Source organism: Flavobacterium aquiphilum, from assembly GCF_027111335.1.
Taxonomy (GTDB): Bacteria; Bacteroidota; Bacteroidia; order Flavobacteriales; family Flavobacteriaceae; genus Flavobacterium; species Flavobacterium aquiphilum.
In genome coordinates this window covers 403699-865071 of sequence record NZ_CP114288.1, presented here as the reverse complement: position 1 = coordinate 865071, position 461373 = coordinate 403699, and the positions used below count along the sequence as shown (strand labels likewise).

Annotated in this window: 408 protein-coding genes, 8 tRNA genes and 2 pseudogenes (2 of these 418 cut by a window edge); 192 read left to right on the top strand and 226 right to left on the bottom strand. The window is 34.8% G+C overall.

Going from position 1 to position 461373, the window contains the following annotated elements; genetic code table 11:
* The 5 genes from OZP12_RS03600 to OZP12_RS03580 all read left to right on the top strand — a co-directional run.
* On the top strand, window positions 1–87 hold the 3' end of the coding sequence (locus OZP12_RS03600) for a hypothetical protein (RefSeq protein ID WP_281227684.1). It extends 237 nt beyond the left edge of the window; 87 of the gene's 324 nt are visible here — the last part of the coding sequence; its start codon lies beyond the left edge, outside the window; it ends in the stop codon at window positions 85–87.
* Complete coding sequence (locus OZP12_RS03595; RefSeq protein WP_281227683.1) at window positions 75–2435, top strand: hypothetical protein; 2361 nt, start codon at window positions 75–77, stop codon at window positions 2433–2435. Before OZP12_RS03600 ends, OZP12_RS03595 begins: the two co-directional genes overlap by 13 nt.
* 530 nt (window positions 2436–2965) lie before the next feature.
* Entirely contained in the window at window positions 2966–3526 is a 561-nt protein-coding gene (locus OZP12_RS03590; protein ID WP_281227682.1) for a hypothetical protein, read from the top strand.
* A 123-nt stretch (window positions 3527–3649) separates the two neighbouring features.
* Entirely contained in the window at window positions 3650–4519 is an 870-nt protein-coding gene (locus OZP12_RS03585) for a hypothetical protein (RefSeq protein ID WP_281227681.1), read from the top strand.
* A 23-nt stretch (window positions 4520–4542) separates the two neighbouring features.
* On the top strand, window positions 4543–4815 hold the full coding sequence (locus tag OZP12_RS03580; protein WP_281227680.1) for an STAS-like domain-containing protein: 273 nt from the start codon (window positions 4543–4545) through the stop codon (window positions 4813–4815).
* Between the two features lie 504 nt (window positions 4816–5319).
* Here the strand turns inward: OZP12_RS03580 and OZP12_RS03575 are convergent.
* A tRNA-Leu gene (locus OZP12_RS03575) sits at window positions 5320–5401 on the bottom strand.
* Window positions 5402–5510: 109 nt separating this feature from the next.
* Between OZP12_RS03575 and OZP12_RS03570 the strand changes: the two genes are divergently transcribed.
* The 4 genes from OZP12_RS03570 (at window position 5511) to OZP12_RS03555 (ending at window position 9265) form a co-directional block, all read left to right on the top strand.
* Window positions 5511–6899: a dipeptidase gene (locus tag OZP12_RS03570; RefSeq protein WP_281227679.1), complete on the top strand. Its 1389-nt coding sequence runs from the start codon at window positions 5511–5513 to the stop codon at window positions 6897–6899.
* A 309-nt stretch (window positions 6900–7208) separates the two neighbouring features.
* Window positions 7209–7643, top strand: coding sequence for a toxin-antitoxin system YwqK family antitoxin (locus tag OZP12_RS03565; protein ID WP_281227678.1), 435 nt, complete (start codon window positions 7209–7211; stop codon window positions 7641–7643).
* 30 nt (window positions 7644–7673) lie between these two features.
* Window positions 7674–8045: a BlaI/MecI/CopY family transcriptional regulator gene (locus OZP12_RS03560; RefSeq protein ID WP_281227677.1), complete on the top strand. Its 372-nt coding sequence runs from the start codon at window positions 7674–7676 to the stop codon at window positions 8043–8045.
* A 56-nt stretch (window positions 8046–8101) separates the two neighbouring features.
* Entirely contained in the window at window positions 8102–9265 is a 1164-nt protein-coding gene (locus tag OZP12_RS03555; RefSeq protein WP_281227676.1) for a M56 family metallopeptidase, read from the top strand.
* Window positions 9266–9336: 71 nt separating this feature from the next.
* Here OZP12_RS03555 and OZP12_RS03550 read toward each other — a convergent pair whose 3' ends face one another.
* Entirely contained in the window at window positions 9337–10707 is a 1371-nt protein-coding gene (locus OZP12_RS03550) for a saccharopine dehydrogenase family protein (RefSeq protein ID WP_281227675.1), read from the bottom strand.
* Between the two features lie 307 nt (window positions 10708–11014).
* On the opposite strand from OZP12_RS03550, the gene OZP12_RS03545 reads away from it, so the two are divergent.
* From OZP12_RS03545 to OZP12_RS03535, 3 genes are all read left to right on the top strand, one after another.
* Window positions 11015–11410, top strand: coding sequence for a DUF423 domain-containing protein (locus OZP12_RS03545; RefSeq protein ID WP_281227674.1), 396 nt, complete (start codon window positions 11015–11017; stop codon window positions 11408–11410).
* A 73-nt stretch (window positions 11411–11483) separates the two neighbouring features.
* Entirely contained in the window at window positions 11484–13085 is a 1602-nt protein-coding gene (gene pckA, locus OZP12_RS03540; protein WP_281227673.1) for a phosphoenolpyruvate carboxykinase (ATP), read from the top strand.
* 263 nt (window positions 13086–13348) lie between these two features.
* A complete protein-coding gene (locus tag OZP12_RS03535; protein ID WP_281227672.1) occupies window positions 13349–14449 on the top strand; it encodes a DUF4407 domain-containing protein in 1101 nt (366 codons plus the stop codon).
* Window positions 14450–14530: 81 nt separating this feature from the next.
* On the opposite strand, the gene OZP12_RS03530 is transcribed toward OZP12_RS03535, so the two are convergent.
* The 10 genes from OZP12_RS03530 to OZP12_RS03485 form a co-directional block, all read right to left on the bottom strand.
* Window positions 14531–15226 (bottom strand): PH domain-containing protein, encoded by a 696-nt coding sequence (locus OZP12_RS03530; protein WP_281227671.1) that lies wholly within the window; start codon window positions 15224–15226, stop codon window positions 14531–14533.
* Window positions 15227–15335: 109 nt separating this feature from the next.
* The gene (locus OZP12_RS03525) at window positions 15336–15704 is read right to left on the bottom strand and encodes an MmcQ/YjbR family DNA-binding protein (RefSeq protein WP_281227670.1); all 369 of its coding nucleotides are present in this window, start codon (window positions 15702–15704) and stop codon (window positions 15336–15338) included.
* On the bottom strand, window positions 15705–16055 hold the full coding sequence (locus OZP12_RS03520) for a DUF4260 domain-containing protein (RefSeq protein ID WP_281229121.1): 351 nt from the start codon (window positions 16053–16055) through the stop codon (window positions 15705–15707). It abuts the gene before it with no gap.
* Window positions 16055–16462 carry a GNAT family N-acetyltransferase gene (locus OZP12_RS03515; RefSeq protein WP_281227669.1) on the bottom strand — a complete coding sequence of 136 codons (408 nt, stop codon included), beginning with the start codon at window positions 16460–16462 and terminating at the stop codon, window positions 16055–16057. Before OZP12_RS03515 ends, OZP12_RS03520 begins: the two co-directional genes overlap by 1 nt.
* Window positions 16463–16476: 14 nt before the next feature.
* Window positions 16477–17529: a DUF4421 family protein gene (locus tag OZP12_RS03510; protein WP_281227668.1), complete on the bottom strand. Its 1053-nt coding sequence runs from the start codon at window positions 17527–17529 to the stop codon at window positions 16477–16479.
* A gap of 10 nt (window positions 17530–17539) precedes the next feature.
* Window positions 17540–18322 (bottom strand): cyclase family protein, encoded by a 783-nt coding sequence (locus tag OZP12_RS03505; RefSeq protein WP_281227667.1) that lies wholly within the window; start codon window positions 18320–18322, stop codon window positions 17540–17542.
* Between the two features lie 127 nt (window positions 18323–18449).
* On the bottom strand, window positions 18450–19577 hold the full coding sequence (hemW, locus tag OZP12_RS03500) for a radical SAM family heme chaperone HemW (protein WP_281227666.1): 1128 nt from the start codon (window positions 19575–19577) through the stop codon (window positions 18450–18452).
* A 13-nt stretch (window positions 19578–19590) separates the two neighbouring features.
* A complete protein-coding gene (locus OZP12_RS03495) occupies window positions 19591–21756 on the bottom strand; it encodes a KAP family P-loop NTPase fold protein (RefSeq protein WP_281227665.1) in 2166 nt (721 codons plus the stop codon).
* Window positions 21757–21788: 32 nt separating this feature from the next.
* A complete protein-coding gene (gene ruvC, locus OZP12_RS03490; protein WP_281227664.1) occupies window positions 21789–22346 on the bottom strand; it encodes a crossover junction endodeoxyribonuclease RuvC in 558 nt (185 codons plus the stop codon).
* 27 nt (window positions 22347–22373) lie between these two features.
* Window positions 22374–22796, bottom strand: coding sequence for a DUF1003 domain-containing protein (locus OZP12_RS03485; RefSeq protein WP_281227663.1), 423 nt, complete (start codon window positions 22794–22796; stop codon window positions 22374–22376).
* A gap of 183 nt (window positions 22797–22979) precedes the next feature.
* Here OZP12_RS03485 and OZP12_RS03480 point away from each other — a divergent pair, with 183 nt between their 5' ends.
* The gene (locus tag OZP12_RS03480; protein WP_281227662.1) at window positions 22980–23924 is read left to right on the top strand and encodes a lysylphosphatidylglycerol synthase transmembrane domain-containing protein; all 945 of its coding nucleotides are present in this window, start codon (window positions 22980–22982) and stop codon (window positions 23922–23924) included.
* Complete coding sequence (locus OZP12_RS03475; protein WP_281227661.1) at window positions 23921–25018, top strand: glycosyltransferase family 2 protein; 1098 nt, start codon at window positions 23921–23923, stop codon at window positions 25016–25018. Before OZP12_RS03480 ends, OZP12_RS03475 begins: the two co-directional genes overlap by 4 nt.
* Before the next feature lie 88 nt (window positions 25019–25106).
* Here OZP12_RS03475 and OZP12_RS03470 read toward each other — a convergent pair whose 3' ends face one another.
* Entirely contained in the window at window positions 25107–25583 is a 477-nt protein-coding gene (locus tag OZP12_RS03470; protein ID WP_281227660.1) for a hypothetical protein, read from the bottom strand.
* Between the two features lie 110 nt (window positions 25584–25693).
* On the opposite strand from OZP12_RS03470, the gene OZP12_RS03465 reads away from it, so the two are divergent.
* Window positions 25694–26194 (top strand): DUF456 domain-containing protein, encoded by a 501-nt coding sequence (locus OZP12_RS03465; protein ID WP_281227659.1) that lies wholly within the window; start codon window positions 25694–25696, stop codon window positions 26192–26194.
* A gap of 154 nt (window positions 26195–26348) precedes the next feature.
* Here the strand turns inward: OZP12_RS03465 and OZP12_RS03460 are convergent.
* The 7 genes from OZP12_RS03460 to dnaE form a co-directional block, all read right to left on the bottom strand.
* Window positions 26349–26422 (bottom strand) — tRNA-Asp (locus OZP12_RS03460).
* Window positions 26423–26846: 424 nt separating this feature from the next.
* A tRNA-Asp gene (locus OZP12_RS03455) sits at window positions 26847–26920 on the bottom strand.
* 86 nt (window positions 26921–27006) lie between these two features.
* Window positions 27007–27933 (bottom strand): DUF58 domain-containing protein, encoded by a 927-nt coding sequence (locus OZP12_RS03450; protein WP_281227658.1) that lies wholly within the window; start codon window positions 27931–27933, stop codon window positions 27007–27009.
* Window positions 27930–30503 carry a M1 family metallopeptidase gene (locus tag OZP12_RS03445; RefSeq protein WP_281227657.1) on the bottom strand — a complete coding sequence of 858 codons (2574 nt, stop codon included), beginning with the start codon at window positions 30501–30503 and terminating at the stop codon, window positions 27930–27932. Before OZP12_RS03445 ends, OZP12_RS03450 begins: the two co-directional genes overlap by 4 nt.
* An 84-nt stretch (window positions 30504–30587) precedes the next feature.
* On the bottom strand, window positions 30588–30905 hold the full coding sequence (gene trxA / locus OZP12_RS03440) for a thioredoxin (RefSeq protein ID WP_281227656.1): 318 nt from the start codon (window positions 30903–30905) through the stop codon (window positions 30588–30590).
* A 292-nt stretch (window positions 30906–31197) separates the two neighbouring features.
* Window positions 31198–32136 carry an outer membrane beta-barrel protein gene (locus OZP12_RS03435; RefSeq protein WP_281227655.1) on the bottom strand — a complete coding sequence of 313 codons (939 nt, stop codon included), beginning with the start codon at window positions 32134–32136 and terminating at the stop codon, window positions 31198–31200.
* A 179-nt stretch (window positions 32137–32315) separates the two neighbouring features.
* The gene (gene dnaE / locus OZP12_RS03430) at window positions 32316–36842 is read right to left on the bottom strand and encodes a DNA polymerase III subunit alpha (RefSeq protein WP_281227654.1); all 4527 of its coding nucleotides are present in this window, start codon (window positions 36840–36842) and stop codon (window positions 32316–32318) included.
* A gap of 329 nt (window positions 36843–37171) precedes the next feature.
* Between dnaE and OZP12_RS03425 the strand changes: the two genes are divergently transcribed.
* The 10 genes from OZP12_RS03425 (at window position 37172) to leuB (ending at window position 47173) form a co-directional block, all read left to right on the top strand.
* Window positions 37172–37975, top strand: coding sequence for an SDR family oxidoreductase (locus OZP12_RS03425; protein ID WP_281227653.1), 804 nt, complete (start codon window positions 37172–37174; stop codon window positions 37973–37975).
* Between the two features lie 75 nt (window positions 37976–38050).
* Window positions 38051–38971 carry a helix-turn-helix domain-containing protein gene (locus OZP12_RS03420; protein WP_281227652.1) on the top strand — a complete coding sequence of 307 codons (921 nt, stop codon included), beginning with the start codon at window positions 38051–38053 and terminating at the stop codon, window positions 38969–38971.
* A gap of 22 nt (window positions 38972–38993) precedes the next feature.
* Window positions 38994–40097 (top strand): MBL fold metallo-hydrolase, encoded by a 1104-nt coding sequence (locus tag OZP12_RS03415; protein ID WP_281227651.1) that lies wholly within the window; start codon window positions 38994–38996, stop codon window positions 40095–40097.
* 592 nt (window positions 40098–40689) lie between these two features.
* Complete coding sequence (leuC, locus tag OZP12_RS03410) at window positions 40690–42084, top strand: 3-isopropylmalate dehydratase large subunit (RefSeq protein ID WP_281227650.1); 1395 nt, start codon at window positions 40690–40692, stop codon at window positions 42082–42084.
* A gap of 174 nt (window positions 42085–42258) precedes the next feature.
* Window positions 42259–42855 (top strand): 3-isopropylmalate dehydratase small subunit, encoded by a 597-nt coding sequence (leuD, locus tag OZP12_RS03405; RefSeq protein ID WP_281227649.1) that lies wholly within the window; start codon window positions 42259–42261, stop codon window positions 42853–42855.
* 119 nt (window positions 42856–42974) lie between these two features.
* Window positions 42975–43679: a class I SAM-dependent methyltransferase gene (locus tag OZP12_RS03400; protein WP_281227648.1), complete on the top strand. Its 705-nt coding sequence runs from the start codon at window positions 42975–42977 to the stop codon at window positions 43677–43679.
* 6 nt (window positions 43680–43685) lie between these two features.
* Window positions 43686–44063: a class I SAM-dependent methyltransferase gene (locus OZP12_RS03395; protein WP_281227647.1), complete on the top strand. Its 378-nt coding sequence runs from the start codon at window positions 43686–43688 to the stop codon at window positions 44061–44063.
* Between the two features lie 6 nt (window positions 44064–44069).
* Window positions 44070–44477 (top strand): hypothetical protein, encoded by a 408-nt coding sequence (locus OZP12_RS03390; RefSeq protein WP_281227646.1) that lies wholly within the window; start codon window positions 44070–44072, stop codon window positions 44475–44477.
* Window positions 44478–44542: 65 nt separating this feature from the next.
* Window positions 44543–46066 carry an alpha-isopropylmalate synthase regulatory domain-containing protein gene (locus OZP12_RS03385; RefSeq protein ID WP_281227645.1) on the top strand — a complete coding sequence of 508 codons (1524 nt, stop codon included), beginning with the start codon at window positions 44543–44545 and terminating at the stop codon, window positions 46064–46066.
* Between the two features lie 51 nt (window positions 46067–46117).
* Window positions 46118–47173 carry a 3-isopropylmalate dehydrogenase gene (leuB, locus tag OZP12_RS03380; protein ID WP_281227644.1) on the top strand — a complete coding sequence of 352 codons (1056 nt, stop codon included), beginning with the start codon at window positions 46118–46120 and terminating at the stop codon, window positions 47171–47173.
* A 112-nt stretch (window positions 47174–47285) separates the two neighbouring features.
* Here the strand turns inward: leuB and rbp are convergent, their stop codons facing one another.
* On the bottom strand, window positions 47286–47624 hold the full coding sequence (rbp, locus tag OZP12_RS03375; RefSeq protein WP_281227643.1) for an RNA-binding regulator: 339 nt from the start codon (window positions 47622–47624) through the stop codon (window positions 47286–47288).
* A gap of 330 nt (window positions 47625–47954) precedes the next feature.
* Between rbp and OZP12_RS03370 the strand changes: the two genes are divergently transcribed.
* From OZP12_RS03370 to OZP12_RS03355, 4 genes are all read left to right on the top strand, one after another.
* Complete coding sequence (locus OZP12_RS03370) at window positions 47955–48506, top strand: 30S ribosomal protein S16 (protein WP_281227642.1); 552 nt, start codon at window positions 47955–47957, stop codon at window positions 48504–48506.
* A gap of 14 nt (window positions 48507–48520) precedes the next feature.
* A complete protein-coding gene (gene rimM, locus OZP12_RS03365) occupies window positions 48521–49045 on the top strand; it encodes a ribosome maturation factor RimM (RefSeq protein ID WP_281227640.1) in 525 nt (174 codons plus the stop codon).
* A 95-nt stretch (window positions 49046–49140) separates the two neighbouring features.
* Entirely contained in the window at window positions 49141–49854 is a 714-nt protein-coding gene (locus OZP12_RS03360; protein WP_281227639.1) for a tRNA1(Val) (adenine(37)-N6)-methyltransferase, read from the top strand.
* 288 nt (window positions 49855–50142) lie between these two features.
* Window positions 50143–51549 carry a carbohydrate porin gene (locus tag OZP12_RS03355; RefSeq protein ID WP_281227638.1) on the top strand — a complete coding sequence of 469 codons (1407 nt, stop codon included), beginning with the start codon at window positions 50143–50145 and terminating at the stop codon, window positions 51547–51549.
* Between the two features lie 152 nt (window positions 51550–51701).
* On the opposite strand, the gene OZP12_RS03350 is transcribed toward OZP12_RS03355, so the two are convergent.
* A complete protein-coding gene (locus OZP12_RS03350) occupies window positions 51702–52085 on the bottom strand; it encodes a hypothetical protein (protein WP_281227637.1) in 384 nt (127 codons plus the stop codon).
* Window positions 52086–52504: 419 nt separating this feature from the next.
* Here OZP12_RS03350 and OZP12_RS03345 point away from each other — a divergent pair, with 419 nt between their 5' ends.
* Entirely contained in the window at window positions 52505–53683 is a 1179-nt protein-coding gene (locus OZP12_RS03345; protein WP_281227636.1) for an acyl-CoA dehydrogenase family protein, read from the top strand.
* A 445-nt stretch (window positions 53684–54128) separates the two neighbouring features.
* On the opposite strand, the gene OZP12_RS03340 is transcribed toward OZP12_RS03345, so the two are convergent.
* From OZP12_RS03340 to OZP12_RS03300, 9 genes are all read right to left on the bottom strand, one after another.
* A complete protein-coding gene (locus OZP12_RS03340) occupies window positions 54129–54446 on the bottom strand; it encodes a 2Fe-2S iron-sulfur cluster-binding family protein (RefSeq protein ID WP_073205174.1) in 318 nt (105 codons plus the stop codon).
* Window positions 54447–54501: 55 nt separating this feature from the next.
* Window positions 54502–54975, bottom strand: coding sequence for a hypothetical protein (locus tag OZP12_RS03335; protein WP_281227635.1), 474 nt, complete (start codon window positions 54973–54975; stop codon window positions 54502–54504).
* A 264-nt stretch (window positions 54976–55239) separates the two neighbouring features.
* Entirely contained in the window at window positions 55240–55479 is a 240-nt protein-coding gene (locus OZP12_RS03330) for a NifU family protein (RefSeq protein ID WP_281227634.1), read from the bottom strand.
* A gap of 91 nt (window positions 55480–55570) precedes the next feature.
* Window positions 55571–56698 (bottom strand): Mrp/NBP35 family ATP-binding protein, encoded by a 1128-nt coding sequence (locus OZP12_RS03325; RefSeq protein ID WP_281227633.1) that lies wholly within the window; start codon window positions 56696–56698, stop codon window positions 55571–55573.
* Between the two features lie 246 nt (window positions 56699–56944).
* Window positions 56945–57277 carry an MGMT family protein gene (locus tag OZP12_RS03320; protein WP_281227632.1) on the bottom strand — a complete coding sequence of 111 codons (333 nt, stop codon included), beginning with the start codon at window positions 57275–57277 and terminating at the stop codon, window positions 56945–56947.
* A 6-nt stretch (window positions 57278–57283) separates the two neighbouring features.
* The gene (locus OZP12_RS03315) at window positions 57284–57919 is read right to left on the bottom strand and encodes a LysE family transporter (RefSeq protein WP_281227631.1); all 636 of its coding nucleotides are present in this window, start codon (window positions 57917–57919) and stop codon (window positions 57284–57286) included.
* A gap of 58 nt (window positions 57920–57977) precedes the next feature.
* Window positions 57978–58652, bottom strand: a complete 675-nt coding sequence (trmB, locus tag OZP12_RS03310) for a tRNA (guanosine(46)-N7)-methyltransferase TrmB (RefSeq protein ID WP_281227630.1) — start codon at window positions 58650–58652, stop codon at window positions 57978–57980.
* A 73-nt stretch (window positions 58653–58725) separates the two neighbouring features.
* A complete protein-coding gene (locus OZP12_RS03305) occupies window positions 58726–59235 on the bottom strand; it encodes a nuclear transport factor 2 family protein (protein WP_281227629.1) in 510 nt (169 codons plus the stop codon).
* Window positions 59232–61718 (bottom strand): AsmA family protein, encoded by a 2487-nt coding sequence (locus OZP12_RS03300; RefSeq protein WP_281227628.1) that lies wholly within the window; start codon window positions 61716–61718, stop codon window positions 59232–59234. The genes OZP12_RS03305 and OZP12_RS03300 overlap by 4 nt, the downstream gene beginning before the upstream one ends.
* Before the next feature lie 306 nt (window positions 61719–62024).
* On the opposite strand from OZP12_RS03300, the gene OZP12_RS03295 reads away from it, so the two are divergent.
* A complete protein-coding gene (locus OZP12_RS03295; protein ID WP_281227627.1) occupies window positions 62025–62561 on the top strand; it encodes a porin family protein in 537 nt (178 codons plus the stop codon).
* A 103-nt stretch (window positions 62562–62664) separates the two neighbouring features.
* Entirely contained in the window at window positions 62665–64257 is a 1593-nt protein-coding gene (locus tag OZP12_RS03290) for a L,D-transpeptidase family protein (RefSeq protein WP_281227626.1), read from the top strand.
* 75 nt (window positions 64258–64332) lie between these two features.
* On the opposite strand, the gene OZP12_RS03285 is transcribed toward OZP12_RS03290, so the two are convergent.
* From OZP12_RS03285 to OZP12_RS03255, 7 genes are all read right to left on the bottom strand, one after another.
* On the bottom strand, window positions 64333–64647 hold the full coding sequence (locus OZP12_RS03285; protein ID WP_281227625.1) for an HPF/RaiA family ribosome-associated protein: 315 nt from the start codon (window positions 64645–64647) through the stop codon (window positions 64333–64335).
* Window positions 64648–64812: 165 nt separating this feature from the next.
* Window positions 64813–65235, bottom strand: a complete 423-nt coding sequence (locus OZP12_RS03280) for a very short patch repair endonuclease (protein WP_281227624.1) — start codon at window positions 65233–65235, stop codon at window positions 64813–64815.
* A gap of 11 nt (window positions 65236–65246) precedes the next feature.
* Window positions 65247–66020, bottom strand: coding sequence for an HNH endonuclease (locus OZP12_RS03275; protein WP_281227623.1), 774 nt, complete (start codon window positions 66018–66020; stop codon window positions 65247–65249).
* A gap of 158 nt (window positions 66021–66178) precedes the next feature.
* The gene (locus tag OZP12_RS03270; protein ID WP_281227622.1) at window positions 66179–66700 is read right to left on the bottom strand and encodes a threonine/serine exporter family protein; all 522 of its coding nucleotides are present in this window, start codon (window positions 66698–66700) and stop codon (window positions 66179–66181) included.
* Window position 66701: 1 nt separating this feature from the next.
* The gene (locus OZP12_RS03265) at window positions 66702–67475 is read right to left on the bottom strand and encodes a threonine/serine exporter family protein (RefSeq protein WP_281227621.1); all 774 of its coding nucleotides are present in this window, start codon (window positions 67473–67475) and stop codon (window positions 66702–66704) included.
* Between the two features lie 328 nt (window positions 67476–67803).
* Complete coding sequence (locus OZP12_RS03260) at window positions 67804–69906, bottom strand: prolyl oligopeptidase family serine peptidase (protein ID WP_281229120.1); 2103 nt, start codon at window positions 69904–69906, stop codon at window positions 67804–67806.
* Window positions 69907–70098: 192 nt separating this feature from the next.
* Window positions 70099–70172: transfer RNA gene (locus OZP12_RS03255), tRNA-Ala, on the bottom strand.
* 127 nt (window positions 70173–70299) lie between these two features.
* Between OZP12_RS03255 and OZP12_RS03250 the strand changes: the two genes are divergently transcribed.
* From OZP12_RS03250 to OZP12_RS03240, 3 genes are all read left to right on the top strand, one after another.
* Entirely contained in the window at window positions 70300–71058 is a 759-nt protein-coding gene (locus tag OZP12_RS03250) for an enoyl-CoA hydratase/isomerase family protein (protein ID WP_281227620.1), read from the top strand.
* Between the two features lie 242 nt (window positions 71059–71300).
* On the top strand, window positions 71301–72305 hold the full coding sequence (locus OZP12_RS03245; RefSeq protein WP_281227619.1) for a hypothetical protein: 1005 nt from the start codon (window positions 71301–71303) through the stop codon (window positions 72303–72305).
* The gene (locus OZP12_RS03240; protein ID WP_281227618.1) at window positions 72265–74526 is read left to right on the top strand and encodes a tetratricopeptide repeat protein; all 2262 of its coding nucleotides are present in this window, start codon (window positions 72265–72267) and stop codon (window positions 74524–74526) included. Before OZP12_RS03245 ends, OZP12_RS03240 begins: the two co-directional genes overlap by 41 nt.
* A gap of 143 nt (window positions 74527–74669) precedes the next feature.
* On the opposite strand, the gene OZP12_RS03235 is transcribed toward OZP12_RS03240, so the two are convergent.
* Window positions 74670–75353: a ComF family protein gene (locus OZP12_RS03235; protein WP_281227617.1), complete on the bottom strand. Its 684-nt coding sequence runs from the start codon at window positions 75351–75353 to the stop codon at window positions 74670–74672.
* A gap of 96 nt (window positions 75354–75449) precedes the next feature.
* Here OZP12_RS03235 and OZP12_RS03230 point away from each other — a divergent pair, with 96 nt between their 5' ends.
* The 5 genes from OZP12_RS03230 to OZP12_RS03210 all read left to right on the top strand — a co-directional run bounded on the left by OZP12_RS03230 (window position 75450) and on the right by OZP12_RS03210 (window position 81473).
* Window positions 75450–76991 carry a glycine--tRNA ligase gene (locus OZP12_RS03230; protein ID WP_281227616.1) on the top strand — a complete coding sequence of 514 codons (1542 nt, stop codon included), beginning with the start codon at window positions 75450–75452 and terminating at the stop codon, window positions 76989–76991.
* A 406-nt stretch (window positions 76992–77397) separates the two neighbouring features.
* Complete coding sequence (locus tag OZP12_RS03225; RefSeq protein ID WP_281227615.1) at window positions 77398–78210, top strand: LytR/AlgR family response regulator transcription factor; 813 nt, start codon at window positions 77398–77400, stop codon at window positions 78208–78210.
* Between the two features lie 174 nt (window positions 78211–78384).
* On the top strand, window positions 78385–78633 hold the full coding sequence (locus OZP12_RS03220; protein ID WP_281227614.1) for a 3-oxoacyl-ACP reductase: 249 nt from the start codon (window positions 78385–78387) through the stop codon (window positions 78631–78633).
* 96 nt (window positions 78634–78729) lie between these two features.
* Window positions 78730–80778, top strand: coding sequence for a tetratricopeptide repeat-containing sensor histidine kinase (locus OZP12_RS03215; RefSeq protein ID WP_281227613.1), 2049 nt, complete (start codon window positions 78730–78732; stop codon window positions 80776–80778).
* A complete protein-coding gene (locus OZP12_RS03210) occupies window positions 80778–81473 on the top strand; it encodes a response regulator (RefSeq protein ID WP_281227612.1) in 696 nt (231 codons plus the stop codon). The genes OZP12_RS03215 and OZP12_RS03210 overlap by 1 nt, the downstream gene beginning before the upstream one ends.
* 60 nt (window positions 81474–81533) lie before the next feature.
* Here the strand turns inward: OZP12_RS03210 and thiL are convergent, their stop codons facing one another.
* Window positions 81534–82580, bottom strand: a complete 1047-nt coding sequence (thiL, locus tag OZP12_RS03205) for a thiamine-phosphate kinase (protein ID WP_281227611.1) — start codon at window positions 82578–82580, stop codon at window positions 81534–81536.
* Window positions 82581–82885: 305 nt separating this feature from the next.
* On the opposite strand from thiL, the gene OZP12_RS03200 reads away from it, so the two are divergent.
* Both OZP12_RS03200 and OZP12_RS03195 read left to right on the top strand, forming a co-directional pair.
* Window positions 82886–83818, top strand: a complete 933-nt coding sequence (locus tag OZP12_RS03200; RefSeq protein WP_281227610.1) for a 1-phosphofructokinase family hexose kinase — start codon at window positions 82886–82888, stop codon at window positions 83816–83818.
* Window positions 83819–84046: 228 nt separating this feature from the next.
* On the top strand, window positions 84047–84526 hold the full coding sequence (locus OZP12_RS03195) for a DinB family protein (protein ID WP_281227609.1): 480 nt from the start codon (window positions 84047–84049) through the stop codon (window positions 84524–84526).
* 42 nt (window positions 84527–84568) lie between these two features.
* Here OZP12_RS03195 and OZP12_RS03190 read toward each other — a convergent pair whose 3' ends face one another.
* Window positions 84569–85528, bottom strand: a complete 960-nt coding sequence (locus OZP12_RS03190; RefSeq protein WP_281227608.1) for a helix-turn-helix transcriptional regulator — start codon at window positions 85526–85528, stop codon at window positions 84569–84571.
* Window positions 85529–85675: 147 nt separating this feature from the next.
* On the bottom strand, window positions 85676–87472 hold the full coding sequence (gene lepA / locus OZP12_RS03185) for a translation elongation factor 4 (protein WP_281227607.1): 1797 nt from the start codon (window positions 87470–87472) through the stop codon (window positions 85676–85678).
* 294 nt (window positions 87473–87766) lie between these two features.
* On the opposite strand from lepA, the gene dusB reads away from it, so the two are divergent.
* Entirely contained in the window at window positions 87767–88759 is a 993-nt protein-coding gene (gene dusB, locus OZP12_RS03180) for a tRNA dihydrouridine synthase DusB (RefSeq protein WP_281227606.1), read from the top strand.
* A gap of 181 nt (window positions 88760–88940) precedes the next feature.
* Here the strand turns inward: dusB and OZP12_RS03175 are convergent, their stop codons facing one another.
* Together OZP12_RS03175 and rbfA are read right to left on the bottom strand one after the other, a co-directional pair.
* Window positions 88941–90140, bottom strand: a complete 1200-nt coding sequence (locus OZP12_RS03175; RefSeq protein ID WP_281227605.1) for an ABC transporter permease — start codon at window positions 90138–90140, stop codon at window positions 88941–88943.
* Between the two features lie 3 nt (window positions 90141–90143).
* Window positions 90144–90536 (bottom strand): 30S ribosome-binding factor RbfA, encoded by a 393-nt coding sequence (gene rbfA / locus OZP12_RS03170; protein WP_281227604.1) that lies wholly within the window; start codon window positions 90534–90536, stop codon window positions 90144–90146.
* A 241-nt stretch (window positions 90537–90777) separates the two neighbouring features.
* Between rbfA and mce the strand changes: the two genes are divergently transcribed.
* The 3 genes from mce to OZP12_RS03155 all read left to right on the top strand — a co-directional run bounded on the left by mce (window position 90778) and on the right by OZP12_RS03155 (window position 92811).
* Window positions 90778–91179: a methylmalonyl-CoA epimerase gene (gene mce, locus OZP12_RS03165; protein WP_281227603.1), complete on the top strand. Its 402-nt coding sequence runs from the start codon at window positions 90778–90780 to the stop codon at window positions 91177–91179.
* A gap of 137 nt (window positions 91180–91316) precedes the next feature.
* A tRNA-Ile gene (locus tag OZP12_RS03160) sits at window positions 91317–91390 on the top strand.
* A gap of 215 nt (window positions 91391–91605) precedes the next feature.
* Entirely contained in the window at window positions 91606–92811 is a 1206-nt protein-coding gene (locus OZP12_RS03155) for a site-specific integrase (RefSeq protein WP_281227602.1), read from the top strand.
* A 37-nt stretch (window positions 92812–92848) separates the two neighbouring features.
* On the opposite strand, the gene OZP12_RS03150 is transcribed toward OZP12_RS03155, so the two are convergent.
* A complete protein-coding gene (locus OZP12_RS03150; protein ID WP_281227601.1) occupies window positions 92849–93094 on the bottom strand; it encodes a helix-turn-helix domain-containing protein in 246 nt (81 codons plus the stop codon).
* Between the two features lie 173 nt (window positions 93095–93267).
* On the opposite strand from OZP12_RS03150, the gene OZP12_RS03145 reads away from it, so the two are divergent.
* The 11 genes from OZP12_RS03145 (at window position 93268) to OZP12_RS03095 (ending at window position 103334) form a co-directional block, all read left to right on the top strand.
* On the top strand, window positions 93268–94032 hold the full coding sequence (locus tag OZP12_RS03145; RefSeq protein WP_281227600.1) for a hypothetical protein: 765 nt from the start codon (window positions 93268–93270) through the stop codon (window positions 94030–94032).
* A gap of 220 nt (window positions 94033–94252) precedes the next feature.
* On the top strand, window positions 94253–94432 hold the full coding sequence (locus OZP12_RS03140) for a hypothetical protein (protein WP_281227599.1): 180 nt from the start codon (window positions 94253–94255) through the stop codon (window positions 94430–94432).
* Window positions 94432–96951, top strand: coding sequence for a hypothetical protein (locus OZP12_RS03135; protein ID WP_281227598.1), 2520 nt, complete (start codon window positions 94432–94434; stop codon window positions 96949–96951). The genes OZP12_RS03140 and OZP12_RS03135 overlap by 1 nt, the downstream gene beginning before the upstream one ends.
* A 50-nt stretch (window positions 96952–97001) precedes the next feature.
* Window positions 97002–97319, top strand: coding sequence for a hypothetical protein (locus OZP12_RS03130; RefSeq protein WP_281227597.1), 318 nt, complete (start codon window positions 97002–97004; stop codon window positions 97317–97319).
* Window positions 97320–97570: 251 nt separating this feature from the next.
* Window positions 97571–97915: a hypothetical protein gene (locus OZP12_RS03125; protein WP_281227596.1), complete on the top strand. Its 345-nt coding sequence runs from the start codon at window positions 97571–97573 to the stop codon at window positions 97913–97915.
* A 113-nt stretch (window positions 97916–98028) separates the two neighbouring features.
* On the top strand, window positions 98029–98925 hold the full coding sequence (locus tag OZP12_RS03120; protein WP_281227595.1) for an AAA family ATPase: 897 nt from the start codon (window positions 98029–98031) through the stop codon (window positions 98923–98925).
* Window positions 98906–99883 carry a DUF3871 family protein gene (locus OZP12_RS03115; RefSeq protein WP_281227594.1) on the top strand — a complete coding sequence of 326 codons (978 nt, stop codon included), beginning with the start codon at window positions 98906–98908 and terminating at the stop codon, window positions 99881–99883. Before OZP12_RS03120 ends, OZP12_RS03115 begins: the two co-directional genes overlap by 20 nt.
* A gap of 72 nt (window positions 99884–99955) precedes the next feature.
* The gene (locus OZP12_RS03110; RefSeq protein ID WP_281227593.1) at window positions 99956–100204 is read left to right on the top strand and encodes a hypothetical protein; all 249 of its coding nucleotides are present in this window, start codon (window positions 99956–99958) and stop codon (window positions 100202–100204) included.
* Window positions 100205–100381: 177 nt separating this feature from the next.
* Window positions 100382–101134 carry a hypothetical protein gene (locus OZP12_RS03105; RefSeq protein WP_281227592.1) on the top strand — a complete coding sequence of 251 codons (753 nt, stop codon included), beginning with the start codon at window positions 100382–100384 and terminating at the stop codon, window positions 101132–101134.
* A gap of 156 nt (window positions 101135–101290) precedes the next feature.
* Complete coding sequence (locus OZP12_RS03100) at window positions 101291–102694, top strand: primase-helicase family protein (protein ID WP_281227591.1); 1404 nt, start codon at window positions 101291–101293, stop codon at window positions 102692–102694.
* Window positions 102684–103334 (top strand): NUMOD1 domain-containing DNA-binding protein, encoded by a 651-nt coding sequence (locus OZP12_RS03095; RefSeq protein ID WP_281227590.1) that lies wholly within the window; start codon window positions 102684–102686, stop codon window positions 103332–103334. The genes OZP12_RS03100 and OZP12_RS03095 overlap by 11 nt, the downstream gene beginning before the upstream one ends.
* A gap of 57 nt (window positions 103335–103391) precedes the next feature.
* Here OZP12_RS03095 and OZP12_RS03090 read toward each other — a convergent pair whose 3' ends face one another.
* The 5 genes from OZP12_RS03090 to OZP12_RS03070 all read right to left on the bottom strand — a co-directional run bounded on the left by OZP12_RS03090 (window position 103392) and on the right by OZP12_RS03070 (window position 109878).
* The gene (locus tag OZP12_RS03090) at window positions 103392–104372 is read right to left on the bottom strand and encodes a hypothetical protein (RefSeq protein WP_281227589.1); all 981 of its coding nucleotides are present in this window, start codon (window positions 104370–104372) and stop codon (window positions 103392–103394) included.
* Window positions 104373–104374: 2 nt separating this feature from the next.
* Window positions 104375–106351, bottom strand: a complete 1977-nt coding sequence (locus OZP12_RS03085; protein WP_281227588.1) for an ORC-CDC6 family AAA ATPase — start codon at window positions 106349–106351, stop codon at window positions 104375–104377.
* A 2-nt stretch (window positions 106352–106353) separates the two neighbouring features.
* Complete coding sequence (locus OZP12_RS03080; protein WP_281227587.1) at window positions 106354–107307, bottom strand: phosphoribosyltransferase-like protein; 954 nt, start codon at window positions 107305–107307, stop codon at window positions 106354–106356.
* Complete coding sequence (locus OZP12_RS03075) at window positions 107308–108654, bottom strand: DNA methyltransferase (RefSeq protein ID WP_281227586.1); 1347 nt, start codon at window positions 108652–108654, stop codon at window positions 107308–107310. It lies immediately after the preceding gene.
* Window positions 108655–109290: 636 nt separating this feature from the next.
* Window positions 109291–109878 carry a riboflavin synthase gene (locus tag OZP12_RS03070; RefSeq protein WP_281227585.1) on the bottom strand — a complete coding sequence of 196 codons (588 nt, stop codon included), beginning with the start codon at window positions 109876–109878 and terminating at the stop codon, window positions 109291–109293.
* A gap of 58 nt (window positions 109879–109936) precedes the next feature.
* Between OZP12_RS03070 and pdxA the strand changes: the two genes are divergently transcribed.
* From pdxA to OZP12_RS03025, 9 genes are all read left to right on the top strand, one after another.
* Window positions 109937–110986: a 4-hydroxythreonine-4-phosphate dehydrogenase PdxA gene (gene pdxA, locus OZP12_RS03065; protein ID WP_281229119.1), complete on the top strand. Its 1050-nt coding sequence runs from the start codon at window positions 109937–109939 to the stop codon at window positions 110984–110986.
* 83 nt (window positions 110987–111069) lie between these two features.
* Complete coding sequence (locus OZP12_RS03060; protein WP_281227584.1) at window positions 111070–111609, top strand: YceD family protein; 540 nt, start codon at window positions 111070–111072, stop codon at window positions 111607–111609.
* Between the two features lie 9 nt (window positions 111610–111618).
* A complete protein-coding gene (rpmF, locus tag OZP12_RS03055) occupies window positions 111619–111816 on the top strand; it encodes a 50S ribosomal protein L32 (protein WP_281227583.1) in 198 nt (65 codons plus the stop codon).
* 172 nt (window positions 111817–111988) lie between these two features.
* Window positions 111989–112987, top strand: a complete 999-nt coding sequence (locus OZP12_RS03050; RefSeq protein ID WP_281227582.1) for a beta-ketoacyl-ACP synthase III — start codon at window positions 111989–111991, stop codon at window positions 112985–112987.
* 21 nt (window positions 112988–113008) lie between these two features.
* Entirely contained in the window at window positions 113009–113491 is a 483-nt protein-coding gene (accB, locus tag OZP12_RS03045; protein ID WP_281227581.1) for an acetyl-CoA carboxylase biotin carboxyl carrier protein, read from the top strand.
* Window positions 113492–113598: 107 nt separating this feature from the next.
* Complete coding sequence (gene accC, locus OZP12_RS03040; protein ID WP_281227580.1) at window positions 113599–114945, top strand: acetyl-CoA carboxylase biotin carboxylase subunit; 1347 nt, start codon at window positions 113599–113601, stop codon at window positions 114943–114945.
* A gap of 404 nt (window positions 114946–115349) precedes the next feature.
* Window positions 115350–115646, top strand: coding sequence for a hypothetical protein (locus OZP12_RS03035; RefSeq protein WP_281227579.1), 297 nt, complete (start codon window positions 115350–115352; stop codon window positions 115644–115646).
* 48 nt (window positions 115647–115694) lie between these two features.
* Window positions 115695–115991, top strand: a complete 297-nt coding sequence (locus OZP12_RS03030; RefSeq protein WP_281227578.1) for a hypothetical protein — start codon at window positions 115695–115697, stop codon at window positions 115989–115991.
* A 120-nt stretch (window positions 115992–116111) separates the two neighbouring features.
* Window positions 116112–117443 carry a sigma-54-dependent transcriptional regulator gene (locus OZP12_RS03025; RefSeq protein ID WP_281227577.1) on the top strand — a complete coding sequence of 444 codons (1332 nt, stop codon included), beginning with the start codon at window positions 116112–116114 and terminating at the stop codon, window positions 117441–117443.
* Here the strand turns inward: OZP12_RS03025 and OZP12_RS03020 are convergent.
* From OZP12_RS03020 to OZP12_RS03005, 4 genes are all read right to left on the bottom strand, one after another.
* Entirely contained in the window at window positions 117440–119872 is a 2433-nt protein-coding gene (locus tag OZP12_RS03020; RefSeq protein WP_281227576.1) for a hybrid sensor histidine kinase/response regulator, read from the bottom strand. The genes OZP12_RS03025 and OZP12_RS03020 overlap by 4 nt on opposite strands.
* 147 nt (window positions 119873–120019) lie before the next feature.
* Window positions 120020–121216 (bottom strand): C1 family peptidase, encoded by a 1197-nt coding sequence (locus tag OZP12_RS03015; RefSeq protein ID WP_281227575.1) that lies wholly within the window; start codon window positions 121214–121216, stop codon window positions 120020–120022.
* An 88-nt stretch (window positions 121217–121304) separates the two neighbouring features.
* A complete protein-coding gene (locus tag OZP12_RS03010; RefSeq protein WP_281227574.1) occupies window positions 121305–123206 on the bottom strand; it encodes a S9 family peptidase in 1902 nt (633 codons plus the stop codon).
* A 126-nt stretch (window positions 123207–123332) separates the two neighbouring features.
* Window positions 123333–123746 (bottom strand): hypothetical protein, encoded by a 414-nt coding sequence (locus OZP12_RS03005; RefSeq protein ID WP_281227573.1) that lies wholly within the window; start codon window positions 123744–123746, stop codon window positions 123333–123335.
* A gap of 229 nt (window positions 123747–123975) precedes the next feature.
* Here OZP12_RS03005 and OZP12_RS03000 point away from each other — a divergent pair, with 229 nt between their 5' ends.
* The gene (locus tag OZP12_RS03000; protein ID WP_281227572.1) at window positions 123976–125088 is read left to right on the top strand and encodes an NAD(P)/FAD-dependent oxidoreductase; all 1113 of its coding nucleotides are present in this window, start codon (window positions 123976–123978) and stop codon (window positions 125086–125088) included.
* A gap of 3 nt (window positions 125089–125091) precedes the next feature.
* The gene (mtgA, locus tag OZP12_RS02995) at window positions 125092–125835 is read left to right on the top strand and encodes a monofunctional biosynthetic peptidoglycan transglycosylase (protein ID WP_281227571.1); all 744 of its coding nucleotides are present in this window, start codon (window positions 125092–125094) and stop codon (window positions 125833–125835) included.
* Window positions 125836–125891: 56 nt separating this feature from the next.
* Here the strand turns inward: mtgA and OZP12_RS02990 are convergent, their stop codons facing one another.
* The 6 genes from OZP12_RS02990 to OZP12_RS02965 form a co-directional block, all read right to left on the bottom strand.
* Window positions 125892–128099 (bottom strand): TonB-dependent receptor, encoded by a 2208-nt coding sequence (locus OZP12_RS02990; protein WP_281227570.1) that lies wholly within the window; start codon window positions 128097–128099, stop codon window positions 125892–125894.
* A 147-nt stretch (window positions 128100–128246) separates the two neighbouring features.
* Window positions 128247–128603 carry a hypothetical protein gene (locus OZP12_RS02985; protein ID WP_281227569.1) on the bottom strand — a complete coding sequence of 119 codons (357 nt, stop codon included), beginning with the start codon at window positions 128601–128603 and terminating at the stop codon, window positions 128247–128249.
* Window positions 128604–128692: 89 nt separating this feature from the next.
* Window positions 128693–129682: an aspartate-semialdehyde dehydrogenase gene (locus OZP12_RS02980; protein ID WP_281227568.1), complete on the bottom strand. Its 990-nt coding sequence runs from the start codon at window positions 129680–129682 to the stop codon at window positions 128693–128695.
* 304 nt (window positions 129683–129986) lie between these two features.
* Window positions 129987–130415, bottom strand: a complete 429-nt coding sequence (gene mscL / locus OZP12_RS02975) for a large-conductance mechanosensitive channel protein MscL (protein WP_281227567.1) — start codon at window positions 130413–130415, stop codon at window positions 129987–129989.
* 64 nt (window positions 130416–130479) lie between these two features.
* The gene (locus tag OZP12_RS02970) at window positions 130480–132954 is read right to left on the bottom strand and encodes a bifunctional UDP-N-acetylmuramoyl-tripeptide:D-alanyl-D-alanine ligase/alanine racemase (RefSeq protein WP_281227566.1); all 2475 of its coding nucleotides are present in this window, start codon (window positions 132952–132954) and stop codon (window positions 130480–130482) included.
* Window positions 132955–132963: 9 nt separating this feature from the next.
* Window positions 132964–133575 (bottom strand): thymidine kinase, encoded by a 612-nt coding sequence (locus OZP12_RS02965; protein ID WP_281227565.1) that lies wholly within the window; start codon window positions 133573–133575, stop codon window positions 132964–132966.
* A 234-nt stretch (window positions 133576–133809) separates the two neighbouring features.
* Between OZP12_RS02965 and OZP12_RS02960 the strand changes: the two genes are divergently transcribed.
* The 7 genes from OZP12_RS02960 to OZP12_RS02930 are packed head-to-tail and all read left to right on the top strand — an operon-like array spanning window position 133810 to window position 141342.
* The gene (locus tag OZP12_RS02960) at window positions 133810–134754 is read left to right on the top strand and encodes a DUF8457 domain-containing protein (protein WP_281227564.1); all 945 of its coding nucleotides are present in this window, start codon (window positions 133810–133812) and stop codon (window positions 134752–134754) included.
* A gap of 54 nt (window positions 134755–134808) precedes the next feature.
* Complete coding sequence (locus tag OZP12_RS02955) at window positions 134809–135975, top strand: leucine-rich repeat domain-containing protein (protein WP_281227563.1); 1167 nt, start codon at window positions 134809–134811, stop codon at window positions 135973–135975.
* An 8-nt stretch (window positions 135976–135983) separates the two neighbouring features.
* A complete protein-coding gene (rsmI, locus tag OZP12_RS02950) occupies window positions 135984–136697 on the top strand; it encodes a 16S rRNA (cytidine(1402)-2'-O)-methyltransferase (RefSeq protein WP_281227562.1) in 714 nt (237 codons plus the stop codon).
* Window positions 136698–136707: 10 nt separating this feature from the next.
* Window positions 136708–137052: a HopJ type III effector protein gene (locus OZP12_RS02945; protein ID WP_281227561.1), complete on the top strand. Its 345-nt coding sequence runs from the start codon at window positions 136708–136710 to the stop codon at window positions 137050–137052.
* Between the two features lie 59 nt (window positions 137053–137111).
* On the top strand, window positions 137112–138800 hold the full coding sequence (gene recJ / locus OZP12_RS02940; protein WP_281227560.1) for a single-stranded-DNA-specific exonuclease RecJ: 1689 nt from the start codon (window positions 137112–137114) through the stop codon (window positions 138798–138800).
* Window positions 138801–138805: 5 nt separating this feature from the next.
* Complete coding sequence (locus OZP12_RS02935; RefSeq protein ID WP_281227559.1) at window positions 138806–140080, top strand: MFS transporter; 1275 nt, start codon at window positions 138806–138808, stop codon at window positions 140078–140080.
* A 44-nt stretch (window positions 140081–140124) separates the two neighbouring features.
* Window positions 140125–141342, top strand: coding sequence for a cytochrome c3 family protein (locus tag OZP12_RS02930; RefSeq protein WP_281227558.1), 1218 nt, complete (start codon window positions 140125–140127; stop codon window positions 141340–141342).
* Between the two features lie 8 nt (window positions 141343–141350).
* Here OZP12_RS02930 and OZP12_RS02925 read toward each other — a convergent pair whose 3' ends face one another.
* Genes OZP12_RS02925 through OZP12_RS02915 form a run of 3 tightly spaced genes read right to left on the bottom strand, consistent with a single transcriptional unit; the run spans window position 141351 to window position 143308 of the window.
* Window positions 141351–142031, bottom strand: a complete 681-nt coding sequence (locus OZP12_RS02925) for a GNAT family N-acetyltransferase (RefSeq protein WP_281227557.1) — start codon at window positions 142029–142031, stop codon at window positions 141351–141353.
* Between the two features lie 54 nt (window positions 142032–142085).
* The gene (locus OZP12_RS02920) at window positions 142086–142841 is read right to left on the bottom strand and encodes a UDP-2,3-diacylglucosamine diphosphatase (protein ID WP_281227556.1); all 756 of its coding nucleotides are present in this window, start codon (window positions 142839–142841) and stop codon (window positions 142086–142088) included.
* 14 nt (window positions 142842–142855) lie between these two features.
* The gene (locus OZP12_RS02915) at window positions 142856–143308 is read right to left on the bottom strand and encodes a 6-pyruvoyl trahydropterin synthase family protein (protein ID WP_281227555.1); all 453 of its coding nucleotides are present in this window, start codon (window positions 143306–143308) and stop codon (window positions 142856–142858) included.
* Between the two features lie 252 nt (window positions 143309–143560).
* On the opposite strand from OZP12_RS02915, the gene OZP12_RS02910 reads away from it, so the two are divergent.
* Window positions 143561–145249, top strand: coding sequence for an Ig-like domain-containing domain (locus OZP12_RS02910; RefSeq protein ID WP_281227554.1), 1689 nt, complete (start codon window positions 143561–143563; stop codon window positions 145247–145249).
* Here the strand turns inward: OZP12_RS02910 and OZP12_RS02905 are convergent.
* The 4 genes from OZP12_RS02905 to OZP12_RS02890 form a co-directional block, all read right to left on the bottom strand.
* Window positions 145238–146005 (bottom strand): amidohydrolase, encoded by a 768-nt coding sequence (locus tag OZP12_RS02905; RefSeq protein ID WP_281227553.1) that lies wholly within the window; start codon window positions 146003–146005, stop codon window positions 145238–145240. The genes OZP12_RS02910 and OZP12_RS02905 overlap by 12 nt on opposite strands.
* A 130-nt stretch (window positions 146006–146135) precedes the next feature.
* The gene (locus OZP12_RS02900; RefSeq protein WP_281227552.1) at window positions 146136–146897 is read right to left on the bottom strand and encodes a succinate dehydrogenase/fumarate reductase iron-sulfur subunit; all 762 of its coding nucleotides are present in this window, start codon (window positions 146895–146897) and stop codon (window positions 146136–146138) included.
* Between the two features lie 6 nt (window positions 146898–146903).
* Window positions 146904–148913, bottom strand: a complete 2010-nt coding sequence (locus tag OZP12_RS02895; protein WP_281227551.1) for a fumarate reductase/succinate dehydrogenase flavoprotein subunit — start codon at window positions 148911–148913, stop codon at window positions 146904–146906.
* Window positions 148914–149012: 99 nt separating this feature from the next.
* On the bottom strand, window positions 149013–149678 hold the full coding sequence (locus tag OZP12_RS02890) for a succinate dehydrogenase cytochrome b subunit (protein ID WP_281227550.1): 666 nt from the start codon (window positions 149676–149678) through the stop codon (window positions 149013–149015).
* Between the two features lie 386 nt (window positions 149679–150064).
* Between OZP12_RS02890 and OZP12_RS02885 the strand changes: the two genes are divergently transcribed.
* The 4 genes from OZP12_RS02885 (at window position 150065) to OZP12_RS02870 (ending at window position 154948) form a co-directional block, all read left to right on the top strand.
* Window positions 150065–151426, top strand: coding sequence for a hydroxymethylglutaryl-CoA synthase family protein (locus tag OZP12_RS02885; RefSeq protein ID WP_281227549.1), 1362 nt, complete (start codon window positions 150065–150067; stop codon window positions 151424–151426).
* Window positions 151427–151788: 362 nt separating this feature from the next.
* Complete coding sequence (locus OZP12_RS02880) at window positions 151789–153081, top strand: aminopeptidase P family protein (protein ID WP_281227548.1); 1293 nt, start codon at window positions 151789–151791, stop codon at window positions 153079–153081.
* Window positions 153082–153224: 143 nt separating this feature from the next.
* The gene (locus OZP12_RS02875) at window positions 153225–154031 is read left to right on the top strand and encodes a TIGR00266 family protein (RefSeq protein ID WP_281227547.1); all 807 of its coding nucleotides are present in this window, start codon (window positions 153225–153227) and stop codon (window positions 154029–154031) included.
* 134 nt (window positions 154032–154165) lie between these two features.
* Window positions 154166–154948, top strand: a complete 783-nt coding sequence (locus OZP12_RS02870) for an alpha/beta fold hydrolase (protein WP_281227546.1) — start codon at window positions 154166–154168, stop codon at window positions 154946–154948.
* On the opposite strand, the gene OZP12_RS02865 is transcribed toward OZP12_RS02870, so the two are convergent.
* From OZP12_RS02865 to OZP12_RS02845, 5 genes are all read right to left on the bottom strand, one after another.
* A complete protein-coding gene (locus OZP12_RS02865; protein WP_281227545.1) occupies window positions 154945–155616 on the bottom strand; it encodes an ATP-binding cassette domain-containing protein in 672 nt (223 codons plus the stop codon). The genes OZP12_RS02870 and OZP12_RS02865 overlap by 4 nt on opposite strands.
* 296 nt (window positions 155617–155912) lie before the next feature.
* Entirely contained in the window at window positions 155913–158678 is a 2766-nt protein-coding gene (locus tag OZP12_RS02860) for a PD-(D/E)XK nuclease family protein (protein WP_281227544.1), read from the bottom strand.
* Window positions 158679–158742: 64 nt separating this feature from the next.
* Window positions 158743–160197: an OmpA family protein gene (locus tag OZP12_RS02855; protein WP_281227543.1), complete on the bottom strand. Its 1455-nt coding sequence runs from the start codon at window positions 160195–160197 to the stop codon at window positions 158743–158745.
* A gap of 111 nt (window positions 160198–160308) precedes the next feature.
* Window positions 160309–161502, bottom strand: coding sequence for a glycine C-acetyltransferase (kbl, locus tag OZP12_RS02850; RefSeq protein WP_281227542.1), 1194 nt, complete (start codon window positions 161500–161502; stop codon window positions 160309–160311).
* A gap of 69 nt (window positions 161503–161571) precedes the next feature.
* Window positions 161572–165291: a UvrD-helicase domain-containing protein gene (locus OZP12_RS02845; RefSeq protein ID WP_281227541.1), complete on the bottom strand. Its 3720-nt coding sequence runs from the start codon at window positions 165289–165291 to the stop codon at window positions 161572–161574.
* A 355-nt stretch (window positions 165292–165646) separates the two neighbouring features.
* On the opposite strand from OZP12_RS02845, the gene OZP12_RS02840 reads away from it, so the two are divergent.
* Window positions 165647–166255: a superoxide dismutase gene (locus tag OZP12_RS02840; protein ID WP_281227540.1), complete on the top strand. Its 609-nt coding sequence runs from the start codon at window positions 165647–165649 to the stop codon at window positions 166253–166255.
* 865 nt (window positions 166256–167120) lie between these two features.
* Here OZP12_RS02840 and OZP12_RS02835 read toward each other — a convergent pair.
* The 4 genes from OZP12_RS02835 to purN form a co-directional block, all read right to left on the bottom strand.
* Complete coding sequence (locus tag OZP12_RS02835; RefSeq protein ID WP_281227539.1) at window positions 167121–169019, bottom strand: amidophosphoribosyltransferase; 1899 nt, start codon at window positions 169017–169019, stop codon at window positions 167121–167123.
* A gap of 134 nt (window positions 169020–169153) precedes the next feature.
* Window positions 169154–170077, bottom strand: coding sequence for a PfkB family carbohydrate kinase (locus OZP12_RS02830; RefSeq protein ID WP_281227538.1), 924 nt, complete (start codon window positions 170075–170077; stop codon window positions 169154–169156).
* A 75-nt stretch (window positions 170078–170152) separates the two neighbouring features.
* A complete protein-coding gene (rnhA, locus tag OZP12_RS02825; RefSeq protein ID WP_281227537.1) occupies window positions 170153–170632 on the bottom strand; it encodes a ribonuclease HI in 480 nt (159 codons plus the stop codon).
* A 9-nt stretch (window positions 170633–170641) separates the two neighbouring features.
* The gene (purN, locus tag OZP12_RS02820; RefSeq protein WP_281227536.1) at window positions 170642–171211 is read right to left on the bottom strand and encodes a phosphoribosylglycinamide formyltransferase; all 570 of its coding nucleotides are present in this window, start codon (window positions 171209–171211) and stop codon (window positions 170642–170644) included.
* 178 nt (window positions 171212–171389) lie between these two features.
* On the opposite strand from purN, the gene OZP12_RS02815 reads away from it, so the two are divergent.
* From OZP12_RS02815 to OZP12_RS02785, 7 genes are all read left to right on the top strand, one after another.
* A complete protein-coding gene (locus tag OZP12_RS02815) occupies window positions 171390–171626 on the top strand; it encodes an acyl carrier protein (RefSeq protein WP_007137004.1) in 237 nt (78 codons plus the stop codon).
* 173 nt (window positions 171627–171799) lie between these two features.
* Window positions 171800–173059 carry a beta-ketoacyl-ACP synthase II gene (gene fabF / locus OZP12_RS02810; protein WP_281227535.1) on the top strand — a complete coding sequence of 420 codons (1260 nt, stop codon included), beginning with the start codon at window positions 171800–171802 and terminating at the stop codon, window positions 173057–173059.
* Between the two features lie 7 nt (window positions 173060–173066).
* A complete protein-coding gene (gene rnc, locus OZP12_RS02805) occupies window positions 173067–173807 on the top strand; it encodes a ribonuclease III (RefSeq protein WP_281227534.1) in 741 nt (246 codons plus the stop codon).
* A 114-nt stretch (window positions 173808–173921) separates the two neighbouring features.
* Window positions 173922–174413: an IPExxxVDY family protein gene (locus OZP12_RS02800; RefSeq protein ID WP_281227533.1), complete on the top strand. Its 492-nt coding sequence runs from the start codon at window positions 173922–173924 to the stop codon at window positions 174411–174413.
* 5 nt (window positions 174414–174418) lie between these two features.
* The gene (pyk, locus tag OZP12_RS02795; RefSeq protein WP_281227532.1) at window positions 174419–175849 is read left to right on the top strand and encodes a pyruvate kinase; all 1431 of its coding nucleotides are present in this window, start codon (window positions 174419–174421) and stop codon (window positions 175847–175849) included.
* A 104-nt stretch (window positions 175850–175953) separates the two neighbouring features.
* Window positions 175954–177600, top strand: a complete 1647-nt coding sequence (gene susR, locus OZP12_RS02790; RefSeq protein ID WP_281227531.1) for a SusR family glycan utilization regulator — start codon at window positions 175954–175956, stop codon at window positions 177598–177600.
* Between the two features lie 260 nt (window positions 177601–177860).
* Window positions 177861–179978 (top strand): glycoside hydrolase family 97 protein, encoded by a 2118-nt coding sequence (locus OZP12_RS02785; RefSeq protein ID WP_281227530.1) that lies wholly within the window; start codon window positions 177861–177863, stop codon window positions 179976–179978.
* Between the two features lie 98 nt (window positions 179979–180076).
* Here the strand turns inward: OZP12_RS02785 and OZP12_RS02780 are convergent, their stop codons facing one another.
* From OZP12_RS02780 to OZP12_RS02760, 5 genes are all read right to left on the bottom strand, one after another.
* The gene (locus OZP12_RS02780) at window positions 180077–181426 is read right to left on the bottom strand and encodes a DUF5689 domain-containing protein (RefSeq protein ID WP_281227529.1); all 1350 of its coding nucleotides are present in this window, start codon (window positions 181424–181426) and stop codon (window positions 180077–180079) included.
* A 19-nt stretch (window positions 181427–181445) separates the two neighbouring features.
* A complete protein-coding gene (locus tag OZP12_RS02775; RefSeq protein ID WP_281227528.1) occupies window positions 181446–184283 on the bottom strand; it encodes a TonB-dependent receptor in 2838 nt (945 codons plus the stop codon).
* Between the two features lie 182 nt (window positions 184284–184465).
* Complete coding sequence (locus OZP12_RS02770; protein WP_349293565.1) at window positions 184466–185713, bottom strand: MFS transporter; 1248 nt, start codon at window positions 185711–185713, stop codon at window positions 184466–184468.
* A gap of 415 nt (window positions 185714–186128) precedes the next feature.
* Window positions 186129–187169 carry a Gfo/Idh/MocA family oxidoreductase gene (locus tag OZP12_RS02765; protein WP_281227527.1) on the bottom strand — a complete coding sequence of 347 codons (1041 nt, stop codon included), beginning with the start codon at window positions 187167–187169 and terminating at the stop codon, window positions 186129–186131.
* Window positions 187170–187286: 117 nt separating this feature from the next.
* Window positions 187287–188360, bottom strand: a complete 1074-nt coding sequence (locus OZP12_RS02760; protein WP_281227526.1) for an NADH:flavin oxidoreductase/NADH oxidase — start codon at window positions 188358–188360, stop codon at window positions 187287–187289.
* Between the two features lie 199 nt (window positions 188361–188559).
* Here OZP12_RS02760 and rseP point away from each other — a divergent pair, with 199 nt between their 5' ends.
* From rseP to OZP12_RS02735, 5 genes are all read left to right on the top strand, one after another.
* Window positions 188560–189903, top strand: a complete 1344-nt coding sequence (gene rseP / locus OZP12_RS02755; RefSeq protein ID WP_281227525.1) for an RIP metalloprotease RseP — start codon at window positions 188560–188562, stop codon at window positions 189901–189903.
* 83 nt (window positions 189904–189986) lie between these two features.
* Window positions 189987–190060: transfer RNA gene (locus OZP12_RS02750), tRNA-Asn, on the top strand.
* 37 nt (window positions 190061–190097) lie between these two features.
* A tRNA-Asn gene (locus tag OZP12_RS02745) sits at window positions 190098–190171 on the top strand.
* An 89-nt stretch (window positions 190172–190260) separates the two neighbouring features.
* Window positions 190261–190857 (top strand): hypothetical protein, encoded by a 597-nt coding sequence (locus tag OZP12_RS02740; RefSeq protein ID WP_281227524.1) that lies wholly within the window; start codon window positions 190261–190263, stop codon window positions 190855–190857.
* Window positions 190858–191633: 776 nt separating this feature from the next.
* Complete coding sequence (locus tag OZP12_RS02735) at window positions 191634–191861, top strand: hypothetical protein (protein WP_281227523.1); 228 nt, start codon at window positions 191634–191636, stop codon at window positions 191859–191861.
* Between the two features lie 399 nt (window positions 191862–192260).
* Here the strand turns inward: OZP12_RS02735 and dinB are convergent, their stop codons facing one another.
* Complete coding sequence (dinB, locus tag OZP12_RS02730) at window positions 192261–193343, bottom strand: DNA polymerase IV (RefSeq protein ID WP_281227522.1); 1083 nt, start codon at window positions 193341–193343, stop codon at window positions 192261–192263.
* Window positions 193344–193519: 176 nt separating this feature from the next.
* On the opposite strand from dinB, the gene OZP12_RS02725 reads away from it, so the two are divergent.
* Window positions 193520–193987, top strand: a complete 468-nt coding sequence (locus OZP12_RS02725; protein ID WP_281229117.1) for a CYTH domain-containing protein — start codon at window positions 193520–193522, stop codon at window positions 193985–193987.
* A 2-nt stretch (window positions 193988–193989) separates the two neighbouring features.
* Here OZP12_RS02725 and OZP12_RS02720 read toward each other — a convergent pair whose 3' ends face one another.
* The 11 genes from OZP12_RS02720 to uvrC form a co-directional block, all read right to left on the bottom strand.
* A complete protein-coding gene (locus OZP12_RS02720; protein WP_281227521.1) occupies window positions 193990–194484 on the bottom strand; it encodes a septal ring lytic transglycosylase RlpA family protein in 495 nt (164 codons plus the stop codon).
* Between the two features lie 77 nt (window positions 194485–194561).
* Window positions 194562–194984, bottom strand: coding sequence for a hypothetical protein (locus tag OZP12_RS02715; RefSeq protein ID WP_281227520.1), 423 nt, complete (start codon window positions 194982–194984; stop codon window positions 194562–194564).
* Window positions 194985–195087: 103 nt separating this feature from the next.
* Entirely contained in the window at window positions 195088–197898 is a 2811-nt protein-coding gene (locus OZP12_RS02710; RefSeq protein WP_281227519.1) for a TonB-dependent receptor, read from the bottom strand.
* Window positions 197899–198197: 299 nt separating this feature from the next.
* Window positions 198198–199841 carry a glucose-6-phosphate isomerase gene (gene pgi / locus OZP12_RS02705; protein ID WP_281227518.1) on the bottom strand — a complete coding sequence of 548 codons (1644 nt, stop codon included), beginning with the start codon at window positions 199839–199841 and terminating at the stop codon, window positions 198198–198200.
* A 139-nt stretch (window positions 199842–199980) separates the two neighbouring features.
* Entirely contained in the window at window positions 199981–201198 is a 1218-nt protein-coding gene (locus OZP12_RS02700; RefSeq protein WP_281227517.1) for a M23 family metallopeptidase, read from the bottom strand.
* An 18-nt stretch (window positions 201199–201216) separates the two neighbouring features.
* A complete protein-coding gene (locus OZP12_RS02695; RefSeq protein WP_281227516.1) occupies window positions 201217–202149 on the bottom strand; it encodes a tryptophan 2,3-dioxygenase family protein in 933 nt (310 codons plus the stop codon).
* Entirely contained in the window at window positions 202146–202919 is a 774-nt protein-coding gene (locus OZP12_RS02690; RefSeq protein WP_281227515.1) for a DUF3108 domain-containing protein, read from the bottom strand. Before OZP12_RS02690 ends, OZP12_RS02695 begins: the two co-directional genes overlap by 4 nt.
* A 282-nt stretch (window positions 202920–203201) precedes the next feature.
* Window positions 203202–204362 (bottom strand): 4-hydroxyphenylpyruvate dioxygenase, encoded by a 1161-nt coding sequence (gene hppD / locus OZP12_RS02685; RefSeq protein ID WP_281227514.1) that lies wholly within the window; start codon window positions 204360–204362, stop codon window positions 203202–203204.
* A 241-nt stretch (window positions 204363–204603) separates the two neighbouring features.
* Window positions 204604–205761 (bottom strand): homogentisate 1,2-dioxygenase, encoded by a 1158-nt coding sequence (locus tag OZP12_RS02680; RefSeq protein ID WP_281227513.1) that lies wholly within the window; start codon window positions 205759–205761, stop codon window positions 204604–204606.
* 247 nt (window positions 205762–206008) lie between these two features.
* A complete protein-coding gene (locus OZP12_RS02675; RefSeq protein WP_281227512.1) occupies window positions 206009–208300 on the bottom strand; it encodes a patatin-like phospholipase family protein in 2292 nt (763 codons plus the stop codon).
* Between the two features lies 1 nt (window position 208301).
* Window positions 208302–210098 (bottom strand): excinuclease ABC subunit UvrC, encoded by a 1797-nt coding sequence (gene uvrC, locus OZP12_RS02670; protein ID WP_281227511.1) that lies wholly within the window; start codon window positions 210096–210098, stop codon window positions 208302–208304.
* 278 nt (window positions 210099–210376) lie between these two features.
* On the opposite strand from uvrC, the gene OZP12_RS02665 reads away from it, so the two are divergent.
* The 5 genes from OZP12_RS02665 to OZP12_RS02645 all read left to right on the top strand — a co-directional run bounded on the left by OZP12_RS02665 (window position 210377) and on the right by OZP12_RS02645 (window position 214736).
* Window positions 210377–211543 carry a peptidase associated/transthyretin-like domain-containing protein gene (locus OZP12_RS02665; RefSeq protein WP_281227510.1) on the top strand — a complete coding sequence of 389 codons (1167 nt, stop codon included), beginning with the start codon at window positions 210377–210379 and terminating at the stop codon, window positions 211541–211543.
* Between the two features lie 110 nt (window positions 211544–211653).
* Window positions 211654–212631 (top strand): succinylglutamate desuccinylase/aspartoacylase family protein, encoded by a 978-nt coding sequence (locus OZP12_RS02660; protein WP_281227509.1) that lies wholly within the window; start codon window positions 211654–211656, stop codon window positions 212629–212631.
* 70 nt (window positions 212632–212701) lie between these two features.
* The gene (locus OZP12_RS02655; RefSeq protein WP_281227508.1) at window positions 212702–213964 is read left to right on the top strand and encodes a pyridoxal phosphate-dependent decarboxylase family protein; all 1263 of its coding nucleotides are present in this window, start codon (window positions 212702–212704) and stop codon (window positions 213962–213964) included.
* A complete protein-coding gene (locus tag OZP12_RS02650) occupies window positions 213933–214496 on the top strand; it encodes a 5-formyltetrahydrofolate cyclo-ligase (RefSeq protein WP_281227507.1) in 564 nt (187 codons plus the stop codon). The genes OZP12_RS02655 and OZP12_RS02650 overlap by 32 nt, the downstream gene beginning before the upstream one ends.
* A 45-nt stretch (window positions 214497–214541) precedes the next feature.
* Complete coding sequence (locus tag OZP12_RS02645; protein ID WP_281227506.1) at window positions 214542–214736, top strand: hypothetical protein; 195 nt, start codon at window positions 214542–214544, stop codon at window positions 214734–214736.
* 54 nt (window positions 214737–214790) lie between these two features.
* Here the strand turns inward: OZP12_RS02645 and OZP12_RS02640 are convergent, their stop codons facing one another.
* The 3 genes from OZP12_RS02640 to ileS all read right to left on the bottom strand — a co-directional run bounded on the left by OZP12_RS02640 (window position 214791) and on the right by ileS (window position 219271).
* Entirely contained in the window at window positions 214791–215396 is a 606-nt protein-coding gene (locus OZP12_RS02640; protein WP_281227505.1) for a lipoprotein signal peptidase, read from the bottom strand.
* Between the two features lie 85 nt (window positions 215397–215481).
* Window positions 215482–215862 carry a TraR/DksA family transcriptional regulator gene (locus OZP12_RS02635; protein WP_281227504.1) on the bottom strand — a complete coding sequence of 127 codons (381 nt, stop codon included), beginning with the start codon at window positions 215860–215862 and terminating at the stop codon, window positions 215482–215484.
* A 4-nt stretch (window positions 215863–215866) separates the two neighbouring features.
* A complete protein-coding gene (gene ileS, locus OZP12_RS02630) occupies window positions 215867–219271 on the bottom strand; it encodes an isoleucine--tRNA ligase (RefSeq protein WP_281227503.1) in 3405 nt (1134 codons plus the stop codon).
* A 256-nt stretch (window positions 219272–219527) separates the two neighbouring features.
* On the opposite strand from ileS, the gene OZP12_RS02625 reads away from it, so the two are divergent.
* The 16 genes from OZP12_RS02625 to OZP12_RS02550 all read left to right on the top strand — a co-directional run bounded on the left by OZP12_RS02625 (window position 219528) and on the right by OZP12_RS02550 (window position 242073).
* Window positions 219528–220202: a Pvc16 family protein gene (locus OZP12_RS02625; RefSeq protein WP_281227502.1), complete on the top strand. Its 675-nt coding sequence runs from the start codon at window positions 219528–219530 to the stop codon at window positions 220200–220202.
* A gap of 47 nt (window positions 220203–220249) precedes the next feature.
* Window positions 220250–222193 carry a phage tail sheath C-terminal domain-containing protein gene (locus OZP12_RS02620; RefSeq protein ID WP_281227501.1) on the top strand — a complete coding sequence of 648 codons (1944 nt, stop codon included), beginning with the start codon at window positions 220250–220252 and terminating at the stop codon, window positions 222191–222193.
* 61 nt (window positions 222194–222254) lie between these two features.
* On the top strand, window positions 222255–222695 hold the full coding sequence (locus OZP12_RS02615) for a phage tail protein (protein WP_111408249.1): 441 nt from the start codon (window positions 222255–222257) through the stop codon (window positions 222693–222695).
* 7 nt (window positions 222696–222702) lie between these two features.
* Window positions 222703–223161 carry a phage tail protein gene (locus tag OZP12_RS02610; protein ID WP_281227500.1) on the top strand — a complete coding sequence of 153 codons (459 nt, stop codon included), beginning with the start codon at window positions 222703–222705 and terminating at the stop codon, window positions 223159–223161.
* Between the two features lie 32 nt (window positions 223162–223193).
* A complete protein-coding gene (locus OZP12_RS02605) occupies window positions 223194–223367 on the top strand; it encodes a DUF5908 family protein (protein WP_281227499.1) in 174 nt (57 codons plus the stop codon).
* A complete protein-coding gene (locus OZP12_RS02600) occupies window positions 223364–224137 on the top strand; it encodes a CIS tube protein (protein ID WP_281227498.1) in 774 nt (257 codons plus the stop codon). The genes OZP12_RS02605 and OZP12_RS02600 overlap by 4 nt, the downstream gene beginning before the upstream one ends.
* 6 nt (window positions 224138–224143) lie before the next feature.
* Window positions 224144–225811, top strand: coding sequence for a phage baseplate assembly protein V (locus OZP12_RS02595; protein ID WP_281227497.1), 1668 nt, complete (start codon window positions 224144–224146; stop codon window positions 225809–225811).
* A gap of 1 nt (window position 225812) precedes the next feature.
* Window positions 225813–226103: a PAAR domain-containing protein gene (locus tag OZP12_RS02590; protein ID WP_281227496.1), complete on the top strand. Its 291-nt coding sequence runs from the start codon at window positions 225813–225815 to the stop codon at window positions 226101–226103.
* A gap of 5 nt (window positions 226104–226108) precedes the next feature.
* Window positions 226109–226519, top strand: a complete 411-nt coding sequence (locus OZP12_RS02585; RefSeq protein ID WP_281227495.1) for a GPW/gp25 family protein — start codon at window positions 226109–226111, stop codon at window positions 226517–226519.
* A 43-nt stretch (window positions 226520–226562) separates the two neighbouring features.
* Window positions 226563–229673, top strand: a complete 3111-nt coding sequence (locus tag OZP12_RS02580) for a baseplate J/gp47 family protein (protein WP_281227494.1) — start codon at window positions 226563–226565, stop codon at window positions 229671–229673.
* Window positions 229674–229678: 5 nt separating this feature from the next.
* Window positions 229679–232681: a hypothetical protein gene (locus OZP12_RS02575; RefSeq protein WP_281227493.1), complete on the top strand. Its 3003-nt coding sequence runs from the start codon at window positions 229679–229681 to the stop codon at window positions 232679–232681.
* A 10-nt stretch (window positions 232682–232691) separates the two neighbouring features.
* Window positions 232692–235190, top strand: a complete 2499-nt coding sequence (locus tag OZP12_RS02570; protein WP_281227492.1) for a hypothetical protein — start codon at window positions 232692–232694, stop codon at window positions 235188–235190.
* A gap of 11 nt (window positions 235191–235201) precedes the next feature.
* Entirely contained in the window at window positions 235202–235903 is a 702-nt protein-coding gene (locus OZP12_RS02565; RefSeq protein WP_281227491.1) for a hypothetical protein, read from the top strand.
* 5 nt (window positions 235904–235908) lie between these two features.
* Window positions 235909–237372, top strand: a complete 1464-nt coding sequence (locus tag OZP12_RS02560; RefSeq protein ID WP_281227490.1) for a contractile injection system tape measure protein — start codon at window positions 235909–235911, stop codon at window positions 237370–237372.
* Between the two features lie 43 nt (window positions 237373–237415).
* Window positions 237416–240751 (top strand): DNA/RNA non-specific endonuclease, encoded by a 3336-nt coding sequence (locus OZP12_RS02555; protein ID WP_281227489.1) that lies wholly within the window; start codon window positions 237416–237418, stop codon window positions 240749–240751.
* 14 nt (window positions 240752–240765) lie between these two features.
* On the top strand, window positions 240766–242073 hold the full coding sequence (locus OZP12_RS02550; protein ID WP_281227488.1) for an ATP-binding protein: 1308 nt from the start codon (window positions 240766–240768) through the stop codon (window positions 242071–242073).
* A 162-nt stretch (window positions 242074–242235) separates the two neighbouring features.
* On the opposite strand, the gene OZP12_RS02545 is transcribed toward OZP12_RS02550, so the two are convergent.
* The 5 genes from OZP12_RS02545 to gdhA form a co-directional block, all read right to left on the bottom strand.
* A complete protein-coding gene (locus tag OZP12_RS02545) occupies window positions 242236–244152 on the bottom strand; it encodes a hypothetical protein (RefSeq protein WP_281227487.1) in 1917 nt (638 codons plus the stop codon).
* Window positions 244153–244199: 47 nt separating this feature from the next.
* Window positions 244200–246086: an outer membrane protein assembly factor BamB family protein gene (locus tag OZP12_RS02540; protein WP_281227486.1), complete on the bottom strand. Its 1887-nt coding sequence runs from the start codon at window positions 246084–246086 to the stop codon at window positions 244200–244202.
* A 108-nt stretch (window positions 246087–246194) separates the two neighbouring features.
* Window positions 246195–246908: a DNA repair protein RecO gene (recO, locus tag OZP12_RS02535; protein WP_281227485.1), complete on the bottom strand. Its 714-nt coding sequence runs from the start codon at window positions 246906–246908 to the stop codon at window positions 246195–246197.
* 69 nt (window positions 246909–246977) lie between these two features.
* Window positions 246978–249272, bottom strand: coding sequence for a type IX secretion system anionic LPS delivery protein PorZ (gene porZ, locus OZP12_RS02530; RefSeq protein ID WP_281227484.1), 2295 nt, complete (start codon window positions 249270–249272; stop codon window positions 246978–246980).
* Window positions 249273–249471: 199 nt separating this feature from the next.
* Entirely contained in the window at window positions 249472–250815 is a 1344-nt protein-coding gene (gene gdhA, locus OZP12_RS02525) for an NADP-specific glutamate dehydrogenase (RefSeq protein ID WP_281227483.1), read from the bottom strand.
* Window positions 250816–251089: 274 nt separating this feature from the next.
* On the opposite strand from gdhA, the gene OZP12_RS02520 reads away from it, so the two are divergent.
* A complete protein-coding gene (locus OZP12_RS02520; RefSeq protein WP_281227482.1) occupies window positions 251090–251869 on the top strand; it encodes a THC0290_0291 family protein in 780 nt (259 codons plus the stop codon).
* A 39-nt stretch (window positions 251870–251908) separates the two neighbouring features.
* Here OZP12_RS02520 and OZP12_RS02515 read toward each other — a convergent pair.
* Window positions 251909–253057: pseudogene (locus OZP12_RS02515) on the bottom strand (cystathionine gamma-synthase); the annotation flags it as partial.
* Between the two features lie 52 nt (window positions 253058–253109).
* The gene (locus tag OZP12_RS02510; RefSeq protein WP_281227480.1) at window positions 253110–253565 is read right to left on the bottom strand and encodes a DinB family protein; all 456 of its coding nucleotides are present in this window, start codon (window positions 253563–253565) and stop codon (window positions 253110–253112) included.
* A 74-nt stretch (window positions 253566–253639) separates the two neighbouring features.
* Between OZP12_RS02510 and OZP12_RS02505 the strand changes: the two genes are divergently transcribed.
* The 5 genes from OZP12_RS02505 to nadD all read left to right on the top strand — a co-directional run bounded on the left by OZP12_RS02505 (window position 253640) and on the right by nadD (window position 256869).
* Window positions 253640–253990 (top strand): arsenate reductase family protein, encoded by a 351-nt coding sequence (locus tag OZP12_RS02505; RefSeq protein ID WP_281227479.1) that lies wholly within the window; start codon window positions 253640–253642, stop codon window positions 253988–253990.
* A gap of 379 nt (window positions 253991–254369) precedes the next feature.
* A complete protein-coding gene (locus OZP12_RS02500; protein WP_281227478.1) occupies window positions 254370–255230 on the top strand; it encodes a YicC/YloC family endoribonuclease in 861 nt (286 codons plus the stop codon).
* A gap of 52 nt (window positions 255231–255282) precedes the next feature.
* The gene (gmk, locus tag OZP12_RS02495) at window positions 255283–255858 is read left to right on the top strand and encodes a guanylate kinase (RefSeq protein ID WP_281227477.1); all 576 of its coding nucleotides are present in this window, start codon (window positions 255283–255285) and stop codon (window positions 255856–255858) included.
* 79 nt (window positions 255859–255937) lie between these two features.
* A complete protein-coding gene (locus OZP12_RS02490; protein WP_281229116.1) occupies window positions 255938–256255 on the top strand; it encodes a four helix bundle protein in 318 nt (105 codons plus the stop codon).
* A gap of 32 nt (window positions 256256–256287) precedes the next feature.
* Window positions 256288–256869 (top strand): nicotinate (nicotinamide) nucleotide adenylyltransferase, encoded by a 582-nt coding sequence (nadD, locus tag OZP12_RS02485; RefSeq protein ID WP_281227476.1) that lies wholly within the window; start codon window positions 256288–256290, stop codon window positions 256867–256869.
* Window positions 256870–256874: 5 nt separating this feature from the next.
* On the opposite strand, the gene OZP12_RS02480 is transcribed toward nadD, so the two are convergent.
* From OZP12_RS02480 to OZP12_RS02450, 7 genes are all read right to left on the bottom strand, one after another.
* The gene (locus tag OZP12_RS02480) at window positions 256875–257615 is read right to left on the bottom strand and encodes a hypothetical protein (protein ID WP_281227475.1); all 741 of its coding nucleotides are present in this window, start codon (window positions 257613–257615) and stop codon (window positions 256875–256877) included.
* A gap of 230 nt (window positions 257616–257845) precedes the next feature.
* A complete protein-coding gene (locus OZP12_RS02475) occupies window positions 257846–259318 on the bottom strand; it encodes a nicotinate phosphoribosyltransferase (protein ID WP_281227474.1) in 1473 nt (490 codons plus the stop codon).
* Window positions 259319–259322: 4 nt separating this feature from the next.
* On the bottom strand, window positions 259323–259832 hold the full coding sequence (locus OZP12_RS02470; RefSeq protein WP_281227473.1) for an O-acetyl-ADP-ribose deacetylase: 510 nt from the start codon (window positions 259830–259832) through the stop codon (window positions 259323–259325).
* Window positions 259833–259840: 8 nt separating this feature from the next.
* Window positions 259841–260377 (bottom strand): riboflavin biosynthesis intermediates N-glycosidase, encoded by a 537-nt coding sequence (gene ybiA, locus OZP12_RS02465; RefSeq protein ID WP_281227472.1) that lies wholly within the window; start codon window positions 260375–260377, stop codon window positions 259841–259843.
* Window positions 260374–261207, bottom strand: coding sequence for a ribose-phosphate diphosphokinase (gene prs, locus OZP12_RS02460; protein WP_281227471.1), 834 nt, complete (start codon window positions 261205–261207; stop codon window positions 260374–260376). Before prs ends, ybiA begins: the two co-directional genes overlap by 4 nt.
* Window positions 261208–261282: 75 nt before the next feature.
* The gene (locus tag OZP12_RS02455; RefSeq protein WP_281227470.1) at window positions 261283–261975 is read right to left on the bottom strand and encodes an NUDIX hydrolase; all 693 of its coding nucleotides are present in this window, start codon (window positions 261973–261975) and stop codon (window positions 261283–261285) included.
* A gap of 134 nt (window positions 261976–262109) precedes the next feature.
* Window positions 262110–263009 (bottom strand): LysR family transcriptional regulator, encoded by a 900-nt coding sequence (locus tag OZP12_RS02450; RefSeq protein WP_281227469.1) that lies wholly within the window; start codon window positions 263007–263009, stop codon window positions 262110–262112.
* Window positions 263010–263099: 90 nt separating this feature from the next.
* On the opposite strand from OZP12_RS02450, the gene OZP12_RS02445 reads away from it, so the two are divergent.
* The 3 genes from OZP12_RS02445 (at window position 263100) to OZP12_RS02435 (ending at window position 266422) form a co-directional block, all read left to right on the top strand.
* Complete coding sequence (locus OZP12_RS02445; protein WP_281227468.1) at window positions 263100–263870, top strand: type 1 glutamine amidotransferase domain-containing protein; 771 nt, start codon at window positions 263100–263102, stop codon at window positions 263868–263870.
* A gap of 100 nt (window positions 263871–263970) precedes the next feature.
* Window positions 263971–265134 (top strand): iron-containing alcohol dehydrogenase, encoded by a 1164-nt coding sequence (locus tag OZP12_RS02440; RefSeq protein WP_281227467.1) that lies wholly within the window; start codon window positions 263971–263973, stop codon window positions 265132–265134.
* Window positions 265135–265426: 292 nt separating this feature from the next.
* Window positions 265427–266422, top strand: coding sequence for an NAD(P)H-dependent glycerol-3-phosphate dehydrogenase (locus tag OZP12_RS02435; protein ID WP_281227466.1), 996 nt, complete (start codon window positions 265427–265429; stop codon window positions 266420–266422).
* Window positions 266423–266556: 134 nt separating this feature from the next.
* Here OZP12_RS02435 and OZP12_RS02430 read toward each other — a convergent pair whose 3' ends face one another.
* From OZP12_RS02430 to OZP12_RS02420, 3 genes are all read right to left on the bottom strand, one after another.
* On the bottom strand, window positions 266557–266964 hold the full coding sequence (locus OZP12_RS02430; protein WP_281227465.1) for a hypothetical protein: 408 nt from the start codon (window positions 266962–266964) through the stop codon (window positions 266557–266559).
* Between the two features lie 286 nt (window positions 266965–267250).
* On the bottom strand, window positions 267251–268270 hold the full coding sequence (pheS, locus tag OZP12_RS02425) for a phenylalanine--tRNA ligase subunit alpha (RefSeq protein WP_281227464.1): 1020 nt from the start codon (window positions 268268–268270) through the stop codon (window positions 267251–267253).
* A 101-nt stretch (window positions 268271–268371) separates the two neighbouring features.
* The gene (locus OZP12_RS02420; RefSeq protein WP_281227463.1) at window positions 268372–268728 is read right to left on the bottom strand and encodes a hypothetical protein; all 357 of its coding nucleotides are present in this window, start codon (window positions 268726–268728) and stop codon (window positions 268372–268374) included.
* Between the two features lie 197 nt (window positions 268729–268925).
* Between OZP12_RS02420 and OZP12_RS02415 the strand changes: the two genes are divergently transcribed.
* The gene (locus OZP12_RS02415) at window positions 268926–269426 is read left to right on the top strand and encodes a CvpA family protein (RefSeq protein ID WP_281227462.1); all 501 of its coding nucleotides are present in this window, start codon (window positions 268926–268928) and stop codon (window positions 269424–269426) included.
* Window positions 269427–269534: 108 nt separating this feature from the next.
* Here OZP12_RS02415 and OZP12_RS02410 read toward each other — a convergent pair whose 3' ends face one another.
* From OZP12_RS02410 to OZP12_RS02370, 9 genes are all read right to left on the bottom strand, one after another.
* Window positions 269535–270281, bottom strand: coding sequence for a tetratricopeptide repeat protein (locus tag OZP12_RS02410; protein WP_281227461.1), 747 nt, complete (start codon window positions 270279–270281; stop codon window positions 269535–269537).
* Between the two features lie 60 nt (window positions 270282–270341).
* Window positions 270342–272090, bottom strand: coding sequence for a BatD family protein (locus tag OZP12_RS02405; protein WP_281227460.1), 1749 nt, complete (start codon window positions 272088–272090; stop codon window positions 270342–270344).
* A 110-nt stretch (window positions 272091–272200) separates the two neighbouring features.
* A complete protein-coding gene (locus OZP12_RS02400) occupies window positions 272201–272944 on the bottom strand; it encodes a tetratricopeptide repeat protein (protein ID WP_281227459.1) in 744 nt (247 codons plus the stop codon).
* Between the two features lie 57 nt (window positions 272945–273001).
* A complete protein-coding gene (locus tag OZP12_RS02395) occupies window positions 273002–274036 on the bottom strand; it encodes a VWA domain-containing protein (RefSeq protein WP_281227458.1) in 1035 nt (344 codons plus the stop codon).
* Between the two features lie 74 nt (window positions 274037–274110).
* On the bottom strand, window positions 274111–275112 hold the full coding sequence (locus OZP12_RS02390; RefSeq protein WP_281227457.1) for a vWA domain-containing protein: 1002 nt from the start codon (window positions 275110–275112) through the stop codon (window positions 274111–274113).
* Window positions 275112–276737 (bottom strand): hypothetical protein, encoded by a 1626-nt coding sequence (locus OZP12_RS02385; protein ID WP_281227456.1) that lies wholly within the window; start codon window positions 276735–276737, stop codon window positions 275112–275114. The genes OZP12_RS02390 and OZP12_RS02385 overlap by 1 nt, the downstream gene beginning before the upstream one ends.
* Before the next feature lie 96 nt (window positions 276738–276833).
* Entirely contained in the window at window positions 276834–277193 is a 360-nt protein-coding gene (locus OZP12_RS02380) for a four helix bundle protein (protein WP_281227455.1), read from the bottom strand.
* A 104-nt stretch (window positions 277194–277297) separates the two neighbouring features.
* Window positions 277298–278161, bottom strand: coding sequence for a DUF58 domain-containing protein (locus OZP12_RS02375; RefSeq protein WP_281227454.1), 864 nt, complete (start codon window positions 278159–278161; stop codon window positions 277298–277300).
* A gap of 79 nt (window positions 278162–278240) precedes the next feature.
* Window positions 278241–279245, bottom strand: a complete 1005-nt coding sequence (locus OZP12_RS02370; RefSeq protein WP_281227453.1) for an AAA family ATPase — start codon at window positions 279243–279245, stop codon at window positions 278241–278243.
* 214 nt (window positions 279246–279459) lie between these two features.
* On the opposite strand from OZP12_RS02370, the gene OZP12_RS02365 reads away from it, so the two are divergent.
* Window positions 279460–280332 carry an aldo/keto reductase gene (locus tag OZP12_RS02365; protein ID WP_281227452.1) on the top strand — a complete coding sequence of 291 codons (873 nt, stop codon included), beginning with the start codon at window positions 279460–279462 and terminating at the stop codon, window positions 280330–280332.
* 55 nt (window positions 280333–280387) lie between these two features.
* Here OZP12_RS02365 and OZP12_RS02360 read toward each other — a convergent pair whose 3' ends face one another.
* Complete coding sequence (locus tag OZP12_RS02360) at window positions 280388–281224, bottom strand: DUF4382 domain-containing protein (RefSeq protein ID WP_281227451.1); 837 nt, start codon at window positions 281222–281224, stop codon at window positions 280388–280390.
* A 185-nt stretch (window positions 281225–281409) separates the two neighbouring features.
* On the opposite strand from OZP12_RS02360, the gene OZP12_RS02355 reads away from it, so the two are divergent.
* From OZP12_RS02355 to OZP12_RS02345, 3 genes are all read left to right on the top strand, one after another.
* On the top strand, window positions 281410–282549 hold the full coding sequence (locus tag OZP12_RS02355) for an ATP-binding protein (RefSeq protein WP_281227450.1): 1140 nt from the start codon (window positions 281410–281412) through the stop codon (window positions 282547–282549).
* A gap of 459 nt (window positions 282550–283008) precedes the next feature.
* Entirely contained in the window at window positions 283009–283740 is a 732-nt protein-coding gene (locus tag OZP12_RS02350; RefSeq protein ID WP_281227449.1) for a metallophosphoesterase family protein, read from the top strand.
* Between the two features lie 42 nt (window positions 283741–283782).
* Window positions 283783–284307 (top strand): DUF6646 family protein, encoded by a 525-nt coding sequence (locus OZP12_RS02345; RefSeq protein ID WP_281227448.1) that lies wholly within the window; start codon window positions 283783–283785, stop codon window positions 284305–284307.
* 230 nt (window positions 284308–284537) lie between these two features.
* On the opposite strand, the gene amaB is transcribed toward OZP12_RS02345, so the two are convergent.
* The gene (amaB, locus tag OZP12_RS02340; RefSeq protein WP_281227447.1) at window positions 284538–286091 is read right to left on the bottom strand and encodes an L-piperidine-6-carboxylate dehydrogenase; all 1554 of its coding nucleotides are present in this window, start codon (window positions 286089–286091) and stop codon (window positions 284538–284540) included.
* Between the two features lie 181 nt (window positions 286092–286272).
* Here amaB and OZP12_RS02335 point away from each other — a divergent pair, with 181 nt between their 5' ends.
* Window positions 286273–287223 carry an MBL fold metallo-hydrolase gene (locus OZP12_RS02335; protein WP_281227446.1) on the top strand — a complete coding sequence of 317 codons (951 nt, stop codon included), beginning with the start codon at window positions 286273–286275 and terminating at the stop codon, window positions 287221–287223.
* 118 nt (window positions 287224–287341) lie between these two features.
* On the opposite strand, the gene OZP12_RS02330 is transcribed toward OZP12_RS02335, so the two are convergent.
* Window positions 287342–288457, bottom strand: coding sequence for an endonuclease/exonuclease/phosphatase family protein (locus tag OZP12_RS02330; RefSeq protein WP_281227445.1), 1116 nt, complete (start codon window positions 288455–288457; stop codon window positions 287342–287344).
* 225 nt (window positions 288458–288682) lie between these two features.
* Here OZP12_RS02330 and OZP12_RS02325 point away from each other — a divergent pair, with 225 nt between their 5' ends.
* The 5 genes from OZP12_RS02325 (at window position 288683) to OZP12_RS02305 (ending at window position 294083) form a co-directional block, all read left to right on the top strand.
* Window positions 288683–289579, top strand: a complete 897-nt coding sequence (locus OZP12_RS02325) for a S66 peptidase family protein (protein ID WP_281229115.1) — start codon at window positions 288683–288685, stop codon at window positions 289577–289579.
* Between the two features lie 126 nt (window positions 289580–289705).
* Window positions 289706–290065: a YraN family protein gene (locus tag OZP12_RS02320; protein WP_281227444.1), complete on the top strand. Its 360-nt coding sequence runs from the start codon at window positions 289706–289708 to the stop codon at window positions 290063–290065.
* A 107-nt stretch (window positions 290066–290172) separates the two neighbouring features.
* Window positions 290173–290829: an aspartate kinase gene (locus OZP12_RS02315; protein ID WP_035636427.1), complete on the top strand. Its 657-nt coding sequence runs from the start codon at window positions 290173–290175 to the stop codon at window positions 290827–290829.
* Between the two features lie 337 nt (window positions 290830–291166).
* Window positions 291167–293272, top strand: a complete 2106-nt coding sequence (locus tag OZP12_RS02310; RefSeq protein WP_281227443.1) for an FAD-binding and (Fe-S)-binding domain-containing protein — start codon at window positions 291167–291169, stop codon at window positions 293270–293272.
* A gap of 94 nt (window positions 293273–293366) precedes the next feature.
* Entirely contained in the window at window positions 293367–294083 is a 717-nt protein-coding gene (locus tag OZP12_RS02305; RefSeq protein WP_281227442.1) for a heterodisulfide reductase-related iron-sulfur binding cluster, read from the top strand.
* Between the two features lie 61 nt (window positions 294084–294144).
* Here the strand turns inward: OZP12_RS02305 and OZP12_RS02300 are convergent, their stop codons facing one another.
* From OZP12_RS02300 to OZP12_RS02280, 5 genes are all read right to left on the bottom strand, one after another.
* Window positions 294145–294903 (bottom strand): SDR family NAD(P)-dependent oxidoreductase, encoded by a 759-nt coding sequence (locus OZP12_RS02300; RefSeq protein ID WP_281227441.1) that lies wholly within the window; start codon window positions 294901–294903, stop codon window positions 294145–294147.
* A 104-nt stretch (window positions 294904–295007) separates the two neighbouring features.
* A complete protein-coding gene (locus OZP12_RS02295; RefSeq protein ID WP_281227440.1) occupies window positions 295008–295937 on the bottom strand; it encodes a helix-turn-helix domain-containing protein in 930 nt (309 codons plus the stop codon).
* Window positions 295938–296094: 157 nt separating this feature from the next.
* On the bottom strand, window positions 296095–296508 hold the full coding sequence (locus OZP12_RS02290; RefSeq protein WP_281227439.1) for a hypothetical protein: 414 nt from the start codon (window positions 296506–296508) through the stop codon (window positions 296095–296097).
* A gap of 12 nt (window positions 296509–296520) precedes the next feature.
* Window positions 296521–299901: a transcription-repair coupling factor gene (gene mfd / locus OZP12_RS02285; protein ID WP_432419515.1), complete on the bottom strand. Its 3381-nt coding sequence runs from the start codon at window positions 299899–299901 to the stop codon at window positions 296521–296523.
* Window positions 299882–300559: a hypothetical protein gene (locus OZP12_RS02280; RefSeq protein ID WP_281227438.1), complete on the bottom strand. Its 678-nt coding sequence runs from the start codon at window positions 300557–300559 to the stop codon at window positions 299882–299884. Before OZP12_RS02280 ends, mfd begins: the two co-directional genes overlap by 20 nt.
* Window positions 300560–300832: 273 nt before the next feature.
* On the opposite strand from OZP12_RS02280, the gene OZP12_RS02275 reads away from it, so the two are divergent.
* Together OZP12_RS02275 and OZP12_RS02270 are read left to right on the top strand one after the other, a co-directional pair.
* On the top strand, window positions 300833–301795 hold the full coding sequence (locus OZP12_RS02275; protein ID WP_281227437.1) for an L-threonine 3-dehydrogenase: 963 nt from the start codon (window positions 300833–300835) through the stop codon (window positions 301793–301795).
* A gap of 299 nt (window positions 301796–302094) precedes the next feature.
* Window positions 302095–304755, top strand: coding sequence for an MGH1-like glycoside hydrolase domain-containing protein (locus OZP12_RS02270; RefSeq protein ID WP_281227436.1), 2661 nt, complete (start codon window positions 302095–302097; stop codon window positions 304753–304755).
* Between the two features lie 85 nt (window positions 304756–304840).
* Here the strand turns inward: OZP12_RS02270 and OZP12_RS02265 are convergent, their stop codons facing one another.
* From OZP12_RS02265 to OZP12_RS02235, 7 genes are all read right to left on the bottom strand, one after another.
* Window positions 304841–305119: a Txe/YoeB family addiction module toxin gene (locus tag OZP12_RS02265; RefSeq protein WP_281227435.1), complete on the bottom strand. Its 279-nt coding sequence runs from the start codon at window positions 305117–305119 to the stop codon at window positions 304841–304843.
* Window positions 305116–305340, bottom strand: a complete 225-nt coding sequence (locus tag OZP12_RS02260) for a DUF2683 family protein (RefSeq protein ID WP_281227434.1) — start codon at window positions 305338–305340, stop codon at window positions 305116–305118. The genes OZP12_RS02265 and OZP12_RS02260 overlap by 4 nt, the downstream gene beginning before the upstream one ends.
* A 268-nt stretch (window positions 305341–305608) precedes the next feature.
* A complete protein-coding gene (locus OZP12_RS02255; RefSeq protein ID WP_281227433.1) occupies window positions 305609–306412 on the bottom strand; it encodes a TIGR02391 family protein in 804 nt (267 codons plus the stop codon).
* Window positions 306413–306570: 158 nt separating this feature from the next.
* Window positions 306571–307467 carry an IS982 family transposase gene (locus OZP12_RS02250; protein WP_281226918.1) on the bottom strand — a complete coding sequence of 299 codons (897 nt, stop codon included), beginning with the start codon at window positions 307465–307467 and terminating at the stop codon, window positions 306571–306573.
* A 414-nt stretch (window positions 307468–307881) separates the two neighbouring features.
* The gene (locus OZP12_RS02245; protein ID WP_281227432.1) at window positions 307882–309756 is read right to left on the bottom strand and encodes a M1 family metallopeptidase; all 1875 of its coding nucleotides are present in this window, start codon (window positions 309754–309756) and stop codon (window positions 307882–307884) included.
* 63 nt (window positions 309757–309819) lie between these two features.
* Window positions 309820–311397 carry a S8 family peptidase gene (locus OZP12_RS02240; RefSeq protein WP_281227431.1) on the bottom strand — a complete coding sequence of 526 codons (1578 nt, stop codon included), beginning with the start codon at window positions 311395–311397 and terminating at the stop codon, window positions 309820–309822.
* 221 nt (window positions 311398–311618) lie between these two features.
* Window positions 311619–312476, bottom strand: coding sequence for an MBL fold metallo-hydrolase (locus OZP12_RS02235; protein ID WP_281227430.1), 858 nt, complete (start codon window positions 312474–312476; stop codon window positions 311619–311621).
* A 265-nt stretch (window positions 312477–312741) separates the two neighbouring features.
* On the opposite strand from OZP12_RS02235, the gene OZP12_RS02230 reads away from it, so the two are divergent.
* The 7 genes from OZP12_RS02230 (at window position 312742) to sufD (ending at window position 317817) form a co-directional block, all read left to right on the top strand.
* Window positions 312742–313071, top strand: coding sequence for a HesB/IscA family protein (locus OZP12_RS02230; protein WP_281227429.1), 330 nt, complete (start codon window positions 312742–312744; stop codon window positions 313069–313071).
* A 90-nt stretch (window positions 313072–313161) separates the two neighbouring features.
* Window positions 313162–314610 carry a Fe-S cluster assembly protein SufB gene (sufB, locus tag OZP12_RS02225; protein ID WP_281227428.1) on the top strand — a complete coding sequence of 483 codons (1449 nt, stop codon included), beginning with the start codon at window positions 313162–313164 and terminating at the stop codon, window positions 314608–314610.
* Window positions 314611–314721: 111 nt separating this feature from the next.
* Window positions 314722–314928 carry a DUF2683 family protein gene (locus tag OZP12_RS02220; RefSeq protein WP_281227427.1) on the top strand — a complete coding sequence of 69 codons (207 nt, stop codon included), beginning with the start codon at window positions 314722–314724 and terminating at the stop codon, window positions 314926–314928.
* Complete coding sequence (locus OZP12_RS02215) at window positions 314919–315191, top strand: Txe/YoeB family addiction module toxin (protein ID WP_281227426.1); 273 nt, start codon at window positions 314919–314921, stop codon at window positions 315189–315191. Before OZP12_RS02220 ends, OZP12_RS02215 begins: the two co-directional genes overlap by 10 nt.
* Window positions 315192–315205: 14 nt before the next feature.
* A complete protein-coding gene (sufC, locus tag OZP12_RS02210) occupies window positions 315206–315952 on the top strand; it encodes a Fe-S cluster assembly ATPase SufC (protein ID WP_281227425.1) in 747 nt (248 codons plus the stop codon).
* A gap of 85 nt (window positions 315953–316037) precedes the next feature.
* On the top strand, window positions 316038–316427 hold the full coding sequence (locus tag OZP12_RS02205) for a four helix bundle protein (RefSeq protein ID WP_281227424.1): 390 nt from the start codon (window positions 316038–316040) through the stop codon (window positions 316425–316427).
* Window positions 316428–316470: 43 nt separating this feature from the next.
* Entirely contained in the window at window positions 316471–317817 is a 1347-nt protein-coding gene (gene sufD / locus OZP12_RS02200; RefSeq protein WP_281227423.1) for a Fe-S cluster assembly protein SufD, read from the top strand.
* A 31-nt stretch (window positions 317818–317848) separates the two neighbouring features.
* Here the strand turns inward: sufD and OZP12_RS02195 are convergent, their stop codons facing one another.
* The 4 genes from OZP12_RS02195 to OZP12_RS02180 all read right to left on the bottom strand — a co-directional run bounded on the left by OZP12_RS02195 (window position 317849) and on the right by OZP12_RS02180 (window position 321666).
* Window positions 317849–318229, bottom strand: coding sequence for an ASCH domain-containing protein (locus tag OZP12_RS02195; protein ID WP_281227422.1), 381 nt, complete (start codon window positions 318227–318229; stop codon window positions 317849–317851).
* Window positions 318230–318232: 3 nt separating this feature from the next.
* Entirely contained in the window at window positions 318233–319750 is a 1518-nt protein-coding gene (locus OZP12_RS02190; protein ID WP_281227421.1) for a PIN domain-containing protein, read from the bottom strand.
* 2 nt (window positions 319751–319752) lie between these two features.
* The gene (locus tag OZP12_RS02185; RefSeq protein ID WP_281227420.1) at window positions 319753–320262 is read right to left on the bottom strand and encodes an AAA family ATPase; all 510 of its coding nucleotides are present in this window, start codon (window positions 320260–320262) and stop codon (window positions 319753–319755) included.
* A gap of 63 nt (window positions 320263–320325) precedes the next feature.
* The gene (locus tag OZP12_RS02180; protein WP_281227419.1) at window positions 320326–321666 is read right to left on the bottom strand and encodes a serine hydrolase domain-containing protein; all 1341 of its coding nucleotides are present in this window, start codon (window positions 321664–321666) and stop codon (window positions 320326–320328) included.
* 349 nt (window positions 321667–322015) lie between these two features.
* Between OZP12_RS02180 and OZP12_RS02175 the strand changes: the two genes are divergently transcribed.
* From OZP12_RS02175 to OZP12_RS02155, 5 genes are all read left to right on the top strand, one after another.
* Window positions 322016–323230, top strand: coding sequence for an aminotransferase class V-fold PLP-dependent enzyme (locus OZP12_RS02175; protein WP_281227418.1), 1215 nt, complete (start codon window positions 322016–322018; stop codon window positions 323228–323230).
* Window positions 323231–323243: 13 nt separating this feature from the next.
* Window positions 323244–323675 carry a hypothetical protein gene (locus OZP12_RS02170; RefSeq protein WP_281227417.1) on the top strand — a complete coding sequence of 144 codons (432 nt, stop codon included), beginning with the start codon at window positions 323244–323246 and terminating at the stop codon, window positions 323673–323675.
* On the top strand, window positions 323672–324094 hold the full coding sequence (locus OZP12_RS02165) for a SufE family protein (RefSeq protein WP_281227416.1): 423 nt from the start codon (window positions 323672–323674) through the stop codon (window positions 324092–324094). Before OZP12_RS02170 ends, OZP12_RS02165 begins: the two co-directional genes overlap by 4 nt.
* Before the next feature lie 128 nt (window positions 324095–324222).
* Window positions 324223–324546 (top strand): SUF system Fe-S cluster assembly protein, encoded by a 324-nt coding sequence (locus tag OZP12_RS02160; protein WP_035640545.1) that lies wholly within the window; start codon window positions 324223–324225, stop codon window positions 324544–324546.
* A gap of 71 nt (window positions 324547–324617) precedes the next feature.
* A complete protein-coding gene (locus tag OZP12_RS02155) occupies window positions 324618–325127 on the top strand; it encodes a DUF2480 family protein (RefSeq protein WP_281227415.1) in 510 nt (169 codons plus the stop codon).
* 58 nt (window positions 325128–325185) lie between these two features.
* On the opposite strand, the gene hflX is transcribed toward OZP12_RS02155, so the two are convergent.
* The 22 genes from hflX to OZP12_RS02045 form a co-directional block, all read right to left on the bottom strand.
* Window positions 325186–326421: a GTPase HflX gene (gene hflX / locus OZP12_RS02150; protein WP_281227414.1), complete on the bottom strand. Its 1236-nt coding sequence runs from the start codon at window positions 326419–326421 to the stop codon at window positions 325186–325188.
* 300 nt (window positions 326422–326721) lie between these two features.
* Window positions 326722–327483 (bottom strand): Bax inhibitor-1/YccA family protein, encoded by a 762-nt coding sequence (locus OZP12_RS02145; protein ID WP_281227413.1) that lies wholly within the window; start codon window positions 327481–327483, stop codon window positions 326722–326724.
* A 197-nt stretch (window positions 327484–327680) separates the two neighbouring features.
* Window positions 327681–329162: a murein hydrolase activator EnvC family protein gene (locus OZP12_RS02140; protein WP_281227412.1), complete on the bottom strand. Its 1482-nt coding sequence runs from the start codon at window positions 329160–329162 to the stop codon at window positions 327681–327683.
* Between the two features lie 88 nt (window positions 329163–329250).
* Window positions 329251–330483 (bottom strand): murein hydrolase activator EnvC family protein, encoded by a 1233-nt coding sequence (locus tag OZP12_RS02135; protein ID WP_281227411.1) that lies wholly within the window; start codon window positions 330481–330483, stop codon window positions 329251–329253.
* Between the two features lie 24 nt (window positions 330484–330507).
* A complete protein-coding gene (gene lolB1, locus OZP12_RS02130) occupies window positions 330508–331314 on the bottom strand; it encodes a lipoprotein insertase outer membrane protein LolB1 (RefSeq protein ID WP_281227410.1) in 807 nt (268 codons plus the stop codon).
* Window positions 331314–332666, bottom strand: coding sequence for a tetratricopeptide repeat protein (locus OZP12_RS02125; RefSeq protein ID WP_281227409.1), 1353 nt, complete (start codon window positions 332664–332666; stop codon window positions 331314–331316). Before OZP12_RS02125 ends, lolB1 begins: the two co-directional genes overlap by 1 nt.
* A 133-nt stretch (window positions 332667–332799) precedes the next feature.
* Entirely contained in the window at window positions 332800–333810 is a 1011-nt protein-coding gene (locus OZP12_RS02120; protein ID WP_281227408.1) for a sugar nucleotidyltransferase, read from the bottom strand.
* A gap of 87 nt (window positions 333811–333897) precedes the next feature.
* Window positions 333898–334332, bottom strand: coding sequence for a dUTP diphosphatase (dut, locus tag OZP12_RS02115; protein ID WP_281227407.1), 435 nt, complete (start codon window positions 334330–334332; stop codon window positions 333898–333900).
* Between the two features lie 38 nt (window positions 334333–334370).
* The gene (locus OZP12_RS02110; RefSeq protein WP_281229113.1) at window positions 334371–335846 is read right to left on the bottom strand and encodes a lipopolysaccharide biosynthesis protein; all 1476 of its coding nucleotides are present in this window, start codon (window positions 335844–335846) and stop codon (window positions 334371–334373) included.
* 93 nt (window positions 335847–335939) lie between these two features.
* The gene (locus tag OZP12_RS02105) at window positions 335940–336377 is read right to left on the bottom strand and encodes a GNAT family N-acetyltransferase (protein ID WP_432419514.1); all 438 of its coding nucleotides are present in this window, start codon (window positions 336375–336377) and stop codon (window positions 335940–335942) included.
* Between the two features lie 461 nt (window positions 336378–336838).
* Window positions 336839–337699 (bottom strand): ATP synthase F1 subunit gamma, encoded by an 861-nt coding sequence (gene atpG / locus OZP12_RS02100; protein WP_281227406.1) that lies wholly within the window; start codon window positions 337697–337699, stop codon window positions 336839–336841.
* A gap of 71 nt (window positions 337700–337770) precedes the next feature.
* Window positions 337771–339348 (bottom strand): F0F1 ATP synthase subunit alpha, encoded by a 1578-nt coding sequence (gene atpA, locus OZP12_RS02095; protein WP_281227405.1) that lies wholly within the window; start codon window positions 339346–339348, stop codon window positions 337771–337773.
* Window positions 339349–339385: 37 nt separating this feature from the next.
* On the bottom strand, window positions 339386–339919 hold the full coding sequence (gene atpH / locus OZP12_RS02090) for an ATP synthase F1 subunit delta (RefSeq protein ID WP_281227404.1): 534 nt from the start codon (window positions 339917–339919) through the stop codon (window positions 339386–339388).
* Between the two features lie 2 nt (window positions 339920–339921).
* Window positions 339922–340422 (bottom strand): F0F1 ATP synthase subunit B, encoded by a 501-nt coding sequence (locus OZP12_RS02085; RefSeq protein WP_281227403.1) that lies wholly within the window; start codon window positions 340420–340422, stop codon window positions 339922–339924.
* A gap of 114 nt (window positions 340423–340536) precedes the next feature.
* The gene (atpE, locus tag OZP12_RS02080) at window positions 340537–340728 is read right to left on the bottom strand and encodes an ATP synthase F0 subunit C (protein WP_077374818.1); all 192 of its coding nucleotides are present in this window, start codon (window positions 340726–340728) and stop codon (window positions 340537–340539) included.
* 98 nt (window positions 340729–340826) lie between these two features.
* Complete coding sequence (gene atpB / locus OZP12_RS02075) at window positions 340827–341981, bottom strand: F0F1 ATP synthase subunit A (RefSeq protein ID WP_281227402.1); 1155 nt, start codon at window positions 341979–341981, stop codon at window positions 340827–340829.
* Between the two features lie 120 nt (window positions 341982–342101).
* The gene (locus OZP12_RS02070; RefSeq protein ID WP_281227401.1) at window positions 342102–342494 is read right to left on the bottom strand and encodes a DUF6168 family protein; all 393 of its coding nucleotides are present in this window, start codon (window positions 342492–342494) and stop codon (window positions 342102–342104) included.
* An 8-nt stretch (window positions 342495–342502) separates the two neighbouring features.
* Complete coding sequence (locus tag OZP12_RS02065) at window positions 342503–342736, bottom strand: AtpZ/AtpI family protein (RefSeq protein WP_281227400.1); 234 nt, start codon at window positions 342734–342736, stop codon at window positions 342503–342505.
* Window positions 342723–343109: a bactofilin family protein gene (locus tag OZP12_RS02060; protein WP_281227399.1), complete on the bottom strand. Its 387-nt coding sequence runs from the start codon at window positions 343107–343109 to the stop codon at window positions 342723–342725. The genes OZP12_RS02065 and OZP12_RS02060 overlap by 14 nt, the downstream gene beginning before the upstream one ends.
* A 2-nt stretch (window positions 343110–343111) precedes the next feature.
* Window positions 343112–345736: a type IX secretion system periplasmic lipoprotein PorW/SprE gene (gene porW / locus OZP12_RS02055; protein WP_281227398.1), complete on the bottom strand. Its 2625-nt coding sequence runs from the start codon at window positions 345734–345736 to the stop codon at window positions 343112–343114.
* 88 nt (window positions 345737–345824) lie between these two features.
* A complete protein-coding gene (locus tag OZP12_RS02050; RefSeq protein ID WP_281227397.1) occupies window positions 345825–346520 on the bottom strand; it encodes an ABC transporter ATP-binding protein in 696 nt (231 codons plus the stop codon).
* A 58-nt stretch (window positions 346521–346578) separates the two neighbouring features.
* Entirely contained in the window at window positions 346579–348042 is a 1464-nt protein-coding gene (locus OZP12_RS02045; RefSeq protein ID WP_281227396.1) for a DUF5687 family protein, read from the bottom strand.
* 133 nt (window positions 348043–348175) lie between these two features.
* On the opposite strand from OZP12_RS02045, the gene OZP12_RS02040 reads away from it, so the two are divergent.
* Complete coding sequence (locus tag OZP12_RS02040; protein ID WP_281227395.1) at window positions 348176–349228, top strand: ferredoxin--NADP reductase; 1053 nt, start codon at window positions 348176–348178, stop codon at window positions 349226–349228.
* Window positions 349229–349364: 136 nt separating this feature from the next.
* The gene (locus OZP12_RS02035) at window positions 349365–349784 is read left to right on the top strand and encodes a hypothetical protein (RefSeq protein WP_281227394.1); all 420 of its coding nucleotides are present in this window, start codon (window positions 349365–349367) and stop codon (window positions 349782–349784) included.
* Between the two features lie 61 nt (window positions 349785–349845).
* Here the strand turns inward: OZP12_RS02035 and OZP12_RS02030 are convergent, their stop codons facing one another.
* Both OZP12_RS02030 and OZP12_RS02025 read right to left on the bottom strand, forming a co-directional pair.
* Complete coding sequence (locus OZP12_RS02030) at window positions 349846–350856, bottom strand: glycosyltransferase family 9 protein (protein WP_281227393.1); 1011 nt, start codon at window positions 350854–350856, stop codon at window positions 349846–349848.
* A 46-nt stretch (window positions 350857–350902) separates the two neighbouring features.
* On the bottom strand, window positions 350903–351508 hold the full coding sequence (locus tag OZP12_RS02025) for a DUF4254 domain-containing protein (RefSeq protein ID WP_281227392.1): 606 nt from the start codon (window positions 351506–351508) through the stop codon (window positions 350903–350905).
* A gap of 90 nt (window positions 351509–351598) precedes the next feature.
* Between OZP12_RS02025 and upp the strand changes: the two genes are divergently transcribed.
* Window positions 351599–352252, top strand: a complete 654-nt coding sequence (upp, locus tag OZP12_RS02020; protein ID WP_281227391.1) for a uracil phosphoribosyltransferase — start codon at window positions 351599–351601, stop codon at window positions 352250–352252.
* Here the strand turns inward: upp and OZP12_RS02015 are convergent.
* A complete protein-coding gene (locus tag OZP12_RS02015) occupies window positions 352247–353176 on the bottom strand; it encodes a DUF6427 family protein (RefSeq protein ID WP_281227390.1) in 930 nt (309 codons plus the stop codon). The genes upp and OZP12_RS02015 overlap by 6 nt on opposite strands.
* Before the next feature lie 144 nt (window positions 353177–353320).
* Here OZP12_RS02015 and OZP12_RS02010 point away from each other — a divergent pair, with 144 nt between their 5' ends.
* On the top strand, window positions 353321–353551 hold the full coding sequence (locus OZP12_RS02010; RefSeq protein ID WP_268848392.1) for a DUF6341 family protein: 231 nt from the start codon (window positions 353321–353323) through the stop codon (window positions 353549–353551).
* Between the two features lie 68 nt (window positions 353552–353619).
* Here OZP12_RS02010 and purD read toward each other — a convergent pair whose 3' ends face one another.
* The gene (gene purD / locus OZP12_RS02005) at window positions 353620–354894 is read right to left on the bottom strand and encodes a phosphoribosylamine--glycine ligase (protein WP_281227389.1); all 1275 of its coding nucleotides are present in this window, start codon (window positions 354892–354894) and stop codon (window positions 353620–353622) included.
* 152 nt (window positions 354895–355046) lie between these two features.
* Here purD and OZP12_RS02000 point away from each other — a divergent pair, with 152 nt between their 5' ends.
* Window positions 355047–356357 (top strand): phenylacetate--CoA ligase family protein, encoded by a 1311-nt coding sequence (locus OZP12_RS02000; RefSeq protein ID WP_281227388.1) that lies wholly within the window; start codon window positions 355047–355049, stop codon window positions 356355–356357.
* Between the two features lie 146 nt (window positions 356358–356503).
* A complete protein-coding gene (locus OZP12_RS01995; protein ID WP_281227387.1) occupies window positions 356504–357031 on the top strand; it encodes an ORF6N domain-containing protein in 528 nt (175 codons plus the stop codon).
* A gap of 3 nt (window positions 357032–357034) precedes the next feature.
* Here the strand turns inward: OZP12_RS01995 and OZP12_RS01990 are convergent, their stop codons facing one another.
* The 3 genes and pseudogenes from OZP12_RS01990 to OZP12_RS01980 all read right to left on the bottom strand — a co-directional run bounded on the left by OZP12_RS01990 (window position 357035) and on the right by OZP12_RS01980 (window position 359551).
* Entirely contained in the window at window positions 357035–357805 is a 771-nt protein-coding gene (locus OZP12_RS01990; RefSeq protein ID WP_281227386.1) for a glycosyltransferase family 2 protein, read from the bottom strand.
* A 1-nt stretch (window position 357806) separates the two neighbouring features.
* Window positions 357807–358454: pseudogene (locus OZP12_RS01985) on the bottom strand (sugar transferase); the annotation flags it as partial.
* Between the two features lie 113 nt (window positions 358455–358567).
* On the bottom strand, window positions 358568–359551 hold the full coding sequence (locus tag OZP12_RS01980; RefSeq protein WP_281227385.1) for a UDP-glucuronic acid decarboxylase family protein: 984 nt from the start codon (window positions 359549–359551) through the stop codon (window positions 358568–358570).
* Between the two features lie 208 nt (window positions 359552–359759).
* Between OZP12_RS01980 and OZP12_RS01975 the strand changes: the two genes are divergently transcribed.
* Window positions 359760–360836 (top strand): glycosyltransferase, encoded by a 1077-nt coding sequence (locus OZP12_RS01975; RefSeq protein ID WP_281227384.1) that lies wholly within the window; start codon window positions 359760–359762, stop codon window positions 360834–360836.
* On the opposite strand, the gene OZP12_RS01970 is transcribed toward OZP12_RS01975, so the two are convergent.
* From OZP12_RS01970 to OZP12_RS01930, 9 genes are all read right to left on the bottom strand, one after another.
* The gene (locus OZP12_RS01970) at window positions 360804–362108 is read right to left on the bottom strand and encodes an O-antigen ligase family protein (protein ID WP_281227383.1); all 1305 of its coding nucleotides are present in this window, start codon (window positions 362106–362108) and stop codon (window positions 360804–360806) included. The genes OZP12_RS01975 and OZP12_RS01970 overlap by 33 nt on opposite strands.
* Window positions 362080–363144 carry a hypothetical protein gene (locus OZP12_RS01965; RefSeq protein WP_281227382.1) on the bottom strand — a complete coding sequence of 355 codons (1065 nt, stop codon included), beginning with the start codon at window positions 363142–363144 and terminating at the stop codon, window positions 362080–362082. The genes OZP12_RS01970 and OZP12_RS01965 overlap by 29 nt, the downstream gene beginning before the upstream one ends.
* 151 nt (window positions 363145–363295) lie before the next feature.
* Complete coding sequence (locus OZP12_RS01960) at window positions 363296–364606, bottom strand: MATE family efflux transporter (protein WP_281227381.1); 1311 nt, start codon at window positions 364604–364606, stop codon at window positions 363296–363298.
* Between the two features lie 17 nt (window positions 364607–364623).
* Window positions 364624–365607 carry a hypothetical protein gene (locus OZP12_RS01955; RefSeq protein WP_281227380.1) on the bottom strand — a complete coding sequence of 328 codons (984 nt, stop codon included), beginning with the start codon at window positions 365605–365607 and terminating at the stop codon, window positions 364624–364626.
* 15 nt (window positions 365608–365622) lie between these two features.
* Window positions 365623–367305, bottom strand: a complete 1683-nt coding sequence (locus tag OZP12_RS01950; RefSeq protein WP_281227379.1) for a DUF6909 family protein — start codon at window positions 367303–367305, stop codon at window positions 365623–365625.
* Between the two features lie 22 nt (window positions 367306–367327).
* Window positions 367328–367909: a DUF4276 family protein gene (locus tag OZP12_RS01945; RefSeq protein WP_281227378.1), complete on the bottom strand. Its 582-nt coding sequence runs from the start codon at window positions 367907–367909 to the stop codon at window positions 367328–367330.
* A gap of 3 nt (window positions 367910–367912) precedes the next feature.
* Complete coding sequence (locus OZP12_RS01940) at window positions 367913–369115, bottom strand: AAA family ATPase (protein WP_281227377.1); 1203 nt, start codon at window positions 369113–369115, stop codon at window positions 367913–367915.
* Between the two features lie 49 nt (window positions 369116–369164).
* On the bottom strand, window positions 369165–370652 hold the full coding sequence (locus OZP12_RS01935) for a GH3 auxin-responsive promoter family protein (RefSeq protein WP_281227376.1): 1488 nt from the start codon (window positions 370650–370652) through the stop codon (window positions 369165–369167).
* 33 nt (window positions 370653–370685) lie between these two features.
* Window positions 370686–371081 (bottom strand): peptidase, encoded by a 396-nt coding sequence (locus OZP12_RS01930; RefSeq protein ID WP_349293564.1) that lies wholly within the window; start codon window positions 371079–371081, stop codon window positions 370686–370688.
* A gap of 327 nt (window positions 371082–371408) precedes the next feature.
* Here OZP12_RS01930 and OZP12_RS01925 point away from each other — a divergent pair, with 327 nt between their 5' ends.
* Window positions 371409–371582 carry a Sec-independent protein translocase subunit TatA/TatB gene (locus OZP12_RS01925; RefSeq protein WP_281227374.1) on the top strand — a complete coding sequence of 58 codons (174 nt, stop codon included), beginning with the start codon at window positions 371409–371411 and terminating at the stop codon, window positions 371580–371582.
* 142 nt (window positions 371583–371724) lie between these two features.
* On the opposite strand, the gene OZP12_RS01920 is transcribed toward OZP12_RS01925, so the two are convergent.
* The 7 genes from OZP12_RS01920 to OZP12_RS01890 all read right to left on the bottom strand — a co-directional run bounded on the left by OZP12_RS01920 (window position 371725) and on the right by OZP12_RS01890 (window position 381255).
* Window positions 371725–372531: an ABC transporter ATP-binding protein gene (locus OZP12_RS01920; RefSeq protein WP_281227373.1), complete on the bottom strand. Its 807-nt coding sequence runs from the start codon at window positions 372529–372531 to the stop codon at window positions 371725–371727.
* Between the two features lie 234 nt (window positions 372532–372765).
* Window positions 372766–373653 (bottom strand): nitrate ABC transporter permease, encoded by an 888-nt coding sequence (gene ntrB, locus OZP12_RS01915; RefSeq protein WP_281227372.1) that lies wholly within the window; start codon window positions 373651–373653, stop codon window positions 372766–372768.
* 81 nt (window positions 373654–373734) lie between these two features.
* Complete coding sequence (locus OZP12_RS01910) at window positions 373735–374970, bottom strand: CmpA/NrtA family ABC transporter substrate-binding protein (RefSeq protein ID WP_281227371.1); 1236 nt, start codon at window positions 374968–374970, stop codon at window positions 373735–373737.
* 27 nt (window positions 374971–374997) lie between these two features.
* Window positions 374998–376443 (bottom strand): alginate export family protein, encoded by a 1446-nt coding sequence (locus OZP12_RS01905; RefSeq protein WP_281227370.1) that lies wholly within the window; start codon window positions 376441–376443, stop codon window positions 374998–375000.
* Between the two features lie 306 nt (window positions 376444–376749).
* Window positions 376750–377454: a Crp/Fnr family transcriptional regulator gene (locus tag OZP12_RS01900; RefSeq protein ID WP_281227369.1), complete on the bottom strand. Its 705-nt coding sequence runs from the start codon at window positions 377452–377454 to the stop codon at window positions 376750–376752.
* Window positions 377455–377872: 418 nt separating this feature from the next.
* Complete coding sequence (locus tag OZP12_RS01895) at window positions 377873–379003, bottom strand: ATP-binding protein (RefSeq protein ID WP_281227368.1); 1131 nt, start codon at window positions 379001–379003, stop codon at window positions 377873–377875.
* 128 nt (window positions 379004–379131) lie between these two features.
* Window positions 379132–381255, bottom strand: a complete 2124-nt coding sequence (locus OZP12_RS01890) for a Tex family protein (RefSeq protein ID WP_281227367.1) — start codon at window positions 381253–381255, stop codon at window positions 379132–379134.
* Between the two features lie 54 nt (window positions 381256–381309).
* On the opposite strand from OZP12_RS01890, the gene OZP12_RS01885 reads away from it, so the two are divergent.
* A complete protein-coding gene (locus OZP12_RS01885; protein ID WP_281227366.1) occupies window positions 381310–381576 on the top strand; it encodes a DUF1294 domain-containing protein in 267 nt (88 codons plus the stop codon).
* Between the two features lie 230 nt (window positions 381577–381806).
* On the opposite strand, the gene OZP12_RS01880 is transcribed toward OZP12_RS01885, so the two are convergent.
* From OZP12_RS01880 to OZP12_RS01870, 3 genes are all read right to left on the bottom strand, one after another.
* Window positions 381807–382724, bottom strand: coding sequence for a cation diffusion facilitator family transporter (locus OZP12_RS01880; protein ID WP_281227365.1), 918 nt, complete (start codon window positions 382722–382724; stop codon window positions 381807–381809).
* A gap of 6 nt (window positions 382725–382730) precedes the next feature.
* Complete coding sequence (rpiB, locus tag OZP12_RS01875) at window positions 382731–383159, bottom strand: ribose 5-phosphate isomerase B (protein ID WP_281227364.1); 429 nt, start codon at window positions 383157–383159, stop codon at window positions 382731–382733.
* A 927-nt stretch (window positions 383160–384086) separates the two neighbouring features.
* Window positions 384087–384320: a DUF2007 domain-containing protein gene (locus OZP12_RS01870; RefSeq protein ID WP_281227363.1), complete on the bottom strand. Its 234-nt coding sequence runs from the start codon at window positions 384318–384320 to the stop codon at window positions 384087–384089.
* Between the two features lie 106 nt (window positions 384321–384426).
* Here OZP12_RS01870 and rnr point away from each other — a divergent pair, with 106 nt between their 5' ends.
* From rnr to OZP12_RS01855, 3 genes are all read left to right on the top strand, one after another.
* Window positions 384427–386607 (top strand): ribonuclease R, encoded by a 2181-nt coding sequence (rnr, locus tag OZP12_RS01865; protein ID WP_281227362.1) that lies wholly within the window; start codon window positions 384427–384429, stop codon window positions 386605–386607.
* A gap of 93 nt (window positions 386608–386700) precedes the next feature.
* Window positions 386701–387366 (top strand): head GIN domain-containing protein, encoded by a 666-nt coding sequence (locus OZP12_RS01860; RefSeq protein WP_281227361.1) that lies wholly within the window; start codon window positions 386701–386703, stop codon window positions 387364–387366.
* Window positions 387367–387392: 26 nt separating this feature from the next.
* On the top strand, window positions 387393–388070 hold the full coding sequence (locus OZP12_RS01855) for a LysE family translocator (protein WP_281227360.1): 678 nt from the start codon (window positions 387393–387395) through the stop codon (window positions 388068–388070).
* A gap of 235 nt (window positions 388071–388305) precedes the next feature.
* Here the strand turns inward: OZP12_RS01855 and OZP12_RS01850 are convergent.
* The 4 genes from OZP12_RS01850 to OZP12_RS01835 all read right to left on the bottom strand — a co-directional run bounded on the left by OZP12_RS01850 (window position 388306) and on the right by OZP12_RS01835 (window position 389339).
* Window positions 388306–388376, bottom strand: a tRNA-Cys gene (locus tag OZP12_RS01850).
* Window positions 388377–388460: 84 nt separating this feature from the next.
* A complete protein-coding gene (folB, locus tag OZP12_RS01845; protein ID WP_281227359.1) occupies window positions 388461–388829 on the bottom strand; it encodes a dihydroneopterin aldolase in 369 nt (122 codons plus the stop codon).
* 2 nt (window positions 388830–388831) lie between these two features.
* Window positions 388832–389131 (bottom strand): type II toxin-antitoxin system RelE/ParE family toxin, encoded by a 300-nt coding sequence (locus OZP12_RS01840; protein WP_281227358.1) that lies wholly within the window; start codon window positions 389129–389131, stop codon window positions 388832–388834.
* On the bottom strand, window positions 389121–389339 hold the full coding sequence (locus OZP12_RS01835) for a hypothetical protein (protein WP_281227357.1): 219 nt from the start codon (window positions 389337–389339) through the stop codon (window positions 389121–389123). The genes OZP12_RS01840 and OZP12_RS01835 overlap by 11 nt, the downstream gene beginning before the upstream one ends.
* A gap of 106 nt (window positions 389340–389445) precedes the next feature.
* Here OZP12_RS01835 and OZP12_RS01830 point away from each other — a divergent pair, with 106 nt between their 5' ends.
* From OZP12_RS01830 to OZP12_RS01815, 4 genes are all read left to right on the top strand, one after another.
* Entirely contained in the window at window positions 389446–391542 is a 2097-nt protein-coding gene (locus OZP12_RS01830) for a glutamine--tRNA ligase/YqeY domain fusion protein (protein ID WP_281227356.1), read from the top strand.
* 576 nt (window positions 391543–392118) lie between these two features.
* Window positions 392119–392454 carry a YtxH domain-containing protein gene (locus OZP12_RS01825; RefSeq protein ID WP_281227355.1) on the top strand — a complete coding sequence of 112 codons (336 nt, stop codon included), beginning with the start codon at window positions 392119–392121 and terminating at the stop codon, window positions 392452–392454.
* Between the two features lie 12 nt (window positions 392455–392466).
* On the top strand, window positions 392467–392817 hold the full coding sequence (locus OZP12_RS01820) for a competence protein (protein ID WP_281227354.1): 351 nt from the start codon (window positions 392467–392469) through the stop codon (window positions 392815–392817).
* A gap of 2 nt (window positions 392818–392819) precedes the next feature.
* Window positions 392820–393074 (top strand): DUF6327 family protein, encoded by a 255-nt coding sequence (locus OZP12_RS01815; RefSeq protein ID WP_281227353.1) that lies wholly within the window; start codon window positions 392820–392822, stop codon window positions 393072–393074.
* Window positions 393075–393102: 28 nt separating this feature from the next.
* Here OZP12_RS01815 and OZP12_RS01810 read toward each other — a convergent pair whose 3' ends face one another.
* Window positions 393103–394086 carry an SPFH domain-containing protein gene (locus OZP12_RS01810; RefSeq protein WP_281227352.1) on the bottom strand — a complete coding sequence of 328 codons (984 nt, stop codon included), beginning with the start codon at window positions 394084–394086 and terminating at the stop codon, window positions 393103–393105.
* 91 nt (window positions 394087–394177) lie between these two features.
* Window positions 394178–395689 (bottom strand): glutamate--tRNA ligase, encoded by a 1512-nt coding sequence (gene gltX, locus OZP12_RS01805; RefSeq protein ID WP_281227351.1) that lies wholly within the window; start codon window positions 395687–395689, stop codon window positions 394178–394180.
* 147 nt (window positions 395690–395836) lie between these two features.
* Between gltX and OZP12_RS01800 the strand changes: the two genes are divergently transcribed.
* The 7 genes from OZP12_RS01800 to OZP12_RS01770 all read left to right on the top strand — a co-directional run bounded on the left by OZP12_RS01800 (window position 395837) and on the right by OZP12_RS01770 (window position 406374).
* Entirely contained in the window at window positions 395837–399169 is a 3333-nt protein-coding gene (locus tag OZP12_RS01800) for a DUF4175 family protein (protein ID WP_281227350.1), read from the top strand.
* Window positions 399166–399585: an rRNA maturation RNase YbeY gene (gene ybeY / locus OZP12_RS01795; RefSeq protein WP_281227349.1), complete on the top strand. Its 420-nt coding sequence runs from the start codon at window positions 399166–399168 to the stop codon at window positions 399583–399585. The genes OZP12_RS01800 and ybeY overlap by 4 nt, the downstream gene beginning before the upstream one ends.
* A gap of 196 nt (window positions 399586–399781) precedes the next feature.
* The gene (gene mnmG / locus OZP12_RS01790) at window positions 399782–401653 is read left to right on the top strand and encodes a tRNA uridine-5-carboxymethylaminomethyl(34) synthesis enzyme MnmG (RefSeq protein ID WP_281227348.1); all 1872 of its coding nucleotides are present in this window, start codon (window positions 399782–399784) and stop codon (window positions 401651–401653) included.
* A 150-nt stretch (window positions 401654–401803) separates the two neighbouring features.
* Window positions 401804–402271: a GNAT family N-acetyltransferase gene (locus OZP12_RS01785; protein ID WP_281227347.1), complete on the top strand. Its 468-nt coding sequence runs from the start codon at window positions 401804–401806 to the stop codon at window positions 402269–402271.
* Window positions 402272–402352: 81 nt separating this feature from the next.
* Window positions 402353–403201: a class I SAM-dependent methyltransferase gene (locus tag OZP12_RS01780; protein ID WP_281227346.1), complete on the top strand. Its 849-nt coding sequence runs from the start codon at window positions 402353–402355 to the stop codon at window positions 403199–403201.
* A 248-nt stretch (window positions 403202–403449) separates the two neighbouring features.
* Window positions 403450–404010 carry an OmpH/Skp family outer membrane protein gene (locus OZP12_RS01775; RefSeq protein ID WP_281227345.1) on the top strand — a complete coding sequence of 187 codons (561 nt, stop codon included), beginning with the start codon at window positions 403450–403452 and terminating at the stop codon, window positions 404008–404010.
* Between the two features lie 90 nt (window positions 404011–404100).
* Window positions 404101–406374, top strand: a complete 2274-nt coding sequence (locus OZP12_RS01770) for a helix-turn-helix domain-containing protein (RefSeq protein ID WP_281227344.1) — start codon at window positions 404101–404103, stop codon at window positions 406372–406374.
* 85 nt (window positions 406375–406459) lie between these two features.
* Here the strand turns inward: OZP12_RS01770 and OZP12_RS01765 are convergent, their stop codons facing one another.
* The gene (locus tag OZP12_RS01765) at window positions 406460–406678 is read right to left on the bottom strand and encodes a hypothetical protein (protein ID WP_281227343.1); all 219 of its coding nucleotides are present in this window, start codon (window positions 406676–406678) and stop codon (window positions 406460–406462) included.
* A 517-nt stretch (window positions 406679–407195) separates the two neighbouring features.
* On the opposite strand from OZP12_RS01765, the gene OZP12_RS01760 reads away from it, so the two are divergent.
* Complete coding sequence (locus OZP12_RS01760) at window positions 407196–407990, top strand: LOG family protein (protein WP_281227342.1); 795 nt, start codon at window positions 407196–407198, stop codon at window positions 407988–407990.
* 72 nt (window positions 407991–408062) lie between these two features.
* Window positions 408063–408626 (top strand): TetR/AcrR family transcriptional regulator, encoded by a 564-nt coding sequence (locus OZP12_RS01755; protein WP_281227341.1) that lies wholly within the window; start codon window positions 408063–408065, stop codon window positions 408624–408626.
* A 595-nt stretch (window positions 408627–409221) separates the two neighbouring features.
* Here OZP12_RS01755 and OZP12_RS01750 read toward each other — a convergent pair.
* Complete coding sequence (locus OZP12_RS01750) at window positions 409222–410214, bottom strand: HU domain-containing protein (RefSeq protein ID WP_281227340.1); 993 nt, start codon at window positions 410212–410214, stop codon at window positions 409222–409224.
* A gap of 204 nt (window positions 410215–410418) precedes the next feature.
* Here OZP12_RS01750 and dprA point away from each other — a divergent pair, with 204 nt between their 5' ends.
* The gene (gene dprA / locus OZP12_RS01745; RefSeq protein WP_281227339.1) at window positions 410419–411519 is read left to right on the top strand and encodes a DNA-processing protein DprA; all 1101 of its coding nucleotides are present in this window, start codon (window positions 410419–410421) and stop codon (window positions 411517–411519) included.
* Between the two features lie 83 nt (window positions 411520–411602).
* Here dprA and OZP12_RS01740 read toward each other — a convergent pair whose 3' ends face one another.
* The 5 genes from OZP12_RS01740 to trpS form a co-directional block, all read right to left on the bottom strand.
* Window positions 411603–412163 carry a dihydrofolate reductase family protein gene (locus OZP12_RS01740; protein ID WP_281227338.1) on the bottom strand — a complete coding sequence of 187 codons (561 nt, stop codon included), beginning with the start codon at window positions 412161–412163 and terminating at the stop codon, window positions 411603–411605.
* 27 nt (window positions 412164–412190) lie between these two features.
* Window positions 412191–413003, bottom strand: a complete 813-nt coding sequence (locus tag OZP12_RS01735; protein WP_281227337.1) for a hypothetical protein — start codon at window positions 413001–413003, stop codon at window positions 412191–412193.
* A gap of 37 nt (window positions 413004–413040) precedes the next feature.
* Window positions 413041–415959 carry an FAD-binding and (Fe-S)-binding domain-containing protein gene (locus OZP12_RS01730; protein WP_281227336.1) on the bottom strand — a complete coding sequence of 973 codons (2919 nt, stop codon included), beginning with the start codon at window positions 415957–415959 and terminating at the stop codon, window positions 413041–413043.
* A 207-nt stretch (window positions 415960–416166) separates the two neighbouring features.
* Window positions 416167–418062, bottom strand: coding sequence for a phosphoglycerate dehydrogenase (gene serA, locus OZP12_RS01725; RefSeq protein WP_281227335.1), 1896 nt, complete (start codon window positions 418060–418062; stop codon window positions 416167–416169).
* A gap of 487 nt (window positions 418063–418549) precedes the next feature.
* Complete coding sequence (trpS, locus tag OZP12_RS01720; protein ID WP_281227334.1) at window positions 418550–419524, bottom strand: tryptophan--tRNA ligase; 975 nt, start codon at window positions 419522–419524, stop codon at window positions 418550–418552.
* A gap of 191 nt (window positions 419525–419715) precedes the next feature.
* Between trpS and OZP12_RS01715 the strand changes: the two genes are divergently transcribed.
* Window positions 419716–420486, top strand: coding sequence for a lysophospholipid acyltransferase family protein (locus OZP12_RS01715; RefSeq protein ID WP_281227333.1), 771 nt, complete (start codon window positions 419716–419718; stop codon window positions 420484–420486).
* Window positions 420487–420661: 175 nt separating this feature from the next.
* Here the strand turns inward: OZP12_RS01715 and recA are convergent, their stop codons facing one another.
* From recA to OZP12_RS01680, 7 genes are all read right to left on the bottom strand, one after another.
* Window positions 420662–421687, bottom strand: coding sequence for a recombinase RecA (recA, locus tag OZP12_RS01710; protein WP_281227332.1), 1026 nt, complete (start codon window positions 421685–421687; stop codon window positions 420662–420664).
* A 292-nt stretch (window positions 421688–421979) separates the two neighbouring features.
* Window positions 421980–423098: an ATP-binding protein gene (locus OZP12_RS01705; protein WP_281227331.1), complete on the bottom strand. Its 1119-nt coding sequence runs from the start codon at window positions 423096–423098 to the stop codon at window positions 421980–421982.
* Between the two features lie 151 nt (window positions 423099–423249).
* Window positions 423250–424032: an enoyl-CoA hydratase/isomerase family protein gene (locus tag OZP12_RS01700; protein ID WP_281227330.1), complete on the bottom strand. Its 783-nt coding sequence runs from the start codon at window positions 424030–424032 to the stop codon at window positions 423250–423252.
* 18 nt (window positions 424033–424050) lie between these two features.
* Entirely contained in the window at window positions 424051–425466 is a 1416-nt protein-coding gene (locus OZP12_RS01695; RefSeq protein WP_281227329.1) for a sensor histidine kinase, read from the bottom strand.
* A gap of 152 nt (window positions 425467–425618) precedes the next feature.
* Window positions 425619–426176, bottom strand: coding sequence for a CopD family protein (locus tag OZP12_RS01690; protein ID WP_281227328.1), 558 nt, complete (start codon window positions 426174–426176; stop codon window positions 425619–425621).
* Between the two features lie 31 nt (window positions 426177–426207).
* Window positions 426208–427227 (bottom strand): ferrochelatase, encoded by a 1020-nt coding sequence (gene hemH / locus OZP12_RS01685; protein ID WP_281227327.1) that lies wholly within the window; start codon window positions 427225–427227, stop codon window positions 426208–426210.
* A 112-nt stretch (window positions 427228–427339) separates the two neighbouring features.
* The gene (locus OZP12_RS01680; RefSeq protein ID WP_281227326.1) at window positions 427340–428212 is read right to left on the bottom strand and encodes an AraC family transcriptional regulator; all 873 of its coding nucleotides are present in this window, start codon (window positions 428210–428212) and stop codon (window positions 427340–427342) included.
* 228 nt (window positions 428213–428440) lie between these two features.
* On the opposite strand from OZP12_RS01680, the gene hemA reads away from it, so the two are divergent.
* The 15 genes from hemA to OZP12_RS01605 all read left to right on the top strand — a co-directional run bounded on the left by hemA (window position 428441) and on the right by OZP12_RS01605 (window position 441937).
* On the top strand, window positions 428441–429697 hold the full coding sequence (gene hemA, locus OZP12_RS01675) for a glutamyl-tRNA reductase (protein WP_281227325.1): 1257 nt from the start codon (window positions 428441–428443) through the stop codon (window positions 429695–429697).
* A 143-nt stretch (window positions 429698–429840) separates the two neighbouring features.
* Window positions 429841–430245 carry a GxxExxY protein gene (locus tag OZP12_RS01670; RefSeq protein WP_281227324.1) on the top strand — a complete coding sequence of 135 codons (405 nt, stop codon included), beginning with the start codon at window positions 429841–429843 and terminating at the stop codon, window positions 430243–430245.
* A 127-nt stretch (window positions 430246–430372) separates the two neighbouring features.
* Entirely contained in the window at window positions 430373–431299 is a 927-nt protein-coding gene (gene hemC, locus OZP12_RS01665; RefSeq protein WP_281227323.1) for a hydroxymethylbilane synthase, read from the top strand.
* Entirely contained in the window at window positions 431299–431967 is a 669-nt protein-coding gene (locus tag OZP12_RS01660; protein WP_281227322.1) for a uroporphyrinogen-III synthase, read from the top strand. Before hemC ends, OZP12_RS01660 begins: the two co-directional genes overlap by 1 nt.
* Before the next feature lie 54 nt (window positions 431968–432021).
* On the top strand, window positions 432022–433050 hold the full coding sequence (hemE, locus tag OZP12_RS01655) for a uroporphyrinogen decarboxylase (protein ID WP_281227321.1): 1029 nt from the start codon (window positions 432022–432024) through the stop codon (window positions 433048–433050).
* Window positions 433051–433131: 81 nt separating this feature from the next.
* Window positions 433132–433509: a hypothetical protein gene (locus OZP12_RS01650; RefSeq protein ID WP_281227320.1), complete on the top strand. Its 378-nt coding sequence runs from the start codon at window positions 433132–433134 to the stop codon at window positions 433507–433509.
* A gap of 2 nt (window positions 433510–433511) precedes the next feature.
* Window positions 433512–434420, top strand: a complete 909-nt coding sequence (hemF, locus tag OZP12_RS01645; RefSeq protein ID WP_281227319.1) for an oxygen-dependent coproporphyrinogen oxidase — start codon at window positions 433512–433514, stop codon at window positions 434418–434420.
* 83 nt (window positions 434421–434503) lie between these two features.
* Window positions 434504–435499: a porphobilinogen synthase gene (gene hemB / locus OZP12_RS01640; RefSeq protein WP_281227318.1), complete on the top strand. Its 996-nt coding sequence runs from the start codon at window positions 434504–434506 to the stop codon at window positions 435497–435499.
* A 3-nt stretch (window positions 435500–435502) separates the two neighbouring features.
* Window positions 435503–435886 carry a c-type cytochrome gene (locus tag OZP12_RS01635; RefSeq protein WP_281227317.1) on the top strand — a complete coding sequence of 128 codons (384 nt, stop codon included), beginning with the start codon at window positions 435503–435505 and terminating at the stop codon, window positions 435884–435886.
* Window positions 435887–435981: 95 nt separating this feature from the next.
* Complete coding sequence (locus OZP12_RS01630; RefSeq protein WP_281227316.1) at window positions 435982–436452, top strand: methylated-DNA--[protein]-cysteine S-methyltransferase; 471 nt, start codon at window positions 435982–435984, stop codon at window positions 436450–436452.
* 101 nt (window positions 436453–436553) lie between these two features.
* Entirely contained in the window at window positions 436554–437267 is a 714-nt protein-coding gene (locus tag OZP12_RS01625) for a 3'-5' exonuclease (protein ID WP_281227315.1), read from the top strand.
* A gap of 121 nt (window positions 437268–437388) precedes the next feature.
* A complete protein-coding gene (locus tag OZP12_RS01620; protein ID WP_281227314.1) occupies window positions 437389–438828 on the top strand; it encodes a nucleoside recognition domain-containing protein in 1440 nt (479 codons plus the stop codon).
* A gap of 344 nt (window positions 438829–439172) precedes the next feature.
* Complete coding sequence (locus tag OZP12_RS01615) at window positions 439173–440774, top strand: fumarate hydratase (protein ID WP_281227313.1); 1602 nt, start codon at window positions 439173–439175, stop codon at window positions 440772–440774.
* Window positions 440775–441061: 287 nt separating this feature from the next.
* Window positions 441062–441367, top strand: coding sequence for a hypothetical protein (locus tag OZP12_RS01610; RefSeq protein WP_281227312.1), 306 nt, complete (start codon window positions 441062–441064; stop codon window positions 441365–441367).
* A 90-nt stretch (window positions 441368–441457) separates the two neighbouring features.
* Window positions 441458–441937: a hypothetical protein gene (locus tag OZP12_RS01605; RefSeq protein WP_281227311.1), complete on the top strand. Its 480-nt coding sequence runs from the start codon at window positions 441458–441460 to the stop codon at window positions 441935–441937.
* A gap of 81 nt (window positions 441938–442018) precedes the next feature.
* Here OZP12_RS01605 and OZP12_RS01600 read toward each other — a convergent pair whose 3' ends face one another.
* From OZP12_RS01600 to OZP12_RS01545, 12 genes are all read right to left on the bottom strand, one after another.
* Window positions 442019–442525: a hypothetical protein gene (locus OZP12_RS01600; RefSeq protein WP_281227310.1), complete on the bottom strand. Its 507-nt coding sequence runs from the start codon at window positions 442523–442525 to the stop codon at window positions 442019–442021.
* 4 nt (window positions 442526–442529) lie between these two features.
* Window positions 442530–443228: a pirin family protein gene (locus OZP12_RS01595; protein ID WP_281227309.1), complete on the bottom strand. Its 699-nt coding sequence runs from the start codon at window positions 443226–443228 to the stop codon at window positions 442530–442532.
* A 29-nt stretch (window positions 443229–443257) separates the two neighbouring features.
* Window positions 443258–444019, bottom strand: a complete 762-nt coding sequence (locus tag OZP12_RS01590) for a dioxygenase family protein (protein ID WP_281227308.1) — start codon at window positions 444017–444019, stop codon at window positions 443258–443260.
* A 132-nt stretch (window positions 444020–444151) separates the two neighbouring features.
* Window positions 444152–444841, bottom strand: a complete 690-nt coding sequence (locus OZP12_RS01585) for a LytR/AlgR family response regulator transcription factor (RefSeq protein ID WP_281227307.1) — start codon at window positions 444839–444841, stop codon at window positions 444152–444154.
* Window positions 444838–445953 (bottom strand): sensor histidine kinase, encoded by a 1116-nt coding sequence (locus OZP12_RS01580; RefSeq protein ID WP_281227306.1) that lies wholly within the window; start codon window positions 445951–445953, stop codon window positions 444838–444840. The genes OZP12_RS01585 and OZP12_RS01580 overlap by 4 nt, the downstream gene beginning before the upstream one ends.
* A gap of 149 nt (window positions 445954–446102) precedes the next feature.
* The gene (locus OZP12_RS01575; RefSeq protein WP_281227305.1) at window positions 446103–446711 is read right to left on the bottom strand and encodes an outer membrane beta-barrel protein; all 609 of its coding nucleotides are present in this window, start codon (window positions 446709–446711) and stop codon (window positions 446103–446105) included.
* 174 nt (window positions 446712–446885) lie between these two features.
* Window positions 446886–447542 (bottom strand): CoA transferase subunit B, encoded by a 657-nt coding sequence (locus OZP12_RS01570; protein WP_281227304.1) that lies wholly within the window; start codon window positions 447540–447542, stop codon window positions 446886–446888.
* Between the two features lie 77 nt (window positions 447543–447619).
* On the bottom strand, window positions 447620–448321 hold the full coding sequence (locus OZP12_RS01565; protein ID WP_281227303.1) for a CoA transferase subunit A: 702 nt from the start codon (window positions 448319–448321) through the stop codon (window positions 447620–447622).
* A 389-nt stretch (window positions 448322–448710) separates the two neighbouring features.
* Window positions 448711–451029 (bottom strand): penicillin-binding protein 1A, encoded by a 2319-nt coding sequence (locus OZP12_RS01560; protein WP_281227302.1) that lies wholly within the window; start codon window positions 451027–451029, stop codon window positions 448711–448713.
* A 9-nt stretch (window positions 451030–451038) separates the two neighbouring features.
* Window positions 451039–451518 (bottom strand): gliding motility lipoprotein GldH, encoded by a 480-nt coding sequence (locus OZP12_RS01555; protein WP_281227301.1) that lies wholly within the window; start codon window positions 451516–451518, stop codon window positions 451039–451041.
* Window positions 451502–452890 carry a PSP1 domain-containing protein gene (locus OZP12_RS01550; protein ID WP_281227300.1) on the bottom strand — a complete coding sequence of 463 codons (1389 nt, stop codon included), beginning with the start codon at window positions 452888–452890 and terminating at the stop codon, window positions 451502–451504. Before OZP12_RS01550 ends, OZP12_RS01555 begins: the two co-directional genes overlap by 17 nt.
* Before the next feature lie 169 nt (window positions 452891–453059).
* Entirely contained in the window at window positions 453060–454172 is a 1113-nt protein-coding gene (locus tag OZP12_RS01545) for an AraC family transcriptional regulator (RefSeq protein ID WP_281227299.1), read from the bottom strand.
* A gap of 329 nt (window positions 454173–454501) precedes the next feature.
* Between OZP12_RS01545 and OZP12_RS01540 the strand changes: the two genes are divergently transcribed.
* Window positions 454502–456901 (top strand): arylsulfatase, encoded by a 2400-nt coding sequence (locus OZP12_RS01540; protein WP_281227298.1) that lies wholly within the window; start codon window positions 454502–454504, stop codon window positions 456899–456901.
* Window positions 456902–456995: 94 nt separating this feature from the next.
* Here the strand turns inward: OZP12_RS01540 and OZP12_RS01535 are convergent, their stop codons facing one another.
* From OZP12_RS01535 to OZP12_RS01515, 5 genes are all read right to left on the bottom strand, one after another.
* Entirely contained in the window at window positions 456996–457226 is a 231-nt protein-coding gene (locus OZP12_RS01535) for a ferredoxin (RefSeq protein ID WP_281227297.1), read from the bottom strand.
* A complete protein-coding gene (locus tag OZP12_RS01530) occupies window positions 457226–458467 on the bottom strand; it encodes a peptidase U32 family protein (protein WP_281227296.1) in 1242 nt (413 codons plus the stop codon). Before OZP12_RS01530 ends, OZP12_RS01535 begins: the two co-directional genes overlap by 1 nt.
* Before the next feature lie 6 nt (window positions 458468–458473).
* Window positions 458474–459832, bottom strand: coding sequence for an oxygen-dependent tRNA uridine(34) hydroxylase TrhO (gene trhO / locus OZP12_RS01525; protein WP_281227295.1), 1359 nt, complete (start codon window positions 459830–459832; stop codon window positions 458474–458476).
* Window positions 459833–460250: 418 nt separating this feature from the next.
* Complete coding sequence (locus OZP12_RS01520) at window positions 460251–460616, bottom strand: 4-fold beta flower protein (RefSeq protein WP_281227294.1); 366 nt, start codon at window positions 460614–460616, stop codon at window positions 460251–460253.
* Window positions 460617–460899: 283 nt separating this feature from the next.
* Window positions 460900–461373: the 3' end of a SulP family inorganic anion transporter gene (locus OZP12_RS01515; protein WP_281227293.1), read on the bottom strand. It continues 1197 nt past the right edge of the window; the window shows 474 of its 1671 coding nt (coding positions 1198–1671); its start codon lies beyond the right edge, outside the window — the gene reads right to left on this strand; its stop codon occupies window positions 460900–460902.

The window sequence follows — 461373 nt, the reverse complement described above, 5'->3', positions numbered from 1 at the left end:
ACTGGTTTTCGTGCGTGGTACTTAACCACAAACCCCGATTTATTCCCAAAGTCTAACCTTAAAAAATTAGACAAATGGACAAAGTAAATAGAGCCGACGTAATGAGCGACTGGAAAACCGAATTTACAAAGAGGGTGCAAACCGAAAGCAAAAGCCGTAAAGAAACATTTACTTTTTATGATGCGAGGCAAAAAGAAAAATATCACACACAACGGGATAAAGTATTTTTGTCGGTTGTTTCATTTTTAAATAGCGACCCTTTACAAAATAATGATTATGTAAAGTTTGTTTCTTGTTACATTAAAACGGGTTCAAAACTCGACACAAAATACTTTAAAAACAACCTCAACAAGCTAAACGAATATTATAAAAAGGTTGATGAGGCAAAAGCAAAAGGCGAAACATTCAACCCGTTTAGTATAAAAGCATACGAGCGATATGTTTTGTTTATGGTTTTGAAGTTTAGCGGGGAATATACAAGCGATTTAGATGAGGCGTTCGGAGTTCAAACCGTAGGACATAGGGAATACAACCCCTTAACAAATATACCGTCCGTATTGCGTGGGGAATTACCCTTTGAAGTAAAAGAATACGACATAAAAAGAGCGTTCCCGACGTTTATTGATATTGAATTAGTCAAAGAATATCGACATACCGTTTATGATATTCTCGACAAAAAAACGTTTTCTTATTTACTTAATTCAAATGTAACCAACGAGAGAGCAGACCGAAACAAAATTTTAAAAGAACTTTCAAAGGTTTACGGCGACGATGCAGACAAAGTTTGTACCGTCGAGAGGTTTGAAACCAAAGGAGGTGCGTTTTTAGACTTTTCTAAGTACGAAAAGGAGTATATCGAAAGATTTGTAACCGAAAATAATTTAATCAATTACGTACGATTACACGACGGCGTTTTTGTTCTTGCCGATACCGATTGCAATTTTTTTGTTTTTGATTGGGTTGAATTTTCAATTAAGGAGTGTATCAAACCACCTATCGAAAATGAAATAGTAAACTTTTACACCATAGACCAAAGCGACAAAGTTTTTACTTCGCCGACTATGTACGCCGAGTTTTTTATTCAAGAAAAATTTTTGAGAATTTCGACACCCGACGACAAAATATTTTTATTGAGAGATACTAATAATGTGGTTAATTATTTCAATCATAACACTGATATGGTCGCATTTTTAAAAGACAATATTAACGAGTTTGGTAATTCGTTTAATGCAGTAGCGGACACCATAGCACGGGAAAATTTTAGTGTAATTAAGCAAGGTTTTTTATTAATTCCGTCCATAGAATTAAAATACTATTCCGATACTAAAAACACTTTCGGGCTACCTTTTAAAAATGGGTTCTATTATTTCGACATGAATGACGACGGACAAATAAAATCTAAAGAATACACCGATGTAAAAGGTTTTTTTACACCGCATGAGATACAAAGCCGAGAGTTTAAATATACCGATGAGATTGGAATGTTTGAAAAGTTTTTAATTAGGGTATCCATAGGGTTAAAAGAAGTCAATACACAAGATGCTAAAAACATTGTTGAGAGTTTTAAAACTATGTTTGGTTATTTATGTCACAATTATAAAGATGCAACAAAAAACCCGTGCATTGTTCTTACTGATATGGATGCAGACGACGAAACCCGAAACGGACGACGTGGGAAAACTTTAATATCTAAAGCCGTACAGGAAGTACAGGAATCAATTGTTAAGGGAGGCAAGGAATTTGACAGCGGTTATACTCACGTGTTTGCAGACCTCGAAAAAAAACATAATGTTTATATCATTGACGACGTACCCGCAGGGTTTAAGTATGATGATTTGTACACCAATATTTTGGGCGACATATCTTGTCAAAGAAAAGGATTGAAAGCCGAAGCGATTAAATTTAAAGATGCTCCAAAGTTTGTTATTACTTCAAATTGGGTCGTTCCTTATGATGAGAAAAACGCTTCGACAAATGGGCGGTTTATTGAATACAAATTTACTAACTACTATAATACAACACACACGCCAAAAGATGAATTTCAGTATGCTTTTTTTCAAGATTGGAACGCCGATGAATGGAATCGATTTTACTCTTTTGTGTTTCGATGTGTGAAACTGTTTTTACAAAAGGGAATCATAAAAACCGAATACAATAAAACAGACGATAATTATAAAGCATATTTCAGTAATGATGTGGTTTATACTGAATTTGAAAGAATCATATCTATTTTAAAAATGAATGATAGTTTTAATGTAACGGACTTTTTGAAAGAGTATAACGATATTTCAAACCCATTGCGATTTGAAAAAATGTTTACACCAAAAAATATTAAAAAACTTGTTGATGCGTGGGCGGGAAAATTCAATATCGAAAATAAAGGTTTTTATTTTAAATACACTAATAGACGAAAATGGTTTAAAATTCAAAAATAACACACATAACACAGATGCAACACACATAAAAACACACTTGTAACCCCCGTAAATACTACGATAACACACATAACACACATAAAACTAAAGTACACGGGTGAATAAAAAAGAGAGTATTAAAAATAGTGTTCATTTTCTTGTATAGTGTTACTTGCTTTTTATCTGTGCTATCTGTGTTTGTGTTGTAAATCAAATAGTTATCAATGTTTCTATCTGTGTTCTATCTGTGTTTAACACACATAAAACTATAAAAATGAAAGTAAGAAATAAAAGCCTGATGGGAACGTATAAAAGAAAAGGAAACATAATTAAAGATTATCACATAATTACAAGCGATAACAAAGAGCATAAAAATGCAAGTCGAAACCATTGACGGTAAAAAGAAAGTATCATACTTGATATTCATTTTGTTTCAAATGCTGGACGAAAAAATTTTGTCTAAAGTAGATAAAAGTAGAAGCACAGGATACTAAAATAGTATAAAGTAGTATAAATGTTTCCTAATAATTTAGGTTATAAATCAAATCAAAATGAGTGTAGAAAGTTGTAAAACAGTAAGCATAACTAAGCTTAAAGAGTGGGGTTATTTGGATAATGGTATAAAATCGGGAGTAATAACGTGGAGTATATCGGGCGAAGTTACTTCGAGAATAAGTATAAAATCGAATATTAGTGAGTACAGAAAATTTATAATGCTTGCTTATACACAAGATGGAGAAAGTATAAATTATAATGTACACCTTGTTTCTGTTCCCTCGAATTTAGGCAAAGGAGAGATTTTTTATTTTGTTTGTCCGAATACTGGAAAGCAATGCAGAAAATTATATCATTGTTCTAAATACTTTCTACACCGTGAGGCTTTTAGTTATCTGTATTACGAAAAACAAATAGAATCTAAAAAAACACGTGAATTACATTCGATATTTGACAGAGCATTTTTAAGTGATGAAGTTTATGAAGAACAGTATAAAAAGCATTTCAAAACTCACTACAACGGAAAGCCTACAAAACGGTATCAAAAATTAATGAATAAAATAAAGCTCGCAGATAAATTTCCAGCAGATACAATGCAAAGATTATTGATGATGTAAAGAAAGATTAGTTTAGAATAGTAACTGTTGTAATTTCTTTGCCTTATTTATTCAGTTGTTTTAAGGCGTATAATTGCAATTTGTTTTTTACAATCACTATTTTTGCTCTTATAAAAAATAAAAATGAATCAAAAAACATCACTATTTATATCAGATAAACTTAATTTATTGACTTTAATTAAGCAGTTTTCAAAGGTTGACATATCGAAAGATTTGGATATAATAATTAAATTTGAATGCAAAGGGTTCATAAAAGCTGAAGTGTATTTATTGATAGTTTCTTTTGTTAATGAAATGCGCTGTAATGGAAAAACCGTTAATATCACTCTTTTAAATGAAAAAGATTGTTCAGCAATTAGTTATGCAAGTAGAATCGATTTCTTTAAACAATTAAAAATTGATTACAACGATAGAAATCAAAGACATGATGTAAGTGGTAATTTAATACCAATAACAAACATAGGTTTAGGCGTTATGGATCTTTCAAGAGAAATTTTAAATGTTTTTAGAAAGGATTTTAAAATGTCGGAAGAAGATGTTATGCAACTGTCACTTATTATTAATGAAATGTTTTGCAACACAACACTTCATTCTAAGTCAAAATCAGGTGCGTATTTATATTGTCAAAAATACAAGATAATGAATGCGTTAGAATTTATATTAGTTGATTCAGGTATAGGAATTAAATCTTCATTGCAAAAGAATGAAGATTATAAAAATATTTCAAATAGAGATGCTGTTTCTAGGTCACTTGAATTTGGTGTAACTTGTGGTGAGGGGCGAGGACACGGGCTTTATTTTGCCTCCGAATTTGTACGTTTAAATAACGGAGAAATGTGCTTGGTTTCAGGAGATAGTCGTATTATAGTTAAAAATCAAGTGGTTAATAATATCACAAATGATAATTGGAATGGTGTTTATTTGAAATTTTTGTTTAAATTTGATTCAGTTATTTCTCTAGATGAGTTAATGGCTGGAAAAGGGTATGATTAAAATAACATAAAAAAAAGTATCTTATGATTGTGAAATTTTCAAATTTTGGACATTCATTAAGTTCAAGACTAAAAGGTAGGGAGGTTTTTAATGAAATCAAACCTGAAGTTTTAATTGCCGAAAAAATAATTTTAGATTTTGCAGAAATCGAAATTATGACAATGTCTTTTGGTACAGAATTGTTTGATAGTATTAATCAATATTCTAATTGCGAAATTGAAATTATAAATTCTAATAAGTTTTTAGATGGAGTTATTTCGTTTTGTAAAAAAAATTTAAAGCAATTAGCATATTAAAATAAAAAAAATATAAAATAGAAAGAGAGCACTAAAGATGCTCTCTTTTTTTTATCCAAAATTTAGGATAATAAAATGACATTGTGAAAATTATATTTTAATTAAAAAACCTTACTTTTTTAAAAGTTTTAATTTTTAATTTTTATGCAAATAAAAAATTCAGAAAGCCCATTTTTTATATTATGCAACTATCTGTTACGCGCCCAATCGCAGGAAATAAATGTTTTGCTCTATCTTTCGCGTGCGTAATTATTTTGATTAATCAAGTTTTTTCAAAAGTAAAACAATACGCGCACGCGAGGCGAAAACGTAGCGACATAAAAAAACGGTAGTTGTTCAGGCTACCGTTTTACGTCGTTCAAACGTTGCTTTATAATTGGCATCGTAAAGCATTACAAATGTATAATTTTTTTAGTGTTTTTGAAATTGTCGGGCAAATAGCGGGCAACTCTTAAAAACAAAAAACTCAACTATCTAAAAATAAGATAATTGAGTTGTTAAAAGTGCGGATAATAGGACTCGAACCTACACGCCTTGCGGCACCAGATCCTAAGTCTGGCATGTCTACCAATTTCACCATATCCGCTCAATTGTGGGTGCAAAGATAATCATAACTTCCAATTTTCAAAGGATTTTTTTAAAAAAAATATTCATTCTGTTTTTTGTATTTTTGGTTCGCTAAAAAAAAATATTCAATGGAAGATTTAAAATCCTATGTTACCAAACACAAAGATCGGTTTATCAATGAGTTAATTGAACTGTTAAAAATTCCATCAGTAAGTGCCGACACCGCTTTTTCACAAGATGTCCTTGACACCGCCGATGCTGTAAAAACAAGTTTAGAAAATGCAGGATGTGATTTTGTCGAAATTTGCGACACCCCCGGATACCCAATTGTATATGGAGAGAAAATCATCGACCCAAAACTCCCCACTGTTTTAGTTTACGGACATTACGATGTCCAACCTGCTGATCCATTAGAATTATGGACTTCCCCTCCTTTTGAACCCGTTATTAAGAAAACTGAAATTCATCCTGAAGGTGCCATTTTTGCCAGAGGCTCCTGCGATGACAAAGGACAAATGTACATGCACGTAAAGGCTTTCGAATACATGATTCAGAGCAATACTTTACCTTGCAATGTAAAATTCATGATTGAAGGCGAGGAAGAAGTAGGAAGCGTTAACCTAAAGACTTTTGTAGAAAACAACACTAAAAAGCTAAAAAACGACGTGATTTTGATTTCGGACACCGGAATGATTTCCAATCAGCAACCTTCTATAACAACCGGACTTCGCGGTTTGAGCTATGTCGAAGTTGAAGTTACAGGACCTAATCGTGATTTACACTCTGGACTTTATGGTGGTGCGGTTGCCAATCCTATTAATATATTGTCCAAAATGATTGCTTCTCTCCATGACGAAAACAATCATATTACAATTCTAGGGTTTTATGATAATGTAGAAGAATTATCCCTAGAAGAAAGAGCCGAAATGGCCAAGGCTCCTTTTGACCTTGAAAAATACAAAAAAGCGCTGGACTTAAATGATGTTTATGGCGAAAAAGGATATGTAACCAATGAACGTAACTCTATTCGTCCAACACTTGATGTAAACGGAATTTGGGGTGGCTATACCGGCGAAGGTGCCAAAACTGTTATTGCCAGCAAAGCTTCTGCCAAAATCTCTATGCGCCTTGTCCCAAACCAAGATTGGGAAGTTATTACTGATTTGTTCACCAAGCATTTCGTCAACATTGCTCCTGCAGGTGTTACCGTAAAAGTTACTCCGCATCACGGCGGTCAAGGCTACGTGACACCTATAGACAGCATTAGTTACAAAGCAGCTAACATGGCCTACACCGAAACCTTTGGAGTTCCTGCAATTCCGGTTCGCTCAGGTGGAAGCATTCCTATTGTTGCGTTGTTCGAAAAGGAGTTAAAAAGCAAAACTATTCTCATGGGCTTCGGACTTGATACCGATGCTATCCACTCTCCAAACGAGCATTTCGGAATCTTTAATTACTTGAAAGGAATCGAAACCATTCCTTTGTTCTATAAATATTTTGTGGAGCTTTCGAAATAATTCCTATTTCAATACAATTCAAAATCCGTTCAGAAGTGAGCGGATTTTTTTTGGTCTCTCCCAAATAATCTTTGTTTTTACTAGGAGCTATTTCCTGCTATCCGTTGCAATCTTGTCTGCCGAACCCCGGCACACAAGGATTTCCACTACTATCAGGGCTAGGAAATTCGTTTTCATAAGACATTAATTTTTAATTCAAATTATCTCTACAAGAAACATTTGCATAAAAAACGATCAAAAATTTGGTCGTATTATTTTTTATTCTACATTTGTAGAGTCAATTCTATTTCTGTAGAGTAAAACCAATTTATGAAACACGTACTCATCACTTTAATACTTACTTTAACTTTGATTGGATGCAAAACGCCCCCCATAAATCAAAAAGTAAACAAGGAACGAGAAGGTCTATGGAAAGAGGAATACACTCAAGACGGTTCTCAATACAAATCAATCGGAAAATATCATAAAGGCGATCCTATAAAAAGATGGAGGTATTACCTAGATAACAAAATAATTATGAGAGAAAAATACAAAGACGATTATTGCATCAGAACCCGTTACCATCAAAACGGGAAAGTACAATCCAAAGGAAAAACAAAACTAGTTATTACAGGTACTAATGCGCACTGGTTTTATTCTGGCGATTGGAAATACTATGACGAAAAAGGAAAACTTATTTCCATTAATAAATATAAAAATGGGGAATTAGTCTCAGAAATAAAAGTACCTGAACTCAAAAATTAAAAAACGAAACACAATTAAAAAAATAAAAACATGCAACTATCAAACTCCGAAGAACAATTAATGGAACATTTATGGAAGCTTGAAAAAGCCTTCATGAAAGATTTACTGGAAGCCTATCCCGAACCAAAGCCTGCAACAACGACCGTTGCAACCCTTTTGAAAAGAATGATAGACAAGAAATTTGTTACTTATAACGAATTTGGAAACTCAAGAGAATATTATCCTTTGGTCAAAAAAACAGATTATTTCTCAAAACACGTAAACGGATTGATAAGCAATTTTTTTAATAATTCGGCGTCACAGTTTGCATCGTTTTTCACAACCGAAACCAATTTATCCGCTTCGGAATTGGAAGATCTCAAAAAAATAATAGACAGTGAAATCCAAAAAAAGAAAAAATGATAACATATCTTATAAAATCCGGATTACTCCTTTTTGTTTTTTACTCCATTTACAAATTGATTTTAGAAAATGAAAAAATGTTTCGTTTTAATCGAGCTTATTTGTTAGGCAGCTTAATTTTTAGCTTAACAATTCCCTTGCAATTATTTACCGTAGAATCTTCTTATCCGAACAAAATAAATATGGTTCCACTAGAAGGAATAGTAATCAAAACAAATAATACGCTTTTAAGCAAAATAGATTATAATGAAATTGTAGTTTCGATTTTAAGTACAATCTATATTGTTGTAGCATTAACTTTAGCTTTTCGTTTTGTAATGAATCTGTATTCATTTTATAAAAAGATGACAAAAAACGATATTCAGTTTATAAATGGACTGAAAGTAGTCTTGGTTAAGGAAGAAATTTTGCCACATTCGTTTTGGAATGCCATTTTTATCAATGAAAATGAATTAAAAAATGGAGCTATTCGACCAGAATTAATAACACATGAAAAAGCACATTTGCACCAAAAACATACTTTAGACATTCTTTTCATCGAAATTTTACAAATTTTATTTTGGTTCAATCCCATTATTATTTTGTTCAAAAAAGCAATAAAACTAAATCACGAATTTTTGGCAGATGAAGCTGTAAATATTCAATTTAAATCTGTTTCAAAATATCAAAGCCTCCTACTAAATATTGCTTCAAATAAGAGCAGCATTGCTTTAGCAAGTAACATCAATTATTTAATAACTAAAAAACGTTTACTTATGATGACAAAAAAAGAATCACCGATCAAAATAATCCTGAAAATTTGTTCAGTAGGCACGATTTCCGTTTTATTATTCTTCACTTTCAACACAAAAGTTATAGCCCAAGAAATCTCTAAAAAGACTAATCCTATAGACAAAGATGTTTATCCTCTTTCAGCAATTGATACAAAACCTGAGTTTCCAGGAGGACTTATGGCATTTTATAAATTTGTTGGCACCACATTCAAAATGCCTACCAAAGCTGCAAAAAATAAAATAAAAGGAAAGGCATATATGCAGTTCATCATCGAAAAAGACGGCACCTTATCTGAATATAAAACAATAAAAGACATTGGATACGGAGTAGGTGATGAAGCAATAAGAGTCTTAAAAATGTCACCAAAATGGACGCCAGGAACCATACAAGGAAAACCAGTCCGAGTTATGTACAGCTTGCCAATAACTATTCAAGCAGCTGAATAAAAAAACAAAATCCGCATTTCCCAATGCGGATTCTGTCTAAAAAAAAATTAAAAATCTAAAATTAAAAAAACTTAGGTGAAAACTTTATCAGGATTATAGCCAATATAAGGCATTTCCTGCTCATTAAAAATAACTCCGTATTCTTCCAATTCCCTTAAAATTGGCAAATACACTTCTTTACGAATCGGAAGCTGTACTCCGGGAGTGGTGATTTTACCGTTCAAAATCAACAAAGTCGCCATTGCAACCGGCAATCCTACCGTTTTGGCCATAGCAGTATAGGTTTGATCTTCGCCTATACAAACCATTTTGGAATCGATTTGTTTTTCTTCTCCGTTTAGGACAAACCCAAATTTGTGATACATCACAATCATATCTTTGTCATGAGGCTGTAAAGTCCAACTGTCGGTAAGGATTTTTTCAAGAATCTGGGCAGGTGTCGCATCTTTCAAGCCCACTTTTTTATTGCGATTGAACAAGTCCAATTCCAATAATTTATCCCACATGATATCGTCCTGGTCAATTTTTAGGATCAATCGCATTTTAATTTCAACAGAATCCGTTGGGTGATAAGGTAAAAATGAATTCACAAATTCCCGGTAACTCATGTTCTCGGAATTCTCCATTATATAACTGTCGTCTGTCATTCCCAATTGGACAAACATATTCCAAGCTTTGGAAAAACCCACTCTCCGAATCGTTCCTCTATATAAGGTAAGTGCATCGTCAAGTCCGTAAACACTTCTGTATTTAAGAGAATCTCTATTGGAATACGCTTCAAACTTACCATAACCCTCTACCTCCAAAAACTCAGTTCTTCGAAACAAGTTTACATACGGAATATATTTATAGTTTCCTTCCTGAATAAACTTGGCAGTTCCGCCTTGTCCCGCCAGCACCACATTCCGTGGCGCCCAGGTAAATTTATAATTCCAAAGATTATTATCCGATTCTGGTGCTACAAGTCCACCACAAAAAGACTCAAACAAAAGCATTTTTCCTCCCTTTTCCCGAATCTCATCGATCACTTTCATGGCACTCATGTGGTCGATTCCAGGATCAAGTCCAATTTCATTCATGAAAATCAGATTATTCGCTTTGGCTGCGGCATCCAATTCCTGCATCGCATCGCTTATGTAGGAAGCGGTAACCAAATGCTTTTTATACTTAATGCAATCCCTCGCCACTTCAATATGAAGATGCGCTGGCAACATCGATATAACAATATCCGCTTTTTGGATTACATTTTTTCTTTGATCTTCATCAAATATATCAAGAGCTATCGGAGTTGCATTTGGGTGTTTATTTGTCTTTTTCTCGGCTAAAGCCAAAGACAAATCACCAATAATAAGATGCAATTCTTCAGATCCCGATTTTTCCAAAAGGTATTGTATTAAGGAAGAAGCCGATCTTCCTGCACCCATAATAAGAATTGTTCTCATTCGTTTATATTTAAAATCATCTCTTCAATAAAACAATACCATTTCGCTTTAATCAAACAGGATGTTTTTGTCCTTATTTCAAATACCCGCAAAACAATATAACACAAATATATTAAATTGTTATATTTATAACAAACGATTTTGAAAAAACATTTTATTACAAAAACTGATTTGTGATTTTTAAGGGTGCAAAAATAAACCAAAACCCTCACATTTTATTTCACAAAAATTACTTTTAAAGTTCCAATTAAAATGCTTTTAGATTGAAAAAATAAAGATATTTTTGTGATAAATAACTTCGGAAAAAATGAATAAAAAAATACTTTCAACAGCGGCCATTTTTGGCATGATAGCCATAATATTAGGTGCTTTTGGAGCACATGCCCTAAAAAAAATACTATCCCCGGAACAAATTGCTACTTTTGAAACAGGGGTACGTTATCAAATGTACCATGCCTTATTTTTATTGTTCATTGGAACGAATACCATCATCAATCAAAAAAGAAAAAAAATCATCCATAATTTGACTCTTATAGGTGTTATATTTTTTTCAGGTTCTATTTACTTATTAGCAACCAATTCTTTAATGCCAATCGACTTTAAAATATTCGGATTCATAACACCTATCGGTGGCTTATTTCTTATTTCTGCATGGTTCATTTTACTTTTTGACTTATTAAGACCAATAAAAAAAGAAAAATAAAATATAATGTGGTTCTAAAAATAAATTATACTTTTGCGTAAAATAAACAAAATTACTCAAAAAAGTTATTTTTATGGACAACTACGCTTTATTTACGAAATCGATTTCGTTAAAAAACTTGGGAATTGAAAATGCCAAAATTCAGTATCAGCTAAGCCCTAACGAGTTACATGAAATTGCCATCCAATCAGGACAAGGAAAAGAAAATTCAACAGGAGCATTAGCAATTAATACAGGTGAGTTTACAGGACGTTCTCCACAAGATCGTTTTATCGTAAAAGACAGCATTACCGAAGACAAAGTATGGTGGGGAAATGTAAATATCCCATTTGAACCAACTGCATTTGAAGCGCTATACAAAAAAGTTACCGCTTATTTATCCAACAAAGAAATCTTTGTCCGAGATGCTTATGTTTGTGCCGATGCTAATTACAGACTAAACGTACGTGTAGTTACCGAAACCGCCTGGGCCAATTTATTTTGCCACAACATGTTTTTGAGACTTACTCAAGAAGAATTAGAAAATTTCACTCCAGAGTGGACCGTGATTTGTGCTCCAGGATTTGTTGCAGATCCAACAACTGATGGGACGCGCCAAGGCAATTTTGCTATTTTAGATTTTACAAAAAAAATTGCATTAATTGGAGGAACAGGATACACCGGGGAAATGAAAAAAGGTGTATTCTCAGCCTTGAATTTTATTCTGCCTGTTTTCAAAAATACGTTACCAATGCACTGCAGTGCCAATGTTGGAGCAGATGATGATACTGCCATATTCTTTGGCTTATCAGGAACAGGAAAAACAACTTTATCAGCTGATCCTGCCCGAAAACTAATCGGTGATGACGAACACGGATGGACAGAAGAGAATACTGTTTTTAACTTCGAGGGTGGATGTTATGCCAAAGTAATCAATCTTACCGAAGAAAACGAGCCGGATATTTTTAGAGCCATCAAAAAAGGAGCAATTCTTGAAAATGTGGTTTTCAAAACAGGAACCAATGTAGTTGATTTTGAAAATATTTCCATCACTCAAAACACACGAGTAAGTTACCCAATTGACCACATAGAGAACATTCAACCTGGTTCAATTGGTAAAAATCCAAAAAACATCTTTTTCTTAACTGCCGATGCTTACGGGATTTTGCCTCCTATATCCAAATTAACTGCCGGACAAGCCGCTTATCACTTCATATCTGGATACACCGCAAAAGTAGCTGGTACAGAAGCTGGTGTTACAGAGCCTCAACCTAACTTTTCGGCTTGCTTTGGTGCGCCTTTTATGCCTTTGCATCCAACAAAATATGCCGAAATGCTAAGTAAAAAAATGAAAGATGCCAATGTAAAAGTTTGGCTAATCAACACCGGATGGACCGGTGGAGCTTATGGAACAGGAAGCCGAATGAAATTAAAATTTACCCGCGCCATGATTACTGCAGCCCTGAAAGGTGAATTAGATTCAGTAGAATTTACTAATCATGATGTATTTGGAATTGCTATTCCTCAATCGTGTCCTAATGTTCCAAACGAAATTTTGAATCCAAGAAACACTTGGGAAGACAAAGATTTATATGATAAAAAAGCAGTTGAATTGGCTAAAAAATTCAATGCTAATTTTGATAAATTTAAAGATTTTGCCAATGCCGAAATCTTGGCTGGCGCACCGATTGTCTAGTTAATTATTAATTCAATACTTCAAGAGCTGTTCCTCCCGAACAGCTCTTTTTTTATTACTTAGCCACAAAGCTCACAAAGAATTCAGCAAAGGACACAAAGCTTTATAACTTCATTTTCAAAAAAAATCAGTGAAGATCCGTTTTGCCCGTGTCATCCATGACCCATTTCACCCCTAACCAAAAACAAATCAACATTTTAACTCAATATTTAATTTATTGCAGTTAAATTTGCAGAATCAATCAATCAAAAATCAAATCAATCATGTTAAAACAATTCTTTATTCTCTGTTCGGGGGCCGACAAAAAACTTCTTGACGGTTGTTCCGATGGGGAGCAAACCAAATTTGTAGGTATTGGTGCCACCGTTTTTTTTACGGCCGTTATGGCTTTTATTGCTAGTGCCTATGCTCTTTTCACAGTCTTTGACAATGTCATTCCCGCATTACTTTTTGGCTTCGTTTGGAGTTTGCTAATCTTTAATTTGGATCGGTTTATTGTTTCCACTATACGAAAAAGGGACAGCTTTGCAAGTGAATTTCTTCAAGCCACTCCCCGAATCATTTTGGCTTTCATCATCGCCATCGTGATTTCAAAACCATTGGAAATCAAAATTTTCGAAAAGGAAATCAATACGGTTTTACTGAAAGAAAAAAATGCTATGGCCTTGAATAATAAAAAAGAAGTCGCCAATTATTTCAAAACGGACTTGGACAAAAACAAAAATGATATCAAGAATCTTAAAACTGAAATCGCCAATAAAGAAAAAGAAGTAAGCACACTTTATCAATCCTATATTCAAGAAGCCGAAGGAACTGCCGGAACAAAACTAATGGGTAAAGGTCCCATTTTCAAAGAAAAATTAGCCCAACATGACTTGGCTAAAAAAGAACTAGATACCATCCGAAAAAACAATTTGGCCAAAATTACCGTTTTGGAAAAAGGGAGCAAAACATTGCAAACCGATTTGGACAAAAAAGTAACTGAAACACAACCGATAATAGACGGTTTTGACGGCTTGATGGCACGAATAAATGCTTTGAACAAATTGCCTTGGCTTCCGTCATTTTTTATAATGCTTCTGTTTTTGGCCATTGAAACTTCTCCAATTATTGCCAAATTACTTTCACCGAGAGGAGAATACGATTTCAAATTGGAAGACTTGGAAACCGCACTCAAAGCCACTATCGAACAAGACAAATACCAACGCGAATTACTGATCAAAACAAGTGCGGCCATGCACGACAAAGTGTATGCCGATATCGCCGAGGACAAAAAATTATACGATTTGCAAAGAAAAAACGCAACCGAATTACTGGAACAACAGTCCAATAGTTTTGTGGAAAAACAAAGAGCCACGCTTTAAATCAAAAGGAAAAAACAAAAAAATCCAAAGTCATTAGATAAATTCTCTTGACTTTGGATTTTTTTAAACTTAAAACCTTTTTTACATCAAACTCAAAATCTCTTTTTTGAAAGCATCGTATTCACCTTGCAAAATAAGACCGTTGTCCAATAGTTTTTTATAATTTTGTAGCTTCGCAAAAAGCTCGTCCTGTGTCAATTCACTATTCTTTTTCTCTCCCGAAGCAACAGAATTTTCTGTAACAGGTTCTGCGTAATTCGAAATTGTCGGCATAATTTCGGCAAAATCATTTACTTCTTCCGTTTCCATTTCCTCAATCAATTCCGATTCCTGAATTAATGACGGAGCAATTTCTTCATTAATTACCGATTGCGCTGGGCCATTTTTCAAAATATCCAATTGTTCTTTGGCAAAAGTAAAAATTTTACGCGCCTGAATTTTTGGAATATAATCGATGGTAACCTGCATTTCTGTTTTGGTAGAAAAAGAAAACTCAGATCCAAGAATATTTTCTTTCACAAAAGTTCCTTCGATTTCGTCCCAAGTATAATCGATGAAATTCATAGACAGCCCTAAATTTTTAGGCTGACAGATGATAATTCTTTTATTTGTCACCACAATACTATCCGGAAGTACGGTCAATGCAGGTTTCTTTTGCACTGCAATATATCCTACTTCTTCGTTTTTCATTAAAATATCCTGCAATTTTGAAGTCACTTTCTCAATCGCTTTTGGATCTTGCTCTTCGTTTAAAAACTTTTTAATTTGATCTTTCATGTTTATAAAGTTGCTGAGTCACTACGTAACTGAGTTTCTAGGTTTGTTATTAGTTTCACAAAAGTAATGCCAATTTACCGAAGTTGCTTCGCCGATTCGGTAATTTTTTTTAGATCCCTTCGCTTATTTCCGTTTGTATTTTCTTGGTTAAACTTTTAAAAACCAAGTCATACGAATGGTCAATCAATTCTTTTAACAAAGCATCGGGAGCGTCCTGATTCACGGCAATCGTGTTCCAATGTACCTTACTCATATGATAACCGGGCTCAATCGCATCATATTCCGCACGCAATTCCTGTGCCCGTTCGGGATCACATTTCAAATTTACAGATGGAGTCCCTTTTTCCCATTGCAATAAGGAAGATAAAGCAAACATTTTTTCTCCAACCTTAAAAACCAAAGTATCTTCATCAAAAGGAAAATGTTCCGTTACCCCTTTTTTCGAAAAACAATATTCGTAATACGTTTCTAGATTCATTTATTTTCCAATTTCACCCAAGTGGGTATATTTAAAACCCGATTCATATTTTAACCCATAACCAAACATCCTGTCCATAGACGAATGTGCAAATAAAATAACACCTGTAAGCTGTATCGTTTCATTGGAACAAAAAATTCCAACAAGATACAAAGCAACCGCAATACCTCTGTGATGTACCACATTATAACAAAATGCGCCAATTCTATCTCCAAACAGATAACCTATCATAGAAAAATCAGGCACTAAAATTAAAACCAAGAACCACCACCACGCATACTCTAATTGATTAAAAAAATAAATTCCGAGTATGAATAAGCCTAATTCTTCGAGTTTGATAACTGTTTTCATCATACTATTTTCTCCATCATTCGCTCCGGAAAAGCCAATTCCTTAAACCCAAATTTCTCATACAGAAAATGGGCATCCCTAGTTGCCAATCGCCAAATTTTTACATCTTTCAACAAAGGTTCTTCTATCATGGCCGAAATCAAAACAGAAGAATATCCTTTTCCTCTGTGTTCTTCGGCTATAAAAACATCCATTACATAAGCAAAAACGACATAATCAGTGATAACCCTAGCAAAACCAAATTGGACATCGTCCTTATAAATCCCAAAACAAATCGAACTGTCAATTGTTTTTTGAACTTCATCAATGGTTCTTCCCGCAGCCCAATATATATCTTTCAAAAAATGTTGGATAAAAGGGACGTTTAATTGTTGTTTATCAGTAGAAACGTAAATCTTACTGTCCATATTTTAAATAAAAATTAAAGTCTTAATTTATAACCGATTTTATTCACTGGCTTGCTGATAAATTTTGGCGCATCAAATCGGTAACCAAAATACAACAATCCAAACGAACCACCATTTGAAACAACCTGATTTTTAGTTTCATTATAAAAACTGGAATTGAAATTAAAGTTGACTCCAAATAGAATTCGATCCGAATTATATCCAAGTTTTAGCCCACCAGTAAGAGTCGTCAAAAAATAATCATGCTTTTCTTTTTTTTGAATTCCTAATTCATCTGTTGTAGAATTCAGGAATTTTACTCCAAGAGCCGTTGTTAAATTAGGTGCCACATAAAACTTTTTATGAATAATAAAATTATAAAAATAACCAATCCCTACACTTACATCATATTCATTTTGATGCGTCTTTAAAATATCAGTTTCCAAAGAAATCTTTTTATAATCATATATTAGTGTTGGGATAAAACTTCCTGCACTTTCTTTTTGCCACTCAGTAAACGATGTGATGCTTTTTAATGAAAAATTGGGATTGAAAATATACGATGTTGACATTCCGTATTTGGTTATTTTTAAATCTGGAAATTGAATATAAGGGGCAATATCAGGTTTCCAATCTGGTAAAAAATCCTGGGTGTTTGCGATATAATATCCTTTGATTCTACTGTAATCAACTGTTTGAAGCCATTTCCCAAGAAAAAAACGAAAATTATATTCTGACAATTTTGATTTTCCTTTCACGTCTTCATCTTTATTTCCTCCAATAAACTGAGGATAAAATCCGTAACTAAAACCTATAAATTTATAATCTGCAGATAAAAACACTTTGTAATTATTATTGGTTTCCAAATCCAGATTGCCACCATTTTTGTCTTCCAGAATTTGTGAGTCAGTTTGCGTACTAAGATTAGTTCTAATCAAAATCTCATCGGGATAAAACACAAATTTAGAACTGTCTCGTTCTTTTTTTTGACCAAAAACAGTCCCGTTTCCTAAAAGCAAAATAGCAAAAAACAATACTATTTTAAGCAAATATTGATTATGACAACTTCTATGTTTTCTTGTTTTCAATCCTTAGATTTTACAAAATAGAATATAAAACAGGCTTGCTTGGACTCGCATCATTTTCAAAAGAAGCAATTTGAAGATTCAACAGATAACTACCGTCTTCGATTTCATCGGGAACAAAAATCATTTCAGTTATCGTGCAAGCTAATCGTGCATCAGGATTTAAATCATTAACATCTTTTACTTTCCAAAAGGCTTTGTGGGCCAATAATTTCCCCTCGTCATGTTCTTTGTCCACGCTTGGCAAATCGATCAGCAAATGTTTGATACCGCTTTCGCGAATGAAATGCGCAGCGTCTTCAGCCAAATAAGGCGGATTCGTATTCGAATATTTTAATGATTTCTTTATTTTAAAATTAGGCAATGTCCTGATAATTATTGCTTCGGGAGTCACACTGAGCGAAGTCGAAGCGCCCAATATATTTTTAATCTGATTTCGTGTTATTACTAAATCCTCTCCCATCATTTCTGGTACAACCGAAACCAATTCCGCCAAAAAGAAAAACTGTTTCAGCGACTGATTGATACTGTAAAACTCCTTTGTGATATGTCCCAAACATTCGGTGTGCGTTCCATGTCCATGCGGATTGAAGAAAATATTATTGAAATTAGTCGAAGATTTTCCTTCCGAAACTTTACCAATCCAATCACCTGAAACAACGGGTTCTATAACCGGCTTTTCCAAATACCAAGCAATCGGATTTTCATCGGTATTCGTCAACGGAATAGAAATGTCAATTGGTTTTGATAAATCGACTTCGAATGTGTTGCTGTTATGTTGGATTGTTGTTTTCACCTCTAAAAATATTTTAGCCACAAATTACACAAATTTCCGCAAATTAATTTATGCTAATTGGTGTAATTTGTGGCTAATAAATGAATATTGTAACCTTGCGTTAATCTTTGCCAACCTTGCGATTAAACTAATTTAAATAAAACAAATCACTCGCAATTCCATCAGTCAAAAATTTCCCTTTCGAAGTTGGTTTTAGAATATCATTATCAATAGCTAGTAAACCATCGTTTAGGAATTTTTGGGCTTGTTTGTGCAAATAGTTCAAGTATTCAGTTCCAAATTCGGTTTCAATTCGTTGCCTCGAAACGCCCCAAATTGTCCGCAAACCGGTCATTATATATTCATTATAACGGTCGGCAATTGACAAAATTTCAATTTCATTGGGCAGTTTATCTTCCTGGATGGATTTTATGTAGAGTGAATTATTCGAGACATTCCAACTTCGAGAAATGCCGTCATAGCTATGTGCGGAAGGACCAACTCCAATGTATTTTTTTCCCAACCAATACGCCGAATTATTTTTGGAGAAATAGTTTTCTTTCCCAAAATTGGACAGTTCATAATGGATAAAGTCGTTGGCCTCCAATGTCTCGACCAAAATAGCAAAGTGCTCCTGAGTCGATTCGTCATTGGGTTTGGCAATCTTTCCGGTTTGGATCAGTTTGTTCAAAGCCGTTTTTGGTTCAACCGTCAATGCATAACTCGAAATATGTGGAATTCCAAAAGACAAAGCCGTTTCAATATTTTGTTTCCATCTTTCGTTACTCATTCTTGGTATTCCGTAAATTAAGTCGAGCGAAATATTATCAAAATATTTTGTTGTTTCTTCCAAACATTTTTTGGCTTCCGCCGAATTGTGCGCTCGATTCATCATCACCAAATCATCTTCAAAGAAAGATTGAATCCCTATGCTCAGTCGGTTGATTGGGCTTTTAGACAATTCAAGAATTCGTTCCTTTGATAAATCATCGGGATTGGCTTCAAGAGTAATCTCAGGATTTTCAGCAATTTTATAATTCTTGTAAACCTCATCGATCAAAGATTCGATTTCTTCTGTAGTCAATACCGAAGGCGTTCCTCCCCCAAAATAGATCGTTTCAACAAGCTCGTCCCTAAACTCACTTTTACGCAGCTGTAGTTCTTTGGCAATAGCCAAAACCATTTCGTCTTTCTTCTTCATTGAAGTCGAAAAATGAAAATCGCAGTAATGACAAGCCTGCTTGCAAAATGGTATGTGTATGTAGATTCCTGACAATTTAGTTTAATATTTAGTCAATTTTATCGTTTCGATTTTTCTGTTTTTTATACCAATAAATAAATTGTTCAAGATTTTCCTCAATAGTACATTCCTCAATAGACGAAAATTCATAAGTCCCAAAATCGACACTATTTACCAATTCAGGATTAAATTCAAATATTTTTTTATAAATAAAACCTACATCAATTAGTGTTTTCATATATTCATAGTTTTCTTGCTCTAATGCTCCGAAATATGAATTGTTCCAAAAAGAAGGGAAATTCCTAATTAATAGCTTAATATTTTCTTCGCACGTAATTGTCTTTTCTATGTATTTATTAAATTCAACTTCATTACCCAATTTCCAATAATGCATAATCATTTTATTAGGACTGTCAACTGGGTCTTTGTAAAAGGGGGGGGCAATTTCAAATTCTTGAGCTTTTATCGCAATAGATTTCTCAAATTGCTTTTTAAACAATTTATCGTCTTTAAATTTTCTAGTAAAATGGCATAATTGATATATATCAAGATTTTCAGCTAATTGTAAAGAGATCTTTTCATTATCATTTTCAAGATCTTTATTTAGAATTGATGCTGTTAATTCAATCAATCGTATTCGATAATCAAGGCCATACATGTCTTTTTTTGAATCAGGAATTAATTCAAAATTTTTAAATAAAAATTCATAAAAGAAATTACGCTCATGGATTTCTTCAATACTTTTTATTAAAGTTTCCATTCTGTAAAGAACCTTATAATGTTGGTTTTCATCTGAAAACAAACTCAAAATTAGTAAACCTAATTCTTTTGAATCTTTCTCTTTAACAAGTTTCTCAATTTTATTAATCTTTGTTGCCGAAATCTTTCTAACAGTGTGATATGAAAAATATTTATCAAAATGCTCTATCGAATTAATTCGTAATTCTTTTTCTAATAAATCAGAGTCAAGTTTATTATTAAAAAAAGTACTTTCTTTATGGTTAATTGGAAATAATGAATTTATAATATCACTCACACTACTAGACTTTTCGATAATATCTTTTCTAGTACCATTAACTGCATCTTTAGAATGATATTCATCATTAAAATCGATTATACTTTCAAACGTTGAAAAAGTCGATTTATTCGAATAATTTTTAATTAAACCATAACACTCTCCATTTTTAATTTTAATATACTCAATCCAAAACAAATCTCTTAAATTGATTTCTTCTGCAATTGCGAAAGCTCCAATAAAAAAACTATTTAGAACTCTTATTATTTCCCTAGGAGAACTGAAATAACTTGAGGAAAATTCCATATCAATTTGTTTAAACTCGTCCTCAAACCGTTCACTACTATTTATCCCTAAATTAGTTTTTACTTGAAAAAGCATTTTTCTAAAAAATTCTTTTAAATCTTCTTCTTCAATTCTAGGCAGATGAATAGGTATATTAATAATTTTTTCTATAAAAAACTTTCCATCTTCAATATTATCACCATATCTGTGTTTTATTGCTTTTGCAACTTGCGTGCTATCAAGGTTGACAATAAAAATAAAATTGCTGAAATTTGCGTTTAATTTAATTAGTTTAAGAACAGTATAAATTTCTTCTTTATCTAATCGATCTAAATCATCAATAAAAACAACAACTTTAAAGTTAACTGCTTTTATAGCATCATTAACTTTGTCCTTTAACGAATCAAGTGTCAATTTATCTCCTTTCAAATCTTCTCCTAAAGCTTGAAAAATCTCGTCAACATCAAAAGAAACCTTACTATTGAAAATTTTTGGAATACCAACAGTCGCGGATATTTTTACAGCTTTCAAATATTTGCTATATTTTGAAATCCATTTACCTACTTCTTGAAGATTTGTATTTTCTTTTACATAAAACATCTTTGAAAGTGCATCAAAAAAATCAAATAGCATCTCATCTTCACTTGAATATCTCCAAGGGTTAAAATGGAATTTTAAATATTCTTTATCTCCTTCCTTTTTTTCAAAATGTTCAATTTTGTTTTCTATTAAATTTAAAAATGAAGTTTTCCCTTCACCCCATTTTCCGTGAATCCCTATAGTAATAGGATCTGAATTACTCGAGTTTAATTGTATCAGTTTTTGAACTCTTTCTGCATAATATTTGAAATTAAATAAATCTTGTTCAGGCTTATTTATAGGACTATCGTCTAAAAAATGAATATTATTTGGCATAATTATTTTTAACTGATTAATAAAACTAGGCACTACTTTTTAGAAACACGCTCTTCATTTTGTTTCACAAAAGCATCCCAACCCGAATAACTTTTTTCACCAATCGTTTTACCCGAATTATAAAAATGACACACCGCTGCCGCCAATCCATCGGTACTATCGAGATTTTTTGGCAACTCTTTCAAGCCTAATAATTGTTGAAGCATTTTGGCAACTTGTTCTTTACTGGCGTTTCCGTTTCCGGTGATGGCCATTTTAATTTTTTTTGGTTCGTATTCGGTAATAGGAATATCTCTGGAAAGTCCCGCAGCCATTGCCACGCCTTGCGCCCTTCCAAGCTTCAGCATCGATTGTACGTTCTTGCCAAAAAAAGGTGCTTCAATCGCTATTTCGTCCGGATTGTGCGTTTCGATTAACTCGATTGTGCGCTCAAAAATGATTCGAAGTTTTTGGTAATGATTGTCGTATTTGGACAACTGCAGTTCGTTGAGCTGCAAGAATTCCATTTTCTTGTTAACAATTTTTATCAATCCGAAACCCATAATCGTGGTTCCGGGGTCTATCCCTAATATAATGCGTTCTTTTGTCAAGTTGTCTTTTTAAATTGTGCCAAAGATTTATTTAGCCGAATTGCTTTCCATTTCTTCGAGCATCTTAATAATTTTATCTAGCTTTTCCGCTTCAATTTTATCCAATCGAATGGCCAAAGCTTCGATTTCCTTTTTGGCATCAACATTCGTTTGATAATCGGATTGCGCCTGAACCCTGTCTCTTTCATTTTGCCTGTTTTGGGACATCATTATGATAGGCGCGGCATAGGCCGCCTGAGTCGAGAAAAGTAGATTCAGCAATATGAACGGATAGGCATCCCAATGGTACATATAACCAACAAGGTTCAATCCCATCCAAATCATCACAAAAAAGGTTTGAATAATAATAAACCGCCAAGATCCCATTCCCTTTGCTACCCAATCGGCCAAACGGCTTCCAAAACCTAATGCTTCATGATGTTTTTCGTGCCACGTTTTGTTATTGCTCATTTCTTTATAGGTTAGTGTTATTTAAATCATTCGGGGTATTACACAAAGATACACGAAGTTGGTACAGCCATTGATAAAGTTTGACTTCGTTAACAAAATAAAAAGTATTCGCACCCCTTTATGATTTCTTTGAGAATCTTTGCGAAATAAAATTTTCACGACGATTTTCCTTTACTTTGCGGTATGATTTCAATACCACACAAAGCTAAACAATTCCTCGTACTTCTAGTCAAACTTTTGATTGTAGGCGGTGCCTTTTATTTTATTTACAATCAACTGGCGAACAACGACAAACTGGACTGGCAGAAATTCTTGGTACTGTTTCATAAGAATCAGTCGGTTTCGGGAATCAGTTTTATTTTGCTTCTGAGTGTTTTAAACCGTTTATTTGAAATTTTAAAATGGAAATATTTAGTTTCTTATCTCCGTCCTATTTCTTTGAGCGAAGCGACCAAACAAGTTCTCGCAGGACTCACAGCGGGTCTGTTTACGCCAAACGGTGTGGGCGAATATGCGGGAAAAGCATTGTATTTTGACAAAAAGGAAACCAAAAAAATAGTGTTTTTAAACCTAATCTGTAACGGAATACAGATGATACTAACTGTTATTTTTGGAGTTTTTGGACTGCTTTATTTCAATGCGCAATACAATGTGATCACTCAAAAATCTATTGCTATCCTTTTTGGAATTTGCTTTTTACTTTCTGTCGCTTTATTTTTTTCGAAAAAAGTAAATATCAAAGGCTATTCCATTGAAAAACTGATCCATAAAATTAATGAAATCCCAAAATCGATTCATCAAAAGAATATGCTTTTGGCTATTTTACGTTATTTGGTTTTCTCCCATCAATACTATTTTTTGTTTCTCGCTTTTGATGTGGATTTGCCATACCTCATTTTGATGTCAGTCATAACGAGCGTTTACTTACTGGCTTCGGCTTTACCTACTTTCCAATTTTTGGATTTTGCCGTAAAAGGAAGCGTAGCCGTATATTTCTTTGGAATATTGGGCGTTAACGAGTGGGTGGTTGTCTTTGTCTCTACATTGATGTGGTTCCTGAACGTGGTTTTACCTGTTATTTGGGGAAGCTATTATGTGTTGAACTTCAAACCTAAAACAGCGTTATGACCTTGTTTTTATTGGTCATATCGATCATTTATGTGCTGTCTATAAGTTGGCTTATTTATGGTTTTACCAAAATAAATCAATTTGAATATATTGGCTTGACGCCAAAAACTAGCTTTAGCATTATTGTCCCTTTCAGAAATGAAGAAGAGAATTTGCCTATTTTATTGGAAAGTATTTCTAAATTAAATTATCCGACGGATTTGTTTGAAGTGATTTTGGTGGATGATGCTTCCGATTTTAGATTTAAGATTTTAGATTTTAGATTTAAGATTTCCTTGATTGATAACATTCGTGTGTCAAATTCTCCCAAGAAAGATGCCATTGCAACGGCTATGGAAATCGTAAAAACCGATTGGGTTATCACCACCGATTCGGATTGTGTGGTTCATAAAAATTGGTTGTTGGCCTTGGATAATTTTATTCAGCTTCACCACGTTTCAATGATTGCGGGGGCGGTTACTTATAATTGTAAAAAATCTTTTTTGCACCATTTTCAGCAATTGGATTTGGCTAGTTTACAAGGCGCAACTATTGGCAGTTTTGGAATCAGCAAAGGATTTATGTGCAATGGAGCCAATTTTGCCTATACCAAATCATTTTTTAAAAAACTAAAAGGATTCGAAGGGAATGATACAATTGCGAGTGGTGATGATGTTTTTTTGTTACAGAAGGCCGTAACCGAATACCCTGAAAAAGTCGCTTATTTAAAATCCAAAAATACCATCGTTACTACAAAACCCGTCGATAATTGGAAATCGTTATTCTACCAACGCGTGCGCTGGGCTTCCAAAACCACTTCTTATCAAAGTCTTTTTGGGAAAAGGTTAGGACTAATTGTCTTTTTGATGAATTTCGGTTTTGTTTATTGTTTTGTGATGACTTTCTTGGGAATGTTTCCTTATTTCTTTATCGGAATGTATTTCCTTATTAAGTTTGGAATTGATACTGTTCTAATAAAACAGACAAATAAATTTTTAACGAAAAATAAAATTCGCTATTTACTTTTAAGCAGTTTGTGGTATCCGTTTTTCAGCACTGCCGTGGCTTTGTATTCCTTGTTTGGAAAATACGAATGGAAAGGGAGAAGGTTTTAAAGTTAGAAGTGAGAAGTTAGAGGTGAGAGACTTGAATTTTAATTTCACACAAAGAATGATTTTCTAATTTCTAATCTCAAACCTCAACTTACTCCACTTTTAAAATTACTGGAAGAATAAATTGAGTTTTTACGGGTAATCCGCGCTTGATTGCGGGATTGATTTTTGGAAAATCGACCAAACGGGCTTTGAGGATGCTGTCTATTTTCACAGTATCATACTTAACCGAATCTTTGGGGAATTGAGGTTCGAATTTCATGGTCGCATTAGGAAAAACGGTTACTTTTACCTCGATAGTATCCAACTCAGGATACAACATAGTCAAGGTATCGCTACACAATTTTTCCTGAATTAGCTGAGTCAAAACCTCAAAAAAGCATTGTTCACGTTGTTTTTTGTCCTCGATTTTATCGCAATCCACCACCGATGGGTATTCGTCAACCTCTTTCCAATTGATGGACTTCAATTCCTTTTGCAACAATTCCTTTTCTGAAGGAACCTGCTTGTCAAAATACTGACAGGAATTGAAAAGTATAAAGGCTAAAAAAAGAGAATATTGCTTCAATGTTTGCTTTTTGAATGGGACTTATATGTTATAAAAATACAATTATTTTTCCCATATTCGTAAAGGAAATGAGATTGCATTTCGGTTTCAAAATTACTAAAAATATTTTTATGGATTTCCTGCTTCTAATTTTAGGTTTTGTTTGTGTTATTGTGGGCATTTTTGGGAGTTTTCTGCCTGTTTTGCCGGGGCCGAGCATCAGTTGGGCTGGAATCGTATTGTTATATCTTACCAAAGCAGTTCCCGCCAATTATTGGATTTTGGGCATTTCTTTATTGATTACGATTGCACTTACTATTTTGGATTATGTTATCCCATCCAAAGGGGCGAAAAAATTTGGCGGAAGTTCTTATGGGATTTGGGGAACTAATATCGGATTAGTTGTTGGGATTATTGCCCCTATTCCGCTGGGGTTTATCATTGGGCCGTTTCTCGGGGCTTTTATTGGAGAACTCATTTATGATTACAAAGACCACCAACGTGCTTTGAAAGCGGCTACCGGTTCTTTTCTTGGCTTCTTGGCCTCGTCATTTATGAAGTTTGTGGTTTGTGTGATGTATTTGGGGCTATTTTTCTGGATTGTGTGGGAAAATAGGATTGGGTTATTTTAGGGATTGTTTGCATTTACTGTAGAGATGCACTGCAGTTCTTCTCTACTACGCGATGTATCTTTTACGCAATATTATATATTTTCACCATCTGTGGCGGTTAAATTTAACCAATAAAAAAGCCTCTCCGATTAAGGAAAGGCTTTAAACAATATTGCGGTCTGGACGGGACTCGAACCCGCGACCCCATGCGTGACAGGCATGTATTCTAACCAACTGAACTACCAAACCCTGTTTTATTGCGAGTGCAAAGATACAATAGATTTTCGTTTACGCAACTATTTTATAACACAAGAATCAAAAAAATCATAACTCTTTTAAAACTAAGAACATCCAACAGTAATCAAACCTGTCTCGTCCCAAAAAACGAGACAACAGGCATGTATTCTAACCAACTGAACTTCTAAAACCTGTTCATCGCAGTACTTAAAACACTAGGGATTTTCGTTTATACAATTATTTAATAACACAACAATCAAAAAAATCCAATTGCCTAAAAATCAAAAAAGCTATTCGCCGAGGCGAAAAGCTTTTCATTGGTCTAACTACAAACCGATCTCGTCATTACTATTGGACGAGAAACAACACAACTAGCTTTAGATACCGTATTTGGGAAAAAAAAGCCTTTCAGTTACGAAAGGCTTTCCCAATATTGCGGTCTGGACGGGACTCGAACCCGCGACCCCATGCGTGACAGGCATGTATTCTAACCAACTGAACTACCAAACCTCTGCTTTATTGCGGTTGCAAATATACAACAGATTTTTATTTACGCAAGGCTTTTATTAGAGAATTTTCAAAAAATTTCAATTATACTATCCAAACTTTTGTTTTTCAATTAAATAGGCAATCAAAATCTTTTCAAAACTTTCGCCTACACCAACCGGGATATACTTTATTTTGTTCTGAGCGCAGGTCATTGCGAGCTTTTTGAAATAATCACCAACCTGTTTTTCGTATTCTTCCTTTACATTATCGGCAAAAATCACTACCTCATCCCCTGTTTCTACATCGATAAATTTCCGCGGCGCATTGTCAAAACCAAATTTCAGTTCGGTTTCGTTATCAATAACATGAAACAAAACCACTTTATGCTTATCGTGTTTCAGATGCTGCAGAGCGTTAAAAAGCGCTTCTTCGTTTTCTCCCTGAAACATATCGGTAAACAAAATAATCATCGAACGTCGATGAATTTTCTCCGCTATCTGATGCAAATAAGTGATTGTGTCTGTTTGTTTTTTCTCTTTGGAATTATCCAAAAGCTCCTCAAGCTTGTTCAAAATCATTCTGTGGTGACGATCACTTCCCTTTTCCGACGCATAATACTCGTAACTGTCCGAAAACACGCTTAAGCCCACCGCATCGCGCTGTTTTTTCAGCAAATTCATCAGTACGGCCGAAGCCAATACCGAAAAACCTATTTTACTTTCATAGAATTGTTGGTCGCTTTTCAACTTTGGATAATGCATTGACGAGGAATTGTCGATAATAATATGACATCTCAAATTGGTTTCTTCCTCAAAACATTTTGTGTATAACCGATCGGTTTTGGCAAACAATTTCCAATCAATATGCTTGGTGCTTTCACCGGTATTATACACTTTATGCTCGGCAAATTCGGCCGAAAACCCATGAAACGGACTCTTGTGCATTCCCGAAATAAAACCTTCCACCACTTGGTTGGCCAACAATTCCAAGTGCTGAAAACTGGATATTTTCTCTATCTGCGATTCGATCTTCATTCGGTTTCTTTTTTAATTTTTTGGGCACGATACAACGCATCAGTTGCCTGCAATAGCTTTCTCTTTAGAATGGGACTAAAATTAGGGTTTTCTTTTAAGAATCGCTGCACTTCTTCAAAAGCATATTTTGAAGAATATTTTCCAACAGTATTATTCAGCCAATCTTTCGGAAAAAAAATATCTCCTGTGCGCTGAATTTCAGCAACTAAATCCAATGAAAAACGAATATATTTTTTGGCACTTTCCTGACGCAACGGATGGTGAATATTTGCCAAAGCCGTCGAAACCCAAGATTCTTTTTCCCTGTTTTTTTCTTCTTTTAACGATTTCATAAAACCGTTTCGAACTGTTTCGTCTTTGGATAAAGACGGAAGTAAAAAATCAAATCGTTTTAATTTGTCAGGATTTGTAATCGCCATTCTTGCTTCGTTCAGAATTTTATCTGCCTTTCCATGTTTAAAGATAGCCAAATTCATCGCCATATTCGTGTAATCTTCTTCATTCAACTTCAATCCTTTAATAACGTTTTCCTTATCCCATATTTGATATAATTTTTCTTTACCCAAATCAGAATAGGCAATTGCGCTGAAAAAATTAAAAACAGTCTTTTTAATATTGCTTGGCAAATCAGCACACAATCGTTCATAAAGAATATCTTCCAGTTCTTTCTGAGCTTTACTTTGCTGTTTTGCTGTGAGGAATTTCCAAAAAATCGCACTCGTTTGGTTCGTAATTATTTTCAAAACCAATTCGTTTTGCTCCTGTTGAATTCCTTTCACAAAACAACCAAAAGCTTTTACCGGAGTGATATTTCCGATTAAAGTGTTTTCATAAATATTGATATAGGCCGAAGCTCTCGCAACCTCATCTTTCAAATTTAAAACCGATTCTATATTATTCGAATCAAACGGAAAAACACCATAACCATAGCCATTATAGTTATAAATAACACTAATCGGTTTTGGTTGTCCGACCAACTCATTCAAGCGAATGCTTTTCCCTGACATATTAACATCAACCACCTTAATACCATCAGCATAAACCAAACCAATTTGAAAAATCTGAGGCCAAACATTAGCAGATTTATCTTCTGCTTTCTGTTGAATTTCGAAATTCTTGATTTGGTTTTGAGCATCGTATTCTATTTTGTCTGTAAAAATCGCCCTTCCGGATTTGTTGACCCAAACGGCACTCCATTTTTGCATATCCAAAGGCGTTTCTACATCCAAAATTTCAATCAGATTATTCCAATCAGCATTATCGTTGGCGTATTTTTTTATATATTTCTGAATTCCTTTCCGAAAGGCTTCTTTACCCATCGAAGCTTCCAGTTGACGCATCATAATCGGGGCTTTGTTATAGATAATGTTTCCGTAAAGCGAACCGGCATCTTTTAGGTTGGCCAATTTTTGTTTTATCGGATGTGTTCCCAGCGAACGGTCTTCGGCATACGCGCTTGGGTAATGTGTTGTTAAAAACTGTAAATTATGATTGATCTTCGGAAACAGCGGATTCATAATTTTATCGGCCATAAAATTGGCAAATACCTCTTTCATCCAAACATCGTCAAACCATTTCATTGTAACCAAATCGCCAAACCACATGTGTGAAGTTTCGTGTCCAATCAGTTTTGCCCGATCCATTTTATCACTGTCTGTTGCGGTATTATCCAAAAACAAGGTTGATTCCTTATACTGAATTGCCCCAACATGCTCCATTCCGCCATACTGAAATCCAGGAATTGCAGCGAAGTCCAGCTTTTGAAAAGGAAATGGATAATTGGTATATTTTTTCAAAAAATCCAATGATTGATCATGCAACTTAAAAATAGTGTCAATACTGAATTTTATCTTATCCACATCATTTTCCCGAAACAACATCGTCATCTCCATATTACCAGGTTTATTGGCAACACTTTTAAATTCTCCTGCCACAAATGAAAACAAATAGGTACTCATTTTGTCAGTTTCTCCAAAAGTATAAACCACAAAGTCACCTCTGTCAACTTTATCTTTTACTTTGGCTCCAGCCAAAACCGACCAATCTTTTGGAACATTAAGACTCAACTTATAAACGGCCTTAATATCCGGTTGATCCAAACACGGAAACATTGTGCTCGCCCGATCCGGAACCAATAATGTATATAGATAATCGTCATTACGGTTTAAGGACAAATCACCTGCAATAAAAGAAATGGCAACTGTGTTTTTCCCCATGACCAAATCTTTTGCGGCAATAACGATATGACCTTTTTCCTGAACAATTGCCGTAATTTTTCCGTTTACTTGAACCGATTTTATCTTTTGAAATTGCTCCTTAAAATCCAAATACAAAGGCCGGCTCAAATCGGACAAAACAAGTGTCAAAACCAAATTTGAATTAATTTCACTTTGCTTTTGCTGTGGAATTTCAAACGAAAGATCATAGGATACATTAGAAATTTGCTGTTTTCGAAAATGGGCCAACTGCTCAGAAACGCCGTTATCCAGCACAAAACCTTCTTTAAATTTTGATTGGCCATAACCAACCATCATCATAAAAAAAACAATACAGCAATAGATTTTTTTCATTTTAAAAAATTATAAGATCCATTAAAAATAAAAAAAAGGCTTGACTTTCGCCAAACCTTTAATCTAAATTATAATTGCTACCAATTACAACAATGCGTCCAAGCTGTCTGCATAAGTTTGTTTTGGAGCCACTCCCACTTGTTTTCCAACAACTTCTCCGTTATGGAAAACCAACACCGTTGGAATGTTTCTAACACCGTATTTTGCAGCAAATTCTTGGTTTGCATCTACATCAACTTTACCAACAACCACTTTCCCTTCGTACTCGTTGCTTAGTTCTTCAATGATTGGTCCAACCATTCTACAAGGCCCACACCATGCTGCCCAAAAATCTACCATTACCGGTTTATCTGATTTCAAAACTACTTCATCAAAAGTAGCATCTGTTATTGCTAATGCCATATTGTTAATTTTTTATGTTTAAAAAGCTAATTTGTTTCAATTAGAGTACAAATTTAGAAATTAAAACTCAACCAAACATCATTCCAAAATTAGTTTTCATTATAAATGTATTACTAATTTTTATTTCCGAATGATTAGGAGCTATTTCCCGCTGTCCGCTGTATCTGTGGTCCTGAACGCCAGGACCACAGGATGCCGCTTCCATCGGGGCTAGGGCATTTGTGGTTTCAAAAATTTTCCAAAAAAAAAGACCCTCTTTTCAGAAGGCCTTCATTATATTTAAATTGTCTGATTACAAACTATATTTCAACCCAAGAGTCAAACCTAATCCACTGATACCAACATAAGAGCTAATGTCGTCAGTAGCTTTTGTGTTATCAAAACCAGCAGCATTAGTCACTTTACTATTTGAAGTACTATTGATTTGCTCAACATAGTTCACGTGACTTGCCGAATAAGATGCATCAGCACGGAAAGCGGTTGGAGTATTTAATTTATCCACGTCGTTTTCTGTATATTCTTTTGTTTCTTTCGATTTTCCGTGAACTGTAAAATTGCGGTATTCCAATTCAGCAAACAAAGAAATGTTTTTACCCAACTTATAAGAAGTCCCCAAAGCAGCCATGAAACCAACTGTCGGGTTTGGCAAAATCACATCCTTTGAATACGTATTTGTAGTCCCAGCAGGATTTGTATAAGTTCTATTGGTTTCAATAGTCAAATCCCCAACAACCGGAACAATAACTCCTACTTTAGTATAAGGTTCAAATCCGTTGTGATCACCCAAAAACAAAACAACCGCCGGAGCCAAATCGAATGCTTTGATTTTTCCTTCAGCCGTTCCAGTTACAAAAGTTGGACCTGCTGCCGCTAATCGATTTACGGTTTTAACCATCGTTTTATCATTTCCTGAGAAATAATTAAATCCCATCTCAACACCCAAATGTGGTGTAAAACGGTATCCTACATTCAAACCTGTACGGAAACCTTCTCCAAATGAACCGTGGTTTGTTTCCCTAGAAATCAATGTGGTTCCGTTTGCCGCATACACATCTGTATTTGGCAATGCTCCTGATACTATTGGGAATTCTGTAGCAGCAGTTTGTATAAAATAGGAACCTCCTAATTTAAAATACCAAGTTTCCGGTTTACTGCTTGCTGTATTTGTGGTTTGCCCTACCATAGTCACAGTAGAAACCATTAATGCTAATAAAATTATACTCTTTTTCATGTTTTTTTGTTAATTAATTAGAGCAAACTTAACTCAATTTTGATAATTGTTTAAAATCAACTTAAGTCTCCAAATGTCTTAATTAACATTATTTTCAATGATTAGTTTATTTTTTTACTATGCATGCATAATTTTAACTTAAAACCTTAAAAAACTTTTAAAAGTTTAACAATAAAAAATCAATTCAATTTAAAGTTTATCTGCATTTTCTCCAATTCAAACAACAATTCATTTGAAATTTGGACTTTTAGTTTTCTACTTGGCATCGATAATTTTGTAACTACTTTTATTTCTTCTACTTCAGTGACCGCCTTCGATTCAATGATTTCACCTCCATCTTCGTTTTCATCCACAAAAGACTCGCCATCCGTTTCTGTAAACTCAGGAGTTGTTTCTACAATTCGTTTTATTTTTTCCAACTCCATGATTTCAAAAGAAACCGTATTATCACCCTTGTGTTCTTGAAACAAACGATTCAATTTATGAATAAACTCTACTTCAAGATCTTTAATATTCAACAAAAGAATCAGTTTCTTGGCAAAAGCACTCAACACGTCCTGTAAATACTGTACCAACACGAACTGTATTCTCGGCTCGGCTCTTTTTCCTGTTTCCTGATTTACCCAACCTTCTTTTACCAGTACTTTCAAGAAAGTAAAATTATTTTGGATGAAGAAATGCCTAAACTTTAAGTATTCTTCACCAAATATTTTAAATTCATAACTTTCGTCATAACCTTCCAACATGAATGTTCCCCAACCTTTTCCGTTCTTCGCCACACGATGCTGCACATTAGTTATGATTCCGCCAAAAGTCAGGTTTTTGCCTACGTGTGCTTCCAAATTTTTCAAAGCCTCCAGCTTGGCATTGCAAAAATATTTCATCTCAAATTTGTAATCGTCCAGCGGATGTCCTGAAATATAAATTCCAACCACCTCTTTTTCCTTGGCCAATTTTTCCATCGTACTCCAGTCTTCACACGGAGGCACAACCGGCTCGGCAATCTGTACTTCGCTAGTTTCACCAAACAAACTTACCTGAGACGAATTCTCATTCTCCTGAAATTTCGATCCGTAACGCATCGCCTTTTCATAAAAAGTGATTCCGTCACCATCTTCGTGAAAATATTGCGCTCTTGTTGTTCCTTCAAACGAATCAAAACCTCCTGCAAGCGCCAGATTTTCGATTGCTTTTTTATTCGCAGCGCGCAAATCGATACGTTTGGTCAAATCAAAAATGGACTTGTATTTACCTGATTTTCTATTTTCAACAATCGTTTCCACAGCACCGGCACCCACACCTTTAATAGCTCCCATTCCAAAACGGACAGCGTAATCATCATTTACCGTAAATTTATAATACGATTCATTGACATCAGGCCCAAGAACCTGCAATCCCATACGTTTACATTCTTCCATAAAGAACGAAACCTGCTTGATATCGTTCATGTTATTAGATAATACCGCTGCCATATATTCGGCAGGATAATGCGCTTTCAGATAAGCCGTTTGATAGGCCACCCAAGCATAACAGGTCGAGTGCGATTTATTAAAAGCATAACTCGCGAAAGCTTCCCAGTCTGTCCAAATTTTATCCAGTTTCTTTTCATCGTGCCCTTTTGCAACAGCCTGATCGATGAATTTTCCTTTCATTTTATCCAGTACATCCTTTTGCTTCTTACCCATCGCCTTACGCAAAACATCAGCATCACCTTTGGAGAATCCGGCTAACTTTTGCGACAAAAGCATTACCTGCTCTTGGTAAACCGTAATCCCGTAGGTTTCAGACAAATATTCTTCGCAGGCATCCAAGTCATAGGTAATTTCTTCTTCACCGTTTTTACGACGAACGAAAGACGGTATGTACTCCAAAGGTCCCGGACGGTACAAGGCATTCATCGCAATCAAATCGGCAAAAACCGTCGGCTTCAAATCCTTCATGTATTTTTGCATACCGGGTGACTCGTATTGGAACACCCCAACAGTTTCTCCTCTTTGGAACAGCTCATACGTCTTGACATCATCAATCGGAAAATTGTCAGGATTCAATTCAATTCCCGTACGGTATTTTACCAATTTCACCGTGTCCTTTATCAAAGTCAGGGTCTTCAGACCCAAGAAGTCCATCTTTAGCAATCCGGCACTTTCGGCTACGGAGTTGTCAAATTGGGTAACATATAAATCGGAATCTTTGGCGGTGGTTACCGGAACATAATTGGTAATGTCCGACGGCGTAATGATTACCCCACAGGCGTGAATTCCCGTGTTTCGCATCGAACCTTCAAGTATTTTCGCCTGCTGAATGGTTTCTCCTGCCAAATCGTCTTCATTAGCAATGGCGATTAATTCTTTTACAAGTTCAAATTCATCCGCACCTTTTAATGCTTTTTTAACCTCATCTTCTGATTCAGAAATAAAACGGGCCAAATTCCATTTGGATGGCATCATTGCCGGAATCAGCTTGGCAATTCTATCAGCCTCAAACAAAGGCAAATCAAGTACACGAGCCGTATCACGAATAGCCGATTTGGTCGCCATTTTACCATAAGTGATAATCTGAGCCACTTGATTGGCACCATATTTTTTAATTACATAATCCATTACACGACCACGGCCTTCATCATCAAAATCGATATCAATATCGGGCATGGATACACGATCCGGATTTAGGAAACGCTCAAAAAGCAAATCGTACTTAATTGGGTCAATATTTGTAATCCCCAAACAATACGCCACGGCAGAACCCGCAGCCGAACCACGTCCGGGACCAACGGATACATCCATTTTTCTAGCCTCAGCGATGAAATCCTGTACAATCAAAAAGTAACCCGGATAACCCGAATTAGAAATCGTAAGCAATTCAAAATCCAATCGCTCTTGAATGTCGGGCGTAATTTCTTCGTAGCGTCTTCTCGCCCCATCCATCGTAAGATGTCTTAAATAGGCATTTTCGCCTCGAACACCATTATCTTTTTCATCTTCGGGGTCAACAAATTCCTGCGGAATATCATATTTAGGAAGCAATACGTCACGATACAGCGAGTAAATTTCGACCTTATCTATGATTTCCTGAATATTTGTAATGGCTTCGGGTAAATCGGCGAAGAGTTTCTTCATTTCCTCTTCCGACTTATAATAATATTCCTGATTCGGAAGTCCATAACGATAGCCACGACCACGACCAATAGGCGTTGCCTGCTTCTCACCATCTTTCACGCACAACAAAATATCGTGTGCATTAGCATCATCCTTATTTACATAATAAGTATTGTTCGTAGCAACCAACTTTACATTATGCTTTTGTGAAAAGGCAATCAAAGTTTTATTTACACGATTTTCATCCTCTTGATTATGACGCATGATTTCAAGATACAAATCGTCTCCAAATTGTTCTTTCCACCAAAGCAAAGCTTCTTCGGCTTGGTTCTCTCCAATATTTAGGATTTTACTCGGAATCTCTCCATATAAATTCCCGGACAAAACCATAATGTCTTCCTTATATTTTTCGACTATTGTTCTGTCTATCCTTGGCACATAATAAAAACCATCTACATAAGCGATCGAAGCCATTTTAGCCAAATTGTGGTAGCCTTTTTTATTTTTCGCCAATAAAACAACTTGATAACCATTGTCTTTTTTGGATTTATCCAAATGGTTGTCACAGATATTAAATTCGCAACCAACAATGGGTTTTATTTCAGTTTCTGTCGGTTCTGCTCCACTTTCAACTAACTCTTTGTTTTTGGCGGAAACCGATTTGTTATGATTCATGACCGCGCTCACAAAGTGGAATGCCCCCATCATATTTCCCGTATCGGTCATGGCAACCGCCGGAAATTTATTTTTGGCTGTCGCCGAAACCAAACCTCCAATACTTATCGTTGACTGTAAAACCGAAAACTGTGTATGATTATGAAGATGCGCAAAAGCCGCATCAACCAATACTTTTTTATTATCGGCAAGCTCTTCTTTCGAAACAGAAAAAGCTTGTTTTTCACCAAATTGAAGTCGGATTTTCTCCGAAGCTTCTTTTAAGTTAATGTGTTTTAACCCGATTAACTCAAATTCGTATGGGTTTTTGTTTTTGAAATCCCTAAAATAACTGTCATCAACATCAAGTTCTTCTTTGGTGAAAATATCCCTACGAATTAATTCAAGAAAACAACGCGTTGTTGCCTCAACGTCGGCGGTGGCGTTGTGCGCTTCCGCAAAAGGGACTTCGAATAAATATTCGTGTAATTCGGTTAATGTTGGTAATTTGAATTTCCCTCCACGACCTCCGGGTAATTTCAATAAAGAAGCGGTAACTTCGGTACAGGTATCCAAAATAGGCATTTCGCTCATTTGAGATGTAACGCCCATTCTGTAGAATTCACAGCCCATAATATTGACGTCAAAACCAAGATTTTGACCCACGATAAATTTGGCTTTGCCCAAAGCAATATTGAACTTTTCCAAAACTTCGGCCAAAGAAACCCCTTCGGCTTCGGCCAATTCGGTCGAGATTCCGTGAATACGCTCAGCATCATACGGAATATTGAATCCTTCCGGCTTTACCAAATAATCCTGATGTTCGATGAGTTTCCCCATATCGTCATGCAGCTGCCAAGCGATTTGAATACATCTTGGCCAATTGTCGGTGTCAGAAATGGGTGCGCCCCATTTCTTGGGTAATCCTGTGGTTTCGGTATCGAATATTAAGTACATACGCTTAAATAACAAAAATTAAAAAGTCCAAATTCCAATTTTACATTATAAAATATTGATTATCTGAACAATAAAAAATATTCAAATGCAAAATGGCGGAAATTCAAATTTAGGTTTTTTATAAGGAATGCAATAGTGAAGTTATTAACAAAAAACACCCATTAACACGATAACTTAAAGACTACAAAAAAACAAATACGCCATAATTGAATACCTTTTTTGATTCTAATAAATCTAAAATTCATTTTGGACACTAATTGCACCAAAATGGATACTTTTAAGTTGCATCCTATCCTGAATTTTGTCTCATCAAATTAAAACAATTAATCATGAAGACAATTTTTATTACAGGTGCTTCGGCCGGTTTAGGAAAAGCTACAGCAAAATTATTTCACGAAAAAGGATGGAATGTAATCGCAACAATGAGAAATCCTGAAAAGGAAACAGAACTCAATAATTTAAAAAATGTAACCCTCTTAGCTTTGGATGTTACTAATTATGGACAAATACAAAACACTGTTAAAAAAGCTATTGAATTAAGCGACATTGATATCGTCTTTAATAATGCTGGTTATGGTTTGATTGGTCCTTTAGAAGGTCTTTCTGATGATCAAATCACAAAACAACTCGATACAAATTTATTGGGAGTTATACGTGTTACCAATGCTTTTATTCCGTATTTCAGGGAAAGAAAAAACGGTTTATTTATCTCAACTACTTCCATTGGAGGCCTAATCTCTTTCCCTTTAGGTTCTGTTTATCACGCAACTAAATGGGGACTGGAAGGCTGGAGCGAAAGCATGGCCTATGAACTGAATACATTTGGAGTAAATATTAAAACAGTTTCTCCAGGTGCCATCAAAACTGAATTCATGGGCGGTTCGCTAGATACTGGAAGCAAACCGGAATATGAAGAAATGACCAACAATATGTTTGCAAGTGCCGAAGCAATGTTTTCAATGGCATCAACTCCTGAACAAATTGCCGAAGTAGTTTACGAAGCTGCCACAGACGGAAAAAACAAACTCAGATATGTGGCCGGAGAAGATGCTAAAGCTCTTTACAAACAAAGACTGGAGCAAGGAGATGAAATTTTTCGTGCTGAATTTGGGAAACAATTTTTAGGAGCATAATTTCTTCAAACTAATACCGGTCAAATTTAAAAATCTGTTCGGTATTAGTTCTTAATTTTTTCATACATTTAAATCATGGAAAAGAAAAACAACAATCCAACAAGAATTTCCTCTATATCAGAATTGCACAATTTATTGCAGTTAACCAAGCCTCTGCACCCAATGATAAGTCTGGTAGACAATACTAAAATGACTTTGAACACTGATTTAATATATAGTTCCTTTTTACTCGATTTTTATAAAATATCCTATAAATATTCTACTCATGGAAAAATGGGCTATGGCCAGGGTTATTATGATTTTAATGAAGGCGGATTAATGTTTACCTCCCCTAATCAATTGATTTCTATTGACAATAACGAAGATGATGAATATTACGGTTATACTTTGTTTTTCCATCCCGATTTCATCAGAAATTATTCTTTGGGCAAAAGCATCAAAAAATATGGTTTCTTTTCATATGATACCAATGAAGCTTTACATCTTTCTGAAAGCGAAAAGAAAACCATTATTGGAATACTCGACAGTATCAACAATGAACTTCACACGGCTATAGACGAAATGAGTCAGGATGTAATTGTTTCTTATATTGAGGTTTTGCTTAATTACAGTAATCGATTTTACAAACGTCAATTCATAACTCGAAAAACAATCAGTAATGATATATTGATCAAAGTAGAAGAAACACTTGACAACTATTTAAATAATGCTGAAACCTTAAAAAGAGGATTACCTACCGTAGATTTCCTGGCTTCTGAGATTAATGTTTCCAGTCATTACCTTAGCGATTTACTCCGAAATTTAACTGGACAAAATGCCCAACAGCATATTCATTCCAAACTCATTGAAAAAGCAAAAGATTTCCTAATGACTACCAATCTTTCAGTTGCAGAAATTGCCTATCAATTAGGTTTCGAATTTCCTCAATCATTTAGTAAGTTATTCAAAAAGAAGACTAATTTCACGCCATTAGAGTTTAAAAACTCACTTAATTAATACTCCAAAAATCATTTTAATTATGGTAGCAACTATAATCATCTGCCTCTTGGGAGCTCTCCTTCTTTCCGGAATTTATTTCATAAATCTACCCCTATTTGGTAAAGCTCCCTGTGGGGAAAGGTTGGAAAAGATAAAAAAATCGCCTAATTATAAAAAAGGTAAATTCCATAATATCCATTTTACACCGACATTGACTAAAGGCTATTCAATAGCAGGGATTTTATATCAACAGCTTTTTAAAAAATTCCCTGATAGAATTCCCGAAAATGAAATTCCCTCAGTCAAAACCGATTTAAAAAATCTTAATCCAGCAGAAAATATATTAGTTTGGTTTGGACATTCATCATATTTCATTCAATTGAATGAAAAAAAATTCCTTATAGATCCCGTCTTTAGCGGCAACGCTTCCCCCATTCCTGGAAGTGTTAAAGCATTTGATGGTAGTAATGAATATCAAACTGAGGATTTTCCGGAAATTGATTATCTGCTAATTTCCCATGACCATTATGATCATTTGGATTATCCAACAATCATAAGATTAAAAAACAAAATAGATACTATCATTTGCGGACTGGGAGTTGGTTCTCATTTTGAACATTGGGGTTTTAATTCTAATAAAATTATCGAAAAAGATTGGGATGAAACCGAAATCCTGACCGAGTATATTAAAATCTATACTACTCCGGCGAGACATTTTTCAGGAAGAGGATTAATTAGAAATAACACACTCTGGCTATCATTTATATTAGAAACTCCAAAGCATAAATTATTTTTAGGTGGCGATAGCGGTTACGACAGTCACTTTACAGAAATTGGCAAAAATCACGGCCCGTTCGATTTAGTCATTTTAGAAAATGGACAATACAATCTGGCTTGGGAAGCTATCCATTTACTTCCTAAACAATTTATAAAAGCCGCAGGTGAATTAAATACTAAAAGAGTGATGCCTGTTCATTCTTCAAAATTTGTTTTGGCACAACACCCATGGAATGAACCTTTAAATAAAATTTCCGAATATTATAAAAACGGGGATTTCAATTATGCCCTTGCAACTCCAAGAATAGGAGAAACTGTAAACTTAGATGATAACAAACAAACATTTTCGGAGTGGTGGAAACAATAAAATAAAAGATCGAAAACTACACAAAAAGAGACTTCAAATTTTACATTAATAAATTCCCGAAGTCTCTTTTTTAATTCAACAGTTTACTATAAACGATTAGAAAAACATCCTCCCAATTCAACTTTCTTATTTTTTGGATGTCGTAGTATTTTAGCAAAAAATAGCAGGCTAAAAAACCCAAATACGCCCCTTTTTATAATGCTAAAAATTAGATTTTTAATTCATTTTCAGCAATTCCTTACAATCTAAATTATAACAATAATCACTATTTTTTGAGTTTTTGTTGTTATTTTTTAAACTAATTTCAACTTCGTTAGATTTATTTGCAATAAATTTGCAAATTATTAAAAATCGAACAAAAGGCTTCAAAACCACTTTGATAAGAATTTCAAAGTCAAATAAAGAAAGTTTATTTTTTTAACAAAAACAACGAACCAAAGTTCAATAGTGTTGTAAAACCATTTTGGGCATCGTATAAAATAAATTTTCAAAATTGACGAATCTCTTTTCTTTTTTAATTTTGTTGCCAATGATGTTGTTAGGGATAATTTACCCTGATTATAAAAGAGAAATACACTAAAAAATAGTTAAAATGAGTACTACATTATTCGACAAAGTATGGGATTCGCACGTGGTGCGTAAAATAGAAGACGGACCAGATGTTTTTTTTATTGACCGTCATTTTATTCACGAAGTGACTAGTCCAGTAGCTTTTTTAGGTTTAAAACAAAGAGGAGTTAAGGTATTGTATCCTGAGCGTACTTTTGCAACTGCCGACCATAACACACCAACCATAAACCAACACTTGCCGGTTGCCGATGCCTTATCTGCAAACCAATTGAAAGCGTTGGAAACCAATGCTAACGAATATGGAATTTCACACTGGGGATTGGGACACCAAAAAAATGGTATTGTTCACGTTGTAGGACCTGAAAACGGTATTACTTTGCCTGGTGCAACTATTGTTTGTGGAGACTCACATACTTCAACTCACGGTGCTTTTGGTGCTATTGCTTTTGGTATCGGAACTTCTGAGGTGGAAATGGTACTTTCTACCCAATGTATCATGCAGCCTAAGCCAAAGAAAATGCGTATAAACGTAAACGGTAAATTGAGCAAAGGTGTTGGGCCAAAAGACGTTGCTCTTTATATCATTTCAAAATTGACTACTTCTGGAGGTACAGGATATTTTGTAGAATACGCTGGTAATGTTTTCGAAGAAATGACAATGGAAGGTCGTATGACGGTTTGTAACTTGAGTATCGAAATGGGTGCCCGTGGAGGTATGATTGCCCCTGACCAAACTACTTTCGATTTCTTGGAAGGTCGTTTATATGCTCCAAAAGGTGAAGCTTGGGATAAAGCGGTTGCTTACTGGAAAACTTTGAAAACGGATGCTGATGCTAAATTTGATGCTGAATTGAATTTTGACGCTGCAGACATCGAACCAATGATCACTTACGGAACCAATCCTGGAATGGGAATTGGTATCACTAAACATATTCCAAGCGCTGACCAAGTAGAAGGTGGTGAGGAAACTTATAAAAAATCATTGAATTACATGGGCTTCCACGAAGATGATGTAATGATTGGTAAACAAATTGATTATGTTTTCTTGGGAAGTTGTACCAATGGACGTATCGAAGATTTTAGAGCTTTCGCTGAAGTTGTAAAAGGAAGAAAAAAAGCGGATAATGTTACTGCTTGGTTAGTACCAGGTTCACACGTTGTTGAAGCTCAAATCAAAGAAGAAGGTATTTTGGATATTTTAACTGAAGCAGGATTTGTATTGCGTCAGCCTGGTTGTTCAGCTTGTTTGGCAATGAACGATGATAAAGTTCCTGCCGGAAAATATGCGGTAAGCACTTCAAACAGAAACTTCGAAGGTCGTCAAGGTCCTGGTTCCAGAACACTTTTAGCTAGTCCAATTATGGCTGCTGCTGCTGCTGTTACAGGAAAATTGACAGATCCTAGAGATTTACTATAAATTTCAGATTGTAGATTAACGATTTTTGATTTCAGATTTCGTTAGTCTATAAATCATTTTTTTAGAAAATTCAGTTTACAATTATAATTTACAAAATAGAATTAACGCTTTCGATTGTATTTCCGCAAGGTAAATCTAAAATCAAAAATCGTTAATCAAAAATCAAAAATCACAATGGCATACGATAAATTTAATATCCTTACTAGTAGTGCAGTGCCACTACCAATAGAAAACGTGGATACGGATCAAATCATCCCGGCTCGTTTCCTAAAAGCTACAAAACGTGAAGGTTTTGGAGATAACCTTTTTAGAGACTGGAGATACAATGGAGATGATACTCCAAAAGCGGATTTCGTTTTAAACAACAGTACATACAGCGGAAAAATATTAGTGGGAGGAAAAAACTTTGGTTCTGGTTCTTCTCGTGAGCACGCTGCTTGGGCAGTTTACGATTACGGATTCCGTGCTGTGGTTTCTTCTTTCTTTGCAGATATCTTCAAAGGAAACTGTTTGAACATCGGTGTTTTGCCGGTTCAGGTAAGCCCTGAATTTGCCGAAACTATTTTCAAAGCTATCGAAGCAGATCCAAAAACAGAATTGGAAATAAATTTGCCTGAGCAAACCATTACTTTATTGGCTACCGGCCAAAAAGAATCTTTTGACATTAATGGATACAAAAAGAACAATATGATCAACGGATTTGATGATATTGATTACTTGCAAAACATTAAAGAAGAGATCACAGGGTTTGCAGACAAACTGCCTTACTAAAAAATAAATACAATTAGTTTAGATAAGAGACCCGACACATTTTTTTAAATATGTCGGGTTTATAAATAAAATATAGTTAAGCTTTTCGAGTATAAAAAAATAATTTTAAATCTTAGAGAATGAAATCAACATTATCTGAAATACAGCAGCGTTTTGACAACGAAGTCGAGCGTTTTTCCAATTTGGAAACCGGGCAAATCAGTACTGTTGATGCTACTTTGAGTTTAGAATTATTAACTCAGGCTGCGAGTGTCTGTCGTCCCGATGCCAAACAAGTTTTGGATTTGGGTTGTGGCGCAGGAAATTATTCTCTAAAATTATTAAATCTTATCCCTGATTTTGACGTCACTTTGATTGATTTGAGCCAACCGATGTTGGACAAAGCAAAAGAAAGAATTTTAAAAGCTTCGGAAGGGAAAATCACAACTATTCAAACTGATTTTTTGAATATGGAATTGCCCGAAAAAACTTTTGACATTGTGGTAACAGGAGCGGCGATGCACCATTTGAGAGAAGATAAAGAATGGGAAACGGTTTTTTCGAAAATATATAAAAGCCTAAAAAAGGGCGGTTGTTTTTGGATTTCCGATTTAATCAAACACGATCACCCGGCTATCGATAAACTGATGTGGAATCGCTACTCGGAGTATTTAGAAGGTGTTGGGGGCAAAGCTTATCAGGAAAACGTATTTGCTTATATTGCCAAAGAAGACACTCCGCGCTCCGTGATGTACCAATTGGATATATTGAAAAAAGTTGGTTTTTCATACGTGGACGTTTTACACAAAAACAGTAATTTCTCTGTGTTTGGAGGTATCAAATAGTTAAGTATGAAAGAGAACAAACACATACAAAGAGAAAGTCAACAATCCACCAAAATATTTGATGACAGAAGCCTGACAAATGACTACAGGAATTTATCATCTATTTTGAAACCGGGAATGAAGGTTCTTGATGTGGGTTGCGGGACTGGCGCCATTTCGAAAGATATTGCAAACATTGTTGGTGAAAACGGAAAAGTTACCGGAATTGACAATACCGAAGGTTTTATTTTAAGCGGGAAAGAATCGTATCAGAACATAACAAATTTAGAATTAATTCACGTTGATTTATTCGATTTCAATCCGGAAGAAAAATTCGATTTAATTGTTTCGGCAAGGGTATTGCAATGGCTAAGCAATCCGAAAGAAGCTTTGTTAAAGATGTAATCGCTTTTGAAACCAAACGGTCAAATATCGATTCTGGATTATGATCACACTAATCTGGACTGGAATCCTTCGCCGCCGGAAAGCATGCAAGCGTTTTATGGCACTTTTTTAAAGTGGAGACAAGATGCCGGAATGAACAATAAAATTGCTGAAGATTTACCCGATTTATTAAAAGTAGCGGGGTTTCATTCGATCGAAAAAATCAATTCGGATGAATTTTATAATAAACAAAGATCAGACTATAAATCAAAAATAGGAATTTGGTCAAAAGTTGCCGGTTCACTTCAAATGGTCGAAGAAGGTTATCTGGAAAATGAACTGCGATTGAAAGCCATAGAAGAATACAACCATTGGATAGAAACAGAAGCGATTTCCATGACAATGAAATTAAATGAAGTGCGGGGAAAAGCATAATCTGTCAGAATAAAAAACAATAAAACACACAATACCCCTTTTCAAAAAGAATTTATACTAGCAATATGGAAAAAAGAAAAATTGAAATAATGGATACCACACTCCGTGACGGTGAACAAACCTCGGGTGTATCCTTTTCTGCTGCGGAAAAATTAACCATTGCGCAATTATTGCTTGAAGAATTAAATGTTGACCGTATTGAAATAGCTTCTGCCCGAGTAAGCGAAGGTGAATTTCAAGGCGTAAGCGGAATTATGGCTTGGGCTAATGAAAAAGGCTATACCGACAAAGTCGAAGTACTGACATTTGTCGATGGCGGAATTTCAATCGAATGGATGAAAAAAGCAGGAGCCAAAGTTCAAAATTTATTGACTAAAGGTTCTCTAAATCATTTGACCCATCAATTAAAAAAAACACCGGAACAACATTTTGCCGAAATCGCACAAACAATTGCATTGGCCACCGAAAATGGAATTTCGACCAATGTTTATTTGGAAGACTGGAGCAATGGTATGCGTAATTCTCCTGAATATGTTTTCCAATATTTAGATTTCATAACGACACAACCTATCAAAAGAGTATTGTTACCGGACACTTTGGGAGTTCTTATCCCGTCTGATACATTTGAATTTATTTCGAAAATCACAAAAAAATATCCTAATACCCATTTTGATTTCCATGCTCACAACGACTACGATTTGAGCGTAGCCAATGTGATGGAAGCTATTAAAGCAGGTATTAGCGGTTTGCACGTTACCGTAAACGGAATGGGCGAACGCGCCGGAAATGCTCCGCTTGAAAGTACAGTTGCCGTCGTTAACGATTTTTTGCCTGAGGTAAAAATCAACATCAAAGAATCGTCTTTGTACTCGGTAAGCAAATTGGTGGAAACCTTTACCGGATATAGAATCCCTGCCAACAAACCTATTGTTGGTGATAATGTTTTTACCCAAACTGCTGGTATTCACGCAGACGGTGACAACAAAAACAATTTATATTTCAATGACCTTCTTCCGGAACGTTTTGGAAGAAAACGAAAATATGCTTTAGGAAAAACATCCGGAAAAGCCAATATCGAAAAGAACCTTCAGGAATTGGGATTGAAACTAAATTCCGAAGATTTGAAACTAGTAACCCAACGCATCATCGAATTGGGGGACAAAAAAGAAACCGTTACCAAAGAAGACCTTCCTTATATTATATCTGACGTATTGGACCGTCAAACTTATGAAGAGAAAATTAAAGTGGAATCGTACGTCTTGGTTCATGCCAAAGGAATGCGTCCTTCAACAACTCTTTGCTTAAAAATCGATGGCGAAATCATTGAAGAAAACGCACAGGGAGACGGGCAGTTTGATGCATTTATGAATGCGCTTTCGAAAATTTACAAAACCAAAAAAATGACTTTGCCAAAATTAGTCGATTATGCGGTTCGTATCCCGCCCGGAAGTAGTTCGGATGCATTATGCGAAACCGTAATCACTTGGACTAACAATGGAAAAGAATTTAAAACAAGAGGATTGGACTCGGATCAAACTGTAGCCGCTATCATTGCCACACAAAAAATGTTGAATGTAGTAGTGATTTAAATCCCATTTTAGAATAAATTAAAATCAAAAATATAATCAAAATTAACAACAATGAAATTAAATATCGCACTTTTAGCAGGGGACGGAATCGGACCAGAAGTAATTGATCAAGCAGTAAAAGTATCAGATGCCATTGCACAAAAATTTGGACACGAAATTACTTGGAAACCAGCTTTAACCGGTGCTGCTGCAATTGATGCAGTAGGTGAACCTTATCCAGATTCAACTCATGAAGTTTGTAAAAATGCCGATGCAGTTCTTTTTGGTGCAATTGGTCACCCTAAATACGATAACGATCCATCTGCACCAGTACGACCAGAACAAGGTTTGTTAAAAATGCGTAAAGCACTAGGTTTGTTTGCAAACGTAAGACCAACTTTTACATTCCCATCTTTATTGGACAAATCTCCTTTAAAAAGAGAAAGAATCGAAGGAACTGACTTAGTTTTCTTAAGAGAATTAACAGGAGGAATTTACTTTGGTGAAAAAGGAAGAAAAGACAACGGAGATACTGCTTTTGACAACTGTGTTTACACGAGAGCTGAAGTTCAACGTCTAGCTAAAAAAGGTTTCGAATTGGCAATGACACGTTCTAAAAAATTATGCTGCGTTGATAAAGCAAACGTTTTGGAAACATCCCGTTTATGGAGAGAAACTGTTCAGGCAATGGAAAAAGACTATCCAGAAGTTCAAGTAAGCTACGAATTTGTTGATGCGGTTGCTATGCGTTTGGTACAATGGCCAAACTCTTATGATGTATTGATTACTGAAAACTTATTTGGGGATATCTTGACAGATGAAGCTTCTGTAATTTCAGGTTCAATGGGATTAATGCCTTCTGCATCTATGGGAGCTGAAGTATCTTTATTTGAACCTATTCACGGTTCATACCCACAAGCTACAGGATTAAACATTGCTAACCCAATGGCTACTGTTTTATCTGCTGCAATGATGTTCGAAAATTTCGGATTGATGGAAGAAGGAAAAGCAATGAGAGATGCTGTAAACAAAGCTTTAGAAGCTGGAGTGGTTACTGAAGATTTAGCAAATGGAGGCAAAGCATACGGTACCAAAGAAGTAGGTGACTGGTTAGCCGCTAACATCTAAAAATAAAATTCACTTTTTCGGTCCCCTCTCCTTTGGAGAGGGCGGAGGGTGAGGAAACAAAAAAAGGTGTCAATTTTCATTGACACCTTTTTTATATGATTGAAAAAAACAATTAATATCTTCCTCCTCTGTCACCACGGTTATCTCCACCACGGTTGTTTCCATAACCTCCACTACGGTTGTTATTAAAACTTCTTCTTTCGCCTTCTGGTTTTGGTTCAGATTTGTTTACAACAATTGCACGTCCTTGAACAGTAGCTCCGTTCAATTCGTCAATTGCTTTTTGAGCTTCATCATCATTTGTCATTTCAACAAATCCAAATCCTTTACTTCTTCCTGTAAATTTATCTGTGATAATTTTAACTGAATCAACTGCTCCGTAAGCCTCGAAAGACTCTCTTAAATCTGCTTCCTCAATACTGAACGGAAGGCTTCCAACAAAAATATTCATAAGTTCTTATTTATAATAATTGAAACAAATGTACTCTATTTTTTTTCTAATCTACTATAAATTAGCTTATTTATGAAATATTTTACAAAACCTTCATTTTCATCTACCTTGATCTCAATAATTATTTAATTGAAATTATCTTTTGAATTGATTTTAAGTCCAAAAAATAAAACTTTTTTTATCTCATTTTTTTTAAAATAACGCTAAAAAAACAGCTAACAAACTATTAACCATTAAAATAAAAATCTTTTTAGATAGTTACAATAAAAGATGTATCTTTGCACCCTTAATTAATCGAGGTCGAGTACCTCAAAATTTAATCATACGATTATGTCAGTAAAAATTAGATTACAAAGACACGGAAAAAAAGGAAAACCTTTTTACTGGGTAGTAGCGGCTGATGCACGCTCAAAAAGAGATGGTAGATACCTTGAAAAAATTGGTACTTACAATCCAAACACAAATCCTGCAACTATCGAATTAGACTTGGATAGTGCAGTAAAATGGTTGCACAATGGTGCTCAACCTACTGATACAGCTAAAGCTATCCTTTCTTACAAAGGAGCTTTATTAAAACACCACCTAGATGGAGGTATCCGTAAAGGAGCTTTGACTCAAGAACAAGCTGACGCAAAATTAGCTGCTTGGTTAGAAGCTAAAGCTGGAAAAGTTGACGCTAAAAAAGAAGGTTTATCTAAAGCACAAGCTGCTGATAGAGCTAAAGCATTGAAAGCTGAACAAGAAGTAAACGCAAAACGTATCGCTGCTGCTGCACAAGCTGAAGCAGATGCTATTGCTGCTGCAGCTGCTGAAGAAGCTCCTGTTGCAGAAACTGAAGAAGCTCCTGCTGCTGAAGAAAATAACGAAACAACTGAAGCATAATTTAGCTGGCGAAAATGCGTAAAGAAGATTGTTTCTATTTGGGCAAAATCGCCAAAAAATTTAGTTTCAAAGGGGAAATCCTTGCTTATTTGGACACGGACGAACCTGAGTTATACCAAAACTTGGAATCAGTGTTTGTTGAATGCAACAAACACTTGGTTCCTTTTTTTATTCAAAATAGCTCCTTACACAAAAACGATTTCCTTAGAATTAGTTTCGAAGACATCGATACAGAAGAAGCTGCCGATGCCTTAATTGGCAATGATTTATATCTTCCTTTAAAAATGTTACCTAAACTTTCGGGTAATAAATTTTACTTTCACGAAGTTATTGGATTTGCAATAGAAGACAAACGCTTGGGATATGTTGGAGATATCCAATCGATAAACGACACCACAGCCCAGCCTCTTTTTGAAGTACTTAAAGACGGCAACGAAATCCTAATTCCTATGGTTGATCACTTCCTGGTTAAAGTTGATAGGGAAAACAAAAAAATCATTATGGATTTACCAGAAGGCTTGATTGAAATGTACCTTTAAAAAAGTATTCAGGCTCAGTTTTTAATCTTAAATCTGCATTCGCTACACGAGACCAAAAGACGAACTTACCAAGTAATCATCCATCTAAAATCCATATGCCTAAATTCCAATTCAAACAATTTTCAGTAGAACAAGACCGCTGTGCGATGAAAATTGGAACTGACGGTGTTTTGCTTGGCGCATGGACTCCCATCGAAAACAATCCTTTCAGCATTCTTGACATTGGCGCAGGAACTGGTATCATCGCTTTGATGTTAGCCCAAAGAAGCCATGCCGAGCAAATCGATGCTTTGGAAATTGATGACGATGCTTATGAGCAAGCTTCGGATAACTTCGAAAACTCCCCTTGGAACGATCGCTTATTTTGTTTTCACGCAGGTTTGGACGAATTTGTCGAAGAACCTGAAGACGAGTATGATTTAATTGTTTCCAATCCTCCTTTTTATAGCGAAGATTATAAAACTGAAAATGATCAACGAGATTTGGCACGTTTTCAAGACGCTATGCCTTTCGAGGATTTAATCGAAGCTACCGCATTATTACTTTCTGAAAATGGAATCTTCTCGGTTATTATTCCTTTCAAAGAAGAAGAAAATTTCCTGGCTCTTGCCGAAGAATACGAATTACACCCTATCAAAATAACTCGTGTAAAAGGAACACCTACTTCAGAAATCAAAAGAAGTTTATTGGCTTTCGGTCGAAACGAAAGCGACACTGTTTTGTCAAATGAGTTGATCATTGAAACTTCAAGACATATTTATACTCCAGAATACATCGAATTGACAAAAGACTTTTATTTGAAAATGTAGTTTTTCTTTCTCTTTAAAAGAATTTTGCTCTACTTCAAACATCCTTTATCAATAATCATTTTCTCCTGTAATATTCAAACTTTAAATTGTATTTTATTTTTAAAAAACAATTTAATCTTCTTGGCAATTATACTCGATAAATATTGATTTTTTTTACAAAAAAAAGTATATTTGATTGCGTATAAGAATATTACATTTATAATAATTTAAGAAAAACCAAACCGTCTTTCAAACAAAACAACAATAAGGATTTATAAAAATAATTCAAAGATGTATTAAAAAAGACCCATGAAAAAACATTTTCTTCTCTTATTTATGCTTTTAGCATCACTGGAATTCTTTGCTCAAGCTCCAGTAATTTCAAACAAAAAATTTTCGCTAGGAAGCTATGGCCGCGCCGGAATAGCTTATAGTCTTGGAGCTCCTAATAGTGAATTTCCACAATCCCTCAATTTGAACGGAATGGGTTCTATCGGAGGAAGATTTGAAGAAAACGACTACTTTGAACTGATTACTGCAATGCACCTTTCTCCAACCATTGCCAGTAAAGACACCACCAAAATAAATGTTCAGGCTCGATTTGCATTTTACACCACCCAAGGACAATTAATCGGTAATGTCTCCAATAAATCAATAGGCGGAATAACAACCGCTTTGCCTGAATTATTTGCCGAAGCCAATAATATAATGGGAAGTGATTGGAGCGTGTGGATTGGAGCACGTTTATACAGAAACGATGATATTCATAATATTGACCATTATTATTTTGATGACCATTCAGGACAAGGAGTGGGTATCAAACACAAAAACACTCAGTTTTCAGTAATTTTTGCCGGATCAATAGACACGACATCAACATTGCCTCCAAATTTCTACCTCAATATCGTAAATGGAACGCCAACATTGGGACTACGCAACAGATACATCTCCACATTAGAACATTCCATAATAACCAAAAAAGGATATGTAAAATTACTCGGTGAATTTCAGAGATTACCATCAGGAACAACACAGGATGCAACCACAAAATACAATTATCCTGCTGATTTCGGATATGTATTTGGGGCTAAATACCAAACAAGCCTTGCAACCAAACTAGCAGGTTCTTTTAATGCCATTAGCGCCCGTTACGGTGCCGGAATTGCCAATGGAGGCGACGGGGGAAGTAGTAAAACCTTTATCACTTATGGCGGACCAAACTTAAGAACTAACAGTTTCAGGAATGCTTATTCACTGGCACTTACAGAAACTTTTTTATTAAACTTAAACAAAAATTACTCGCTTAATGGATATGCTTTATATACCAAAAGCAGAGGAGCCAGCGACAGCCTAAACACTACAACTGATTATCTCGGCAAGCAAAAACTTTTTAACAGAAAACAAGATATTGCATTTGGAGCAAGAGGAACCTGGTACATTAAAAACTGGCTGCATTTACTTCACGAATTTGATATGACCTGGCGAAAAGACGGAACACAGGATTTTGCACAAATGACAAAATTCTCAATTGCACCCACACTTGTCCCAACATCCGAAAGAAGTGTTTGGGCGAGACCACATATTCGATTTGTTTACAGCATCGCACATTATAATGATTTTGCCGCCAATCATCTCTACTCCCCTTATCTCACACAAAGTGGTGTCAAGAGCTGGGGACAATATATTGGAGCAAAAGTAGAATGGTGGGTATTTTAAACAAAAAAAGTCCTGATAATATTATGATTTACATCTCAAATTATCAGGACTTATTAAACAGATTACTATTTTCAGAAAATCTAGTATTACTTTATTTTAGAAACAAACCTCAATTATTCTAAGAACATAGATAATTAATTAGTTCCAAGCATCTATTTTGCTATACAATACGTACTTGCAGGATCAACATCTCCCTCTGGAAAGTTTTTAGCAAAAAATGTTCTTTTAACTGTGAAGCAATCACCATCAATACTCACAATTGTTGTAACAATTCTATCACCAACTTCCATCTGTGATTGACCTAACTTTTTAACGCAAGTAACTTCATATTCACATCCGCTTAACCATTTAACACTCCAAACCAATTGGAGTACTCCATCATCATAACTTTCTTGGGATGCGCCCTTTATAACAAAAGTCCTTTTAGGATAGTCCGGATTATAAGCTTTCACATTTTTAAGTTTAGTACAATCAAGGGCTTGGGAATACCCCATAGTTCCTACAAAAAGTAGCAAAATAAGTACAATTTTTTTCATATTCGATTAGGGTTTTGACGTAAAAAGACGTCGTTTTTAAGTAGGTTAATTTTCACCCAATATTACAAAATTACCCTCCTCTATCCAACAATTATATTTAGTTTCAAACATCTAAATAACTATCTGTTTTACAAGGATATCCACTCAAATTATGGTTTTTTTAATATTTTTTTATGCGTCAAAAAAGATTCAACCTATGAAATTATCGCAAAAAATACTTCAAGAATTCTTAAGTTGAAATTTGCAAAAACTGTAATAATTCAAGAAACACTAATTATCAGGCATAAATAATCTTTTACAAATGCATTGCAATGTAACGTGTTTGTCCATTTTTTTATCAAAAATATTTTTTATAACATTTTAAATTGGTTTTGTTATATTTCTTTATGTAGATTTGTATCAATATTAAAAATCATAACATGAAACCCGATTTATTTCAAGCCCCTGATTATTATAATCTAGATGATTTATTAAACGAGGAACACAAACTTGTCCGTGATTCCGCCCGAGCTTGGGTAAAACGTGAAGTTTCCCCCATTATAGAAGAATATGCCCAAAAAGCTGAATTCCCAAAACAAATTATAAAAGGATTAGGTGAAATAGGTGGTTTTGGCCCTTACATTCCAGCAGAATACGGAGGAGCAGGATTAGACCAAATCTCTTATGGTCTAATTATGCAGGAAATTGAACGTGGTGATTCGGGTGTCCGTTCCACTTCATCAGTGCAATCATCATTGGTGATGTATCCAATTTGGAAATATGGAAATGAAGAACAAAGAACAAAATATTTACCAAAATTAGCAACCGGGGAATTAATGGGTTGCTTTGGTTTGACAGAGCCTAATCACGGTTCGGATCCGGGAAGCATGATTACCAATTTCAAAGACATGGGCGACCATTATCTTTTGAATGGTGCCAAAATGTGGATTTCGAATGCACCTTTCGCTGATATAGCTATCGTTTGGGCAAAAAATGAAGAAGGAAGAATTCACGGATTGATTGTAGAGCGAGGAATGGAAGGTTTTACAACACCAGAAACTCACAATAAATGGTCATTAAGAGCTTCATCTACTGGCGAATTGATTTTTGATAATGTAAAAATTCCTAAAGAAAATTTACTTCCGAATAAATCTGGATTGGGCGCACCGTTAGGATGTCTTGATTCTGCCCGTTACGGAATTGCCTGGGGAGCTATTGGTGCGGCAATGGACTGCTACGATACCGCTTTGCGATATGCCAAAGAAAGAATTCAGTTTGACAAACCTATTGCAGGAACCCAATTGCAGCAAAAAAAATTGGCTGAAATGATTACCGAAATCACTAAAGCACAATTACTTACCTGGAGACTTGGTGTTTTAAGAAATGAAGGAAGAGCAACATCTGCTCAGATATCTATGGCCAAAAGAAACAATGTCGATATGGCGCTGAATATTGCTCGCGAAGCCCGACAAATATTAGGTGGAATGGGAATTACCGGCGAATATTCGATTATGCGTCATATGATGAACCTCGAATCGGTAATAACATACGAAGGAACTCACGATATCCATTTATTGATTACAGGATTTGACATAACCGGAATTTCGGCTTTCAAATAAAAACCAAACAAACAAAACTGACGGAAAAGCTTCTTGGAAACGGGGAGCTTTTTCATTTTAAATAATATGACTGTTCGCTAAGCGGACCAAAAAAAGTAATATATTTTTAACCATTAAGATATTAAAAAAATTAAGTTTTTAGGCTTAATGAACCTTAATTACTTAATGTTTTAAGAGAGAAAAAACTTATGTTTTTTTAATAAACCGACAAAATTTTGGGTTGATATTATTAACGGATAGTCATATTAAATAATGCAAAAAAACAAAATGCTTCCTTTTAGCCCCGATGGAAGTAAAAATCCTTGTGTGCCGTCGTTTGGCATACAAGATTGTAACGGACAGCGGGAACCATGATCACAAAAATGCCTTTTGTTTCTGCTCCAAAAAATTAGTCCCAATTTTCAGCTTTTTACTGATAATTGGGACTGAAATCTAAATTTTAAATCTAATTTTCAGGAGCTAACTCCAATTCTAAACCTTCAAGGCTTTCGGTTATTGGAATTTGACAACCTAAACGACTGTTGGATTTTACGTAAAAAGCTTCCGAAAGCATTGCTTCTTCATCGTCTCCCATTTCAGGAAGTGGCACATCATTAAGAACATAACATTGGCAAGATGCACACATTGCCATTCCGCCGCAGGTTCCTTCAACCGGAAGCTCATAGGCTTTACACAATTCCATTATATTCATCGCCATATCTGTTGGCGCTTGCAATTCATGAACTACTCCTTCTCTATCTTTAATTTTTATTAAAACGTCCATTTATATTTTTATTCTTTAATATTAATAAAATCGGAGCCGTTTTAAAACTTCGATTTTAATCTTTTATAGTTAGATCTAATGCGTAATCTTTATCGTTCTCATTGTTATGAATCTTTAGGCCAATGATATCAGCCTGGTTCACAACAAAAGTTATTTTTACAGAAGGGGTATATGACCCTTCGATTGTTTTGAATATAAATTTGCCTTCATAGGTCATACTCACCAGACCATTCTTTTCAGTTTTGGTTTTAGTCAGTACTGGCAAACTCAACTCGGCTGTACTATAAGCACTTTTATCAACCATTTTGGCTTTTCCGGCGCTAAGTTCGGTCAAAAATTCAGCATTTGCAATTTTCAACTGCCCCTGCCTATTTGACGAAACATTAATCATTGAACCATAATTAACTTCGGCCCACTCTTCATCAACCATTACATGTGATCTTGAAACATAAGCCTCTTGAATTGGTTCTTGACCATAATTTTTACAAAAACATAAAAGTAAGATAACTAATAAGTAATGCTTTTTCATAATTCAAATTTGTAGGTTATGTTACAAATGTAAATTTTTATTTGAAAAATCAAATAAAAATAACTTGAATTATTCACAACATTTTTTGCAGATATTAAAAAAAACTGCGGTTTTATTGGTTATTCATTAATAATAATATTCCAAAAAAAGCTTTTCATTGCATTTTAACAAGAGTCCACCATCATTTTAACAAGAACTGTGATGATAAATATCATTTTTTAATAATGTATTTTTGACTAAACAAAAAGACATTATTAAATGTTTTTACAACACATTAATAACCGTCTCTATTTGAGGAGCGTACTTTTTAATAGTTGTCTCAACACCTGCTTTCAACGTCATTTGATTTACACTGCAACTCGTACAAGCCCCTTCAAGACGCACTTTCACGTGCTTTCCTTCGTCAATTGAAATAAGTTTTATATCGCCACCATCCGAATTCAAGAAAGGTCGAATTTCATCCAGCGCTTTTAAAACGTTATTTTTTAGTTCTTCTGTTTTCATAATTTAGATTATTAGATTATTAGATTTTCAGATTAGTTAGTCTTTTGAAAATATTTCAAAGTTGTCTAAACTTTCTAAAATTCTAAGTTGTCTATTTTTTAACAGCTGAGCAACCAGCCATTGTAGTAATTTTTATTGCCTCAGTAGGCTCCAAATTTTCATTTCTGTTAATAACCTCGCTAACTACATTTCGTGTTATCTCCTCAAAAACATTTTCAATAACAGTTCCTGTTTGCAATGCAGCTGGATGTCCGTAATCTCCTGCTTCGCGAATAGACTGAACAATTGGCACTTCCCCAAGGAAAGCAACCCCTAAATCTTGTGCAAGATCTTTGGCTCCCTCTTTTCCAAAAATGTAGTATTTATTGTTTGGCAATTCTTCCGGTGTGAAATAGGCCATGTTTTCTATGATTCCCAAAACAGGAACATTTATAGCTTCAGACATGAACATCGAAACTCCTTTTTTGGCATCGGCCAATGCAACTGCTTGCGGTGTACTTACCACAACTGCACCGGTAACCGGCAATGACTGCATAATTGACAAATGGATATCTCCTGTTCCCGGTGGCAAATCGATCAACATAAAATCCAATTCTCCCCAATCAGCGTCAAAAATCATTTGGTTTAACGCTTTGGAAGCCATTGGTCCTCTCCAAATAACGGCTTGGCTTGGCGAGGTAAAAAATCCGATGGAAAGCATTTTCACGCCGTAACTTTCAATCGGTTTCATTTTTGATTTTCCGTTAACTTCAACCGAAATTGGTTTTGCAGTTTCAACATCAAACATGATTGGCATAGAAGGTCCATAAATATCAGCATCTAAAACCCCTACATTAAATCCCATCTTTGACAATGTTACCGCCAAATTTGCTGTAACGGTCGATTTCCCTACCCCTCCTTTTCCAGAGGCAACAGCAATAATATTTTTTATTCCAGGAATGGCTTTCCCTTTGATTTCATTCTTTTCCGGAACTTCAACTTTAATGTTTACTTTAATTTGGGCATCAGGAGAAACCAATTCGTGAATCACTTTCTTGATATCGTCTTCGGCTCTTTTCTTGATATGCATTGCCGGCGTATGTAACACCAAATCCACAACAACCTCATCTCCAAAAGTAATTACGTTTGCAACCGCTCCGCTTTCTACCATATTTTTACCTTCTCCAGCAACAGTAATCGTTTCTAATGCCTTAAGGATATCTTTTTTATCTATTTTCATTACTAATTATAATTTATTTAAAACATTCCATCACCTATCTAACGTTGTTTCCAAATTAAATCAGGTGATTCCATTATTATTTTTTAGTCTAAATACCTCTAAAAAATTATCTTTATTTAAACTAATTTTAGACTGCAAAGATAACGGATTATGTTCTTATTATAAAGGATTTAAATTGTATTTATTGATAGTGATGCATAATAACATCTATATTCATTCTTGTCTTTTATTCGTCCCAAATTGATATTACAACTCTATTTCGGGTTCCCAAAAAACATCCTCAAAATTAACTATTTGGTTATTCTCTATAACAACACCTTCGCTTTCCAGTAATTGCTGCATCAGATTAGTACCATCAAAATGATGTTTACCAGTAAGCATCCCTTTTCTGTTCACCACCCGATGTGCAGGAACCTCCTCAAGATTATGTGCCGCATTCATCGCCCAACCTACCATTCTGGCCGAACGCGCAGCTCCCAATACTTTGGCAATAGCTCCATAGGAAGTAACTTTTCCGTAGGGAATTTGCTTAACCACAGTATAAACTCTTTCGAAAAAATTATCGTTTGATGCTTCCATTTTGTCCTATCCAAGATACCCGTTAATAAGCTTGAAAAGTGTAAGTATTGAAACCAAGCCTGTAATCGAACCAATAATGTAATTTCCATTATTCATTAAAAAAGAGGATTTTGCTTCTCCTTTTTTGAAGTATTCAATATATAAATAAAAGACTGTGAACGACCCTATGACCACCCCGCCTACAAAAGTAAAAATAAAGGATTGTAAAAAAGAAAAATACCCATAAGCAGAAAGCGTAATGGATATGAAAACATAATACGGAATGGGGAATAAATTCAAAGCAGACAGCAACATTCCTAAGAAAAAACGATTCGTTTTACTGCGTACCTTCATTTCGGATTTAGGCAATTTTGGTTTTTTGGCATTCCAAAAAAAATAAATAGTCAAACCAATGAATATGAACAATCCTATTTCCTGAAGAAGACTAATAATATCAGGATGGCTGTTGATGAAATCAGCAAAAAGCAAAGCCAAAAAAGTCTGAAAAAAAACAATTACCGTTGCTCCTATAGCAAAAGAAATTGCTTCATTCCTACCGTCTTTCAAACTCACTTTTGCGGCAGTCATATTAATCAAGCCGGGAGGTGTAATACCGATTGCCGCTACAATAAATCCTATAAAAAAAGGCGGAAGTAGATTCATACTTTGTTTGCAATGCTGTTTGTTGCTTCAGTCAATCAACTGAAAACCACAACCAAACCTATTTGATTTTAAAACGTATATACGTAATCGCTTTGTTAATTTCCAAATATTGTTTTTCGTAAAAAGTCTGAAAAGCAGTTACTTCTTCAGGGCTTCCTTCGTTTACATAGACATTATGATTGGCATACAGAACCTCATGTCCTTCGCCATGAAGCAGTCCTAATGTATAACCGTGCATAAACTCACTATCGGTTTTAAGATTAACTACTCCGTCCTTCTTTAAAATCTTCTTGTACAATTTTAAGAATTCGGAATTCGTCATTCTATGCTTCGTTCTTTTGTATTTTATTTGCGGATCCGGAAATGTAATCCAAATTTCATCCACTTCATTTTCGGCAAAAATATGATTGATCAACTCAATTTGAGTTCTTACAAATGCCACATTATGTAATCCGGTTTCAACTGCAGTTTTTGCACCACGCCAAAAACGGGCTCCTTTAATATCGATTCCTACAAAGTTTTTATTGGGATATTTCTCGGCCAATCCAACAGAATATTCTCCTTTTCCACAACCCAATTCCAGCACTAACGGATTTTCGTTTTTAAAGAAATCTGAATTCCACTTTCCTCTTAGCGGAAACAAATCTCCCACTACCTCTTCTCTTGTTGGTTGAAAAACATTATTGAATGTTTCGTTTTCCTTGAACCTTTTTAATTTATTTTTACTTCCCACGATATTTTTGCAATTTCGGCAAAATTAAGGAATTAAATAAGAATGAAAGCGGAAGTACTGTAAAAATCAAAAATTATCCCTTGTTCAATATTTTTTTAAGCAACGAATCTTCAATTGGAGCTATGATTTTGACAACTTCATTTATATTATCATTTGGGATAGTCATCGACAGAACATAATGCTTGATTTTCCATTCGCTTCCTATTTTTACCAAAACTCCCGAACCTCTGCAAATTTTCATGTGAGTGTCCAACAACTCATCGAACCAAGCCAATTTTCCTGATTTATCAAAGTAAATATGACGCTCAATTGCTTTAAAATCCCACGCTTTTCCTTTGTCAAAATAAGGCTTTGCAAATGCCTGAAACGCTTTTTTATCCCAGTTCTCGGTTGGATCGGTTCCGATAAAAATGGCATCTTCGGTCATCATTCCAAAATAGATTTCGGCCTTAGCCTCAGCAGCCGCTTTGTGCCAGGCATCAAGCGTTCGATTCACCTGTTCTTTTTCATCAAAAACTTTATAATTCAATGAATCAAAACTAACTAATGTCAATACCGCCAAACTCAAAAATAATGTTCTCATACTTTAGCTTTTTTTTCTTTTGGAATACTTCCTAGTTTAATTTTCATTTCTCCATTTTTACCATCCACAACCAACAAACGAACAACCACTCCTTTATAGCGTTTGACTTCCCTTTCTTTTAAGTCTTTTATTTTATAATCATCCTCCGGATTTCTCAAAGGAATTACCAAGCCCAATTGAGTTCCTTTCTTGAACGAATAAACACCTTCAACGTCAAAATTCAATACATTCGAACTTACTTTAAAATAATCAACATTCACCAAACTACCATTTATCGAAGCTTTACCTGATAAATCATTAAAAACAATATGGCTTACATTTCGGTTTGGAAATGCATACTTACCTACTTTCATTATTGGTTTAAAATTAATGAGTGACCCATTACTGATGTCATATTGAAAATTCCCTTTGGCAGAATCATCAACCAAATCGCCATCTTGGGTCATCTTTACTGACAAATCAGTTTTGACAGAAAGTTTTCCTTTTATGTTTTGAGGCTGAAAAGATTTAACCCCAAAATTTTTGAACGACGTTAAAAACTGAGGGATATCAACCGAAGCAACATTTACATTTGTTTGGACTTCAAAAAGATTACCTTGTGGAATCAGATGGGAATTGAAAGTAATTTTACCGCCACAAGTTTCAATTGCCCCTTGCTTAATGTAAAAACGTCGGTTATTAGCCAAAAGATTAATTTTTGCATTGGTCGCGGTCAAATTAGAATACACCATTTTGTCCAGATTCAAATTAATAACCACTTGGCATTTTTCAACAAGTGCAATCCTTTTCTTGGTATCAGCTTGGCTAACCGGTTTTTTTGCTTCTTTTGGTACTTCTTTCTTGGTTTGACCATGAGCTAAAACCCCCATGAATTTTTTCATATCCAAAAAAGGACTGTTGATATTCAAAACAGCTACCATTTTTGCAGGATCGTCATAATAGAGATTAAGGAAATTGTCGATTTTTCCATCTACAAAAACAATGTTTCTGTCTCTTTGATACTTTATATTTCGGATAAATAAAGCCTCATCAGTAAAATCAAGAAGAACATTGGTTTGAAAAGCAAGATTCTTAGATTTAAGAAGCATATTGGCCTTTTCGATATTCACTTTTCCTGTAAAACGAGGTTTTGAAATTCGCAATGCCACAATATCGACATTGAATTTAAAATCAACTTTGGCTGTTCCTCCGTTAAATTTTATAAAATCATCACCAAAAATATTCCCAAGCTTTTCTACATCAAATTTGGAATGAAAATCTCCTGTCGCAACCGGTTTTTCTAAATTACTAATAGCAGCAGACGGAATAGTTATTGGTATCTCTTTATAAGTTCCTGTAAAGTTTTTGACAATAATAGCCGAATTGATATCATTGTAACCCAAACCATTTTTGAAATTATTGGTATATCGCGCTTCAAAACTACAATCTTTGGTTTCCCCTTCGGACGAAACCAATACGTTATCCTTAATTTGGGCATCCACAATAATTTCGGGATCACCTTCAGCATTCATATCTCCTTTAATACTACATTGAGCATCCAAAGGTTTTGTGATGTTAAAGTGATTCAGGATTTTAAAAATATGAGGATCCAACAAATGTGCCGCATTCAACCACAGAATATGGGTTTTTATATTGATGTCCATCATTGGATGGTCCTTATCCAGACCAAAACTGGCTTTGATATCAAAATCATCATCGCCAATTCCGAGTCCTTCGGTAAGCACATCAATTTTATTTTTGGATTTAGAGAATTGAACTGCTAATTTTCCTTTTACCCTTTTGTCTTTTATAAAACTCCCTTTTTTGGTATTGAAAGCCATACTTTTTGCAAAAACATCAAGATGTAAGTCTGTTCCCCAACCATCATCATTATAATTCATTTTACATTTTAAAGAATTCACTTCAAAATGAAACAATTTATTTCTTTGTAAATTTTGGGATATGAAAACCACATTCTTAAAATCAACCTCACCAATCTCGGTTTCAGTTTTACTTTTGGGTTTATTTGTTTTTGGCTTAGGTTTGAAAATATTCGAATTGGAAACGCCGTTTTTATCTTTAAACAAATCAATTTTAGTGTCTATCAATACTACTTTCTCGATATCAACTTTTTTGTGCAACAAACTCAGAACATTCAATCGCACTTCGATTTCTTCAGCTTTCAGTACGCTTCTTTTGTGTATGGCATACAAACTATCTTGAAGCTCTACTTTGTTCAAAACAACAGTAAAATTTGGGAAACCAATCAAAAATTTATATCCAAGATCACCAATACTCGCGTGTCCTGAAATATTCTCATTGATTTTTTGATTAATGCTGGTCAGTATAGTCTCCTTATTTTGGTTGAAATAAATCCGCAATCCAATGAAGAGAACAAGTATTAGCGCTAAAAAACCGATAATAAAAAAACTTATTCTTTTTAAAATCTTTTTAGCTCTACTTGTTTTAAAAAAATCTTTTGCTTTTAACATAAACTCTTTCATACCAATTATTTAGACGTTATTCACTATAAAAATATTTCTTTTGGCTTTAACTATCAGAATTTAGAGAGCCAGCTAAACAAACCGACCTTTATCAAAGTTAGTATAATATATTACAAAAACGGTCGTTATATCTTAAAAACTTTAACACTACAACGCAATTATATTCAACTATTTGAATTCATTTTTCATCCAATTCAAAATACTTGTTTAAAAGCATCTTTGTAGTATATTATGCAAGAATTGAAAAATTGTAGTACTTTTGAACTAATTATGCCCTTTAAGGGTTTTAACCTTAAACAAAAAAATATGAAATCATTAAAATTTTTATTAGTAGGTACTTTCATAGTATTATTGTCTAATTCAGCTTCAGCACAAGCTTGGGGAATAAGAGCAGGGGTTAACATTTCTGATGTTAATGTAAAAGGTTTTAACACAGATGCAAAAACCGGACTTTATGTTGGTGCTTACAAAGAAATTGGATTGGTGAAAAGCATGCTTTTTATCCAACCTGAGGTACAATATTCACAAGAGGGATTTGACACTAATATTGATCATGTAAAAGTTGATTACCTTACTGTACCTATTTTGGCTAAACTATATGTTGTTAAATTATTAAGTTTTGAAACAGGACCACAATTTGGATTTAAAGTTGCAGACAACGCGTCGGATTATTTAAATTATGATGCAAACAGCTTTGTTCCTTCATGGGCTTTTGGAACATCTCTAAATTTACCTTTAGGATTGTCTATAAATGCACGATACATTACAGGCTTGAATGATACTTTTGATGGTGTTTCAGGAAAAAATCAAGTTTTTCAAGTTGGAGCCGCTTTCCAATTTTAAAGAAACCACACCAACCTTTTCTTATATTAAAAGTTGCCTTAAAGCTCATACCTTTAAGGCAACTTTTTTTGTACATTTATGTTGTCTCTAATCCATTTTAGCTATGAGAAAATATATTGTATTTCTTATCCTCTTTATTTTGGGTTCCTCTCTTTCTATGTTCTCCTGTAAAAAAAAAGATGATACCAGTCTAAAATTACCACCTACCATCAATACCCTTACCGAAGTAAAAAGCCTTCCTTCATTTGACAGTACTTTGGTCAACACTTTTTTTAAACATTATCCTGAACTACAAAAATACCAACAAGAAACCACCGAATTATATCAAAAACGGAAGTATCAATACATTTGGTTTGACAATAAAGGCATACTTGAAGTAAGCCAAATCCTTTATGGCAAATTAAATAATATGGAAGATGAAGGAATTAAGACCGACATTCCGTACAAAGAAAAGCTGGAAACCCTTTTCCAGAAGACAACCGAAGATCAAAATGCTACTGTCAATGATGAATTGTTACTTACCTCTCTTTATTTTTTTTACACCCATAAAGTTTTAAAAGGAATAGACAGCCAAAAATCATCTGAATTGGGTTGGTATTTGCCTCGAAAAAAGAAATCCTATGTCAATTATTTAGATTCTATTATCGCCAATCCTTCGTTAATCAATAAAAATGAAAAAGAAGTATTGGGTCAGTATTACAATCTGAAAGAAATGCTTAAAAAATACAGAAAAATACAAAAAAACAATTCCTGGGATTCCATAGTACTGGACTCCAGCCAAATCTCCCTGAAGCTTGGCGATTCCTCGCAGACCATTGCACAAATCAGACAGCGATTGTTTATTTTGGAGGACATTGCAACCGACTCCAAAAGCTCAATATACGACGATGTTCTTAAAGCCGGAATCACAAAATACCAAAACCGCAACGGACTACGCGAAAACCCGATTATTGACAAAAGAATAATAGCTTCTTTGAATGTGCCTATTGAAGATCGTATCAAAACCATTACCGTCAATATGGAACGTTGCCGTTGGATTGATGTTGATGTTGCCAAAGCCAAAGAATTAATCGTGATTAATATTCCCTCCTATCGATTAAAGTATTTTAAGGATGGGAAACCAGTTTTAGTTTCCAATGTAGTCGTTGGAAAAGACATGAACAAGACAGTTATTTTCAGTGCCGATATGCGTTATATTGTTTTTAGTCCGTATTGGAATGTGCCTAAAAGCATCATCACAAAAGAAATCAATCCAGGAATAGCCAAAAATCCAAACTACCTGTCCCAACACAACATGGAATGGAATAATGGTGTCCTTAGACAAAAACCAGGTCCAAAAAACTCATTGGGTTTAATAAAGTTTTTGTTTCCCAATAACAATTCCATTTACCTGCATGACACCCCCTCTAAAAATTTATTCAATGAAGAAAAAAGGGCTTTCAGTCACGGTTGCATACGAGTGGAGAAACCGGTTGAATTAGCCAACGAAATTTTAAAAGATGATAAAAACTGGACTCCCGAAAAGATTGATTCTGCCATGCATAGTGGCAAAGAATCCTGGTACACACTAAAAAATAAAATCCCGGTTTACATTGGTTATTTTACCGCTTGGGTCGATAACGAAGGGGTTATCCATTTTTATGACGATGTGTATCAAAGAGATGATCGATTAGCAACGATGTTGTTTGAGGAATAAACCCGAACTAATATAAAACAGGAAAGGCTATCTATAGAGACAGCCTTTCTTGTTTTATGCGATGATTTAAATTTATTAATGCACTTTCTGCTTATCGAATGTAGTAGTGAGTGTTTTTTTGATTTTATCCAAAGCTCCGCTAAATGCCTTTTCGAGCGAATCAGCATGTTCTGTAACAGCTATGGGTTGCATATTGGCAGGTCTTGCTTCGATAAGACAACGTTTGTCGTTTACACCTGATTTGGCACTATTTTCATCCCCAAAATGCACTTCGATACGCGTCACTTTGTCATCAAAACGAGCTAGCACTCTTTCTATTTCCCCAGAAAAATAAGCTTCCAATCTATCGCTTCCTTCTACATTTTTGTCTGTGTTGATTTGTACTTTCATATATCTGCTAATTAATTATTTTTTACTTTATTCTCAAATATAAAAATTATTTTCTGGAAACAATTCCGTTTTAGCAAAAGATTATGAAAGAAAAAAGCCGTTTTATTTTAAAAACTTAAGTCTTTAAAAGCAAAAAAAATAGTGAATAGTAAATAGCTTTAATGATTAGTTTTGTTTTTTCCGCAAAGCGATTTCCTGTTGAATAATATCAATACAATCTTCCAGCTTTTTTTCTATTTCGTGACTCCAAAAACGGATTACTTTCCAGTTTTGGGATTCAAGGTAATTAGTAACCTCAACATCCCTTTGAATGTTTCGCTCTATTTTCTTTTGCCAAAACTCGGTATTGGTCTGCGGTTTTTTTCTGTCTTCCCAGTCTTTTCCATGAAAGAATTCTGAATCCACAAAAATGGCAATTTTAAGTTGTTTGAAAGTAAGGTCTGGCTTGCCGAAAACAGTCTTATTGTTTTTTCGGTATCGGTATCCTAAACTCCATAAGGCTTTGGCCAATCGCACCTCATCTTTGGTATTTGTGCTGCGAATGGCTCGCATAATTTTACTTCTCTGTTCTTTGGAAAACTTTTCCATTACTTAGATAATTACTTATCAAAGATAGTGTCTAAATGATATTCCAGGAATTCTTTTCTAGGTAAATATTTTACGGCCTCAATAATCTTTTGATTTTCGATTGGAGCAAAATAGTTTTTATAGAATAATGTTTCTTTTTTGCTTTTTATTGAAGTTGAAAGCAAAACATGATGATTTTTATTAATGCCAATTAATCCTTTATCGAATGCTTTGTCATAAAGGGCAGAAAGACAAATGCCGTTCTCGGGATTTAATCTTTCATTTTCATTTTTTGACCAAGGAACAATATGACTTGCTAATAATAATTCAGGAATATCAATTCCTGTAATGGCGCATTTGGAACTGTAATTGGTTAAAACCATTTGTCTGAAAACAGATTGATTTACTCTGGTTTTTACTTCTCGAACAACAGTTTCTCCTTTTAATCCTTTTAAATCTAAAAGAATATCTCGGTATTTCTTTTCTATTGAAGTATTCTCTTTTTGGGCAAGGATTTCTTCACTTAGAAAAACTAATTCTTCTTGATTATGAAAGAACTCATCCCAAATTGGTTTTACTTGATTCATACCTCCTTTTAACCCCCCAACTCCTCTTTCTTGATGATATGGATCTATACTCGCAAAATTTCCTAATCGCATTCCAATCGAACTTGGTGTTCTTCCTAAAATATTTGCCAAAGCAATAACTTTTGGATTACCCTTATGTGTTTTCCCAAATTCAATTTTTAAATACAAATTAAAAGCAAGTATTAATTCTTCACGAGTCCAAAGATTTTTTTTAGCCATATTGTTATTTAATACATTACAGACAAATATAAATCTTTTAAATCTAAATATGAACGTTGTTTTAATGCTGAAAAACACGAGCCACTTATCATATTTTATAAGTTTAAAAAAAACGCCAATCTTTCGACTGACGTTTTTGGTTTATAAAAAGGTTTATTTTAATTTTCTTCCTCTAAGTTTTCCATTTGTTTTTCTAAAACTTTATCGGTTTTAATTCTCTTGACGGTTTCCTTTCGGGTAATCAACATTGGGATGGCCACTCCTGCGGCTAAGGCCAAAATGATCAACAAAGCCGAAAGACCGTTGTTTACCGTTTCGAAAAAGAGCTTGGTGTAAACATCAGGATCTTTTTCGGCGGTTAATTTCATCACCCCAACCATAGCTTTGTAGGCAAAAAATCCAGGAATCATAGGTATTAATGCTGGAAGTGCAAAAGTCATTGGAGGTGCCTTGCGATAATGTGCTGCCAATACACTGAAAAATCCAATAAGACTAGCACCGCATAGGGCAGCAAAAATCAATCCTACTTCAAGTGATATCAAATAAAATTTAAGCAATCCTCCTAGTGCCGAAATGATATAAATAATCCCCAACGTCCTGCGTGGTACATTAAACAATACGGCAAAACCAATTCCTGCGCAACCCAGCCAAATTCCTTTTTCTAATAATGCAAAATCCATTTTAGTGTAAATTAAAAATTAATAATGAAACCATTAATCCCAATGAAATGGCAAAAGCGATAACCAATACATTTACACCTCTGGTGGTTCCGTTTAATATATTTCCGTCAATTAAGTCCGAGAAGGAATTAATCATAGGCACTCCCGGGATTAAAAACAATACCGAAGTGGATAAAGCATGAATGAATTCTACTCCAGGATTCAAAAAAGAATAAAGCCCAACCAAAAACGAAGAGGTTAATGAAGCAAAAAAGATGCACACATAAAAATTAAATTTGAGTTTCATGGTTTCCTGTCTCACAAAAAGCCCGACCAAAGTCCCGGAAAAACAAAGGATCATTTCTACTAACCCGCCTCCAAACAATCTACAGAATGAGGCTCCTGCCAGCGCTACCAAAAACAAAACCAATCCCCTTGAATACAAGGGTTTGCGGTCTAACTTTTTTATTTCGTTGTTAATGCGTTCCACCGACCATTTTTCTTCTACAATTTTCCAACTCATCGTACTGATATCTGAAATGAGATTGAAATTAAGATGCATATTGGGCACCCATTTTACACTGGTAAATGTTTTGATATTGTCTTTGTATGTTAAAGTAATCATCAAGGCGTGATTGGTAATCATTAAATCCGAATCACAACAAAAAGCCCCTGCTATTCTACTGATGGTAACTTTTACACGTTCGGTATTGGCTCCTGAAACGATGAGTAAGGAACCGATTTCCAGGAGCATTTCTCCTAGTTCGTACTTGTTTGGTTTTGCAACAATTTCCATATAAATGCGGTTGTTTTTTTTTACTATCAAATTTAGAGAATTAGCCCATTAAAAAACCTGATATTTTGCACAAAATTTAATTTATTAAGAGAATAAATAACAAGTGATTTCTATCGATTTCGCCTGTTTTTAAGAGCAAAAAAGTAAGCAAAATATGCTATTGGCTTGCTAATTTCTGATTCAAACCTTAATTATTTGACATCATTTTTTGGTCATGAAACAAAAAAAAACGCCAATCGAGAGACTGGCGTTTAAAAAAATAGTTTTGATCGATCTTTTATAAAAAAGCTTGCCGCTTAGAACTGGATCAAGCTTTTTATTAAACCATCTATAGGTTTTTAGGTAATGAAGTAAATCCCATATTATATAAGGTAAAGGCCTGAATGTCGCAACTTTCCTGAATTGTAGCAGCCAGTGATTTTCCTGCACCGTGGCCTGCATTAATATCGATTCGGATTAAAACCGGATTTGCACTTGCCTGTTTTTCCTGTAGCTCGGCAGCAAATTTAAAACTGTGCGCAGGAACTACTCTATCGTCATGATCGCCAGTAGTTACCATTGTTGCAGGATATTTAACGCCTTCTTTTACATTAGCCACTGGAGAATAATTTTTGAGATATTCAAACATTTCCTTGCTGTCTGCCGAAGTCCCGTAATCAAAGGCCCAACCAGCTCCCGAAGTAAAAGTATGATAACGCAGCATGTCCATCACGCCCACGGCCGGCAAAGCAACCTTCATTAAATCTGGACGTTGTGTCATGGTAGCTCCAACCAATAATCCGCCGTTGGATCCACCACGGATGGCAAGAAAATCAGAAGACGTATATTTTTTGCCAATTAAATATTCGGCAGCGGCGATGAAGTCGTCAAAAACGTTTTGTTTCTGCATTTTGGTTCCTGCATCGTGCCATTTTTTACCATACTCCCCGCCTCCGCGAAGGTTGGCCACAGCGTAAATTCCGCCATTTTCCATCCAAACAGCATTCGAAACACTAAAGCTTGGTGTTAAACTGATGTTGAATCCACCATATCCATAAAGTATAGTTGGATTTTTACCATCTAGTTTTACTCCTTTCTTATGTGTTATTATCATTGGGATTTTTGTTCCGTCTTTGGATGTATAAAATACTTGTGTAGAAACATAATCCTCACTTTTGAAATCAACTTTTGACTTAGCATAAACATCCGATTTTCCTGTTTTTGGATCAAACGAATAAATGGTCCCCGGCGTTATATAATTGGTAAACGAATAATAAAGCGTTTTCTCTTCTTTTTTGGCACCAAATCCTGAAGCAGTTCCTAGTCCCGGCAAATGGATTTCACGTACCAATTTGCCTGAGTAATCATATTGCTTCACAATCGATACAGCATCTTTCATATAATTGGCAAAAATATATCCTGCTCCGGTGGTAGGAGTCAATACATTTTCGGTTTCAGGAATTACGTCTTTCCAGTTTTCAGGTTTTGGATTACTGAAATCAACACTCACAATGCGTTTGTTTGGCGCTTTCCAATCAGTTTCTATAAACAATTTGCTTCCCGAATTTTCTATAACATTACTGTCACTTTTAAAGTTATCCACAATCGTTATGATAGGACTATTAGGTTTGGTCAAATCCTGAATGTATAATTCATTTCCGTAAGTAGAATTGGCAGCTGTAATTACGAGATAACGATTATCTTCGGTTACACTTCCACCTACATAACGGCGTTTTTGGTCGGCACCAAAAATAACTTTATCGTCTTTTTGAGGTGTTCCCAATTTATGGTAATACAATTTATGTTGGTCGGTTTTTGCAGAAAGCTGACTCCCCTTTGGTTTATCGTAACTGGAATAATAAAATCCTTCGTTTCCTTTCCAGGCTATTCCGCTGAATTTAATATCCACTAACGTATCTTCAATAATCTTGAAATTATTGACATCCATCAAAATCACTTTTCGCCAGTCACTTCCTCCTTCAGAAATAGAATAGGCTGCTTTAGAACCGTCTTTGGAAAAATCCACTCCGCCTAATGAGGTTGTTCCTAATTTTGAAAAAGTGTTTGGATCAAGGAAAACTTCTTCTTTTCCCTTGTCATCTTTACGGTACAAAACCGCTTGATTCTGCAGTCCGTTGTTTTTGTAGTAATAAATGAATTTCCCTTCTTTGAATGGTGCGCTTATTTTTTCATAATTCCAAAGCTTTTCAAGTCGGGATTTTAATTGGTCTCTAAAAGGTATTTGTGACAAATAATCGTAAGTCACTTTGTTTTCTTCTTTTACCCAAGCAGCTGTTTCAGCCGATTTATCGTCTTCGAGCCAACGGTAAGGATCTTTTACTTTAGTATCAAAATAAACATCAACTGTTTCCCCCTTCTCGGTTTTGGGATACGTTAATGGAGTTGTATTTTGGGCTTGTCCCAAAGAAGCCATTGAGGTAGATGCTGCCATCAGAATTAGGATTTTTTTCATACTCTGTTAGTTATATATCTAACAAAAATAGAGGTTTTTTTTAGGAAATTACAATTTAAAAGTAAAGGTGAAATTATTAATTCTTCTTTTTTCCAAAGAATATTAAATTTAGAACAATTCATTTGAAAAAACAAAAGCACCTATATTTCTATAAGTGCTTTTGTTTTTATGTGGAGAATATCGGATTCGAACCGATCACCTCTACGCTGCCAGCGTAGCGCTCTAGCCAAATGAGCTAATCCCCCAAATCTTCGGCGCAAATATAACATATAATTATAAGAATATGCAAATTTCAAAAAGACTATTCTTCAAATACAAAAAAATAATCATTCACGTTAGTTACTTTTTTAACTTTACATCAAAATACACCTTATGCTGACACCCGATAAAACAGGTTCGCTTTTAACAACCATAGACAACAAAATTGCCACCGTACAGTTTGGACATCCTGCGAGTAACTCTTTCCCTAGAGTATTATTGGACAGGTTGACCAATGAACTTACTTTTTTGAGTGATAATCCGGATATTTCCATAATTGTTTTAAAAAGCGAAGGCAACGGAGCCTTTTGTGCAGGCGCTTCCTTTGATGAATTGCTTGCCGTAAGCACGCTTGATGAAGGCACCCGTTTTTTTACCGGATTTGCCAATTTGATCAACGCTATGCGCTCTTGCAAAAAAATAATTATCGGGCGCATTCAAGGCAAGGCTGTTGGTGGAGGTGTTGGCATCATTGCAGCTTGTGATTATGCATTTGCAACTCACGAAAGTGCAGTAAAATTATCTGAACTTGCCATAGGAATCGGTCCTTTTGTGATCGAGCCAGCCGTGAGCCGAAAAATTGGAAAAATGGCAATGTCAGAAATGACTTTGGGAGCTCACGAATGGAAGACAGCCTATTGGGCACATCAAAAAGGATTATACGCCAAAGTATTGGAAAACCAAGAAGAACTTGACCTAGAAGTAATTTCTTTCTCCAAAAAACTAGCAGGTTACAATCCGGAAGCACTTGCCGAAATAAAAAAAATATTTTGGGAAGGAACTGCACATTGGGACAAATTATTAAAGGAAAGAGCTGCAATTTCAGGTAAACTGGTTCTATCCGATTTTACAAGAAACGCTTTAATCAAATAACAAATGACCGCTTTCATTTTACTGCTTCAAAAAATAAACATAGACGAAAAAATTAAAAATGCTCCCGACCAGGGCTATCAAATAGGGGTTCTTATAGGCTCTTATTTGCCATTTGTTATATTGGTTTTACTGGCCTATTGGACTTATCATCGAGCCAAAAAAAGGAAAGAGTAAAACATTAGAAGTTAGAAATTAGAAGGCAGAAGTTAAAAGTCTGAATTCTGAAATTTAAAACTGAGCCCTTGAAAAAACTAATTCTTTGCAGCATTATTCTTTGTTTTTTTATTTCCTGCCAACAACAAGAGCAGCCCAAAATCTCATTTTATTATTGGAAAACAATTTTTAGGCTTTCGCCAAAAGAAAAAAAAATATTAACCGAAAATCAAGTCGAAAGATTATACATTCGGTATTTTGATATTGATTTAAATCCGCAAACGGAAAAACCCTTTCCAAGAACTCCGATCCAATTTGAAAATACAACTTCGGGACTTGAAATCATTCCTGTTGTGTATATCAAAAACAGAGTAATGCTCGACAAAAAATTAGACATTTTGGATTTGGCAAAAAAAACAAACAGTTTCATCCAACAAATCAATTCAAAAGACAATATTGCCATTCAGGAAATCCAAATTGATTGCGACTGGACTCTTGAAAGCAAAGACAATTATATGCGGTTTATTGAAGCCTTTAAAAAAGTTTCCGCTAAAAAACTATCAGCAACAATTAGGCTTCATCAGATAAAATATTTTAAAAAAACAAAGATTCCGAATGTTGATCGAGGCGTATTGATGTATTACAATATGGGGAAAATTGCTGTCGATTCCTTAAATTCGATATACGATCAAAATATTGCCAATCGCTATTTAGCAAGTCTAAAAAACTATCCATTACCATTAAATATTGCCCTGCCTATTTATTCCTGGGGAATTCACATCAGAGACGGAAAAATAATTGGTTTAAGAAACAAAATTGATACCAATAATTTAAAAAATAACAATAGTTTTGTTCTTACAAAAAACAATTGGTTTGAGGTTAGAAATTCCAATTTCAACAGCGGTATTTTTTATAAAAAAAATGACCAGATAAAAATAGAAACAATCTCAGCTACAGATTTGCTCGAAATGGCAAATAATCTTGATGAAAACATTAGTCAAAATCCAAAAGAAATCATCTTTTATGATTTGGACGAATTTAATTTGAAAAACTATGAAGAAGGCTTTTTTAAAGAAATTATTAATCGCTTTTAGTTCCCTCGCCCTTTTGGTTTACGGAACTATTTATGCCTGCGCAGATGGCGATTGGGGCTGGTCATTTGATTCCAACTTCACTCCCGAAACTTTTGTGGATAAATCTTATTCACCTCTTTTCTTATCCGCAGACTTCTTTTATGGAATTGGTTATGATACCGAACATACAACAAGATTTAACGAAGAAAATATCAAAGACTGGTCAACTTATCTCGAAGGTAAAATAAACGAAAAAGACTTAGCCTTTTTCCTGGCCGATTCAAGTAGCGCCGATGTCACAAATTTGGTTGTCCATTACAAAAACGGAAAAACGAATAAGTTAGTTGAAAAATGGAATAAAAAAATCAATTTAAACGAAAGTAAAATAAAAGACTTTTTGTCCTTTCTAAATGATGCACAGATTGTAGAAACCTACTCTACTCAAAAATTCGATTCCTGGAATTATGACGAAACGGTTAAGCACGAATCCCTGTCAGATGACAATTGGATCAAATCAATGGAAAAAAAATACAATGATAACAAAGATCCCTTTCTCAAAAACAGGTACTGGTTCTTAGTCATTAAAGCCGATTTCTATAGTGATAAACCGGAAAAAGCTATCACTTTCTTTAATCAAACCCAAAAATTAGCTCCCAAAAACACTTTGTATTACAGAGCATTGGCCTATATAGCCGGTATTGAATACAAACAAAAAAATTATGCTAAATCCAATTACCTCTACAGTCAGGTTTTTGACAAATGTCCGACAATGAGAGTTGTTTCGGCTTATTGTTTCCACCCACAAGAACAAAAAGACTGGAAACAATCTTTGTCAATGGCTAAAAATGATGATGAAAAAGCAGCGCTTTGGGCGATTCAGGGCTACTACAATGACGAAGAAAAAGCCATAGCAGAAATCTACAAACTACAACCAAAAAACCAACATCTTGATTATTTATTGACCCGATTAATCAATAATCAAGAAAACAAAATTGACCGATCTTTTAAAGACAAAACTGTAGTTGAAAATAAAAAAAGAATAAAAGACAGTATTCCTAACTCAACAATTAATTTGGTTTCCAAAATTGCAGAATCAGACAAAACATCCAAACCATATTTGTGGAATGCAGCAGCTGGTTACCTTGAAACACTAAACGGAAACTACAAACAAGCCGACAAAAATTTTGACAAAGCCGAAAGCAAAATGCCTAAATCTAACTTGGCAAATGACCAGATAAGGCTATTGCGATTTGTAAACAACTTGAGCAAAATTGACCAACTCACTCCTGAAAACGAAAAAACGGTTCTAGTAGATTTATCGTGGCTGTATTTTGAATTACCTCAAAAAGCGATTGAGAATTTCCGCTATCAAAATGCAACTGAATGGAGCAAAAACTATTTGGCCGCATTATACCGCAACCAAAAAAACACCATAATGACCGAGATTTTCAATCATGAATCTGGCTTTTATGACAATGAAAAACAGCTGCTCGACATGAAAGCTTTTTTGTCAAAAACAAACAAAACAAAAATGGAACAAATTGGCGCGGCTATTTATGAAATAAAACTGCGCGACATTAACTATTTCCAAGGCGTTAAAGCTACTTTCGAAAACAAAATTCCCGAAGCCATTGCTTTTATGAACCAATCGGATAATATGCAAAAAACCAATTTTTACGGAAATCCTTTTCTTGGAAATATCAAAGACTGCCACGATTGTGACCATCAAGCTGCTCAAAAAAAGAAATACACTATACTTGACTTCTTAACTATTATTCAAAAAATGCAGGACAACGTAAGTAAGGGAATTGATGTTTACAACAACAGTCTTTTGCTTGGAAATGCTTTTTACAACATCACCCATTTTGGTAACGGCCGATTGTTTTATGAGGGAAATATTGCTGGATACGGTTCAACCCCTGATTTTTTCAGAGACCCAATTCGAGAAATGATTACCAATTGCTCTTTGGCGCAAGCCTATTACCAAAAAGCCTTTTTGGCTGCCAAAAACAATGAACAAAGAGCCAAAACACAATACATGCTCGCAAAATGTCAGCGTAACGATTTCTACAATAAAAAATACTATTCGCAAAATTTATCCTCTTGGGATATTCAAGATGATAAAACCAACTTTATTCCTTGGTTAGGTTTCAAAACCCTAAAAGCCAATTATTCAAAAACCAAATACTACAGGGAAATTATTAATGAATGTGGGTATTTCAAGACTTATGTTCAACGATAGATTTCGTTTTTTAATAGTTTGGGCGTGCCACCGTTGAGAAAAGGGGCTTACATACAGCACCTTTACAGAGCCCCTTTCCTCAACGCTGTCGGGCTATCCATGCTACTTCGGTAGCTTATTTCTATCCCTCACGCAAATTCCAATCACGAATGAGCCATTGCCATACAAACAATGCTTATCCTCGCTCCCGGGATTTTTAACAGCGCTTTGGAACAGGCTTCCAGAGTTGCTCCGGTCGTCAGAACATCATCGATCAACAAGAAATGTTTATTAGTGTTTTCTTCGGAGAAAGAAACATCAAAAACAGTTTCAATTCCTTCTGTTCTTCCCAAAAGGTTTTTCTTCGATTGCGTTTTAGAATATACTTTCCGTTTCAAAATTGCATTATCTAAAGGAATTTTAAAATTCTCTGACAAAGCCACACCAAAATTCATAACTTGATTATAACCTCTTTCTTTCAGCCTTTTTTTATGCAATGGAACAGGAATAATTACATCCACATCTTTCGCGACTGCACAATCTTTTAAATCCGATGCATACCATTCGCCCAAAAAACTTCCTATCTCTTCATGCCCTTTGTATTTGAGACTATGAATCATTTCCTGAACCATTCCCTTTTTGTGGAAATACAATAATGCCGAAACATGCTCAACCGGAATTCGTCCATAAAATTTTTTGAATGCTTCATTTTCGGGATCTAAATGATGATTCGTCAAAGGCAATTCATGCCGGCAAACTGTACAAATTATGGATTCATGTGTCCCCATAAATGATTTACAGCCAGCACAAACCTTTGGAAAAAACAAATTTATCAGGGAATTAAACATAAAAAAATTGATTTATCCATAAAAATAAGAAAACCTCCTCTTCAAACTTCATTTTTTTTCTTTTTTTAATTTCCCTTTTTATATTTTTGCACCACTATGGCAAAACAAGAAGATTTATTTAAGAATGTCGTTTCGCATGCAAAAGAATACGGATTTATTTTTCCGTCAAGCGAAGTGTACGATGGTTTAAGTGCGGTATATGATTACGCACAAAACGGAGTAGAATTAAAAAAGAACATACGCGAATATTGGTGGAAATCAATGGTTCAAATGAACGAAAACATCGTAGGACTTGACGCGGCTATATTGATGCACCCAACTACTTGGAAGGCATCGGGTCACGTGGATGCCTTCAACGATCCATTGATAGACAATAAAGATTCTAAAAAACGTTACAGAGCTGACGTTTTGATTGAAGATTATGCTGAAAAGCTAAACCAAAAAGCACAAAAAGAAATCGAAAAAGCAAGAACCCGTTTTGGTGATGCGTTCAACGAGCAGGAATTTGTGACCACCAACGCTAGAGTGATGGAATACAAAGCCAAAGAAAGACAAATTCTGGAAAGAATGGGACGTTCTTTGGGAGCTGGTGATTTGGATGACGTAAAAGCATTGATCGAGGAGTTGGAAATTGCCGATCCTGAAACTGGTTCAAGAAACTGGACAGACGTAAAACAATTCAACTTGATGTTTGGTACCAAATTAGGAGCATCTGCCGAAAATGCAATGGACTTATATTTGCGTCCGGAAACGGCTCAAGGTATCTTTGTTAACTTCCTAAACGTTCAAAAATCAGGAAGAATGAAAGTTCCTTTTGGAATTGCCCAAACTGGTAAAGCGTTTAGAAACGAAATCGTTGCGAGACAATTCATTTTCCGTATGCGTGAATTCGAACAAATGGAAATGCAATTTTTTGTACGTCCAGGCGAAGAGATGCAATGGTATGAACACTGGAAAACAACTCGTTTGAACTGGCATTTATCTCTTGGTTTAGGAAAAGAAAACTATCGTTTCCACGATCACGAAAAATTGGCTCACTATGCTAATGCCGCTGCCGACATCGAATTTAATTTCCCTTTTGGTTTCAAAGAGTTGGAAGGAATCCATTCCAGAACTGACTTTGACCTAAAAGCTCACGAACAATATTCAGGTAGAAAATTACAATATTTTGATCCGGAACTGAATGAAAACTACGTTCCCTATGTGGTAGAAACATCAGTGGGATTAGACAGAATGTTCTTGGCCGTTTTCGCAACTTCTCTAAAGGAAGAAACTTTGGAAGACGGATCAACAAGAACGGTATTAAAATTGCCGGCTGTTTTGGCTCCTACAAAAGCCGCTGTTCTTCCATTAATCAAAAGGGACGGATTGCCTGAAATTTCGAAACAAATAATCGACGATTTGAAATGGGATTTCAACGTAGCTTATGATGAAAAAGATGCTGTAGGAAGACGTTATAGAAGACAAGATGCTTTAGGAACTCCTTTCTGTATTACTGTAGATCATCAAACAATTGAAGACCAAACGGTAACCATTCGTCATAGAGATACTATGAAACAAGATCGTGTAAAAATCGCTGATTTGAAATCAATCATCGAGAACGAAGTTTCTATGAAAAACTGGTTAATGAAAATGTAATTAGGACATTATATAAACTTGAAAGTGCTTCTCGATTGAGGAGCACTTTTTTTGTTAAAACCATTGTATTTCTAAAAAATACATCTATCATCGCTTTTCTTATTTTACGCATATCTCAATGATTACTAAGTATTTGTAACTTTTTTCCTTAACAAAAAAATGCAATTCATCGTGTTTATTTGCAATTCATCGAAATGTATTAACATTCATTTTGTAGATATCAACAAATAAGTTTAAAAAAAGCTGATTTACGTAATTTTATTTTGTTGATATAGCATCAATTTCGTTTAAAAAATACCATTAGTTATTTTTTTTCATTTGCCCCAATGAATTATAAGAATTAACTAAAGCAACAATCTACCAAAAACACAGTTCGTAAAGAACAAACCTAACAGTAAAGCTATTAATGAATTATTCGTACATAATAATTGACGATGATCCAGAAAGTGTTTTGAAAACAAAAGCTATTGCTGACAGTTTTTCAGAGCTTAACTTTATAGCTGCTGCAGACAATTATTCAGATGCATTAAATCTAATTTTGGAGCATAATCCCAAATTAGTTTTTCTTGAGATAGATCCAGCCAACACAAAGAGTAACCTCTCATTAAACCTAATTGACGCTTTATATAGGTACTTGAATCGGATTCCCAAAATTATTATAACCACATCAAAAAAAGATCTTGCTTTTGAAGCCATCCAATACGAAGTAACTGATTATTTGATAAAACCATTGAAGAGCATCGATTTTATAAAGTTGACTTTAAAACTAAAAAAATCACATCTCGATGACGAAATTGTTTTAATTCAATCTCCAAACACGGAAGAGAACATTTCGCCAATCAAAGCTGCTGAAACAACAAACAAGAAAAAAAATCTCATTTTATGTATTAAATCGTATGGAGATCATCGTTATATCGATTCGAAAGATATTTGTTTTTTCCAAGCCGACAACAATTCAACAGATATTCATTTGAATAATGGAGAAGTAATCACCGCTTTCAAAACTTTAAAACATTTTGAAGCTGTTCTTACAAATCCTTTTATTCGAATCCATAACAGTTACATCATAAATCGCAATTATATTGCTAGAATTCACACGGGTAACTCCTTATGTTATATTAAAAATACCACCATAAAACTCCCATTTTCAAAGTCCTATAAGAAAAACATAGATTTCATTATTAGTGATTTTTCCAACGAAAATTACATAGAGATCTAAAAACTAGTCATTTACCCTAATTTGATATCCATTCACTAACGAACGAAGGACAATTACCACAAAGGTTTATTTATGTAAGATTTTTTAAAGTTTGCGATGTAGTTTTACATAAGAAATTCCTGCAAAAGGAAATTAAAAATGTAGAAACGTATAACAACATAAATTTTAGAAATCATGAAAAAAGCTACCTTATCTATCGGATTATTAACATTAGTTATGGTATTAACTTCTTTTACCACACCTGAAACAAAATCATTAAGAATTGCTGAAAATACTCTATCTTCTCCTATTGATGGAACTCAAGACGCTGGAAGAACTAGAAAAGTTGATGATTATATGAGCACACAGACCATGAAGCCTTCAATTCAAGTAACACAGATTGATGGAACTCAAGACGCTGGAAGAACTAGAAAAGTTGATTAAAACTAACAATAAAAATAGATTAAGGTTGTCATATTTTTGGCAACCTTTTTTTATGTTAAAAGATTTAGTATTTTTGATAGAAATCAAAAATTACTATTGAAAAATAATTACTTCATATTATACTTTCTTTTAGTCATTGTTATTAGTTGCAACAACAATAATGCAACTAAGGAAAGCTCAACATCTCTTTCAAAAGACAGTCTCACTTCTTACCTCACTTCAGCTAATAATGATCAACTGTCCTATGAACTGAAAAAAAAATACAATCAAAAAGCTTTCAGTATTATTATAAGTCAAAAAAATGATTCTCTTAATAAAGTAAACCTCTTTAAAGTAGCCAATCGTTATTATAATATGAATGATTTAAAGAGCTATTTTGAAACATCAAAACTCATTTTAGAACGCTCAGAAAAAAGCCTTGATACAATTAATATGGCTAAGGCATACACTTATTTAGGAGACTATTACGGTGCCAGGATAATCTCAGACAGTGCCTATCTAAACTATTATAAAGCCGAAAAACTTTATCTTCGACTTAATGATAATTACAACTTAGCGAAGACACTTTTTAGCAAAGCGATTTTACAATATAATGAAAGTGATTATTTTAATTGTGAAATAAACATCTTTAAAGCATTAAGATCCATTAAAGGAGAAAAATCAAAAGATTTTTTATATGAATGTTATAATCTATTGGGGATTTTATACAATGAAAGAGAAGAATACACTAAAGCTTTAGAATATCACAATAAAGCTTTACAGAGTCTAGATGATAAATCAACTCCTATAGAATTTCAATCCAAAGCAACTTCTTATAACAATATTGGTTGTGTTTACTTGAATTTAAAAAATTACAAAGAAGCCCAAATTTATTTTGAAAAAGGATTAAGAGAGCAAAATTTATTTATCGAAAAACCAAAATTATATGCAATGTTATTGGATAACTTGGCCTATGCAAAATTCAAGTTAAAATTACCGGATAATCTTAATCAATTTTATCGAGCTCTAAAAATTAGAGATAGCCTAAAAATTACATCAGGAATTATTGTGAGCAAAACCCGACTATCAGAATATTTTGCTGTAAAAAAAGACACTGTAAAAGCAATTCAATATGCCAAACAAGCTTTGGATTTATCACGTAAGTCTAATCGTTTGAGAAATATCTTAGAAACACTCAAACAAATAGGAACCGTAGATCCAAAAAATGCTTCTATTTATTCAAATGAATACATCCTTATCAACGATCGTTTACAAAAAGCGGAACGAAAAATGGGGGAAAAATTCTCCAGAATAGAATATGAAACGGATGAAATTAAAGTAGAAAACACAAATTTGGAGGGGCAAAACAAGAAGCTTCTGTTAATTTTCGGATCCTTTATAATCTTAGCAACATTATTGTACACCATTAAATCACAAAAGGTTAAACAACGAGAATTGTTATTCAAGCAACAGCAACAACAAGCCAATGCTGAAATTTATAACCTATTAATTAATCAACAAAACACTATTGAAATCAACAATATAAAAGAGAAAAAAAGAGTCGCAAGAGAATTGCACGATGGAGTTCTTGGCAGAATGTTTGGAATTAGGATCAATCTTGACAGTTTAAACAAAATCAATGACGAATCTGGTATCGAACAAAGGTTAAATTACTTGGCCGAACTCAAAAATATTGAACAAGATATTCGTGAAATTTCTCATAACTTAAATAGAGAAAAATCAGAATTAATCAATAATTTTGTAGCAATAGTTGCTAACCTGTTTGAAGAACAGAAAAAAACCTATCCAACTAAATTTATTGCTTACATTGACCCCTCGATAAAATGGGACTTGATTGACAATACTGTAAAGATTAACTTATACCGAATTCTTCAGGAATCTCTTCAAAATTGCAATAAATATGCAAAGGCTGAAACAATAAAAGTCGAATTTAAGAAGTTAGATAATCTTAGTTTATTATTAAAAATTAGTGATGATGGTGAAGGCTTCAATGTTAACAAAGCTAAAAAAGGCATCGGTCTCCAAAATATCAAAACAAGAACAATAGAATGTGAAGGAACCCTTGAAATAAAATCAAAAAAAGAAGAAGGCACATCAATTATAGTTACAATTCCAATTAAAAAAATACCAAAACCTACAACATAATGACAGTTGATTCAAAAGTGGAAAAATTAATTAAAAAAAACATTCTAATTGTAGATGACCATCCCTTTATAATTGACGGATATAAAAACGCCATTACACGTTACAAACCCGAAATTTATGATTATTCATTTACTCAAGGTAAAGACTGTGAATCAGGTTATAATATTATTTCAAATCCAGACACCCCCGCTTTCGACGTAGCCTTTTTAGATATAAGTATGCCTCCCTTTGAAGAAAAAGGAATTATTTCGGGTGAGGATTTAGCAAAATTAGTCATGAAATACATGCCCAATTGCAAAATTATTTTGCTCACTATGTACACGGAATTACTCAAAATAAAAAACATAATTGAAACTATAAATCCTGCGGGACTCGTTATAAAAAATGATTTAACTTTTGATGAATTGCTTTTTGGTTTTGATATTATTTTAAAAAATGAAATTTATTACAGTCATTCTGTGATTAAAATGGCAGAGCAAATCAATAATGATTTTGAAGAAATCGATCAATTTGACAAATTAATTTTGTTTCATATTTCCAAGGGAACTAAAATCAAGGACATTCCTCAATACGTTCCAATATCATTGGATGCTATTGAAAGTAGAAAAGTGAATCTAAAAGAATTATTTAAAATCGAAGACGGAAGTGATATCGATTTAATCAGGGAAGCAAAACTTAGAGGAATTATTTTTTAATCTTCTACATAAAAAAACGACACCTACTAAGTGTCGTTTCCTATTTTATTCATAATCTCATTATTCACTTATTGCATCCCAACCCCTGGCTTTCAAAGGAATTTTGGTATTAGCTCGAGTTACAAGATGAACACCTTCACTCTCTTGTGTCATGTGACCAATGATCGTCAAATTTGGATTTCCTTTTATTTTATCAAAATCTTCAATAGGTATCGTAAACAACAATTCATAATCTTCTCCCCCGTTGATGGCAACTGTTGTACTATCAATATTAAATTCTTCGCAAACATTAATCAACTGAGGATCCAAAGGCAATTTGTCTTCATATAAATTACATCCTACACCCGATTGCTTACATAAATGCATAATTTCCGAAGACAATCCATCGGAAATATCAATCATTGCTGTTGGTTTTATTTCCAAAGCATACAACAACGTTCGCACATCTGTACGCGCTTCAGGCTTCAATTGTCTCTCCACCAAATAAGCATAAGCATCTAAATCAGGTTGAGAATTTGGATTCACCTGAAAAACTTGCTTTTCTCGTTCTAATACTTGCAACCCCATATAAGCTGCTCCTATATCACCACTAACCACTAGCAAATCAGTATTTTTAGCACCGTTTCTATAAACAATTTCACTTTCATCTGCCTCACCAATAGCTGTAACACTTATAATCAATCCTTTTTGAGAAGAAGTTGTATCTCCTCCAATTAAATCAACTTTGTATTCTTTGGCCGCATAAGCAATTCCTTCGTATAATTCTTCCAATGCTTCCAATGGAAAACGATTGGATACCGCTATCGAAACCGTGATTTGTGTTGGTTTCGCATTCATCGCGCAAATATCAGACACATTAACCACCACGGATTTATATCCTAAATGTTTTAGTGGTACGTAAGCTAAATCGAAATGCACACCTTCAATCAATAAATCAGTCGAAACAACTACTTTCTTATCTTTAAAATCCAACACAGCTGCATCATCTCCAATCCCTTTTAACGAGGACGACTGTGTGATTTCGAAGTTTTTCGTCAAATGGTCTATTAAACCAAATTCTCCCAACTGGGCAATACTAGTTCGTTGCGGGTTTTTATCTTCAATCATTTTATTTATCGCTTTTTTGGTTTTACCAAGGTTGCAAAGGTACAAACTTGAAAATTCAATAACTATAAACCTGACCGCGATTATTATTTTTTTGGAGCAGAAACATTTGTCATTTTAAGAAGTATCTTCCCGTTTTTCGCTGCAATCTTGTAAACTGAACCCCAGTTTACAAGGATTTCCACTTCAACCGGGGCTAAAGTTCAACATTCTGCTTTTTCACAGGAATAAAAAAAATCAATAATAGGACTCCGTTTTATAATTGTCAATATTTTTTTGCACCTTTAATATCTAAAAAACACATCAAAATGAACTCATACGATATCATCACCCTCACCGTAAATCCAGCTTTGGACAAAAGCACCCATTTTAAAGGTTTGGTCGCCGAACAAAAAATACGCTGTTCAGAACCTAGATTTGATGCCGGAGGTGGCGGAATAAACGTTTCCAAAGCCATATCACGATTAGGAGGTAATTCACTAGCCGTATTTACTTCGGGAGGACCTCTGGGAAAAATGTTGGAAGAATTGGTTGCCAATGAATTTATCGCCTTTCAAGCCGTTCCCGTTCAATCCTGGACAAGGGAAAGTTTTGTTGCCGTTGATGATAATACCAATTCACAATATCGTTTTGGTTTTACCGGAGGAAAAATAACCGATGATGAAGAAAAAGCGGTACTCCAAGCTATAACCAACTTAAAACCAAAATTCCTCGTTGCCAGCGGAAGTCTAAACGAAGGTTTACCAGCCGATTTTTATCAAAAAGTGGCCGAAATTGCCAAAAAATCAAATTCAAAATTAATAGTGGATACTTCAGGCGAAGCCTTGGAAAAAGTCTTGGAAACTGGAGCTTACCTCATCAAACCCAATGTTGGTGAATTGGCTAAATTAATCGGCGTTGAACGACTGGAAATGGAGGAAGTCAACGAAGCTGCCAAGCAAATAATTGCCAAAGGCGGCGCTGAAATTATAGTGGTTTCACTAGGCCCGCAAGGTGCAGTCCTTGTGACCAAAGACAATTATGAGTTTGTCCCTGCCCCAAATGTTGCTAAAAGAAGTACTGTTGGCGCCGGAGACAGCATGGTTGGCGGGATGGTTTGGGCGCTTTCGCAAAATAAAAGCATGAAAGAAGTAATCCGTTGGGGCGTAGCCTGCGGGTCTGCAGCTACGATGAACGAAGGAACCCAATTATTTAAGGGCTCTGATGCGCAACGATTATTTGATTGGTTGAAGGATAAATAAAAATATTATGTAAATACGTTTTGTAGAGGCGCACTGCAGTGCGCCTCTACAAAACGTATTGGTGCAAATATAAAAATTAAAAAAGCTGATACTTTTTTTTAAATCATCAGTTCTGTCTTTCTTCTTTACTCTTTCTTCAATTTTCTAAAAAAAATAAAAACCTGCTGACAAACTGTTGTCACCGGCCCCCTCTAATTTTGAAGTATTAAAATTTAAAACTTTAAAATTATGAAAACATTAGCAGCACAAGTTATTACTCCTGAAGATTTATTAAAACACTGGCAAGGACATCGCACCTTGACACGCCGTGTAATAGAATTGTTTCCTGAAAAAGATTTCTTCGAATTTTCAATTGGTGGCATGAGACCATTTTCAAAATTGGCTGACGAACTTTTGGCAATTGCAGCACCAGCTTTAAAAGGCATTGTAAATAGAGATGTTCAGCCTTATAATCCAGAAGAAGGAAAATTAATTTTCAAAGCACAGTATCTTGAGAAATGGGATGAGGCTACAGCAGAAATCAACTCATATTGGGAGAAACTATCAATAGAAGATTTCAACGAAACTTTCAATTTATTTGGGCAATACGAATTCCCAATTATCCATAACATTTTATATTTTATTGATAATGAAGTACATCATCGCGGTCAAGGCTACGTTTATTTAAGAGCATTAGGTATTGATCCACCTTTTTTCTGGGATAGATAAAATTTCAAGGCTCCTAAGATGAATTTCATTTTAGGAGCTTTTTTATAAAAGCCGTTGTCTATTCAATTCCAATAATTCCAGAATTCTGGTTTTTAATTTTTCAGGTTCCAATATGGTCGCGTAATCTCCAAACATCATATACCAGCGCGCAAATCCTTCCAAAGTATCACGAGACATAAAAGTCATTTCGATTTTACCATCAATTTCCTGTTCAGAAACAAAGCCGTGGTATTTTCGCTCGTACGCTAAGTAATTAACTATTCTTTTCTCTACTAGAATTCTAACTTTAGTGGTCGAAACGTTTTTGTTTTTATCCAAATAAGTTTCCAATGCATCGTGTTCCAATGAAAAAGGAATTTCCGTTTTTTGGATTCCATGAACACGGTCAGCTCGAAATTGCCTGTAATCTTTGCGTAAATGACAATAGCCCAAAACGTACCAATTGTTATTATCGTGAAAAACGCCCACAGGTTCGATATGACGCACAGTAATTCCTTCAGATTGAATAGCTTCATACGAAAGAATAACTTGTGTTTTCTCGGCAATACTTTCAAAAAGTGTGGCTAAAGTATTGGGGGATTTGTCATTAAAAAGCTTCTCAGAAGACTGCATCAAAACATTCGATTCAATGCTCGAAACCCAATCCTTATCATCGCTTCGAAGTACCGCTTTTAGTTTATACATCGCCGAAGCATAATGATTTCCAAGAGCTGTGTCAGTGAATTTCTGCATTAATTTTTCGGCAGCGATGAAACTGCTCGCTTCCTCACGGGTAAACATTACGGGAGGCAATCGGTAGCCATCCATTAAGGCATAACCAACTCCCGCTTCACTGTAAATAGGAACTCCGGATGCTTCCAAGGTTCGAATATCACGATAAATAGTCCGTAAACTTACTTCAAAACGATCGGCTAATTCCTGTGCTTTTACAATCTTTTTGGATTGCAATTGAATCAAAATAGCTACAATACGGTCAAATCGTTTCGGGGTTTCGTCGAGCATTTTTTAAGTTTTCTGAAATTGAAAGGGGCTAAGGTAATAAGTTTAAGGATATCTGAAATTGAATTAAAAACAAAAAAACCTGACAATATTTTACATCATCAGGTTCACTCTATATTCTTTACTCTTTCTTCTATTTTCTAAAAAAGATTAATCATTCAACTTCAATACCGCCATAAACGCTTCCTGCGGAATTTCAACGTTTCCTACTTGGCGCATACGTTTTTTACCTTTTTTCTGCTTTTCCAAAAGTTTACGCTTACGCGAAATATCACCACCGTAACATTTTGCTGTAACGTCTTTACGAAGCGCTTTAATGGTTTCACGAGCAATAATTTTTGCTCCAATCGCAGCCTGAATCGGAATATCAAACTGTTGTCTCGGAATCAGCTCACGCAATTTCTCGGTCATTTTTTTACCAATGTTGTAAGCGTTGCTTTCGTGAATCAGAGCAGAAAGAGCATCAACTTGATTAGCGTTCAATAATACATCCAGTTTTACCAGTTTAGAAGCGCGCATTCCAATTGGAGAGTAATCAAAAGACGCATAGCCTTTGGAAACCGTTTTCAATCGATCATAAAAATCGAATACAATTTCGGCCAATGGCATGTCAAAATTCAATTCTACACGTTCCGTAGTCAAATACGTTTGATTCGTGATAATACCACGTTTTTCAATACACAAACTCATAACGTTTCCAACGAAATCAGCTTTAGTAATGATAGTCGCTTTGATGAAAGGTTCTTCCACACGATCCAGTTTTGACGGTTCCGGCAAATCGGATGGATTGTTAACTATAATCGCTGTTTCAGGATCTTTTTTGGTGTAAGCCAAATACGAAACGTTCGGAACTGTAGTAATTACCGTCATATCGAACTCGCGCTCCAAACGTTCCTGAATGATTTCCATGTGCAGCATTCCCAAGAATCCGCAACGGAAACCAAACCCTAAAGCCGCCGAACTTTCAGGAGCAAACACCAGCGAAGCATCGTTCAGCTGCAGTTTTTCCATCGAAGCTCTCAGCTCTTCAAAATCTTCAGTATCTACAGGGTAAATTCCGGCAAAAACCATTGGTTTTACATCCTCAAAACCCGTAATCATATTAGTTGTAGGCGTTTTGGCATCAGTAATAGTATCCCCTACTTTTACTTCTTTGGCTTCCTTAATTCCAGAAATCAAATACCCAACATCTCCTGTCGAAATCACACTTTTTGGAACCTGATTCAATTTCAATGTTCCTACTTCATCGGCAAAATATTCATTGCCGGTAGCCATAAATTTAATTTTTTGGCCTTTCTTTATTTCACCGTTTACAACTCTAAAAATAACTTCAATTCCTCTAAAAGGATTATAATGTGAGTCAAAAATCAAAGCCTGCAAAGGCTCTTCTTTATTTCCTTTCGGCGCCGGAACTTTTTCAATAATCGCAGCCAAAATATTCTCCACACCAAAACCGGTTTTCCCCGAAGCATGAATAATATCTTCCAGTTTACAGCCAAGCAAATCAATAATATCGTCGCTTACCTCCTCAGGATTGGCACTCGGCAAATCTACTTTGTTCAAAACAGGAATAATTTCCAAGTCATTCTCCAAAGCCAAATACAAGTTAGAAATCGTCTGCGCCTGAATACTCTGTGCAGCATCCACAATCAATAATGCACCTTCACAAGCAGCAATCGAACGCGAAACTTCATAAGAGAAATCCACGTGACCGGGAGTATCAATCAGGTTCAGAATGTATTCTTCCCCTTTATATTTATATTCCATCTGTATCGCATGACTCTTAATCGTGATTCCTCGTTCACGCTCCAAGTCCATATTGTCCAGCAGCTGCGCCTTTTCTTCACGAGCCGTTACCGTTTGGGTAGCACCCAATAATCGGTCAGCCAATGTGCTTTTTCCGTGGTCAATGTGTGCAATAATGCAAAAATTCCTAATATGTTTCATCTATAATGATCTCTATGTTATTCCGAACAGCCACAGGCTGTTCTCCTCTTAATATCAAATCTCACGCAATGCCTTAAAAAGACAATTAATCTGCAAATATAGTCTAAATTCAACAGTTTCAAAGTATCACAATAGGAAACTCAAGCATTTACGCAAAGTCTTTCAGAATTGTAATACATATACCTCTAAATTCACCAAAACAGTGCTCAAAATCAGGTTTTTAACCCCCTATTATCAGTTGGACTATTTTCTATTCGTTTAAAAGTTGTAATTTTGCAAAAAATTTCAAGGACGATGATTAAGATTGGCAACATAGAATTACCGGATTTCCCATTATTACTTGCACCTATGGAGGACGTGAGCGATCCGCCATTCCGCAGATTGTGCAAAATGCATGGTGCCGATTTAATGTACTCCGAATTTATTTCTTCTGAAGGATTAATTCGTGACGCCATCAAAAGCCGAATGAAATTGGACATCTTCGATTATGAAAGACCTGTAGGAATCCAAATTTTTGGAGGAGACGAAGAAGCAATGGCATTATCGTCCAAAATTGTTTCTACCGTAAATCCGGATTTAATAGACATCAATTTTGGTTGTCCTGTAAAAAAAGTAGTCTGCAAAGGTGCCGGTGCCGGAGTTTTAAAAGACGTAAATTTAATGGTTCGTTTGACGAAAGCCGTTATCGACAGCACACATTTGCCGGTTACCGTAAAAACTCGTTTGGGTTGGGACGACAACTCCATAAATATAGACGAAGTTGCCGAACGTTTACAGGATATTGGTGTAGCCGCTTTGAGCATTCACGCCAGAACCCGTGCGCAAATGTACAAAGGCCATTCTGACTGGTCACACATCGCCCGCGTCAAAAATAACCCTAGAATTACCATGCCTATTTTCGGAAACGGCGATATCGATTCTCCCGAAAAAGCATTGCATTATAAAAACGAATACGGCATCGACGGAATAATGATTGGCCGTGCCGCCATTGGCTATCCTTGGATTTTCAATGAAATAAAACATTACTTCAAAACAGGGGAGCATTTGCCAAAACCAACAGTTGCCGACAGAGTTGAAGCAGTTCGCAATCACCTTACTTGGGCAATGCAATGGAAAGGCGAAAGACTTGGAATAGTAGAAACACGTCCTCATTACACCAATTATTTTAAAGGAATTCATTCTTTCAAAACCTATAGACAAAAACTAGTAACCCTAGACCATCCAGAAGAATTATTTGCTCATTTGAATGAGATTGAAGAAGCCTATGTAGGTTATGAGGTTGTTTAAAAAACAGTAATAGATTAATCGCATTTTAGTTTTTGAAACCAAAAAAACCAATTGCTCCCTTTTAGCCCCGGTTGAAGTGGAAATCCTTGTGGGCCGGGGTTCGGCACACAAGATTACAACGAAAAACGGGAACCATGCTTACAAAAAAGCCATTGTTTCTGCTGCAAAAAAAAGAATAAAGTTAATCGAGTAGTTTTTTGCTCACTCGGCTGCTCGCAATAAGTGAGGCAATAAAGCCAAGCGTGACAATTGTCGTCATGACAATCAGTACGTTTTCAATCGTAAAAACCACTGGATAAGCAAGCGTTGGAGTTATCATTACCAATTCATATTGTTGCTGCAACACAACGAATACAATTCCTAACAATAATCCTATAATTCCACCGAAAACACTCAACAAAGTTCCCTGTAGTAAAAATATATTGCGTAAATCTTTTATGCCGGTTCCTAGATTAAAAAGCGTTTTCAAGTTTCCTTTTTTATCCAAAATCATCATGATAAGCGCACCGATCAAATTAAAAAGCGCCACCACAATCACCAATGTAAATATCAAATAAACCGCTATGTTTTCGGTATTCAGCATTTTATACAAGGCTTCATTAAGTTGTTCCTTGTCTCTTATCGTAATTTTATTCTTAAAAATGGATTTAAGTTTTGAAATTACTGCACTTTCATCGGCGCCCTTTTTCAATTTAATTTCAAGCCCCGAAATCTGATTGTCCTTATATTCCAATAATTCCTGAGCCAAACCTAAATCGGCAAACACGTATTTGGAATCTAAATCCTCACTAATGGCATAAATCCCTACTGGAAAAAGATCGGTTTTATTAAAAGCCTCATCAGGATTTTCGATAGTTCCCTTACCAGGTCTTGGAACAAAAACCTCGAAAGCGTTTTTGTAATCGAGTAGTCCCATCGAAAATTTTTGAGCAATACCATACCCAACTACAACCTGAAAAGTATTCGGTTCCAGCCATTGCCCATTATATATTTTTTTGTCAAAATGACTAACCGTAGTGTAAAGGGAATCTACTCCTTTTAGATAGGTCACTTCCTGTTTACCGTTGAAAGTAAACAACACTCGTTCTTCAACTATTTTCGAAAATGAAGCCAAGCCTTCAATTGCAGCAATCTCTTTTTCCTGTTTTGGCACAATAAAAAAAGATTTCCCAAGCGTACTGCTTACTTTAAGATCCGGATCGATATCATTGGTAAACGAAAGGCTAAACTCTTTCAATCCGGTAAAAACTGAGAGCACGACAAATAATGCCATTGCTCCCACAATAATTCCCATACTGGCAATACGATTGATGATATTAATAGCATTGTTTTTACTTTTGCTAAAAATATATCGCTTGGCTATGTAAAGAGGAAAATTCAAATCTTATGAATGTCTGCGTTTTTCCAATAAGTCTCTATTCTCTATCGGATTTTCCTTATTTGCTAATGCATTATCAATCTTCTCGATATAATCCAAAGAATCATCAATAAAGAAAACCAAATTAGGCACTTTGCGCAATTGCAAACGTACTCTTTGGGACAAGTCATGCTTAATCAAAGACGTATTTGTTTTTATTGCCTCCAGGGTTTCCTTAGCTTTCTCCTGAGGAAAAATACTTAAATACACCGAAGCCACAGACAAATCCGTAGTCACCGAAACCTTGGATACCGAAATTATCAAATTCGTAATTCCGTTTTTTCTCACTTCACCTTGCAAGATATCAACCAAATCTTTTTGGAGAACTCCGCCTATTTTTTTCTGTCTATTTGTTTCCATAGTGCAAAAATACTATTTTTTGAGAGACCAACCCACAAAGTCTCAAACTCATAAAGTTTTTTATATTTGTTTTAAGATTTCAAAGCCAAATTAGGAGCGAAAGAATGGGCTTTTCGGCCAGCATGCGTTCCCGCTATCGCCTTTATCTCTTCTCTCGTCCCAAAGACGAGATACGAGGATATCGGGGCTAGAAGGCAAGCAAAAAGCTTTTTTAAGAATGATTTAAAAACTACCTTGATATATGAAAAAAATAGAACACATTGGCATTGCAGTCAAAAACCTTGAAGAATCCAATTTGTTATTTGAGAAACTCTTTGGTGCACCCGCATACAAACAGGAAGAAGTTGCCACCGAAGGCGTAAAAACATCCTTTTTCATGAATGGCCCCAACAAAATAGAACTCCTCGAAGCCACCAATCCCGAAAGCCCAATCGCCAAATTCCTCGAAAAAAAAGGCGAAGGCATTCACCACATCGCTTTTGATGTAGAAAACATTGTTTCTGAAATAGAGCGCCTCAAATCAGAAGGTTTTACTGTCCTAAACGAAACACCAAAAAGAGGAGCCGATAATAAACTTGTCGCTTTTTTGCATCCAAAAGGCACAAATGGAGTATTAATAGAACTTTGTCAGGAAATAAAATAAAAAAATATCAATTTTATTCAATTCATAATCAACTCATTTCAAAACAGATTCCCTATAACTCTTAAACTACCCGAAAATCTACTTTAAAAATACTTGTAGTAATAAAAAAATTGTAGTAATATTGCAAACTCTTAACCGGTCCTATAGCTCAGCTGGTTAGAGCACCTGACTCATAATCAGGTGGTCCCTGGTTCGAGCCCAGGTGGGACCACAGATTACAAGCCTTTCAAGTAATTGAAGGGCTTTTTTTGTACAACAAACCCAGTAAAATTAAGGATTTCTATAGTAATTATAGATTTTAAGAAATAGTCAACTTGCCAACTTTTAAACTAAAAAAAGGAGTACTATTCGGGTGCCTATTTCAATTTTCGAGGGTGCCTATTTTCAAGTCCAAACGTATGCTAATTAACTCTAAAACAATTAGCTATGAAAAAAGAGAATTTCACAATTTTGTTTGTTATCAAACTAATCAAGCAAAACAACAAAGGGCTATGCCCCATTAATGTAAGGATTACATACCAAGGTGTTAGAAAAGAAAACGCAACAGGTCATTTTGTAGATCCAAAGTTTTGGGATTCAAAACAGCAATTGATTATTTCAAAAACACCTGATGCTATAAACACTAACACTCAATTAGATTTAATAAAGCAGAAAATTAAAAACTCCTATCTGCTAATTCGATTAGAAACGGATAATTTTGAAGTGCATGACATTTACAATAAATACCTCGGCAAACCAATTAAAGAAAGTGAATTCGTAGTCAGTTATTTCCAAAAATACCTAAACAAGATTAATAAATTAATTGGGAAGGATTTACAATTAGCCACTTGGAAAAAATATAATTATGCTTGTATTCAAATAATAGGTTTCATTAAATGGAAATTTAAGAAAAAAGATATTCCCCTAGAAAAAATCAATTTACAGTTTTTAAACGAGTTTGAATACTATCTGAAAACAGAACAAAATCAATGTCAATCCACTATTAACAAAGCAATACAGAGATTTAGAAAGCTTATTAAAATTGCTATTGCAGAAGGGTTTTTAGAGAAAGACCCTTTCATGTTGTACAAACCTAAAAAAGTAAAAAAAGAAATTATTTTTCTAACTCAAGAAGAATTAAAAACGGTTGAAAAAGCATCACTATCACAGGCAAGACTATCATTAGTAAAAGACTTATTCATTTTCTGTTGCTACACAGGATTAGCATACAATGAAATGGCATATCTTGAAAAACAGAATATCCAAATAGGCTTCGACGGCATTAATTGGATTCAAATGAAAAGAGAAAAAACACAACGTCAAATTTCAATTCCAATTCTACCACAAGCACAAGAAATCATTAATAAATATTTAGGGACTACTAATCGCACATTTCCCACAATAAGTAACCAGAAATTCAATTCATACCTCAAGGAAATCGCTGACATTACTGGTATTAACAAACGGCTTACTCACCATACAGCTAGAAAAACGTTTGCATCAACTGTTCTCCTATTCAATGATGTGCCAATGGAAATAGTATCAGAACTACTTGGTCATTCAAATATGTTGATTACGCAGGAAAGCTATGGTAAGGTAGTCCAACGAAAAGTGAGTGATGAAATGAAAAAACTTAAAGAAAAATTGAAATAATATAAAATGGGTCTAATTCTGAAAATAAGTTTTAGACTCATTTTTCATTGAGAATATTTATTCCTTCAAAAATTTCATTTACTTCAATACCTAATGCAAAGCAGAATCTCAATAATAAATCAACAGTCATTCTTTGCTGATTTCGAAACACTCTTCTTACGGTAGTTTCCGAACATAGTGCTTTTCTAGCAAACTCAGACTTATTCCCATTGAATTTTACAAGGAACTCTTTGTATATCCTTTTAACTAATTCAAATTCTATCTGTTCAAAATGCTTTTGCATTGAACAAAGAAAACAAATGACTATATCAAAAATCTTTTTACAAATCGACTTATAAGTCGAAAATTACTATAAATTTGTTGAACAATTTGAGTCAACAACTAATACACTTGGCTTCAAAACAAAAAGCCAAATACTGATTATAAACCCCAGTAAAAATTAAAAAACAAAACTCTATGAAAAACCTTATATTATTTATTATCTTAGGAATGTTGACACTCATTTCATGCTCAAAAGATGATACGACAACAGATGCAACAATTAATAAAAAACCAATAACACGGACTAAAGATGGAACTGTTTATTCTTATACTTATGATGGCAATAAAATCATTCAATGTATAGATAATAATGCAGATCATTACATTAAGAAATGGGTTTATACATATACAGGTGATTTGATTACTAAAGAAGATATATACACTAACAATGTTCTTCAGAAGAGTTACGAACATACATATGAAAATAATAAGATCGCAACATCGATTGTAAAAGATTACAGTACATCATCAATATATCAATCAAAATCCGTCTATACATATAATACTGACACAACTGTAGACCGACAAATTTATTCATATGGAACTAATACCTGGGTGAAATCACGTTCTGTGAAATACACCATCCTTAATGGTCATATAACTATAGAGAAAATTTTAGGAACAACAGATGGATCCCCTAGCTATACCACAGTTTTTGAGTACGACACTAAAAATAATGTTTTTAAAAATGTCTTAGGATTTGACAAATTAATATATAAAACAGACAACGAGCGTGATGACACAAAATTCAACACTATAAATAACATAACGAAATACTATTCAACGCCCAGTTATGGAGAATTGAATTTCACTTTTAATTACGATACTGATGGCTATCCAATATCCAAGACTTGGTATAATGGGAATAGTATAAGTACAGAAACATATACTTATCAATAAAAAGAGCTGCTAGGTATTGAAACATTCAACATATAAGTATCAAAATCAATGAAAAACTAATTCTTGCTTTCATATTCCTGATCTCAATCTCAATAGCTTTTAGGTAATACAATATTAAAAACTAGCACAGATAATGGAAAAATTATTCAGACATACAAAAGAATACAATAACAGGAAAGCTTAAAACTGAATATAGTAATCAAAAACAAATAAAACTAAAATGAAAACAATAAAAATAGTTCTTGGAATAATATTACTAATCGGACTTTTGGGTACGCTCATTGGCTTTTTTAAGCAAGTTAACAATTATGAAGCATCCGATTTATTCGGTCATTTAATAGCAATTGCTTTAATTTCTTGGGCTGTATATGCGTTATTAAAACCATCTAAAACTAAATAATGAAAAAACTATCCATTATTTTATGCTTGATTATTTCAAGCTTTACTACGTTTGCGCAATATGAAGTCAAAACTTTAAAAAGACCTGACGGAATTACACTTAAATATTTTAATCCTATTGCAGTAGCTGTAACTAATAACTACGAAGCAGGACTGTCATTATATAAAAATCCAGACAATAACAAGTACTTTGTAGCGATTTCAGTATTGTTTAAGAATGCAGTTGCTGAAGAATTAAACGGAAATTTATTGATTCAAACAACTGGCAAAAACGGGATTTCTTTAAAACCAGCTTACAATAGATTAGTTACTATGAATGGTAGAGAAGTAGCACTATCTATGTACTATTTAACAGAAAGAGAGATAAACGAACTCAAATCAAATTCAATAAAACTGATTTCTTTTACTATAAGTAATGAAATTATTGCATTGAATCTAACCGAAAACAAAGATGTATTTATTAAAGAGTTTGAAATATTAAGCAATGCAAAAAGTAATATTTCTAAACAAAATTTTAACAAATCAAATTCGTTAACTAATGCACAAAAACAAAATATACTAAACGGAACAAAAACATACGATGATTATTTTAAAGATCGAGATGCTAATAATAATCAAACTAAACTAGACCCAACATCCACAATGTCTGGTAGAAATACATCAGGTGTATTAGGTGTTAATACTGATTATGGAGATTCTAAATATGATAAAGATATTAATTGGGATGCAGATATTGATGAAAATGATATTCAAGGTTCCTTAAATAAATATAGAGATACAAGATGGGAAGAGGAATGGGGCGTTTATAGAAATGTTGGTTTGATTTTATTCTTATTTATTGTGATAATTTTCATTTATAGGCTATTAAAGAGCGACGAAAATACTAAAAATAATAAAGAAATAGGAGAGACTAATATTAGAAATGAAATTAATCCATTAAATATAAATCCCGATACTGAAATACCTGCACCTACTGCAAAACCAAATTCTGATTTAACAATAGTAAGTCCAAAACCCGATTCAAACGACAAAGAATTAAAAAGAATAGGTTTTAAACCATCAATGCTTTTTACTCAAGCTGAACCTTACAATTATCCAATGGTCAAAATGCCAAAGGAAAATTCATATATTAAATTTCCAAGGTTAGGTCGTTCAAACAAATTAGGCTTTACTGAAAACACTTTTTCTGAGGTCTTAAACAAATATTTTAAATCAGATTTTAAAATATACAATGATCGTCACATTACCCACAAGAGCGGAAACAATGCCTATGAACCTGATTTTTTGTTAATTAATGAAATAGAGAATAAAAATATTTTTATAAATATCGAAATTGACGAGCCTTATGATGGGATTTCAAGAATACCAACTCACGAAATAAATCGAGATATTTACAGAGATTTGTTTTTTACAAACAGAGGTTACATTGTAATTCGATTTACAGAAAAACAGATATTTGAAGAAGCAAAACAATGTTGTGTTTTTATTGCAAGCGTTATAAAAGCTATAGATGAAAACTATTCAAATAAAGAATTGGATTTTGAAACAAGTATTTCATCACAAAATCAATGGGATACGCTCCAAGCAAAAAAATGGTCATTTGAAAAGTATAGAGAAAAGTATTTGGGAATAGAAAGTTTTAATCCAAAATCATCCTCCCAAATTGACTTTTTAATTGAAAATTCCGAATTAGATAAAATTATTGAGTTAAAAATTATTGAATTCGATTTGAGTACTTTTGATAAAAATGACAACAAACCTTTAAACGGAAATCAATCGCATATAAGAGACAAAAGAATTGTTTTTGACTCCTTAAATCACAGGTATTACATAGACAACAATCCCGACACAATCTCTGTAAGTCAACTAATAGATAAATTTTTTCCTGAATTTGATGCCTTAAAAGCTGCAACTAATTTAAACCCAAGACACGAACTTTACGGTTTACCCACAGACGAAATAATTTCTATTTGGGAAAAGAAAGGAATTGAAGCCGCCGAATTAGGAACACATTTACATCTTCAAATTGAGAATTATTATAAAAACCAACCTTTCAATTCAAACACAAAAGAGTTTGGTTATTTTTTGGAATTTAAAGAGCAATTTACAAATATGAATCCAGAACGAACGGAATGGAGAATATTTGATGAAGATTATATGATTGCAGGAACCATAGATATGCTTTACAAAAAAGAAGATGGGACATTCTATATTTTTGATTGGAAAAGAAGCGAAAAAGTGGTTCATCCTGATGGAAAACTTAAAATTTCCGACCCTGAACATTTCTATACCAAATTTGCATCTGGGGAATTAAGCCACCTCACAGACGATAGCTACTATCGATATGCATTACAGCAAAATATTTACAGACATATTTTAGAAACAAAATACAATTATAAAATAAGCTCAATGAATTTATTAATATTACACCCCAAATACGAAACCTATCATTGGGTTAAACTACCCAAAATGCAAAATGAAGTTGACTATATGTTTTCAACGTTAAAAATAATTTCCTAAAATCAAATTCAAATTTAATAGAACAAAAAAATCAGAAAAGAATCAACACTATGGCAGAAATCCTCAAAGCAAATTGTAGAATTTGCAATTACGAAACAAGTTTTAGATATGGAGGAGGAAGATTCGATTTTCAAACAAATAATCCCGTACCTGTATATGATAAAACAACGGAAGAATTAATAAGTGTAAATTACTATTTAGAAAAAGGAAATCCAAATTACATTTTTTACACCGATGAACAACTCAAAGGAGACAATGAAGGAAGATACATTTTTCAAAATTTTGATTTGAAATTGAATCAGGTAAATAACTATTGTCCTAAATGCAAGAATTACAGTTTAGATTTTAGAGGTTATATTCTTTGTTAAATCTTAAATCAACGTCACTAAAAGATAAACCGCTTTACTCCCTCATTAAAGCAAAACAGTTAAACAAATAATTTCCAAAAATTTTTTTTTCCAAAATTTTTTATCGGATATACGAACTAACGAACACATCAGCCCTTACCCTTCTCAAACATTGGGATATACCCGCCCAGTGGTATTTGGATATTTAAAAAACTGCATCCAAATTATTGCTGATTTAATTCATTTGTTTAATCTTATAAATTATTAAAACTATGGTTACAATTGTAGATTACAAGGCATTCCAAAAAGAAAATGGAGAAAAATTTTATTCACTTGTTGTTCAAGGTGGAGTTGAAGCTGTTAAAAGTAAAGAAAGTGGAAGAACTTATCTTACTGCAAGAACTACAAATATTGCATGTACATTTAACGAAATTATATGTAAGTCATTAATTGGCACTCAACTTCCTGGACAGATTAGAAAAGTAGAAGTAGAACCTTACGACTACACTGATCGAGAAACAGGAGAAATTGTAGAAATGACACATCGTTATGAGTATTTATCGGATGAAGACGCTATCATTAATGATAACGTTATTAAACCACAAGAGGTGTACTAAAACAACTCAAAACTAGACAACATAATTAAGGAACTTCAGTAATGAGGTTCCTTTTTTTATTTTAAAAATGTATGTCATATAACTTTTTAATTAATACTTAATAATAAAAAATTATGAAACTACAAATTGCTCAAAGACATCAAGTAAAATTAAGAATTGGATTATCTGGTCCAAGTGGGTTTGGTAAAACCTATTCAGCTTTATTAATGGCATATGGAATGACAAACGACTGGAAGAGGATTGCATTGATAGATACAGAGAATAACTCTGCAAGTCTTTACTCTCACTTGGGAAATTTCAATGTATTGCCTTTAAGTGAACCTTTTACACCTGAACGCTATATTAAAGCCATTCAAGTGTGCGAAGAAGCTAATATGTCTGTTATTATTATAGACAGTATCAGCCACGAATGGCAGAGTAAGGGTGGATGCCTTGAAATCCATGAAAATTTAGGGGGTCGATTTCAGGATTGGGCAAAGGTAACTCCACGACACAACGCTTTTATCGATGCCATTATCCTTTCAAAATGCCATGTCATCACCACAAGCAGAAGAAAAGTAGATTATAGCATTGATAAAGGTTCTGATGGTAAAACTAAGGTAAGTAAACTAGGGATGAAAGAAGTCACTCGCGAAGGCTATGAATATGAGCTTACAGTAAATTTTGAATTTTTAAATGACAATCATCTCGTTTCAGCTTCCAAAGACCGTACTGGATTATTTGCCGGTAAACAACCTGAATTCATCATCAATTCTGCTACAGGAAAACGTTTAATAGAATGGAGCAATGAAGGTATTTCATTTGAAGAAATTAAGAAAGAAATAAACTCCTGTACAACTGATGAGGGTTTAAAATTGATTTACAGCCAATACCCTTATTTCAGCAAAGAATTGTATCCATTAATTGTGGCAAGAAAAGAAACAATCGATAATCCAACCAATCAAATAATCCCAAACGAACAAATAATCCAACAACCTAATCCACAAAAAAATGAATTTAGTATTAAATAATCCAATGCATCAAGTAATTGATCAGGAAGAAATCATAGTATTTCCAAGAAGAAATTTTATTGAAGCAAATACTGTACAAGTAGATTTAGAGCATCTCAAATCGGAATGTATTATTCCGGTATTTGCAAAAGACAACGAATCAACAATTAGTCATTCTGAATTTATTGAAAGCACCAAAGAGGTTGTCGAAGAAATTTTAGATTATAAAGGTATTTTAAAGCCTGAAATAAGAGTAAGTCATCAAATTAAAGGAAGAATTCCTTCTGCTGTTGGAAAACCTGCAAAAGATTTATTAGAGCAGGAAAAGACTTTGTATTACGAACGTATGGCTTTTGTAATTGAAATACCTGAAATTAGTGAAGTGATTAATGGAAACCAATTGAATTTGTCCATAGGTGGAGTTAGATCCTACAATCAGGAAAATCTTTTTAGCAAAAAATCCATAGAGAAATTTAAAGTCTTTATTGGATTTCAAAACACCGTTTGCACTAATTTGTGTATTTCAACAGATGGACTTAAACACGATATTAGAGTAGCATCAGTATCAGAATTAAAAGCTAAGATTTATGAATTGATAAACAGCTATGATAAAAAGAGACATCTCGAACAGATGAATGAAATGAGTAGCTTTTCTATTAATGATACTGAGTTTGCCCACCTCATTGGAAAAATGAAACTATATTCCTTCTTAGATAAAGAAGCTAAAAGCAATCTGTTTCCTTTAAACATTAACGACAATCAAATCAATTCGATTATAAAGGACTATCATTTAGATCCCAATTTTGCAAGATTTGAAAATGGGAATATTGACTTTTGGAGATTGTACAACCTATTTACAGAAGCCAACAAAAGCACTTACATTGATACTAATTTTGAAAAAAATGTAAATGCATACGAGTTTATCAACTACCTCACAAATTTCATTAAAAACGACAAGAACAACTGGTTTCTTCGTTAATATCATCATAGCTTTTATACTGTGATTTATTGAGAATTTGTCCTTTTAAAAAAATAAAAATTTAGAAAAAAAATGACAAAAAAGGACTTGGCTGAGCTGTTAAAATACAGTTCTCCACTGGAAATCTATGTTGTAACGTGGCAAAATACCTTATTAAAACTGTATTGTCCGTTTGAAGTAAAGGTTGTACATGACATTGGTGCGCTCAAAACAGGACAATTTGTATTTGTTGAGGAAATCAAAGTTACCATAGAATTAAAAACAGTGTTTATCATTGACACTAAAGCGTATTACTATTATCATTTTGATATTGTAGTATAAATTAAAAAGGCAGTTATGTTGTATTTTGTAGAAATTACTTTTGAGTCGTTTTCTGCCCTATCAAAAAAACCCTGAAAAAGTATTTAGCTAAGTTAAAATGGGTGGCGTAAAATTATTAGATTGCGTTACCCTTTTTTTAATAAATAACTTGTCAAAGTTGACGTCAACTTTTTTACTATGATTTTTATTCCCTCCATATTAGATTTTAAGGATGAAGATACATTTTTAACCCTACAAAACAGATTTCTAACTTTTGATGATAGAACACCGGGGCTAACGTCAGAATTATTATTATTGTCAAATATAAAACAAACGGATTTTGAAATAATATATAAAAGAATGACAAGTTATGAGAATCAGACATATAATACTATCTATTTCTATAAAGATTTTTTACCTAAAAAAATTCCATTGATAGCTGACCAAGAAATTAGAAACATTAATGCAGAAATAGAAAAATCATTTAAATATAAATCATCCGAATGTAAATTATATTTGGATGAAAAACTACAAGTTTTTAAGGATTTAAATTTAATTCTTTCTAATACTGCACTTGTAAAAGAACATTTAAAATTTCTTCTTTTGAATGAAAATGAGAAAATAATTGAATTTATTTACAATCACGAAATATGGCATAACGCTATTAATCATTCTAATAAAATTAAATTAAAATTATCTAGATCAGAAATTATTTGTCTATTTTTTTTATTAAAACAAAAGGGATTAACCGAAAGTAAGTATGATAGTGAATTAGGAAAACTTATCGAAAATTCATTTGAATATTATAGTGGAGTTGATGATTCTTACAAAGAGATTACATTGGCAAATAAACTATTAGCCAGCTTTAAAAATGGAGACAAATCAATAACTACTGCTGCTGAAAGTCTTAAAAACTTATTATCTGACGAAGATTTCTACATTTTAAAATAATAACTAACTGATTTACAGTTGGTACAAATTAATTACCCCTATTAAAACTTTTTGTTGCTTCTACCTTCGCACCGTTGTTAGAGAGAATAGACTCGAAACAACAGTGGTTCAGTTCTTCTCCACTATTTTAGAAGAACAGAGATAAACAAAAAATATATGAGTAATGAAAAAGAAAAGAAGAAAGAAATCTTTTGGACAGAAAATGGCGAGCCAAAGATTAAGCATGTAGGGTTGCTGAAATTCCTAGAAGACATTGGATATGTTAAGGTTAAAATAGGAGATAATCATTATGTCTTCGCTAAGATGGTTAATAATAGGTTAAGTGAAGCGGATGAAGGACAAATGGCAAATGACATTAAAGACTTCCTGATACAAAATGAAAAACAAGAAGTGTTGGAGGTTTTTGTCAAGGGAGTAGGTAGCTATATCACTTCTAAGAAATTAGATATGTTACCAGCGATTGAAAATATAAATGATCGAGATGATATGAAAAGTTCGAGATTTTATTTTAAAAATTGTTTTTGCGAAATAGATAAAAATAAAATATCCTATTGTGATTATTCAATTCTAGAAAATCCAATTTGGGAAAAAAGAATCATCCAAAAACTATTTACGCATTGCGCTGAAAAAGGTCAGTTTGAAAAATTTTGTGAAAACATCACGGGACAAAATCAAGAAAGGTTATTAGCTTTAAAGACTATATTAGGTTACCTACTACATCGCAATAAAGAAGTTGGTGAACCAAGAGCTATTATTCTTTATGATGAAAACATGACGCAGAATAATCAAGCCCACGGAGGTACTGGAAAAACCCTATTATCTATGGCACTTAAAGAATGTAGAGATGTTGCGGTTTTCGATGCAAAAGAAATGAAAGAAGGCAGTTGGTTTAAGAATCAAAGAGTTGAATTAACTACAGATGTTCTAGCTTTTGATGATTTGAAAAGAAATTACAGCTTTGAAGGCTTTTTCCCTATGATTACTTCTGGTCTAGAAGTGGAACGCAAACGGGAAAAAGCATTCTACATAGACTTTAAAAACTCCCCAAAAATCTTAATCACCTCTAATTATTATGTTTCTGGGCCTGGCGGCTCTTCCGATGAAAGACGCAGACATGAATTTGAAATTTGTAACCACTACAATCAGGATTTCACTCCTGAAATGGAATTTGGAAATCGATTTTTTAGCGCTCAATGGGATGATGATGAATGGAGTAAATTTTATCTTTTTATGATGAGTTGCTGTCAAGATTATCTTCAATATGGCTTACATAAAATACCACACATTAATTTATCACAAAATAAGTTCTTAGATGGTATGAATGAACAGTTTATTGCTTATGCAGATGCTTATGTTCAAAATGATACTTCAATTGATAAGAGGGAATTCGAAAAAGGCTTTAAATATATTTATCCTGAAATGAAGGATACATCTCCTCATCAAATCACAAAATGGTTAAATATATATGCCAGTAAAAAAGGAGTTAATTTTTCAACAAATAATTCAGGCGGAAAATATACTTTTATTTTAAGCTCTAATAAAGGACAAAATGGAATATAGTATAATTTACAAAGCAGAAAACACCTTTACAGGAGAGGTTTATATTGGAGCTACTACCAAATCATTGGAAGAACGAAAACAAGACCACCTACAAAAATCCAATAAAAAAGTTGGCAGCTATTTTCAAGAAGCAATCGGGACTTATGGTCCCGAAGCTTTCAACTGGGAACAGCTTGATACAGCAGTAAATCCAAATGAATTAGCTCAAAAAGAATCAAAATATATTTATGATTTTAAGGCACAGGAAGAAGGTTATAATTCAGACAGAGGTGGCGGTATTCAAAAGAATATTTACCAGTTTGATAGGAACTCAGGAGTATTAGTTGCTACCTATGATAATTTAGAAAATGCAGCTATTTCAGTAAGTGCAAAGGCTAAAAGTATAAGCAATGCTTGTTTAGGGTATAATAAGTCTTGTAAGGGATTCTATTGGAGTTATTCAGATGTGTTAAATCCAATTGAAAAAGCAGATTCAAGAATAAAAAGTGTTAGTCAATATTCAATGGATGAAGATTTTATAGAAATTTTTGAATCAGCATCCGAAGCATCCAGAAAAACAGGAGTATCCAAAACTTGTATTACTCGTTGCTGTAGAGGTGAGCGAGAACAATCAGGTGGGTTTCTTTGGGAATACATATAATATTAAAGGCGGTTTTTTAGACCGCCTTTTCTTAATTTGTTTCTATTTCTTTTAATATCATTTGAATTGTACTTCATAAATTAAAATATTGGAAATACCTTCTGTAGTTTCTCTCGAATATTTTTTTGAAAATGGAAAAAGAATACTTGCCGCCTTTGGTAAACATTCACATACATAAAATAAAGCAATCCCCAGTGTCTGAGCTTTAGTTGATAGTGGACATAAATAAATATTTGTAATAGGTTTCTTTTTCTCCTCTTTTTTAATGTATTCACTTATCATTTCAGCTGTTACAAATGGATCATTAGCTGGAGCTAAAATAATATTTTCATCATCTAATGCAAAATCGCCAGAGGAAACATCTTCTTCAGATTCATATACTTTTAAAACATTTTCTTGGAACATATCTGCTTTTAAAGATGGAAATCCTAAAATTTGAGCTTTTTTAGCCTCAGGCTTAGCTTTTGCTATCCTTGATATCATTTTATAATCATAACCAGATCCTATTATTAATATATCATTAGATGTATCAGGGTCATGACTCCCGAGACAACCTATTATGCCCCTTATTTCAGTAAAATCCTCTGAAAAAAGAGTATTTTCCTTTTTTACATAATTTGATGGTTCAGAATAAATAAATTCTATATTTTCTATTCCTTCTTTTTCTAAAAGACGCATTAAAAACACTAAATGGGGGCGAATAAAACCAGTTATATCTATACAAACTTTCTTTTTCTCGTCTAAAAAATTTTTAGCTCCTCTATCATAATAGTCCATTATAATTTCTGATTCATTAAGATCTATTTCATCAGAATAATCGAAGATTGTTCCTCCTAAACCTACTATTTCTAAGCTATTAAAATCATATTCTGGAAATATTATCCAATGTTTATCGATACTGCTAACATTATCGAATACAAAATTTACTCGTTCTGACTCATTATATGCAGAAATAAATAAATCATGCTTAAAAGTTGTAGAAATCACCTTAGCATCAACATCTTGCAATTTATATTTAAATAAATAAGAATATTTCATTGTCAAATTTTATCAAAAAGTGTTGGAGATGTATTTTCAGTAAACGGTGCATTGTACTTATTTTTTTCGCTATATAACATTGCCCTAAATTCATTTTCACTATCTGGAAAAAATATTGATTTCATTTCTTTGGAATTTAAATCTACTATTCCTCGTCTACTTATTGAAAGCTCCCATTCTACTGCCAAAAGGCCATTTATTTGATATGTACTATATCTACTATGCGTATTTTTATCTCGACGTTCTCCAACTTCAATTATATAGCTATATTGTTCTAAGAAATCAATTATTTTAGAAATTTCAGCAGGAATGAATTTAGACTTGATTGAAAAAGTAGAAATTGAGCATTCTGGAGGAATATCTGAAAATCTTAATTCTCTCAGATAATCACATAACCGGTCAATTGAATCCTTAGCTTTGGAACCATGATCCCCAGGAATTCTTGCATCTTCAATAAACCATTTTGCAGTATCTCTAATTGCGTTTAATTGTGATTGAGATGAAATTTTGGATTTAGTAGATTTAAATGAAGCCAGTTCATAGTATTCATTCCATTTAAAAATATGTTTCATAATAATCAAAACATGTCTCGGAATTCCATTTGAAATCTTTATTATGTTATCAAAACCAACAGTTGTTCGTATTTTTTCTCCGTTTTCCCTAGCCAATGCATCCAAAATGTCGTATTTAAATTTCTGAACAACCCTATAATGTTCATTTTCTACCTTATGAAGCCAATATTTAGAACATGCTATTGCTATGTTTTCAGAAGCGACTAGTAAATCTACACCTTTTTTCCACTCTCTATAAAACAACATGATATTAATTCGTTCAAGCAATATATTTTCATTGAATTTTAAATTCTCAAGAACTCTTGCTCTAATCGCTTTATATTTAAACACATTTAGTTTTTTTCCCAAATATTGAAAATGTCCCTTTTGCCCAGTTTGCATTTTCTTTAAAAAATCATCAACACTAAAACTTTCAAAAAAATCTGAAATTTGATTTTCATCAATCTTAATTCCAGATAAGAGAAGCCTTTTTAAGCAAATATCATTAATGAATTTTTTATAACCTATTTTATTCTCTCTAAAAATATTATCTAAATCAAACACTTCAAACTCAGAACCTGCTTTAATTTCCTCACCAGCACTTAAAGTCTCATAAGTCCTCATACCATAACGTCGAGCACCAATTTTAAAACAGGCAGGATTTTTCCTTTCTCGTATTAATGTATTAAAATATTTCTGCTGATCATCTGTAAAATTCTCATATTCATCAAGCAAATAAAGAAACTTAACATTTTTAAAATCAACCACTTCATTGCTTAAAATTTCAGGAATTCCAAAAATTAAACTTCCTGGACTTGCTAAAATCTCAACAGATTCAGAAACACTTCTTTTGGTAAATGCTTTGTTATTTATCGCATAATCAATATTTTTCTGTAAATCATTAAAATATTTTACTAGATGAGCAAAACTTTTAACATTTTGTGATACTTCGGTTGTATCTAGTAAATTCAATATTTCTAATGCAATAATATGCTCATTAGCAATGACTAACTTTCTATCTTCTAATATTTTAATTATATTTTTTAAAAGTAATTGGCTTAACCATAATTCTAAGTAGTATGAAAAGATTTTTTGCCAATCTTCTGTAGTATTTGATCCTTTATCCTTAAATTTAAACCCATTCAAACCAGAACATCTCAAATAAATACCTAAATAACCATCTTTTTTTAATCCATTTATAATATCTTCTTTCCATCTTAAACTTTGCGCAGTAAATGAAAAATGTTTCATAATATGCGTTTTGCCACTTCCTTTACTACCTAAAATAATCATTGGCATATCAGATGTAGGTTTAATAATTCCACTAAATCCAGCATCCATGGGAAAATCAACCCAAAATTTATCTAACTCTTCGTCACTATAGTCTACAGCTTTTGTAATATTAAAAGGATTCATTTGTTTTTTCATGGCTAATAAATTTTCTGTGCACGTTTAAATATTGAATTCCATGTTATAATATTTTCATTGTACCACAATACTGGCAAAGTATTGTCTGGAGTATTATGTGAAAAAGCAATGAGATATTGCCCGTCCATGTAACCAAATTTATCTCTTTCACATAAAATATGAAGAACATAAGGATCTATATAAGGATCTTCTCTCTGAAAGATAGAACTCATTAATCTCTTCCCATTTTTTCCTGTAAAATCCCTTATTTTATTAATATCAATGTCTGACGGTATACTTTTACAAACTCGCGAATCTGGATGAAAAGCTTTAAATGAATTATCTAGTTCGAGTACAGAGTCAACAATATTAATATTTGTGTTTTTTCTAACAAAATCCTTTCCTTCTGTTGTTCCCAATAATAAAAAATAATACGTTTTTGCTTTTGGAAAATTCGAATTGATTAGAGAAATAGCATCTTTAGTATAGGCAACCATTTGATTACCACTACCACAAACATCATCAAGAAACACAAAATTATCAACCTCTTTAGGACATTTTTCAATTTCTAACTCACTTATAAACAATGATTTACGTATTTTGTTTTCTTTTCTAAAATCTCCCATTAATCGTGCACTACTTTCCGAGGGATTTCCAACACTTACGAAACGAGTATTTTGTAATATTTTGTCATATTCCCTTTTTATAATTATTTCATCAAGTGTATTCCCATTGCTTCTTCGAATTGTCGCGATATGAGGATACTTAAAAAAATCCCGATAAATAGAAATCAGTAATTGTTTAATTTGAAAATCATTAAAATAAATACATTGAGATAACAGGTAAAGTGCATGTGTTTTTTCATCATCATGGAAATTATCTAACCAAGCTTTAACTTTTCTGTATGACCCTTTCCCATCCCAAAGTGTTTCATTTAAACACTTTATTTTTGTATGTAGATTTTGTTCTAAATCCATTTATTCTTTCTTAAGTATTAAAACCCATTCGCATGTAATAACACTTGCTGTTTTGTTTCGTTTAGTCATTAATCCATATGATTTAATATCATCGACTAGTCTACACATAGTTTTAAGCCCTACATTTTCAGCTATTTGCCGCAAATATTCTTGTGTCTTAAATTCACGATTGCAAACTTGATTATTAGCTGCAATAAGTATAAAATATTTATCCTTTTTAAGAACCCTTGATGCTTCACTTATTGCTTGCTTCATTTCTAAAAGATAATTAGCTGCTATATGTGCCCTTAAAGGATTGATGATATAAATTTCCTTAAGAAGCATATCAGCCTCAACAAGTCCTGTTGCCTTTAAAGTCAAGTAATCAGACTTAGAATAATTTTCTCGTCCGATATTTTTTTTATCTAAAGTTCTCAGATTATCTTTTCCTGAAAGTTCTGTCCAACCAAGATTTAAACTACATGCTCTTATATATTTTTGTGCTCCCGCATAGGGTGGAGATGAAATAATTAAATCAACACTTTCATCAGGTAAATTTAAGTTTCTCGCATCCTCCGAAACAATTTTTGTAGTTTGCCTTTTTGAAGTTATTTTTTGTTTATTCTCAAATCTTCTTATATTATCATTAACGATATCAGTAAACTTTTCAAATACATTTATATTCTCAAGGTTTTTCAACTTTGATCTTGATTCATCAAAAAAAGGATGAAAATTGTTAGTCTCCTTTTTCACTTTGACTTTTACTGGAACTGAAATCCTTGAATCTGCCAAACTTACTTTCTTTACACAATTTGAAAAACACAAAATGAAAAAATCCCTATAATCATCATCTTTGATAGTTTTAATGGTTTTTAATATTGCATATAACTGAAATTTAATATTTGGCAAAAACCAATAATCGATGTTAACTACATCTGGAAATTTCTCATTACCATCCATAGTTATATTTTTTATTTCAATTTTTAGAGACTCTAGAATATTTTTTAAAACTGAGATGTCATAATTAGATGTTTTTACCTTAGTTATCAGCTGCGCCAATGGATTTGAATCGCAACCAAATGAATTTTTCCCAGCCAAATTAGCCTCAAGTAACACTGTCCCAGATCCACTAAATGGGTCTAAAACTAATTCGTTATCTTTTACAAAAAAATGATTATTTAAAAAAAAATATGGTATGTTTGGAAGTAATTTTGCAGGATAGATATGTATAGAATGTGTTGCTCTATCTTGAAATTTAATATCCTCGACCATTTTTTTAAAATTTACCCTAATAGGTTCTTGATTTTTAGCGTAGTCGTCTAAAAACTGTTGAGATATTAAATTAAAATTGTTGGCTTTTGTCTTCAATAATATTTTTTTGTAAATGTAACATCATATTGTATATAAACAAATATTTTCTATAAATCATTAATTCACTAAAAAGGCATACAATTCGGATACCTAAAAAATATAGCATACGTAAAGACTTGAAATACTGTCTCGTACTTTCCCTGGTTCGAGCCCAGGTGGGACCACGTTTAAAATCAAGCCTTTACAGAAATGTATAGGCTTTTTTTATCTATTCAAACGTTAAATTTGTTATCAATCTTAATAACTTATTTTTAATGAATAAAAAAATAATAGTAAGTTTGCATACTTTTGCCACAAGAAACATAAGTTTTAAGCCTACCAACACTTGTTTCTTTATTTTAAATAATGTCTTACACCCCCAATGAAGCATGAAACTTTTAACTAAAAAAATTATTTTACTTATATCCTTTATACTTATTGGCATGAATGGATACGCAAACACAAATATACCCCAACCTACTACAAATGATACTAATCCCGACCCTGGCCCAAGTTTACCTATTGATAAAAACCTAATACTATTGGCTATAGCTGGCACATTTCTTGGACTACACATCATACACAAACATAAAACAAAACAAAAAAAGACCTTAAATTAGGTCTTTTTCTGTTTTACAATATTACCCTAGAATATTATCTATTACCATATAATCTAGAAACATACTTTCCTATTACATCAAATTCCAAATTCACTTTAGTCCCAACTACAAACGAATTAAAATTAGTGTGTTCATAAGTATAAGGTATAATAGCAACACTGAAATTATTTACTCCTGAATCCACAACAGTCAGACTCACTCCATTTACTGTAATCGAACCCTTTTCAATTGTAATATTTTGCAATGCAGGATCATATTCAAACGTATAGAACCAACTTCCGTTAGTCTCCTTTACAGAAACACATATTCCTGTTTGATCGACATGCCCCTGTACAATATGCCCGTCCAATCGGTCTCCAAGTTTCATAGCCCTTTCCAAATTTACGCTATCACCAACGTTCCAATTTGAAATATTAGTCTTTTTAATTGTTTCACCAATAGCAGTAACAGTATAACGATGCCCCTCTATAGCTACAACCGTTAAGCATATTCCATTATGAGCAACACTTTGGTCAATTTTTAATTCTTCTGCCATTGCAGACTCGATCGTGATATGAATATTATCTTGTTCTTTCTTAACCTCTTGAACAATCCCAAGTGTTTCAATAATCCCTGTAAACATTTCTTATTTTATTTTACTAAATTTGCACTTCAAAATTAGCAATAAATAACCAGTGCCCATTATGAAAAAAGCAGAAAATATAATCGTAGGAATTTCAATAGGAGATTTAAACGGTATTGGAAGCGAAGTTGTCCTTAAAACATTCGAAGACTCTCGAATGCTTGAACTATGTACCCCGGTTATTTTTGCCAATGTTAAAATACTTTCGTTCATCCGAAAAAGCTTTGATTCGTCAGTTGCCTTACACGGTATAGACAAGTTGGATCAAATTGTCATTGGCAAAGTCAATGTTTTAAATCTTTGGAGAGAAGGAATCGATCTTAACTTTGGAACAAACGACGAAAAAGTGGGCGAATATGCTATAAAATCATTCGTTGCTGCCACCAAAGCACTAAAAGAAGGCGACATAGACGTTCTGGTAACTGCTCCCATAAACAAATACAATATCCAATCAGAATCTTTTAAATTCCCCGGACATACTGATTACCTAAACCAAGAATTAGAAGGTGACGCCTTAATGTTAATGGTACAAGACAACTTAAGAGTCGGATTATTAACTGATCACATCCCTATTAACGAAGTAGCTTCAAATTTGACTGAAGATTTGATTTTCAAAAAAATAGAAACTATCAATCAAACTTTGATACAGGATTTTAGCATCAACAAACCTAAAATTGCAGTTTTGGGACTTAATCCTCACTGTGGAGACGGAGGTGTAATAGGGACAGAAGATGACAAAGTACTGAAACCAGCCTTGAAAAAATTATTCGACAAAGGAACTTTAGTCTTTGGCCCATTTCCTGCAGACGGTTTCTTCGGAAGCAATCAGTACGAAAAATATGATGCTATTATTGCAACCTATCACGACCAAGGTTTAATTCCTTTCAAAACATTATCTTTTGGAAACGGTGTAAACTATACTGCCGGACTCAATAAAATAAGAACTTCTCCAGATCATGGAACAGCATATGATATTGCAGGAAAAAACAAAGCCGATTTTAACTCCTTCAAAGAAGCTGTTTACCTCGCTATTGATGTTTATAATTCGAGAAATCAGTACGCTGAAATCAGTCAAAAGCCTTTAAAACCTAAAGAAAAACAGTTATAAACAAAAAAAGGTGAATAACATTATTGGAATTATAATTATTTTATATCTTTGCACTCCCGAAGTTTAGGGCAAATTGTTGTGAAATGAGCAAGTCAAAAGAATATGTAATTCCTTTCGTAGGATTAAAGCTAGGGAAACACAAATTTGAATATCAAATAGATAATGCGTTCTTTGAAATCTTTGATTACAATGAATTTCAAAATTCAGACATCAGAGTAAATGTAGTTTTTGACAAAAAAAGCAACCTATTTGAGATTGATTTCAAACATAAAGGAACTGTGAATGTTCCTTGTGACCTTACAGGCGAAGATTTTGATTTACCTATAAAAGGCAAATTAAAACTAATTGTTCGGTTTGGAGACACGTTCAACAATGACAATGAAGAATTGCTGATATTGCCTCATGGTGAATTCGAAATAGACATCGCTCAATATATATATGAGATGATTGTACTTTCGATACCACAAAGAAGAGTTCATCCAGGAGTAAAAGATGGAAGTTTAAAAACCGAAGCTCTGACAAAACTGAAAGAATTAGCAATTGAAGAAAAAAAGAAAGAAGAAAAAGAAGAGAATACAGACCCGCGTTGGGACAAATTAAAGGATCTATTAACGGATAAATAATATAGTAAAATGGCACATCCAAAGAGAAAAACCTCTAAAACTAGAAGAGACAAAAGAAGAACACATTACAAAGCTACTGTAGCTCAAATCGCTACATGTCCTGTTACTGGAGAGGCACATTTATACCACAGAGCTTACTGGCATGAAGGTAAAATGTACTACAGAGGACAAGTTGTTATCGATAAATCTGAAGTAGCTCTTGCTTAATACATTTTTGTAAACAATACTGGAACTCTCACTTCGTGAGAGTTTTTTTTGTTGTTTATAATTTACCGCAAATAAGAAACCCTAAAATTATTAGTTTGGTTTTTTTTTGTAAATTTAAAGCCTTTTAAAAATTTTGCAAATGGCAACATTTGACAATAAATAATCGCATATAATGAGTACAATTACAGCCGCAATTACCGCAGTCGGTGGTTATGTTCCTGATTATGTTCTTTCAAACAAAGAACTGGAAACGATGGTCGAAACGAATGACGAATGGATAACCACACGCACCGGAATTAAAGAGAGAAGAATATTAAAGGACGCTGATAAAGGAACTTCTTTTCTTGCTATAAAAGCTGCCGAAGATTTAATAGCAAAAGCAAACATTGACCCTCTTGAAATAGATTTAATTTTAATGGCAACTGCAACCCCAGATATGCCGGTTGCTGCAACAGGTGTTTATGTAGCAACTGCAATTGGAGCCACAAACGCATTCGCTTACGACTTACAAGCCGCTTGTTCAAGCTTCCTTTATGGAATGTCTACTGCTGCTGCTTATGTACAATCTGGACGATACAAAAAAGTACTCTTAATTGGTGCCGATAAAATGTCTTCCATTGTGGATTATACAGACAGAGCTACTTGTATCATTTTTGGTGATGGTGCAGGAGCTGTATTATTTGAGCCAAATTACGAAGGTTTTGGTTTACAGGATGAATATTTAAGAAGCGATGGTATTGGACGCGATTTTCTTAAAATACCAGCCGGAGGATCTTTAATTCCTGCTTCTGAAGATACTGTAAAAAACAGACAACACAATATAATGCAAGACGGTAAAACTGTTTTCAAATATGCAGTTACCAATATGGCTGACGCAAGTGAATTGATTTTGAAAAAAAATAATTTGACTAATGAAGACGTAAATTGGCTGGTGTCCCATCAGGCAAACAAACGTATCATTGATGCGACTGCTCACAGAATGAATCTGGAAGATTCCAAAGTATTGATGAATATTGAAAAATACGGAAATACCACATCAGCAACATTACCTTTAGTACTTTACGATTTTGAACACCTTTTCAAAAAAGGGGATACTATTATTTTTGCTGCCTTTGGTGGCGGTTTCACTTGGGGATCGATTTACTTAACTTGGGCCTACGACAAAAAATAAATAAACTAAAAAGAAATAATTATGGATTTAAAAGAAATTCAAAATCTAATCAAATTTGTTGCAAATTCAGGTGTTGCTGAAGTAAAATTAGAAATGGATGATGTTAAAATCACCATCAGAACTACTTTAGAAGGAAACGTTACCGAAGCAACTTATGTACAACAACTACCTGTACAAAACGCTCTACCTCAAGCTGTCGTTCCTCAACAAATTGCTCCAGTCGCAGCCGCTCCAGCAGAAACTCCAGCTGCCGAAAACGCAAATTACATCACAATTAAATCACCAATGATTGGTACTTTCTACAGAAAACCTGCTCCAGACAAACCAATGTTTGTAGAAGTTGGTAAAGCTATTGGAAAAGGAGATGTTCTTTGTGTTATTGAAGCAATGAAATTATTCAATGAAATTGAATCTGAAATATCTGGTAAAATTGTAAAAATATTGGTAGACGATATGTCTCCGGTAGAATTTGACCAACCTTTATTCTTAGTAGATCCATCATAATTTTAGATTTTAGATTGCAGATTTTAGATTGCAGATTTGATTTTAAATCAAACTAAAAAACTAATTATCTAATTATCAAAATTGCCTAATTATCTAATTGAAAAAAAATGTTTAAAAAAATACTAATAGCAAATAGAGGAGAAATTGCACTTCGCGTTATCCGAACGTGTAGAGAAATGGGAATCAAAACTGTTGCCGTTTACTCTACTGCAGATGCTGAAAGTCTGCACGTGAAATTTGCAGACGAAGCTGTTTGTATCGGACCAGCACCAAGTAACTTATCTTATTTAAAGATGTCCAATATTATTGCTGCTGCCGAAATTACAAACGCAGACGCAATTCACCCTGGTTACGGATTCCTTTCTGAAAATGCAAAATTTTCTAAAATTTGCCAGGAACACAACATAAAATTCATCGGTGCGTCACCAGAAATGATTGACAGAATGGGTGATAAAGCATCCGCAAAAGCCACGATGATTGAAGCAGGTGTTCCTTGTGTACCAGGTTCTGAAGGAATTTTGGATTCTTACGAAGACGCTAAAGAAACTGCAGCAAAAATAGGATACCCTGTAATGATGAAAGCTACTGCCGGTGGTGGTGGAAAAGGGATGAGAGCTATCTGGAAAGAAGAAGATCTTTTGAAAGCTTGGGAAAGTGCCCGTCAAGAAGCTGCTGCGGCTTTCGGTAACGACGGAATGTACATGGAAAAATTAATCGAGGAGCCACGCCACATCGAAATTCAAGTTGTTGGTGATGCTTACGGTAAAGCATGTCACCTTTCTGAAAGAGACTGTTCTGTTCAACGTCGTCACCAAAAATTGACCGAAGAAACACCTTCTCCATTCATGACCGACGAATTACGCGCAAAAATGGGTGAAGCAGCTGTAAAAGCAGCCGAATATATTAAATACGAAGGTGCCGGAACTGTAGAATTTTTAGTGGACAAACACAGAAACTTCTACTTCATGGAAATGAATACTCGTATTCAAGTTGAGCACCCAATTACAGAACAAGTAGTTGATTACGACTTGATTCGTGAGCAAATCCTAGTTGCTGCTGGTGTGCCAATTTCAGGAAGAAACTACCTTCCTCAATTACACGCGATCGAGGTTCGTATCAATGCCGAAGATCCATATAACGACTTCAGACCGTCTCCGGGAAAAATCACTACTTTGCATATGCCAGGTGGTCACGGAGTACGCCTTGACACACACGTGTACTCAGGCTATACGATTCCGCCAAACTACGATTCGATGATTGCCAAATTGATTACTACAGCCCAAACTCGTGAAGAAGCTATCAGTAAAATGAGAAGAGCATTAGACGAATTCGTAATCGAAGGTATCAAAACAACAATTCCATTCCACAGACAATTGATGGATGACGCAAGATACATCGCAGGGGATTACACCACTGCCTTTATGGACGATTTCAAAATGAATGATCCAGAATAAATCAAAAAATTAAACCCATTCCAACCGAATGGGTTTTTTTGTCTCTATAAAAGTGTCTCTACATAAAAACAATCTATCTCTAAAACTATTTAGACGCGCCACTTCACTATCTAATTTCTATCTCACTACTAAACAAGAACTAGTTGTACAATAACCAGATCATTAAATTGAGATATATCAAAAAGGCCTTGCATAAAACCGCAAGGCCTTTTTTGTTGAAATCTAAATAAGTGTGTAAAATTTACCCACTAATTATTAAAAATTACACACTTCAATAGAGCTCACAAATTTCACAAAATTTACAACTATTTAAAAACCAAATAATTACACATATTTCAAGCAAACTAAATAAGTTGGCATAATAATTTCATTAAGTAAAATATAAAATTTAAAAAATATTTATCATGAAAAAATTAATCGTATCAGCTGCATTCATTTTAGGGAGTTTCTCAACATTCGCACAACAATCAACTCCACCAAAAACAGAACAGACAACTCAAACTGTTCAAGAGACGTATACAGAAATTAAAGTTGAAGAAGTACCAGAAACAGTAAAAAAAGCATTAGTAAAAGCTTATCCAACCGCTGTACTTAACAAAGCTTATATTAATGAGAAAAAAGAATACAAACTAGAGATCACAGTTGGTGAAAAAGCAGGAGCGCTATATGCAGATGCAACTGGAAACTGGATAAAAAAATAATCATACAAAGCAAACTAGAGAATTAAATCATTAAAAAAAACTATTATTATGAAAAAATTAATCTTATCAGCAGCAATCATTTTGGGAAGTTTCACAACATTTGCACAAACTACAGCAGCAGCAAAATCATCGGTTTCAACACAAACAGTTGAAGAAAAATTTACAGAAATCAAATTGGAAGAGGTACCAAGTTCAGTGATATTAGCCTTAAAAACTGCTAAACCTGACGCGGTTATTGAAAAAGCATATATTAATGAAAAGAAAGAATTTAAACTAGATATAAAAGTAGGTGACCAGAAATCTACTGTTTACACAGATGCAGCTGGAAACTTGACAAAAAAATAAGTTGCAGAACTAAATATTTAGATTCAAGAGGAGAGAGATTCAATGAATCTCTTTTTTTTATAAGTTTATTATGAATATATAATTTTAATAACTTTACATTAGCAAATAAAGTTAAAACCTATGTCAAAGATTTTATTGATAGAAGACGATGTTTCCTTTTGTATGATGTTGGAAAATTTTCTCGAAAAAAAATCTTATACTGTAACAACTGCATTTACAGCAGAAGAAGCAAAAACTAAAATTAAAAGTCAAAACTTTGACCTTATTATTACAGATTTAAGACTTCCAAACTACGATGGAATTGAACTTATGTCTGAATTTAAAAAGGCATACCCAACAATTCCAGTTATCTTAATGACTGGTTATTCTGATGTTAATACTGCCGTAAAAGCTATAAAAAATGGTGCTGCCGATTATATTTCGAAACCATTTAATCCAGAAGAAGTTTTACTCGTTATTTCAAATGCATTGGAAATCACTGATACCAATTTAACTAATAAAACAATTTCAAATAACAAAACAAAAACGACAGATGAAGATGTTATTTTAGGAATTTCAGCAGCATCAAAAAAATTGGCAGAATACATTCAACTTGTAAGTCCAACTGACATGTCTGTTTTAATTATTGGTGAAAGCGGAACAGGAAAAGAGGTTATCGCAAAAAGTATTCATCAAAATAGCCCAAGAAAAAACAATAATTTCATAGCTGTTGATTGTGGAGCAATTCCGAAAGAATTAGCTGCCAGTGAGTTTTTTGGTCATTTAAAAGGTTCATTCACAGGAGCTATAAATGACAAAATTGGTTGTTTTGAGGCTGCCAATAAAGGGACTCTTTTTCTTGATGAAATAGGCAATCTTTCCTACGAAAACCAAATTCAACTCTTAAGAGCTTTACAGGAAAGAAAAATAAAACCTGTAGGAAGCAATAAAGAAATTAATGTTGATATCCGAATAATCACCGCAACGAATGAAGATTTAAGGGAAGCCGTAAAGAACGGAACCTTCCGTGAAGATTTATACCATCGAATCAATGAATTCTCGATTCAATCCCCTTCGCTGAATGAAAGGAATGAAGATTTAATGATTTTTGCAGATTTCTTTCTTGGCAAAGCAAATCAACAATTAAATAAAAACATCATAGGGTTTTCCCCAGAAGTGGTGACTGTTTTTGAAAATTACAGATGGCCTGGAAATTTAAGAGAACTTCAAAATATTATTAAGAGAGCCACTCTATTATCCCAAGGTGATTTTATCGAAAAAAATACACTCCCACATGAAATTTTTCAAATGGCAAACAAAATTATTAATGATTTTTCTTTGTTTGAAAATGAAAAAGAAGCCATTTTGAATGCTTTGGAACAAGCGAAAAACAACAAGTCAGAAACAGCAAAATTGCTTAAAATAAACAGAAAAACATTATATAACAAATTAAAACAGTACAATATAGATTAGTTTACTTCTTTTTCTAAAAGCAAAAAAAACGATACGATTTCTGTCTTCAAAATTTTGAATTTAACATCCATTTCCTCAAATGAAAGTTCTTTGAGTTCTAAATCACTTAAAATTTGAACAATTTCATGAGCTTTAATTTGGTTAAACATCGGCTTCATTCTATGGGCAGTCCCTTTTACTTTTAAAATATCTTTTTCTGAAATCCCTTCTTCTAATATTGCTAAGTTTTCTTTTGTAGATGTCATAAAAGTGTACAAAAGCTCTTTCAAAGCGCCTTCGTCAGTAGATAAGAATAATTTCAAAGTGGTTAACGAATATTTTTTTATTGAATCCTCTATTCCCTCAATTTCATGGGTTGTAGAAAAGTGTGATTGGTTATTATTCAAAATGGAATTTACAATTTCAAGCAATACTTTTGGAGAACACGGCTTTCGTATCACATCCGAAAATCCTGCTTTTATATAGATTTCCTTTTCCAGATCGGTTCTTCCAGTCATTGCTATAACTGGCTTTTCGTCAAAATTTATAGTAGTAGATTCCTTTACTTTTTTCAAAAATAGAAATCCGTCTATTTCTGGCATTTGAATATCGGTAATTATAAAATCAAACGGATTGCTTTCTAGTGCTTCAAGTGCACCCGAAGCATTGTTAAAGAACAAAACTTTAAAATTATTCTGCTGTAAAACTTCCGTCGTTAACTTCAACAAATTAATGTCATCATCAACAACAACTGCTGTTAACTTATTATCAGAATAACCTATTATGTTCGATTTTTGTGAAGAAGAATCAAACAACAATGGCAATTGAATTTCAAAAGCACTGCCTTTACCATAAACGCTCTTTAGGTTTAATTTCCCACCAAGAATTTCAATAATTTTTTTTGAAATAGTAAGCCCTAATCCGGTTCCTCCATATTTTTTTTCGATACTTTCATCCGCTTGAGTGAATTCTTCAAAAATCAATTGTTGTTTGTCTTCTTCTATTCCAATTCCGGAATCTTCGACTTTAATTGTAATAAAATGGTTTTCAATATCGACTTTTACTTCAATCTTAATAAATCCTTCTGCAGTAAATTTAAAGGCATTACCAATTATATTAGTTACTATTTGCCTCAATCGGAATGGATCTCCTATAATTTTATTTTGGAAAATTTCCTCAATGTCAATAGAAAGATGGATCGTCTTTTGGTCATATATCGATTGGACACTTTTTGCAACTTCCTGAATAACGTCATACAACGAAAAAGGAAGCTTTTCGATTATTATTTTTCCCGCTTCAATTTGTGTAAAATCAAGTAAGTCCTGAATCAATTTTGTAATGTATTCTGAGGAACCTTTTATGTTATTGGCAAAATACAATTGCTTTTTTGTCAATTCAGAATTTCCTAAAAGCTCTGTATATCCTATAATTGTACTCAATGGTGTTTTTAAATCGTGACTGACTGTAGAGATAAGCTGTTCTCTGTTTCTGAGCAATTTTTTGGTTGTACTGTTAGCTTCTTCAAGTTGTTTTTTATAGGATTCCGTTTTGGAAAAATCATTTAGAATCAAAATTAAAAAAAACAAAGTTGAAAACAATCCGAGTACTGCCGCTATGGTAACGATTTGATTATTTTGTTTTAATGATTTTTCCTTTTCCTGATAGTTTCTTGTTGTATTTCTAATTATTTCGGTTTCGATAATACTCAAGACTTTTCTTAGTTGATCTGAAATTAGAAGTTCATTTTGAAGCAACTTATTTTCTTCCAAATTTAATGTGAATTTCTTCTTCAAAGTTGCATTTTTGACCTCATTCAACAAGGTTTTTGACACCATTATAATCGAATCCGATTCTTTTTTACTTAATGTATTCGTACTGTCATCTGGAATATTTTCGTTTAAATAAGCAACATATTTTTTAAGGACACTTTGCTGATAATTCCCCAATTTAGCTGGTTGTTTTATAAAATCTTCCAACTGAAGTTTTCTAAGCGATGATTCCATTTTTGTCAAATCATTAATGGCTTTTTTGAGAGCCGTTTCATCATTTGATTTATTTTTTATGCTTTTAAGATCCTTTATATTATTTGTTTTTTTAGATAACAAAAGCTTCACACTATCCAACAATGTAATTTGATACTGAGTTGTTACCAATAGTTTTAAAGAATCGATTTCTAGCTTTAAAGAATCCGTTTTGGAAATATAATTTTCAAAGTCCTTCTTTGAATCTGATTGAATGGTTATTCTAGCTAAACTTTCGGTTTTGTATATATTAGAAAGTAAATTACTAACTTTTAAAATCTTATTATTCTCTTTGGTAACTTTACTCTCTGTCTCAGAAAACCCTCTGTTTTCCGAATATAGAAACCAGCTTACACCTACAAAAAGTGCCGCCAAAACTAGATAACTGATAAATATCTTTATAGGGATATAGCTTTTTTTACTGTTCATATTTCAAAGATAAGAATTACAAAAATGAATAAACTTAGAATCTTCAGCAGACTTAATTGAAAAACTTTACCTGAACTCAGATAGTTTTAAAAATAAAAACCTCACAATATTGTGAGGTTTTCTTTGTAATTAAAGCTTTAAATTTTATTAAGCCCCTATTTTCTTAGCAATATCAGATGGAAGACCTCCTTTATTTACCATCAATGAAGTTGTTTTGTATTTTACAAAATTTTTGCTCACATACAAATATCCTTTATAATCATTAGTTGATCCCCAAGAATTTTTTACGATATAATACTCTTTTCCCATTTGGTCTTTGGCAATACCAACAATATGCATTGCGTGATCGTCAGTGGTTTGGTAATTGTCAAATGCTTTTTGGCGAATTTCCTCGGTAATTTCCAATTCTGGTTTTGGTCCGTTGAACATATTTTCTTTTTCTTCGGCCGTCATTTCATCAAACTTTTTAGTTGGAACATAAGCCAATCCATTTTTCCAACTAAAACTTTTCTCGCTCACATCTGATGCCCAAGCTACAGTATAACCGTTTTTCAATGCATTGTCAATGATAGCCGTCATATCGTTCATTTTGATATTATAAACCAAATCAAATGACCAGTTATCCGGAACCATCATCATCGTTTTTGTATAGTAAGGAACATTGGCATAAGATGCAAATTCCACATATTCCTCCGGATTGATTCCCACAACTTCTTTGGCAAAAGTTTGTGGCGTATAGCTTTTTCCTTTGTACATAAAATTCTCAGGAACTTGTCCTAAATAAGAATCGATTACAGCAGCATAGGCTTTCTCCCAGTTAGGAGTTAATTCGCCATTCGGATTTTTCACAATTGCAGCCAACATACCCTCAGTCAAAGCAGCCATTTCAGCGAACTTATTTTTCGAAGTACCATAATTCAATCCTGTATAAACGGATTGTGGAACAGCTCCATACTTTCTGTACATATTAATTACATCATGCAATTCCCCTCCGTCTCCCAAAGTTACGGCTCCATGCATGCGCACGTAATTTTTTCCTTTTTCAACATAAGCATTTCTAGCAGAAAAAACCTGTGATAATTCAACTGGCTGTTTTCCCATTCTGATCATCTCGGATTCTAAAAACGAATTCGTAGAATAACTCCAACAAGTTCCCGAAGATCCTTGGTTCTTAATGGAAGTATTAGCCAAATTAATAACATCAGTAAACTTGAAACTTTCTGCGCTTTTTTCACTGGCATTTACTTTCAATGAGTTAACTAACCCATCTTGAGCAGTCATCGAATTCATTCCAACCACTAGAGTTGTTGCAATAAAAAGTGATTTAATTGATAATTTATACATTTTTAAAATAAGTTATAGTTTTTACATTTGTAACAAAAACCAAAATATTGTTACATTATCGTTACTAAATTATTAATTAAATTACAATCTACAAGGTTTCTTTAAGCCATTTAAAAAACTCATTTTGCCAAATCTGAGCATTTTGTGGTTTTAACACCCAGTGATTCTCTTCAGGGAAATATAATAATCGGCTTTTTAAACCACGTATTTGCGCTGCCTGAAAAGCTTCTTGAGCTTGACCAATTGGCACCCTGAAATCAATTCCTCCCTGAATAATCAAAATAGGCTTATTCCAATTTTGAACATAATTTATAGGATTGAATTTTGTGTATGCTTTTTGAGCCACAGCATTGTCTTTCTCCCAATAAGCCCCACCAAAATCCCAGTAGTTGAAGAAAACTTCTTCAGTAGTCCCGAACATACTTTGGGTATTGAAAACTCCATCGTGGGCAATAAATGTTTTGAAACGGTTGTTATGAATTCCAGCCAAATAAAACACAGAATAACCACCATAACTTGCACCAACACAGCCCAAACGACTTTTATCTACATAACTTTCTTTGGCCACATCATCAATAGCCGAAAGATAATCGTCCATCACTTGTCCGCCCCAATCTTTACTAATTTGTTCATTCCATTCTACACCATGCCCTTGCATTCCACGACGGTTAGGCGCAACCACAACATATCCGTTAGCGGCCATTAACTGGAAATTCCAACGGAAAGAATACGATTGGGTCAATGGAGACTGTGGTCCTCCCTGGCAATATAAAAGTGTTGGATATTTTTTTGAAGCATCAAAATTTGGAGGCAAGATTACCCAAACCAACATTTTTTTACCATCCGTTGTTGTTACATAACGTCTTTCTGTTTTACTCAATGCCAATGTTGAGTATCTTGCTGTATTAACATTTGTCAATTGCTTCCAAGTCTTTTTCTTCAAATTGTATAGATAAATCTCAGCTGCATGGTTCATATCGTTTCTTGTAACAATCAAATCATCGCCAGAAAAACCAACCAAATCATGTACATCAAAATCACCATTTGTAACTTGTTTTACAGTAATCGCAATCTTTGTCAATCCAGGGAAATTAACCTCAAAAACCTGTAATGTACCGTCAATTGGTGCTACAAAATAAATCTTTTTCCCATCATTGCTCCATTTGAAACTACTTACCGTTCCGTCCCAATTAGCAGTAAGGTTTATTTTCAAACCTTTGTAACTAACAATCAAATCATTTTTATCGGACTCATATCCATCTCTCTTCATTTGCAACCAAGTCAAGTCTCCTGAAGGTGAAAATTGTGGAGCCGTATCGTACCCTAAATTCCCCTCGGTTCTGTTGATGGTTTTACCTGTTTCAAGATTGTACTCATATATATTGGTGTCTGTAGAAAGCGCATATTCAGTACCTGATTTTTTCTTGCACACATACACGATGCTTTTCCCATCAGGCGACCAATTATAATCTTCGTCTCCTCCGAAAGGTTTTTGAGGACTATCGAAGCGTTCCCCTTTTAGAATATCAGTTCCTTGTGCACCCTCTTTATTTTCTTTGTAAAAAACATGATTGAATTTCCCTTCGTTCCAAGTATCCCAATGACGGTAATCCAAGCCATTGTAAATTTTAACATTAGATTTGTCCAAATTAGGATAATAATCTGCTCCTAATACATTGTCAAGTTTCACCTCTTCATTGTAAACTATGTATTTCCCGTCAGGTGAAACATTTTTATCAGCTAAAACTTCTTTTGTATCCTTAATTTCAGCTACAGTTCCGGAGTTCATGTCAACCTTATAATATTTAGAACTGGATTTATTTTCTTCGACTGAAGGTGTCGAAACTTTATAAACAACATTTTTACCGTCCTTTGAAACTCCTAGCGGAGTAATTCTCCCTAATTTCCACAGTAATTCCGGTGTCATTACATTTTGGGCACTTGCTGTCAAACTCATCATTGTTAGCATTAAAAAGAGTGTTTTTCTCATAATTATTTAAAATACATATTCACATTTCAAATATAACACTATAATTCTCAATTAGGATAAATAGTCAATCATAAAAAAAGATTAAAAAGGGAGAATTCTTTTTTTATTAAAAAGTCTTAAACCTGACTAATAAACATTGAGTAATTTAATTGCAAACAGGGTAATGAGAAGACACAATGTAAACATAATGATACTTGCCACAATTATTTTTCTTACTAATGATTGTTCCATCATTTTAACTTGAGAATCCACCGTATCTAAATCTTTTAATTTGGTCAAAGATTCAATCGTTTGTTTATACTTAATCCAACCTCCACTTTGGCAAATCTGCCTTCCAACATCAGTTAAATCACAACGGAATCCTTGAGTTTTTTCTAATACAATAAGTCCTTTATGCTCTAAAATTTCGGCAAACACTTTCGAATTTTTTAAATTAAAACCGTATTCATCCTTGAAATTAATTCGCATCATAAATTGAGATTTTGATGCAAATAACAGTTTTAAATTTACTTCAATAAGTTCATCAATATTTTCAAACATAACTGTTCATTTAATTTTACTATTAGACTTTCCGCAGCGTTTTTTACCCATATTCAAAGCACATGACTGCTTTTTCAAATCTATTTTTAATGCACAATTATGATGCCAAAGCCTTATATTTTCAACATTAATACACACATTACCTAAAAAATATTTTTACACCCAACATTACCAAAACGTAAGAGTCAAAAACTGGAAATTTTATTTAATTTTATAAAAAAAAGGTCAAATGCAGCTAAGCTATTGGGAATTAAAAAATTGGTTTACAAATATTGATTTCACCATCGTAGGAAGCGGAATCGTAGGTTTGCATACAGGCTTACGCTTACGCGAAAAATACCCTGACAGCAAAATACTTATACTCGAAAAAGGAATGTTACCACAAGGAGCCAGCACCAAAAATGCCGGATTTGCCTGCTTTGGGAGTATTTCTGAAATCATCGAAGATTTAAAAACACATACCGAGGAAGACGTTATCCAACTCATCCATAAAAGATGGAATGGGCTTCAACTATTGAGAAAACACCTTGGCGACAGCACCATCGATTTCAAACCATACGGCGGCTATGAATTATTTTTGAATGACGACGACAGCAGTTTTTCTGAATGTTTAAATAAGTTGCCTTTCATCAATGAAATCTTAAAACCAATGTTCAAAAGCGATGTATTTGCCAAAGAAGTAGATCGTTTTGGTTTTGGAGACGTTAACGAATATTTGATTTTCAATCCTTTTGAAGCCCAAATAGATACTGGAAACATGATGCAGGCACTTCTGAAAAAAGCAGTTGAGAAAGATATTTTAATACTGAACCAGCAAACCGTTACCTCTTTTTTTGATAACGAAAATTGCGTTGAAGTAGCACTGGGCGATTTTAGTTTTACTACCAAAAAATTATTATTTGCAACCAATGGCTTTTCCAATTCACTAACCAAAGGCGGTGTAAAACCAGCAAGGGCACAGGTTTTAATTACAGAACCCATCCCAAATCTGGACATAAAAGGAACTTTCCATTTGGACAGAGGTTATTATTATTTCAGGAATATTGATAACCGAATTCTTCTTGGAGGCGGCAGGAATTTAGACTTTGAAACCGAAACAACAACCGAATTTGGTGAGACAGAAATTGTGCAAAAAAAATTGGAAGACTTATTAAAAAAAGTAATTTTGCCCAATCAGTATGTCCGAATTGAACACCGCTGGAGTGGGATTATGGGCATTGGAAACAGCAAAAAACCGATTGTTTCTCAACTCTCTGAAAACGTGTATTGTGGCGTTCGCCTTGGCGGAATGGGAGTAGCAATTGGCAGTTTAATAGGAACCGAATTAGCAGATTTAACATAAAAAATGGCAACCAAAATAACTCCCAAAAAAACAACTAAAAAACCCTCCAAAAAGCAATCCAAAAGTTTTGGAGCCAAAATAAAATGGTTTCTTCTAAAAGCACTGCTGTGGTTTTTTGGGATTTCAGTTGCACTTGTGGTGCTTTTCAAATTTGTACCTGTTCCGTTCACTCCTTTGATGGTAATCCGCTATTTTGAAAACAAAGCTGCTGGAAAAGAAATTTATTTCAGTCACAATTGGGAGCCTATCGATAAAATTTCCATGAACCTTCAAAAAGCAGTAATTGCCAGTGAAGACGGAACTTTCTTAACCCACAACGGCTTTGATTTTATCGCGATGCAAAAAGCCTACAAAAGCAATGAAAGAGGTCGAAAAATAAAAGGCGGAAGCACCATTTCACAACAAACCGCCAAAAATGTTTTTCTTTGGCAAGGCCGAAGTTACCTCCGAAAAGGCCTGGAAGCTTATTTCACCGTTTTAATAGAAATTATTTGGGGCAAAAAACGCATCATGGAAGTTTACCTCAACAGCATCGAAATGGGTGACGGCGTTTATGGGGCGTATGCCGCAACCGAACACTGGTACCGCCGGGACGCTTCGAGTTTGACTCTACAACAAGCTGCAGGAATCGCCGCCATTTTGCCCAACCCAAGAAAATACAAAGCCACAAGCTCATCCTCCTACATCAATAACCGAAAGACAAAAATTGTCCGGATTATGAAGCATATCGGAAAAATTGAATATTAAAACCAAACCCCAATAACTTTTGCTATTGGGGTTTGTAATTTTATAAAACTTCATCCTTAGAACTTAAAAGCAACTCCCAAAACAAAATTCCGTCCCAGATTGGGTATTCCTGAAGTAGCCAATCGAGATAAATGCGGTATATAGGTTTTATTGAGCAAGTTATTACCATTCAAATTGATATCAAAAGCTGTTTTGCCCAATTTCACCTTACCGCCAAACCCCATATTAAACAACGTATAACCATCTGAAGAAATATCATATCCGCTTACTTTATCCTGACTGAAAGTTGTCGAAACATTCAAAGTGGCAAATGCATCTTCAAGCCAATTGCCAATCTTAAAATCGGTTTTTATGGTATTGTCCCAATTGTTGGCAGGGATTTGTGGCAAGTAACCACCATCCTGCAATTTTCCCGTAACGGTTTCAAAACTAGATTCGATATGCAACCAATCCAATGGATGCGGGTGAATGTGCAAAGCTAATTCTCCTCCATACAAATTGGCATTATTCTGGATGTAATCATAAACCTTGAATCCATCAATTTCTGCTCCGGTTGGTGACGAATAAATATAATCGTTGATATGATTATAAAAACCGCTTACACTAAACTCAAAATGGGTGCTTTTGTATTCCAAATCCAAATCGGTTTGCAAATTTTGTTCGGTTTTTAAATCTGCGTTTCCTATTTCATAACGAAAAGTTCCTTCGTGAACTCCGTTGGACGAAAGCTCGGCCAAATTCGGAGCCCTAAAACCCGTTGCCGTATTCAATCGGAAAGATAAATCCTTGGCAAAATTGGTTTTGTAACCCAATGAAGCGTTGAAACTGTCATAATTTTTATCAAGTGCTTCAAAATAACCTTCATCCCCAACGATTCCATATTCTTCGGAAACTAAATGTCGGTAATCAAAACGAAGTCCTCCCTGAATCGAACTTTCTCCCCAATTATAAATCCCAGTTCCAAAAACGCCAAAGTCATTCGTTGTTGCGTTTGGAATTAAATATTCTTCTCCGAGATTTCTATTTTCTTGAGACATTCCCTGTATTCCAAATATGGTTTCAACTTTCCCTAGTTTAGGAAGATAATATTTGACATTATAGTCAAACGTGTTTAAAATCATGTGCAAAACCGCAACATCACTGTCTTCAAATTCGTTTCTGTCATTTCGGATATAACCCAAATTCACATCCAATTTGGAATCGGTAAAAAACAGGGTGTTGTTCAAGGAGAATAAATTATTGTAAACCCCTTGTTTAGGAAAAGCTGTTTTTTTGGAAGTGGTTTGATCAGCGATTCCATCCTCCGGAATTCCCACATCAAGATTGTTGTAATTGTATCGCAACACACTCGAAAATTTGGCGTTGCTGTACCCTAATCCGGCCTTGAAATCCATTTCCTGAAAACGGGTGTTGGTCACACGGTCACCATCGGGAATTTTATAATCGGATTGGGTGTTGTAAGAACCGCGTACCAAATATTTCCAATTATCGGTGGATGTTTTCAAACCTAAAGTTGTACTGGTTCCGAGCGTATTCGAAAACATTCGTTGTCCAAAATCGCCCTGAAAAGTATTCGCCAAGGCAAACTTTTCGGGATTAAAAAACAAAACCCCACCTAGCGCATCCGAACCGTAAAGCAAGGAAGCCGGACCTTTTATAACCTCAACATTTTCCACTCCGGCGTCGTTGAGTCCAAGCCCGTGTTCATCTCCAAATTGTTGATTCTCCAATCGGATTCCCTGTGTATATACCAAAACCCTGTTCCCGCTCAATCCGCGGATTACTGGTTTACCTATAGAAGTTCCTGTAGAAACTTGTGAAACTCCCGGAATGGTTGCCAATCCTTCAATCAAGGTGGCACTCCCCTTTTCCTGCATTGTTTTAACACTTTCGCGGTCAATTTTCATTACGTTTTGGGATTGCAATTTGGAAAATGGCGTGGAGACAATAACCTCATCCATCTGAAAGGCCAGTTCTTCCATAACAACATCGAGTGTCTGCGTGTTTTGGACTTTTTCGATCTTTTTATTTTGGGTCGCAAACCCCACGGATGAAAACACTAAAGTTAAATTACCGTTTGGAAGTGCGGTCAAAGTATAAACTCCGTTTTCGTCTGTTTTTGTTGATTTATGCAAATCGGAGGCATCGACGATAACGCCTGCCAATGAATTGTTTTTGGAATCGGTGACTTTTCCGGTTATGGAATTTTGTGCCTGCAAAAAGGCGGTAAGCCCCAAAAATAGGGCAACTATATATCTTTTCATTTAAAATGATTTTATTGTTCCTCACCCCAACCCTCTCCAAAGGAAAGGGAGAAATGAAAGAAATATTTTTACATAATTTATTTGTGAATCAAAAATTCATCTAGAAACTTACATGTTTATTTTTTAAATAAATGTAAATTTCAAACTCTATAAAAAAGCAATAAAAACAGGAGGTGCCCGAAGTGCAAAAAGGCTCCCTTTAAAGAATTCGGTAATTTCTCTGGATTTGAAAAAAGTATATTCAGAGTGTATTATAGCATCTTGAAATCCATAGGAAGCAATTTCAGAATAAGTAAAACTGCTTATTTTAAAATCACAAACATAACAATGGTCAAAATTGTGATGCTGATGGGTAATATCATGCTTAGATGTGTGAGAATGATGGCATTTTTTTTCTGAAAGCTGTTGCGCCAGATGCTGATAAGTATGCGCAGTTTGGAAAAGCATTGCGAACAATACCGCAAATGCCCAGAAAAAATTTAATATGACAATCCTTTTTCTCATCCGGTGCAAAGGTAATCATAGAATAGAAAAAATCCGATTAACTTTATATTATTTTAAAGTCAATCGGATTTATATAATAGTAAAATGGATTAAACCAAGTTTGCAGCAATTAAATATTCTGCGATTTGTATAGTGTTTGTCGCAGCTCCTTTTCTCAAGTTATCGGCAACAATCCACATGTTCAAAGTGTTTGCCTGGCTTTCGTCACGACGGATTCTACCAACAAAAACTTCATTTTTACCTTCGGCATATTTTGGCATTGGGTAAGTGAAAGTGTCTAAATTATCCTGAACCACCACTCCATCAGTTTGACTCAAAATAGTTCTAACTTCGTTAACGTCAAAATCATTGCTGAATTCCACATTCACAGCTTCACTATGTCCACCAACAACCGGTACACGCACAGCGGTAGCCGTTACTTTGATAGAATCGTCACTTAAGATTTTTTTGGTTTCTTTAACCAATTTCATCTCTTCTTTAGTGTATCCGTTATCTTCAAAAACATCACATTGCGGGATACAGTTACGGTTGATTTCGTATTTATAAACCATGTCGCCTTTTACTCCGGCCACTTCGTTTTCAAATTGTTGAACCGCTTTTACACCCGTTCCTGTAATAGATTGGTAAGTAGAAACGATTACACGTTTTATGTTATATTTTTCATGCAATGGAGCCAAAGCCAATACCATTTGGATAGTCGAACAGTTTGGGTTGGCAATAATTTTATCCTCTTTTGTCAATTGATTGGCATTGATTTCAGGAACAACCAATTTTTTGGTAGGATCCATTCTCCATGCAGATGAATTGTCAATAACGGTAGTTCCCGCTTCCGCAAATTTAGGAGCCCATTCTAGTGATGTTCCTCCACCGGCAGAGAACAAAGCGATGTCTGCTTTCAAGTCAACTGCAGTTTGAAGACCAACCACTTTATATTTTTTCCCTTTGAATTCGATTTCTTTCCCAACTGATTTCTCAGATGCAACTGGGATTAATTCTGTTACAGGAAAGTTTCTTTCCGCCAATACTTTCAACATTATTTCGCCAACCATTCCGGTAGCTCCTACAACTGCTATTCTCATTGTATATATTTTATAGTCTATTTATTTTTTTTACAAAAGTATGTAATCTTCAAAAAGAAACAAGGGGGTTCACAAAAATTAACAAATTGTTATAAATTAAACAAGTATTTTTAAGTTCCTGAAATTCTAAGTTTTTACCAAGTAACTTAAAAACTTAGTATCTTAAAAAAAGAACCACCCGTTTATAAGGTGGTTTAGTTAGAATATATAGTGTAAAGCGGTATAATTTCTTTTTCAAAGTTGCTGAGTTCCGGAGATACTAAGATTTTTAACTCAGAAACTTATTGACTTAGAATCTTAGGAGTTACTTTTTCAATAAATCCCTGATTTCGGCAAGTAATTCTTCCTGTGTTGGCCCTGCTGGAGGAGCTTCAACCACTGCTTCTTGTTTTTTGGTTTTTTCATAGGCTTTTAATACCATAAAAATACAAAAACCAATAATCACAAAATCAAAAACGGTTTGAATAAAAGAACCATAGTTAATCGCAACTTCTGCTACGGCTGGCGCTTTTTCGGCACCATTTTCCATAACTGCGGGAATGCCTTCCTGAAGCACAATTTTCAGGTTTTTAAAATCAACTTTTCCTAATAATAATCCAATAGGCGGCATTAAAACGTCATTTGTAAAAGAGGTCACAATTTTTCCGAATGCACCCCCAACAATTACCGCTGTAGCCAAATTCACTATTTCGCCTTTCATCAAAAAGGCTTTGAAATCACTGATAAATCCCATAATGTTTTGATTTTGGTTAGTTTATAATGTAACGAATATAGTTAATCTTTTACAAAAAACAGCATTATTCCCTATAAAAAACCCTCTTAACTCTTTGCGAAATACTAGTAAGAATTTCATACGGAATTGTTTTCAGTTGTTCGGCCATATAAGTCACGGTCGGGCTTTCGCCAAAAATCACCACCGAATCCCCTTCTTTACAGTCAATCCCGGTCACGTCCGCCATTAACATATCCATGCAAACGCTTCCAAGAACAGGTGCTTTTATATTTTTAATGGTTACAAATCCAACACCATTCCCCCAATGTCTCGAAATTCCGTCAGCATAACCAATCGGGATCGTAGCTATTTTAGATTCTCTCTCCGCCATAAACCGTCTGCCGTAGCCCACGCTTTCGCCTGGCTGAATTGTCCTGATTTGGGAAATAACCGATTTTAACGTTCCAACGTTTTCAAGGTATTTTTGCTCCTCCGAATCATTGGAAACACCATACAAACCAATTCCCAAACGAACCATATCGTATTGCGCTTCCGGAAAATTACTGATACCGGATGTATTCAAAATATGGCGGATAGGACTAATCCCCAATTCATTCATTAATTTCGAAGATAATTTTTCGAATAACCCAATTTGATATTGAACAAAATCTTTCTGTTGCGGGTCATCACTGGTAGCCAAATGCGAAAGAATGCTCTTCACTTTGACCGTTTGGTTTCCTTTCAAAGTAACGATTAAATCATCAATCGTGTTTAATTCAAAACCCAAACGATGCATTCCGGTATCCATTTTTATATGAATAGGAAAATCTTTTAATTTTTTCTGTTCAGCAATTTTCAGAAAAGCATTCAATCCTTTCAGACTGTAAATTTCCGGTTCCAATTGATGCTGAATAATTGCCGGGAAACTGGTATTCTCCGGATTCAAAACCATAATCGGCAATTTGATGCCCGCGGTTTTCAGCGAAATTCCCTCATCGGCGAAAGCCACACCCAAATAATCCAATTTGTGATGCTCAAGCAATTTTGCAATTTCAAAACCCCCGCTTCCATAACCAAAAGCTTTAACCATCGCCATCATTTTGGTCGTTGGTTTTAGTTTTGATTTGAAAAAATTAAAGTTATGACTTATTGCATTCAGGTTAATTTCAAGAACGGTTTCGTGTGTTTTCTCTGCAAATGCCGCCACGATTTCTTCAAACTGGAAAGATCGCGCTCCTTTTATAAGAATGGTTTCATTTTCGAAATTCAACTGCTCCAATTGCGCCAAAAATTCATTGCTATCTTTAAAAAATGAAGCATTCGGAAGTTTTGTTTTCAAAGTAGAAATCGTTTCGCCAATTCCGATAACACGGTTAATATTATTGGAAATAATCAGCTCGGCCACTTTAGAATACAAAGCTTCATTCGATAATCCGCTTTGAAAAATATCCGAAAGAATTACCGTCTTCTTCTGATGCTGTTTTTGGCTTTCAAGAAAATCCAATGCTATTTTCAAAGACTGAAAATCGGAACTGTAACTGTCATCGATAAGGCTACAATTATTGATTCCCTTTTTCACTTTCAAACGCATTTCAATCGGAAACAATAATTCGATTCGGCTTTGAATCGTTTTGGCATCGTATTCCAAATACAACAAAACCAAAAGACAGGAAATCACATTTTCGACAGAAGCATCGTCCACAAAAGGGATTTCCAAGGCCGAAACATTCCCTTTGCATGTATATTCAATAAGTGTATGGTCGTGCGTATGCTCTTTTTTGGACACAAAAACAGCGGCGGTTTCATCTGTAAAAGACCATGAAATAGCCTCACCCCGCCCCTCTCCAAAAGAGAGGGAGGAAGAACTTGACATGAAATTATCTGTTAACTCATTTTTTTGATAAATCACTACTTCCGAATGTTGGAAAAGCAACATTTTTTCCTTGATTTTTTCATCCAAATTTTCAAAGCCTTCATCGTGGGCAGAGCCGATATTGGTCAAAATTCCGACCGTTGGCCGAATGATTTTCTCTAGTTTGTCCATTTCCGAAACCGTCGAAATCCCGGCTTCAAAAATCCCTAAATTATGCTGTTCGTTTATAGCCAAAACTGACAACGGAACCCCCACTTGTGAGTTATAGCTTTTCGGGCTTCGGATGATATTATAGTCGGGACTCAACAGGAAATTGAGCCATTCTTTTACGATGGTTTTACCGTTACTTCCCGTTACTCCAATAATCGGAAACGAAAAAAGGCTTCGGTAATAAGCTGCAAACTGTTGTAACGCTTTCAACGTATTATTGACAACCAAAAAATTGGCTTTTCCCTCAAGACCATCGGGAATATGGGTCACCACAAAATAACGAACGCCTTTTGCAATTAAATCTTTTATGTAAATATGGGCATCGTGATTCGCTCCGGCTAATGCAAAAAAGAGCGTTTTCTCATTGTTTTGCAAAGAACGGCTGTCTATAGAAACAGTGTCTATAGTCTCTCCATCAGGATTTCTATCCCATTTTGATTGGAGAACACTTTCAATATTTGAAATATTTAAATTCAATCTTGAGTTTTATTTAAATTTTTTATTCTCGTCATTTTTTTCATCTTTTCGCATGGCGTGAAAATAGGCCGCACGGCTCAAAGGCTCGTATTCTTCAGTCTCACCCAGCATAACGAGTTTGTCGTTGTCTGTTTTTCGAAAACTGTAATTCGCCAGATTCCCGGTTCGTGTACACACCGCATGTACTTTGGTCACATACTCGGCTGTGGCCATAAGCGCAGGCATAGGCCCGAAAGGATTGCCTTTGAAATCCATATCCAAACCAGCAACAATGACACGAATTCCCTGATTGGCAAGGTCGTTACAAACCGTCACGATTTCGTCATCAAAAAACTGGGCTTCATCAATCCCGATCACATCACAACCTTGCGCCAAAATAGCGATATTGGCAGCTGCGGGAACCGGTGTTGAACGAATTTCGTTGCTGTCATGTGACACTACCATTTCCTCATGATAACGGGTATCGATAGCAGGTTTAAAGATTTCTACTCGTTGTTTGGCAAACTGTGCCCGTCTTAACCTTCGGATGAGTTCTTCGGTTTTTCCCGAAAACATGGAGCCGCAAATGACTTCAATCCATCCAAATTGCTCTTTATGATTTACTGTGTTTTCGAGAAACATTTTATTTTTTTCTAGCTTAAAAAATGAATAGTTTTTATTACTTTGTATCCGTAATAAATTGTCTGGGTAAACTTCTATTTTACCTCGTTTCAAAAGTAGATAATTTTTGCCAATTCAGAGATTGGACAGGTCTTATTTCGATAATAAATAGAAAAAAAGAAGCTTATCCCGCTAAATCATTACAAACAAGAACACTATCATAAAAAAGCCATATTCATCATAATTTCAGAAGCCATGAAGAAAAAATTGGAAGCCGACTTAATTAGCATTGCTCATAGAATTTTACAATTAAAAGATAAATCTGATATCAACCAGCTTTATCTGGAAACACAGAAATTATATGAAAAATTAGCCGTTTTACGATTTGTTGAAAATTATTTTGGAGAACCAAAACCTACTATTGGCCAAGCCGAAGTTGTAGAAAAAATGAAGGAGTTTTTCGAAACTATTTCTGTTCCCGAATTTCAAAAACCTGCTGCAATTACAGACCCAATGTCAGAAGAAGATTCTGTAGTTGAAGTTATTGAGGAAAAAGAAATCATTTCGGTTGTTGAAGAAACTAAAGAAGAAGAAATCACAGCAATCGCTGAAGAAGAAATTCCAACTTCAAACACTGTAGAAACTTTAGAAACTGCAGAAGAAGCACCTGTTGAAAAACCTTTATTCTCTTTGGACGAAACAGAAATTCAACCGATAGAACCTGCTAAACCTGAAACCCCAAAGAAAAAAGAAGCTGTCCAAATCTCTTTTGATGACTTACTTGGTGGTCATTATACTGATCCTGATTTTGTAAAAGTTCCATCTACAGGTAAAAAGCAAGAAGCTGATTCCAACCCACCCGTTCCTTCTTCTTTTGACATTCCAGAAGAAACCACTTCGAATGCCCCTCAAACGGAGCCCGAAAAAACAGAGCCCAAAACAGTTACCTTAAATGATAAACTAGCCAAAGAAATCAATATTGGACTCAACGACAGGATTGCTTTTGTAAAACATCTTTTTGGTGGTAATAATGAGGATTACAACCGTGTTATAAGCCAACTCATTACATTTGACACTTATCTGGAAACCAAAACATTTATTGACGAAATGGTAAAACCAGATTACAATAATTGGGAAGGAAAAGATGAGTATGAAGCACGCTTTATGGAAATCATTGAGAAAAAATTCCTTTCGTTTTAATCCTTTCTTAACCTATTTATTATATCGCATTTCAAACCCAAATTTACCTTAAGAATGAGCATCAAACCACTTATTTATTTCTTATGCTGTTTTAGTTTAATAATCTCCGGGTGTTCTAATTCAAACGAAGATGAATCTAAAAACATAAGCACCGATCCAGATTGCAAACAAATAGTTAACATACCTGACGCCAATTTTAAAGCAAAACTGTTATCATCAAAAAATGATATTAACTCTATAGCCACAAATTTACAAGGTTTTCAATTTAAAATTGATACAAATGATGACGGGATTATTCAAGTTTGTGAAGCCGAAAATGTTAGTGCTTTAGATCTTCAAAGTGCAAATATTACGAATTTAGAAGGTTTACAATCATTTCCAAATCTTAAAAGATTATACTGTGGTTATAACAGTATTGGCAGCATAGATGTTTCTAGTTTTACAAAATTAGAAATTTTATATTGCCATTCTAATAAAATCACAAATTTAAACGTACAAGGTTTAAACAATCTGCAAGAACTTTTATGCTATGGCAATCAATTAACATCTCTAAATTTGAAATCATTACCAAAATTAGAAATAGTACGATTTGAAAATAATAAAATTAGTGACCTAAACATTGAGAATTCAGATAAAATAAAATATATAACTGGTGACAATAATTTATTAACCACTCTATCAGTAAAACATTTAGCTAATTTGGAAAATTTAAGTGTGAATAATAATTCATTAACTTCATTAGACATTAGCGACTTAAAAATCATTCATAATTTACAATGCAGTTCAAATAAAATAACTAAATTAAATAGTTCCAATTGTACAAATCTAGGATGGTTAGATTGCGATCATAATGCATTAACAGAATTAATACTTGATAATTGCACAAAAATGAATTCCCTTAAATGCAATGGAAACCAATTATCATCATTGAATCTAAAAGGATTAAAAGAACTAAACAATATTGACTGTTCTTTTAACCAATTAAAAACTTTAGATACGCGTGATTGCCCCCTATTAACGAATTTAGATTGCTATTCAAATAAATTAGAATACTTGATTGTTAAAACTATTGGTACTGGTAATGGCTCAACGATCAGATATTCATTTTATTTAAATCCAAATTTAAATTCAATTTGTTGTAACCCAACTGAACTTGAATATGTTAAAAATTTAATTAATACTTATGGATATAATTGTCAAGTAACCACAAATTGTTTTTAATTTAAAAAATGTCAAAATTATATATCGTACCAACTCCTATCGGCAACCTCGAAGACATGACTTTTCGAGCCATTAGGATTCTTAAAGAAGTAGATTTAATTCTGGCCGAAGACACCAGAACGAGCGGTAAACTGCTCAAGCATTTTGAGATTGGCACACATATGCACAGTCATCATATGCATAACGAACACAAAACCACTGAGAATATAATTTCCAGATTAAAAGCCGGTGAAAACATTGCTTTGATTTCGGATGCGGGAACACCAGCGATTTCAGATCCTGGTTTTTTACTTACTCGTGCTTGTATCGAAAACGGAATTGCAGTAGAATGCCTGCCCGGCGCAACAGCTTTTGTACCTGCTTTAGTGAACAGTGGTTTACCCAATGACAAATTCGTTTTTGAAGGTTTCCTTCCAGAAAAAAAAGGAAGACAAACCCGATATCTCGAATTAGCAGAAGAAACCCGAACGATGATTCTGTATGTTTCCCCGCATAAATTGGTCAAAACTTTAGCCGAGTTTATCACTTATTTTGGCGAAGACCGACAAATTTGCGTTTGCCGAGAATTATCAAAACTACATGAAGAAAATAGACGCGGTACGGCAAAAGAAGTCTTAACCCACTTCGAAAAAACTGCCCCTCGTGGCGAAATTGTTGTTATCGTTGCCGGAAAAACAATTGTAAAAGAAGCCAAGAAAAACAAATTTCAAAAAGAAGAATAAATACATAAATATGACAATCAATAACTTTTTAGACAAACTAAGACAAAACCCAACAGCTAACACATTTGCTGAAACAATTGATACAATAGAAGAAAATTACAATTTTATCCCTACCGCTTTTCAAAACGGGGATACACATAATGCGGCAGGAACTAATTCAGGTTCTTGTAAATTATTTGCTTTCGCACAATTACAAAAATTATCCGTTGACGAAACATTAGCTTGTTTTGGAGCTTATTATTTTGAAGAAGTTTTAGGGGATCCAAATGGAACTAATCATCAAAACATTCGCAACTTCATGAAAACAGGCTGGGACGGAATTCAATTTGAAGGTGAAGCTTTGGAATTGAAATAATTTATTTAAAATTTTAGATTTCAGAAATCTAAAATCGTTAATCTAAAATCAAAAATTTAATGCGTTGGACACTAAAGCCAAAACCTGCTGAAGAAAAAATAAAGCACTTAGCTCAAGCTTTGAATGTAGAAGAATTTATTGCTACTTTGTTAATTCAAAGGGGCATTGAAACTTTTGAACAAGCCAGACTTTTTTTCAGGCCAAGTTTGGACGATTTGCATGATCCTTACCTAATGAAGGACATGGACAAAGCCGTCGCGCGCATTGAAAATGCTATTGCAAATCAGGAAAACATCCTCATATTTGGGGATTATGATGTTGACGGCACAACCGCAGTATCACTTGTTTCTTCCTATTTAAAAAGCTTTTATCCCAACATAGCGACCTATATTCCTGATCGTTACAATGAAGGTTATGGCATTTCGTACGCAGGAATTGATTTTGCCGACGATAACGGATTCTCACTCATTATTGCCCTGGATTGTGGTATAAAATCCATAGATCATATCGCTTACGCAAAAGAGCGAAACATTGATTTCATCGTTTGTGACCACCACAGACCAGGGGAAATTATACCCGAAGCCGTTGCGGTTCTAGATCCAAAACGAGAAGATTGCAGCTACCCTTATGACGAATTATGCGGTTGCGGTGTTGGTTTTAAACTTATTCAGGCTTTAGGAACCAACAGAAACCAAACTATCGAAGATTTGGTTTCGTATCTTGATTTAGTAGCCATAGCAATTGCTGCCGACATTGTACCCTTAACTGGCGAAAACCGTGTTTTGGCTTATTTCGGATTACAAGTAATCAATGCCCAGCCGAGACCTGGAATTAAAGCATTGGTACACCAGATAAAAAAGAAAACGCTCGACATTACTGATGTGGTGTTTATCATTGCTCCGCGAATCAATGCTGCGGGACGTATCAAACACGGTAATCATGCCGTCGAATTGTTGTCAGAATTTGATTTTGAGCAAGCACAACAATTTGCTTCAGAAATTGAACAATACAATTCTGACCGAAAAGATCTGGACAAACAAATTACCAAAGAAGCGCTCCAACAAATTACCCAAAATCAAGAAGAAAACAACTTTACATCGGTGGTTTTTCAGGAGGATTGGCACAAAGGTGTTATTGGAATTGTGGCTTCCAGATTGATTGAAACTTATTATCGCCCTACATTGGTTTTTACAAAAAGTGGCGACAAATATGCCGCTTCGGCGCGATCGGTGAAAGGATTCGACGTGTACAATGCGCTCGAAGCCTGTTCGGAACATCTGGAACAATTTGGAGGACACATGTATGCTGCAGGAATGACTTTGAAGGAAGAAAATTATCAAATCTTCAAAAATGCATTTGAAAAAACAGTTCAGGAAACCATTCATCCTGATCAGTTAATTCCGGAAATATCTGTAGATGCCGAAATTGATTTTGAAAACATCACTCCAAAATTAATTCGGATCCTGAAACAATTTGAACCTTTTGGCCCATTAAACATGACTCCCATTTTTTTAACCAAAAAAATAAAAGATACAGGTTATGCGAAAACGCTTGGCTCTGAGGATGAGCATTTAAAGTTATTCGTAAAACAAAATAACTCCGAAGGCCTTGCTGCCATTGGCTTTGGCCTAGGACATAAAAAAGAGTTAATCTCTGATCAAAAAGAATTTGAAGCCGTATATTGCATCGATGAAAATGAATGGAATGACAAAGTAAGCATTCAATTACGATTAAAAGACATTAAATAAAAATTATGAGTAAAAAAACAAAAGATCCATATGCTGCCTTGCGTTATACAGAATTTAACGTGTTTTTATTATTGCGGTTTGCTATGGTTTTTGCATGGTCAATGCAATTCATCATCATAGAATGGGAGGTATATAGTTTAACCAAAAGTGCGCTTTCTTTAGGAATAATTGGATTAATGGAAGTGATTCCTGCCATTGCAATGGCGTTATTTGCCGGTCATATTGTAGATCAAAAAGAAAAAAAAGGGATGCTTGTTAAATGCATTCTAGGATTTTCAATAATAAGTTTTGGACTGTTTTTACTGACTTGGCCAAAAGTTGTAAGCGGTTGGTCAACAAATACTGTTCTGTATTCCATTTATTTTCTGGTTTTTTTAGGTGGATTGGTTAGATCGTTTCTTGGCCCAACAATATTTTCTCTTTTATCGCTAATTGTCCCTAAAAAAGTTTATCCAAATGCAGCAACTTGGAGCAGTTCGGTTTGGCAGATTGGTTCTGTAGCAGGACCTGCTGTAGCGGGATTTTCGATAACTTGGATTGGGGTTCATTGGTCGATGTGTTCCATTTTTGCCTGTTCCGTTTTTGCATTATTGATTCTGACACAAATTTCCAAAAAGCCTATTTTAAACACAAAAATCGGAGAGCCCGTAATGGAAAGTTTAAAGGAAGGCGTAAAATTTGTTTTTACCAATAAATCCATTTTGGGAGCTTTAACGCTAGATATGGTCGCGGTTCTTTTTGGAGGTGCTGTCGCGTTGCTTCCCATTTTTGCACAAGACATTCTAAAAGTAGGCCCCGAAGGTTTTGGTATTTTAAGAGCTGCTCCGGCAGTAGGTGCTTTGTTAACCATGTTCGTTTCTACTCATTTACCTTTTTATAAAAATGCGGGAATTAAGCTTTTGGCCGCTATTTTTGGTTTTGGTATTTGCATTATTGTTTTTGGCCTTTCAACATGGTTTTGGTTATCCGTTTTTGCTTTATTTATGAGTGGCGTCACCGATGGTTTTTCAGTGGTAATCCGTCAAACAATTTTACAGCTCAAAACTCCGGATCATATGCGTGGTCGTGTATCGGCAGTAAATTCAATATTTGTTGGTTCATCTAATGAATTAGGCGCGTTCGAAAGTGGCTTGACCGCAAAACTTATGGGAACAGTTTCGGCAGTTGTTTTTGGAGGAAGTATGACACTGCTTGTTGTAATTTTTACAGGATTAAAACTACCTGGATTTAGAACATTAGATTTACAAAAAGACATGGAAGACCACGAAAAACACGAGTAGTAGTTTTCTTCTGATTTATTCGAAAAAAAAGTATATTTACTGCAATGGGAAAAACAAAATTACTTTTTGCGATTGCAGTTTTTATAATTTTTTTTACAAGTTGCACTAATAAAACTGAAGAATATATTGATCCCCGAGGAACTGATTATGCAGGATCCGAAAGTTGTGTACAATGTCATCAAACACAATCTGAATCAACTTTTCACAGCTCGCATTTCAAAGCGACCGCACCAGCCATTCCTGAAAATATTTTAGGTGCTTTAAGCAAAGGAAAAAATATTTTTGTTTATGACAAAAGCACCAAATTAGCAATCGAGGAACGCAACGACAGCCTTTATCAGGTTCTTTACAAAAATAGTAAAGAAGTTGCTGCACATCGATTTGAAATTGTTTTTGGCAGCAAACATGCACAAACTTCTGTCTATTGGCGAAACAATAATACCTACGAATTACCGCTTTCCTATTACACATCAGTAAAAAGCTGGGCAACGAGTCCAGGTTTTCCGGCAGACAAACCGTATTTCGATCGAAAAGTTGTTAAAGATTGTTATGCCTGTCACAGCTCAAACATAAGCAGCAGAACTGTAAATCAAAGTTCCAGCGAAAACAATTTTCTTACGATGGACGCTGAAGATATTGTCAATAAAAAAACGATCGTTTACGGAATTGACTGTGAGCGTTGTCATGGACCAGCCAAAAAACATGCCGAATTTCATCTGAAAAATCCAAATGTAAAAATAGCAAACTACATTGTCTCTTACCAATCGCTAAGTCGACAACAAAAGCTTGACGCTTGTGCTCTTTGTCACGCTGGAAATGATGGTATAAAAATAAAATCACGTTTCGAATTTAAACCCGGCGATAAACTTTCGGATTATATAAGAAGCCTGAGTGACCCTAATAGTACAGCCAATTTTGATGTACACGGAAATCAATATCGATTATTGGCACAAAGCAAATGCTTTATCAAAAGCGAAAAAATGGATTGCATTACCTGTCACAATCCACATGAAAATGCATCACAAAACCTAGCTTCCTATTCTAAAATTTGTCTCTCCTGTCATCAAGAGATCAAACACACCGAATCTACTCTTAAAACGATGCCAGCCTCATTACTGGTCAATAATTGTGTGGAATGCCATATGCAGAAACAACCATCGAATGCTATTCGTTTTCAGCTTTCAAATAATGCAGAAATGTCCAATTATATTTTAAGAACCCATAAAATAGCGATCTATCCAAAAGCGGAAAACAGCAAATAGTTTCACTGTTATTTTTGGACAATATTCCAAACACTAATTTTTGCTCTAGTTTGAAAACCTAGTTTTTCATACAATTTGATTGCTCCTATATTGGATTCGGCAACATGCAAGAACGGAGTTTTGCTTTGTTTCAAAATTGCATTAACAGTATGAGCCACTAATTGCTTCGCGTAACCTTTTCCAGTATGCTCTGGATGTGTAATTACAGCGCTTACTTCTGTAAATTCATCCATTTGCATTCGTTCCCCCGTTACGGCAACGAGCTGGTTATTTTTATAAATTCCGTAATAATTACCCAAAGAGGAAGTCTTCTTTTTGAAATACTCAGGATAAACTATTTTGACCAATCCTAATAAATCATCTAGATGATTCTCACCTAATTTCACAATCTGATCTTTGTTTTCACCCTCAATTCTTTCATGAATAATCATTTGAAGACAGATTAATTCATGGTCCAATTTCAAATTATCCGGAACAGTTGGTTTGTTTCCGATAATATGAAAATTATTGACGAGTTTCGCATATTCCGAAATGTGATTTTCTGTATTTTCTGCGACAATTAAGCCCCCAAAAGGGCAATAATCTGGATGGTAAAATTTTATGGTTCCAAAATCAATTCCAAAATTCTTATGCGTTTCGGAGACTGAATACCAAACAGGATTATCTAATTTATGATTATCGGTTGCCATCGTTATTTTATTTGTGAAATACCGAAAAATGAGTTACACTAAAAACAATGTGGTTTATTCAAACTTTTTAATCTCGAAAGTTTCTCCATCAAAAACTCCATAAGTAAAATAGGTGATCCAATCCCCCAGATTTACATAATCGGAATTTTCTCCAACTGGCTTTATCATTGGCAAATGACGGTGACCAAAAACAAAATAATTATAGTGTTTGGTTTCCAATTTTCGTTTGGCATAAAGGATAAGCCATTCTTTTTCTTCACCCAAGAATTTAACGTCTTCGGCACCTGAAATGAGTTTATTTTTAACAGAAAGGTATTGAGCCAATCTTACACCAAGATCAGGATGAAGCCATCTGAAAAGCCACTTGGAAAGAGGATTGGTAAACACTTTTTTCATGCGTTTGTATCCTAAATCTCCCGGACCTTTTCCGTCGCCATGACCAATCAAAAAGGTTTTACCATTAAAAGTAAATTCTTTGTTGTCGTGGTAAACAGGAATGTTCAATTCGGTTTCAAAATAGTCGGCCATCCATAAATCATGATTTCCCACAAAGAAATAAATAGGGATACCACTGTCGCGAATTTCGGCCAACTTCCCTAAAATACGGACAAAGCCTTTAGGAACAACGGTTTTGTATTCGAACCAAAAATCAAATAAATCACCCAAAAGAAATATCGCTTCGGCATCGTCTTTTACTTTGTCCAGCCAAGCGACAAACTTTTGCTCTCTTGGAAAACTCAACTCACGAGTTGGTGCACCAAAATGCTGATCGGAGGCAAAATAGATTTTTTTATTATTGGAAAATTGCATGAACTACGTATAAATTATTGATTGTCACTTGCAAACCATTCGGCAAACGAAGACTCGGTTTCTTGCAATTTCAACGAAAAAAGATGAATATTTTGAGGCAATCTGCGGATGATTCTTTGAGAAAAATCGACTACCATATTCTCGCTTGTTGGCTGATAATCGACTAAAATCACATGATGTCCACGGTCTTTTAATTCATTGGCCAACTCTATATGCGGAGTGGTTTGATTAAAAACAGTGGCATGATCGAATTGATCGACAATCTCTTCTTTTACAATCTTTTTCAAATCAGAAAAATCAATGACCATACCAAACTTCACATTGCTTCGATCAGTAATCGGCTTTCCAATAACGGTAACCGATAATTTATAACTATGGCCGTGTACATTTTTACATTTCCCGTCGTATCCGTATAAAGCGTGACCGGTTTCAAAATTAAATTGTTTGGTAATTCTGATATTGCTCATTGAAGATTTATTTTGACTGCAAATTTAATGAATTCGCACGAGAAATGGCCTGAAAATGTAGTCAACTGTTTTCTCAACAAAACTATGTTATTTGCTGTAAATCCCTAGCCCTGATAGTAGCGGCATCCTGTGGTCTTGGGGTTCAAGACCACAGATACAGCGGACAGCAGGAAATAGCTCCTAATAATTTGTGAAATATTTCGATTACAGTAAATATAATCGTTATTTTGTAGAATCAAATTTCAGCACTTTATGTTACAAAAACTGTTTAAATATATTCCTTTTTTGCTTTTGCTTTTTTTTATTAGTTGTGCCAAAAGAGGAGCCATTACTGGTGGTGCAAAAGACACCATTCCACCAGTATTAGTATCTAGTTTCCCTGAAAATTATTCTACAAAATTTACAGGCAATAAAATCAGACTTATTTTTGACGAGAATGTTAAAATCAAAGACCTAAACAAGCAATTGATTATTTCGCCACCAATGAAGAATGAGCTGTTAATCGTTCCGACAACGGCCACAAAAAAATTGACTATTACCATTAACGATACTTTGCAGCCCAATACTACTTACAGCCTGAATTTTGGACAGAGTATTACCGACAATAATGAAGGAAATCCGTACAATCAATTCAAATACGTATTTTCTACCGGAGATTATATAGACTCATTAGCCCTTGGCGGCAGGGTGAAAGATGCTTACGACAAAGAAGTTGCCTCTTTTGTCTCGATTATGCTTTATGAAGCAAATGAAAAGTTCAATGATTCTACTATTTATAAAGAGGGTCCACGCTACATTACGAACACTTTGGATAGTTTGAAAACATGGCGATTGGAGAATTTAAAAGCAGGTAAATATTATTTGATTGCTCTGAAAGACAATAATAAAAACAATAAATTCAACCCAAAATCAGACAAAATCGCCTTCAATAAAGGAATTGTAACGATTCCGAACGACACTGTTTTTGAAATGGAACTGTTCAAGGAAACAATGCCTTTTAAAGCCATAAAACCTGTGCAAGCCTCTGGGAACAAACTAATTTTGGGCTATGAAGGCAAAATAAACAAGCAGGAAGAAAGCCCAAAAATTGTCTTAAAAAACAAAGAAGAAATCATACCATCGATAGTTACAAAAATGAGCAAAAAAGACTCCTTATTTGTATGGTATAAACCGATAAAAACGGATTCTCTTTCTTTACATCTGGTAAAAGATAAATATGAAAAAACTTTTGGTTTTAAAATCAAAAATCAAAAAAAAGACACCTTAAATATAAAGGCTGTTCAAGCTGGGAACTTAGCTTTTAGAGAGCGTTTTACTTTGGAATCCAGTACTCCTTTGGTGAAATTTGATAAAACAAAAATGAAATTAACCGATAAGGATTCGGTTGCTGTGCCTTTTACTACAGAATATGACGAATTCAACCAACAATTATTCGTTGATTTTAAAACTGATGAGTCACAGAAATATCATTTAAAAATGCTGCCGGGCGCACTTACCGACTTTTTTGAAAAAACAAATGATACATTATCCTTTAAGGTAAGCACACAAAAATTTACAGATACCGGGAATATTTTTCTGACTTTGAAAAACGTAAATCGCTTCCCTGTCATTATTCAGTTGACAGATGAAAAAGGAGATGTCGTTAAAGCAAGTGCTTATACCGAAGATAAGACAAGAATTGAATTCAATCTCTTAGAGCCAAGTAAATATACACTTCGGGCCATTTATGATGACAATAAAAACAAGCAATGGGACACTGGAAATTATCTTGAAAAAAGACAAGCAGAAGAAATAATCTATTCCTCTAAGGAAATAAACCTTCATGCTAATTTTGATCAGGAAGAAAGTTTTGACTTAAGCATTCCTTATGACCCTGCAGTAGCCAAAAAGAAAAAACCTAAAGAAACAGAGAAGAAGAAAGCTAAATCATCACCCTTTTAGCACAAAAGAATCCCGGTCATTTAAGAAGTTGAACTTTTTTCTGGCAAGGAGCAATTCGGCTTTGTTTAATTCGACAATAAAAACGCCTTTTGTTTCTATTGGTTCCATCAAGTAATCCCCCAAGAAATTAACGACTTGGGAATGTCCGTTATACTCATGTTTGTTGTCGTCTTCTCCGATGCGATTAACTCCAATGGTATAACTCATATTTTCTATGGCACGTGCTTTAAGCAAAGAATCCCAGGCATTTATTCGTGCTTTTGGCCAATTGGCAACATAAACCAAAACATCATATTCCTCAACGTTTCTGGCAAAAACAGGAAAACGCAAATCATAACAAATCAACGGACAAATTTTCCAGCCTTTATATTCTACGATTAATTTTTGCTTACCAGCAGTATAAATTTCGTCTTCTCCCGCCAAAGTAAACAAATGTCTTTTGTCGTAAAACTGAACTTCACCCGAAGGAAATACGAAAACCAATCGGTTATAAAAATTGTCATTCTCTGTAATGACCAAACTTCCGGTGATGGCCGCATTTTTGGCCTTCGCCAAATGTTTTAACCAAACAATCGTTTCCCCCTGCATGGTTTCGGCTACGATATTGGGTTCCATAGTAAATCCAGAAGTAAACATTTCGGGAAGTACTATTAAATCAACATGCTCGAAAATAGCGTTAATTTTTTCTCCGAGTTTTTTTCTGTTTTTTTCTGGGTTTTCCCAGGCCAAAGACGATTGTATAAGTGCGATTTTCATTTTGAATAGCTTACTATTTCACAAAGATACGCAAAGAAAAAAATAGATACACGAAGGTTTTATACAAACAAAAAACGTCCCAATTTCTCGGGACGTTTTTATTTCTGTTTTTGGCTAATGCCTAAAAATATTATTTCAAACTTGCTGACAGATATTCTCTGTTCATACGAGCGATGTTTTCCAAAGAAATTCCTTTTGGACATTCGATTTCGCAAGCTCCCGTGTTGGTACAGTTACCAAAACCTTCTTCATCCATTTGACGAACCATGTTCAATACACGTGCTGTGGCTTCTACTCTACCTTGTGGTAACAATGCGTATTGAGATACTTTTGCTCCAACGAATAACATTGCAGAACCATTTTTACAAGTAGCTACACAAGCTCCACAACCGATACAAGCAGCTGCTTCGAAAGCTTTGTCTGCATCATCTTTAGGAACTGGAATTGTGTTTGCATCGATAGTATTACCAGAAGTATTTACAGATACGAAACCTCCTGCTTGTTGAATTCTATCGAAAGAAGTTCTATCAACAATCAAATCTTTGATTACTGGGAAAGCTGCCGAACGCCATGGCTCGATAACGATAGTATCACCGTCATTGAACATTCTCATGTGTAACTGACAAGTAGTGATTCCTGTATCCGGACCGTGTGCACGACCATTGATATACAAAGAACACATTCCGCAGATTCCTTCACGACAATCGTGGTCAAATGCTACTGGCTCTTTTCTCTCGTTTACTAATTGTTCGTTCAATTGGTCCAACATTTCCAAAAATGAACTTGCTGTAGAAACATCATTTAATTTGTATGTTTCCATTTTCCCTTTTTCTTTGGAGTTCTTCTGACGCCAAATTTGAAGGCTTATATTGATATTTTTTGCTGCGCTCATGATCTCTTATTTGTAATTTCTTGCGGCTATTTTAATAAACTCGTATTTCAATTCTTCTTTGTGAAGCTCTTCATTTTTGATGTCGTAGCCTTTGTATTCCCAAGCTCCAACAAATTTGAAGTTTTCGTCATCACGTAGAGTTTCTCCTTCAGCATCTTGATATTCTTCACGGAAGTGACCTCCACAAGATTCTTTACGTTGTAAAGCGTCGATTGCCATTAATTGTCCTAATTCGATGAAGTCAGCAACACGAAGCGCTTTTTCCAACTCAGGATTCAATTCATCTGCATTTCCTGGTACGTAAACATCTTTGAAGAATTCTTCTTTCAAAGCAGCAATTTCTTCAATCGCTTCTTTTAAACCTTGCTCATTACGTCCCATTCCAACTTTATTCCACATGATGTTTCCTAAACGTTTGTGGAAATGATCCACTGATTTAGTTCCATTATTAGCTAAGAATTTACTGATGCTTTCTTTAACATTTTTCTCAGCTTCAACGAATTCAGGTAAATCTGTAGAGATTTTTCCAGTACGAATATCACCTGCTAAATAATCAGAAACTGTGTAAGGCAATACAAAATAACCGTCAGCCAAACCTTGCATCAAAGCAGAAGCTCCCAAACGGTTCGCTCCGTGATCAGAGAAGTTAGCCTCTCCTGCAACGAAACAACCTGGAATTGTAGATTGTAAGTTGTAATCTACCCAAACACCACCCATTGTGTAGTGAACTGCAGGATAAATTTTCATTGGAGTTTCATATGGATTTTCATCCGTGATTTTTTGGTACATTGTAAACAAGTTACCGTATTTTTCTTCCAACCAAGCTTTTCCAAGTTTAGTAATTTCTTCTTGGGAAGGGTTGTGATTTCCTTTTGCGTAAGCTGTTTGTTTACCTTTATTTTGAATCTCTGTTGAGAAATCCAAGTAAACTCCTTCGTTAGTATCGTTAGCCTCAATTCCGTAACCAGCATCACAACGTTCTTTTGCAGCTCTGGAAGCTACGTCACGAGGAACTAAGTTACCAAACGCAGGGTATCTTCTTTCTAAGTAGTAATCTCTATCTTCTTCAGCGATTTGTGTTGGTTTCAATTTACCTGCACGAATTGCTTCAGCATCTTCTTTTTTCTTTGGAACCCAAATACGTCCAGAGTTTCTTAACGACTCTGACATCAACGTTAATTTAGATTGGTTTGTTCCGTGTACCGGAATACAAGTTGGGTGGATTTGAACATAGCAAGGATTTGCGAACAAAGCTCCTTGTTTGTGTATTTTCCAACCAGCAGTTACGTTTGATCCCATTGCATTTGTAGAAAGGAAATAAACGTTTCCGTATCCTCCCGAAGCAATGATTACAGCGTGAGCAGAATGTCTTTCGATTTCTCCGGTAATCAAATTACGGGCAATGATTCCACGAGCTTTACCGTCCACTTTTACCAGTTCCAACATTTCGTGACGATTGTACATGTCCACACGTCCCAAACCGATTTGTCTTGATAAAGCTGAATAAGCTCCTAACAATAATTGTTGTCCTGTTTGTCCAGCAGCATAAAAAGTACGTTGTACTTGTGTACCACCAAAAGAACGGTTGTCTAACAATCCACCGTAATCACGTGCAAAAGGAACTCCTTGAGCCACACATTGGTCAATGATGTTTCCAGAAACTTCAGCTAAACGGTGAACGTTTGCCTCACGAGCACGGTAATCACCTCCTTTAATTGTATCATAAAATAAACGGAAAGTACTGTCACCGTCATTTTGGTAATTTTTTGCTGCGTTGATACCTCCTTGTGCAGCGATTGAGTGCGCACGACGTGGAGAATCTTGGTAACAAAATGCTTTTACGTTATAACCCATTTCAGCAAAAGAAGCAGCAGCCGAAGCTCCAGCCAATCCTGTACCTACTACGATAATATCTATTTTTGGTCGGTTGTTTGGTGCAACTAACTTTAAGTGATCTTTATAATCAGTCCATTTCTGTGAAATGTGACCTTCTGGAATTTTAGAATCTAGTTTCATATATTGATATATATTTTTTTATCTGTCGTATGCAATTAGCATTATCAAATCGGTTTTCGCCACCAAATACAATAATACTTATTTCATTATAGATTGATATTAATTATTAAAATGGTGAAATAGTGCGATGAAAATAAATCCAACAGGAACTATAACTGCAAATGCATAACATAATTTATGTAATGACTTCCCTATTTTATTGTCAAATCCTACAGATTGCAAAGAAGAAGTGAATCCGTGCCAAAGGTGTAATCCCAATAAAACGAAAGCAATACTGTATAATCCTGTACGAACAGGGCTTTCAAATTTAGCCACCAATTCAGGATAGTATCTTGTTTCGTCAATTATATTTGACTCAACATATTTATAAACCATTTCATGAACCCAGAAATCGTAAAAGTGCAAACCTAAGAAAGCCAATACAACTAATCCAGAAATAATCATGTTTCTTGATGCCCAGGATGCATTTGCAGCACCATCATATTTTACATAGGCAACAGGTCTAGCCTTTTTGTTTTTCAACTCCAATACAAATCCCATTATGAAGTGAAAAACAACCCCAGCAACCAAGATTGGCTGCATTACAAATTGGATTAGCGGATTGTAACCCATAAAATGTGACATCGCATTAAATGAATCGGCACTGAAAACCGAAACTAAATTAATAAAGAAATGCAGCGATAGAAACATAATCAAAAAAAGTCCTGAAAGCGCCATGGCCACTTTTTTGGCTATAGACGACTTCAACATTGCAGATTTTGCCATAATAATATAAATTGTTTTTATTTTTTTTAAAAAGTGGAACAAATTTAGAGTAATTAGAAAAGAATAGCAACCAAACTTGCAATTTTACGCCACTATTTATAATCATTTTAAAGTACTTAAAGGATACGTAGTGAATACGTAATAAAATACGTAGTTTTTAATCACTATTGCAGCAATGTAATCGATTGTCTTTCAAATTAAAAAAGTATTAAAATTAAAGACCAATTTATATTTAATTGATAAAGGCTAAAAAAACTAACAATCCTATAATTCAAAGCAAAGTTTACAAGATATTCCCTAAAAATTAAAAGGCATCCATTATTATAGTCTTTAAAATATTGTATTTCCCCAAAGCAATTTTAACTTTACAGCTTTAAATTTTATACATGAAAACCGGAATTGACGCTATTGCATTTGATGTTGCCAAACTACACTTACCTATAAAAACATTGGCAAAAGCCAGAAACATAGAACCCGAAAAATTAGAAAAAGGACTCGGTTTATTAAAAATGACTTTACCGGATTTACACCAAGACACAGTGGTTTTTGGCGCCAATGCCTTGACAAAACTAATCCAGGATAACAATATCAACTTAAACGAAATTGCACGTATATATGTGGGAACCGAAAGCGGTGTCGACAGTTCAAAACCCATAAGTTCGTACTTAATTTCTTTGATGGAACAGAAATTTGGAGAGAACACTTTATCCGAATGTGATGTTGTTGATTTTACTTTCGCCTGTATCGGAGGGGTTGATGCACTGCAAAACTGCCTTGATTTTGTAAAACTTAACCCTACCAAAAAAGCAATCGTTGTCACTACCGATTTTGCTAAATACGACTTGAATTCCACCGGAGAATATACACAGGGAGCCGGAGCTGTCGCAATGCTAATTACTGCCAACCCAAGAATTATCTCTTTCGAAAACAATTGGGGTGTTAGCACAAAAGGTGTTTTCGATTTCTTCAAACCGTACAGAACCATTTCAAAACAGGAAATCACAGGAAACTCAAACAACGAATCTTGGTTCGAAAATTTAGAAAGCGAAATCGAAATTCACAAAGACCAGCCGGTTTTTGATGGGCAATATTCGAACCAATGTTATATGGACAGAACTAGAGATGCTTATTTCTCGTTCAAAAAATTAATAAACTCAAAGGATACTGTTTACCAATCTTGGAAAAGTATCGTAATGCATTTGCCTTATGCGTTCCAAGGACGAAGAATGTTGTCCGAAATTTATGCCCTTGATGCTGCAACTCCTATTCTTTCGGGTGACGAAAACGCTGCAGAATATCAAACTAAGCTAAAAGAAATCAGCAAATCTGATGATTACAAAGCCTTTGTTTCTGAAAAATTACAACCTGCAGAAATCGCTTCTTCTATAATTGGGAACTTATATACGGGTTCTATTTTTATGGGATTGCTTTCTACTTTGGCTCATTTTTATGACAGCAAAAAAGAAATTGCAGACGAAAAATTCGGATTTTTAGCTTACGGAAGTGGTTCCAAATCGAAAGTTTTTGAAGGTACTATTCAACCTGAATGGAAATCGGCTATTACGAATATCAATCTTTTTGAAACACTTGATGAAAGTTTTGAAATTGATTTTGAGACTTACGAAAAACTACATAAAAAAGAACAAAATCAATCGGTGCAGACTCCAAAAAAAGAATGGATTCTAGACCGAATAGAAAGCGAAATTCCAAATTTAATTGGTGCCCGTTATTATAAATGGGTTGATTAATTTTTCACTTTTAATAAAACAAAAATGCCACAATGGATTTATTCTTTTGTGGCGTTTTTTTAACCCGTAGAGACGCACTGCAGTGCGTCTCTACCGTGCGTCTCTACGGGAAATTTTTTTATGATTACAAAAAAGCAAAAATGTTTCCCTTTAGCCCCGATTGCAGTGGAAATCCTTTTTATTTTTTCTTTAAAAATAAAAAGATTGCAACGAAAAGCGGGAACAATGTCTCCAAAAAAAACCTTATGTTTCCGCTTCAAAAAATAATAATTGATTTAGGTTCTTAAAAAAAACTATACTAATGGCTATTTCATTTTGAAAGTTACTATTTTTGATAATTCAATACTTAATCATCATTTAAAATGAAATATCATCAAATTGACCGCGCTCTTTTCACAAAAAACAGAGCAAAATTCATGGCTCAAATGAAGCCAAATAGTGTAGCCGTATTTAATTCTAATGATATTTATCCCGTTTCGGCAGACAGTACTTTACCTTTTGCACAGCATCGCGATATTTTCTATTTATCTGGTGTTGATCAGGAAGAAAGTATCTTATTACTTTTTCCGGACGCTCCTTATGAAAATCAAAGGGAAATGTTGTTCCTGAGAGAAACCAACGATCACATCGCCGTTTGGGAAGGCGAAAAACTGACTAAAGAGCGCGCTTTTGAAGTTTCGGGAGTTAAAACCGTTTATTGGTTGCAGGATTTTGAAAAAGTCTTAAACGAAATGATGACTTATGCAGACACGATGTACATCAATACCAACGAACATTATCGTGCATCGGTGGAAACTGAAACCCGCGAAGCCCGTTTTGTAAAATGGTGGAAAGCCAAATATCCTGCACATCAGGTAGCCAAAAGCAACCCAATTTTACAACGCATCCGTTCGGTAAAAGAATCTGAAGAATTGGATTTAATCCAAAATGCCTGTAATATTACCGAGAAAGGTTTTCGCAGATTATTGTCATTCGTAAAACCAAACGTAACCGAATACGAAATCGAAGCCGAATTGATTCACGAGTTTATTCGCAACCGTTCTAAAGGGTTTGCTTATACTCCGATCATCGCTTCAGGAAATAATGCCAATGTGTTGCACTACATCGAAAACAACCAACAATGCAAGGCGGGTGATTTGGTTTTATTGGATGTAGCCGCCGAATATGCCAATTATTCGAGTGATTTAACGAGAACAATTCCTGTTTCGGGACGTTATTCAGACAGGCAAAAAGCCGTTTACAATGCGGTTTTAAGAGTTAAAAATGAAGCAACCAAAATGCTTACTCCGGGAACACTTTGGAAACAATACCACGTGGAAGTGGGTAAAATCATGACTTCGGAATTGCTTGGTTTGGGATTAATCGATAAAGCTGATGTGCAAAACGAAAACCCAGATTGGCCGGCTTATAAAAAATATTTCATGCACGGAACTTCGCACCACATGGGATTGGACACGCACGATTACGGATTGTTGCACGAACCGATGAAAGCCAACATGGTTTTCACCGTTGAACCGGGAATCTACATTCCGGCCGAAGGTTTCGGAATTCGTTTGGAAGACAATGTGGTTGTTCAGGAAAAAGGAGAGCCTTTCAACTTAATGCGTAACATTCCGATTGAAGTGGAAGAAATCGAGAGTTTGATGAATTCTTAATTCAGAAAAAAGAATATAGATAAAAGATGATAGGCGGCTTGCGGTAATGCGAGCCGTTTTTATTTACGATAAAATTCACATTTACACTTGTAACATTACAAATCCACTTCCGACTCATTTGAAAAAACTAAACACACGAAATCATGCAAGCACACGAAATAGATTATCAGATTTTTGGAGAAGAAATGCAGTATGTCGAGATTGAACTCGATCCGCAGGAAATAGTAATTGCCGAAGCAGGCAGTTTTATGATGATGGAAAATAACATACAAATGGAAACCATTTTTGGCGACGGTTCTCAGCAATCTGGATCGGGCGGTTTATTCGGTAAACTTTTGAATGCCGGAAAAAGAGTCCTAACCGGCGAAAGCATGTTCATGACCGCTTTTTTAAACCAAGGCAACACCAAAAGCAAAGTTTCGTTTGCTTCGCCCTATCCGGGAAAAATTCTCCCGATTGATTTAACGCAATTTCAAGGAAAATTCATTTGTCAAAAAAGTTCTTTTTTGTGCGCTGCCAAAGGAGTTTCTGTCGGAATTGAATTTTCTCAAAAATTGGGTCGTGGTTTATTTGGGGGTGAAGGTTTCATCATGCAAAAAATTGAAGGAGACGGAATGGCTTTTGTGCATTCGGGAGGAACAATGGCTAAAAAAGAATTGGCTCACGGCGAAGTTCTGAAAGTGGACACCGGTTGCATTATTGGTTTCACAAAAGATGTCGATTATGACATTGAATTTATAGGCGGAATCAAGAATTCGATTTTTGGAGGAGAAGGTTTGTTTTACGCAACCCTTCGCGGCCCGGGTACTGTTTACATTCAATCTCTACCTTTCTCTAGATTGGCGGACAGAATAATCGCATCAGCACCAAGATCAGGCGGTAACAGTCGTGACGAAGGAAGTTTACTTGGTGGACTTGGCAATCTTTTGGATGGGGATAATCGGTTTTAATTTTAATAAAAAACACAAACGGCTTTCAGAAAATGGAAGTCGTTTTTGATTTATAAAATGTCTCTCAAATACCTTATTTAGAAATTTAAAAATTTAATTTTGCATTCTAAACTATCAACATAATTCTCATCCTATTGGAAACACTTCTCTACAAAAATACCCAAATCTCCTATACTGATACCGGAAAAGGCACAGCGGTAGTCTTGCTTCACGGTTTTTTGGAAAACAAAACGATGTGGGATAATTATGTTTCCGAGTTAAGTAAAAAAAACCGAATCATAACGATCGATTTATTGGGACATGGCGAAACGGAGAGTTTGGGCTATGTCCAAACCATGGAAGAAAATGCCGATGTGGTTCACGAGGTTTTATCCAAATTAAAGATTCGAAAAGCTATTTTGGTTGGACATTCGATGGGTGGCTATGTTTCTTTGGCTTTCGCCGAATTATATCCCGAAAAAATAAAAGGATTGGTATTACTAAACTCTACCTCCAAAGAAGACAGCTCCGAAAGAAAGAAAAACAGAGACCGTGCCATCAAAGCGGTCAAAAAAGATTACGAAACTTTTATCAGGCTTTCCATCGCCAATTTATTCAGTGAAGAAAATAGAGAAATCCTTGTCAATGAAATCGAGGCCGTAAAAATTCAGGCTTTAAAAACACCTTTACAGGGAATCGTGGCCTCTCTTGAAGGAATGAAAATCCGTAAAGACAGGGAGTTTCTTTTGCATACAACTACTTTCCCAAAATTATTGATTTTAGGAAAAAAAGATCCTGTTCTCAATTATCAAGAAAATCTCGAGCAAATAAAAGGTACCGATGTCGAATTGGTGACTTTTGGTGATGGTCACATGAGTTCAATAGAAAACCAGGAAGAATTACTTGCAGTTTTAAGTTCTTTTATCAAAACAATCTAAAGCATTCCTTCTTTCAAATATCCTTTTTCTATTAATTCTTCTTTGCAAAGCAAATGGTGTGCTTTGGCTTCTTTGAGCAAAATCAATCTGTTTGACACTTTGATTACATTTTCATAATTATGATCGGAAATGATTATCCCTTTTATTTTTGAATTCTCCATTATCAATTCATTTATCTTTTCGACCATCAAAGGAGATAACCCATTATAAGGTTCATCGAGCAGAATAAATTTAGAAGAATTATTGAGAATAATTTTAATTTCTAAATATCGCAATTCACCACCAGACAAATGGGCGATTTTCTTCTCTAGCATCGTACTAATCAATTCATCAGTATAAAACTCGGAAATCCTATCTTTGGAAACTGACAGTTGTATAGCTTTTTTTACTGAAAATGCTTTAGGAATATAATTGTCCTGCGGCAAATAACTAATCTCGCTAAATAAATCCTTGGTCTTAGTTTTTACACTGCCATCAATTCTAACAAATTTAAAGTCGGCAGATTCTATTCCGAAAATAATTTTTAGCAAAGTTGATTTGCCCGAGCCATTTCTGCCCAAAAGACCAATGATATCACTTGTCCCGCATTTCAAATAAACGTCTGACAATATGTTTTTATTCTCAAAAGTTTTCTGAACACTGTCTATCTCCAATAAATGCTTTTTCAAAACAATAGCTTTATTAGATTAAAAACACACACAGAAAGCAATAAAAAGACAAACGTAATACACCATGATGAAACCCAAAGCTGTATTCTGGAAATTTGGTTGTTAAAATAAAACACGTAATCATTTTTAGAATTAACTTCCTTGAAAAGCAGACTTAAAACAAAACCAAAACTGAGAATTGAATAATTAAAAGGGATAGGTCCTTCAAAAAGAAAAACAAAAAAACTAGCCACAAGATTAATTGAAATTGTGCTTTTGAAAAACTCAAATAAGTTGAACCATTTCTTACTCATTTTTTATACAATTTTCTCCTCAAAAGGAATTGTCACATCCAATATTTCATTCAGCAGTAAAACAATTTGTTCCAAATAATTGGATTGAATTTCGTCACTAATAATAGCAATACTTTCTTTTTCTTCTTTAATATTGAAAGGCAAAAATCCCGATTTTAAATTTTTAAAAGAGACTATTCCGGCTTCTATTGGTTTCCCGTTTGTGTTTTTCTCATACATATAGGCATACGCCAAAACCTGAATAATTTTATCATTTTTAATATCGTCAGTCAGTCCTTTCCAGGATTTCAAGGTCACATTGGTTTTTTCAACTTTACCGGTTTTGTAATCAATGATTCTGATGTTTCCATTGCGTTCTTCAATTCTGTCCACATTCCCTTTTATCAAAATCGGAAATGGCAAACTAGGATGTTCTAACTTTCTTTCAAAAGTTTTTTCAAGCTCCAGAATTTTTATGGCATCTCCGCTTTTAATGCTTTCCAATTCCATTTTCAGGAAATTGAAAACATTGCGTTTTGCCACTTCAAAAGCCAATAAATTTCGCCCCTTTTTTATTTCGCCTTCCTTGTAAACCAACTTGAATTGAATCAAAACTTCGGAATCAATTTTCTCGATACAATTTTTAATATCGGTTTCAGAAATAAATTCACCAACGAAAGGTTCATACAAAACACGCAAAGTCTCATGAATAATTGTCCCCAAAGTATTCAACGCGATATTTTCTTCAACCTCTTCCACTTCACTAATCCTCAAAATCTTTTGAAAATAAAACTGAATCGGATTCCGAATATAACTTGTCAACGCTGAAGGCGAAAAACCTTTTTCGGCTATTTCTTTTAAGCGCAACATCACTTTCTCCGATTTCGGAATTTTCATTGGCTGATAAGCAGTCTCAGGCAAAACCGCATTATAAATTTCGTGGGTTAAAGTGTGTTTAGGCTGTTTCTCGACTTCCAATTGGGTAATAAAACGGCTTTTTTCACCGGCATCCAAACCTTCGCTTTCGGTATTGTAAAGCAAATAAATGTTTTTAGCCCGTTGCAATAAATGATAAAAATGATAGGTATAAATTGCATCTTTTTCCTTGAAAGTCGGTAGTCCCAATTCACGTTTCACATCATACGGAATAAAAGAATTTTGCGATTTTCCCGCCGGAAATTTTCCCTCATTCATCGAAGTGATAATAACGGTTTCAAAATCCAAAACCCTGCTTTCAAGAACTCCCATGATTTGCAATCCATTCAAAGGTTCTCCTTCAAATGAAACTTCGGCCAAATCAATTACCTGCTTATAAATTGCATATAATGTCTCAATTGAGTCAATTCCTTGATGCTTAGAATAATAATTTATTAGTTTATTAATCACTTTGAAAATCGCATAGACGAAGGTTTTTGCAATTTTTTCTTCTTCGTTATCATTGCTTAAATTATTCTTAACCTTTAATAATAAACTAGAGATTATTTCCAAAACAGCAATCGAACCTTTCTCCCATCTTTGAAATAGAAGCAAAAATAAATCATTGGCATTTTCATTTAATTCCAATAATTTATTATGGCTGATAAACGTATAATTGTTTTTATTTATAATCCCTACCAAGGCACTCGTCTTGGCATAAGGCTCAATCAACGGATGAGTCAGAATATCCAATACATCTTTATAATAAAAAACATAACTGCTATTATTTCTTGACAAAGCATTAGTATGCATTTTAAACAATTTGGCAATCAGAATTTGAACAGGGTTGTTTTTGCTAGAATACCCCATAGTAATATTCAAAGCTCCAACAGAATCAGGCAACGAATACAAGAGTGGAATCAACAAATTTTCTTCTCCTAAGACAATAGCGACCTTGTCAAGAGTTGTATTCGGATTTTCAATATTGATTTTTTCAATAATACTTCCGGCAATTTTGGCTTGACCAATAGTTTTTGGAGTGCCAATAACTTGTATGTTTTTGATTCCCGAAAAATCATCAACAATCCATTCAAAAGGATTCGATTTATAATGTTTCCAACTTTCTTTAAAGCGACGCAAAAACAAACCAGCGTCATGATACGGGTCGTTTAGAAATGTTTGGTCAGCATCCCAATAAATCTTTGCCTGATCGGAAGCAATAAGATGTTGAATTATTTTTTCCTCTGAAGCGTTCAAGGCATTAAAACCTGCAAAAACAAACTGTTTCCCTTGAATCAATTTTGAAAAATTATTGATGTTCTTCACCGCTTCACGATAAATCAAACCTTGATAACCAATTCCTTTTTTTAGTAAATGCTCATATAGTGATTGATAATATTTAGGTAATAGTTTCCAAAAATCAATATAGTTCTCGAGTAATTGTGTTTTGTTTTCTACTTCAACTCCCCACTTTTTAATATCCTCAATATCTTTCAGATAAGATAACACATGATTTGGATCTAGGAGATAACGGTCAATTTCATTAAAATCCTGTAGCAATGTCTTTGCCCAATTGGCAAAAATCTCAAATGATTGTTGGTTATTTTTATCTGTGATTGACAAATAGACTTCATAAAATTCAAATAATAATTCTATTGGGTCAATTGTTCGTATCTGTGCGATATTTTGAACAAAATCTTCAATACTTATTATTTCTGGCGAAAAAGTATTTTTATCTGCTTGTTTTTTTAGCGCTTCAATTAGGAATATTTTAGCACGTTTGTTAGGCAAGACTATTATAGTATCAGTAACTATGTTTTGATACCCCGTTATTATTACTTCAGCAATTTTATCTAAAAAGGAATTATTTGTCATTTTATAAAAATAAAAAAAGCCATTCAATTAAGAATGGCTTTTTAAAATTATTTAGAAGATTTGATTATAATTTACCTTCGTAAACTGAACCAATGTGTCTAATTTCAGTTCTTCTGTTAAGAGCTCTACCTTCTTTAGTTTTGTTAGTAGCAACTGGTTTAGTTGAACCAAAACCTGCAGAAGTTAAGTTAGCTGGGTTAACACCTTTTTCGATTAATTTATCCATAACAACCTTAGCTCTATCTTCAGATAGTTTTTGGTTTATTTTAGCACTACCAGTGTTGTCTGTATGACCTTCTATAGCAAATTTAGCGTTAGGGTAGTTTTTAAGGATTTCTTTGATTGCTTCCAATCTACCATCTGTAGCTCCTTTGTCAGCAGTCTCAAGAACAGCTTTACCTGTTACAAAGTAAACCGCTCTAGCTTGAACTTTAAGATCTTGTATAACTTGTTCAGTTACTTCAGGACATCCTTTGTTACTTGCAGGACCAGGTACTGTAGGACAAGCATCCTCTTTATCAGCTACACCGTCTTTATCAGCGTCTAATACTGGACATCCACCATTTGAAGCAGGACCTGCCTCTTTAGGACATTTATCAGAAGCATCAGTAATTCCGTCACCATCTGAATCAGGACAACCTTGGAACTGTTTCAAACCAGCAACTGAAGGACAAGCGTCATCTGGATCAGCTACACCGTCACCATCAGTATCAGTACATCCTTGGAATTCAGCTGTACCAGCAACTGTAGGACATTTATCTTTTGAATCTTCGATACCGTCTGAATCAGAATCAGGACATCCGTTGAATTGTTTCAAACCAGCTGTTTCTGGACAAGCATCATCTTTGTCATATACTCCGTCTCCATCAGTATCTTTAGCTCCAAATTTGAAAACTAAACCTGCAGAATATTGAGAATAAGAAGGAGCATCTGGAGTTTTATTATCAGCATATGTTCTGTCTCCGAATGATTTTTTGTAAGTTCCCAATAAAGAAAGACCTACGTTTTCAGTAAACCAAATGTTTAATCCAATTCCAGGGTTTACAGTTCCGTAACTCTCGTCTCCTAAGAAAGTATAACCTCCACCTACGCTTAATCTTGGATCAAGCACTTTAGATTTAATTAATTCTTGGAAACTATATGAAGCTGTAAGATCAATTCCGTAATACATTAAATCACCAGGATTTATTGCTGTATAATCTGGTTTACCTGGTGTACGCCCAGGAATAGCTACAACAAATTTATCAATTTGATTGATAGATCCTGTAAGTCCAACGATAAAACCACTTCCTACGTATCTTGATACGTTGATGTAAGAAACTGAAGGAAGAATGTTCCAGTTATCACTTACCATAAAAGGTTGGTCAAAATGACTCATAAAGTCACCACCAGCACTAGATCTGTAGTCAATCGCGTTTACTCCAAAACCGATAGCCCATTTATTGTTACTGTCTTGTGCTTGAGAGCTTAACCCCATCACCATTGCTACAGCAACTAGAAGTTTGTTAACATGTTTCATACTTGTTATTTTTAATTACAATTAGTTAATTTGAAACAAAAATAGGATGATTTTCTGTAACAACAAAATAAAATGTTAAATAAAACGCTCATGAAACCAAAATTTTAACAATTATATTACAGCAAGTCTTTTACCCACAATTACAAAAGCTTCGATTGCTTTATCCAAATGTTCCTTCGTATGAGCCGCTGATAATTGCACTCTTATCCTAGCTTTATCTTTAGGCACTACCGGAAAGAAGAAACCTATTACATACACCCCTTCTTTTAACAACTCACCGGCCATAATCTGTGCTAATTTAGCATCATACAACATTACTGGAACAATAGCCGAATCCCCTTCCACTATATCAAAACCCGCGTTTTTCATACCTGCTTTAAAGTAATTTGCGTTCCATTCCAATTTATCTCTTAACACAGTATCTTTTTCTAGTAATTCAAACACTTTAATTGATGCCCCAACAATAGCAGGCGCAAGCGAATTTGAAAATAAATAAGGCCTAGAACGCTGACGCAATAATTCAATTATTTCTTTTTTGGCAGTTGTATAACCTCCCATAGCACCTCCCAAAGCTTTTCCTAACGTCCCCGTAACAATATCCACACGTCCCATTACTCCTTTTGCTTCAAGTGTCCCCTTGCCGGTTGCCCCTATAAATCCTGCGGCATGACATTCATCTACCATAACCAAAGCATCATATTTATCGGCCAAGTCACAGATTTTATCCAAGGGCGCAACTACTCCGTCCATAGAAAAAACTCCATCAGTAACTATTATTTTAAAACGGGCTCCTTGCTCATTAGCCTTAATTAACTGCTGTTCGAGATCCTCCATATTACTATTCTCATAACGATAGCGAGCCGCCTTACACAAACGTACTCCATCGATAATAGAAGCATGATTTAAGCTATCAGAAATAATCGCATCATTTTCTCCAAACAGAGGCTCGAAAACACCTCCATTGGCATCAAAAGCAGCGGCATACAATATTGTATCTTCAGTACCATAAAAATCGGCTATCTTTTTTTCTAATGTTTTATGAATATCTTGCGTCCCGCAAATAAACCGCACTGATGACATTCCAAATCCATGGGTGTCCATTGCATCTTTTGCAGCTTGAATAACTTCTGGATGAGAAGACAACCCTAAATAATTATTGGCACAAAAATTTAAAACTTTTTCTCCTGTCGAAATCGTAATTTCTGCTCCTTGGGGAGAAGTTATAATTCTCTCCTTTTTAAAAATACCGTTATCTTCAATATCTTGAAGTTCTGACTGTAAATGTTCTTTAATTTTACCGTACATTTTTATTAATTTTTAAAAATTTAAAGACAAATATACCCTAAATTTGATTATTTGATAATTATTTTGTTTTTACAAATGTATCACATCAATTTCGGTTCCTATGTACACAAGTGCTTTTTTTTGCACTTTGAATCCCATTTTCTCGATGGCTGTTTGATAATTTTCCAACTGATAACTATATTTTTGATTTGGAACACCTGTTTTATAATCCAACAGAAAAACTTCATTGGCTTTATTGATTACCATTCTATCCGGCTTAACAATACCTCCTTCTTTCTGAATAATTGTTTTCTCATTCAAAACTTCACTTCCTTCTGAAAAATAATCCCCTAAATCCATATGATTTACTATCTGATTAATGGAATTATAAACAACGTCTTTTTGAAGTATCGTAATCAATCCGTTTTCAACAGCTTTCTCAATTGCTAATTCAACATCATTTCTTGTCGCAATAAAAGAAAGTATTTCATGTATAACATTACCAAATTCAATTGCTTCCTGTTGATGAGTTCCCCACATCAATGCCTCTCGTTGGGCAATTTTTATGTTTTTAGGATTCAATATTTCCGCTACAACAGGAATATTTTTGGTAGTGTCAATATGTATTTCTTTATCTGATAACTTTGTTGAATTCCCAAATTCATATCCTAATTTATTCTCCTCATAAAGCCCTTGTTGCATCAAATATTTTATAAAAAATGAAGCCATATTACTCGGATATTCCCCATCTTTTCTCGGTTTAACATTTTGAGAAATAACATACAATTGCTCCTCCGCCCTAGTTAAAGCAACATACAATACATTTATATTATCTAGTAATTCTTCCTGCTTTTTCAGATTATAAACTGCCGATGCCTCTTCTCCAAATTCTTCAATAGCACTACTATTATCCACTAACACCTTTGGCATATCCAAATCCTCTTCTTCGGCACTGAGCCACAATTTATCTTTCGGTTTTCGATTATAATCTTCTTCCGCAAAAGGCATTATCACCACGGGAAACTCCAACCCCTTTGATTTATGAATAGTCATTATTCGAACCGCATTCGTCCCTTCGGGAGAAGGAATGCTGAATTTCTCCGAGTTTTTGTCCCAATAATTAAGGAAATCTGAAATTCCTGCCTGATTGCGAACATCGCGCTCAAGAACAATATCCAAAAAATATTGAACATAGGCTGTCCCCTCCCCAACCCTCCCCGAAGGGGAGGGAGACTTTGGGGAGACTTTATCTATAAAAATATCTTTATCATCTATACCTTCTTTTAAAAGAATTTTTTGTAATTCCAATTCTTCTTTTATTTTATTCAAAACAATCGAAATACTGCTTATCACTTCATCATTTGTAAATCGAATTACCTTAAACCCTTTTTCATTTAAACTTAAAGTTCTTTGTTCATCATATTCTTTCTGTAAATCATGAATACCTCCATCCACTTCTATCACTAACTTTTTTGACAAACAAACAAAATCCACTATAAAATCACCTATAAGATGTTGTTGCCGAAACTTTTCATCTAAAGCTTTTGACCTAAGTTCTGACCAAAGAATCTTTTCTGCCTTAGTTGGATTATCTCTCATTTCTTTTGCTTTATCAATCAAAAGATGAGAAAAATTTCCTCCTGTCATATATCCTAATTTATTAGAATTTAATACATGACCGCTTTCGATATTCGAACCGATTCCATCTTCGACTCCCCCTCCTTTGGAGGGGGTTGGGGGGAGGAACTTTGAAATAATAATTTCAACCGCTTCATACAATGATTTCTTTCTGATATTTTGGAAAGAAAGTTCGACGTTACAATTTTCAAGCCATTTTTCGAAAGCCACTTCATCTTTCAAGTCCATTCCTTCGGCGATGAAATCATGAACCGGCAATTGATTTTGTTTGTTTTGTGCCAAATATTGTAAAAAGTTCGCCTTTGATTCCAAATCGGAACTGTTCTTCAAATATTTCAAAATATGAATGATCAATTGAACTTCGGTTGCATTTTTAATCATCAATGTTTCCGAAGACAAGAGCGGAATTTTTTGTTCCGTCAAATAATTAGCAACAGCGATTCCCTGACTTCTTTTTCGGGTCAGAATTACAATGTCTTTATATTCAAAACCTTCTTTTAGAACTTTTTGGATAGTATTTAATGTAGCCAAAACATACTGCTCCGTTTTATCAAGAGCTTCTTCATCATCTTCTGAGGATTCTATCTCTGGCAAAAAGGAGATATTCACATAGCCGCCTACTTTATTATTTATCTTCTGATGGCTATGATTTTCATATAAATCTTTGTAATCAGGATTAGTAAATTCATTAGACAACAATTTGAAAAAATCATTATTGAATTCGATTATCTGCGAATAACTTCTGTAATTTTTGTCTAAATGTTCTAGCTTTTTTTCAGGATTACTGAAAGGATTTTGATCTTTACTCAACTCAATAAATTGCTCCGCCTTACCTCCTCGCCAACGATAAATAGACTGTTTTGGATCGCCAACAATCATCAACGTCCCTTTTTGTCCCGAATCATCTTGGCCCGCAAGTGCATTGTCGATAAGCGGAATCAAATTTTGCCATTGCATTTCGGAAGTATCCTGAAATTCGTCAATAAAAAAATGGCGGTAACGCTCTCCCAATCGTTCATATATAAAAGGGGCGGGTTGGTTTTGAATTTCGCGATGAATAATCGCATTGAATTCCGAGATTGAAAGGATATTTTGTTCGTTTTGAATTTTCTCCAATTCGTTGCTCACCGTATTCAACAACGATAATGGTGTAATGTTTTTCAAAAAGGCTTTATAGAAATTTCGTTTCTCGAAGTTTTTATAAATTCCACTAAGACTTTGAAGCAACTCAGGTATACTGTTTTCTATTATCGCTCGGTCTTTTGCCGTTTTATTGATAGCAATATCCTCGAACTCCCGAAACATTTTGTTTTTTGGATTGAATTTCCCATCCGCTATAGCTTGAAGATGATTAGGAAAAGTACCTCTCGAAAAGGATTTCAAATCGACTCCGTTTTTATCAATTAACTGCAACAATTCATTAGCGCATTCGGCATTCTCCTTTTCTAAATCTTTGCAAGCCTGAACCAATTTTTCTTTTACGGCGATGAAATCACTTATTGATTTATCGTGAAAATGCACAATTTCATTTCGGTTATTTTCATTCAGCACTAATTTTCCTGTTTCCAAAATCTCTCGCGAAATATCCCAAGATTTATCATCATCGGTTTTTTCCATCGTGAAATCGATGAGCAATTTTGTCAGGGTTTCATCTTCTCCGGCTTGTGCGATGATGGCATCAACAGATTCTGTCAACAAATTTTCGGTATCCAAAGTCACCTCAAAAGTCATGGGCAATCCCAAATCATGGGCAAAAGCACGAATCACTTTATGCGTGAATTTATCAATAGTGGATATATCAAAAGCAGCATAATTATGAATAATATGCTTTATGATTTGTTGGGATTTGGTTTTGATTTGAATTACAGAAAGACCTATTGGCTCCTCAGCCCATTCTTCTGGATTAACTTCGCTTCGTCTGCCATTTACCAAATCTTGCATTAAATCTGAAGCTTTCGAGTTAGGTTCGTCTTTTGCAAATTCGGATAAACTACCAACGATTCGGCTTTTCATTTCGTGCACTGCCTTGTTGGTAAAAGTTATTGCCAATATATTTCGATAAGCATCGTTCTTATTTGCCGTCAAAATAATTTTGAGATATTCTTTGACAAGTGCATAAGTTTTTCCGGAACCGGCCGAAGCGTCATATATGGCAAAAGAAGGTCTTTCCATTGGGATTTTAGATTTTTGATTAACGATTTTTGATTTCTGATTTATACTAAAACTTCTTTAAAGCTCAAATTCCCTAGCCCTGATGGAAATGGAAAGCCTCGAGGGAATAAACCTATTTTTTCTTGGGGTGCAAGAGCGACCAACGGAAGCTCCTTGTAGCCCAATAGAAAAATGGTTTATGACTGAGAGCTTGTAATGGACAGCAGGAAACAGCTCCTAATCATTCGTATTATTACAATCAGAATTGTTCTATAACTTTATTTGATAAAATTATAACAAAATAGAATTTTCTATTCCAAAGTTAAATGTTTAATTTTGAATAAAATATTTTATAAATCATTAAACAACTACTATTATGGCTTTTGAATTACCGCAATTACCTTATGCGTATGACGCATTGGAACCTCATATTGATGCTCGTACAATGGAAATCCACCATACAAAACATCACAATGCTTATACAACAAATTTGAACGCAGCTATCACTGGAACTGATTTGGAAGGAAAAACTATCGAAAACATCTTAATCAACCTTGATAAATCAAATGCTGCAGTTCGTAACAACGGTGGTGGATTTTACAACCACAACTTATTTTGGACTGTTATGTCTCCAAACGGTGGCGGGCTTCCAACTGGTGAATTACTAGCTGCAATTGAGAGTTCTTTTGGTTCTTTTGAAGAATTTAAAGCCAAATTTGCTAAAGCTGGTGCTACACAATTTGGTTCAGGATGGGCTTGGTTATGTGTGCAAAAAGGCGGAAAACTTGACGTTTGCGGAACTCCAAACCAAGACAACCCTTTGATGCCAGAAGTTGGTTGTGGTGGAACTCCAATTTTAGGAATGGACGTTTGGGAACACGCTTATTATTTACACTATCAAAACAGAAGACCTGATTATATCGAAGCTTTCTTTAATGTAATTAACTGGACTGAAGTTGCTAGACGTTTTGCTCTAGAGAAATAGTCTTTTGACAAAATAAAATAAAGAACATAGAAGATAGACGGACGAACCTAGAGTTTGTTCGTCTATTTTTTTATAAACACATTTTACTCTTTTTTCTATTATCTATATTCTTTTCTCTTTTAAAGACTTTATTCCAATAAAAAAGGTGAAATGTTACTTTCACCCTTTTTGCCCCAAATCTACCATAAATTTAACCTACTAAAAATTATGGTAGTTCAAATGTACGTCAAAATAAACTGTTTTGACACTATTTTCGATGAACATCCTAAATATTCGTTTAAATGTCAATCTATTGACTGTCAATAAGTTTTAGCCGATTTATTTCAATAAAAAAGGTGAAATGTTACTTTCACCCTTTTTGCCCCAAATCTACCATAAATTTAACCTACTAAAAATTATGGTACTCAAATGTATATTGAAATTAACTATTGTACTATTATTTTCGACGAAAGCCCTAAATACTCGTTTAACAGATAATGTTTTGATTTAAAACACATTAACGACATTTTATTCCAATAAAAAAGGTGAAATGTTACTTTCACCCTTTTTGCCCCAAATCTACCATAAAATTTAACCTACTAAAAATTATGGTACTCAAATGTATATTGAAATTAACTATTGTGCTACTATTTTCGATGAACACCTTAAATACTCGTCGAATTGTTATCCCTTTTTATTAATTAAGACATTTACCTCACTTTACTCCAATAAAAAAGGTGAAATTTTACTTTCACCCTTTTTGCCCCAAATCTACCATAAACTTAACCTACTAAAATTATGGTAGACCAAATATAATTTGAGTCAACCTTTTTTTAAAATAAAGTCGATAAAATACAACTAAAAACCGTTAAACGGCAACATTTGATTAATATGCCCTTGCATCTTTACCTTCATAGAAATTCATAAAGGCTCTGTTAACAACTCTATTTCCTCCATGAGTAGGATAATTTCCTGTGAAATACCAGTCTCCTAAATTTTTAGGACAAGCAATATGCAAATCTTCAACTGATTGGAAAATAATTTTTACTTCGGCGTTTATTTCAGGAGAGCTTAACATTTCGGCAATTTTATCTGAAATCTCTTGGTCTGTAAAAGGCTCATAAATAGCAGTAACATAATTTACCACTTCACTATCAACAAAATTTTCCTGCGCTTTACATTTTGCATAAACGTCATCAACAATATGATACAAGCTTCTTTCTTTCAACAATTCTAATGCTGCTCTAAATGCAACAAGCCCTTCGAGTTTAGCCATATCAATTCCGTAACAGTCCGGATAACGTATTTGCGGAGCAGATGAAACGATTACAATTCTCTTTGGTTTCAAACGATCCATCATTTTAATGATACTCATTTTAAGAGTCGTACCACGAACAATACTATCGTCGATAATAACCAAATTATCTTCTGGTTTGATTACACCATAAGTCACATCATAAACGTGAGCTACTAAATCATCCCTGCTACTGTCTTCGGTAATAAAAGTTCTAAGTTTAGCGTCTTTTATTGCTACTTTTTCGGTTCTGATTTTTACAGAGAGTAATTCATCCAAAGAATCTACTGTTAAAGTATCTTTGTTTTCAAGAATATAATTTTTCTTTCTTTGATTTAAAAAGTCTTGTGCAGCTTCAACCAATCCGTAGAAAGAGGTTTCAGCCGTATTTGGAATGTATGAGAAAACCGTGTTATCTGTATCACTATCGATAGCTTTCAATACTGATGGCAAAATAAGTTTTCCTAAATTCTTTCTTTCCTGATAAATTTCAGCATCACTTCCTCTTGAAAAATAAATACGTTCAAATGAACACGCTTTCTTAACGGTTGGTTCCAAAATTTGATTCATGGTAACTTTCCCGCTTTTCTTAATAATCAAAGCGTTTCCTGGATCGATTTCCTTAACACTCTCAAAAGGCACGTTGAATACCGTTTGAATAACTGGTCGCTCAGATGCTACAACAACTACTTCATCGTCTTGATAAAAATAAGCAGGACGAATTCCGGCTGGATCTCTAAATACAAAAGCATCACCATGACCTAAAAGACCTGCCATTGCATATCCTCCATCTAGATTTTTGGCAGAACGGCCCAAAATTTTTGCAATATCCAAACGCTCTGCAATCACTGGCGAGGCTTCTCTTTTTGAATAACCTTCCGCTTTACAGTCTTGGTACAATTGCATTACTTCTTTATCAAGAAAGTGACCAATTTTTTCCATTACGGTAACCGTATCCGCCATTTCTTTTGGATGTTGCCCTAACTCAACCAAATTTTGAAAAAGTTCTTTAACATTCGTCATGTTAAAATTCCCAGCCAAAATAAGGTTTCTGTGCATCCAGTTACTTTGGCGTAAAAACGGGTGAACACTCTCGATACTGTTTTTTCCAAAAGTACCGTAACGAACATGTCCTAAAAACAATTCTCCTACATACGGGATATTGGCTTTCAATTCTGTAACATTATCCGCATATTCCGGATGGTCAACCATCACCTCATTTATTCTTTCATTGATCTGTTTAAAAACATCCTGAATAGGCTGTGAATGATTAGAACGTACTCGGCTGATGTATCTCTCACCAGGCTCCACATCCATCTTTATACTAGCAAAACCTGCACCATCTTGACCACGATTGTGCTGTTTCTCCATCATCAAGTACATTTTTTGAATACCGTAAAAAGCAGTTCCATACTTCTCTTTATAATATTCAAGAGGTTTTAAAAGTCTAACTAAAGCTATTCCACATTCGTGTTTTAAAGCGTCGCTCATTGTTTTTATTGTTTGTAGTTATTGGTCTTATCATAAGTCAATTTTTTTGATTAAATACGATGCAAATTCGTACTCTTTCTTATAAATATTGACTGCACTAATTAAAAAAAGCCTCATAAAGAGGCTTAAGAACATTATATTTCTATTTCGAACTGAGTCAGAGATTTAAACTGTTTTAATCTCTCGTGCACTTCTTTTTTATCTAACTGAATCATTCGCTCAGTTCCAAATTTCTCCACACTGAAAGAAGCCAAATTGGAACCATGTATTATCGCGTTTTTCATATTATCGAAAGAAACATTTTCACTTTGCGCAATAAATCCAGAAAATCCACCTGCAAAAGTATCTCCAGCTCCTGTTGGATCAAAAACTTCTTCTAAAGGCAATGCAGGAGCAAAGAAAATTTCTTCCCCATGGAACAACAACGCTCCGTGTTCTCCTTTTTTGATTACCACATATTTTGGTCCCATTTCGTGAATTTTTGCAGCTGCTTTCACCAAAGAATATTCTCCGGAAAGCTGACGCGCTTCTTCATCATTTATTGTAATAACATCTACTCTTTTGATGATTGCCAATAATTCAGGTAATGCGCAATCCATCCAAAAGTTCATGGTATCCAAAACTACTAATTTTGGTTTTGTTTCCATTTGATCCAAAACACTGCTTTGCACTAACGGATGTAAGTTTCCTAACATCACAACTTCAGCATTCTTATAATCTTGAGGAACTTTTGGCTGAAAATCAGCCAAAACATTAAGCTCGGTAACCAAAGTATCTCTTGAATTCAAATCGTTGTGGTACAGCCCGCTCCAAAAGAAAGTCTTACCTCCCTTTACAATTTCAATACCCGAAATATCAATATTTCTATCGGTAAGCAATTTCAAATATTCCTCAGGAAAATCATCACCAACCACAGAAACTATAGCCGATTGCACATTGAAAAAAGAAGCAGATATCCCAATATATGTTGCCGCTCCTCCTAAAATTTTATCAGTTTTTCCAAAAGGGGTTTCAATTGCGTCGAAAGCTACAGTTCCAACAATCAATAATTTATTCATTATGTGTGTTTCGAATTAGGGTGCAAAGATAGTCTATAAGTTGCAATATTGCAAAGGGTTGAATTTGCAAAGTTTTCATAAAAGTTTACCCTCTTCTTTTTCGTAAAATTCGTCTATCGAAAGTTGTTTTTGCATTGAAGCCATGACTGCTAATTCGTCACATCTTTCGTTTTGAGGATGATTATTATGTCCTTTAATCCATTTAAAATCCACACGGTGTTTTCGGTAAACAATAAGAAAACGCTTCCATAAATCAGGATTTTTCTTTCCTGCGAATCCCTTCTTCTCCCAACCAAAAACCCATCTTTTCTCTACGGCATCTACAACATACTTAGAATCTGATTGAATTAAAACTGAAGTATTCTCTTTTTTTAGCTTCTCCAAACCTACAATGACAGCCAACAGTTCCATTCGATTATTGGTTGTATGTCTGAAGCCCTCGTAAAACTCTTTTTTATAAGGCTTGCCAACCCATTCCATAACCACTCCATAACCTCCATTTCCGGGATTACCCTTGGCCGCACCATCCGTATAAATATGTACGTCGTGATTCAAAATACGAAATTAAAGGTTAGAAGTCAGAAGTCCTTCAATTACTTTTGGAAAATATTTTTGTTCCAATTCATGGATTTTGTCCGCTACAGATTCTGGAGTATCCGTTTCTGAAAGAGCAAAACTTTGTTGAAATATAACCGCTCCTTCGTCATAGTTTTCATTCACATAATGAATCGTTATTCCGCTTTCTTTCTCCTTATTTTCAACTACGGCTTTATGAACATGCATGCCATACATTCCTTTTCCGCCAAATTTTGGCAATAGTGCCGGATGTATATTTATTACCTTATTAGAGTAAGCCTCAATTAAATCATCAGGAAATTTTAATAAAAATCCTGCCAACACGATCAAATCCGGCTGAAACGCATTTACTTTTTGCAATACTTTTCCTGAATTTAGTTCTTCTTTTGAGAAAATTTCTGTCGGAACATTCAATTTTTGAGCTTTTTCAAGAACGGTTGCTTTCGAATTATTTGAAAAAACTGCCACTACAGTTCCAGATGTTTTCGTACCAAAATATTCAATAATATTTTTAGCGTTAGTCCCCGATCCAGAAGCAAATATCAGTATTCTTTTCATAATTCAATTTTTAAAATTTATGCAAAAAAAGGAATAAAAAACGAAATTAAATAGGTTTAAGAAATCTTTGTTGAAATAAATTTTATAAATTAGTACACACATTTATTCACTAAATTGTTGTTTTAAAATAAAGTTGTTTTATTTTTGCCAACAAATTAAATTCTAAAATTAAAAGATTATGTCAGACATTGCATCAAGAGTAAAAGCGATTATCGTAGACAAATTAGGTGTTGACGAAAACGAAGTTGTAACAGAAGCAAGCTTCACTAATGATTTGGGAGCTGACTCATTAGACACTGTTGAGCTTATTATGGAATTCGAAAAAGAATTTGATATCCAAATTCCAGACGATCAAGCAGAAAACATCGCTACTGTAGGTCAAGCTATCTCTTACATTGAGGAAGCAAAAAAATAATAATACTACACCCGATTTCTAAAATTTAAAAATTTAGATTCGGGTGTTATTATTTGATTAAATTAACTATTCGATTGAATTTCAATCAAATTATATAAACAATATACCCATGTCTCTTTATAGTAAGAAAGCATGGGCTTTATTTGTTGAAAGATAACAAAAATATATACGTTATGGCTTTAAGAAGAGTTGTTGTAACTGGCCTTGGTGCTCTCACTCCGATTGGTAACAATATTGAGGAATTTTGGAATGGTCTAATTAATGGTACTAGTGGAGCTGCTCCAATAACTTATTATGATGCTTCAAAATTTAGAACACAGTTTGCCTGTGAAGTAAAAAACTTCAATGTTGAAGAATTTATCGACAGAAAAGAGGCAAGAAAAATGGACCGTTACGCACAATACGCAATGGTTGCATCAGACGAAGCTATAAAAGATGCCGGTTTCGACTTTGAAAAATTAGACAAAGACAGAGTAGGTGTTATTTGGGGTTCTGGAATTGGCGGATTAGAAACTTTTCAAATTGAGGTTCTTAATTATGCAGCCGGTGACGGTACACCAAAATTCAACCCTTTCTTTATACCAAAAATGATTGCTGATATTGCAGGTGGTCATATTTCAATGAAGTACGGACTAAGAGGTCCAAATTTCACAACTGTTTCTGCTTGTGCTTCATCAACAAATGCTATTATTGACGCTTTCAATTATATTCGTCTTGGTCATGCTGATGCAATTGTAACAGGTGGTTCTGAAGCAGCTGTAACTATTGCAGGAATGGGTGGTTTTAATGCTATGCATGCTTTATCAACCAGAAATGACGATCCAAAAACAGCTTCAAGACCAATGGACAAAGACAGAGATGGATTTGTACTTGGCGAAGGTGCTGGTGCGTTAATTTTAGAAGAATACGAACACGCTAAAGCCCGTGGCGCAAAAATTTACTGTGAAATTGGCGGGGGTGGAATGTCAGCCGATGCTTATCACATCACCGCACCACATCCAGAAGGATTAGGAGCCAAAAATGTAATGATAAATTGCTTGAGAGATGCAGGCTTAAAACCAACTGATGTTGATGGTGTAAATATGCACGGAACTTCAACGCCTCTAGGAGATATTGGAGAATCAAAAGCAATTCTACAAGTTTTTGGTGAGCATGCTTATACAATGAACCTAAATTCAACAAAATCAATGACAGGTCATTTACTTGGTGCTACAGGAGCTATCGAAGCTATATCTTGTATTCTTTCGATAAAACATGGTATCGTTCCTCCAACAATCAATCATTTTACCGATGATGAAAACATTGATCCAAAATTAAACTTTACTTTCAACGTTGCTCAAAAAAGAGAAATGAACGTTGTTATGAGTAACACTTTTGGATTTGGTGGTCACAATGCATGTGTTTTGGTGAAAAAATTAGATTACAAAGCATAATACGTATATGCGTTTTATAAAAAAAATATTCTCAAAATCCCGTTCTCAAGAAGACGGGATTTTTTTTGATGCAATTCAACCAATTCTAGGTTTTGATCCTGCAACATTAGAATTCTACAGAAAAGCATTTACTCATCGATCGTCCAATCGTATCGACTTAAAAGGAAATCCAATTAACTACGAGAGATTGGAATTTTTGGGAGATGCCATGCTTAGCTCAGTGATTGCCGCTTATTTATTTAATGAAGCTCCGCTTGGAGACGAAGGTTATTTAACAAAAATGCGCTCTAAAATAGTAAGTAGAGAACATTTGAATGAATTGGGCAAAGATTTAAATTTAATTCAATTTGTCGAAAGCAAAGTTCCTGTTCATCATTTTGGCGAAAACATCCACGGTAATATATTCGAATCATTGATAGGAGCTATCTACCTAGACAAAGGATACAACTATTGCGAAAAATTTATTCAAAAAAGAGTAATCATTCCTTATGTTGACATTGCGAGACTAGAAGGAAAAGTTATCAGCTACAAGAGCCTCGTTATTGAATGGTGTCAAAAAGAAAAAAAACAATTTCATTACGACATTTATGAAGACAATGCTTTTGATGGTCAACGTTTATTTGGTGTAAAACTAAGTATTGACGGCAAAGTAGTTGCCAAAGCCAGAGCAACTTCCAAAAAGAAAGCAGAAGAAAAAGCCTCCCAACGTGCCTATTTTGCTTTTCAAGAAAAAATTGAAAGAAAATAGCTATTCTGTTATTAATGCTACATCGTTTTCGTTAATAAAATATCAAAATCATAGCTACAAAGCGTTCTATTGCTAAAATAGAAATGCTATCTTTACATCTTATTTTTTAATGAAATGGCAATTCATAAACTGGATTTTGACGATTTTGACGAAATAGATTACAGTCTAATTGCTATTCACACTTCATTAGAAGATTACCGATTGGCTTATTTTATCAATCAAAAACTTCATGTAAATCTGAATAAATCTATTAAAGAAATTCAAATTACAGTTAAAGAAGGAGAGGCTCATTTTTCCAGGTTTCATTATTATGAAAAGAAAAAAGAGATTTCTTGGGATTTGATACAAAACAAAAACGAAGTCATTCACCAACAAAAAGAAGAAAATCAAAGTTTATTTTCTAACATCATTGATTTAGAAGCAGCTAAAAAAGTATACATGCTTCCTGAATTTAAAAAAGTGGAATACTTTTTGAAAATAGAAAATTGCGAAATGAATTTGAACCTTTTGGAGATAATGAATAAATTGAATACAATAGACAATGTAGCAATGACCTATATTGTTGACACTAATAGAATAAAATCAAAAAACAATTTAATTTTTTAATAAAAATGCTTACAAATAAAAAGACCAAAATTGTAGCCACTCTAGGGCCTGCATGTAGTACGCGAGAAATCATAAAAGACATGATAGAAGCAGGTGTAAATGTATTTAGAGTGAATTTTTCGCACGCTGATTATGAAGATGTAAAAAACAAAATAAACATTATTCGTGGAATAAACGAAGAATTTGGATACACTACAGGAATTTTAGGAGACTTACAAGGACCAAAACTACGAGTAGGGGTAATGGAAGATGGAGTTGTAGTAAATGATGGTGATTTAATCACTTTTACAACTGCCGAAGATATTATAGGTACTTCGAAAAGAGTATTTATGAAATACCAAAATTTTCCTAATGATGTTAATCCAGGTGAAAGAATATTATTAGACGACGGTAAATTGATTTTTGAAATCGTTGAAACCGATAAAAAATCTGAAGTTGTTGCTCGTGTAATTCAAGGTGGTGAATTGAAATCCAAAAAAGGAGTAAATTTGCCAAATACTAAAATTTCATTACCTGCATTGACAGAAAAAGACATTGCTGATGCCATTTTTGCAATAGAAATGAAATTAGACTGGATTGCACTTTCATTTGTAAAAACACCAAGAGACTTACAAGACTTACAGGAATTAATCGCTAAACATTCTGAGCATAAAATTCCAATTATTGCCAAAATCGAAATGCCTGAGGCATTAGAAAACATGGACAGAATTGTTGCTTACTGTGATGCTTTAATGGTTGCCAGAGGAGATTTAGGAGTTGAACTTCCTGCTCACGAAGTACCATTAGTTCAAAAAGAATTAATTCGCAGAGCAAAAACAGCTAGAATCCCGGTTATTGTTGCTACTCAAATGATGGAAACCATGATTACCAGCTTGACTCCAACGCGTGCCGAAGTTAATGACGTAGCCAACTCCGTAATGGATGGTGCAGATGCTGTAATGCTTTCGGGAGAGACTGCCACAGGAAATTATCCTGTACAAGTAATCCAAAAAATGACTCAAATTCTTGAAGCTGTTGAAGATTCTCCACTAATTCAAGTACCACAAAACTCACCTCAGGTAAGAACAAACCGTTTTATTACCAAAACTATCTGTCAACACGCTGCCATTGTGGCCAATGCAATCAAGGCGAAAGCTATTTGCACTTTGACTAACAGTGGTTATACTGCTTTCCAAATTTCGGCTTGGAGACCTTCTGCTCACATCTTGGTTTTTACATCCAATAAAAGAATTTTAACACAACTTAATTTATTATGGGGTGTAAAATCATTTTATTATGAAAAATCAGTTAGTACAGATGAAACTGTTACTGATGTAAATAATATTGTAAAACAAAAAGGATTTGTTAAAAAAGGAGATTTCTTGATTAACTTGGCTGCCATGCCGATTATTGATAAAGGAATGGTAAACACTTTAAGAGTTTCTGAAATAGAGTAATTTTTTTAGTACATCATATAAAACCGTCTTAATCTTTCAAAGATTCAAGGCGGTTTTTTCATTTAAATTTTTGAGTATTTTTACAGGAAACAAATCCGACTTTAATGAATCGATTTTTATTGTTTGCTATTGTTTCGTTTCAATTCTTCCCTTTATTTTCTCAAAATAATTCCAATACTCTATTACTTGCAATTGACAAAACAATTCAAAACAATTCCTATTATACAAAAAAGAAAGAACACGGAATTAACCAACTTAAAGCATCATTAAAACACACTGTTGTTCCTGAACAAAAATATACGATTACACAAAAGCTGTATAATGAGTACCAATCGTATCAATCTGATTCGGCCTTGGTTTATGCCCGAAAGAATTTCCAAATAGCCGAAAATCTTAATAACCTAGAAAAATTAAATCAGGCTAAGTTCAATCTCGTTTCCATTATGGGAACATTAGGTATGTACAAAGAAGGAATTGATGTATTGAATACTATTACAATCACATCTACTCCAAACTTAAAAGGCTCTTTCTACGGCGTCAGCAGAGTAGTTTATGGGCAAATGGCTGACAATGCTTCCTCCCAGCAGGAAAAAGAAAAGTATCTTTTGCTCTCAAAAAAATACCGGGATTCCTGTATAAATTTTTATCCCAGCAATTCCACTCCATATATTATTGCAAAAGCAGATTGGTATTTAGACAATAAAAAACCTGAAGAAACTCTTGATTTATTGCTTCCTTTCTTTCCTAAAATTCACAAAAACGATCCTAACCGAGCAATAATTTCTTATATCATTTCACAGGCATTCAAGCGGAAAAAAGATAGAAATCAGGAAAAAAAATGGCTAAGCATTTCGGCTTTATCCGATTTGGAGTTGGCAAAAAAAGAATACATTTCACTTCGATCATTAGCCTTTCTACTTTATGAAGATGGTGATATCGAAAGGGCTTACACCTATATAAAACGTTCTCTCGATGACGCCGTCCTGTGCAATGCCCGATTGAGAACTTATGAAATATCAAAGATGCTGCCCATCATCAGTGAATCATACCAACAGCAAAACGAAACCAACAGATTTCAATTAGTACTGTTTTTGACCAGTGCCAGTATTTTAGCATTAATACTACTTACTCTTTTGTTCCTGCTTATCAGGCAAATGAAAAAATTATCGAAAGCAAAGAGTGATTTAAGCATGGCCAATGATAAACTTTCAGAATTAAATGCAGAACTAAATTCGTTTAATGAAAAGCTAAATATTTCCAATGATACTTTGACAGAAGCCAATTATCTGAAAGAAATATACATTGGCCGTTATATGGACCAATGTTCTGATTATTTAGGAAAACTAGATGAGTACCAACGAAAACTAAACGTGCTGGTAACTACCGGAAAAATAAACGATTTGATAAATGCTGTAAAGTCTAAAGAATATATCGAAAATGAATTAAAAGAGTTTTATGCAAACTTTGACAAAACCTTTTTGCAACTCTATCCTAATTTCATTCGCGATTTTAATGCTTTATTAATACCCGAAGAAGCTATTCAACCAAAAGAAGGCGAACAACTCAATACCGAATTACGGATTTTTGCGCTCATTCGTTTGGGAATAAAAGACAGTGCCAAAATTGCTGTATTCCTTCGATACTCAGTTTCTACTATTTACAATTATCGTTCACAACTCAAAAACAAATCGGCAGGACCTAGAGACGAATTTGAAGATAAAGTAATGCAGATTGGAACCAATACTAAATAAAATTTTCACTTTTTTAGGAATAAAATCTACTTCTTTTTTAGATTACGTTTCCCTTTTTACCACTTTTTTTTAAATTAAAATAATCACAACATATTGATTATAAATGTTTTAAATTGTATTTTTGAAATTAAAATCTACTTTTTTTAAAACAATTGAATTTTTCAAACTCTAAAGCATCTACTTTTACTTTCACGAAATCGATATATCGTTTTCACTGAAAAACTATTCGAAAAATCAATCTCTAATTTATAATTAAAAAAATGAAACATTTACTTTATACAGCTCTGTTCTGTTTTTTTGTTTTACAGTCTGCCAATTCTCAGCAACTGAAATCTCCAAACGGAAAATTCATAATGGAATTTGCTTTGCAAAATGACGGGACTCCAAGTTATAATTTAAACTACAAAGGCAAAACTGTTATAAAGCCAAGTAAATTAGGCCTTGAACTCAAAAACGATAAAAAATCTCTGCTGGACGACTTTACAATTTCAGATAGTAAAACCTCCTCTTTTGACGAAACCTGGAAACCGGTTTGGGGCGAAGTAGAAAGCATCCGAAATCAATACAACGAACTGGCCGTTACATTAAATCAGAAAGAAACGGACAGACAAATCATCATTCGTTTTCGATTATTCAATGACGGACTTGGTTTCAGATATGAATTCCCGACACAAAAGAACTTAGTTTATTTTGTGATAAAGGAAGAAAGAACCCAATTTGCTATGACTGGTGATCATACTGCATTTTGGATTCCGGGAGATTATGACACTCAGGAATATGATTACACCACTTCTAAATTATCCGAAATAAGAGGCTTGACCGAAAAGGCAAAAACCGCAAACTTATCACAAACCTCATTTTCTCCAACGGGAGTACAAACCTCTCTTATGCTAAAAACAAACGAAGGGATTTACATCAATTTGCACGAAGCTGCATTGATCAATTATTCCTGCATGCATTTGAACCTCGATGATAAAAATATGGTGTTTGAATCATGGCTAACACCGGATGAAAAGGGAGTCAAAGGATATATTCAGGCTCCTTCGCATTCGCCTTGGCGCACAATCATTGTGAGTGATGACGCAAGGGAAATTCTAGCTTCAAAAATGACTTTAAACCTGAATGATCCCTGTAAAATTGAGGATACTTCCTGGATTAAACCTGTAAAATATGTGGGAGTTTGGTGGGAAATGATTTCCGGAAAAAGTACATGGTCCTACACCGACGAATTTCCCTCGGTACAACTTGGTGTTACTGATTTTTCTAAGGCAAAACCCAACAGCACGCACGGTGCGAATAATGCGAACGTGAAAAAATATATTGATTTTGCTGCTGCAAATGGCTTCGACGCTGTGTTGGTTGAAGGCTGGAACGAAGGCTGGGAAGACTGGTTTGGGCATTATAAAGACTATGTTTTTGATTTTGTGACCCCTTACCCTGATTTTGATGTAAAAGGCTTACATGAATATGCAAAATCCAAAGGTGTAAAAATGATTATGCACCATGAAACCTCAGGTGGAGTCCGTAATTATGAGCGTCACATGGACAAAGCATACCAATTTATGAAAGACAACGGGTATGATGCCGTAAAAAGTGGTTATGTAGGTGATATAATATCCAATGGAAATAATCACTACAACCAATATATGATTAATCATTATCAATATGCCATAGAAAAAGCTGCCGAATATAAAATTATGGTCAATGCACACGAAGCAGTTCGACCAACGGGTATTTGCCGAACCTATCCAAACTTAATCGGTAATGAAGCAGCGAGAGGAACAGAATACCAAGCTTTTGGCGGATCCAAACCAAATCATGTAACATTATTGCCTTTCACCCGATTGATTGGTGGCCCAATGGATTACACTCCTGGTATTTTTGAAATGGATTTGAGCAAATTCAGCCCAAACAATAAATCTCATGTAAACAGCACTATCGCCAATCAATTGGCACTCTATGTGACCCTTTACAGTCCGTTGCAAATGGCCGCCGATTTTCCGGAACATTACAATAAATTTCCCGATGCTTTTCAATTCATTAAAGACGTGGCTGTTGACTGGAGCGAAAGCAACTATCTGGAAGCTGAACCTGGACAATACATAACGGTTGCCCGAAAAGCAAAAGGAACGAACAACTGGTTTGTCGGAAATGTAAATGGATATGAGCCACGTACTTCAAACATTAATTTTTCTTTCTTGGAAAAAGGAAAAAAATATACAGCCACTATTTATGCCGATGCAAAAGATGCTGATTACAAAACAAATCCGCAGGCATATACCATTCGAAAAATTCAAGTAACCAATACCACCAAACTTTCACAATTAAGTGCTCCCGGAGGAGGTTATGCGATTAGCATTATTGAAAACAAAAAGTAATTTTTTTATCTATTAAAATAAATAACCATTAAGATATTAAGGTTCATTAAGTTTCTAATCCTTAATGAACCTTAATATCTTAATGGTTTAAAATTTTATTATTTTTCACCAAAAATCTTGACGTCATCTACCATAAAGGCTCCGTTTAGAGTTTTGTCTTTTCCGGAACCAATGTATTTAAACGCTATCTGGATATTTCCTGAATACGAAGACAGATCAATTCCTCCCGAACTGATAAACGTACGGGCTGGTGTTGACAAGGACGGCACTTTTGCAACTAATTTTGTCCATTTTGCTTTGGATATATTTGCCCCGTCAAAATTGGTCGAAACATATACTTCCAACGTATTGAGAGGGGAATCAATTTTCAAGTCATGTTGTGCACTTCTAAAAGACAACACAGCATTTTTATAATTCGCTAAATTAATTTTAGGGGAAACCAACCAAGCTACATTCTCAGCCGCCGTGGTACTTGTGGTATTGAACTCGGCATAACCATTGCTATTATAAACAATGCTTCTCCATAATTTAGTGGCTTTTTCGACAATATTACTCCAACCTGGCAAGGCGAAATTCACGTTGTTTGTAACCGACTGAAAATCTTCTGCAAAAAAGGGAACATTTCTGTTTCCGCTCATCACAATATCTTTTTCGGATCTGACCATCATTTGATAATCGGAACCAAATTTTGTCAAAATCCCACGAATAGTACCACTTCCATCAGGCACCAAATGTCCCGAAAAGTCAGCATAACTGCTTGTCCTAAAAATTATTTGATTCCCGGCTTTGTCACGTAAATTCCAATTTGTTGCTCCTCCAACATCATTAGATTCTTCATAATAATGTCGTCCTAAAGCCGCTTCGGTAAACTCGACATCTTTCAATTCAATTAGAGTATTTATCTTGGCATCATCCAAAGCCTCTTCAACAGTAAGCTTCTTCACCAACTGATTTTCATCAATCATGGTGCAAGAGGCATTCAATACTTTTTTATAATCATTTTGAGAAATTCGGCCAACACCACCTTCGTTATAGCTATTAACATAAATATCGCCAATACGCATTCCGCCAAAGTAAATATCGGTGTATTGATTTTTCATTTTGATGTACACTTTATTGCCCAATCTAAAATCAATATAACTGTTAGAAACATCAACCGGAACACTAAAACCTGTCGCCGGTATTTTGGCTGTAGCCAAAGTTTGGAATGAAATCGTCTTAAAAAAATTCCCAGCCTCATCACTGGAAACCACATAAGCTTCAATGATATCATCGTATTTATATTGTGTCACGATAGAACTTGTAACGGCTCGCACTTCTTCAACCGTTCGATTTACTTTTAGATCGGGCTGATTGCAGCTTAGTTTTGGCACATCAAATTCATCTTTGGCACAACTGACAAAAAACATTGCAATTCCTAAAAAAACAGTGTAGAATTTTAAGTTCATCTTCTTCTATTTTAAAAATTTATAAATTGATGTACAGGTTTACAAAATAAGTCCTGCCGTAACGATAAAAATATTTGTTGCCAAAATTGGGAGTGCCACTGGAAACATCCTGATTGAGTTGTCTGAAATTGGCATTTCTGGCCTGCTCGTATCCACCTGTTTTGTAGCTGATATCCAAAACATTGTTTATCGATGCAAAAAGCCCGATGTTCTTTCCCTTTATTTTCCAAGATTTCCCTCCCGAAATGTTTAACAAAGTGATTGGGTCAAATTCTTCCTGTTTCAATAACTCTCTGGCTCTTTCCTCTGAAGCTTCGGGAAAATTGAAACCGCTTGCCGGATTTTTATAAAATGTATCCGTCCTGGAAATAGGAGAAATATCTATGAAACTTTCGGCCAAATAATTGATATTGGCACCAATCCACCAATATTTGGGATCTCTGTATTCAATTCCCAAAGCAACTGCCTGCTGTGGCATTCCCGCCTGATTGTAATTTTTTAAAGTTGATGTTCCAAAATCAAATGTGGGATTGGGATTTTCAGTAGTGGCTTGTGCATCGTTGGTTATAGTAACATTCGGGTTGCTGTCAAAAGTAAACTGACCATAAAAAGCTGAAAAATTAATCATTAGCGTTGGACTCAATTGATATTGAAAACTGAACTCAGCTCCTAAATTCTTCTTGTCCAAATGTGTCAAGGTCTGACTTACAAATGCATCGGTATTTGCATATCCATCTCCATCATCAAAAATCCCTTCGGCATAAAAGAATGAAGTTTGCGTGATGTTCTTTATTTTGGCATAAAAAAGTGTGAAACGGGTTTGCCACTTTGGAGTTCTAAAAAAATAACTTGCATCCAAACTGCATATGTTTTCACTTTCCAATCCATTAACAACCGAATTATTCAAGCGAGAATTCGGAAAAGTATTCCTCATTGTCGGCGCATTGGAAAGATAAGCACCGTTAAAATTCACCTGTTGCCTACCCGAAATTTTGAAAAGGATTCCGCCTTTGAAACCAAAATTCTCAAATTGCACTTTCTCACTTTTGCCAAAAGAATTGGTTGGATAAAGTCCGTTTTGATACAAACCTTCCCGCTGATAATTGGTACTAACGAAATTCTGTGCCAAATAAAAATCGATTTTATCGTAAGTAAATTTAAAGTTGGTAAACAGGTTTAAAGTATTAGCAAAATAATTAAAATTGTAACCATAAATATCGCCCTCCACAACCTGTCTGTCGGGATGATTCAAATCGGACTGCGCCTGATTCCCATTGTAAAAAACATCAATGTCATCAAAATACAAACCTCCTAATAAATCAGTCAATTGCTGGTAATTATGGGATTTTAGATGACTATAAAAACCGCCTGCCGTCAAGAAAAGATTATCGCTCATTTGAGTATTGAAAACAGAAGTGGCCGTTATTGTTTGATCATCGGTATGGTCTTCATACAAAACATAATTACTTTTGGCGGGAGCATAACCAATAATTTTTCCATTGGTATCCAAAACCGGATCCTGATTAGCATAATACAGCGCATTCCAATCGATTTGACTATTGGCTAGAAATTGTTCTTTGCTTTTCTCCGCTTCCTCATAATCAGGGATAAATGCTCCCGAAAACTCCCCATTGTCCGGCGCATACATTGAAGTGTAATAACTCGGCATTTTCCTGTAATAAGTGGGATCGGGGCTATTGCCGTTTTGATAGTCAATATTGCTGTTTGTGATTTTCCCAAATTGATAGGTTAAACTTGAATTGAGTGTAGAACTATCACCATTATTCCAAAAATGATTCAGCATCAAAATGGGTTCTTCAATGGTTTTTATCCGCGCATTTCGCTTTTTACCGTCCTGCCAACCCCAATAGGAATTGTACTTATCGTTTGTCAAATCAGTTACTTCGGCAGTATTTGGGGAATTCTTGGCTCTGGAATTTGGGGTGTAAAATCCGGAAAAATTTAGGGAATTATGGTCGTTTATCTTTTTTTCGACACTAATAAAACCAGCTAAAGCATTATAATTGGTCCCCTCAAAATAACCTTCTTCAGCCCAACGTGTCCCTGCTGAAACCCCAAAAGCCCAACCTTTATTGTTCATCCCCGAAGCGTAAGTTCCCACCATACGCCAATCATAATTGGTATTGGTTCCCGAGAAAGACAAAGTAGTTCCTGGCCTGTAAATCGAAGCACGGGTATTGATTTCCTGAGTACCCAAAATACCCCCAAACGCATAATCCGAAGGAAAAGAACCCATAGTAAATTCCTGATTTCTGACCACATTGTTCAATCCGCCCCAATCGCCCCATTGTGGTCTCCCATCAAAGAGTTTATTCATCGTAACGCCATTGATCATCGTTGTCGCATATTGACTATCCAATCCCCGAATCCTAAACCGAGCCTGTCCCCAATTGAAAGCGGCCGCCTGCTGAAACGCATCTCTCGAAGATTGTAAAAGTCCCGAGGTACTTTCGGAACCGCTGTTGTCATCACTCAAATCACTTTCGAGTAAAGTAATTATACCTGTTTGCTGTTCTGATGTTTGATTATCATCTAAGGGAATGGCACCCAAATCCAACATTTGGTCTTGGATAACCGCAACCGTAAGTATCAAATCTTTAAACCCCTGACTGCGCAAAAGCAATAATTGATTTCCGGGTGCAACAGCATAAAAACCAAAAACACCATCATTTGAAGTAAGTTGCATCAACTGCGTGTTTGCAATTGTTACCACTACATTTTCCAATGGCTTTTGGCTCTTAGAATCAATAATTTTTCCCTTAATCCCCGTTGGTTTTTGGGAAAAGACAAAAGATAGCTTCAATAAAAAAAGTATTCCTAACCAAAATTTACCCATATCTATTTTGTAAACTTATTGAATACATCTACTGTGTATTCAAAAAATTAGATTTGTTCAAAAAGGATAAAAATGTCTTTGAAAAAGATGTGAAAACCTAAATAAAATGTGGTATCCTGAATTTCAATTCAATAAAAAAGTATTAAATCGAAACTCAGGTCATAAACTTATGAAAAAAACTATTAAGTAATTATAAAAAAGAAATATTTTCTTGTTTTTTTATTCGATTGCTTTAATTCGGCTAACCATAAAAGCGATGAAAAAGCCAAAAATTCCAATAAAAGCAAAGGAAAATCGCAAACTAAAAAGTTCAGCAATATGGCCAATAACAGGCAATGCATCAAAAAGCCCAAGAAACTAACGCTCGAAACGGCAGTCAATGCTTCTCCGGTCGGAATAGTTGGATGCTTTCCTGCAATACTGTAAAGAGTTGGAATAATAGTCGAAACACCCAATCCCACAACCATAAAGGCAAGTGTACAAGGGATAATATACGGGAAAAATACTGCGCTAAACAATCCTGTCGAAATCATGATACCACTAATTTGCATAACTTTCTTTCGACCAAAATTATTAATTAAACGATCCCCAAAAAATCGTCCACTGGCCATCATGATCATATAAGAAGTATATCCCACAACGATTAAAGGCCCTGGTGCTCTAACAATATCTTTAAAATACACTCCACTCCAATCAAACATAATCCCTTCACTGGCCATACTGCAAAAACCGATAATCCCTAATAAAATTAAAGACTTATCGGGCTTTCTGAATCTTTTTTTCTTTTCGGGGCGAACTGTTTCTTTAGCTCTTATTAAGTATTTGACATTAATAGCAACCAATAATGCTACCACAAAAGCCACAATTAAAAAATGAGTATAAGTTCCTATTTTCAAAGCAAGCATCCCAAGTCCGACCAAAGCTCCTGTAAATCCAGCCAAGCTCCACATTCCGTGAAAGGAAGTCATAATGGTTCTCCTGAAAAGCCCCTCGGTATAAATTCCTTGAGTGTTTACCGATATATTTGTTAAATTTCCTGATATCCCAAAAGAAACCAATCCAAGAGCCAATTGCCAAGCATTTTGAGCCAAACCCATATTGGTCAAACTAAAGGCATACATCAAAATAGCAAAAGGCAAAGTACGATGGCTCCCAAAACGGGTAACTAATTTTCCGGAAAAAAACATCATCGTCAACTGTCCTACAGGCAAAGCAAACAATATTGTTCCAAGTTGACCATCGCTTAAATGTAATGCAGCTTTGATTGTTGGTATTCGGCTTGCCCAGCTGGAAAAACACAAACCCATACCAAAATAAAAAGACGAAACTGCCCAACGAATCCTGAATAAATAAGATTCCTTGACATCCCGATATGTTTTCTTGTATTTTCCTTTGGCTTTGTACCTGCCTATAAAATTAAAATACTGCAAACCTTCTCTATTTTAAAATTGTGTTTGCAAAATTACAAAATCAATGTGTGTAATTTTAACATTTTTAGGCAAACTGCTTAATACAACGTTATTGTTTATAAGTTGAACCTTAATTATTTATTTTCGAAGCGAAAAGATTTGGCTTTTTTAGAAAAATGGAGCCCGCTATCCACTACAATCTCCCTGACCGAACCCCTGTCAGGGAGGATTTTCGTTTCACACGAGCGAAGCGAATTGACGAAGTAATCGGGGCTCAGAGGGAAACATTTTTGCTTTTTTAAAAGCATACAAAAAAATCTGCGAAGTCTGCGTGCTTATTTTTTTCATGCAGATTAGGCAGATTTACACAGATTAATTTGATTTTAAAAATAGAACTTAGGAGGAGAAATTGAGCATTTTTCCCACTACCCAAAACTTACAAATCAACAACTTTCTTTTGCTCACTACTTTCGATTACCGCTTCAATAATTCGCATTACATTAACACCATCTTGTGCTGATACCGGTTCCGGTAAATCATTTGCAATTGATTGATAAACACCTTCAAAAAAGTCAAAATAATTTCCGTGCAAGGTTGGCACTTTTTCTTTTACAATTCTTCCTTCTATCTCCGTATGCAACAATCCTTCAAAACCCGGAGCTTCTGCACCCCAAGTAGTAAAATTTGGTTTCTTTCCAAGTTTTAACTCATCTTCCTGTACATCGCCACGATGTTTCAAAAAAGAACCTTTTTTACCGTGAACAACATACGCAGGATTGGCTTCCCTAACAAAAAAACCTGCTTTCAATCGCACTCTGAAATCCGAATAGAAAAGCAAAATATCAATCCAATCATCAACTAAAGAATTTTCACGAGTAATACGGATATCGCCAAAAACACTTTGTGGAACCCCAAACAAATACAAAGCCTGATCAATTATGTGCGGCCCTAAATCTTTCAAAACTCCAGCGCCCGGATTAGCGGTTTCTTTATGCACTTTTGGGCTCAAAACTGGATTGTATCGGTCAAAATGAAATTCGGCTTCCACCAATTCACCCAACACATTATCCGAAAGAACCTTTTGAACGGTTTTAAGATCGCTGTCCCATCTTCTATTTTGGAAAACCGAAAGTTTCACTCCTTTTTCTTTAGCCAAATCCCTCAGTTCCTGAGCTTCGGCAACAGTCGTAGTAAAAGCTTTTTCAACCACAGCGTGTTTCCCGGCAAGCAGAACTTGTTTTGCATATTCAAAATGAGTTCCTACAGGAGTATTCACAATAACCAAATCGACATCATCCTGAAGCAGTGCTTCCAGCGTAGGATAACTTTTTGCATAAGGGTAATCCACTTGAATTAATTTTTGGCTTCTTTCCCAAGAACCAAGCAATTCAAACCCGGAATGAATATCTAAAAAAGGAGCATGGAAAACTTTTCCTGACATCCCGTATGACAACAGCGCTGTTTTGATTTTTTGCATTTGCATTTATATTTACAATGATTTCTATATAATTTCTTTTAAAACATTAAGAAAAACAAGTTTGAAACTTACTCTTTTAATGGTTCCAAAATTAAATTTAAATTTTAAAAGTTATTCTTATCGTTTTTTTGCCCGTTCGTATTGTTTTGGCCATTGAACATCATCTCCTAATTCCTGAGCAAAATGTAAACCTAAATTTGGATTTCTAAGTGATTCCCTTGCAAACAAAACAAGATCTGCTTTATCTTCTGCTACAATGGCTTCGGCCTGTTGCGAAGTAGTTATTAAACCAACTGCCCCCGTTAATATTCCTATTTCTTTTTTTATTTTTTCTGCAAAATGAACCTGATAACTGGGCCCAACAAGAATTTGCTGATACGACACCAATCCGCCCGAAGAAACATCAATTAAATCAACTCCTTTCTCTTTCAAAATTTTACAAAGTTGAACCGATTCTTCAACATTCCATCCGCCATCTGCCCAGTCTGTAGCTGAAATTCGAACAAACAAAGGCAAATCTGATGGCCATTCTGACTGTACTGCATCAACGATTTCTAATGCAAATCGGATTCTGTTTTCGAAAGATCCCCCATATTCATCAGTTCTGGAATTGGTCAAAGGAGACAAAAACTGATGCAGCAAATAACCGTGCGCCGCATGAATTTCCAGCACTTGATAACCTGCTTTTACCGCTCTTTTTGTTGCTTGTTTAAAATCAGAAACTAGTTTATTAATTTCGTCTTTATCTAATTCCTTTGGCAAAAAAGGCTCACCATCATGATATGGAATCGCACTTGAAGAAACAGTTTGCCATCCACCTTGATCGAAATCTAATTTTTTATTACCAAGCCATAGAGCCGAAACACTAGCTTTTCTTCCAGCATGCGCCAATTGAATTCCCGGCACCGAGCCCTGGCTAATAATAAATTTGGTGATCGACTGTAATTTTTCGATATGCTCATCACTCCACAATCCCAAATCTTCAGGAGAAATTCTGCCTTCAGGAGAAACGGCTGTTGCTTCTTGAATAATTAAACCAGAACCACCAGTTGCACGGCTGCCAAGATGAACCAAATGCCAATCATTCGCAAAGCCATCCTCTGCTGAATATTGGCACATTGGTGAAATTACGATTCTGTTTTTGAGTGTGATGCTTTTTATTTGAAGAGAAGAAAATAATTTTGATGCCATAAACAAAAGGGTATTAATAATTTAAGCAATACAGTGTTAAAATTAAGGTTTTATCTAGTAAAGTTATTGTTCTAAGCGGACAATAGAAACGAAAATTCATTAATTAACAAACATTTAAAAGGGTTCCAATAAATATAGCACAAATAATAAAACAGAAAATACTATTTTTGTCCGTCATTAAAGAACCGAAAATTAAAAAATGGAAATAGTTATCAAGCTTTCTCAATTTTTATTGAGCTTATCGTTACTTATCATACTTCACGAATTAGGGCATTTTCTTCCTGCAAAAGCATTCAAAACCAGAGTCGAGAAATTTTACTTGTTTTTTGACGTAAAATATTCCCTTCTAAAAAAGAAAATTGGCGAAACAGAATACGGAATCGGTTGGTTGCCTCTGGGTGGTTACGTGAAAATATCCGGAATGATTGACGAAAGCATGGACAAAGAACAAATGGCTTTGCCTCCGCAACCTTGGGAATTCAGATCCAAACCAGCTTGGCAACGTTTGATTATCATGTTGGGAGGAGTAACGGTAAATTTCATTCTTGCTTTCATCATATATATTGGTATGGCTTATGCTTACGGGGATTCCTATATTTCAAATGCCGACATGAAAGACGGTCTTTTAATAGAAAATCAGGCAATGATCAATGCCGGATTCAAATCAGGGGACAAAATCGTTGCTGTTGACGGAGAAAAAATCATTCGTTTTGATAAAGAAATCAACTCAAAAGTTATTTTAGCAAAAGAAGTGGTTATCGAAAGAAACGGCGCTCAGCAAACTATAAAAATGCCTAATGATTTTGTTGACCAATTGTCAAAATTTGAAAAAGAACCATTGGCAAGTATCAGAATCCCATTTGTTATTGGTAATATAGCTGATGAATCGGCAAATCAAAACCTAAAACCAAAAGATATTCTTTTGTCACTAAATGGGCAGACTACAAAATACCTGGATCAAGCCAAAGTTATTTTGGAAAACAATAAAAACAAATCAATTTCTGCAGTAGTTTTAAGAGATCAAAAACAAATAACTTTAGACTTAAAAGTAAATAAAGAAGGAAAACTTGGTGTTCAACTTGGTGGCTTAGGTCTTGATTCTCTAGAAAAACTAGGATATTATAAAATTACTCATCAAAGCTACAGCTTCCTAGAATCTATTCCTTTTGGAATCGAAAAAGGAAAAGATCAATTGGTTGGATATGGTAAACAATTGAAAATGATTTTCAATCCTGAAACCAAAGCTTACAAACAAGTGGGAGGTTTCCATGCCATTTATAACATTTTTCCAAGTTCATGGAGTTGGGAAGTTTTCTGGAGCATCACTGCAATTTTATCAATTATGCTTGGAGTAATGAACTTATTACCTATTCCTGCACTTGACGGAGGACATGTAATGTTTTTATTATTTGAAATTGTAAGCGGTAAAAAACCAAGCGACAAATTCCTTGAAAACGCCCAAATGGTTGGTTTTGTACTCCTTATCTCATTGCTTTTGTTTGCCAACGGAAACGATATTTACAAGGCAATAATGGGCAAATAAAAATAGTTGTAAAAAAGAGTAAAAATATTTTTGTCAAAGCAAAAATTCGATTATATTTGCACTCGCTAAAAAGAACAGCAACTTCCTCCTTAGCTCAGTTGGTTAGAGCATCTGACTGTTAATCAGAGGGTCCTTGGTTCGAGCCCAAGAGGGGGAGCAACTTTTTAGCAAACATATTGACCTTTTAAGGTGATTCCTCCTTAGCTCAGTTGGTTAGAGCATCTGACTGTTAATCAGAGGGTCCTTGGTTCGAGCCCAAGAGGGGGAGCAAAAAAGACTATCAGAAATGATGGTCTTTTTCATTTAAACCCTACAAGACAAATACATCTGAGATTAAAAAAATCCAATCATATTATAATGAAAAAATTATTTGTATTTCTAATAATTGCATTGGGTGCAAATGCAAATGCTCAAGATGGCAAAGTTGAGAAATCAATTTTTGGAATATACACTGGTTTTGGTTCAAAAGTAGGTATCTGGGCAAACAATGAATTCAGATTGTCTACTAGTATCGCATTAAGAAGCGAGATTGGTTTAGAAAACGATTTTCTGGTTGGTGATCATTACAAAAATACTGGTTTTATTCTTCAACCAGTCCTAACACTTGAACCAAGATACTATTACAATTTAGCCAAAAGGAATTCTAGAGGACGAAATACAGCTAACAATAGTGGAAATTACATTTCAATTAAGACAAGTTATCACCCAGATTGGTTTGTGATTAATTTACCCGATAACGTAACCAAAATAGCCGATTTAGGCATTATCCCTACTTGGGGTATAAAACGACAAATAGACAACCATTTTACATACGAGACCGCTTTAGGATTAGGATACAGAATAGTTTATATAAAAGCTAATTCTACAAATGGCAATATACAAAATGTAGATGGTGACTATGAAAGAAATCAATACATCCCTTATCTGCATATAGGATTTGGTTATATTTTCTAAGAAAAACAATTATATCAAATCATCTTCTTGTCCTGCATAATTTCTTTTGCAGAACCAAAAAAATAGCTCTTTGAAAAAAGAGACTCCTTTAGTTTACAAGACTTTTTCCATAATTCCATTTTACATTCACTTAAAAAGACCACTCAATTTATTTATTGTCATCTGTTTAGTAAAATCCTTCTTGTTGATACAAATCATAACTAAAGCAACGTAAAATTTTTAAGATCAAAATGTTATAAAATAGTTTTAGCCGAATACGAATTCCGAAAAAAAATCCATCAAAAAAAATCAGAATTACAAAAAAAGATTGGTTATAAACTAAATTAACATAAATTCAAAAATAATCACCTAAAAGTCGATTTTGATTATAATAATTTAATAATTTAGCCCTAAACAATGTCAAAAACCTTCATACTGAACAAAAATATTATTTATTTAATACCTACAGATATGACACAATTGATACGACAGTAATTTCAAAAAACTGAACAAAACGTTCTCTTATAGAGGTGTTAGAAACTCTTGTTACTACATCCTTCAAACACTTTGAAACAAATTCAAAAAAGCAGTAAAAACAGATCAAGAACGCTCATTGAAATAAAACTGTGTTAATCTAAGACTAGACGCTTTCAAGGAGCAAATTCAACTGAACCTGAAAATCGACTGAATTTAAATTTATAAAAAGATTCATTGGACATAAATATTTCTTAACTGTAGAATAATCAAGTCCAAGATCATACGAAGTAATTTCGCTTTAATTTTTAAAATGAATCAAAATGGAAGCAAAAACACCAAATACAGAAAACAACAACAATAATATGTTTGCCTTTATGCCGGAAATGGTTTTAGAACACTTAAACCACGCAAAACCAAAAGAATTTAAAATAGAAGAACCGGCTACTGAGCCTGTTGTCCACAAAGTAACCATATCAGTAGATCCCGAAATCCCGGAATTGGATTCATTTTTTAAAGCCAATCCTCGCAAAAACAATAAAATTTATTAATCAAGTACAATTTATTTCAACTCTAAAACTAAATATTATGAAAACAAGTATTTTAATTACAGCCGAAGCCTCAATCATCGAATCAATTATTGAAACAATTGTAGAACCTATTATCAGTAAATGCTAATAACAATATTGGTTTTATAAAAATCAAGCTCTGTTTGACTCAGATTTTATGTATTCGAATGAAATAAGCATGTCCAAAAATTGGCAACAATTGCAACAAAATCTATAGAGCCTGTTTAAGTTTTATTTATTGGCTCTCTTATGACGATTTTTGGCTATAACTTCGTTAAATTTTTAAATAATAGCTCTGCTATTCTATAAAAATTTGCCTTGTTTCACTCAAAAATCCTTTAATAATAAATCTCAAAAATAAAATTTAAACAGGCTCTAAAATCAGAAGTCAAATTTGAGTTGAACTACTATCGTCTTTTTAATTTCGGTATTTAAATTACTTAAGGAAATTCCAAGAAGCCGGACAGAATCTTTCATTTTTTCCTGGTACAGAAGTTCCTTGACCGTTTCAAAAATAAGTGCTTTATCTGAAATAAAGTAAGGCATCGTTTTGCTTCTTGTTTGTTGGGTAAAATCGCTGTATTTTATTTTAAGAGTAATGGTTTTACCGGAAATCTGATGCTTTTTTAATCGGCGTTCCAATTCCTGTGCAATTTTTTCAAGCTTTTCCAACATAAATACCTCCGAGGAAAGATTTATATCAAATGTATGTTCAGCCGCTACTGATTTTGCAATTCTATGTGATTTTACTTCACTGTTATGGATTCCACGAACTACATTATAATAAAACCCGCCCGCCTTTCCGAAATGTTTTTCCAGAAATTCCGGTGTTTTGCTTTTTAGATCCAAACCGGTAAAAATTCCAAGCTGAAACATTTTCTCGGCAGTGACTTTTCCAACTCCGTAAAATTTCTGAATAGGCAATTGCTCCAAAAAAGAAACGACTTCATCCGGATTGACTGTTTTTTGACCATTAGGCTTATTGTAATCACTAGCAATTTTGGCCACAAATTTATTAACCGAAATCCCTGCCGAAGCCGTTAATCCAACCTCATTGAATATTCTTTCCCGAATTTCCTGCGCCAATAAAGTAGCACTTGGAATTCCTTTTTTGTTATTGGTAACATCCAAATAAGCTTCGTCAAGCGAAAGAGGTTCAACCAAATCCGTATATTCATGGAATATTTTATGGATTTTTTTGGAGATTTCTTTGTAGCGATCAAAACGAGGTCTCACAAAAATAAGGTCAGGACAATTTTTTTTGGCCAAAAAACCACTTATGGCACTACGCACACCAAATTTTCTAGCTTCATAACTTGCCGCTGAAACCACTCCACGATTCTCAGCTCCACCAACCGCAATAGGCTTTCCTTTTAACTCAGGATTATCCATTTGCTCCACTGATGCATAGAACGCATCCATATCGATGTGAATGATTTTTCTATGTGAAAGCGGTTCGGACATAACACAAATTTAGAAAAAATGAAATGCCGAAACTGTTAAAAAATAAATGAATATCTTTGATCAACGAATCCCCTAGCCCAGATGGAAACGACATCCTGTTGTCCTGTCTCGTCCCAAAAGACGAGAAGGACAACAGATATAGTGAACAGCTGGAACAAGCTACAAAAAACAAAAAAATGATAGAAATAGAAAGAAAATTTTTGGTGACTTCAGATGCCTTCAAAAAGGAATCTTTTGCCCAAAACAGAATTAAACAAGGCTATTTAAGTTCGGTTCCCGAAAGAACAGTAAGAGTGCGTATAAAAGGCAACAAAGGTTTTTTGACGATAAAAGGAATCTCTAACCAGTCAGGAATGTCTCGATTTGAATGGGAAAAAGAGATCTCAATTGATGAAGCTGAAAAATTATTGCTTTTATGTGAAGCTGGCGTAATCGACAAAACCCGATTTGAAGTCAAAGCGGGTGGTCATATTATTGAAATTGATGAATTTTATGGGAAAAATGAAGGCCTTGTGATGGCTGAAATTGAGCTGAAATCGGAAACCGAATCCTTTGAAAAACCTATATGGCTCGGTGAAGAAGTTACGAATGACAAAAGGTATTATAATGCTTACCTTAGCAATAATCCTTTTATGAATTGGTGATTTTATTTTTGTAATTCCTCTATTTTCACAACTACCGCACCACCCCCTTTATTCGAAGCAATTTCCATAAAAGCTCTTTTGCTTAAATCGATTTCTCTCCCTCTTGCAAAAGGGCCACGATCGATTACTTCAACAATTACGGATTTTCCATTGGCTTCATTTGTAATTCTTAACTTAGTTCCAAAGGGGAATTTTCTATGGGCAGCAGATAATTTTTTGTTGTCAAATCGTTTTCCGCTGGCTGTTCTCTTACCATTAAACTTATCATGATAATAAGAGGCATGACAATTTTTCTTAAAAAAAACAAACTTACCTGTTTCTACGACTGTAGTATCCGGGACTACCGCAACTGGTTCCACCACTTTTTCGACTACCTTATTTGTTTTTTTTACGGTGTCTTTATTAATAGAAAATTTTTTACTGTTTATGATAGAACTTTGACCTCTTACCATACCAATACTGGCCAGTAAAAATAAAAGCGTGATTACTTTTTTCATTTATAGTTTATTAAATGGAACTTTTGGGAAGCAAAAAAAGAGCAAAAAAAGTCCTTTTCAGGACTTTTTAAGATGGCTTAAAACCATAATGACCAAGGAATTCTACTCAAAATAAGCACTAATCCTAAACCGTAAAATATTGAGAATGTTTTAAATTTTGATTCGCTAGTCGTTAATTTTTTATGTTTTGACCAGCCAATTGTAATTAAAGTAACCGCGATTATATTAATTAATGGATGCTCAAGTGAAGTTAAACGCAAAGCTTTGTCAGACATTTGTCCAAATGCGGACAATCCAAGTGGAGAGACAAAATACAATATTGCACCAACCAATAATTGAACATGTATACCGATTAATCCAAACAAAGCAATTTTTCTGTCTTTTGGAGTAAATTCTTTTTTGGAAGACATTCCTATCAAAGCATTAACAACAGCAATAACAAGAACTAACAATGCAATATAAGCCCAACCGGAATGAATTTTTTGTAAAATAGCGTACATAAATATCTTTTTAATTTAAACAAATATAGACAAAAAAAGACATAAAAAAACCCCAATTCACTAAAAAGCGATGGGGTTTTTTAAAGATTATGTTGATTCTTTATTAGAAATCGAAACGCATACTAAAGCTGTAAGTTCTTCCGAAACCGAACCAAACTTGGTTTGCTGTTGCAATACCTTTGTAAACTTGTCCTGTTGATTCATAAGTTCCTCCTGTTGTTGCATCGCTTGCAAAAATATTAGTTTTCGATTCAGCTATATAAGTTCTATCAAAAACGTTATACAAATTAAATCTGAAATTTACTGAATTGTCTTTGTGTTTACCTACAAGCATTTTGTATGAGAATCCTGCATCAACCAATCCATAAGAAGGTAATTCTAAAGAACCTTTATTATCTGCAGCACTGAATTTGGTTGGATCAATAGAAGCATACAAATTATTGTTCCAGTTGAAGTTTCCATCTATTGTAACTCTTGTCAAAACCTCGTAAGCAGCACCTAGACTAGCTGTCATTTGAGCAGCATCTCCCACTTTTACATTATTTAAATATAGTGTACCTGTACTTAAAGCCACATTATTTTGATCAAATCTAGTACTTTTTGCTTCGCCTGAATACTCCCAATTACCAAATGAGAACATTCCGTTTAGTCTTAATCTATCAGTCAATTTAGAATTCGCTTCCAATTCTACACCTGTGTGCATTTCATTAATTCCTTCAAAATCAAAATATCCATTTGGATTTGCAGCAGCTCCATCATTAAATCTGTAATTTCTGTCTTTCCAAGTAGTGTAGTAGTAGTTAAGGTTTAAGTTAACTATTTTAGAACGATATCCGTATCCTCCTTCAATACCCAATATTTTCTCATTTTTCAAATTTGGATTTACAACTGATTTATTGTTTGGATAAACAGCATTGAAGAAAGGCTGTTTTGAATAATAACCAGCGTTAGCAAACACATTATGATGTTCGTCGAAGTTATAGTTAGCCCCCCCTTTTACGTTACCTCCAAGTATGCTTTCAAAAGATGTTTTTGAGAGAGGATCCGATTCTTTATAAATAAACGAATCAATTCTTTGGAAAGCTTGATTAGAAACAGCTCCTTGTATAAAAGCTGTCAAATTATCATTAGAGTATTCCATTTGAGTAAACACTCCAATCCAATTTACTTTACTATCATTGTGAAAACCAATTTTCTCAACATTGTCCGCATTTGACCAAGCATTCCAAGGAGCAGATGCAGAATAAGTTTCGTACAAATATCTTCCTTGTGGCTGGAAATTAACGTTTTTATTATCATAAAAAACATCTCCTCCCAAACGATCATTTACGTTTTGGAAATGACCTCCAAAATATGTTCTCGCATCAACCCCAATATCCCAAGTTAGGTATTGACCGAATTTTTTGTCTAAATTCACAACACCTCCATACCAGTTGTGGTTATTTGTTGACATAATCCTTGAAATACCCGCAGATGATGCTGGTGCACCTCCGGGAATACCTGTAGCATTATTTGCGATAGCTCCCGCATTTGCAGAGTTGACAAATTGTCCATTCAATTTAGTTCTTGTGAAAAAAGCACCTGTTGGAACCCCATTAGTATTATACTGAATAGGCTGTCCTGTATTATATGCATATATTTTATCAAAATCGATCGTCCCATCAGCTTTTCTGAAAGAAGCATCAGTAGAAAATTTACCATTAATACCTCCAGTAGCAGTTGTTCCAGCACCACGACCCCAAGATCCGTAAGCAATCGCAGAAAGCTTTGTAGTTTCGTTAATTGCAAAATCCCAGTTCAAACTCATAACTGGTTTTTGAAAGAAGTTTCTTTTCATATTATACTCCTCTCCATTTAACATTCCCCAATCAGAATTATATTTTGTGTTTGGGTTATCTACAGAGCCATATTTTTGGTAAGTTGCAATAGTAATAAAAGTACTTCTTTGGTTATGCCATTGTGGCGCCCCAGTCATTGTAAATTGGAAATCGTGTTTTTTATTTTTTGTCTGATATCCTAAACCAATAAAATAATTATCCCCAGCAAATTTTGTTCCATCAATGTAACCATCCCCTTGAGTATGGCTGTATAAGATGGAAGCAGAAAGACCATTCTCTAAAACTCCTGTACTGTAAGATGCTTGTGTTTTTAAATAATTAGCATTTCCGAAAGAGGAGCCAATAGAACCTCCTTCTTTTTGATCTGAAGTTTTTGTAACAATGTTTATCGTTCCACCTACTGATGAAATTGCTAATTTTGAAGAACCTAATCCTCTTTGTACCTGCATTGCCGAAGTCACATCTGACAATCCAGCCCAGTTACTCCAATAAACGGAACTATTCTCCATGTCATTTACTGGCATCCCATTAATCATTACAGCGATATTTTTTTGGTCAAATCCACGGATATTAATTCTTGAATCTCCAAAACCACCACCGCTTTTTGTAGCATATACTGAGGGTGTATTCTTTAAAATTTCAGGAAATTCCTGAGTCCCTAATTTTTCGCGAATCTCAGATGCTTTGATTGTAGAAACAGCAACAGGAGTCTTTCTGTCTTTTGCAACGTCAACTACTGTTGACTTTACAACAATCTCGCTCAATTCGTTTGAATTGGCTACCAAAACAATTCTTCCTAAATCAGCTGCGCCATTTGAAATAGTAAAGCTAATTGTTTGGTTTTCGTAACCGATGTAAGTAACAACCAATTCGCCTGATTTCACAGATGAATTTATTGTAAATTTTCCATCAAAACCAGTTGAAACATTTTCTGATGTACCTTTAACAGCAACATTTGCTCCTGGTAAAGGACCTTGTGAATCAGTAATCGTCCCAGTAATTTTGCCTTGTGCAAATACGGTCGAAACCATCAAAAACAGTAATCCGGAGAGTAACCAATTTTTCATTGTATTCATTCTTGTTAGTTTAAATATTTTTGGCAAAATTATAACATTTATATTAATATATGTTAACAATACTTTAAGGAATTGCGTATTTTATTATTCACGCATACTAAATTGTCATTTCGAAATTTAAAAATTAAAATTTTGCATTTTTTTCAATATTTAGACACAAATATCACGAATATCATAATGAAAATTTCTCAAGTAACTGTTTTGATTTGAATTTTTAAAAATCTATCCTCTTTTTTCCTATCAAAAAAAGCCCTGATTTTTGAAAATCAGAGCTTTTTTAATTTGCGTCCTAAAAGAATCTATTTGTTCTGTAAAAAATGTTTCAATAAAAATTGAGTAGAACTATCGTGATCTTTAACTTGTTTAGTATTAATCTCATCCAATATTGAATTGGCCAATTGTTTTCCAAGTTCAACACCCCATTGATCATAACTAAAAATATTCCAGATAATTCCTTGCACAAAAATTTTATGCTCATACATAGAAATTAAAGAACCTAATGATTTCGGAGTCAATTTTTGAATCAAAATTGTATTAGTCGGTTTATTTCCTGTAAAAACTTTGAACGGTAAAAGAACACTTGCTTTCTCGGCGCTTAATCCTTGTTTGTCAAACTCTGCCTGAACTTGTTCATCTGTTTTTCCGTTCATTAAAGCTTCTGTCTGCGCAAAAAAGTTTGACATCAATTTATCGTGATGATTATCATCTCCATATAATGGTTTTACAAATCCAATAAAATCTGAAGGAATTAATTTAGTTCCTTGGTGAATCAACTGAAAAAATGCATGCTGCGCATTAGTTCCTGGCTCTCCCCAAATAATGGTTCCCGTTTCATAATTAACCGCTTTTCCGTCACGCCCAACACTCTTACCGTTACTTTCCATTGTTCCTTGTTGCAAGTAAGGAGCTAATTTTTGCAAATATTGAGTATAAGGAATCAAAGCTTCGCTTTCGGCACCAAAGAAATTATTGTACCAAACGCTTAATAAAGCCAAAATTACAGGAATGTTTTTGTCAAAATCAGCAGTTTTGAAATGTTCATCCATTTCATTGGCACCACTCAACAAATCATTAAAATTATCGAAACCAACCGCCAAACTTATAGAAAGCCCTACAGCACTCCATAAAGAAAAACGTCCTCCAACCCAATCCCACATTGGGAATACATTATCAGGATTGATTCCGAATTCGGTTACTTTTTGAATATTGGTAGAAACAGCCACAAAATGTTTGGCCACATCTTCCTGACTTGCCGATTCTAAAAACCAAGCTTTAATAGTTTCGGAATTGGTTAAAGTTTCCTGAGTCGTAAATGTTTTAGAAACAATTACAAATAAGGTAGTCTCAGGATTTAATTTTTTGATAATTTCATTTACGTGATCTCCATCAACATTGGATGCAAAATGTACATTTAAATGATTCTTATAATATTGTAAAGCTTCAACAGCCATAACAGGTCCTAAATCAGAACCACCTATACCTATATTTACAACATCAGTAAATGGTTTTCCTGTGTATCCGGTTCTTTTTCCGGAAACCACTTCATTTGTAAATGATTTTACTTTGTTTTTTACTGCATAAACTTCTGGCATCACATTGATTCCGTCCACGTTTATTACAGCCGATTCTTTGGCACGCAAAGCAGTATGTAAAACAGCTCTACCTTCTGTTTGATTAATAATTGCTCCTCCAAAATAATCGGAAATTGCATTTTTCAAACCAGTTTCGTTTGCCAATTCAAGCAACAAATCAATTGTTTCCTTGCTAATTCTATTTTTTGAATAATCAACCAAAAAATCATTCCATTGCAAATGAAATTTTTCGGTTCTTTCAGCATCAGCTTTGAACATTTCTGTCATCGAAGCCGATTGTATTTGAGTATAATGTGCCTGCAATTTTTTCCAGGCTGGAGTTTCGGTTGGGTTAATAGTACTTAAAGCCATTTATTTTGAGTTTTTTTTTAGTTGCGCAAATTTACTGAAATAAGTTTGATTGAACTAAAATCAGTACATTATATAAACAATTAAATATCAAATTCAGCAGAATAAATTAACTTGAAATAAATTAGATTTAAAACACCCTTTATAAATTGGAAACGCTGTCCAATTCAAATTTCAAAGGCTCTATTTTCTTTAAAAAACGCTCTTTGTTTTTTCCACTCATTGGCTCTCCATTTGGTAAATTCAAGCGCAATGCATCGACTTGAACTCCATTTTTCCAAAAACGATAACACACATGCGGTCCGGTTGCCAATCCTGTACTACCAACCAATCCAATAGTTTGTCCTTGGGTAACATGCTGTCCACGTCTAACCAATATTCTTGACATGTGTAAATATTGAGTCGAATAAGTCTTGTTGTGTTTTACTTTTACAAAATTTCCGTTACCTGCAGTATAACCTGTTTGTTCAACAATTCCCGAAGCCGTTGTCGAAATTGGTGTTCCGTAAGGTGCCGCATAATCAGTTCCTTTATGAGCTTTCCAAATTTGCTGCACTGGATGAAAACGATTGGCACTAAAACGAGAAGTAATACGGCTGAATTTTATTGGCGTTTTAAGAAAGAAATTCTTCAAAGTTTTTCCTTCTTCATCATAATATTCATATCTACCAGAACCAGGAACTTGCTCAAATGGGAAAGCATAAATAATCTTTCCTTTGTATTCAAAAAAGGCAGCTTCAAGACTGTCAACTCCGTCATAAATAGAATCATTGATATATCTTTCTGTGAAAGTCAATCCAAATCGATCACCTTTTTTCACTTTGAAGAAATCGATAGACCATGCAAAAATCTTTGAAATTCTTGATGCCAAGGCTCCTTCAACTTTTGCTCCTTCCAAAGTTTCGGATAGTGACCCTTTCAAAATTCCTCCAATGGTGCGGCGTTTTAAAGTCAATGGTTTTGTCTTTTTATATGCTTTTGCAATCGAATCTCTTAAATCAACAACATAATAATGTAATGCATCAGGTTGGTATATAAAAACATCCAGTGAGTTGGTTTTATTCTTAGAACGAAGCAATGTGTATGGCTTGTTTATTCTAATGGAACGCACATCAAAAGTATCTTTCACTTGAGCAACAATATCGAAAACCTGTTTATCTCCAATATTTTGATTTTGTAAAATACTTCCAAACGTATCGCCTGATTTCACAGAATCCTGAACGACATTAAAATCTGAAAATTTGAATCCAAAATCACTCTTTTTAGATTTTAGAACTACTTGATCTACCACAACATCTTCCGACCTATTACAGGATATCAAGGAAAATAACACCACTAAAATTACAATTGCCTGCTTCAAGTTATCTCTTTTTAATCTTTAGTTTTCTACTCCCCAATTTGCCAATTCCTCTTCACTCCATAATTCTGGAAAGAAAATCCTTCTTTGATATTTTGGATGCATATATTTCTTCCAATCACTTCCTCCTGTCGCTTCACCATCACCTTTACCGTTATCAATATATTTTCTTGCCGCATTCAAATGTCCCATTACCCAAGTAACATTTACCGTATGGTCATAATGGCGCATAGCTTTAACCAATTCAGGATTTTCACGATCTGAATCTGGCAACTGTTTAAATTTCTGCCAAAGATTTATCGTGTTATATTCCTTCATTTGGGTTAAAAAAGCCGCTTTGTATTTTCGTTCAAATTCCAATAGCAAATAAGACTTCTCACCAATTTGATGGTCTTTCCCCGCTGCCTGCCAATACATATGATCCAGAGCATGCTCATAAGGCGTATTTCTGTCAATAGTCGCCCTAAAACGGTAATCGATAAGATTGATTAAATCCGTAGAAGCTATTTCGATCATTCTATATTGTGCGCTTTGAAAACCACTGGCCGGAGTTAATGTATTTCTAAATTTCAAATACTGTTCTACCTCCATACCGTCTCCCATAATGTCGAAAGAAGTAGTAAGCATGTCAAAATAACGACTGATTCTCATTAACCTTTCGGTAAAAAAATCGGTAGTTAGTTTTTCGGCGTAGGAAATCTGATGCATTTCCCAAAGTATCATTTTAAAAAGCAATTCATTAACCTGATGATACATGATAAAAACCATTTCGTCAGGAAGTGTTGTTCTCTGAATTTGCAAATTCAACAATGCATCCGTCTGAATATAATCCCAATAAGTAATGGGTTTTGACCAAAGCAATCCTTCGAGATGAGTCTCTGTTTTTTGGTTTATCTTTTGAAATTTTTGATCAATTTCATCCAAAATTGATGCTGTGGTATCGTTTATTGTCATTTTGCCTTTAATTTAAACGGATTATTCAATCCTTTGTATTCTTCCAAATCAGCTTTAAGAGAGCCCACTAATAGATTCGCTTTTATTCGAAGCGGTATCTTATTGTAGTCATCTGAAATCCAAACCGTTAAACTCTCTTCTTCTTTAAATATGCGCCCAGACTGTACTAAAGGCCTAAAAATCATGGAAGATACGATGCCAAATTTAGTTTTAATATCTTCTCTGCCTACTAATTTTAACTTAAATTTTGTAGACTCATTGTCAAAAAACATGTCAATAATAACCGAATCTCCCACTTTCATTTTATTGATATTCGGATAATTCCGTAAATAATAAAAGGACGATAAAATATCCTGAGTGTTTTTTGAGAAATCAAATGTTTTTTCGGTTTTATGTTTATAGTCTTTAACCAAAACTTTATTGGTTTTTTGATTAAAAAAACCTTCCTGATTTTTGGTATAACCTCCTTCGTCTATTTTCCTAACAAATCGGTCAGGATTTCTGGTATCCTTATCAACATAACTTTCATAAACATCTTCTACATTAAAAAAGAATTTGGTCATACCTGTAGAATAACCTTTTCCTATCAAATGGTAAACGGGATTGCCAGCCAGTAATTCATCCTTAACTTCGAGTGTCGCATAACCGGCGTTTATAATACCGTAGTGTACTCTGAACTTTAAGTATTCACCCCCTGAAAAAGCTTCGTATTTCTGTGTACCGAAACCAAAAGTAAAAACTGCCAGTAAGAAAATTATAATTTTTTTCATGGATTCGATTCATTATCGCTAAAATAACCTCCAAATTTATTAAAACAAAAAAACTCAGTCAAATTAATGACTGAGTTTTTATGCTATTAACTAACCAAAAAACTATAAATTATGAAAATTTATATGAAACTAGGAAGGAAACCACCCCTTCCTGATTTGCGAGTGCAAAAGTATTGCATAAATCGAGGTTTTTTTAGCAAAAAACCAAGTTTAACACAACATTTACACCTTTAAGGGTTCTTTAACTATTATTTTTTTTGATAATGCAAAAAAAATTAAATTTTACAACGTTCCTCGTAATTGCTGTTCACGCTCTATTGACTCAAAAAGAGCTTTGAAGTTCCCTGCACCGAATCCTTTGGCTCCCATTCTCTGAATAATTTCAAAAAACAAAGTCGGACGATCCTGTACCGGTTTTGTAAAAATCTGCAATAAATAACCATCCTCATCGGCATCTACCATAATTCCCAGTTTTTCAACTTCAGTCAAATCCTCTTTCATCGCCTCCATATGTTCACCCAATCTCTCAGGAACAGCATCATAATAAGCATGTGGTGGTCGCGACAAAAACTCCACTCCTCTTGCTTTCAATTGTGAAACTGTTTTTACAATATCATCCGTAGCGATAGCAATATGCTGCACTCCGGGCCCTCCGTAAAAATCTAAATATTCCTCTATTTGTGATTTTTTCTTCCCTTCAGCAGGCTCATTAATTGGGAATTTAATTCTTCCATTTCCGTTTGACATTACTTTACTCATCAATGCCGAATATTCAGTATTGATTTGTTTGTCATCAAAAGAAAGGAAGTTTACAAAACCCATCACGTCTTCGTAAAATTTCACCCAAGTATTCATTTCATTCCAACCCACATTTCCTACCATGTGGTCAATATATTTCAAACCCGTTGGTTCCGGATTGTAATCTGATTTCCATTCTTTATATCCAGGCAAGAAAACGCCATTGTAATTTTTTCTTTCCACAAAAACATGAACAGTTTCCCCATACGTATAGATACCTGAGCGCACCACTTCTCCAAACTCATCTTTCTCGACAGTAGGTTCCATAAACGAACGGGCACCACGTTTCATCGTTTCTTCATACGCGCTTCGGGCATCTTCTACCCAAAGTGCCGCAACTTTTACCCCGTCACCATGTTTTTTTAAATGATCGTGAAGAGGAGAATCTTGTGTTAACGGAGTGGTTAACACAATTCGGATTTTGTCTTGTTTTAACACATAAGAAGCTTTGTCTTTTACTCCTGTTTCCAATCCGGCATACGCCAATGATTGATAACCAAAAGCGGTTTTATAATAATGCGCCGATTGTTTTGCATTCCCTACGTAGAATTCGACATAATCGGTTCCAAGAAGCGGAAGGAAATCTTGCGCTCCTTCAAATATTTTTTCTAATCCGTATTCTACTGATTTTATTTCTTTTGACATGTTGTTTGTTTTTTGATTCGGTTATTTTCTGTGATACCGAATATGTTATTGATTACTCTGACACCCTAGCCCTGATAGTAGTGGAAATCCTTTTTAATTACTTTTCTGTAATAAAAAAGATTACTTCACTTAACTTTCATTTTAATCGGAGTTCAGTGAACTTCGTTTGCAACGGATAGCAGGAAAGAGCTCCTTATATTATTTGATATGCTTTATGAGATTGCTTCGTTCCCCGCAATGACTACTCTACCCAAGATTTATAGTACTGACCATCATCAAGCCCCATCGCTTCTTCAGTCACCATAAGCGGACGGAAAGTATCAACCATAACGGCCAATTCCTGAGTATCTTTGGCGCCAATACTGCGCTCCATAGCTCCCGGAGCAGAGCCATGAGGAATTCCTTTTGGATGCAAAGTAATGTGCCCTTGTTCTATATTATTGCGGCTCATAAAATCGCCATCTACATAATACAACACTTCATCGCTGTCTATATTACTATGATTGTAAGGTGCTGGAATAGATTTTGGATGATAATCGTAAAGTCTTGGAACGAAAGAACAAACCACAAAAGTGCCTGTTTCGAATGTTTGATGAACTGGTGGCGGTTGGTGCACGCGACCTGTTATAGGTTCGAAGTTGTGGATAGAAAATCCGTATGGAAAGTTGTATCCGTCCCAACCCACTACGTCAAAAGGATGCGTTGCATATACCACTTCGTGCATCATTCCTTCTTTTTTTATTTTGATGACAAAATCTCCTTTTTCGTCGTGAGATTCCAATTCATTTGGCAAAATAAAATCGCGCTCGCAAAATGGAGAATGCTCCAAAAGTTGTCCCGATTCATTTTTATAACGTTTTGGAGTATAAAATGGAGAATGAGATTCTACATAAAACAAACGATTTTCTTCTGAGTCAAACTCAATTTGGTAAATGATTCCGCGTGGGATTATCAGGTAATCGCCATATTCAAAAGGAATATTTCCCAACATGGTACGCAGTTTTCCTTTGCCTTTATGAATAAAAATCATCTCATCGGCATCGGCATTTTTATAGAAATAACTTGTCAATGATTTTCTGGGTGCTGCGAGTCCGATAATGCAATCGCTATTGACCAACATTGGCTTACGACTTTCCAAAAAATCGTCTTCAGGTTTCAATTCGAAACCTTTCAATAATAAAGATTTTATATTTTTCCCAATCGATATTTTGGGTTCAACCGAATATGAAATTACTATTTCTTTGACCTGAGTTGGTCGATGAATATGATACGACAAAGAGGAATGCCCATGAAAGCCTTCAGTACCAAATAGTTGTTCGTAATACAATCCTCCATTTGGCTTTTCGAACTGGATGTGTCTTTTCGGAGGAATAACTCCTAATTTATGATATATTGGCATGACAATTTAAATTAGATGGTAAACAATTCGTAAAAATCGCAACGTCAAATAGTTTTGTCATTTTTAAGGCAAAACTTTGATAAACACAATCAAGTATTCAATTCATTGACAATGCTGACAACATTAATTGTTTCCTACAATCACTCCGGATTTCTTTTGATCAAGAATTGAAGATACTCTAATAAACCTGTCCAATTTGTTTTCATAATTACAAATGTCGTAATTTTTATTTTAAAAAAATGCTAAATTAAAATATAAATCCAACACTGAACCAAAGATAGGAATTTGCAGTTTCCGGTGACCAGGAATATTTCACTTCGACTGGACCAATAATAGTTTCTAATCCATAACCCAAAGCATATCCCGAATATTTAGGCAATTTGATCCAATCCAAAGAATCATAAAGATCGTCTTCTAAATTGGCATAATTGGCCGAAAAATTAAGATGGCTCTTTTTAAAAATTTCGTAATCAAATGTTAGTGTAGTTTCCAAATAACTATTGCCCGCAATACTTAAAAAATCATAACCGTAGAAATACTTAAAATTATTTGTATTGTTATATCCATAACCGCCTAGAATAAAATCAAAATAAGGCAAGCTTTTATTTCCGATCGATGCTCCTGCTTCCGCCTGAAGCTTTAAGGTTGCATTCTTAAAAATTGTTTTCGCAATACCAGCCTCGGCACTAACAATAGAGAAAGGCTCAAAATTGGCTGAACTTTCGGAAGAAAACATATAAAACTGCGGAGTTCCCGAAAAATACCAGCCTTTTTTTGGAAAATACTTATTATCGTAAGAATCGTATTTTAAATATCCAAATAGACTAAAATAATTGCTTTTGGTAATTGTTGGCTGCAATTCAAGTGTTTGGGAGGTAATATCCAAATATTGAAATTCGGCACCAACACCAATAAGGAATTTTTGGGCAAATACCGATTGAATATACACTTGATTGGACAAATCAAGGTAATCAATATTTATGGAATTTGTTCCCTCTCTATTATAAGTTATAACGCTTACCGGAATGTTTTTGTTGAATTGGTGCAATTTCGATTTAAAACCGTAACTCAGCTGAAATCCATTATCAATATAATAGTCAAAATAATAGCGCAAATTGTCTCCCAAAACCAAATCGGCCGATAAAAAATCATTCTTAAAGAAAGTTTTCTTATTAGTTATATTGGTCAAAATACCGCTCTTATACAAACCATCATAATGCAAACCAAACTTCAAGTTTGTAGTAATAGGGCTTTCAGTCAAATTAAGAATCAAATTATCATAGGCTCCATTTTTTTCAAAATAATAACTTACAGCACTAAAATTCTGAGTAGCATTTAGATTATTTATACCCTTTTCTAATTCTCTAAAACTTATTTTAGTCCTAGGCTTAAAGTTCAATTTACCGATGATATAATCCCTGGAATAATTTTTCAAGTCATTTGTTTTGATGTCGACTATTGTCAAACTATCAGATTCCATTTTTAATTTGGGTTTGTGATACGGATGTGCTTTATCGACCAAGGCATCAATTTTTTCATAAATTGCAAAAGTGGCATCTTCTCCCTTTTTGATGATTTCAGTTGCTTTATCAAAGGAAACTACGCCGTAATTCTTTACATCTGGTTTGATATAAACTTCTGTTTGATTGGCATTGACTTTCATCCTTTCAATCATTTGCAAATTGGTAATCTGAAAGAAAATTTTTGAAGCACTTCTTAATTCGTCCTTACTGAGCAACCCTGTTTGCACATCTACCCCGATAACAATATCGGCTCCCATTTTACGTACTTCCTCAATAGGATAATTATTGAGTACCCCTCCATCAATAATAAGATTGTCATCAATCACTATTGGCGCAAATATGGAAGGCAAAGAGGAACTTCCAGTTATGGCTTGCGCCAAAATCCCTTTGTCAAAAACAACTTGCTCTCCAAGAGCGATGTTCGTCCCTACACAAACAAAAGGAATAGGCAACTCATTAAAATTACGAACGTGCCGAACAGGCAATGTCAATCGGCTTAAAAGGTTGAAATTATACATCCCTTTAGACAAAGCCTCTGGTGCACCAATGCGAAACTTATTGAACGGCAAGGTCAAAGCGTATAATTCGTCATTCCTTTTTTCATAAAAATTCTTAGAAGACCGGGGAATATAATCGTTTAGGACATTACTGAAATTCGTCACATCAATAATAGAATCGATTTGTTTGGCATTGTATCCCACTGCATAAAGTCCGCCAATAACTGCACCCATGCTGGTTCCCCCGATATAATCTATCTTAATTCCAGCATCTTCGAGTACATTTAAAACACCTATATGGGCAAATCCTTTGGCTCCGCCTCCGCTCAATACCAAACCTATTTTAGGTCTTTTAGCAGTGTCTTGAGCTTTTGAAATTAAAGGCAAAAAACAAAAAGCAAAAAGCAAAAAACAACTCAATATTGAGAACAAACTTCTATCAACCATTGTCAATCGGATACCGACAAAGTTCATTTTGGCTTTTAATTTTTGGCTTAGGGCTCTTGCCTCAATTCTCATATTAACTATTTTTATGGTAAAAGTCGGTAATTTTTTTGGCTTTTGACACACCTATAACGTCAGAAATTTCTTTTTCTGTCGCTAACTTCAATCTTTTAACACTTTTAAAATGTTGAATTAATGTCTGCATTGTTTTTTCTCCAATTCCCGGAATACTTTCTATAGAAGAATTCAGTGCGGCCTTGCTTCTTTTATCTCGGTGGAAAGTGATACCAAAACGGTGCGCTTCATTTCGTAATTGCTGAATCACTTTCAATGTTTCGGACTTTTTATCCAAATACAGCGGAATAGAATCTCCCGGATAGAACAGTTCTTCCAGTCTTTTGGCAATTCCAATAATGGCAATTTTACCTCGCAATCCCAATGCATCAATACTTTTTAATGCAGATGACAATTGGCCTTTTCCGCCATCAATAATAATTAAATTAGGTAAGGGCTCGTTCTCCTCCAACAACCTTCTATAACGGCGATAAACGATTTCTTCCATCGAGGCAAAATCGTCCGGCCCAACAACGGTTTTTACATTAAAATGCCTGTAATCTTTCTTGCTTGGTTTTCCATCTTTGAACACAACGCAAGCCGCAACCGGATTTGTTCCCTGAATGTTTGAGTTATCAAAACATTCAATATGTCTTGGCTCGACCGGCAATCGTAAATCGCTTTTCATCTGTGCCATAATCCTGTTGGTATGGCGATCAGGATCTACTATTTGTAATTGTTTGAGTTGCTCTATTCGGTAAAATTTGGCATTTCGAATCGACAAATCCAAAATTTGTTTTTTGTCTCCCAATTGTGGTACCGTAATTTTTATTGCGGATCCCAAATCTACTTCAAAAGGAACAATAACCTCCTTGGATAGTAACTGAAAACGCTCCCGCAATTCTATTATAGCCAACTCCAACAACTCTTCGTCCGTTTCTTCCAGTTTCTTCTTGATTTCCATGGTATGCGAACGAATGATTGAACCGTGCGATATTTGCAAGAAATTGATAAAAGCAGCACTTTCGTCTGAAACGATAGAAAAAACATCGATATTGGTAATCTTTGGATTTACAATGGTTGAACGCGATTGGTAATTTTCCAAAACCTCTATTTTTTCTTTAATTTTTTGCGCTTCCTCATACTTCATTTCTTCTGCCAAACTAATCATTAGGCGCTTGAAATCTCTCATACTTTCTTTGAAATTTCCTTTCAAAATTTCCCGAATAGCATCGACTTGTTTTTGATAATGTTCTAATGTTTCAAAACCTTCGCACGGCCCTTTACAATTGCCTATATGATATTCCAAGCACACTTTAAATTTTCCGCTGTCAATATTGCTTTCGCTCAAATCATAATTACAAGTTCGCAGCGGATACAACTCTTTTATTAAATCCAAAATCGTATGAACCGTTTTGAAATTAGTATAAGGCCCAAAATATTCCGATCCGTCTTTAACCATTCTTCGGGTGGGAAATATTCGTGAAAAAGGTTCTTTTTTGATACAAATCCAAGGGTAACTTTTGTCATCCTTTAATAAAACATTGTATCGCGGCATTAATGTTTTTATCAGATTATTTTCCAACAAAAGCGCATCGGTTTCTGTAGGAACAACAATATGCTTGATAGTTACGATTTTCTTAACCAAGACATTCGTTTTGGCTGTATCGTGAATTTTATTAAAATAGGAAGAGACTCTTTTTTTGAGATTCTTGGCTTTGCCTACATATAAAATCTTGCCTTCCTTATCGTAATATTGATATACGCCGGGACCATCAGGCAAAGTTTGAATTTGTAAGGCTAGATTTGGCTTGGTCATTTTAAAAAATCTTCTGAAAATTAAGTCGTTGAAATAATGAAATTTCAATTCATCATTTTACCAAATTTACAAATTACATTCACGCAAACCAATTTAAAAATTTTCTGCCACAAACAACATGAATGATCACAAATAGCAACCTTCTTTTGATTTCACAAATTCTTAAACCTGAATTAACAAATAATAGAGTAGCAATACGGTTCGTTGTTATTTTAACAAGTTTAAGTCTATAATTTGACCAAATAACATTATGTTTGTTTACATTTTTGATAAAAAATATGAAACAGATAATCGTTATACTGTCATTTTTTATTTGTGTGTTTTCTTATGCGCAAAACTTTAAAATCACCAAAACGGTCGTTGATAAAAACACCAAAATTCCTCTGGAAAATGTAATCATTTTTAATGAAAATGACTACTCTGTTACAAATGCTGAAGGGAAATTTGTTTTTGTTTCCCAAGAAAATGAAATCACCTTGAAACTATTGGGCTATGAAACGATAAAAACCACGTTTGACAAACTAAAGGTTGAAAAGGACACTATTTTCATGGAGATCAAAGCAACACAATTGCGAGAAGTTATAGTGAATAATGCCGACTCCTATATGAAAAAAGTGTATGATAAATTTAAAGACAATGCCCTTCAAAATTATACAATAAACTTTTTTCTAAGAAACGTCTTCAAAAAAGACCAAGCCAATATACTTCTGCAGGATATTTATGCCCGAAAAAATCATGACAACGAACATAAAAAGAAAGCAACCATTGAGATTTTGAATATGAGAAAAACGAGTCTTTTTGAAAAACAAGACAATATCAGCTTTAAATTCCCTGATTTTAATGGCTTTTTATACATTTTAGCTCCACAAATTAATCTATGCAATTTTACAGAAACACCTTTTCCCGATAGTGATTTTAAAAAAATACTATTTGAAACCGATGAAAAAAATCAATCAGGACAAACTTGGAAAGGCTATTTCATCATTTGCCGTAAAGACTATGCAGTAGTTGAATATACTTTATCAGTAATTGATGATCCTGAAAAAATTCCATATAAAAAACTGCCCTCATCAGAAGGCGAATATAAAACAACCAAATGGGAAAAATTTGTGCAATTCACTAAAGATGCGGCATCAAGAAAATATTATCCAAGCAATATAAAACTTGATAATCAGGTGGAGATTGTACTCAATAAAAAATCCGAAAAACCTTTTTATTATGATTTTACAATGGATTTTTTTGTAACAAGCAAACCAACAAACGAAAAAATAAAAGCCAATTTTGACACTGATAAAGATATTTTTAAAGCAAAATTCGAATATTCTAAGGAATTTTGGAGTAATCAAAATCAATTACCTCTAACCAAAGAATTGGAACTCTTTCTAAAATCGGTAGCAGAGAAAAAAGACAAAACCAAAGAGTTTGAAATAATAGCTAATTTTTAAAATTCTGCGGTGATTAAAGCCTATTCCCTTAAACTTAATTTAAGCTGAATAAGTTACCATCTTTCATTAGCAAATAAATAATTTCTATATTTAGGCTTTTATTTTACAAAATGAAAGACTCAAGACCATTAGAGATTTTTGGCGAAAGCGTTTTGCCTGGAGAAAGTAAAACCATTCAGCTGGAAATTGCCAGATTACATTCCACTACCAAACTGAACATTCCGATTGTTATAAAAAGGTCCAAAATTGAAGGTCCTGTTGTGCTCTTTTCAGGAGGGATTCACGGAGATGAATTTAACGGTATCGAAATCGTGAGACAAATCATCACCAAAAAAATAAATAAACCCAAAAAAGGCACTATTATCTGCATTCCCATCATAAATATCTACGGTTTTATCAACAAATCAAGGGATTTCCCCGATGGCAGAGATTTAAACAGAGTATTTCCAGGAACCAAAAAAGGATCTCTAGCCAGTCGATTTGCCTACCATATCCTAACCGACATCATGCCACTAGTTGATTATGCTGTCGATTTCCACGCTGGCGGTGCCGGCCGATTCAATGCTCCGCAAATTAGGCTTACGCCAAATAACCCCGAAGTAAAAATATTGGCTGATGCGTTCAACGCTCCTTTTACCTTGTTTTCCAAAAATATAACAGGTTCCTTTAGAAGTTCCAGCGAAAAAATGGGTGTAAAAATGTTGCTCTTCGAAGGAGGAAAGTCATTAGACATCAACAATGACGTTGCTCAAGAAGGTATCAATGGGGTCAAGCGCCTTTTAAAACATTTGGACATGCTAAATCCGAAACATTTTGCCCCACCTCAAAAAAAACAAACCATTTATATCGAAAAATCGGGTTGGTTGCGAGCCAAATGTTCCGGTTTGTTAATCGACAATAATATGGTTGGGACATTTGCAAAAAAAGGAACCGTATTAGGAATGATAACTGACCCTTTTGGCAAGTTTGAACGAAAAATAAAAGCACCAAATGACGGTTATGTACTCAATGCCAACCACTCACCTGTTGTGTATCAAGGAGATGCCATTTACCACCTCTCAAATACTGCTGAAGAAGATAGCGAGTAAAACCTAACAATTATCATATTTTCAATACTTTAACATGCTTAATTTTGAATAAATATTAAGATATTAAGACATGTTATATTGGAAAAAATTATCCCAAAAAGAAAGACAGGCTCACATTGAAAAAGCATTAGAAGATAACGTCAACTTCAGCCTTGACACTTCGCTGGGTTATCCTGCTTCAAAACTAGACAGTAAAGTATATTATGAGGAAGCCTCTTTTCTGGCAGATGCTCCTACCTTGAAAACGTATGTAGCAAATCCCAATCATATTGGCTGTCATACGTTGGGCACTTCTGAAAATGCGTTCAAAGGAACTCAGGAAATAGAACGCGAAGTTTTGGATGTATTGGCTGTCGATTTTTTCAAAGCGCAACCAAAATCTTTTGACGGATATATTTCTCCCGGCGGAACCGAAGCCAACATACAGGCTATTTGGATGTACCGCAATTATTTCATTAACAATCTCGGTGCAAACCCTTATGAAATTGCAATTTTAGCCTCCGAAGACACTCACTATTCAATTCCAAAAGCAGCTAATATTTTAATGCTCGATTGGTTGAAAGTACCCGTTGATTTTCATACTCGTGAGATCGATTCTTTTCAATTGGAAAACATTATCATTAAAGCCAAAGAAAAAGGAAAAAGATACTTTATTGTGATCTCCAATATGGGAACCACAATGTTTGGATCCATCGACGACCCGAATGATTATATCCAACTTTTGGAAAAACATCAGTTGATTTATAAAATACATATTGACGGTGCTTATGGTGGTTTTATTTATCCATTTAGCCATGAAGAATCGGAACTTAATTTTGAAAACCCAAAAATAAGCTCAATAACCATCGACGCTCATAAAATGCTGCAAGCTCCTTATGGAACAGGCATTTTCCTTTGTCGAAAAGGATTAATCGAAAATGTTCTAACCAAAGAAGCCGAATATATTGAAGGAATGGATTTAACCCTTTGTGGCAGCCGATCTGGCTCTAATGCTGTAGCAGTTTGGATGATTTTGTTTACCTATGGACCATTTGGCTGGAAAGAAAAAATAGATGTTTTGCAAATGAGAACACAGTGGCTTTGCGATCAATTAGACCAACTGAAAGTAGCCTATTTTAGGGATCCGTTTATGAATATTGTTACCATTCAAGCCCAATACATTGATGAAGCTTTGGTCAAAAAATTTGATTTGGTTCCCCAAAAACACAATGGTGATAACTCGTGGTATAAAATTGTGATTATGGATCATGTAGAAGTAGATCATTTGAGTACTTTTATAGACGATCTAAAAGAATCACTTTATGTTGAAAAAAGCATTACGGGCGAAGTATAAAGCATTACGAAACGAACTCTCTGAAATTGACATTGAGGAAAAAAGTCTGGCTATTGCCAATGAAATTCTGAAACTTCCTATTTGGGACAAAACCTATTTTCATGTTTTTTTACCCATCGAAGAACAAAAGGAAGTCAATACCGAATTTATTCTTCATCTCCTTTCGGGAAAAGATAAAGAAATTGTGATTTCAAAAAGCGATTTTGAGACCCGAAAAATGACTCATTATCTGCTGACAGACAATACCAGAATACAAAAAAACCAGTACAACATCCCAGAACCTGTCGAAGGGATTGAAGTTCCTGATACAAAAATAGATGTGGTTTTTGTCCCGCTTTTGGCTTTTGACAAAAAGGGAAACCGGGTGGGTTATGGCAAAGGATTTTACGACAAGTTCCTTTCGCAATGCAAACCCGAAACTATTAAAATTGGACTGTCTTTCTTCAAACCTGAGGAGCAAATTTCGGATGTTTTAGACAGTGACATATTATTGGATTATTGTGTTTCTTCTACCGGAGTTTATTCATTTTAATTTTTAAATGGTAGTTTTGCTCTCATAAAACCTACAATTTAAATTATGAAAATGTTTAAAACCCAAAGATTCATTGCCCCAATTATGATTGTTTTATTTTCTATTACACTGACAAACTGCAGTGTAAAAGTTGGACCGAGTCATAGCACTGCAAAAGCAAAACCACTTCCTCCTGGACAAGCAAAAAAAATAACAGGCGAAAAAAGTGCCAAGAATTATGCCCCAGGCCATAATAAATAAAACGAAAGAGGCTGCCCTTGATAGGACAGCCTCTCGTTTTTCTGTAAAAAACTATTACTGATGTTTATGGAAAGCTCTTTTGTTGAATACAATCAAAATACCAACTCCAGTTGAAATTGCCACATCGGCAACATTGAAGATCGCATTAAAAAAAGTAAAATTACGCCCGCCAAAATAAGGAATCCAATCCGGCATTGGATAATCTTTTACGATCGGAAAATAGAACATATCTACCACTTGTCCGTTTAACCAAGTCCCATAAGGAGTATCCGAAAATAGCGTTGCCAATTGTTGATGACTGCTGTCAAAAATAACTCCATAAAAAACAGAATCGATAATATTTCCAAAAGCTCCAGCCAATATTAAAGCAATGGCAACTATCAGATAATTGGAACTTTTTTTTCTTTCAACCGAATCCCACAACCAGTAACCAATTCCTGTTACGGCAAAAAGTCTAAAAACAGTAAGGATTAATTTTCCATAAGCTCCGGGTATTTTGGTTCCCCAAGCCATTCCTTCATTTTCTATAAAATGAATCTGAAACCAGCTAAATACAGGAACCTCGTCACCTAACATGAAATTTGTTTTTACATATATTTTGGACGCTTGATCCACCAACAATATAAGAACAATTAGAAAGTATGCTTTTAATAATGACATTTTTTGATTTTTAAAGGCGTAAAAGTAATAAATTAACCAAAAAAAACGCCCCCAAAGGAGCGTTAATTATTGAATTACAATATATTTATTTTTGTAAGTTTTTTGCCTCTATACTCATTGTGGCATGAGGTACGATTTTCAATCTCTCTTTTCCAATCAATTTTCCTGTAATTCTACAAACCCCGTAGGTTTTATTTTCTACACGGAAAAGCGCATTCTTCAGATCGCGTATAAACTTTTCTTGTCTGATTGCAAGTTGGGAATTTGCTTCTTTAGACATGATTTCACTGCCTTCCTCAAATGCTTTAAAAGTGGGAGATGTATCATCCGTACCATTGTTAAGGTCATTCATGTAGGCGCTTTTAATCAAATCTAAATCGGCTTGAGCCTTTATGATTTTAATCTGAATGATTTCCTTAAACTCTGCTAAATCAGCGTCAGAGTATCTTGCTACTTCATCTACCATAATACTAATTTTTTGTAATTATTATTTTTGTTGTTATTCCATCAAAGTCAATTTCCGTGCCATTTTTTATATCTTCCTCAAAAACAAGTACTTCTGTCAGTGTTTCCGATTTAATATAGCCTTCGTTGGCTTTTACTGCCATTTTTAAGGTATCTTCATTCTGTAAAAGAACTTTAACTTTATCCGTTACCTCAAATCCTGCATCCTTACGGATATTTTGAATTCTGTTTACCAATTCCCGGGCGATTCCTTCTTGTTTCAGTTCGGGAGAAATTGTTATATCCAACGCAACTGTTATTCCGTTTGAGTTGGCAACCAGCCATCCTTCTATATCCTGTGACGATATTTCTACGTCTTCCAATGATAAAATTACACTTTTCCCCGCAATTACAACAGTTAACGAGCCTTCTCTATCAAATTGTGAGATTTGTTCCGTAGATAAATTCTGTATCTCTTTGGAAATCAATCCCATATCTTTTCCGAAGCGTGGCCCTAAAGCTTTGAAATTCGGTTTAATCTGTTTAATCAAAATACCTGAAGCATCATCTAAAAGCACGATTTCCTTTACATTTACCTCAGCTTTTATCAGATCAGAGACAGCTTCTATTTCGAGTCTCTGATTCTCGTCAAGTACCGGAATCATTACCTTTTGTAGTGGTTGACGTACCTTAATCATCTCCTTTTTACGTAGTGATAAAACAAGAGAAGAAATGGTCTGCGCTTTCTGCATTTTACTCTCTAACATTTTATTAACATACTTTTCAACTGAAACCGGGAATTGGGCCAAGTGTACAGACTCAAAATTCTCAGATTTCGTAGCATTTGTCAAGTCTCTGTAAAGAGAGTCCATAAAGAACGGCGCAATAGGTGCACTTATTTTACTGATGCTAAGCAAACATGTATAAAGTGTTTGGTAAGCAGCAATTTTATCTTGTGCATATTCCCCTTTCCAGAAACGACGACGACATAAACGAACGTACCAGTTACTTAGGTTTTCCTGAACAAATTCAGATATTGCACGAGCCGCTTTTGTAGGCTCATAATCGTCATAATATCCATCTACTGCTGCAATCAATGTATTCAATTCAGAAATAATCCACTGATCTATTTCTGGTCTTTGATCCATCGGAATTTCGGCTTCTTCATATTTGAATCCGTCAATATTGGCATATAAACTGAAGAATGAATAGGTATTGTATAACGTTCCAAAGAACTTACGACGTACCTCAGCAATTCCTTCGATATCAAATTTCAAGTTGTCCCAAGGATTGGCATTGGAAATCATGTACCAACGTGTTGCATCAGGACCGTATTCTGCAATTGTTTCAAAAGGATCTGTTGCATTTCCTAAACGTTTAGACATTTTTTGTCCATTTTTGTCTAAAACCAAACCGTTTGAAACTACATTTTTATAAGCTATTTTATCGAAAACCAAAGTTCCAATCGCGTGTAAGGTATAAAACCAACCACGAGTTTGATCCACCCCTTCGGCAATAAAATTGGCAGGATAATCTTGGTTTCCGTCTATTTTTTCTTTGTTTTCAAATGGATAATGCCATTGTGCATAAGGCATTGCACCAGAATCGAACCAAACGTCAATCAAATCACTTTCACGCTTCATTGGTTTTCCAGAAGCAGAAACTAAAGTAATTGCATCAACAACATTTTTGTGCAAATCAATTAAATCATAATTGACTTCAGACATGTTTCCGATTTCGAAACCTTTAAACGGATTTTCTTTTTGAAAACCAGCTTCGATAGATTTCTCGATCGCATTGTATAATTCTTCAACAGAACCAATAAGAACTTCTTCTTTTTTGTCTTCAGTTCTCCAGATTGGCAACGGAATTCCCCAATAACGAGAACGAGATAAATTCCAGTCGTTGGCATTTTTTAGCCAATTCCCGAAACGTCCTTCCCCAGTAGATTTAGGTTTCCAGTTGATTGTTTCGTTCAAATCAAACATTCTGTCTTTTACGTCAGTTACTTTGATAAACCAAGAATCTAACGGATAATATAAAAGTGGCTCATCTGTTCTCCAGCTGTGTGGGTAACTGTGCACGTATTTCTCAACTTTGAACGCTTTATTTTCTTCCTTTAAACGAATAGCGATTTCAACATCTACAGAACGCTCAGGAGCTTGTCCTTCATCGTAATATTCATTTTTTACATATTTTCCAGCAAATTCACCCATGTGCGAAGTGAATTTTCCTTGTAAATCTACTAATGGAACTGGAATGCCATTTTCATCCAAGACCAACATTGGTGGGACTTCTGGAGTAGCTTCTTTGGCAACTTTAGCATCATCTGCACCAAAAGTTGGAGCGGTATGTACAATTCCGGTTCCGTCTTCTGTCGTTACGAAATCTCCCGAAATTACTCTGAATGCATTTTCAGCATTTTGATATGGTAAAGTATAAGGCAATAATTGCCCGTACTTAATCCCAACTAAATCAGCACCTTTAGCCTCTGTCAATACTATATATGGAATATTTTTATCTCCAGATTTGAAATTCTCAAAATCGGTAGCTTCAGTACTTGCAAAAAATCCTTTTCCGAATTGTTTTCCAACTAAATTCTTAGCTAAAACGACGTTTATAGGCTCGAAAGTATATTGATTAAAAGTTTTCACTAAAACATAATCGATTTTTGGGCCAACTGTCAAAGCGGTATTCGATGGCAAAGTCCAAGGAGTTGTTGTCCAAGCTAAAATGTGAATATCTCCAAAACCTTGTAAAAATGAAGGCAAAGTTTCTGGCAAAGTTTTAAACTGTGCCACAATCGTAGTATCAGTAACATCACGGTAAGCTCCAGGCTGATTTACTTCGTGAGAAGACAATCCGGTTCCAGCTTTTGGGGAATATGGTTGGATCGTGTATCCTTTGTACAACAAACCTTTATCGTAGATTTGTTTCAAAAGCCACCAAACTGATTCCATGTATTTGGATTTGTAAGTCACATACGGATCTTCCATATCGACCCAGTAACCCATTTTTTCGGTAAGGTCATTCCATACATCGGTATAACGCATTACGGTTTTTTTACACGCTTCGTTATACTCCTCTACTGTTATTTTTTTTCCAATATCTTCTTTGGTAATTCCTAATTCTTTTTCAGTTCCCAATTCTACTGGTAATCCGTGGGTATCCCATCCGGCTTTACGCTTTACCTGAAATCCTTTTTGGGTTTTATATCTACAAAAAATATCTTTAATTGCACGTGCCATTACGTGGTGAATTCCAGGCAATCCATTTGCTGAAGGTGGTCCTTCAAAGAATACGAAAGGCTCATTTCCTTCGCGAGTGGTTACACTTTTTTCAAAAATATTTTTTTCCTTCCAAAAATCAAGAACTTCTGAAGCCACTGTTGGCAAGTCAAGTCCTTTGTATTCAGTAAATTTTGTACTCATTTTATCCTTTTCTAAATCGTGGTGCGAAAGTAAGAAATTTTAAAATAAAAAGACAATGACCATAAGCAAAAGTTACTCTTTGTTATTTTTTGTTAATCAAACCTTTATGTAAACATGCTAATCATTAAAAAAAGATCGCCAGATAAATTACTGTAACACAATTTGAAAACTAAAAACAGGTAAATATACGCACATTTGCTTTTTAAAATATTTGTAGGTTTGAATCTATTAATCAGTTAGTTAAAAATTTTAAAAGATGAATTTAGCTAAGATACTAGATAAACTTTCCAAAAAAATAACTTCTGAAATTACTGCATCAAATAATGGAGTTATAGTAAGTATCGAACTGACAAATGTTGCCACTTTAAATGATGGCGATGAATTTTTACAAGAAAAATCTTCAATGATTCTTTCCATAGTAAATATCGAAGAAGACAAAACGCTAAAAAATCAAAGTTTATACAAAGAATATCCGGGAAATGGCAACTTTATTGAAAAATATAAAAAGCCAACCCAAAACCTGATTTTGTCCCTATTGTTTACTTCGTACAATAAAAATCAAAGCAAATATGCCGAAGGGATTGATAAGCTAGAATACATCATCAAATGTCTACAACAAAACAATGTGTTTTATTATGATGATACCAATTTTTTTGAACAAACTGAAGTTTCTGAAAATCAAGCTAAATCAATGAATAAAATTATTCTGGACTTGGTAAGTTTAAAGTCAGATCAGCTTAACCAAATGTGGTCATATCTGGGAAGCAAATACATGCCTTCTGTATTGTACTCCATGCGAATGATTCGTGTTCAAAAAGAAAACAACCTACCGACAGATCCAGTTATTAATAAGGCAAAAGTCCAATTGTGGGCTAATGACAAAAATGATATAACAGGTGAAATTGAAACCAATTCTTTTCTCTTAGACTAAAATTTTAACTTCTCAGCTATTTAAAAAACCAATAAAAACATAAAATTATGAATATCAGCTCTATCAAAACACCCGGCGTATACATTAATGAAATTGATGCATTCCCGCCTTCGGTTGCACAAGTTGCAACAGCCGTTCCTGCCTTTGTAGGCTTTACCGAAAATGCCCCCACTCCCAATATTACGACCAGAGTATCTTCGTTTTTAGAATTTCAACAGCTTTTTGGAGGCGCACCACAGCCAACTGGAATTACAGTCGATTTAGATTCTAATTCCCAACCCACCGATAATTGCACCGTTTCAGAAAGTAAATTCAAACTCTACAATAGTCTGCAGCTTTTTTATGCCAACGGCGGAGGTGAATGTTACATTCAATCAATTGGTTTGTATAAAGAAAATCCTGCTTTTGACGCTTCTACCAAAGCCAAATTTATTACCGGTATTGTTGATCTCGAAAAATATGATGAACCTACCCTGTTGCTTTTTCCAGATGCAGTAAATCTTTCCGTTACGGATCTTGGTCAAGTTCAAAAAGAAGCCTTGACTCAATGCAAGAAACTTATGGATCGCTTTGTTATTATGGATGTAAAATATGACAACGCAAATACCCCGATTAAAGATAATGGTGATTTTAGAGATGGCATTGGAACGGAAAATTTAAAATACGGAGCCGCTTATTATCCTTATTTGACAAGTAGTTTTCCGCAAACTTTCAGACTATCGGATATTAATGCTTCACTGGCATCATCGGGTGGATTCAAACAATTTTACCCAAATGACAACGATCTCAAAACCAATATCAGCTCTTTTGAAAGTCTTCATACAGATGTTTCAGGGTTAAAGACAACAAGCACAGCAACTATCGCAGCCAATAAATTACTGGATTGGTCTGCGCTAAACGCAACAAAGCTGAATGCCAATTTAACAAAGAGCTGGAACCTCATCAAAGTATTTGCTAAACCAAATGACTTTACGAATCCCAACCTAGTTATCTATGTCAATGCCGATTTGGTGTCCATTTCTTTGAAACCTGTGGTTCAAAAATTAATTGATTTTAGAAAAGCATACGAAAAACTTAAAAAACCAGACGGTGTTACTACTGTTGATGCTTTGTCATTAACTATAAACGATGGGGACTTTAATGGTAATTGGGGGCTAATATCGGCAATTACTGAATCCTCTGTAAACGAATATGATGGCAAATTGAGCAATTTGATTGCAACTCCTTCTCCTCATAGTGAACCAGATTTTGTGAAAATTCAAGCCGAACTTAACAAATTGCACACACTAGTTGTAAACGCAATAGACACTGCCGTAAATGCTGTTTACAAATACGAATTGGTACAGGAAAATAATCTTATCGCGCAAATGCCAATTTATGGAAGCATTGTTGCCAAATTATCCAAAAGCATGAATACGATTCCTCCAAGCGGCGCCATAGCAGGTATTTATGCCCAAACTGACGCGACCAGAGGTGTCTGGAAAGCACCAGCCAATGTAAGCCTTAACGGCGTGATTGGACTGACCAGAGACATCAACGACTTTGACCAGGAACCAATGAACATACACGAAACGGGGAAATCCATCAACGCCATCCGTAAGTTCACAGGTAAAGGATTCTTGGTTTGGGGAGCACGTACACTCGATGGCAACAGCAATGACTGGCGCTATATCAACGTAAGACGGCTTGCCAATATGATCGAGGAGTCTGTAAAAAAAGCCTGTATGCGCTATGTATTTGAACCTAATGTTTCCCAAACCTGGGTAAATGTAAAAGGAATGATTGAAAATTATCTGACCTTGATTTGGAATGACGGAGCATTGGCTGGAGCCAAACCGGAACATGCCTTTTTTGTTTCTGTGGGAATCAATCAAACAATGACTGCCCAGGATATTCTGGAAGGAAGAATGATTGTAAAAATAGGATATGCACCATCCAGACCTGCTGAGTTTATTATACTTGAATTCAAACAAATGCAGCAAAAATCATAAGTTACATAAAGAGTATCATTCTAAAAAAAAATTTAGTAGTTAACATTTAAAACCTAAAGTTATGCCTAATACAGATTTTCCTATCCCAAAGTTCCATTTCAGCGTTGAATGGGGCGGTACAAAAATAGCCTTCACCGAAGTTTCAGGTCTTAACAAAGAAATGGATGTCATAGAGCACCGTGTAGGATCCAGTCCGGAATTTTTCAAGAAAAAAATGCCCGGCCTGCAAAAATTAAGCAACATTTCACTCAAAAGAGGAGTTTTTGCTGGAGACAATGAATTTTACCAATGGTACAATACCGTGGCAATGAATACTGTCGAAAGACGTAATATCACCATCTCACTCCTGAACGAAAATCACACACCGGTCGTCGTTTGGAAAGTGAAAGACTGCTTTATCGTTTCTTTAAAATGCTCAGACATGAAAGCAGATGCAAACGAGGCAGCGATAGATACCGTAGAAATTGCCAACCACGGATTCACGATGGAACACGTAGCTTAATGGCAATATGGCAAGCTCAAACCCTATAGTAGGCTTTCATTTCTCGGTGATTTTTGAACTGATGCCACAGTTTAGTATCGATACCAAATTTCAAAGTGTGGGTGGTTTAAAAGGAACTCTGGAAATGGAGTCTGTGAAAGAAGGAGGCCAAAACAGGTTTACCCATCAACTGCCTATACGAACAGGATATCAGGATTTAGTACTCAAAAGAGGACTTACTTCAGATATGTCGGGCGTTTCGATGTGGTGTCTGAATGCAATCGAAAATTTCAATTTCAGCCCGGCCAATCTAGTGGTTTCATTATTGAATGAAAACGGAAATCCTGTAAAAGCCTGGTATGTATCTCATGCGATCCCATTGTCCATCGATTATGGTGATTTTAATGCCGAAGAAAACAAAATTGTCATCGAATCCATTGCTTTGAAATACAATTTCTTCAAAGAAATTCCGATACCGGGTTTTTAAGAAAATTACTGCGTTCATTTTACAAAAAAATTATGCCGATAGAAATCAAAGAATTACACATAGTTGTAAAAATTGAAGAAGAAAAACCTTCCTTTCAATCCCAGGCTATTTTGGATAAAACACAATTAGAATCTATAAAATCGGATCTTATTCGAGAATGTACGTCAAAAGTATTAGAAAAAATAAAACAAAAATCTGAACGATGATAAATGCTGCTTTAGGTATTATAGACAAAATGACCATTGAGGTTTTTGAAACAAATGATTTTGGCAAAGACCCTAAAAAAACCATTTTTGTACAACTCAATCCAGAGAAATACACCACAAAACACAATGTTGTTTTTTGTGAAGGTCAGCCTATGGGAGCTACAGGCAACGATTTAAAATTTAACAAAATTGAAGGTGAAGAAGTAACATTTGAATTTCTTTTTGATAGTTCCGGGGTTATTCCTCCCGGCAAAACAATTGATGGAAAGAAAAAGGAATTGTCTTTTCTTGACAAAGCAGGTGAGGTTTTTGATGCATTAAAACCCGTTGTAGTAAATCCTTTTGATGAAGTAAAATCGGTTGAAGAAGATCTGGAAAATTTCAAAAATCTATTGCTTGGATACAACGGAAAAACACATCATACAGCTTATTTACAGCTTTTATGGGGAAGTTACCGTTTACAATGCCGGTTGAAAAATATGGAGGTTGAGTATTATTTGTTTCGAAAAGATGGAAAACCTATAAGAGCAAAAGCCAAATGCACCTTCAAAGAAACTGTTTCCTATAAACTCATGCAGGCCGAACAAAAGAAAAGCTCTCCAGATCTTACACATGAGCGGGAATTTGAAATGAATGACAAACTTACTCTTACTTCTGAAAACATATATGAAAATCCTAATTATTATATTGATGTAGCCCAATCCAACGCCCTTTTGAGTTTTAGAAACATTCGCTTTGGTAAAAAAATAATTTTTCCACCCATTAAATAATCAAGCATGCCTATAAAACCTTATATAGCTGAAGATGAAGTCCTGAAACTGGAAATTCTGGTAAAGGAAAAAAACGATGGATTGGATACTTTACTCAAAGAAGCACATGTTCATTTTGAGCTTAATAAAATTCCAACGGCTAAATTCACTTTCATTGCTTCGAATAGGGATATCGATAAAAAGGAAACTTTTCCAAGTGATTCTTTAAAGGAAAATGATGAAATCACTTTTAATGTTACCATTAAAAAGGAGAAAAAAACACTTTTTAAAGGAGTTATAAAAGCTACCGAAAAAGTGCAGGACGGTAATTTTATCAATATGAAAATTGAGTGCAAAGACATTTCCTATGAAATGACTTTACCCAGTACAGAACCCGAAACCAACAACCAAACATTTGAAGACAAACTAAAATTATTTACCAAAAAACTAAAACTTAATGATGAATTATCCGGAAAAGATTGGGGAAAAGAAAAGATAACACATAACCCGGCCACATTGCCTTGGGATTTTGTTTTAGGATATCTGGATTCTGTCGGGGTTTTTGTTTCAATAAACAATGGGGCTTTTAATGGTGTCGATCTGTTAAAGACACCCCCAACAGAAAAATATTATGCAGAAAACGGTATCAATGTTTTTTCATTTACCGGAAAATCAGATGAAACCAAAAAATTAAAAAAAGCCATCATTGAACATTGGGATGCCGCTACTCAAAAAAATATCAAAACCGAAAAAGAGCAAGAGGCAATAAACCCTTATCAAAAATTAATAAAACTTAATGAGCTCAGAATTGGTCCCGCGACTGTAGATAGGATGCTTCTGGCTATTCTAAAAAAAAGCGAACTGCAGACTATCAATGGTAAGATTCTAACCTTTGGCAATTTGGAAGCTCATACGGGGGATTTTATAAAATGCGGCAATGTAAATGAAAAAATAGATAATAAACCCATCATCATTAGTGCTTTAGAACACACTATAGAAAACGGATGCTGGAAAACAGAATACACTTTGGGATTTGAAGGAGAGCCTTCATTTGCAGAAAACGCAAGCAAACAATCACCTAGCCCACAAGCACAAATCGGGCAAATTAATGCCGTAAGTGGATTGCAAATAGGAGTTGTAGTGCAAATTGACGAAGACCCTAATAACGAATTCAGGATAAAAGTTCGTATTCCTGCTCTTTCTGAAAAAGGAGAAGGGATTTGGGCCAGACTAGCCACTCTTAATGCCTCAAAAGAAATGGGAAGTTATTTTATTCCGAGTGTAGATGATGAAGTCATATTAGGCTGTCTTGGCAATAATCCGGATACACCAATTATTTTGGGAAGTCTTTACAGCAGCGCAAAAGCAATGCCCTTCCCTGTCAAAAAAGAAAATTATACAAAAGGTTTTGTGACCAAAGAAGGTACAAAAATAATCCTGGATGATGAAAAAAAATCAATAGAACTAAGTACCAAAAAAGGGAACAAGCTCCTCATAAGTGATGATGAAAAAGGATTTGTCCTCGAAGATGAAAACAAAAATAAAATTACAATGAACCAAGATGGAATCACGATAGAAAGCAGCAAAGATTTTATTGTAAAAGCATCAGGAGATGTAAAAATTGACGGGATAGGCTGCAATGTCAGTGCTTCCGGAAATATGGAATTAAAAGGAGGTATCATAAAAATAAACTAATATGCCCGCAGCAGCAAGAGTATCAGATATGCACATTTGTCCAGCATCAACCGGAACAGTTCCCCATGTAGGCGGACCTATTTTACCGGGAGGCAATACTACCGTTCTCATAGGCGGAATGCCCGCCGCAGTAGTAGGAGACAATTGTGTATGTGCAGGTCCAACAGATTCCATTACAAAAGGGTCTTCAACAGTTACCATTGGAGGAAAAGCGGCTGCAAGAATGGGTGATTCAACAGCCCACGGAGGAACAATAATAATAGGATGTCCAACAGTTTTAATAGGAGGTTAGAAAATATGGATAACGAAACATTTATAGGGACAGGCTGGAGTTTCCCACCTACATTCAATCCCATTTCCGGGTCAGTAGAAACGGTAGATGGCGCAACAGACATTAACCAAAGTCTGCAAATTCTTTTGGGGACAAAACTAGAGGAACGAATCCTGAGATCAGATTTCGGGTGCAATCTTTCCCCTATGTTGTTTGAAAACATAACTGTAACTCTCCTTACCAAAATACGAGGGATTGTTAAAATAGCAATACTAAAATATGAACCCAGAATAGACCTCAACAATGTCTCTTTTGCTTCTGAAGAAACCTCACAGGGACTTATAAAATTAGAAATAGATTACACAATAAGAACGACCAACTCAAGACATAATTATGTATATCCTTTCTATCTGGAAGAAGGTACCTATATAAAATAAATGCTGTCTTCTGTTATTTAACAGTCATACTAAAAATAAAAAAATGGACAATTGCTCATCAAACATATCAATTCATCAAGGAATGGGAACAACCCAGGAAGAGCGATTTTTGACAGCTCTCAAACCTGATTATTTCCTTGTTGATGAAAGAAAGGAAATAGATTTTATAGCCTTTGCCCAAAAAATTGCCACTCATATAAAATTCTATAATGACACCAATATTGAAGATGGAAATTGGTCCAACTTCTTTCAATGGGAATCAACAGCAATACTTGTTCAGTTGTATCTATGGGATGTGCAAAAACTGCAGGAACAATATAAAGTTATCAAAACAAAAGTCAAAGCTTCAACTGTTTCATCTGATCAAAAAAAAATCCTTCTGTCCTATTTTGAAATCATAAACACTCAATTCCTAGACTTTAACCGAAAAATAAGTTTTTTAGATCCTGCCATCTCATCCAAAGAAACCTTACTGGGAACAAGCCCTTATTTTGTTCAAAAAATAAAGGATTTGAATGATAAAATAACCGCAAGTACAAATCCATTAGCTTTAATTTCCAATTCACAGTTTGACAAAACCGTACAACAACTTTATGGTCTAATTCAAAATTGGAAACAGGTTTCGGGCGAAAGCATTGCTCTTCAACTGGAAAATTATTCCGGTCATAAACCGCATTTTACATTATACCTTTCGTTCTTGAAACTCTTGGGAGTAGCACAAAATCAACTCAATGAGTTTACCAAAAGACATCTTGATTTTTATTACACAGACATTTTACAGATACAACCTGCGAATGCACGCCCTGATTATGTCCATCTGGTACTTGAAACTACACCTAGTAAATCTGCCTTGGTTCCAAAAGGAAGTGTCTTCCCAGCAGGCAAAAATTCATTGGGCAAAAATAAATTCTATGCTTCAACAGCAGACCAAGGAATTAATGAAGGCAAATTACATTCCTTTTTAAGTCATTATAAAAATTCTGTTACCCTCTGGAAACAATCAGATTTTATAAAATCAAATGCACAAAATAAATCTTTCAATGTGTTTCCGGACACAGCATCAGTAGTAGAAACCGGCTTGCTTATTGCCAGTCAGTTATTCTTCTTGAGTGGAGGTTACAGAGTGATTTTTATCAAAATAAATGATGAAACTTTAGACTTATCCCACTATAAATTTTTTATAACCGGTGAAAAAAAAGTAATCGAAATTACTTCTGCTTATTACTATGGCAATTATATCTATCTAGAGATACTAGCTTCAGAAAAAAAAATAATTGCACACGATCCTAAAATCCACAGTGACATAAACATAAATACCAACTATCCTGTTCTGAAGATAGTTTCTTTAGATGGTGCAAAACAAATCGATATAACAAAACTGGATATTTACGTTTATGTTTCAGGTTTGAAAAATTTTGTTTTAAGCACTGATACAGGGCTAGTTGATACCAGTAAATCATTCAAACCTTTTGGTGATTTTCCAAAAAAAGGCAATAGTTTCATCATTGGCTGTAATGAGTTTTTTATCAAAAAAAATGCTACTCTGTATCTGGATATCAATCCCTATTTCATCAACAGTTTTGATTCTACCCAAAGTATTGATTTGCAGACGGAAAAACTAATTGATGGTTTGTGGACCAATGCCGAAAAATTTAATTACCAAATTGAAAATACCAACCCAATACTGGAATATCAGGAAAAAAACACATTACCAAATACATCAAGCGTTTCCGGCTACGCAAAAGTTATCCTAAACGACACCGATTTTGCAGGAGAAAAATTTCTTGAAACTTTTATTGCAAAAAGTAAAGTTACGGGTGAAACTTTACCAGTAGCTCCCACAATTAATGACATTAGTTTGCAATATTCTGTTTCGGATACCTACACTAATGGAACATCAAATAACCCAATAGAAGTATATCACATTCTCCCTTTTGGATACAAAAAAGATGAATTATATGATTCCAAATTTCCTCATGACGCTCCCTTGGGCGGAGAACTATATTTAGGATTTGAAAAAGCTGTCCCCGGAAACGGATTGTCTCTTTTGATCCAATTAGCAGAAGGGACCGCTAACCCCAGACAAGAATCGGCTACTGTAAAATGGTCTTACTTAAATCAAAATTCATGGATTTCGATTATGCCTCATGAAATGGGCGATGAAACAAACGGACTTACACAATCAGGCTTGGTACAATTAACGATTCCCGAATTTGATACAAGCCAAACTACTATTTTGGATAAATCGCTGTTTTGGATAAAAATTGCTGTAGATAAAACCGATGCCATTTGCCATTTTATTGGTATTCACACTCAGGCGTTAAAAGCTGTTCTAACTGATTTTGAACAAAACAATAGTTTCTTTATTGAAAACACACCTAAAGAAACTATCTCAAAATTTCATGAACCTATTGATTTTATAAAAAAAGTAACCCAGCCATACGCCTCTTTTTCCGGCAAAAAACGAGAAGATGATTTATTGCTTTACCAACGTTCCAGCGAAAGGCTAAGACACAAAAAACGCGCAATTACTTCCTGGGATTATGAACGATTAATATTAGATGAATTTCCCGAGGTGCATAGGGTAAAATGTTTGAATCATTACTTATATAATTCCTCTGCTATATCCAATGTTTCTGCGGGTTATATCACTTTAATTCCTATAGCAAAATCCAATAATGATCAAAATCCTGTTTCCTGGAAACCGCTTTTGAGTTTGGGGATTATGAAAAAAATTCAACAATATATCGCCAAAATAGCGTCACCTCACGCAAGGATTTCTGTAAAAACCCCCACTTTGGAGAAAATAGAGGTCAAATTCAAAGTGAAATACCATGATATTCCAGGTGCTGATACTCTATTGTATGCGTCGGAACTAAAGAAAATAATCAACACATATCTGAGTCCCTGGGCATTTGAAAACACTGAAGTCGTTTTTGCAAATACCATTGAAACTTCATCAATCATACAATTAATCGACAATCAAAATTTCGTGGACTATATCACCGATTTTGAAGTTAACCAAATCATTCTCAATGACACAAACGATACTGTAAAAACAATCTATTATAAAGTGAAGGAAATTACTCCGATGACTGATTTCACCTTATTTGTACCCAATGAAACTCATTTTATAGAAGAAATAAATAATTGATCTATATGAAAACCAATTATTTTATAGCAAAAGACCGAAAACTCCTTCCCGCTCAAGACTATGATTTCTTGAGAAAAGAAGGCATGAAATATATCGAAAAGCTAGGCAACAAACTCTGGACAGATTACAATGCCCATGATCCGGGAATAACTATTCTTGAAGTTTTGTCTTATGCTATTACCGAGTTGGGTTATCGTAACAGTTTTGACATTAAAAACATATTGTGCGACAGATACGGAGAAATCTCAAACAAAACCTTTTTCCCGGCAAGCGCTATTTTTTCTAATGCTCCTCTTACCGAAATTGATTATAGAAAACTACTCATTGACATCGACGGGATTTCCAATGCCTGGTTTTTGGCAACCAAAAAAACAGCCGACTCCTCAGGTTTTCCTGCTCCGAACGATAATGAGATCCCCATTTATATAAATCCGGTAGAAGACAAATTGAGCCTAAAATCGGTTGACAAAAACAATACAGCGCTACAGCAATTACCACTTAGAGGTCTAAATAAAGTGGTAATAGAACTGGAAGAAGATCCTATTCTTGGCGATTTGAATTCTACTCTTTTGGATTTCGAATTTTTAAACAAAGATCAATGGATTCAAGTAAATATTAATCCGGAGTTTGACTCTTGGAACAATCCAAAAACCAATTTACTGGAAACATTGAGCAAACCCGCTAAAATAAAAAATATAAAAATTGAGAAAACTGACAGCAAAGTCATACTTACTCTTTATAAAGTGCCGAATGGAGCAGAATTCCTAACTTTTACAATTAAATGTTATGATTCAAGCGAAATTGATATTGTATTGGCTCATTTTTCTGTTCCAAAAAATTATCATGAACTGCTTACCCTTTTTAAAAATAAAAAAAATAAAGTAGAGGCAACTTTCCAAAAAGTACACCAAAAACTACATCAAAACAGAAATTTTACCGAAGATTATTTATGCCTTTCGACTATAGAAAGTATCGAAATTGGTATTTGTGTTGATATCGAAATCGAGCCTCAAAGTAATGTTGTAGATGTTATGGCTCAAATTCAGATTGCCCTATTTGATGTCATAAATCCTCCTATTCGTTTTTACACATTAGCACAATTGCTCGATCAAGGCTATCATTCTGACGATTTATTCCTTGGTCCAAAACTGGATCATGGCTTCCTGAAAGAAGAAGAACTAATTAATTGCTCCTTACCAACAGCGATTCATTCTTCGGATATTATTGCCGTTTTGATGGCGGTAAAAGGAGTGGTTTCGGTTAATAATCTTTTGCTTACCGCTTATGATAAAAACGGCAAGCCTATTCCCGGAAGCTCAAGCCAGCCTTGGAGTTTGAATCTTTCCGGGGAAGTGAATCCTATTTTTACTCCGCAAAAATCCAAAATACTTCTGTTTCAGAAAAAAATTCCTTTTCTACTTTCAGAAAACAATCAGATGCTGGTCGATCAAAAAATAGAAATCTATAAGTCCCAACAAAAAAACTACAAACTGCTCAACATCAATAATGAATTACCTTATCCGTCCGGGACATTTTATCAACTGGATGAGTTTTACAGTATCCAGGATGAGTTTCCTCAAAATTATGGTTTGGGAAAAAATCAATTATCGGATAAAGAATCGGATTTAAGGAAAGCGCAAGTCAATCAACTCAAAGGTTATTTACACTTTTATGATCAAATCCTCGCCGATTTTTTCAATCAATTATACCATTCCAAAAATATTTTAGACACTGTTACAATAGATAGAACGTACTTCCCAAAGTTTCTTTCAAAAAACGATTGGACTGGCGGAGAATTCTATTCCAAAGCACTTTACACCAGTTCGTTTGAGAATAATTTATGGATTCCAAATGACGACCAGATTACTATTTATGAAAACAAAACTGATTTCTACGATCGTCGTAATCGGGCGTTAGACCATTTGATGGCACGCTTTTCAGAAAGTTTTAATGATTACGTTTTCATGATGTATCAGGTCAATCAAGATGCAAAAGGCTTGGGAGAGCTTAGTTTTCAATTTGAAGATTTAATACAAGACAAACAAAACTTCATCAATAATTATCCCGAGATAAGCAGTAAAAGAGGTATTGGGATGGATTACATAAATCCGAATACTTTAACTCCGCCTGATTTTTGGAATTCCAATTCCCGAGGTGGTTATGAGAAACGCACGGCAAAATTATTAGGCATCAATAACATTAATCTTAGGAATATTGCCAATGATGATAGCCCGCAATCCCAATTGTCAATCCCAACGAAACTAGGCGTAATCCATTTTAAAATTCAAAGTCCTGGAACTGATTTGGCACTAAAATGGAGTTGGCTTCGGGAACATATTTTTGACCCCAATGCCTATACAATTCACAAAGCGAGCACCAAATTTTATCTCTATCTTGAAAAAGATGGTGCTAAAATAGCCAAGGTTGACAAACCGTTTGTCTCCTTTGAAACCGCATACGATTATTACAATTCGTTATTGCAGGCCTTGAATGAAACTTTCGAGAATTTTTATTGTATTGAACATTTGTTACTCCGTCCCCTTTTAACGACCAATCAGGACACTGATTTACTCACCGTTTGTTTACAGGACGATTGTAAAGATACTGCCAATAATGATCCCTATTCTTTCAAGGCTACAATCGTTTTGCCCGGTTATTTAACCCGTTTTCGAAACTTGACTTTTAGAAAATATGCGGAGAAAATTTTTAGGCAGGAAGCTCCCGCACATGTGCTGTTGAAAATTTGCTGGGTAAATGCAAATGACATGGCTCAATTTCAAAAAGCCTACAAAAACTGGCTCGAAAACTACCGCTACTTTAGAATAAAACAATGTTCTAAAACACTGCTCCCAAAAGACGAATCCAGCTTCTTGCTTCATCATAAAGAAATGATAACAGCTCTGAACGAATTGAATACGATGTACCCCGAAGGCAACTTATTCGATTGTCACTTGAGTGAAATAACCAACCCCATATTATTAGGAAATACAGCATTAGGAACACTTTAAAAATAGCAACATGAAAGCATTTAACAACTCCAAATATCCCGTTTTTGAAGCAGATCAAGTTCTAAGCCAGAAACATCTGAATAGTGTTGTAAGTTACCTGGAGGAACAAGATCGCTTGTCTAGAACAGGACTTTTAGGCATGGGAATTATATGCGGATTAGAAATTTCACATCCACAACCCAATCAAATCAAAATAGGTTGTGGAACCGCTGTAACTTCATTGGGATATGAAATTAACTGGGAAGAAAAACTTTTTACTTTTTACCATGATTTGGAACTTTCAGCTAATTTTCTTGGAGCCAATTACAGTAAAGAACCGTTTTTGGAACCAATGCTAAAACATGGATCGAAATACCAGCCTTTCAAAAATGCCATTGAATTATTGGAGCCTACTACTACAGAACCCTTAAAAACAGCTATCCCAAATGGCTTTTTCAACGACAAAGTAGTTGTATTTATTTTGGAAACTGCATTAATTGACGAGAAAAACTGTGTCAATACCAATTGTGATGATAAAGGCAAAAGACTGGAATTCACTGTGAGACCTTTGGTTATAAAGAATTCGGATATTGCTCCTTTGCTGTTGCTTGGTTTTGACATAAAAAAAGCATCTCAGAAATTAGTTGCTCCCAGATACAATGTTCCTTTCAAAAATTTGATAACCGGTCAGCAAGTACTTGATGGTTTCAAAAACTGGTATGACGATGCTTTTCTAACCACTCTTTCCAATCAAATAAACGCAATTTACAACACCAACAAAAATATCCTAAAATCAACTTCCGACTTTTCTTCGTTGAATAATTGCAAAACGCAATTAGTTCAAATCATCAACGCCAATAAAGACAAATTACAAATTCAATATGTGTGTGACTGGATTTCCGACATAGTTTCTGCTTATAATGAAATTGTAGATTTCCAAAATCAAAATCCAACTTTTTGTTGTTTTGACGAAAGTCAATTTCCCTTTCATATTATTTTGGGGAATGTCAACTTAGAAAATAATTTCAGAACCCCTTTTATAAAAACAGGCAATACCGACAAAGAAATTCTCCTGAGAAACAAACTCAATATTTTATTTGAACGATTGGTTCTTTTGATAAAATCCTGGTCCATCACTGATACTGTAATCCGAATAACACCCACAATTTACGGCAATTCGCCATTGTCCAAAAAGTCGATTCCTTATTATTATTCCAACTTTTTCGAACTCAATAAAAAGTGGAATCCTGACAAAACAGTAAAAAACAAAACCAACGAAATCCTTTCTTATCAGTCAGAAAAACCCAATTATACCGATTTACTATGGGTCAAAAAACCGCTGTTATATGACTTGGAACCTTATAATTTTTTTAGAATAGAAGGGCACATCGGAAAAAACTATCTGGAAGTACTTACCGAATTATCCTCTTTAAAAGACACTTACAACCTGCCATTCAAAACAATTGCGCTCAATGCAGTCGATTTTGTGGGCAAAGACGTTGACATCACAAAACATCAGGGAGATTGGTCAGATCTGGAAGTTGATTACGATCTGGCTAGAAAAAAAGTGTACAATATCACCGAGTTTGTCATTAATTGGATTACTTCAAACAAGACGGAAATTATCAAACAAACCATAATGACAGACGCTACGATTACTTCTCTCAAGAATATTTTGACAGAAGTAAAAACACTATTGACAGACAATTTAAGTGAGTTTCTTCCCAATTATAAAAGCTTTTACGAAATTTTCAAAAACTTAAATGTCCTATTCCTGTTTCATCGATTTTGTTTATTGTGGGGCAAGAACAATCTGTCCGTTTTGGTCGAAGACTTAATTGATCACTTGGACCAAATCAACGAATTATTTCTTGAAGATTCCTTTACGGTTTTATATGACGAAGCTTTAAAAAGATGGAATACGAGTTATAAGGATTTGTTTTTGTCCTCCTTTTTACAAAAAAACAAAGGAATGGAACACCATGCAGGAGTTTCAGTAGGTGGCACATTTATTTTGGTTTACTCCGATACTTCTATTTTTAAACCGCAGCAGACGGCTCCAAAGTACCAAGTTCTTCTTAATTCCATAAAAAATTATACGGATAGTTTTTCTTTTGGAACCGTTGAAGAAACAAAGACAATCAAAGATGATCTTACCAAAAGTGTTTTGTTTGACAAAACCAAATTCTCCTATAGTGATTCCTATGATGCAAATGCGCTCAAAGATTGTAAAAATGAAACGGAGAACCTGAAGGCCAATCTGATAAAAGTGGCGCAACAAAATCTTTCTGCCAATTATCCCGCACATTTACAAGAGTTTTTCTTAGCCAATATCACAAACTTATTCCAATTTGAGCCATCGATTTTGGTCGAAAACAAAGCTCCGCAAAAAGTGGTACTTGCAGATTTTTTCTTGCCTTACATTCAAAATCCCGAAGGAAACAACATCAATATTGTTATAGGAAACACTGAAACTGTCCCGACAGATTTTGAAAAAACAGATTTTAACAATGACGATTTTAACACTTAAAAAATAAAACTATGGCAACCAAACAGGAAATAATCACAGCGATTGACAGCAAAATTATTTCAAAAGGAAATATAACCGCTGTTGACACCAACAAGATTCTAAAAGACATTTTGGAGTTTTCAGACAAACCCGCGCCTACTATCAATGGTTTTGATTTCGGAAATGTCAGCAAACCTTTTAGTACCAAACAACTTGCGACGATAAAAGTAAATTTTACAGGTATTGAGAAGTTTTCATGCTCCATGTACATCTGCACCGAAGCCAAATTGAAAGACCCGCAAATCGATGAAAAAAATGGTCCGGATTGGATTTTTTTTCCACTAAAAGACGAAGAATATAAAATGCTGCAATCTTTTTTACCCAACATCAATGAGAAACAAATGTATCTCACTTTTATGGTCCCTTTCTATAGAGCAGAATATAAAGACGGCACTACCACAAGTGTTCCAGGCAGCCTCACTAATGATACCAGGGCATCCGTAAGTCGTGCTGATTTTCCAATGACGGTAATTGGGGTTGGATTACTCGAAGACCAAAAGAACCAAAAAGGCGTTCATATTATAGTACCAGAAGCTGGTCACATTTCAACATCTGTAGCTCTTTCGTATAAACCAAATAAATTGAATTTTGATCTCTTCACAAAAGAAATGCAGACTAATTTAGATAAAATGTACAGCAGTATCCTTGAAGATAATGATTTAATTATTGACTAAAAGCAATGCATTTACTCCAACAACATACTTTGGACATTCGTTGTGCTTCACTCGATTTTGGGAAAGAAGTGCAAAGTGTTTTACAATCATTGTTGGAAAAAGAATTTTATCCAAAACTAGAACTATTGCTGAACCAGTATTCTTCCCAAAACTATACCTGGAAAATTGACAAACTGGAAATAATTCTTCCGCCTCTTTCCAGAAAAAAATGGAAAGAAGAAATTGTAACTCATTCATTAGAACAAATTGAATCCTATTTAAAATTACATTTTGAAGATTTTGAAGAAAATGTTGAGATAATCAAAAATTCTGAAACAGTATTTTCAAAAAACAGTATTGCCGAAAATTTGTTTTTCATCTTTTTACAAAAAGGAATTATTCCCGAAAATGGATTGGTTAAAAGTCTTGAAGAATTAATTGCAGAATTAGAAGTTAATCCTTCTTTTATTCAAAAATTAAAAGAGGTATTTCTGGAAAACCCGAAAGCGCTAATCCGCTTTATAAATGCATTTTCAAAAGAGTTTAAAACTAAAATCACTTCTCAAATTGAAAATTCTCTATCAGAATTCACCATACTATTTCAATTTGTATTGGCTTCAAAACCAAATTCTTTTTCCAATACAACAATAGAAAGCTGGATTGAATTTATGGCCTGGCAATTTTATTTTTTTAAAGAAAAAGCAATCCCAAATACAACTCTTTATCAAGTTACAAAAACTTTAATCACTCAATATTGGGATATAGAAACCTCTCAGTTAACAGCTTTAAACAAATTGTTAAACGAAAAGAAAAGCTTTTATAAAAAATACACTTTGTTGCAAAATACTGATTTCATCGTTTTTTTGAACATTATTTTTTACTCTCTAAATATTTTAAGTCCAATAAAAGAATTAGAAACCGAAGAAATAAAGACTTTAGAAATTCCAAAAAAAATGAAATCCGAAAGACCTTATTCAAAAATACAGAATCTGATTTATATTGAAAATGCAGGTTTGATACTATTTCACCCTTTTTTGAAATCTCTATTTGAGCAACTGTATTTAACAAAAGATGAAATCTGGACAACCAAAATCAGTCAGCATAAAGCGATTCTCTTAACCCAGTTTTTAATTAACGGAGAAACAAAAATTGGAGAAAATGAATTGGTTCTGAATAAGATTTTATGCGGTTTCCCAATAGAAAATGTAATCAATACCCAACTGGAAATTACTTCCACTGAAATAGAAAAATGTGAAAGCCTACTAAATGCTGTGATTGAACATTGGAAAATTTTGGGTGACACCTCTATTGCCGGTTTACGAGAAACTTTTTTAAAAAGAAAAGGAAAAATCCTTTTAACTGAAAATGAAAAATTAGAACTCTGGGTAAAACAAGAAGGTGTTGATGTTTTACTAACCCAATTACCCTGGGGAATCGGAATGATAAAAACCCCATGGATGGAAGATTTTTTACAGTGCTATTGGAATTAAAGCAAATAATTATAATGAATTAACAGCTCAATTATCGGACAAAATGGGTAAAACAGGACCTGTATTTAAAGCGCTTACTAAAAAGCCACAGCGAAAAACCATTCCTTTCTTTCCTTCTGCAATCAAGAAAAAAAAGAAAGAGAATGCTCTTGTGCCTGTAACTGTAAAAGCTAAAAAAATAGAAACCGCTGATCCTGTTCTTAATTTTAAAAAAGCATCCATTCTTGATATTCAAAAAGCTAAGATTGTAAAAACTGCCAAATCGCAAAAGAAACACGGTACTGCCGAGGAGAAAAAAGAGGAAATGCAAAAGGCAGTTTCCATAAACCCGGCATTGGAAAAATCTAGTGTGGCCAAGAAAAATCAGGTGGAAGAAATGGCTAATGCAAAAAAGACAGTCAAAAAATTTGATTCCAAAAAATTCTCGGATGCCATTTTGGAAAATATCAAGAAGGTGATTCCAAAAAATAAAGAAGAGATGGAAAAAGACCAAACCTCTTCTGAAAAAATGAGTAAGGCTCAACAAGATATTACTGATTCCCTTGAAAAAGAAAAACAAAATACAAACGGAGAATTAGCCAATACAGTAAGCGCAACTCCGGACCAAGCAAGTGTTGTCTCAAAAACAGTAACACCACTCTCAAAAGAAGATATTGGAACTTATCCCAATGTTTCCAATCCGGGTTTTGCACCGCCTCTCAAAACAGCTCAGGACAACGACCTCTCCGCTGATTCTAAAAAAATTGATAATGAGCTGGCCAACAATGATATTTCTGAAGAACAGCTTCAAAATGGAAACGAACCCTCTTTTGATCATTCATTAGTAGAAAAAAAAGAAAGTCAGAAACAAGCAGCCGATACTCACCAGCAATATTTAAAATTAGCCAACCCAATTGCGGGTGCCACAAAAACGAGCACTAACTCCCTTACTTTGGGTGGTTTGGCCAAAATGTTTGGAGTACGAAATAAACAATTAAGCCAAGTCGATAAAAACAAAGAACTTAAAAAACAAAAAGAAGAAGAGGTTCGAACCAAAGTCGCAACCGATTTAAATAAAATTTATGATGACACCAAACTTCTGGTGGAAACCAACCTTAAAAATCTAACCGAAAAAGTAAACAAAGATTTTGATGAAGCTCTGGATATTGCCAACAAAACCTTTGAAAAAAATGTAAAAGAAAGAACTGATACCAGCTGGTTTGATGATTTAGTCAATTGGGCAAAGGGCATTCCTAAAGACATTAAAAAAGTTTTCATTGAAGAACAGGATAATTTTATCAACTCGCTAGCTCCTGTGGTTCGAAAAATAGGAGATTTGGTTGAAAGAGAATTAAACCAGGCGACAAAAGATATTGATGATGGAAAACTCAAAACTCAAAATTACTGGAAAAATCAGGACAAAGACACTCAGAGAATCGCCGGCGATGTATTTACCCATGCAACCGAACGGTTTTCAGAACTAGAGGCCAAAGTTGAGGAAGCTAATGAAGGCTTAAAACAAAGTATTACTACCAAATTTAATGCTGCCGTAGCCAAATTGGAAGAAACATTTGACAGGATTCAGGAAGAAAACAAAAGCTGGCTCGAACGCGCCTATGATGCTGTTGTCGGAGTGATAAAAGCCATAATCCAAATGAAAAATCTGTTGCTGAATGTCTTGGCAAAGGTCGCAGATGTTGTTGGCAAAATAATTCTGGATCCTATTGGTTTTCTGTCCAATTTATTGGATGCAATTGTTTTAGGATTTCAAAATTTCGGCAAAAATGCATTGGAACACCTCAAAAAAGGATTCTTCGAATGGCTGATGGGCAATATGCCTCCTTCTATAAAATTTCCTAAGCAATGGGACTTGACTGGGATTTTTGAATTCATCATGTCGGTTTTTGGTTTAACTTGGGAAAACATTAAGGCAAGGGCCACAAAATTGTATGGGGCAACTGTTGTAGCTGCACTGGAAACAGGTTTTGAAATATTTCAAATAATCCGAAAAGAGGGTATTGGAGGATTATGGAATTACATCAAAGAAAAAATAGGAGACCTCAAAGTTATGGTTGTAGATGCCATACAAAATATGCTCATCGAAACCGTGATTAAGGCCGGAATAACTTGGGTCATCAGTTTGTTTAATCCTGTTGGTGCTTTTATAAAAGCGTGTAAACTTATCTATGATGTCATTAGTTGGTTTATCAATAATGCCAAAAGAATATTGGATTTAATAAATAGTATAATTGACAGTACTGCACTGATTGTCGCAGGCAAAATTACACAAGCCGCCAATTTTGTTGAAAATTCGTTGGCCAAATTAGTTCCGATAGCCATTGGCTTTTTAGCTGGTTTACTTGGTTTGGGAGATTTAAGCAAAAAGGTTCAGGCCTTACTTGATAAAATACAGGCTCCTGTCAATAAAGCTATAGACTGGGTGCTTGAAAAAGCTGGAACTGTTGTGAAAAAGCTGTTCAAAGCTGGAAAAGCCGGAGTTAAAAAATTACTCTCCTGGGTAGGTTTGAAAAAAGAATTTAAAGCTGAAGACGATAAAAAACACAGCATCAACATTGAAGGAAATGAGAAAAAACCAAAATTAATTATTAGAAGTACTCCAAAAACCCTTGAGGAATTAATTATTGATTTCAAAAAAGAACAGAAATACAAAAACAATAAAAGCAAGTATGACGCCCGAATTGAAAGCGCTTTGAGAATCAAAACCAAATTCGAAAATGCCATGGAAAAAAACCAAGGCAAAACTGGAGTAGATTACGATGGGCAATTTGAAGAAATGACTCAATCGCTGATTAACTATATCAAAGATTTGTTTATATCTTCCAAAGCAGCTGACAAAAGAAATGTAACCTTCAGTGGGGAAAGCAATGGTGTAGCAAATGGCATGATCGCAAATCCTCTAATTAATGATGGAACTGCTGGTGCAAGTACTACCGGAGCAACCGGAATTTACGATACCTTATTCAAAAGAAAACATCATGGAGGCAACGTCCCTTACTACATTCAGGGGCATTTACTGAATCATAACTTAGGTGGTCCGAACGAAAAACAAAATTTAACACCGCTGAAAAGATCAACCAATTCCGAGCATGAAGCCATAGTCGAAAAAAGCCTTAAAAAACATTATTTGGAAAAGAAAAAACTCAAATACAATGTTACACCAACTTACGGACTTTCGAGCCCATTAATAACCAGCCCGACAACTCCTGACCAGAAAAAAATAAATGAAATAAAAATTCAGGAAAGTAAATCGGTTCCTGTAAGCATTTCTATTCAGTCTTCCTATTTTATTGATGAAGGAGGTACCGAAAAAGAAAAAAGCCTTTTTAACGGAACTATTCGAAATAATATTGAAACTAACGAAAAAGATTATACACTCTAAAAACATAATTTACCGTGCCATTTCAAACATTAAAATCCTTTCTCATTCAGTCGCTTCGTTTTGTCGAAAACGAAGAAGAACCTGTGCTTTATAACTTCGAGAATTCCTTTTCGGAAGCTTTAGGAAGGCAGACAACCCATGAAGAATCGGTTATCCTACTTTTGGCATTAGTCCCAAACATTCTGCCCCATTTTTTTGATGAAATCATAAAAGAAGTCTATCCCGATGGAGGGGAATTACCAGAACTGGGCGGAATCCGGTTGGACAATCACAGGGGAATGCTTCCTACAGGTGAAACAGTACAATATATTTTGGCAAGGGAGGATATTAATTATCGATTGGAAATACAGCAACTGTTTGCACCGGCGCATTGGTTTTCGAAAGAAAATATTTTATTCCTGGAAGACGTAAAAGAAGGCGAGCCTATAATGAGCGGCCGCATTATTTTACCTTCTGAAATAGTTCATCTTTTATTTTTTGGCGAAAAATTAAAACCAAAATTCGGAACCAACTTTCCAGCTCAGGAAATCACCACCCAAATGGAATGGAATGATTTGGTTGTAAATGAAAATACGCAAGACCATATCAATCAAATCAAACTTTGGTTGAAACATCAAGAGCAATTACGCCACGACTGGGGAATGGCCAAACAAATTGCACCCGGTTATCGAAGCCTTTTTTACGGTCCGTCAGGTACTGGAAAAACGCTTACAGCTACTCTGCTGGGAAAAGAATTCAAAAAAGAAGTTTACCGCATCAGTCTATCACAAGTTGTCTCTAAATACATTGGTGAAACCGAAAAAAATCTAGAAAAAATATTCGTACAAGCCGAAAATAAAAACTGGATTCTCCTTTTTGATGAAGCCGATGCTCTTTTTGGGAAACGAACTCAAACCAAATCTTCAAATGATAAATACGCCAATCAAGAAGTGAGCTATTTATTGCAAAGGGTAGAAAATTTTAATGGGTTGGTTATCCTCACCTCCAATTTTAAAAACAATATCGATGATGCTTTTTTAAGAAGATTCAATTCTGTTATCCCGTTTAGCAAACCAACAGCTGAAGAACGTTTGAAATTATGGGAAAACTGTATGCCTAAAAAAACGAAACTCAAAGATCAAAACATTCTTGATATAGTCGCCAAAAATTATGAGCTCAATGGCGCACAAATAGTTTCCGCAACGGCTTTTGCCTGCTTACAGACACTTGATGCCAACACTACAGTAATCGATTCTCAATACATTTTGAAAGGAATAGAACTGGAATACAGCAAAGAAGAAAAACTTTTTATTGCTTCAACTTTAGTTTCCAAAACGGGGTGAAAAAGAAGGGTTATAAAATAATTTAGAAGAATCATAAAAATAAAAAAATCAATCCAAAATTGACTTTCCCCAATAGAGTCTATGTCCCAAATAGGGAAATTGATTTGCATAAAAAAAACCCAAGTGAACTTTTCAATTCAGTTGGGTTTTTAAAATTTAATATTACTTAAAGCCTCCAAAATAAACTTCTTTCATAAATATTCTGTTGCCAAAAACAGGATTTACCTCTACCTTTTCCCTAAGCTCCTGATAAGATGTTTCCCCGTAATAATCTTCAATTTCGTTTATGACTTTATGTGGTATTTTTGCATTATTCAGTGCCGCAATCTCTCGGTAATCTTTAAAAATCTTTCTTTCAAAAGAAGATTTATTTCCCTTGAAATATTCTGTTTTTTCAAAAGAGACTATCGTGAAATTTTCTTTGTCAACATATAGATTATATTCGGTTTTAGGAACTGTTCTATTGCTAGAATTGAGTGTTTTTTCAAAATAAGTAAGATGATAGCACAATCTCCCATCGGATATGTCATCAGACACTAAATCAAACTTATTCCATAAATCAATCCGGAATGAAGTCAACAAATTGAGGGGATCTAGATTGGTCACAATATCGGAATAATCGGAATTGTTAATTTTTTTCCATTTTTCAGTGCTGTTATCCATATCGTCATGAACCCATGATTCCGGACCATTCACTATTTCGTAATAATTATTGGGTGTTTTTTTCTTCAAAAGATAATTCGTCTCTGTCGCCCACTTCTCTTCTGTTTGTGGCATATTGCTGTCTTCGAGTTTAAGCTTCGACAGAATATGTGTTTTTTCTATTTTCTTAATGGCTTCACTCCCACCCAAATTGTTTATGACTTTGGCCAATAAATCCGAATTTTTTTGAAAATAAATAGAGTCTAATATATTCTTTCTTTCGGTAATCCTTTTTTCAAGTGAACTCGTTCTGCTTATTTTCTCTTGTTCCCAATCGGCATCTTCCTGAATGATTCTTTCAAAAAAAGCGAGTCTGGCTTCTTCCTTTTCTTCCTTAATTTTGAAACCTAATTTTTTTAATTCGACAAAACGATTCGTATGCGTCCTAGTCATTCTGTCTACAAAATTAGCCTTATTGACACGGTCTATAATATCTGTCCCTTTAGAACTTTGTTTGTCGTTTTTAATAAGTAAATCGGCAAAATACAGTGATTTTTCTTTGTTTTCCAATAGTAAATACGTCAATGCCAAATCATAGGTAACTAAAAACCGAATGTTCTCGTTTTCGGGAAGTTGTGGGTACTTTGTCAACAGACTTTCCAAATAAACTAAATGTGGCATTAATACCTTCACGTCCAAACCTTTTTCTAATGTAACTTTTCCCATTTGTTCCGTTATGGCATTTTCAAAAGCAAACATTTGTTGATATTCCGGATGTCCCTTGGAGGTCATAAACTCAAATTTATCTTTTACCTCATCATTATAATATCCAAATTTATAATTGAGTAATCCTTGGATTCGATTCATTGTAGAATAAATAACCGTGTCAATTCCTAATTCTTCAACAGTAAGGTTCTCTTTTATCTCAGAGTTCTTCATTTTTTGTTGATTGGAAGCAACTGCCGCTTTGGCGCTTTCTTTATTGTAACTTCCTAGAAAAACATTCTTTTCGGAACTGACAAACACATCGGAATAAATCAATTTATCACCACACTTCACCTCTATGTTAACTTTGACATCATACCCGGAATACGGATGATAGGCCCATACTTTCGTTTTGCTATTGTAAACACTGTCCATTTGGGTATTCGTGTATCTTGGAAAAGGTATCGTGATATAAATTTTTAATTTCCCGTTTGAAGGATCCTTTATGTACCCGTCAATATTAAAATAGCTTTTTTTCAAAACTTGTTCCTCGCTTTTCAACTCGGGATCCATTTGATAAAAAGTAGTTTGGGTAATCACATTGTCTAAACAAGAATATTGAGAGTACTTAATTGTAGGCACAAAAAATTTGCCTTTTTTATAAGTGACTTTTTCTTGCGAATGGATTGCTGTAAATCCGAAAATAAAAAAGAGAAGTATTATTTTTTTCATATCAAAAAAAAAAGCCATCAAAGTAAATTTTGATGGCTCTTGAGTTTTTATTTTTTATTAAAAATTTCTATTGAATCATCGAGCACATAAAAAATGTTTTGTGTCGCCGGATCAATTTCGTAAACGGGATGATTGTTTTTAAAGATTAATTTATCAACCTCAACACCATCTGATTTTCTAACTTTCACAAGCATTTTTTCGCCTGTCTCTGTTTTTGCAAAAATATATGAAAAATCTTTGTTTTGTTTCATTGCATTAAAACGAGAACCGAATTTTTCAGCCACCATTGCCATTGCACCAGCTCCCGCAGCGGCCGCAGCAGACTGATTTAGTTTTGCCTTGTCTTTTTCTTTTACAACAGATGTCGTTTCATTACCATTAGCGTCACGAGTTGTCATAGTCCATTCAGAACCTTCAATTCCTTTTGCAACTGAAGTGGCTCCTAAAGCAAAACTAGCTACCATTGCACCACCTTTTAAAAACTGTCTTCCCGTTTCTCCCGGTTGGTTATAAGTAAGATGGTATTTTACGGAACCGTCAAGGGCAACTCCCATTACCTCAACCGGCCCGGAAAGGGCAACTCCCCAAGGAAACATTTCGATACTGTTTAATTCTTTCTCTCTTTTGATATTCACTTCTGCAAATGGCTCTGGTTTATCATCAATTGTAGGATTGAATTTATATAATTTTTCGTCATTATATACTAAGTATGAATTTGTTGCCTCATCATAAGTTGGCAAAACGGGACGATCTTTATCAAACTTGATATTGCGTTTCCATAATTTTTTACCCGTTTTGTAATCTACCATATTACCATAAGTTCCTGTAAGATACATTACCTTTTCTCCAACTTTTCCTAAGTAAAAAATAGGATCTTCTTTGTCATCAGCAATTTCAATAAAGTTTTTCCAAAGTTTTTCTCCGTCTTTATTGATTAACATCATTTCATTTTCTGCTACATACAAAAAGTCTTTATCGATAGGAATTACTTTTTTCAATCCATCACCACGAGCATCTTTTTTCCAAATTTTTTCTCCTGTTTTTAGGTCGAAAAAATTAAAACCGCCGAAATGAGCAATCAACAATTTGGTTCCCCAATCTTCAAGATAAACCACATATTTTGTTTTTATTGACTCTTTCCAGATGCTTTTTCCTGTATCTGTACTCAAAACATTTATATATTCTTTTGTAGAAAAAGTACCCGCTGAATTAATCACAACAATGTTTTTATCGTTTTGGGTTGGGAAAAATTTTGTATACTCTTCCTCGGCTTTCCAATTTAATTTTCCGGATTCTCTATCGAAGGAATATAGCTTTCCATAAAGTAAATAATAAATCGTGGCACCGTTTACCTGAGCTTTATTTATACTTGCTTTTAGCGATAAACTAAACAAAGATTTTGATTTATCCACAGGAGTATTCCATTTGATGCTTCCGGTATTCATATCAATTAAAGCAATATTCATATTCCCTTTGTCTCTCAATGTAAGCAAATATTCATTGGTTTCGGGAAGAAAATCCGATTGTACAACCCAAAAAGACTCTTTAGAAGAATTGTAAACTATTTTCCCCGTATCGGTATTAATTATTATGAATTTAGAATTAACATAAGCCTCAACATAAGGACTGTTTGGGACACTTTTTAGCGCTTTTTTTTCTTTGAACATCTTGTCTAAATCAGCATCTCCCAAAAGCTCCATTGTAGTGGCATTGCCATAATCCTCTTTGGTTAATGTCCATACAATTTTTTTGGTTTCAGCATTAATTCCGCTGATTTTACCATTTCCTTTAAAGACAATAACTCCTGTAATCTCGTTTTGCACTAAATCTTGAATGGTACCATCCGTTTTAATTACCTCATCGTAATTTCTCTGGGCAAATACCGATATGCTGACAAATAGAAACAGCAGCATTAAAAATTTCAATTTTTCCATTTTTGGGAATTTTATATTTTTTTATTAGTTAAAAAAAGACTCACAATTAAAAAGCAGAATAGGCCTACATTTTAATTGTGAGCAAATATAAAAATTTATTTTCTTTTTTTAAGAAAAAACTTCCTTCAAAACATCCAGTGATTTTGGCCTCTTGAATCCGTCGAGGTGAAAACTATAATAATCAATTAAAATTTTCAGGAGTAATTGTCTTTCAATGACATGAAAGACTTTTTGGTCATTATCCAATTTTAACTGAATTAACTTTTTGAACAAATGAGTTTCGTGTTCTGTCAAAGAACTAACGCCGTGAAAAGGAGTAAAAACGCCTTCAATCATTTCAAAAAAAGGCATATCCATATCCGAAGTATCGGGGTAAAAACCAAGATATTTTGTGGTTTCTAACATCAGAATTAAATGAAAATTTGAAATTTCGTCATGTTGGTCAAGCCAATGCAAAGCGGTTTCGAGAAAAGTAAACAAGGGTTCGTTTTTCTCTTCCTCATGTATCGAATGGTGGAGAATTTCGGAAAGAAACAGAACAATAGTACTTTTGAAAATATCCGATTGTATCGAATGAAAAGGGGACGCTACTTTTACCTCTTTGAAATTTTCCAAAGTCCCTTTGTTTTTATGGACAGCTTCAATTTCGATGATAGTCAAAGGCTGAAAATAAGCCGCTTTTTGGCTTGCCTTTCGGGACGAAAAAGCATCACGGACAAAATACGATTTCAATCCGTTGGATAATGTAAAACATTTTACAATCAGGCTTTTTTCCTGAAATTTTAATGTCGAAATTACGATGGCTTTTGTTTTGACTAACAATTTTAGATTTTAGGTTTTAAATTTTAGATTTCTGAAACTGCTTTATGAAATCTAAAATCCGATTTCTTATTAACGAATAATCATCACTTTTTTGACTTTGGTCTCAGTCCCATCCTGAGCCGAAACAAAAATCATATACACTCCTGATGCTACTTTATATTTCCCGAAAGCGGAGGTGTCCCATTCTATAGTTCCTCCTTCGGATTTAGCTTCAAAGACCAAATTTCCAGCTACATCGGTTATTTTTACATTGGCTTTATCGAGCAAGCCGTTTATTTTTACCGTGCCTTGATATTCCGGACGAACAGGATTGGGATACACATATACATTATTCAGATTTTGATTGGCTGAAGTAGCAATTCCTTTGAAAGAAATCAAACCTTTGGCGGTTGCTATAAAAACTTCTCCGGTATTACTATTAATACTAATGTCATTTATCACATTGCTCGGTAGCGGCGAATTATCGGTCGTAAAATGATACTTGGTTTCCTGACCGTTTGGAGAAAGCAGAAATACACCGGCATCTGCAGTTCCAATCCATTTATTATTAGCACCATCCACTTCGATATCACTTATAAACTGCTCATAAAGTAATTCCTGCGCCAGATTATCTTCCATAATAATAATGCTTTCAGTAGTCAACTGGCTCTCGGTCTGGAAATCACTTACATTGGACAAAACCCGTAACCCTTTAGTTGTTCCTATCCAAAGCTGATTCTTATTATCTACCGCAACCGTCCTAACATCTTGAATGGGTAAATTCCCCTGATTTTCTCCAAAAGTAATTTTTTTAAAGGCATTACTGCTTTCGTTGAATCCTATTACACCATTTTTGCTGGTTGCCATCCATTTAGTACCATACTTATCGATAACCATTTTACCAAAATCATTTTCTGATGGTACCGAAAGAATTTTATCCATCGCGTAACTTTTCCATTGCCCATTAGAACTTAACATTTTCAAACCATTTACAACCCTGCAATTGGTAATCCATAAATTTCCTGATTTATCAAATGCAGTTCCGTTAATCCTGACATCTATATAATTGGGATCGGGCGGACTGATAGTTAATGACTCCAAACTACTGTTGGTTTGATTGTATAAAATCGTTGGAATATCCTGCTCTATTTTTAATAAACCTGAGAAAAAAGAACTCGCATAAACTTCTTTTTCATTGATTGGATTAATCATAATCCGGGATATTGATTTGGCTCCTCGAACTTGGCTATAAGGAATATTAAGCCACCCTGAAGTGGAAAATTTACTTATCCCAAAATCATCCAACGGATACGGATTATAAAAAATATCATAATCACCATAAACTGTCCAAAGTTGTGTAGGAGTAACTTGCAGCGCGAAAATAGTATTTCGTGAAGGCCCGTTTGGCGTTATATTTTCAAAAGTTGAAGCAGCAGAAAGTAAAGTGGTAAGCAAACCGTTTTCGGTTGTGCCAATATAAATCGAATCTTTTATTATCGTAGCACTGCTAAACGTTGAATTGATATCAGGTATTTGATTTCTGTTTATCTGACGCTGCAAGACCATCTGTTTATTGTAAATAGAAACTGAATTGGCTGTCGTTATAATCAAATAATCAGAGGTGGAACGAAAGTTTGTAGCTGCCTCGCCCAATTGCAAAAAGGAGTTAAATACATTGGAACCCGAATCGTATTTGTGAACGTAACCTGCTGTATTTAAGGAATATAATTCGGTACCAAATGACACAATTCCTGTCCATTCTCCTGAATTAATAATCTGCCATTGTTTGAAATCAATTAAATTAGGATTGGCTAAATCTCCTTTTCTAATTCCGCTTGAAGTGGCGGCATAAATGAACCCATTGTAAATGGCTGTTTGACTAACTTTGATTTCGGTTCCATTGTCGCCAATAAAATAGGTGTCTCCAAACTTGGAAGTAGCCAAATTAAACTGAACAATCCCAAAATCGGTTGAGAGATACAAAACACCTCCAAACTCCATAAAATTATTGATTCGTTTTATATTGGCAGGTAAATTTTTATTGATGATATCAACCACTTTAAGCATAGAACCATCGGCCTCGTTCACAACAATTAATAGTCCGTTTTGATAACCAATAATCGTTTTATTAAAAGTTGGACTGTAATAAAGCGCCGTTATGACTTCCCCTGAAAGCCCATCGATTGTAGTAGTGGTCTTTAAAATGTTTGTATTACTGTTTTTGGAAAACAAAGCATTTTCGGAAGCAGCATAGATAGTTGTTGGCGATTCGGAAAGAGCTTTTATTTGGGTATAAGAAAAATATCCCTGCCAAGACAAATTAGTTTGTGCAAAACTGAATTGCAGCACAAATAGTAATAACAGATATTTAAGCCTTTTTCGCATCGAATCGGTATTGATTCACAAATATAGCACAAAGGAAAGGATTTTAGATTGCGGACCCGAACGATAGCGAACTGGCGCAAAATTTTAGATTGCAGATTTTTGAATTCCCTTCAATAAGCACAAAAAAGCCTTTAATCTTTACAGAAAAAAGGCTTTTTTTATAATATTTCTGAATTCTAAAATCTGAATTCCATAATCTTTATACCACTCCTTGAGCAAGCATTGCATCGGCAACTTTTACAAATCCAGCGATATTAGCACCTCTTACATAGTCAACATAACCAGTTTCATCGGCACCATATTTCACACATGAAGCGTGAATGTCTTTCATGATCATTTTTAATCTTTCGTCCACTTCTTCCGAAGTCCAGCTCAAACGCAATGAGTTTTGTGACATCTCAAGCCCTGAAGTTGCTACTCCACCAGCATTTGAAGCTTTTCCAGGAGCAAATAAAATTTTGGCTTTTTGGAAAACATGAATAGCTTCTGGCGTAGAAGGCATATTTGCACCTTCGGCAACACAGATACAACCATTGGCAATAAGTGTTTTGGCCTCTTCTTCGTTCAATTCATTTTGAGTTGCACAAGGCAAAGCAACATCACATTTTACTTCCCAAGGACGTTTATCGGCCACATATTTTGCATTTGGATATTTTGCAACATAATCGCTGATTCTTCCTCTCAGTTCATTTTTAATTTGCATTATGTGAGCCAACTTATCGGCATCTATACCATCGGCATCATAGATATATCCAGCAGAATCCGACATAGTTACTACTTTTCCACCCAATTGGATTACTTTTTCGGCTGCATATTGAGCTACATTTCCAGAACCGGAGATCACTACTGTTTTTCCTTCAAAGCTTTCTCCTTTGGTAGCCAACATACTTTGTGCAAAATATACATCTCCGTATCCTGTAGCTTCCGGACGTATTAATGATCCACCAAAAGAAATTCCTTTTCCGGTTAAAACCCCGGTAAATTCATTTACCAATCTTTTGTATTGACCAAACATGTATCCAACTTCTCTGGCACCTACACCAATATCCCCAGCTGGAACGTCAGTATCTGCACCAATATGTTTTGATAATTCTGTCATAAAGGATTGGCAAAAACGCATTACTTCATTATCTGATTTTCCTTTTGGATCAAAATCAGCTCCTCCTTTTCCACCACCCATAGGCAATGTAGTCAAACTGTTTTTGAAAGTTTGTTCAAAAGCCAAGAACTTCAAAATGCTCAAATTTACTGAAGGATGGAAACGAATTCCCCCTTTGTATGGCCCGATAGCCGAATTCATCTGAATACGATATCCTCTGTTCACTTGCGTCTCCCCTTTATCATCTACCCAAACAACGCGGAACATAATGATACGATCTGACTCTACCATTCTTTCCAAAATCATTTTGTTTTGGTATTTTTTATTTTCTTCAATAAAAGGAATTACTGTTTCGGCAACTTCAGTAACCGCTTGAAGAAATTCCGGTTCGTTCGGATTTTTTTTGGCAACTGATTCTATAAAATTTGTAATACTTTGTGACATAATTATTAATTATAAATGTTTCAAAAATGTTTTAGTTAGTTGTACAAAGATACACCTTGATTAAAATATTTTAACTTTTTTGTGCTTAATTGTGACAGAATTATCTTTTTAGTAACCATTTATAAAAAAATCTGACACATGGAGTATTCTTTTTACGAAATCGATATAGTATTGTTAAAAATAAGAATAATATTCCTGTTTATTTATTTTAAGATAATAATTCTCTATACTACTAGTTTTTATATCTTTGTTTTTTGAAAATACCAACCAACCTATGGCCAAATTTAAAATTTTTACAATATTTTTATTAATAATAACGCCCCTTTTTTCCTTTTCACAAGTTGCACATGAAATTGGCGTCATAACCGGTAGAATTGAATTTCGATCTGATTATGGACAACGAAATGACATAGAAACGAATATTGACAATATGGGATTCGGAATTTCAGTTTTCGATTATATGGGGTTTTCTTATTATGACAATTTGAATGAATATTTCAAAGAGCATTTCAAAATAAGATCTGAAATATCCTATAACGAATCTAAATTACAACACTACGGTGATTGGGTTGAAAAAAACAGTTTTACATCCAAACAACTCCAAGCGATGAGAGGTTCTACACAATTGTTTAGTGCAGGCTTTCAACTCGAATATAGTTTCAAAAACATCCACGATTTTGAAAGAGAGATTGGTAGTTGGGCACCTTATGTTGCAATAGGGCCACAATTCAGCTATTATAACGCCAAAGCGTGGTCCACTATGGGAGACATAGGTACTCCTCTTACCACTCCTGTAAAATATTTAGTCCCTTCTGATGGACATCCTAACGGGTATTCGAATGAAAGTAAGACCGTGTTTTCGGCAGCTCTAAATATGGGTATTCGCTACAAATTAACATCATTATCTGATCTTGTTTTGGATACTAGAGTGCAATATTTTGCTTCTGATTGGGTTGATGGCCTTAATCCCAATAAAGATTTATACAAAGAAAATAAAAGCAATGACTGGCTCACTTTTGTCGGTGTAGGTTATATTCTTTATTTAAATAACTAATAAAAAAACTCCCAACTATATTCAAGTTGGGAGTTTTTTTTATGCTAATGCCTGATTCAAATCGGCAATTAAATCTTCGACGTCTTCTATTCCAACGCTCAGACGAACCAAGTCATCGGTAATTCCGACTTCTTTTCGCTTATCCTCAGGAATGGAAGCATGGGTCATTAAGGCGGGATGATTTGCTAATGATTCAACACCTCCCAAAGATTCTGCCAAAGTAAATACTTTCAGCCTTTCTAAAAACTTCACAGCCTCTTCCTTTTTCCCTGATACAAACGTAAAAGAAACCATTCCTCCAAAACCACTCATCTGTTTTTTTGCAATTTCGTGATAAGGATGATTTGGTAATCCCGGATAATAAACGGTTTTTATTTTAGGATGATTGCTCAGAAATTCAACAACTTTGGCTCCATTTTCACAATGTCTCTGAACTCGCAGATGCAACGTTTTTATTCCTCTTAATACCAAAAAGCTGTCCATTGGCCCCAAAGTCGCGCCTGTGGCAAATTGTTGAAAATGTAATTGTTTACCCAAAGCTTCATCTTTTACAATCAAAGCCCCGGCAATCACATCCGAATGTCCTCCCAAATATTTAGTAGCCGAGTGCATCACAATATCAGCACCCAAATCCAAAGGTTTTTGCAAATAAGGTGTCGCAAAAGTGTTATCGACTGCAAAAAGAATATTATTGGCTTTAGTTATTTTGGCAATCTCTTCAATATCGGCTAGTTTCATTAAAGGATTCGTGGGTGTTTCCACCCAAACCATTTTGGTATTTTCATTAATCAGCGACTTGAAATTATCCAAATCATTCATGTCCACAAAATGAAACACGATGCCGCTGTCTTTATAAATTCGGGTAAACATGCGGTAAGTGCCACCATATAAATCGTCCATCGCGATGATTTCGTCACCAGCTTTAAAGGATCGCAAAACACAATCGGTAGCTGCAAGTCCTGATGAAAACGCCAATCCGCGAGTTCCGTTTTCGATACTCGCCAAAGCATCTTCCAAAGCTGTTCGCGTCGGGTTTGCCGCACGGCTGTATTCATAATCCGGATTCAAAGGTTTTCCCGGACTTGTCTGTACAAAAGTCGATGTTTGATAAACGGGAGGCATCACTGCTCCCGTACTTGGGTCGTGATGCTGCCCTCCGTGAATTACTTTGGTATTGAATTTCATTGTCTTACTTTTTGATTTTTGTCAACCCTTCTAATTTTATTCTTTTACAATGAGCCTAAACATATTTTCTAATACTCATCAATACCCCAAGGTGTAATCCTTCGTGAAAATTGTTGAAATCAATGGCTCCTTTTGCACTTTTCAAAATAAATCCTGTAGAAGTTGGATATTCCTGATAGTTCTTGAAAACACCATTATTATAGTCAGCTTCTAATTGATCAACAGTATTGAACACTAATGATTTTATCAAATCTACTTCTTCTTGGGTAGCATCTTGTTCTGGTTTGGTTCCTTTACGGTATTTTTCAACCAATTCATCAGAGACTGCCATTGGCAAACCTGATAATTTATAAACCAATAATTGTTGTGTCACCACGACGTGCGCAATATTCCAAAATAAACTGTTGTTGAATCCTTCCGGAATTTTATTCAATTGTTCCAATGAGTAATTTTCAAAATAAGAATTCAGCATCCTTCTTGCTGTTCTGGCAACTTCAAATGTATCTTGCATAATTTTAATTTTTGCATAAAATTAAACATTTTAAACATCAAATGTTTTCCTTTGCATCTAGAAAATACTACAAAATGAACAAAATATACTATCTCGCTTCGTGCGATACTTGCCGAAAAATAATAAAATCACTACCTGAAGGTCATAATTTAGCGTTTCATGACATTAAGCAAAATCCTATCAGCGTTGAAGAACTCGAAGAAATGCATAAACTTTCGGGAAGTTACGAAGCTCTTTTCAGCAGAAAAGCGCAATTGTACAAATCGATGGATTTAAAGAACAAATCCCTTACCGAAGACGATTATAAAAAATATATTTTGGAGCATTATACGTTCTTGAGCCGTCCGGTTTTTATTATTGATGATAAAATATACATCGGCAATTCACAGAAAAATGTTCAGGAGGTATTGAAGGTATTAGGCTAATGTGATTATTTTGATCTTTTACCAAGACCTAACAGGTTTTTGAAACATGTTAGGTCTGTAGTGCCTGCAAAAAATCACAAATGTTTGTCTTTAGCCCCGATTACTTCACTATACTTTTATTTTTATAGGAATTCAGTGAACTTCGTTTGCAGTGGAAATCCTTGTGGGCTGGTCCCGATAGCTATCGGGAAGCCCACAAGATTGTAACGAAAAGCGGGACCAATGCCTCCTAAAAATACCCAATCTTTCTGCTCCAAAAAACAATCAATTCTATCTTCTTTAAAAATCGATGAAAAAAATCTATGTTGTGACACACTGATTACTAAAAACGGAGCACTGACCACTTTTTTCTTATCTTTGAACACTTTTATAAAAATATATGATACAATCGATGACTGGTTTTGGTAAAGCGACTTTGCAATTGCCAACCAAAAAAATTACGGTAGAAGTAAAATCCCTGAACAGTAAAGGTTTGGATTTGAATGTGCGAATGCCTTCGCTGTACCGCGAAATGGAACTGGGTTTGCGTAACCAAATCGCCCTGAAACTGGAGAGAGGGAAAGTGGATTTTTCGATTTTTATCGAAAGTACCGCCGAACAGACTTCGACCAAAGTCAATGTGCCTATCGTAAAAGCATACATCAGTCAGTTGCGAGAGGTTTATGCCGATGCAGATGAAACCGAATTGATGAAAATGGCCGTGCGCATGCCAGACACGATGAAAATTGAACGTGAGGAAATCGACGAAAATGATTGGGCTCAAATTCAAACTGCCATTGAAGAGGCATTGCAGAATATCTTAAATTTCCGTAGAGACGAAGGTTTGTCTTTGGAAAATGAATTCCAATTGCGCATCGCAAACATTCGTCAGTTTATGAACGAGGCTTTGGAACTGGATCCGGAACGTGTTCAGGCGATTAAAGACCGTCTGCAAACTGCCATTTCCGAACTGAAAGTAAATGTTGATGAAAATCGTTTTGAGCAGGAATTGATTTATTACTTAGAAAAACTTGATATTACCGAAGAAAAAGTCCGATTGACGAATCACTTGGATTATTTCCTTGAAACCATCAACGGAACGGAAGCCAACGGTAGAAAACTTGGATTCATTACGCAGGAAATGGGTCGAGAAATCAACACTATGGGTTCCAAATCTAACCATGCCCAAATGCAAAAATTAGTGGTTCAGATGAAAGACGAATTGGAAAAAATCAAGGAGCAGGTACTAAATGTATTGTAATTACTATGCATAAAGACGCGATTAATCGCGTCTCTACATTCAAATAATACAAATGAAAAAAGGAAAATTAATCGTATTCTCGGCACCATCAGGATCTGGGAAAACCACTATAGTTAGACATTTATTAAAACAGGAAGATTTGAATTTGGAATTTTCCATTTCGGCTGCGACGCGTGAAGCCCGCGGTGAAGAAGTAAACGGAAAGGATTATTACTTTATGTCTTTGGCAGAGTTTAAAAATCATATCCGAGCTGAAGATTTTGTAGAGTGGGAAGAAGTGTATCGCGATAATTTTTACGGTACGCTAAAAAGCGAAGTAGAGCGTATTTGGGCTTTAGGTAAAAATGTCATTTTTGATATTGATGTGGCCGGCGGTTTGCGTATCAAACACAAATTCCCTGAAGAAACCTTGGCAGTATTTGTAAAACCACCAAGTGTTGATGAACTTAAAAGAAGACTAAAAGAACGCTCCACCGAAAGCGAAGACAAAATCAATATGCGAATCGCAAAGGCTTCGGTAGAACTGGCCACTGCACCACAATTTGATGTAATTATCAAAAATTATGATTTAGCTGTAGCTCTTGAAGAAGCACATCAATTGGTAAAGGATTTTGTTTCTAAAGAGTGATTAGTAAAGAGTGACTAGTAATTAACTTAAAATGGGAGAAATAAAATCATATAAAGATTTATTAATTTAGCAAAAAGGAATTAAAATTGTCTATTTAGTCTATCAGTTGGTAAAATCATTTCCTCAAGAAGAATTATATGCCCTGACAAGTCAGCTAAAAAGAGCTTCAATCTCAATTCCTTCTAATATTGCTGAAGGCTATGGAAGAAATACGGACAAATCATTTAGTCATTTTTTAGATATTTCAAGAGGCTCATTGTTCGAAATTGAAACTCAATTATTAATTGCCAATGAACTTGGTTTTATAACAGATCAGACTTTGTATAAAGAGATTTTAAATCAAATAGAAGAAGAGTCTAAAATGATTAATGCTTTTTCTAAAACCCTCAAAAACTAATTACTTTTTACTAATCACTAGTTACTAAGTCAATGAAAATCGGACTTTATTTCGGAACGTTTAATCCCATACATGTTGGGCATCTTATCATAGCCAATCACATGGCAGAACATTCCGATTTGGATCAGGTTTGGATGGTTGTTACACCGCACAATCCGCTCAAAAAGAAAAGCAGTTTGCTCGATGATCACCATCGTCTGCAGATGGTTTTTCTCGCCACCGAAGATTTTCCTAAAATAAAACCTTCGGATATTGAATTCAAATTACCGCAGCCCAATTATACCGTAAATACATTGGTTCATTTAGAAGAGAAATATCCCAATCATGAATTTTCCTTAATTATGGGTGAAGACAATTTGAAGTCGTTTCACAAATGGAAAAATTATGAAGCGATTTTGGAACACCATAACATTTATGTTTATCCCCGCATTTCGTCTGAATCGGAGAATTTGGAACTGAAAAATCACCCAAAAATTCATCTGATTGATGCTCCGGTTGTTGAAATATCTTCTACTTCTATCAGAGAAAATGTCAAAAAAGGGAAGAATGTACAGCCTTTGTTACCTAATAAAGTCTGGGATTATATTGACCACAATAATTTTTACAGGAAGTAATAATATTATTTTAGATTTTCATTAAGCATTTTATAAATATTATTATATCCGTTAATTTCATCTGACACAAACCTAAGTGTTTTTTGATTTATTTTATCAAATGAAACAGGCAATTTAAAAACCTCAATAATCGCAATGTTTTTTGAGGAATCAAAAGCAAACTCTCTAAAACGATAAGCGACTAACAATGTATTGTTAGAATCATTACTTGTATAATAGAAAAAATGGATATACATAGTACTATCGTTGTCGCCTTGATATTTTTGCTTTTGAGATGATTCATTTGCTTTTAAATGTATTTCTTTCTTAAGCTTGTTTTTTATATCATTATATACTGCATCGCATTCCGATTTATTTCTTTCTTTTTTGTTTCCGTCAATATAAAGAAATGCATATCCCGTCAATTTATTTTTAGTGTCAAATAAGATTTCTGAGACTTCCGGTTTCCCCTCTTTTGGATTCATTGGAGAAATGGAAAAATTGTATCTGAGGTATTTATACCCATTTGCAAATTTTTCACTTTTTTGTTCTTTTAGATTCCATTTTTTATTAGCAGTAATGTGCTCTAAAGGCATATTTGTTTTAATGACAGTAGGAAACAAATCATAATTTGCAATTATTTTTCCGGTTTCAATATCCAATTTTTTTTCTTCCGAAAGTAATTTAGCTTTTTCATCTTCATTTGTATTTTGAGCAAAAATGCCATTACCTATTAACACAAAAAGTATAATAATTACGTTTTTCATTCTTTAATTTTTTAAACTGTTTTCGTCCTGATGAAAAGGAATTTAGTCAATTTTTATTTTACAAATAGCAGCAATATTTTAATATTTTTTCATTCGAATTGTAAATATACTTAGAAAAAAATTCAAAGTCCATAACTGAATCAGAGTTGTTTAGCGATTCGGAATGATTGGATTTATGTTGGCAACGAAACAACAATAGCCTAAATCGAGTTGATTTAGGCTATTAGTTTTTATAACGTTAGTTGTGGTACATTCTTTTTGACTTGATCTCGAATTTCAGATAAACTTAAATCAATTAAAAGTTTTCCATCTCTAAAAACTTCTTTCAATTCTCCTTTTTGCTCTTCTTCCCAAGACACTTCATCTTTTAAAATATATCTGCCATCAGCCAATTCAATTTTCATTAATCCTTTGGCTGATTTTTTGGTACCGTCATCCGTAATTGGATCTTTAAAAATAGCTCTTCCTTCTCCGTTTACTTCTCCGTACGTAGCTTTCATCGCAAATCCAAAAGTGTCTCTTGTATTGTATTGATAAGTAAATGAACCTATTCCAAGCACTACATTGGTAGATGCAAAACCTTTTGTTTTCAATCGTTCACAAATGGCTGTTGCTCTAGCCACGGTAATACTGTCTCCATAAATAGCTCCTATTTGAGGAACTAATTCTTTAAACCCTTTTTCATTTATTGTACCTCCAAAAACATCCCAAAGCAATTCAATTACCCCTTTCTTTTCCTGCTCAGTTTTACCATTTGGGTTACCGCAGATAATATCAACCGGATCACCGCTGTCTGGACGAACGACTACTTTTCCTTCTCTGGAAACTATTTGATTTTTTAATCGAGGCAAATAATCAGTAAGTACTTTCCATAAATCCCAAGTGTCTGAAACGATAGAAACAATTCCTTTTGGATACACCTCACAGATTAATCTTTTGAAAGTTTCATATTCTCCTTTAGTTGTACCCATACACATTACGGAATGCTCGGTTGCTGCAACAGAACCTGCTATTAATTCGGTATCTGAATTGGCATTGTAATATTCTTCCAAAAAATCAATTGCAGGAATCGTATCAGTACCTGTAAAACTCAATAAATGTCCAGCTGCCGATGTTACTGCCGCTTCGATACAGCCCATGCCGCGCATCGAGAAATCGTGACCCTGCCAATCAACAAATTCAGGCATTGAAGAAGTTTCTTCGGCATATTTGTCCAATACTTTTCTATATTGTTTTGCGATTGTAGCCGAATTACAAGGCAGCCAGATTATTGCAGAAAGCAGTGTTTCGAAATAATTGGTCAGCCAAAAAAACTCAGGAATTGTATTGTACATTGTGAACATAGGCACACGGACAGGCACGCTGGCACCTTCTGGCAAAGCCTTAAAAACCATAGGAATATATCCCAAATCATGCAAATCCTCTATATGTTTTGTGCCTACTTGGTTTTCACCCAAATAATTATTGATTCTGCGGGCATATTTTTTCACAACAACTTCTTTTGGCTGTTTGAAAAAATGCAGATCAAAATCTTGAATAATATATTTTTTAAGGAAATACTGCAATCCAAAAAATACAACTTCGTCAATGCCTTCAATCCTTGATTTTCTAGGAGTCCAATTAGAATATACTAATGTAGTTCCGTCTGGGTATTGTCTTTTGTGGTCAACTTTGTAACCATCTGTTAATAATAATGGGTTCATAATTTTATTTGTTAGTCAATTTTTTATATAAATCATAATTTTCATCGTCGAAACACACAAATACCACTTCTTCAATAAAATTAAATTGAAATGATTTTACTGTTTTGACGGCTATTTCTGCTGCCTTATCTTTAGGAAAATGATAAATTCCCGTACTGATATTTGGAAAAGCAATTGTCTTTAACTGTTTATCTTCAGCTATTTTCAAACAATTTTTATAGCAGTTTTCAAGCAACATTTTCTTTTCCTCTTTGTCTCCATTCCAAACTGGCCCAACTGTGTGTATTACAAATTTTGATGGTAAATTTCCAGCCGTTGTAATTACTGCTTCGCCTGCTTTACATCCTCCTTGTTTGCTTCGAATCTTGACACATTCTTCTAGGATTTCTTTGCCTCCGGCTCTATGAATCGCTCCATCAACTCCCCCACCTCCTAACAATGAAGTATTCGCCGCATTGACTATTGCCTCGGTTTCTACTTTCGTAATATCACCTTTAATTAATTGGATTTTCATTTCTAATTTTATTTCAATTCATCCCTAACTTCCATCAATGCAAAACCCAAAAGATTTAATCCTCTCCATTTTTCTGGATTATTATTGTCTTTATGATCTGTTGCCATACCAATTCCCCAAATGGAATCTACCGGACTGGCTTCGACCAAAATTCTTTCTTTGGTATTGATTAGAAATTCCTTTAAATCTGGATTTTGACTGAACTTATGAAAATTACCCTGTTTTACTATTTCAAATCTGTTCTTTAGCCAAAGGGAATCTACATAATTCCTTACTTCTCTTCCTAATTTTTTGGCTTCCGCCGGAGAATTTGCCTGAATTATTTTTTCTAAAACTTCTTGATCATTAAACAGTTCTGCTTTCTTAGCCATCATCCAATGCTCTGCAGTTTTATAAGTTATGCCTTCTACCACAAATGGACTAATCCACCATTGACTAAAACAGGTTTTCGTAATGGTTCCATCTTTTGACGGCTGATGTCCCCAAAAGAAAACATATTTATTTTCACTATTTTGAGCCATCAATTTTTCCAAACTGTATTTCATATCAATTGACTTAATCCTATGACTTCAACACTTTCTCCTTCAAAATCTTTGAATGAATTGGTGGTAAATATTTTTTCGAAACAATCCAAAACTTCAAATCCTTTATTGAAAATTCCGTGGCTTACCGCCAAATACAGCTTTCCAGCATTCTTGTTTTTCAGCTCTTCGGCTAGTCCAACAAATGTTCCGCCTCCATCACAAATATCATCTACAATCAAACAGTCTGCGCCCTGCAAATCGTCATTATACACTTTAAAGCCTGACAATCTTCCTGTTTTTACATCACGGCTTTTACTGCATTCTACCACTTCAACTCCGCCAAGAAATTCAGAAACTTTGTAAATCTTCTTTAAAGCACCTCCATCTGGAGAAATCAATTTGACATCGTTTCCAATTGCTTTTACAACCGCTTCAATAAAAGTATGATTTGGAATCACTTCACAATTATTTACCAATGCTGGAGTAACTTCTGAATGCGCATCAAAAACATAGACTTTATTGAATTGCATTCCATTAATAATATCGGCATATACTTTTACAGACAGCGGTTCTCCTTTAACCATAACCCTATCCTGTCTAGCGGCAGGAAAATAAGGAATAAAAAGTTCCGTGTCTTTCACACCCATCCTGCGCAACGCGTCAACGGCAATGCACAATAATCCCAAATCATTGAATGAATTTAGTCTGTGGGTAATGGTGACTTTTCGCGTCACATCAAAATTTGGTTCTATTTTGATATGAGGTTCACCTCCTGAAAAAGTAAAATTCTGAAAACTGATTACTGACTCCGTAGTAAATGGTTTGAAATTTGGATCTAAATTGAGTATCATAATTTTTTTATTTTGCGTTAATTATACGCAAATATAAATATTAAATTTAAACTTACAAATTATTTTGTGTAAAAATTACGCAAACTTAATTTCGAAATGAAAACCTTTCTCCAATAAAGCATTGTATTTTTCCTTTTTAAACCTAAATAATTTAGCGGGTCTACCACTTTTAACAGGAGAAAATCGATCTGTTTCCTCAATAATTTCGAAGCTTAATATTTTCTTTCTAAAGTTTCTTCGATCGATTTCTTTTTCCAAAATGGTGCAGTATAAATTTTCGAGTTCAGAGAACAAGAACTCTTTAGGCAGTAAATCAAATCCAATGGGTTCGTAAGTAAGTTTGGCTTTTAGGCGTTTAATTGCCTTGCCCAAAATAATTGTATGGTCAAAAGCCAAGGGAGGAATCTCATCAATTTTAAACCATTGCGCCTTTTCGGCATCCGTATCAGCTATAACCTTTAATTTTTCAGCATCCACCAAGGCAAAATAAGCCACCGAAATAACCCGATTTCGAGGATCACGAAATACATCGTCACCAAAAGTAAAAAGCTGTTCAAAATAATTAACCGTAATGTTGGTTTCTTCTTTCAATTCCCTTTTTACAGCGTCCTGCAAAGATTCATCGTTTTTCACCAAACCGCCAGGCAAAGCCCAATAAGATTTTTCGGTTCCAAATTTTTGCTGAATTAACAATACATAGAGTTGGTTGTTTTGATAGCCAAAAACTATAGCATCAACAGCAACCCTGATATTCTGATTTTCACTCATATATTAAATGCGTATGATTTACACAAATATAAAAATAGTTTTACAGATTGAACTTTATTTCGGAAATTCTTAAAGAAAATCTAATTGAATGAAACACAATTTTTATAGTTCGCTTTTTAGAATTTAAAACCAAATCAACTCCCCAAAACCGCTTTCAACTCATTTTCTATATCCTCAAAAACAGCACTCAAATTACTGTTTTTCCCCGACAACAAAAACACAGCTGTACTTGGCATTTCATCGCTATTCCATATCAACTGCAACTTCTTTTCTTCGACCAAATTTTTAGCATTGATATCCCAAGTAACGGCCACTCCGCTATTTTTACTAAGGATTTCAAGCATCTCATATTCGGATGGAATGATATAATTGGCAACCATTGATGGCCTTTTTTTGGCGAAAACATGTAGCCAAAACAATTTTATATGTGGAATTCCCGCATCATGGCTGTACCATTTTTGCTCGTTCAGCCAGTTTTCAATAGCTACATAATCTTGATTTTTCTTTTTTGATTCAAAATCAGAAAGATCAAGATTGGCCGAACCGACAATCACTTGCTTAATTTCCCCCACTTTCTTCTGAATCGTATCAAAGGTGTCAAATTGTTTGGTCATTATAGCAAAATCCAATTTTTTGGTATTTACCAAATCAAATAACGCATCGTTGGTATGAAAACTAAAATCGATAAAATCAAATTTTGAGACCAATGCACTCCCAATACTACTCATCAAATGTCTTGAAATTCCAACCGAAATTAACCTATTAGAATTAAACGCTTTAGCCCTAAAACCATTCTCTACATTTTCCAAACGATCCAATGCATCAATAATTAAATTATTGAGTAACTTAGCGTATTCCGTTGGTTCAACCCCTTTGGACTTTCGATTAAAAAGCTTGTAGCCTACATGTGCCTCCAACATAACTATCTGCTGACTTACAGCTGGTTGACTGATAAATAATTCTTTGGCAGCCAAAGAAAAATTACCATTCTTATAAACTGATTTAAACGTTCGGTACCACTCAAGATTGACCATGATATAAATATTTTTATCACAAACATAATTTAAATTATTTTTACTAATAACACATTCGCCATAAATTTGCTGAAACAAATAAAATAAAACATGAAAAAAATAACCGCATTAGCAATTTTGGCATTAACTGTAAGCAGTTTTATGGCAACAGCACAACAACTAAAAAACAAAAAGATGAAAAAAGTATTATTCGTAGTTACCAGTCACGATCAATTGGGTAACACAGGAGAAAAAACAGGATTTTGGACCGAAGAACTGGCTGCTCCTTATTATGCATTATTGGACAAAGGAGTAATTATCGACATTGCCACTCCAAAAGGTGGACAACCTCCAATTGATCCAAAAAGTGCCGATCCTTCATCGGCGACCGAGGACACCAAACGATTTGACGCCGATAAAGTTTTATTGGAAAAACTAAAAAACACCAAAAAATTATCCGATGTAAATCAAGCAGATTATGACGCTGTGTTTTATCCAGGAGGCCATGGCCCGCTTTGGGATTTAGTGGAAAATAAAAACTCTGTCGCTTTAATTGAGTCCTTTTATACCCATAAAAAACCAGTTGCATTTGTATGTCATGCTCCTGCCGTTTTAAAAAATGTAAAAATTAATGGTGAATTTTTGGTAAAAGGCAAAAAAATTACAGGATTCGCCAATACTGAAGAAGAAGCTGTCGGACTCAGCAAAATTGTTCCTTTTTTATTGGAGGATGTATTACAGGCAAATGGAGGAATTTATAGTAAAACCGAAAATTGGCATCCTTACGCAGTAGAAGACGGCTTATTAATCACAGGTCAAAATCCGGCTTCATCAAAACTTGTTGCCGAGAAACTATTGGTACAATTGAATTCTAAAAAATAATTAAAGTTGCTAAGATTCTGAGAAGCTAAGATTCTAAGATTTAAAAAAAAATAGATTCTTAGCTTCTTCGTAACTTAGTGTCTCTAAAAAAATACACATCATGCTAAACTTCGAATTATACAATCCTACCAAATTGGTTTTTGGTAAGGGACAAATAGAAAAATTAAACACACTGATTCCTGCCAATGCCAAAATTCTTATCGCTTATGGCGGAGGAAGCATTTTTAAAAATGGAATTCACGAGCAAGTTCGCAAAAGTCTGGAAGGATACAATATTGTAGAATTTGGCGGAATCGAAGCCAATCCGCATTTTGAAACATTGATGAAAGCAGTTGCAATTATCAGAGAGCAAAATATTGATTTTATTCTTGCGGTTGGCGGAGGGAGCGTTATTGACGGGGTGAAATTTATTTCGGCTGCCGTTCTTTTTGAAGGAGATCCTATCGACATTCTTAAAAAAAGAATACTTTTCAAAGAAGGAGCTAAAGTGATTCCGTTTGGTACCGTTTTGACTTTACCGGCAACGGGTAGCGAAATGAATTCGGGTTCAGTAGTGACCATTGCGGCTACTCAGGAAAAGCTTGATTTTGGCGGTTCGGCCTTATTTCCAAAATTTTCCATTTGCGATCCTACCGTTATTGCATCCCTACCGAAAAGACAATTACAAAATGGCGTTGTCGATGCCTATACCCACGTGCTAGAGCAATATCTTACCTATGTACATGAAGGCTATCTGCAGGACAGAATTGCCGAAAGTATTTTGCAGACCTTAATTCAAATTGGCCCAGATGTAGCAGAAAACCCAACCGATTATGCTTTGGCATCCAATTTCATGTGGAGCTGTACCATGGCATTAAATGGATTAATCCAAAAAGGTGTTCCAAGCGATTGGGCGACACACATGATTGGTCACGAATTAACAGCACTTTACGGAATTGACCATGCCAGAACACTAGCAATAATTGGACCAAACTTATACAAAGTAATGTTTGAAACCAAAAAAGAGAAATTGGCTCAATATGGTAAACGAGTGTTTAATTTAACGGGAACTGAGGACGAAATTGCCACAAAAGCTATTGAAAAAACAACTGCTTTTTTCCACGCAATGGGAATGAGAACTTTACTCTCTGAAAATGCAGAAAAGATTGAAAAAACTGCCGATTTTATAGTTGACCGTTTTGAAAAAAGAGGATGGAAAGCCTTAGGAGAGAAACAAAACATCACTTTGGAAAAAGTGAAAGAAATTGTTTTGATGAGTTACTGATTATAGAACTAGTATTATAAAAAAAGGCGTTCACTTAACCACTACGAACGCCTTTTAAAATACTAAAACAAAACTAACTAACTCAATATTCATACTAAATTCTAACCATTTTATTTATAATCATTTACAACGCAAGTATTGCGTTAATATTGTATAAAATCAAAAAAAAATATAAAAAATATATTCTTTTGGCATAAACTTTGCAAAGTCCAATAAATCCAAGGCTTATCAGAAAATTTAATTTGTGATATTGGTATATTTTTAAGTACTTTTGGTGAAATTTTATAAAATAATGACCGAAAATTTAAAATTTGCTGTAATTGGTGGTGGAAGTTGGGCTACTGCTATAGCTAAAATGTTGTGCGTAAATCTTTCAGAGATTTCGTGGTATATGCGCAATGAATCTGCTATAGAACATATCAAAGCTTACAAACACAACCCAAATTACTTAAGCTCGGTAGAGTTTGACAACAACAAATTAAAACTTACCAGCGATATTAATGAAGCAGTCGCTTATGCCGATTATATCATATTTGCAATTCCTTCTGCTTTCCTAAACGCCGAACTAGAAAAACTAACGGTTTCGCTAAAAGACAAAATAATTTTTTCTGCCATAAAAGGTATTGTTCCAGAAACCAGTTTGATTGTAGGGGAACATTTTCATTACAAATACGACATTCCTTATTACAATATTGGTGTAATCACTGGACCTTGTCACGCTGAAGAAGTTGCGCTGGAAAGACTTTCTTATTTAACAATTGCCTGCGGAGACCCGGACAAAGCCTGTATTGTTGCCAAAAATTTATCCGGAAATTATATCAAAGCCAAAATCTCTGACGACATTATTGGTACCGAATATGCCGCAATGCTGAAAAACATTTATTCTATTGCTGCAGGGATTGCGCACGGATTGGGTTATGGCGATAATTTCCAGTCGGTGATTATGAGTAATGCGATTCGTGAGATGAAGAGATTCATCAAAAAAGTGCACAAAATGAAACGTAACATCAATGATTCTGCTTATTTGGGCGATTTATTAGTTACGGGTTATTCGATCTTTTCCAGAAACAGGATGTTCGGAAATATGATTGGGAAAGGATACACGGTAAAATCGGCACAAATGGAGATGAGCATGGTTGCCGAGGGCTATTATGCAGTAAAAAGTGCCTACAAACTTAATCAGGGTTACGGCGCCAAAACTCCAATTATCGATGCTGTTTACAGTATTTTATATGAAGGGAAAGAAGCCAAAGCCGTGTTTAAAAAACTGACTGAGGAATTAGATTAAGATTTTTTTAGAATTAAGAAGTAAAAAAATAGACTTTAACATAAAAAAGAGTCAAGACGAAATTTAATTAGTCTTGACTCTTTCTGTTTTATGTTTACAACAAAGTCTATTCTCTTGCTTATTTCTTCTATTCTCTATTTCACCATGACTCCATCAACAAACAAAAGCGGAACTTCCTCCACATCTGTTTCGTTGATACTGTTGGCTTTGAAAATAAATTTTTTGTCGTATAATGTGTTTCCTATGAAATAGGTTACCATAAACTCATTGTTAAGTGCCAATACACTTTTCTCGATCATCTCAATTTTCACTACCGAAACGGCCGGAACTTCCATAAAAGCATGGCGCAACAACGATGTTTTTTTCATTTCGCCATCGATGGTTCCAAAGGCTTTGGAAACAACCATAACGCTGTCAAGCTGAAAATCGCTATCGTTTATTAAATAAGCATACCATACTTTTTCCATGAAATCGTCGCTCCATTCCTGAACCGCGGCTAAGAATACGTTTTCTACTTCTGGGATGGTGATATCTTTTTTCATTTGATTTTTAATTAAATCTCCAGCAAAGTCTTTTTTTAACCTTGTAGGTTTTACTATTATATTTATACCTACAAGGTTAAAAAAAACCTTGCAGGATAAAATAGCTAATTACTAAATTTCTTAAATGCAGAATGACCTAGCCCAGATGGGAACGACATCCTTTTATGCCGGGGTTCGGCATAAAAGATATAGTGGACAGCTGGAAATAGCTCCTTATCTTGATTATGATTAACGTTTTTTTAAGTCCTTCTAAAATCAAAAATCGTTAATCAAAAATCTTAAATTTTTAAATACTTGCTTTGAATTGCTCTAAGAAACGTACGTCGTTCTCATAAAACATACGGATGTCGCCAATTTGGTATAACAACATCGCGATACGCTCGATTCCCATTCCGAATGCAAATCCGTTGTACTCGTCCGGGTTGATGTCGCAGTTTTTAAGCACGTTTGGATCAACCATTCCGCAACCCATAATTTCCAACCAACCGGTTCCTTTGGTGATACGATAATCGGTTTCGGTTTTTAGACCCCAATAAATATCAACTTCGGCACTTGGCTCCGTGAAAGGGAAATAAGAAGGTCTCAAACGGATTTTTGATTTCCCGAACATTTCTTTGGTGAAATACAAAAGTGTCTGTTTCAAATCGGCAAAAGAAACGTCCTTGTCAATGTACAATCCTTCAACCTGATGGAAAATACAGTGTGAACGCGACGAAACAGCCTCATTACGGAAAACTCTCCCCGGAGAAATGGTACGGATAGGCGGTTTGTTGTTCTCCATGTAACGCACCTGCACCGATGACGTGTGCGTACGCAACAAAATATCGGGATTGGTTTGAATGAAAAAGGTATCCTGCATATCACGCGCCGGGTGGTATTCCGGAAGGTTCAATGCGGTAAAGTTATGCCAATCGTCCTCGATTTCAGGGCCTTCGGAAACGTTGAACCCGATATTTGAAAAGACATCTATAATTTGGTTTTTCACCAACGAAATAGGATGACGCGAACCAATAATTGAAGGTTCGGCAGTACGGGTCAAATCGCCGTAGATTCCTTTGGCTTCTTCTTTGTCTGCCAGGGCTTCCTGAATGGATTTCACTTTGTCTTCGGCTGACGTTTTAAGTAAATTGATTACTTGTCCGAATTCCTTTTTTTGGTCGTTTGGAACATTTTTAAACTCGGCAAAAAGGTCTTTTAACAAACCTTTGCTCCCTAGAAATTTTATTCTAAATGCTTCTAGTTCTGCTGTATTTTGAGTGGAGAATGCCTGAGCTTCACCAATATATTCTTTTATCTTGTCTATCATTTTCATTCCGTAATTGAGTCTGCAAATTTAGGAAAAAGTTAGAAGTTAGGAGTTAGAAGTTGGAAGTTTTTCCAATATATCTAAACCAAAACCTCAAATCATTAATTAATCAATTCCTTTTCAAGAAAATAATTGACAATCGCTTCTTTCATCAAAACAGATTGCTCTCCGGCCTTCAAGGGAGGCAATTGTTCTTTTACTTTATAATGTGGCCAGCCATCTTCGTCAAAAAAATCGAATTCATAAAACCCGTAAGGCTCCAATAATCGGCAGATGGCGATATGCATCAAATTGAGTTTCTCGTCTTTTTTGAACTCACGATGCACTTGTCCGAGTTCCTGCACTCCGATTAAATAAATAATGGCATCCAAATCCAAATCTTCGCCTTGCGAAAATTGATTCGAAAGTATATCGACAAGCCGTTCCCAGCGTTCTTTCAGTTGTGTGTCTCTTGACATGTGATTTTTGATTTTTGATTTCTGATTTCTGATTTCTGATTTATTTCTCAGACTTACAAAAATAAAATCGAATTATTTCGGCAAAGATAGCAACTGCGTCCTTGACTTCTTTATTTTCTATTCTCTATTTTCTATTCTCTTCTGACGATTCAAACCAATTCTTTTATCTTTGCGGCTTTAATTTTTAAAATATAAAAATGAGTTTTTTTGACATTATCATCGGCGGATTATTAGGTTATTCGTTTTATAAAGGAATCCGAAACGGACTTTTTGTAGAATTGGCAGGATTCGTATCCCTTATTGTGGGTATTTACATTGCCATAAAATTTTCAGATATTTTTAGAAGCATTTTATCAGGTTGGTTGCATTGGAATCCTTTCACAATACAGATATTTGCTTTTATCCTAACATTTATTCTTGTGGTTGTTGGTATTTATATGATGGGTAAATTCCTAACCAACATAGCCGATTTTGCTTATTTAGGTTGGATAAACACGATTGGTGGAGGTTTTTTCAGAGTGCTGAAAACCATTTTGATTATCAGTATCTTTTTTACGATTTTCGAAAAAATAAACTACCATAACTTTTTGGCTAAAAAAGAAACGCTGGACAAATCAATTTTCTTTAATCCAGTTCAAAAAACGGCAGGATTTGTTTTCCCTTCTATCGAAAAATGGTATGATAAAGCTAGGAAGTAAATATCCAGTTGGCATAATTTAGTAATCGGTTCTCCTATAAAAAACGCAGCCCGTAGTTTGAAACTATGGGCTGCGTTTTTATAATAAAGATTCAGCTTAGACTGAACACTAATCCTTCACTTCTTTAATTGCTTGTTTATCAATCCAGCCTTCAGTCCCATCGGTCAATTGAATTTTTTTCCAGTTTCCTAAAGTTTCTTCCACATATACTTTGGTTCCTGGATGCAGCACAAAGGTAGTTGCACTTGCATTTTGAGGTTCGCTCCTTACATCAGCAGATTCGGCAAAAACAATAGCAGGTCTTTCATTGTCAAAATGGCTTTTTTCAAAAAAAGCAGCTGAGATACTCATTAGAAGAAATAATAGCACCACAAACATTCCCACAAAGAAAACCCGTTTTATTGTTACAGTTTGATAAAAATAATAGCCCATAAAAAACAACAGGAATAAAAATGCAAAACTTATGGTAATCCAAGCCCAAGTTTCAAAAGGATAAATTCCCGTAAAATCTCTGAGCAATTTTGCAAAACCTACTTTTGGCACTACTTTGATTTCGTCAATAGTTTGCTTCTGAGCAAATTTTATATTGTTTAGAGCTTCTTTGTTATTAGGATCCAAAATCAAAGCTTTCTCGTAATTATAAATCGCATTAGCTGTTTGGTGCATTTTATAATAACAGTTCCCCAAATTAAAATACAATTCAGCCGACTCCTGATTGGCTTCCAAAACTGCTTCATACGCTTTGGCTGCATCGGCATACTTTGCGTTTTGGTACAAATCATTCCCTTTTTTGAAACCGTCTTGGGCAAAGGTAATTTGCGTTATTAATAATAGTATGTATAAAATATTTTTCATTTCTTCTTTTGTAAAGTTTCTAAGTTTCTGAAAAACTGAGATTCTAAGTTGTTAAGTAGCTTATATCTGTTTTTCCAATTCTGAAATAATACTTACTGCTTTATCAAAATCGTGTTGTATTGTTGCACTCGAAGACGGTGCATATCGAGCAATTTCACAATTTTCTGTAAGCGCAATAAAATGATCTACAGATTCCGGGCTGACTTTTCTGGACAACAATAATTCTCGAATATTGTCTTTACTCATTTCCGAAGTTTCAATATGCAACTTAGCTTTCAGGAAATTGTGCATCGCTTTCTCCAAAGCAACATAGAACGGCTCTTTGTTGTTGATTTGTTTTTTGGCTTCTGACAAATATTTCTTGGCCAACCTGTTGTTCATTTTGATTCGGTTTCCAAAAACATCACTGTCGATTGCTTCTTTTTTCTTTTTGAACAACACAATTATAGGTAGCAATAAAAACGGCAAGAACAATAAGCCATAAAATTTATTTGATCCAAAAAATGGTGGTTTATTCCTTGCTGCAAGATCTGTTTGCAGATCAATAAAATGGAATTGCTCTATGCCTCCAATTCTGTTTTTGCCTGTGCTTGCCACTGCTGGTGTATTAGCTGTTTGTGCAGGTCCATCAAGAACACTTATTTTGATTTCTTTGGAACTTATCGTTCTATAAGATCCTGTACCTAAATCAAAATACGAAAAATGCATTGGTTTTATGACATAATCTCCTTTGTATTGTGGTATGATAGTGTAAGAATCTGATATTTTACCAGTCATTCCCGATAGTGGTGTATTTACTTTTTCATCATGCACTGGATCGTACATTTCCAAAGCATTTGGTACTTCAGGTTTTGGTAACGTAAATAATTTTAAATTACCAGTTCCAACCACACTCAAAACCAAATCTAGGCTTTCCCCATTTTTCAAAGTCGTTTTAGATGGAACAGCACTAAAGTCAAATTTCCCTACAGCTCCTGTAAAATCAACTGGTTTTCCAGTTTCCGGCAATGGTTTTACATTAATCATTTTGCTACCAGCGGACACTTTTTTATTGTCATCAACTGTTTCAACTCTTCCAAAATAATCTCTACGACCTGTCGGTATTCTTACCCCAATATCCAGCGAAAGTGGCTCTATCATCAACTTTCCTGATTTTTGTGGATATAAAACCGTTTTACGCAAAACAACATAACGGTACTGTTCGCCTTTGAACATTCCAACTTCGGGAACCAATTCTTTAATATCAATATTTTGGTTCCAAAAATCATTATACTTCGGTTTGGCTAATTCCTTAAATCCTGTAATTCCAATATAATTGCTGAAATACAATTTATAAACCACTGTAATTGGCTGGTTTATATATGGATTGGTATTCGAAATATCAGCAACCAAATACAAATTGTCATCGGCAGAAATTTGAGTATCATTCGGATCTTTAGGCTGCTCTGTCGCTGCGGTTACATTGATTCTGATAGGTTGTGTTTTGTAAATTTTCCCATCGTATTCAATCATTGCCTGTTTGATAACCAAATTTCCTTTTTGATTAGGCAAAAGAAAATAGGAGTAACTTTTTTCAAAAGATGTTCTTCCGTTTATCCAAGACTGGCTTACCTGCTGACTTGGCCCAGCAATTATCCTAAAGCCATCAAATGAGGGTTGCACGAAATTATCTCCATCAATATTCATTACAAAATCGACACGAAGTCTCTCATTGAGTCCAAGCGTCGTTTTGCTTACCCTCGCCTCAAATTGCACTTGAGCCAAAAGTCCCTGAAAACATAATAGGAATATAATTAAATATCTTTTCATTCTTTTTTTAATCGTTAATTCGTTTAAGTGTTTAATGATTGTTTAAAGGTTTAAGAGTCATATCGGTTTAAACAACCTTAAACTTTTAAACCTTTAAACAGTTTTTAATTTTACCAATCTTTTTCCGCTTTTCTAGGAGCGCCTTTCATTTTATTGGCATTTACCTTGTCTTGTATTTTCTTTTCTTCATTATTTACAGCATCCAATAAATTTTCGGTTCGCTGTTTAGACATATCTCCTGGTTTTGGTTTTGGCTGTGCCTTATCATTTTTAGGTTTATCCTCTTTTTTATTTTGATCACCGTCTTTTTTGTCGTCCTTTTTATCTTTATCCTTATTCTTATCGTCCTTTTTATCTTTGTTTTTGTCCTTGTCTTTATCCTTATCCTTGTTTTTGTCTTTTTTCTTATCGTCTTTTGGAGGAGGATTGTCTTTTAGCATTTTTTTGGCCAAAGCATAGTTGTAACGTGTTTCTTCATCTGTTGGATCATTTCGCAAAGCATCTTTATAGGCTGCCACTGCTTGCGTATAATCTTTCTCTTTCATGAAAACATTACCTAAATTATGGAAGGCTTTGTGTTTTTGGGTTCTTGTTTTCAAACTTTTCAAAGCATTCGCGTACGCAAATTTGGATTCCGAAAATTGATTTTGTCTATAAATAGAATTCCCTAAATTGTACAAAGCCACCGTTCTGCCCGGAAATTTAGAATGTGAAATTCTATAATTCGCTTCGGCATCCACAAAATTCTTTGCTACATATTCCTCATTTGCTTCAGGCAAAACCTTGTCTTTCTCCTGGGCATTTGCCACAAAAGTTAAAAGCAATAGTAGTAAGTATATAATTCTATTTTTCATTTTCATTAATGTTCCTTTCAAAGTATTTGTTAACTATAGTTACCTTGATTTGCTATTTTATTTATTCTCGTTAAATAAATTTAATTTGTTAACCCAACTTGTTTTTCTTTCCAAAAAGAAAATATCCAAAAACAATAACACAAAACCAATCCCTAAAAACCATTGAAATTGTGATTGAAAATCGGCCATTTGAGTAGCTTCAAATTCCGTTTTTTGAATATTATCCAATGTTGCTTTTATATATTCCAACACTTCTTTGGTATTGTTTCCGCTTACATAACCGCCACCGGTAATTTTTGCAATAGTAGCCAAACTATTTGGATTCAATTTGGTCACCACTATTTCTCCATTGTTATCTCTTTGGTAGCTTTCTACAACTCCGTTTCTTTTCAAAGGAATAGTTCCTCCCTTTTCAGTACCAACGCCAATTGTAACAATTTTCATTCCTAACTTCTTGGCTTCTTCAGCTGCTGATTCTGCTCCTTCAGAATGGTCTTCTCCATCCGAAATCATAATCATCAATTTGCTGGTCTTACTTTTATCATCAAAATAAGTCCCCGATAATTTTATCGCGTCATCCAATGAAGTTCCTTGTGACGAAACCATTTCTGGCCCCATACTTTGTAAAAACATCTTGGCTACGCTATAATCACTCGTTATCGGCAAAACCGGAAAAGCGCTACCTGCATAAGCTACAATTCCAATTCGGTCATTCCCGAGTTGATTAATAATTTGCGATACGATTTGTTTGCTTTTTTCCAAACGGCTTGGGGCAACATCCTCACAAAGCATACTTTTGGATACGTCCATCGCAAACACAATATCGATTCCTTCTCTTTTTACGGTCTCAACTTTGGTACCAATTTTTGGATTTACCAACCCTAAAATCAAAGCAAGTAAAGCCAAAAGCAAAACTGCCAATTTCAAGAAAGGTTTGAAAACAGAACGTTCGGGACTAAGTCTTTTGATAACTTCCAAATCTCCAAACTCACGTTGCTTTTTTCTTTTCCAATATAAATTAAATAGAAAAAGTACCGCCACAACCGGCAGTATAAAAAGAAAGTATAAATATTTTTGTTCGTCTAGTTCCATAATAATTTTAGATTGTTGATTAACGATTTTCGATTGCAGAAAGCAAAAAATCAGAAATCAAAAATCGTTAATCTTTAAATAAAGCTTTTGTACACAGTGTTTCGCAAACCAATTTCCAGCAATAATAAAAATCCGGCAATTAAAGCAAAAGGTCTAAATTTTTCATCATAATCATAAAACTTTAATTCTTCGATTTCGGTTGTTTCCAGTTTATTGATTTCATGATAAATCTGAGCTAATTTATCATTGCTAGTAGCTCTAAAATATTTACCTCCTGTTTTTCTGGCTATATTTTTCATCAGTTCTTCATCAATCTCAACCTTCATCATTCTGAATATCAATTGCCCATTTGGTCCAAGTGCATACGGAGATTCTGCCATTCCATTGCTACCAATACCGATTGTATATACTTTAATTCCATATTGCTGGGCGATATCAGAAGCTGTTTCCGGCTCTATAAACCCGGCATTATTAACACCGTCAGTCATTAAGATAATCACCTTACTTTTGGCTTTACTGTCTTTAAGTCTGTTTATGGCAGTTGCCAATCCCATCCCGATTCCAGTCCCATCTTGTAAAACATTATCGTATTTTATACTAGCGATTGCTTGTTGAATAACCGCTTTATCACTTGTTACTGGTGATTTAGTATAAGCTTCAGAAGCATAAACAACTAATCCGATTCTGTCATTAGGTCTTTCATCCACAAATTCAGAAGCCACTCTTTTTAACGCTTCCATTCTGTTTGGTTTAAAATCCTTGGCAAGCATACTTCCGGATACATCGACAGCTACTACAATATCAATTCCTTTTGTGGTTTTGGTCTTATTACTGATATCGACCGTTCTTGGTCTCGCCATTGCGACAATCAAAAAGGATAATGCCAATAATCGTAAAACGTCCAAACCTGGTTTTAATTTTGTCAACAAAGATTCGGATCCTTTGAACCCTTGAAGCGAACTCATCTTTAGGGTAGCCGATTGTTGGTTTCTTTTCCAAACCAGCCAAACAATAGCCAATGGTATTAAAAGAAACAACCAAAAAAATTCGGGATTTAAAAAGGTTATTTTTTCCATTAGTTATTTGCAATTTTAAGTTCTACAGAATTAATAACACGGTCTGTCAATTCCGTTGCATAACGATCTCCTTCTTCGTGGAAAATCATAATTTGCTGTAACCCTCCTGCTTGTCCAAAAAGCAAGATTTCATAGTATATTTTGGAACTGGATTGGCTGTCACTATCAACTCTTGTAAAAGTCCCGTATCCTTTTTTCCCGGGTATTCCGTTATTCGTCTGGAAATCCTCTTCTTTAACAATCATGTTTTGCGCACCCTGAGTTTCCAATACTTTCAAAGAACTCTCAATTGCTTTGGATAAATCCAATGTTTGTTCTTTTTTATATTTCATAGTAGAAACCATAATGTAAAATTTATCCAAAAGACTTCCATATCCAAAAGACTGCATCTCTTTTATAAGTGCCATTCCATCTTTTGGCAATGTTTTAGTCAAATCTACACGTTTTAAAACTTTTGGAGTTTCAATAATAATTGCTGGGTTTCCATACTCACTTTTTACCCATTCCCCTTCCAGTAATTCTTTTGTTGGATGTCCTAGTACGTTGTCTTTTACATAATCAAATCCTTTGGTCGCAATAAAGAACGCTGCCGTTGCAAACAATAGAAAAACAACTGAACCAACTGCAAGTGCAATACGTTGATTTCTCTTTTTTCTAAGCATGATTTGAATTTGCTTTTGTCTTTGAACCTCATTCAAAAGAATATCTTCTTCAACAGGAACCTCAACAGGAATTGCTTCATCAAGAGTCAAAATCGCTTTTTGGATTTTATTTCTGTCTTCGGTGATTTCAAATTCAAGAGGTTTTGATTTGGCAAATTTCACTAAATCGGCTTGTTTCAAAACAGTAAATAAATTCTCGATCGTTTCTTGGGAAAGCTTCATTTTTTTCTTCTGAGAAGCAGCTTTAAGAGCTTCAATCAATTCAGAAGTTGTACTTTCCATCGCAGGAATCTCAATAGCTTCTTCGATATAATTTCGGGTGATATCGGTCAATTCACTATAATATTCTTTTACTTCGCCATGTTGCCAAAGTTCTTTTTTCTCTAAAATATTAAGCAAACTTGTCGCTTTTTCAATAGGTGTTTTATAAACTTCCTCTTCTATTTTTTTCTTTTGGCGAATTTTTGTGTACCAATAAACGAAACCTCCAATTCCTAAAATCAATATAAGCCCCAAAAGGTATTTCCACCAATCTCCCATTGTATCTTGTGCTTTCACAATATCCTTGATGTCGTACATTTTTTGTTTTAATGTATCCACCTGAACATTGGCAACCTCAACTTTTATGGAATCCGATAAAAACTCTTTGTTGTTTATTAGAATTTTTATGCTTGGAATTGTGTATTTACCCGAATCAAATTGAGTCAAACCGTACTTTTTGATCAATTCGTAACGGTCGTCTTTTTTGATTGTGTCAACAGGATATGATTGAATTACCTCTAGCGCTCCAATTGTTCTTAGTTTTGGAAAAACAACCTTAGACAAAGTATCAACCGAAGTTTTTAAAGTCAATTTAAACTCAGCTCCAATTTTATTTTTTGTGGTATCGATACTGGTAACAACTTTTTGTTGTGCAAAAATAGAAGTTGAAAACAGTAGGTATATGAATATTTTTTTTAACATTGATTTTGGGAAATTTTGATTTTTGAATGAAGATTAACGATTTTTGATTTCAGATTTTCATCAGAAGCAAGATTATCTTCAATCTAAAAAAATAATTTATTTCATATTAGCTTTAGCTGTTTTAATACTTGACACAAAAATGGAAATTAACTCATTAACTTCTGTTTTTGCGATTGATAAGTTATATAAATCTGTTGTTAAATTCGCTTTCTCTACAATTTTTAAACAAACAAAACTTTCTCTTAATTCTTTTAGACAAACTCCCATTTTATGAACGAAATCCTTACTGCTTTCGGCACTTTGAGCTTCCCCATAATTTAAAGCCGGAGATGTTCCTGAACGAATAATTTGACCTGATAAATGATTTCCAGCATAATTTTTTTTAAAATTACCCGCAACAATTATTACAGTTGCTGCAAAATCTATCAATCTATTTTCCAGTTCTTGTTTGTTCACTTTCTTACATTATTTATTTACAAAAAAAATCTGCAATCTTAAATCAAATTTCCTATCCGAAGCAAATCTGAAATCAAAAATCGTTAATCAAAAATCTGAAATCTTTATCTCGATTTAAAATAGCCTAGCAATTTGGTTACATAACTTTCATCGACTCTTGTGTTCACAACACCAGCTCCCGATTTACTGAAAGTTTCTTTAAAATATTGGACATTATCATGATAGAATTTCTCGTAATTCATTCGCACCGTTTTTGAACCTGTGTTAATCAATCTGGTTTCTCCGGTCTCGGCATCAAGCATTGGCACCATACCCAAATTTGGCATTTTTTGCTCTCTAATATCATAAACTCGAATACCGGTAATATCGTGTTTCTTTGAAGCTATTTTCAACGTATGCTCATACTCTCCGGACATAAAATCGGAAATGACAAACACAATGGCCTTCTTTTTTTGAATTCCAGATAAGAATTTCAAGGCTTGTGAAATATCTGTTTTGTGGCTTTTCGGTTCAAATTCTATCAATTCACGAATAATACGCAACACGTGTGATCTTCCTTTTTTTGGCGGAATATACAATTCTATCTGATCCGAAAACAAAATCAATCCAATTTTATCATTGTTTTGCGTAGCCGAAAAAGCCATGGTAGCAGCAATTTCGGTAACAATCTCTTTCTTAAACTGACTCTTGGAACCAAAACTTTCAGAACCTGAAATATCAACCATTAACATCATGGTCAATTCTCTTTCTTCCTCAAAAACTTTAACGTGTGCTTCGTTATATCTTGCAGTTACGTTCCAATCGATAGCACGGATATCGTCACCAAATTGATACTGACGCACTTCGCTGAAAGTCATTCCGCGTCCTTTGAACGAAGTATGGTATTCACCCGAAAAGATATGATCGCTCAGTCTTCGGGTTTTAATTTCAATTTTTCGTACTCTTTTTAAAAGCTCTTTTGTATCCATTTTTATAGTGATTAGTAATTAGCCTTTAGTGATTAGTATTTAGTAAATTAATTACCAATCACTTGTCACTAATCACTTTTTAAGGTACTTCAATCTCATTAATGATTTTATTGATAATGTCAACCGATGTAATATTTTCGGCTTCGGCTTCATAAGTAACCCCGATTCTATGACGCAAAATGTCATGAACAACAGCACGTACATCTTCAGGAATTACATAACCACGACGTTTGATAAAAGCATAACATTTGGATGCAGTGGCAAGATTAATACTTCCACGTGGCGATGCCCCAAAACTGATTAGAGGTTTTAAATCAGCCAATTTATATTTCTCTGGATAACGAGTAGCAAAAATAATATCCAGTATGTATTTTTCGATTTTTTCATCCATATAAACCTCACGAACCGCTTCTTGAGCACGCAAGATTTGATCTACTGAAACCACTTGGTTCACCTTATCATAACTTCCTTTTAGGTTTTGACGGATAACCAAACGCTCGTCTTCCATTTTTGGATAATCGATAACCGTTTTCAACATAAAACGGTCAACTTGTGCTTCAGGTAATTGGTAAGTTCCTTCTTGCTCAATTGGGTTTTGAGTTGCCAAAACTAAAAATGGACGATCCAATTTAAAAGTGCTGTCACCGATGGTTACTTGCTTTTCCTGCATCGCTTCCAGCAAAGCCGATTGTACTTTGGCAGGAGCACGGTTAATCTCATCGGCAAGAACGAAATTTGCAAAAATTGGTCCCTTTTTGATGGAGAATTCGTTTTGCTTAATATTATAAATCATGGTTCCAATAACGTCGGCAGGCAATAAATCGGGCGTAAACTGGATTCTGCTAAAAGACCCGTGGATAGCTTGTGACAAGGTATTAATGGCTAAAGTTTTTGCCAATCCTGGAACCCCTTCCAACAAAATATGTCCTTGCCCTAACAATCCAATCAACAGTCGCTCGACCATATGTTTTTGTCCCACAATAACTTTGTTCATTTCCATAGTAAGGAGGTCAATAAAAGCACTCTCTCTTTCTATTTTTTCATTGATTGCTCTAATGTCTAAAGTCGTTGTATTTTCTTCCATTGTTATATAATTATTCTCTTGATTTTTTGTCTTAGGTTATTTGATGGTGCAAATTGAATTTTTTTTTAGACGTATGATGTTAAAAAATGGTTAAAACTTCTGTCAATCCACTAATTTTAAGGACTAATTATGATAGTATTTATCTATTTTTAAGAACTAAATAAATTAGATAGATTTCTTCCAAAAATAAGGTGGAAAACAACGAAATAAAATTATGAGTAAAATTCCGTTTTCAAAAATAATAGCCGGCACGATGACTTGGGGTGTTTGGGGCAAAAATTGTACAACATCACAAATGATTGAGCTGATGAATACCTGTCTCGAAAACGGCATCACCAGCTTTGACCATGCCGATATTTATGGTGGTTATACCACTGAAGAAGCCTTTGGAAAAGCTTTTGGCGAAAGCCAAATTAACCGTAACCAAATCCAGTTGATTTCCAAATGCGGTATTCAGATGATTTCTGAAAAAAGAAGTAACTCCATCAAGCATTACGAATATTCAAAAGCGTACATTATTGCTTCGGCAGAACAATCTTTAAAAAATTTACAAACCGATTATTTGGATCTTTTGCTTTTGCACCGACCAAGCCCATTAATGCAACCTGACGAAATTGCCGAAGCGGTCGAAAAGTTAAAAATAGAAGGAAAGATTTTGGATTTTGGTGTTTCTAATTTTACGCCAAGTCAAAGCAATCTGATTGAAACAAAAACCAAAATAAACTACAACCAGATTGAATTTTCAATAACTCATTTGGAACCAATGCTAGACGGAAGTTTAGATCACATGCAAGCCAATCGAATCACTCCTATGTGCTGGTCTCCGCTTGGAACTGTCTTTAGAAATGACAATGAACAATCACAACGTATTCTAAAAGTTACAAATGAATTGGCAGCCAAATATGATGTCCCAAATGATATTATTCTTTTGGCTTGGATTTTGAAACACCCTGCCGGAATTCTACCAGTTTGCGGTACTTCGGACAAAAACAGACTTACACAATTGATGAACGCAACCACAATTGAGATGGAATTACAAGATTGGTTTATGCTTTGGACTGCAAGTACAGGAAATAATGTTCCTTAGAAAAAAAACAAAACAGCCTCTAATTGAGGCTGTTTGTAAAACTTTTTGATTGATTCTATTGCTTAGACACCAAAATAATATTTCCTACATCGGTCGTTATTCCATCTGTCACGATAACATTAGGAACGGTCGCCTCAGCATAATTTGCTTTAGGATCAGGAGTAAGTTTGACTATGTATGTTCCTGCAGGAAGTCCTGAAATCTCAAAAGCTCCCATTTCATTGGTAAATGAAGAAACTTCGGTATCACCAACCATTACCGATGCTTTCACTTGAAAACCTGTAGGAGTTACCATTCCTTTTATTTTTCCCAAACTAACCGTAGCAAATACCCTAAGTACGGGATGAAGATTATAATTTCCCGAATTCCCAGCTTTGACGATCGATTTATCTGCATCAAAATCGAGTGTGAAATCATACGACAAACCAGGTTTCAAAGTTTGATTCAAAGCCAATTTCAAACCAGATTGTTGCGCACTTGGCGTATTCAAATGATGTGTAACACCATCTATCACCACATTATTGTTATTCCCCAATACTAATCGGATTTGACCTATTTCACCAGACGGAAGTAAGGTATCGGCAATCAAAGCATTAGCCCCTCCGGTTAAAGACAAGATATTATATTGAATCGGCTCATGATGAAGTCCAATACTTACCCATCCTTGATCATCATCCATATTCGAATTACTTCTAATTAAAATATCAACTACCTCCAAATTCACTTCATCATAATCTCCTGGAGAATCTATTAATCTTATCGCTAGTTTTGAAGTTTGACTAGTTGGTGGAGTATTACCAGACATGGAATCAGTATTATCGCAAGCGATAAAACACAAAAGGGACAAAATAATTACCGGAACAATAAACATATAACCTTTAATATTTTTCATATATTTAAAAGTTAAATTAAACGAATGATATTGAATATTTTTAGTCTACCAGACTGCTACAAAAATCAAAAAAAGTCAAGTCTGTATTTTTTTGATTTTGTTAAAAGGTCTATATTAAGATAAATATTAAATAATCGTATTACAACTATTTAACTCTTTTTAAGAGTCTAATAAATCTAATAACAATGATTAACAAGCGGCTTCTTATCAAAAATCTATTGGCTCACCATGATGAAAATAGTTTTTATGATAAAAAAAGACAGCTAAATTTGCATTCCCGAGAAGGGAAAGCCAAATTTTTAAAACACATTTGTGCCCTGTCCAATTCAAACCCTACCAACAATTCTTATATAGTGGTAGGAGTTGAAGACGAAAGCAATCAAATCGTTGGGGATGATTTTTTTGACGATAGCAGGATTCAGAACTTAGTGAATGCTTTTCTAGAAAATCCGCCCAAAATACAATATGAAAACGTCCCTTTTCCAAATTTACCCAAAGACAAAGTAATCGGGCTCGTAACCATAAAACCAAACAGTAAAACTTCCTATTTTAAAAAAGGGATCCATACTATTCCCATCAATACTGTTTTCATCAGGCGCGGCAGCAATACGATGCCAAATGAAGGTGAAGTTGAAAAAAATCATCAAAATACAGAAACAGTTATTGGCATTGAAAACAATTCAAGAAACAGCATCGAATACACACTCGATGGAGTGATTGATTTCATGAATTTTCGCCACAAAGACATGGCGCCAAAATATAAAGTCTTCAAAGAATTATTCGTTATCTGCTGGGCTGGAATCGCTAAAAAATCCAGAAACAAAACCTTTTTATCAAGAGTTGATATTGAGCTGATTAACGAGCAAATCAAATTATTTTATTCGGCTCAGGACGTTGTCGAAATCACTTATGACGATGACACTTTTACAATTGTAGAATATGTACCATTGGGTCTAAACGACAGGACAAGTTACTATCCTCTAGAACAACAAACAATCCGTTTCTATGATAATGGATATTACAAAATTGATCGGAAAATGCTTTTTGAACCGCCCGAATACAATAAAAAAATGTTGTTTCACATTTACAATTCAAACATGACCTTGCTTCATAAATTGGAAAAAAACTTGAAATTATCTGATCGTGAAAAAAGAGATTTAGAGAATTTACCCCACACTTTTATGATTTGTTATCTCAATGGTTTTGAAGATGCCAAACAAAAATTGATTGATGCCAAAGAATTATTGAAACCAATCCCACAAGTCTATCTTTCGTTTAAAGAAGCTTTGCGAATTTTGAGAAAAATGAAATATGATGTGCAATAAAGAAATTGCTTATTACACATTTTGCTTTAATTAGCTTAGCAAAGCTGCCAACCACTGAACCACATCATTTATAACTTGACATATAAAATTGGTCATTAAAAGCAATAAGTTGAAAAGTGCGCCCATTTTAAAATTTTTTAGTAAAATTATGTTGTTTTCATTTACCAAACAATCACCAAAAGCAATGATATTTTGAAACCCAAAAGTACTGAAAAATACTATAAGTCGGTTTCCTATTTCTTTGAAATTCAGCAGAGAAAATGGCTTTTCAACGATTTTATTCTTAATAAAAACTTAAAATTTACTTAGCGAAAAATCCGATAGTTTTATCCTCAAAAACTTCAATATTGATTATCAGTTCTTTTGGTTCGCTTTTACTATTTTACTTTATATCATTCAAAAAATGATAATTCAACAAACCTTTTCCCTTATTTTTGTAAAAAGACAAATTCAGAATTAATGAGAACATTAGTAATTGGCGACATCCACGGTGGTTTAAGAGCATTGCATCAAATTTTTGAAAGAGCAAACATAAGTCCAAAAGACAAACTCATTTTCTTGGGAGATTATGTGGACGGCTGGAGTCAATCTCCTCAGGTCATTGATTTTTTAATAGAACTGAAAAAAACACATGACATCATTTGCATCCGCGGTAATCATGATGAATTATTAAGGGAATGGCTCGAAGACAGTAAAGAGAACCTCCAATGGCACCAACATGGAGGTGAAGCGACCGTTTTGGCTTATCAAAAAGTAAGTGACGAGACCAAAAAAAAACATGTAAAATTCTTGAAGTCCCTACAAGATTACTACTTGGACGAACAAAACAGAATGTTCATCCATGCAGGTTTCACCAATATGAATGGGGTCAATTTTGAATATTTCCCTAAATTATTTTATTGGGATAGAACGCTTTGGGAAACCGCATTGGCATTGGACCCTAATATGAAACCAGATCATTTGCACTATCCTAAACGATTTACATTGTACAAAGAAATCTACATTGGTCATACTCCTGTTTCGCGCATAGGAAAAACAGTTCCTATTCAAAAAGCCAATATCTGGAACATTGATACCAGTGCCGCTTTCAAAGGACCATTGACAATTATGGATGTGGATACCAAAAAAATTTGGCAAAGCGAACCCCTTCCCAGTTTATATCCTAATGAAAAAGGCAGAAATAAAATCTAAAGCCTATATTTGCAAAAAAATTATTACCTACTTTATTATTTTATGAAAAAGATTATAACACTTTTGTTTTTAGTTTCTTTTGGTTTAACAAATGCACAACAAGCATTTAAAGGAAAAGGCGATGCCAAATTTAATGTTGGAGCAAACTTTCAAGACGGAGGTTCGGGAATTCAAGCTTCGGCTGATTTTGGTCTTGGTGAAAATTTCTCTTATGGATTTGTTGCTACTTATTTATTGGGAGTAAACGAGTTTTCAGGTATCTATGGAAGTAATGTCTATTCTAATGAAAAACCAGAATTTCAAGATCGTTTTGATGCAAAATTTCGAATTAATGCTAATTTAAGCAGTGTAATTGGCGTACCACAATTAGACATCTATCCAGGTCTGAGCTTAGGTTTACGTAATTTTGGTGGTCATGTTGGCGCTCGTTACTTTTTTACAGATGGTTTCGGTGTTTTTTCAGAACTTGGATTCCCAATTGCAAAATACAACCAGAATAAAGATGTATTTGATCATTTAAACAATCAAACTACTTTTAGCGTAGGTGCTTCATTTAATTTAGATTAATTCAGATACCAAATAGAAAGAGGCTTGTTTTGAATAACAAGCCTCTTTTTTTATGCGATAAAATTATACCATTTGTACCTATAAAATAGTCTAAAGATTCGAAGTTATTTTTTTTCAAGACAACGATAAAAATCATTGCATAGCCTTAGCTACGGAATTATTTTTTGAGGAAGTATTGGAGAAAAAGAACGAGTAGATTGAACTATTTTATAGATATAAATGGTATTAGACTACAAATCAAATTTTATTCCCTGAGCCAATGGCAAACTCGTAGTATAATTGATTGTATTGGTTTGACGTCGCATGTAAATTTTCCAAGCGTCCGAACCAGATTCCCTTCCTCCGCCTGTTTCTTTTTCACCGCCAAAAGCACCACCAATTTCAGCTCCGGAAGTTCCAATATTTACATTGGCAATTCCGCAATCAGAACCTACTGCCGATAAGAAACGTTCTGCTTCGCGTAAATTATTCGTCATAATTGCCGACGACAATCCTTGAGCAACTCCGTTTTGAATATCAATTGCATTTTCAACCGTTCCTGAATATTTAATCAAATATAAAACCGGTGCAAAAGTTTCGTGTTGAACAATTTCAAATGAATTTTGTGCTTCGGCAATGGCAGGTTTTACATAACAACCGCTTTCATATCCTTCTCCCGAAAGTACGCCTCCTTCAACCAGAATTTTTCCTCCTTCAGCAACCACTTTGGCCAAAGCATTTTCATATAATGCAACAGCCTGTTTGTCAATTAACGGACCAACGTGATTTTTTTCGTCCAATGGATTTCCAATTCGCAGTTGTCCATAAGCCGAAACAACAGCATCTTTGACTTTATCATAAATACTTTCGTGAATAATCAAGCGACGGGTAGAAGTACAACGTTGTCCTGCCGTTCCCACTGCTCCAAAAACAGCTCCGATAACAGTCATTTTTATGTCGGCATCTGGCGTAACGATTATAGCATTATTTCCTCCTAACTCCAATAATGATTTCCCTAGACGCCCCGCAACAGCTTGTGCTACGATTTTCCCCATTCGGGTAGAACCTGTCGCCGAAACCAAAGGCACACGTTTATCGGCGGTCAATAATTGTCCAATTGTATAATCTCCATTAATCAAACACGAAATCCCTTCCGGAAGATTATTTTCCCTGATTACCTCAGCAATAATATTTTGACAGGCAATCCCACACAAAGGCGTTTTTTCAGAAGGTTTCCAAACGCAAACATCTCCACAAATCCAAGCCAAAGCCGTATTCCAAGACCAAACAGCAACCGGAAAATTAAATGCAGAAATGATTCCAACAATTCCCAACGGATGATATTGCTCATACATTCTGTGTCCAGGACGTTCTGAGTGCATCGTCAATCCGTGCAACTGACGGGAAAGTCCAACTGCAAAATCACAGATGTCAATCATTTCCTGTACTTCGCCATATCCTTCCTGCAATGATTTACCCATTTCATACGAAACCAATTTTCCTAAAGCTTCTTTATTTTGACGTAATTTTTCTCCAAATTGACGAACAACTTCTCCACGTTGCGGCGCAGGCATTAATCGAAATGTTTTGAAAGCTTCAGTTGCAGTCTGCATTACTTTTTCATAATCTTCAGGAGTACTCATTTTTACCGATGCAATTAATTTGCCATCTACAGGCGAAAAACTCTGCAAAATCTCACCGTTTGAAAAACTATTTATTCCTGTCGAAGTTCCATTATTTAGTTCTTTTATACCCAATTTCGCTAAGGCCTCTTTCATCCCAAATTGATCTGCTGTTGTTGTCATTGTAACTTTATTGGTTAAAATTGTTATATTTTTGTGTAAAGATATTTATTTTGAGATATTTCGTAGCCACAAATTACACAAATTAGCCCTATTTTTTATTTGAATACTTTATTAATTTGTGCAAATCTGTCTAATTTGTGGCTATTTTTGCAAAAAACAACCTTTCGTAAAGATCCAAAATATGATTCTTTTCAATAAACAAACCATTTTTTTCTTTTTAGTATCCCTACAATTGTTTTCCCAAAAAGCTGCTTTTGATGTAGTCCCTTTAGGTGTAAAAGGCGGTATTGACGAAAAAAATCTTTCGGCCTATTTGGTTGCTCCAATAAATACCAAAGATTACATCTGTCTCGATGCAGGAACCATTAATGCAGGGATTGAAAAAGCAATAACCAATAAAGTCTTCAATGTTACAACTAGCGAAGTTTTAAGAAAGTACATCAAAGGATATTGTATTTCCCATGCACATTTGGATCATGTATCAGGTTTAATCATTAATTCCCCAGCCGATTCTTCCAAAACGGTTTATGCGACAAAGAAATGTCTGGAAATGATGGAAAACCATTATTTTAATGGTGAAACTTGGGCAAATTTTGGTGATGAAGGCCCCGGTTATCAATTGAAAAAATACCATTTTCAAACTCTAACTATTGGTGAAGAAACCAAACTGACCAATACCACAATGACTGTAAAAGCGTTTCCGCTGAGTCATGTAAACCCATTTGAAAGTACTGCCTTTTTAATCCAAAATGGAAATGATGCCATTTTATATTTGGGAGACACCGGCTCTGATTCAGTCGAAAAAAGCAATGATTTAAAATCGTTATGGCTGGCTGTCGCCCCTTTGATTCAGCAAAAAAAATTAAGAGGGATTTTTATTGAAGTTTCTTTCCCAAATGAACAACCGGACAATGCTTTATTTGGGCATTTGACCCCAAATCATTTAATGAAAGAACTTCACAATTTGGAAGAATTAGCAGGAAAAGGGAGTTTGAAAAATTTCAAGATTATTATTACCCACCTGAAACCGCCTAGCAAAAACATTGTAAAAATTAAAGAGCAATTGCAAAAAGGAAATGATTTGGGTGTACAACTGATCTTTCCGGAACAAGGTAAAAGATTTGGATTGTAAAATATTTGATTGAAGATTTCCGATTAACGATTTTTGATGGTGGATACCTGAAAAAATATCTTTTTTTATCATCACAAAATCTGAAATCTAAAATCGTTAATCTACAATCAAAAATCCTTTATTTTTTTTCTTTTATCAAATAAATATAAACCGGGAAGTGGTCGCTAAAACCAATTTCGGTGAGTGAATGTCGTAAAGGATAGCCTTTGTATTTACCACTTTTTTGGATTAAAAATGGTTTGTTATAAATTCCCGCTTTCCAATATTGAAAAGAACTATAATCCTTTTGCAACAACGATTCCGAAACCATCACTTGGTCAAAAATATCCCAGGAATCCCGAAAGGCAATAGTCCCCAATCCTTTATTGACCATTTCTTCGAATGGATTGTAAATACCAAATGGCTTAACCTCCTGAATTTTTCCTTTGGCACCAAGCGCTTTTTTCACGCTATTGTTAAAAGGACTGTCGTTTAAATCACCCATAGTTATCACTTTGGCATTGGGATTAATTTGTTGAAGGGAATCTATAATTTTCCGATTCAAAACTCCGGCTGCTTCTCGATACGGACTCGATTTCTTTTCCCCACCCGCTCTTGAAGGCCAATGATTGACAATAATATGAATCTCTTCTCCATTCAAAAAACCGGTCACCAATAATTGATCCCTGGTATAAATCCGATGACTTTTAGTATTGACCTGAATTACATCTTCCGCTTCAACATTTACAGACTCTTCTGTTTTAGACAATTCTTCATTTGAAACTTCCTTTTTATAAACATACAACGGAATATTAATATAACTCGTAGGTTGAAATTGCTTCTTTTGGTACAATAAAGCAACATCAATTCCTCTTTTGTCGGGAGAATCAAAATGGATAATTCCATAATCCTTGTCAATAAGTTTGGGCTGCTTGATTAAATCTTCCAAAACGGCTTGATTTTCAATTTCGGCTGCACCAATGAATGTTGGAGAATTCGGATTTTCACCAGTTCCTATTTCAGATAAAACCCTGGCTAAATTTTCGAGTTTTTGGTGGTATTTTTTAGTGTTCCAATGTTCTGTTCCCGTTGGAGTCCATTCTTCATCATGTGTCAGTGGATCGTCAATAGTGTCATGGCAATTTTCGAAATTATAAAACGCAACCGTATGTATTGCATAAGCTTTGGTTTGTGCATTACTTTTTGCAATTATTAAAAACAAAATCAGACAAAACCAGTTCTTTTGAGTTATCATCAACTTTCTTAAAATGAGTTCAATATTTGTAAATATAGTAATTATAGTACAATTATTTATGTTCTCAGGAAATGCCTATCTTTGCTTTTATCCTTTAACTATCATTTTCAAAAGCGCAGCATGAATTTCAATCCATTTTCTTTTATTAAAAAACAATATGTTTTGCGTCCGATGCTATTGCTTATTTTTGTTTTACAATCTATAAACAGTCAAGCTCAAACTACTATGATTACACCACCTTATTTACAAAAAGGAGATACCGTTGCAATTGTTGCAACTGCACGCAAAAATGTTGATGACAACCTGAAACCAACAATTGATTTACTACATTCATGGGGTTTGGAAGTCGTTATTGGAAGCACAATTGGATTAGATTTAAACCAATTGGCGGGAACTGATGAACAGCGTGCAGCCGATTTTCAGCATCAAATGGATAATCCAAATATCAAAGCAATTTGGTGCGCACGTGGTGGTTATGGTACTGTGCGTATAATTGATTTATTGGATTTTACCAAATTCAAGCAGCATCCAAAATGGATTGTGGGTTTCAGCGATGTTACTGTTTTACACAATCATCTCAATACGATGGGTTACAAATCGATTCATGGGACTATGCCTATCAGCGTAGCAAGAACAGCTCCAGAATCTATTGAATCTTTGAAAACAGCTTTGTTTGGACAAAAATTATCCTATCAAATAGATCCGTTCCCTATGAATCGTTTCGGGAAAGCGACTGGAGAATTAGTAGGTGGCAACCTTTCTATTTTATATAGTTTAATGGGTTCCAAATCGGCTATTGATTGCACCGATAAAATTTTATTTATAGAAGATTTAGACGAATATCTTTATCATATCGACCGAATGATGATGAACCTCAAACGCAATGGCTGTCTGGAAAGCATCAAAGGAATTATTGTTGGCGGAATGACAGAGATGAAAGACAACGATATTCCATGGGGAAAAAACGCCAATGAAATTGTTCAAGATGTGACCCAAAAATATAATATTCCGATACTTTATAATTTCCCTGCCGGGCACGTTCACGACAACAGAGCCTTGATTATGGGAAATACTATGACTATCGATGTGAACGAAAATTGCAATACTGTGATTTTTGAGTAGCTCAAGAATATAGAGAAAAGATGATAGAAAAAAGACTTTTCATTTGTCTTAAACTAAGTCCAAAATCTATTCTCTATGTTCTATTTTCTTAAATCTAAAATCATAAATCTGCAATCTAAAATCTAAATGGCTGAACATAACGAACTGGGCAAACTAGGTGAAGATCTAGCGGTGGATTACCTCAAAAAAAATGGGTACAGCATTCTGGACACCAACTGGACATTCCAAAAAGCCGAAATTGATATTATCGCCCAAAAAGATAACACACTTGCGATTGTTGAAGTAAAAACGCGTTCGTCAATCGATTTTGGTTTACCTCAAGATTTTGTAAAACCAAAAAAAATACAACTTTTGGTCAAAGCTGTCGACGCCTACGTTAATCAAAAAAACTTGGATTTAGATGTCCGATTTGACATTGTTGCCGTACACAAGGAAGGTAAATCATTTGTAATTGAACACCTTATAAATGCTTTTTTTCATTTTTAAAAAAATTTAACAATGTTATATTTGTAACAAATTGTTTTTTACGTATATTTGCATCGGTTTTAAATCCTAAAAACTAAGTACTAACTACGTAAAAACAACTATATATTATGAAAACAGTTTCCTCGATTGTTGAAAATTACATCAAAACAAAGCCCTTTTTGCTGAATGCATTGTCACTTGGTATCATCAACTTAACTTCTTTGTCCAGAAATATCATGACCGAATTAGAAAGTGAATTCGGAAAAGAAGTAAAACAAGGAGCTGTAGTGATGGCTCTTAAAAGATTAACTGAAGAGTTAGACTTTAGATTAAATCACAAAATCAATAAAGTAATTAAAAACATAGGCGAAATAACAGTAAGATCTGCCTTGACTGATTATACTTTTGCCGTTTCGGAAACTGTTTTGAACAAACAAGCCGACTTGATCACTGACATTAACTCGTTACCAGATATTTTTTACACCTCTTCCAAAGGAGTAAATGAAACAAATATTGTGGTGAGCAATAGTGTAAATCATTTGGTTGAAAAACATTTTGCTTCTGAAAAATTAATCCAAAAATTGGAAAATTTAGCTTCAATTACAGTTAAATTACCAAAAGAAAATATTGTAGTTCCTGGAATTTATTATTTCATTTTCCAACGTTTGGCTTGGGAAGGAATTATCATCAATGAAGTAATTTCAACTTCAAATGAATTTACGATCATGGTAAGTGAAAACGAAGTTGACGTCGCTTTCAAAGTAATCAAAGATTTAAAAAATTAGATAAAAGAATCTTTTATATTTCAAAAAACGAGGCTAAATGCTTCGTTTTTTTTTGAGCAGAATAATTGAGCATTTTAGGAAAATTGGTCCCGCTGTCCACTGTATCTGTGTTCCCAAACCCCGGGAACACAGGATGCCGTTTCCATCGGGGCTAACGAGAAACATTTTGCTTTTTTAGAAGCATCCCTAAAAAATCTGCCAAAATTTCGTGCTTATTTTTTCTCAATAAGAATTATGAAGATTCGGCAAATTTTAAATGGTAAAATATACACTTATACTTAAATTTACACTCTCAATACAAAAAGCTTCCGAGCATTCTTTATAAAACACAAAAGCTATGTTAGCCCCCTCCTATCAAAAGTTAAAAGACATTTTATCGGGTTCGATTGATCCCAAACGAATTTTGACGAATCCTTTACAAACACTTGCTTATGGGACCGATGCCAGTTTTTACAGATTAATTCCAAAAATCGTTATTCTGGCTCACAATGAATCCGAAATAACCGAAATTATAAAGCAAGCCAAAAAATTGGATATTGCTTTAACTTTTCGCGCAGCCGGAACCAGTTTATCAGGTCAGGCCATTACCGATTCAGTTTTAGTAGTTGCCACTCACGGCTGGAAAAACTTTGAACTTTTGGACAATAATCAAAAAGTAAAATTAGAACCCGGAATTGTGGGATCAAGAGCGAATACTTATTTAGCACCACATGGTTTGAAAATAGGTCCCGATCCAGCCTCTATCGGAGCAGCAATGATTGGTGGAATTGTGGCCAACAACGCCAGCGGAATGTGTTGCGGAACTGCCCAAAACTCGTATCAAACCATAGCAGATATTCGCATTGTATTGCATGATGGAACGATATTAGACACTTCAGATGCACAAAGTGTTGCTTCTTTCAAGCAAACGCAATCGGCGTTGATTACGGAAATTGAAAGTCTCAGAGATCAAATTAAAAACGATGAAACGCTTTATCATCAGATTAAAAATAAATTCAAAATAAAAAATACGACAGGCTACAGCATCAACGCATTAGTCGATTATCAAGATCCTATCGATATCATCAAACATTTGATGGTGGGTTCTGAAGGGACTTTGGCATTTATTTCGAATGTGACTTTCAAAACCATCATTGATGAAAAAAATAAATCCTGTTCATTGCTTATTTTCAACACGATTCAGGATGCCTGCAACGCCACCATTTTATTGAAATCGGCACCCGTTGCGGCAGTCGAATTATTGGACAGAGAATCCATTCGTTCGGTTGAAAATGATGACGATGCCCCCGAATATTTCAAGACATTGCCTGAATCGGCTTGCGCCTTATTGGTGGAATGCCGCGACAATGATTTAACAGTTTTAAAAGAAAAACAAGATGCTGTTCGATTACAGATTCAGTCCATTCCTACTTTTACGGATTACGAATTTACAAGCGATCCAAAACAATATTATTTTAATTGGAAAGCCCGAAAAGGATTGTTGCCAACAGTTGGTGGGCTTCGAAAAAATGGTACATCCGTAATCATTGAAGACGTTGGTTTTCCTTTGCCTCAATTGGCCGATGCTTGTTTGGAATTAAAAGATTTGTTCAAAAAATACGAATACCATGATGCTGTTTTGTTTGGCCATGCTTTGGAAGGAAACCTTCATTTTGTGTTCTCGCAAGACTTTTCAAACCAAGCCGAAGTCGATCGTTACGAAAAACTGATGTCGGAATTAGCGGTTTTGGTAGTGGATCGTTTTGGTGGCTCTTTAAAAGCAGAACACGGAACAGGGCGCAACATGGCTCCTTTTGTAGAAAAAGAATGGGGAGCAACTGCCTACGAAATCATGAAACGCATCAAAAACATTTTTGATCCAAACAATAAAATCAATCCGGACGTTTTAATTAATCCCGACCCGAAAGCGCATCTCAAAAATTTGAAACCAATGCCCGAATCCCACGCCATTGTGGACAAATGTATGGAGTGTGGATTTTGTGAACCGCATTGTGTTTCCGAAGGATTAACTTTATCGCCAAGACAAAGAATTGTAATTGCAAGGGAAATCAGTCGTTTGGAAGAATCGAATGATGATCCACAACGATTGGCCGACATCCGCAAAGACGTTACCTATCAGCTAGACGAAACCTGTGCTACCGATGGCCTTTGTGCTTTGGCCTGTCCCGTACATATCGACACCGGAAAATTTGTTAAAACCTGGCGTGCCTCCAATTTGAATTCAGGCAATAAAAAAGTGGCGGCTTACATTGGTTCCCACATGGCAGGAACAACAGCAATTTTGAGAGTGGGTTTGAAAACAGTTTCTTTTTTTCATTCTATTCTTGGAACCAACATTATGACAGCTTTGTCCAATGCGTCGCATTTTATCACCTTTGGAAAAGTACCAAAATGGATTCCGGAAATGCCGAAAGGAGCCAACAAAATAAATTTAAAAAATTAGCCGCTGATTCACTGATTTCAAATTAAACAGATTGTTACGCAATCTAAAAATCTGTGAAAATCCTTGAAATCTGTGGCAAAAAACTATAGGATAAATGAATACAACTTCCGATTTAAAAGTCGTTTACTTTCCTTCCTGCATCAACAGAAGCATGGGAAAAAACCGTTTTCAGGATTCAGATGATTTGCAATTAACTGAACTCACGCACCGCTTATTGGTTCGTGCCGGATTCACTATAATTTATCCCGAATTAATAGATACCCATTGCTGCGGAATGCCTTTTTCGAGCAAAGGTTTTGCCGAAGCCAATCAGGAACAATCTAGTGCATTGGAAACAGCACTTTTAAAAGCTTCAGAAAATGGTAAATATCCTGTTTTGTATGATATGAGTCCGTGTTTTTATCATTCGAAAGAAGAGTTTTCCAAAACCTTGAAAATCGTCGATCCCATCGAATTCATGTTGGATTACGTGATGCCACATTTGACGGTAAAAAACAAAAAAGACACGATTTCAGTTTTCCCCGTTTGTTCGGTAAAAAAAATAGGTAAAACAGATCAATTGGTAGCCTTGTCTCAGTTGTGTGCCAATAAAGTCACGCTTATCGACAGCAATTGCTGCGGTTTTGCCGGAGACAGAGGTTTCCTGATTCCCGAATTGAACGAACACGGATTACGAGAATTAAAATCACAGATTCCAACCAACTGCACAGAAGGCTTTTCTACTAGCCGAACCTGCGAAATTGGCCTTGAAAAAATAAGCGGAATTGATTTTAAATCTATTTTTTATCTGATCGAAGAAGTGACGAGATAAAAAACAATTATCGTCTATTAACCAACAATAATTAATAGACGATAACTGTTTTGTTTTCTATTTATAAAAAGATTCCTCCCGCAACTTCTATACGCTGACCATTTACCCATTTCGAATCATCTGTACATAAAAAAGCGACAACACTTCCAATATCATCAGGCAATCCCACTCGTCCTAAAGCTGTCATAGAAGCAATTTGTTGGTTTAAATCTTTATTATCACGGACAGCACCACCGCCAAAATCAGTCTCAATGGCTCCCGGAGCAACAATGTTCACCCTGATTTTTCTTTCGCCCAATTCTTTTGCCTGATATTTGGACAAAGTTTCAATAGCCCCTTTCATACTTGCATAAGCAGCATATCCCGGAAATGAAAAACGAACCAATCCGGATGAAATATTTACAATTCCCCCACCGTCATTCATTACGTCCAACGCTTTTTGAGTTAGGAAAAAAGCCCCTTTGAAATGAATATTGACCATGTTGTCAAATTGTTCTTCTGTGGTTTTGGCAAAACTTTCGTGAATCCCGACGCCCGCATTATTAACTAAATAATCGATTTTATCGGTACCAAAAGTGCTTTTCAAAGCCGCACTTGCATTTTGAAAAAACGAATCAAAACTACTTACATCGGCAACATTCAATTGCAAAGCCACCGCCTTTTGTCCTAATTTTTCAATTTCATTTACAACTTCTTCAGCTTCTGTTTTTTTACTGTTATAAGTCAATACTACATCAAGTCCTTTTTTGGCAAGACTCAACGCCATATTTTTTCCCAATCCACGGCTTCCTCCGGTAACTAATACTATTTTATTTTTCATCTCAAATTTTGTTTTAAATTATTTTAGGACAAAATTAGTTCTTATGTAAAGTTCGACAATTGCGAATATCAATCCAGAGTTTGCAAAATTCAAATCAAACAATTTTAAATGCGAAAAGACAGTGGCGACAAGGCGGTTTGTTTTTTAAAAAAATTAGAGAAATGCGCCAACTCTTCAAAACCCAACGAAAAAGCAATCTCCGAAATGTTCCAATCGGTTTCTTTCAATAAAATCTTGGCTTCGTGGATTAATCGGTCACTGATTAATTCAGTAGTAGTTTTGCCTGTGTTCTCCTTTAAAACTTTATTGAGGTGATTGACGTGAATGGACAAACGGGTTGCGAAATCTTTGGCCGACTTCAACTCCAAACGCTGCCGTGGGGATTCAATAGGAAACTGCCTTTCAAGTAATTGCAGAAACAAAGAAGAAACTCTCGCGGCCGAATTGTGTTTGGAATACAAAGCCGTTACCGGTTGCAACTTTTGCCCAAAATGAATCAGTTCTGATACATAATTCCGGATCAAATCGTATTTATACACATAATCCGAATTGATTTCCTGATGTATTTTTTTGAAAATCAAATCAATTGCAAAGGCTTCCTCTTCGGTCAATTGAAAAACAGGATAACCATCTGTTTGGAAAATAGGCAGTCTATCCAAGTCAATCCCGCTTTTATCTTTGGTTAAAAACTCACCCGTAAAAACACAAAAATGACCTGACTGCTGCGTATCTAATGGAAGATAATTATAAGGGATTTTGGGCGTAGCAAACAAAAGTGCCTGTTTTTCTATATCAATTGTGCGGTCCGCATACTCGACCCTATTTTTCCCCCGGATCAAACTTATTTTATAATAGGCTCTCCGGTCATAGGGCATAAAAGACTTTTCCTGCAACCTTTCATAAAGTTCCTTGATATTGAAAACATTAAAATGACCAATTTCTTTTTGAATGTCTTTGGGCAATAATCCGCTTGAATCCTGATCATTGCCTCCCGATATTTCCTGATAAAACTCGTCTATTGATTTTGATTTCATTGGAAATGGATTTGTAAAAATCAAATATACGAATTAAAACAATAAATCCTTTTTTTAGTTTTCCCCCAACTTCTGTATCATTTCCAAAGCTGTTCGAGTATTCTTCACATTTTCAAAAGTCTATAAAGAAACATATATGGAAATTTTCAATCGAAATTTAATCAGCACACTCTTGATAATTTAAAGTACAATCAGAAATATTAAAATTTATTGTATAATCTGTAAGTCCTTTTTTACATATAAATCCATAACCAGTATTCGATTTATACCAAACTGGTAATGTATTTATTTTTGCATTTGAATTAACTAAAATATCCGTATTTGAATCCTGTAGATAAAACCGAGACTTTTTTACACTTTTAATAAATTCAGATGAAGCTTTTTTATCAAACCTAATTTTATAAAAGAGACAATAATCAGGTCCCATATCTTGATATTCATCATTCAAGACTTCAAAATCATCTGGTAATTTTACATCTGAAACTTGCTCTAACCTAATTTTACTTGAAGTACGCAAATTACAAGAAGTAAAAAAACATAAACAAAGTAACATAAAGCTTAGCTTTCTCATAATTGAATCGTTTTACTCCCCACCCAACATCTGCATCAATTCCAAACATCTTCTCGTGGTTTTGGCATTGTCAAAAGTCAACAACAATCGCAAACCATTAGGTGTTTGTTTTTCTTTCATAACACAAATATTACTGTTCGTCTGCACAAACTGAATCACTTTATGGAAACGTTTGGAATGGTAATAATCTGATTGTTGGTCGGAGACAAAATAGCCAATCATCTTGCCTTTTTTCATTACCAGTTTTTCGATACCCATTTTGGTGGCAATCCATTTGATGCGGATACTATTCATTAAGGCAAGCGCTCTCGGAGGCATTGGACCAAAACGGTCAATTAATTTATTTTGGAAAACAATCAATTCTTCCTCGTTTTTCACTTCTGCCAATTCGTTGTACAAACTTAAACGCTCCGTGACATTATTGATGTATTCGTCTGAAAACAACAACTCAAAATCGGTGTCGATTTGCAAGTCTTTTACGTATTCTTTGGTCTCGATATTATTCTCTTCGGGGTATAAATCTTTGAACTCATTCTCCTTCAATTCCTCGATAGCCTCATTCATGATTTTTTGGTACGTATCAAAACCAATGTCATTGATAAATCCGCTTTGTTCTCCTCCCAATAAATCTCCGGCACCACGGATTTCAAGGTCTTTCATCGCGATGTTCAAACCACTTCCCAATTCACTGAATTGTTCCAAAGCCTGAATACGTTTTCTGGCATCATCGGTCATGTGTGAATACGGTGGGCAAATGAAATAACAGAACGCTTTCTTGTTGCTTCGTCCCACACGGCCTCTCATTTGATGTAAATCAGACAAACCAAAATTGTTGGCATTATTGATAAAGATTGTGTTGGCATTAGGAACGTCCAAACCGCTTTCAATAATTGTAGTTGCCACCAAAACATCGAATTCTCCGTTCATGAAACCGAGCATCAATTCTTCCAATTTACCACCGTCCATTTGTCCGTGACCGATTCCCACACGTGCATTAGGCACCAAACGCTGAATCATTCCGGCAATTTCCTTGATATTTTCGATTCGGTTATTGATGAAGAAAACCTGTCCGTTCCGCTGAATTTCATACGAAATCGCATCGCGAATCAGTTCTTCATTAAACCCGACCACATTCGTTTCTATAGGATAACGATTGGGCGGAGGCGTTGTAATTACCGACAAATCGCGTGCCGCCATCAACGAAAACTGCAAGGTTCTCGGAATTGGTGTTGCCGTCAAAGTCAACGTATCGACATTCGCAGCAATGGTTTTGAGTTTGTCTTTTACGTTAACACCAAATTTCTGCTCCTCATCAACAATCAGTAATCCAAGGTCTTTAAAAACCACATTTTTGTTCACCAACTGATGGGTTCCAATGACAATATCTAGTTTTCCTTCGGCTAAATCTTTTAAGGTTTGCGCTTTTTGTTTGGCAGTTCTAAAACGGTTCAAGTAACCGATAGAAACCGGCATGTCTTTCAATCTTTCGCTAAAAGTTCGGTAATGTTGGTACGCCAAAATAGTCGTCGGAACCAAAACCGCAACTTGCTTACTATTATCCACCGCCTTGAACGCCGCACGAATTGCCACTTCGGTTTTACCAAATCCCACATCCCCGCAAACTAAACGATCCATCGGGCGCTCGCTCTCCATGTCGGCTTTGACTTCTTGCGTTGATTTGATCTGGTCTGGAGTATCTTCATAAATAAATGAACTTTCCAACTCATTCTGTAGATAACTGTCGGGAGCAAACTGGAATCCTTTTTCAAGTCTTCGTTTGGCATATAACTGAATCAAATTGAATGCAATATGTTTGACCCTCGCTTTGGTTTTTTGTTTTAAAGTCTTCCACGCGCTGGAACCCAATTTGTAAATTTTGGGTGGCGTTCCGTCTTTTCCATTGTATTTCGAAATCTTGTGCAGCGAGTGAATGCTCACATACACAATATCATTATCGGCGTAAACCAATTTGATTGCTTCCTGCGTTTTACCTTCGACCTGTATTTTTTGCAGTCCGCCAAACTTCCCGATTCCGTGATCGATATGCGTTACATAATCGCCAACGGACAAAGTGGTCAATTCCTTTAAGGTTAAATTTTGCTTTTTGGAATAACCGTTTTTGATGCTAAATTTATGATAACGCTCAAATATCTGGTGGTCGGTATAACAGGTAATTTGGTTTTCCTGATCGATGAAACCTTGGTACAATGGCAAAACAATTGTTTTGTATTGCTTGCGAATATTCTCGGAATTGGCTTCGTCCAAAGATTCGAAAATGTCGTGAAAACGTTTGGTTTGCGCTTCATTCGAACAAACCAAATAATTTTGATAACCGTTAAAATGGTTCTCGCTCAAATTATTCAGCAACAAATCAAATTGCTTGTTGAACGACGGTTGCGGCTGAATGTGATATTCAAACTTTTTGGTCGTTTTAAAAACCGCTTTAGAATGAAACTCCACAACCGAAAAATCCAAAGCTCTCTTAACGAATTCCTTTTGGTTCAAAAACAATTGATCCGGCGTAGCATGTTTGATGTCTTTTGACAATTTTTCAAAAGCTTCTTCAGCCCTTGCAAATTGCTTATCCAATTCGTATAAAAGATTCTCGGTATTTTGAAAAAACAAAACCGTTCTTTCATTTATATAATCTAAAAAACTCTCCCTGTTTTCCTGAAAAACCTTGTTCTCGACATTCGGGATAATGGTGATTTTTTTCTGTTTGTCCAATGACAATTGGGTTGCAACATCAAAAGTTCGGATGCTCTCCACTTCATTCCCGAAAAACTCGATTCGGTACGGATTATCATTCGAAAACGAAAACACATCGACAATTCCACCGCGAACCGAGAATTCGCCCGGTTCCGTGATAAAATCAACCCTTTTGAATTCGTATTCAAACAGCACTTCATTCAGGAAATCAATCGAAATTTTATCCCCCAAACTTACTTTCAGCGTATTTTGATCCAATTTTTGGCGAGTCACCACTTTTTCAAAAAGAGCTTCGGGATACGTGACGATGATGGCCGGTTTTTTACGGGAATTGATTCGGTTCAAAACCTCAGCACGAAGCAAAACGTTGGCATTGTCCGTTTCTTCGATTTGGTACGGACGACGAAACGAACCGGGATAAAACAACACATCCTGCTCTCCAACCATTTGCTCCAAATCGTTCAAATAGTAAGCTGCTTCTTCTTTGTTGCTCAAAACCAACAGAAAAGGAAGTTCCACTTTTTTAAAAACCGACTGAATCACAAAGGATGTCGCCGATCCCAACAAACCGTCCAATTGCATTTTAACCTGATTATTTTCCTGCAAACGAGCTACAATCTGAGCCGTTTTCGGAGAAGAATCATAAACCGAATATATGGTAGATTTACTCAACGTGTGCATCATTTGGATTTTTTGGAGTGGCTGCGCCTCCCGGATTTCCTGGTATCACTTTGTTTTCAGGCATAGCTTGACTTCCAGGTACTACTGGTGGGCTTCCTGCTTGTATCGCTCTTGTGGTGTCCAACATCATCAATAACTCGGACTCTCCAACTTCCATCGGGATTTTACTTTTCTCAACAATCTTGTCCATTTGCCTTTGCAGGGAAACCAATTCCAAATTAATTTCGGAAACCAATTCCGTCACTTTTTTATCCGAAACTTTATCAAGATTAATATATAAATCCAACATTCTAACCTGTGTGATTAGAGCTGAAATTCTACATCTTATAGGCGGGGTATCAAATTGAGAGGGAACATTGTTGTTCAAAGCCATTACCTTGGTTGATAATGATTTGGATTTCTTTTGAAAAGCAGTGATTGTTTTCTTCGGTTTAATGGAAAGTTCATCCATAAAATCACGCCATTCCGGCCAAGTCTTCAAAGTTGCTTCGGAAGTACTGTTGATAGGGGCATCAAAAAAAATCCAACCTTTATCGATGGTCTTAAAAATCAATTCTTTCTTTTTGGCATCCCTTAAATTATCGGCAAGACGCTCATCATTGTCCTTACAGGAAAACACCGTCCAAAGCACCAAAAAAAGCAACATTACTTTATTGTTCATCTCCTAAATTATTTGAGCCACAAAGTTACAAATATCAATGGCAATGGCAATATCAATTTCAATGGCAATGACGATAGCAAAATCAATTTAAATTTCAATGAAAATGGCAATGCCAAAAGCCGATTTTAAACGAAATTTTAGCAACAATATTAACACCTGTAATTATTAACTTCCTCAAATTTTAGTCATTTTATTGAAATATAAATAAAAATACATGCTATTATAGTTGAATATTTACGAAATCGTTATATTTGCAATTCAAAACCTTCTACCATGAATCCAAAAATATTAATAATTGGTGCCTGCGGGCAAATCGGTACTGAATTGACTCATGAACTAAGAGCCATTTATGGAACCGACAATGTTATTGCATCTGATATTCGAAAACTAAATAATGATGTGGTCAACTCAGGTCCTTTTGAAGTAATCAATGCTTTGGATTTTAATCAAATCGAACATTTGGTAGAAATCCACGAGATTACCGATGTTTACTTGATGGCCGCCCTACTTTCTGCAACTGCCGAAAAAAACCCTGCTTTTGCCTGGGACCTCAACATGAATTCGCTGTTTCATGTTTTGAATTTGGCGAAAGCCGGAAAAATCAAAAAAATATTCTGGCCTTCCAGTATAGCTGTTTTTGGACCAAATACCCCAAAAGAAAACACCCCGCAATACACAATTATGGAGCCTTCAACCGTGTACGGCATCAGTAAACAGGCTGGCGAAAGATGGTGTGAATACTACCACAATATGTTTGGTGTCGATGTTAGAAGCATTCGTTATCCGGGCTTAATCAGCTGGACAACACCTCCCGGAGGAGGAACAACTGACTACGCTGTTGACATTTATCACAAAGCCATATCAGAAGGTAAATACGAATGTTTTTTGACCTCTGATACAAAAATGCCGATGATGTATATGGACGATGCCATTGCCGCCACTATCAATATCATGAAAGCTCCAGTTGAGCAAATCAAAATTCACTCTTCGTATAATCTAGCCGCTATGAGTTTCACTCCAACAGAAATAGCTGCCGAAATCAAAAAACACATTCCGGAACTCGAGGTAACCTACGTACCCGACTTCCGTCAAAAAATTGCCGACAGTTGGCCATCCAGCATTGACGACAGTCGTGCCAGGGAAGATTGGGGCTGGAACCATCAATTTGATTTGGAAATGATGACCGTCGATATGTTGAAAAATCTGGCGCATCAATACGATACCGAATTACAATAACACCCAAATTATTCTTTTCTTGGGCGTGCCACCATAAAAAAAGGGACCAACTCACTATACTGGTGATTCGGTCCCTTTCTTTATGCTGTCAGGCCATCCGCTCCGCAACGGCGGATTGCTTCTGTCCCTCACGCGGCATTTCTACTCTCAACAACTATTTCGATTGACAAACTAATTCCCCAAAAAAAATAATCCATAAATTGCTATTCATTAATTATCTTCATTGATTTTTACCAATTATGTAACTGTTTTTAAACGTGTTTTAGCTAAATTGCATTTAGAAACAAATTTAGAATGGTATGCCGGAAAATAACGCCGAAAAATTACGTTTACAATTAAGAACCGATAATAAAGGTTGGAAAAAATGGGGGCCTTATTTATCCGAAAGACAATGGGGAACCGTTAGGGAGGATTATTCACAAAGCGGCTACGCCTGGGGAAGTACTACTCATGACATGGCCCGTTCCAAAGCCTATCGTTGGGGAGAGGAAGGCATTGGAGGAATCTCTGATAACAAACAGCACGTCTGTATTGCTTTTGCCTTTTGGAACCATAAAGACCGCATCCTCAAAGAGCGTTTCTTCGGATTGACACCTGCCGAGTCAAATCACGGAGAGGATGTCAAGGAAATATACTATTATCTGGATTCCACACCCACGCATTCGTATCAAAAAATGCTTTATAAATATCCTCATGCCACTTTTCCTTATGAAAAGTTAATAGAGGAAAGTATAAAACGCAGCCGTCAGGAACCCGAATATGAATTGCTCGACACCGGCGTTTTTGACAAAGACGAATACTTTGACATCACCATAGAATACGCCAAAGCCGATGAACAAGACATCTTAATAAAAATAACGGTAGAAAACCGTTCCAAATTGGCCGCTCCCATTACGGTCTTACCTACCGTTTGGTTCAGGAATACCTGGAGTTGGGGCTATGAAAATTACAAACACCAACCCACTTTACTTGGAGTTGAAAAATCACATATAGAGGTCAACCATAAATTGGTAGGACACTTCAATTTGTATGCTGAAAATGCCAAAGACTTTTTGTTTTGCGACAATAAAACCAATTTTGAAAAATTATATAAATCGCCTGCACAATCCCCTTACACCAAAGACGGGATCAACGATTATATCATAAATCAAAAACAAACCAGTATAAATCCTGAAAAAATTGGAACCAAAGCGTCGGTACATTATGATGATGTCATTCCTGCCTTGGGCAAAAAAGAATACCGCATTCGTTTTACCAACACCAAACCGGACGAACCCTTTGAAGATTTTGATGCCATTTTCAAAAAAAGAATTGAAGAAGCTGATGAATTTTATGACGCTATCCAAAAAGATATAAAAGACGAAAAATTAAAGTCCATTCAACGTCAAGCCTACGCGGGTATGCTTTGGACCAAACAATGGTATTATTACAATGTTTTCGAATGGTTAAAAGGCGATCCATCGACACCAAGACCCGATGCCAACCGGAAAGAGGGACGCAACAGTGGATGGAAACACATGTACACTTCGAACATTCTCTCGATGCCCGACAAATGGGAATATCCTTGGTTTGCTGCTTGGGATTTGGCCTTTCACACTTTGCCTCTTGCCCGATTAGATCCAGATTTTGCCAAAAGGCAATTATCGGTTATTTTGAGGGAATATTATATGCATCCCAATGGACAAATTCCTGCCTACGAGTGGTCTTTCTCGGATGTAAACCCGCCCGTGCATGCCTGGGCAACCTGGAAAGTGTACCAAATTGACAAAAGCAATAATGGAGGTGTTGGCGATACCGTTTTTCTGGAACGCATCTTTCATAAACTGCTGCTCAATTTTACATGGTGGGTAAATTTAAAAGACCAAAACGGAAATAACATCTTTGGGGGCGGATTCCTCGGAATGGATAATATCGGGGTGTTTGACCGCTCCGCCGATTTACCTACAGGAGGTCATCTGGAACAGGCTGATGGTACGGGCTGGATGGCAATGTATTGCCTGAATATGCTCCGTATTGCCTGTGAAATAGCGCTGAAAAATCCAGTGTATCAAGATATGGCGTCCAAATTCTTTGAACATTTCCTTCATATTTCGGGGGCTATGCAGGCTTTGGGAGAAAACAAATTGAACCTTTGGGACGAAGAAGATCAGTTCTATTACGATATGCTCCATAAAGAAAACGGTGATGCCGAATTGCTGAAAATCCGCTCAATGGTGGGGTTGATTCCGCTTTTTGCTGTTGAAGTTTTAACTCCCGAACTATTGGAAAAATTACCAATGTTCAAGCGCCGTGTTGAATGGGTTTTAAAAAACCGTCCCGATCTTGCCGGCTTGGTTTCCAGTTGGCACATTCCCGGAAAAGGTGAAACCCGATTGCTCTCCACATTAAGAGGGCATCGCATGAAAATGATTCTGAAGCGGATGTTTGATGAAAAGGAATTTTTGTCTGATTTTGGAGTACGTTCCTTGTCCAAATACCACAAAGAGCATCCTTATAAATTCAAGCACGATGGTGGAGTAATCCAAGTTGATTATACCCCAGCTGAAGCCACAGGTGATATGTTTGGTGGAAATTCCAATTGGAGGGGGCCAATTTGGTTCCCAATGAACTACCTGATTCTAGATTCTTTGGAAAAATTCCACAGTTATTACGGTAAAGAATTCAAAGTAGAATTCCCAACCGAATCTGGTGAATTAATGAATTTACAAGAAGCTGCCGAAGGAGTTGCTGAACGTTTATTGGCGCTATTTGTACGTGGCAGTAACAAAAAAATCCCAATGTACGGTGAATACAAAAAATTTCAGGAAGACCCTCTTTTCAATAAAAACCATTTGTTTTTTGAATATTTTGACGGGGATACAGGAAAAGGGCTTGGAGCCAATCATCAAACCGGTTGGACAGGACTGATTACTGAAATTATCAGGCATTTACATGGGGATGGAGAACAGACGTTTTTTTGATTAAAATAATAATCACCAACGAGAGTTGATTACTACTGTTGGTGATTATTTATTTCATCTAATAATTTACAACTGATGGCACTGACTATTTCTCTCCATAATGTCCCCAAAAAGCAAGAACCATAACAACTACTTTATCATCTTGAATTCTGTAAATGAGTCTATGTTTATCTGTTATTCGTCTCGACCAAGTTGCAACTTCATAATATTTTAGCTGTTCCGGTTTTCCAATTCCTGTCATCGGATGCTTTCTGAGCTCATTTAAAAGTTTGTCAATTTTTATAAGAACCTTTTTATCGCCTGATTTTTTATGCCTCTCGATGTCGGCAATAGCGTCATCCGTTAATTCTATCGAATAACTCATAAACCTAAAAACTTCTTTTGCTGTTCTTTTGTGAGTGTTCTAGTTTTTCCTGATTCAGCCTGTTCAATAGATTTATCGATTTTTGAGATAAATTCACTTTCACCTAATAAAGTATCCTCATCAGATTTTTCGATTTCAAAACGAACTTTCATTTCTTCCAATAAGGATTTTAGCAAAGATTTTTGCTTTTCATTTTTCGGATAAATTATTATGTTGTCCATTTTTTGTGATTTAATCAATTATACAAAAATAAAGAAAAAGCGTCAAAGATTATATTGAATTTGCACTGATATTCAAAAGCATTTTTAATTAAAGATTCGGGATTTTGAAATTATTCACGACATCTTAATACTACGGCAGGCTGATATCTAAATTAAACCTCTATTTCATGATTTGTCACCCGAATGATAACGAACAGTCGAGGCAAATCTTCCAAATACAAAACCATTTTCCCATCAAACCTAATACCCAAATCAGTTGTAATAGCTGTCAGTGGCTTTTTTTATTAAGTTTCTTATGTATTAATGATATTGTTGTCATTATGTCTAACGCTTCGTCTTCATTTATTGCCCATACAACTTTTGGTGCGTGAGCAGTTGTATTTCTAAACATTCCAAAAACTCCTTTTATTAAATTTGAAAACCCTTTTTGCTCGCTTTGTTCTGTTTCGGTCTGCAATGAATTAATTTTGATTAGCGGATTTGTAACAGAAAGTGCCTTGTCGATGAGTTCAGCTCTGTCAAGAGTTAAATTCGTCTTTTGTCTAATCTCTTCTGCAATGCTTTTAACAGCTTCAAAAACTGAGTGAAAATAGTTTTCCGTTATTAGTTCTGAATTACAGTAGTCATAAATTTTTGAATGAATATTTCTATTTTCAAGTTTTGATTTAAACCTATTCACTCGTTGTTCGGCTTCTGTAATTGTTGTCGCTACAGCAACAAGATTAAACACACCATTTTGATTCAATTGTAACCCGATAAATGAAAGTCTTTTGTTTAATTCAGCTCGAATAGTTTCAAATTTATCATTTTGTCCAATAAAACGTGAGGGCTTTAGAGATAAGTTTATGAATTTTAAAATATTATTAGAATTCTGATTTCTGTTTTGGTAGTCAGCAAAACTATTATAAAGCCTTTTCCACTTTGAGTTTAATGGGTCAATGTCAGTAAGTCCTGCTTCTGGAATAAATTTAGATAATTCAGTTCCTGTCAGTCCCTTTTCTGTATCAGCTAAAATTTTTGCCAACCCTTCCAAAGTCCCGCTGTCAATTGAATCGAATATTTTTTTTGCCATATCTTTCTTGAAATTATCTTTTGTGATTTCAGTTGTCTAAAATAACCGCTAACTTACTTATACGTGTGACAAAACCACTCAAATCTAGTCCAAATTGGATGATTTTATCCCATCAAATCCTTATTGTTTATTCAGCTAATATATAAACCTGAACTCGATTAATAAAATACTGCTAATTGGTTAGTTTTAACCGTTTCGTATTTCAAAGAAGGTTTTTTAGGCAGAAAATTATAAGCAATTATTCCGGCTATAAGATTTGACAAAAAGTTGGTAAATGAACGATGTCTAGAATGTTCAACTTGGCAAATATTTTTAAGTTCATCGTTAACTGTTTCTATTATTGAGCGTTTACGGAGTAAGATTTTATCACTCATTTCCATCAAACTATTTTTCATATTATTGCGAATGCTTGTAATTAATTGAACTCCATCAACAAATAATAATTGGGAGAGTTTTTCGCTTATATATCCTTTATCACCAAATAGTTTTCCGAAAATAGCATTCAAAAAGCCCTCATTTTTCAGTGGCTCTCTATCATCTACGTTGGCTTGAGTTACAGCAAAGCTTAACAATTCTCCTTTGTCATTAATGATAATATGGAGCTTAAACCCATGAAACCAACCCATTGTAGATTTTCCGGTAGTGGCAATATCTTTAAAAACTTTATTTCTACTGATTCGTTTGTTTTTACAAACTCTTATTAGTGTTGAGTCTACAAATGAAATACCTGTACAATTGCCTAAACAACAGGTTTTGGCAAAAATTGTCATTGGCAAAAGAACACTTTGCATCAGTTCTAAAAAGCGATTATAAGAAACTGTATTAGGAAATTCATTTTGCATATGCTTTTGGACATAAAAAATGTAATAATGCTTGAAACAACGAAAACCACTCAAATGAAAAAGTAAATAAATTGTAATTACTTCTGATTTTGACATAATCGAAGGACGTTTGGAAGGTTTTCCTAGCAGAAAAGGCTGTGTGGTTTTCTCAAAATCTTTACAAAATTCATCAACAATAGAAAAAATATCTGTAATTTTATCGAAACAAATCATAAGGTAGAGTTTAGTTAAATATTTAATTGTCAGAGATTTAAATATACTAAATTTTACCTTTTTCTACAATATTTTCAGCCTAAATTATTAATCGAGTTCAGGTTATAAACAAATATTTACAAATTACCGATTGGAGTTTTGCTTTCGCTAATGATTTAGTTTGCGGAACTACGCGTGAGATCCCTCCTATGTCGGGATGACAATATTGTCGAAAATATACTGTACCCGCGAGAAGGATGGAAGCAAGTTACCGAAGTAACGCGGACAGCCTGACAGCATCCCGATAAAAAGGGGTGTCACCACAAAGAGAATTACCCTTTTTATCGGGATGGTGGCTCGCCCAAATTTGTAATAAAAAAAAGCTCTTTTAAAACATTACATTTCAAAAGAGCCTTTAAATAATTTTATAAAATACTACTTCACTTCGTAAATATTATTCGTTTGTTTGACATCGGCCATTAAACCGCTTGGATCGATGGTGATTTTCTTGATTGTGTTTTTCGGTTTTGAAATGTTAAACTCAAAAGTAGGATATGCCCAAGCCCAATCGTTAAGAACGGTTCTCGTAATAGCTGGAGTTGGATTTGGTTTCTCGAAACTCATCATGCGCAACGGAATGTAGAAACTTTCTTTGCTGCCATCTGTATATTCCACGAATAAGTCGATAGGCATTGGCATTCTGCCAATGCGCTCTAATGTTACGGTTGTTTTATCGGCATTTTCCTTTACATCTTTGATTCCGTAATCGATAGTGTTTAAAGTTTCTGTCCAATCTACCAAATACCAATCAAGGTTTGCTCCCGAAACACGCTCGGCAGTTCTCTTGATATCGTTTGGCGTTGGATGCTTAAATTTGAAATCCTGATAGTATTTTTTCAGGGTTTTATTCAAATTGTCCTGACCAATAACATAAATTAATTGCGACAGGAAAATACTCCCTTTTACATAGGACGCAATGCTGTAAGAACGGTTTTCGTCATAACGATCGCCGTGTGTGGACAACGGCTGTTCCTTACCTGATTCTACCAATTTATAGTAAGCAGCATAATTCGGTTTGAACGGGTTTGCTTCTTTTTTACCAAACAATTCATTCAGCGCCGAATCTTCAATATAGGTCGTAAAACCTTCGTCCATCCAAGGGTGTTTGGATTCATTCGAAGCTAAAATATGTTGGAACCATGAGTGTCCCATTTCGTGGGTTGCCGTTCCCAACATCCCTTCAACAGTTCCGTTTCCAAGCATCAAAGTACACATCGCATACTCCATTCCGCCATCGCCTCCCTGAATGAAAGAGTATTGTTTGTATGGATAATTCCCAACGGTTTTATTGTAGTAATCCATCACTTTTACCATCAAAGGTTCTAGTTTTTTCCAGTTTGCTACTACTTCGGGAGTGTTTTTGAAGAAGTAATGCAAATCGACATCGTTTGGTCCTTTTACTATATCGTGTACATAATTTTTATCGGCAGCCCAAGTAAAATCATGTACCATTGGCGCCACAAAATGCCAAGTCAATGTTTTTGCTTTTTTAGGATATGTTACTGTAACTCCTTCTGCTTGATAACCATGTCCTATTTCGTTCGGGTTTTGCAAATAACCGGAACCTCCGATTGTGTAATCCTTGTCGATTGTAATTTTTACATCAAAATTCCCCCAAACTCCGTGAAATTCCCTTGCGATGTAAGGATCAGCATGCCAGCCTTCAAAATCAAACTCGGCCATTTTTGGATACCATTGTGCCATCGACAATTCGATTCCCTCAACATTATTTCGTCCGGTACGACGAATTTGCACCGGTACTTGACCGTCAAAATCCAACGTTAAAGTTGTTTTGGAATTTGGCAAAATCGGTTTGTTCAAAGTCACTTCAAGAATAGTCCCTACTTCTTTGGCGACAGCCGCAACACCGTCTTGTTTGAAATTAGAAATTTTTAAATATCCTATTTCGTTTGGTTTTAGGTTTTTGATACGGCTTTCTTTTACATCTTTTCCGTCCACCTGTATTTTATTCACCATACGGGCATCCGGATCTTTGATCGATTGCAGTCTGGCATCCATTTCACTTCCCGGCTGGAAAGCGTTTTCATATAAATGATAATAAACTTTTTTCAGTGTATCAGGAGAATTATTAGTATAAACCAGTTCTTGTTTCCCTTTATACTGATAGGTTTTGACATCCATACTGACATCCATTTTGTAATCGACCTGTTGTTGCCAGTAACCTGAACTTTGGGCTACTACATTCCCAATGCTTAGGGAAAAGAAAGCGAATAAAAAGAAGTTGCGCATTGTATTTAAAATAAAAAAATGGAAGAGTTTTTGACTCTTCCATTCGATTAATAGAAGTTAAAATTATTTCTTAGACATTTTTTCAGCCATCAATAAAGCATTGTAAGCATTGACCATTTTTCCGGATTTTGAAGAATCAGCAGCTTTACTTGCCATTTGACCTTCACCCAAATTTACTGTAGCAGGAAGCGGAGTTCCTGAATCCATCAAAATTTGTTTCACTTGAGACGCTTTCAATTTTGGATAATACGCACGAATCAAAGCAGCAACTCCGGCAGCATTTGGCGCAGCCATAGAAGTTCCTTGCAAATATTTGAATTTGTTGTTCGGAATCGTAGCATAAATTTCATCACCAGGAGCAAAGACATCTACATTGAAGTTTCCGTAATTTGAAAACTCAGCAATAACGCCTTCTCCATATTTGTTGTTTAAAGCACCAACCGTCAAAACATTCGAAGCAAATTCTTTTTTGTTGTCTGCTGAATCATTTGGGTAATTTGCATTTTCTGCCAAATCAATATTATCACCATCATTTCCTGCAGCATGAACAAACAATACGTCTTTCTTTTCGGCATATTTTATGGCATCAAAAACCCATTGTTTGTGAGGAGAATAGCTTTTCCCGAAACTTCCGTTGATTACTTTGGCTCCATTATCGACAGCATAACGGATTGCCAAAGCGATATCCTTATCATACTCATCTCCATCAGGAACAGCTCTCACCGCCATAATCTCAACATTATCGGCAACTCCGTCACCACCAATACCGTTTCCTCTTACTTGAGCAATAATTCCGGCAACGTGGGTTCCGTGAAGAGCTTCCTCTTTATCTGGGCCATAAACAACGTTGTTTCCGTATTTGGTTTTGGTAATATCTTCCGGATTGTCTCCCAACACTTTTCGACCGTCAAAATCTTTGTTTAAGTTATAATCCAATTGGCCATAAACGTATTTATTATATTCTTCAAGTTCGCCTCTAAAACCAGGTCCGGCATTACTCAAGACGCGGGTCATGACCATTATACTTTTGGACAAATCAGGATCTGTAGTTGAGATTCCTTTCAAATCATCAACAGTATAATTTTCTTTGTTCAAATATTTTTGAATGGCTTTATCTGCTCCCAAAAGAAAATCAACTTGTTGTTTATCCTTCAAGGCTTTGCTGTTTTTTTCATTATAAGCCGCCAATGCTTTTTTGTAGGTCTCCGATCCGTCATCTCCTTTTTTAACGATTCGGGTCATTTCCAAAGTTTCATGAACTGCATCACCAAGGAAATTCCATCCATGAACATCATCAATATAACCGTTTTTATCGTCATCGATTCCATTTCCGGGAATCTCTTTTTTATTGGTCCAAACTACCGATTTCAAATCGTCGTGGTCAATATCCACACCCGAATCTACAATACCAACAATAACTTTAACGCCTTTTTTACCTTTAAGCAATTCCGCGTAAGCTTTATCCACGCTCATTCCCGGAATACTGTCTTTGGCCAAATCCAGATGCGACCATCTTTGCAATTCGGATTCTTTCAATTCTCCTTTTTTCGCAACATAAGTCGTCGATGTTTGCGCATTGGCCGAAAGGCATAAAGACAAAGCCACAACTAATGCCGATGCCGTTAAATTTATTTTTTTCATCTGTTTGTAGTTTTACTAATCAACTTCAAAAATAGCAGAAGTAAATTAGATATTAATCAATTATTAACTGTTTTTTATGAATTAAATATTATCAGACTGAAATTGATATTCAAATTTTCGGAAAATCAATAAGTATGCATTATTGAAATTTAGTTACCATAATGTGTATAATAAAAGTCTTCATTTTCAAATTAACGAAAAATAAGGCTTACTGATACCTATTAAAAAACGTCCCCGCAGCTAAACCGCTCTTTCAAGCGCACCCCTTTCTCAGTATGCTCAACAGTAATAATCTCGTTATGTGCATCGTGTTCCAAAAACAAATAATAATTATTGTCTGCGGCGGCGTTGAGGAATTTGGCTTTCTCGGGCATTGTCAATAGTGGTCGAGTGTCATATCCCATTACATAAGGCAATGGCAAATGTCCGACAGTCGGCAACAAATCGGCACAAAAAACAATGGTTTTGTCCTGATATTGAATATGCGGAATCATTTGTTTCTCGGTATGACCATCGGCATAAAAAATCCCAAAGCTCAACTCTTTTGACACTTCAAAGTCACTTTCGGGTTTCGAAATAAATTGTAACTGTCCACTTTCCTGCATCGGTAAAATATTCTCCGACAAAAAAGAGGCTTTTTCCCTGGCATTGGGTTTTGTTGCCCATTCCCAATGGCTTTCGTTGCTCCAAAATTTGGCGTTTTTAAAAGCCGGTTCGTAACCTGTTTTGTCCTTATTCCATTGCACACTTCCTCCACAATGGTCAAAATGCAAATGCGTCATAAAAACATCGGTAATATCATCGCGGTGAAAACCGAATTGAGCCAAGGACTTGTCCATAGAATGTGAGCCCCAAAGAAAGTAATAACCAAAAAACTTATCCGACTGTTTATCCCCCATTCCGGTATCGATTAATATCAACCGATTACCGTCTTCAATCAACAAACACCGTCCTGCAATGTCAATCAAATTGTTTTCGTCAGCGGGATTGGTTTTGTTCCAAATCGATTTTGGCACCACGCCAAACATTGCTCCGCCGTCTAGTTTAAAATTGCCTGTTTCTATGGGATAAAGTTTCATTAAGTATGGATTAATGTTTAAAATGAAACCGCAATTTAACAAAATCCAATGGCTTAATTCTACCTATATATAACAAATTTCTATTTCGGCATTAGTTATATAAATGTTATCAATCATGGAAAAAAGTATTTTATATAGTATCTTTGCAGTTAATTTAGACGAAATAAACATAAGACATAAGTGCGTTTTTGAAATCGGCATCTTTTTTGCTAATTCATTATTAGTCATTTATATCCAAAACATTAAAACAACTATTTAAGAACACATGATACAAGTTTCTGATACTGCCAAAAAGAAAATTATCGACTTGATGAAAGACGATGGTTTTGATGCTGCTGTTGACTTCGTGAGAGTCGGCGTAAAAAGCGGTGGATGCTCTGGTTTGTCTTACGATTTGAAATTTGACAAAAATAAAAACGAAGACGACAAAATATTTGAGGACAACGATATAAAAATTGCAGTCGAAAAAAAATCATTCCTTTATCTTGCAGGAACAATATTGGAATTTTCCGGAGGACTAAACGGAAAAGGATTTGTTTTTAACAATCCAAATGCCAATAGAACTTGCGGTTGCGGGGAAAGTTTCTCGTTATAAAATGATAAAAACCCATTTAAACCATTAAGAAATTAAGTTGATTAAGTCTTAACAAATCTTAATCTCTTAATGGTTTTTAAAAATAAAAAAATGTCAAAATACACCGAAGACGATTTAAAAATCGAATTAGAGAACAAAGAATACGAATACGGATTTTACACCGAATTGGAATCCGAAACGTTTCCTGTTGGTTTAAATGAAGATATTGTTCGAGCCATTTCCCAAAAGAAAGATGAACCGCAATGGATGACCGATTGGCGTATTGAGGCTTTTCGCGCTTGGGAAGAAATGGTTGAACCGGAATGGGCAAACGTTCGTTATGAAAAACCGGACTTTCAAGCCATTTCCTATTACTCTGCCCCAAAAAAAGCGGATCCAAACAAAACCTTGGATGATGTAGATCCGGAACTTTTGGAGATGTACAAAAAATTAGGCATCTCTCTGGACGAGCAAAAAAAAATGAACAATATTGCTATGGATATTGTAGTTGACTCGGTTTCGGTTGCAACAACATTCAAAGCGACATTGGCCGAAAAAGGAATTATCTTTATGAGTATTTCCGAAGCCATCAAAGAACATCCTGAATTGGTCCGTAAATATATAGGAAGCGTTGTTCCTCAAAAAGACAACTTTTACGCAGCCTTGAATTCAGCTGTTTTCTCCGACGGATCTTTCTGTTATATTCCAAAAGGCGTTCGCTGCCCAATGGAACTTTCAACTTATTTCAGAATCAATCAGGCGGGAACAGGACAATTCGAAAGAACATTGTTAATTGCCGATGAAGGTAGTTATGTTTCTTACTTGGAAGGATGTACCGCTCCAACCCGTGACGAAAACCAATTGCACGCTGCCGTTGTAGAACTTATCGCTTTGGACGATGCCGAAATTAAATATTCAACAGTTCAAAACTGGTATCCTGGAAACAAAGAAGGTAAAGGTGGGGTTTTCAACTTTGTGACCAAAAGAGGATTCTGCGAGAAAAATGCAAAAATCTCCTGGACACAAGTGGAAACCGGTTCTGCGATTACCTGGAAATATCCTTCTGTTATTTTAAAAGGAGACAACTCAATAGGAGAATTCTATTCCATTGCCGTTACCAATAATTTCCAACAAGCCGATACAGGAACCAAAATGATCCATTTGGGTAAAAACACTAAATCAACCATTATTTCCAAAGGTATTTCGGCAGGAAAATCACAAAACAGTTATAGAGGTTTGGTTCAAATTGGAGCCAGAGCCGAAAACGCCAGAAACTTTTCACAATGTGATTCGCTGTTAATGGGTAACCATTGCGGTGCGCACACTTTCCCTTATATAGAAAGCAAAAACCCAACTGCCAAAGTGGAACATGAAGCCACAACCAGTAAAATTGGTGAGGATCAAGTTTTCTATTGCAACCAACGCGGAATCCCCACCGAAAAAGCAATTGCGCTTATCGTGAATGGTTTCAGTAAAGACGTGTTGAATAAATTGCCAATGGAGTTTGCTGTGGAAGCACAAAAATTATTGGAAATTTCATTGGAAGGTTCTGTTGGATAATGCATTGATCTGGCAATGATATAGTCTGATAATAAAATAATTATATTTGTTTTTTATTTTATCAAATTATAAAAATTGACACATCATCTAAATTAAAAAAAGAGCAATGCTATGGATATTGTCTTAAAAAATGTAAAGAAAAAAGATTTTCCGGTTTTGAAATCACTGGCAAAATCTCTTGGTTTTGAAATCATTCAAGAAAAAGAGAAACCATATAATCCTGAGTTTGTAAAAGAGATTTTGGAAGCAAGGGAAGAGCTTAGACAAGGCAAAGGAATTAAAATGACCATAGAAGACATTGATAAACTATGGAAATAGTTTTTTCTAGAAAAGCTGAAACCGATTTGATATTTTGGAATAAATCAGGAAACAAGAAAATCCTAAAGAAAATTTCTGAATTATTGAGAGCAATTCAAGAAAATCCTTTTGAAGGCATTGGAAAACCAGAACAATTAAAACATAATTTATCTGGAGTTTGGTCTAGAAGAATTGACAAAGAACATCGATTAGTTTATGAAATTATAGATGAAAACACAATAGAAATATTAAATATCCTTTCTTTGAAAGGGCATTACGAATAAACAAAATAAAACAAATGTTATCAATAAAAAATTTACACGCCTCAATAGGTGACAAAGAAATATTAAAAGGAATAAACCTTGAAGTAAAAGCTGGAGAAGTTCATGCAATAATGGGGCCAAACGGTGCCGGAAAAAGTACCCTTTCGGCTGTTGTTGCCGGAAACGAAAATTATGAAGTGACCGAGGGTGAAATTATTTTGGACGGCGAGGATCTTGGCGATCTTGCCCCGGAAGAAAGAGCACACAAAGGTGTTTTCCTTTCGTTTCAATATCCTGTTGAAATCCCTGGGGTTTCGGTAACCAATTTTATGAGATCGGCAATCAACGAAACCCGTAAAGCAAAAGGTCTGGAAGAAATGCCGGCCAACGAAATGCTGAAAGTTATCCGTGAAAAATCGGAATTATTGGAAATCGACAGAAAGTTTCTTTCCCGTTCCCTTAATGAAGGTTTCTCCGGTGGTGAGAAAAAAAGAAACGAAATTTTTCAAATGGCAATGCTAGACCCAAAACTAGCCATTCTTGACGAAACCGATTCCGGTCTTGATATTGATGCTTTGAGAATTGTTGCCAATGGTGTAAATAAATTGAAAAGCGACAAAAACGCTGTCATTGTAATTACGCACTACCAAAGATTATTGGATTACATCGTTCCTGATTTTGTTCACGTACTTCATAACGGAAAAATCGTAAAATCCGGCGGAGCTGAATTGGCCCACGAATTGGAAGAAAAAGGATACGACTGGATTAAAGGAGATAATTAAAAATTGTTTCAAGTTTCAAGTTTTTTTAGTTTCAAGTTACAAAACCTGAAACAAACAAAACCTGAAACAAACAAAAATAAAATCTATGGCTACCATAAACCGTTTTGAAGATTTAGACATTTGGCAAGAAGCTAGACGGCTGGCAAAAGAAATTCATACAATTTCAATTGAAACTGAATTAAAAAACGATTATCGGTTTAAGGATCAAATAAAAGCATCATCAGGTTCAGTAATGGATAATATCGCTGAAGGCTTTGAAAGAGATGGCAACATAGAATTTAGACAATTTTTATCTATTGCCAAAGGTTCTGCAGGAGAAACTCGATCTCAACTTTATAGAGTTTTTGATTTTGAATATATTTCAGAACAAAGATTTGAAATTTTAAAAAAGGATTATGAAAACTTAAGTGGTAAAATAAAAAATTTCATCACTTATCTTAACAAGAAAGATTTCAAAGGTAATAAGTTTCAATAGGCAAAACCTGAAACCTGAAACCTGAAACCTGAAACAAACAAAAATGGAATTAAAAGAAAAATTACTATCGTCTTTTATGGCTTTTGAGGAACGAGTTGATGTTCATACCGAACTTCACAACATTCGAACTGAAGCTATAAAAAACTTCGAAAATAAAGGTTTTCCAACCAAAAAAGAAGAAAGTTGGAAATACACTTCGCTAAATGCTATTCTAAAAAATGACTTTAGCGTTTTCCCAAAAACAGAAAGCACTATTCAATACAGCGACGTAAAAAAATACTTTTTACACGAAATAGACACCTACAAAGTAGTGTTTATCGACGGTGTTTTCAGTTCGCATTTATCTTCAACAACCCACGACGGAATTGATGTTTGCCTCATGTCATCGGCATTGAACAAACCAAAATACAAGATGGTTATCGACACCTATTTCAACAAGATTGCCAACAAAGAGGAAAGTTTGACTTCCTTGAATACGGCTTTCGCCAATGAAGGAGCCTACATCAATATCCCAAAAAGCAAAGTTGCCGACAAACCAATTGAAATCATGTATTTCTCAACAGGCAGCGAAACTGCGCTTATGGTTCAGCCAAGAAACTTGGTTATCGTTGGTGAAAACTCTCATGTTCAAATCATTGAACGCCACCAAAGCTTGAACGAAACCCGAGCCAAAGGCGAACTGAGCGAAGCTAATCCAGTTTTAACCAATTCGGTTACTGAGATTTTTGCTCAAAAAAGAGCCATTGTAGATTATTACAAAATTCAAAATGACAATCTAGACGCCAATTTAATTGACAACACTTATGTTTCCCAAAAACAGGAAAGTCACGTTTCGGTGCACACTTTCTCTTTTGGCGGAAACCTAACAAGAAACAATTTGAATTTCTACCATTTTGGTGAAAGACTTACTAGTACGTTAAACGGAATCACGATTATTGGCGAAAGCCAACACGTTGACCATTATACATTGGTAAATCACGCGGCGCCAAATTGCGAAAGTTTCCAAGATTATAAGGGAATTTTCAATGACCGTTCTACAGGAGTTTTCAACGGAAAAGTGTATGTGGAAAGACAAGCGCAAAAAACAAACGCTTTCCAAAAAAGCAACAACATTGTTTTGAGCGACAAAGCTACCATTAACGCCAAACCACAATTGGAAATTTTTGCCGATGACGTAAAATGTTCACACGGTTGTACCGTTGGTCAATTAGACGAAACTGCTATGTTCTATATGCAACAACGCGGTATTCCTAAAAAAGAAGCCAAAGCATTATTGATGTACGCTTTCTCGAATGCCGTTATTGAAAACATCAAAATACCGGAATTAAAACAACGAATCACCAAAATTATCGCCAATAAATTGGGCGTTAAACTTGGATTTGATTTATAAATAAAAACCGCCAATTGGCGGTTTTTTTATTTTATTCTTTAGAATTCCAATAAGCAAAAGATTGTGGAGGTGATAAATTATAATCTTCCTTTAAACATTTAGGATTTTCAAACCTTTTTTTGTTTTTAATTTGAATTGCAAATCCATGTTCTTTGTCAGCAAAATATTCATAGAAATAATCTTCCGATATTCCTGAATGCTCCTTAGTTTTATCCCAAAGTGTTTTAAGATCAAAATTAAATATTTCACCTATTTCGAATTCACCGATTACTTTTTGTACAGGAGAAGAAGCATAAACTAAAACCGAAGTAACATTTTGGTTTTTGAAAATAGCTTTTCTGAATTCAAATTTTTTTGTCCCATCAAATATTTTATTTGCAAATTGGGGCTTTATTGATAGTACTACTTTCATAAGTTATAATTTATAAGCAAATTTAATCAAAACATTAAACTGTTCATTTGTTATTTTAATAAATCCTCTTGGCATATTCAATATATCTGGAATAATACCTAATCTATTTAAATCATCTAAAGTTGGTTTAGGTGTTGGCAAAGAATGGGCATACAAAAAATTAATAACAAAAGGTCTGTTATTCGGATTTTTATCCCACCAATTTGTTTTTAAATCTTCTCTCGAAATCATAGTTCGTCTATTACAAGCATAAAAAAAATCTTCAAAAGATTTGAAATTGTTTTGAATATTTTCAACAATACAAATTGTTGTAATAGTACTAGAATATTTTTTGGGAGTTGTTTCACCCATACGATATACAATCAATAAATCTCCTGGTTTTAGATTTCTATCTTGAGAATGTGATATATATACTTTACTTATTCTATTTCTATGAGGTTCATTTTCTGTATATTTTCTAATATCTTCCCTTGTATTTATACTATCTGGAAAAAGCTCTGTATGATATTGTGCTTCAATTTTAATTATATATTTATCTGTTTTCCTCGATAAAAAAGGAAATGTAAGTTTTGGATTTTCTAAATTAATTGGTGTTTCTCTATTAAAAGGTCTTACATAAACTTTTTCATCACCATTTTTTGTTGTTTTTAATCCATGGTATAAAAATCCCCATTCTTCAAGCATTTCAATTAGTTGTTCTTGTTCTGGTCTTTTTGTAAAAAGAGTTACATAAATTTCCTTAACTTTAAATTGAATTGCATTATCAAAAATTGTTTTTAAAAACCTTTCTCCAATTTTATAACCATTACCCGTAACTTTTAAAGTTCCTATTTTTAATCTTTTTTTAGGTCCAAAAACAGGGACTATATTAGAATAGTTCTCATTTTCATTTTCAATTTTAACAAATAGAAAAGCTGTCAAATTTCCATCACTGTAACAAACGTAACAAGGTTCTTCGGATTTACTATTAAACCAAGTATCAAATTCATGATAATCAAGTCTAAAACTATCAAAAAACTCATCCTTGATGTTAACTTCTGCAAAATCTACTTTTTTAACCGCTAATACTTTATAATCAACAAGCTCTGGATTTTCAGAAATTACCTTTTCTAAGAAGTTTTGAATTTTAAAAACCCTATCTTCTATTCCTAAAAGCTTTGCTTTAGTATGTATCTTTTTATCCTCGGAAATTAAAATATCGACTCTGTCTTCATAAACTTCATTTAAGATTTGAGTATCATTTATATCATTATCTTGATTATCAATATTTCTACTGACTTTTAACATTTCTTCTCCTAAAGGAGCTTGATGTTTAAGTAAATTATAACTCCTAATTTTAATACTCATTGTATCAAGAGCATTCGGATCTTTATACCTTTCTAATTCTTGAACAGTTAATGGGTGAATATATTTTGAATATTTAAGATTATCAATCCATTTAAAAAGTTGACCAATTTCGGGCTTATATATTTTGTTTGCTTCTCTATGAATAATGATGTTTGTATCGAGTAAAATTTTCATAGTTAAATAATTTCCATTAGCTGATTATAATTTCCGTCTTTTATTTCGACATAAGGAATTGAATATTTATCTGAAAGATATTTGGCATATCCTATTTCCATTTGCTGTAATTGATCCAAAATATTTACATCATAAATTTTATTGTCTCTTGCTTCTATCTTTTTGGCAATTTTTTTAACATCATCAATAACCACTACAATAACTTTTGGACTGATTTGATCAAATGTATTTTCATCAATTCTATTTGGAATTCCGTTTGAATCTAATAAACAGAAATGGCCATCAAGAAGGTATTTTTGATCTTTTTTAATTAAATTTTTCAAGCCTATAATTAATCTATTTTGTGTTGAAGAAATATCTTTTACAAGTTTATTACTGCTCTCGCTAATTTTCTCCCATTTCAATATTTGACTTGCTGTAAGGTGAATTAAATCTGTTTTTAGTTCAATTTCTTTACAAATTGTACCTTTACCAACACCATGTATCCCACCAATAAAAATTATGTTTTTCATAAATTACATACCTAAGTTAAAGACTCATGTAATATTAATAAAATAAAATGAATTGTAAGTATTTTACTTCTTCAAACTCCCCACAATCCCACTCAATAAACCATTAAAATCAAATTCTTCTTTCAAACCCATTCTCACGATCACCAAATCCTTTGACGGAATAATTGCCACCATTTGTCCCTGAAAACCACTGCAATAATACATATCTCTTGGTGCGTCAGGCAAATGTCCATTGGCATTAAGCCAAAATTGACCTCCATATCTACCGTTTGAAGTGTTTGTAGGTGTAGAAACATACTTAGCCCAACTAGGATTGAATAATTGTTCGCCGTTCCAATTGCCTTTGTGTAAATACAGCAAACCTAATCTGGACCAATCCCTGGTTGTTGCCCAACCGTAGGACGAACCTACATAATTCCCCGCCATATCGGTTTCGATAAGCATCGAACTCATCCCTATTTTATCAATCAAAGCCGAATACCAAAAATCCAAATATTCCTGATGTGTCTTGAATTGCTTTCGCAAAATTCCCGACAGTAAATTGGCCGTTCCCGAAGAATAATTCCAATGCGCATTGGGTTTGAAAAGGGCAGGTTTTAACAATTGCGTTCGAGTCATATCTTCAGTTTGAAAAAGCATTTGAGTTGCATCACAAACTCTATCATAATGCTCGTCCCATTCCAAACCCGAATTCATATGCAACAAATCATTGGTCGTTATGTTTTTCCGGTCATCATTTTGCCATTCCCGGACGGGAGCGGGTTTGTAAATATCAAATCTTCCTTGTTTTTGAAGAATTCCAAAAAATGTTCCCGTAATACTCTTGGTCATGGACCAACCCAACAAAATACTGTTCTTCGAAAAACCATCAACATATTTTTCGGCAATGATTTTATCTTTATAAATAACTAAGACCGAACGGGTCTTTTTATCGTTTTCTCCTTTGGCGTCAAAAGCATTGGCGACAGCCTGATTCAACTTGACATAATCGATATTAGCAAAAACTGTGTCTTTCGGTTCTACATCGCCATAAGGAAAAGGAAGTTTACTGTTTGATTTTGTTCTTTTGGGAATTTCATAAGGTTTTGTGATGTCAAAATTACCATCAATTAAAGTTGCACCCAAACCCGGTCTATAAATCGCTTTTCGTTTTTTTAAACCAAAAACACTAGCTGTAGCATATTTTCCTGATTCATTGATTTCATTGGTTGCCCAACCTATCACATCAAAATTATTGTCGCTTTTTTCGATAACCTCCTGTGAACGGTTGTCAATAAAATGGGCTGAAGCCAAATTTTTAGCCGAAAAACCAGAAATCAATTCAAGTTTGAGATAATTTGTATAGCCAAAATAACCCACAATGAGGAACAAAAGAAAGAGGCCTATTTTTAAATATTTTTTCATAATGAAAGATAATTACACCAATTTAGTAAAAAAACAAACACTAACAACCTGATTTTCATTGTTATTTTGAAGCGGATACATTGGGCATTCTTGGAAAGATCGTCCCGTTTTCCGTTTCAATTCCCGATCAAGAAAAACTATGGCAAAAAAGCCTTGTTTTTCTAAATCGGGAGATTTCCTCTTCAACCGGGGCTAAAGGGAAGCAATTGGCTTTTTTTGCAATCATCCAAAAAAAGAGAAATAGTTATAATAGAATTCTATCAAGCAATAAACAATTATTAACTATTGTTTCTTAGAAAACTAAATCAATTGTATTACTTTTGTATTTAGAAAAATTCTAAATAAAACAATGTTAGATATTCAGAAAATAAGAACCGACTTTCCCATTCTTTCACAAAAGGTAAACGGAAAGCCTTTAGTATATTTCGATAACGGAGCCACTTCACAAAAACCGCAAGTGGTTATTGATACCATTTCAACCTATTATCAAGAAATAAATGCCAATATTCACAGAGGAATTCATACGTTGAGTCAGTTAGCGACAGATGCTTATGAAGTTTCCCGTGCAAAAGTGCAAAACCACATTAATGCAAAATTCGCCCATGAAGTACTTTTTACCTCGGGGACGACTTTTGGTATTAACCTTGTAGCCAATGGATTTGCGTCCATCCTAAAACCTGGTGATGAAGTTGTGGTTTCCTACTTGGAACACCACAGCAATATTGTGCCTTGGCAAATGCTTTGCGAAAAAACAGGCGCCACGCTCAAAGTTATCCCAATGAATGAAAAGGGGGAACTGATAATGAGCGAGTACGATAAATTGCTTTCGCCAAATACCAAAATCGTAACGGTAAATCATATTTCGAATGCTCTTGGAACAATCAATCCTATCAAATACATGATTGACAAAGCGCACGAAGTTGGAGCAGCTATTTTGATTGATGGTGCGCAGGCTGTTCCGCATCTAAAACCGGATGTTCAGGCTTTGGATTGTGATTTCTATGCTTTTTCGGGACATAAAATGTGCGGCCCAACAGGAACAGGAGTTTTATACGGAAAAGAAGCTTGGCTGAATAAACTGCCTCCGTATCAAGGCGGTGGTGAAATGATCAAAGAAGTAACTTTCGAGAAAACTACCTATGCCGATTTGCCACATAAATTTGAAGCAGGAACGCCTCATATTGCCGGCGGAATTGTTTTGGGAACTGCCATTGATTATATGAATGAAGTTGGTTTTGAAAACATTCAGAAACAGGAATTGGAATTGTTGGATTACGCAACAAAGCGATTATTGGAAATCGACGGTTTGCGAATTTTTGGTACTTCTGAAAACAAAACTTCGGTAATCTCGTTTAATATTGACGGTATTCATCCGTATGACATTGGAACCATCATCGACAAATTGGGAATTGCGGTAAGAACAGGCCACCATTGCGCACAACCAATTATGAATTTCTTTGGAATTCCGGGAACGATTAGAGCTTCGTTTTCTTTTTATAATACCAAAGAAGAAATTGACACTTTGGTCGAGGCCGTAAAAAAAGCACAAATGATGCTGTCTTAAATTCAGAAAAATTATGAAATTCATAGCACTCTTGTTTTTGACTATAATCCTTGGGAACAATTGCCAAGGACAAAAGAATATGGATTTGGCTTCCGCCAAAGTTGAATATACAGCCAATTCAAGAGGATTGTACAACAACATTGTCGTGGAGAATAAAACGGTGTCCGTTACGGAAACAAGAGGAGGAAAACCTGTTTCTACTTCCCTAACGGATGCCCAATGGAATGCTTTGATAAAAGAATTTCAAAAAGTAAATTTGGAGGAAATTCCAAATTTAAAAGCGCCCACACAAAAACGCTTTCACGACGGTGCTGCAATGGCCAATTTAAAAATAACCTATAAGGAGAAAACCTATGAAAGTCAAACTTTCGACAATGGAACACCTCCCGAAAAAATAAAAAATTTAGTAAACACGATACTATCGTTTTCAAAAAAAGAAGAATGACAATAAAAGAAGTACAAGACGAAATCATTGATGAATTCTCTATGTTTGACGATTGGATGCAGCGCTATGAATACATCATTGAGTTAGGAAAAAATCTTCCCTTAATTGAGGAAAAATTCAAAACTGACGATAATTTAATCAAAGGCTGTCAATCCAAAGTATGGCTTCATGGAGAAAAAGACGGAGACAATATTGTTTTCACAGCCGATAGTGATGCCATTTTAACCAAAGGAATAATCGCTATTTTAATTCGAGCTTTTTCAAACCAAAAAGCAATTGACATATTAAATTCCGATACGGCGTTTATTGATGAAATAGGTTTGAAAGAACATCTTTCGCCAACAAGAGCCAATGGTTTGGTTTCGATGATAAAAAATATTAAAATGTATGCCTTGGCATTTGATACTAAGAACAAATAAAAAAATTTAAACCATTAAGACAATAAGAAAAGTTAAGTTTACATCTTTATGAACTTAAGATCTTAATGGTAAAATAAAAAAACCTTGCTTTTAAAATATCGCCTCAAGGGTGAAAAACAACTACAAAAATGGAACAAGAAATAAACACCGAAGAATTAGGAGAATCAATCGTAAAAAAACTGAAAACCATTTACGATCCTGAGATTCCCGTAGATATTTATGAATTAGGATTGATTTATGACGTGATGGTCAACACTGATTATGAAGTAAAAATATTAATGACCCTTACCTCTCCAAACTGTCCGGTAGCAGAAAGTTTACCAAGAGAAGTAGAGGAAAAAGTAAAATCAATCGAACACATCAAAGACGCTGAAGTAGAAATCACTTTCGATCCGCCATGGAGCAAAGATTTGATGAGTGAAGAAGCAAAATTAGAATTGGGAATGCTTTAAAATTTGTTTAAAGTTTAAAGTTTCAGGTTGTTTTTAACTTGAAACTTTAAACCTGAAACCAAACTTTTCAAATGGAAGAAATAATCAATAAAGTAGCGAATAGTGCCCTCGAAGTTTTCGATCTTGAAGACTATTATCCGGCAGGAAATCGTGTTCAAATTGATCTCTCGCAATGGCTTTTGGAAGGTTTTTTATTAAAAGAAAAAGACTTTAGGGAAGAGCTCAAAAATCACGATTGGTCACAATACCAAGACCACTATGTTGCTGTTTTCTGCAGCACAGATGCTATTGTTCCAAAATGGGCAATGATTTTGATTACGATGCATTTAGCTCCTTTTGCAAAAAAAATCATAAATGGTAACATAGAAGATTTAGACGCTTCTTTGTACGAAGAATTGTTGCCTTCTATCGATTTTACTGCATATCAGGATAAGCCTGTAATCATAAAAGGTTGTTCCAGAAAACCAGTACCAATGCGCGCTTACATTTTGGCAGCGCAGTACTTACAACCTTACGCCAGAAGTATTATGTATGGAGAAGCCTGTTCAGCAGTTCCGCTATACAAATCACCTAAGAAATAATAACCCTGTTTTTGGACATAACAAAAGACCTTTTAGAATTACTAAAAGGTCTTTTGTTTTATTCATTTTCGTCTTCCTTCTCTACGGCATCTTTATAATCCGGATAAAGGAATTTATTGTATGGAAAACGGGTAATGTGAATTTGCCTAACGGCTTCGTAAACATGTTCTCTAAACTCTTCGAAATTTTCTTTTTGGGTAGCCGAAATAAACAAGGTGTTTTCTTCCCCCAAACGATGCATCCAGGTTTGTCTCCATTCTTCCAGTGTAAAATGCCTTGGAGTCTTCTCTGTCATCAAATCATCCTCTTCAATCGTCAAATGCTTATAGGCATCAATTTTATTGAAAACCATAATAACCGGCTTGTCATTGGCTTTAATATCTTGCAAAATTTGATTCACTGACTCGATATGATCTTCAAATTCAGGATGTGAAATATCAACGACATGCAATAGCAAATCGGCTTCACGAACTTCGTCCAATGTGCTCTTGAACGAATCAACCAATTGAGTAGGCAATTTTCTAATGAAGCCTACCGTATCGGATAATAAGAACGGTAAATTTTTAATCACCACTTTACGAACGGTTGTATCCAATGTGGCAAAAAGTTTGTTTTCTACAAACACATCACTTTTCCCGATTGCATTCATCAAAGTTGATTTTCCAACATTGGTATAACCCACCAAAGCAACACGAACCATTGCTCCGCGGTTACTACGTTGCACGCCCATTTGCTTATCGATGGTTTTAATTTTTTCTTTCAATAACGAAATACGATCACGAACGATACGTCTATCCGTTTCAATCTCTGTTTCCCCAGGACCACGCATTCCGATACCTCCTTTTTGACGTTCCAAGTGTGTCCACATTCCGGAAAGTCTTGGTAATAAATATTGACATTGCGCTAGTTCTACTTGAGTTCTTGCATAAGAAGTCTCAGCTCTTTGCGCAAAAATATCAAGTATAAGATTGGTACGATCTAGTATTTTACAATCAATGATTTTAGAAATATTCTTTTGTTGGGAAGGCGATAATTCGTCATCAAAAATCAAAGTGGATATTTTATTTTCTTTTACAAAAAGACAAATTTCCTCTAGTTTCCCCGTCCCCACAAATGTTTTTGGATTGGGGCGTTCCATTTTTTGCGAAAAACGCTTCACCACTTCACCTCCTGCTGTAAACGTCAAAAACTCTAATTCGTCAAGATATTCATTGAGTTTCTCTTCGCTTTGGTTTTGAGTAACAATACCAACGATGGCTGTCTTTTCAAAATTTATTGTTTCCTTTTCTAACATATCTTTAAATAAGACTGCAAATTTAATGATTTGAGTTTGATTGTCATGTTTTATTTTTTGTTCGGGATTTATCGCGTTTCTCGCAAAGACGCAGAGTTGCAAAGTTTGTCAATGATAACAAAAATGACCAATGTTTCCTTTTAGCCCCGATTGTAACGAAAATCCTCTTGTACCGGCGTTCGGTACAAGAGATTGCAGTGAAAAGCGGGACCAATGCCGGCAAAAATGCCTTGTCTTTCTGCTCCAAAAAAAAATACCCTTCATTTCTGAAGGGTATCGTTTTATAAATTGTGTTAGTTATTATTTTTTAGACAACTTAGACAGTAACCTCAAAAATTCGATGTACAACCAAACTAGTGTTATGATTAAGCCCATTGCTCCGTACCATTCCATGTATTTAGGCATTTTTTGCTCCACTCCTTTTTCGATTCTGTCAAAATCCAAGAACAAGTTTAAGGCAGCGATTATAACTACAAATACACTAATACCAATACTTGCCATCGAGTTTCCGTAATGTACAGGTGTGTAACTAGTAAACAAAGAGATTAGCCAAGAAACTAAATAATAAGTACCAATTGCTAATGTCGCCGCAATAACAATCGATTTGAATTGCTCGGTTACTTTTACGATTTGATATTTATATAATCCTAAACAAACTCCAAAAGTTACAAAAGTAGCACCAACGGCTTGTGTCACAATTCCCGGATATTGAATCTCGAAAATTGCCGAAACTCCACCTATGAACAATCCTTCAAAAAGGGCATATCCCGGAGCCAAATAAGGCGAAGATTCTGGTTTGAACGATGCGATTACAACCATGATCAATCCTACAATTCCTCCTCCAATAGCCGGAATTATTGGGTTCATCCCATTAAAAGTAGCCCACCAAATTACTGTTGCCGAAGCGACAAGTAATAAAAACAGAATCAAACTTCTGTTGATGGTTCCCGCCAAAGTCATGTTTTGGTTATCATCAATAACTACTGCCTGATGTACTTCGTCTTTTCTTGAAGCAGCAGTTGAAAATGTTTTATTATTCAAAAAAGGGTTATTCGAATTCATATATGTAAAAATTTATTGTTCTTTATTGGTCATATGTAATTGCTTCGCCTGTACGCTGTCGCTCGAGTCGCATATCGTCATTGGCATTTGCTACCAATTTACAACCATGCTCATTTCATAGTTTTCAAATTTAATTTTACCAAATATAAATTATATTTTTCAGAAGAGGGTTTAAAATTTTATTAATTTATTTCCGATTATTTACCCGTCAACCATGCCTTTGGATTGGTATAAGTCGTGTTTTGGGTAATGGCAAATTTCAATATTGCTTTCCCGCTACCATTGGTTTTTATCTTCCCTAAACTTTGTCTGATGTTCACTTTGTCTCCTTTGCTTACGCTCACCGAAACTAAATTTTGATAAATGGTAAAAAAGTCCCCATGCTGCAACATCACCGCTTTATTGACAGGCGAAAAAATCATTACACTCCATACCACTCCTCCAAAAACAGCTCTGGCATTGGCTCCGGAATCGGTGGTAAATTCCAAACCGCTATTGTGTACCTGCAGTTCTTTATAAACCGGATGGAACTGATCTCCAAAACCTAGAGAAATATAGCCTTTTTCAACTGGCCATGGCAGTTTTCCCTTATTTGCCTTAAAGTTATCCGAATCCACTTTATCGTCGGGTGACAAATCCATCTTTGTGGTTGAAACTGCTGAAGTTGTTGTTGCGATCGGCACTTCCTTTGAAACAACCGGCACTTCCTTAGCAATGGCTTGTTCGACTTCCTTTGGAATCGGAATTGGTTTTGGTTTCGGCTTTGCTTCGGCTTTGGCTTTGGCTGCCGCCAATGCATTGGCTCTCTCGATTTCTTTTTTCTTTTCTAGTGCTTTGGCTTTTTCAAGAGCAATGGCTTTTGCGGCTGCATCGGCTTTAGCTTTTTCCATTGCGATTTTTTCTCTGGCCGCTTTTTCTCTCGCTGCCTTTTCCCTTGCCGCTTTTCTATTGGCTTCGGCTATTGCTTCGCGAATCATTTTCTCGATTTTTTTGTCAATCGTTTTAGATTCAAGTTGTCTTTTCTTTATCTCGGCAATAATCTTCTTTCTGTCTTTTTTTAGAGACTCAACCAATTTTTCCTGTTCTTGTTTTTCTTTTTCCAATGACAGTCTTTCTTTGTCTTTTTCGACAATCAGTTCTTCTTTGGCACTTTTTTGAACATCCAATTTGGAATTAAACGTATAGAGTTGATAGGTTTTGGATTGAATTTCCTTTCCCTGCATGCGTCTGAAGTTGGTATATTGTTTCATATACTGTGCTCTTTTATACGCCTGAAAAAAATCTTCAGAAGATAATAAAAACATCGCACGACTTTGTTCCGAACGGCTTTTATAAGACTGAACAATCATTTTAGCATAATCTTTTTTAAGATCAGCCAATTCCTTTTCCAGTTTTGTTATTTGCGTTTGATTGACTGCAATTGAATTTCCAAGAAGTTTTGTTTGTTTTTCGGTAGTGGCAATCAATTCTTCTTTAAGTTTGATTTTGTTGCTTTGAAGAGCAATCGCTTTGGTCGCCGTCTTTTCCTGCTTCTTTACCGTTTGAAGTTTGGTCTCGTTTTCCTTAATCTCTTGTTGGATTTTAACTTTACGTTCTTCTAATTTTTTTTGTTGATTATCTTGACCCCAAAGTAAAGCCGTTGAAACTAGAAAAATTAAACTCAAAGAATATCTTAGCATCGTAAATTAAATAAAGTGCAAACTTAATGAATGATTTTATTAAAAACGGCACTATTAGATAAATAGTGCCGCTTTGTTCTTTCAAAAATTACATATTATACAACCAACTTGCAGGATTGTTATAGGTTGTGTTTTGTGAAATTGTAAATTTCAGGATTGTTTTCCCTTCCCCATTGGTTCGTATTTTTCCTAAACTTTGTTTCGTATTCACTTTTTCACCTTTGGTTACAAAAACAGAACTTAGGTTTTGATACACCGTAAAACAATCTCCATGCTGAATCATTACGGCTTTATTTACAGGAGATAATACAATAACGCTTGTTACTTCGCCACTAAAAACAGCTCTTGCAGTTGCCCCTTGTTCGGTAGTAATTTCAACCCCGCTATTATGAACTACAAGACTAGGATATACCGGATGCGGCTGGTCACCATACGGCAATGATACAAAGCCTTTTTCAACTGGCCAAGGCAATTTTCCACGGTTTGCCCTGAAATTATCTGCCAATATTTTTGCTTCGCCGGTTAGGACAATTTTAGAGGACGTGTAAGGTGTTGCCGGTGCATTTGGATTTTCACTTGCTGTTTTTCTATTAGCCTCGGCGATGGCTTCTCTAATCAAACGATCGATTTGACGATCGATAGCTCTGGACTCCGTTTGCTTCCTTTTGATTTCGGCAGAGATTTTTTTCTTGTCTTTTTTGATAGAGTTTACCAGTTTTACTTGTTCTTTTTTCTCTTTTTCGAGAGATATTTTTTCTTTGGTGTTTTCGACCAGTAATTTCTTTTTAGCTACTTTCTGATTATTCAACTTTTCATTGAATCCCAAAATAGAATCTGATTTAGCTTTAATTTCTTCTCCTTGCATTTTTCTAAAGCTCGTATATTGTTTCATATACTGAGCTCTTTTGTAAGCTTGTAAAAAATTCTCGGAAGACAATAAAAACATTGCACGGCTTTCCTCAGAACGACTTTTATAGGACTTAACAATCATCTTGGCATAATCCTCTTTGAGCTCTGTCAATTCCCTATTCAATTTATTAATTTTCAATTGATTGATGTACATGTCATTGCTAAGGATCTTGGTTTGTTTTTCCGTAGTACGAATGAGTTTTTCTTTCAGCTTTATTTTATTGTTTTGTAAAATAATTACATTGACAGCCGACTTTTCTTTTTTCTTCACACTTTGCAATAACTTTTCATTATCGCGAATTTCCTGTTGAATTTCGGCTTTACGCTTTTCTAATTTTTCTTGTTGCGACTCCTGTCCCCACATTATTGAGGTCGTGCATAAAAAAAATAAGCCTAAGAGAAATTTTTGCATCTTACAATTGTTTTTATTCAAAATTTATTTAATCGAAACCCTTTTATAATCACTTGGAACGCTATACGGAAAAGAGAGTTCTTCATTTACAGTTATAGTATTGTAGCCCAAATTGATCTCGGTTTTTCCTTTATCCTGTTCGGCATTGATAGCAATATCCGATGGGATTGGCGATTCATTATACATTTTATAATCGAAATAAGAAACTTCCATTTTTCGGTTTTCGGCAATCTGTGAAATTTCTTGTTTATTCAAAAGAAATTTATCTTTATCAAAAAAGAAAAATTTTTTGACATTGTTTTTTGAAATATCCTCCAATCGATACGCCTGATCTACTAAGGAATCCTTATAGTCTCCTCCTTTAGATAAATCATCCATTGCCTGGCCAATCAAAATATTTTGAACTTTGTTGTAATCCAAATCAGTTCCTAACCATTTACTCAATGTACTGAAATCACCTTCAAAATAAGTTCCGCCCATTTTCTCATAATAACTTACCGAAGATGGCGTTATCAAAGCTTTGGCCATTGTGATTCCGAGAAAACGAAGGCTCACCAAAATTTTATCATCCTTTTTGATTTTGATTTCAGCAGTTAAATTCTGACTTTGTTTATCATCTCTATATTTTACGTTGGATTTAATATATAACGTTTTGAAATCATTTTTGTTGGCGTAGTGATTTTTAATGATTTTTTCCGCTGTCATTCGGTTTTCATCCGGCCTTTTAGTTTCGCCTGCAACTTTTGCTTTTGCTTTACAAGACACCAATGTTGCCGAACTGCTCAAGCAAACCATAAAAATAAAAAGTGTCCTTACTATAAATCGATTCATTATTTTTTTTCTTTTAATAACTGATTGGCTTTATTGAAATATAATTCTTTTTTTGAAGTATCTCCTAATCCGCTGTAGGCTTCTCCAAGTTGTATATTGAAATTGATTTCCAAATTTTTATTTTCTACCACATAATCCAAACCCATTTCGAGAATATCTTTGGCTTTCTTAAACAATTGCAATTGATTATTGGCCAAACCAGCGTAATAATAAAATTGTGGTTCGGCAGGATAAGTATCAATCATTGACATGGCTTTTTTGGCTACCGGTTCAAACTGTTTTAATTCGGTATTAGCCTGAAGCCAAAGCAAACTAGTTTCCAAATCTACTTCGGAACTATTTTTTTCTGATAAACCATAATACTTAATTGCCTTTTCCCATTCTCTTTTATTGTGATAAAACTTACCTATTTCCTTGGCAACATTTACTGTTTTATCATCTTTAAAATAACCAATAGCATTATCCAAATCCGGCACATACTGCGGATAGGCATTTGCAAAAAGCAAAAATTCATTCAGGATTCGGTGCTTTATTTTAGTATCAATTTTAGAACTGGCCAAAACCATGTTCATCGATTTTACCGCATTGGCACCATCATTTTTGTCAAGATAATTTTTGAATAAACTCACTTGCGCCCAAACCGATTCGGGAATTTCCTTTTCTAATTTCTTGGCAACTTCCTCTGCTTTATTCTCTTCATTATTGTTTGAATATAAAAAGATCAAAGCAATATAATTGGATTCTTCTTTAGGATTTTGCTCGATCTTTGCTTTTAAATTATCAATCTCCGAATTTTGAAATTTCCCTTCGGATAGGATTTGCATTTTGTACATTTCTCTCCTCTCCGTTTTCCCTACCTTTTCATTCAACTCATTGATCAATGCCAAAGCTTTGTCAAATTGTTTGGTTGCCATATACAATGAAACCAAATCTTCTTTGTACTCCGCATCAAAAGGAATAATTTTGTTTACAACGTTTATCGCCTGATTGAAATCTTTACTTTCATAACACACATCATACATTCCCACCCAAAACCATTTATTGTTAGGGTCGATTTGCGTGGCATGCTCAAAGGAAGAATAAGCACTTTTATAATCTTTGGAACACAAATAATTTTTTCCCAATTCAAAATAAACTGTAGGCTCGTTGGGTTTCAGCTTTAGACATTGCTCCAAAGCAACTATCGATTTGTCGTAGTTTTCAATACTTTTTTGAAAAATGGATTCGTAGAAAAGATCTTGAAATTTATCCCCGTCGACTTTAATTTCCTCCGGCTCCGTTTGTGCCAATACCAAAGCAGTATTGCTTAGCAAAACAAAAAAGGTGAATATGAAAGTCCATTTTTTTCTCATTTAAACGAAATCTTTGGGGAACAAAATAAACACAATGGTTCACATTTGCAAAATAACTTAAAAAAACAACAAAGCAGCATAATAAATACTTAAATAATGCTGCCTTGCTGTTTTTTTAAATCTATGTTTTGAATTATTCCAAAACCGAATAATCGCCTATACTTATATTCGTAAATTTTCCATCAAAGCTGGCGTGATTTCCGATCATTGCATTGTCCAAGTTGGCATTTTTAATATGCGAATGTGTTTGAACCAAACTGTTTTTAATTGAGCTGTTTTGTACATGACAAGCATTACCCAATGACACATTAGGTCCAACAGTAGCATTAATCAATACCACGTCATCACCTATATAACAAGGAGGAATAATAGTCGAATTTTCGAGTTTTACATTTTTTCCAACCAATTCTTCGCCATCATTATGAAGGAAACCAAGCATTCTGGAATTAGTTTCTACGGTAACATCTTTGTTTCCACAATCCATCCACTCATTAACTTCTCCTGGAACAAATTTCATTCCTTTTGCCATCATTTGTTTAATTCCGTCATTGATTTGATATTCGCCTCCATGAATAATGTTATTATCTAGCACTGATTGTAATTCATTTTTTAAAACGGCAACATCTTTAAAATAATAAATCCCGATCACAGCAAGATCCGATACAAATTCTTTTGGTTTTTCAACCAATTCGATTATTTCATTGTTTTCGTTCAAGTTTACCACGCCAAAAGCTTCTGGTTGATCCACTTGTTTTACCCAAATAACACTATCCGCACTTTTGTCCAAATCAAAATTAGCACGAATTAATGTATCGGCATAAGCAATCACTGCTGGTCCGCTCAAAGAATCTTTGGCACACATAATAGCATGACCTGTTCCAAGTGCTTCGTTTTGGTAATAGATTGTTCCTTTGGCTCCCAATTTTTGGGCAATTGCAATTAAATCTTCTTCCACTTTTTTACCAAAACTTTCATGGATGATAAAAGCAATTTCTTCAATATCCTGATTTAAAACACCAGCGATATCTTCAACCAAACGGTGTACGATAGGTTTTCCTGCTACTGGGATTAAAGGTTTTGGAATGGTTAAAGTATGTGGACGAAGGCGTGATCCGCGTCCCGCCATTGGTACTATTATTTTCATTTTAGTGGGGTTTTATATCAAAAGATGTGATAAGAATCTTTCTATTATTAATTTCTATTTTAAAAACTGAGGGCTGTGATTGAGAATTTATTTCACTCCTGTACTTCCAAATCCTCCGGCACCTCTTGAAGTTTCTGTCAATTCCTCAACTTCTATCCATTCGGCACGTTCATGTTGGGCAATAACCAGTTGGGCAATTCGCTCTCCATTTTCGATAACAAATGGAGTATTGGATAAATTTACCAAAATTACCCCGATCTCACCTCTATAATCGGCATCAACAGTTCCAGGAGCATTAAGCACCGTTATACCATTTTTGGCTGCCAATCCGCTTCTTGGTCGCACCTGCGCCTCATAACCAATCGGCAATTCAATGAAAAGACCAGTTTTAACAATGGCTCTTTCCAAAGGCTGTAAGGTTATCGATTCAGTTAAATTAGCTCTTAAATCCATTCCAGCAGAAGCAATGGTTTCATAATTTGGCAATGCGTGCTGTGATTTATTGATGATGTTAATTGTCATTATTTTCTAAATATAAATAGTATTGTATGATGAATTTGTTAGTCCTGATTTTTAACAGGTCTTTTCAAAATTCTTAAAAGTGTTTCTTTTTCGTTGTAGTAGATGAATCCTAAAAATATTGCCAAAAGCAAAATTCCAACAAAATAATTCCCACCAAATCCATAAAAGGAAATACATGAAAAACCGGTAGATAGAGACAAATAACCAGCTATTTTTTTCTTGTCGTAAGGAATTGGATAGTATTTATTTCCGAGATAATAAGAAATAAACATCATACTTCCGTAAGCTGAAATCGTAGCAATTGCCGAACCAATGTAGCTGTATTTAGGGATCAATAAATAGTTCAAAATCAATGTTACTGCTGCACCTACTATCGAAATATAGGCTCCAACATAGGTTTTGTCAATAAGCTTATACCAAACAGAAAGATTGGTGTAAATTCCCAAAAAGAAATTGGCCAAAATGATCAATGGAACAACATTCATCGCTTCCCAATAAGCTGAATTTGGAATCATGATTTGCTTCAAAAGATCGGCAAAAACAATTACCGTCAATAAAATAAAAGAACCAAAAATGACAAAATATTTGGTAACCGTCGCGTACGTTTCCTGTGCCTTTTCATTGGAAGCATGACTAAAAAAGAACGGTTCAATTCCAAGTGTATAAGCTGTTCTGTACAACACCATGAACAGACCCAATTTATAGCAAGCCGAATAAACTCCTACCTGTTCATCGGCAATATTGTCAGGCAATAATTTACCCAAAAGAATTTTGTCAAATTGTTCATTGATCGCAAAAGCAATTCCGGCAACCATGATAGGCAATCCATAACGCATCATTCTCTTCCAAAGTTCATAATCAAATTTCCATTTAATTGCAAAATAGTCCGGAAAAAGCACGACAAAAGTTAGAAAACTCGCTATGATGTTGGCTAGAAAAATATACCCAATCTGAAAGTTTTCGATATAGACAGAACTCAGAAAACTGTCCGGCTGTGATGTCGAAACACTTGGTAGATAGAGCAGAAAAAATAAATTGAACACCAGATTTACAGCAACGTTCCCAATTTTGATTGCCGCATAAAACATTGGCCTCTGGTTTGCCCTCAACTTAGAAAAAGGAACAATTACCAATGCATCCAATGCCAAAATCCAAATCGAATAAGTGACATATTGCGTATCTACTCCGGACCAAGATGCCAGAGTATCTCTAAATAATAATGCTAAGAAAACAAAAAGAATTGTGGACCAAAAGATAGAAACAGTTGTCGTCTCTACTACACTGTCTTTGTTTTTCTCTGAATTATAAAATCTAAAAAAAGCGGTTTCCATACCATAGGCCAGAATAACATTGAAAAAAATCATCCAGGCAAAAATGATAGATACTTTACCATATTCATCTTTTGGAAGCATGTGTGTGTAAAGCGGAACCAAAAGGAAAGTGAACATCCTTGGTATTACTGTGGCAAGTCCATATATAGCCGTTTGCTGAAAAAGCTTTTTATATAATCCCAAAATGAATTTTCTGTTAAATATTACGTAAGCAAAAATAACCATTCTTTGGTTATTTTTGGACTTTTGCTGTTGAATTAAATTTCTAAAAAAAGATTAGGTTAATCCCTCCTCGTTCAACATTTTTACAAAATGAAAACCTCTTGGGTTATATCCCTGATTATAATAAAACCTGTGGGCAGTGAAATTTCCAGTGAAAGCATCTAAAACAATGGCATTACAACCTTCGGCTTTTGCTTTACTATCAAGATAATCAGTCATCATTTTTCCAACTCCTTTAGACCGTTGCTCTGAATGAACTATGAAATTATCAATTTCTATGTATTTGCCTGTCCAAATTTTCATAGCTGTCCAAAAACCAGATAATCCAATACAAATTTCATTTTCAAAAACCGCAACCTGCTTGTAGTTATGAGGAACCATTTCTTGTAAATAATCCTCATATCTCTCCAAAGTAAGTTTGGGATACAAATGCTTCATTGTCTCAATTTGATCAAGCATTTCAGAAACCGTGGTGAGTTCGACAACTTTCAATTGAATTATATTTAAAATTTGTAGAACAAAAATAACCAAAAAAAGCCATTCAGAAAAGTGACGAAATTTTATTAAAAATCACTAAAAGTGGGTATTGCAAGAACTCAATAAATGATTGATATTTGTAATGTTAAAATTAGAAAAGGGGTTTATAAAGCTAATTTGTCCCCACAAAACAAAGCATGGGTAAAGCTAAGTTTCATCCATAAAAAAACAGAGCATAGGGGTTTATAAAGCTATCGTCCCCCACAAAACGAGCACGGGTAAAGCTAAGTTTCACCTATAAAAAACGGAGCATAGAGGTTTATAAAGCTATTTGTCCCTCCAAAAAACAAAGCCATTGGGAAAGCTAAGATTCCAAACAAATACGGAGCTAAAGGATTATAAAGCTATTTGTTCCTTTAAAAACAAGCAAAAAAAAAGAGCCAAATGGCTCTTTTTTCGTATTTATGTATTTTAATTTATCCTTTCAAAGCTTCTGCTCCACCAACAATCTCAAGGATTTCGTTAGTAATCGCCGCCTGACGTGCTTTGTTGTAAGTCAATTTCAATTGGTCTCTCAACTCAGTTGCATTATCAGTTGCTTTGTGCATTGCGGTCATACGCGCACCGTGCTCAGAAGCAAATGAATCACGAATACCTTTGTATAATTGTGTTTTCAATGCTTTTGGAATCAAAGTCAAAACGATTTCATCTTTTGCTGGCTCGAAAATATAATCTGCAGCTGCATTAGCTTTATCGGATTGAATAGGTGCTAATGGCAAAAACTGTTCAACCTGAACAATTTGTGTCGCAGCATTTTTAAATTGATTGTAAACCAATTCAATTTTATCATATTCACCCGAAACAAATTTTTGAGTTAATGTTTCTGCAATAGCTGCAACATTGTCAAAAGTTAAGTTATCAAAAATTGAACTTTGATTTTCAATTACCGTTGACGTTTTAGATAAAATATCGTTTCCTTTTTTACCAATGGCAAAAACATCAACTTGTTTACCTTCATAATATTCAGAACGGCTTTTAGCTTCCTTAATTACATTAGTATTAAATGCACCGCACAAACCTCTGTTAGAAGTAATCGCAACAATTAATACTTTTTTTACTTCACGCTGTGTAGTAAATTCTCCTCCAACATCACCATCAAGTGATGCAGAAAGATTTTGTAATAATTCCGTTAATTTTTCGGCATAAGGGCGCATAGCTGTAATCGCATCTTGTGCTTTCTTTAGCTTTGCTGCAGAAACCATTTTCATCGCCGATGTAATTTGCATCGTAGATGAAATGGAAGTAATTCTATTACGGATTTCCTTTAAATTTGCCATTATATTTATAGTGAAATGTGAATCGCGAAATGTGAATAGCCAAAACTATTCACATTTCACTTTTCACTAAATTAGTTATATTTCGCTGAAACTTCTTTTGCAACTGATTCAATTACATCTGTAATTTCATCTGTCAATTTTCCTGCTTTCAAAGCATCAAGAGTAGCTCTGTGCTTATTGTTCATGAACTCCAAGAAATCTTTCTCGAATTCTTTTACTTTAGCAACAGGAACATTTCTTAATAAGTTTTTAGATCCAGCATAGATAATTGCAATTTGGTCTTCAACTGTATAAGGGTCGTTCAAACCTTGTTTCAAGATTTCAACGTTTCTTTTTCCTTTTTCAATTACGTTTAATGTAACGGCATCAAGATCAGAACCGAATTTAGCGAACGCTTCCAATTCACGGAATTGTGCTTGATCCAATTTCAAAGTACCAGATACTTTTTTCATTGATTTAATTTGAGCGTTACCTCCAACACGAGATACAGAGATACCTACGTTGATTGCAGGACGAACCCCAGAGTTAAACAAATCTCCATCCAAGAAAATTTGACCGTCAGTAATAGAAATTACGTTTGTTGGGATATATGCAGATACGTCACCCGCTTGAGTTTCGATAATTGGTAAAGCAGTCAATGAACCTCCACCTTTTACGATTCCTTTCAAAGAATCTGGTAAATCGTTCATATTTTTAGCGATACTGTCATCAGCGATAACTTTACAAGCTCTTTCTAATAAACGAGAGTGTAAGTAGAAAACGTCTCCAGGATAAGCCTCACGTCCCGGTGGTCTTCTTAATAAAAGAGAAACCTCACGGTAAGCAACAGCTTGTTTAGACAAGTCATCATAAACAATTAAAGCCGGACGACCTGAATCTCTGAAGTACTCTCCAATTGCAGCACCTGCGAAAGGAGCATAAACTTGCATTGGAGCTGGATCAGAAGCATTAGCAGCAACGATCACAGTATAAGCCATAGCTCCTTTTTCTTCTAATGTTTTAGCGATAGCCGCAACAGTTGAAGCTTTTTGACCAATAGCAACATAGATACAAAATACAGGTTTTCCTGCATCGTAAAATTCTTTTTGATTTAAGATGGTATCGATACAAACAGTAGATTTACCTGTTTGACGGTCACCAATAACCAACTCACGTTGTCCACGACCAACTGGGATCATAGCATCAACCGCTTTTACACCTGTTTGCAAAGGCTCGGTTACTGGTTGACGGAAAATAACTCCAGGAGCTTTTCTTTCCAAAGGCATTTCGAATAATTCACCACTGATTGGTCCTTTTCCATCAATTGGAAAACCAAGAGTGTTCACTACACGTCCTACCATTCCTTCTCCTGTTCTAAGAGAAGCGATACGTTGTGTTCTTTTTGCAGTTGATCCTTCTTTGATTCCTGTTGAAGGTCCTAAAAGTACCACCCCAACATTGTCATCCTCAAGGTTCAAAACGATTGCCTCTAAACCGTTTTCGAACTCAACTAACTCCCCGTATTGAACATTTGAAAGCCCATAAATAAGAGCAATACCATCTCCAACTTGAAGCACTGTACCCACTTCCTCTAGTGTAGCACCAGACTCAAAACCTTCTACTTGCTTTCTTAATATCGCTGAAATTTCAGCTGGTTTGATTTCCGCCATCTTAATTTATAATTTAGACACTTACTGTGTAATAAAACTAATTACTTAACTCTCTTTTTAATGTTTTTAATCTGTTGGCAATAGAAGCATTATATTGCTGATCGCCTATTCTTAATATAAATCCTCCAATGATAAAAGGATCTACAGTGTTTTCGATTGTGATTTTCTTATCAGAAAGTGTTGCCACTTTAGCCAAAACTTTAGCTTCAAGAGCTGCATCCATCGGAACAGCAGTAGTTACTTTTACTACTTCAACATTATTCTTGATATCAAATAATTTGCTATATTCTGCAGCAATAACGTCAAGGATTTCAAATCTTTTGTTTTCATATAACAAATGAATCAAACCTTTGGTTACATTGTCAACATTAGCAAAAACTTCTAAAAGTGCTTTCTCTTTCACTTCTACTTTAATGGTTGGATTTTGAATGAAAGTATTCAATTCCTCATTACCCTTAATCGTTGAAGCAATAGATTTCATGTCATTATTCACAACTTCAGATACTCCTTTTGAATTGGATAAATCTAAAATTGCGGTTGCATAACGAATTGCTGCTCTAGTACTTGCCATGATTAGTTCATTTTTACGTCTTCTAACAATTTCTCAACTAATTTTGTTTGAGTCTCTTTGTTAGACAATTCTTCTTTCAATAATTTTTCAGCAATTCCTAAAGCTAGAGAAGAAACTTGTAATTTCAATTCAGCCATAGCAGCGTTTTTCTCGCTTTCGATAGCAACTTTTGCCTGATCAATCATTTTTTGACCTTGTGCTTGAGCTTCAGTTTTTGCATCTTCAACCATTTTATCTTTCATTTCACGAGCTTCTTTAAGCATGTTGTCACGCTCTAATCTAGCTTCTTGTAAAATACGTTGGTTATCAGCTTGTAAATTTTGCATTTCTTTTTTAGCATTTTCAGCAGAAAGCAAAGCATTTTTAATTCCTTCTTCTCTATCGTTTACAGCATCAAGAATAGGTTTCCAAGCGAATTTTTTCAATAACAATATTAACCCAACAAATATTAATACTTGCCAGAAAAACAAACCGAACTCAAACTGATTTATTAACTTTTCCATTTTTTATAAATTAGTAGATTGTATTTTATAAAATTTAATCTGTTTAATATAATTTCAACATTTAATTAAAACAATAGTTACAACCAACCGTTGTAACTATTGTCTTTTTTTTAATTACGCAGCGAATAAAGCAGCGAAACCGATACCTTCAATAAGTGCAGCTGCAATAAGCATAGCTGTTTGGATTTTTCCTGAAGCTTCTGGTTGACGAGCAATAGCGTCCATTGCTGAACCACCGATTCTACCAATACCTAAACCTGCTCCGATTACGATTAATCCTGCTCCTACAATAGTTGGAATTTGCATAATATATAAATTAAAAATTAAACATTCTTTTTTAGGGTTAGACGTCAGAATTTAGAAGTCAGAACTACTTCCAACTTCTATTCTCTTCATTCTAACTTTTAGTGATGAGCTTCCTCATGGTGATGCTCTTCTACAGCCATACCAAAATATAGTGCAGACAACATCGTGAAAATATAAGCTTGTAAAAATGCTACTAATATTTCAAGAATTGAAAGAGCAAAAGATAATCCAAATGACAAACTACTTCCTAACCAGCTTTTGAAAATAAACATCAATCCAATAATACTCATCAATACGATGTGTCCCGCAAATATATTCGCGTACAAACGAATCATCAATGAGAAAGGCTTAATGAAAACTCCCAACAATTCAATCGGAGCCAAAACAATACGCATTAGTTTTGGTACACCTGGCATCCAAAAGATATGTCCCCAATAATCTTTCTTAGCAGTAAAGTTTGTGATTAAAAAAGTAAGGATTGCCAATGAAAAAGTAATAGTAAGGTTTCCGGTAACATTAACACCGAATGGCATCAAACCAAAAATATTCAAAAACAAAATAAAGAAGAAGATCGTCAATAAATAACTCATGTACTTTTTATAGTGTTTCTCTCCAATATTAGGAATTGCAATATCGTCACGAATAAACAATACAAGCGGCTCAAAAATACGAGCACCTCCTGCAGCGATTCCGTTATTTTTAGCATAAGATTTTGCCAGACTTGTAAAAATGATAAACATCAAAACAGCAGCAATCATTATAGCCAAAACCGATTTTGTGATTGAAAAATCCAAAACACGCTCATTTGTTGGATGACCTGTTTTCTCATCTTCAGTAATTGTACCACTAGCATCAGTCTTATAGATTTTACCGTCGTGGTGGTTCAATTTGTAGTAGTTTCCATTTGATTCGGCAACAGCTTCTCCGTGCTCAAATTTTGAAGAAGAGAAAATTTGCAATCCATTATCCCAAATAATAATAGGTAATGAAAAACCATAGTACTTTCCTGTTTCGTCATCTTGGAAAAAAGAAAATTCGTGTGAATCTAAAACGTGGTGTTTTACAAATGCTTTTACTTTTGACTTCACATCTGTTGGCTCAGCATGTGCTTCGTGGTTTGCTTCAACTCCTTCATGTGCAACTACAGTTTCAACTGCTGTAGAGTCCTTTTCAGGGTTTGCCATACTAATTAAAGGAAGACATATAACGAAAGTCGCTATAATAAATCTAAGTGCTTTGTTGGAAATCACCATATCTCTTAAATAACTTATTTTTTAACGATTCTAAAATTTGGCGCAAAGGTACATTTTTAATTAATACTCGAAAGCATAAAAAAGTATTTTTTTTGAGATTTTGATTCACTTTACTTATTATCATTTTTTTTCATTAACCAAGCGTATCGTAAAAAGAGTCTCAATTGTTAAAAAGACAATAAACAATATGAAGAAATTTATTCTTTCGGTTGGATCATTGGGTTTTGGAATCTGTAATAATGGCCTTAAAATCAAGTAACAAAAAATCATCTTTATACTTGTTGCCAATAAGAATGACATTCCTACATTATCAAAACTTCTTTTTTTTATTGTTAATAAAACTCCGAAAATAATTGCCGAAAAAGAGAAAAAAAACAAATAAAGTATTTCCAGCGAATAATAAAAAGTCTCCTGATTAATTCTTAAACTATAGAAGACCATTTTATGGATGATAAATAATAGGACTGAAATGGCTAGTAAAGTTAAGAAAGGGAGTGATTTTTTAAGGTTCATTATACTTTTTATTGCTTATTGTTTATTTCGTTTACCTGACGGATTACATTATAGAGTGCCAAAAAAACACCTATCAAAACCATCACTTTTACATAATAGACTTTTGGACTGGGATGATTTTGATCCAGCCAATTTCCTAAATATGAAAACAGAAAAATAATAACTCCCATTTGGATTGGGATGTTAATTAAGGCCAACCATTTATTATAGTTGTTTTTTTTGGGGTCTTTATTCGTCGACATTTTTTGTCCCTTTAGTATTACCAGATAACATAACACAGGATGCATTGAAAATAGCCCCAGGTTCAACAGATAATTTACCAATTACAACCTCTCCTATAATATTTGCCGATTCTTTGATATTTAAAATCTCTTCAACCTGGATTTTTCCTTCAAATTTTCCTTCTATGTCGGCAGTATTACAAATAATATCCCCTTTGACACTTCCGGCAGGGCCAATTACCAATTTCCCGTTCGAAGTAAAATTCCCTATCAATTCACCATCTAATCTAAAATCGGCTGGAGAAACTATGTCGCCATGAATCGTCGTACCTTCAACAATTCTATTGGTTTTTCCTAGAAGATCTGTATAGGATTTTGGTTTTTTGTCAAACATAATTACGATTTTTTTAGTGAAAGAAACTCATCAAGATTTTTCTTGATTTGAACAATTTTATAATTTTCATTTGAAATGACAATTCCCGGCTGGTTAATTTTATACTTATCATTTTGGGCAAAAAGCGCCGCCACAAATTGAGCATACGATTCAGAGTGAATTCCCAGAATAGTCACAAGACTTTCTTTTTCGGTATAAAGATCACAACTGTATTTTAACCTCTCTACATTTTCATTGGCCAAAAACAAAACTAATTTCTTTTCTATTTCAGATTCACTTTTTACATCATTTTTATCAATCCTAAAAACAACTTTCCAATTCTTGGAATCAACCGTACTGAAACTCATTTTCTCCAAAAGCGGAATCTGAGTTTTAAGAATTTCTATCGCATCTTTTCCTTCTTTACTATTAGCATAATTATCGACCACATATTCTATTGCTTTTTTATAAGCATCCAATCCGTGGAGTTTACCTATAGTATATGCTTTTAGCAATTCAAATTTTGGAACTATGGCTTCACCCGAAAAATGGCTAATTAAACCATCTATCTGCTGCATAACCAACCCGAAATTTTCCTGTTGGTACGATCGATACAATCTTTCATACACTGCTTCGGGACTGTCAGCAGCGATGCCCTCCTGTAATTTAGAATTGGTTATGATTTGCGCATAACGCGAATTTGGATATTGGCTTACTAACTCATTCTTAATTGATGCTACCTTACTCGGATTGGTAATCTCATATATTTTATATAAGTTGTATTTTGTGGGAGGAATTAATTTCTCTTCCGGTTGGTAGGTTAATAATTTCTCCAGTCTGTTTGTCGCCAAATCGTATTCCTTGAATTTTTCTTTGTAAATAACTCCCAATTGATAATAAATCTCATTTCTTTCTTTAGTGATACTATCAATTGTAGTTTGTGATTTTGGCAATTGCTTCAAATAATAATCTGTGGTGTATTTTTCGTTTACTTCGGTAGCAGCTACTTGTTTAATAGAATCCTGCTCTGGTTTTGCAGCGGCAATATTCGGCGCATTTGGATCTACATTATTTGTAGCCGAAACTCTCCAATATCCAGTTTGTGCCCTATTTCCCCATATCTTTTTAAACTCCAATTTCCCATAAGCAACCGTATTGGGGTTATAAAAATAGAATAGATTTGAAGCTGCCGATGGATTACTATTTGTCGGCGGTGCAAAAGCTGGAGTCACATTTTGACCATTTTGATTCTGAATAACATCATTTGGCATTTTTCCAGCCATATTCAATGCAATGTTGCCTTCTATTTTCTTTTGTTTTTCAGCAAGCAGTTTTTTAAGATCGTCACTGCTTTTTAATTTCTGAATATAATTTTCATAATAAATTACCCGTTCTGGCTCTTTCAAAGAAGTAACGTAAATAATACTGTCATTTCGTTTGGCTATTGCCTCGTTGACAATTGCTTCATCCAGATTCTTTCTAATTTTCGAAATCTGAAGGTATTCCCTTGTTTTTGGATCCAATAGTTCCAAACACTTATCGTAGCTTTTGGCCGCTGCAAAATAATCCGTATGCTTAAAATATAAATTCCCAATATTTCTATAATTGGAAGCATTCAAATAAGAATCTTTAGATTTCGTATCCAAAGAAGCGTTATAATAATCTAAGGCCTTTTCCTTCTCGTTATTATTGTCGTAAAATATTCCGATGCTATGATAAATCACATCCAGATAGGGTCTGTTTTCCCTGTCTTCCATAATCTTTTTGGATCTCTTGACGAATTCATCATAGTCAGCACCCTGATAATTATTAAGTTTCGCTTTTTTGGCGTAAGCCTGAATAACAAATTTCCTTTCGGCCTTTCTATTCATATCAATAACCTTTTGATAAAAATAAATGGCGCTGTCCTTTTGCCCGTCTTCTTCATACAATTGTCCCAATAAAAAAGAATAACGTTCTCTTTCATTATGGATTTTGGTAAAGGCATTCGCTAATTTTAACTTAACGACCGCACTATCTTTTTCCTCAAGATTCAAAAAAGCATCTGCCAGAATAGCGTTCGCATTTGCAAATTCCTGTTTTCTTAAATCGTTGTCTTTAATAAGTTTTGAGATATTTTTTATAGCCAAAGCATCATTCCCTAATCGAACATTGGTTTTTTCGCGCCAAATTTTGGCATTATATATATTACTGCTGTTTGGATATTTATAAAGAATATAATTGAAAGCATCTAAGGCCGGAATAAACCTTTGATCAAAATACCTCGCTTTTCCAAGCAATAAATAAGCTTCGTCTATTTGGTAATTTTTTTCGGTGCCACCAATGTTCATTGAATGCTTTTGAATACCTTTTGTTGCCTTTCCCTCAGCAACTTCAAAATCGGAATTTTTAGTTTTTCCATCAATAGGCGCATCATCGCTAATCAACATTTTTTCGACAGGCAAACGTTTCCAGAAATTTTCGGTAGTATTGTCATTTACCGCTTTCAACCCTTTGTCCAAAGCGATTTGCCCATTGTACAATATATTATATTTTGTACTCAAAGCGTGGGAATTTCTAGCCAAAAAAGTGTCTTTCTTGGTAGAACAAGCTATCAAGAAAGACAGTAGTGCCGTAGCTAAAATATATTTTGAAGTATTGCTTTTCAAAGGAAAACGTTTAAAGCATTAAACTGTTTTAAGACAGCATTTAGTATAATGACTTGTAAAAATACGTTTCTTTTTGAAATATATAAATTTAAACTGCAAAAAACAATTCCAATTCCTGAAGTGTTTCCTTCGAAGTTGCCATGTCTTTGACCAATTCACCCTTATTCAGTGCAACGATTCTGTCGCAAACATCTACCGTATGTTGTAAATCATGGCTGGAAACTAAAATCGTAATATTAGGATTATCGGACAATTCTTTGATGATTTTTTTCAACCTATTAACAGTAGTTGGATCCAAATTAGCAAAAGGCTCATCCAAAATAATTACCTCAGGATTTCCAATCAGCGTGGCAATTATTCCCACTTTCTTTTGGTTTCCTTTGGATAAATCGCGTAAATATTTTTTATTTTTAAGGATTTCACCATTAAAAAATTCTTCATGTTGAGCTAATAACAGATCGACATCAGCTTTGTTTTGACCTCTTAAATCACCTATGAAATAAAAGTATTCTTCAGGAGTCAGATAACCAATCAAAAAACTTTCGTCCAGAAAAGAAGCCGTAAAAGGTTTCCAATCCTCACTCGCATTCACCTGAATTTCATTGTTTAAAATTTGTCCTGTTGAGGGCTGAATTAAATCCAACAACAAACTAAAAAAAGTTGTTTTTCCTGCTCCGTTGTTACCCACTAATCCAAAACTTTGGCCTTTTGGAATTTCCAATGATTCTATATTCAATACAGTAATCCCATTATATTGTTTAGAAAGATTTTTTACTTGTATCATGGTTATTTTTGATTTTAGATTGTTGAATTTAGATTTTTGACATTGCCATTGACATTAACTATTGTTTTTGCTTGTAAGCCTCAATGGTTTTGTACTTCTCCTTTTTATAAATTTTTTCTATTAATGAAAAAACAGAACTTCTAAACATAAATCCCAATACTCCTGCTAACGCCACAAAAGCCAAGCCCAATTTCGGATTCATTATAAAGGACCCTAACCAATATAAAAGCACTGGTAAAAGTAATTTGGGTAAAGACAGAAGCATCGTATTTACATTAAAGCTTTTTTTGTCACCAAAAGCTCCTTTTGACATCGATAAATCTATTGGCGTCTTTGTAAAAGCCCCTCCCAGTAAAACCAAATGTGAATTCACTCCTATATTATAAATAGCTCCAGCAACAACTGTTAGATAAACTTGCCATCCAAAATACAAATAAAAGGAAGCCAAAACAGTCGAAACAACTGTTCCAATAACAATGAGCCACCATTTAGAATTCAAATACCCTCGATATGGAACATTTTGTGTCATCATCAACTGATAATACGAACTGTCCCAACTTGGAACGAACTGACCAAAAGTGAATAAAAAACCGCCCGAAACAAAAATCCCGGCAAAAATTTTCATCACTTCCGGTTGATGAGAATTAGCATTAAAAAAAATCAATCCGTAAAATAAAAACAAAATACTAAGCCCAATGGTAGTTTTCGAGCGTTTATTTCTTTTGATTAATTTAATGTCATTTTTCAAAAACGTACCCAATGTCCCAAACTGGTTTAGCCAAGTTAAATTCTCGGTTCTAGCAATATCATTTTTGGCAGACAATCCTGCATCCAAATACAAATCACCCTTTAAATAATTGTATGTCCAAAAGTACAATCCCATCAATGCCAAAACCGGTATCATAAAAGCCCATTTGGTATGAAATAAAGCTTCAAAAAACGGATAAACATAATTGGTAATATCAAAAAGCTTATAATACTGACATCCTCCTAAAGTTAGGATAATGGCCAGGAAAATCCCCAATAAACTGTCTTTGTTATTCAACAGAATATTTAAAAAATTATTGATATAAACCAATGCGAAAAGACCTGTTCCCCAAATCAATACACTAATTATGTCATATCCTTCATATATTAAAACAGCACAAAAAGGAAGAAAGAAAAAAGCATGTACTAAGTTAAAAAAAGACAACATTGTTTTCCCTAATGAAAAATGTACAATCGTTGGCCTTTTAAATGGCATAGTCAACAATGGCCGAATATTCATAACCGGAATTGCCTGTAACAAAAGTCGAACAACCAAATCCATTAAAAAATAATAGACCAGAAATTTATTTACTGTTACAAGTGGTTCCAATTTCATTTCCTTAAGAATATAAAAAGTCCCTATTCCCATTGCCAAAAAAACTAATGTGAAATACAGGATTAGAAATCCCATTAAAATTTTCAAAGCCAAATTCTGGGCAAACGAAGCAGATCTAGTAAAGGATTTCCATTCGAGATAAATAAATTTTGTTAACATGGTTTTTATTTTGGTTTGCAAATTAGTAATGTAAAGTAGGAAAATGTTACAAAATATGCTCAAATAAACCTGAATTATATCAAATTCTTTTAATCCTCAATACTTTTATTACTTTTGCAAAAAAAATATTCCTATGCCGTCCTTTCTAAAATTGATTGTAAAAGAAGTGAAACACGAAACCAAAGATGCGGTTTCGATACTTTTTAATGTCCCTGAAGAATTAAAACCGAATTATACTTTCATAGCAGGTCAATATGTAAATTTACGTTTAACATTGGACAATACCGAAATTCGTCGTGCTTATTCCATTTGTTCAGCTCCTGGGAGCGGGGAATTGCGAATCGCAGTTAAAGCCGTAAAGGATGGTGTTTTTTCACAATTTGCAAATAACCAATTAAAAGCAGGAGACGTCCTTGAAGTGGGAAAACCTGAAGGGAAATTTATTTTTGAACCCGAAATTGACCGTCAAAAAAATTATATCGCTTTTGCGGCAGGAAGTGGAATAACACCTGTTTTATCCATTCTGAAAACAGTACTTAAAAACGAACCGAAAAGTTCATTTGTATTGGTTTACGGAAATAAATCACCGGAACAAACCATTTTTCATCAAGAGCTACACGATTTACACCTGCAATATACCGGTCGTCTTTTTGTACATTATGTGTACAGCCAAGCTAATGTTGAAAACGCTTTATTTGGACGAATCGACAAAGCCGCTGTAAATTATGCGTTGAATAACAAACACGCTTCATTGGAATTTGACAAATTCTATTTATGTGGTCCCGAAGATATGATTAACACTGTTTCAAGTGTTTTGAAAGAAAAAAATGTAAAGGAATCAGCTATAAAATTTGAGCTTTTTACTGCTTCTTCACAGGAACATACCATCAAACAATCCTTGGATGGGCATTCCAAAATAACTGTTATGGTTGATGATGAAGAAACCAGTTTTGAAATGTCACAAAAACAAACTATTCTTGATGCAGCTCTTAAACAAGGAATTGATGCTCCATATTCCTGTCAAGGAGGTATCTGCAGTAGTTGTTTGGCACGCGTTACCGAAGGTGCCGCCGAAATGAAGAAAAACTCAATCCTATCGGATTCCGAAATTGAAGAAGGCCTAATTCTGACTTGTCAAGCACATCCTACCACACCAACAATACGGGTAGATTATGATGATGTTTAATAGTATAAATAACTGCAAAAACTTCTCTGAAAAGAGGAGTTTTTTTTATTTTAAAAATATCTTAATTTTTAGTAAATTAGTAAAGTAATTATTTTGGATCCCATTTGATAATATACTAACTAATATACCAAATACCATGAAAATACTTCACTACATCCATCTTCATTTTATTTTACTTTTTGTAATAACTGCTTTTTTATGTACTCTCGTTTTAATTCAGATAACAAGAAACAAGAAAAAACCAAAACTACTCACACAGGAAAAATATCAATCAACAATGCCTGGTAAAATGTCCGAAATAAAAAACTCAGACTCGACGATTTTTAATATTTGGCCCTATGTAAATCAACTAAAAACGACCAAGATTATATCACATAAAATTAAAGAACGAGACTTGATTCATAAAGTTTATAGAGATTCAACAGAAGAATACGAACACATTCTGCTTTCTACTGAAAAAGAGAATAATTTTGTTGTAATTGTTGCTGATAAAAAGAAAAAGAAAATAATGGGGTATTACCTTAATCAGCAAGGAGAATATAACTTAGTGGCTTAAAAATAATCACTTGTTAAAAAATAAAAGCATTATACTTTTGTGGTATAATACTTTTATTTTTTTAATTTAATTCTGAGTTAATTTTAGAAACTACCTCTTGCACCGTAATCGTTCGCATAACATCATCATAGCCTTCCACTTTTTTATTACCGTAAACTGATGTTGGCAATTTTGGATATAAATTCCTATCCGAAACCAAAGCATTTGTCAAAGGTTGATTAAAAGGTGAAAATCCAGCATATGGATGTGTTGCGCCCCAAAGCGTAATTACTTTTACACCAAGCATCGCCGCGATATGAGCATTACCGGAATCCATAGAAAGCATAACATTAAGATTGCTGATAAGCTGCAATTCCTGCTGAAATTTGATCTTCCCAGCCATATTAATGACATTTTCTTTACCAGAACTCAATGTATTCAAAACTTCGACTTCTTTTTTTCCTCCGCCAAAAAGCAAAATAGTGTTATTTTGATCTAATGCTAAAATGTCAATCACTTCTTGCATCAAATCCATAGGATATACTTTGGAATCGTATTGTGCAAAAGGTGCTATCCCAATCAATTTTTGGTGTGAATTGCCAATTATATTCAGGATTTCAGAATCTAAAATAGCTTTCTGAGGAAATATTGGATTGGCTAAATTTATCGAAAAACCGAGTTCCTCAAACACTTTGACGTGTCTTTCAAACATGGTTGTCAACGGCTTAAAAATTTTGTTTTCTGGACGAGTCAAAGCTTTTTTCTCTTCCCTTCCTTTGTCAACCGAGGCTATTTTTTTTCCGCTAACAACAAAAAGTGTCCGAACCACTTTCGAACGCAAGACATTATGCAAATCGGCAAAAGCGTCGATCTTTAATGCTTTCAAATCCTGGAACAATCTAAATAATCCCAAAGAACCTTTATGCCTTACTTTTTCATCAAAAGCAAAAAAAGAAAGATTTGGAATACCCTCAAAAAAAGGTTTGAAAAAAGGTCTTGAAACTACAGTAATTTTTACTTCAGGATACTGATTTACAAAAGCGCGTAAAACAGGAACCGTCATGGCGACATCTCCCATTGCGGATAGTCTCATGACGGCTATATGTTTTATTCTTGGAGACAAATTCGTTCCCAAAAAATTATTTTTTATTTTGATACAATACAGGATTCAATTCATCATCATTGTACATTTTCATTTGCTTGTACACTTTCATGAATTTATCACCATTTTCAATATCTTTCAATAAATCATCAATCGCTGTTGACAAATCGGATCTTTGTTCCAACAGAACGTTCAATTTAGCCTGGCATTTATCTCTATGATCTTGTGTAGCTTCAGCACGTGTAGCTTCCTCGTTCATGTGATAAATTTTCAAAGCCAAAATAGACAATCTGTCAAATGCCCAGGCAGGACTTTCTGAATTGATTTTAGCATTGTCCTTAACCACAACATTGCTGTATTTTTGAAGAAAATAACTGTCGATATATTCAACCATATCTGTACGTTCCTGATTCGAAGCGTCTATTCTTCTTTTCAATGTCAAAGCCGCAACCGGGTCAATATTTGGATCACGAATAATATCTTCAAAATGCCATTGCACCGTGTCAATCCAGTTTTTTAGATATAACAAATGCTCAAATTTTTCTTTTGGATAAGGATTATTTATAGGTTGATCCACATTATCAAATTGATGATAATCTATTATACTTTGCTCAAATACTTTATAAGCTAATTGTGAAAACATATCTTTTATGATTTTAAAAATACAAAGATACTTTTTATACTTTTGATAGTGTAAAAAAAATCCACAAATTAAATTCTTAACAACAACTCCATGGATATTCATTATTTATCAGAAAAAAACAGTGTTCTAAATCACTTTTTAGGTCAAATTCGGAATGTCAATATCCAAAAAGACAGTATGCGGTTCCGTCGAAATATTGAACGAATTGGAGAAATTATGGCTTATGAAATGAGCCAAAGTTTTCATTACAAAGATGTTGAAATAACAACTCCTCTCGGTGTTAAAAAAACAACCGAAATTGCCGATCAGCTGGTTATATGTTCCATTTTAAGGGCAGGACTTGGGTTACATCAAGGCTTTTTGAACTATTTTGACAATGCCGAAAATGGTTTTATTTCAGCCTACAGGCACCATCCAAATCATGATGATTTCTTTGATATATTAGTAGAATACCAAGCCATTGCCGACATTAACGGTAAAAATGTTTTGCTAGTTGATCCAATGTTGGCTACTGGACAATCTTTGGTAGCAGTTTTTAATAAACTGATGGAAAGAGGTACTCCAAAAGAAATCCACATAGCTGTAATTATTGCCGCTCCTGAAGGCATTTCATACCTTAAAGAAAACTTGCCTGATTCCTGTCATCTTTGGGTTGGTTCTTTGGATGAAAAACTTAATGACAAATCCTATATTGTCCCAGGACTTGGAGATGCCGGAGATTTAGCCTACGGCGATAAATTATAACTGTGAAAAGAAAGTAAAAAGGCTGCAAGCCAAAAGCACGTACAAAACGATTTCCTCTTTTAATTGTGGTTTTGATAGTTCAATGTGTGATGTAGCCATTATTGACAAAGGTGCAAAAGTAAAAATCAATAATTCGTTGCTTTTATGATCAGATAAAACAAATACAAAAACTCCAATAAAAAACGAAGCTATTATTTTTTTATACGATGAAAGCAATACTAATGGCCTACTGGATAAAGTTGAAAACATAGATATCACGAAAAACAATGCAACTGTCGCATAAATAGAAAATGCCGCATTTTGATAATTATTGGTAAAATAATCAAGGCTCAAACTAATTTGACTTTTCTCCTGCAAAAAAGCAATACTATGAAAATCAAAAATTAAAGAGCACAAAACAAACAATATTGTTACCGCAAAAAGAGCAATAAAAGGAATAACCCAGTTTCTATAATCCCTCGAAACGTGAAATACTACTGATATAAAAACCAAAACTATATATAAAATACTCCAAAACTGAAATAAAGATGCTACAAAAATCCACAATGACGCATCAAAAAGTTTTTCTTTTGTTTCTTTCAAAGTCTGCAAAGAAACAAGCCTCCTAATCGCCAAGAGAACAAAAAAATTGGCAAGAATCAGATTTGTGTTATTTAATAAATCCGGAAAGAAGAGCAGAAATAAAAAATAAAAAAAAGCGGTGTATGTGCTGTCTCTGCTGAGTCCGTTGCGTTTTGAAACAAAACTGGAAAGGAAAATAGTAGCCAGTAAAACCAACAATAATCCTACACTTTTAAGAATGGAAAAAATTGAATTTGTCCAAGAAACATCATGGATTTGATATAGAAAAAAGAAAACCAGCATTAAAATAACCACCAAAGAAAAATTTAATGGTGTAGATTTTTTAAAAACACTTGTTATCATAAGGATATTTTATACTTTTGTGACTGTAAATATAATACTTGTTTAAAAAGGAAAGGGACAAGATTAAAAAAGATTCAGTCGAAATTTGTTTTTTAGTCGTCTATATTCCGAAATCAAAAATAATAAAATAAAAAGAGATAAATTATGACATCATTTTTTGAAGGAATACAATACTTATTTGTAAACATTTTATTCGCTCCTTTAGACTTTTTACGTTCATTAGAGCTTAAAACATGGTTTGGTGCCAATACTATCAACTGGATCTTTATGATTATTTGTGCAGTTGCTATCGTTTATTGGGTTAAACAATTGAAAATCTATGAAGAAAAAGGAGAAGAAAATCAAGATACTACTGCTCATTCTTTTTTAGGATAACAATCAAACCAAATATAAACCAAAACACGAATTGAAATTATTTATTCAATTCGTGTTTTTTTATTTGTTTAGATTAAATCGAAACCGATATCTTTTCTAAAATACATTTTTTCAAAATGCAGCTGATCTACATTTTTGTATGATTTACTCAAGGCTTCCTGGAAATTATCTCCATAAGAAGTAATTGCCATTACTCTTCCTCCATTTGTTACTACGTTACCGTTGTCCAATTTGGTTCCCGCATGAAAAACGATAGAATCGGTAATTTTTTCAAATCCGGTAATTACTTTTCCTTTTTCAAAATCTTCAGGATATCCACCAGAAACAATCATAACAGTAGTTGCGCTTCTTTCGTCAACTTCCAAATTGAATTCGCCTAATTTTTCATTGGCCACAGCCAAAAACAACTCCACTAAATCCGATTTTAATCTTGGAACAACCACTTCGGTTTCCGGATCTCCCATTCTCACGTTATATTCGATAACTAATGGTTCATTGTTAACATTAATCAATCCGATAAAAACGAAACCTTTGTACGGAATTCCGTCTTTTTGCAAACCAGCGATAGTAGGTTTTACAATACGTGTTTCAATTTTTTCCATCAAAACAGCATCCACATAAGGAACCGGAGAAACAGCTCCCATTCCACCTGTATTCAATCCTGTATCTCCTTCACCAATTCGTTTATAATCTTTGGCTGTTGGCAAAATTTTGTAGCTTTTCCCGTCTGTCAAAACAAAACAACTCAATTCGATTCCGTCGAGAAACTCTTCGATAACCACTTTGGCACTAGCGGCACCAAATTTTTGGTTCACTAGCATATTTCTTAATTCCGTTTTGGCTTCCGCCAGATCCTGAATAATCAAAACCCCTTTTCCTGCTGCTAATCCATCAGCTTTTAAAACATAAGGAGGTTGTAACGTTTCTAGAAATTCACATCCTTTTTCTACAGTTTCAGCAGTAAAACTATCATAAGCAGCCGTTGGAATGTTGTGTTTCATCAAAAATTCTTTGGCAAACTCCTTGCTTCCTTCCAATGTTGCTCCAATTTTTGAAGGTCCAATTACCGGAATATCTTTTAAAGCCTGATCGTTTAGGAAAAAATCATAAACTCCTTTCACCAAAGGATCTTCCGGCCCAACCACAACCATTTCAATATTTTCTTTGATTACCAATGCTTTTATGGCTCCAAAATCAGTGGCACTGATGTCAATGTTTTTTGCAATTTGAGCAGTTCCGGCATTTCCCGGAGCTACAAAAAGTGTGTCGCAAAGCGGGCTTTGAATCATTTTCCATGCAAAAGCATGCTCTCTTCCTCCTGATCCTAATAGTAAAATATTCATGGTATGTGTTTTTTTGTTGAAAAGCTGTCTTTTGACAGACGGTGCAAAAATAATTTCTTTTGAACTTAAAAAATAATTATCTGTCAAAAAGTTGTAACTAAATCATCAATAGTTGTGGCTAAATAGTATTTTTGAGAAAATTTACTGCCGCAATGTTTAAAATATTCGACTTAACACTCAAATTAAACGGATTTCCAATGCAGGAAGCCAAAGCCGAATTGCAGCGAATTATTGCCATTCCTGAGGAAGAATTCAGCTCTTTTATTGAACAAAAAAAAGTGGAAATTGTCGATTTTCACTTAAACAATAATCCTTTTTACAAAGAATTAGTCGGAACTGAATCTTTAAAAAACTGGTCGGATTTACCTATTTTGAACAAAACAAACCTGCAGAAACCTTTAGCAGAAAGGCTTTCTTTGGGTTACAATGAAAAATCAGTTTACCTTAACAAAACATCTGGTTCCAGTGGGCATCCTTTTGTGTTTGCCAAAGATAAATTTTGCCATGCCTTGACTTGGGCATCTAATATTTATCGTTTTGGTTGGTTTGGAATTGATTTTAACCATTCGTGTCAAGCTCGTTTTTATGGAATTCCGTTGGATTTTATTGGAAACAAAAAAGAACGGTTCAAGGATTTTTTAAGTCATCGCTATCGGTTTTCGATATTCAATTTATCTGATAAAGTTTTGGAAGGCTTTTTAAATGATTTCAAAAACAAAAAATTCGATTATATCAATGGTTATACCAGTTCGATTGTTTTGTTTGCCAAATTTTTGAAGAAAAAAAATATTGTTTTAAAGGACATCTGCCCTACTTTGAAAGTATGCATGGTTACTTCCGAAATGCTTTTTGAAGAAGATAAACTCCTCTTGGAAAAGCAATTTGGCATTCCTATTGTCAATGAATATGGGGCTTCAGAATTAGACTTAATTGCTTTTCAAAATCCTCAGGGAGAATGGCAAGTCAATTCAGAGACGTTGTTTGTAGAAATTTTGGACGAAAATAATCAGGCTGTTCCCAATGGAACTCCTGGGAGAATTGTCATTACTTCACTTTTTAATAAAGCACATCCTTTCATCCGATACGATATTGGCGATATTGGCATTTTGGACGAAAAAAGCACTTTGAAAAAACCAATTCTCAAAAAGTTAATTGGCAGGACCAATGATGTAGCTATCTTACCAAGCGGGAAAAAATCACCTGGATTGACTTTTTATTATGTGACCAAAAGTATCATTGAAGACGACGGAAACGTAAAAGAATTTGTCATCAAACAAATGAAGATAAACGCATTTGAAGTGGAATATGTGAGTGATTCAGAACTTAATGAGGAACAAATCGAAAAAATAAATCAAGCTGTTTCGCTTTATCTGGAACCCAATTTACACTTTACTTTCAATCGAAAAACCGCATTGGAAAGAAACAATCGTGGAAAATTGAAACAATTTACTTCTTTTTTGTAATGTAAATAAATTCGTATATTAGTTTTTTTTAATTTAAAATGAAGGTCGCAAATTGCGACTTCCAAATTCAATCTTGAAGTCACAAATTGTGACTTCAAAATATTTAAGGTCGCAGTTTGCGACCTTAAAGAAATAAAAATATAATAATGGAAAACGAAATACTACTTTCAGAAGAATTGATTTCTAACAAAATCTATTTCATTCGAAACCAAAAAGTTATGTTAGATAGAGATTTAGCATCACTTTATGGAATTGAGACCAAAGTTTTAAATCAAGCTGTAAAAAGAAATATATCCAGATTTCCTGAAGATTTTATGTTTGAACTTAATAAATCAGAGTTTGAAAATTGGAGGTCACAATTTGTGACTTCCAATTCAGATAAGATGGGTTTACGCCATTTACCTTCTGTTTTCACCGAACACGGAGTTTTGATGTTATCTAGTGTTCTAAAAAGCGATAAAGCCATTCAGACGAATATCCAGATCATGCGTATTTTTACGAAAGTGAGAAAAATGCTTTTGGATACTACAGAAATTAAAGTTGATATTCTCCATATTCAGAAAAAGTTAGAAAACCATGATAAAAATATCGAATTGGTTTTTTCTTATCTGGATGAATTGACGGATAAAAAAGATACTGAACAACCAAGAACAAAAATTGGTTACAAAAAATAACTCCTAAATCTTCTTAACGTAAAGCGGTTTTATAATTAATTGGGTAAAAAGAAATCCAATCATAATAATCATTGAACTCACATAATTGAGACCGTGAAAACTCCTGTAAACAGCAAAATTATGTTTCAATAAATCAACTTTTGAAGCCGAAAGTGAATTGTTTCGAATTCGATAAAAAGCTAAACTTTCGGGAACGGGTTTCGCCTTTTTTATTTTTTTTAAAATAGTAAGCCAAACCATCCAATCCTGACGTTTACGGGTTGTAGAAATAGCTATTTTCCCAAAATAGTTTTTCTCATAAATCCCGGTAAGATTTCCAACATAGTTGCAAAAAAATAATTGACGATACGAAAGAGTTTTTGGCGCTTCTACCCTTTTGTTTAAGCGATTTCCAACCTCATCGATACATTCGTAGAAAGAGAATGTAAAATTGGCTTTATTGTCTTTTAAAAATTGAAGTTGTTTTTCCAGTTTTAAAGGTTTCCACAAATCATCAGCATCCAAAAAAGCGATATAATCTCCCTTAGCTTTTGATAAAGCCGTTTCTCTGGCGATTCCGGCACCTGAATTTTGATTCAGTTGAAAAAAAAGTATTCTTTTATCATTCTCTGCAAAATGCTGGACAATGGAAACTGTATCGTCTGTAGAGCAATCATCCACTATAATCATTTCCCAATTTTGATGCGTTTGATTTTGCGCCGAAAGAATCGTTTCAGCAATGAATTTCTCAGAGTTGAACGAAGGAGTTATTATAGACACATGAGATTTTACCATTCTAATACGCTTTCTGATCTCCTTTTAAAGTGTTATAAACAGTGCTAAAAATGATTTTTAGATCCAACAAAATAGACCATTTTTTCATATAAAAAATATCGTATCGCACTCTGTTTATAATGTCATTGTCAGACTCAACTTCACCTCGAAATCCTTTAGTTTGTGCCAAACCAGTAATCCCTGGCTTTATAAAATGGCGTACCATAAATTTATCAATCCGTTCCGCGTACATATTGGTATGGCTTACCATATGAGGCCTTGGTCCCACTACAGACATATCTCCCAACAAAACATTCAAAAATTGCGGTAATTCATCGATACTGGTTTTTCGGATAAACTTGCCTACTTTGGTAATTCGATTATCATTTTTAGAAACTTGTTCAATATCCGCCAATTCGTTTACTTCCATGGAACGGAACTTAAAACACTTAAATTCCTTGTTATTTAATCCATTTCTTTTTTGGACAAAAAAAACAGGACCTCTTGAATCCAATTTGATAATTATGGCCATGACAGGAATCAACCATGACAATACCCCTACTATTATCAATATTGAAAAAGTAATATCAAAAAGGCGCTTGATAATTTTATGAAAAAATTCATCAAGAGGAATTGTCCTTCTCAAAATTATTGGAATATAGCCCGTATATGTTCCCATTTTAGTTTTCATATGTGCAAAAGTTGTTTTTTAGCGGTCACATATGTTATCGCACTTAATTCATTGATTTTGTATGCGTAAAGTCTTTGTCAATAGCGATTTCACTAATTAATATACTTAGAAAAATCTTTATGTTCTTCTTTGGATAACTCTTCTTTGGATAACGATTTAAAATAATCGTAGGTAAGTTTCATTCCTTCCGCACGATTCACTTTGGCTTCCCAACCCAATAATTCTTTGGCTTTTGTTGTATCTGGCTGACGTTGCAACGGATCATTTATCGGTAAAGGACGATAAACCACTTTTTGGCTAGTTCCTGTCAATTTTATAATTTCTTCAGCAAAATCTTTGATAGTGATTTCGTCAGGATTCCCAATGTTTACCGGATACACATAATCAGAATGCAATAATCTGTAAATTCCTTCCACCTGATCGTCTACATAACAAAAAGAACGGGTTTGCATTCCATCACCAAAAATGGTCAAATCTTCGCCACGAATAGCCTGCCCGATAAACGCAGGAATTACACGTCCGTCATTGAGACGCATCCTTGGCCCATAAGTGTTGAAAATTCGGACTATTCGGGTTTCAACGCCATGAAAAGTATGATAAGCCATCGTGATAGATTCCTGAAAACGTTTAGCTTCATCATAAACTCCTCGAGGTCCAATCGTATTTACGTTTCCGTAGTATTCCTCTGTTTGTGGATGAACCAATGGATCACCATAGACCTCAGATGTTGAAGCGATAAGGATTCTAGCTTTTTTTACTCTTGCCAAACCTAATAAATTGTGAGTCCCTAATGAACCCACTTTCAAGGTCTGAATTGGAATTTTAAGATAATCTATAGGACTTGCCGGAGAAGCAAAATGTAGAATATAATCCAATTTTCCTGGAACATGCACAAACTTGGTAATATCGTGATGGTAAAACTCAAAATGTTCCAATTTGAACAAATGCTCAATATTTTTTAAATCACCTGTGATCAAATTATCCATTCCTATTACGTGATAACCTTCCTTGATAAAACGATCACATAAATGAGATCCTAAAAATCCTGCCGCCCCGGTGATGAGTACTCTTTTCATAACTGATATATTCTACTGTAATTGACTTTTGTGATATGGGCAAATGTACTAAAATATTTTGCCTTTTAATTTGCCTACAAATGATTAAAAGATGAAGATTTTTCTCTTTAACAAATTGCATTTAAAGACCATTTAAGCGTGAGTTCTTTCAAAAAATATGTATTTATCAATCTTTAATCTATTTTTGTTCCAATAAAAAAAGGCTAATTTGAAAGTTGTCCATATAATTGAAGCATTAGGAGGTGGTGTTTATACTTATTTCAATGATTTGTCCCATTATTTTGGAGACGATGAAATAGTAAAAGATCTATCTACTACAATTATTTATAGCGGAAACCGAAAAGAAATAGATCCCGAAAAAATTGAATCTGAGTTTTCAAAAGGAGTATCGCTGATAAAAATAAATATGGTTCGCGAAATTTCGCCTATTCAGGATTTTAAATCCATTATTCATTTGCGAAGCGAACTTCAAAAACTAAACCCCGATGTAGTCCATCTTCACTCTTCAAAAGCTGGTATTTTAGGTAGAATTGCTTGTTTTTTATTATTCAAAAGAAAGAAAATATTCTATACTCCACATGGTTATGCTTTTCTAAGGACTGATGTTTCAAATTTGACAAAAAAGATATATTGGTTCATCGAAAAAAGTTTCCAGCAATTATTTGGTGGATCCACAATTGCCTGTGGTGATACCGAATATCAAATAGCCAAAAAACTAGGAAAATCGTATTTAATACGAAACGGAATCAATTTAGAAGACGTTCAACAACAGTTTATACGAAGTCAAAATTCAACATTGACAATTGGTACTCTATCAAGAATATCCTCTCAAAAAAACCCAAAACTCTTCAATGCAATTGCCTTGCGTTTTCCTGAATATAATTTTGTTTGGATTGGTGACGGAGAATTAAATCATGAATTAACTGCCCCAAATATTAAAATTACAGGCTGGTTTATGGATAGGAATGAAGCATTAAAAAAACTGTCTTCCATCGATATTTACATCCAAACCTCACTTTGGGAAGGATTGCCTATAGCGCTTTTGGAAGCAATGGCTATGAAAAAACCTATTTTGGCAACCAATATTATCGGTAATAAAGACGTGGTTATTCCAAATGAAACTGGTTTTCTCTTTAATGAAATTGAAGAATTAGAATCTTATTTGGAATTATTAAAAGTCGACAAAACCCGAAATCAATTTGGCGAAAATGCTTATGAAAGATGTCATCAATTATTTGACAAAAACAAAAATTTAAAGGCTTTGGCTGTTCTTTATCAACAATGATTTTTGTTGCAACCAGTAACTCCCGAAAATTGAAATCCATAATCCGCTGAAAGCGATACCATCAAAACGCAGTAAAAAATCATCAGTAACATTGGACATGAAAAAAAGGAGAAAGAAAGAGAATACAAGTGCATTTTTTAAATCAAACCCCAAATAACCAATTGTAAAAATATAAAGCAATACCACCAAAGGCCCCACTATCCCAAATTTTATCAGAAAATCCAAAAATTGATTGTGCGTTGGGAATTCATATTTTGCCAAAAAATGTTGGTGCGTCTGCTTGTAATATTTGACTAATTCCAGTTTTCCGTCCGAAGCTCCCACTCCAAAAGGAAGGTTTTTCTTTGCCAATTCCCAACCCGATTTCCAAATAGAAATACGTGTAACAAGCGCATTGAATACTTTGGCTTCTGGATTTTTAATTTCATCCAGTTTCCCAACTTTATCCATATAAGCAAAAGTCACCGAAGAATATTTCTCTCTCATATAAGGATTGTTTTTGACAAAAATAAAAAGAACAGCACTCAACGTTATTGTCAAAACTGCCACGATTCTCAATATTTTTTTTAAACTATAATTACGAATCACTTCTGTCAAAAAAACTAAAATAAAACCAATCAATGCATTAAATAAGGCCATTCTTGTATTTACAAAAAGAACAAAGAAAAAAGAGAGAATAAAAATGATACTGTAACCCAATTTCAGCAACCATCTTTCTTGCAAGCGAAAAGTTTCAAAAACTAAAAACAGAGCTGAAATAGACACAAAAGCCAAATGCATATTCAAAGCCGGCGCATGAATTCCGATGCTGTTTGAAAAAGCATATCCCATCTCCCATAAGTCTTTTCCGTTCATATAATTCTGAATCAATTCGGGAAAATAAATGACAAATCGAAGGAAGAAAAAAAGGATAATAATTGTGGTTGTTATGCAATAATATCGAAGAATCTTCAAAAATTGAATTCGCTGATAATTTCCTAAAACAAACAACGGGAAAACAAGAAGCGAACTGTATTTCTCAAGTGATTTCAGACCTCTAATTAACGAATCATTGTTCCAAAACATGACGATTTCTAAAATCAAAGGAGAGGCAATAAGAAGTACCAAGACTAGCGATTGCTTGGTAAAATTCAGTTTTTTGATATAGAATAAATTAAAGACTGCAAACAATATTATCAGCAAAGTACATGGCTTTCTGAAAATCATCATAATGGCAATCAATGCCAAAAAAACGTTGATTGTTTTATTGAAGTTTTTTTCGGAAATGGTCATAATACAATGCGAAATAAATTAAAGGAAAAACACCAGTTTTATGTCGGACCGCCGAGCCTAAATCTGGTTCAAAAACGCCCTGAACAATAAAAAACGCAAACAAAATAAGTAAAATCCAAAGCTCTCTTTTATGCTTATCTCTTGTTTCAATACACTTGGAAAAACGAACCAAAAGAATGTAAAACAAGAAAAGTTGCCAGATTACAAAAAGTAATATTTGAGGTGAAAAAATATACTTTACTCCGTTGACGGGCACATTTACCGAGAAGAATCCATAAACAATACCAACCGTCTCCCCATACCAAGTGTCTGGTTTTATAGGAGATACTATCATTGAATTGGCATCTGCAGACCCCAATCGGTCACTATTAATCAATTCCCTACTTACTTCAGAAAAATAATGTCCCGAGACAATTCCGTAACACAATGACAAGAATATCGCAATTACTAATCCATAAAAAATAGTAGTCAAAGCTTTGCTCTTAAAATTTACCAAACTTGCACCATACATCCCAACCGCAATTATTGGGATAAGCACATAATATGGTCTGTAAAAAATACCAAAAAAAGTCAATAAAAGAAACGCTGAAAGTAAAACTGTACGTAACGAAATCTTTTTATTCTGAAATAAAAAAACAATCAGGGAAACATACGCAAAAGTGATAAATTCTTTGGAAGGCATCGACATAAAAATGGCAATCATCAGAATTCCAAAATAAACAATTACATTTTTTACATTTAGTTTTTCGAAATCAGTGGGAATTCCAATTTTATAAAGAACAAACATCAAAATCGGGAATTGAATCAGTCCAACTATCGGAAAAGGCAAATAGCGCAAACCGGTAATTTTATAAAACAATATCGTAAGTGGATAACTGCCAAAAAATCCAATTTCATTGCCTTTGTCAAATGCAATAATTACTGCATCGTAAAAAAAACGCTTCGGCAAAACATAAAATGCCAAAACAGTTACCAATAAATTGAGTACAAATAATACAATAAAAACGGCTGTACTTCTTTTTATTAACATTGGCATAATTATACTAAATGTCCCACGGATGACGCGGATTCAACGGATTACTTTACTTAAAATTTCTCAATACTCCCGATAACTATCGGGATTCACAAATTATTTTTACATACTAACACTAACTTAAATGACCTTAAATGCCTTATCTGGTAAAAAACTAACTCAAAAAAACGTTCACTTTGTCCTTTCTATAAATAACAATTGCCGAAGTACAATTCCAAAAAAATGAGCTGAAAACAAATGAAATTGCCCCGCCAATCATTCCATATTCCGGTATTAAAATCCGATTCAAAATAAAATTAAAAAACACTGCAATTATCAAGATGATTTGAAAAATATGCTGCCGTCCGGTCATATTCAAATAAACGGTAGCTGATCCAAACGCAGAGCAAATTCCTTGACCAATCATTAAAATTAGTAAAGCCCTTTTGGCTGCCAAATATCCTTTTCCGAAAAAACCTAAAACATATTCAGGAAAAAAACAAATCACAAGCACTGACGGAAAAGTCATCAGGAAAATTAAACGAGAAGCATGTCGGGTTGTTTTGACTAAATCTGTCTTTCTTTGACTAAAAAAAGATTCTGAAATTTTGGTCGAAACCGTAATATTTACAGAAAGAATTATTACCGAAAGAATAGTCATCAGCTTTATTGCCACCGAATAAAAAGCAACAGTTGCATCACTCCAATATTTCTTTAAAAAAAGAATATCAAAGCTCATCAATAAAAACAAAGCCATTCCGCTAATTGCAATGGGATATGACTTGGTAAATATTTCTTTATAGGTAAAATCCAAAGTCTCGTTCTCAATTTTTGCTTTGCTAAAATAAAAGAAAACGATAACGGTTGTTATTATCGAAAGAAGAACAAAACCTGCGAGGAAAACCTCAGCCAGATAAGCCTCCGACTCAAAGTAAGAGAGCAAAACAGCACCAACAATCAACGGAATATATTTAATGGTGTTCCTAAAAAGCTCGGCTACATAAAAATGATCCAAGGCACGAAAAACTTCTGTATTCAAAGTCGATAACCCATAAAAAAACAATACCATTATTGATTTCAAAAGAATGCCGTAAACTTTCGAATCATTAAAATAATGATTTACAAATTGTTCGTCGAGACACCTAAATATCAAAAGAAACAGAATAGACATCAGGAGCAAAAGTCCGACCATTTTGGCATATACCTTTTTGATCCCTTCTAAAGTGGAATAACCACTCAACCTTCCTTTGAAATACAAAACCGACTGGTCGCATCCTAACAAACAAATACTTCCGACTACCAATAGAAAAGAACGAACAAAGTCATATTGTCCAACAATTTCGGGTGGATAGGTTTTGGTCAAAAAAACAGTGAAACCGAACAATGTAATTACGCCAAAAACCCGCAAAACCAAAGTAATTAAGCTTTGTTTCACCAATGGATTTCGGTTGGCTTTCAGCAGTTGATTCCACAATTTTTTTACCATAATTTTATTCGTCGAACTTATTTTGAATTTGCTTTCAAGGATTGTTTTTTATAGAAAGACATAAAAAAACTTAAGAAAACATAAAGGCCGACAAACACCAATGGCAAAATAAAAATTAATTTTTCCTTAATTGTTTTGTTGTTTTTTACATTCAAAACAATTCCCATTTCTTTAATGGTTTTGCTGGTATTGTATTGCTCAATTTTTAATTTACTGATTGCATTAGATAAGGAATCTTTAGTTTTAATAACCTCTGCCAAATTCAAATTTTCATTATAATAAATCAGTTTTTCATTGTTCGCATGCTTCCCGTAAGCTCCCGAAAACTGGTTTAAAATCCCGTCGATTTGAAGAATTGTAGCTTCTTTTTTTTGGATATTGTTTTGAATGTTTTGGGAATTAATTCTATTGTAAACATCATAATAGGTACTTGCATTCAAATATTTCAAAAGAGGTTCAACCAAATTTTGAGTAGAAACTACCCCTGTTGTATTCAAAATAATGGTATGAAGGGCAAAATTTTTATTGGTTGTCGTCTCTTTTATGATCGATTTAATATCACCATTTTGTGCCATCAATTGCAATAACTCTGTATTTTTACCATCCTTGTTCATCAAATTAGTAACATCTACGACAGGTTCTATGGTAATAGAAACTATTTCTGAAGGTTTTTGAATGCCGATGGATTTGAAAAACAAGGTGTCTTTTACAACAATTTTTGAGGCAATCAAATCAATTTTGGAATAAAGGTAATCTGTCGATTTAAAATTTGGAGCAACAATGATTTTTTGTTCAAAACGTGAAATTACTTTTGTCAGGAAAAAACCAAAAACAATTCCAAGAACAATTAAAACAGAAACGATTTTTACATTTTTTACAAAAAATTGAATACTTCTAAACAACAGAGTCTTAATCCAATCGAAAAATTCCCCTATCCTGTCAAAAACAGTCAATAAGTCAATTTCCGGATTATTCGTTTTTTTATCTTTCTTTTTACCCATGCAGTTGCTCTGTTTTTATTTTATATTAAAAATTTGTTCCAAAATTTTAATTGTAATCAAATAAGTAGGTTTCACCCCCGAAGTTCCCAAACCTCCGGATGCCAAGGTGCTACCGGTTTCCAACGGATTATCTGAAGCATAATAAGCATAGCGAACCTTAATATCCTGAGGAACACTTTTCCTGATTTTGGATGCCGATTGAATGGCTTTTTGATAATAAGAACCTTCCATCTCAAGTCCAATTACAGCCCAGGTCGATTCGTGGAAGAATTTCAATAAATCCCTATTTTGCAACGATGTCCCAAGAACCGTAACCATCGGCCCGGCATAAATCGCGATGTCATTGCCTTCAAACATTTCGGCGGTCAATTCATTTTCGAAGAAATAATTATCGGCCGTTCCCTCATTAATATGGGCATTCGGAATCATAATATCGCCTTTTCCGCCTTCAAGAATTCCTGCTTTCCCCATAATCGAAACCGATTTTACGTTAAGCAAAGTGTCTTTTTTATACGGTTTCAATAGCTCATCAATCGTTTCGTAAGCCTGTTCTCCAAAGGCATAATCCATCACGATGAGAACCGGTTTCTTCTCCTCCAGGTTTGCCGTTGGGAAAGATGTTTTGGACCAATCTATTTTGGCTGTATCAAAAATTTGTACATCTATATTTGTCCCTGAAGTAGTATCCGGAAGCGAAATCATTCCTTGTTTCAAAGCAACTGCTTCTATCTGATTTCGAAGTTCATTTGCTCCCGATTTGCTCAATTCTTCATAAATAAAGAAATCGGATTTGTCCTTGAATTTTGTTTTCAAAATAGGAGTCGCAAAAATAGAATTCATCACTGAGTGCATATTCGCGCTAATCACGTGAAGCGGCCTGTCCAAAAGCTGATTGGCTTTCAAAACTTCCTTGATATTGTTTGCCCAAACTTCACCGTGAATATGGTGTCCAAGACGTTCTCTCAAAATTGGACTGAACGTAATGGTTCTTTTATTGTTGTCAACAACTTCCTCAATGGCTAATTTTCCCAACCAATAAATGACATGTAAAAATCGATCCGGTTCCGTCTCTGTTCCAAAAGAATCGTAAATACCCAAAACCTCATCGAAAGTTCGACCCAAAATATTGGCTGCATGAGAAATTGCTTTTTCTTTTTCAATAAGGGGCAATTTTTTGATTTGCGAAACAGCAGCTTCGAGTTTTACCCAATCACGGGAAACTTCACCTACATCGTCGAGCAAAACCCTATTTTTGATTTTATGCGATTCAATAAAAATAAATGTCAAATGAGTCAGGATATCGTAAATGTCCGAACGTCCGCGAGTAATTTCGACATTCATTTGTTCTTCGTCTATTCGATAACAATTGCGGCGTCTTTTTGGCGGAACTATCGCCTTAAAATGAGACTTTGAATACCCTTCATCTGAGGTCAAATTAATAAAACGACACTCTTCAATCCCTACCGGAAGGCGTTCTATAACGTATAAAAGTCCGTTCAATTCGACCTTTTCATCGGCAATGCTTCCATAAATTTCGGGTCTTAAGGCCAATAAAGCTTCCCGTAATGTGTCCCCCGAAATTCCCATTGGTTTATAGAAACCTCTATTAAAAAGATGACGCATCGTGATGTACATTTTTTCAATGGCCGCCGATGAATCTTGTGCTCTGGATCTGGATATATTTTTGGTTTCTTTCATTTTGTTTTTTTTTAAAGAATTTTTAATCTTTTATAGAATCAAAAAATCTTTTTAAACCATTTATTGTTTGCTGAAAACTTTCAGATTTATTTTTATCAATGTCTATAAAAGGTGCTATCTTTTTTGCTCCCCCAACTTTTTGAAATTCGGGAAGTATTTTTCTTAATTCATCAAAAGCATTACAATTATCTGGAATCCTAAACTTTGACCGGTGAATGTAATTTTGATGTTTAAAACTTGGATATGCCTTATTTACAGCCAAAAAATCACCAATATACCACGATTCAAGCTCTCTACATATTATTCTAACTAATTTAGGACAATCTCCATTTTGACTACAAACATCTAATAATTTCTGCTTAAGTATTTTGCAATCTGAACTGTCTTGATCTTGCATAATAACAACACCAACTGCTTCATGATTCCAATTACTTAAAAATTTCACCTTTGATGGTATATTTTTCTGTAAATCATTTTTCCCTTCAAAACTTCTTATAAAATAGTTTTCATTTAAGTTCCAATGTTTATCAAGAATATTTGGTAACAAAATGGTTAAAAATTCCTTCATGGAGGGTTCTTCTACTAATATTTCTATCCTCGCCATAAATTAATTTTTAGGTCCACTACCAATAAAATATCCTTGTTTCCATAAATAACCCAATTTATCACCATCATTAAACAAACTAGGTATTACTTTATCATCGGATGCTCTTTTTATACTTGTAAAGCCTTTATCTTTATTCAACCAAAAAAGTTCATCTAATTCTAACGCATTTACAAAATCAGGTGAATGTGATGATATAAACACTTGCCCGCCTCTATTAGCATAATCCCGAAATTCCTCCGCTAATTCAATCAAAAGTTCAGGATGTAAATAATTTTCTGGTTCTTCTATACATAGCAAAGGATGTGGTTTAGGGTCATTAAGTAAAACCAAATAAGCAAACATTTTAATTGTACCATCTGATACAAATCGAGAAATAAAAGGATCCTTAAAGCTACCGTCACTAAATTGCAAAACTATTCTGCCGTCAATAGTTTCAGTAGCTTCGACTTTATCAATACCAGGAACTCTTTCTTTCATTTTATCTAAAATTTTTTGGAAAGTATCCGGATAGTTTTCATATATATATTTGGTGACCTGAGCTAAATTATCTCCCGAAGTTGATAAATGTTCACTCAAGCCTGTGTCTTCAATATTTTGAGCCGCCTGAATTTGAAAATTAGAAACGTACCAATTTTCCAATAATCTTCTAAATGAACTAATAGCGTTAAATTTTTGAAATTGTCCTAATCCCTTTATTGCTAAAATATCTGGACTATCTAAAGTCTGTTCTTCTCTTTCTTCTTTAAATTCTTGTTTGGCTGTTTCAAATTCACTTTCATTTACAATTGCATTCCCTTTTCCATAAGCAAATTCTAAAAACTTATATGGTCTACCTCTATTCCCTCTTCTGTAACTTAATACTTCTTTTGAAACTACTGGCATGTTTGTTTCTCCCAAACAAACTGATAATTCGTAAGTTATTAAAGGTTGCTTTTTACCTTCAACATCAGGATTTCTAAATTTTATTTCAATTTCAATATCTCCATTACCATTTCTTGAATAAACTTCCTTGTAACCACCTCTTTTATTAAGAGCCGTTTTTACGTTACTTTTAAGGGCATCGCTTAAAAAACCGAATACTTCAAAAAGAGTTGATTTTCCTGCTCCATTTGCACCAAGAAAAACACACATATTGGGTAAATCCCGTATCTCTGTATCTTGATATACTTTGAAATTTTTTATTCTTATTTTCTCGATTTTCATTTTATAACTTTTTGTTTAAATATACTTCATTTTCATTAAGTATATTATTTTATATTAAAATCAAATTCTCAACAATTTTTCTATCATTCGAAAGTCTTGGAATTTTATTTTGCCCGCCTAATTTCCCGATAGATTTCATGTATTCCTGAAAGCCGTTTTTGGCAACTTTGGTAATAACCACTTTTCTCAAAACATGACCCACAATCAAGTCGTCGTAATAAATATTTTGTTTACGCATTGCATTGTCCAGCGCTTCCGCAAATGTGTCGTAGTCCTCCGGTTCGTTTTCAAATTCGATAAACCATTCGTGATACGGCAATCCCTCAGAAGGTGTGATTTGCGGCGCAACGGTAAATTCATTGACTCTTATATCTGTTCCCTCCATCGCTTCCTGCAAAGCCGATTCGACTTCTTTCCCAATGACATGCTCCCCAAAAGCCGAAATGTAATGCTTGATTCGCCCTGAAACGATAACTCTATACGGTTTCAAGGACGTGAACTGAACGGTATCGCCAATGTTGTAGCCCCAAAGTCCAGCATTGGTCGAAAGAATCAAAACATAGTTTACGCCCAACTTGACTTCGCCAATGGTATATCGCTTTGGTTTTTCATTAAAAAATTCATCTCTTTTGATGAATTCATAAAAAATTCCGGCGTTCAACAACAGTAACATTCCTTTTTCCTTTTGGGAATCCTGATAGGCAAAAAATCCCTCCGAAGCCGGAAACAATTCAATGCTGTCAACTTTTTTTCCTATAAGATTTTCAAATTTAGCTCTGTAAGGTTCATAATTGACACCTCCGTAAATAAACAAATTGAAGTTCTTGAAAATCTCACCAACAGGTTTGTCTGCTCTTTGCTGCAATTTTTCAAAATACATTTGCACCCATGACGGAATCCCCGAAATCACGGTCATATCTTCCCTGATGGTTTCGTCAACTATTGCATCCACTTTGGTTTCCCAATCTTCGATACAATTGGTTTCCCAAGATGGCAAACGATTTTTTTGAAGATATTTAGGAACAAAATGCGCCACAATTCCGGATAATCGGCCCAATTTTATTCCGTTTTTTTCATCCAAAATAGGGCTTCCCTGCAGGAAAATCATTTTTCCGTTTACAAAATCGGCGTTTTTGGTTTCATGGATATAATGCAAAATCGCATTTCGAGCCGCTTCAATATGATATGGCATCGATTCTTTGGTCAACGGAATATATTTAGCCCCCGAAGTTGTCCCCGAAGTTTTGGCAAAATAAAGCGGTTTCCCTTTCCAAAGTATATTTTCTTCGCCTTTTACAACTCTGTCAACGTAAGGTTTCAAAGCTTCATAATCTCGGATTGGTACTTGACTGGCAAAATCTTCGTAGGTTTTTATTTGGTCAAAATGATGGTCTTTACCAAATTGGGTTTGCTTTGCGTTTTGTATTAAATTCTGGAAAACAGCTTTCTGGGTTTCAACAGGAGAATTGGCCCAGGCTTGTGTCTTTTTATATATTCTTTGTGCAAATATTTTTGCTGCAATCGATTTTAGTGACATTCTTTTGGGCTTTATTTAAATTGTAAGGTAGTGTTATTTTTTTGTGTTACGGCTTTTTACTTTTGGTAAGGCCAAAGGACTATTCTCTTCTTTATTCACTCTTTCCCGCAACTCCTTTTCTTTGTCCGAAGGAGATAAATCAACTGGTTCTTGAGTTTCGTCACTGCTTGAAAGTATAGAATCTTTATTGAATTTTGCATATTCCAAGTCGCCATTCAAGACTTTTTGAATCGATTTTATGTAGGCTTCATTTTTCTTCAAAGCTATGGTAAGCGAATCGGATTTTAATGCCAGGACTGTTGCATCTCTTTTCAATTTGGAAGAAGAATATCCGGGAATAAATTCGCGTAAAGGAGTAAAGGCAATCAAAACCGTTGTTGAAGATATCAATAAAATAGCACCAAGTGTAAGAGAAACAAACACGCTCATAATGTTCAGTTTAAAAGAAAAAATTTCCTCAAAAGTATCTTCATTCAAAATTATTAATCGGTTTTTGATTAATAATCTGTCAAAAAACTTCTTCTTTTTTAATCGGTTACCGGACATACTATTTGTTTAAAACACAAATATAATAATTTAAAGCGTTGCCAGCACCAGCCCTTTACGTAGTTGAATTCCTAAGCCTGACTATTTTATAAAATATTTAACGCTTTTAAAAATAAATAAATCCGCCAAAATGAATGTGCATTAAGTTATTCTATATACATTTGCACATTAGATTCATTACAAATTTGCTACGGCATTAAAAATTCAATCATGGGAAGATTAGGTTTACCAGAAATCCTTGTTATAATTGCAGTTGTTTTATTACTTTTTGGAGGTAAAAAAATTCCAGAATTAATGAAAGGTTTAGGAAGCGGTATTAAAGAATTTAAAAATGCTGCCAAAGACGATCAGCCAGCTGACAAAAAAGAAGAAGAGACTAAATAAGAATTTTTATAAAAAATTCCGAATTCTTGAATTCCAAATTCCAATATTTACATAGGGAGTTTGGAATTTTTTATTTTATAAAAAAGCCTTTTCAAATATTTGAAAAGGCTTTTAAAAAAAACTAACCAACCGTAAAACTTAACTAACTTTTGTATGTAACACCCATGTCCTCAATTGAGAAATGATCCGTCAATAGATGGAGTAAATGATCTCTCAATTCAATATATTCGGGGGTTTTAACGATTTCAATTTTATTTCTGGGTCTTGGTAAATTTACCTTAACAATTTCACGTATCGTAGAAGCCGGACCATTATGCAAAACCACAATTCGGTCAGACAAAAACAATGCTTCTTCGATATCATGCGTAATCATCACGATTGTTTTTTCCCTGTTATTCATATTCCACAATTTCAAAACTTCCAGTTGCATTGCCCCTTTGGTCAAAGCATCTAGGGCACCAAAAGGCTCATCCATCAACAAAACTCCCGGATTAATAGCAAAAGCTCTGGCAATAGCCACCCTTTGTTTCATTCCTCCCGAAAGTTGCCCTGGCAATTTATCTTTGTGTTGGTATAAATTAACCATTTTAAGGTTTTTAATCACGATTTCGTGCTTCTCTTCAACAGAACAATTCATAACCGAATCCACTGCCTGAAAAATGTTGTTTTCAACTGTTAACCAAGGTAATAGTGAATAGTTTTGAAAAACAATGCCACGGTCAGGACCTGGGCCTTTGATATTTTTATTGTCCAAAACCACTGATCCTCCTGTTGGACTAAGCATTCCTCCAATGGCATTCAAAATAGTCGATTTTCCACAACCCGAGTGTCCAATGATTGATATGATTTCCCCTTTTTGAATCGAAAGGTTGATGTCTTTTACTGCAATGTATTTTCCTTTTGGCGTTGGAAAAGAAATTTCCAAATCTTTTATTTCTAAATAGCTCATGATGTTTTCTTTTTTAAATTACGAAGATTCTAAGTTTTTTCTTTTGGAGCAGAAACATTTGTTTTTTCCTGAAAGTATCCTCCCGCTTTCCGTTACAATCTCTTGTGCCGAACCCCGGCACAAGAGGATTTTCGCTTCAATCGGGGCTAAAGGGCAACATTCTGCTTTTTTAAAAGTTTCTGAGAAACTAAGACTAAAAAACTTAGAAACTTAATAACTCAGCGTCTTAGAGACTTATCCTTTATATGATACTTTGTTTTCAATTATTGTAAAAATTCCGTCAAAAATAATTCCCACAAATCCAATGATGATGATGGCCGAAATTACTTTCTCCAAGCTTAAAGCATTCCAACTGTCCCACACGAAAAATCCAATTCCCGCTCCACCTGAAAGCATTTCACCGGCCACGATCACCAACCAGGCAACACTTATACTCAATCGCAATCCTGTAATAATATGGGGCAAAGTGTACGGAAAAACGACTTTGGATAAGTAACGCCATTTTGAAAAACCAAAAGCTTTTGCAACATTTTTATGATCTTGAGGAATAGTTCCCACACCAAAAGCCGTATTGATCAAAGTAGACCACAAGGAAGTAATAAACACGATAAATATTGTAGCCAATCCAGTGTCTTTAAAAACAACCAAACCAATTGGGAACCATGCCAAAGGCGAAACCGGTTTTAAAAACTGAACAATCGGATAAAATATTTTTTTGAAAAAAGAACTGGCTCCAATCAAGATTCCAAAAGGAATAGCAAATAAAGATCCCAATGCAAATCCGCTTAAAACGGTTTTAATGGATACAAAAAGTTGCAATCCAATTCCTTTATCGTTTGGCCCATAATCGTAAAATGGATCGGCCAACATTTCATATAATACCTTCAAAGTCGCAATTGGTCCTGGTAGCGCATCCTTTGTATAATAAGCCAACAAACTCCAAAATCCGCAAAAAATGATCAATCCAATGCAAGCAAATACAATTGATTTTGCTTTTTCTAAAATATATCTTGATGCTTTTTTAAGCTTTTTTTTCTTAATTACTTTACCAAAAGTATTTAGATAAGAATAACTTCCTGCTATCTCCTCTTTTTCGATTGTTACTGCATTTGAATTTGACATAATGCTAAATTTTAATGTTAATTATGAGTTTCAAACCTCTGTTTTCCCCCATGCTTTTTGAGGGAAAACAAGGTCACTAATTTATTTTCTAACCACTTTTAAATAAGCCGATGGATTTGAAGGATTAAAAACTGTTTTGTCCATTGTAAGTGAAAAAGGTTTCATATCATCATTTGGAATTTTGATCTTCATACTTTTGGCCACTTCTTCATACAAATCCTGAAGAATCAATTTGTCGGCGATTGCTTGATAATTAGGCTCCTCTTTCAAATAACCAAATCGTACATATTGTGCCATTGCCCAAATTCCGTAGGATTTACGAGGGTAGTTCACAGTTCCTCCTTTGTAAAAAAGCATATAGTCTTTGTCATAAACTTCGGTTCCTTGGTTACAGCCCAAATTATAATCTCCCATCAATCTTGCTTCGATAACATCGGCTGGAGCATTTACGTAAGGTGCTTTCCCGATGATAGCTGCGGCTTTCTTACGATTGGCAGGGTTATCCAGCCAGATACAAGCTTCCATAATCGCTTTCATTACTTTCTTCAAATCTTCACGACGTGAATTACTAAATTCTTTGTTTACAACCAATGCTTTTTCCGGGTGATCTTTCCAAATATCTTGAGAAGCAATTTGTGTAAATCCAATTCCCTGTTTTACGGCTACACCTCCCCAAGGCTCACCTACACAGTATCCGTCCATATTTCCAACTTTCATGTTGGCTACCATTTGCGGAGGCGGAATAGTAATGATTTTTACCGCTTTTTGATTCAATCCGGCTATTGACATCCAGTTTCTCAACCACAAATCGTGTGTTCCTCCAGGGAAAGTCATCGCAAAAGTCACTTCTTTTTCAGCTTTTAATTTAGCAGCCACGACAGGCGTCACTTTGTTCATTTGTTTGAATGCAACTTTTCCGCAAAAATCATTCGACAAAGTGATCGCTTGCCCATTTACACTGAGCATCATGGCTATTTTCATTTCAGAACCGGCCTTTCCCCCTACTCCTGTATACACTGAAAAAGGCATGCTGTAAAGACAGTGGGCTCCATCCAATTCTCCTGTTAAGATCTTGTCTCTAACATTCGCCCACGACGTTTCTTTGGTTACTACTACATCAACACCATATTTTGCAAATAATCCAAGTTCCTTTGCCATTACGATTGGGGAACAATCGGTTAGCGGAATGAATCCTAGTCTCACAGGTTCTTTAGCTGGCGGATTAGGTTTTGTAGTGAAAGAAGAGAACAAAATCATGTACACTACCAACATCGTGATGGTCAAAAGTGTACTTATATGGTTTCTAGTACGTGTCATTTTTTTAATTTTTAAAGATTAATTCTATTATTTTTTGTTCAAAAAGTTAGGTTTGATGTTCACCATAACGTATGCCCATTGTGGACTAAGGTTTGCGTTCGTAACATTTTTAACTTGTGCTGATGCCATAGAATTGGTTGCCTGCATGAAGGAGTAACCCGCTTCGATATTGATCATTTTAGTCATGTTGTAAGACATTTTCAAATCAAGCTCAGTTCCTAAATAACTGTTTTGAGTTCCTCCAGCACCATTAGACAAAGTGTTTCCTGCTTCAAAACAATGTAAATCAGCAAAAAGGGTTAGATTGTCTTTTAAGTTATATTTGGCTTTCAAAAAGTAGTTTAACAAACCTTGTGAACCAAAACCACTCGATACATAGAAATAGTCCATATATCCCCAAAATTTATGAGGTGTTCCATAAAGCGGATCAAATTGATTGTTATCTGAAGTTGCTGTAACTGCTTTTGTTCCGTCATTTCCTGATAAATAATCAATTCCAGGGCCTACAAACAGCTTTCTTCCTATTTGCAAAGTTGAAGTGATGGATGCCAAATTTGCATTTAGACTACGTCCGTTTTTATCGTGACCAAATTGATGATATACACTTCCTTCAAATTTCAGTTTTCGGGTTGCATTCACGTTGTAATAGAAACCGGCCGTATTACGGGTCCAAATTCCTTGTTCATTCACTTTGGTCACCACTGGAGGAGTTCCGGAAGTAACATTTGAATATTTATTAAAATTGTCACTTAAGAATAAGAATGAAATGTCTCCGAAGTAAAACTTTCTAGCCAAATACACATACTCCATTGATTTATAATTGGTTCCCAAACCATTGGTCCCAGCAGTATAACCAGCAGTTGCGGCCGGAACCCCGTTATAAATTGTTCCTGACAATAGTTCTTTGTTTTGATTGAAAGCTGCTCCAAAATCGGCTGTCCATCCTTTATTAAAGTATTTCAAAACAACCGCGTCATGGTAACGCGCCTGTTGTAACCAATCCAATCCCCCTATCACTTTTTGATCATCATAAGCAATCTCTTGACGCCCTATTTTCAAAGATAAATTTTGAATACTGCTTACTGTGTCGTTTAATATAATTTCACCCCAAGCTTCGTGTAATTGGATTCCGTTATTCTCTGCTGTTGTCACTCTGTTGATTGTTGAAGCATCTTGTCCCCAAACACGAACATCTTGAATAGCAGTAAAAAATTTGAATCTATATCCTGTAAATCCAATATTCAATCTTGTACGTTGAGAAGTAAATGCTGCTGTCTTCATATCTTTAGACTGCAAAGTGCTGTAACCATCTCTGAATTCAGTTCTTGGTCTAAATTGTCCAGTTGCTGTTAACTGTGCATTAGCGGCATTCAATCCAAATAAGGTTACTGCCATTCCTAATAAAATAGATCTTGATTTTTTTCCTTCTCTAAGTGTTTTTATTTTTTGCATTGTATTTGAAATCTTTTGCATAATAATATTTGTTTTGATTAGTATGAAGCAAATTTACATACGTATTTATACTTAAGTATTTACTTTTTACAGACTAAAACCTCTTTTTTACACGGCAATAATTCCTCAGATAACAATTTATTTACTGCGTTTTCGCAAAAATATTTTGCTAGTTCCCTATTTTATTGGGATTAACTATACTTAGTTTTTCCATAAACCACTTACTTAGAAACCAAATCTGAAAACTTTTAAAAAAAAAAGACACTTATTTCCATGAAAAAAGCCCCAAAAGGGGCTTACTAATTCAAAATTGAAATATAAAACTACTTATACGTACTTATGTTCCATAATCTCCGATTGCATTTTGTTGATTTTTTGCAATCCTATTTTCTTTCCGACCGTTTTTATCAATTCCTCTCTCTTCAAACTCGAAATCACACGCGTTACCTGTTCTTCGGTAGTTCCGGCAAAATCGGCGATTTCTTTTCGGGACAAATCAATATTAATCAAGTCATTAATTTGACCAAATTTTCGATGAATATATAATAAGGTGTCAATCACGCGCTCACGCACGTTCATGTGGGCAATTTTTCGAATATTGTTCTCACTCTTGTTCAATTCCTCCGCATAAAAAAGCATCATATCATAAGTGAATTCAGGAACATTTCTAAGAATATCCACCATCACTTCATTATTAAAATTGCACAAAACCGTATCTTCCAAGGCATAAGCACCTATCAAATAGCGGTTGCTTGTACCAAACCCCCTGAAACCAACGGTGTCTCCATTGGTAGTAAAACGAACGATTTGTTCCCTCCCGTTGATTCCTGTTTTCACTGTTTTCACCTTCCCTTTTTGCACGAAATAAAGCCCTTGAATCGGTGCTCCCTCTATAATAAACTGCTGTGCTTTCTTGCAGGTAAAACTGTGCTTTTTCTCTATATAACTTTGCATGTTGGGCAAATGAATATGCTTTCTGATAAAACAATTATCATTACTACAACTGTTGCAAATGGCTTGATTATCTTTCATCTGTAGCTATCTATTGTTTTTTACTTAATACTCCAAAAACCAATTGTTCCATTCAATGATAAATATCGGCTAAATCTCAAAATCAGTAAATATTATACTGTAACTGTCTTTATTTTAAGTAAATGTATAAGTTTTTCGCAATAAATAATAATTAGCAATGCCTGATAAACAGCTTAGTCCGTTCAAAAAAAGACTCTTTTTTTACGCATTTTATATAAATGAACCCTAAAAAATGACATCCATTATTATTTCATATACTTAGAAGCCTTACTTTTTTGAATATTCGTAAATCTTTATAAATAAGTAAAAATACGTAGTTTTATACACTTTGTAGTTTTTTACTTAAACAAAAATCCCAATCCAAAGTATTTTGGATTGGGATTTGAAATTTTATAAAACATCATTAACTGAATCCTTTTTAAAGTATATAATCCAAATAGTTGTCTTGATTTATAATTTCAAAAGTAGCTTCCGGATAGGATTTTGCGAATTCAGTTGGGATCTTTGATTTAGTTTTTCCGTATTTATATTCAAAAGCCGATAACCGTTCGTCTTTTTCTTCTATCCTATCTATTTCCTGTTTGGTATGGGTGCGCCAAAAGTAGTCATGAACAAAATTTTCGGTATAACTCATTTTTTTAATTCGTTCCGAATTCAGATAATTTTCCCAAAGTTTGCCAACATCTTCTCTGGTATTCAATGGATTAAACGAATTGATAATGGCATTTCGGATACCATTATCAACAAAATACCATTTTTTCATTTTAGTGATTTCGTTATCCCTATTTCTGCTGAACCCTGATACACTATAAATTATAAAAACCTTAGTAAATAAATCCAAATACTTTTCGACGGTATTTTTGCTGATTTGCAAATCACGCCCCACACTTTCGAGTGATAATTCACTGCCAGTTCTAAAGGCAATAATCTGAAGTAACGCAATAATTTTATCTCTTTTTTTGATACCTTCAAAAGCAAAAACATCTCTCAACAATTGCGTATTTACCAATTCTTTTAAATAACTTATTTTATCTTCTCGATTTGTAATATGGCTCAATTCGGGATAACTACCCAATATTAATCGGTCTTCAAGGTTATTTCGGGTTTCAAGAAAATTTTCAGTTTTTGAGAATTCAATTTGTGAAATAGGATATAAATTGATGGTTTTCATCCGGCCAACTAACGGCTCACCTAACTGATTGTTAATTTCAAATGCCGAAGAACCTGTTACCAAAACTTTTAAATCTTCGATAGTATCCACCATCAATTTTAGTTTTTTGCCAATGGCAGGTATTTCTTGCGCTTCATCAATTATCAAAAATTTCGTGTCACCAAGCAATCTTTTAAAATTGGCCGTACTCTGAATTTCTAATAAATTATGGGATTCAATATCGTCTCCATTTAAAAAAAGCACTTTTTCGGTCACTTTTTCCATGAGTTTCTTAATCAGTTCGGTCTTGCCTACCCGCCTGGCTCCTAACAAAACGATTACTTTGTTGGGTTGTAATTTTTGCAAAACTAAATCAAGTGCCAACCTATTTATTTCCATAAAAGTAGATTTTAATTGACACAAATATAAGTATATTTATTGATTTCCGTCAGTATAGTGACGGAATTTAATTGATTTCCGTCAGTTAGTTGACGGAATTTAATTGATTTCCGTCAATTGTATAATTATTAAAGAACCATACTCAACTGAATACGTTTTCTATCCTCATCCACCTCAGTAACTTTTACCTCCACGTGCTGGTGTAGTTTTACCACTTCATTCACATCGCTTACAAAACCGGCTTTCAGTTGGGAAATATGGACCAATCCGCTTTCTTTGATGCCTAAATCGACAAAACAACCGAAATTGGTAATATTGTTGACAATTCCCGGTAAAATCATTCCTGTTTTCAAGTCTTTTATTGATTTTACGTTTGGATCGAATTCAAAAATTTTGGCCGATTTTCTTGGGTCTAATCCCGGTTTTTCAAGCTCTTTGATGATATCTTTTAAAGTTAATAAACCTATTTCAGGCGTAATGTATTTTTCGGGTTTGATTAAGGCGGTTTTCTCTTTATTGGCAATCAAATCGTTTACCGATAATTTTAAGTCTTTTGCCATTTTTTCAACAATTGCATAAGCTTCCGGATGCACGGCCGAATTGTCCAAAGGATTTTTAGCGTTCGAAATTCGGATAAAGGCCACTCCTTGTTGATAGGCTTTATCGCCCAAACGAGGCACTTTTTTCAATTGTTTTCTATCAGTAAAAGGACCGTTTTCCGAACGATATTGTACTATATTCTCTGCCAACTTCTCTCCTATTCCACTCACGTAACCCAACAAATGCTTACTCGCCGTGTTGATATTTATCCCCACAGAGTTCACGCAACGAATCACCGTATTGTCAAGTTCTTCCTTAAGTTTGGTTTGATCAACATCGTGCTGGTACTGCCCTACTCCAATGGCTTTTGGGTCGATTTTCACCAATTCTGCCAACGGATCCGACAATCTTCTTCCAATAGAAACCGATCCTCGAACCGTCACATCATAATTAGGAAATTCTTCTCTCGCTATTTTCGAAGCCGAATACACAGAAGCTCCTGCCTCTGAAACGATAAAAACCTGAACTGGCTTGTCGAAAGCAATTTTTTTGATAAAAAATTCCGTTTCTCTAGAAGCGGTTCCATTTCCGATGGAAATGGCGTCGATATTATAAGCATTGACCATCGATTTTATCTTTTTCATCGCCATAGCCGTTTCGTTCTGCGGTGCGTGCGGATAAATAGTTTCGTTGTACAACAAATCCCCTTTTTCGTCCAAACAAACTACTTTACAGCCCGAACGGAATCCTGGGTCAATCGCCAAAATTCGTTTCTCGCCCAATGGTGGCGCCAGCAACAATTGCCCTAAATTATTAGCAAATACCTGAATCGAATTGGCATCAGCTTTGGCTTTGGCTTCCTGCAATGTTTCATTCGAAATCGCCGGATTCAGCAAGCGTTTGTAACTGTCTTCAATTGCCAGTTGAATATGTGGCGTCGTGCTGTTTTCACCTTTAATGATTAATTCATCAATAATATCATAAGCATCATCCAATTCGACATCTACTTTGAACTTAATAAAACCTTCATTTTCGGCTCTCAAAATAGCCAATAAACGATGCGACGGTGCTTTGGTCAAAGGTTCTGACCAATCAAAATACTGATTGAATTTCTGTGCGCCTTCCTCCTCTTTTTTCGCCTTAACCACTTTTGTGGTGATGGTTGATTTACGTTCAAACAATCTTCTCAATTGTTTTCTAACGTAAATATTTTCATTAATCCATTCTGCAATAATGTCTCGAGCTCCCTGCAAAGCCGATTCTTCATTGATTACATTTTCATTCAAATATTGTGTCGCCAAGAAATCAACATCGTCTTTCCCTTGGTTCATAATAATCTTAGCCAAAGGTTCTAATCCATTCTCTCTGGCAACATCGGCCTTAGTGCGTTTTTTCTTTTTATAAGGCAGATAAAAATCCTCCAATTCCTGTAAGTCGAAGGATTGATCTATTTTTGATTTTAAATCCGATGAAAGTGCGTTTTGCTCTTCAATCGATTTTAAAATCGCTTCTTTTCGTTTTACAATCGTTTCATATTCCTTTTGTAGTTTGGCAATTTGTTCAATAACCGTTTCATCCAAATTTCCTGTTTTATCTTTTCGGTAACGGGAAATAAAGGGAATCGTGCAGTCTTCCTGTAATAATTGAACCGTATTTTGAATATTGATTGCTGTGGCTTGAACAGACTTGGAGATGAATTGTATGTTGGTCATTTTTTTATTTTTTGGACAGCTAAAATAATATCTTTGAAACTTAATTTTAGTTAAATGAAAATTTTATTCTACTATTTTTTGATTTTAAATGTAATGGCCTTTTTTCAAATAGCTTATGACAAACATTTGGCAAAGACACAAAAATTGCGAATTCCGGAGCGATCTCTTTTGGGTTTTGTTTTTCTGGGAGGAACTGTTGGTTCTGGTTTATCAATGCTTATTTTTAGACATAAAACTTCGAAAATATCCTATTTATGTAAATATTTTGGAATCGTTTCTACTCAAATTTTGATTGCTTGGTTTTGGTTTTATTGGTTCTAAAAATAGTTAAAACTATACACTAAAGTATATTTCGCTTTTAGCTTCTAAAAAAATCATTTTTCGGAATCAGACCTTGCAGACTAAAAGTCTGCCAAGTTAAAACTATGAACTTTTAGACCATAGTGGTTTATTAAAATAATTGGGAATTTGGACAGTAGAAAAAAAACCCGGTGAAATTAACCGAGCTTTAAAATTATTTTGGTGCGAAGCACAGCGATTTTTTTTAAATATCAATCCTGAACTATAAAATCCTTGGAATCTTCTTCTTTTTTATACTCGGGTTGAATATTGATGTGGTTGATATGGAACTTTTCAAATAAAACCTTTTCTACTTTACCCAAAAGAACATTGAATTCAGACATTTTTATGTCTTCAGAACAATCCAAATGCGCTTCGAGGTGTAATTCTTCTTCGTTAAGATACCAAAGATGAATATGGTGTAATTTATCCGCTCCCGGAATTTTATGCACTTCGCTGATAATTTCATCAATGTCGAGATGACTTGGCGTAAAAAGCATCAGCATTTGAGTGGATTCTTTTAGCAAATCAATTCCAACGATTATTAAATAAATGGCAATTACTAATGTTAATACACTATCAATCCAAAACCATTGGAAATATTTCATCAAGAAACCTCCAATTAAAACCGCAACTGAAGCAAGCATATCCGAAAACAAATGCAGATAAGCCGATTTCATGTTCAGGTTTTTGTCTGCATCATTTTTTAATAACAGTACCGACAAACCATTCATGGCAATTCCAAGGATTGACATCCAAATTACCAATCCAAATTTAATGGGTTGCGGATTGAAAAATCGTTCTATCGCTTCATAAACCAAAAAAATAGCTACAATGATTAAGGTCATTGCATTGACAAAAGCCGCAATCAATTCGGCTCTTTTATAACCAAAAGTTTGGTCGTTTGAGGCTTTTTTTCGGGATAATTTATGGGCTATAAAACTGAATACCAAAGACAATACATCGGAAAAATTATGCAAGGCATCCGATAATAAAGCCAAACTTCCCGAAAGAATTCCGCCAATAACTTGTGCAACCGTAATTACAATATTCAGAACAATCGAAAACAACAAATTCTTACCTTCTACATGATGGTGATGATGATGCTCGTGATTGTGATGATGTTCCAAAATATTTTAGCAGCTTATTTTATCAACTCTGTTTTGGTGTCTTCCTCCTTCAAATTCGGTATTCAAAAAAGTATCAACAATCTCAATTGCCTGTTGGATAGAAGTATAACGGGCTGGAATACTAACAATGTTAGCATCGTTATGCAAACGGGTCAAATAAGCAATTTCTTTAATCCAACATAAACCTGCTCTCACTTTTGGATGCTTGTTTACTGTCATGGCGATACCGTTTCCTGAACCACAAATCACGATTCCAAAATCTGCTTTTCCTTCAGAAACATCATTTGCAACAGGATGCCCAAAATCAGGGTAATCTACAGATGCATCTGTGTCGGTTCCGTAATTGGTTACCTGATGTCCTTTTGATTCTAAATATTGGACTATGGCTTTTTTATAATCTGGTCCGGCGTGGTCGTTCCCTATCGAAATTTTCATTTTTTTTGTATTAGATTTTTTTGCACTGCAAATTTAACCAATCTATTTTAGATATAAACCATAAAAAAGTGATTAGAAAATAGTGATTTCTGATTAATTGTTAGTTATTCACATTTTATAAAAGCTAACAATTAATCTCAAAAAAAGAACAGTCAAAAGCTTATTACTTTAACTTATTGATAATAAGATTTTTTTAAGGTTATTAATATTTTCATAAAAACATAATAGTCTGCAAATCAATAGGCAGAATATAATTTTAATGTTAAATTTTTGTAGTGTTAATACCAAAACGTAAATACTTGATATTCAGATAACTTTAAATTAACACAAAATGTTTATAACTTTAAATAGATTTTTAGAAGTTTTTTGGATTTGTAAACAAAAAATAAGTAATCCAAAACCTATATTTAAAATCCAAATAAAGTTTGAGGAATTTTTGGAAAAGTTATCAATATCAAAAATTAGATTTTCAACAACTATCAACATGTCAACTTATCTACAAAAACAAATCATTTTTAGTTGTCAACGGTTGTTAATTAAAATACAAAATATCTTATAAATAAGCATTTTATATAAAAATAACTATGTTAATAACTCGGTATAAATAAGTAAAACGAGATTTCAAGGACTTTCAAAAAAAATTTATTTGACATATTAACAAGCTATAATAACAATCAATTTTTTTAAAATTTTAAAAATTCTTTTTTGTTGTATTTAATATATGTTGACAACTTTGAAATTTGAAAACAAAAAAATTTAAAAAGGATTCTGTTTCTTCAAAAGTTTTTTTCTTTTCTGCTACTGCTGTTGTTTTGCAGAATTTGCGTGAGGGATGGCAGTGGAGCTCTCCCGATTTTTCATCGGGAAGCGGGAACGTACAGCCCGACCCTTGTGGTCACGCCCAAAAAAATATTGATTTGAAAAATTTTAAACGATGCGAAGTTTGGAATTCAAGTTGTCCAAGATTTCCTGAACTTGTTCAAAATCGTTTGGGTGTACTTTGAGTTGGATTCCGCCGTAGGCAAAGGCTGCCAATGGATCGATGGAGATAATGTTTTCGTTTTCGAAAAAATAATGAATTTCTTGCTGGTCCAAAATATGTCTGAGAACCACAATTTCATGCGGAAAATTAAAAATAGCTATCGTTTTAAAGCCTTTCATTTTGAATTTTTTATAAATGTAGTAAAGATATTATTAGTTTAAAAAGCTTCGAGAACACGGAATAGTGAATACTATTTTGTAATTTTAAACCTTTAAGAAAAGATACATGGGTAAAAAATTAAGAAAGCCGATAAAGAAAGGTAAAGATTTCTCAGATAAAATTATAAAAATATTATCGAAAAGTGCCAATAAATCCTTTAATTATAAGCAAATAGCCGCGAAATTAGAAGTAGATGACACCCAAAGCCGCAACCAAATCATAAAAGATTTAAAGATTTTGGCAGCATCCAAAAAAATTATAGAATCCGAACCGGGAAAATATTTAATAAAGGCAATTAGTAAAGACTATTACGAAGGAACGATCGATATGACCGGTCGTAAAAGTGCGTATTTCATTTGTCCTGAATTCGAAGAAGATATCTTTATTCCGAGCAATAATTTGAATCACGCTTTGGATAAAGATACCGTAAAAGTTTATGTTTATAACAAAAGAAGCGGCAGAAGGGCAGAAGGTGAAGTAGTTGAAATAGTAGAAAGATATAAAACTGATTTCGTTGGAGTTATTGATATTCAAAAGAATTTCTCTTTTGTATCGACTGCCAATCCGAAAATGTACACCGATATTTTTATTCCAAAAGATAAAATAGGAGAGGCCGAACAAGGAGATGTAGTTTTGGTTCATATTGAAGATTGGCCTGCAAGAGCTGATAGTCCTTTTGGAAAAGTGGTGAAAGTCCTTGGAAAACCCGGTGAGCACGATACCGAAATTCATGCGATTTTAGCCGAATATGGTTTACCTGCCGAATTCCCGATAGAAGTGGAGACATTTGCTCAAAAAATTGATACTTCGATCTCTGAAAGTGAAATAGCCAAGCGTCGCGATATGCGTGATACGCTGACTTTTACGATTGACCCGAAAGATGCGAAGGATTTTGATGATGCATTGTCTTTCAAAAAGTTAGAAAACGGTAATTACGAAATAGGAGTTCATATTGCGGATGTTTCGCATTATTTGGAAGAAGGAACAATACTTGATGATGAAGCCTATCAAAGAGCAACATCTGTTTATTTGGTGGATAGGGTAGTGCCTATGTTACCTGAAGTTCTTTCGAATTTTGCCTGTTCGTTACGTCCTCAGGAAGAGAAATACACATTCTCGGCTATTTTTGAAATTACCGAAAATTGTCAAGTTGTGAATCAATGGTTTGGAAGAACAGTAATCTTTTCGGATCAACGATTTGCTTATGAAGAAGCACAGTATATTATTGAAACCAAAGACAATACTATACCGGTTGAAATTTCAATTACCGGAAGTTCCTATGTTGTTTCGGACGAAATTGTCGAAGCCACGCTGAAAATGGATCAGTTAGCCAAAATCTTCCGAAAAAGAAGAATGAACGAAGGTGCTATTTCTTTTGACAAAGTCGAAGTAAAATTCAATTTGGATCAAGAAGGAGAACCAGAAGGAGTTTATTTTAAAATAGCTAAAGACGCCAACCATCTGATTGAAGAATTCATGTTATTGGCGAATAGAAAAGTGGCTGAATTCATTGGAAAACAAAAGAAGACATTTGTTTATAGGATTCACGATGAGCCAAATGAGGATAAATTAATAGCGATGCAAACTGTTATTTCTAAGTTTGGTTATAAAATAGATTTTAGAAATAAAGGCGACATTTCGAAATCATTGAACGCTTTGATGGAAGAAGTAAACGGTAAAAAAGAGCAAAATCTAATTGATACGTTGGCCATCCGATCGATGAGTAAAGCCAAATATTCTACGGATAATATTGGTCATTATGGATTGGCTTTTGATTATTATTCGCATTTTACATCGCCTATTCGTAGATATCCGGATGTAATGGTTCACCGTTTATTGCAGTACTATTTGGATGGTGGAAAATCGGTTGATGAAGAAACGTATGAAACTAAATGTTTGCATTCATCAACTATGGAAGGTTTGGCTACCAATGCCGAGAGGGATTCTATAAAATACATGCAGGTAAAATACATGCAAAATCATAATGATCAGGAATTTTTAGGTGTAATTTCCGGGGTTACCGAATGGGGAATTTATGTTGAAATTGTAGAAAATAAATGTGAAGGTATGGTAAGGGCCCGCGAAATTAAAGAGGATTATTATACTTTCGACGAAAAACAATATGCTTTGGTCGGTGCAAATTCCAATCGATTATTACAACTTGGCGATGAAATTTATGTAACTGTAAAAAATGCCGATTTGGTCAAAAAACAATTGGATTTCAATTTTATAAGAAGAAATGAATAATTTTTTCATAGTTACTAAGTTGCTGAGTTTTTAGTATAAAGCTTGGAAATTTGTAGCTTATAATTTTTTTCTAAACAATTAATTTTTTAAAACATGAAAACAATAATTTCGGTTGTATTTGTTTTTCTTGCTCAATTCACTTTTGCACAAACCACTATAGCTCTTGGGGATTTTGATGATTTAAAAGTGTTTGATAAATTGAGTGTCACTTTAATAGCTTCTAATGAAAATAAAGCTGAAATTAGTGGGACAGAGCAAAGTAAAGTAGAAATTGTCAATAAAAATGGGCTTTTGAAAATAAGAATGCCTTTGACAAAGATGATGTCCGGTAATGAGGCCAAAGTAACTTTATATTTCAAAAGAATCCATTCAATAGATGCTAATGAAGGTAGCGTTGTAACTTGTGCCGATATTTTTAAACAAACTTCTTTGGATTTAAGTACACAGGAAGGCGCCAAGATCACTGTAGCTGTTGATGTAGATAGAGCTGCAATTAAGGCTTTTTCAGGAGGGATTGTTGCTGTAACAGGTAAAGCTATCACTCAAACAGTTTCCATTAATTCTGGAGGTGCTTATAAAGGCAAAGATTTGGAAACCTCCCAAACAATCGTAAGCATATCTGCAGGAGGAAGTGCCGATGTACATGCGACTACACTTGTTGATGCCAAAGTAAAAGCAGGAGGTACCATTTTTGTTTATGGAAAACCAAAGGAATTAAAACAGGAAACACTTATGGGTGGAACTGTAGTTCAGAAATAATAAATAATTTTTAAAGTTATTTTTTAATGATAAACGATGTTTTAATGGGGGTTCCGTGGGGAGTCCTTTTGAGTTTTATGATTGGCCCTGTGTTTTTTATTTTGCTTGAAACAAGTATAATTAAGGGATTTAGAGCTGCATTAGTTTTTGATTTAGGTGTTGTTTTAGGAGATGTTTTTTTTATAACAATTGCTTATTTAGGAAGTTATAGATTGATTTCGAGTTTAAATGATAATTCGTCCTTGTTCATTTTTGGAGGTTTTATTATGATGGCATATGGTTTTATTTCTTTTCTTGGAATCAAAAAAGAAAAGAGGGTAAATACAAAAACAATCGATAATGAAATCATCAAAAAAAATTACCTCGGACTACTTGTCAAAGGTTTCTTTTTAAATATAATAAACATTGGAGTTTTGGGTTTTTGGTTAGCTGTAATTATTTCGGTAGGTCCAAAATTAGAAATGGAAACCTCAAGGGTATTGACTTTTTTTGTTTCTGTAATTGTAACTTATTTATCTATTGATTGTATAAAAATCGTCTTGGCTAAACAATTGAAACATAAAATGACCCCAACCAATATTTATAAAATTAAAAGAGGAATCAGTGTTGTTTTGATGATTTTTGGATTTGCCTTAATATTTCAAGGTTGGTTTCCCAAAGAAAAACAAATGGTAAAAAATGCTTTTGAAAAGATTGAAAAGTAGTTTGTTAATAATTAAAATTTCATAAAAAAACCTCTGATTTTCAGAGGTTTTTTTATGAAATTTTATAATAAAACATTTTGTGTAAAACAATATGTAGTAGAGATGCACTGCAGTGCATCTCTACGTCTGTGAGGAAAAACATATTTTTAATCGTCCGGATTAGAACATTAAATTTACCTTATTTTTTCTAAAAATAGAACATAAAAAAACCTCTAAATTGTTTTAGAGGTTTTTGAGGCATCGTCCGGATTCGAACCGGAGTAGGAGCTTTTGCAGAGCCCAGCCTAGCCGCTCGGCCACGACGCCATTGTTTAACGGATGGCAAAAGTAACTCAAAATTTTAAAGTTTAAAAGTTTAGAGCTAACTTTTTTCTATTTTTTATTACAAAGTTATAAATTGAAATAACGTTCTTCTTCCATTTCTATGGTAACGGCTTCAACATCACCGCCTATAGGAGGATTTATTTTTGAAACTGCAACTTTGATTTTTGAAACAGTTTCGAGTTCTGCCAAGGCCCTATCGATAATTCTTTTGGCTACATGTTCAAGTAAATTGGAACGGATTGCCATTTCTTCAACCACAATTTTATTCAAATGAACGTAATCTACGGTATCATTTAGGTTATCAGACTCTGCAGAATGTTTCAAATTGGTTTTAATTTCCAAATCCACACTGTAATCCGACCCAATTTTTCCTTCTTCGATTAAACAACCGTGATAGGAAAAAGTTCGGATGTTTTTTAATCTTATTGTTCCCATTTTTAAAATTTTATTCTTGTTATATTTGGATCTTGGTAATTTGAAGTTATAGCTAATATATAAACTGTTTTTTCGTTTTCATCTATACTGAAATGAATTGAATATGGGAATTTATTAAAACGTAATACCCTTATCTCATTATATTTTATTTCAAAAAAAGGAAATGAATTTAATGTATTTAGTTGATTTTCATAATCTAAAAGAAACCTTTTTCCTAAATTATTTTGTAAATTATTATAATAAAAAATGGCTTCTTCAATTTCTAATTCAGCTCTTTTTTGGATTATCACTTTATAATCCATATTTTTTTTTAAGTTTATTTAAGGATTCTTTCGCATCAATATAATCTTCTGGCTTAGAATTTTTAAGACGTTCTAAAACTATTTCTTGTTGCCATAGTGGAACTTCATTTTCTCCATTTTCATCGATAGAAACATCAGGAATATGTTTAAAAAAACTGATAAAAGTTTCATAAAAATCATCCGGTATTGTAACAGTTAGCTGTCTCATAACTTTAAGTATTTAGACAAAATTACGAATAAATTTAATTTAAAGTCTATTATCTTAATTCCTAATATCTGTCTTGTATTTTTTATCTTTGCTAAAATTTTAAAAAATGGCATCAGAAGAGAAATCACTTCATTTTATTGAACAAATCATAGAAGACAGTTTAGCAAACGGTTTTCCACAAAATAAATTACGCTTTCGTTTTCCACCAGAACCTAATGGGTATTTACACATTGGACACGCTAAATCAATTTGTCTTAATTTTGGTTTGGGTTTAAAATACAATGCGCCTGTAAATTTACGATTTGATGATACTAATCCGGCCAAAGAGGAACAGGAATATGTAGATGCTATTAAAGAAGATTTGCAATGGTTAGGGTTTAATTGGGCTGAGGAACGATATGCTTCTGATTATTTTCAGCAGTTGTATGATTGGGCAATTTTGTTAATTAAAAAAGGCAAAGCCTATGTTGATAGTCAATCATCTGAAGATATGGCTGCTCAAAAAGGAACGCCAACTCAACCTGGCGTTGATGGACCTTACAGAAACCGTTCTATTGAAGAAAATTTAGCTCTTTTTGAAGGAATGAAAAATGGCGATTATCCTGAAGGAAGCCATGTTTTAAGAGCGAAAATTGATATGGCATCTTCAAATATGTTGATGCGTGATCCTTTGATGTACAGAATATTACACCGTCATCACCATAGAACCGGTAATGAATGGAATATTTATCCAATGTATGATTTTGCGCATGGTGAAAGTGATTATATTGAGCAAATTTCACATTCAATTTGTACTTTGGAATTTGTGATGCACCGCGAATTATATGATTGGTTTTTGGAACAAATCTATGATGAAAATCAAGTAAAGCCGAATCAATATGAGTTTGCTCGTTTGAACTTGAACTATACTGTAATGAGTAAGCGAAAGCTCTTGCAATTGGTTCAGGAAAATATCGTAAATGGTTGGGATGATCCTAGAATGCCTACTATTTCGGGTTTAAGAAGACGTGGTTATACAGCAGCTTCTATTCGTAAATTCTGCGAAGTAATTGGTGTTGCGAAGCGTGAAAATATTATTGATATTTCGCTTTTGGATTTTTGTTTACGTGAGGATTTAAACAAAACGGCTCCAAGGGTTATGGCGGTTTTGGATCCTGTTAAAGTAGTAATTACCAATTATCCTGAAGGGGTAGAGGAGCTGCTTGATGCCGAAAATAATCAAGAAGATGAATCGGCAGGTTATAGAAAAGTTCCTTTTTCCCGTGAATTATACATCGAAAGAGATGATTTCCTTGAAGTGGCTCCGGCAAAGTTTTTCCGTTTAAGTATTGGAAATGAAGTGCGTCTTAAAAATGGTTATATTATTAAAGGAGAGAGTGTTACCAAAGATTCAAAAGGTAATATCACTGAGATTAAAGTTACTTACGATCCGGATTCAAGAAGCGGAAGTGGGAGCGAGGCAAGTCAACGAAAAGTGGCAGGGACTTTGCATTGGGTTGCGGTGAAAACTGCTGTTGAAGCCGAAGTTCGTTTGTATGATCGTTTGTTTATTGATGAAGCACCGGACAGCCATAAAGAGAAAAGTTTCCTTGATTTTATGAACTCAGCTTCGTTACAAATTGTGAAAGGTTTTGTAGAGCCAAGTTTATCTGAAGCTAAAATCGGTGAACATTTCCAATTTCAACGTTTGGGTTATTTTGTTGTTGATAAAGATGCAACTAGTTCAAAATTAGTATTTAACAAAACTGTAGGACTCAAAGATGCATGGGAGGAGAAGGATAAAAAAGAGGCTAATTTGTTGACAAATACTCAAAAAGAAATTAATAAATACGTTAAAGAAAAAGATGATAAAGCAGCTTCGGTACTTTTAAATATTATTGTTGATAACATAAAATCGATCAATAACTTTAGTTTGCTTTGTCAAACTTTGGTTAAAAATGTGAAGAATGATAATAGCTCTTTATTGTTTGCCAATTTGATTCTGCATTTTTCAGATAAGGTAAAAACGAATGATATTGATGTTGAAGTTTTACACAAATTATACAATATGTCTTTGAAAAGCCAGTTGGCAGCAGCACGTGTTTTTGTATTATTGAATATTAAAAGTGATTTAGTTAATAGCCCAATTTTCGAAGGTCAAATTTTAGAGTTGAAGAATGTAGAGAAAAACGAAAAAGTTTTAGAAGTGCTTACTTCAATCTAAAAATTTAAATTATAGTTTTTATCAATTAAAAGTGCTTTTTATAAAGCACTTTTTTATTATATATATTATTGATTAAGTATTTAAAATTTATAATTTTTGATGATTAAAAGTGGCTTTCATAAATTAATTTTAAGAGAAAATTTTAATTTGTTTATATCAATTTATGTTTTTTAAATTTTAGTTAATGAGGTAGCTTTATTTTAAGTTTTGATTAAATTGATCTCTTTTTTATATTTAAAATTTATTTTTATTATTATTATGTTTTAAATAATAGTTTTTATTAATAATAGTTTGTTGCAATTTAATTTATAATATTAATAATTAGTTTATATTATTAATTTTTATAATTAATAATATAAATTTTATAGTTAAAATTTATTAATATAGGCTTTAATAAATGCTTTTTACGGCTGTTTTATTTATTCTTTGAGTCAATATATCAATTTATAATTTAGATTCAGGTAATCGCTTTATTTTAATTTTTGATGTCATTTTCCTTTACTTTAACTGCTTGTTAACATAACTTTGTTGATAAAGTTGTATTTTTATGAGTAGTAACCTTTAAATTCATGTAACATGTCAAATAACACAGGAAATACAATTGTTGCCATTTTGGTAGGTGCAGCTATCGGTGCTGGAATAGGAATTTTGTTTGCACCTGATAAAGGATCAAAAACCAGAGAAAAACTTAAAGATGGTTTTGACGATGCGAAACATAATCTTCAGGATAAATATCATGAAGTGTCCGATAAATTGATTTCGAAAGCAAAGGATTTAATAGGTAAAGACGATGTTGACGGTAATTATCAAAACATAGTTAATTCATTTAGCCATAAGACTGAAGATGTTATTACATTTTTAGAAAACAAATTAGCTGATCTTAAATTAAAAAATGCTAAATTACAGAAGTAAAAAACAGCATCTATGTCTTTTGATAAAATAAAAGAAAACACGGATAACATTCAGGAAGAAGCGCAGGCTTATTTAGAAAAAACTGCAGCCTATTATAAACTATGGGGTTTCAAAGTTGCCATGAAATCAACCACAATGATTTTAAAGTTCGCTTTAATTTTATTGTGTGTTTCTATGGTGTTGTTATTTGGATCTGTCGCAGCTGCTTTAGCTATTGCTTGCTATTTTGATAGTTATGCTACAGGTTTTCTTATTGTTGGTGGGTTTTATTTAGTTGTTACTTTTCTTTTATTTTTAATTAAAGACAAAGTGGTTGAAGGATCAATTTTAGAAAAATTTTCAGAAATCTTTTTTAACGATTAAATATGGAAACAAGAAAATATTCATCGTATGCTGAGATTGAAAAAGATTTGGAGATCTTAAAATTGGAAAAAGAGATCGGATATCAAAAATTGGTTTTAAGTGTTCAAAAAACTAAAGATTCAGTAACACCCGAAAATATTATTAATGGTTTCTTGGAACCTTACAAAATTGAAATTCCAAATACTGTGAGGACAATTTTTAAAGCGGTTTTTCCGTATATTATAAGCTATTTATTAAGCAAAAAAAGAGGCGATTAAGCCTCTTTTTTATTTTGAATAATTTCTATTAAGTTGTTTCAGTTGGTCCTGAAGTATCTGATGGATTAAAGTTTATGTCGGTATTGTTTGGTTTTTTAACTCGTTTACCCTGTTTTTTCATTTCTTCTCCAATCATATTTGATGCGGTAAAGCTTGTTACCATGCTGTTTAGCATATCACTTGCCGCTTGTGGAGAGTTAGGTAACAAAATCAAGTTCGAATTAGTATCAGCTCCAATTGCTTGTAAAGTATCATAGTGTTGAGTAATTACTATCAAAGCTGATGCTTCTTGAGAATTGATTCCAACGTTGTTAAGAACTTCAACGCTTTCTACCAAACCACGGGCAATTTCTCTACGTTGATCTGCAATACCCTGACCTTGAAGTTTTTTACTTTCAGCTTCAGCTTTTGCTTTGGCAACAATTCTAATTCGTTGCGCCTCTGACTCAAACATAGCGGCCGTTTTTTCTCTTTCGGCAGCATTTATGCGGTTCATCGCATTTTTTACTTGAATATCCGGATCAATATCGGTCACCAATGTGTTGATTATGTCATAACCATAAGTTGTCATAGCTTCATTCAATTCACGTTTTACCGCAATCGCAATATCATCTTTACGAACAAAAACGTCATCTAAAATCAATTTTGGAACTTCGGCACGAACTACGTCAAATACATAGGCTGTGATTTGATCATGCGGATATTCTAATTTGTAAAATGCTTCATAAACATGTTCCTGAATTACTTTGAATTGTACAGAAACTTTCATTTTGATGAAAACATTGTCTTTGGTTTGTGTTTCAATAAGAACATCCAATTGTTGAATTTTTAGATTGACACGACCCGCAATTCTATCAATCACCGGAATTTTGAATTGTAAACCGGAATTGCGTACACTTAAAAATTTTCCAAAGCGTTCAATAATAACACTGGTTTGTTGTTTAACGGTAAAAAATGAAGAAAGAAATACAATCAATCCAAGGATGATTATAAAAATTAAAGATGGACCCATAATAAATGTTTTTTAGTTTGTGTATGTTATACGTAAGATTTCCTTTAAAGTTACAAAATAAAAAAGCTCCCAAAATTGGGAGCTTTTTGTCTTATAATGTTTCAATTGCTTTTTGTATTCTAGCTATTGTTTCTTCTTTGCCAATGACTTCAACAATGTCAAATAGGTGAGGGCCTTTGAGCGCTCCAACCAAACTTAATCGGAACGGTTGCATTACTTTCCCCATTCCAATTTCATTTTTAGTCATCCAATCTTTCACTATTGTTTCAATATTTAATGAAGTAAAATCTGCTATTTCTTCAATTACTGATATTAGTTCCTGCATTAAAGCTGGTGTTTCAGCTTTCCAGTTTTTGCTTGCTTTTTCATCGTAAGTTGTTGGAGCAACAAAAAAGAAGTCACTCATTTCCCAAAACTCTGAAACAAAGTGTGCTCTGTCTTTGATCAACGAAACAATTTTAGTCATTTCGTTTAAAGAATACTGTTTATCAAGTTTTTTTGATTTAATAACTTTTCCAAATTCTTCCGCTAAAATAGTATCTTGTTTGTGTATCAGGTACTGGTGATTGAACCATTTGTTTTTCTCCGGATCAAATTTAGCTCCTGATTTATGAACTCTTTTCAAATCAAAAGCTTCTGTTAATTCTTCCAAAGTAAAAAGTTCTTTATCGGTTCCATCGTTCCAACCCAATAAAGCCAGGAAGTTTATAACTGTTTCTGGGAAAAATCCTTTTTCTCTGTATCCAGATGAAATACCTTCTTCGGTTTTCCATTCTAGTGGGAATACTGGGAATCCCATTTTATCTCCGTCACGTTTCGATAATTTTCCGTTTCCAACTGGTTTTAATATCAATGGTAAATGTGCAAATTCTGGTGCTTCCCACCCAAATGCGCGGTACAACATTACGTGTAACGGCATTGATGGTAACCATTCTTCTCCACGAATAACGTGTGAAGTTTCCATTAAATGATCATCAACGATATTAGCCAAATGGTAGGTTGGCATTCCGTCACTTTTGAATAAAACTTTATCATCTAAAAGACTTGTTTCAAATTTTACGTCTCCACGAATAATATCCTGTAGATGTAAAGTTTCATTTACTGGAGTTTTAAAACGGATAACGTAATCTTCATTATTTGCAATTCTTTTAGCTGTTTCTTCTTTTGTTATAACTAAAGAAGTATCTAATTTTTCACGATTGTGATGGTTGTAAATGAATGTTTTTCCTTCCGCTTCATGTTGTTTTCTATGTGCATCCAAAGCTTCAGCAGTGTCAAAAGCATAGTAGGCATTGCCAGATTCAATTAATTGATCAGCATATTGTTTGTAAAGATGTTTTCTTTCACTTTGTCTGTATGGTCCAAATTTTTCATTCTTTCCAACAGTTTCTTCTGGAGCAATCCCGAGCCATTCCAAGGATTCCATTATATATTCTTCTGCGATGGGAACAAATCTGTTTTGGTCAGTATCTTCTATTCGTAAATAGAAAGTTCCTCCATTTTTTTTAGCAAATAAATAATTAAATAGAGCGGTACGAACTCCGCCAATATGTAAAGGTCCTGTTGGACTTGGTGCAAAACGCACACGTACTGGTTTAGACATTTTTGTAATTTTTTTGCAAATATACGATTTTCAAATTGTCCTTATCTTTTCTGTAATTTGTGTTTTTGAAGTGCTTTAATATTATGTTTTATTTACCTTTTAGTAAGCATTAAAATTATTACTTTTATTGGTTATTAAATAACTAATATGATAGTTTTGGAAAAATCAAATTCGATACATCAAAAGTTAGAAGCTTTTATAAAGAAGTATTATACAAATGAGTTACTCCGCGGCATTATTTTTTTCGTAGGTCTTGGGTTAATTTATTTTATATTTACGCTCTTTGTTGAGTATTTCCTTTGGTTAAAACCTCAAGGAAGAACACTTTTGTTTTGGATTTTTGTAACTGTAGAGGCTTATTTATTACTGCGTTTTATATTTTTTCCGATTTTTAAAATATTAAAATTTCAAAAAGGAATTGATTACAATCAAGCTTCGATAATTATTGGAAATCATTTTACTGAGGTAAGTGATACATTAACTAATTATTTGCAATTGTCTAATGCTCATAGTTCGGCTCATAGTTCAGAATTATTATTAGCTTCTATTGAGCAAAAAGCGAATTCTTTGCGCCCCGTTCCTTTTGGAAAAGCTATCGATTTTGGAACTAATAGAAAATATTTGCCTTTGGCTGTTTTGCCAATTTTGTTTCTTTCCTTCTTTTTTCTTTCTGGAAATAGCCGAATTATTTCTCAAAGTTTAAATAGAGTAGTACATTTTAATTCAACTTTTATTCCTCCAGCTCCTTTTAGATTTACAGTTTTAAATACTAGTTTGGTAACTGAACAAGGTAAAGATTTTCTTTTACACATAAAATCTGATGGTAGTTTAGTTCCTGAAAATGCTATGATTTTTGTTGGAAATGAAAGTTGTTTTCTTGAGAATATTGGTCCAGGTGAATTTCAATTTAAAATTTCTAAGCCAGTTAATAATGTTTCATTTCATTTAGAAGCTAACAATGTTGTTTCGCCAGATTATGAATTGAAGGTAATTGCTGTTCCAACTATTGCTATTTTTGAAATGGTTTTTGTTTATCCTGCTTATTTAAATTTAAAAAAAGCTGTTGTAAAAGGAACCGGTAACGGAATTATTCCTGAAGGGACTCAAGTTACGTGGAGAATGAACACTAATGCTACTGAAAATGTTGTTTGGAAAAATGATATTCAGGTTATTCCATTTACTAAAAGTGACAATAGTTTTAATTTAACTAAAAATATTATTCAAAATACAGAATATCAAATATTTACATCAAATAATCAAATAAAAAACTTCGAAAAGCTGAATTATCAGTTAAATGTAATTAAAGATCAGTATCCAACTATTAATATCACCAAAGCTCCGGATAGTTTGGGTGTCGAAAGTTCTTATTTTGTTGGACAATTAGCAGATGATTACGGTTTGTCTAAGTTACAAATCGTGTATTATGAATCTGGCAAACCTGCTTCTGCCAAACGTGGAACTATTGCTGTTAAGCATGCTACCTTTGACCAAATTGTTTTTAATTTCCCAAGTAATTTAGAAGTTGAAAAAGGTATTAATTATGATTTCTATTTTGAGGTTTTCGATAACGATGCTATTCATCATTTCAAAAGTTCTCGTTCTATTGTTTTTTCTAATAGAATTTTGTCTGATGAGGAGAAGCAAAGTAAAGCTTTGCAAGAGCAAAATAGCGCTATAAACAGTTTGCAAAAAACTTTATTGAAGCAAGATAAACAGTTTTCCGAGATGGAAAAGTTGCAACAGACAAATAAAGAAAAGGAAAGTCTTGATTTTAATGACCGTCAAAAGATCAATAATTTTATTAAGCAACAACAAGTTCAAAATGATTTGATGAAGGAGTATGCTAATAAAATGAAGAATAATTTTGATAAGTCCAATCCTCAACAGAAAGATGAAACGAAAGAATTATTACAAAAGAGATTTGAGAATACGGATAAAGAATTAGATAAAAACAAGAAGTTATTAGATGAACTAAATGAGTTAAATAATAAAATTAAGGATGAAGATTTCATTGATAAAATTGATAAGTTAAAACAGAATAGTAAAAGTCAAAACAAGAATTTGGCTCAATTAGTTGAGCTTACTAAGCGTTATTATGTTGAAAAAAAGGCTGAACAATTAGCTGAAAAACTTGATAAATTATCTCAAAAAGAAGACAAGTTATCGGAGAATGAAAAAGGAAATTCTGTTGAAGAGCAAAAGAAATTGACGGATGAGTTTGATAAAATTCGTGAGGAATTGAAACAATTGGATAAGGATAATGAAGAATTGAAATCTCCTATGGATATTCCTTCTGATTCAGATAAAGAGAAAAGTATTAAGGACGATCTTAATAAAGCTAATTCAGATTTGCAAAATAATAATAAATCTAAAGCAAAACAGAATCAAAAGAGCGCTTCCAAAAAGATGAAAGAAATGTCCAAGGCTATGGAGATGGCTATGGAAGCTTCCAGCAAAGATCAAATAGAAGAGGATGTTAAAATGTTGCGTCAAATTTTGGATAATCTCTTAGCTTATTCTTTTTCTCAGGAAGATGTAATGAATCAATTTAAGTCCATAAGAGCAGGTTCTCCATCTTTTGGTAAGTATATAAGAAGCCAACAAAATTTAAAATCTCAGTTCAAACATATAGATGATAGTTTGTTTGCTTTGTCTTTGCGTCAACCTAAAATAGCTGAATCTGTTACCAAAGAAATCGCAAATGTGCAATACAATATAGATAAATCTCTTGAAAGTTTTACCGATTCTCAGCTTCAACGAGGATTATCTCAACAGCAATATGCTATTTCTTCAGCAAATAAACTAGCTGATTTATTGAGTGATTCGTTAAACAGTATGCAGATGCAAATGTCAATGTCGGGTTCTAGTGGTGGAAAACCAAAACCTGGTCAAGGTTCTGGTATGCAATTACCAGACATAATAAAAAAACAAAGTGAATTGAGTGATAAGATGAAGCAGGGAATGAAACCGGGCGATAAACCAGGGGAAGGCAATAAGCCAGGTGATAGTAAAAATAAAGGTTCCCAGTCTGGAAAAGGTAATCAAAATAGTGAGTCTGGCGAAGATGGGGAAGGTGATGCAAAAGCTACTATGGATATTTATAAAGAACAAAAGCAATTACGAGAAGCACTGCAAGATGAGTTAAATAAAAAGGGTATTGGTAACAATGGACAGAATGCCATTGAGCAAATGAAACAGTTAGAAAAGCAATTATTAAATAAAGGTTTTAATAATGAATCACTGCAGAGAGTAAATAATATAAAACAGGAACTTTTGAAGTTGGACACTGCGATTCGTTTGCAAGGCGAAGATCCTAAGCGTCAATCTGAAACAAATACTAAGAGTTTTACAAATCAGGCAAGTCCGCTTCCTAAGTCACTTTCAGATTATTTAAACAGCATCGAAATATTAAATAGACAATCATTACCTTTGCGCTCGAATTTTAATCAAAAAGTTCAAATATATTTCAATAATAAATGATAAATTTTAATTACGAATCAGATTTTATACTGGAGAATGAAGAGGCTATTGCTACTTGGTTGAGTTCAGTTATTGCGTCTGAAAACAAAACAGAAGGTGAAATTAATTATATATTTTGTGATGATGATTATCTGCATCAGATAAATATGGAATACTTAAATCACGATACGTTAACGGATATTATCAGTTTCGATTACACAATGGGTAATGAAATAGGAGGTGATATATTTGTATCAGTTGAAAGAGTTTTGGATAACGCCAAAGATTTCAACGTAACATTCAATGAAGAATTAAAACGTGTATTGGTTCATGGGGTCTTACATTACTGTGGTTACAAAGATAAATCTGAAGAAGATGAAGTTCTGATGCGTAGTAAAGAAGATGAAAAAATAGCTATGTTTCACGTGGAACAATAACTATTAACTGATCAAAATTATATAAAAAAAGTATACGTTCCACGTGAAACATATTTTTTTTTATTTTTTTAATCAGTTTAAAATTAGAATTTAATTATGTTCCACGTGAAACATTGATTAAGAAAAATGTGTTTTAAAGTGTTTCACGTGGAACAAAAAAATAAATTCCTCCGCAGGAGGAGAAATTTTATAAAAAATGTTTTTAGAAGAGTATGATGTAATTGTGGTGGGTGCAGGTCACGCTGGTTCTGAAGCTGCGGCTGCGGCTGCAAATTTGGGTTCCAAAACTTTGTTGGTTACAATGAGTTTGCAAAATATTGCGCAGATGTCTTGTAACCCTGCTATGGGGGGGATCGCAAAAGGACAAATTGTTCGTGAGATTGATGCGCTTGGCGGATATTCTGGAATTGTTTCTGATAGGACTGCAATTCAGTTTAAGATGTTGAATAAATCAAAAGGTCCAGCTATGTGGTCGCCAAGAGTTCAAAGTGATCGCATGCGTTTTGCTGAAGAATGGAGAATGATGTTGGAGGGAACTCCTAATCTTGATTTTTATCAAGAAATGGTAAAAGGTTTGATAATCGAGAAAGGAAAGATAAAAGGAATTAGAACTGCTTTGGGAGTTGAGATTCGTTCAAAATCTGTTGTGTTGACAAATGGAACTTTTTTGAATGGTTTGATTCATATCGGGGAAAAACAATTCGGTGGAGGACGTGCTGGTGAAAGTGCGGCGTTCGGAATTACAGAAGATTTAGTTCAGGCCGGTTTCGAATCCGGAAGAATGAAAACAGGAACTCCTCCACGTGTTGATGGAAGATCTTTGGATTATTCTAAAATGAATGAAGAAAAAGGAGATGTTAATCCAGATAAGTTTTCTTATTCAGATTTAACAAAACCATTGGAGTTTCAAAAATCTTGCCACATGACGTACACCTCAAATGAGGTGCATAACATTTTGCGAGAAGGTTTCGATCGTTCTCCAATGTTTAATGGAAGAATAAAAAGTATTGGTCCAAGATACTGTCCTTCTATTGAAGATAAAATTAATCGTTTTGCAGATAAAGAACGTCACCAGCTTTTTGTTGAGCCCGAAGGTTGGAAAACATGTGAGGTTTATGTAAATGGTTTTTCAACTTCGTTGCCTGAGGATATTCAATTTAAAGCATTGCGTACTGTAGCCGGTTTTGAGAATGTGAAATTTTTGCGTCCAGGATATGCGATCGAGTACGATTATTTTCCACCGACGCAATTAAAACATACTTTGGAAACCAAATTGGTTGAAGGATTATTTTTTGCTGGTCAAATAAATGGAACGACAGGTTATGAGGAAGCAGCAGCTCAAGGATTGATGGCGGGAATTAATGCGCATCTAAAAGTTCATGAGCAAGCGCCTTTAATTTTAAAAAGAGATGAAGCGTATATTGGTGTTTTGATCGATGACCTAATCACGAAGGGAACAGAAGAACCTTATCGTATGTTTACTTCAAGAGCAGAATATAGAACTTTACTTCGTCAAGATAATGCCGATTTTAGATTAACACCGTTATCTTATGAAATTGGTTTAGCTTCCGAGGCTCGTTTGCGAAGAATGGAGCGCAAATTGAAGGAGTCTGAAAAAATGGTAAACTTTTTTAGAGAAACGAGTATTTCGGTTGCAGAAACAAATCCGATTCTTGTGGAGAAAGAATCGGCTCCAATTAGTCAAGGTGATAAAATGTTTAAAATATTTTCTCGACCACAAATTGATTTAGAAGATATGATCAAGTTTGAAAAGGTTCGTGAATATGTAGCTGTAAATGATTTGGATCAGGAGATTTTGGAACAAGCCGAAATTCAGGTGAAGTATTCGGGTTATATTGAAAAGGAAAGAAATAATGCGGATAAGTTGACAAGATTGGAAGATGTGAAAATTCCAGAAGATTTTGATTATAATAAAATCAAATCAATGTCAATTGAAGCAAAGCAAAAACTGAATAAGATTCGTCCGGTTACAATTTCACAAGCATCAAGAATCAGTGGTGTCTCTCCAAGCGATATTTCTGTGCTTTTGATTTATATGGGAAGATAGTTTTATTTTAAAAGTTTAAAATTGTCTTTATAAACTCAGTTTGAACAACATTAAACAATTCAAACTATTTTAAATAAAAAAAGTGTTCCACGTGAAACTACGGCCTTAAGGCCTATATTTGCTGGATAAATTTAAATATTTGATTTCGAAATGAAAATTATTCAGACAGCAGATTTAACTTTGGAACAAAAACTTTTATTGTTTGATCTTTGGAATTTAGAATATCCAGAAAGAATTGCTTACAGTGAATTTTCAGAATTTGAAGTTTATCTGAAAGGATTAATGGAAACACGACATTTTTTGCTTGTTTCTAAATTTAATCAATTTTTTGGATGGGCTTTTGGGTTTGTCAGGGAGGAAGAAAATTGGTTTGGAATTATTGTGAATTCAAAGGAGCAAGGAAAAGGATTTGGCAGACTTTTGCTAAAAGAATTGAAAAAAGAAAAATCTAATTTGAACGGTTGGGTAATCGATCATTCAAATGATGTAAAACGAAATGGAGAGCTGTACGGTTCTCCATTAGATTTTTATCTCAAAAATGGATTTTTGGTAGTAGGAAACACACGATTGGAAAATAATGTAATTTCTGCCGTAAAAATAAAATGGGAGAGAGAATAAAAGATATCAATCCCGAATATTGTAATTTTAATAATTTTTTTTTCAGTTTTGAATCAAAACTGAAATTATTCAATAACACAAATGGACATCACAAACAAAAAACATTTTTTACAACTAAAAGATTATTCCGTTTCTCAAGAAACTTTTGATCTGTACTATGATGAATTATTAGATATGTTAATTACACATCCACAGCCAAGTTTAGATGTGTTGGGAAAATATTATGAAAGTGCAGATTATATTTCGCATACCGATTCCAAAAGATCTATTTTCGAAAAAGCGTATCATTTTGTAAAAAATATAGCTTTAAAAAATAAACTGAATTTAATTAATTCATACCAGCCTTCAAAAGGGATGATTTTGGATATTGGAGCCGGAACCGGTGATTTTTTGTCGGTCGCTCAAAATAATGGTTGGAAAACAATAGGAGTAGAGCCTAGTGATAAAGCTAAAGGAATTGCAAAAGCCAAAGGTGTTTTATTTGTAGAAAATACTTCTGAATTGGAAAGTCATTCTTGCGATGTGATTTCGATGTGGCACGTTTTGGAACATGTTCCAGATTTAGATCAACAAATCAAAGAATTGAAAAGATTATTGAAACCAAATGGAACTTTAATTGTTGCAGTTCCAAATTTCAAATCTTTTGATGCAAAGCATTACGGTAAATTTTGGGCTGCTTATGATGTACCAATCCATTTTTGGCATTTTTCCAAAAAAGCAATCGAATTACTTTTTCAGAAAGAAAATATAAGCTTGATAAAAGTATTGCCTATGAAATTTGATTCTTTTTATGTGAGTTTGCTTTCTGAAAAATATAGAACTGGAAAAATGAATTACCTGAAAGCTTTTTTTATTGGATTGCAATCTAATTTTAAGGCAAAACAAAAAATGGAATATTCATCGCATATTTATGTCCTAAAAAATAACTAAAACTTATTTTAAGTCGTTTTAAGCTATTTTTTTAGGTTTTAATGAGGAATTATATCAATTTTTTTAGTTTTTTAAAGAGAAAGCTTCTATTAAACCCAGTTTAAATAAGTTATTTTTATTATTTTTTTATTTAAAATAGTAAATTTTTATACTATTAAAATAGTATCATTTTTAAAAGTTTTTATCAATGCTATCTATTTTTTTATATTTTTGTCATCCATACTAAAAAAAATCGAATTACACCAACAATGAAGAAAGTACTATTATTTATCGCAATTTCAATATCACTTGTTTCTTGTGATAAAAAGACAGAAGTTAAAGAAAAGGAATTCAAAACAGCTTATGTTGATACAGCTGAGCTGATGAAAGAATATACAGAGACTAAAGATTTAGAGGCAAAATACAAAGCGCAAGCTGCCGAAAAAGGAAGACAATTAGAAGCTGAAATTAATAGATTTAAGCAAGATGCAGCTAATTTCCAACGTAATGCTCAAGCAAACGGACAAGAGTGGGCTCAAAAAAATGGTGCTGAATTGCAACGTAGAGAACAACAACTTGGACGCGCTCAACAAGCTTTGCAAATGCAATTGCAACAAGAAAGTGGAAAAGAAATGGATTCTCTTGTAAAAGGAGTTAAAAAATTCATTAAAGATTACGGTAAGGAAAAAGGATATGCTTATATCTATGGAACTGGTGATGCTGCTTCTATTTTGTATGCTGAAGATAAATACGATATCACTAAAGAAATGATTAAATTATTAAATGAAAAATATAGTTCTAAAGCTAAATCAGAAGAAGCTAAGAAATAATATTTTTGTTTAATTATCATATAAAACCTTCATCTTTAATAAGATTGAAGGTTTTTTTGTTTTTTGTAATGTAGTTTTAATTATACACCAATGCAATCTATATCTGAAGCCGCTGCATATGCACTCCGTTTTATCAATCAAACACATCGATCTGTTTTTCTGACCGGAAAAGCCGGGACAGGAAAAACGACTCTTTTGCGTGAAATTATTGCAACTACTCATAAAAACACTGTGGTTGTGGCTCCTACAGGAATTGCGGCATTAAATGCTGGTGGTGTTACGATTCATTCGATGTTTCAGTTGCCCTTTGGCGGTTTCATTCCGGATAATTCTGCTCCACAATTTACAGGAACGGTCAAGTTTGAGACAAAAGCTACATTGCGCCGTCATTTTATGATGAGCGGACAAAAACGTGCTGTGATCAAGAATATGGAATTACTTATCATTGATGAAGTCAGTATGTTACGTGCCGATTTGCTCGATGCAATTGATTTTATGATGCAAACGGTTCGGAAGAAATCAGGCCCCTTTGGTGGAGTTCAAGTTCTATTTATAGGATATTTATTACAATTATCACCAATTAGCAGGGATGAAGAATGGAGAACTTTACGTAATTATTACAAAGGGAAATTTTTCTTCCATGCTCATGTTATTCAGTTGTTTCCCCCTTTATATATTGAATTGTCTAAGATTTACCGTCAAACGGATGAGCAATTTATTTCAGTCTTGAATAACCTGAGAAACAATCATATTACGAAAGAGGACATTCAAGTTTTAAATCAATTTGTCAAACCTGATTTTGACCTCAAATCTAATAAAGGTTATATCTCGCTGACAACGCATAATTCGAAAGCCGATTCGATGAATGCCCAATCGCTTGAAGATCTGGAAGGGAAACCAATGACTTTTTTACCTGAAATCACAGGAGATTTTCCGGAAAAAATTTATCCCATTGATCCTAATTTACAATTGAAGGTTGGTGCACAAATTATGTTTGTCAAAAATGATTTGTCTTTCGAAAAAAATTACTTCAACGGAAAAATGGGCATTATCAAAACAATGACCAGTAAAGAAATTTGGGTTCATTTTCCTGATGAGAACAAAACTATTGAAGTAGATAAGTACGAATGGCAAAATATCCGCTATACAGTAAATGAAATGACCAAGGAAATAGAGGAGGAGGTTTTGGGTAGTTTTGTGCATTATCCAATCAAGTTGGCATGGGCAATTACAGTGCACAAAAGCCAAGGATTGACCTTTGACAAAGCTGTGCTTGATGTATCGCGCGTTTTCTTGCCTGGACAAGCATATGTTGCTTTATCGCGTTTACGTTCTTTAAATGGGCTTATTTTGCTTTCTCCGATGCAGATGAATGGTATTTCGAATGATCAGGAAGTAATGGATTATGCCGAGAATAAAGCTTCCAATGAAGTTTTGGATGATGCTTTGAAAAGTGAAACCAAGAATTTTATTCTTAACTACCTGAAAAACTGTTTTGATTGGAATGATTTGGCACAAGAGTGGCGCAATCATCAATTTAGTTATAATGAAGATGTCGATAACTCTGTAAAATCTAAGCATGCTGTTTGGGCGAAGAATCAGGCGGGAGTTATTTGGCAGCTGCTTGAGCCATCGTCAAAATTCTTATTACAATTGGATAAATTGTTTTGTAACGAAGCATTGGAAATGGATCATATTTCCGATCGTATCAATGCTGCGTTCAATTATTTTATGGAGCCAATGGATAAGTTGGTGTATGAAATTTTATGGAAATTAGAAGAAGTGAAACGACTCAAAAAAGCAAAAGCTTTTTTTGACGAGTTGACTGTCCTTGACGATTTACAAACCAAAGCCGTTTTGCAACTTATAAAAGCCAAATTATTGATGGCCACATTAGTGAAAGGGGAAACCATCTCTAAAGAAAAATTAACTTCTGAAGAAATCAAACGCTACAAAACTGTCAAAGTTGAAAGAGTTATTGAAGATTTCAAAAAAGCTAATATTACGCTGATCGATGACGATAATGATGTAGAAAGATACACATCTAAAAAATCTGCGAATAAAGAGCAAAAAAGATCTACCATTGAGATCACGTACGAATTGTGGCTGGAAAAGAAATCTATACAGGAAATTGCTATTATGCGAAAGTATACGCAAGAAACTATTTTAGGTCATTTGACGAAACTGATTCAATCAAAAGTTATAACCATTGATGAAGTACTTTCAAAAGACAAATTATCAGAACTAAGTGATGCATTTCTGGGTTATAAAGAAGAATCGGTCTCACCCTTAAAAGAAAAATATGGAGACAAGTTTACTTGGGAAGAACTTCGAATGTTTAAGGCGAGTTTGAATCTTAAGTAAAAACAAAAGAGGCTGAATTCAAATTCAGCCTCTTTTGTAAAAAACCTTTTAAAACTAACGTAGGATTTAAATTTTGAAAGGTATTTTATTTGTGTGCAATAGTGTGCTTTCTTTTATATAAAAACAAAGAAATGAACACGATCATGTTTAAAATAATTAATAGAGATACAAAAGGATTGAAATTTAGGGCTTTTTCAAGATTGTCGGTGATTTTGCTTATCGTCATCAATACAAATGATGAGATGCTTACGTAGGCGTAGATTAGGTAGACAGATTCTTTGGTTGTCATTTGATCGGTTTTCATCTTTGCTTTGTTTTAGTTTAAATTTCAATTATTAGCTCCTAATTTTGTCTTATATTCCTAGTTTTAAGACACATATAAATTTATGTTAAGATTTTTTTTAAAGAAAAAAAATCAGCCCAACTGCATATTAATCCGATTAACTGCATTAAACATTTTGGTTAAAATTTTAAAGTTCTAAAAATACGTTTAACTGCAAAAAAATCAGACGATTAGCATTATACTTTTTGGCAAATTTTCACCTCATTTAACCCTCGATTTTCAATGAAGCAAGTCTTTTTTTGTGACTGGTAGTTTTCCACCTCGACGAAAGAGGGGTATTAGATAACATTATGATTTTTTAGTATTTATTCTTCTAAATGATGATTATTATTGTTATCAAGCTATTGGTTTTAGTTTTGCTAAAAAGTCAATTTTTTATTCAGATTTGGATTTTATAATCGAAATAATTTTCTGAAACAGTGTTGTTTACATTATTAATTTTTTCTAATTTGGATAACTAACTAAAACCATCTGCAATATGTGCGCAAAAAAAGGTGAGAATCTCAGAAAATTAACTCGTGAAGAATGGGAAGAAGCATGGCAGAAACATTGGAAAAAAGCCCATTTGGACTACGAATTGCCTGTAGTTAGTTCGGAGGAACATGAATTTTTGAGCGAGCATAGAACAGTCGAAAAGGAAAAAGAACGATTAGACAGAATTACCAAAGAGTTTGAAATGGGTTTTACGAAACTCTGTGAATTGGGACCTGCGGTAACTATTTTTGGATCAGCTAGATTTAAACCAGGGGATCCTTATTATGAATTGTCTAGGGAGACAGGAAGTGCTTTTGCCAAAGCTGGTTTTGCAGTTTTAACTGGTGGTGGTCCTGGAGCTATGGAAGCTGCTAATAGGGGAGCGAAAGAAGCTGGTGGAACGACCTATGGATTAAATATAATTTTGCCTAAGGAACAACAACCAAATCCGTATGTGAATGAGAGTTTTGAATTCAAATATTTCTTTGTTCGTAAAGTAATGTTGGTAAAGTATTCTTGTGCATTTATTGTGATGCCTGGAGGTTTGGGAACTTTGGACGAATTGTTCGAAGCTGTAACTTTGATTCAGTGTCATAAAGTGGGTCCATTTCCTGTTATTTTAGTGGGTGAAAAATTTTGGAAAGGGTTACGTGATTTCGTTGGATTCATGGCAAGTGAGGGTGTTTTTTCTCCGGAAGAAATAGGTTTCTCTAAAATTGTTGAAACTCCTGAAGAAGCAATTGACATGGTTTTATCCAGTTTGCCAACCGATTTCAAAAACTCATTAAAGTCTTTATAATAAAATAATTACTGAGTTTTGCTAAATAAAAAATAATATTTAATTTTATCGACTGATTAATCAATATTGTAAATGGACAAAAAACAAATTATTCTTCAATCGGCCCTCAAATTGTTTGTAGAAAATGGTTTTCATGGTACTGCCACTGCTAAAATTGCTTTAGAATCTGGGGTTGCAAACGGAACGCTATTTAATTATTTTAAAACAAAAGATGAGCTGGTTTTGGCTTTGTACTATACAATCTTAAAAGGAAAGGATGATTTTATTCTTGAAAGAATGAATTCCAATTCTATTTCCAAAGAGACTTTTAAATCGCTATTTGATGCAAGTATCAGATGGAGCATTGAAAACAAACTCCCTTTTCAATATTTGCAGCAATTTATCCACTCACCGTATTTTAAAATGGTTGATCCATCCATTTTAAATGATGATGATAATCCGCTGTATGTTTTGATTCAAAACGGAATTGATATTATTCTAATCAAACAAATGCCAGTTTCCTTTATTTATTCTTTGTTCATGGCGCAAATCTACGGACTGCACCGTTATATAATTTCGAATGATTTGGGTAAGGATGTTCAGTCCGAATTTATTGAGGAAGCTTTCGAGATGTTTTGGAAAATGATAGAAGAATAAATTTTCACTTTAAAATCTATCAAGAGCGATTCTTTAAAATTTGACAATCAAATAATTAAATTTTGACTGATTAATCAGTTTATTTATTGGTCTCAGATTTGGGTTTAAAACCCTGCAATTTATTGCAGTACTTTAGTAATGCGAAAAAATATAATCCTCCGCTTTTAATATTGTTAAGCGAGTTTTCAAAATGGAGAGACTTTCAGTCTCTCGTAAAACAAACCTCTGCACTTTCAGTGCAGAGTGGTTTAGTTTGATTTGAAAAATATAGTACTGACGACATATCGGAATGAAAACGGGAATTTAATGTAGGTTTCGCTGTTTCCATTCGGAGTAGAAAGGTTACGCGCTTAATTCTAAGATAGCAATGCAAACAAAGGAATTAAATTTTTATAGATTGGAGTGTTTTAAGCGATTTAAGTAACTTTTTGGATTAAAAGCTACTTTGCCTCATTTTTATAAAAAAGTGAAAGGAATGTTTCTCAAAACGATCTTGTTTTTAGACTTAGAAGATTCTGAACTTGTCTTAAAACAAAAAATCACGAACAAAACCTTTTATTCGGTTTCATTCGTGATTCTTTAGAAGTATTTTTAATTACAAAGGTTGGATCAAAATCCAAGCTTCTGGATTGTCGGATTCTATGATGGAGTCTTTTACTTTTTCCGCTTCCGCAAAAGTGGAATAACTTCCATACAATACAGGGTAAAGTCCGTTTTTGTTGATTCCCAAAACTCTTGGTTTAAATCCTTTTGCAACCAATTGACGATATCTTTTTTGGGCGTTTTCTTCACTTCTGAAAGCTCCGGCCATAATATGATAGTTTAATTTGGTTTCTATTGCAACTTCTTCTTCTTTTTTATCAGATTTCAAAGATAGTGTAACCGCTGGAATTGGTGTTTGAATAAAGAAAGTGGCTTCCTGAATTTTTTTCTGAACTTTTTTCTGAACATTTGCCTCAACCAAAACGGTCTCTGACGCTATTTGATTTTGATACATTGGATAACCAACTGACCCTGCAACCGCCAATCCAATTACAAAAACGGCAGCGTATTTAAGGAAAGGACTTCTTTCTTTTGTTTCCGGTTCAAAATTGAAAACAGGTTTTTCTTCCTCAACAATCGGAGTTACCTTTTCAACGACAATCTCAGCTTTTGGAAGTTCAACTTCTCTTTTCACTGCCGGTGAAACAAAAGGAGTTAATCCAAAAGATTGTGCTAAATAGTTGGTTTGCTCATTTGGAGTAAACAAAATATTATTCTCGGCGTTCAAGCTAAGCACACCAATGTTTTTTATTGAAAAAGTACGATTCTCCTGCAAATTCTTTTTCCAATTCAAAACTTCATATTCGATGGCACTTACCGCATAATCGTATGAAGTTTTTTCCGCTTGTGCGATGTGATGTGCCAATAATCCGTCATTGTTTTTAATGTGCGGGTTAAAGGAAATCATCTTTTTTGGCGGGAAAAAAGAATGTGAGTTTTCGATCAGTTGAGCCGATTGGATTTCGGTCAGGAAAGCTCCAAAACCTGGAACCGTTACACATTGATAACGGTACAAAAGCTGCGCGATGTAAAGTTCTATTTTCATAATAACAAAGATATGTAACGCTAATAGTTATCAAAATTTTATTCACAATTTTTATTAACAATCCGTATGTATAACGTTGTCAAATGTTTATGGTTTTTATTTTTTTTAAATATTTCTGCTTTTAAAATTATTATACAAAAAAATCTTAGTTTTTAATTTCAAAATTTTGCTGATTTTCAAAAAATTGCCGTATAATTGTAAGATATGTCACAAGAAAATTTATTTTACGATTTAGCTTTGCTGCGGGTAGAGGGAGTAGGGGATATAATGGCCAAAAAGCTTCTTGCCCACTTTGGAACCGCAGAAAAAGTTTTGAATGCCAAACCTTCGCAGCTTGCCGCAATTGATGGTGTAGGCGCGGTTTTATTGAAGAATTTTAAGGATAAAACCATTTTTGATAAAGCCAAGCGAGAGTTGGATTTCATTGAAAAGAACAATATTACTGTGTTGGGTTTTCAGGACGGCAACTATCCTGAACGTTTGAAACACTGTATCGACGGCCCTGTTTTGCTGTTTTCGTCAGGAAATATCGATTTGAAAAACCGAAAAATTATCAGCATTGTTGGGACGCGGCAAATTACTTCGTATGGAACCGAATTTTGCAGAAAATTAATAGAAGACCTTGTGCCTTTGGATTCCGTAATAGTAAGTGGTTTTGCTTATGGTGTTGATATTGTGGCTCATCAACTCGCAATGGATTATGATTTGCAGACGATTGGAGTTGTTGCCCACGGTTTGAACCAAATTTATCCCAAACCACATAAAAAATACGTTGCCAAAATGGAACAGAATGGCGGTTTTATGACTGAATTCTGGAGTAACGCCAATCCTGATAAAGAGAATTTCGTGAGACGAAACCGTATTGTCGCGGGAATGTCGGAAGCGACGATTGTTATCGAATCGGCGGAGAAAGGCGGTTCGTTAATCACTGCGAATATGGCCAATGACTATAACCGCGATGTTTTTGCGGTTCCTGGTCGTACCACCGACAAATACAGTCAAGGCTGCAATAACCTGATTAAAACCCAAAAAGCAAGCGTGCTTACCTGTGCTGCCGATTTGATTTACAACCTGAATTGGGATATAGCAAAAGAAACCAAAGCGGTTCAAAAGCAATTGTTTGTCACTCTCGATGACGACGAGCAAAAGATCTATGATTATCTTTTAAAAACCGGAAAGGAGCTGATGGATATTATTGCTTTGCATTGCGATTTTCCCATTTACCGTATTTCGGGTTTATTGCTCAATATGGAATTGAAAGGTGTTATCAGGCCTTTACCTGGGAAAATGTTTGAGGCGATTTGATTTCAGATTGTTGATTAACGATTGCTGATTTTAGATTTTGATAATTGGAACTTAAAAATGATTTATTGACTCTGGTTTTGCGATTATTCTTTTATTGGCTCGTAATAGAGAATCACCGCACCACCAGTAAAAATCTTTGTTTTCAGGAGTTTGAGAACAATCCTATCGGTTATGTTTTTGAATAATGGCAGGCCACTTCCAATTATAACTGGGTGAACACAAAGCTGATATTCATCTATCAAATTCAGTTTTGTCAGTTCTACAATCAAACTTGGACTGCCGACATAAATGGCTGCACCGCTGTTATTGATGGACTTTTTGAGTTCTAGAACTTCTTCTTCAAGACTTTTGGTTGCTAGTTTTGCGCTTTTCCAATCCACATTTTTCAGTGTATGCGAAAAAACAATTTTAGGTGTGTTGTCCATTACAATCGCAAAGTCATCCATTGATTTTTCACCGCTTGGATTTGCTACCAATTCCCGCCAATATTTCATGAGTTGATAGGTTGTCCTGCCATACAGAATAGTGTCTGCACCACTTAACAACTCGGCATAATGGTTATGAATTTCTTCATCAGGAATTCCCGCCGTGTGATCACAAAACCCGTCGATGGTCATATTGATTGCTGCGATTACTTTTTTCATTGGGTTATGTTTAAGTTAAATCGTTGACTATGTTTTAATTGCGTTTTTAGTTTCAACAAAAAATAAATTTTTTTTCTTTAAATCTGTTGAATCTATATCAAAAAAGATTAATTCTCCCTTTTTGGTATTTATATATAGTTTGTAGTTGTTTGATTTTGATAATTTTACTTTTATGCTTCCTTTTCGATCTGTGATTGTTTCAAGTATTTTATGACTTCCTTTTAAAGAAAATAAAGGCTGTCTATCGATTCTGATTTCAATAGAACTTTCGGGTTCAGGTATTTTATATTTATCAAGCACCGTGATTTGGATTTGCGTTAAATTTTCATTTTCAAATTGGGTAGGATAAATTTCTTTTAGAAAAAATGAAACAATTAAAAAAAATAATGTAGGAATGAAAACGATTAAATATAGATTTTTTATGCGAACTATTATCCTGCTATTTTGAATTAGAACTATCCATATTAAAATTGAAGAGATAAAATAAATTAAAACTCCAAATCCCACATTTCTATAGAATCCTAAATACCACGGTAAATAGACAAAGCATAAGCTAGAACTTGAAATAAAGAAACCTAAAATGATACTAAGGAAGAGACGCCCTTTAAAATTTTTTACTGCAAATAAAGTATTAATAATTCCATAAATTATTACTATTGGAATATCTGCCCATCCAAATACAAGTATTGATGTATATGTGACAGGTAGTATTATTATCAGATATACTGTTATTAAAATAAGGAAAAAATATAGTTTTTGTTTTAGAGTCATATTTCCAAAATTAAGAAAAATTTTACCACAATTTAGGCCAAAAAAAATTGCAGATGCTCCTAAAAACATCTGCAATCTAAAATCGTTATTCTAAAATCTGAAATCTCTATTTTAAAGCCTTAAAAAGTATTTCGACAGGGTGAAATGCTTTTCGGCTGGTTCCGTCGCTTATTTGGTGTCTACAGCTCGTTCCTGAGGCTGAAATCAATGTCGCTTCTTCTTCGGCGCGGATTGTTGGGAACAAAACCAATTCTCCAACTTTCATCGAAATGTCATAATGTTCTTTCTCATAACCGAAAGATCCCGCCATTCCGCAGCATCCGCTTGGAATATTGAGAACGGTATAATTTTTAGGTAACATCAGGATTTTTTTAAGCGGTACCAATGAAGACAAGGCTTTTTGGAAACAGTGTCCATGCATACGAACTCTTTCGGTGTTTTCCGTAAAAGAATCGGATGTGATGCGTCCTTCGTCTAGCTCTTTGGCCAAGAATTCTTCGATAAGCATTGCTCTGTCTGAATGTTTCTTTGCTTTTTCTTTCAAATCACCACGGCATAAATCCGGATATTCATCACGGAACGATAAAATAGCCGATGGTTCGATTCCAACCAAAATGGCGTTTTCCGGCATTTCTTTGGCGAAAGCCTGAGTATTCTTTTCGGCGATTTCGCGCGCTTCTTTCAGCATTCCTTTGGAAAGATAGGTTCTTCCGCTGTATCCGATGTGCGGAACAACAACTTCATAACCCAAACGGTTAAACAGCTTCACGGCAGTTTGACCAATCTCTACGTCATAGAAATTCATGAATTCGTCGTTGTACAGATATACTTTTCCATTGTTGAAATTCCTGGTTTGTTTGTAGTTTCTGAACCATTTGCCAAAAGTAACTTTGTACATCTGTGGCAAGGATCTTTCGGTGGCAAAACCGGTTGCACTTTTCACAATGTTTCCGATGATTCCTTTGGTACCAAAATTATACAGCCAAGGCAATGAACCAAACAATTGATTGATTTTTGGAGTATTACCAATCAATTTTGAACGGAATTTCACTCCGTTTTTATCATGGTATTGCTGTAAGGTTTCCGCTTTAAGCTTCGCCATATCCACATTCGACGGGCATTCGGATTTACATCCTTTACAGCTCAAGCATAAATCAAGAACTTCAAGCAAAGCTTCATCGTCAAATTTATTCTGCTTGGTCGAATTGGTAATGGTCTCTCTCAAGATGTTGGCTCTGGCGCGGGTGGTGTGTTTTTCGTCACGGGTTGCCATATAACTTGGGCACATTGTACCACCGCTTTTCTCGGTTTTTCTACAGTCTCCCGATCCGTTGCACATTTCGGCAGCGCGTACAAATCCGTTATGCTCAGAAAAATCAAAATACGTTTCCGGCATTGGAGTGTCCTGACCTGGATTGTATCTCAGGTTGGTGTCCATTGGAGGAGTATTTACAACTTTTCCCGGATTAAAAATACCCCAAGGGTCCCAAGTGTTTTTTACTTGGATAAACATTTGGTAGATTTCGTCACCCAACATTAGCGGAATAAATTCGCCACGAAGTCTTCCATCTCCGTGTTCCCCACTTAGTGAGCCTTTGTATTTTTTAACCAAATGGGCAATATCGGTAGCGATTGTTCTAAATAGCGCAGTTCCTTCTTTGGTTTTCAAGTCAATGATTGGACGAAGGTGTAATTCTCCTGTCGCAGCGTGGGCATAATGCACGCAGCTAAGGTTTCGCTCTTTTAGAACGGCATTAAAATCTTCGATAAAATCAGGTAAATCGTTTACGTCAACGGCAGTGTCTTCAATAACGGCAACCGCTTTGGCATCGCCCGGAATATTAGACAACAATCCCAAGCCCGCTTTTCTAAGATTCCAAACTTTATTGGTGTCCTCGCCCCAAACAATCGGAAAATGATAACCCAAATTTTTGGAACGCATCAATTCTTCCATTTCTTTGGCAGCCTGTACGATTTCCTCTTTGGAATCTCTTAAAAATTCCACGACCAAAATCGCCTGAGGATCACCTTCAACAAAGAATCTGTTTTTGTTTTGCTCGATATTTTCCTTGGTACATTCCAAGATGTAATGGTCAATCAACTCAACACTGTCCGGGTTGAATTTCAATGCTTCCAAGTTGGCTTTCAACGATTCGTTGATGCTGTTGTGGTGCACGCAAACCAAACCGGCGAATGGTTTTAGGGCATCAACTAAATTCAGTTTTATCGCTGTCGAAAAGAACAAAGTTCCCTCTGATCCGGCGATTAATTTACAGAAATTGAATTTTTCGTCCGGATGGCCAAAAGGCTGGCTATCGGCCAATAAATCCAATGCATATCCCGTGTTTCTTCTCGGAATGGTCTTTTTAGGATAATTTTCTTCGAATAAAGCTCTGTTTTCAGGCGAACCTAGTAATTCTTTGGCTTGAACATAAATGGCTTGTTCCAATGGGCTTACAACATTTATTCCGTTGCATTTGTCTTCAAACTCTGCATTGGTAAGCGCTCCAAAAGTAACTTCGTTTCCATCTGCCAAAAAACCTTTGATTTCCAACAAATGCTCACGAGTTGAACCGTAAATCACGGATCTGGCACCACAGGCATTGTTACCCACCATTCCGCCGATCATACAGCGGTTACTGGTTGAAGTCTCCGGGCCAAAGAATAATTTATAGGATTTTAAATGTAAGTTCAGTTCATCGCGAATCACTCCGGGTTCTACCCAAGCCGATTTTTCAACCGGGTCAACTGAAAGGATTTTGGTGAATTCCTGTGAAATATCAACCACAATTCCGTTTCCAACCACTTGTCCGGCAAGAGAAGTTCCGGCCGCACGCGGAATGACACTGCTTTTGTTTTCTCTTGCAAAAGCAATGATTTTTTGAATATCTTCTTTCGTTTTTGGAATGGCTACCGCCAACGGCATTTCTTTGTAAGCACTCGCATCAGTGGCATAAAGTGTACGGATGGTTTTGTCGTACAGTAATTTTCCAACTAATTGCTTTTCAAGATTTTCAAGCTTCATTTTATTTTAGATTTATGATTTACGATTTTAGATTGACGAAATCTGAAATTTTAAATCAAATGGATAATCTTTTGTTTTTAACGCCTTTGCGTCTTTGCGACGCTATTTTTCTCGCAGAGGCGCAAAGACGCAAAGCCTTTTATATTTTAGAGTAACTATTGTTGAATTTTAATACGACGAAATCGTTAATCAACAATCTGAAATCTTTTAATAAAGTATTCTATATCTGATGGTATTTGAAATATTTTTCAATTTTTTCTCCAATTCTTTGTTGTGGAAATTATCGATATCGGTAATTACATAACCCAAAGTTTCGTTGGTTTTCAAATATTGGCCCAAAATATTGTTGTCATACTCCAAAAGAATGGTGTTGATTTTTGCCAAAATACCTTTCACATTTTCGTGGATGTGCATGATACGGTGTGCACTTTGCAATTCAGGAAGCTGAATTTCAGGAAGATTTACACTTCCGTAAGTAGTACCCGTATTGATGTAATTAATGATTTTTTGAGCAACATAATGTCCGATGTCTTCTTGCGCTTCTTCGGTACTTCCTCCGATATGTGGTGTCAAGATTACGTTTTTCATTCCGATTAACTCAGAAACGAATGGCTCGTCATTGTTTTTAGGTTCTTCAGGGAAAACGTCCACAGCAGCACCGTGTATTTTACCGCTTTTCAAGTTAGCAACCAATGCTGGAATATCAACAACATGCCCTCTTGAAAGGTTCAGGAAGATAACTCCCGGTTTCATGATTTCGAAAGCTTCAGCGTCGATTAAATTTTTGTTGCTGGCGCGTCCGTCAACGTGTAAAGAAACCACATCTGAAAGTGCCAATAATTCTTTCAATGAAGAACATTTTTTAGCATTTCCAAGAGCTAATCTGTCAACCGCGTCGTAGAAATATACTTTCATACCCAATGCTTCGGCAACGATAGAAAGTTGTGATCCGATACTTCCGTATCCAACCAAACCTAATTTTTTTCCACGGATTTCAACACTGTTTGTAGCCGATTTGTCCCAAACACCTTCGTGCATCATTTTGCTTTTTTCGAAAGTGTTACGAACTAACATAATGATTTGTCCCAAAGCCAATTCCACAACCGATCTAGTGTTGCTGTATGGTGCATTGAAAACAGAAATTCCTCTCATGCTACAAGCGTTCAAATCTACTTGATTGGTTCCGATACAGAATGTCCCAACAGCGTGCAGTTTATTGGCATGTTCCAAAACTTTGGCAGTAAGGTTGGTTTTTGAACGGATTCCAAGAATAGAAACTCCTTTTATTTTTTCGATCAATTCGTCTTCATTCAACGAACCTTTCATTGTTTCAACGCTATAACCTTCGTGTTCAAAGATTTTAACGGCATCAGGGTGAATGTTCTCTAACAATAAAACTTTGATTCTGTTTTTTGGATACGATACAGAAGCTTTGTATGATAGTTCATAAAGGATTTCATCCAATGATGGCGCAACTTGGCTGGCTTTGTCAACCACAATTTTACGACTTACGTTTTCGGTAAAAGCAAAAAACTTGCTTACCGCCCCACCTTCAAGGGTTTCATAATCGGTATATCCATCACCAATCATGATTGCCTCGCCTTTAAGGTTCAATGATTTGATTTTCTTAACTTTTCCTTGGTTTTCACACAATTCGTCTTTTTCGTCAAAACCAATAATTTTTCCGTCATGGTCAAATTTGAAAGTATTGGCCAAAACGTGTTCCGGTTTGATACCGTATTCGGAAACGATTGGGATGATAATTTCCTTAAAACCGTTTGAAATGATATAAATATTGTCTGAATGTTGTTTGAAAAAAGCCTTGTTTCTGATTACAGAAGCTGTCACTTTCTTTTTTAATTCTTCAATAACAGTCCCCAAATGATCTCTATTGGCTTGTAGCAATTGAATTCTTTTGGTCAAGGATTCTTTTAGAGAAAGTTTACCTTCCATGCCCAAATTGGTCAAATGTTGGATTTCGTTTAAGATTTGTTCTCCCGCTGCACTGTCTTGGTAAATTACTTCACATAACACATCAAGTGCTTCAACTTTGATAAAAGTGCTGTCAAAATCGAATATAAATGTTTCCTGATTTTCTGTCATTTTTTTCTGTTTTTCACAAATAGAAATTATTTGTCAATTTTTTGTGCAAAGATAAAACCTCGATTGCTATTCTGAAAATTTATTGGTATAATACTGCCCTGTTTAACGAGAATTGAGATTATTGTTAAAAATCACCTTTTTAGCAGGATATTTTTAAATTTAAAGCCTTAAAACCAATTTTAAATTTTGTTTTATTTATTTAAAAAATGGTTAATCGGACTTTGTTTTCGTAATTTAAGAGCGATATTTCTTAAAATCAGTAAAAAAACGCTCCCATCCTTTGTGGAAAACAGAGAAATTATCAAGTTTTTTTGAATCGTTTTGTTTGTTTTTTGATAAAAAATTATCGTTTTAGAAATAAAAAAAATCACGAATTAACACCGATTGATTTGTGTTAATTCGTGATGATATGTTTTTGAATCTAATATTGTAGAGACGCATTGCGGTGCGTCTCTACAACGAAAGGAAATATAAAATTTGCGGTTAATTAAACCTCGAATCCTAATTTTTCTCTTACTCTTGCCAAAACGCCATCGGCAACAGCACTGGCTTTTTCAGCTCCTTTTTTCAACAAAGCATCTACTTCAGGAAGATTGTTGATGTAGTAGTTGTATTTTTCTCTTTCGGTTTTGAATTTTTCCAAAATCAATTCGTACAAAGCTTGTTTTGCATGGCCATAACCGTAATTACCGCCCAAATAGTTGGCTCTCATGGCTTCGATTTGAATTTCATTTGCCAATAATTTATACAAAGTAAAACAGTTGCAAGTATCTGGATTTTTTGGATCTTCAAGCGGTGTACTGTCGGTTTCGATACTCATGATTTGCTTACGCAAAGCTTTGTCGTCCAAGAAAATATTGATAATGTTATTGGCAGACTTACTCATTTTTCCACCATTTGTTCCCGGAATTAACATACTGTCATCCTGAATTTTAGCTTCGGGAAGAACAAAAGTTTCTCCCATTTGGAAGTTGAAGCGCGAAGCAACGTCACGGGTAATTTCCAAGTGTTGCAATTGGTCTTTTCCAACAGGTACAAATTCGGCGTCGTACAATAAAATATCGGCCGCCATTAGCATTGGATACGAAAACAAACCGGCATTGACATCATCCAAACGATCGGATTTGTCTTTGAAGGAGTGTGCCAATGTCAAACGTTGGTAGGGAAAAAAGCAGCTCAAATACCAAGATAATTCCGCTGTTTGCGCCACATCAGATTGACGGTAGAAAACCACTTTATTGATGTCCAATCCGCAAGCCAACCAAGCACAAGCCGTGCTGTAAGTATTGCCTCTTAATGTTTTGCCGTCTTTGATTTGTGTCACCGAATGTAAATCTGCTATAAAAAGAAACGATTCGTTTTCCGGTTTATTCGATAGTTCGATTGCAGGTATGATTGCGCCCAAAAGGTTTCCCAAGTGCGGAGTTCCGGTACTTTGAACACCTGTAAGTATTTTAGCCATTTTTATTTATTTAAATCTAGTAGTGTTGTTTGGTAATGTAATATTTGACCGCAAAGTTAATTCTTTTGCTAAATTTTCCGCAAGTTTCCTTACTTTTGGCTTCATGAAATGCGTAATATTTTGATTTCGTCGCTAATTCTGACGACGATATGCACATTACATCTGACAAATAAAATAATTAGTATCAACACATGAATAGGGTAAAAAAGATATTTTGGGCCTGCTGGCGCGTTTGGTTTTATGTGGTAATGCTTGCCGTTATACTGATTATGCTCCCTTTTTTGTTTGTTACTGTATTGACAGAAAGAGGCTATCCTTATTTTTTTAAACTGGCGCGTATTTGGGCGAAATGTGTGCTGTTTGGAATGGGTTTTTATTATAAAATCGAGAGAGCCGAAAAGCTGGACCCAAAAAAAAGTTATATGTTTGTCGCCAATCATACTTCAATGACCGACATAATGTTAATGCTTGCGTCGGTTAGTAATCCGTTTGTTTTTGTCGGAAAAATATCATTAGCAAAGATTCCGTTGTTTGGTTTTTTCTATAAAAGAACCATGATTATGGTTGACAGAAGCTGTTCCAAAAGCCGGATGGAAGTCTTCAATGAAGCTCAAAAGCGTATCGATAGAGGCTTAAGTATCTGTATTTTCCCCGAAGGAGGAGTGCCTCACGACCAAACCATTTTCTTGGACCACTTTAAGGACGGAGCTTTCCGTTTGGCGTCAGAACATCATTTGCCTATAGTTCCGCTTGTATTTCCTGACAATAAAAAGAGACTTTCCTATACGTTTTATAGCGGTAGCCCTGGGCTGATGCGAGTTAAAATCTTGCCGGTAGTTGAAACGGTTTCCCCAACAGGTGAGCCAATCGACAGAAAAGAATTAAAAGAACATGTTCGAAACTTAATTCACGATGGATTGATGGAATTCAAAAAGAAGAATGAAGCCGCTCAGAAACATTAGAATATATTTTGGACCATTAAGATATTAAGAAAGTTAAGACTTAGAAACTCAAAGCCTAAAAGGTCTTAAATGTTTTAAAGAAATAAGGTTATCGTGCTTAATGAAACTTAATATCTTAATGGTTCAAACAAAAAAAACCGTCTTGTTTTTTAAAACGAGACGGTTTTTTCAGTTTTTATACTTCAGCTAATTCCTTAATCTGATTTTTGATTTTTTCTTCAAGTTCGTCAGCCAATTCAGGATTGTCCTTTATCAACGTTTTCACGGCATCACGGCCTTGACCTAATTTGGTTTCACCATAACTAAACCAAGAACCTGATTTTTTGATGATTTCAAACTCTACTGCAAGATCCAGGATCTCACCGGTTTTCGAAATTCCCTCACCGTACATGATATCAAATTCGGCCACTTTAAATGGCGGAGCCACTTTGTTTTTAACGATTTTTACTTTAGTTCGGTTACCCAATACGTTTTCTCCGTCTTTAATTTGGGTAGAACGACGGATGTCCAAACGTACCGAAGCGTAAAACTTCAAGGCATTACCCCCGGTAGTAGTTTCAGGGTTTCCAAACATTACCCCGATTTTTTCTCTCAATTGGTTGATGAAGAATACAGTACAGTTTGTTTTGCTGATTGTTCCGGTTAATTTTCTCAAAGCCTGAGACATCAAACGGGCGTGAAGACCCATTTTCGAATCTCCCATTTCGCCTTCAATCTCGCTCTTAGGAGTTAATGCGGCAACCGAGTCAATAACCACAATGTCAATCGCACCTGAACGAATCAAGTTTTCGGCGATTTCAAGAGCTTGCTCTCCGTTATCCGGTTGCGAAATGATTAAGTTTTCGATATCGACGTTCAATTTCTCGGCATAGTTTCTGTCAAAGGCGTGCTCAGCATCAATAAATGCGGCAATTCCGCCTGCTTTTTGAGCCTCGGCAATAGCATGAAGCGTCAAAGTGGTTTTACCCGAAGATTCAGGTCCAAAAATCTCTATAATTCTTCCTTTTGGATAACCGCCAACTCCCAAAGCCAAATCAACTCCCAAAGACCCTGAAGAAATAACCTCCACTTCTTCAATGGCTTTGTCGCCCATTTTCATTACAGTTCCTTTTCCGTATGTTTTGTCTAATTTGTCAAGCGTAAGCTGTAGCGCTTTCAGCTTGGCTTCTTTCTCTGAACTGTTGTTTTCTTTCGTCGCCATATCTATTGTTTATTTGGTTTTCCTTAGTTTTTATTAAAAAATAAGGGTTCATTTTGAATTTAATGTTCGTAAAAATACTCCTTTTTTTTGAAGTACCAAAAGTTGTTTTTTTAACATTTTGGGTGTGCCACCATCCCGATAAAAGGGCTATCAGCTTTGCGGTTATGCGCCCTTTTACCGGGATGCTGTCGGGCTATTCGGCTTTATCTTTCCTCTCGTCCCAAAAGACGAGATGTGAGGATATCGCCTGCTATCCCTAACGCGGGCATAGTGATTTGTTGAGATTTTGTTTTTAAAGCAAATAATTCCAAAAGTTTTCTTTATGAATTACCTCTGTTGTTTTTGGATGATATTTTTCAGTGAAAGACTTGGTAAAACGAACCTTTTGATTTGGATTGTATTTGATTTCGAAAGCTTCTATTTCATTGTTTTTTATTTCCAAATAATCAATTTCGGCTTGTTGGGTATTTCTCCAAAAATGAGTGTCTTTGTATTGTTGCTGATAGATTAATTTTTTTTTTCTTTCACTAATTACAAAGTTTTCCCATAAAGCCCCAATATCATCCCGAAGTTCTATTGGATTAAAATTTTTGATAATTCTATTTCTTAAACCGTTGTCCCAAAAATATATTTTTTTTCCCTTTCTTAATTCGTTATCTTGATTTTGACTAAAAGCGTTTAAGCTAAAAACAATGAAATTTTTCTCTAGGATGTCAATATATTTTTCTACAGTCAATCGATTTATTCCCAAATCATTGCCTAATGAGTTGTAATTTATTTCAGAGCCAATTCTATACGCCAACATTTGAACCAATTTTTGCAATGTAGACGATTTTTTTATACCGTCAAGATTCAAAATATCTTTATATAAAAAGCCGTCGACTAAATCATTGAGAATTTTTTCTTCTTTCCCGGGATTGTTCACTACTTCAGGATAATAGCCAAAAACCAATCGATGGGGAACCAATCTCGTTTCTTCAACAAAATTAGTATGATTCGCCATTTCACTATAAGTTAATGGGAAAAGTTGCAATTCTTCCTTCCTGCCCATCATCGATTCTTTGGTTTTATCTGCCAATTCAAAAGCGCTACTCCCCGAAGCAATAACTTGAATCTCAGGAAAACTATCTACCATTCGTTTGATTAACAAGCCAATATTATGAACCATTTGTGCTTCATCAATTACCAAAATAGTATTGTTTCCAATCAAAGCCTTCAATCGGTCTGTAGTGATATTTTCGAGCAAAAGTTGCGTGTCAGGCTCATCGCCATTCAGCCATAAAACAGCTTTACTTTTGATGGTGTTTTTAATCAAAGATGTCTTTCCTACTTGGCGTGCGCCGAAAATCAATATCGCTTTTCCTTTAAAAAGATAAGAATCAATTTCAGATTGTTGGGTTCTATTTATCATTTCTGTATCTATTTTAGATACAAATATATAATAATTTGATATTATGATATTAAAAAAATATAATATTTTGATATTTGAATATCAAAATATTATAATAATTTGATATTTGAATATTATTTTTTCGAATTTAGCCGTTGATTTAAAGTTCTAACTATTTCCCCGAAAAAACAGCCTTTCTTTTCTCCAAAAACGCCTTCGTACCTTCGTTGAAATCTTCGGTTCCAAAGCATTTTCCAAAGTTTTTGATTTCAGTTTCATAACCGTTCTTTCCATCGGTAAAATTGGCATTGATTGCTTTTATAGCTCTACCAATTGCTAATGGAGAGTTTTTCATTATTTTTTGTGCAATACCTGTGCAAAAATCAATTAAATCGGCTTGCGGTACTACGTGATTTACCAATCCATATTGTTTGGCTTGTTCGGCAGTAATCATGTCGGCAGTCATAATCATTTCCATCGCGCGGCCTTTACCAACCAATTGTGGTAAACGTTGTGTTCCTCCATAACCCGGAATCACACCTAGAGAAACTTCGGGTAATCCCATTTTGGCGTTGTCTGAAGCAACTCTGATATGGCAGGCCATTGCCAATTCCAGCCCACCTCCCAAAGCAAATCCGTTGACAGCTGCTATGACAGGCGTTTTCAGGTTTTCTATATAATCAAAAAGTCTTTGGTGTCCTTGTGAAGACAATTGGGTTCCCTCTTCTATGGTAAAATGGGCAAATTCTGAAATATCTGCTCCGGCCACAAATGCTTTTTCGCCCGAACCAGTTAGGATAATAGCCTGAATTTCTTTGTTTTTTCCCAATACTTTTATGGCTTTGTGCAAATCATTGATGGTTTCAATATTCAAAGCGTTTAGCTTGGTTGGTCTATTGATAACAACTGTTGCGATGTTGTTTTCTATTGTAATCAAAAGATTTTTGTAGTTCATTTTTTTGTAGTTATGTAGTTAAGAGTTAATGATCGGCAGGGTGACAATGAAGATAGTACCTCTTCCAAATTTAGTTTCAAAGGTAATCGTTCCGTTGTAGTTTTCGATTATGTTTTTGATAATTCCAAGCCCTAAACCCATACCGCTATTTTTGGTGGTAAATTTAGGTTCAAAGACGTTATTGACGTGCTCCGGATTTATTCCGGTTCCGTTGTCTTTTACCGTGATAACTACTTCTTGGTCTATTTTTTCTACAGTAACCAAGATCATTTTGGTTTCCTGATTTTCCGGAATCGCCTGAATGGCATTTTTGATCAAATTGGTAATTATACGGATGAGTTGTGTACGGTCAATTTTGGAGATAATTTCTTTTTCGGAACATTCAAAAACAATAAAATCTTCATGAAAAATATCCAACGTAAGTTCTACTACTTCTACCACATCCAGTACTTCGTTTTGCTGGGCAGGCATGGAGGCAAAGTCGGAAAAAGCCGAAGCAACGGCGCTCATAGTGTCTATTTGCTGAATTAAAGATTCAGAAAAATCGTTTAGTTTTTGCTTTATGTTTGGATCGTCTGGCTGAAATTTTCGCTGAAAACTCTGTATAGAGAGTCGCATTGGCGTTAACGGATTTTTAATTTCATGCGCTACTTGTTTGGCCATTTCCCTCCAGGCTAGGTCACGTTCGTTTTGGGCGAGAACAATAGCGTTTTTTTCGAGCTCTTCAATCATTCTGTTGTAGGCCAGCAAAAGCATATTGATTTCTTTTATTTTGGCTGAAAACGGAATTTTTTCGTTCTTTTGGTTCAAACTTGTTTCTCTTAATTTTTCGGCAAAATCATAAATAGGTTTTGTGATAAAAGAAGAAAGAATATAGGCCAGTCCAAAAGCCATGGCAATCATAATAGCATACACCTGTAAAAGGCTGACCAAGAAGTTGTTTAGTTTTTTTTCATAATAACCATCATCCGGAACATTGGGTAATTTCAGTACCCCAATAGGTTTGAATTTTTTGTTTTTTATAAGACTGTAAGAGGAACGGTACTTGATTCCGTTAATAGTTTTGATTTCTACAAATCTTTTGTCAATAGAGGCATTGACTAAACGAAGGATGAATTTTGATATAGTAGGTGTTTGTGTCGCTATGGCAAAGGATTCTTTGGAGGAATTTAGCAATTTCCCATCCAATGAATAAATCTGAATTTCAGTATTTTGAATATCGGATATTTCGTGGATTTTATCTTTGAAGATCAGTTTTATGTTGTCATCCGTAAGTGGATAAGTCGTGTTGGACAACATATAGTTGATATGCTCCTTTACATAAAATTCCATGTTTTCAATCCGCTTTTGATTGTATTCTTTGGCTACTGTTTTGTATTGAAAGATGGAAATGGTTATGAGCAAAAGTGAGGTCGCAATGATCAATATAACCATTGAAAGAAAGATTCTAATACGCAATGAAATTATGGGAATCTTTAATTTTAGCATATTTTTTTAGTATTCAGCATTCGGTTTTTAAGTATTCAGTTAGTAACTTGTGCTCAGCGTCTTGGTTTTTATGCCAACATCTGAATACTAATAATTGGTTACTGATTACTATTGCGTTCTCTTATTCGTTTATAAAATTTAAAACCCAACATAATAGTAATCGAAAACAAGAAAATACCAATCACTCCATAAATCCAATTCACGGCATTTTTTAATACCACCAAAAACACAACAGCAAATAAGATTATAGTAGCAATTTCATTCCATAAACGCATAAAATTGGTCGTGTATTTTACTTCGTTTCTTTGTAATTGACTGAAAATTTGCTGACATTTTAAATGGTATAAATATAGCACAAAAACAAAACCAAGTTTTACATGCATCCAAGGCATTTTTAACCAAGCGCTTCCCATATCGGTAAAAAACAGCATCCAAAAGGCAAAAATACTGGCAAAAATGGCACTTGGCCATGTAATAATGTACCACAATCGGTAGGACATAAGATTGTATTGTTTTTGCAGGATTTCTTTTTCCGGAGAGGGTTTATCAGCGGCCTCTATTTGGTACACAAACAATCGGACGATGTAGAATAAACCCGCAAACCAGGTAACCACAAAGATGATATGCAGGGATTTGAGGTAATTGTAAAGTTCCATTTATGAATGTCTTTTTTCTTTGTTCTATTCTCTATTTTCTTTCTGCCCAATCATTAATCCATTTTGCAACCGTAGCGCACCATTCGTCATCATCATTCAAACAAGGAATAGCTTTGAAATTCTCACCTCCATGTTCTTTGAATTGATGGTTGGCTTCCATTGCAATTTCTTCAAGGGTTTCTAAACAATCGGCAACAAAAGCAGGAGTTACAATTGCTAAATTTTTAATTCCTTTCTCGGGTAATTTATTCACTTCGACATCGGTGTACGGTTCTAGCCATTTGTCTCCCGCCAAGCGTGATTGAAAAGTTTGGCTGTATTTGCCTTCGGGAATTCCTAGTGCTTCAACTACTAGTCTTGTGGTTTCATAAGATTGGTGGCGGTAGCAAAATTCGTGAGCAAGCGATGGCGTGCTGCAACAAGAACCGTCAATTTTGCAATGTGATTTGGTCACGTCTGTCTTGCGGATATGACGCTCAGGAAGTCCATGATACGAAAATAAAAGGTGATCGTAATCAAATCCGTTCAAGTGTTTTTGAATAGAATCCGAAAGGTTTTTGATGTAATCGGGTTTGTTGTAAAAAGCAGGAACAGATGTGAATTTCATGTTCGGAAAATGCTTTTTTCTGATTTCTTCAGCCTTGTCGAGAACCGTAACTGTTGAAGACATAGCATGATGTGGATACAAAGGAACAAGCAATACTTCGGTAACGCCTTTATCCTGAAGTTCCTGTAAACCGGCAAACAGGGAAGGATTTCCGTAGCGCATTGCCAAAGCCACTGGAACATTGGCCAGCGGTTTCACTTTTTTGTGCATTCTTTTGGAAATCACTACCAAAGGCGAGCCTTCAGCAGTCCATACTTTTGCGTAAGCGGCTGCCGCTTTTTCAGGTCTTTTTCTAAGGATAAGACCGCGAACCAAAAATGCGCGCAACAAATACGGAACATCAATCACGTATTTGTCCATTAGAAATTCGTCTAAATAGGGTTTTACGTCTTTTGGGGTTGGACTTTCGGGTGAACCTAAATTGATTAATAGTGCGCCTTTCATTTGTTTGTTTTTATATTTTTTGATGTTTCAAAAGTAACTAAACTGACTTTTGAATAAATTGGACTAAATTATTTTTTGTTTATTGTTGGATATAGAAATTTGATATGTTGATTTAAACATTCGAATTAATCGACATCAAATATTTCTTTGGCGTTGTTGCAAATTTCTTTTTGAAAGCGGCAATAAAATGGCTTCCGGTGCTGTACCCAATTTTCAATCCCACTTCATTGACATTATACGAACCACTGTCTAACAATTGACGTGCATAATCCATTTTGTAATCAAAAAGATAGCCATAAACGGTGTCGCCGTAAATTTGCTTAAAACCCATTTTGAGTTTCTTTAAGGTCAAACCAATTTCGTCTGCCAATTCCTGCAATCCAGGGGGTTCAGCCATATTGGCAATGATGATTTCTTTGGCTTTTTTGATTTTATAGACATTTTCTTCATCAATCAAAAACGGACATTGTTCAGCGTTTGGATCTTCGGAGCGATTAAAATACAGACTCAATAATTCGTATCCTTTGCCTTTATAATATAGATTCTTGATGGAAGGATTCAAATTATAATGAAACAATTGGCTCAACACAATTGCCATAGAAGGGCTTATGTCTCCCTCTTTGTAATATTTTTTATCCTTGTTTTCTTCGCTCAAAAAGGGGATATGTCCGGCATCGTTTGAAAATAGCCTGTGAAATTTTTGAATCGAAATTAATATCGATATTACCCACGTATTTGGTGCCAATTCCAAATTGAGTGGTAATTCCTTTTGTGGATTGTAGAACAGGTACGACTTCTCCTCATTCAAATCCAATACATAACTCCCTTGATTAAAGTTAAATTTGGCTTTGCCCTTTAATCCAAAATGGAATTGAATCAAGCCATTACTCACTTCATGTTGCGCCTGAAAAGTAACATCACTGTCATTTTGAAAACGAAGTAGGGTAAAATCTTCTTCAATTGTTATAATTTCATGTGAACCCATAGCGATATTTTTTTTACAGATAAAAAAATCTTTTTTTAATTATTTATTTAGAATCGCTCTAAACAAGTCGTAATCCGACCCTCATTAATGCCACAAAAATAGCAGTTTTTATTATAAAATAACGAATTAAATCCAAAAAAGCATACAGCGACACAAAAAGAACTTTTGGCGTTATTTTTATACAAACGATAATAATAATTTTGTAATACTTTATATGAAAGTGAATATATGGAAAATCATAACGGCTCGAAGCATCAATTTTTCTACTCTATCGGCTTAAGCTACAAAAAAGCTGATGCAGAGATCAGAGGTAAATTTAGCTTAGATACATCAGCTCAAACCCGTCTTTTGGAACAGGCCAAAAAAGAGGGAATCCAGAGTTTATTCGTGACTTCGACTTGTAATAGAACCGAAATTTACGGCTATGCCGAACATCCTTATCAATTGATAAAATTACTTTGCGAGAACAGCAACGGAACTGTTGAGGATTTTCAAAAAGTGGCTTATGTTTATAAAAATCAGGAAGCTATTTCGCATTTATTTCGTGTAGGAACAGGTTTGGACAGCCAAATTTTAGGCGATTTTGAAATCATCAGTCAAATTCGGAACGGTTTTGCCGAAGCCAAAGCAATGGGTCTTGCTAACGCTTTTATGGAAAGATTGGTGAACGCGGTGATTCAATCCAGCAAAAAAATCAAAAATGAAACCGAAATCAGTTCAGGTGCCACTTCGGTATCTTTTGCTTCGGTTCAATATATTATCAAGAACGTTCCGGACATTGGAAACAAAAACATTTTACTTTTTGGAACGGGGAAAATCGGAAGAAATACCTGTGAGAATTTAGTAAAACACACCAAAAACGAGCATATCACCTTAATCAACAGAACCAAAGACAAAGCCGAGAAATTGGCCGGAAAATTGAACCTTATTGTTAAGGATTACTCGGAACTACATATTGAATTGCAAAAAGCCGATGTAGTGGTTGTTGCGACAGGAGCTCAAAATCCAACTATCGACAAAGCCATTCTGAACTTGAAAAAACCGATGTTGATTTTGGATTTGTCTATTCCGAAAAATGTTCACGAAAACGTGAAAGACCTTGAAGGCGTGACTTTGATTCACATGGATGATTTGTCACAGATGACTGACGAGACATTGGAAAACAGAAAAGCCCATATCCCAGCAGCTGAGGCTATTATTGAAGAAATAAAGGATGAATTTATCGCTTGGACAAAAGCAAGAAAGTTTGCTCCAACGATTAACGCCTTGAAAGAGAAGCTGAATACGATTAAAAATTCGGAATTGGATTTTCAAAGCAAAAAAATGTCCAACTTCAACGAAGAACAAGCCGAAATCATCAGCTCTAGAATCATTCAAAAAATCACGACCCATTTTGCCAACCATCTTAAAAATGAAGACACAATGGTAGATGAGAGCATCGATTGGATCGAAAAAGTTTTTCAATTAGCAACAATTGCTAAGTAGTTTAATCATTAAACACTTAATTAAAAAAAATGAACCATTAAGGGATTAAGATAAATTAACTTTTGTATTTATAAAAGTAGGCTTAATAACCTTAATATCTTAATGGTAAAAATTATCTTAATGGTAAAAAAGAAAAAAGTTCTATGACAAAAAAAGAAGTTACTCAATTAGCTTATGAAATTACAGGTTTTGCCATTAAAGTACATAAAGCTTTAGGACCCGGACTTTTAGAAAGCGTTTATGAGCAATGTCTTAAATATGAATTAGAACAAAACGGATACGATGTTAAACAACAATTAGTTGTTAAAATAGATTATTATGACCTTGAATTAGAATCTGATTTAAGAATTGATTTACTTGTGAATGATTGCGTGGTTGTTGAATTAAAAGCGATAGAAAACCTTTTGCCAATTCATGAAGCGCAACTACTTACATACATGAAATTATTGCAAAGACCTCAAGGATTATTAATTAATTTTAACACTTTAAACATAACAAAATCAATGAAACCACTTGTAAATGATTATTTTGCAAGATTAATTGACTAAACGTTACTATAAAAGAAATTTGAACCATTAAGATATTAAGAAAATTAAGTTTGAGTCAAAAATTAATCAACTTATTTTCAACATAAAGCTTAATGACTCTTAATATCTTAATGGTAAAAAACAAAAAATGGCAGAAAAAACAATACGAATAGGAACCCGTGACAGTGAACTTGCTTTATGGCAAGCTCATACGGTAGAAAAAAAACTAAACGATTTAGGTTATAAAACTGAAATCATTGCCGTAAAATCACAAGGCGATATTATTCTCGACAAACCCCTTTATGAACTAGGAATAACCGGAATTTTTACGAAAACGCTTGACATTGCCATGATCAATGGGCAGGTCGATATTGCCGTGCATTCCATGAAAGACGTTCCAACTGCTTTGCCTATCGGAATTGTTCAGGCGGCGGTTTTGGAACGGGCCAATACTTTGGATATTCTGATTCACAAAGGAAACCTTGATTTTCTAGAAGGAACTGGAACCATCGCCACAGGAAGTTTACGCCGTCAGGCACAATGGTGGAATAAATACCCGAATCACACTGTAGTCGATTTGCGCGGAAACGTGAATACCCGCATGCAAAAACTACAGGAAAACGATTGGAGCGGTGCCGTTTTTGCCGCAGCAGGATTGGAGCGTATCAATCTAAAACCCGAAAATTACATTAATCTTGATTGGATGATTCCAGCGCCTGCACAAGGAGCGATGGTTGTTGTGGCAATGGCCGAGGACGATTTTTGCCGTGATGCAGTTGCGCAGTTGAACGATATAGAAACCGAAGTATGTACCCATATCGAAAGACAATTCCTCAAAACTCTCGAAGGCGGTTGTACCGCACCGATCGGGGCTTTAGCAAAATATAACGAAGAGGAAGATACCCTTGATTTCAAAGGTGTTTTATTTTCCATTGACGGAAAACAAAAAATTGAAGTCCACAAAGTTGTTCCTATCGAAGAATGGAAAAAACTAGGATACAATTTAGCAAAAGAAATTTTGGACAATGGAGGAAGTGAATTGATGGCGGAAATTAAAAAAAATTTGAAAAAGTAATGACTCAAACAAGTATTCTGTCAACCAAAACCTTATCAGCTGAGCAACGACAAGTATTTCTTGATGCCAATTTTGATCTTTTAGAACAAGATTTCATCGAAATTAAAAATACTATTTTCGAATTAGACAAGATCAATACTAATTTGATTTTCAGTAGTCAAAATGCTGTTTTAAGTTTGACAGAACAAAATGGCTGGGAAATGCTTAAATCTAAAAGCGTTTTTTGTGTAGGGATAAAAACCAAAGAATTATTGGAGCATCACGGCTTTAAAGTAGAGGCCTATATGGATTATGCATCGGAATTGGCAGAAATAATTACTTTGATCTACAACAAGGAAAGCTATACTTTTTTCAGTGGAAATCTACGCAAAGAAACCTTGCCAAAAGCATTAAAGAGTGCAGGCATCACTTTTAATGAAATTGAGGTTTATCAAACCAAATTAGCGCCTTTTAAAATATCCAATCTGGAAAAGTTTGATGGGATTCTGTTTTTTAGCCCTTCAGCCGTTGAAAGTTATTTGACCAATAACAAAATCCAAAACGAAATTTGCTTTTGCATTGGCGAAACCACCGCATCAGCATTAGAAAATAAAACTAAAAACATCATCATTGCCGAAGAGCCGACGATTGAAGATGTTATTGAAGCCGTAATCGAAGAATACAAATAACAATAACAAACCCGACAGGTTCTAAAAACCTGTCGGGTTTAAATATAGAAACTCATGTTAAAGAACGACCTATTTTTAAAAGCATTAAAAGGAGAAACAGTACAACGCCCGCCGGTTTGGATGATGCGTCAGGCAGGAAGATATTTGCCAGAATTCAGGGCTTTGCGTGATAAATATGATTTTTTCACTCGCTGCGAAACTCCGGAATTGGCTGCCGAAATTACGGTTCAACCTATTAGAATTGTTGGTCCGGATGCCGCAATTTTGTTTTCGGATATTTTGGTAGTGCCAAGGGCAATGGGAATTCATGTAGAATTGAAAGATAATTTGGGGCCAATAATTCCAAATCCAATCCGCACAATGGAACAGGTGAATCAGGTTTTTGTTCCGAATATTGAGGAGACTTTGGGTTATGTGATGGATGCCGTGAAATTGACCAAAGAAATGCTGAACGATGAGGTTCCGCTGATTGGTTTTGCCGGTTCGCCTTGGACGATTTTCTGCTACGCTGTAGAAGGAAAAGGTTCGAAAAGTTTTGATACTGCCAAAGGGTTTTGTTTCTCCAATCCGGTAGCGGCGCACACTTTACTACAAAAAATCACTGACACGACTATTTTATACTTGAAAGAAAAAGTAAAAGCAGGTGTAAATGCAGTTCAGATTTTTGATTCTTGGGGTGGAATGCTTTCTCCAACAGATTATCAGGAATTTTCATGGAAATACATCAACCAAATCGTTGATGCTTTGGCCGAAATCACTCCTGTGATTGTGTTCGGAAAAGGATGTTGGTTTGCCCTTAACGAAATGGGAAAAAGTAAAGCCTCGGCTTTGGGAGTAGATTGGACTTGTACGCCAAGAAATGCCCGTTATTTGTCCGGTGGAAACGTGACTTTACAAGGAAATTTTGACCCTTCAAGATTGCTTTCTCCAATCCCGACCATCAAGAAAATGGTTCACGAAATGATTGACGAATTCGGAAAAGACAAATATATTGCCAATTTAGGCCACGGAATTTTACCAAATATTCCTGTCGATCACGCCAAAGCGTTTGTGGATGCGGTTAAGGAATATGAAAAAAAATAGTTGACAGTTGTTAGTCGATAGTTGTTGGGAAAATCATCAGCGACTATCAGCGTACAACTTTTGACCAACAATCAATAAAAAATGCTAAACAAAGGCTTAAGAGACCAGGAAAGTATTCGCATTGACAACGTGCTCAAAAAGCTGATGTCATTGGTGTATGTGCCTAAATTTTGGAATTTGGAAGATCTCCTTTATTTGGAAAATGAATTGAAAGACTTGGCGATGAATGTCGAAAGTCTCCAGCAATTCAATTCAGCCGAATTGATTGTTCATTTGCAAAGACTTCATTTGGATTGGAATCAATTGGAGATGTTCGCTGATTTTTTAGTGGCATTTTCGAAGGAAAGTCAGTTCGATTTTAAAGAAAAAGCCCTTGCTATTTACAATTATATCCAAAAGGAAAGCAAAGTTTTTTCGTTTGGGATTTTAAATAAGTTATCTGCCTTGAAAGGAAATTAATAATGAAAGACAAATTTTATCAATACATACAAAACCTTCAAGACCAAATTGTAGCAGGATTAGAGGCAGTTGATGGTCAGACCAAATTTCGTGAGGATTTGTGGGAACGCTCTGAAGGTGGCGGTGGAAGAACACGTGTTATTGAAAACGGAAAAGTTTTCGAAAAAGGAGGTGTTAATATTTCAGCTGTTCACGGAAAATTGCCCGAAACCATGCAAAAAATGTTCAATGTAGGCGAAGCCGATTTTTTTGCCTGTGGACTGAGTTTAGTTTTGCATCCCAAAAATCCAATGGTGCCAACGGTTCATGCTAATTGGCGTTACTTCGAAATGTATGATGAAAACGGAAACGTAATTCAGCAATGGTTCGGTGGTGGTCAGGATTTAACGCCTTATTATTTGTTTGAGGAAGATGCCGTTCATTTTCATCAAACCTGTAAAACAGCTTGTGACAAACACAATCCAGACTTTTACCCAAAATATAAAAAGCAGTGTGACAACTATTTTTGGAACGCACACCGAAATGAAGCCCGCGGAATTGGTGGTTTGTTCTTTGATTATTGCAAAGCAAATGAGCAAATGTCAATGGAGGATTGGTACAATTTTGTTACCGAAGTAGGAAATAGTTTCCTTGAAGCCTATGTTCCAATAGTTGAAAAAAGAAAAAATCTTCCTTATACCGAAGCGAATAGAACTTGGCAGGAAATCCGTCGAGGACGTTATGTAGAATTCAATTTGGTTCACGATAAAGGCACTTTATTTGGTCTAAAAACCAACGGAAGAATAGAAAGCATCCTGATGAGTTTACCGCCACACGTGCAGTGGGTGTATGATCATCATCCGGAAGCGGGAAGCGAAGAAGAAAAATTATTGAAAGTATTAGAAAACCCTAAAGAATGGATTGTAGATTGATGATTAACGATTTTTGATTGCAGAAGTTTGTAATCACGATCAAATCATAAATCAGCAATCTTTAATCTAAAATCATAAATCATATGTTTCCATTACACCGAGGTAGAAGATTAAGAACCAGCGAATCAATTAGATGTTTAGTTCGCGAAACCACATTAAGCCCATCCGATTTTATGTTCCCGATGTTTATAGCCGAAGGCGAAAATGTAAAGGTTGAAATACCATCAATGCCGGGGATTTTTCGCCGTTCAATAGATTTAACGGTTGAGGAAGTCAAAGAGATTTACGCTTTGGGAATTCGCGCAGTGAATATTTATGTAAAAGTAAGCGAAAACCTGAAAGACAACGCAGGTGTCGAAGCTTGGAACCCAAACGGACTGATGCAACAGGCGATTCGAGCTATTAAAGAAGCCTGTCCAGAGATGATTGTAATGCCGGATGTAGCTTTGGATCCTTATTCTATTTACGGACACGATGGAATCATTGCCAATGGCGATGTAGAAAATGATTCTACCAATGATGCTTTGGTTAAAATGGCAGTTTCACATGCTCAAGCCGGAGCCGATTTTGTAGCGCCATCGGATATGATGGACGGACGCGTGTTACGCTTGCGCGAAGGATTGGACGCCGCAGGTTTCCACAATGTGGGGATTATGAGTTATTCGGCGAAGTATGCTTCGGCATTTTACGGACCTTTCCGTGATGCGTTGGACAGTGCGCCAAGAGAAGCCGATGTTGTGGTTCCAAAAGACAAAAAAACATACCAAATGGATTATGCGAACCGCATTGAAGCTATCAAAGAAGCGGTTTGGGATGTTGAGGAAGGTGCCGACATGGTGATGGTAAAACCGGGAATTGCTTATTTGGACATCGTCCGCGAGGTTACAAATGCCGTGAATGTTCCGGTAACGGTTTTTCACGTTTCGGGTGAATATGCGATGATCAAAGCCGCTGCCGAAAGAGGATGGCTCGATAACGACAAAATTATGATGGAGCAGTTAATGTGTATCAAAAGAGCAGGAGCGAGCCTGATTTCGACTTATTTTGCCAAAGAAGCCGCCATTCTTTTAAACAAATAAAAAATGAAGAAAATAGTATTTTTATTTGCAGTTTTATCTTTTTTGTCTTGTAAAAAAGAAAGCCAAGAACCATTTGGCAAGCCTGAAGAAACCGCCATAGAAGCCAAAACTCCGGAAGCATTAGGAAAAGAGATTTTTGAAGGCAAAGGAAATTGTGTTGCTTGCCACCAAGTTGATCAAAAGGTTGTTGGGCCAAGCATTCAGGAAATCGCCAAAATCTACAAAGAGAAAAATGGTGACATTGTTACGTTTTTAAAAGGTGACAGTAAACCTCTGGTAGATCCAAGTCAGTTCGAAGTGATGAAAACCAACTTTGCTATCACTGAAGAAATGTCAGACGAAGAATTAGAAGCATTGGAAGCTTACATTTCTTCCAATTTGAAATAGTACAATATTTAACCGCGAAGTTCGCAAAGAATTACGCCAAGATCGCAAAGCTTTGCGTAATTCTTTGCGAACTTCGCGGTTTAAAATTCTAAGTGATGGAAACAGTTTATATCAAAACACCTTTAGGAATTGCCACAATTACAGGCGATGAAAATGGTATATCCGTAATTTCCGTTTCGGATGAAGGAACTGTTTCAGCTGAAATTCCAATTGTTTTGCTGGAAGCCGTTTTACAGCTCAACGATTATTTCGAAGGAAAACGAATCCATTTTGACTTCAAACTCAATCCAAAAGGAACCGAATTCCAACAAAAAGTCTGGAAATCATTATTAGAGATTCCGTACGGAAGAACCAGAACGTATTTGGAACAGTCCAAAATCATGGGAGATGTCAAAGCAATTCGCGCAGTGGCTTCCGCCAATGGGAAAAATCCGCTTTGGATAGTTGTGCCTTGCCACCGAGTTATTGGGACTGATGGCTCTCTCACAGGCTATGCCGGAGGATTGTGGCGAAAAAAATGGCTGTTAGAACACGAAAATCCAACGACTCAGCAAAGTTTATTTTAGTTTAGACCTTTTTGATTGTAAGATAATTAGACTATCTTAGATTTTTAGTTCTGCAAATCAAAGTCGTCTATAAGTCAAAGTTGTCTAATGAAAGTCTAAAAATGATTGAAAAAATAAACCTTAACAATATCCTTTTCCTTGATATTGAAACCGTTCCGGAAACCGCCGATTACAATTCCCTCGACGATGAAATAAAAAGTCTTTGGGAACTAAAAACCCAATACCAACGCAAAGACGAATTTTCGGGAGAAGAATTCTATGACCGTGCCGGAATTTGGGCCGAATTTGGGAAAATCGTCTGCATTTCGGTAGGCTTTTTTGTTATCAAAGGTGACATTCGAAATTTTAGGGTTACCTCTTTTTTTGGTGACGAAACCAAAATATTGAAAGACTTCAATAATCTACTGAATAATCATTTCGGGCAACCGCAACACCTTTTGTGTGGTCATAATGCCAAAGAATTTGATATTCCATTTATAGCCCGCCGAATGATTATCAACCAAATCCCCATTCCCGACAAGCTGAATTTATTTGGTAAAAAACCTTGGGAAATTCCTCATCTGGATACGTTGGAGCTGTGGAAATTTGGTGATTATAAGCATTTTACCTCGCTTAAGTTAATGTGTAAAGTTCTCGGTATCCCATCGCCAAAAGGCGATATTGACGGAAGTCAGGTTGGGCATGTTTTTTATGTTGAAAAAGACATTGACAGAATTGTGACTTATTGCGAAAAAGACACCATTGCCGTGGCTCAGATTTTCCTTCGCCTCCGCCGAGAAGATTTACTGATTGAGGAAGAGATTATTCATGTGTAATAATTTTAATTTACCGCAAATTCGCAAATTAGATTTTTAGTTAGCTTAGTAAATTTTCATTATTTTAATTTGCGAATTTGCGGTTGAATTTTTTTAAATATTTTTACAAAAATTATAAATTATGGTATTAAGTAGATTTTGGTTGGTTATTTTCATTTCGTCAATTGTATTCGTTGCTATTAGTTTGTTTACAGGAAACAGCTACAGTTTGGATTTCGTTTTAAATGGAAAAAAAGATGACCCTATTTTAATTTCCGAAAAATATATCGAGCAAGTACCTGTTTTCATAAAAGACAGTATCAAGAAAGCAAAGGATCAAACGATGATTATCAACCGCGATACGCTAAATGCTGACACTACTTATGTTTATAAAAATAAAACCGTAAAAATCTTCAGCGGGGTTCAAAAATCGGATGGATTATTGCCTACGTGCAAGAATACTTTGGTTGATTTGATTTTGCCATTGATGGCTTATCTGGCCTTTTTCTGCGGATTGATGGAGCTTTTAATTATATCCGGAGCCTCCGAAAAACTGGCAAAAGTATTGAGTCCGGTATTTGTTAAAGTGTTTCCGAGTGTTCCCAAAAATCACCCTTCGATTTCCTATATGACTTTAAACTTTGCCGCCAATTTCCTTGGATTGGATTCCGCCGCAACGCCTTTTGGGTTGAAAGCCATGGAAAGCTTACAGGAATTAAATCCCGAAAAAGACAAGGCGAGTGATGCCCAAATTATGTTCATGTGTCTGCACGCATCGGGACTAACATTGATTGCCACTTCGATAATTGGTTATCGCGCCGCTGCAAATGCGACGAACCCTGCGGATGTAATGTTGCCTTGTATTATCACTTCGTTTATTGGAACGATCGCTGCTTTCCTAATCGTTGGAATCAGGCAGAAAATCAATTTCAAAAGCGCCTCTTTGGTGGTTTCATTGATGGCCTTGATTGCCGCTATTGTTGGCTTGCTGATGTATGTAAACCATTTGGATTTAATTGGTAAAAATTATTTTACTTCGAATCTTTCCGCATTGATTTTGGTTGTGATTATTGTTGCCACTTTGATTTTGTCATTTGCTAAGGAAAAGAAATTCATCGAAGCAAAAACTACCGTTTTTGAAGCTTTTGTATCGGGAGCGAATAACGGAGTAAAAACGGGGGTAACCATTTTTCCTTATGTTTTGGGGATGTTGGTGGCGATTTCGTTGTTTAGAAACAGTGGTTTGTTTGAAATTATCAGCAATTGGATTTCTTTTGCTTTCTCGAACATGGGCGTAAGCAAAGAAATCACCGACGCTTTGCCGGTTGCATTGCTTAGACCGTTTAGTTCTGCGGGATCAAGAGGATTTTTGATTGATTCGATGAATACTTTTGGTGCCGATTCCCTGACCGGAAGATTGAGCAGTATTTTTCAGTGCAGTGCCGAAAGCACCTTCTACGTGATTGCGGTTTACTTTGGTTCGGTTAACATCAAAAACACCCGTTACGCATTGCAAACAATGCTTTTGGTGGATTTAATCTGTGTGATTACTGCGATTTTCGTGGCGAGCTGGTTTTTTTAATAGAAGCAAAAATGTAAAAGTTCCGTAGGAACGATTAGTATTGTAGCAACGGATTTTAATCCGTTGGTTAGGAACGATAGATATTGTAGCAATGGATTTTAATCCGTTGGTTAGGAATGATTGATATTGTGGCAATGGATTTTAATCCGTTGGTTAGGAACGATAGATATTGTGGCAACGGGTTTTAATTCGTTAAATGTTTGGTCGATTTTTGGAAAACCGTCATTTTTAGACAATCCAAAACCCCTTTAATTTATAACAATTCTAAACCATTAGTTGATATAAATCGCAATAAATTCCTTCTACAATTCTTATATTTGACGTTGTTTAAAAAAACTCAAATTATGGAATTTATATACCAGGATCCTTATCCAATTTTAAAAGACGATACCCAATACCGTAAAATCACTTCCGATTTTGTAAAAACCGAAAAACTAGGCGACAGAGAAATTCTGACCATTGATCCAAAAGGCTTGGAGCTTTTGGCACAAGAAGCCTTGAAAGACGTTTCTTTTATGTTACGTACTTCGCATTTGGAAAAATTAAGAGCCATTCTTGATGATCCGGAAGCAACCGACAATGACCGATTTGTGGCTTATAATTTATTGCAAAATGCAGTTGTTGCCATCGACGGGGAGTTGCCATCATGCCAGGACACCGGAACAGCGATTGTAATGGCCAAAAAAGGAGAAAATGTATATACAGGTGTCGATGACGCAGAATGGCTTTCAAAAGGGATTTTTAACACGTATCAAGAAAGAAACCTTCGCTATTCCCAAATTGTGCCAATCAGCATGTTTGAAGAAAAAAATTCAGGTTCGAATCTTCCGGCGCAAATTGATATTTATGCAAAAAAAGGAGCTTCTTACGAGTTTTTGTTTTTGGCAAAAGGAGGAGGATCTGCGAATAAAACCTATTTATACCAACAAACAAAATCATTATTAAACGAAAAATCATTGGATGCTTTCATCCGTGCCAAAATAATGGATTTGGGAACTTCGGCTTGTCCGCCGTATCACTTGGCTTTAGTGATTGGAGGAACTTCTGCGGAAGCGAATTTGGCTGCCGTAAAAAAAGCATCGGCGGGTTATTTTGACAATCTTCCGACTTCAGGAAACATGGCAGGTCAGGCTTTCCGTGATTTGGAATGGGAAAAAAGAGTACAGTTAATTTGCCAACAGAGTGCCATTGGAGCGCAATTTGGAGGTAAATATTTCACCCACGACGTTCGAGTAATCCGTTTGCCACGTCACGCGGCTTCTTGTCCGGTTGGATTGGGAGTTTCTTGTTCTGCCGACCGAAATATCAAAGGGAAAATTACCAAAGACGGAATTTTTGTAGAACAATTGGAAGTAAACCCAAAACGCTTGCTGCCTGAAACAGCACCACATTTGGAAGAAGCGGTTGAGATAGATTTGAACCAACCGATGGCAGATATTCTTAAAAAATTATCACAATACCCAATCAAAACACGTTTGAAACTAAACGGAACCTTGATTGTGGCGCGTGATATTGCCCACGCCAAAATCAAAGAATTATTGGATGCTGGGAAACCAATGCCGGATTACTTTAAAAACCACCCAATCTATTACGCAGGTCCTGCAAAAACACCGGAAGGAATGCCTTCGGGAAGTTTTGGACCAACAACTGCAGGTAGAATGGACGTTTATGTGGAGGAATTCCAAAAGAACGGCGGAAGCATGGTAATGCTTGCAAAAGGAAACAGAACCAAAGATGTGATGAATGCCTGTAAAACGTATGGCGGATTCTATTTGGGTTCTATTGGAGGTCCTGCGGCTATTTTGGCGAAAGAGAATATTCTTTCAGTTGAGGTTGTTGACTTCGAAGAATTAGGAATGGAAGCCGTTCGTAAAATCACCATTAAAGATTTCCCTGCGTTTATTATTACTGATGATAAAGGGAATGATTTCTTTGCGAATTTGTAGGTTCTTGTAATCCGCAAAGACTGTAAAGATTTTAACCGCAAATTCGCAAATTATTTCAAATGTTTTGAGATGGAAAGTTGCGAATTTGCGGTTTGTCATTTTTAAATAGCCTAAAAAGCATTACTATCCCCTAAAAAAAGAAGGGTCAAGAGGCTAAATTCTGCAAAAAAATTAATTATTGCCCCTCTAAAAAAGGCGATCGCCGAACTTTGTTTTTTTTAGACATAAAATCTTAATTTATTCTTATAATCCTTGTAAATGCAGGTGTTTATCGTTAGTTTTGAAATATGAAAAACAGCGTTTTTAAACTATTTTTTATATTTCTGATGGCCACTTTTTCCATAATTTGGATTAGTGACAAGCTTTCTGTTTTTTTGGAAAAGGAAAAATACAGTTATTACGAAACTACTGAGAAAAACGATTCGGAAAATCAATTGGAAATCAAATTAAAAACATTGTTTGTCAACCAAATTGATCTTTTAAATTTGGTTCAATTTTCTTCATCAACGGCTCAAAACAACAATCCATTTTATTCCTTTAATGTTGAGGAATTTTGTTTTGAAAGCCATACTCCCCCTCCTGAGATTGCATAATTATTTCAAACGAGCTTGTTTCTAAGCTATTCTAAAGTAATTATCAAAATCTGCTGCAATTGTATTGTGGCTCAATAAACACATCCAAAAATGAAAAATATTATAACTGCAATAGCTGTATTGTTTGCTGCACAACTTTTTGCGCAAACACACGAAATTGTTAAACACAATGGCGAGAAATTAGAAGCCAATTTTATAAAAATCGAAAATAATTTGATTCATTATTCGTTGCCAAATAGCTCTGAACAGCACAAAATAAGCCGTTATGCTGTGGCACAATTGAATGAAAAATCCAAAAATCATTCGAAAGTCGTATCCGAAAAGATAAATTTAACTGAAAAACCAGATTACAAAAAAGTAATTGTCTTGAAGGAATCGGAGGCAATTGGTTTGAAGAAGTCCGAAGATTTAAGGAGTTATCTCGGCGTTGCCAAAGGAGAAACAAGATGGACATTATCCGAAATGGGGGAAAACAGTTTAAAACAAAACGCCGCCAAAAAAGGCTATCAATTTATCGTGATTACTTCAAACAAAAAGGATAACCTAAAGGCAATCGCTTATACTTATTAATTCGCTTTTTAATTCTTTTTTAATCTTAATTTTAGAGAGAGACTGTCCTTTTGGACAGTCCTTTTTTTAAATATATTTTGGCTAAGTGGTTTTATGGTAATTACATATCGATAAACGAGGCTGAATGGGGAACATCAAAGTTTCGAATCCATTATTTTCATCATTGTTTTTTGAAACCAAATAATTGCCCTCGATAATATCGATTAATGTTAAAATGGGAGAGAAGAAAGTAATCCCTATTTTGTGTTTTGATTGGTCTGTAATGTCAGTATTGATAATGTCCAACTGATAGTTTACAAACGGAAAATAATTATTTCCCAGCACATCAGTAACCCTATGGAAGTTTTCCTTAAGTTGTTCTACATAGCCATTTGCGGCAATACCAACCAAATAATGCAATTGAACCGCTTTTTCGTTTTCGGTCAATAGTTCCCGGAAAGTGTTTTTTGGATTTTCCTTTGAGTTGAATTGCTGATTTTGCATTAAATACTCTTTGAATGTATCTTCCCAAACATATTTATCCCAAAGAAAGGTTGAATTGCTGTCAATCACAATTCTATAGGCTAGTCTAATTTTGGCGTTATGCATGGGGTTACAAATTTTCTATTGGAACTTCAAATAATAATAAAATGGCGTTTTCCGAAAGGGCTTCCCATTCAATATTTTCGGTGCTTTTTAAGCTCAAACCGTCTTTTTCCTGAAGAAGAATGTTTTCTACTTCAAATGCTCCACTGATGACAAAAACAAAAACACCGTTTAAAACGCTTTTAAGGGCATAAAAACCTTCTTTTCTTCCATCATAGACACCAATAGAGCCAATCGTATTAGAAAGCTCGAAAATTGGCCTTATTTTGTTTCTTTCAGAAAAATCAAAATCAAATCGATTGGAAGTCCCTTTAAAATTGTGCGTTTTGGCAGAAAACCAAATTTCCAGATAACTTACATTTTCCGAATCATAAGTGTTGGAAATTTCAAGCGACATTCCTTTTTCGACTGATAGGTGTTTTATCTGTTCGATTCTAATGAAATCGGAATTGCCCAAATTGTCTTTATAATCTATTCCGCCAAAAAGAGGCAGAAGAATGATTTCTGCATTGACATTAATGGATACAGACGTTTTTTGCAAAGGGGCCAATGTAACTTCATTCAAAATTTTTAAAGTACCAAACGGCTTTCGGGACGAATCTTGATAGGTTTCAAAATTGAAAGTCGATAACTTTTGAAAAGCATCCGATTTAAAAACACCCCTTAAATCGGATTTGAAAATTTGAGCAGGTGTTTGTTTGATCATCTTTTTGACATTAAAATTGAACAAAATTCTTAACTGGCTACGTTTATTGTATGCGTCAAAACAAAACCCTCTGCAACGCTTCCTGTTACGGTCGACATTTCATTGGAAACGCCATCAGAAAACACGTTGTCGGTGGAATTATAGGTATATCCAGAAAGTCCTTTGGTATATCCATTTGCACTCGAAGCGTTTACCAAAGCCACGGCACTTCCTGAACCTTCAGGGAATGCGATTTGAGTTACCAACAACGATGTGCCCGAAGCGTTGTATATATGAACGTGTATGTGCGTAGCCCTTCCGCTGTACCATCCGGGAAAAATTGAGGTAAATTGAACCAATCCGTTGGCATCGGTGGTTTGTCTTCCCCTAAGGAAATGCACCGTCGTAAAATTGGCACTCTGCATCGATGTCCCTCCGTACTCCGAATAGTAACCGTCCTTGTCGCAGTGCCAGATATCGACAATGGCCCCTGCGAGTGCGGCACAGTTGGCCTTAGTGTTTTTTATGTAAATGTTTATCTTAAAACCCACCCCCGTTCTGTCGCTGACAATGTTTGAGGTAACTAGCGATCCCGGTGTTTTTGTCGGAAAAGGTCCCTCCGTCTCCGTTGCGGTTACGGAACAGGTATCACTTGAGGAAGTTCCCCCCGTGTCTGTCGCTTGGGTTGTGTCGGATGCTGACGAAGATGATGATGAATCGTCATCGCCACTACTACAGGCCTTAATTGCCGGAATGGTCAACGCCCCCAATCCCACTAAACCCAATCCTCTTAAAAAATCTTTTCTGTCCATACTAAATACAATTTTTAGGTTACGATTGTAAAAGTATTTAAACTCATAAATGCATTAAAATTTATGAGGTAATACTAAGAATTTAAGAGGTAAATAGGGTAAAAATGTCTTTTTTTAACTAAAAGTGTTGTGTTATTGTTTGTTAAGCAAAGCAAAAAAAGTAGTTTCGTAGCTTGCGCTTACCGGAATCTCCTCCTCATTTATGTAAATTATTTTGTTTCTGACTTTGTCTATTTTGGAAATCGCAACAATAAACGAGCGATGTACCCTTATAAATTCGGTTTCTGGAAGCTTTTGCAACAGCGCTTTCATCGTCATTCTGGCGACAATTGTTTTTTGATTTTGAATGTGTATTTTTAGATAATCATCCAGTCCTTCGATGAATAAAATATCCGAAAGTAGGATTTTTATCAAACTATAATCGGCACGAATAAAAAGATATTGCTGTTCGGGGTTTTGGTTTTGCAGTTTCCATTGCGCATAAGCCTTTTCCACAGCCTGTTCAAAACGGAAAAAAGAGAAAGGCTTCAAAAGATAATCGGTGGCGCTCAAGGTAAATCCTTCAACTGCATATTCAGAATAGGCAGTAGTGAATATAACCATGATTTTGTTTGGCAATTTTTTGTAGAAATCAAGTCCGGAAATAGCAGGCATATTGATGTCTAAAAACAGCAAATCAACTGGGTATTTTTTCAAATATTTGAATGCATCCTCCGATTTTGTAAAAGTCTTTTGCAAATCGACGGTATCGATTTTAGCGCAAAAGCTTTCTAAAATATCGAGAGCAGGCGGTTCATCATCAAGTGCTATGGCTTTTATCATCCTACTTTTATGGTTAAATTTACCAGATACATTTTTTGGTTGTCATCAATAGACAATACGTGATTATTGGGGTACAAAAGGGCAAGTCTTTCTATAGTGTTTTGCAAACCGATTCCGTTGTCGGATTTAATGGATTGCACTTTGTTGTTGGAAACGAATAAAGTCAAATAATCTTCAACAATATCGATTCGGATGCAAATTTCTGAATTCTCATTTGGATTGACTCCGTGTTTAAAGGCATTTTCAATAAATGAAATTAGAATAAGGGGCGTAATGGCTTTTCCAATTGGACTTCCATCAACAGAATAGTTAACGGTTACAGTGTTTCCCAATCTGGTTTTTTGCAACAGCACATAATTGTTGATGTAATTGATTTCTTTTTCCAGAGCGATAAGGTCATCGTTGGCATCTGTAATGATATACCGCATCAGTTCAGATAACTGTACCACGGCATCGGCGGTTTTGTCATCTTTTTTTATAGCTAATGAATAAATACTGTTTAGGGTATTGAATAAAAAATGCGGATTGATCTGCGCTTTTAAAAATGACAATTCCGATTTCATTTTATCTTCTTCCACCTTTTGCAAGCGGGTTTTTATGGCAATGAACAAACTTGAAATAACACCAATGAGATAAACCAAAATAGTATGGTTGTATTGTGTGGGCGGACCACCAAAATGATTTAGTCCATTTAATCCATGATGTGGTTTTTGATGAGAGAGTGGGTCATTTGGATGATTAAATTCTCCCGGTTTTAGCGGATGCATTTTGTGTGAAGGAAAAGATTTTGGCGATCTGAAATCAAGGAAGTTGGTTTCAGGTGTGTCAAAAACCCTTGAAATCCAAAGAAAGAATAGTAAAAACAAAACTAGAATCGCGACATACCGAATCTGTTTTTCTTTGAAATAAATCTTTGGGATTAAAATATAATAATTGAAATAGAAGAATAACAGCAGCAAAAAATAGATAAAAAAGTATATCCTATCATGTGGGTTATTGGTCAAATTTGGTAAATTGAAAATACTCCCACTTGAAGAAAATGCATACGGTAAAAATAGAAATGTGAAGCACAAGCAAATGTGCATTACATAAAAGGAAATATTTTTTTTCATATCCAAATCAATTCCTCAAAAGTATGATACTTAAGGTTTCCATTCAAATTATTGCGGTGAAAATGATGATTAATGAGGTAGTTTGTTCACTATTGGGAATAAAAAAAGCAACTCGATTGAGTTGCTTTTCTATGTTTGTTGTTTGTTTTTTATTTTAAATCAAATCCAATAATAGCTCCTAGGCCAAATTGATAAGAATAAGCGTAATCCTGTACAGCAATTGGCCCCCAATAACCCCAGTAAGTATCAGTACCGGCAGGTGCAACTGTTGATATAAGATTAGCTTGAAGGCTTACAGAAACGCTAGATTTAGTTTTGATTTTAACCCCTCCTTTGATTTCCCAGGCAAAGTTAGTGTCACTTCCACCATATGGACCTTCAGTAATCGCCATACCAAGACCACCACCTAAATAAGGAACTGCATTATTTCCACTATCAAAATAATGGTTACCTCCAATTAAGATATAGTTGAATGCTCCATTACCACTTCTATCGTCGTTGGTACCTGGTACATCAATTTTCATGTTAGTGTCAAGTCTTAAATATTTAAGCTCTACAGAAGAGTTTTTTTGCGGGAAAAATTCAAATCCTCCACCGTATGTAAAACCATCTCCAATTTTGATATGTCCGTAATCAAAGTTTACGTTGTTAGAAAAAGTGTAACTTCCGTGTAGATCAAGAATAACTGATCCTCTATCTTGGGCCATCATACCTGCCGAAAATAAAAAACTGATAAGTAGTAAAGTAAATTTTTTCATAATTTCTATGTTTGTTTGTTTCTAACAAATATAAATAAAAATTTAAAAAGATTACAAATTATATGTTAATGAATTGTTTAATTGTATTAATTTTTAAATAGATAGGAGCAGAGTATTTTTAAGCAGAAAGTGAAATTCCTACGGTTTGTTTTGGAGATAAATCAGATTGAATAATTAGTCAATTATCATTTCAGGAATTTCGCCTTCGATGATTAGGTTGGCTTCCGTGGAAGCTATGATGTGTTCTACAGAAACTCCTGGTGCTCGTTCCAATAGTTTAAATCCTTTTGGGGTAATTTCTAAAACGGCCAATTCGGTTACTACTTTTTTGACGCATCCTACGCCTGTTAGCGGCAAGGTGCATTTTTTTAATATTTTGGATTCGCCGGCTTTGTTGACATGCATCATCGCCACGATAATATTTTCGGCCGATGCAACAAGATCCATCGCACCGCCCATTCCCTTTACCATTTTTCCAGGGATTTTCCAGTTGGCAATATCTCCATTTTCCGAAACTTCCATAGCGCCAAGAATTGTTAAATCAACTTTTTTACTACGAATCATCCCGAAACTGAAAGCCGAATCAAAGAAACTGGCTCCCGGCAATGTTGTTATGGTTTGTTTTCCCGCATTAATAATATCAGCGTCTTCTTCTCCTGCAAAAGGAAAAGGTCCCATCCCCAGAACTCCATTTTCACTCTGAAATTCTACCGTAATATCCTCCCGAACGTAGTTAGCAACGAGAGTGGGAATTCCGATTCCTAAGTTTACAAAATACCGGTCTTTTACTTCTTTCGCAATTCGCTTAGCTATATCTTCTTTTGTTAACATACCTTTTTAATGAGTTAATGTGATAATTCCATAGTTAAAGTGATTTGATAATTGAACGATTCAAAATCATTCTCTAATTATTGACGTTGTCTCACAGTTCGTTGTTCAATTCTTTTCTCGAATTTTTCTCCCTGGAAGATGCGCTGCACCATAATTCCAGGAATATGAATCTGATTAGGGTCTAAAGTCCCAACTGGAACTAGTTCTTCAACCTCGGCAATGGTGATTTTTCCGGCTCCAGCCATACAAGCATTAAAGTTTCTGGCAGTTCCTTTAAAAATAAGATTTCCCGCTTCGTCCCCTTTCCATGCTTTTACGATAGCAAAATCAGCTTTGAAAGCGTGCTCCATAATGTGCATTTTACCATTGAATTCGCGAACTTCTTTACCTTCTGCTACTTCAGTTCCGTAGCCTGCAGGTGTGAAGAAAGCTGGGATTCCGGCCTGAGCAGCCCGGCATCTTTCGGCTAAAGTTCCCTGTGGGATGAGGTCAACTTCCAATTCACCGGAAAGCATTTGACGTTCGAATTCGGCATTTTCACCCACGTAGGAAGAAATCATTTTTTTGATTTGTTTTTTTTGCAAAAGCAAACCAAGCCCAAAATCATCTACTCCGGCATTGTTGGAAATACAGGTTAGATTTTTGGTTCCTTTTTGAACCATTTCGGCAATGGAATTTTCGGGGATGCCGCACAGTCCAAAGCCACCGAACATGATGGTCATTCCGTTTTCGATTCCTTGAAGGGCTTCCTGAACTGTATTTACTTTTTTGTTAATCATAAATATTCTTTTTACAACTATATCGATTTCGTAATTATTTTCAAAAGTAGAACATTTCGGTTTTATTATGAAGTATTTTTATTTATTGTGTCAAAAAATAAACAGCAATTGAGAAAAACGAATGGATAAAGTAAATTTAGTAAAATAAGTACATTTTTTGAAGTTTAGAGGGCAAAGTTTATGGTTTGCCTTTTGCTTTTTGTTTTCGCCCGCGTGAGGGATAGAAACTAGCTACCTTGTAGCGTGTATAGCCCGACAGCATAAAAGAAAGGGACCGAATCACCGAGTTGGTGAGTAGGTCCCTTTCTTTTATGGTGGCACGCCCACACGAGCGTTAGTGAACTGACGACGTAAATGTTTTTAAAAAACGTACTGTCGGCTTGCTGTTCTTATAATGAGAATTCTTCAGTGTCTTGTTCTGGAGTTGCAGTAGAATCTTTAACTACGGCTGCTCTTGGAGCGTAACAATCCACTTTGATAGAAAGGTTTTTAGGTCTTTCGAAATCTTCTTTGGAAATAGTCAAGCTAGGGTCGCCATAACATTTGTTCATAAAATATCCCCAAATAGGTAAGGCCATTGCTGCTCCTTGTCCGTAAGTAAGGCTTTTGAAATGCGCTGAACGATCCTCGCATCCTACCCAAACACCTGTTACAAGGTTAGGCACCATTCCCATGAACCAACCATCGGATTGGTTTTGTGAAGTTCCTGTTTTTCCTGCAATCGGGTTTTTGAACATGTATGGATATCCTGTCCAGCGTTTGTCTCCGTTTCCTCCGTTTTGTGTTCTCAATCTTGCCCCAGAACCAGATTCGGTTACTCCTTCCAATAATTTAATTACGGCAAAGGCGATGTCTTTGTTCAAAACGTCATGGGATTCTGGTATTGGTTCGTAGATAACTTCCCCGCTTTTGTTCTCGATTTTGGTTAAGAACTGTGGTTTGGTATAAACTCCCTGATTTGCAAATGTACTGAAGGCAGCTACCATGTCCTCTACGGTAATTTCTACGGCTCCTAAAGCGATGGAAGGTTGGTTGATGATTTCGGATTTCACACCTAGTTTATGGGTTAATTCAACTACTGCTTCTGGACCAACTTTGTCAATTAATTTTGCCGAAACGGTATTGATCGAATAAGCCAAAGCTTGCTTTAAGGTAACCATTCCGCGGTAGTTGTTGTCGGAGTTTCTAGGTTCCCAATCCTCCGTTACGTGGTGACGACCTTTGCGTATCATGAATGGACCATCAAGTATGGAATCGCAAGGCGACATGTTCAATTGCTCTATCGCAGTTGCATATACAAAAGGCTTAAAGGTCGAACCTACTTGTCTTGCTCCTTGTCCTACGTGGTCGTATTGGAAATATTTGTAGTTGATACCTCCAACCCAAACTTTAATATTACCTGTTTGTGGTTCCATCGACATAACGCCCGCTTGTAGAAAGTGTTTGTAATAGCGTATGGAATCCATTGGTGTCATTATGGTGTCTCGTTCGCCTTTCCAAGTGAAAACCGTCATTTTGGTTTTTTCATGGAAAGTTTTTATGATTTCTTCGTCGCTTTTGTCCTGTTCTTTCAAGACTTCCCATCGATGAGACGATTTCATGGCCTGGTTAAGAATACGTTGAGTTTCCGCTTCAGTGATGTTTATGAAAGGAGCATTTTTGTTTTCTTTATTTTGAATAAAAAATTCTTCCTGCATGTTGGCCATGTGAGCAGCAACAGCTTCTTCGGCATAAGCCTGCATTCTTGAATCGATTGTGGTGTAGATTTTAAGACCGTCTTTGTAAATATCGTAGTCGGAACCATCAGGTTTTTTGTTTTCTTCCACCCATTTTTTCATGTAATCACGAAGGAATTCTCTAAAATAAGTGGCAGTTCCTTCTCTGTGGCTTTCTAATTTGAAATGTAATGTAATAGGAAGGCTTTGCAATTGATGTTTTTGGTCCTCGGTGATGAGGTTTGCTTTTTCCATTTGCGAAAGCACCACATTTCTACGGTTTTTTACCCCAACCGGATTTTTTACAGGATTGTAAAGTCCGGAGTTTTTGAACATACCGACCAAAATAGCACATTCGTCTATGGTTAAATCTTTTGGTTCTTTGGAGAAATAGGTTTTTGCGGCGGAGCTTACTCCAACAGAATAGTTACCAAAATCATATACGTTGCAGTACATCGCAATGATTTCGTTTTTGGTGTATTGTCTTTCCAAACGAATGGCGATAATCCATTCTTTGGCTTTTTGTATAATTCTAAATGGTAAAAATTTAGATCCTTCACCGTGGAATAATTGTTTGGCCAATTGCTGAGTCAACGTACTGGCTCCTCCACTGGTTCCCAAACTGGCGATGGCTCTCAAAGTTCCTCTTCCGTCAATTCCTGAATGCTCGTAAAAACGGGCATCTTCGGTAGCTACAAGAGCATTAACAAAGTTTTTAGGTAGATCAGAATATTTTAATTGTGAGCGGTTTTGTTTGAAATATTTTCCAAGAACAACTCCGTCAGAAGAGATGATCTCGGTGGCTAGATTGGAATCCGGATTTTCCAAATCTTCAAATGAAGGCATGGATCCGAAAAAACCCCAAGAGGCAAACAGGAAAAATAAAGCAATTCCTCCCAATCCATAAAAGTAAATTTTCCAAAATTTTCTGGCATAGTATTTAACATCTTTTTCGATGTTTTTTGTTTGAGCGTTACTTTTTTTTGTAGCCATAATCGTGTTTTAATCTTTTTTTTCTATTCTAAAACCTACCTCGGTAATACCGTCCAAGTAATCAACACCAGGGACTTTTCCGTTTTCTCTTACCGCTTGTTTGATATGTACTTTGTATTTTCCTCTAAAACGGACATTTTCTTTGTAATAGAGTTTACTTTCTTTGATGTCGGTGAAACCATTACCTAACAATGTCCCGTCGGGTTCAGCCATTTGGTATTCCAATGTGTCTACTTTGGTATAGCCATTTGGAGTTTCTAACGACACGATCAGAAAGATATTATTGTATTTGTAATTGTTGTTGTCTCTTAAATTCACATACAAATCATATTTTTTTGTAGAATCCAAAACGGGTAAATCAAAAGTAACGATACTGTCTTTATTCCAAGCGCTTCCCACAGATTTATATTCGTCAAAAACCCTTTTTTTATCACAGGAAAAAAGGAGTACTGCCACAAAAAGCAGCAAAAGACTATTCTTTATTCTCATTTTTTTTATTGATTATTGGTTTTTTAGGCTGTTCCGGTTTGTTCTCAGAAGAAGCTGTGCGGTTGCTGTTGTTTTTTTTGCGATTGTTATTTCGGTTTCGGTTACGATTACCGTTATTATTGTTTGAATTTTCTTTATTTGGATTTTCCTGTGCTACCGTATTGGTATTGTTAGCCGAATTGTTTTTTTGAGGAGCGGGTTTGCTCGCATTGTTAGGGACAGCTGCAGTTGCTTTGTCACCTGCAGGTCTTGGTTTTTTATTTGGTTTTTTCTTTTTCTTTGGTTGGTCAAAACGTGTTAAACTTTCTTGACCCATTGCATTGGTGAAATTTTGTTCTGGTTCTGAAATTACCTCGATAGCGTAGTCTTCCAGAGAAGAAACTTTGTTTTTCAGTTTGTTTTCGGCAATGATTTCTTTAACCTGATCAATTTTTAAGACATGCCAGTTGGCAAAATTATTAGTATAGGCAAACCACATCAGTCCTTTAAAAATGTCTTGTTTTTGACAAACAGCATCTCCTTTTTCGGTAATTAATTTGGTGTCAAACTCAGGAAAGTCTTTCAAGGCATCCATATAAGTGTCTAGTTCGTAGTTTAAACAGCACTTCAATTTTCCGCATTGACCGGCAAGTTTTTGTGGGTTTAGGGACAGTTGTTGGTAACGAGCCGCCGAAGTATTTACGCTTCTGAAATCCGTTAGCCAAGTCGAACAGCATAATTCTCTTCCGCAAGAACCAATTCCGCCCAAACGAGCAGCCTCTTGGCGGAAACCTACTTGCTTCATCTCGACTCTGGTGCTGAATTCTTTGGCAAAATCTTTGATTAATAGCCTGAAATCGACTCTGTCATTGGCAGTATAATAAAAAGTAGCTTTTGAACCATCGCCTTGAAATTCAATATCCGAAATTTTCATTTCGAGTTTTTGTGCAATCGCCAGTTCGCGTGCACGAACTTTCATAGGTTCTTCCTTGTTTCGGGCTGTAGTCCAAATATCGATGTCTTTTTGAGTAGCTTTTCGATATACTTTCGGGACTTCATTACTGTAAGGATTGACGCCTTTTTTCTTCATTTGAATTTTTACCAATTCTCCTGTAAGTGTCACAATTCCAATGTCATGACCAGGTGAAGCGACAGTTGCCACTATATCGCCCATGCTCAAAGTTAGATTTTCTGTATTGCGGTAAAATTCTTTTCGGCCATTTTTAAAACGGACTTCGACACAGTCAAAAGGAGCCTCTCCATTGGGTAAACTCATATTGGAAAGCCAGTCAAAAACCGTTAATTTATTGCAGCTGTCGGTGCCGCAAGTCCCATTATTTTTGCAACCCTTTGGTGCGCCACCATCAGAGGTTGAACAACTTGTACATGCCATAATGCTATATGTAGTATTGCAAAAAATGCAATTTAAGTTCGTATTAGGTTTAATGGGTAAAGATACTATTTTTTTGGTTTATGCAACAAGAGCAAAAATCTCCCAAAAATCATAAAATTATGCCAAAGAAAATAGAAGGTTATAATACGAAAAAAAGGATGTTTTTATATTAGCTGGAATGCGCGGCAGTATTGGCAATATATTCCTTTGGCGTGTTGCCGGTATGTTTTTTAAATGCGGTGTAAAAAGCGGATTTAGATCGAAATCCTGATTTTTGCGCTATGGCATCAATGGTGATGTTGGAGTAGGAATCCGACAAGAGCATCATTTTGGCTTCATCAATGCGATGTGCATTTACAAAGTCGTTGAAATTGAAGCCCATCTTTTCATTGATTACTTGAGAAACCTGTTGTGAGCTTGCTTTTAGCATCTTTGCAATGTCATCCAACTGAAGATTTTCGTTTAAATAGGGTTTGTCATTTCCCTTCATATAGTCATTCAATTGGCATAAAATGGTTTCTTTTACTTCGTTTGAAAGTTTGGAGTGGCTGTATTTTTCTTTTGTTTCCTTTTCAATAATCCTATTTCCATATAGTAAACTAGGAAAGAAAAGCAATCCTATCATTATGCTATACAAGAAAAAGGTAATTATGTTGATTGCAAATCGATAAGGATCCCCAAAATAATGTAATCCCGAAAAATGATCGATCAAGCTTCCCGTTGTTAGAATAAATTGACTAGTAAAATAAAGTATGAACCAAGATACTTGGTAAGTGCTGGATTTACTTTTTTGATATTTCTTGTACAGGAAAAGCTGTGCTGTAAAATAAGCTGACATACTGATGGTTTTTAATAGATATTGTATGGGCATTATGACGCTTCCCTTGGCTATTAAATGTTCATAGTTATCTATTTTGAATTCGGCAGTATTTAAATAAAAGGGTAAAAAATAGATGCCATTTAGTATAAACGGCAACAAATGGAACAAGTAGCTTTTTTTTAATCTAAATTCGGGATTGAGCAGCGAAAGTGTAAAAAGATATACCGTTGGACCCAGCAAAAAATGCATTGGACTATCAAGTCTGAAAATATGTATAAAATGAATTACTTTTCCAGAATAAATTAAGGCTCCCAAAACCATTACGGCTGACCAAACTATTAAAAACAATGCAAGGCTATATTTGATGGCGCTTTTTTTACACGAGGATAAGGTTACAATGAAAAGCAAAAGACCCAAAAATCCCCCAAAATAAGACAGCAATTCCGACAAAGAGTAATTCATAGAATTTGAAAAATTTAAGAACAAATGTATGTTTTTTGTCCTAAATTATATTTCAAAACAAAATAAATTCTCCTAAAAAAAATCCTAAACCCTTGAAAAACTTAGACTAAAGCATTTTTTTGTTTAAGTTATTCAAAAGTCAATATTTTGAAGCCAGCACTAGTCATAACCAAGACTTTTATTTTTATTATGTTTACTAACCCAAAAGTAAAATGGCAGATAATTGAATTGTGACAGTTGCCTTATATTCTCAATGCCTTTTAACCTCAATTGGCAATTTCGTTTGTAATTCGCCAGATATTTATCTATCAAATTTTAAACCAATTATAATGAAAACCAAAATCAAATCACTGTTTCTGGCGGTAATTGCACTAGTGGCTTTTAGTGGTAATGGTCAGGAAAAAACACCTGCATTCAAAGGTGTTGTCAAACAAGACGTACGGGAATCCACCGCAGACTGGACACCATTCGTTCGAAAAAAAGCACCCGAAGGAGCTCCTAACATCTTATTCATTTTGTATGATGATACTGGATTAGCAGCCTGGTCACCTTATGGAGGAAGAATCAATATGCCAACGATGGATAAACTGGCGGCAGATGGTTTAACTTATACCCAATGGCATACCGTTGCGCTTTGTTCGCCAACACGTTCTTGTATCAATACCGGGCGTAACCACAATTTGAACGGAATGGGTTCTATTACTGAAGGAGCTAACGGTTTTCCGGGATATAGCTGTCAATTGCCACCTCAAGCGGCAACAATGGCACAAATCCTGAATGATAACGGCTGGAGTACTTTTTGGTTAGGAAAAGACCACAATGTGCCGGAAACCGATCTTTCGGCTGGAGCCAATAAAAGTCAATGGCCACTGCAACAGGGATACGACCGTTTTTATGGATTTATTGGTGGAGAAACCAATCAGTTTTATCCTGATTTGACTGAAGATAATCACGCTATCGAACAACCTTATGGCCCAGAAAAAGGATACCATTTGTCCAAAGATTTAGCCGATCAGGCCATCAAAATGATTAGCGACCAAAAATCGGCCAACCCTTCCAAACCTTGGTTTATGTGGTTTTGTCCGGGCGCGAATCACGCCCCGCACCAAGCGCCAGCAGATTATATCGCAAAATACAAAGGGAAGTTTGACGATGGATATGATGCGTATAGAAAGTGGGTTTTGCCTAGAATGATTGAAAAAGGAATTTTACCAAAAGATACTAAATTAACGAATTTTAATCCAATGCCTGCCGATCAGGCAGCACCGGGTGATTTTGTTCGTCCTTGGGATAAACTGACTCCAGACGAAAAGAAATTATTTTCTCGTTTGTGTGAAGTGTATGCCGCATTTTCAGAATATACCGATGTTCAAATTGGGCGTATCATCGATCATTTGAAAGCGACGGGACAGTATGAAAACACTATTATTATGTATGCTTCAGATAATGGAGCTTCAGGCGAAGGAAGTCCAAGTGGTTCTGTCAATGAAAATAAATTCTTCAATGGTTATCCAGATGATTTGGTAGAGAATATGAAGTTAATTGACGAGTTGGGTGGTCCAAATACTTACGAGCATTATCCAACAGGATGGGCAGCCGCTTTGTCAACTCCTTTCAAAATGTTCAAACGTTATTCTAACTACGCTGGAGGAACAGAGTGTCCGTTGACCATCACTTGGCCAAAAGGAATTAAGGCAAGAGGAGAAGTGCGTAACCAATACCACCACGCTGTAGACATTGTTCCTACCATTCTTGAAATTGTTGGAGTTGAAATGCCAAAAGTCTATAAAGGAGTGGAACAATATCCATTATCAGGAGTTTCGATGAAATATACGTTCGATGCAACACCAGATACACCAACTCAAAAGCACATTCAATATTACACGATGTTGGGAACACGCGCTATTTGGCAAGACGGTTGGAAAGCGGTAGCCGTACACGCACCACTTACTGACAAAGGAAAATTTGATCAAGATAAATGGGAATTGTATCACGTAGATGTAGATCGTTCTGAATCGGTTGATTTGGCCAAGAAAAACCCGGACAAATTAGAAGCTTTGAAAAAAGTGTATGATGAAGAAGCCAAGAAAAATAATGCCTATCCATTGGACGATAGAACTGCAACTCAAATTTTAACTGTTGAACGTCCGAAGGAAGAAGCAGAAAAAGACAGTTATACCTATTATCCTCATACCAGTTCAGTACCCGAAGCGGTGGCCGTAAATGTTAGAGGAAAATCATATAAAATTATTGCCAATGTTGAGATTAAGGATGCTAATGCTTCTGGGGTTATTTTCGCTCACGGATCTCGTTTTGGTGGTCACTCCTTGTTTATCAAAGATCACAAATTGTATTATGTGTATAATTTCCTTGGAATTACGGAACAACAATTAGTGTCTTCAGAACCCGTAAAAGTGGGTAAATTTACTGTTGGAATGGAGTTTATCAAAGAAAAAGCAGGTGAGCACAATGAATCCATTGGTACGGCTAAACTGTATGTAAACGAGAAAGAAGTAGCTTCAGGAAGTATGAAAGCGCAAGTAGGTAAATTTACCCTTGTAGGTGATGGTCTTTGTGTGGGTTATGACAGTGGAGATCCAGTTAGTAAATTGTACAGTTCTCCAGGTGAATTTGAAGGCGGAGAAATTGCTTTTGTAACTGTAAGCACAGGCAAAGAGAAATATAGTGATCTTGAAATGGAAGCCGCCAGAGCTTTGAAAAAAGAATAACAATAGTGTCTGCTTAGCAGAGTTTAAAATAGAAGTGGCTGTTCAAATTAAATGAACAGCCACTTTTTTTGTTTGAATAAATGAAAAATGTTTTCTAGGTTTCCTTTACCGTAATAATTTTCACCGGACAGGCTTTGGCTGCTAATTCACAACTTTCAACTATAGTGTGGTCGGGTGATTTCAAAGTGAAGAAACCTTTAGCGTTTACACTTTTAATCAACACCGATTTTCCGTCTTTTTTAGACATTTGAAATTGAACAGGCGCCATTTCCACACAATAGTTGCACCCAATGCATTTGTCCCTTTGTAACGTTACAATAACCATTAGGCTTCTACTATCTTGTATAATTTGTCGGACATTCGGATTCTGAACGGCAGTTTGAAAGTACAATCGTCACCTTTGGTAGCTTTTTCAGCAATGGTATCATTTACATACATTTCTTCAATAACCATTTCTTGCGCTCCAGTGCTTGGACCGGTTACCAATATTTTATCGCCAATTTTAATATCGTAAGCTTCGATTTTGAATTGTCCAATTTCCGCTTTTGGGAAAAAATGGGTTCCTTTCCCCACATAGACTTTTTTCTGCGTCGCCATTGATCCCGAAACATCGCTCCATTCGCCCAATTCCTGACCCAGATAATATCCCGACCAAAAACCGCGATTGTAAACAGTGTTCAAGTCTTCCATCCAAACGGCAATTTTTTCTTTGGTAAAAGTACCTTCGAAATAACTGTCAATTGCTTCGCGATAGGTTTTGATTACGGTGGCCACATATTCAGGAGCACGGCCTCGGCCTTCAATTTTCAATACTTGAATGCCCGAATCGATTACCTGATCTAGAAAATCTAGCGTACATAAATCTTTTGGAGACATCATATATTCGTTGTCCAATTCGATTTCAAAACCGGTTTCTTGGTCAATAACGGTGTATTTTTTACGGCAGTTCTGTTTGCAGGCACCGCGGTTTGCCGATGAGTTGTGCGAATGCAAACTCAAATAGCATTTCCCCGAAACAGCCATACACAATGCGCCGTGACCAAAAATTTCAATTTCTACCAATTTGCCGTTTGGCCCTTTGATTTGTTCTTTCTCGATTTGTTCTGTGATTTTTTTTACTTGTCGCAAACTCAATTCACGGCTCAAAACCATCGTATCGGCAAAAAGGCTGTAGAATTTGATGGTTTCGATATTGGTAATATTCAATTGTGTCGAAATATGAACCTCCATTCCAATTCCTCTCGCCATCGCAATTACGGCTTGGTCGGAGGCGATTACGGCTGTGATGTTGGCTTCTTTTGCCTTATTCAACAAGGTTTTTACGACAGATAAATCATGGTCGTAAATGATGGTGTTCAGCGTCAAATAACTTCTAACGTTTTTTTCTTCGCAACGGCGGGCGATTTCAGGTAAATCATCCATTGTAAAATTTACCGTGGCACGTGCGCGCATGTTCAATTGCTCTACGCCGAAATAAACGGAATCAGCTCCATTGTCAAGTCCTGCTTGTAATGACTCAAAGTTCCCAGCGGGAGCCATGAGTTCTATTTTGTTTGGTGTTGTCATGATAAATTATTCTAAAATTTTATATATTTTATCCGACAATCTAATTCTGAAAGGAACTTCAAAAGTAACTTTATCGCCAATTTTAGCCGTTGCAGTTTCAGCTCCGTTTACGATAATTTTTTCCAAAATCAATTCCTGATTACCGGTTGTTGGTCCGGAGATTAAGATTTTGTCTCCGCTGTTCAGTTCGTGGTTTTCAATAGTAAATTGACCAACGCTCGCTTTAACGTAAAAATGTTCCGCTTTACCAAGAAGCACTTTTTTAACTTTTATTTTTTGACGAATATCCGCGGGTTTTTCACTTGTTGCTAAAGCATCATTTGGCAACTCACCGGAATGTTTAAATTTCAGATTTTCGGATTTTCCTTTTCTGAAAACTTTGTTACCCACTTGTTTTCCGGTTCTCAAACGCACTTGGTCAACCAAAGGCAAATGAATAATATCAAGACATTCTGTAGAACAGCAGTTTTCCATAGCTGCTTTGCAGTCATCACATTGGATAAACAATAGATGGCATCCGTCATTTTCGCAATTGGTGTGGTTGTCGCAAGGTTTCCCGCATTGGTGACATTGGGAAATAATATCATCGGTAATTCTTTCGCCCAGACGATTATCAAACACAAAGTTTTTACCAATGAATTTGCTTTCAAGACCTTCTTCTTTAAGCTGTTTGGCGTAGTTGATAATTCCACCCTCTAATTGGAAAACATTTTTAAAACCTTGGTGTTTGAAATAAGCACTTGCTTTTTCACAACGAATACCTCCAGTGCAGTACATTACCAGGTTTTTATCCTCTTTGTGGTTTTGAAGTTGTTCGTTGATAATCGGCAAACTCTCTCTGAAAGTTTCCACATCGGGAGTGATGGCGCCTTTAAAATGTCCGACTTCGCTTTCGTAGTGATTTCTAAAATCTACTACAATCGTGTTGGGATCATCAAGGATTTCGTTGAATTCTTTGGCTTTCAGGTGAACGCCTATATTGGTTACATCAAAAGTATCGTCGTTCAAACCGTCAGCAACGATTTTATGACGTACTTTGATGGTCAGTTTCAAAAACGAATGATCATCATGTTCTACCGCTTCGTTCAACCGTATGCCTTTCATGAAATCATAAACTTCTAGAGTCGCTCTAAAAGCCTCCAAATTTTCGGCAGGAATACTCATTTGGGCATTGATGCCTTCGTTGGCAACATAAATTCGGCCTAAAGCATCGAGTGCGTTCCAGGCTACAAATAAATCGTCGCGAAATTTTTTAGGATCTTGAATTTTGGCATACGCATAGAAAGACAACGTAAGTCGTTGTTTACCGGCATCATCAATTAGAATGGCTCTTTCTTCTGCGCTTAAAGTGTTGTACAGTTGCATGCTATAAACGATTTTAAGTTTAGAAAATATATTTGATTCCGATATTGTTGGTTCGAAATCGGGCGCAAAATTAGTGAACTTTTGTGATTTTCAAATGCGGATTAGTGGAATATTATGATTTATCAGCTTTTGAAAGCGAATACTATTTGTTTTTTGGAGCTAAAACTTTCAGGATTTTCAAGAAGATGGATCCTATTTTCGCTATCTTTTGCTTTTTTATCTTCATTAAAAAAGTAAAAAAAATAATAGTTGACTAAAAATGTAGCAAGGTTATAAAAACAAGAAAGCCAATCAGGTATTGAAATGGCATTCTTGTTTTTATAGTAAATACTTGTTTTGTAAGCTCTCTTTGTGGTAACGATTTGTTACCGCTATGTGACACAGAGAAATTTAATCTAAAACCGACCGTTTGAGTTAATTAGTTTATTCCTAACATCAAATAATTAGAAAGATCGGAATCACTGCAAGCGTTACTTTTTAAAGGTTTGTACTTTGCGAATTCTTTAAAACTTTTAAAGGGTTTGAATTGCTTAAAACTTTTAAAAGGTCCAAATTTTGCAAAAACAGGAAGTGATTGTTTGTTAAATCCCGTTCGGTTACCATTTAAGTCCCATAATATTCCATCCTCATACCATCCTAAATGTTTTCCGTTGAATCCATAAATTCTATTATCTGAATCTAAATATCCAGTTGGAGTTCCATTCCACAAATAAATTGTGTTGTCATCACTATAATCTATGTAAGCGATTGTTCGTCCTTGGGTGTTGTGTAATGTTTCTTGCATTTGATTTAAAATTATTCTTGGTAAATAAATTTGCACTATTGGATTATCGCCCACACTTATTAGTTGAGCCAAAAGCGAAATCTACCAACCTAAATTTCGGTATTTTTCGGGCAAAGATAATGTTGGTTTTTGGGGCTGTAAATGACAAATATCACTTTCTGATTATTTTTCCTAACGCTTCTAGCTTGGATTTCTATTTTTTGAATCGGTTGAAATACTTGGAACTTTGGGATAGCTTAAACCAATTATAATTTTGTTGAATTTCTTATTACCATTGAAAATGTTACTCTTTTTGAAGCGCACGGACCACCAAATCATCTACCGAAACAAAACGGCTGATGTGTCCCAATAAAGCTTCCAGATTTTCAGTTCGTAGCATATCACGTACTTCGGAGCGGGCTTCGGCAATTTGCAGCGTAATATGTTTGGCTTTCAAATCAAAAAAAAGATGTTTTAAAAAACGTGCTCCTGAAATATCGATGCTTGGAGAGGAATTTAGATCCAGGATTACCGTTTTTAAAGAATCGGCTTCGGTGTATATTTTTTCCCAAATACATTCTTTGATGTATTCGGCATTAAAGTAAAAAATCGAGGACTCAATGCGAACAATCAGTACGCCTTCAATCTTTTCGTTTTCAGGATGTCTTTCCATGTCGGTGTAGCGTTTGGTGCCGGGAATTCTGCCAAGGAATGCCACATTAGGTTTTGAGGCCGCTTTTATCAGCAACAATAAAGTTACCATAGCAGCAAACAAAAC

Bases quoted from the DNA above. Each gene is read 5' to 3' on its own strand.
- OZP12_RS01605 (WP_281227311.1), top strand. From the start codon at position 441,458: ATGAAAAATATTATAACTGCAATAGCTGTATTGTTTGCTGCACAACTT.
- OZP12_RS02660 (WP_281227509.1), top strand. From the start codon at position 211,654: ATGAAAGACTCAAGACCATTAGAGATTTTTGGCGAAAGCGTTTTGCCT.
- hemA (WP_281227325.1), top strand. From the start codon at position 428,441: ATGGAAAATCATAACGGCTCGAAGCATCAATTTTTCTACTCTATCGGC.
- OZP12_RS03220 (WP_281227614.1), top strand. From the start codon at position 78,385: ATGAAAAAAGCTACCTTATCTATCGGATTATTAACATTAGTTATGGTA.
- rbp (WP_281227643.1), bottom strand. From the start codon at position 47,624: ATGAATATTTTTGTTGGAAGCCTTCCGTTCAGTATTGAGGAAGCAGAT.
- OZP12_RS02775 (WP_281227528.1), bottom strand. From the start codon at position 184,283: ATGGGTAAATTTTGGTTAGGAATACTTTTTTTATTGAAGCTATCTTTT.
- OZP12_RS02000 (WP_281227388.1), top strand. From the start codon at position 355,047: ATGTTTAAAATATTCGACTTAACACTCAAATTAAACGGATTTCCAATG.
- OZP12_RS01775 (WP_281227345.1), top strand. From the start codon at position 403,450: ATGAAGAAAGTACTATTATTTATCGCAATTTCAATATCACTTGTTTCT.
- folB (WP_281227359.1), bottom strand. From the start codon at position 388,829: ATGGGAACAATAAGATTAAAAAACATCCGAACTTTTTCCTATCACGGT.
- OZP12_RS02655 (WP_281227508.1), top strand. From the start codon at position 212,702: ATGTTATATTGGAAAAAATTATCCCAAAAAGAAAGACAGGCTCACATT.
- OZP12_RS02165 (WP_281227416.1), top strand. From the start codon at position 323,672: ATGACAATAAAAGAAGTACAAGACGAAATCATTGATGAATTCTCTATG.
- pckA (WP_281227673.1), top strand. From the start codon at position 11,484: ATGGACAACTACGCTTTATTTACGAAATCGATTTCGTTAAAAAACTTG.
- OZP12_RS01610 (WP_281227312.1), top strand. From the start codon at position 441,062: ATGAAAAACAGCGTTTTTAAACTATTTTTTATATTTCTGATGGCCACT.
- OZP12_RS01855 (WP_281227360.1), top strand. From the start codon at position 387,393: ATGATAAACGATGTTTTAATGGGGGTTCCGTGGGGAGTCCTTTTGAGT.
- OZP12_RS02715 (WP_281227520.1), bottom strand. From the start codon at position 194,984: ATGTACGCTATTTTACAAAAAATTCATTCCGGTTGGGCTTATATTGCA.
- OZP12_RS02140 (WP_281227412.1), bottom strand. From the start codon at position 329,162: ATGCTAAGATATTCTTTGAGTTTAATTTTTCTAGTTTCAACGGCTTTA.
- OZP12_RS03355 (WP_281227638.1), top strand. From the start codon at position 50,143: ATGAAAAAACATTTTCTTCTCTTATTTATGCTTTTAGCATCACTGGAA.
- OZP12_RS02740 (WP_281227524.1), top strand. From the start codon at position 190,261: ATGAAAAAATTATTTGTATTTCTAATAATTGCATTGGGTGCAAATGCA.
- OZP12_RS03080 (WP_281227587.1), bottom strand. From the start codon at position 107,307: ATGGATTTAGAACAAAATCTACATACAAAAATAAAGTGTTTAAATGAA.
- dinB (WP_281227522.1), bottom strand. From the start codon at position 193,343: ATGTCCGAACCGCTTTCACATAGAAAAATCATTCACATCGATATGGAT.
- OZP12_RS03485 (WP_281227663.1), bottom strand. From the start codon at position 22,796: ATGAGCAATAACAAAACGTGGCACGAAAAACATCATGAAGCATTAGGT.
- OZP12_RS01705 (WP_281227331.1), bottom strand. From the start codon at position 423,098: ATGATAAATAGAACCCAACAATCTGAAATTGATTCTTATCTTTTTAAA.
- OZP12_RS02265 (WP_281227435.1), bottom strand. From the start codon at position 305,119: ATGAGTTATTCGATAGAATTAACGGATGACGCTATTGCCGACATCGAG.
- OZP12_RS02905 (WP_281227553.1), bottom strand. From the start codon at position 146,005: ATGAAAATCGCACTTATACAATCGTCTTTGGCCTGGGAAAACCCAGAA.
- OZP12_RS02060 (WP_281227399.1), bottom strand. From the start codon at position 343,109: ATGTTTGACAAAAAACCAAAATCCTATACAGATCTTCTAGGAAAAACC.
- OZP12_RS03230 (WP_281227616.1), top strand. From the start codon at position 75,450: ATGGCAAAACAAGAAGATTTATTTAAGAATGTCGTTTCGCATGCAAAA.
- OZP12_RS02395 (WP_281227458.1), bottom strand. From the start codon at position 274,036: ATGGAACTAGACGAACAAAAATATTTATACTTTCTTTTTATACTGCCG.
- OZP12_RS03290 (WP_281227626.1), top strand. From the start codon at position 62,665: ATGAGAAAATATATTGTATTTCTTATCCTCTTTATTTTGGGTTCCTCT.
- OZP12_RS01550 (WP_281227300.1), bottom strand. From the start codon at position 452,890: ATGGCATGTACAAGTTGTTCAACCTCTGATGGTGGCGCACCAAAGGGT.
- OZP12_RS03275 (WP_281227623.1), bottom strand. From the start codon at position 66,020: ATGGCTAAAAAAAATCTTTGGACTCGTGAAGAATTAATACTTGCTTTT.
- OZP12_RS02180 (WP_281227419.1), bottom strand. From the start codon at position 321,666: ATGAAAAAATATTTAAAAATAGGCCTCTTTCTTTTGTTCCTCATTGTG.
- OZP12_RS03400 (WP_281227648.1), top strand. From the start codon at position 42,975: ATGAAATCAACATTATCTGAAATACAGCAGCGTTTTGACAACGAAGTC.
- OZP12_RS01620 (WP_281227314.1), top strand. From the start codon at position 437,389: ATGGTATTAAGTAGATTTTGGTTGGTTATTTTCATTTCGTCAATTGTA.
- OZP12_RS03330 (WP_281227634.1), bottom strand. From the start codon at position 55,479: ATGAAAACAGAAGAACTAAAAAATAACGTTTTAAAAGCGCTGGATGAA.
- OZP12_RS02675 (WP_281227512.1), bottom strand. From the start codon at position 208,300: ATGAGAATTGAGGCAAGAGCCCTAAGCCAAAAATTAAAAGCCAAAATG.
- OZP12_RS01950 (WP_281227379.1), bottom strand. From the start codon at position 367,305: ATGAAAGAAACCAAAAATATATCCAGATCCAGAGCACAAGATTCATCG.
- OZP12_RS01735 (WP_281227337.1), bottom strand. From the start codon at position 413,003: ATGTTTTTAGGAGCATCTGCAATTTTTTTTGGCCTAAATTGTGGTAAA.
- OZP12_RS02440 (WP_281227467.1), top strand. From the start codon at position 263,971: ATGCTAAACTTCGAATTATACAATCCTACCAAATTGGTTTTTGGTAAG.
- OZP12_RS01660 (WP_281227322.1), top strand. From the start codon at position 431,299: ATGACTCAAACAAGTATTCTGTCAACCAAAACCTTATCAGCTGAGCAA.
- OZP12_RS02070 (WP_281227401.1), bottom strand. From the start codon at position 342,494: ATGAACCTTAAAAAATCACTCCCTTTCTTAACTTTACTAGCCATTTCA.
- OZP12_RS02575 (WP_281227493.1), top strand. From the start codon at position 229,679: ATGAAAACCAATTATTTTATAGCAAAAGACCGAAAACTCCTTCCCGCT.
- OZP12_RS01600 (WP_281227310.1), bottom strand. From the start codon at position 442,525: ATGCATAACGCCAAAATTAGACTAGCCTATAGAATTGTGATTGACAGC.
- OZP12_RS03060 (WP_281227584.1), top strand. From the start codon at position 111,070: ATGAGCAAGTCAAAAGAATATGTAATTCCTTTCGTAGGATTAAAGCTA.
- OZP12_RS02605 (WP_281227499.1), top strand. From the start codon at position 223,194: ATGCCGATAGAAATCAAAGAATTACACATAGTTGTAAAAATTGAAGAA.
- OZP12_RS03295 (WP_281227627.1), top strand. From the start codon at position 62,025: ATGAAATCATTAAAATTTTTATTAGTAGGTACTTTCATAGTATTATTG.
- OZP12_RS02280 (WP_281227438.1), bottom strand. From the start codon at position 300,559: ATGAACAATAAAGTAATGTTGCTTTTTTTGGTGCTTTGGACGGTGTTT.
- OZP12_RS01565 (WP_281227303.1), bottom strand. From the start codon at position 448,321: ATGATTAACAAAAAAGTAAATACAGTTCAGGAAGCCCTTCAAGGAATC.
- gmk (WP_281227477.1), top strand. From the start codon at position 255,283: ATGAAAAAAGGAAAATTAATCGTATTCTCGGCACCATCAGGATCTGGG.
- OZP12_RS03095 (WP_281227590.1), top strand. From the start codon at position 102,684: ATGGAATATAGTATAATTTACAAAGCAGAAAACACCTTTACAGGAGAG.
- OZP12_RS03520 (WP_281229121.1), bottom strand. From the start codon at position 16,055: ATGAAAACAGTTATCAAACTCGAAGAATTAGGCTTATTCATACTCGGA.
- trpS (WP_281227334.1), bottom strand. From the start codon at position 419,524: ATGGCTAAAATACTTACAGGTGTTCAAAGTACCGGAACTCCGCACTTG.
- OZP12_RS03130 (WP_281227597.1), top strand. From the start codon at position 97,002: ATGGCAGAAATCCTCAAAGCAAATTGTAGAATTTGCAATTACGAAACA.
- OZP12_RS03200 (WP_281227610.1), top strand. From the start codon at position 82,886: ATGAACTCATACGATATCATCACCCTCACCGTAAATCCAGCTTTGGAC.
- OZP12_RS02410 (WP_281227461.1), bottom strand. From the start codon at position 270,281: ATGAAAAATATTTTATACATACTATTATTAATAACGCAAATTACCTTT.
- OZP12_RS02680 (WP_281227513.1), bottom strand. From the start codon at position 205,761: ATGCCAATATATCATAAATTAGGAGTTATTCCTCCGAAAAGACACATC.
- OZP12_RS02480 (WP_281227475.1), bottom strand. From the start codon at position 257,615: ATGAAAAACGTAATTATTATACTTTTTGTGTTAATAGGTAATGGCATT.
- OZP12_RS01750 (WP_281227340.1), bottom strand. From the start codon at position 410,214: ATGAAAATAGAACTTTACATCGCGCAGCTTTTGTACCGTTATCAATGT.
- OZP12_RS02145 (WP_281227413.1), bottom strand. From the start codon at position 327,483: ATGAATTCGAATAACCCTTTTTTGAATAATAAAACATTTTCAACTGCT.
- OZP12_RS01615 (WP_281227313.1), top strand. From the start codon at position 439,173: ATGGAATTTATATACCAGGATCCTTATCCAATTTTAAAAGACGATACC.
- OZP12_RS03210 (WP_281227612.1), top strand. From the start codon at position 80,778: ATGACAGTTGATTCAAAAGTGGAAAAATTAATTAAAAAAAACATTCTA.
- OZP12_RS03590 (WP_281227682.1), top strand. From the start codon at position 2,966: ATGAGTGTAGAAAGTTGTAAAACAGTAAGCATAACTAAGCTTAAAGAG.
- OZP12_RS03340 (WP_073205174.1), bottom strand. From the start codon at position 54,446: ATGGACGTTTTAATAAAAATTAAAGATAGAGAAGGAGTAGTTCATGAA.
- OZP12_RS03285 (WP_281227625.1), bottom strand. From the start codon at position 64,647: ATGAAAGTACAAATCAACACAGACAAAAATGTAGAAGGAAGCGATAGA.
- leuC (WP_281227650.1), top strand. From the start codon at position 40,690: ATGAGTACTACATTATTCGACAAAGTATGGGATTCGCACGTGGTGCGT.
- OZP12_RS03565 (WP_281227678.1), top strand. From the start codon at position 7,209: ATGAAACACGTACTCATCACTTTAATACTTACTTTAACTTTGATTGGA.
- OZP12_RS03560 (WP_281227677.1), top strand. From the start codon at position 7,674: ATGCAACTATCAAACTCCGAAGAACAATTAATGGAACATTTATGGAAG.
- OZP12_RS03120 (WP_281227595.1), top strand. From the start codon at position 98,029: ATGAAACTACAAATTGCTCAAAGACATCAAGTAAAATTAAGAATTGGA.
- OZP12_RS01840 (WP_281227358.1), bottom strand. From the start codon at position 389,131: ATGGATTATAAAGTGATAATCCAAAAAAGAGCTGAATTAGAAATTGAA.
- OZP12_RS02220 (WP_281227427.1), top strand. From the start codon at position 314,722: ATGGATATTGTCTTAAAAAATGTAAAGAAAAAAGATTTTCCGGTTTTG.
- OZP12_RS03385 (WP_281227645.1), top strand. From the start codon at position 44,543: ATGGAAAAAAGAAAAATTGAAATAATGGATACCACACTCCGTGACGGT.
- OZP12_RS01590 (WP_281227308.1), bottom strand. From the start codon at position 444,019: ATGGACAGAAAAGATTTTTTAAGAGGATTGGGTTTAGTGGGATTGGGG.
- serA (WP_281227335.1), bottom strand. From the start codon at position 418,062: ATGACAGAAAATCAGGAAACATTTATATTCGATTTTGACAGCACTTTT.
- OZP12_RS03280 (WP_281227624.1), bottom strand. From the start codon at position 65,235: ATGGAAAAGTTTTCCAAAGAACAGAGAAGTAAAATTATGCGAGCCATT.
- OZP12_RS02920 (WP_281227556.1), bottom strand. From the start codon at position 142,841: ATGCAATTTTCCAATAATAAAAAAATCTATTTTGCCTCCGATCAGCAT.
- OZP12_RS02310 (WP_281227443.1), top strand. From the start codon at position 291,167: ATGTTAGCCCCCTCCTATCAAAAGTTAAAAGACATTTTATCGGGTTCG.
- OZP12_RS01835 (WP_281227357.1), bottom strand. From the start codon at position 389,339: ATGAGACAGCTAACTGTTACAATACCGGATGATTTTTATGAAACTTTT.
- OZP12_RS01935 (WP_281227376.1), bottom strand. From the start codon at position 370,652: ATGTCACTAAAATCGATTGCAGCAAAAATATTTGCACAAAGAATATAT.
- OZP12_RS02430 (WP_281227465.1), bottom strand. From the start codon at position 266,964: ATGAAAAAAGATATCACCATCCCAGAAGTAGAAAACGTATTCTTAGCC.
- OZP12_RS02085 (WP_281227403.1), bottom strand. From the start codon at position 340,422: ATGGAAAAGTTAATAAATCAGTTTGAGTTCGGTTTGTTTTTCTGGCAA.
- OZP12_RS02355 (WP_281227450.1), top strand. From the start codon at position 281,410: ATGATTAACAAGCGGCTTCTTATCAAAAATCTATTGGCTCACCATGAT.
- OZP12_RS01700 (WP_281227330.1), bottom strand. From the start codon at position 424,032: ATGAACTACAAAAATCTTTTGATTACAATAGAAAACAACATCGCAACA.
- OZP12_RS03395 (WP_281227647.1), top strand. From the start codon at position 43,686: ATGAAAGAGAACAAACACATACAAAGAGAAAGTCAACAATCCACCAAA.
- OZP12_RS02565 (WP_281227491.1), top strand. From the start codon at position 235,202: ATGGCAACCAAACAGGAAATAATCACAGCGATTGACAGCAAAATTATT.
- OZP12_RS03305 (WP_281227629.1), bottom strand. From the start codon at position 59,235: ATGAGAACATTATTTTTGAGTTTGGCGGTATTGACATTAGTTAGTTTT.
- OZP12_RS03025 (WP_281227577.1), top strand. From the start codon at position 116,112: ATGTCAAAGATTTTATTGATAGAAGACGATGTTTCCTTTTGTATGATG.
- OZP12_RS03515 (WP_281227669.1), bottom strand. From the start codon at position 16,462: ATGGACAGTAAGATTTACGTTTCTACTGATAAACAACAATTAAACGTC.
- OZP12_RS01555 (WP_281227301.1), bottom strand. From the start codon at position 451,518: ATGAGAATAAAGAATAGTCTTTTGCTGCTTTTTGTGGCAGTACTCCTT.
- OZP12_RS02170 (WP_281227417.1), top strand. From the start codon at position 323,244: ATGAAATTCATAGCACTCTTGTTTTTGACTATAATCCTTGGGAACAAT.
- purN (WP_281227536.1), bottom strand. From the start codon at position 171,211: ATGAAAAGAATACTGATATTTGCTTCTGGATCGGGGACTAACGCTAAA.
- pheS (WP_281227464.1), bottom strand. From the start codon at position 268,270: ATGATAGACAAGATAAAAGAATATATTGGTGAAGCTCAGGCATTCTCC.
- OZP12_RS01910 (WP_281227371.1), bottom strand. From the start codon at position 374,970: ATGACACGTACTAGAAACCATATAAGTACACTTTTGACCATCACGATG.
- OZP12_RS03360 (WP_281227639.1), top strand. From the start codon at position 49,141: ATGCCTAAATTCCAATTCAAACAATTTTCAGTAGAACAAGACCGCTGT.
- atpA (WP_281227405.1), bottom strand. From the start codon at position 339,348: ATGGCGGAAATCAAACCAGCTGAAATTTCAGCGATATTAAGAAAGCAA.
- OZP12_RS02925 (WP_281227557.1), bottom strand. From the start codon at position 142,031: ATGGCAACCGATAATCATAAATTAGATAATCCTGTTTGGTATTCAGTC.
- hemB (WP_281227318.1), top strand. From the start codon at position 434,504: ATGTTTCCATTACACCGAGGTAGAAGATTAAGAACCAGCGAATCAATT.
- OZP12_RS02120 (WP_281227408.1), bottom strand. From the start codon at position 333,810: ATGAAAATAATAGTACCAATGGCGGGACGCGGATCACGCCTTCGTCCA.
- OZP12_RS02935 (WP_281227559.1), top strand. From the start codon at position 138,806: ATGAGTAAAAAAACAAAAGATCCATATGCTGCCTTGCGTTATACAGAA.
- OZP12_RS01530 (WP_281227296.1), bottom strand. From the start codon at position 458,467: ATGACAACACCAAACAAAATAGAACTCATGGCTCCCGCTGGGAACTTT.
- OZP12_RS03015 (WP_281227575.1), bottom strand. From the start codon at position 121,216: ATGTATAAATTATCAATTAAATCACTTTTTATTGCAACAACTCTAGTG.
- OZP12_RS02600 (WP_281227498.1), top strand. From the start codon at position 223,364: ATGATAAATGCTGCTTTAGGTATTATAGACAAAATGACCATTGAGGTT.
- OZP12_RS02190 (WP_281227421.1), bottom strand. From the start codon at position 319,750: ATGAAAATTTTACTCGATACAAACATCATTATTCATAGAGAAGCAAAC.
- OZP12_RS02710 (WP_281227519.1), bottom strand. From the start codon at position 197,898: ATGAATACAATGAAAAATTGGTTACTCTCCGGATTACTGTTTTTGATG.
- ybiA (WP_281227472.1), bottom strand. From the start codon at position 260,377: ATGAAATACAGTTTGGAAAAATTGATGGCTCAAAATAGTGAAAATAAA.
- OZP12_RS02510 (WP_281227480.1), bottom strand. From the start codon at position 253,565: ATGCAAGATACATTTGAAGTTGCCAGAACAGCAAGAAGGATGCTGAAT.
- OZP12_RS03145 (WP_281227600.1), top strand. From the start codon at position 93,268: ATGAAAAACCTTATATTATTTATTATCTTAGGAATGTTGACACTCATT.
- rnr (WP_281227362.1), top strand. From the start codon at position 384,427: ATGGGTAAAAAATTAAGAAAGCCGATAAAGAAAGGTAAAGATTTCTCA.
- rimM (WP_281227640.1), top strand. From the start codon at position 48,521: ATGCGTAAAGAAGATTGTTTCTATTTGGGCAAAATCGCCAAAAAATTT.
- OZP12_RS01715 (WP_281227333.1), top strand. From the start codon at position 419,716: ATGAATAGGGTAAAAAAGATATTTTGGGCCTGCTGGCGCGTTTGGTTT.
- OZP12_RS03475 (WP_281227661.1), top strand. From the start codon at position 23,921: ATGACCTTGTTTTTATTGGTCATATCGATCATTTATGTGCTGTCTATA.
- OZP12_RS03420 (WP_281227652.1), top strand. From the start codon at position 38,051: ATGGAAAAGAAAAACAACAATCCAACAAGAATTTCCTCTATATCAGAA.
- OZP12_RS03550 (WP_281227675.1), bottom strand. From the start codon at position 10,707: ATGAGAACAATTCTTATTATGGGTGCAGGAAGATCGGCTTCTTCCTTA.
- OZP12_RS01570 (WP_281227304.1), bottom strand. From the start codon at position 447,542: ATGTTAACAAAAGAAGATATAGCTAAGCGAATTGCGAAAGAAGTAAAA.
- OZP12_RS02025 (WP_281227392.1), bottom strand. From the start codon at position 351,508: ATGTTTTCACAATTAGCTTATAAAGTATTTGAGCAAAGTATAATAGAT.
- susR (WP_281227531.1), top strand. From the start codon at position 175,954: ATGAATCGATTTTTATTGTTTGCTATTGTTTCGTTTCAATTCTTCCCT.
- OZP12_RS03335 (WP_281227635.1), bottom strand. From the start codon at position 54,975: ATGAAAAAGCATTACTTATTAGTTATCTTACTTTTATGTTTTTGTAAA.
- porZ (WP_281227484.1), bottom strand. From the start codon at position 249,272: ATGCGAAAAAGGCTTAAATATCTGTTATTACTATTTGTGCTGCAATTC.
- OZP12_RS02300 (WP_281227441.1), bottom strand. From the start codon at position 294,903: ATGAAAAATAAAATAGTATTAGTTACCGGAGGAAGCCGTGGATTGGGA.
- gltX (WP_281227351.1), bottom strand. From the start codon at position 395,689: ATGTCTAAACCAGTACGTGTGCGTTTTGCACCAAGTCCAACAGGACCT.
- OZP12_RS02240 (WP_281227431.1), bottom strand. From the start codon at position 311,397: ATGAAAAAAATAAATTTAACGGCATCGGCATTAGTTGTGGCTTTGTCT.
- OZP12_RS02635 (WP_281227504.1), bottom strand. From the start codon at position 215,862: ATGGTAGATGAAGTAGCAAGATACTCTGACGCTGATTTAGCAGAGTTT.
- lolB1 (WP_281227410.1), bottom strand. From the start codon at position 331,314: ATGAATCGATTTATAGTAAGGACACTTTTTATTTTTATGGTTTGCTTG.
- OZP12_RS03115 (WP_281227594.1), top strand. From the start codon at position 98,906: ATGAATTTAGTATTAAATAATCCAATGCATCAAGTAATTGATCAGGAA.
- hemE (WP_281227321.1), top strand. From the start codon at position 432,022: ATGTTAAAGAACGACCTATTTTTAAAAGCATTAAAAGGAGAAACAGTA.
- OZP12_RS02625 (WP_281227502.1), top strand. From the start codon at position 219,528: ATGAATTTAGCTAAGATACTAGATAAACTTTCCAAAAAAATAACTTCT.
- OZP12_RS02390 (WP_281227457.1), bottom strand. From the start codon at position 275,112: ATGGAAAAAATAACCTTTTTAAATCCCGAATTTTTTTGGTTGTTTCTT.
- OZP12_RS02945 (WP_281227561.1), top strand. From the start codon at position 136,708: ATGACAATCAATAACTTTTTAGACAAACTAAGACAAAACCCAACAGCT.
- OZP12_RS02545 (WP_281227487.1), bottom strand. From the start codon at position 244,152: ATGAAAAAAATAATACTTCTCTTTTTTATTTTCGGATTTACAGCAATC.
- OZP12_RS02455 (WP_281227470.1), bottom strand. From the start codon at position 261,975: ATGAGTGAAAATCAGAATATCAGGGTTGCTGTTGATGCTATAGTTTTT.
- OZP12_RS02885 (WP_281227549.1), top strand. From the start codon at position 150,065: ATGAAAACCGGAATTGACGCTATTGCATTTGATGTTGCCAAACTACAC.
- OZP12_RS03350 (WP_281227637.1), bottom strand. From the start codon at position 52,085: ATGAAAAAAATTGTACTTATTTTGCTACTTTTTGTAGGAACTATGGGG.
- OZP12_RS02155 (WP_281227415.1), top strand. From the start codon at position 324,618: ATGGAAGAAATAATCAATAAAGTAGCGAATAGTGCCCTCGAAGTTTTC.
- OZP12_RS01650 (WP_281227320.1), top strand. From the start codon at position 433,132: ATGCTAAACAAAGGCTTAAGAGACCAGGAAAGTATTCGCATTGACAAC.
- OZP12_RS02720 (WP_281227521.1), bottom strand. From the start codon at position 194,484: ATGAAAAAAGTAATCACGCTTTTATTTTTACTGGCCAGTATTGGTATG.
- OZP12_RS01635 (WP_281227317.1), top strand. From the start codon at position 435,503: ATGAAGAAAATAGTATTTTTATTTGCAGTTTTATCTTTTTTGTCTTGT.
- OZP12_RS02045 (WP_281227396.1), bottom strand. From the start codon at position 348,042: ATGTTAACAAAATTTATTTATCTCGAATGGAAATCCTTTACTAGATCT.
- OZP12_RS01760 (WP_281227342.1), top strand. From the start codon at position 407,196: ATGTGCGCAAAAAAAGGTGAGAATCTCAGAAAATTAACTCGTGAAGAA.
- OZP12_RS01885 (WP_281227366.1), top strand. From the start codon at position 381,310: ATGAAAATTTTATTCTACTATTTTTTGATTTTAAATGTAATGGCCTTT.
- OZP12_RS01820 (WP_281227354.1), top strand. From the start codon at position 392,467: ATGTCTTTTGATAAAATAAAAGAAAACACGGATAACATTCAGGAAGAA.
- hppD (WP_281227514.1), bottom strand. From the start codon at position 204,362: ATGTCAAAAGAAATAAAATCAGTAGAATACGGATTAGAAAAAATATTT.
- OZP12_RS02540 (WP_281227486.1), bottom strand. From the start codon at position 246,086: ATGGAAAAATTGAAATTTTTAATGCTGCTGTTTCTATTTGTCAGCATA.
- OZP12_RS03190 (WP_281227608.1), bottom strand. From the start codon at position 85,528: ATGCTCGACGAAACCCCGAAACGATTTGACCGTATTGTAGCTATTTTG.
- trhO (WP_281227295.1), bottom strand. From the start codon at position 459,832: ATGCAACTGTACAACACTTTAAGCGCAGAAGAAAGAGCCATTCTAATT.
- pyk (WP_281227532.1), top strand. From the start codon at position 174,419: ATGCTTACAAATAAAAAGACCAAAATTGTAGCCACTCTAGGGCCTGCA.
- OZP12_RS03580 (WP_281227680.1), top strand. From the start codon at position 4,543: ATGATTGTGAAATTTTCAAATTTTGGACATTCATTAAGTTCAAGACTA.
- mce (WP_281227603.1), top strand. From the start codon at position 90,778: ATGAAAAAAATAGAACACATTGGCATTGCAGTCAAAAACCTTGAAGAA.
- sufB (WP_281227428.1), top strand. From the start codon at position 313,162: ATGTCAAAATACACCGAAGACGATTTAAAAATCGAATTAGAGAACAAA.
- OZP12_RS03140 (WP_281227599.1), top strand. From the start codon at position 94,253: ATGAAAACAATAAAAATAGTTCTTGGAATAATATTACTAATCGGACTT.
- OZP12_RS02965 (WP_281227565.1), bottom strand. From the start codon at position 133,575: ATGTTTCTCGAAAACACAGTAAATCATAAAGAGCAATTTGGATGGATT.
- OZP12_RS02215 (WP_281227426.1), top strand. From the start codon at position 314,919: ATGGAAATAGTTTTTTCTAGAAAAGCTGAAACCGATTTGATATTTTGG.
- OZP12_RS02735 (WP_281227523.1), top strand. From the start codon at position 191,634: ATGGAAGCAAAAACACCAAATACAGAAAACAACAACAATAATATGTTT.
- atpB (WP_281227402.1), bottom strand. From the start codon at position 341,981: ATGGTGATTTCCAACAAAGCACTTAGATTTATTATAGCGACTTTCGTT.
- OZP12_RS02725 (WP_281229117.1), top strand. From the start codon at position 193,520: ATGATAGAAATAGAAAGAAAATTTTTGGTGACTTCAGATGCCTTCAAA.
- OZP12_RS02690 (WP_281227515.1), bottom strand. From the start codon at position 202,919: ATGAAAAAAATTATAATTTTCTTACTGGCAGTTTTTACTTTTGGTTTC.
- OZP12_RS03270 (WP_281227622.1), bottom strand. From the start codon at position 66,700: ATGGATTTTGCATTATTAGAAAAAGGAATTTGGCTGGGTTGCGCAGGA.
- OZP12_RS01580 (WP_281227306.1), bottom strand. From the start codon at position 445,953: ATGAAAAAAAATATTTCCTTTTATGTAATGCACATTTGCTTGTGCTTC.
- mtgA (WP_281227571.1), top strand. From the start codon at position 125,092: ATGGCAACCAAAATAACTCCCAAAAAAACAACTAAAAAACCCTCCAAA.
- purD (WP_281227389.1), bottom strand. From the start codon at position 354,894: ATGAATATTTTACTATTAGGATCAGGAGGAAGAGAGCATGCTTTTGCA.
- OZP12_RS02235 (WP_281227430.1), bottom strand. From the start codon at position 312,476: ATGAAACTTTATCCCATAGAAACAGGCAATTTTAAACTAGACGGCGGA.
- OZP12_RS01990 (WP_281227386.1), bottom strand. From the start codon at position 357,805: ATGGTAAAATCTCATGTGTCTATAATAACTCCTTCGTTCAACTCTGAG.
- OZP12_RS02175 (WP_281227418.1), top strand. From the start codon at position 322,016: ATGTTAGATATTCAGAAAATAAGAACCGACTTTCCCATTCTTTCACAA.
- OZP12_RS01690 (WP_281227328.1), bottom strand. From the start codon at position 426,176: ATGGAACTTTACAATTACCTCAAATCCCTGCATATCATCTTTGTGGTT.
- OZP12_RS01575 (WP_281227305.1), bottom strand. From the start codon at position 446,711: ATGAAAAAATTTACTTTACTACTTATCAGTTTTTTATTTTCGGCAGGT.
- OZP12_RS02050 (WP_281227397.1), bottom strand. From the start codon at position 346,520: ATGATACAAGTAAAAAATCTTTCTAAACAATATAATGGGATTACTGTA.
- dusB (WP_281227606.1), top strand. From the start codon at position 87,767: ATGATTAAGATTGGCAACATAGAATTACCGGATTTCCCATTATTACTT.
- OZP12_RS03090 (WP_281227589.1), bottom strand. From the start codon at position 104,372: ATGAAATATTCTTATTTATTTAAATATAAATTGCAAGATGTTGATGCT.
- OZP12_RS03155 (WP_281227602.1), top strand. From the start codon at position 91,606: ATGAAAAAAGAGAATTTCACAATTTTGTTTGTTATCAAACTAATCAAG.
- OZP12_RS02350 (WP_281227449.1), top strand. From the start codon at position 283,009: ATGAGAACATTAGTAATTGGCGACATCCACGGTGGTTTAAGAGCATTG.
- OZP12_RS02620 (WP_281227501.1), top strand. From the start codon at position 220,250: ATGAATATCAGCTCTATCAAAACACCCGGCGTATACATTAATGAAATT.
- OZP12_RS01890 (WP_281227367.1), bottom strand. From the start codon at position 381,255: ATGACCAACATACAATTCATCTCCAAGTCTGTTCAAGCCACAGCAATC.
- OZP12_RS03370 (WP_281227642.1), top strand. From the start codon at position 47,955: ATGTCAGTAAAAATTAGATTACAAAGACACGGAAAAAAAGGAAAACCT.
- OZP12_RS02955 (WP_281227563.1), top strand. From the start codon at position 134,809: ATGAGCATCAAACCACTTATTTATTTCTTATGCTGTTTTAGTTTAATA.
- OZP12_RS01625 (WP_281227315.1), top strand. From the start codon at position 436,554: ATGATTGAAAAAATAAACCTTAACAATATCCTTTTCCTTGATATTGAA.
- OZP12_RS02960 (WP_281227564.1), top strand. From the start codon at position 133,810: ATGAAGAAAAAATTGGAAGCCGACTTAATTAGCATTGCTCATAGAATT.
- rseP (WP_281227525.1), top strand. From the start codon at position 188,560: ATGGAAATAGTTATCAAGCTTTCTCAATTTTTATTGAGCTTATCGTTA.
- OZP12_RS01905 (WP_281227370.1), bottom strand. From the start codon at position 376,443: ATGCAAAAGATTTCAAATACAATGCAAAAAATAAAAACACTTAGAGAA.
- OZP12_RS02570 (WP_281227492.1), top strand. From the start codon at position 232,692: ATGAAAGCATTTAACAACTCCAAATATCCCGTTTTTGAAGCAGATCAA.
- OZP12_RS02860 (WP_281227544.1), bottom strand. From the start codon at position 158,678: ATGACAAATAATTCCTTTTTAGATAAAATTGCTGAAGTAATAATAACG.
- OZP12_RS02990 (WP_281227570.1), bottom strand. From the start codon at position 128,099: ATGAAAAGATATATAGTTGCCCTATTTTTGGGGCTTACCGCCTTTTTG.
- rnc (WP_281227534.1), top strand. From the start codon at position 173,067: ATGCGTTTTATAAAAAAAATATTCTCAAAATCCCGTTCTCAAGAAGAC.
- OZP12_RS03465 (WP_281227659.1), top strand. From the start codon at position 25,694: ATGGATTTCCTGCTTCTAATTTTAGGTTTTGTTTGTGTTATTGTGGGC.
- OZP12_RS03085 (WP_281227588.1), bottom strand. From the start codon at position 106,351: ATGAAAAAACAAATGAATCCTTTTAATATTACAAAAGCTGTAGACTAT.
- OZP12_RS02695 (WP_281227516.1), bottom strand. From the start codon at position 202,149: ATGACAATAAACGATACCACAGCATCAATTTTGGATGAAATTGATCAA.
- OZP12_RS01810 (WP_281227352.1), bottom strand. From the start codon at position 394,086: ATGGGTCCATCTTTAATTTTTATAATCATCCTTGGATTGATTGTATTT.
- OZP12_RS02325 (WP_281229115.1), top strand. From the start codon at position 288,683: ATGATTACACCACCTTATTTACAAAAAGGAGATACCGTTGCAATTGTT.
- OZP12_RS01925 (WP_281227374.1), top strand. From the start codon at position 371,409: ATGGGAAGATTAGGTTTACCAGAAATCCTTGTTATAATTGCAGTTGTT.
- OZP12_RS01670 (WP_281227324.1), top strand. From the start codon at position 429,841: ATGACAAAAAAAGAAGTTACTCAATTAGCTTATGAAATTACAGGTTTT.
- OZP12_RS02785 (WP_281227530.1), top strand. From the start codon at position 177,861: ATGAAACATTTACTTTATACAGCTCTGTTCTGTTTTTTTGTTTTACAG.
- OZP12_RS03585 (WP_281227681.1), top strand. From the start codon at position 3,650: ATGAATCAAAAAACATCACTATTTATATCAGATAAACTTAATTTATTG.
- ileS (WP_281227503.1), bottom strand. From the start codon at position 219,271: ATGAGTACAAAATTTACTGAATACAAAGGACTTGACTTGCCAACAGTG.
- OZP12_RS02900 (WP_281227552.1), bottom strand. From the start codon at position 146,897: ATGAGCGCAGCAAAAAATATCAATATAAGCCTTCAAATTTGGCGTCAG.
- OZP12_RS02980 (WP_281227568.1), bottom strand. From the start codon at position 129,682: ATGAGAATAGCAGTTGTAGGAGCTACCGGAATGGTTGGCGAAATAATG.
- accC (WP_281227580.1), top strand. From the start codon at position 113,599: ATGTTTAAAAAAATACTAATAGCAAATAGAGGAGAAATTGCACTTCGC.
- hflX (WP_281227414.1), bottom strand. From the start codon at position 326,421: ATGTTAGAAAAGGAAACAATAAATTTTGAAAAGACAGCCATCGTTGGT.
- OZP12_RS02475 (WP_281227474.1), bottom strand. From the start codon at position 259,318: ATGAACCCATTATTATTAACAGATGGTTACAAAGTTGACCACAAAAGA.
- OZP12_RS02435 (WP_281227466.1), top strand. From the start codon at position 265,427: ATGACCGAAAATTTAAAATTTGCTGTAATTGGTGGTGGAAGTTGGGCT.
- OZP12_RS01560 (WP_281227302.1), bottom strand. From the start codon at position 451,029: ATGGCTACAAAAAAAAGTAACGCTCAAACAAAAAACATCGAAAAAGAT.
- OZP12_RS01970 (WP_281227383.1), bottom strand. From the start codon at position 362,108: ATGACCATTTCCGAAAAAAACTTCAATAAAACAATCAACGTTTTTTTG.
- OZP12_RS02450 (WP_281227469.1), bottom strand. From the start codon at position 263,009: ATGGTCAATCTTGAGTGGTACCGAACGTTTAAATCAGTTTATAAGAAT.
- OZP12_RS02010 (WP_268848392.1), top strand. From the start codon at position 353,321: ATGACATCATTTTTTGAAGGAATACAATACTTATTTGTAAACATTTTA.
- OZP12_RS02375 (WP_281227454.1), bottom strand. From the start codon at position 278,161: ATGGATACAAAAGAGCTTTTAAAAAGAGTACGAAAAATTGAAATTAAA.
- kbl (WP_281227542.1), bottom strand. From the start codon at position 161,502: ATGTACGGTAAAATTAAAGAACATTTACAGTCAGAACTTCAAGATATT.
- leuD (WP_281227649.1), top strand. From the start codon at position 42,259: ATGGCATACGATAAATTTAATATCCTTACTAGTAGTGCAGTGCCACTA.
- ntrB (WP_281227372.1), bottom strand. From the start codon at position 373,653: ATGTCAAATTCAAATGCAGTAACAATCGAAAAAGAGGAGATAGCAGGA.
- OZP12_RS02765 (WP_281227527.1), bottom strand. From the start codon at position 187,169: ATGCAAAAAATCAAAACAGCGCTGTTGTCATACGGGATGTCAGGAAAA.
- OZP12_RS03300 (WP_281227628.1), bottom strand. From the start codon at position 61,718: ATGAAAGAGTTTATGTTAAAAGCAAAAGATTTTTTTAAAACAAGTAGA.
- OZP12_RS03035 (WP_281227579.1), top strand. From the start codon at position 115,350: ATGAAAAAATTAATCGTATCAGCTGCATTCATTTTAGGGAGTTTCTCA.
- OZP12_RS01695 (WP_281227329.1), bottom strand. From the start codon at position 425,466: ATGGTTATATTGATCATTGCGACCTCACTTTTGCTCATAACCATTTCC.
- OZP12_RS02015 (WP_281227390.1), bottom strand. From the start codon at position 353,176: ATGATAACAAGTGTTTTTAAAAAATCTACACCATTAAATTTTTCTTTG.
- recJ (WP_281227560.1), top strand. From the start codon at position 137,112: ATGCGTTGGACACTAAAGCCAAAACCTGCTGAAGAAAAAATAAAGCAC.
- OZP12_RS02855 (WP_281227543.1), bottom strand. From the start codon at position 160,197: ATGAAACATGTTAACAAACTTCTAGTTGCTGTAGCAATGGTGATGGGG.
- OZP12_RS01545 (WP_281227299.1), bottom strand. From the start codon at position 454,172: ATGAATTACTCTTTGTCGGAATTGCTGTCTTATTTTGGGGGATTTTTG.
- OZP12_RS03530 (WP_281227671.1), bottom strand. From the start codon at position 15,226: ATGAAAGATCAAATTAAAAAGTTTTTAAACGAAGAGCAAGATCCAAAA.
- OZP12_RS02505 (WP_281227479.1), top strand. From the start codon at position 253,640: ATGAACAAAATATACTATCTCGCTTCGTGCGATACTTGCCGAAAAATA.
- OZP12_RS01780 (WP_281227346.1), top strand. From the start codon at position 402,353: ATGGACATCACAAACAAAAAACATTTTTTACAACTAAAAGATTATTCC.
- OZP12_RS01730 (WP_281227336.1), bottom strand. From the start codon at position 415,959: ATGAAGCTTGAAAATCTTGAAAAGCAATTAGTTGGAAAATTACTGTAC.
- OZP12_RS01955 (WP_281227380.1), bottom strand. From the start codon at position 365,607: ATGGGTAAAAAGAAAGATAAAAAAACGAATAATCCGGAAATTGACTTA.
- OZP12_RS03250 (WP_281227620.1), top strand. From the start codon at position 70,300: ATGCTGACACCCGATAAAACAGGTTCGCTTTTAACAACCATAGACAAC.
- OZP12_RS02205 (WP_281227424.1), top strand. From the start codon at position 316,038: ATGGCTACCATAAACCGTTTTGAAGATTTAGACATTTGGCAAGAAGCT.
- mfd (WP_432419515.1), bottom strand. From the start codon at position 299,901: ATGATGCACACGTTGAGTAAATCTACCATATATTCGGTTTATGATTCT.
- OZP12_RS02370 (WP_281227453.1), bottom strand. From the start codon at position 279,245: ATGGAAGAAAATACAACGACTTTAGACATTAGAGCAATCAATGAAAAA.
- OZP12_RS01680 (WP_281227326.1), bottom strand. From the start codon at position 428,212: ATGGGTTCACATGAAATTATAACAATTGAAGAAGATTTTACCCTACTT.
- OZP12_RS02610 (WP_281227500.1), top strand. From the start codon at position 222,703: ATGGCAAGCTCAAACCCTATAGTAGGCTTTCATTTCTCGGTGATTTTT.
- OZP12_RS03150 (WP_281227601.1), bottom strand. From the start codon at position 93,094: ATGCAAAAGCATTTTGAACAGATAGAATTTGAATTAGTTAAAAGGATA.
- OZP12_RS02910 (WP_281227554.1), top strand. From the start codon at position 143,561: ATGTTACAAAAACTGTTTAAATATATTCCTTTTTTGCTTTTGCTTTTT.
- OZP12_RS01965 (WP_281227382.1), bottom strand. From the start codon at position 363,144: ATGCCAATGTTAATAAAAAGAAGTACAGCCGTTTTTATTGTATTATTT.
- OZP12_RS02400 (WP_281227459.1), bottom strand. From the start codon at position 272,944: ATGAAAAATAGAATTATATACTTACTACTATTGCTTTTAACTTTTGTG.
- OZP12_RS02500 (WP_281227478.1), top strand. From the start codon at position 254,370: ATGATACAATCGATGACTGGTTTTGGTAAAGCGACTTTGCAATTGCCA.
- OZP12_RS03110 (WP_281227593.1), top strand. From the start codon at position 99,956: ATGACAAAAAAGGACTTGGCTGAGCTGTTAAAATACAGTTCTCCACTG.
- OZP12_RS02580 (WP_281227494.1), top strand. From the start codon at position 226,563: ATGGACAATTGCTCATCAAACATATCAATTCATCAAGGAATGGGAACA.
- OZP12_RS02640 (WP_281227505.1), bottom strand. From the start codon at position 215,396: ATGTCATTATTAAAAGCATACTTTCTAATTGTTCTTATATTGTTGGTG.
- sufC (WP_281227425.1), top strand. From the start codon at position 315,206: ATGTTATCAATAAAAAATTTACACGCCTCAATAGGTGACAAAGAAATA.
- atpG (WP_281227406.1), bottom strand. From the start codon at position 337,699: ATGGCAAATTTAAAGGAAATCCGTAATAGAATTACTTCCATTTCATCT.
- OZP12_RS02185 (WP_281227420.1), bottom strand. From the start codon at position 320,262: ATGAAAAACATAATTTTTATTGGTGGGATACATGGTGTTGGTAAAGGT.
- OZP12_RS03005 (WP_281227573.1), bottom strand. From the start codon at position 123,746: ATGTTTGAAAATATTGATGAACTTATTGAAGTAAATTTAAAACTGTTA.
- OZP12_RS03595 (WP_281227683.1), top strand. From the start codon at position 75: ATGGACAAAGTAAATAGAGCCGACGTAATGAGCGACTGGAAAACCGAA.
- OZP12_RS01800 (WP_281227350.1), top strand. From the start codon at position 395,837: ATGATAGTTTTGGAAAAATCAAATTCGATACATCAAAAGTTAGAAGCT.
- OZP12_RS03225 (WP_281227615.1), top strand. From the start codon at position 77,398: ATGAATTATTCGTACATAATAATTGACGATGATCCAGAAAGTGTTTTG.
- hemH (WP_281227327.1), bottom strand. From the start codon at position 427,227: ATGAAAGGCGCACTATTAATCAATTTAGGTTCACCCGAAAGTCCAACC.
- OZP12_RS01630 (WP_281227316.1), top strand. From the start codon at position 435,982: ATGGAAACAGTTTATATCAAAACACCTTTAGGAATTGCCACAATTACA.
- OZP12_RS01585 (WP_281227307.1), bottom strand. From the start codon at position 444,841: ATGATAAAAGCCATAGCACTTGATGATGAACCGCCTGCTCTCGATATT.
- OZP12_RS02645 (WP_281227506.1), top strand. From the start codon at position 214,542: ATGAAAATGTTTAAAACCCAAAGATTCATTGCCCCAATTATGATTGTT.
- fabF (WP_281227535.1), top strand. From the start codon at position 171,800: ATGGCTTTAAGAAGAGTTGTTGTAACTGGCCTTGGTGCTCTCACTCCG.
- uvrC (WP_281227511.1), bottom strand. From the start codon at position 210,098: ATGACCAAGCCAAATCTAGCCTTACAAATTCAAACTTTGCCTGATGGT.
- OZP12_RS03345 (WP_281227636.1), top strand. From the start codon at position 52,505: ATGAAACCCGATTTATTTCAAGCCCCTGATTATTATAATCTAGATGAT.
- OZP12_RS02035 (WP_281227394.1), top strand. From the start codon at position 349,365: ATGAAAATACTTCACTACATCCATCTTCATTTTATTTTACTTTTTGTA.
- OZP12_RS01785 (WP_281227347.1), top strand. From the start codon at position 401,804: ATGAAAATTATTCAGACAGCAGATTTAACTTTGGAACAAAAACTTTTA.
- OZP12_RS03000 (WP_281227572.1), top strand. From the start codon at position 123,976: ATGCAGCTAAGCTATTGGGAATTAAAAAATTGGTTTACAAATATTGAT.
- OZP12_RS03325 (WP_281227633.1), bottom strand. From the start codon at position 56,698: ATGAAAATAGATAAAAAAGATATCCTTAAGGCATTAGAAACGATTACT.
- OZP12_RS01540 (WP_281227298.1), top strand. From the start codon at position 454,502: ATGAAAACCAAAATCAAATCACTGTTTCTGGCGGTAATTGCACTAGTG.
- OZP12_RS02585 (WP_281227495.1), top strand. From the start codon at position 226,109: ATGGATAACGAAACATTTATAGGGACAGGCTGGAGTTTCCCACCTACA.
- OZP12_RS02335 (WP_281227446.1), top strand. From the start codon at position 286,273: ATGATTCTTTTCAATAAACAAACCATTTTTTTCTTTTTAGTATCCCTA.
- sufD (WP_281227423.1), top strand. From the start codon at position 316,471: ATGGAATTAAAAGAAAAATTACTATCGTCTTTTATGGCTTTTGAGGAA.
- OZP12_RS02815 (WP_007137004.1), top strand. From the start codon at position 171,390: ATGTCAGACATTGCATCAAGAGTAAAAGCGATTATCGTAGACAAATTA.
- mscL (WP_281227567.1), bottom strand. From the start codon at position 130,415: ATGGGATTTATCAGTGATTTCAAAGCCTTTTTGATGAAAGGCGAAATA.
- OZP12_RS03480 (WP_281227662.1), top strand. From the start codon at position 22,980: ATGATTTCAATACCACACAAAGCTAAACAATTCCTCGTACTTCTAGTC.
- OZP12_RS02930 (WP_281227558.1), top strand. From the start codon at position 140,125: ATGGGAAAAACAAAATTACTTTTTGCGATTGCAGTTTTTATAATTTTT.
- OZP12_RS02520 (WP_281227482.1), top strand. From the start codon at position 251,090: ATGGCCAAATTTAAAATTTTTACAATATTTTTATTAATAATAACGCCC.
- OZP12_RS02255 (WP_281227433.1), bottom strand. From the start codon at position 306,412: ATGGCAAAAAAAATATTCGATTCAATTGACAGCGGGACTTTGGAAGGG.
- OZP12_RS02125 (WP_281227409.1), bottom strand. From the start codon at position 332,666: ATGAGAAAAAAATGGACTTTCATATTCACCTTTTTTGTTTTGCTAAGC.
- OZP12_RS03235 (WP_281227617.1), bottom strand. From the start codon at position 75,353: ATGTTTAATTCCCTGATAAATTTGTTTTTTCCAAAGGTTTGTGCTGGC.
- OZP12_RS02360 (WP_281227451.1), bottom strand. From the start codon at position 281,224: ATGAAAAATATTAAAGGTTATATGTTTATTGTTCCGGTAATTATTTTG.
- accB (WP_281227581.1), top strand. From the start codon at position 113,009: ATGGATTTAAAAGAAATTCAAAATCTAATCAAATTTGTTGCAAATTCA.
- OZP12_RS02245 (WP_281227432.1), bottom strand. From the start codon at position 309,756: ATGCGCAACTTCTTTTTATTCGCTTTCTTTTCCCTAAGCATTGGGAAT.
- OZP12_RS01755 (WP_281227341.1), top strand. From the start codon at position 408,063: ATGGACAAAAAACAAATTATTCTTCAATCGGCCCTCAAATTGTTTGTA.
- OZP12_RS02445 (WP_281227468.1), top strand. From the start codon at position 263,100: ATGAAAAAAATAACCGCATTAGCAATTTTGGCATTAACTGTAAGCAGT.
- hemF (WP_281227319.1), top strand. From the start codon at position 433,512: ATGAAAGACAAATTTTATCAATACATACAAAACCTTCAAGACCAAATT.
- OZP12_RS03570 (WP_281227679.1), top strand. From the start codon at position 5,511: ATGGAAGATTTAAAATCCTATGTTACCAAACACAAAGATCGGTTTATC.
- OZP12_RS02250 (WP_281226918.1), bottom strand. From the start codon at position 307,467: ATGATTTGTTTCGATAAAATTACAGATATTTTTTCTATTGTTGATGAA.
- OZP12_RS02665 (WP_281227510.1), top strand. From the start codon at position 210,377: ATGAAACAGATAATCGTTATACTGTCATTTTTTATTTGTGTGTTTTCT.
- OZP12_RS03320 (WP_281227632.1), bottom strand. From the start codon at position 57,277: ATGGAAGCATCAAACGATAATTTTTTCGAAAGAGTTTATACTGTGGTT.
- rpiB (WP_281227364.1), bottom strand. From the start codon at position 383,159: ATGAAAATTTCGATAGGGAACGACCACGCCGGACCAGATTATAAAAAA.
- OZP12_RS02040 (WP_281227395.1), top strand. From the start codon at position 348,176: ATGCCGTCCTTTCTAAAATTGATTGTAAAAGAAGTGAAACACGAAACC.
- OZP12_RS02275 (WP_281227437.1), top strand. From the start codon at position 300,833: ATGAATCCAAAAATATTAATAATTGGTGCCTGCGGGCAAATCGGTACT.
- OZP12_RS03135 (WP_281227598.1), top strand. From the start codon at position 94,432: ATGAAAAAACTATCCATTATTTTATGCTTGATTATTTCAAGCTTTACT.
- OZP12_RS01815 (WP_281227353.1), top strand. From the start codon at position 392,820: ATGGAAACAAGAAAATATTCATCGTATGCTGAGATTGAAAAAGATTTG.
- OZP12_RS02260 (WP_281227434.1), bottom strand. From the start codon at position 305,340: ATGGACAACATAATAATTTATCCGAAAAATGAAAAGCAAAAATCTTTG.
- lepA (WP_281227607.1), bottom strand. From the start codon at position 87,472: ATGAAACATATTAGGAATTTTTGCATTATTGCACACATTGACCACGGA.
- OZP12_RS03425 (WP_281227653.1), top strand. From the start codon at position 37,172: ATGAAGACAATTTTTATTACAGGTGCTTCGGCCGGTTTAGGAAAAGCT.
- OZP12_RS02330 (WP_281227445.1), bottom strand. From the start codon at position 288,457: ATGATAACTCAAAAGAACTGGTTTTGTCTGATTTTGTTTTTAATAATT.
- OZP12_RS03435 (WP_281227655.1), bottom strand. From the start codon at position 32,136: ATGAAAAAGAGTATAATTTTATTAGCATTAATGGTTTCTACTGTGACT.
- OZP12_RS01940 (WP_281227377.1), bottom strand. From the start codon at position 369,115: ATGAAAATCGAGAAAATAAGAATAAAAAATTTCAAAGTATATCAAGAT.
- OZP12_RS02830 (WP_281227538.1), bottom strand. From the start codon at position 170,077: ATGAATAAATTATTGATTGTTGGAACTGTAGCTTTCGACGCAATTGAA.
- OZP12_RS03105 (WP_281227592.1), top strand. From the start codon at position 100,382: ATGATTTTTATTCCCTCCATATTAGATTTTAAGGATGAAGATACATTT.
- hemC (WP_281227323.1), top strand. From the start codon at position 430,373: ATGGCAGAAAAAACAATACGAATAGGAACCCGTGACAGTGAACTTGCT.
- OZP12_RS01960 (WP_281227381.1), bottom strand. From the start codon at position 364,606: ATGGTAAAAAAATTGTGGAATCAACTGCTGAAAGCCAACCGAAATCCA.
- OZP12_RS01770 (WP_281227344.1), top strand. From the start codon at position 404,101: ATGCAATCTATATCTGAAGCCGCTGCATATGCACTCCGTTTTATCAAT.
- OZP12_RS02800 (WP_281227533.1), top strand. From the start codon at position 173,922: ATGGCAATTCATAAACTGGATTTTGACGATTTTGACGAAATAGATTAC.
- OZP12_RS01995 (WP_281227387.1), top strand. From the start codon at position 356,504: ATGGAAAACGAAATACTACTTTCAGAAGAATTGATTTCTAACAAAATC.
- dprA (WP_281227339.1), top strand. From the start codon at position 410,419: ATGTCACAAGAAAATTTATTTTACGATTTAGCTTTGCTGCGGGTAGAG.
- atpE (WP_077374818.1), bottom strand. From the start codon at position 340,728: ATGCAAATTCCAACTATTGTAGGAGCAGGATTAATCGTAATCGGAGCA.
- rsmI (WP_281227562.1), top strand. From the start codon at position 135,984: ATGTCAAAATTATATATCGTACCAACTCCTATCGGCAACCTCGAAGAC.
- pgi (WP_281227518.1), bottom strand. From the start codon at position 199,841: ATGGCTTTAAGTACTATTAACCCAACCGAAACTCCAGCCTGGAAAAAA.
- OZP12_RS02780 (WP_281227529.1), bottom strand. From the start codon at position 181,426: ATGAACTTAAAATTCTACACTGTTTTTTTAGGAATTGCAATGTTTTTT.
- OZP12_RS02880 (WP_281227548.1), top strand. From the start codon at position 151,789: ATGAAATATCATCAAATTGACCGCGCTCTTTTCACAAAAAACAGAGCA.
- OZP12_RS02030 (WP_281227393.1), bottom strand. From the start codon at position 350,856: ATGAGACTATCCGCAATGGGAGATGTCGCCATGACGGTTCCTGTTTTA.
- OZP12_RS01595 (WP_281227309.1), bottom strand. From the start codon at position 443,228: ATGATCAAACAAACACCTGCTCAAATTTTCAAATCCGATTTAAGGGGT.
- OZP12_RS03050 (WP_281227582.1), top strand. From the start codon at position 111,989: ATGAGTACAATTACAGCCGCAATTACCGCAGTCGGTGGTTATGTTCCT.
- OZP12_RS01535 (WP_281227297.1), bottom strand. From the start codon at position 457,226: ATGGTTATTGTAACGTTACAAAGGGACAAATGCATTGGGTGCAACTAT.
- OZP12_RS03495 (WP_281227665.1), bottom strand. From the start codon at position 21,756: ATGCCAAATAATATTCATTTTTTAGACGATAGTCCTATAAATAAGCCT.
- OZP12_RS01900 (WP_281227369.1), bottom strand. From the start codon at position 377,454: ATGAAAGATAATCAAGCCATTTGCAACAGTTGTAGTAATGATAATTGT.
- OZP12_RS02650 (WP_281227507.1), top strand. From the start codon at position 213,933: ATGTTGAAAAAAGCATTACGGGCGAAGTATAAAGCATTACGAAACGAA.
- prs (WP_281227471.1), bottom strand. From the start codon at position 261,207: ATGATACTCAATTTAGATCCAAATTTCAAACCATTTACTACGGAGTCA.
- OZP12_RS02895 (WP_281227551.1), bottom strand. From the start codon at position 148,913: ATGAAACTAGATTCTAAAATTCCAGAAGGTCACATTTCACAGAAATGG.
- OZP12_RS02415 (WP_281227462.1), top strand. From the start codon at position 268,926: ATGAGTTTTTTTGACATTATCATCGGCGGATTATTAGGTTATTCGTTT.
- ybeY (WP_281227349.1), top strand. From the start codon at position 399,166: ATGATAAATTTTAATTACGAATCAGATTTTATACTGGAGAATGAAGAG.
- OZP12_RS02915 (WP_281227555.1), bottom strand. From the start codon at position 143,308: ATGAGCAATATCAGAATTACCAAACAATTTAATTTTGAAACCGGTCAC.
- OZP12_RS02345 (WP_281227448.1), top strand. From the start codon at position 283,783: ATGAAAAAGATTATAACACTTTTGTTTTTAGTTTCTTTTGGTTTAACA.
- OZP12_RS02555 (WP_281227489.1), top strand. From the start codon at position 237,416: ATGGGTAAAACAGGACCTGTATTTAAAGCGCTTACTAAAAAGCCACAG.
- rpmF (WP_281227583.1), top strand. From the start codon at position 111,619: ATGGCACATCCAAAGAGAAAAACCTCTAAAACTAGAAGAGACAAAAGA.
- OZP12_RS02595 (WP_281227497.1), top strand. From the start codon at position 224,144: ATGCCTATAAAACCTTATATAGCTGAAGATGAAGTCCTGAAACTGGAA.
- OZP12_RS03265 (WP_281227621.1), bottom strand. From the start codon at position 67,475: ATGGAAATTGTTGCAAAACCAAACAAGTACGAACTAGGAGAAATGCTC.
- OZP12_RS02365 (WP_281227452.1), top strand. From the start codon at position 279,460: ATGAGTAAAATTCCGTTTTCAAAAATAATAGCCGGCACGATGACTTGG.
- upp (WP_281227391.1), top strand. From the start codon at position 351,599: ATGGATATTCATTATTTATCAGAAAAAAACAGTGTTCTAAATCACTTT.
- recA (WP_281227332.1), bottom strand. From the start codon at position 421,687: ATGGCGACGAAAGAAAACAACAGTTCAGAGAAAGAAGCCAAGCTGAAA.
- dnaE (WP_281227654.1), bottom strand. From the start codon at position 36,842: ATGTACTTAATATTCGATACCGAAACCACAGGATTACCCAAGAAATGG.
- OZP12_RS01930 (WP_349293564.1), bottom strand. From the start codon at position 371,081: ATGAGCGTGTTTGTTTCTCTTACACTTGGTGCTATTTTATTGATATCT.
- OZP12_RS02385 (WP_281227456.1), bottom strand. From the start codon at position 276,737: ATGTTAAAAAAAATATTCATATACCTACTGTTTTCAACTTCTATTTTT.
- OZP12_RS02985 (WP_281227569.1), bottom strand. From the start codon at position 128,603: ATGAGAAAAAGGATTGTCATATTAAATTTTTTCTGGGCATTTGCGGTA.
- OZP12_RS02295 (WP_281227440.1), bottom strand. From the start codon at position 295,937: ATGAAATCAAAATCAATAGACGAGTTTTATCAGGAAATATCGGGAGGC.
- OZP12_RS02195 (WP_281227422.1), bottom strand. From the start codon at position 318,229: ATGAAAGTAGTACTATCAATAAAGCCCCAATTTGCAAATAAAATATTT.
- OZP12_RS03445 (WP_281227657.1), bottom strand. From the start codon at position 30,503: ATGAAAAAAATCTATTGCTGTATTGTTTTTTTTATGATGATGGTTGGT.
- leuB (WP_281227644.1), top strand. From the start codon at position 46,118: ATGAAATTAAATATCGCACTTTTAGCAGGGGACGGAATCGGACCAGAA.
- OZP12_RS02890 (WP_281227550.1), bottom strand. From the start codon at position 149,678: ATGGCAAAATCTGCAATGTTGAAGTCGTCTATAGCCAAAAAAGTGGCC.
- OZP12_RS02835 (WP_281227539.1), bottom strand. From the start codon at position 169,019: ATGAGCGACGCTTTAAAACACGAATGTGGAATAGCTTTAGTTAGACTT.
- OZP12_RS02405 (WP_281227460.1), bottom strand. From the start codon at position 272,090: ATGAAAAGATATTTAATTATATTCCTATTATGTTTTCAGGGACTTTTG.
- OZP12_RS02875 (WP_281227547.1), top strand. From the start codon at position 153,225: ATGCAAGCACACGAAATAGATTATCAGATTTTTGGAGAAGAAATGCAG.
- OZP12_RS01870 (WP_281227363.1), bottom strand. From the start codon at position 384,320: ATGAAAGGCTTTAAAACGATAGCTATTTTTAATTTTCCGCATGAAATT.
- thiL (WP_281227611.1), bottom strand. From the start codon at position 82,580: ATGATTGAAGATAAAAACCCGCAACGAACTAGTATTGCCCAGTTGGGA.
- OZP12_RS03020 (WP_281227576.1), bottom strand. From the start codon at position 119,872: ATGAACAGTAAAAAAAGCTATATCCCTATAAAGATATTTATCAGTTAT.
- OZP12_RS02270 (WP_281227436.1), top strand. From the start codon at position 302,095: ATGCCGGAAAATAACGCCGAAAAATTACGTTTACAATTAAGAACCGAT.
- OZP12_RS02160 (WP_035640545.1), top strand. From the start codon at position 324,223: ATGGAACAAGAAATAAACACCGAAGAATTAGGAGAATCAATCGTAAAA.
- OZP12_RS02320 (WP_281227444.1), top strand. From the start codon at position 289,706: ATGGCTGAACATAACGAACTGGGCAAACTAGGTGAAGATCTAGCGGTG.
- OZP12_RS02135 (WP_281227411.1), bottom strand. From the start codon at position 330,483: ATGCAAAAATTTCTCTTAGGCTTATTTTTTTTATGCACGACCTCAATA.
- rbfA (WP_281227604.1), bottom strand. From the start codon at position 90,536: ATGGAAACAAATAGACAGAAAAAAATAGGCGGAGTTCTCCAAAAAGAT.
- OZP12_RS01920 (WP_281227373.1), bottom strand. From the start codon at position 372,531: ATGAGCTATTTAGAAATAAAAGATTTGGAAATTTCTTTTCCAACGCCA.
- OZP12_RS01945 (WP_281227378.1), bottom strand. From the start codon at position 367,909: ATGGCGAGGATAGAAATATTAGTAGAAGAACCCTCCATGAAGGAATTT.
- OZP12_RS01520 (WP_281227294.1), bottom strand. From the start codon at position 460,616: ATGCAAGAAACATTACACAACACCCAAGGACGAACAATCGCTTACATA.
- gdhA (WP_281227483.1), bottom strand. From the start codon at position 250,815: ATGTCACAAAGTATTACAAATTTTATAGAATCAGTTGCCAAAAAAAAT.
- OZP12_RS03315 (WP_281227631.1), bottom strand. From the start codon at position 57,919: ATGAATCTACTTCCGCCTTTTTTTATAGGATTTATTGTAGCGGCAATC.
- mnmG (WP_281227348.1), top strand. From the start codon at position 399,782: ATGTTTTTAGAAGAGTATGATGTAATTGTGGTGGGTGCAGGTCACGCT.
- OZP12_RS03415 (WP_281227651.1), top strand. From the start codon at position 38,994: ATGGTAGCAACTATAATCATCTGCCTCTTGGGAGCTCTCCTTCTTTCC.
- OZP12_RS02470 (WP_281227473.1), bottom strand. From the start codon at position 259,832: ATGAAAATCCAATTAATTAAAGGTGATATTACGAAAGTAGAAACCGAG.
- OZP12_RS03125 (WP_281227596.1), top strand. From the start codon at position 97,571: ATGGTTACAATTGTAGATTACAAGGCATTCCAAAAAGAAAATGGAGAA.
- OZP12_RS03260 (WP_281229120.1), bottom strand. From the start codon at position 69,906: ATGGCAGCATCTACCTCAATGGCTTCTTTGGGACAAGCCCAAAATACA.
- OZP12_RS02840 (WP_281227540.1), top strand. From the start codon at position 165,647: ATGGCTTTTGAATTACCGCAATTACCTTATGCGTATGACGCATTGGAA.
- OZP12_RS03535 (WP_281227672.1), top strand. From the start codon at position 13,349: ATGTTAAAACAATTCTTTATTCTCTGTTCGGGGGCCGACAAAAAACTT.
- OZP12_RS02230 (WP_281227429.1), top strand. From the start codon at position 312,742: ATGATACAAGTTTCTGATACTGCCAAAAAGAAAATTATCGACTTGATG.
- amaB (WP_281227447.1), bottom strand. From the start codon at position 286,091: ATGACAACAACAGCAGATCAATTTGGGATGAAAGAGGCCTTAGCGAAA.
- OZP12_RS03450 (WP_281227658.1), bottom strand. From the start codon at position 27,933: ATGAAGATCGAATCGCAGATAGAGAAAATATCCAGTTTTCAGCACTTG.
- OZP12_RS01895 (WP_281227368.1), bottom strand. From the start codon at position 379,003: ATGGAAATAAATAGGTTGGCACTTGATTTAGTTTTGCAAAAATTACAA.
- OZP12_RS01765 (WP_281227343.1), bottom strand. From the start codon at position 406,678: ATGAAAACCGATCAAATGACAACCAAAGAATCTGTCTACCTAATCTAC.
- OZP12_RS02315 (WP_035636427.1), top strand. From the start codon at position 290,173: ATGAAAACAGTTTCCTCGATTGTTGAAAATTACATCAAAACAAAGCCC.
- OZP12_RS03525 (WP_281227670.1), bottom strand. From the start codon at position 15,704: ATGAATCTAGAAACGTATTACGAATATTGTTTTTCGAAAAAAGGGGTA.
- atpH (WP_281227404.1), bottom strand. From the start codon at position 339,919: ATGGCAAGTACTAGAGCAGCAATTCGTTATGCAACCGCAATTTTAGAT.
- OZP12_RS03030 (WP_281227578.1), top strand. From the start codon at position 115,695: ATGAAAAAATTAATCTTATCAGCAGCAATCATTTTGGGAAGTTTCACA.
- OZP12_RS01825 (WP_281227355.1), top strand. From the start codon at position 392,119: ATGTCAAATAACACAGGAAATACAATTGTTGCCATTTTGGTAGGTGCA.
- OZP12_RS02420 (WP_281227463.1), bottom strand. From the start codon at position 268,728: ATGTCAAGAGACACACAACTGAAAGAACGCTGGGAACGGCTTGTCGAT.
- OZP12_RS03545 (WP_281227674.1), top strand. From the start codon at position 11,015: ATGAATAAAAAAATACTTTCAACAGCGGCCATTTTTGGCATGATAGCC.
- OZP12_RS02290 (WP_281227439.1), bottom strand. From the start codon at position 296,508: ATGAGAAAGCTAAGCTTTATGTTACTTTGTTTATGTTTTTTTACTTCT.
- OZP12_RS01980 (WP_281227385.1), bottom strand. From the start codon at position 359,551: ATGAAAAGAGTACTCATCACCGGGGCGGCAGGATTTTTAGGATCTCAT.
- nadD (WP_281227476.1), top strand. From the start codon at position 256,288: ATGAAAATCGGACTTTATTTCGGAACGTTTAATCCCATACATGTTGGG.
- OZP12_RS02305 (WP_281227442.1), top strand. From the start codon at position 293,367: ATGAATACAACTTCCGATTTAAAAGTCGTTTACTTTCCTTCCTGCATC.
- OZP12_RS03240 (WP_281227618.1), top strand. From the start codon at position 72,265: ATGAAGAAGGCTTTTTTAAAGAAATTATTAATCGCTTTTAGTTCCCTC.
- dut (WP_281227407.1), bottom strand. From the start codon at position 334,332: ATGACAATTAACATCATCAATAAATCACAGCACGCATTGCCAAATTAT.
- OZP12_RS01740 (WP_281227338.1), bottom strand. From the start codon at position 412,163: ATGAAAAAAGTAATCGCAGCAATCAATATGACCATCGACGGGTTTTGT.
- OZP12_RS01830 (WP_281227356.1), top strand. From the start codon at position 389,446: ATGGCATCAGAAGAGAAATCACTTCATTTTATTGAACAAATCATAGAA.
- OZP12_RS01860 (WP_281227361.1), top strand. From the start codon at position 386,701: ATGAAAACAATAATTTCGGTTGTATTTGTTTTTCTTGCTCAATTCACT.
- OZP12_RS02845 (WP_281227541.1), bottom strand. From the start codon at position 165,291: ATGGAAAGACCTTCTTTTGCCATATATGACGCTTCGGCCGGTTCCGGA.
- OZP12_RS03070 (WP_281227585.1), bottom strand. From the start codon at position 109,878: ATGTTTACAGGGATTATTGAAACACTTGGGATTGTTCAAGAGGTTAAG.
- OZP12_RS02065 (WP_281227400.1), bottom strand. From the start codon at position 342,736: ATGTCGACGAATAAAGACCCCAAAAAAAACAACTATAATAAATGGTTG.
- OZP12_RS02760 (WP_281227526.1), bottom strand. From the start codon at position 188,360: ATGGCATCAAAATTATTTTCTTCTCTTCAAATAAAAAGCATCACACTC.
- OZP12_RS02590 (WP_281227496.1), top strand. From the start codon at position 225,813: ATGCCCGCAGCAGCAAGAGTATCAGATATGCACATTTGTCCAGCATCA.
- OZP12_RS03100 (WP_281227591.1), top strand. From the start codon at position 101,291: ATGAGTAATGAAAAAGAAAAGAAGAAAGAAATCTTTTGGACAGAAAAT.
- OZP12_RS02560 (WP_281227490.1), top strand. From the start codon at position 235,909: ATGCATTTACTCCAACAACATACTTTGGACATTCGTTGTGCTTCACTC.
- OZP12_RS02615 (WP_111408249.1), top strand. From the start codon at position 222,255: ATGCCTAATACAGATTTTCCTATCCCAAAGTTCCATTTCAGCGTTGAA.
- OZP12_RS03195 (WP_281227609.1), top strand. From the start codon at position 84,047: ATGAAAACATTAGCAGCACAAGTTATTACTCCTGAAGATTTATTAAAA.
- trxA (WP_281227656.1), bottom strand. From the start codon at position 30,905: ATGGCATTAGCAATAACAGATGCTACTTTTGATGAAGTAGTTTTGAAA.
- OZP12_RS03010 (WP_281227574.1), bottom strand. From the start codon at position 123,206: ATGAGAAAAACACTCTTTTTAATGCTAACAATGATGAGTTTGACAGCA.